397 protein-coding genes, 7 tRNA genes, 3 rRNA genes, 1 other RNA gene and 5 pseudogenes (1 of these 413 running past the window's edge) are annotated in these 461,373 nt (G+C 59.8%); 177 read left to right on the forward strand and 236 right to left on the reverse strand.

The window, feature by feature from the left end:
* Together argJ and secA are read right to left on the reverse strand one after the other, a co-directional pair.
* On the reverse strand, nucleotides 1–693 hold the 5' portion of the coding sequence (gene argJ / locus HRH33_RS21540) for a bifunctional glutamate N-acetyltransferase/amino-acid acetyltransferase ArgJ (RefSeq protein WP_034100200.1). It extends 525 nt beyond the left edge of the window; the window shows 693 of its 1,218 coding nt (coding positions 1–693); it begins with the start codon at nucleotides 691–693; the stop codon falls past the left edge of the window.
* Nucleotides 694–816: 123 nt separating this feature from the next.
* Nucleotides 817–3,552: a preprotein translocase subunit SecA gene (gene secA / locus HRH33_RS21545; protein WP_167416667.1), complete on the reverse strand. Its 2,736-nt coding sequence runs from the start codon at nucleotides 3,550–3,552 to the stop codon at nucleotides 817–819.
* A 305-nt stretch (nucleotides 3,553–3,857) separates the two neighbouring features.
* Here secA and HRH33_RS21550 point away from each other — a divergent pair, with 305 nt between their 5' ends.
* Nucleotides 3,858–4,313, forward strand: coding sequence for a DUF721 domain-containing protein (locus HRH33_RS21550; RefSeq protein ID WP_034100204.1), 456 nt, complete (start codon nucleotides 3,858–3,860; stop codon nucleotides 4,311–4,313).
* 4 nt (nucleotides 4,314–4,317) lie between these two features.
* Here the strand turns inward: HRH33_RS21550 and HRH33_RS21555 are convergent, their stop codons facing one another.
* Nucleotides 4,318–5,796: a helicase HerA-like domain-containing protein gene (locus HRH33_RS21555; RefSeq protein WP_167416666.1), complete on the reverse strand. Its 1,479-nt coding sequence runs from the start codon at nucleotides 5,794–5,796 to the stop codon at nucleotides 4,318–4,320.
* Between the two features lie 202 nt (nucleotides 5,797–5,998).
* Between HRH33_RS21555 and HRH33_RS26810 the strand changes: the two are divergent.
* The 4 genes and pseudogenes from HRH33_RS26810 to gpgD all read left to right on the forward strand — a co-directional run.
* Nucleotides 5,999–7,030: pseudogene (locus tag HRH33_RS26810) on the forward strand (HAMP domain-containing protein); the annotation flags it as partial.
* A gap of 93 nt (nucleotides 7,031–7,123) precedes the next feature.
* Nucleotides 7,124–7,888, forward strand: coding sequence for a methyl-accepting chemotaxis protein (locus HRH33_RS26815; protein WP_375538189.1), 765 nt, complete (start codon nucleotides 7,124–7,126; stop codon nucleotides 7,886–7,888).
* Between the two features lie 130 nt (nucleotides 7,889–8,018).
* Nucleotides 8,019–9,140 (forward strand): N-acetylglucosaminyl phosphatidylglycerol synthase, encoded by a 1,122-nt coding sequence (gene gpgS / locus HRH33_RS21565; RefSeq protein ID WP_167416665.1) that lies wholly within the window; start codon nucleotides 8,019–8,021, stop codon nucleotides 9,138–9,140.
* A complete protein-coding gene (gene gpgD / locus HRH33_RS21570; RefSeq protein ID WP_167416664.1) occupies nucleotides 9,133–9,876 on the forward strand; it encodes an N-acetylglucosaminyl phosphatidylglycerol deacetylase in 744 nt (247 codons plus the stop codon). The genes gpgS and gpgD overlap by 8 nt, the downstream gene beginning before the upstream one ends.
* 28 nt (nucleotides 9,877–9,904) lie before the next feature.
* Here gpgD and HRH33_RS21575 read toward each other — a convergent pair whose 3' ends face one another.
* The gene (locus HRH33_RS21575) at nucleotides 9,905–10,090 is read right to left on the reverse strand and encodes a hypothetical protein (protein ID WP_034100212.1); all 186 of its coding nucleotides are present in this window, start codon (nucleotides 10,088–10,090) and stop codon (nucleotides 9,905–9,907) included.
* Nucleotides 10,091–10,174: 84 nt separating this feature from the next.
* A complete protein-coding gene (gene purU, locus HRH33_RS21580) occupies nucleotides 10,175–11,023 on the reverse strand; it encodes a formyltetrahydrofolate deformylase (RefSeq protein ID WP_034100214.1) in 849 nt (282 codons plus the stop codon).
* Between the two features lie 347 nt (nucleotides 11,024–11,370).
* Here purU and mvaT point away from each other — a divergent pair, with 347 nt between their 5' ends.
* Nucleotides 11,371–11,745 (forward strand): histone-like nucleoid-structuring protein MvaT, encoded by a 375-nt coding sequence (gene mvaT / locus HRH33_RS21585; RefSeq protein WP_034100216.1) that lies wholly within the window; start codon nucleotides 11,371–11,373, stop codon nucleotides 11,743–11,745.
* Nucleotides 11,746–11,834: 89 nt separating this feature from the next.
* Here mvaT and sbcB read toward each other — a convergent pair whose 3' ends face one another.
* Complete coding sequence (gene sbcB, locus HRH33_RS21590) at nucleotides 11,835–13,262, reverse strand: exodeoxyribonuclease I (RefSeq protein WP_034139147.1); 1,428 nt, start codon at nucleotides 13,260–13,262, stop codon at nucleotides 11,835–11,837.
* 167 nt (nucleotides 13,263–13,429) lie between these two features.
* On the opposite strand from sbcB, the gene HRH33_RS21595 reads away from it, so the two are divergent.
* The 6 genes from HRH33_RS21595 to HRH33_RS21620 are packed head-to-tail and all read left to right on the forward strand — an operon-like array spanning nucleotide 13,430 to nucleotide 20,091.
* Nucleotides 13,430–14,122 (forward strand): RDD family protein, encoded by a 693-nt coding sequence (locus tag HRH33_RS21595; protein ID WP_034139148.1) that lies wholly within the window; start codon nucleotides 13,430–13,432, stop codon nucleotides 14,120–14,122.
* Nucleotides 14,119–15,099, forward strand: a complete 981-nt coding sequence (locus tag HRH33_RS21600) for a stage II sporulation protein M (RefSeq protein ID WP_167416663.1) — start codon at nucleotides 14,119–14,121, stop codon at nucleotides 15,097–15,099. Before HRH33_RS21595 ends, HRH33_RS21600 begins: the two co-directional genes overlap by 4 nt.
* The gene (locus HRH33_RS21605; RefSeq protein ID WP_167416662.1) at nucleotides 15,086–16,606 is read left to right on the forward strand and encodes a DUF4129 domain-containing protein; all 1,521 of its coding nucleotides are present in this window, start codon (nucleotides 15,086–15,088) and stop codon (nucleotides 16,604–16,606) included. The genes HRH33_RS21600 and HRH33_RS21605 overlap by 14 nt, the downstream gene beginning before the upstream one ends.
* On the forward strand, nucleotides 16,603–17,760 hold the full coding sequence (locus HRH33_RS21610) for a DUF4350 domain-containing protein (RefSeq protein ID WP_167416661.1): 1,158 nt from the start codon (nucleotides 16,603–16,605) through the stop codon (nucleotides 17,758–17,760). Before HRH33_RS21605 ends, HRH33_RS21610 begins: the two co-directional genes overlap by 4 nt.
* Nucleotides 17,757–18,752, forward strand: a complete 996-nt coding sequence (locus tag HRH33_RS21615; protein ID WP_094065451.1) for an AAA family ATPase — start codon at nucleotides 17,757–17,759, stop codon at nucleotides 18,750–18,752. The genes HRH33_RS21610 and HRH33_RS21615 overlap by 4 nt, the downstream gene beginning before the upstream one ends.
* Nucleotides 18,753–18,759: 7 nt before the next feature.
* Entirely contained in the window at nucleotides 18,760–20,091 is a 1,332-nt protein-coding gene (locus HRH33_RS21620; RefSeq protein WP_167416660.1) for a DUF58 domain-containing protein, read from the forward strand.
* A gap of 59 nt (nucleotides 20,092–20,150) precedes the next feature.
* Here HRH33_RS21620 and HRH33_RS21625 read toward each other — a convergent pair whose 3' ends face one another.
* Together HRH33_RS21625 and HRH33_RS21630 are read right to left on the reverse strand one after the other, a co-directional pair.
* Entirely contained in the window at nucleotides 20,151–20,510 is a 360-nt protein-coding gene (locus HRH33_RS21625; protein ID WP_167416659.1) for a PilZ domain-containing protein, read from the reverse strand.
* Nucleotides 20,511–20,734: 224 nt separating this feature from the next.
* The gene (locus tag HRH33_RS21630; RefSeq protein WP_034100231.1) at nucleotides 20,735–21,109 is read right to left on the reverse strand and encodes a tetratricopeptide repeat protein; all 375 of its coding nucleotides are present in this window, start codon (nucleotides 21,107–21,109) and stop codon (nucleotides 20,735–20,737) included.
* Nucleotides 21,110–21,284: 175 nt separating this feature from the next.
* Here HRH33_RS21630 and pyk point away from each other — a divergent pair, with 175 nt between their 5' ends.
* Entirely contained in the window at nucleotides 21,285–22,736 is a 1,452-nt protein-coding gene (gene pyk / locus HRH33_RS21635) for a pyruvate kinase (RefSeq protein WP_034100233.1), read from the forward strand.
* 82 nt (nucleotides 22,737–22,818) lie between these two features.
* Here the strand turns inward: pyk and HRH33_RS21640 are convergent, their stop codons facing one another.
* Both HRH33_RS21640 and HRH33_RS21645 read right to left on the reverse strand, forming a co-directional pair.
* The gene (locus HRH33_RS21640) at nucleotides 22,819–23,568 is read right to left on the reverse strand and encodes an enoyl-CoA hydratase-related protein (protein ID WP_167416658.1); all 750 of its coding nucleotides are present in this window, start codon (nucleotides 23,566–23,568) and stop codon (nucleotides 22,819–22,821) included.
* Nucleotides 23,569–23,598: 30 nt separating this feature from the next.
* Nucleotides 23,599–24,531: an iron-sulfur-binding ferredoxin reductase gene (locus HRH33_RS21645; protein WP_167416657.1), complete on the reverse strand. Its 933-nt coding sequence runs from the start codon at nucleotides 24,529–24,531 to the stop codon at nucleotides 23,599–23,601.
* Between the two features lie 219 nt (nucleotides 24,532–24,750).
* Here HRH33_RS21645 and HRH33_RS21650 point away from each other — a divergent pair, with 219 nt between their 5' ends.
* From HRH33_RS21650 to HRH33_RS21665, 4 genes are all read left to right on the forward strand, one after another.
* Nucleotides 24,751–26,274: a fumarate hydratase gene (locus HRH33_RS21650; RefSeq protein WP_034100239.1), complete on the forward strand. Its 1,524-nt coding sequence runs from the start codon at nucleotides 24,751–24,753 to the stop codon at nucleotides 26,272–26,274.
* Between the two features lie 192 nt (nucleotides 26,275–26,466).
* Nucleotides 26,467–28,233 (forward strand): sensor histidine kinase, encoded by a 1,767-nt coding sequence (locus HRH33_RS21655; RefSeq protein WP_034139155.1) that lies wholly within the window; start codon nucleotides 26,467–26,469, stop codon nucleotides 28,231–28,233.
* The gene (locus HRH33_RS21660; protein WP_034139156.1) at nucleotides 28,227–29,561 is read left to right on the forward strand and encodes a sigma-54-dependent transcriptional regulator; all 1,335 of its coding nucleotides are present in this window, start codon (nucleotides 28,227–28,229) and stop codon (nucleotides 29,559–29,561) included. Before HRH33_RS21655 ends, HRH33_RS21660 begins: the two co-directional genes overlap by 7 nt.
* 167 nt (nucleotides 29,562–29,728) lie before the next feature.
* The gene (locus HRH33_RS21665) at nucleotides 29,729–31,048 is read left to right on the forward strand and encodes an MFS transporter (RefSeq protein WP_034139157.1); all 1,320 of its coding nucleotides are present in this window, start codon (nucleotides 29,729–29,731) and stop codon (nucleotides 31,046–31,048) included.
* A gap of 96 nt (nucleotides 31,049–31,144) precedes the next feature.
* Here HRH33_RS21665 and HRH33_RS21670 read toward each other — a convergent pair whose 3' ends face one another.
* Entirely contained in the window at nucleotides 31,145–31,900 is a 756-nt protein-coding gene (locus HRH33_RS21670; protein WP_047881973.1) for a COG4705 family protein, read from the reverse strand.
* Nucleotides 31,901–32,075: 175 nt separating this feature from the next.
* Between HRH33_RS21670 and HRH33_RS21675 the strand changes: the two genes are divergently transcribed.
* Entirely contained in the window at nucleotides 32,076–32,708 is a 633-nt protein-coding gene (locus tag HRH33_RS21675) for a flavin reductase family protein (RefSeq protein WP_034114995.1), read from the forward strand.
* A gap of 30 nt (nucleotides 32,709–32,738) precedes the next feature.
* Here HRH33_RS21675 and HRH33_RS21680 read toward each other — a convergent pair whose 3' ends face one another.
* Together HRH33_RS21680 and HRH33_RS21685 are read right to left on the reverse strand one after the other, a co-directional pair.
* The gene (locus HRH33_RS21680; RefSeq protein ID WP_094065458.1) at nucleotides 32,739–32,984 is read right to left on the reverse strand and encodes a hypothetical protein; all 246 of its coding nucleotides are present in this window, start codon (nucleotides 32,982–32,984) and stop codon (nucleotides 32,739–32,741) included.
* A gap of 44 nt (nucleotides 32,985–33,028) precedes the next feature.
* Complete coding sequence (locus HRH33_RS21685; protein ID WP_034100252.1) at nucleotides 33,029–33,370, reverse strand: antibiotic biosynthesis monooxygenase family protein; 342 nt, start codon at nucleotides 33,368–33,370, stop codon at nucleotides 33,029–33,031.
* Between the two features lie 330 nt (nucleotides 33,371–33,700).
* Here HRH33_RS21685 and HRH33_RS21690 point away from each other — a divergent pair, with 330 nt between their 5' ends.
* Nucleotides 33,701–34,630 (forward strand): AraC family transcriptional regulator, encoded by a 930-nt coding sequence (locus tag HRH33_RS21690; RefSeq protein WP_034114996.1) that lies wholly within the window; start codon nucleotides 33,701–33,703, stop codon nucleotides 34,628–34,630.
* Nucleotides 34,631–34,767: 137 nt separating this feature from the next.
* On the opposite strand, the gene HRH33_RS21695 is transcribed toward HRH33_RS21690, so the two are convergent.
* The 4 genes from HRH33_RS21695 to edd all read right to left on the reverse strand — a co-directional run bounded on the left by HRH33_RS21695 (nucleotide 34,768) and on the right by edd (nucleotide 39,829).
* A complete protein-coding gene (locus HRH33_RS21695) occupies nucleotides 34,768–36,237 on the reverse strand; it encodes an ATP-binding protein (RefSeq protein ID WP_034139159.1) in 1,470 nt (489 codons plus the stop codon).
* The gene (locus HRH33_RS21700; RefSeq protein WP_034100258.1) at nucleotides 36,227–36,961 is read right to left on the reverse strand and encodes a response regulator; all 735 of its coding nucleotides are present in this window, start codon (nucleotides 36,959–36,961) and stop codon (nucleotides 36,227–36,229) included. The genes HRH33_RS21695 and HRH33_RS21700 overlap by 11 nt, the downstream gene beginning before the upstream one ends.
* An 88-nt stretch (nucleotides 36,962–37,049) precedes the next feature.
* Nucleotides 37,050–38,006, reverse strand: coding sequence for a glucokinase (locus HRH33_RS21705; RefSeq protein WP_034100260.1), 957 nt, complete (start codon nucleotides 38,004–38,006; stop codon nucleotides 37,050–37,052).
* Nucleotides 38,003–39,829 carry a phosphogluconate dehydratase gene (gene edd / locus HRH33_RS21710; protein ID WP_034100262.1) on the reverse strand — a complete coding sequence of 609 codons (1,827 nt, stop codon included), beginning with the start codon at nucleotides 39,827–39,829 and terminating at the stop codon, nucleotides 38,003–38,005. Before edd ends, HRH33_RS21705 begins: the two co-directional genes overlap by 4 nt.
* A gap of 221 nt (nucleotides 39,830–40,050) precedes the next feature.
* Between edd and gap the strand changes: the two genes are divergently transcribed.
* From gap to HRH33_RS21745, 7 genes are all read left to right on the forward strand, one after another.
* Nucleotides 40,051–41,052, forward strand: a complete 1,002-nt coding sequence (gene gap, locus HRH33_RS21715) for a type I glyceraldehyde-3-phosphate dehydrogenase (RefSeq protein ID WP_034114997.1) — start codon at nucleotides 40,051–40,053, stop codon at nucleotides 41,050–41,052.
* A gap of 131 nt (nucleotides 41,053–41,183) precedes the next feature.
* Nucleotides 41,184–41,702, forward strand: coding sequence for an RNA polymerase sigma factor (locus HRH33_RS21720; RefSeq protein ID WP_034114998.1), 519 nt, complete (start codon nucleotides 41,184–41,186; stop codon nucleotides 41,700–41,702).
* 75 nt (nucleotides 41,703–41,777) lie between these two features.
* Nucleotides 41,778–42,746: a FecR family protein gene (locus HRH33_RS21725; RefSeq protein WP_167416656.1), complete on the forward strand. Its 969-nt coding sequence runs from the start codon at nucleotides 41,778–41,780 to the stop codon at nucleotides 42,744–42,746.
* 115 nt (nucleotides 42,747–42,861) lie between these two features.
* Nucleotides 42,862–45,426 carry a TonB-dependent receptor gene (locus tag HRH33_RS21730; protein ID WP_167416655.1) on the forward strand — a complete coding sequence of 855 codons (2,565 nt, stop codon included), beginning with the start codon at nucleotides 42,862–42,864 and terminating at the stop codon, nucleotides 45,424–45,426.
* 134 nt (nucleotides 45,427–45,560) lie between these two features.
* On the forward strand, nucleotides 45,561–46,169 hold the full coding sequence (locus tag HRH33_RS21735) for a biliverdin-producing heme oxygenase (protein WP_034100272.1): 609 nt from the start codon (nucleotides 45,561–45,563) through the stop codon (nucleotides 46,167–46,169).
* A 147-nt stretch (nucleotides 46,170–46,316) separates the two neighbouring features.
* Nucleotides 46,317–46,718, forward strand: coding sequence for a YbaN family protein (locus HRH33_RS21740; protein ID WP_034100274.1), 402 nt, complete (start codon nucleotides 46,317–46,319; stop codon nucleotides 46,716–46,718).
* A gap of 136 nt (nucleotides 46,719–46,854) precedes the next feature.
* Nucleotides 46,855–48,993 carry a methyl-accepting chemotaxis protein gene (locus HRH33_RS21745; protein WP_167416654.1) on the forward strand — a complete coding sequence of 713 codons (2,139 nt, stop codon included), beginning with the start codon at nucleotides 46,855–46,857 and terminating at the stop codon, nucleotides 48,991–48,993.
* Nucleotides 48,994–49,103: 110 nt separating this feature from the next.
* Here the strand turns inward: HRH33_RS21745 and HRH33_RS21750 are convergent, their stop codons facing one another.
* Nucleotides 49,104–49,667 carry a nitroreductase family protein gene (locus tag HRH33_RS21750; RefSeq protein ID WP_034115003.1) on the reverse strand — a complete coding sequence of 188 codons (564 nt, stop codon included), beginning with the start codon at nucleotides 49,665–49,667 and terminating at the stop codon, nucleotides 49,104–49,106.
* A gap of 140 nt (nucleotides 49,668–49,807) precedes the next feature.
* On the opposite strand from HRH33_RS21750, the gene HRH33_RS21755 reads away from it, so the two are divergent.
* The 4 genes from HRH33_RS21755 to HRH33_RS21770 all read left to right on the forward strand — a co-directional run bounded on the left by HRH33_RS21755 (nucleotide 49,808) and on the right by HRH33_RS21770 (nucleotide 54,622).
* On the forward strand, nucleotides 49,808–51,235 hold the full coding sequence (locus HRH33_RS21755) for a di-heme oxidoreductase family protein (protein WP_167416653.1): 1,428 nt from the start codon (nucleotides 49,808–49,810) through the stop codon (nucleotides 51,233–51,235).
* Nucleotides 51,236–51,266: 31 nt separating this feature from the next.
* Nucleotides 51,267–52,331, forward strand: a complete 1,065-nt coding sequence (locus HRH33_RS21760; protein WP_094065464.1) for an imelysin family protein — start codon at nucleotides 51,267–51,269, stop codon at nucleotides 52,329–52,331.
* Nucleotides 52,332–52,333: 2 nt separating this feature from the next.
* Entirely contained in the window at nucleotides 52,334–53,431 is a 1,098-nt protein-coding gene (locus HRH33_RS21765; protein WP_167416710.1) for a DUF1513 domain-containing protein, read from the forward strand.
* Between the two features lie 90 nt (nucleotides 53,432–53,521).
* Nucleotides 53,522–54,622, forward strand: coding sequence for a hypothetical protein (locus tag HRH33_RS21770; RefSeq protein WP_167416652.1), 1,101 nt, complete (start codon nucleotides 53,522–53,524; stop codon nucleotides 54,620–54,622).
* Nucleotides 54,623–54,688: 66 nt separating this feature from the next.
* On the opposite strand, the gene HRH33_RS21775 is transcribed toward HRH33_RS21770, so the two are convergent.
* The 5 genes from HRH33_RS21775 to colR all read right to left on the reverse strand — a co-directional run bounded on the left by HRH33_RS21775 (nucleotide 54,689) and on the right by colR (nucleotide 58,458).
* A complete protein-coding gene (locus HRH33_RS21775) occupies nucleotides 54,689–54,916 on the reverse strand; it encodes a hypothetical protein (protein WP_034100283.1) in 228 nt (75 codons plus the stop codon).
* A complete protein-coding gene (locus HRH33_RS21780) occupies nucleotides 54,913–55,632 on the reverse strand; it encodes a lipopolysaccharide kinase InaA family protein (protein ID WP_094065467.1) in 720 nt (239 codons plus the stop codon). The genes HRH33_RS21775 and HRH33_RS21780 overlap by 4 nt, the downstream gene beginning before the upstream one ends.
* 4 nt (nucleotides 55,633–55,636) lie before the next feature.
* A complete protein-coding gene (locus HRH33_RS21785) occupies nucleotides 55,637–56,317 on the reverse strand; it encodes a class I SAM-dependent methyltransferase (RefSeq protein WP_034139169.1) in 681 nt (226 codons plus the stop codon).
* Between the two features lie 187 nt (nucleotides 56,318–56,504).
* Nucleotides 56,505–57,785, reverse strand: a complete 1,281-nt coding sequence (locus tag HRH33_RS21790; protein ID WP_167416651.1) for a sensor histidine kinase — start codon at nucleotides 57,783–57,785, stop codon at nucleotides 56,505–56,507.
* On the reverse strand, nucleotides 57,775–58,458 hold the full coding sequence (gene colR, locus HRH33_RS21795; protein ID WP_034139171.1) for a two-component system response regulator ColR: 684 nt from the start codon (nucleotides 58,456–58,458) through the stop codon (nucleotides 57,775–57,777). Before colR ends, HRH33_RS21790 begins: the two co-directional genes overlap by 11 nt.
* A gap of 201 nt (nucleotides 58,459–58,659) precedes the next feature.
* On the opposite strand from colR, the gene HRH33_RS21800 reads away from it, so the two are divergent.
* Nucleotides 58,660–60,609, forward strand: a complete 1,950-nt coding sequence (locus HRH33_RS21800) for an LTA synthase family protein (protein WP_167416650.1) — start codon at nucleotides 58,660–58,662, stop codon at nucleotides 60,607–60,609.
* Nucleotides 60,610–60,692: 83 nt separating this feature from the next.
* Here HRH33_RS21800 and groL read toward each other — a convergent pair whose 3' ends face one another.
* The 5 genes from groL to HRH33_RS21825 form a co-directional block, all read right to left on the reverse strand.
* The gene (groL, locus tag HRH33_RS21805; RefSeq protein WP_167416649.1) at nucleotides 60,693–62,339 is read right to left on the reverse strand and encodes a chaperonin GroEL; all 1,647 of its coding nucleotides are present in this window, start codon (nucleotides 62,337–62,339) and stop codon (nucleotides 60,693–60,695) included.
* 49 nt (nucleotides 62,340–62,388) lie between these two features.
* The gene (locus tag HRH33_RS21810; RefSeq protein WP_017846112.1) at nucleotides 62,389–62,685 is read right to left on the reverse strand and encodes a co-chaperone GroES; all 297 of its coding nucleotides are present in this window, start codon (nucleotides 62,683–62,685) and stop codon (nucleotides 62,389–62,391) included.
* Nucleotides 62,686–62,932: 247 nt separating this feature from the next.
* Nucleotides 62,933–63,409 carry an FxsA family protein gene (locus HRH33_RS21815; RefSeq protein ID WP_034139174.1) on the reverse strand — a complete coding sequence of 159 codons (477 nt, stop codon included), beginning with the start codon at nucleotides 63,407–63,409 and terminating at the stop codon, nucleotides 62,933–62,935.
* A gap of 66 nt (nucleotides 63,410–63,475) precedes the next feature.
* The gene (locus tag HRH33_RS21820; protein ID WP_167416648.1) at nucleotides 63,476–64,207 is read right to left on the reverse strand and encodes a HugZ family pyridoxamine 5'-phosphate oxidase; all 732 of its coding nucleotides are present in this window, start codon (nucleotides 64,205–64,207) and stop codon (nucleotides 63,476–63,478) included.
* A gap of 94 nt (nucleotides 64,208–64,301) precedes the next feature.
* Nucleotides 64,302–65,309 carry a DUF481 domain-containing protein gene (locus tag HRH33_RS21825; RefSeq protein WP_034115006.1) on the reverse strand — a complete coding sequence of 336 codons (1,008 nt, stop codon included), beginning with the start codon at nucleotides 65,307–65,309 and terminating at the stop codon, nucleotides 64,302–64,304.
* 133 nt (nucleotides 65,310–65,442) lie between these two features.
* Here HRH33_RS21825 and HRH33_RS21830 point away from each other — a divergent pair, with 133 nt between their 5' ends.
* The 4 genes from HRH33_RS21830 (at nucleotide 65,443) to HRH33_RS21845 (ending at nucleotide 70,283) form a co-directional block, all read left to right on the forward strand.
* A complete protein-coding gene (locus tag HRH33_RS21830) occupies nucleotides 65,443–65,826 on the forward strand; it encodes an MGMT family protein (RefSeq protein WP_167416647.1) in 384 nt (127 codons plus the stop codon).
* A 43-nt stretch (nucleotides 65,827–65,869) separates the two neighbouring features.
* A complete protein-coding gene (locus HRH33_RS21835; protein ID WP_034115007.1) occupies nucleotides 65,870–67,402 on the forward strand; it encodes an AmpG family muropeptide MFS transporter in 1,533 nt (510 codons plus the stop codon).
* Nucleotides 67,403–67,593: 191 nt separating this feature from the next.
* Nucleotides 67,594–69,309, forward strand: coding sequence for a proline--tRNA ligase (locus HRH33_RS21840; RefSeq protein ID WP_034139177.1), 1,716 nt, complete (start codon nucleotides 67,594–67,596; stop codon nucleotides 69,307–69,309).
* Between the two features lie 20 nt (nucleotides 69,310–69,329).
* Nucleotides 69,330–70,283 carry a hypothetical protein gene (locus tag HRH33_RS21845; protein WP_034139178.1) on the forward strand — a complete coding sequence of 318 codons (954 nt, stop codon included), beginning with the start codon at nucleotides 69,330–69,332 and terminating at the stop codon, nucleotides 70,281–70,283.
* 61 nt (nucleotides 70,284–70,344) lie between these two features.
* On the opposite strand, the gene dinB is transcribed toward HRH33_RS21845, so the two are convergent.
* Nucleotides 70,345–71,403, reverse strand: coding sequence for a DNA polymerase IV (gene dinB, locus HRH33_RS21850; protein ID WP_123478696.1), 1,059 nt, complete (start codon nucleotides 71,401–71,403; stop codon nucleotides 70,345–70,347).
* A gap of 279 nt (nucleotides 71,404–71,682) precedes the next feature.
* Between dinB and HRH33_RS21855 the strand changes: the two genes are divergently transcribed.
* The 4 genes from HRH33_RS21855 to HRH33_RS21870 all read left to right on the forward strand — a co-directional run bounded on the left by HRH33_RS21855 (nucleotide 71,683) and on the right by HRH33_RS21870 (nucleotide 76,231).
* Nucleotides 71,683–71,759 (forward strand) — tRNA-Met (locus tag HRH33_RS21855).
* A gap of 206 nt (nucleotides 71,760–71,965) precedes the next feature.
* A tRNA-Met gene (locus HRH33_RS21860) sits at nucleotides 71,966–72,042 on the forward strand.
* Between the two features lie 266 nt (nucleotides 72,043–72,308).
* The gene (gene mprF, locus HRH33_RS21865; RefSeq protein WP_094065472.1) at nucleotides 72,309–74,951 is read left to right on the forward strand and encodes a bifunctional lysylphosphatidylglycerol flippase/synthetase MprF; all 2,643 of its coding nucleotides are present in this window, start codon (nucleotides 72,309–72,311) and stop codon (nucleotides 74,949–74,951) included.
* Nucleotides 74,951–76,231 carry a virulence factor family protein gene (locus HRH33_RS21870; RefSeq protein WP_167416645.1) on the forward strand — a complete coding sequence of 427 codons (1,281 nt, stop codon included), beginning with the start codon at nucleotides 74,951–74,953 and terminating at the stop codon, nucleotides 76,229–76,231. Before mprF ends, HRH33_RS21870 begins: the two co-directional genes overlap by 1 nt.
* 76 nt (nucleotides 76,232–76,307) lie before the next feature.
* On the opposite strand, the gene recJ is transcribed toward HRH33_RS21870, so the two are convergent.
* On the reverse strand, nucleotides 76,308–78,017 hold the full coding sequence (gene recJ, locus HRH33_RS21875) for a single-stranded-DNA-specific exonuclease RecJ (protein ID WP_167416644.1): 1,710 nt from the start codon (nucleotides 78,015–78,017) through the stop codon (nucleotides 76,308–76,310).
* Nucleotides 78,018–78,113: 96 nt separating this feature from the next.
* Nucleotides 78,114–78,656 carry a YaeQ family protein gene (locus HRH33_RS21880; RefSeq protein WP_034115010.1) on the reverse strand — a complete coding sequence of 181 codons (543 nt, stop codon included), beginning with the start codon at nucleotides 78,654–78,656 and terminating at the stop codon, nucleotides 78,114–78,116.
* A 148-nt stretch (nucleotides 78,657–78,804) separates the two neighbouring features.
* On the opposite strand from HRH33_RS21880, the gene HRH33_RS21885 reads away from it, so the two are divergent.
* Entirely contained in the window at nucleotides 78,805–80,004 is a 1,200-nt protein-coding gene (locus tag HRH33_RS21885; protein WP_034100321.1) for a CaiB/BaiF CoA transferase family protein, read from the forward strand.
* Nucleotides 80,004–80,888, forward strand: a complete 885-nt coding sequence (locus tag HRH33_RS21890; RefSeq protein ID WP_167416643.1) for a TIGR02285 family protein — start codon at nucleotides 80,004–80,006, stop codon at nucleotides 80,886–80,888. Before HRH33_RS21885 ends, HRH33_RS21890 begins: the two co-directional genes overlap by 1 nt.
* Before the next feature lie 172 nt (nucleotides 80,889–81,060).
* On the opposite strand, the gene HRH33_RS21895 is transcribed toward HRH33_RS21890, so the two are convergent.
* The 10 genes from HRH33_RS21895 to ffh all read right to left on the reverse strand — a co-directional run bounded on the left by HRH33_RS21895 (nucleotide 81,061) and on the right by ffh (nucleotide 90,019).
* Nucleotides 81,061–81,357: a DUF3509 domain-containing protein gene (locus HRH33_RS21895; RefSeq protein ID WP_034100324.1), complete on the reverse strand. Its 297-nt coding sequence runs from the start codon at nucleotides 81,355–81,357 to the stop codon at nucleotides 81,061–81,063.
* Between the two features lie 265 nt (nucleotides 81,358–81,622).
* Nucleotides 81,623–83,032 (reverse strand): threonine synthase, encoded by a 1,410-nt coding sequence (gene thrC, locus HRH33_RS21900; protein WP_167416642.1) that lies wholly within the window; start codon nucleotides 83,030–83,032, stop codon nucleotides 81,623–81,625.
* A gap of 103 nt (nucleotides 83,033–83,135) precedes the next feature.
* Entirely contained in the window at nucleotides 83,136–84,440 is a 1,305-nt protein-coding gene (locus HRH33_RS21905) for a homoserine dehydrogenase (protein ID WP_034100328.1), read from the reverse strand.
* Nucleotides 84,441–84,569: 129 nt separating this feature from the next.
* Nucleotides 84,570–85,301: a bifunctional protein-disulfide isomerase/oxidoreductase DsbC gene (gene dsbC / locus HRH33_RS21910; protein WP_034100330.1), complete on the reverse strand. Its 732-nt coding sequence runs from the start codon at nucleotides 85,299–85,301 to the stop codon at nucleotides 84,570–84,572.
* Nucleotides 85,302–85,441: 140 nt separating this feature from the next.
* Complete coding sequence (gene xerD, locus HRH33_RS21915; RefSeq protein ID WP_040269350.1) at nucleotides 85,442–86,338, reverse strand: site-specific tyrosine recombinase XerD; 897 nt, start codon at nucleotides 86,336–86,338, stop codon at nucleotides 85,442–85,444.
* A 109-nt stretch (nucleotides 86,339–86,447) separates the two neighbouring features.
* A complete protein-coding gene (rplS, locus tag HRH33_RS21920; protein ID WP_003175895.1) occupies nucleotides 86,448–86,798 on the reverse strand; it encodes a 50S ribosomal protein L19 in 351 nt (116 codons plus the stop codon).
* Between the two features lie 45 nt (nucleotides 86,799–86,843).
* Nucleotides 86,844–87,617, reverse strand: coding sequence for a tRNA (guanosine(37)-N1)-methyltransferase TrmD (gene trmD, locus HRH33_RS21925; protein ID WP_024077235.1), 774 nt, complete (start codon nucleotides 87,615–87,617; stop codon nucleotides 86,844–86,846).
* Nucleotides 87,599–88,135, reverse strand: a complete 537-nt coding sequence (gene rimM / locus HRH33_RS21930; protein ID WP_103387582.1) for a ribosome maturation factor RimM — start codon at nucleotides 88,133–88,135, stop codon at nucleotides 87,599–87,601. The genes trmD and rimM overlap by 19 nt, the downstream gene beginning before the upstream one ends.
* Nucleotides 88,136–88,140: 5 nt before the next feature.
* Nucleotides 88,141–88,392, reverse strand: a complete 252-nt coding sequence (gene rpsP / locus HRH33_RS21935; protein WP_003238923.1) for a 30S ribosomal protein S16 — start codon at nucleotides 88,390–88,392, stop codon at nucleotides 88,141–88,143.
* A gap of 250 nt (nucleotides 88,393–88,642) precedes the next feature.
* Nucleotides 88,643–90,019, reverse strand: coding sequence for a signal recognition particle protein (gene ffh, locus HRH33_RS21940; protein WP_034100336.1), 1,377 nt, complete (start codon nucleotides 90,017–90,019; stop codon nucleotides 88,643–88,645).
* 219 nt (nucleotides 90,020–90,238) lie between these two features.
* Here ffh and HRH33_RS21945 point away from each other — a divergent pair, with 219 nt between their 5' ends.
* The 3 genes from HRH33_RS21945 to HRH33_RS21955 all read left to right on the forward strand — a co-directional run bounded on the left by HRH33_RS21945 (nucleotide 90,239) and on the right by HRH33_RS21955 (nucleotide 93,895).
* Complete coding sequence (locus HRH33_RS21945; protein WP_167416641.1) at nucleotides 90,239–91,051, forward strand: cytochrome C assembly family protein; 813 nt, start codon at nucleotides 90,239–90,241, stop codon at nucleotides 91,049–91,051.
* 12 nt (nucleotides 91,052–91,063) lie between these two features.
* Nucleotides 91,064–92,302: a transporter associated domain-containing protein gene (locus tag HRH33_RS21950; RefSeq protein WP_167416640.1), complete on the forward strand. Its 1,239-nt coding sequence runs from the start codon at nucleotides 91,064–91,066 to the stop codon at nucleotides 92,300–92,302.
* A gap of 282 nt (nucleotides 92,303–92,584) precedes the next feature.
* The gene (locus tag HRH33_RS21955) at nucleotides 92,585–93,895 is read left to right on the forward strand and encodes an MFS transporter (RefSeq protein ID WP_167416639.1); all 1,311 of its coding nucleotides are present in this window, start codon (nucleotides 92,585–92,587) and stop codon (nucleotides 93,893–93,895) included.
* An 83-nt stretch (nucleotides 93,896–93,978) separates the two neighbouring features.
* On the opposite strand, the gene purT is transcribed toward HRH33_RS21955, so the two are convergent.
* From purT to HRH33_RS21980, 5 genes are all read right to left on the reverse strand, one after another.
* A complete protein-coding gene (purT, locus tag HRH33_RS21960) occupies nucleotides 93,979–95,160 on the reverse strand; it encodes a formate-dependent phosphoribosylglycinamide formyltransferase (protein ID WP_017139720.1) in 1,182 nt (393 codons plus the stop codon).
* A 69-nt stretch (nucleotides 95,161–95,229) separates the two neighbouring features.
* Nucleotides 95,230–95,697 (reverse strand): VUT family protein, encoded by a 468-nt coding sequence (locus HRH33_RS21965; protein ID WP_034100344.1) that lies wholly within the window; start codon nucleotides 95,695–95,697, stop codon nucleotides 95,230–95,232.
* A gap of 136 nt (nucleotides 95,698–95,833) precedes the next feature.
* Nucleotides 95,834–96,049 (reverse strand): DUF1289 domain-containing protein, encoded by a 216-nt coding sequence (locus HRH33_RS21970; protein WP_034115014.1) that lies wholly within the window; start codon nucleotides 96,047–96,049, stop codon nucleotides 95,834–95,836.
* Nucleotides 96,046–96,570, reverse strand: coding sequence for a gamma carbonic anhydrase family protein (locus HRH33_RS21975; RefSeq protein WP_034139191.1), 525 nt, complete (start codon nucleotides 96,568–96,570; stop codon nucleotides 96,046–96,048). Before HRH33_RS21975 ends, HRH33_RS21970 begins: the two co-directional genes overlap by 4 nt.
* Before the next feature lie 36 nt (nucleotides 96,571–96,606).
* Complete coding sequence (locus tag HRH33_RS21980) at nucleotides 96,607–97,209, reverse strand: CoA pyrophosphatase (protein ID WP_034100348.1); 603 nt, start codon at nucleotides 97,207–97,209, stop codon at nucleotides 96,607–96,609.
* Between the two features lie 147 nt (nucleotides 97,210–97,356).
* Between HRH33_RS21980 and HRH33_RS21985 the strand changes: the two genes are divergently transcribed.
* The 8 genes from HRH33_RS21985 to HRH33_RS22020 all read left to right on the forward strand — a co-directional run bounded on the left by HRH33_RS21985 (nucleotide 97,357) and on the right by HRH33_RS22020 (nucleotide 111,711).
* The gene (locus tag HRH33_RS21985) at nucleotides 97,357–97,905 is read left to right on the forward strand and encodes an NUDIX hydrolase (RefSeq protein WP_167416638.1); all 549 of its coding nucleotides are present in this window, start codon (nucleotides 97,357–97,359) and stop codon (nucleotides 97,903–97,905) included.
* 35 nt (nucleotides 97,906–97,940) lie between these two features.
* On the forward strand, nucleotides 97,941–98,444 hold the full coding sequence (locus tag HRH33_RS21990; protein WP_034139193.1) for a L,D-transpeptidase family protein: 504 nt from the start codon (nucleotides 97,941–97,943) through the stop codon (nucleotides 98,442–98,444).
* Nucleotides 98,445–98,707: 263 nt separating this feature from the next.
* Nucleotides 98,708–99,439, forward strand: a complete 732-nt coding sequence (locus tag HRH33_RS21995) for a GntR family transcriptional regulator (protein ID WP_040269357.1) — start codon at nucleotides 98,708–98,710, stop codon at nucleotides 99,437–99,439.
* Nucleotides 99,440–99,492: 53 nt separating this feature from the next.
* Nucleotides 99,493–100,599: an N-acetylglucosamine-6-phosphate deacetylase gene (nagA, locus tag HRH33_RS22000; protein WP_123478692.1), complete on the forward strand. Its 1,107-nt coding sequence runs from the start codon at nucleotides 99,493–99,495 to the stop codon at nucleotides 100,597–100,599.
* Complete coding sequence (locus HRH33_RS22005; protein WP_167416637.1) at nucleotides 100,580–101,602, forward strand: SIS domain-containing protein; 1,023 nt, start codon at nucleotides 100,580–100,582, stop codon at nucleotides 101,600–101,602. Before nagA ends, HRH33_RS22005 begins: the two co-directional genes overlap by 20 nt.
* Before the next feature lie 36 nt (nucleotides 101,603–101,638).
* Nucleotides 101,639–104,149: a phosphoenolpyruvate--protein phosphotransferase gene (gene ptsP / locus HRH33_RS22010; RefSeq protein ID WP_173603550.1), complete on the forward strand. Its 2,511-nt coding sequence runs from the start codon at nucleotides 101,639–101,641 to the stop codon at nucleotides 104,147–104,149.
* Nucleotides 104,150–104,176: 27 nt separating this feature from the next.
* Complete coding sequence (nagE, locus tag HRH33_RS22015; RefSeq protein WP_167416635.1) at nucleotides 104,177–105,871, forward strand: N-acetylglucosamine-specific PTS transporter subunit IIBC; 1,695 nt, start codon at nucleotides 104,177–104,179, stop codon at nucleotides 105,869–105,871.
* A 92-nt stretch (nucleotides 105,872–105,963) separates the two neighbouring features.
* Entirely contained in the window at nucleotides 105,964–111,711 is a 5,748-nt protein-coding gene (locus HRH33_RS22020; protein WP_173603551.1) for a membrane-targeted effector domain-containing toxin, read from the forward strand.
* Nucleotides 111,712–111,778: 67 nt separating this feature from the next.
* Here HRH33_RS22020 and HRH33_RS22025 read toward each other — a convergent pair whose 3' ends face one another.
* Nucleotides 111,779–112,090 carry a YqfO family protein gene (locus HRH33_RS22025; protein WP_094065485.1) on the reverse strand — a complete coding sequence of 104 codons (312 nt, stop codon included), beginning with the start codon at nucleotides 112,088–112,090 and terminating at the stop codon, nucleotides 111,779–111,781.
* A 4-nt stretch (nucleotides 112,091–112,094) separates the two neighbouring features.
* Nucleotides 112,095–115,991, reverse strand: a complete 3,897-nt coding sequence (gene purL, locus HRH33_RS22030) for a phosphoribosylformylglycinamidine synthase (protein ID WP_167416633.1) — start codon at nucleotides 115,989–115,991, stop codon at nucleotides 112,095–112,097.
* 286 nt (nucleotides 115,992–116,277) lie between these two features.
* Here purL and mltF point away from each other — a divergent pair, with 286 nt between their 5' ends.
* The gene (gene mltF / locus HRH33_RS22035; protein WP_167416632.1) at nucleotides 116,278–117,738 is read left to right on the forward strand and encodes a membrane-bound lytic murein transglycosylase MltF; all 1,461 of its coding nucleotides are present in this window, start codon (nucleotides 116,278–116,280) and stop codon (nucleotides 117,736–117,738) included.
* A gap of 39 nt (nucleotides 117,739–117,777) precedes the next feature.
* Here the strand turns inward: mltF and HRH33_RS22040 are convergent, their stop codons facing one another.
* The 5 genes from HRH33_RS22040 to treP all read right to left on the reverse strand — a co-directional run bounded on the left by HRH33_RS22040 (nucleotide 117,778) and on the right by treP (nucleotide 125,154).
* Nucleotides 117,778–118,056, reverse strand: a complete 279-nt coding sequence (locus HRH33_RS22040; protein WP_034100369.1) for a PTS sugar transporter subunit IIB — start codon at nucleotides 118,054–118,056, stop codon at nucleotides 117,778–117,780.
* A gap of 2 nt (nucleotides 118,057–118,058) precedes the next feature.
* Nucleotides 118,059–120,575, reverse strand: coding sequence for a phosphoenolpyruvate--protein phosphotransferase (ptsP, locus tag HRH33_RS22045; protein WP_167416631.1), 2,517 nt, complete (start codon nucleotides 120,573–120,575; stop codon nucleotides 118,059–118,061).
* Between the two features lie 61 nt (nucleotides 120,576–120,636).
* Nucleotides 120,637–121,857, reverse strand: coding sequence for a maltoporin (locus HRH33_RS22050; protein WP_034139202.1), 1,221 nt, complete (start codon nucleotides 121,855–121,857; stop codon nucleotides 120,637–120,639).
* Nucleotides 121,858–121,929: 72 nt separating this feature from the next.
* Nucleotides 121,930–123,576 (reverse strand): alpha,alpha-phosphotrehalase, encoded by a 1,647-nt coding sequence (gene treC, locus HRH33_RS22055; RefSeq protein WP_094065489.1) that lies wholly within the window; start codon nucleotides 123,574–123,576, stop codon nucleotides 121,930–121,932.
* Nucleotides 123,577–123,711: 135 nt separating this feature from the next.
* A complete protein-coding gene (gene treP / locus HRH33_RS22060; protein WP_167416630.1) occupies nucleotides 123,712–125,154 on the reverse strand; it encodes a PTS system trehalose-specific EIIBC component in 1,443 nt (480 codons plus the stop codon).
* Nucleotides 125,155–125,399: 245 nt separating this feature from the next.
* Here treP and treR point away from each other — a divergent pair, with 245 nt between their 5' ends.
* The 3 genes from treR (at nucleotide 125,400) to HRH33_RS22075 (ending at nucleotide 129,636) form a co-directional block, all read left to right on the forward strand.
* Complete coding sequence (gene treR / locus HRH33_RS22065; RefSeq protein ID WP_034100378.1) at nucleotides 125,400–126,104, forward strand: trehalose operon repressor; 705 nt, start codon at nucleotides 125,400–125,402, stop codon at nucleotides 126,102–126,104.
* Between the two features lie 119 nt (nucleotides 126,105–126,223).
* Nucleotides 126,224–127,120 (forward strand): alpha/beta hydrolase, encoded by an 897-nt coding sequence (locus HRH33_RS22070; RefSeq protein ID WP_243269793.1) that lies wholly within the window; start codon nucleotides 126,224–126,226, stop codon nucleotides 127,118–127,120.
* A gap of 212 nt (nucleotides 127,121–127,332) precedes the next feature.
* Complete coding sequence (locus HRH33_RS22075) at nucleotides 127,333–129,636, forward strand: autotransporter family protein (protein ID WP_103387571.1); 2,304 nt, start codon at nucleotides 127,333–127,335, stop codon at nucleotides 129,634–129,636.
* Nucleotides 129,637–129,753: 117 nt separating this feature from the next.
* Here the strand turns inward: HRH33_RS22075 and HRH33_RS22080 are convergent, their stop codons facing one another.
* The 3 genes from HRH33_RS22080 to HRH33_RS22090 are packed head-to-tail and all read right to left on the reverse strand — an operon-like array spanning nucleotide 129,754 to nucleotide 131,494.
* A complete protein-coding gene (locus HRH33_RS22080; protein ID WP_167416629.1) occupies nucleotides 129,754–130,593 on the reverse strand; it encodes an MBL fold metallo-hydrolase in 840 nt (279 codons plus the stop codon).
* A gap of 21 nt (nucleotides 130,594–130,614) precedes the next feature.
* On the reverse strand, nucleotides 130,615–130,941 hold the full coding sequence (locus HRH33_RS22085) for a hypothetical protein (RefSeq protein WP_167416628.1): 327 nt from the start codon (nucleotides 130,939–130,941) through the stop codon (nucleotides 130,615–130,617).
* A complete protein-coding gene (locus HRH33_RS22090; RefSeq protein WP_167416627.1) occupies nucleotides 130,934–131,494 on the reverse strand; it encodes a sugar ABC transporter in 561 nt (186 codons plus the stop codon). The genes HRH33_RS22085 and HRH33_RS22090 overlap by 8 nt, the downstream gene beginning before the upstream one ends.
* Before the next feature lie 158 nt (nucleotides 131,495–131,652).
* Between HRH33_RS22090 and HRH33_RS22095 the strand changes: the two genes are divergently transcribed.
* Complete coding sequence (locus HRH33_RS22095; RefSeq protein ID WP_034139218.1) at nucleotides 131,653–132,579, forward strand: LysR substrate-binding domain-containing protein; 927 nt, start codon at nucleotides 131,653–131,655, stop codon at nucleotides 132,577–132,579.
* A gap of 190 nt (nucleotides 132,580–132,769) precedes the next feature.
* Here the strand turns inward: HRH33_RS22095 and guaA are convergent, their stop codons facing one another.
* From guaA to HRH33_RS22115, 4 genes are all read right to left on the reverse strand, one after another.
* Nucleotides 132,770–134,347 carry a glutamine-hydrolyzing GMP synthase gene (gene guaA / locus HRH33_RS22100; RefSeq protein WP_167416626.1) on the reverse strand — a complete coding sequence of 526 codons (1,578 nt, stop codon included), beginning with the start codon at nucleotides 134,345–134,347 and terminating at the stop codon, nucleotides 132,770–132,772.
* Between the two features lie 126 nt (nucleotides 134,348–134,473).
* Nucleotides 134,474–135,943: an IMP dehydrogenase gene (gene guaB, locus HRH33_RS22105; protein ID WP_034115028.1), complete on the reverse strand. Its 1,470-nt coding sequence runs from the start codon at nucleotides 135,941–135,943 to the stop codon at nucleotides 134,474–134,476.
* Between the two features lie 104 nt (nucleotides 135,944–136,047).
* Nucleotides 136,048–136,596, reverse strand: a complete 549-nt coding sequence (locus HRH33_RS22110; protein WP_034100393.1) for a hypothetical protein — start codon at nucleotides 136,594–136,596, stop codon at nucleotides 136,048–136,050.
* Nucleotides 136,597–136,661: 65 nt separating this feature from the next.
* Nucleotides 136,662–137,429, reverse strand: a complete 768-nt coding sequence (locus tag HRH33_RS22115) for a sulfite exporter TauE/SafE family protein (RefSeq protein ID WP_167416625.1) — start codon at nucleotides 137,427–137,429, stop codon at nucleotides 136,662–136,664.
* 99 nt (nucleotides 137,430–137,528) lie between these two features.
* On the opposite strand from HRH33_RS22115, the gene HRH33_RS22120 reads away from it, so the two are divergent.
* The 4 genes from HRH33_RS22120 to leuA all read left to right on the forward strand — a co-directional run bounded on the left by HRH33_RS22120 (nucleotide 137,529) and on the right by leuA (nucleotide 142,656).
* Nucleotides 137,529–138,419 carry a LysR family transcriptional regulator gene (locus tag HRH33_RS22120; RefSeq protein WP_167416624.1) on the forward strand — a complete coding sequence of 297 codons (891 nt, stop codon included), beginning with the start codon at nucleotides 137,529–137,531 and terminating at the stop codon, nucleotides 138,417–138,419.
* 30 nt (nucleotides 138,420–138,449) lie between these two features.
* A complete protein-coding gene (gene xseA / locus HRH33_RS22125) occupies nucleotides 138,450–139,829 on the forward strand; it encodes an exodeoxyribonuclease VII large subunit (protein WP_034139222.1) in 1,380 nt (459 codons plus the stop codon).
* 3 nt (nucleotides 139,830–139,832) lie between these two features.
* Nucleotides 139,833–140,654 carry a M23 family metallopeptidase gene (locus HRH33_RS22130; RefSeq protein ID WP_034139223.1) on the forward strand — a complete coding sequence of 274 codons (822 nt, stop codon included), beginning with the start codon at nucleotides 139,833–139,835 and terminating at the stop codon, nucleotides 140,652–140,654.
* Between the two features lie 322 nt (nucleotides 140,655–140,976).
* On the forward strand, nucleotides 140,977–142,656 hold the full coding sequence (gene leuA, locus HRH33_RS22135) for a 2-isopropylmalate synthase (RefSeq protein WP_034100403.1): 1,680 nt from the start codon (nucleotides 140,977–140,979) through the stop codon (nucleotides 142,654–142,656).
* A gap of 178 nt (nucleotides 142,657–142,834) precedes the next feature.
* Here leuA and HRH33_RS22140 read toward each other — a convergent pair whose 3' ends face one another.
* The 21 genes from HRH33_RS22140 to trmJ form a co-directional block, all read right to left on the reverse strand.
* Complete coding sequence (locus HRH33_RS22140) at nucleotides 142,835–143,626, reverse strand: amidohydrolase (protein WP_167416623.1); 792 nt, start codon at nucleotides 143,624–143,626, stop codon at nucleotides 142,835–142,837.
* Nucleotides 143,614–144,762 carry a pyridoxal phosphate-dependent aminotransferase gene (locus HRH33_RS22145; RefSeq protein ID WP_167416622.1) on the reverse strand — a complete coding sequence of 383 codons (1,149 nt, stop codon included), beginning with the start codon at nucleotides 144,760–144,762 and terminating at the stop codon, nucleotides 143,614–143,616. The genes HRH33_RS22140 and HRH33_RS22145 overlap by 13 nt, the downstream gene beginning before the upstream one ends.
* 114 nt (nucleotides 144,763–144,876) lie before the next feature.
* Nucleotides 144,877–146,346 (reverse strand): ribosome biogenesis GTPase Der, encoded by a 1,470-nt coding sequence (gene der / locus HRH33_RS22150; protein ID WP_034139225.1) that lies wholly within the window; start codon nucleotides 146,344–146,346, stop codon nucleotides 144,877–144,879.
* 137 nt (nucleotides 146,347–146,483) lie between these two features.
* Entirely contained in the window at nucleotides 146,484–147,635 is a 1,152-nt protein-coding gene (bamB, locus tag HRH33_RS22155; RefSeq protein WP_034100413.1) for an outer membrane protein assembly factor BamB, read from the reverse strand.
* Nucleotides 147,628–148,269: a YfgM family protein gene (locus tag HRH33_RS22160; protein WP_034100415.1), complete on the reverse strand. Its 642-nt coding sequence runs from the start codon at nucleotides 148,267–148,269 to the stop codon at nucleotides 147,628–147,630. The genes bamB and HRH33_RS22160 overlap by 8 nt, the downstream gene beginning before the upstream one ends.
* Nucleotides 148,270–148,310: 41 nt before the next feature.
* Nucleotides 148,311–149,600, reverse strand: coding sequence for a histidine--tRNA ligase (hisS, locus tag HRH33_RS22165; protein WP_034115032.1), 1,290 nt, complete (start codon nucleotides 149,598–149,600; stop codon nucleotides 148,311–148,313).
* A gap of 21 nt (nucleotides 149,601–149,621) precedes the next feature.
* Nucleotides 149,622–150,731, reverse strand: coding sequence for a flavodoxin-dependent (E)-4-hydroxy-3-methylbut-2-enyl-diphosphate synthase (gene ispG / locus HRH33_RS22170; RefSeq protein WP_034100419.1), 1,110 nt, complete (start codon nucleotides 150,729–150,731; stop codon nucleotides 149,622–149,624).
* A gap of 2 nt (nucleotides 150,732–150,733) precedes the next feature.
* Nucleotides 150,734–151,720 (reverse strand): RodZ domain-containing protein, encoded by a 987-nt coding sequence (locus HRH33_RS22175; protein WP_034139227.1) that lies wholly within the window; start codon nucleotides 151,718–151,720, stop codon nucleotides 150,734–150,736.
* Nucleotides 151,720–152,475 carry a type IV pilus biogenesis/stability protein PilW gene (gene pilW, locus HRH33_RS22180; RefSeq protein ID WP_167416621.1) on the reverse strand — a complete coding sequence of 252 codons (756 nt, stop codon included), beginning with the start codon at nucleotides 152,473–152,475 and terminating at the stop codon, nucleotides 151,720–151,722. Before pilW ends, HRH33_RS22175 begins: the two co-directional genes overlap by 1 nt.
* Before the next feature lie 12 nt (nucleotides 152,476–152,487).
* Nucleotides 152,488–153,636 carry a dual-specificity RNA methyltransferase RlmN gene (gene rlmN / locus HRH33_RS22185; protein ID WP_094065503.1) on the reverse strand — a complete coding sequence of 383 codons (1,149 nt, stop codon included), beginning with the start codon at nucleotides 153,634–153,636 and terminating at the stop codon, nucleotides 152,488–152,490.
* A 28-nt stretch (nucleotides 153,637–153,664) separates the two neighbouring features.
* Complete coding sequence (ndk, locus tag HRH33_RS22190; RefSeq protein WP_034100426.1) at nucleotides 153,665–154,090, reverse strand: nucleoside-diphosphate kinase; 426 nt, start codon at nucleotides 154,088–154,090, stop codon at nucleotides 153,665–153,667.
* A 92-nt stretch (nucleotides 154,091–154,182) separates the two neighbouring features.
* On the reverse strand, nucleotides 154,183–154,383 hold the full coding sequence (gene iscX, locus HRH33_RS22195) for a Fe-S cluster assembly protein IscX (protein WP_034100428.1): 201 nt from the start codon (nucleotides 154,381–154,383) through the stop codon (nucleotides 154,183–154,185).
* Between the two features lie 14 nt (nucleotides 154,384–154,397).
* Nucleotides 154,398–154,739 carry an ISC system 2Fe-2S type ferredoxin gene (gene fdx / locus HRH33_RS22200; RefSeq protein WP_167416620.1) on the reverse strand — a complete coding sequence of 114 codons (342 nt, stop codon included), beginning with the start codon at nucleotides 154,737–154,739 and terminating at the stop codon, nucleotides 154,398–154,400.
* Nucleotides 154,740–154,742: 3 nt separating this feature from the next.
* Nucleotides 154,743–156,605 carry a Fe-S protein assembly chaperone HscA gene (gene hscA, locus HRH33_RS22205; protein ID WP_167416619.1) on the reverse strand — a complete coding sequence of 621 codons (1,863 nt, stop codon included), beginning with the start codon at nucleotides 156,603–156,605 and terminating at the stop codon, nucleotides 154,743–154,745.
* Between the two features lie 50 nt (nucleotides 156,606–156,655).
* The gene (hscB, locus tag HRH33_RS22210) at nucleotides 156,656–157,177 is read right to left on the reverse strand and encodes a co-chaperone HscB (protein ID WP_167416618.1); all 522 of its coding nucleotides are present in this window, start codon (nucleotides 157,175–157,177) and stop codon (nucleotides 156,656–156,658) included.
* An 8-nt stretch (nucleotides 157,178–157,185) separates the two neighbouring features.
* Nucleotides 157,186–157,509 (reverse strand): iron-sulfur cluster assembly protein IscA, encoded by a 324-nt coding sequence (gene iscA / locus HRH33_RS22215; protein WP_034139234.1) that lies wholly within the window; start codon nucleotides 157,507–157,509, stop codon nucleotides 157,186–157,188.
* Nucleotides 157,510–157,537: 28 nt separating this feature from the next.
* Nucleotides 157,538–157,924 (reverse strand): Fe-S cluster assembly scaffold IscU, encoded by a 387-nt coding sequence (gene iscU / locus HRH33_RS22220; RefSeq protein ID WP_034100437.1) that lies wholly within the window; start codon nucleotides 157,922–157,924, stop codon nucleotides 157,538–157,540.
* A 99-nt stretch (nucleotides 157,925–158,023) separates the two neighbouring features.
* On the reverse strand, nucleotides 158,024–159,238 hold the full coding sequence (locus tag HRH33_RS22225) for an IscS subfamily cysteine desulfurase (protein ID WP_034100439.1): 1,215 nt from the start codon (nucleotides 159,236–159,238) through the stop codon (nucleotides 158,024–158,026).
* 50 nt (nucleotides 159,239–159,288) lie between these two features.
* Complete coding sequence (gene iscR, locus HRH33_RS22230) at nucleotides 159,289–159,780, reverse strand: Fe-S cluster assembly transcriptional regulator IscR (RefSeq protein ID WP_003194020.1); 492 nt, start codon at nucleotides 159,778–159,780, stop codon at nucleotides 159,289–159,291.
* 226 nt (nucleotides 159,781–160,006) lie between these two features.
* Entirely contained in the window at nucleotides 160,007–160,789 is a 783-nt protein-coding gene (gene cysE, locus HRH33_RS22235) for a serine O-acetyltransferase (protein ID WP_034100442.1), read from the reverse strand.
* Between the two features lie 2 nt (nucleotides 160,790–160,791).
* Entirely contained in the window at nucleotides 160,792–161,562 is a 771-nt protein-coding gene (gene trmJ / locus HRH33_RS22240) for a tRNA (cytosine(32)/uridine(32)-2'-O)-methyltransferase TrmJ (protein ID WP_034100444.1), read from the reverse strand.
* 145 nt (nucleotides 161,563–161,707) lie between these two features.
* Here trmJ and suhB point away from each other — a divergent pair, with 145 nt between their 5' ends.
* Nucleotides 161,708–162,523 (forward strand): type III secretion system regulator SuhB, encoded by an 816-nt coding sequence (suhB, locus tag HRH33_RS22245; protein WP_003175971.1) that lies wholly within the window; start codon nucleotides 161,708–161,710, stop codon nucleotides 162,521–162,523.
* A 61-nt stretch (nucleotides 162,524–162,584) separates the two neighbouring features.
* Here the strand turns inward: suhB and HRH33_RS22250 are convergent, their stop codons facing one another.
* The 6 genes from HRH33_RS22250 to queA all read right to left on the reverse strand — a co-directional run bounded on the left by HRH33_RS22250 (nucleotide 162,585) and on the right by queA (nucleotide 168,658).
* Nucleotides 162,585–163,127 (reverse strand): glycine zipper 2TM domain-containing protein, encoded by a 543-nt coding sequence (locus HRH33_RS22250; protein WP_017530025.1) that lies wholly within the window; start codon nucleotides 163,125–163,127, stop codon nucleotides 162,585–162,587.
* 123 nt (nucleotides 163,128–163,250) lie between these two features.
* Entirely contained in the window at nucleotides 163,251–164,165 is a 915-nt protein-coding gene (gene secF / locus HRH33_RS22255) for a protein translocase subunit SecF (RefSeq protein WP_034115036.1), read from the reverse strand.
* 9 nt (nucleotides 164,166–164,174) lie between these two features.
* Nucleotides 164,175–166,043, reverse strand: coding sequence for a protein translocase subunit SecD (gene secD, locus HRH33_RS22260; protein WP_034139236.1), 1,869 nt, complete (start codon nucleotides 166,041–166,043; stop codon nucleotides 164,175–164,177).
* Between the two features lie 62 nt (nucleotides 166,044–166,105).
* Complete coding sequence (gene yajC, locus HRH33_RS22265; RefSeq protein ID WP_010565221.1) at nucleotides 166,106–166,444, reverse strand: preprotein translocase subunit YajC; 339 nt, start codon at nucleotides 166,442–166,444, stop codon at nucleotides 166,106–166,108.
* Between the two features lie 43 nt (nucleotides 166,445–166,487).
* Nucleotides 166,488–167,603 (reverse strand): tRNA guanosine(34) transglycosylase Tgt, encoded by a 1,116-nt coding sequence (gene tgt / locus HRH33_RS22270; protein ID WP_010565220.1) that lies wholly within the window; start codon nucleotides 167,601–167,603, stop codon nucleotides 166,488–166,490.
* Nucleotides 167,604–167,608: 5 nt separating this feature from the next.
* On the reverse strand, nucleotides 167,609–168,658 hold the full coding sequence (queA, locus tag HRH33_RS22275) for a tRNA preQ1(34) S-adenosylmethionine ribosyltransferase-isomerase QueA (protein ID WP_034100452.1): 1,050 nt from the start codon (nucleotides 168,656–168,658) through the stop codon (nucleotides 167,609–167,611).
* 108 nt (nucleotides 168,659–168,766) lie between these two features.
* On the opposite strand from queA, the gene HRH33_RS22280 reads away from it, so the two are divergent.
* Nucleotides 168,767–168,851: transfer RNA gene (locus tag HRH33_RS22280), tRNA-Leu, on the forward strand.
* A 197-nt stretch (nucleotides 168,852–169,048) separates the two neighbouring features.
* Here the strand turns inward: HRH33_RS22280 and HRH33_RS22285 are convergent.
* Together HRH33_RS22285 and HRH33_RS22290 are read right to left on the reverse strand one after the other, a co-directional pair.
* Nucleotides 169,049–169,333 carry a hypothetical protein gene (locus tag HRH33_RS22285; protein ID WP_034115041.1) on the reverse strand — a complete coding sequence of 95 codons (285 nt, stop codon included), beginning with the start codon at nucleotides 169,331–169,333 and terminating at the stop codon, nucleotides 169,049–169,051.
* Between the two features lie 42 nt (nucleotides 169,334–169,375).
* The gene (locus tag HRH33_RS22290; RefSeq protein ID WP_167416617.1) at nucleotides 169,376–170,272 is read right to left on the reverse strand and encodes a hypothetical protein; all 897 of its coding nucleotides are present in this window, start codon (nucleotides 170,270–170,272) and stop codon (nucleotides 169,376–169,378) included.
* Nucleotides 170,273–170,483: 211 nt separating this feature from the next.
* On the opposite strand from HRH33_RS22290, the gene HRH33_RS22295 reads away from it, so the two are divergent.
* The gene (locus HRH33_RS22295) at nucleotides 170,484–170,813 is read left to right on the forward strand and encodes a hypothetical protein (RefSeq protein WP_034100472.1); all 330 of its coding nucleotides are present in this window, start codon (nucleotides 170,484–170,486) and stop codon (nucleotides 170,811–170,813) included.
* An 81-nt stretch (nucleotides 170,814–170,894) separates the two neighbouring features.
* A complete protein-coding gene (locus HRH33_RS22300) occupies nucleotides 170,895–171,266 on the forward strand; it encodes a PH domain-containing protein (RefSeq protein ID WP_015885780.1) in 372 nt (123 codons plus the stop codon).
* A gap of 36 nt (nucleotides 171,267–171,302) precedes the next feature.
* Here HRH33_RS22300 and HRH33_RS22305 read toward each other — a convergent pair whose 3' ends face one another.
* Nucleotides 171,303–171,677: a c-type cytochrome gene (locus tag HRH33_RS22305; protein ID WP_034100476.1), complete on the reverse strand. Its 375-nt coding sequence runs from the start codon at nucleotides 171,675–171,677 to the stop codon at nucleotides 171,303–171,305.
* A gap of 196 nt (nucleotides 171,678–171,873) precedes the next feature.
* Here HRH33_RS22305 and HRH33_RS22310 point away from each other — a divergent pair, with 196 nt between their 5' ends.
* The 7 genes from HRH33_RS22310 (at nucleotide 171,874) to HRH33_RS22340 (ending at nucleotide 180,161) form a co-directional block, all read left to right on the forward strand.
* Complete coding sequence (locus tag HRH33_RS22310) at nucleotides 171,874–172,254, forward strand: response regulator (protein ID WP_034100478.1); 381 nt, start codon at nucleotides 171,874–171,876, stop codon at nucleotides 172,252–172,254.
* Nucleotides 172,255–172,449: 195 nt separating this feature from the next.
* Nucleotides 172,450–173,064: a biliverdin-producing heme oxygenase gene (locus HRH33_RS22315; protein WP_167416616.1), complete on the forward strand. Its 615-nt coding sequence runs from the start codon at nucleotides 172,450–172,452 to the stop codon at nucleotides 173,062–173,064.
* A complete protein-coding gene (locus HRH33_RS22320) occupies nucleotides 173,061–175,304 on the forward strand; it encodes an ATP-binding protein (RefSeq protein WP_167416615.1) in 2,244 nt (747 codons plus the stop codon). The genes HRH33_RS22315 and HRH33_RS22320 overlap by 4 nt, the downstream gene beginning before the upstream one ends.
* 150 nt (nucleotides 175,305–175,454) lie before the next feature.
* Nucleotides 175,455–175,664: a hypothetical protein gene (locus HRH33_RS22325; protein ID WP_167416614.1), complete on the forward strand. Its 210-nt coding sequence runs from the start codon at nucleotides 175,455–175,457 to the stop codon at nucleotides 175,662–175,664.
* A 113-nt stretch (nucleotides 175,665–175,777) separates the two neighbouring features.
* Nucleotides 175,778–177,676, forward strand: a complete 1,899-nt coding sequence (locus HRH33_RS22330; protein ID WP_167416613.1) for a metallophosphoesterase family protein — start codon at nucleotides 175,778–175,780, stop codon at nucleotides 177,674–177,676.
* Between the two features lie 42 nt (nucleotides 177,677–177,718).
* Nucleotides 177,719–178,732 (forward strand): sensor domain-containing diguanylate cyclase, encoded by a 1,014-nt coding sequence (locus HRH33_RS22335; RefSeq protein WP_167416612.1) that lies wholly within the window; start codon nucleotides 177,719–177,721, stop codon nucleotides 178,730–178,732.
* Between the two features lie 175 nt (nucleotides 178,733–178,907).
* The gene (locus HRH33_RS22340) at nucleotides 178,908–180,161 is read left to right on the forward strand and encodes a 2-aminoadipate transaminase (protein WP_167416611.1); all 1,254 of its coding nucleotides are present in this window, start codon (nucleotides 178,908–178,910) and stop codon (nucleotides 180,159–180,161) included.
* On the opposite strand, the gene HRH33_RS22345 is transcribed toward HRH33_RS22340, so the two are convergent.
* Nucleotides 180,155–182,179: a c-type cytochrome gene (locus HRH33_RS22345; protein WP_167416610.1), complete on the reverse strand. Its 2,025-nt coding sequence runs from the start codon at nucleotides 182,177–182,179 to the stop codon at nucleotides 180,155–180,157. The two genes, HRH33_RS22340 and HRH33_RS22345, sit on opposite strands and share 7 nt — an antisense overlap.
* Nucleotides 182,180–182,431: 252 nt before the next feature.
* Here HRH33_RS22345 and HRH33_RS22350 point away from each other — a divergent pair, with 252 nt between their 5' ends.
* Nucleotides 182,432–183,136, forward strand: a complete 705-nt coding sequence (locus HRH33_RS22350) for a hypothetical protein (RefSeq protein ID WP_034100494.1) — start codon at nucleotides 182,432–182,434, stop codon at nucleotides 183,134–183,136.
* A 53-nt stretch (nucleotides 183,137–183,189) separates the two neighbouring features.
* Here the strand turns inward: HRH33_RS22350 and ptaA are convergent, their stop codons facing one another.
* The 7 genes from ptaA to cyoA form a co-directional block, all read right to left on the reverse strand.
* Complete coding sequence (ptaA, locus tag HRH33_RS22355) at nucleotides 183,190–184,272, reverse strand: pyoverdine biosynthesis transaminase PtaA (RefSeq protein WP_167416609.1); 1,083 nt, start codon at nucleotides 184,270–184,272, stop codon at nucleotides 183,190–183,192.
* Nucleotides 184,273–184,453: 181 nt separating this feature from the next.
* Nucleotides 184,454–185,152: a 7-cyano-7-deazaguanine synthase QueC gene (gene queC / locus HRH33_RS22360; RefSeq protein ID WP_034100498.1), complete on the reverse strand. Its 699-nt coding sequence runs from the start codon at nucleotides 185,150–185,152 to the stop codon at nucleotides 184,454–184,456.
* Nucleotides 185,153–185,255: 103 nt separating this feature from the next.
* On the reverse strand, nucleotides 185,256–186,143 hold the full coding sequence (cyoE, locus tag HRH33_RS22365) for a heme o synthase (RefSeq protein WP_034100500.1): 888 nt from the start codon (nucleotides 186,141–186,143) through the stop codon (nucleotides 185,256–185,258).
* A gap of 11 nt (nucleotides 186,144–186,154) precedes the next feature.
* The gene (cyoD, locus tag HRH33_RS22370; protein ID WP_167416608.1) at nucleotides 186,155–186,490 is read right to left on the reverse strand and encodes a cytochrome o ubiquinol oxidase subunit IV; all 336 of its coding nucleotides are present in this window, start codon (nucleotides 186,488–186,490) and stop codon (nucleotides 186,155–186,157) included.
* Nucleotides 186,490–187,116: a cytochrome o ubiquinol oxidase subunit III gene (locus HRH33_RS22375; protein ID WP_024077337.1), complete on the reverse strand. Its 627-nt coding sequence runs from the start codon at nucleotides 187,114–187,116 to the stop codon at nucleotides 186,490–186,492. The genes cyoD and HRH33_RS22375 overlap by 1 nt, the downstream gene beginning before the upstream one ends.
* A gap of 3 nt (nucleotides 187,117–187,119) precedes the next feature.
* Nucleotides 187,120–189,138 carry a cytochrome o ubiquinol oxidase subunit I gene (gene cyoB / locus HRH33_RS22380; RefSeq protein ID WP_034100504.1) on the reverse strand — a complete coding sequence of 673 codons (2,019 nt, stop codon included), beginning with the start codon at nucleotides 189,136–189,138 and terminating at the stop codon, nucleotides 187,120–187,122.
* 3 nt (nucleotides 189,139–189,141) lie between these two features.
* Entirely contained in the window at nucleotides 189,142–190,083 is a 942-nt protein-coding gene (gene cyoA / locus HRH33_RS22385; protein ID WP_034100506.1) for a ubiquinol oxidase subunit II, read from the reverse strand.
* A gap of 27 nt (nucleotides 190,084–190,110) precedes the next feature.
* Between cyoA and HRH33_RS26565 the strand changes: the two are divergent.
* Nucleotides 190,111–190,400 (forward strand): annotated as a pseudogene (locus tag HRH33_RS26565) (hypothetical protein).
* A gap of 473 nt (nucleotides 190,401–190,873) precedes the next feature.
* Here the strand turns inward: HRH33_RS26565 and HRH33_RS22390 are convergent.
* Both HRH33_RS22390 and hmpA read right to left on the reverse strand, forming a co-directional pair.
* The gene (locus tag HRH33_RS22390) at nucleotides 190,874–191,380 is read right to left on the reverse strand and encodes a disulfide bond formation protein B (RefSeq protein WP_094065543.1); all 507 of its coding nucleotides are present in this window, start codon (nucleotides 191,378–191,380) and stop codon (nucleotides 190,874–190,876) included.
* Between the two features lie 191 nt (nucleotides 191,381–191,571).
* Nucleotides 191,572–192,753, reverse strand: coding sequence for an NO-inducible flavohemoprotein (gene hmpA, locus HRH33_RS22395; protein WP_167416607.1), 1,182 nt, complete (start codon nucleotides 192,751–192,753; stop codon nucleotides 191,572–191,574).
* 147 nt (nucleotides 192,754–192,900) lie between these two features.
* On the opposite strand from hmpA, the gene norR reads away from it, so the two are divergent.
* Nucleotides 192,901–194,442: a nitric oxide reductase transcriptional regulator NorR gene (gene norR, locus HRH33_RS22400; RefSeq protein ID WP_167416606.1), complete on the forward strand. Its 1,542-nt coding sequence runs from the start codon at nucleotides 192,901–192,903 to the stop codon at nucleotides 194,440–194,442.
* A 235-nt stretch (nucleotides 194,443–194,677) separates the two neighbouring features.
* On the opposite strand, the gene HRH33_RS22405 is transcribed toward norR, so the two are convergent.
* A complete protein-coding gene (locus tag HRH33_RS22405; RefSeq protein ID WP_167416605.1) occupies nucleotides 194,678–195,580 on the reverse strand; it encodes a DMT family transporter in 903 nt (300 codons plus the stop codon).
* Between the two features lie 138 nt (nucleotides 195,581–195,718).
* Here HRH33_RS22405 and HRH33_RS22410 point away from each other — a divergent pair, with 138 nt between their 5' ends.
* Entirely contained in the window at nucleotides 195,719–196,594 is an 876-nt protein-coding gene (locus HRH33_RS22410) for an AraC family transcriptional regulator (protein WP_034100516.1), read from the forward strand.
* Here HRH33_RS22410 and HRH33_RS22415 read toward each other — a convergent pair.
* From HRH33_RS22415 to HRH33_RS22450, 8 genes are all read right to left on the reverse strand, one after another.
* Nucleotides 196,591–199,092 (reverse strand): LuxR C-terminal-related transcriptional regulator, encoded by a 2,502-nt coding sequence (locus tag HRH33_RS22415; protein ID WP_167416604.1) that lies wholly within the window; start codon nucleotides 199,090–199,092, stop codon nucleotides 196,591–196,593. The two genes, HRH33_RS22410 and HRH33_RS22415, sit on opposite strands and share 4 nt — an antisense overlap.
* Nucleotides 199,093–199,246: 154 nt before the next feature.
* Nucleotides 199,247–200,605 (reverse strand): DUF1329 domain-containing protein, encoded by a 1,359-nt coding sequence (locus HRH33_RS22420; protein ID WP_034100521.1) that lies wholly within the window; start codon nucleotides 200,603–200,605, stop codon nucleotides 199,247–199,249.
* A gap of 26 nt (nucleotides 200,606–200,631) precedes the next feature.
* Nucleotides 200,632–202,422 (reverse strand): DUF1302 domain-containing protein, encoded by a 1,791-nt coding sequence (locus HRH33_RS22425; protein ID WP_371264009.1) that lies wholly within the window; start codon nucleotides 202,420–202,422, stop codon nucleotides 200,632–200,634.
* A gap of 481 nt (nucleotides 202,423–202,903) precedes the next feature.
* The gene (locus HRH33_RS22430) at nucleotides 202,904–203,815 is read right to left on the reverse strand and encodes an SDR family oxidoreductase (protein ID WP_167416603.1); all 912 of its coding nucleotides are present in this window, start codon (nucleotides 203,813–203,815) and stop codon (nucleotides 202,904–202,906) included.
* A 118-nt stretch (nucleotides 203,816–203,933) separates the two neighbouring features.
* Complete coding sequence (locus HRH33_RS22435; protein ID WP_167416602.1) at nucleotides 203,934–204,836, reverse strand: alpha/beta fold hydrolase; 903 nt, start codon at nucleotides 204,834–204,836, stop codon at nucleotides 203,934–203,936.
* A complete protein-coding gene (locus HRH33_RS22440) occupies nucleotides 204,836–205,618 on the reverse strand; it encodes a class II aldolase/adducin family protein (RefSeq protein ID WP_167416601.1) in 783 nt (260 codons plus the stop codon). The genes HRH33_RS22435 and HRH33_RS22440 overlap by 1 nt, the downstream gene beginning before the upstream one ends.
* 150 nt (nucleotides 205,619–205,768) lie before the next feature.
* Nucleotides 205,769–206,455, reverse strand: a complete 687-nt coding sequence (locus HRH33_RS22445; protein WP_034139253.1) for an LrgB family protein — start codon at nucleotides 206,453–206,455, stop codon at nucleotides 205,769–205,771.
* Nucleotides 206,445–206,831 (reverse strand): CidA/LrgA family protein, encoded by a 387-nt coding sequence (locus HRH33_RS22450; protein WP_167416600.1) that lies wholly within the window; start codon nucleotides 206,829–206,831, stop codon nucleotides 206,445–206,447. The genes HRH33_RS22445 and HRH33_RS22450 overlap by 11 nt, the downstream gene beginning before the upstream one ends.
* 97 nt (nucleotides 206,832–206,928) lie before the next feature.
* Here HRH33_RS22450 and HRH33_RS22455 point away from each other — a divergent pair, with 97 nt between their 5' ends.
* Nucleotides 206,929–207,825: a LysR family transcriptional regulator gene (locus HRH33_RS22455; protein WP_034115059.1), complete on the forward strand. Its 897-nt coding sequence runs from the start codon at nucleotides 206,929–206,931 to the stop codon at nucleotides 207,823–207,825.
* Here the strand turns inward: HRH33_RS22455 and HRH33_RS22460 are convergent.
* Nucleotides 207,806–208,261, reverse strand: coding sequence for a flavodoxin (locus tag HRH33_RS22460; RefSeq protein ID WP_167416599.1), 456 nt, complete (start codon nucleotides 208,259–208,261; stop codon nucleotides 207,806–207,808). The two genes, HRH33_RS22455 and HRH33_RS22460, sit on opposite strands and share 20 nt — an antisense overlap.
* Before the next feature lie 129 nt (nucleotides 208,262–208,390).
* Here HRH33_RS22460 and HRH33_RS22465 point away from each other — a divergent pair, with 129 nt between their 5' ends.
* Nucleotides 208,391–208,858 (forward strand): PAS domain S-box protein, encoded by a 468-nt coding sequence (locus tag HRH33_RS22465; RefSeq protein WP_167416598.1) that lies wholly within the window; start codon nucleotides 208,391–208,393, stop codon nucleotides 208,856–208,858.
* A gap of 58 nt (nucleotides 208,859–208,916) precedes the next feature.
* On the forward strand, nucleotides 208,917–209,522 hold the full coding sequence (locus HRH33_RS22470) for a hypothetical protein (RefSeq protein WP_167416597.1): 606 nt from the start codon (nucleotides 208,917–208,919) through the stop codon (nucleotides 209,520–209,522).
* A 2-nt stretch (nucleotides 209,523–209,524) separates the two neighbouring features.
* On the opposite strand, the gene HRH33_RS22475 is transcribed toward HRH33_RS22470, so the two are convergent.
* A complete protein-coding gene (locus tag HRH33_RS22475; RefSeq protein WP_167416596.1) occupies nucleotides 209,525–210,484 on the reverse strand; it encodes a MerR family transcriptional regulator in 960 nt (319 codons plus the stop codon).
* Between the two features lie 214 nt (nucleotides 210,485–210,698).
* Here HRH33_RS22475 and HRH33_RS22480 point away from each other — a divergent pair, with 214 nt between their 5' ends.
* The 6 genes from HRH33_RS22480 to HRH33_RS22505 all read left to right on the forward strand — a co-directional run bounded on the left by HRH33_RS22480 (nucleotide 210,699) and on the right by HRH33_RS22505 (nucleotide 213,697).
* A complete protein-coding gene (locus HRH33_RS22480; RefSeq protein ID WP_123478651.1) occupies nucleotides 210,699–211,259 on the forward strand; it encodes an antibiotic biosynthesis monooxygenase in 561 nt (186 codons plus the stop codon).
* A 57-nt stretch (nucleotides 211,260–211,316) separates the two neighbouring features.
* On the forward strand, nucleotides 211,317–212,027 hold the full coding sequence (gene folM / locus HRH33_RS22485; RefSeq protein WP_034115062.1) for a dihydromonapterin reductase: 711 nt from the start codon (nucleotides 211,317–211,319) through the stop codon (nucleotides 212,025–212,027).
* A 19-nt stretch (nucleotides 212,028–212,046) separates the two neighbouring features.
* The gene (gene folE, locus HRH33_RS22490; protein WP_034100547.1) at nucleotides 212,047–212,607 is read left to right on the forward strand and encodes a GTP cyclohydrolase I FolE; all 561 of its coding nucleotides are present in this window, start codon (nucleotides 212,047–212,049) and stop codon (nucleotides 212,605–212,607) included.
* A 2-nt stretch (nucleotides 212,608–212,609) separates the two neighbouring features.
* Nucleotides 212,610–212,981, forward strand: a complete 372-nt coding sequence (gene folX, locus HRH33_RS22495) for a dihydroneopterin triphosphate 2'-epimerase (RefSeq protein ID WP_034100548.1) — start codon at nucleotides 212,610–212,612, stop codon at nucleotides 212,979–212,981.
* 85 nt (nucleotides 212,982–213,066) lie between these two features.
* Nucleotides 213,067–213,363, forward strand: coding sequence for a DUF1244 domain-containing protein (locus HRH33_RS22500; protein ID WP_034139261.1), 297 nt, complete (start codon nucleotides 213,067–213,069; stop codon nucleotides 213,361–213,363).
* On the forward strand, nucleotides 213,356–213,697 hold the full coding sequence (locus HRH33_RS22505; protein WP_167416595.1) for a HopJ type III effector protein: 342 nt from the start codon (nucleotides 213,356–213,358) through the stop codon (nucleotides 213,695–213,697). The genes HRH33_RS22500 and HRH33_RS22505 overlap by 8 nt, the downstream gene beginning before the upstream one ends.
* Before the next feature lie 229 nt (nucleotides 213,698–213,926).
* On the opposite strand, the gene trxB is transcribed toward HRH33_RS22505, so the two are convergent.
* Nucleotides 213,927–214,889 (reverse strand): thioredoxin-disulfide reductase, encoded by a 963-nt coding sequence (gene trxB / locus HRH33_RS22510; RefSeq protein WP_034100551.1) that lies wholly within the window; start codon nucleotides 214,887–214,889, stop codon nucleotides 213,927–213,929.
* Between the two features lie 294 nt (nucleotides 214,890–215,183).
* Between trxB and cysZ the strand changes: the two genes are divergently transcribed.
* Nucleotides 215,184–215,969: a sulfate transporter CysZ gene (gene cysZ / locus HRH33_RS22515; RefSeq protein WP_034115065.1), complete on the forward strand. Its 786-nt coding sequence runs from the start codon at nucleotides 215,184–215,186 to the stop codon at nucleotides 215,967–215,969.
* Nucleotides 215,970–216,006: 37 nt separating this feature from the next.
* On the forward strand, nucleotides 216,007–217,209 hold the full coding sequence (locus HRH33_RS22520; protein ID WP_034100553.1) for a glycosyltransferase family 4 protein: 1,203 nt from the start codon (nucleotides 216,007–216,009) through the stop codon (nucleotides 217,207–217,209).
* Here the strand turns inward: HRH33_RS22520 and HRH33_RS22525 are convergent.
* The 7 genes from HRH33_RS22525 to rplU all read right to left on the reverse strand — a co-directional run bounded on the left by HRH33_RS22525 (nucleotide 217,178) and on the right by rplU (nucleotide 222,764).
* Nucleotides 217,178–218,281, reverse strand: coding sequence for an NADH:flavin oxidoreductase (locus HRH33_RS22525; RefSeq protein WP_094065555.1), 1,104 nt, complete (start codon nucleotides 218,279–218,281; stop codon nucleotides 217,178–217,180). The genes HRH33_RS22520 and HRH33_RS22525 overlap by 32 nt on opposite strands.
* A 148-nt stretch (nucleotides 218,282–218,429) precedes the next feature.
* Nucleotides 218,430–218,912, reverse strand: a complete 483-nt coding sequence (locus tag HRH33_RS22530; protein WP_034115067.1) for a glutathione peroxidase — start codon at nucleotides 218,910–218,912, stop codon at nucleotides 218,430–218,432.
* Nucleotides 218,913–219,013: 101 nt separating this feature from the next.
* Nucleotides 219,014–219,478, reverse strand: coding sequence for a CreA family protein (locus HRH33_RS22535; protein WP_034100556.1), 465 nt, complete (start codon nucleotides 219,476–219,478; stop codon nucleotides 219,014–219,016).
* Nucleotides 219,479–219,493: 15 nt separating this feature from the next.
* Nucleotides 219,494–220,612: a glutamate 5-kinase gene (gene proB, locus HRH33_RS22540; protein ID WP_034139267.1), complete on the reverse strand. Its 1,119-nt coding sequence runs from the start codon at nucleotides 220,610–220,612 to the stop codon at nucleotides 219,494–219,496.
* A 127-nt stretch (nucleotides 220,613–220,739) separates the two neighbouring features.
* Nucleotides 220,740–221,963 carry an Obg family GTPase CgtA gene (cgtA, locus tag HRH33_RS22545; protein ID WP_024077369.1) on the reverse strand — a complete coding sequence of 408 codons (1,224 nt, stop codon included), beginning with the start codon at nucleotides 221,961–221,963 and terminating at the stop codon, nucleotides 220,740–220,742.
* 194 nt (nucleotides 221,964–222,157) lie between these two features.
* Entirely contained in the window at nucleotides 222,158–222,415 is a 258-nt protein-coding gene (rpmA, locus tag HRH33_RS22550) for a 50S ribosomal protein L27 (RefSeq protein ID WP_003176049.1), read from the reverse strand.
* 34 nt (nucleotides 222,416–222,449) lie between these two features.
* The gene (gene rplU, locus HRH33_RS22555; RefSeq protein WP_003176051.1) at nucleotides 222,450–222,764 is read right to left on the reverse strand and encodes a 50S ribosomal protein L21; all 315 of its coding nucleotides are present in this window, start codon (nucleotides 222,762–222,764) and stop codon (nucleotides 222,450–222,452) included.
* Between the two features lie 239 nt (nucleotides 222,765–223,003).
* Between rplU and HRH33_RS22560 the strand changes: the two genes are divergently transcribed.
* The 3 genes from HRH33_RS22560 (at nucleotide 223,004) to HRH33_RS22570 (ending at nucleotide 224,850) form a co-directional block, all read left to right on the forward strand.
* Nucleotides 223,004–223,972: a polyprenyl synthetase family protein gene (locus HRH33_RS22560; RefSeq protein ID WP_034139268.1), complete on the forward strand. Its 969-nt coding sequence runs from the start codon at nucleotides 223,004–223,006 to the stop codon at nucleotides 223,970–223,972.
* Between the two features lie 118 nt (nucleotides 223,973–224,090).
* Nucleotides 224,091–224,432 carry a zinc ribbon domain-containing protein YjdM gene (locus HRH33_RS22565; RefSeq protein WP_034100559.1) on the forward strand — a complete coding sequence of 114 codons (342 nt, stop codon included), beginning with the start codon at nucleotides 224,091–224,093 and terminating at the stop codon, nucleotides 224,430–224,432.
* A gap of 160 nt (nucleotides 224,433–224,592) precedes the next feature.
* Complete coding sequence (locus tag HRH33_RS22570; protein ID WP_024077374.1) at nucleotides 224,593–224,850, forward strand: PA4570 family protein; 258 nt, start codon at nucleotides 224,593–224,595, stop codon at nucleotides 224,848–224,850.
* Between the two features lie 63 nt (nucleotides 224,851–224,913).
* On the opposite strand, the gene bamJ is transcribed toward HRH33_RS22570, so the two are convergent.
* Nucleotides 224,914–225,531, reverse strand: a complete 618-nt coding sequence (gene bamJ / locus HRH33_RS22575) for a BamJ family beta-barrel-assembly machinery protein (RefSeq protein ID WP_034100560.1) — start codon at nucleotides 225,529–225,531, stop codon at nucleotides 224,914–224,916.
* Between the two features lie 406 nt (nucleotides 225,532–225,937).
* On the opposite strand from bamJ, the pseudogene HRH33_RS26820 reads away from it, so the two are divergent.
* Both HRH33_RS26820 and HRH33_RS26825 read left to right on the forward strand, forming a co-directional pair.
* Nucleotides 225,938–226,867 (forward strand): annotated as a pseudogene (locus HRH33_RS26820) (methyl-accepting chemotaxis protein); the annotation flags it as partial.
* Entirely contained in the window at nucleotides 226,859–227,722 is an 864-nt protein-coding gene (locus tag HRH33_RS26825; RefSeq protein ID WP_371918507.1) for a methyl-accepting chemotaxis protein, read from the forward strand. The pseudogene HRH33_RS26820 and the gene HRH33_RS26825, both read left to right, overlap by 9 nt.
* A gap of 614 nt (nucleotides 227,723–228,336) precedes the next feature.
* Here the strand turns inward: HRH33_RS26825 and HRH33_RS22585 are convergent.
* The 4 genes from HRH33_RS22585 to HRH33_RS22600 are packed head-to-tail and all read right to left on the reverse strand — an operon-like array spanning nucleotide 228,337 to nucleotide 232,422.
* Entirely contained in the window at nucleotides 228,337–228,705 is a 369-nt protein-coding gene (locus HRH33_RS22585) for a glyoxalase superfamily protein (protein ID WP_034139273.1), read from the reverse strand.
* A 29-nt stretch (nucleotides 228,706–228,734) separates the two neighbouring features.
* Nucleotides 228,735–230,198, reverse strand: coding sequence for an N-acyl-D-amino-acid deacylase family protein (locus tag HRH33_RS22590; RefSeq protein ID WP_167416594.1), 1,464 nt, complete (start codon nucleotides 230,196–230,198; stop codon nucleotides 228,735–228,737).
* 1 nt (nucleotide 230,199) lies between these two features.
* Nucleotides 230,200–231,060, reverse strand: coding sequence for a MurR/RpiR family transcriptional regulator (locus HRH33_RS22595; RefSeq protein ID WP_167416593.1), 861 nt, complete (start codon nucleotides 231,058–231,060; stop codon nucleotides 230,200–230,202).
* A gap of 12 nt (nucleotides 231,061–231,072) precedes the next feature.
* Nucleotides 231,073–232,422: a GntT/GntP/DsdX family permease gene (locus tag HRH33_RS22600; RefSeq protein WP_236216837.1), complete on the reverse strand. Its 1,350-nt coding sequence runs from the start codon at nucleotides 232,420–232,422 to the stop codon at nucleotides 231,073–231,075.
* Nucleotides 232,423–232,670: 248 nt separating this feature from the next.
* Here HRH33_RS22600 and HRH33_RS22605 point away from each other — a divergent pair, with 248 nt between their 5' ends.
* A complete protein-coding gene (locus HRH33_RS22605; protein ID WP_034100626.1) occupies nucleotides 232,671–233,051 on the forward strand; it encodes a lysozyme inhibitor LprI family protein in 381 nt (126 codons plus the stop codon).
* A gap of 20 nt (nucleotides 233,052–233,071) precedes the next feature.
* Here HRH33_RS22605 and HRH33_RS22610 read toward each other — a convergent pair whose 3' ends face one another.
* The 4 genes from HRH33_RS22610 to HRH33_RS22625 form a co-directional block, all read right to left on the reverse strand.
* Nucleotides 233,072–234,517: a SulP family inorganic anion transporter gene (locus tag HRH33_RS22610; RefSeq protein ID WP_167416592.1), complete on the reverse strand. Its 1,446-nt coding sequence runs from the start codon at nucleotides 234,515–234,517 to the stop codon at nucleotides 233,072–233,074.
* Between the two features lie 128 nt (nucleotides 234,518–234,645).
* On the reverse strand, nucleotides 234,646–235,542 hold the full coding sequence (locus HRH33_RS22615; protein ID WP_034100570.1) for a LysR family transcriptional regulator: 897 nt from the start codon (nucleotides 235,540–235,542) through the stop codon (nucleotides 234,646–234,648).
* Nucleotides 235,543–235,572: 30 nt separating this feature from the next.
* Nucleotides 235,573–236,163, reverse strand: coding sequence for an NADPH:quinone oxidoreductase MdaB (gene mdaB, locus HRH33_RS22620; RefSeq protein WP_167416591.1), 591 nt, complete (start codon nucleotides 236,161–236,163; stop codon nucleotides 235,573–235,575).
* Nucleotides 236,164–236,278: 115 nt separating this feature from the next.
* On the reverse strand, nucleotides 236,279–237,043 hold the full coding sequence (locus HRH33_RS22625) for a sulfite exporter TauE/SafE family protein (protein WP_167416590.1): 765 nt from the start codon (nucleotides 237,041–237,043) through the stop codon (nucleotides 236,279–236,281).
* Between the two features lie 152 nt (nucleotides 237,044–237,195).
* Between HRH33_RS22625 and HRH33_RS22630 the strand changes: the two genes are divergently transcribed.
* Nucleotides 237,196–238,116, forward strand: coding sequence for a LysR family transcriptional regulator (locus HRH33_RS22630; RefSeq protein ID WP_167416589.1), 921 nt, complete (start codon nucleotides 237,196–237,198; stop codon nucleotides 238,114–238,116).
* 45 nt (nucleotides 238,117–238,161) lie between these two features.
* On the opposite strand, the gene kynU is transcribed toward HRH33_RS22630, so the two are convergent.
* Nucleotides 238,162–239,412 carry a kynureninase gene (gene kynU / locus HRH33_RS22635; protein ID WP_167416588.1) on the reverse strand — a complete coding sequence of 417 codons (1,251 nt, stop codon included), beginning with the start codon at nucleotides 239,410–239,412 and terminating at the stop codon, nucleotides 238,162–238,164.
* Between the two features lie 144 nt (nucleotides 239,413–239,556).
* Here kynU and HRH33_RS22640 point away from each other — a divergent pair, with 144 nt between their 5' ends.
* Nucleotides 239,557–240,030 (forward strand): Lrp/AsnC family transcriptional regulator, encoded by a 474-nt coding sequence (locus HRH33_RS22640; protein ID WP_034100577.1) that lies wholly within the window; start codon nucleotides 239,557–239,559, stop codon nucleotides 240,028–240,030.
* A gap of 222 nt (nucleotides 240,031–240,252) precedes the next feature.
* Nucleotides 240,253–241,656 carry an amino acid permease gene (locus HRH33_RS22645; RefSeq protein WP_034100579.1) on the forward strand — a complete coding sequence of 468 codons (1,404 nt, stop codon included), beginning with the start codon at nucleotides 240,253–240,255 and terminating at the stop codon, nucleotides 241,654–241,656.
* Between the two features lie 40 nt (nucleotides 241,657–241,696).
* Here HRH33_RS22645 and kynA read toward each other — a convergent pair whose 3' ends face one another.
* Together kynA and kynB are read right to left on the reverse strand one after the other, a co-directional pair.
* Nucleotides 241,697–242,554, reverse strand: coding sequence for a tryptophan 2,3-dioxygenase (kynA, locus tag HRH33_RS22650; RefSeq protein WP_034100581.1), 858 nt, complete (start codon nucleotides 242,552–242,554; stop codon nucleotides 241,697–241,699).
* On the reverse strand, nucleotides 242,551–243,201 hold the full coding sequence (gene kynB, locus HRH33_RS22655; RefSeq protein WP_034139282.1) for an arylformamidase: 651 nt from the start codon (nucleotides 243,199–243,201) through the stop codon (nucleotides 242,551–242,553). The genes kynA and kynB overlap by 4 nt, the downstream gene beginning before the upstream one ends.
* Before the next feature lie 357 nt (nucleotides 243,202–243,558).
* Here kynB and HRH33_RS22660 point away from each other — a divergent pair, with 357 nt between their 5' ends.
* Nucleotides 243,559–243,903, forward strand: coding sequence for a cupin domain-containing protein (locus tag HRH33_RS22660; RefSeq protein ID WP_003230905.1), 345 nt, complete (start codon nucleotides 243,559–243,561; stop codon nucleotides 243,901–243,903).
* Between the two features lie 85 nt (nucleotides 243,904–243,988).
* On the opposite strand, the gene mmsB is transcribed toward HRH33_RS22660, so the two are convergent.
* Both mmsB and HRH33_RS22670 read right to left on the reverse strand, forming a co-directional pair.
* A complete protein-coding gene (gene mmsB / locus HRH33_RS22665) occupies nucleotides 243,989–244,876 on the reverse strand; it encodes a 3-hydroxyisobutyrate dehydrogenase (RefSeq protein WP_167416587.1) in 888 nt (295 codons plus the stop codon).
* 15 nt (nucleotides 244,877–244,891) lie between these two features.
* Nucleotides 244,892–246,409: a CoA-acylating methylmalonate-semialdehyde dehydrogenase gene (locus HRH33_RS22670; protein ID WP_034100588.1), complete on the reverse strand. Its 1,518-nt coding sequence runs from the start codon at nucleotides 246,407–246,409 to the stop codon at nucleotides 244,892–244,894.
* 132 nt (nucleotides 246,410–246,541) lie between these two features.
* On the opposite strand from HRH33_RS22670, the gene HRH33_RS22675 reads away from it, so the two are divergent.
* Nucleotides 246,542–247,489 carry a LysR family transcriptional regulator gene (locus HRH33_RS22675; protein ID WP_123478635.1) on the forward strand — a complete coding sequence of 316 codons (948 nt, stop codon included), beginning with the start codon at nucleotides 246,542–246,544 and terminating at the stop codon, nucleotides 247,487–247,489.
* A gap of 400 nt (nucleotides 247,490–247,889) precedes the next feature.
* On the opposite strand, the gene yfiB is transcribed toward HRH33_RS22675, so the two are convergent.
* The 20 genes from yfiB to mrcB all read right to left on the reverse strand — a co-directional run bounded on the left by yfiB (nucleotide 247,890) and on the right by mrcB (nucleotide 275,255).
* Nucleotides 247,890–248,381 (reverse strand): outer membrane lipoprotein YfiB, encoded by a 492-nt coding sequence (yfiB, locus tag HRH33_RS22680; protein ID WP_034115081.1) that lies wholly within the window; start codon nucleotides 248,379–248,381, stop codon nucleotides 247,890–247,892.
* A gap of 4 nt (nucleotides 248,382–248,385) precedes the next feature.
* Nucleotides 248,386–249,648 (reverse strand): diguanylate cyclase DgcN/YfiN, encoded by a 1,263-nt coding sequence (gene dgcN / locus HRH33_RS22685; RefSeq protein WP_123478633.1) that lies wholly within the window; start codon nucleotides 249,646–249,648, stop codon nucleotides 248,386–248,388.
* Nucleotides 249,645–250,220, reverse strand: coding sequence for a regulatory sequestration protein YfiR (gene yfiR, locus HRH33_RS22690; RefSeq protein WP_034115083.1), 576 nt, complete (start codon nucleotides 250,218–250,220; stop codon nucleotides 249,645–249,647). Before yfiR ends, dgcN begins: the two co-directional genes overlap by 4 nt.
* Before the next feature lie 155 nt (nucleotides 250,221–250,375).
* Nucleotides 250,376–252,433 (reverse strand): exodeoxyribonuclease V subunit alpha, encoded by a 2,058-nt coding sequence (recD, locus tag HRH33_RS22695; protein ID WP_167416586.1) that lies wholly within the window; start codon nucleotides 252,431–252,433, stop codon nucleotides 250,376–250,378.
* Entirely contained in the window at nucleotides 252,430–256,104 is a 3,675-nt protein-coding gene (recB, locus tag HRH33_RS22700; RefSeq protein WP_167416585.1) for an exodeoxyribonuclease V subunit beta, read from the reverse strand. Before recB ends, recD begins: the two co-directional genes overlap by 4 nt.
* The gene (recC, locus tag HRH33_RS22705; protein WP_167416584.1) at nucleotides 256,101–259,553 is read right to left on the reverse strand and encodes an exodeoxyribonuclease V subunit gamma; all 3,453 of its coding nucleotides are present in this window, start codon (nucleotides 259,551–259,553) and stop codon (nucleotides 256,101–256,103) included. The genes recB and recC overlap by 4 nt, the downstream gene beginning before the upstream one ends.
* Nucleotides 259,554–259,686: 133 nt before the next feature.
* Nucleotides 259,687–259,802, reverse strand: a 5S ribosomal RNA gene (gene rrf / locus HRH33_RS22710).
* Between the two features lie 151 nt (nucleotides 259,803–259,953).
* Nucleotides 259,954–262,845 (reverse strand): 23S ribosomal RNA (locus HRH33_RS22715).
* A 247-nt stretch (nucleotides 262,846–263,092) separates the two neighbouring features.
* A tRNA-Ala gene (locus tag HRH33_RS22720) sits at nucleotides 263,093–263,168 on the reverse strand.
* A gap of 30 nt (nucleotides 263,169–263,198) precedes the next feature.
* Nucleotides 263,199–263,275: transfer RNA gene (locus HRH33_RS22725), tRNA-Ile, on the reverse strand.
* 81 nt (nucleotides 263,276–263,356) lie between these two features.
* A 16S ribosomal RNA gene (locus tag HRH33_RS22730) occupies nucleotides 263,357–264,893 on the reverse strand.
* Together the 16S, 23S and 5S rRNA genes with 2 tRNA genes alongside form the textbook arrangement of a ribosomal RNA operon.
* A gap of 545 nt (nucleotides 264,894–265,438) precedes the next feature.
* Nucleotides 265,439–266,059: a protein-methionine-sulfoxide reductase heme-binding subunit MsrQ gene (gene msrQ / locus HRH33_RS22735; protein WP_034139296.1), complete on the reverse strand. Its 621-nt coding sequence runs from the start codon at nucleotides 266,057–266,059 to the stop codon at nucleotides 265,439–265,441.
* Complete coding sequence (msrP, locus tag HRH33_RS22740; RefSeq protein ID WP_034139297.1) at nucleotides 266,059–267,072, reverse strand: protein-methionine-sulfoxide reductase catalytic subunit MsrP; 1,014 nt, start codon at nucleotides 267,070–267,072, stop codon at nucleotides 266,059–266,061. The genes msrQ and msrP overlap by 1 nt, the downstream gene beginning before the upstream one ends.
* A gap of 63 nt (nucleotides 267,073–267,135) precedes the next feature.
* Nucleotides 267,136–267,993, reverse strand: a complete 858-nt coding sequence (pssA, locus tag HRH33_RS22745; protein WP_034139298.1) for a CDP-diacylglycerol--serine O-phosphatidyltransferase — start codon at nucleotides 267,991–267,993, stop codon at nucleotides 267,136–267,138.
* A gap of 143 nt (nucleotides 267,994–268,136) precedes the next feature.
* Entirely contained in the window at nucleotides 268,137–269,153 is a 1,017-nt protein-coding gene (gene ilvC, locus HRH33_RS22750) for a ketol-acid reductoisomerase (protein ID WP_003194132.1), read from the reverse strand.
* Nucleotides 269,154–269,200: 47 nt separating this feature from the next.
* Nucleotides 269,201–269,692 carry an acetolactate synthase small subunit gene (gene ilvN / locus HRH33_RS22755; RefSeq protein WP_003176102.1) on the reverse strand — a complete coding sequence of 164 codons (492 nt, stop codon included), beginning with the start codon at nucleotides 269,690–269,692 and terminating at the stop codon, nucleotides 269,201–269,203.
* 2 nt (nucleotides 269,693–269,694) lie between these two features.
* Nucleotides 269,695–271,419 (reverse strand): acetolactate synthase 3 large subunit, encoded by a 1,725-nt coding sequence (locus HRH33_RS22760; RefSeq protein WP_034100944.1) that lies wholly within the window; start codon nucleotides 271,417–271,419, stop codon nucleotides 269,695–269,697.
* A 431-nt stretch (nucleotides 271,420–271,850) separates the two neighbouring features.
* Nucleotides 271,851–272,180 carry a YqcC family protein gene (locus HRH33_RS22765; RefSeq protein WP_167417904.1) on the reverse strand — a complete coding sequence of 110 codons (330 nt, stop codon included), beginning with the start codon at nucleotides 272,178–272,180 and terminating at the stop codon, nucleotides 271,851–271,853.
* On the reverse strand, nucleotides 272,180–272,914 hold the full coding sequence (locus HRH33_RS22770; protein ID WP_034100657.1) for a tetratricopeptide repeat protein: 735 nt from the start codon (nucleotides 272,912–272,914) through the stop codon (nucleotides 272,180–272,182). Before HRH33_RS22770 ends, HRH33_RS22765 begins: the two co-directional genes overlap by 1 nt.
* A gap of 16 nt (nucleotides 272,915–272,930) precedes the next feature.
* Nucleotides 272,931–275,255, reverse strand: a complete 2,325-nt coding sequence (gene mrcB / locus HRH33_RS22775; protein WP_034139299.1) for a penicillin-binding protein 1B — start codon at nucleotides 275,253–275,255, stop codon at nucleotides 272,931–272,933.
* Nucleotides 275,256–275,373: 118 nt separating this feature from the next.
* On the opposite strand from mrcB, the gene HRH33_RS22780 reads away from it, so the two are divergent.
* From HRH33_RS22780 to HRH33_RS22790, 3 genes are all read left to right on the forward strand, one after another.
* Nucleotides 275,374–276,930 (forward strand): bifunctional aminoglycoside phosphotransferase/ATP-binding protein, encoded by a 1,557-nt coding sequence (locus tag HRH33_RS22780; RefSeq protein WP_167417903.1) that lies wholly within the window; start codon nucleotides 275,374–275,376, stop codon nucleotides 276,928–276,930.
* Nucleotides 276,931–277,022: 92 nt separating this feature from the next.
* Complete coding sequence (locus tag HRH33_RS22785; RefSeq protein WP_034139301.1) at nucleotides 277,023–277,367, forward strand: pentapeptide repeat-containing protein; 345 nt, start codon at nucleotides 277,023–277,025, stop codon at nucleotides 277,365–277,367.
* Nucleotides 277,368–277,570: 203 nt separating this feature from the next.
* Entirely contained in the window at nucleotides 277,571–277,843 is a 273-nt protein-coding gene (locus HRH33_RS22790; protein ID WP_034100663.1) for a TfoX/Sxy family protein, read from the forward strand.
* A gap of 240 nt (nucleotides 277,844–278,083) precedes the next feature.
* On the opposite strand, the pseudogene HRH33_RS22795 reads toward HRH33_RS22790, so the two are convergent.
* From HRH33_RS22795 to HRH33_RS22805, 3 genes and pseudogenes are all read right to left on the reverse strand, one after another.
* Nucleotides 278,084–278,803: pseudogene (locus HRH33_RS22795) on the reverse strand (heme ABC transporter ATP-binding protein); the annotation flags it as partial.
* A gap of 47 nt (nucleotides 278,804–278,850) precedes the next feature.
* Nucleotides 278,851–279,888, reverse strand: a complete 1,038-nt coding sequence (locus tag HRH33_RS22800) for a FecCD family ABC transporter permease (RefSeq protein ID WP_167417901.1) — start codon at nucleotides 279,886–279,888, stop codon at nucleotides 278,851–278,853.
* Nucleotides 279,885–280,763: a heme/hemin ABC transporter substrate-binding protein gene (locus HRH33_RS22805; RefSeq protein ID WP_167417900.1), complete on the reverse strand. Its 879-nt coding sequence runs from the start codon at nucleotides 280,761–280,763 to the stop codon at nucleotides 279,885–279,887. The genes HRH33_RS22800 and HRH33_RS22805 overlap by 4 nt, the downstream gene beginning before the upstream one ends.
* A gap of 155 nt (nucleotides 280,764–280,918) precedes the next feature.
* Here HRH33_RS22805 and HRH33_RS22810 point away from each other — a divergent pair, with 155 nt between their 5' ends.
* On the forward strand, nucleotides 280,919–281,236 hold the full coding sequence (locus HRH33_RS22810) for a Rieske (2Fe-2S) protein (RefSeq protein ID WP_047882061.1): 318 nt from the start codon (nucleotides 280,919–280,921) through the stop codon (nucleotides 281,234–281,236).
* On the opposite strand, the gene sfsA is transcribed toward HRH33_RS22810, so the two are convergent.
* Nucleotides 281,233–281,943: a DNA/RNA nuclease SfsA gene (gene sfsA / locus HRH33_RS22815; RefSeq protein ID WP_167417899.1), complete on the reverse strand. Its 711-nt coding sequence runs from the start codon at nucleotides 281,941–281,943 to the stop codon at nucleotides 281,233–281,235. The genes HRH33_RS22810 and sfsA overlap by 4 nt on opposite strands.
* Nucleotides 281,943–283,115, reverse strand: coding sequence for a pyridoxal phosphate-dependent aminotransferase (locus HRH33_RS22820; protein WP_167417898.1), 1,173 nt, complete (start codon nucleotides 283,113–283,115; stop codon nucleotides 281,943–281,945). The genes sfsA and HRH33_RS22820 overlap by 1 nt, the downstream gene beginning before the upstream one ends.
* A 320-nt stretch (nucleotides 283,116–283,435) precedes the next feature.
* Here HRH33_RS22820 and dksA point away from each other — a divergent pair, with 320 nt between their 5' ends.
* From dksA to HRH33_RS22890, 14 genes are all read left to right on the forward strand, one after another.
* On the forward strand, nucleotides 283,436–283,876 hold the full coding sequence (gene dksA / locus HRH33_RS22825) for an RNA polymerase-binding protein DksA (protein ID WP_034100675.1): 441 nt from the start codon (nucleotides 283,436–283,438) through the stop codon (nucleotides 283,874–283,876).
* An 83-nt stretch (nucleotides 283,877–283,959) separates the two neighbouring features.
* On the forward strand, nucleotides 283,960–284,847 hold the full coding sequence (gene gluQRS / locus HRH33_RS22830) for a tRNA glutamyl-Q(34) synthetase GluQRS (RefSeq protein WP_167417897.1): 888 nt from the start codon (nucleotides 283,960–283,962) through the stop codon (nucleotides 284,845–284,847).
* Nucleotides 284,848–284,909: 62 nt separating this feature from the next.
* Entirely contained in the window at nucleotides 284,910–285,086 is a 177-nt protein-coding gene (locus HRH33_RS22835; RefSeq protein WP_003176118.1) for a hypothetical protein, read from the forward strand.
* Nucleotides 285,070–288,024, forward strand: coding sequence for a sensor histidine kinase (locus HRH33_RS22840; protein ID WP_162276695.1), 2,955 nt, complete (start codon nucleotides 285,070–285,072; stop codon nucleotides 288,022–288,024). The genes HRH33_RS22835 and HRH33_RS22840 overlap by 17 nt, the downstream gene beginning before the upstream one ends.
* Nucleotides 288,025–288,046: 22 nt before the next feature.
* Nucleotides 288,047–289,486, forward strand: a complete 1,440-nt coding sequence (locus HRH33_RS22845) for a sigma-54-dependent transcriptional regulator (RefSeq protein ID WP_034139309.1) — start codon at nucleotides 288,047–288,049, stop codon at nucleotides 289,484–289,486.
* 695 nt (nucleotides 289,487–290,181) lie between these two features.
* Nucleotides 290,182–291,585, forward strand: a complete 1,404-nt coding sequence (locus tag HRH33_RS22850; RefSeq protein ID WP_034100683.1) for a polynucleotide adenylyltransferase PcnB — start codon at nucleotides 290,182–290,184, stop codon at nucleotides 291,583–291,585.
* A 2-nt stretch (nucleotides 291,586–291,587) separates the two neighbouring features.
* Nucleotides 291,588–292,085: a 2-amino-4-hydroxy-6-hydroxymethyldihydropteridine diphosphokinase gene (folK, locus tag HRH33_RS22855; RefSeq protein ID WP_034100686.1), complete on the forward strand. Its 498-nt coding sequence runs from the start codon at nucleotides 291,588–291,590 to the stop codon at nucleotides 292,083–292,085.
* 214 nt (nucleotides 292,086–292,299) lie between these two features.
* The gene (gene panB, locus HRH33_RS22860; RefSeq protein WP_034100689.1) at nucleotides 292,300–293,100 is read left to right on the forward strand and encodes a 3-methyl-2-oxobutanoate hydroxymethyltransferase; all 801 of its coding nucleotides are present in this window, start codon (nucleotides 292,300–292,302) and stop codon (nucleotides 293,098–293,100) included.
* Nucleotides 293,097–293,948 (forward strand): pantoate--beta-alanine ligase, encoded by an 852-nt coding sequence (panC, locus tag HRH33_RS22865; protein ID WP_034139312.1) that lies wholly within the window; start codon nucleotides 293,097–293,099, stop codon nucleotides 293,946–293,948. Before panB ends, panC begins: the two co-directional genes overlap by 4 nt.
* Nucleotides 293,949–294,169: 221 nt before the next feature.
* Complete coding sequence (pgi, locus tag HRH33_RS22870) at nucleotides 294,170–295,834, forward strand: glucose-6-phosphate isomerase (RefSeq protein ID WP_034100692.1); 1,665 nt, start codon at nucleotides 294,170–294,172, stop codon at nucleotides 295,832–295,834.
* Nucleotides 295,835–295,940: 106 nt separating this feature from the next.
* Nucleotides 295,941–297,878 carry an acetate--CoA ligase gene (acs, locus tag HRH33_RS22875; protein WP_173603552.1) on the forward strand — a complete coding sequence of 646 codons (1,938 nt, stop codon included), beginning with the start codon at nucleotides 295,941–295,943 and terminating at the stop codon, nucleotides 297,876–297,878.
* A 16-nt stretch (nucleotides 297,879–297,894) separates the two neighbouring features.
* The gene (locus HRH33_RS22880; RefSeq protein WP_167417895.1) at nucleotides 297,895–298,764 is read left to right on the forward strand and encodes an oxygenase MpaB family protein; all 870 of its coding nucleotides are present in this window, start codon (nucleotides 297,895–297,897) and stop codon (nucleotides 298,762–298,764) included.
* Nucleotides 298,765–298,832: 68 nt separating this feature from the next.
* A complete protein-coding gene (locus HRH33_RS22885) occupies nucleotides 298,833–299,849 on the forward strand; it encodes a class I SAM-dependent rRNA methyltransferase (protein ID WP_167417894.1) in 1,017 nt (338 codons plus the stop codon).
* A gap of 87 nt (nucleotides 299,850–299,936) precedes the next feature.
* Complete coding sequence (locus HRH33_RS22890) at nucleotides 299,937–302,870, forward strand: DUF748 domain-containing protein (protein WP_167417893.1); 2,934 nt, start codon at nucleotides 299,937–299,939, stop codon at nucleotides 302,868–302,870.
* A 233-nt stretch (nucleotides 302,871–303,103) separates the two neighbouring features.
* Here the strand turns inward: HRH33_RS22890 and HRH33_RS22895 are convergent, their stop codons facing one another.
* Nucleotides 303,104–303,445 carry a winged helix-turn-helix transcriptional regulator gene (locus HRH33_RS22895; RefSeq protein WP_123479374.1) on the reverse strand — a complete coding sequence of 114 codons (342 nt, stop codon included), beginning with the start codon at nucleotides 303,443–303,445 and terminating at the stop codon, nucleotides 303,104–303,106.
* Between the two features lie 150 nt (nucleotides 303,446–303,595).
* Here HRH33_RS22895 and gstA point away from each other — a divergent pair, with 150 nt between their 5' ends.
* Entirely contained in the window at nucleotides 303,596–304,225 is a 630-nt protein-coding gene (gene gstA, locus HRH33_RS22900; protein ID WP_167417892.1) for a glutathione transferase GstA, read from the forward strand.
* A 232-nt stretch (nucleotides 304,226–304,457) separates the two neighbouring features.
* On the opposite strand, the gene HRH33_RS22905 is transcribed toward gstA, so the two are convergent.
* The 16 genes from HRH33_RS22905 to rlmE form a co-directional block, all read right to left on the reverse strand.
* Entirely contained in the window at nucleotides 304,458–305,060 is a 603-nt protein-coding gene (locus HRH33_RS22905; protein WP_167417891.1) for a BON domain-containing protein, read from the reverse strand.
* A 295-nt stretch (nucleotides 305,061–305,355) separates the two neighbouring features.
* On the reverse strand, nucleotides 305,356–307,461 hold the full coding sequence (gene pnp, locus HRH33_RS22910) for a polyribonucleotide nucleotidyltransferase (protein WP_034100707.1): 2,106 nt from the start codon (nucleotides 307,459–307,461) through the stop codon (nucleotides 305,356–305,358).
* Nucleotides 307,462–307,654: 193 nt separating this feature from the next.
* Nucleotides 307,655–307,924, reverse strand: a complete 270-nt coding sequence (gene rpsO, locus HRH33_RS22915) for a 30S ribosomal protein S15 (RefSeq protein ID WP_003177875.1) — start codon at nucleotides 307,922–307,924, stop codon at nucleotides 307,655–307,657.
* A gap of 115 nt (nucleotides 307,925–308,039) precedes the next feature.
* Nucleotides 308,040–308,957 carry a tRNA pseudouridine(55) synthase TruB gene (gene truB / locus HRH33_RS22920; RefSeq protein ID WP_167417890.1) on the reverse strand — a complete coding sequence of 306 codons (918 nt, stop codon included), beginning with the start codon at nucleotides 308,955–308,957 and terminating at the stop codon, nucleotides 308,040–308,042.
* A gap of 3 nt (nucleotides 308,958–308,960) precedes the next feature.
* On the reverse strand, nucleotides 308,961–309,356 hold the full coding sequence (rbfA, locus tag HRH33_RS22925; protein ID WP_034100712.1) for a 30S ribosome-binding factor RbfA: 396 nt from the start codon (nucleotides 309,354–309,356) through the stop codon (nucleotides 308,961–308,963).
* 159 nt (nucleotides 309,357–309,515) lie between these two features.
* Nucleotides 309,516–312,035 carry a translation initiation factor IF-2 gene (infB, locus tag HRH33_RS22930; protein ID WP_167417889.1) on the reverse strand — a complete coding sequence of 840 codons (2,520 nt, stop codon included), beginning with the start codon at nucleotides 312,033–312,035 and terminating at the stop codon, nucleotides 309,516–309,518.
* Nucleotides 312,036–312,062: 27 nt separating this feature from the next.
* Nucleotides 312,063–313,544 (reverse strand): transcription termination factor NusA, encoded by a 1,482-nt coding sequence (gene nusA, locus HRH33_RS22935; RefSeq protein ID WP_034100716.1) that lies wholly within the window; start codon nucleotides 313,542–313,544, stop codon nucleotides 312,063–312,065.
* 47 nt (nucleotides 313,545–313,591) lie between these two features.
* Nucleotides 313,592–314,050, reverse strand: coding sequence for a ribosome maturation factor RimP (rimP, locus tag HRH33_RS22940; protein WP_167417888.1), 459 nt, complete (start codon nucleotides 314,048–314,050; stop codon nucleotides 313,592–313,594).
* A gap of 140 nt (nucleotides 314,051–314,190) precedes the next feature.
* A tRNA-Met gene (locus HRH33_RS22945) sits at nucleotides 314,191–314,267 on the reverse strand.
* Between the two features lie 96 nt (nucleotides 314,268–314,363).
* Nucleotides 314,364–314,449, reverse strand: a tRNA-Leu gene (locus tag HRH33_RS22950).
* Nucleotides 314,450–314,471: 22 nt separating this feature from the next.
* The gene (secG, locus tag HRH33_RS22955) at nucleotides 314,472–314,855 is read right to left on the reverse strand and encodes a preprotein translocase subunit SecG (RefSeq protein WP_034100718.1); all 384 of its coding nucleotides are present in this window, start codon (nucleotides 314,853–314,855) and stop codon (nucleotides 314,472–314,474) included.
* Between the two features lie 4 nt (nucleotides 314,856–314,859).
* Nucleotides 314,860–315,615, reverse strand: a complete 756-nt coding sequence (gene tpiA / locus HRH33_RS22960; protein WP_034100720.1) for a triose-phosphate isomerase — start codon at nucleotides 315,613–315,615, stop codon at nucleotides 314,860–314,862.
* A 66-nt stretch (nucleotides 315,616–315,681) separates the two neighbouring features.
* Nucleotides 315,682–317,019, reverse strand: coding sequence for a phosphoglucosamine mutase (glmM, locus tag HRH33_RS22965; protein ID WP_034100722.1), 1,338 nt, complete (start codon nucleotides 317,017–317,019; stop codon nucleotides 315,682–315,684).
* 16 nt (nucleotides 317,020–317,035) lie between these two features.
* Entirely contained in the window at nucleotides 317,036–317,887 is an 852-nt protein-coding gene (folP, locus tag HRH33_RS22970; RefSeq protein ID WP_167417887.1) for a dihydropteroate synthase, read from the reverse strand.
* Nucleotides 317,888–317,895: 8 nt separating this feature from the next.
* Nucleotides 317,896–319,806, reverse strand: a complete 1,911-nt coding sequence (gene ftsH, locus HRH33_RS22975) for an ATP-dependent zinc metalloprotease FtsH (protein ID WP_034100726.1) — start codon at nucleotides 319,804–319,806, stop codon at nucleotides 317,896–317,898.
* A gap of 200 nt (nucleotides 319,807–320,006) precedes the next feature.
* Complete coding sequence (gene rlmE, locus HRH33_RS22980; RefSeq protein WP_034139321.1) at nucleotides 320,007–320,657, reverse strand: 23S rRNA (uridine(2552)-2'-O)-methyltransferase RlmE; 651 nt, start codon at nucleotides 320,655–320,657, stop codon at nucleotides 320,007–320,009.
* Nucleotides 320,658–320,762: 105 nt separating this feature from the next.
* Between rlmE and yhbY the strand changes: the two genes are divergently transcribed.
* Nucleotides 320,763–321,071 (forward strand): ribosome assembly RNA-binding protein YhbY, encoded by a 309-nt coding sequence (gene yhbY, locus HRH33_RS22985; protein WP_028617972.1) that lies wholly within the window; start codon nucleotides 320,763–320,765, stop codon nucleotides 321,069–321,071.
* A gap of 9 nt (nucleotides 321,072–321,080) precedes the next feature.
* On the opposite strand, the gene HRH33_RS22990 is transcribed toward yhbY, so the two are convergent.
* The 8 genes from HRH33_RS22990 to grpE all read right to left on the reverse strand — a co-directional run bounded on the left by HRH33_RS22990 (nucleotide 321,081) and on the right by grpE (nucleotide 331,625).
* A complete protein-coding gene (locus HRH33_RS22990; protein WP_094066036.1) occupies nucleotides 321,081–321,485 on the reverse strand; it encodes an MFS transporter in 405 nt (134 codons plus the stop codon).
* 28 nt (nucleotides 321,486–321,513) lie between these two features.
* Nucleotides 321,514–321,990, reverse strand: coding sequence for a transcription elongation factor GreA (gene greA / locus HRH33_RS22995; RefSeq protein ID WP_034100946.1), 477 nt, complete (start codon nucleotides 321,988–321,990; stop codon nucleotides 321,514–321,516).
* 2 nt (nucleotides 321,991–321,992) lie between these two features.
* Nucleotides 321,993–325,214, reverse strand: coding sequence for a carbamoyl-phosphate synthase large subunit (gene carB, locus HRH33_RS23000; protein ID WP_034100733.1), 3,222 nt, complete (start codon nucleotides 325,212–325,214; stop codon nucleotides 321,993–321,995).
* 105 nt (nucleotides 325,215–325,319) lie between these two features.
* Nucleotides 325,320–326,456, reverse strand: coding sequence for a glutamine-hydrolyzing carbamoyl-phosphate synthase small subunit (gene carA / locus HRH33_RS23005; RefSeq protein ID WP_167417886.1), 1,137 nt, complete (start codon nucleotides 326,454–326,456; stop codon nucleotides 325,320–325,322).
* 258 nt (nucleotides 326,457–326,714) lie between these two features.
* Nucleotides 326,715–327,521: a 4-hydroxy-tetrahydrodipicolinate reductase gene (gene dapB, locus HRH33_RS23010; RefSeq protein ID WP_034139323.1), complete on the reverse strand. Its 807-nt coding sequence runs from the start codon at nucleotides 327,519–327,521 to the stop codon at nucleotides 326,715–326,717.
* A gap of 10 nt (nucleotides 327,522–327,531) precedes the next feature.
* Nucleotides 327,532–328,656: a molecular chaperone DnaJ gene (gene dnaJ, locus HRH33_RS23015; protein WP_034139324.1), complete on the reverse strand. Its 1,125-nt coding sequence runs from the start codon at nucleotides 328,654–328,656 to the stop codon at nucleotides 327,532–327,534.
* Between the two features lie 317 nt (nucleotides 328,657–328,973).
* A complete protein-coding gene (dnaK, locus tag HRH33_RS23020; RefSeq protein ID WP_034139325.1) occupies nucleotides 328,974–330,896 on the reverse strand; it encodes a molecular chaperone DnaK in 1,923 nt (640 codons plus the stop codon).
* Nucleotides 330,897–330,998: 102 nt separating this feature from the next.
* Entirely contained in the window at nucleotides 330,999–331,625 is a 627-nt protein-coding gene (gene grpE, locus HRH33_RS23025) for a nucleotide exchange factor GrpE (RefSeq protein ID WP_280527183.1), read from the reverse strand.
* A gap of 189 nt (nucleotides 331,626–331,814) precedes the next feature.
* Here grpE and recN point away from each other — a divergent pair, with 189 nt between their 5' ends.
* Nucleotides 331,815–333,488: a DNA repair protein RecN gene (recN, locus tag HRH33_RS23030; RefSeq protein ID WP_167417885.1), complete on the forward strand. Its 1,674-nt coding sequence runs from the start codon at nucleotides 331,815–331,817 to the stop codon at nucleotides 333,486–333,488.
* A gap of 81 nt (nucleotides 333,489–333,569) precedes the next feature.
* On the opposite strand, the gene fur is transcribed toward recN, so the two are convergent.
* Entirely contained in the window at nucleotides 333,570–333,974 is a 405-nt protein-coding gene (gene fur, locus HRH33_RS23035; protein WP_010562662.1) for a ferric iron uptake transcriptional regulator, read from the reverse strand.
* Nucleotides 333,975–334,072: 98 nt separating this feature from the next.
* Between fur and HRH33_RS23040 the strand changes: the two genes are divergently transcribed.
* A complete protein-coding gene (locus HRH33_RS23040) occupies nucleotides 334,073–334,600 on the forward strand; it encodes an outer membrane protein assembly factor BamE (RefSeq protein ID WP_034115109.1) in 528 nt (175 codons plus the stop codon).
* Nucleotides 334,601–334,665: 65 nt separating this feature from the next.
* Here the strand turns inward: HRH33_RS23040 and HRH33_RS23045 are convergent, their stop codons facing one another.
* Nucleotides 334,666–334,968 carry an RnfH family protein gene (locus HRH33_RS23045; RefSeq protein ID WP_167417884.1) on the reverse strand — a complete coding sequence of 101 codons (303 nt, stop codon included), beginning with the start codon at nucleotides 334,966–334,968 and terminating at the stop codon, nucleotides 334,666–334,668.
* Nucleotides 334,961–335,395 (reverse strand): type II toxin-antitoxin system RatA family toxin, encoded by a 435-nt coding sequence (locus HRH33_RS23050; RefSeq protein ID WP_034139329.1) that lies wholly within the window; start codon nucleotides 335,393–335,395, stop codon nucleotides 334,961–334,963. Before HRH33_RS23050 ends, HRH33_RS23045 begins: the two co-directional genes overlap by 8 nt.
* A 168-nt stretch (nucleotides 335,396–335,563) precedes the next feature.
* Here HRH33_RS23050 and smpB point away from each other — a divergent pair, with 168 nt between their 5' ends.
* A complete protein-coding gene (gene smpB / locus HRH33_RS23055; protein ID WP_024077453.1) occupies nucleotides 335,564–336,046 on the forward strand; it encodes an SsrA-binding protein SmpB in 483 nt (160 codons plus the stop codon).
* A 33-nt stretch (nucleotides 336,047–336,079) separates the two neighbouring features.
* Here smpB and HRH33_RS23060 read toward each other — a convergent pair whose 3' ends face one another.
* Nucleotides 336,080–336,847 (reverse strand): GntR family transcriptional regulator, encoded by a 768-nt coding sequence (locus HRH33_RS23060; RefSeq protein WP_034115111.1) that lies wholly within the window; start codon nucleotides 336,845–336,847, stop codon nucleotides 336,080–336,082.
* Nucleotides 336,848–337,108: 261 nt separating this feature from the next.
* Here HRH33_RS23060 and HRH33_RS23065 point away from each other — a divergent pair, with 261 nt between their 5' ends.
* The 11 genes and pseudogenes from HRH33_RS23065 (at nucleotide 337,109) to HRH33_RS23115 (ending at nucleotide 349,818) form a co-directional block, all read left to right on the forward strand.
* Nucleotides 337,109–338,803 (forward strand): lactate permease LctP family transporter, encoded by a 1,695-nt coding sequence (locus HRH33_RS23065; RefSeq protein WP_034139330.1) that lies wholly within the window; start codon nucleotides 337,109–337,111, stop codon nucleotides 338,801–338,803.
* 70 nt (nucleotides 338,804–338,873) lie between these two features.
* Complete coding sequence (locus HRH33_RS23070) at nucleotides 338,874–341,684, forward strand: FAD-binding and (Fe-S)-binding domain-containing protein (protein WP_167417883.1); 2,811 nt, start codon at nucleotides 338,874–338,876, stop codon at nucleotides 341,682–341,684.
* 135 nt (nucleotides 341,685–341,819) lie between these two features.
* Nucleotides 341,820–342,098, forward strand: a complete 279-nt coding sequence (locus HRH33_RS23075) for a hypothetical protein (protein WP_034139332.1) — start codon at nucleotides 341,820–341,822, stop codon at nucleotides 342,096–342,098.
* Between the two features lie 94 nt (nucleotides 342,099–342,192).
* Nucleotides 342,193–342,582, forward strand: a transfer-messenger RNA (tmRNA) gene (gene ssrA / locus HRH33_RS23080).
* A gap of 186 nt (nucleotides 342,583–342,768) precedes the next feature.
* Complete coding sequence (locus tag HRH33_RS23085; protein ID WP_173603553.1) at nucleotides 342,769–344,025, forward strand: integrase domain-containing protein; 1,257 nt, start codon at nucleotides 342,769–342,771, stop codon at nucleotides 344,023–344,025.
* A gap of 907 nt (nucleotides 344,026–344,932) precedes the next feature.
* On the forward strand, nucleotides 344,933–346,300 hold the full coding sequence (locus HRH33_RS23090) for a YfjI family protein (protein ID WP_173603554.1): 1,368 nt from the start codon (nucleotides 344,933–344,935) through the stop codon (nucleotides 346,298–346,300).
* Nucleotides 346,284–346,643, forward strand: coding sequence for a hypothetical protein (locus HRH33_RS23095; protein ID WP_173603341.1), 360 nt, complete (start codon nucleotides 346,284–346,286; stop codon nucleotides 346,641–346,643). Before HRH33_RS23090 ends, HRH33_RS23095 begins: the two co-directional genes overlap by 17 nt.
* A complete protein-coding gene (locus HRH33_RS23100) occupies nucleotides 346,621–347,601 on the forward strand; it encodes an integrase domain-containing protein (protein ID WP_173603555.1) in 981 nt (326 codons plus the stop codon). Before HRH33_RS23095 ends, HRH33_RS23100 begins: the two co-directional genes overlap by 23 nt.
* Nucleotides 347,598–347,867 (forward strand): annotated as a pseudogene (locus HRH33_RS23105) (hypothetical protein); the annotation flags it as partial. The gene HRH33_RS23100 and the pseudogene HRH33_RS23105, both read left to right, overlap by 4 nt.
* A gap of 83 nt (nucleotides 347,868–347,950) precedes the next feature.
* Complete coding sequence (locus HRH33_RS23110) at nucleotides 347,951–348,550, forward strand: Pycsar system effector family protein (RefSeq protein ID WP_173603556.1); 600 nt, start codon at nucleotides 347,951–347,953, stop codon at nucleotides 348,548–348,550.
* Nucleotides 348,538–349,818: an adenylate/guanylate cyclase domain-containing protein gene (locus HRH33_RS23115; RefSeq protein WP_163011502.1), complete on the forward strand. Its 1,281-nt coding sequence runs from the start codon at nucleotides 348,538–348,540 to the stop codon at nucleotides 349,816–349,818. The genes HRH33_RS23110 and HRH33_RS23115 overlap by 13 nt, the downstream gene beginning before the upstream one ends.
* 61 nt (nucleotides 349,819–349,879) lie before the next feature.
* Here the strand turns inward: HRH33_RS23115 and HRH33_RS23120 are convergent, their stop codons facing one another.
* Genes HRH33_RS23120 through HRH33_RS23135 form a run of 4 tightly spaced genes read right to left on the reverse strand, consistent with a single transcriptional unit; the run spans nucleotide 349,880 to nucleotide 357,108 of the window.
* Nucleotides 349,880–353,002 carry a type I restriction endonuclease subunit R gene (locus HRH33_RS23120; RefSeq protein ID WP_173603557.1) on the reverse strand — a complete coding sequence of 1,041 codons (3,123 nt, stop codon included), beginning with the start codon at nucleotides 353,000–353,002 and terminating at the stop codon, nucleotides 349,880–349,882.
* Nucleotides 352,999–354,051: a PDDEXK nuclease domain-containing protein gene (locus tag HRH33_RS23125; protein ID WP_173603558.1), complete on the reverse strand. Its 1,053-nt coding sequence runs from the start codon at nucleotides 354,049–354,051 to the stop codon at nucleotides 352,999–353,001. Before HRH33_RS23125 ends, HRH33_RS23120 begins: the two co-directional genes overlap by 4 nt.
* The gene (locus tag HRH33_RS23130; protein WP_173603559.1) at nucleotides 354,048–355,385 is read right to left on the reverse strand and encodes a restriction endonuclease subunit S; all 1,338 of its coding nucleotides are present in this window, start codon (nucleotides 355,383–355,385) and stop codon (nucleotides 354,048–354,050) included. The genes HRH33_RS23125 and HRH33_RS23130 overlap by 4 nt, the downstream gene beginning before the upstream one ends.
* The gene (locus tag HRH33_RS23135; protein ID WP_173603560.1) at nucleotides 355,375–357,108 is read right to left on the reverse strand and encodes a class I SAM-dependent DNA methyltransferase; all 1,734 of its coding nucleotides are present in this window, start codon (nucleotides 357,106–357,108) and stop codon (nucleotides 355,375–355,377) included. Before HRH33_RS23135 ends, HRH33_RS23130 begins: the two co-directional genes overlap by 11 nt.
* Before the next feature lie 855 nt (nucleotides 357,109–357,963).
* Here HRH33_RS23135 and HRH33_RS23140 point away from each other — a divergent pair.
* The 4 genes from HRH33_RS23140 to HRH33_RS23155 all read left to right on the forward strand — a co-directional run bounded on the left by HRH33_RS23140 (nucleotide 357,964) and on the right by HRH33_RS23155 (nucleotide 363,986).
* On the forward strand, nucleotides 357,964–358,896 hold the full coding sequence (locus tag HRH33_RS23140) for a chemotaxis protein CheV (protein WP_034139357.1): 933 nt from the start codon (nucleotides 357,964–357,966) through the stop codon (nucleotides 358,894–358,896).
* A gap of 79 nt (nucleotides 358,897–358,975) precedes the next feature.
* Nucleotides 358,976–360,079, forward strand: coding sequence for an HD-GYP domain-containing protein (locus HRH33_RS23145; protein WP_167417878.1), 1,104 nt, complete (start codon nucleotides 358,976–358,978; stop codon nucleotides 360,077–360,079).
* A 159-nt stretch (nucleotides 360,080–360,238) separates the two neighbouring features.
* Nucleotides 360,239–362,401, forward strand: a complete 2,163-nt coding sequence (locus tag HRH33_RS23150) for a methyl-accepting chemotaxis protein (RefSeq protein WP_167417877.1) — start codon at nucleotides 360,239–360,241, stop codon at nucleotides 362,399–362,401.
* 151 nt (nucleotides 362,402–362,552) lie between these two features.
* The gene (locus tag HRH33_RS23155) at nucleotides 362,553–363,986 is read left to right on the forward strand and encodes an ArnT family glycosyltransferase (protein ID WP_034139360.1); all 1,434 of its coding nucleotides are present in this window, start codon (nucleotides 362,553–362,555) and stop codon (nucleotides 363,984–363,986) included.
* 15 nt (nucleotides 363,987–364,001) lie between these two features.
* On the opposite strand, the gene HRH33_RS23160 is transcribed toward HRH33_RS23155, so the two are convergent.
* On the reverse strand, nucleotides 364,002–364,490 hold the full coding sequence (locus tag HRH33_RS23160) for a TIGR00645 family protein (protein WP_034100811.1): 489 nt from the start codon (nucleotides 364,488–364,490) through the stop codon (nucleotides 364,002–364,004).
* Between the two features lie 164 nt (nucleotides 364,491–364,654).
* On the opposite strand from HRH33_RS23160, the gene HRH33_RS23165 reads away from it, so the two are divergent.
* Complete coding sequence (locus HRH33_RS23165; RefSeq protein ID WP_173603561.1) at nucleotides 364,655–366,478, forward strand: hypothetical protein; 1,824 nt, start codon at nucleotides 364,655–364,657, stop codon at nucleotides 366,476–366,478.
* A 5-nt stretch (nucleotides 366,479–366,483) separates the two neighbouring features.
* Here the strand turns inward: HRH33_RS23165 and HRH33_RS23170 are convergent, their stop codons facing one another.
* Complete coding sequence (locus HRH33_RS23170) at nucleotides 366,484–366,801, reverse strand: PA4575 family protein (RefSeq protein ID WP_034139361.1); 318 nt, start codon at nucleotides 366,799–366,801, stop codon at nucleotides 366,484–366,486.
* A gap of 1,067 nt (nucleotides 366,802–367,868) precedes the next feature.
* Nucleotides 367,869–370,310 (reverse strand): Lon protease family protein, encoded by a 2,442-nt coding sequence (locus tag HRH33_RS23175; protein WP_034115167.1) that lies wholly within the window; start codon nucleotides 370,308–370,310, stop codon nucleotides 367,869–367,871.
* Between the two features lie 267 nt (nucleotides 370,311–370,577).
* On the opposite strand from HRH33_RS23175, the gene HRH33_RS23180 reads away from it, so the two are divergent.
* The 6 genes from HRH33_RS23180 (at nucleotide 370,578) to HRH33_RS23205 (ending at nucleotide 375,916) form a co-directional block, all read left to right on the forward strand.
* Nucleotides 370,578–371,066, forward strand: coding sequence for a DUF3015 domain-containing protein (locus HRH33_RS23180; protein WP_016973832.1), 489 nt, complete (start codon nucleotides 370,578–370,580; stop codon nucleotides 371,064–371,066).
* A gap of 91 nt (nucleotides 371,067–371,157) precedes the next feature.
* Nucleotides 371,158–373,011 carry an Lnb N-terminal periplasmic domain-containing protein gene (locus HRH33_RS23185; protein ID WP_167418397.1) on the forward strand — a complete coding sequence of 618 codons (1,854 nt, stop codon included), beginning with the start codon at nucleotides 371,158–371,160 and terminating at the stop codon, nucleotides 373,009–373,011.
* 91 nt (nucleotides 373,012–373,102) lie between these two features.
* Nucleotides 373,103–373,414: a chorismate mutase gene (locus HRH33_RS23190; protein ID WP_167418396.1), complete on the forward strand. Its 312-nt coding sequence runs from the start codon at nucleotides 373,103–373,105 to the stop codon at nucleotides 373,412–373,414.
* Nucleotides 373,415–373,647: 233 nt separating this feature from the next.
* Nucleotides 373,648–374,733 carry a type I restriction endonuclease gene (locus HRH33_RS23195; protein WP_167418395.1) on the forward strand — a complete coding sequence of 362 codons (1,086 nt, stop codon included), beginning with the start codon at nucleotides 373,648–373,650 and terminating at the stop codon, nucleotides 374,731–374,733.
* Nucleotides 374,734–374,991: 258 nt separating this feature from the next.
* The gene (locus tag HRH33_RS23200) at nucleotides 374,992–375,348 is read left to right on the forward strand and encodes a hypothetical protein (RefSeq protein ID WP_034100821.1); all 357 of its coding nucleotides are present in this window, start codon (nucleotides 374,992–374,994) and stop codon (nucleotides 375,346–375,348) included.
* A gap of 70 nt (nucleotides 375,349–375,418) precedes the next feature.
* On the forward strand, nucleotides 375,419–375,916 hold the full coding sequence (locus tag HRH33_RS23205) for a GreA/GreB family elongation factor (protein WP_034139366.1): 498 nt from the start codon (nucleotides 375,419–375,421) through the stop codon (nucleotides 375,914–375,916).
* Here the strand turns inward: HRH33_RS23205 and gdhA are convergent.
* On the reverse strand, nucleotides 375,913–377,250 hold the full coding sequence (gene gdhA / locus HRH33_RS23210; protein ID WP_034100825.1) for an NADP-specific glutamate dehydrogenase: 1,338 nt from the start codon (nucleotides 377,248–377,250) through the stop codon (nucleotides 375,913–375,915). The genes HRH33_RS23205 and gdhA overlap by 4 nt on opposite strands.
* 297 nt (nucleotides 377,251–377,547) lie before the next feature.
* A complete protein-coding gene (gene ettA / locus HRH33_RS23215) occupies nucleotides 377,548–379,212 on the reverse strand; it encodes an energy-dependent translational throttle protein EttA (protein WP_034100827.1) in 1,665 nt (554 codons plus the stop codon).
* A 284-nt stretch (nucleotides 379,213–379,496) separates the two neighbouring features.
* Between ettA and HRH33_RS23220 the strand changes: the two genes are divergently transcribed.
* A complete protein-coding gene (locus tag HRH33_RS23220) occupies nucleotides 379,497–383,348 on the forward strand; it encodes a bifunctional diguanylate cyclase/phosphodiesterase (protein ID WP_167418394.1) in 3,852 nt (1,283 codons plus the stop codon).
* A gap of 228 nt (nucleotides 383,349–383,576) precedes the next feature.
* Entirely contained in the window at nucleotides 383,577–384,830 is a 1,254-nt protein-coding gene (gene glyA / locus HRH33_RS23225) for a serine hydroxymethyltransferase (protein ID WP_123479392.1), read from the forward strand.
* 173 nt (nucleotides 384,831–385,003) lie between these two features.
* Here the strand turns inward: glyA and yjiA are convergent, their stop codons facing one another.
* The 4 genes from yjiA to HRH33_RS23245 all read right to left on the reverse strand — a co-directional run bounded on the left by yjiA (nucleotide 385,004) and on the right by HRH33_RS23245 (nucleotide 389,858).
* Nucleotides 385,004–385,963 carry a GTPase gene (gene yjiA, locus HRH33_RS23230; protein WP_167418393.1) on the reverse strand — a complete coding sequence of 320 codons (960 nt, stop codon included), beginning with the start codon at nucleotides 385,961–385,963 and terminating at the stop codon, nucleotides 385,004–385,006.
* Nucleotides 385,964–386,093: 130 nt separating this feature from the next.
* Nucleotides 386,094–387,469 (reverse strand): IS3 family transposase gene (locus HRH33_RS23235; RefSeq protein ID WP_425326811.1). Its coding sequence is split into 2 segments (ribosomal slippage): nucleotides 386,094–386,987 and nucleotides 386,990–387,469, totalling 1,374 coding nucleotides; the frame shifts between segments, so codons are not numbered across the junction.
* Nucleotides 387,470–387,578: 109 nt separating this feature from the next.
* Nucleotides 387,579–387,776 carry a YbdD/YjiX family protein gene (locus HRH33_RS23240; RefSeq protein ID WP_003194308.1) on the reverse strand — a complete coding sequence of 66 codons (198 nt, stop codon included), beginning with the start codon at nucleotides 387,774–387,776 and terminating at the stop codon, nucleotides 387,579–387,581.
* Between the two features lie 15 nt (nucleotides 387,777–387,791).
* On the reverse strand, nucleotides 387,792–389,858 hold the full coding sequence (locus HRH33_RS23245; RefSeq protein WP_034100834.1) for a carbon starvation CstA family protein: 2,067 nt from the start codon (nucleotides 389,856–389,858) through the stop codon (nucleotides 387,792–387,794).
* A 174-nt stretch (nucleotides 389,859–390,032) separates the two neighbouring features.
* Between HRH33_RS23245 and HRH33_RS23250 the strand changes: the two genes are divergently transcribed.
* The gene (locus HRH33_RS23250) at nucleotides 390,033–390,401 is read left to right on the forward strand and encodes a PilZ domain-containing protein (protein WP_034139370.1); all 369 of its coding nucleotides are present in this window, start codon (nucleotides 390,033–390,035) and stop codon (nucleotides 390,399–390,401) included.
* 2 nt (nucleotides 390,402–390,403) lie between these two features.
* Here HRH33_RS23250 and HRH33_RS23255 read toward each other — a convergent pair whose 3' ends face one another.
* Genes HRH33_RS23255 through katB form a run of 4 tightly spaced genes read right to left on the reverse strand, consistent with a single transcriptional unit; the run spans nucleotide 390,404 to nucleotide 394,690 of the window.
* Nucleotides 390,404–391,132, reverse strand: a complete 729-nt coding sequence (locus HRH33_RS23255; RefSeq protein ID WP_167418392.1) for a hypothetical protein — start codon at nucleotides 391,130–391,132, stop codon at nucleotides 390,404–390,406.
* Nucleotides 391,133–391,148: 16 nt separating this feature from the next.
* Nucleotides 391,149–392,516, reverse strand: coding sequence for a DNA repair protein RadA (gene radA, locus HRH33_RS23260; RefSeq protein ID WP_017528869.1), 1,368 nt, complete (start codon nucleotides 392,514–392,516; stop codon nucleotides 391,149–391,151).
* A 35-nt stretch (nucleotides 392,517–392,551) separates the two neighbouring features.
* Complete coding sequence (locus HRH33_RS23265; protein WP_040265489.1) at nucleotides 392,552–393,091, reverse strand: ankyrin repeat domain-containing protein; 540 nt, start codon at nucleotides 393,089–393,091, stop codon at nucleotides 392,552–392,554.
* Between the two features lie 57 nt (nucleotides 393,092–393,148).
* Nucleotides 393,149–394,690, reverse strand: a complete 1,542-nt coding sequence (gene katB / locus HRH33_RS23270) for a catalase KatB (protein ID WP_167418391.1) — start codon at nucleotides 394,688–394,690, stop codon at nucleotides 393,149–393,151.
* A 287-nt stretch (nucleotides 394,691–394,977) separates the two neighbouring features.
* On the opposite strand from katB, the gene mscL reads away from it, so the two are divergent.
* Nucleotides 394,978–395,394 (forward strand): large-conductance mechanosensitive channel protein MscL, encoded by a 417-nt coding sequence (mscL, locus tag HRH33_RS23275; RefSeq protein ID WP_034100843.1) that lies wholly within the window; start codon nucleotides 394,978–394,980, stop codon nucleotides 395,392–395,394.
* Nucleotides 395,395–395,440: 46 nt separating this feature from the next.
* On the opposite strand, the gene HRH33_RS23280 is transcribed toward mscL, so the two are convergent.
* The gene (locus HRH33_RS23280; RefSeq protein ID WP_167418390.1) at nucleotides 395,441–396,217 is read right to left on the reverse strand and encodes a ferredoxin--NADP reductase; all 777 of its coding nucleotides are present in this window, start codon (nucleotides 396,215–396,217) and stop codon (nucleotides 395,441–395,443) included.
* A gap of 459 nt (nucleotides 396,218–396,676) precedes the next feature.
* Here HRH33_RS23280 and HRH33_RS23285 point away from each other — a divergent pair, with 459 nt between their 5' ends.
* Both HRH33_RS23285 and HRH33_RS23290 read left to right on the forward strand, forming a co-directional pair.
* Nucleotides 396,677–397,387, forward strand: coding sequence for a helix-turn-helix transcriptional regulator (locus HRH33_RS23285; protein ID WP_167418389.1), 711 nt, complete (start codon nucleotides 396,677–396,679; stop codon nucleotides 397,385–397,387).
* Between the two features lie 124 nt (nucleotides 397,388–397,511).
* Entirely contained in the window at nucleotides 397,512–398,636 is a 1,125-nt protein-coding gene (locus HRH33_RS23290; RefSeq protein WP_094066017.1) for a methyltransferase, read from the forward strand.
* A 72-nt stretch (nucleotides 398,637–398,708) separates the two neighbouring features.
* Here HRH33_RS23290 and HRH33_RS23295 read toward each other — a convergent pair whose 3' ends face one another.
* The 3 genes from HRH33_RS23295 to HRH33_RS23305 are packed head-to-tail and all read right to left on the reverse strand — an operon-like array spanning nucleotide 398,709 to nucleotide 401,336.
* A complete protein-coding gene (locus tag HRH33_RS23295; RefSeq protein WP_080758794.1) occupies nucleotides 398,709–398,876 on the reverse strand; it encodes a DUF2474 domain-containing protein in 168 nt (55 codons plus the stop codon).
* Nucleotides 398,877–398,887: 11 nt separating this feature from the next.
* Nucleotides 398,888–399,895 (reverse strand): cytochrome d ubiquinol oxidase subunit II, encoded by a 1,008-nt coding sequence (cydB, locus tag HRH33_RS23300; RefSeq protein WP_034100851.1) that lies wholly within the window; start codon nucleotides 399,893–399,895, stop codon nucleotides 398,888–398,890.
* A 1-nt stretch (nucleotide 399,896) separates the two neighbouring features.
* Entirely contained in the window at nucleotides 399,897–401,336 is a 1,440-nt protein-coding gene (locus tag HRH33_RS23305; RefSeq protein ID WP_167418388.1) for a cytochrome ubiquinol oxidase subunit I, read from the reverse strand.
* A gap of 319 nt (nucleotides 401,337–401,655) precedes the next feature.
* Between HRH33_RS23305 and HRH33_RS23310 the strand changes: the two genes are divergently transcribed.
* Nucleotides 401,656–402,900, forward strand: a complete 1,245-nt coding sequence (locus HRH33_RS23310; protein ID WP_034139377.1) for an MFS transporter — start codon at nucleotides 401,656–401,658, stop codon at nucleotides 402,898–402,900.
* Between the two features lie 1,450 nt (nucleotides 402,901–404,350).
* Here the strand turns inward: HRH33_RS23310 and HRH33_RS23315 are convergent.
* The 4 genes from HRH33_RS23315 to HRH33_RS23330 all read right to left on the reverse strand — a co-directional run bounded on the left by HRH33_RS23315 (nucleotide 404,351) and on the right by HRH33_RS23330 (nucleotide 408,584).
* On the reverse strand, nucleotides 404,351–406,534 hold the full coding sequence (locus tag HRH33_RS23315; RefSeq protein ID WP_047882026.1) for a xanthine dehydrogenase family protein molybdopterin-binding subunit: 2,184 nt from the start codon (nucleotides 406,532–406,534) through the stop codon (nucleotides 404,351–404,353).
* Complete coding sequence (locus HRH33_RS23320; RefSeq protein WP_034115178.1) at nucleotides 406,531–407,520, reverse strand: FAD binding domain-containing protein; 990 nt, start codon at nucleotides 407,518–407,520, stop codon at nucleotides 406,531–406,533. The genes HRH33_RS23315 and HRH33_RS23320 overlap by 4 nt, the downstream gene beginning before the upstream one ends.
* A complete protein-coding gene (locus tag HRH33_RS23325; RefSeq protein WP_034100856.1) occupies nucleotides 407,517–408,041 on the reverse strand; it encodes a (2Fe-2S)-binding protein in 525 nt (174 codons plus the stop codon). The genes HRH33_RS23320 and HRH33_RS23325 overlap by 4 nt, the downstream gene beginning before the upstream one ends.
* A 96-nt stretch (nucleotides 408,042–408,137) precedes the next feature.
* Entirely contained in the window at nucleotides 408,138–408,584 is a 447-nt protein-coding gene (locus tag HRH33_RS23330) for a DUF4879 domain-containing protein (RefSeq protein ID WP_034100948.1), read from the reverse strand.
* Nucleotides 408,585–408,772: 188 nt separating this feature from the next.
* Here HRH33_RS23330 and HRH33_RS23335 point away from each other — a divergent pair, with 188 nt between their 5' ends.
* The 4 genes from HRH33_RS23335 (at nucleotide 408,773) to HRH33_RS23350 (ending at nucleotide 412,622) form a co-directional block, all read left to right on the forward strand.
* Nucleotides 408,773–410,068: an NCS2 family permease gene (locus HRH33_RS23335; RefSeq protein ID WP_034100857.1), complete on the forward strand. Its 1,296-nt coding sequence runs from the start codon at nucleotides 408,773–408,775 to the stop codon at nucleotides 410,066–410,068.
* Nucleotides 410,065–411,144, forward strand: coding sequence for a tRNA (uridine(54)-C5)-methyltransferase TrmA (gene trmA, locus HRH33_RS23340; RefSeq protein ID WP_034139386.1), 1,080 nt, complete (start codon nucleotides 410,065–410,067; stop codon nucleotides 411,142–411,144). The genes HRH33_RS23335 and trmA overlap by 4 nt, the downstream gene beginning before the upstream one ends.
* Before the next feature lie 183 nt (nucleotides 411,145–411,327).
* Nucleotides 411,328–411,774 (forward strand): type II 3-dehydroquinate dehydratase, encoded by a 447-nt coding sequence (aroQ, locus tag HRH33_RS23345; protein WP_167418387.1) that lies wholly within the window; start codon nucleotides 411,328–411,330, stop codon nucleotides 411,772–411,774.
* Nucleotides 411,774–412,622 carry a shikimate dehydrogenase gene (locus tag HRH33_RS23350; protein WP_425326812.1) on the forward strand — a complete coding sequence of 283 codons (849 nt, stop codon included), beginning with the start codon at nucleotides 411,774–411,776 and terminating at the stop codon, nucleotides 412,620–412,622. Before aroQ ends, HRH33_RS23350 begins: the two co-directional genes overlap by 1 nt.
* A 194-nt stretch (nucleotides 412,623–412,816) precedes the next feature.
* Here the strand turns inward: HRH33_RS23350 and HRH33_RS23355 are convergent, their stop codons facing one another.
* Together HRH33_RS23355 and quiC are read right to left on the reverse strand one after the other, a co-directional pair.
* Entirely contained in the window at nucleotides 412,817–413,482 is a 666-nt protein-coding gene (locus HRH33_RS23355; protein ID WP_034100949.1) for a TetR/AcrR family transcriptional regulator, read from the reverse strand.
* A gap of 78 nt (nucleotides 413,483–413,560) precedes the next feature.
* Nucleotides 413,561–415,462 carry a 3-dehydroshikimate dehydratase QuiC gene (gene quiC, locus HRH33_RS23360; protein ID WP_167418386.1) on the reverse strand — a complete coding sequence of 634 codons (1,902 nt, stop codon included), beginning with the start codon at nucleotides 415,460–415,462 and terminating at the stop codon, nucleotides 413,561–413,563.
* A gap of 223 nt (nucleotides 415,463–415,685) precedes the next feature.
* Here quiC and HRH33_RS23365 point away from each other — a divergent pair, with 223 nt between their 5' ends.
* Nucleotides 415,686–417,020, forward strand: a complete 1,335-nt coding sequence (locus HRH33_RS23365) for an MFS transporter (RefSeq protein WP_034100862.1) — start codon at nucleotides 415,686–415,688, stop codon at nucleotides 417,018–417,020.
* 1 nt (nucleotide 417,021) lies between these two features.
* Here HRH33_RS23365 and HRH33_RS23370 read toward each other — a convergent pair whose 3' ends face one another.
* Nucleotides 417,022–417,900: a DMT family transporter gene (locus HRH33_RS23370; RefSeq protein WP_034139389.1), complete on the reverse strand. Its 879-nt coding sequence runs from the start codon at nucleotides 417,898–417,900 to the stop codon at nucleotides 417,022–417,024.
* Nucleotides 417,901–418,098: 198 nt separating this feature from the next.
* On the opposite strand from HRH33_RS23370, the gene HRH33_RS23375 reads away from it, so the two are divergent.
* The 3 genes from HRH33_RS23375 to HRH33_RS23385 are packed head-to-tail and all read left to right on the forward strand — an operon-like array spanning nucleotide 418,099 to nucleotide 420,437.
* A complete protein-coding gene (locus HRH33_RS23375) occupies nucleotides 418,099–418,515 on the forward strand; it encodes a membrane lipoprotein lipid attachment site-containing protein (protein WP_123479400.1) in 417 nt (138 codons plus the stop codon).
* 53 nt (nucleotides 418,516–418,568) lie between these two features.
* Complete coding sequence (gene ypfJ, locus HRH33_RS23380) at nucleotides 418,569–419,453, forward strand: KPN_02809 family neutral zinc metallopeptidase (RefSeq protein ID WP_034100865.1); 885 nt, start codon at nucleotides 418,569–418,571, stop codon at nucleotides 419,451–419,453.
* Entirely contained in the window at nucleotides 419,454–420,437 is a 984-nt protein-coding gene (locus HRH33_RS23385) for an alpha/beta hydrolase (RefSeq protein ID WP_167418385.1), read from the forward strand.
* A gap of 544 nt (nucleotides 420,438–420,981) precedes the next feature.
* Here HRH33_RS23385 and HRH33_RS23390 read toward each other — a convergent pair.
* The 4 genes from HRH33_RS23390 to HRH33_RS23405 all read right to left on the reverse strand — a co-directional run bounded on the left by HRH33_RS23390 (nucleotide 420,982) and on the right by HRH33_RS23405 (nucleotide 424,328).
* A complete protein-coding gene (locus HRH33_RS23390) occupies nucleotides 420,982–422,019 on the reverse strand; it encodes an IS110 family RNA-guided transposase (RefSeq protein WP_173603562.1) in 1,038 nt (345 codons plus the stop codon).
* A gap of 235 nt (nucleotides 422,020–422,254) precedes the next feature.
* Entirely contained in the window at nucleotides 422,255–422,854 is a 600-nt protein-coding gene (locus tag HRH33_RS23395) for an HAD family hydrolase (protein WP_173603563.1), read from the reverse strand.
* Complete coding sequence (gene tesB / locus HRH33_RS23400; protein WP_034100868.1) at nucleotides 422,851–423,720, reverse strand: acyl-CoA thioesterase II; 870 nt, start codon at nucleotides 423,718–423,720, stop codon at nucleotides 422,851–422,853. Before tesB ends, HRH33_RS23395 begins: the two co-directional genes overlap by 4 nt.
* A 38-nt stretch (nucleotides 423,721–423,758) precedes the next feature.
* The gene (locus tag HRH33_RS23405; protein ID WP_034100869.1) at nucleotides 423,759–424,328 is read right to left on the reverse strand and encodes a GNAT family N-acetyltransferase; all 570 of its coding nucleotides are present in this window, start codon (nucleotides 424,326–424,328) and stop codon (nucleotides 423,759–423,761) included.
* 76 nt (nucleotides 424,329–424,404) lie between these two features.
* On the opposite strand from HRH33_RS23405, the gene HRH33_RS23410 reads away from it, so the two are divergent.
* Nucleotides 424,405–425,325, forward strand: a complete 921-nt coding sequence (locus tag HRH33_RS23410) for a histone deacetylase family protein (protein ID WP_167418209.1) — start codon at nucleotides 424,405–424,407, stop codon at nucleotides 425,323–425,325.
* 173 nt (nucleotides 425,326–425,498) lie between these two features.
* Nucleotides 425,499–426,725: a TIGR03862 family flavoprotein gene (locus HRH33_RS23415; protein ID WP_167418208.1), complete on the forward strand. Its 1,227-nt coding sequence runs from the start codon at nucleotides 425,499–425,501 to the stop codon at nucleotides 426,723–426,725.
* Nucleotides 426,726–426,847: 122 nt separating this feature from the next.
* On the opposite strand, the gene rhlE1 is transcribed toward HRH33_RS23415, so the two are convergent.
* The gene (gene rhlE1, locus HRH33_RS23420) at nucleotides 426,848–428,182 is read right to left on the reverse strand and encodes an RNA helicase RhlE1 (RefSeq protein ID WP_167418207.1); all 1,335 of its coding nucleotides are present in this window, start codon (nucleotides 428,180–428,182) and stop codon (nucleotides 426,848–426,850) included.
* Between the two features lie 47 nt (nucleotides 428,183–428,229).
* A complete protein-coding gene (yedA, locus tag HRH33_RS23425) occupies nucleotides 428,230–429,126 on the reverse strand; it encodes a drug/metabolite exporter YedA (protein WP_034100873.1) in 897 nt (298 codons plus the stop codon).
* A 159-nt stretch (nucleotides 429,127–429,285) separates the two neighbouring features.
* Between yedA and HRH33_RS23430 the strand changes: the two genes are divergently transcribed.
* On the forward strand, nucleotides 429,286–429,747 hold the full coding sequence (locus tag HRH33_RS23430) for an Lrp/AsnC family transcriptional regulator (RefSeq protein WP_034100874.1): 462 nt from the start codon (nucleotides 429,286–429,288) through the stop codon (nucleotides 429,745–429,747).
* Between the two features lie 108 nt (nucleotides 429,748–429,855).
* Here HRH33_RS23430 and HRH33_RS26465 read toward each other — a convergent pair whose 3' ends face one another.
* Entirely contained in the window at nucleotides 429,856–430,128 is a 273-nt protein-coding gene (locus tag HRH33_RS26465; protein ID WP_243269841.1) for an acyl carrier protein, read from the reverse strand.
* Nucleotides 430,118–430,684: a hypothetical protein gene (locus HRH33_RS23440; RefSeq protein ID WP_167418205.1), complete on the reverse strand. Its 567-nt coding sequence runs from the start codon at nucleotides 430,682–430,684 to the stop codon at nucleotides 430,118–430,120. Before HRH33_RS23440 ends, HRH33_RS26465 begins: the two co-directional genes overlap by 11 nt.
* A 496-nt stretch (nucleotides 430,685–431,180) precedes the next feature.
* On the opposite strand from HRH33_RS23440, the gene HRH33_RS23445 reads away from it, so the two are divergent.
* Nucleotides 431,181–431,477: a DUF6124 family protein gene (locus HRH33_RS23445; RefSeq protein ID WP_123479405.1), complete on the forward strand. Its 297-nt coding sequence runs from the start codon at nucleotides 431,181–431,183 to the stop codon at nucleotides 431,475–431,477.
* A gap of 123 nt (nucleotides 431,478–431,600) precedes the next feature.
* On the opposite strand, the gene HRH33_RS23450 is transcribed toward HRH33_RS23445, so the two are convergent.
* From HRH33_RS23450 to HRH33_RS23460, 3 genes are all read right to left on the reverse strand, one after another.
* Complete coding sequence (locus tag HRH33_RS23450; RefSeq protein WP_167418204.1) at nucleotides 431,601–432,212, reverse strand: 3'-5' exonuclease; 612 nt, start codon at nucleotides 432,210–432,212, stop codon at nucleotides 431,601–431,603.
* 25 nt (nucleotides 432,213–432,237) lie between these two features.
* The gene (locus tag HRH33_RS23455) at nucleotides 432,238–432,714 is read right to left on the reverse strand and encodes a LabA-like NYN domain-containing protein (RefSeq protein ID WP_034100876.1); all 477 of its coding nucleotides are present in this window, start codon (nucleotides 432,712–432,714) and stop codon (nucleotides 432,238–432,240) included.
* A gap of 129 nt (nucleotides 432,715–432,843) precedes the next feature.
* The gene (locus HRH33_RS23460; protein ID WP_123479406.1) at nucleotides 432,844–433,578 is read right to left on the reverse strand and encodes a DUF2076 domain-containing protein; all 735 of its coding nucleotides are present in this window, start codon (nucleotides 433,576–433,578) and stop codon (nucleotides 432,844–432,846) included.
* Nucleotides 433,579–433,757: 179 nt separating this feature from the next.
* Here HRH33_RS23460 and HRH33_RS23465 point away from each other — a divergent pair, with 179 nt between their 5' ends.
* On the forward strand, nucleotides 433,758–434,417 hold the full coding sequence (locus tag HRH33_RS23465) for a YciC family protein (RefSeq protein WP_034139403.1): 660 nt from the start codon (nucleotides 433,758–433,760) through the stop codon (nucleotides 434,415–434,417).
* 40 nt (nucleotides 434,418–434,457) lie between these two features.
* Entirely contained in the window at nucleotides 434,458–435,546 is a 1,089-nt protein-coding gene (locus HRH33_RS23470) for an endonuclease/exonuclease/phosphatase family protein (protein ID WP_167418203.1), read from the forward strand.
* 44 nt (nucleotides 435,547–435,590) lie between these two features.
* On the opposite strand, the gene hrpB is transcribed toward HRH33_RS23470, so the two are convergent.
* On the reverse strand, nucleotides 435,591–438,101 hold the full coding sequence (gene hrpB, locus HRH33_RS23475; protein ID WP_167418202.1) for an ATP-dependent helicase HrpB: 2,511 nt from the start codon (nucleotides 438,099–438,101) through the stop codon (nucleotides 435,591–435,593).
* 110 nt (nucleotides 438,102–438,211) lie between these two features.
* On the opposite strand from hrpB, the gene HRH33_RS23480 reads away from it, so the two are divergent.
* Together HRH33_RS23480 and HRH33_RS23485 are read left to right on the forward strand one after the other, a co-directional pair.
* Entirely contained in the window at nucleotides 438,212–438,631 is a 420-nt protein-coding gene (locus HRH33_RS23480) for a polyribonucleotide nucleotidyltransferase (protein ID WP_167418201.1), read from the forward strand.
* 9 nt (nucleotides 438,632–438,640) lie between these two features.
* Nucleotides 438,641–439,534 carry a cation diffusion facilitator family transporter gene (locus tag HRH33_RS23485; RefSeq protein ID WP_034100881.1) on the forward strand — a complete coding sequence of 298 codons (894 nt, stop codon included), beginning with the start codon at nucleotides 438,641–438,643 and terminating at the stop codon, nucleotides 439,532–439,534.
* Here the strand turns inward: HRH33_RS23485 and HRH33_RS23490 are convergent.
* On the reverse strand, nucleotides 439,531–440,559 hold the full coding sequence (locus tag HRH33_RS23490; RefSeq protein ID WP_167418200.1) for a DUF6515 family protein: 1,029 nt from the start codon (nucleotides 440,557–440,559) through the stop codon (nucleotides 439,531–439,533). The genes HRH33_RS23485 and HRH33_RS23490 overlap by 4 nt on opposite strands.
* A 416-nt stretch (nucleotides 440,560–440,975) precedes the next feature.
* Here HRH33_RS23490 and HRH33_RS23495 point away from each other — a divergent pair, with 416 nt between their 5' ends.
* On the forward strand, nucleotides 440,976–441,455 hold the full coding sequence (locus tag HRH33_RS23495; RefSeq protein WP_003194418.1) for an Lrp/AsnC family transcriptional regulator: 480 nt from the start codon (nucleotides 440,976–440,978) through the stop codon (nucleotides 441,453–441,455).
* Between the two features lie 174 nt (nucleotides 441,456–441,629).
* Nucleotides 441,630–441,839: a DUF2788 domain-containing protein gene (locus HRH33_RS23500; protein WP_025999909.1), complete on the forward strand. Its 210-nt coding sequence runs from the start codon at nucleotides 441,630–441,632 to the stop codon at nucleotides 441,837–441,839.
* Here HRH33_RS23500 and HRH33_RS23505 read toward each other — a convergent pair.
* From HRH33_RS23505 to HRH33_RS23520, 4 genes are all read right to left on the reverse strand, one after another.
* Nucleotides 441,834–442,469, reverse strand: coding sequence for a pseudouridine synthase (locus tag HRH33_RS23505; protein ID WP_034100884.1), 636 nt, complete (start codon nucleotides 442,467–442,469; stop codon nucleotides 441,834–441,836). The two genes, HRH33_RS23500 and HRH33_RS23505, sit on opposite strands and share 6 nt — an antisense overlap.
* 71 nt (nucleotides 442,470–442,540) lie before the next feature.
* Nucleotides 442,541–444,013, reverse strand: a complete 1,473-nt coding sequence (gene amn, locus HRH33_RS23510; RefSeq protein WP_162276694.1) for an AMP nucleosidase — start codon at nucleotides 444,011–444,013, stop codon at nucleotides 442,541–442,543.
* Nucleotides 444,014–444,132: 119 nt separating this feature from the next.
* The gene (locus tag HRH33_RS23515) at nucleotides 444,133–445,788 is read right to left on the reverse strand and encodes an acyl-CoA dehydrogenase family protein (RefSeq protein ID WP_167418199.1); all 1,656 of its coding nucleotides are present in this window, start codon (nucleotides 445,786–445,788) and stop codon (nucleotides 444,133–444,135) included.
* 70 nt (nucleotides 445,789–445,858) lie between these two features.
* The gene (locus HRH33_RS23520) at nucleotides 445,859–448,249 is read right to left on the reverse strand and encodes a hybrid sensor histidine kinase/response regulator (RefSeq protein ID WP_167418198.1); all 2,391 of its coding nucleotides are present in this window, start codon (nucleotides 448,247–448,249) and stop codon (nucleotides 445,859–445,861) included.
* 277 nt (nucleotides 448,250–448,526) lie between these two features.
* Between HRH33_RS23520 and HRH33_RS23525 the strand changes: the two genes are divergently transcribed.
* From HRH33_RS23525 to HRH33_RS23540, 4 genes are all read left to right on the forward strand, one after another.
* A complete protein-coding gene (locus HRH33_RS23525) occupies nucleotides 448,527–449,324 on the forward strand; it encodes a hydroxymethylpyrimidine/phosphomethylpyrimidine kinase (protein ID WP_034100888.1) in 798 nt (265 codons plus the stop codon).
* Between the two features lie 32 nt (nucleotides 449,325–449,356).
* Entirely contained in the window at nucleotides 449,357–449,986 is a 630-nt protein-coding gene (gene thiE / locus HRH33_RS23530) for a thiamine phosphate synthase (RefSeq protein WP_167418197.1), read from the forward strand.
* A gap of 11 nt (nucleotides 449,987–449,997) precedes the next feature.
* On the forward strand, nucleotides 449,998–451,281 hold the full coding sequence (hemL, locus tag HRH33_RS23535; protein ID WP_034100890.1) for a glutamate-1-semialdehyde 2,1-aminomutase: 1,284 nt from the start codon (nucleotides 449,998–450,000) through the stop codon (nucleotides 451,279–451,281).
* Nucleotides 451,282–451,506: 225 nt separating this feature from the next.
* Nucleotides 451,507–452,061: a tetratricopeptide repeat protein gene (locus tag HRH33_RS23540; RefSeq protein WP_034100891.1), complete on the forward strand. Its 555-nt coding sequence runs from the start codon at nucleotides 451,507–451,509 to the stop codon at nucleotides 452,059–452,061.
* Nucleotides 452,062–452,105: 44 nt separating this feature from the next.
* Here the strand turns inward: HRH33_RS23540 and HRH33_RS23545 are convergent, their stop codons facing one another.
* On the reverse strand, nucleotides 452,106–452,432 hold the full coding sequence (locus HRH33_RS23545; protein WP_003215457.1) for a DUF1820 family protein: 327 nt from the start codon (nucleotides 452,430–452,432) through the stop codon (nucleotides 452,106–452,108).
* Nucleotides 452,433–452,563: 131 nt separating this feature from the next.
* Here HRH33_RS23545 and miaB point away from each other — a divergent pair, with 131 nt between their 5' ends.
* The 5 genes from miaB to lnt all read left to right on the forward strand — a co-directional run bounded on the left by miaB (nucleotide 452,564) and on the right by lnt (nucleotide 457,957).
* Nucleotides 452,564–453,892, forward strand: coding sequence for a tRNA (N6-isopentenyl adenosine(37)-C2)-methylthiotransferase MiaB (gene miaB / locus HRH33_RS23550; protein WP_034100897.1), 1,329 nt, complete (start codon nucleotides 452,564–452,566; stop codon nucleotides 453,890–453,892).
* 195 nt (nucleotides 453,893–454,087) lie between these two features.
* Complete coding sequence (locus HRH33_RS23555) at nucleotides 454,088–455,092, forward strand: PhoH family protein (RefSeq protein WP_167418196.1); 1,005 nt, start codon at nucleotides 454,088–454,090, stop codon at nucleotides 455,090–455,092.
* A complete protein-coding gene (gene ybeY, locus HRH33_RS23560; RefSeq protein WP_034100899.1) occupies nucleotides 455,085–455,543 on the forward strand; it encodes an rRNA maturation RNase YbeY in 459 nt (152 codons plus the stop codon). The genes HRH33_RS23555 and ybeY overlap by 8 nt, the downstream gene beginning before the upstream one ends.
* A 42-nt stretch (nucleotides 455,544–455,585) precedes the next feature.
* Nucleotides 455,586–456,425 carry a CorC family transporter gene (locus HRH33_RS23565; protein WP_010206772.1) on the forward strand — a complete coding sequence of 280 codons (840 nt, stop codon included), beginning with the start codon at nucleotides 455,586–455,588 and terminating at the stop codon, nucleotides 456,423–456,425.
* A gap of 8 nt (nucleotides 456,426–456,433) precedes the next feature.
* Nucleotides 456,434–457,957 (forward strand): apolipoprotein N-acyltransferase, encoded by a 1,524-nt coding sequence (gene lnt / locus HRH33_RS23570; RefSeq protein ID WP_167418195.1) that lies wholly within the window; start codon nucleotides 456,434–456,436, stop codon nucleotides 457,955–457,957.
* 51 nt (nucleotides 457,958–458,008) lie between these two features.
* On the opposite strand, the gene HRH33_RS23575 is transcribed toward lnt, so the two are convergent.
* The 3 genes from HRH33_RS23575 to HRH33_RS23585 all read right to left on the reverse strand — a co-directional run bounded on the left by HRH33_RS23575 (nucleotide 458,009) and on the right by HRH33_RS23585 (nucleotide 460,995).
* Nucleotides 458,009–458,791 carry a hypothetical protein gene (locus HRH33_RS23575; RefSeq protein WP_167418194.1) on the reverse strand — a complete coding sequence of 261 codons (783 nt, stop codon included), beginning with the start codon at nucleotides 458,789–458,791 and terminating at the stop codon, nucleotides 458,009–458,011.
* 29 nt (nucleotides 458,792–458,820) lie between these two features.
* On the reverse strand, nucleotides 458,821–459,807 hold the full coding sequence (locus tag HRH33_RS23580; RefSeq protein WP_243269840.1) for a hypothetical protein: 987 nt from the start codon (nucleotides 459,805–459,807) through the stop codon (nucleotides 458,821–458,823).
* 105 nt (nucleotides 459,808–459,912) lie between these two features.
* The gene (locus HRH33_RS23585) at nucleotides 459,913–460,995 is read right to left on the reverse strand and encodes a hypothetical protein (protein WP_167418193.1); all 1,083 of its coding nucleotides are present in this window, start codon (nucleotides 460,993–460,995) and stop codon (nucleotides 459,913–459,915) included.
* Nucleotides 460,996–461,373 lie beyond the last annotated feature (378 nt).

Consider the following 461,373-nt stretch of genomic DNA (forward strand, 5'->3'; position numbering starts at 1 on the left):
GCAGTCATTGGTCGAAGTGTCGCCATCAATGGTGATGCGGTTGAACGACTTGTTGGCACCGTCCAGCATCAGATTCTGCAGCACGCTGCGCGACACCTTGGCGTCGGTGGCGATGTAACCCAGCATGGTCGCCATGTTCGGTCGGATCATGCCCGCGCCCTTGCTGATACCGGTCACGGTCACGGTCACGCCGTCGTGCACGAACTGACGGCTCGCGCCTTTTGGCAGGGTGTCGGTGGTCATGATGCCAGTGGCGGCCGCGGCCCAGTTATCCACAGACAGGTCATCCAGCGCCGCTTGCAGGGCACCTTCGATTTTTTCCACAGGCAGAGGCTCGCCGATCACACCCGTGGAGTACGGCAGCACCTGGCTGGCGTCCACGCCGGTCAGTTGGGCCAGCTTGGCGCAGGTGCGCGCGGCGGCCACCAGGCCAGGCTCACCGGTACCCGCGTTGGCGTTGCCGGTGTTGGTCAACAGGTAACGGATCGGCCCGGCAACGCGTTGCTTGGCCAGGATCACCGGCGCGGCGCAAAACGCATTGAGAGTAAACACACCTGCCACCGTCGAGCCTTCGGCGCAGCGCATCACCACCACATCCTTGCGGCCCGGGCGCTTGATACCGGCCGAAGCGATGCCGAGTTCAAAACCGGCAACCGGGTGCAATGTGGGCAAAGGACCAAGACCAACAGCCATGAATGCGCTCCTAAAATAAGGTGATGTCTGTGCCGTCGCTATCGACGGTGGGAATTAATGGCAAAACGCCGCGACGGCAAAGGCCGGTCGCGGCGCGGGGTGCTGCAGCGTCAGGCAAAAATCTTAGTTGATTTCGCCGTGGCAGTGTTTGAACTTCTTGCCCGAACCGCACCAGCACAGCTCGTTGCGGCCCAGCTTCTGCTCATTGCGAACCGGCGTTGGCGCCAAGGCCACTTCGACCTCTTCACCCAACGCTTCCGGCTGATCGAGGCCTGGCGCTTCGTCGTGCTGGAATTGCATGCGCGCGGCCAAGGCTTCCGCTTCCTGGCGCAGGCGTGCTTCTTCCTCGGCTGGGTCTTCGCGGCGTACCTGGACGTGGGAGAGCACGCGAATCGAATCGCGCTTGATCGAATCCAGCAGCTCGGAGAACAGGGTAAACGACTCGCGCTTGTACTCCTGCTTCGGGTTTTTCTGGGCGTAGCCACGCAGGTGGATGCCGTGACGCAGGTGATCCATGGTCGACAGGTGGTCTTTCCACAGGTCGTCCAGCACGCGCAATACGATTTGCTTCTCGAAGGTACGCAGTGCTTCGGCACTTGCCTGCTCTTCTTTCTCGTTGTACGCGGCGAGCAACTCGGCCATCAGTTTTTCGCGCAGGGTTTCTTCGTACAGGTGGTCGTCTTCGTCGAGCCACTGCTGGACCGGCAGATCCACACCGAAGTCGCTCTTCAATGCAGCTTCCAGACCGGCCACATCCCACTGCTCAGGCAGCGATTGCGGTGGAATATGCGCGCTGACGGTGGCGTTGAGCACGTCCTGGCGGAAATCGGCGATGGTTTCGCCAATGTTGTCGGCGGCCAGCAACGTGTTACGCATGTGATAGATCACTTTACGTTGTTCGTTGTTGACGTCGTCGAACTCCAGCAGTTGCTTACGAATGTCGAAGTTGCGCCCTTCAACCTTGCGCTGGGCCTTCTCGATGGCATTGGTCACCATGCGGTGCTCAATGGCTTCACCGGACTGCATGCCCAGGGCCTTCATGAAGTTTTTCACCCGATCCGAAGCGAAAATGCGCATCAGGCTGTCTTCGAGGGACAGATAGAAACGGCTCGAACCGGCGTCACCCTGGCGACCGGCACGGCCACGCAGCTGGTTGTCGATACGGCGCGATTCATGACGCTCGGAAGCGATCACCTGCAGACCGCCGGACTCCAGTACCGCCTGATGGCGCTTCTGCCAGTCGGCTTTGATCTGGGCGATCTGCTCGGGGGTAGGGTTGTCCAGGGATGCCACTTCCACTTCCCAGTTGCCGCCCAGCAGGATGTCGGTACCACGACCGGCCATGTTGGTAGCGATGGTCAGTGCGCCTGGGCGACCGGCCTGGGCGATGATTTCGGCTTCTTTTTCGTGGAACTTGGCGTTGAGCACCTTGTGTTCGATACCTTCCTTATTAAGCAGGTTGGACACATGCTCGGAAGTCTCGATGGTAGCGGTACCCACCAGGATCGGACGGCCCTTGGCCATGCCGTCCTTGATATCGTTGATGATCGCCGCGTATTTCTCTTCGGCGGTCAGGAACACCAGATCGTTGTAATCCTTACGCGCCAACGGTTTGTTCGGCGGGATAACCATCACCGCCAGACCGTAGATCTGGTGGAACTCGAACGCTTCGGTGTCGGCCGTACCGGTCATGCCGGACAGCTTGTTGTACAGACGGAAGTAGTTCTGGAAGGTGGTGGACGCCAACGTCTGGCTTTCTGCCTGGATGTTGAGGTTTTCCTTGGCCTCGATGGCCTGGTGCAGACCTTCGGACAAGCGGCGACCCGGCATGGTACGGCCGGTATGTTCGTCAACCAGTACGACCTGGCCGTCCTGCACGATGTATTCGACGTTGCGGTGGAACAGCTTGTGAGCACGCAGGCCGGCGTAGACGTGAGTCAACAGGCCCAGGTTATGTGCCGAGTACAGGCTCTCGCCCTCGGCCAGCAGGCCGATCTGGGTGAGCATGTCCTCGACGAACTGGTGGCCGGCTTCATTGAGTTCGACCTGGCGGGTCTTTTCGTCAATGGTGAAGTGACCTTCTTTGGTCACCACGCCTTCCACTTCTTCGATGTGCTGGGTCAGACGCGGAATCAGCTTGTTGATTTCGGTGTACAGGCGCGAGCTGTCTTCGGCCTGACCGGAGATGATCAGCGGCGTACGGGCTTCGTCGATGAGGATGGAGTCGACTTCGTCGATCACGGCAAAATTGAGTTCGCGCTGGAATTTTTCTTCCATGCTGAACGCCATGTTGTCGCGCAGGTAGTCGAAACCGAATTCGTTGTTGGTGCCGTAGGTGATGTCGGCGGCATAGGCGGCGCGTTTTTCTTCCGGCGGCTGGAACGGCGTCACGACGCCGACGGTCAGGCCGAGGAATTCATACAGCGGGCGCATCCAGTTGGCGTCCCGGCGAGCCAGGTAGTCGTTCACCGTCACAACGTGCACGCCCTTGCCGGACAGCGCGTTGAGGTAAACGCCCAGGGTCGCTACCAGGGTCTTGCCTTCACCGGTACGCATTTCGGCAATCATGCCTTCATGCAAGGTCATGCCACCGATCAACTGGACGTCGAAGTGGCGCATGCCCATGACACGCTTACCGGCTTCACGGGCGACCGCAAAGGCTTCGGGCAGCAGTTTGTCGAGGGTTTCACCTTTGGCTATGCGGGCCTTGAACTCTTGGGTCTTGGCGCGCAATTGCTCGTCCGAAAGAGCAACCATCTGCTCTTCGAGGGCATTGACCAGCTGCACCGTCTTGAGCATGCGTTTGACTTCGCGCTCATTCTTGCTTCCAAAAAGTTTCTTTAACAAAGGCGCAAACATATCGGCAGGTTCTTCCACACATAGGGATGGAGGGCGCACCGTCAGTGGCCCGAGCAGCCCTCACGGCCGCATGCGAACGCGCATTCTACCCGGAATCGTGGGTGAGGAAAGTGGCGTTGTTCCCCGATGCAGGCATGGGGCGGTGAGAGGGCTTGTTTAAAATAAGGGCTTTTACGCGAACTTCAACCCATCGGGCGCAGAAGTTACCGATTGATTTCGTTGGCTAAGTGTCGTCGACGCAGGGCCTGAGGGCCGGTCGGCGCTTTCTGCTAAGATGGCGGCTCTGTTACTTTAGGTGTCCAATCATGGCATTTCGCCCTGTCGCCGCCCGCGCCCCCGGCGTGTTGCTTCGCGAAGCCAAACCGTTGAAAGCCATTTTCGGCCATGCCCAACGCTTGGGCCTGTTGCAGCGTCTGCTGGAAAGTCAATTGCAACCGGCTGCACGCGAGCATTGCCGTGTCGCCTCTTGGCGCGAAGGCAACCTGCTGCTGATCGTGACTGATGGCCATTGGGCCACTCGCTTGCGCTATCAGCAAAAACGCCTGCAGCGTCAGTTGATGGCGTTCGATGAGTTCGCCAACCTGACGCGCATCCAGTTCAAAGTGCAGCCGCCGACTGTCCAGCCAAGTACTGCCGTGCACTCGCACGACCTGTCGGTGAACGCGGCCGAAAGCATTCAGGCCACGGCCGAGGGCATCCGCGATCCGGGTTTGCGCGGCGCCCTTGAGCGGTTGGCTGCCCACGCCAAGCCCAAACCCTGAACATCTATTTGCGTTTGCTCCCCCCCAGTAGCGAGCCCAGCAACCCTCGCACCAACTGCCGCCCCATTTGATTGGCCGCCTGCTGCATCGCCGATTTAAGCGCCTTGCCCGCCGCCGTGCCGAGAAACGCCCCTGCCCTGTCGGTAAAACTTGGCGCTTCAGATGTCTGGCCGGCGTCTTCAGTCGGCCCTAGCTCTTTGCGTGCCATCAGCACTTCATAGGCCGACTCGCGATCAATCGGTTTGTCGTAGCGGCCCAGTAAGGGCGACGCGGCAACCAGTGCTACGCGCTCGACCTCGCTCAACGGGCCGATCCGCGATTGCGGCGGCGCCACCAAGACGCGCTGGACGACTTCCGGCGTGCCCTTTTCCTGCAAAGTGCCCACCAACGCCTCACCCGTACCCAATTCGGTCAACACCGACAAGGCGTCAAACGCCGGGTTGGGTCGAAAACCCTCCGCCACCGCCCGCAGGGACTTCTGCTCCTTGGTGGTGAACGCCCGCAATCCATGTTGAATCCGCAGGCCCAATTGTGCGAGCACGGTGTCGGGCAGGTCACCTGGGGATTGTGTGACAAAGTACACCCCTACCCCTTTGGAGCGAATCAGCCGCACCACCTGTTCCAAACGCTCTTGCAAGGCCTTGGGCGTATCGGCGAACAGCAAATGCGCTTCATCGAAGAACAGCGCCAGCAGCGGTTTGTCCGCATCGCCGCGCTCCGGCAGTTGCTCGAATAACTCGGCTAACAGCCACAGCAGGAATGTCGCGTACACCTTGGGTGCCTCATGCACCAGGCGGCTGGCATCCAATAGATGGATGCGGCCGCGCCCATCGGCATTGGGTTGCAGGATGTCTTCAAGCTGCAACGCCGGCTCGCCGAACAATGCCTCGGCACCCTGCTGCTCCAGCACCGCCAGGCGTCTCAACAGGGCCTGGCTGGAGCCGGTGGTCAGCAGTGCCGCGTCTTCGCCCAACAGCTCGGGGTGATAGCGCAGGTGGTTGAGCAGCGCCTTCAGATCTTTCAGATCCAGCAGCAGCAAGCCTTCGCGATCTGCCACTTTGAACGCCGCGTATAACGCCGATTGCTGGCTGTCGGTGAGTTCCAACAGACTGCCGAGCAATAACGGGCCCATTTCGCTGATAGTGGTGCGCAAAGGATGACCGGACTGACCGTGGATGTCCCACAGCGTTACCGGATAAGCCTTGGCGGTGTAATTAAGGAAGGGCATGCCGGAGATACGCTCGGCCACCTTGCCCTGAGGGTTTGCCGCCGCCCCCAGGCCGCAGAGGTCGCCCTTGATGTCTGCAGCAAACACCGCCACTCCCGCATCACTGAACGCTTCGGCCAAGCGCTGCAGTGTGACGGTCTTGCCCGTGCCGGTAGCGCCGGCAATCAGCCCGTGCCGGTTAGCCAGGCGCATGGCCTGGGCAATAGGATCGCCGGACAGGTCAGCGCCGATAAGAAGTTGCGTGGAGTCAGGCATTTCGTCACCTAAGGTTAATCTTTAATGCGGCAAGGTCGATACAGACAGAGTGAGACCCATAAAGTCGAAAAATAGGTCAGATAGTTCCCACAGGGACCACGGAACTGCGACAACAAATAGCACACCTTTTTTCCTACTGTCATTTCGCGCATCCCATAAGGACGCGCTTTGGATATAAAGACCTTAGCGGACCCTACAAGCCATGAATAAAAACCTGCGTTTCAGCCACAAAATCCTGCTTGCAGCCTCCCTTATCGTCATCGCCGCCTTTGCGTTATTCACGTTGTACAACGACTACCTGCAACGCAACGCCATTCGCGACGATCTGAACAATTACCTGCATGAAATGGGCGATGTCACCGCGAGCAACATCCAAACCTGGCTGACTGGGCGTATTGCCCTGGTAGAAAACGCCGCCCAGAACATCGCGATCAATCCGGAACCGGGTGTCATCGCCAGCCTGCTGGAACAGAAAGCCCTGACGTCCTCGTTCATGGCCACCTACGTGGGCGACAGCCAGGGCGCGTTCACCATCCGCCCCGACACCAAAATGCCGGATGGCTTCGACCCACGTGTGCGCCCCTGGTACAAAGGCGCGCAAAGCAGCAACGGTTCAACCCTGACTGAGCCTTATATCGACGCGGCGACCGGGCAATTGATCATTTCCATCGCCACCCCCAGCAGCAAGGGCAGCCAAAGCATCGGCGTGGTCGGCGGCGACCTGAGCCTGCAAACCCTGGTGGATACCATTGGCGCACTGGACTTCGGCGGCATGGGCTATGCCTTCCTCGTCAGCGCCGACGGCAAAGTGCTGGTGCACCCGGACAAAACCCTGGTGATGAAAACCCTGGCCGATCTGTATCCGAAAAATACACCCAAGATCAGCCGCGACTTCAGCGAAGTCCAAGCCAACGGCAAAGACAACATCGTGACCTTCACGCCGATCAAAGGCTTGCCGTCAGTGCAGTGGTACTTGGGTATCTCGGTGGATAAAGACAAATCCTTCGCCATGCTCAGCGAATTCCGCACGTCGGCAGTGATCGCCACCCTCATTGCGGTGGCCATCATTATCGCTCTGCTTGGCATGCTGATCCGTGTGCTGCTGCAACCGCTGCATGTGATGACCCGCGCGATGCAGGATATCGCCGACGGCGAGGGTGACCTGACACGACGTCTGACCATCCAGAATCACGATGAATTCGGCACTCTGGGTAATGCATTCAACCGCTTCGTGGAGCGGATTCACACATCGATTCGCGAAGTGTCCTCGGCCACCGAACACGTCAACGAGGTGGCGCTACGGGTGGTCAGTGCCTCCAATTCGTCGATGGTCAACTCCGACGAGCAGGCCAACCGCACCAATAGCGTAGCGGCCGCCATCAACCAGCTGGGTGCAGCCGCCCAGGAGATCGCCCGCAATGCAGCGCAGGCCTCTAACCAGGCCAGCGATGCGCGGCAGTTGGCGGAAGATGGTCAGCAGGTGGTCGAACGCAACATCAAAGCCATGACGGATCTTTCTTCGATGATTAGCGCTTCCAGCAGCAATATCGAAGCACTTAACAGCAAAACCGTGAATATCGGCCAGATTCTTGAGGTGATCACCAGCATCTCTCAACAAACCAACCTGCTGGCGTTGAACGCCGCGATTGAAGCCGCCCGTGCCGGAGAGGCCGGGCGCGGGTTTGCCGTGGTAGCCGATGAAGTACGCAACCTGGCCCATCGCACCCAGGAATCGGCGCAACAGGTGCAAACCATGATCGAAGAGTTGCAAGTGGGCGCGCGGGATTCGGTGACCACCATGAGCGAAAGCCAGCGCCACAGCCATGACAGCGTGGAAATCGCCAACCTGGCCGGCGAGCGTCTCAACAGCGTGACCCAGCGCATCGGCGAGATCGATGGCATGAACCAATCGGTCGCTACCGCTACCGAGGAACAGACGTCGGTGGTGGAGTCGATCAATATGGACATCACCGAGATCAACACCCTCAACCAGGAAGGCGTGGAAAACCTGCAATCGACCTTGCGCGCCTGTACCGACCTGGAGCAACAGGCCGCACGGCTCAAGCAATTGGTCGGTAGCTTCCGCATCTGACAGCTCTCGCCCTGGGCAGCGGCTCATACCGCCTCCCAGGGTGGCAGCAAGGCAAAACGCCGCACCCAACATCCCAACCGAACATCTATTCTTGCCTAATGTCCACGTTAGGAGAGCCTGGATAGGAGGGATGTTCATCGTGCATATCGCCGACATAACCATGTTCTACGCCCCGGCCAGTGGCGGCGTACGCACTTACCTGGACGCCAAGCACCGGCGCCTGACCCTCAAACCTGGCATTCGCCACAGCCTGTTGATCCCTGGCGCCCACTTGAGCGAACAGGATGGGGTGTTCAAGGTACCCGCACCTGCCCTGCCCTTCGGCAAAGGTTATCGATTCCCGCTGCGGCTGACGCCATGGCGAAATGTCCTGCACGATTTACAGCCCGATCTGATCGAGGTCGGCGATCCCTATCTCACGGCCTGGGCCGCTCTGGATGCCAGGCGCCAGCTTGACGTGCCGGTTATCGGCTTTTATCACTCCGACTTGCCGTTGCTGGTAAGCAACCGCATGGGGCCGTGGTTCACGCCAAATGTTGAAGCCTATGTCAGCAAACTCTATGGGAATTTTGACCGAGTACTGGCGCCCAGCCAGGTCATGGCCGACAAGCTCATGGAGTTGGGCGTCAGAAACGTCTTTGTGCAGCCGTTGGGTGTGGATCTGCAGACGTTCACCCCGCAGGTACGCGACCCCGGCTTACGCGCTGAGTTGGGAATCGCTGAAGATACGCGACTGCTGATCTTCGCCGGGCGCGGTTCCAAGGAGAAGAACCTGCCGGTGCTGCTTAAGTGTATGAAGCGCTTGGGAGATCGGTATCACCTGTTGCTGGTGGGGTCCGGCATGCCGGCTAAGGTGCCGGAGAATGTCACCGTGGTCGACGGCTTCCAGCCGGCATCGCAAGTCGCGCGTTTAATGGCCAGTGCCGATGCCCTTCTGCATGGCGGCGATCAGGAAACGTTCGGCCTGGTCATTCTTGAGGCCATGGCCTGCGCCATACCAGTGGTCGCCGTGGCCGCCGGTGCCTTCACTGAAATCGTCGACGAGCATTGCGGCTTGCTCTGCGCCCCCAACAATCCACGAGCGATGGCCGATGCGGTGCGCGAGTTGTTCAGCCGCGATCCTCAGCGTCTCGGCGTACAGGCTCGACGCCATGTGGAGCAGCAGTATGCGTGGGACACCGTGGTCGAGAGCCTGCTGGGCCATTACTACGCGGTGCTCGATAGCCACAAACCGATGCTTGCCCATGGTTAAGCGCTCGGTAGTGCTGGTATTGCACGATGTGGCCCCGCAAACCTGGTCCGACTATCGCCCCTTTGTGGAGGCGGTGGACGCTCTGGGCGACATCCCCATCACTTGGTTGGTGGTTCCGGATTTCCATCATCACGGCACCTTGGCCGACCACGCCGAATTTCGCCGCCTGTTGGACCGCCGCGTGGCCAAGGGCGATGAATTGGCCTTGCACGGCTATTTCCATAGCGACGACCAGCCGCCACCGCGTACGCCCAAAGATTGGTTCATGCGCCGCATCTATACCCATGAGGGAGAGTTTTACCAGTTGTCAGAGGCCCAGGCCCTGCAGCGGTTAAGCGACGGCATCGAGGTCTTCCGACGCAACGACTGGCCTCTGCATGGGTTCGTCGCTCCGGCCTGGCTGATGAGCCAGGGTACCAAGGACGCCTTGCGCCAGTTGCCGCTGAGCTACACCAGCGACCCGCAACAGCTTTATCGGCTGCCCGACTTTACCCGCGTCGGCGCCCCAGGTTTGGTGTGGAGCGCCCGCAGCGCTTGGCGCCGAAGCCTGTCCAAACATCTCAGCGATCAACGGCAACGGCGCTGGCGGTCGGCACCGGTCATTCGCCTAGGCGTGCATCCGGTCGACCTGCGTCACGAAGGTGCTCGTCGCTATTGGCTCGATACCTTGCAACACCTACTGCAGACGGGGCGTACGCCATTGACCAAAGTGGACTGGCTCGCAACCCAGCCGTAATGCCCCGCCATGGCGACGGGACGAATGTTCAAGAATCTTGCTGATCAGACGCGGGCAGCTTCTCTGCCTCCTGCATCTGTTCCCACAACTGAGCCGCCCCTGGAAACTCGGTACCGTCTTCGGCATCCAGCGCATCAGGATCGTAGCGACTCAAGCATCCCTCGCCCAACGTCGCAGGCGCTTTGGAGGTGGCTTTATCGAGTGGGTCGGTCATGGTGCAGTCCTGACGTGCGGATAAATAAAAAGGGCCTGGAACGATTTAACGCCCAGACCCTTCGATATTCAATCCGCGCTTGAATCAGAACACAACGGTCTTGTTGCCGTGCACCAATACGCGATCTTCGAGGTGGTAGCGCAGGCCACGGGCCAGAACCATCTTCTCGACATCGCGACCGAACCGCACCATATCTTCAATGCTGTCGCTATGGCTGACGCGCACCACGTCCTGCTCGATGATCGGGCCGGCGTCCAACTCTTCGGTGACGTAGTGGCAGGTTGCGCCAATCAACTTCACCCCCCGCAGGGAGGCCTGATGGTAAGGCTTGGCCCCGACAAACGACGGCAGGAAGCTATGGTGGATGTTGATGACTTTGCCGGCATATTCGCGGCACAGTTCCGGCGGCAGGATTTGCATGTAACGCGCCAGTACCACGACATCGGCGTCATGATGCTTGACCAGGCGCGACACTTCGGCGAACGCCGGCTCCTTGTCCTGCGGGTTGACCGGCACATGGTAATAAGGGATGCCATGCCACTCGACCATGCTGCGCAGGTCGTCATGGTTGGAGATCACACAAGCGATCTCGCAGTCCAGCTCATCGCTGTGCCAGCGATGCAGCAGATCCGCCAGGCAGTGGGATTCGCGGCTGGCCATCAGCACCACGCGTTTCTTCTGCTCGGTGTCGGTGATCTGCCAGGTCATCGAAAACTCTTCTGCGATCGGCGCAAAGGCCTCGCGGAAGGCTTCAAGACCAAAGGGCAGCGTGTCGGCACGTATTTCGTGACGCATGAAGAACCAACCGCTGAGGTTGTCCGAGTGATGGCTCGCCTCGGTGATCCAACCGTTATGGGAGGCCAGAAAGTTACTGACTTTGGCAACGATGCCGACCCGGTCCGGGCAAGCAATCACCAGCCGAAAAGTGCGCATTAGGGGGGAACTCCAGAACTTCGCAAAGGCCGCCATTCTAGCGATTGCGAAGAAAAACTGCAGTATTGGTTAACGTTTATTCTGATGGTCGGCCTGGCTTTGCCCCTTAATGCCCTATGCTTTTACCACCTTTATATGAATCAGGACTACATATGGAGTGCCCCTAGGAGTCTCACAGGTCTGATGTTTAGCATTACGTCCTTTTTAAATAACTCGATTGCAGGGCTGCACTACAAACACTCAAAGTAATTCACATAAAAGCATGCTTAAATGTTTACTTGGACAAACCGCCTGACTATTATTGGGCCACTCTCCCTGTCAATCAGCGCTCTACATAAGGTAGCCACATGTCTCTGATCACCCAATACCGTGCCAAAGAAGAAGCCATCAAAGAGCTGCAAGCCCAACTGGCAGCCATGGAAAAAGATGGCAGCCTGAAACGTGAAATGGAATTCGAAAGCAAGCTGCGCACCCTGATGGGCGAATACTCCAAATCCCTGCGTGACATCATCGCGCTGCTGGATCCGGATTCGAAAGTTAAAGCTCCTCGCGGCGCCGTGAAAACTACCGGCACCAAGCGTGCGCGCAAGGTCAAGCAATACAAAAACCCGCACAACGGCGAAGTGATTGAAACCAAAGGTGGCAACCACAAAACGCTGAAAGAGTGGAAAGCCAAGTGGGGCGGTGACGTGGTTGAAGGCTGGGCTACCCTGCTGGGCTAAGCTCACCGGGCTCATGCCAGATAAGCAACACATTAAAAACGCCAGCTTGCTGGCGTTTTTTTATTGCACGCACTATTGCGCGAAATCGACTACAGATTCACACGAGTCGCTAAAGCATCAGCATATTCCTGCCACTGCACCAGCACCTGCTGCTGAAACGGTGTCGCATTTACAGCCAACTCCTGACTGGCCTGCTTAAATGCATCCAAGGTAATTGGCGCACTCCATTGAGGGTCGGACAATCGTTGCTGACAGAAAAGTTTCCAGCGCTGTTGCTCCTCATTGTTCAGGGTGTCGGGAAAGTTACGCGCACGGTAGCGGAACAACAATTCAGGCAACCGCTGATCATCGAACGGCCACTGCTGACGCGCTAATTGAGCAGGCTCCGCCAAGCGGACTTGTTCACATAAGCGTCGATCACGATCACCAATAAAACCGTCATACAACTGCTGTTCCGGGTCTGTCGTCGAAGAAAATTCTTCCTGTGCATAAATGGCCGCCAACTTATCGCGCCAAACTTCTTGTGCGTCAGATAGCCGCAGCGCCCGCGCCTGGCAGACCTCCATGTCCAATTGCAGGCGTTCACGGTCTTCGGGGCGCAGCACGCTGAGCGGAGCAACCACCGGACAGCGGTTGATGTGCACCAGCTTGAGCGGCACCGGCAGCTCACCTTCGGGCAACTCGTCCCGGCGGGTGTAAAGGCGTTGACGCAAGGTCTCGGCATCCAGGTCCAGCAGCCCCTGCGGATCGAGCCCGAGGTCGCAGACGATCAACGCATTGCGGTTGCGCGGATGCCAGGCCAAAGGCAATACCACGCCCAAATAATGGCGTTCGGCGGAGAACCGCCCGGAGATGTGCAGCATCGGCTGCAACAGGCGCACCTGATCCATCACCCGTTGCTTGCTGCGCAATTGGAAGAGCCAATCATAGAGCTTGGGCTGTTTCTCGCGGACCAACCGTGCCAGAGCAATAGTGGCGCGCACATCAGACAACGCATCGTGGGCCTGGCCATGGTCGATTCCATTGGCCGCAGTCAGGCGTTCCAGCTTGAGGGTCACGCGCCCGTCCTGCTGCGGCCACTCGATACCATCCGGGCGCAAAGCGTAGGCGGTGCGCACCACATCGATCAGGTCCCAGCGGCTGTTACCGCCCTGCCACTCGCGGGCATAAGGGTCGAAAAAGTTGCGATACAAGCTGTAGCGCGTCATCTCATCGTCGAACCGCAAGGTATTGTAGCCAGCGCCGCAAGTCCCAGGAGCGGCCAGCTCGGCGTGTACACGGGTCATGAAGTCGGCCTCGGCCAAGCCCTTTTGCGCCAGGATCGCCGGGGTGATACCGGTGATCGCACAGGCAGCGGGATGAGGCAGGATATCGTCGGCGGGCTGACAATAAATATTGAGCGCAGAGCCGATCTCGTTGAGTTCGAGGTCCGTACGAATTCCGGCTACCTGAAGAGGGCGATCACTGCGCGGATTGATGCCGGTGGTTTCATAGTCGTACCAGAAAATGGAGGTCACGGGCTGTTCCTGTACTGAAGATCGACAAAGTCTAGGCGTGGAACCACATCCGCGGCCAGCAGCAATTTAACTGTATAAACATCCAGCAAAATCTTGAATGGTTGCTTCCATCGCCGACACTGCTAGCATCCGTCTCTCCCAGCCGCTCTGCACTGCCAAGGATCGCAATGCCATCAACCCCACTGGATACGCGCTACCAGATCGAAACCCCGGAAGGTATCGACCTACCGTTGCGCCCGGCCGGCCTGGTACCCCGGGTATTGGCCTTTGCCTTCGACCTGCTGGCGCGCGGCGTGATCATGGGCGTGCTCATGGTGCCGCTGGCGTTGCTCGGCAATGTAGGTCTCGGCCTCGGCGCGTTGCTGCTGTTCCTGGTCAGTTGGTGGTACATGGTGCTGTTCGAAGTGCTTAACCAAGGGTGTTCGCCGGGTAAGCAAGTCATGGGATTGCGCGTGGTACAGGACGATGGCACACCCGTCGGCTGGTCGGCCTCGCTGATCCGCAACCTGCTGCGATTTGTCGACATGCTGCCTTTTGGCTACTTTCTTGGCGCCATCAGCTGCCTGCAACATCCCCATTTCAAACGCCTCGGCGACCTCGCCGCCGGCACGCTGGTGGTCTACCGCGAACGCCCTCTACCACGTCCTCAGATTCCTCAGGCGGCAGCCCTGCGCCTGCCCTTTGCCCTGGACCTGAATGAACAACGGGCCATTCTGGGTTTTGCCGAACGCCAGGGTGAATTGTCCGCTGAACGGGTACACGAACTGGCCGCTATCCTCGCGCCGTCCCTGCAGGTTTCCCCAGCTCGCGCGGCCCAACAACTCAATGGCGTGGCCCGCGGCCTCCTGGGGCCAACATGAAGCAGAGCCTGTTCGAAAGCCGTCACCAACGCCAATGGCAAGCTTTTGCCGAACAACTCAATCGGTTGGAACAAGGCACGGCTAAAGCGAGCGATGTTGCCGACTTCCCTCATCAATACCGGCGCCTTTGCCAGCACTTGGCGCTGGCTCAGGAGCGCGGCTACAGCAGCTATCTGGTGGACCCGCTGCAGCAACTGGCCCTGCGCGGCCATCAGCAACTGTATCGTCATCGCAGCCAACTGGGCGCCAGCGTGCTGGGTTTTGTCCTGGCCGGTTTTCCGCGGCTGGTACGCGAACAGTGGCGCTTTGTAGCGGTGGCCAGCGTGCTGTTCTTTGGCAGCCTGCTGGGCATAGCGCTGCTGGTCTACCTGTTTCCCGAACTGATCTACAGCATCATCAGCCCCCAGCAGGTGGCTGAGATGCAGGACATGTACGACCCCGATGCCAGTCGCCTGGGCCGCGCCGCCGAGCGTGCATCGAGCGAGGACTGGATGATGTTCGGCTATTACGTGATGCACAACATTGGCATCGCCTTCCAGACATTCGCCGCCGGCTTGCTGTTTGGCCTGGGCAGCGTGTTCTTCCTAATCTTCAACGGGCTGATCATCGGCGCGGTGTCCGGACACCTGACCGAGATTGGTTACGGGCAGACCTTCTGGTCATTCGTCATCGGTCATGGTGCGTTCGAGTTGACAGCCATTGCCCTCGCCGGGGCAGCGGGTTTGCAACTGGGCTGGGCACTGATCTCGCCGGGGCGACTGACGCGGGGGGAATCCTTGAGGCTCGCGGCACATAAGAGCGTGCAATTGCTCTGTGGTGTCATGGTCTTCCTGCTGTTTGCCGCGTTCATTGAAGCCTACTGGTCATCCACCACGGTCATCGCGGCATGGGTCAAATACCTGGTGGGCGCCGTATTGTGGCTGCTGGTCGCGGCGTACCTGGTCTTTGCAGGGCGGACTCAACATGCGCCTGAGTGATGCCAGCGTGGCGATTCGCCCGCGTACCGCCTGGGAAGCCATGGACCTTGGTGTCCTGATGGCCAGGGAACATCGTTTATTACTGACCGCCAGTTGGGCACTGGTGACCTTGCCGGTGTTCATTCTGCTCAGCGCAGCGCTGTGGAAGTACCCCTCCACCGCCATATTTCTGTTCTGGTGGTTCAAGCCGGCATTCGATCGCCTGCCGCTCTATATCCTGTCAAAGGCGCTGTTCGGTGACACGCCCAGCCTTAAACAGGCGGTACGCCAGTGGCCGCGTCTGCTCAAGGGGCAATTGTTGGCCAGCCTGACCTGGCGCCGCCTCAGTCTCAGCCGCAGCTTCGTCATGCCGGTCAGCCAGTTGGAAGGTCTGGATGGCCAGGCGCGTCAAAAGCGCCTGGGCGTTTTGCAACAGCGTGACGCCGGCGCCGCGCGCTGGCTGACCACCGTTGGAGTGCATCTGGAAATCGGGCTCTGGTTCGGTTGCATGGCCCTGTTCTACCTCTTCATTCCGCAAAACGTCGAGCAGAACTGGGATTGGCAGCGGCTCATACTGGCCACCAGTTCTGAAGGGCTGTGGCTGGAGCATCTGAGTAACGCGTTTTATGCCCTGATACTGGTGTTCTGGGAACCGATCTATGTGGCCTGTGGTTTCAGCCTCTATCTCAACCGCCGAACCGTGCTGGAGGCTTGGGATTTGGAACTGGTATTCCGGCGTCTGCGCCAACGGCTGAGCACAGCGGCCCCTCTGTTATTGCTGGTGATCGGGCTGACATTCCTACCCGTCAATCCGCCCGCCATGGCCGATGAATCGAAGCCGCTGAGCACTCAGAGTGCAAGCCAGTCAGTCAAGGCGCTGCTGGACAAGCCCCCGTTCAAGAACCCGGAAACCGTCACCCGTTATCGCTTTGGCGATGACAAACCCACCGTAAAGAACAAGGACCGCGGTGATAGCAAACTTCCAGCGTGGCTACAAGCGCTTCTGGACAACCTTAACAGCGATACCTTCAAGCATTTTGCCCAGGCCTTGGAGGTACTGCTATGGAGCCTGCTGATTGGCGGCCTGGCCCTAGTGGCGTGGCGCTATCGTGATTGGCTGCGCACTTTTGTCAGCCGGCGCGCGCCTGCCAGCCCCAAAGTCGTCAAGCCTGCCCCCACGCAACTGTTCGGCCTGGCGCTGGGCGCCGAGACCTTGCCCACGGATATTGCCAGCACCGCCGAGCAACTTTGGGCCACCCAGCCCAGGGAAGCTCTCGGTCTGCTTTATCGCGGACTGTTGAGCCGTTTATTGCATGATTTCAACCTCCCCCTTAAAAGTGCCGACACCGAAGGGCAAGTGCTGGAACGCGTTCACCAACTGGAACAGCCGCAATTGCTGGCCTTCAGTGATGAACTGACCCGGCACTGGCAGAACCTCGCTTACGGCCACCGCCTTCCACCCACCACGATCCAGCAAAAACTCTGCAGCGATTGGCGTGCCCTGTTCAGTTCGGGGGGGCCCCAATGAACCGGCTTTTAATGTGGGCAGGGCTACTGCTGGTGTGTTTACTCGCAGCGGCTGGTTTTTATGCCTGGAGCAAAGCCACGCCCTACGACGAGGTAATCGACCGCGGGCCTTCCCCTGAAGCGCAAGCCAACCCTTATCTGGCCGCCGAGCACTTTCTGCGTAAGCAGGGCCTGCCCGTGGACCATGCCTTTGGCCTTGATCGCCTGGCCGACCTCCCGTCTGAACACCATAGTCTTCTGCTACTGACGGAGCGCAGCAATATGTCTCCCCGTCAGGTTGAGCAGTTGCTGGACTGGACCCGCTCCGGCGGCCACCTGCTGGTGGTAGCAGAAGCCCTGTGGGATGAAGAAACCGGCAAAAGTGGCGATCTCTTACTCGACCGCCTCCAGATACGCCAAGTGCTCAGCGACGAGCCCGAAGAGCCCGCGCCAGCGCGCAAAAAGAAAACACCCGACCTGACCAGGCTCTATATCGATAATGAAACCGCCCCGGCCTATTTCGGTTTCGATACCGCTTTCAACCTCACCGACCCCAAGCATCTGGCGCAATTTTCCGCCAACAGCGCCCGGTCGAGTCATCTGATGCAACTCGACCTCGGCCAGGGTCGTGTGACCGTGATCACCGACAGCGACCTGTGGAAAACCGCAAATTTCGGTAAGCACGACAATGCCTGGCTGCTGTGGTACCTGACCCAGGGCACGGCCGTGACTCTGTTGGCCAACGGTGATGTGGACGATCTGTTCAGCCTGCTGCTGCGCTATTTCCCCCAGGCACTGGTAGCGCTGACGGCCTTGATCGCCCTGGCCCTGTGGCACGCGGGTATGCGCCAGGGACCTATCCAGGCACCCGCGCCCAAGGCTCGTCGGCAACTGCAGGAACATCTGAAAGCCAGCGCCGACTTCCTACTGCGCCGCAATGGCCAACGCACGCTGGTGCAGGCCTTGCAACGGGATATCCTGCGCGCCGCCAGGCGTCGCCATCCCGGCTTCGAACACCTTGATGATGCACAACAGTGGCAGGTGCTCGAACACCTGACGCATCAACCTTCTCATGTCATCAGCCAGGCCCTCGGCCCACTCCCGGAAAAGCGGCTTTCCAGCGCCGATTTCAGCCGGCAGGTGGCATGCCTGCAAACCCTCAGGAATGCCCTATGAGCGATTTTCCAAGCGCCACCGCCCTGACCGGCGAAACCCTGCATCGCGCCAGCCAACAGGCCCAGGCCTTGCGCGTCGAACTGCGCAAGGCCGTTATTGGGCAGGATCAGGTCATTGATGATGTGCTCACCGCCCTGATCGCCGGCGGCCACGTATTGCTCGAAGGCGTACCCGGCCTCGGCAAGACCTTACTGGTACGTGCATTGGCACGCTGCTTCGATGGCGATTTCGCGCGTATCCAATTCACGCCGGACCTGATGCCCAGCGATGTCACCGGCCATGCCGTGTATGACCTGCACACCGAACAGTTCAAGCTGCGCAAAGGCCCGGTCTTCACCCACCTGTTACTGGCCGACGAAATCAACCGCGCCCCGGCCAAGACCCAGGCCGCTCTGCTCGAAGCCATGCAAGAGCGGCAAGTGACCTTGGAAGGCGAGGCGCTGCCCATCGGTCAGCCCTTCATGGTACTGGCCACCCAGAACCCCATCGAACAGGAAGGGACTTATCCCCTGCCGGAGGCGGAACTGGATCGCTTCATGCTCAAAGTGCGCATCGACTATCCAGAAGCGCAGCAGGAGTTGGATATGGTGCGCGAAGTCACGCGTTCATCGCGGGCCGATATGCTGGATGTGCAACCCTTGCGCACCGTGCTGCAGGCCGACGATGTCATGCAACTGCAACAGGTCGCCAGCGAACTGGCCCTGGACGAACACGTACTCGACTATGCCGTGCGCCTGGCGCGAGCGACCCGAAGCTGGCCAGGGCTGGCCATGGGCGCGGGGCCGCGAGCTTCCATCGCGTTGGTGCGTGGCGCCCGTGCCCGAGCCTTGCTACGCGGCGGCGAGTTCGTCACTCCGGATGACATCAAAGGGTGTGCCCTGGCGGTGTTGCGTCATCGAGTACGTATTGCGCCAGAACTGGATATCGACGGCCTGGAAGTCGACCAGGTACTCAAGCAACTGCTGGACCAGATCCCGGCTCCACGGCAATGAGTCGCCCATGAAACCGACCCGTCTGCTATTGATCTGGCTCAGCGTGCTGCTGGGCCTGAGCATTCTGCTGGGTGCCACGGCAGCGCTGCAACTGAAGGTGCCCGACACACTCCACTCGGTGGCTTGGGGCTTGCTCCTGGCATTGTTACTGCTTGCCCTGCTGGATGCCCTGCGCCTGCGCCACCGGCCTACCCCGCGCCTGCAACGGCAAATGCCCGGCAGTCTGGCGCTGGGACGCTGGGGCGACGTTCGCCTGAGCCTGGAACACGCCTTTGCACAAACGCTGACGGTGCAGGTGTTCGACCATGTTCCCGATGGGCTGAGCGTCGACAACCTGCCCCAAACCATCGAACTACGCCCCGGTGAACGCAGTGAGCTGGGGTATCGCCTGCGCCCCTTGCGCCGTGGCCACTTCCCATTCGACCGCTGTGAAATCCATATCCCCAGCCCTTTGAGGTTATGGTCGGCACGGCGCTTTATCGAAACCCAGGATGTCACCCGCGTATACCCGGATTTCGCCCGGTTGTACGGCGCCCAATTACTGGGTGTGGATAACTGGCTGAGCCAGCTGGGGGTTCGCCAGCGTCAACGACGCGGCCTGGGGTTGGAGTTTCATCAATTACGTGAATTTCGCGAAGGCGACAGCCTGCGTCAGATCGACTGGAAAGCCACCGCGCGACAACGCACACCGATCGCCCGGGAGTATCAGGACGAACGCGACCAACAGATCGTGTTCATGCTCGATTGCGGCCGCCGCATGCGCAGCCAGGACGATGAACTGTCCCATTTCGACCATGCCCTCAATGCTTGCCTGCTGCTCAGCTATGTCGCCTTGCGCCAGGGCGATGCGGTGGGGATATGCACGTTTGCTGGCGATCAGCCCCGCTACCTGGCACCAGTTAAAGGCAGCGGCCAGTTGAATCTGTTGTTGAATGCGGTATACGACCTGGACACGACCCGCCGGTCGGCCGACTACCTCGCAGCGGCGAACCAAGTGCTGGCTCGGCAAAAGCGTCGGGCGTTGGTGATCATCGTCACCAACCTGCGGGATGAGGACGATGAAGCGCTGCTGGCGGCCGTCAAACGTATCGGCCGCCAACATAGAGTGCTGGTGGCCAGTTTGCGCGAGGAGGTATTGGACCAATTGCGGCAGTCCCCCGTGCAAACCTTACCTGAGGCCCTGGCCTACAGCGGCACGGTGGATTACCTCACCAGACGCGACGAATTGCATGACCGGTTGGGCGCACATGGCCTGTCGGTACTGGATACCTTGCCTTCGGAGATGGGCGCGGCCCTGGTGACTCGTTATCTGGGTTGGAAGAAAGCTGGTGTGTTCTAAAAGCTGTGCTCGGCACGACAGGGGCTCTGAAGCCCATGCCGAGCCGACAACGCTTAGCGCTAGGCAGACGCCTGCAAAGGATCAAAGCTGAAGTAATGCATCAAAACGCTGATTAATTGCCCATATTCCTCACTGGCGCTGATGATGCGAAAGCCGGAATCGTAGTGCTGCGGGTTGATGTCTTCATGACTCCACAAACACGTCGCGGTGAGATCAATGGCATGAAAGTCGCCATCCGCCGCAGGAATCTTTAACCGCAGCTCAAAATCCACATCAATCATCATGGGCAACAGGCTGATTAACATCAGTCCGTCTTCCGAGGCATTGCCCAGAAAACCAATGGGCTTGTCGGTAAGACGGTTAAACACTTGCAAGAAACTCGGTAATTGATGCCGCTCGATCCGTCGGTCGGTAAACATGGTGAGATCGCCATCCAGTGGCCATGACTCTGGCCGTGCCAGTGATTCGGAACGAGCATAAACGCTCGCTCTCCCTGGATCTCGGTGTGACAACACACTGCGTTGTGCACTAGACAGCCGCCGAATCCGGGCCCCTCATTCGTTCGAATAGAAACTTGTACAAACGATCATCCAAAGGATAGCCCAAGACTGGCAACGGGCCAGTTAACCCACGGTAAATATCCTCACAAGGACGCAGGACGTGGCTGAGCAGCACTGGCGCCGGGGTAATGCCCCAGTTGTTGCAGGGTGTCGAGCCGCGCGCGGGCGCGGTAGGCGTACTCGCTGGAAGGGTATTGGGTAATGATGAACTGATAGGTTTGCACGGCATCGACGAACAATTTCTGCCGTTCCAGACACTGCCCACGCAACATCGAGACCTCCGGCTGCACGTACCGACGGCTGCGGCTTTCGCGGTCCACCTGGGACAATTCCAGGGTGACGCGCTGGCAATCACCGACCCCATAAGCCCGGTAGGCGTTATTCAAATGATGGTCCATCGACCAGCGGGTGCAGCCGACAACACTGACGGCCAGGGCAGCAACGAGCAAAATTCGCATGAGGGTTCTCCTGTCTTGTGGAGTGTATCGACCCTTCGTCGAAAATCTTCAAGGTCGTTCATCTTTTAGCCCGCCGCCAAAACAAGTGAATGTTCGATAAGTAGTGCAAACGAACAATGACTACAACGAAAGAGCATAGTAGCCTTCCTCAGCGCTTGAACTCAGGAGTCCGTGCATGTCCGTCCGTCGTACCAAAATCGTCGCCACCCTTGGCCCGGCCAGCAATTCGCCGGAAGTCCTCGAACAGCTGATTCTGGCTGGTTTGGACGTTGCCCGTCTGAACTTCTCCCACGGCACCCCCGACGAGCACAAGGCTCGCGCCAAGCTGGTGCGTGATCTCGCCGCCAAGCACGGCCGTTTCGTGGCGTTGCTGGGCGACCTGCAAGGCCCGAAAATCCGTATCGCCAAATTCGCCAACAAGCGAATCGAACTGAAGATCGGCGACACCTTCACCTTCTCCACCAGCCACCCGCTGACCGAAGGCAACCAGCAAGTCGTGGGTATCGACTATCCGGACTTGGTCAAAGACTGCGGCGTCGGTGACGAGCTGCTGCTGGATGATGGCCGCGTGGTCATGCGCGTCGACACCGCCACCAGCACTGAGCTGATCTGCACCGTGACCATCGGTGGGCCACTGTCGGACCATAAAGGCATCAACCGTCGCGGTGGTGGCCTGACCGCACCGGCCCTGACCGAAAAAGACAAAGCCGACATCAAGCTGGCCGCCGAAATGGAAGTGGACTACCTCGCAGTGTCCTTCCCACGCGACGCCGCTGACATGGAATACGCCCGTAAGCTGCGCGACGAGGCCGGCGGTACCGCCTGGCTGGTGGCGAAGATCGAACGCGCCGAAGCCGTGGCCGATGACGAAACCCTCGACGGCCTGATCAAGGCTTCCGACGCCGTGATGGTTGCCCGTGGCGACCTGGGCGTTGAAATCGGCGACGCCGAACTGATCGGTATTCAGAAAAAAATCATCCTGCACGCACGTCGCCACAATAAAGCGGTGATCGTCGCGACCCAGATGATGGAGTCGATGATCCAGAACCCGATGCCGACCCGCGCCGAAGTGTCCGACGTGGCCAACGCCGTGCTGGACTACACCGACGCCGTCATGCTGTCGGCCGAAAGCGCCGCCGGCCCGTACCCACTGGAAGCCGTCCAGGCCATGGCGCGTATCTGTGTAGGTGCCGAAAAGCACCCGACCAGCAAGACTTCCAGTCACCGCATCGGCAAAGTGTTCGAAAGCTGCGACCAGAGCATCGCCCTGGCTGCGATGTACACCGCCAACCACTTTCCAGGCGTGAAAGCGATCATCGCTCTGACCGAAAGTGGCTACACACCGTTGATCATGTCGCGCATCCGTTCATCGGTACCGATCTACGCGTTCTCCCCGCACCGCGAAACCCAGGCCCGCGCGGCCATGTTCCGGGGTGTCTACACCGTACCGTTCGACCCGGCGTCGTTGCCACCCCATGAAGTCAGCCAGGCGGCCATCGACGAGCTGCTCAAGCGCGGCGTTGTGGAAAAAGGCGACTGGGTCATCCTGACCAAGGGCGACAGCTACAACACCATCGGCGGCACCAACGGCATGAAGATCCTGCACGTTGGCGACCCAATGGTCTGAGTGATCGGTCGCTGAAAACAAAAGCCCTGTCATGCAAGTGACGGGGCTTTTTGCTTTTCGTGATAGAAGGCCTTGCTTACGATCAGCGTCGAGTAACGAACCCGGACAACGCCGCAATCGCCTCCGGCGACCTTAACCGTTGGGTAAACAACGCCCCCTCCTCTTCGATCACCTGACGCAACTGCTCGCGGTCCACGCTTTTCATCAATTGCTTGGTGATCTGCACTGCGCCCGGCGCCAAGGTGTCGAAACGCTCAGCGATTTGCCTGGCTTTGGCCAACGTCGCCTCACCACTGCCCAAGGCTTCGGTGGCGATGCCCCATGCGGCGGCCTGCTCACCGGTAAACCCTTCGCCCAACAGCAACAGCTCGGCGGCTTTGGCGTGCCCCAGCAATCGAGGCAGGATCAGGCTGGAACCGAACTCAGGGCACAGCCCCAGGTTGACGAACGGCATGCGCAAATGCGCATCACGACTGACGTACACCAGGTCGCAGTGCAGCAGCAGGGTCGTACCGATGCCCACCGCCGCCCCGGCCACAGCGGCGATCACCGGTTTGCGACAGTTGAGCAGGCTCTTCATAAAGTGAAACGGCGGGGTGTCCAAGTCGCTGGGCGGCTGGTCGAGAAAGTCGCCGATGTCGTTGCCGGCGGTAAAGCATTCGCTGCTGCCTTGGATCAGTACGGCATTGATCTGCGGGTCAGCATCGGCCTGTTCCAGCGCCTCGGCCAAGCGGGTGTACATGGCGCGGGTCAGGGCGTTCTTCTTGTCCGGGCGATTGAGCTGCAGGGTCAGCAGCCCGCCGTCACGTTGCAGGAGGATGGCGTCGGTCATGGCGAGTCTCGCGGCGGTGGAATTCAGCGCTCAACCACGGGGCAGGAACACATCAGCCAGCAGTTGATTGCGCGGCAGCCCGGCCAGGAACAGACGCTTGGAAAACGCTTCGACACTGGCAGGACTCCCGCAGAGTAAGGCCAGGGTTTGCCGGGAAACAAGCCGCAGTTGCGCCAATGCCTGGGTCAACTCAGCCGCGGCCCACAGCTCCACGGTCAACTGCGGGTGACGGGCGGCCAGCGCCGCCAGGGGTTCGGCCAGATAATGGCCGTTGGCGTCATGGGCCAGGTGAATCACGCGGATGGGCCCTTGATGATCCTGGCGCAACGCCTCGCGCAACACGCCCCACAAAGGGCCCAGCCCTGTCCCCGAGGCCAACAGCCATAGCGGCCGGGATTGCCAATCAGGGTCATAGTGCAAGGCGCCGCCGCGCAATTCGCCCAGGACCAAATGCTCGCCGACCTGCAACTGGCGGGCGATATCGCTGAATTGACCGGGCTGGCGGCAATCGAGATGAAACTCCAGGAACCCGTCCTCCTGGGGCAAGCTCGCCAGGGAATACGGCCGCGCCACCTGCCCCGCCCACAGCACCAGGTGCTGCCCGGCCCGATAACGCAGGTTGTGTTGCGCTTGCACGCGCAGGCGCAAAACGCTCGGGGTCAACCAGTCTGTCGCCACGACCTGGGCCGTTACGCCATCGCGCAGCGGATCAAATGTCTCGACCTGCACGTCCCCGCTCACCTGACATTGGCACGCCAGGCGCCAGCCGTCTTGACGTTGCGCAGGGCTCAAAGCCTCCGGCTGGCGATCATCCACCTCGCCCTTGCACCGTACCAGGCACGCATGGCAACTGCCGGCCCGGCAACTGTAAGGCACGGCCACGCCCGCCTGGTTCAAGGCATCCAACAGGTTACTGCCGGTAGGTACCGACCAATGGCGTTCGCCGACGTGCAGTTCAGGCATGGAACATCTCGCATCAAAAGGCGCACACAGGGAATCACGCTCGGCACAGTTTGACCATAGTCGGGTGTATCGGCCACCGCGCCGGGTTATACTGCCGCGCCTTTTTAGCGTCGCGCCTGCACCACTTGGCGTGCCTTGGAAAGGTGGCCTCAGCCGACCGATGCACCCCACTGATGCCACCTTTATTGAATGTTCCCGTCTTATAGAGGAGCGCGACTCATGACCGTGATCAAGCAAGACGACCTGATTCAGAGCGTTGCCGACGCCCTGCAATTCATTTCCTACTACCACCCCGTGGATTTCATCCAGGCGATGCACGAAGCCTACCTGCGCGAAGAGTCGCCAGCGGCCCGTGACTCCATGGCCCAGATCCTGATCAACTCGCGCATGTGCGCCACCGGCCATCGCCCGATCTGCCAGGACACCGGTATCGTTACCGTGTTCGTGCGTGTGGGCATGGACGTACGCTGGGATGGCGCCACCATGGGCCTGGACGACATGATCAACGAAGGTGTGCGTCGCGCCTACAACCTGCCGGAAAACGTCCTGCGTGCCTCGATTCTCGCCGATCCGGCCGGCGCGCGTAAAAACACCAAGGACAACACCCCTGCGGTCATCCACTACTCCATCGTTCCGGGCAACACCGTGGAAGTGGACGTGGCGGCCAAAGGCGGCGGCTCCGAGAACAAGTCGAAAATGGCCATGCTCAACCCGTCCGACTCGATCGTCGACTGGGTGCTCAAGACCGTTCCGACCATGGGCGCCGGCTGGTGCCCACCTGGCATGCTCGGCATCGGCATCGGCGGCACCGCCGAGAAAGCCGCCGTGATGGCCAAGGAAGTGTTGATGGAATCCATCGACATCCACGAGCTGAAAAAACGCGGCCCGCAGAACCGTATCGAAGAGATGCGCCTGGAGCTGTTCGAGAAGGTCAACCAACTGGGCATCGGCGCCCAGGGCCTGGGTGGCCTGACCACCGTGCTCGACGTGAAGATCATGGATTACCCGACCCACGCAGCCTCGTTGCCGGTGTGCATGATCCCCAACTGCGCCGCCACCCGTCACGCGCACTTCGTGCTCGACGGTTCGGGCCCGGCGTCGCTGGAAGCGCCACCGTTGGACGCCTACCCGGAAATCGTCTGGGAGGCCGGCCCGTCGGCCCGCCGCGTCAACCTCGACACCCTGACACCGGAAGACGTGCAGAGTTGGAAACCGGGCGAAACCGTATTGCTCAACGGCAAGATGCTCACCGGTCGCGACGCGGCGCACAAGCGCATGGTCGAGATGCTGAACAAGGGTGAAACCCTGCCAGTGGACCTCAAGGGTCGCTTCATCTACTACGTCGGCCCGGTTGATCCAGTGCGCGAAGAAGTAGTCGGCCCAGCCGGCCCGACCACCGCCACGCGGATGGACAAGTTCACCCGTCAGATCCTTGATCAGACCGGCCTGTTGGGCATGATCGGTAAATCCGAACGCGGCCCGACCGCCATCGACGCGATCAAGGACCACAAAGCCGTGTACCTGATGGCCGTGGGCGGCGCTGCCTACCTGGTGGCGCAAGCTATCAAGAAGTCCCGCGTGGTGGCTTTCGCAGAACTGGGCATGGAAGCGATCTACGAGTTCGAGGTCAAAGACATGCCGGTCACCGTGGCGGTGGACAGCAAGGGCGAATCCGTCCACATCACCGGTCCTGCCATCTGGCAGAAAAAGATCAGTGAAAGCCTGGCGGTAGAAGTGCAATAAGCACTGCCTGAGCGACAGAAAAAGCGACCGCTGCGATCAGCACGGTCGCTTTTTTATTGCCTGCCTATTTCTCAGCGCCGGGCTTGCCGCAAAACCTGCGCAACCTGCCCATTTACAATGACCTGGCGCACCCCAAGACCGCTGCTGCTCATGCTATGGTGCACTCCCCTTACCGTGCCTGTTCATCACCGTATGATCGTGATCCCTCGCCCCCTGCGTCTGAGCTTCTACTCCCTGCTGATCATCGCCGGTGCGGTACTGGCCGCCGCCCTGGCCACGCGGCATGCCGAACGCCAGGCCCTGGTGGACGATGCCGCCCGTGCCAATCAGCAATTGGCGCTGTATGCCAACTCCCTGCACACCCTGATCGAACGCTACCGCGCCCTGCCTGCGGTGCTGGCGCTGGATTCGGAAATGATCAACGCCTTGAAAGGTCCGCTGGACAGCGCCACCCAGGACTTGCTCAACCGCAAGCTGGAACGCATCAACGGCGCCGCGCAGTCGTCCACCCTGGAATTGATGGATCACACCGGTCTGGCCGTCGCGGCCAGTAACTGGAACTTGCCGAGCAGTTATGTTGGCCACAACTACGCATTCCGGCCTTATTTCAGCCAGACCCGCAGCCAGGGCACCGGGCGTTTTTATGCGGTGGGGGTGACCACGGGCATTCCCGGCTATTTCCTGTCCAGCGCGGTACTGGACGAGCACGAGCAGTTCCTCGGCGCCATGGTGGTCAAGCTGGAGTTTCCCGAGCTTGAGCGCGAATGGGCCCAGGGCAATGATCTGCTGCTGGTCAGCGATGCGCGTGGCATCGTATTTATCGCCAACCAGCCGGGCTGGCGCTATCGCAACCTGCGACCGCTGTCGGACAGCGACCTCGCCGAACTCAAGGCCACCCGCCAATACGATAAGAAGCAGCTGCAGCCGCTGGACACTCAGCCCCTGCAACGCTTCGATGAAAACAGTCACCTGATGCGCGTCAACGGCCCAGACGGCAGTGCCAATTACATCTGGGAATCCCTGCCGCTGAAGGCCGAAGGGTGGACCTTGCACCTGTTGCGCAAACCCCAGTTCGCTTTCGAAGACCAACGCAATGCCGGCCTGGCTGCTGCCGGTTCGTGGCTGGCGCTGGTGTTTCTGGTGCTGTTCCTGACCCAGCGTTGGCGCCTGGCACGCCTGCGCCAGCGCAGTCGCCAAGAGCTGGAGCGCCTGGTGGAAGAGCGCACCCAAGCGCTGCGCACCGCTCAGGACGGCCTGGTGCAGTCCGCCAAGCTGGCCGCCCTGGGGCAGATGTCGGCGGCCCTGGCCCATGAAATCAACCAGCCGCTGACAGCCCAGCGCATGCAACTGGCCACCCTGCGCCTGCTGCTCGACCATGGCCGCGTGGACGACGCCTACAAGGCTCTCACGCCGCTGGACGATATGCTCACGCGCATGGCCGCGCTCACCGGCCATCTCAAGACCTTCGCGCGTAAAAGCCCCAGTGGCCTGCGCGAACGCCTGGACCTGGCCACCGTGGTCGACCAATCCCTGCACTTGCTCGACGCGCGCCTGCGCGACGAAAGCATCGGCACTGTGCTGGACCTGACCCGCCCTGCCTGGGTACGCGGCGACGCGATCCGCCTGGAACAAGTAATGATCAACCTGCTGCGCAACGCTCTGGATGCCATGGCCGACAAACCGCGCAAGCGCCTGGAAATCCGCCTGCACGCCGACCAGCAGCTGTGGCAGTTGACCGTCAGCGACAGCGGCGGCGGCATTGCCGAAGAACACTTGAACAGTGTGTTCGACCCGTTTTTCACCACCAAACCGGTGGGCGACGGGCTCGGCCTGGGGCTGGCGGTGTCCTACGCCATCGTGCACGAACTCGGCGGACGCCTGATCGCCGCTAACCGAGGCGACGGCGCGGTGTTCACCCTGACCCTGCCCATCGCGCTGGAGACGCCGGACCTATGTTGAACGCGGTAATTGTGGTCGACGACGAAGCCAGTATCCGCACGGCCGTCGAACAATGGTTGAGCCTGTCCGGTTTTGAGGTGCAATTGTTCAGTCGCGCCGAGGAATGCCTGGCACAACTGCCCAGGGACTTTGCCGGAGTCATCCTCAGTGACGTGCGCATGCCCGGGCTCAGCGGCTTGGAACTGCTGGCCGAAGTGCAGCGGCGCGATGCGGACCTGCCGGTGATTCTGCTCACCGGCCATGGCGATGTGCCGATGGCCGTGGAAGCCATGCGCGACGGCGCCTACGACTTTCTGGAAAAGCCCTTCAGCCCCGACGCCTTGCTCAACGGCCTGCGCCGCGCCTTGGACAAGCGCGGGCTGGTCCTGGAAAACCGCCGCCTGCACCAGCAGGCCGGGCAGCGCGCGCAGTTGGAATCGAGCTTGCTCGGCATGTCCCGCGCGTTGCAGAACCTGCGCCGCCAAGTGCTGGATCTGGCGGCGCTACCGGTCAATGTGCTGATCCGTGGCGAGACCGGCAGCGGCAAGGAACTGGTCGCTCGCTGCCTGCATGATTTCGGTCCACGGGCGAAAAAGCCGTTCGTGGCGCTCAACTGCGCGGCGATCCCCGAGCAGCTGTTTGAGGCCGAACTGTTCGGTCACGAAAGCGGCGCCTTTACCGGGGCCCAGGGCAAACGCATCGGCAAACTGGAATACGCCCATGGCGGTACGCTGTTTCTCGACGAAATCGAAAGCATGCCCTTGGCCCAACAAGTCAAACTGCTGCGGGTACTGCAAGAGCAGAAGCTGGAGCGCCTGGGTTCCAACCAGAGCATCCCTGTGGACCTGCGCATCATCGCCGCGACCAAACCCGATTTGCTGGAAGAGGCCCGCGCCGGACGTTTTCGCGAAGACCTGGCGTATCGCCTGAACGTCGCACAGTTGCGCCTGCCGCCGTTGCGCGAGCGGCGCGAAGACATTCCCCTGCTCTACGAGCACTTCGCCCAGAGCGCCGCCGAGCGCCTTGGGCGCCGTGTCGAGCCCTTGAGCGGCGCGCAGTTGGGGCGCCTGCTCAGCCATGACTGGCCGGGTAATGTGCGGGAGTTGGCCAACGTTGCCGAGCGCCAGGTGCTGGGCCTGGGCGAGCCGGAAACGGACACTGTCGAAACCGGGCAATCCCTGGCGGCGCAGCAGGAAGCCTTTGAAGCGCAGTGCCTGAAAGCCGCGTTGAGCCGACATAAGGGCGATATCAAAGCGGTGCTCGCGGAACTGCAACTGCCGCGGCGCACCTTCAATGAAAAAATGCAGCGCCACGGCCTGACCCGAGAAATGTTTCTGCCGGACGAATGAGCGGATTTCCGCTCATCACCACCAAAATCATCAGCGACTTTTCGCTCAAAAATTTCCTCAAACCCTTCTAAACCGGGCCTTCATCCCCTTGGCACAGCTCCTGCTATAGCCCCAGCCAGGCAACGCTCGCGCTGCTCCATAAAAACAACTAGATGAAGGATCCTTCGATGGATAACTCCAACACCCTGTCTGCGGGGTCGGTGGCCGCGCCGGCCAAAGAACGCACCACCACCAGCCGGATCAAATCGATCTTCAGCGGCTCGGTGGGCAACATGGTCGAGTGGTATGACTGGTACGTCTATGCCGCCTTCTCGCTGTACTTCGCCAAAGCCTTCTTCCCCAAAGGCGACACCACCGCCCAATTGCTCAACACCGCCGCGATCTTCGCCGTGGGCTTCCTGATGCGCCCGATCGGCGGTTGGCTGATGGGCTTGTATGCGGACTACAAAGGGCGCAAGGCCGCGCTGATGGCCTCGGTGCTGCTGATGTGCTTCGGCTCGCTGATCATCGCCCTCAGCCCCGGCTATGAAACCATCGGTGTCGGCGCGCCGATCCTGCTGGTGTTTGCCCGGCTGCTGCAAGGCTTGTCGGTGGGTGGTGAATACGGCACCTCGGCCACCTACCTCAGCGAGATGGCAACCAAGGAACGCCGTGGTTTCTTCTCCAGCTTCCAATACGTAACCCTGATCTCCGGCCAGCTCATCGCACTGGCGGTGTTGATCGTGCTGCAACAAGTGCTGACCACCGAACAACTCTACGCCTGGGGCTGGCGTATTCCGTTCGCCATTGGCGCCCTGTGTGCCGTGGTCGCGTTATACCTGCGTCGTGGCATGGAAGAAACCGAGTCGTTTACCAAGAAGGAAAAAGCCAAGGAAAGCGCCATGCGCACCTTGCTGCGTCACCCCAAGGAATTGATGACCGTGGTCGGCCTGACCATGGGCGGCACCCTGGCCTTCTACACCTACACCACTTACATGCAGAAGTACCTGGTGAACACCGTCGGCATGAGCATTTCCGACTCCACCACCATTTCGGCGGCGACGCTGTTTCTGTTCATGTGCCTGCAACCCATCATCGGCGGGCTGTCGGACAAGATCGGTCGCCGCCCCATTCTGATTGCCTTCGGCATCCTCGGTACGCTGTTCACCGTGCCGATCCTCACCACCTTGCACACCATCCAGACCTGGTGGGGAGCGTTCTTCCTGATCATGGCGGCGCTGATCATCGTCAGCGGCTACACCTCGATCAACGCGGTTGTCAAAGCCGAACTGTTCCCCACCGAAATCCGCGCCCTGGGCGTGGGCCTGCCGTATGCACTGACCGTATCGATCTTCGGCGGGACCGCTGAATACATCGCGCTGTGGTTCAAGAGCATCGGCATGGAAACCGGTTACTACTGGTACGTGACCGCCTGCATCGCGGTGTCGCTGATGGTCTACGTGACCATGAAAGACACTCGCAAACATTCGCGGATTACTACGAACTAACGGTTGCGTGCAGTAACAAATGTGGGAGCGGGCTTGTCCCCTCCCACATCTAGGGTTCCCACCTTTTCTGCAAGGTGGCCATCTCATTATTTTGAATCAGGACACCTCTGCTATTGGGCTCCGGCCATACCGCCGCTGTGCATACGACGCCCCAGCAATCATCACCACCAGCACCGCCGCCAATACCGCCGAGGACCCAATGGTGCCGAAATCCAAGCCGCCTTTTTCATAGGGCTTGGTCAAGAAGTCGCCCAAGGTCGCACCAAACGGCCGGGTCAACACAAATGCCACCCAGAACAACAGCACCGACGAGATTTGGGTGAAGTACTTGAGCGCTACCACCGCTGCGATGGTCGAGCCAATCAGCAATGCTCCGCCAGCGAAGCCCAACCCCGAATCATCCGCCAGGAAGTCGCCCAGGGCCGTGCCCAGGGTGTTGGAAAACAGGATGGCCATCCAATAGAACAACTCGCCTCGGAACGTCTGCACCTTGTTCACGTTCAGTGAGTCGCCACTGAGGTGCCACAGGGCGAAGATGATCATCAGTATCACGATCAGAATCATCGAACCGGTGGCGTAACCCAGGCCCAGGGTGCGATCCATGAAGTCGGACATAGTAGTGCCTGCAGTGCTGGTGGATAAAATCACGATCCAATACAGCACCGGGTTGTAGGTTTTCGACCAAAGTTGTGTCACCAGAGTGACCAGGAACACGCTGATCAAAATCATCGAGCTAAGGGCGTAACCGACGTTGAGGGTCATCGATAGCAAGTCACCCGCGGTTTCGCCCAGGGTGGTTGCGCAGATTTTCATGACCCAGAACGCCAGGGTGATCTGAGGAAGTTTATTCATGCGGTAGAAGGCTCCGAGGCTCAGTCTTATAAGAGGTGTCGACCTTGGCGCAGACTGAACGGGCCGCTGTGAAAAAGAGGTGGACGCTGAATGAAAATTCTATGGGCGGATGGAAATTCGTCGCTATGGATTGCACTATGGCTGCCTTCCAGAACCCCGCAGCAGGAACCCGGCCATGCCTGACGATATCCACTTCTACGAACCCGCCAACGGCCACGGCCTGCCTCATGATCCGTTCAATGCCATCGTCGGTCCCCGGCCGATTGGCTGGATTTCGTCCCACGACCAAGCAGGCCGCCTGAACCTGGCGCCCTACAGTTTCTTCAATGCGTTCAATTACGTTCCGCCGATCATTGGGTTCTCCAGCGTTGGGCGCAAAGACAGCCTGAACAATATCGAACAGACCGGCGAGTTCGTCTGGAACCTGGCGACTCGCCCACTGGCCGAGCAGATGAATCAGAGCTGCGCGGCGGTGGCGCCCGAGGTGGATGAATTTGCGTTATCCGGCCTGACACCGGTGGCGTCGAAGATCGTCAGCGTGCCACGGGTGGGTGAAAGCCCGGTGTCGTTCGAATGCAAAGTCACCCAGATCATCCAGCTGCAACGCGCCGATCAAACCCTGGTACCGAGCTGGTTGGTGCTGGGCGAAGTGGTTGCGGTGCACATCGCCAAATGGCTGCTCAAGGACGGCATCTACGACACGGCCGCGGCCGAGCCGATTCTGCGCGGCGGTGGCCCGGCGGACTACTTCCAGTTGGGCCCGGAGGCGCTGTTCAAGATGTACCGCCCAGGCGCCAGCAAACCCTGACTGAAATAACCGAAGGCCCCTGCCGCAGTTTTAGCTGGCGCCATTCGCCCAGGTCAGTTGACCCTCTTCATCGACATCGACCAACTGCTCAAGCTGCACGACGGCCGCATCATCGGCATCCGAAGCGGTCTTGAACGTCTGCCCGTCGAGGATCTTGTGAAACCGTGGGGCGCCCATGCCGTCCAGCGCCTTCACGGCGACGGCGGCGCTGTAGCCCCCTTCCCCCGGTACAACAGCGGAAACGGCTTCGTGATGGGCAAATTGTTTACGTGCCATATTGCAGGTCCTGGCCAATGAAAAGTCGGCCATTCTAAACCGCTTCAACCGGCGAGTTGCAGGTACTCGCCATAGGCGTGGGCGGCGGACGCATCGGTGAAGGTCTGGAAGTCCATGCTGCGCACGACCATGTCGTTCAACAGCTCGGTAAAGATCATCAGGGCCGGCGAGTTGAAGTAAGCGCTCATCGCCTGCTCACTGCTCCAAAAACCTGAGACCAACCACACATCGGGGTCGACCTGGGAATGCTGCAACGAGAATTGCAGACAACCCTGCGCCTGACGGCCCGGTTCGATCAAACTGCTCAAGCGTGCACCCAATTCGGTGCTGCACCCGCTGCGGGCGCGGATAAAGGCCATATGGCTTGCGGGAATGGGGGTGGACATATTCGACTCTCCCGTTGAGAAGTGATGCTCGGCAAGCACTGTGAGGGGCGTGTTGCCACAGGATCAACAATAGCGGCGCGGGCGCGTAGTCGGTTAGTCGATTCCTGCCAGCTTATTGCACAATCCTGCGAGAAGCCTGAAACCGCTGTGCAGACCCGCGGTTTCAGGCAAAGCAAGAACGCCATATTACAGGCCCGTGACCGGTAACGGGCTTGCCTGATTCACGACAGGCCGCAGGATCAGGCAAGGATTGTGCAGAATCGACCTAACACTTTTTCAATAGCCGCCACTAAGCTGAGCTCCATCCAAGCACCGCCCAGAGGACCTCCCATGCCGTCGCTCGACCACCTCTCCCCGCCCCTCGATGCCGAGATGGAAAAACAGCGTGCCGAACTCGCCAGCATCGTGCATCGGCATACCTGGGAAGACGGCTCTTACGGCACGGCAATTACTTCGCTGTTCATGAACCGCCACAACACGCCGCGGGATTTCGCGCCGGTGCTGGTGGAGCCCGCGCTGTGCATCCTCGCCAGTGGCAGCAAGGAAGTGCGCCTGGCCGACGAGGTCTTCGCCTACGACCCCCTCAATTACCTGGTGTTCTCGGTGGCGATGCCGGTGGCCGGGCGGATCATCGACGCCACACCCGAGGACCCGAACCTGTCGGTGCGTATCAATATCGACCCGGCCCAGTTGACCGCCCTGATCGCCGAAGCCGGCCCCATGGGCGTGCCCACGCGCCCGACCTCCCGCGGGATGTACGTGGACCGCATCGACACCCAGCTGCTCGACGCCGTGCTGCGCCTGGCGCGTTTATTGGACACGCCCAAAGATATCGCCATGCTCGCGCCGTTGATCAACCGGGAGATCCTCTACCGCTTGCTGCGTGGGCCGCAGGGCTATCGGCTGTATGAAATTGCCGTGGCCAACAGCCAGAGCCATCGAGTCAGCCAGGCGATCAAATGGCTCAACGGCAACTATGAGCAACCCCTGCGCATCGATGACCTTGCCAAGGAAGTGAACCTGAGCGTGTCGACCTTGCACCATCGCTTCAAGGCGATCACGGCAATGAGCCCGCTGCAGTACCAGAAGCAGCTGCGTTTACAGGAAGCGCGACGCCTGATGATCGCCGAAGGGTTGGAAGCGTCGGCGGCAGGCTATCGGGTGGGGTATGAAAGCCCATCGCAGTTCAGCCGCGAGTACAGCCGCTTGTTCGGCGCACCACCGCTACGGGATCTGGCGCGGCTGCGCCAAAGCATCTGACACACGAGAGAAAACCATTGCGGCCGAGGGCGTGCTCGATAGCAGTGCGTCGGCGGCAAATGGGCTGACTGAGCCACTGCTATCGGGGGCAAGTCGAATCGTCGCACCGCCCCTCCCATATTTGTCCGGTAGTCTTATCAGTCCAGGGTTCGGGGCAGTTGCAGGGTGACGCGCAAGCCGCCCTCGCGCAGGTTCTGCAAACTCACTTCGCCGCCATGGCTGTGGGCGATGTTGCGTGCGATACCCAACCCCAGGCCGTAGCCTTGTTGCTGGCCGGCGAGGCGAAAGTGCGGTTCGAAGACTTGCTCCAGACGCTGCTCCGGCACACCGGGGCCTTCATCGTCCACATGCAGGATGAACTGCACGCCATCGTCCTCGATATGCAGATGAGCGTTTTGCCCGTACTTCAACGCGTTGTCGATCAGGTTGCCGATGCAGCGCTTGAGCGCCAACGGTTTGCCCGGGTAAGTCGTCAGCGCCATGCCGTCCAGGGTTACGCGACCGTTGCCGCTGGGCGCCACGTAGGGCTCCACCAGGCATTCGAGCACATGGTTGAGGTCCACTGGCTGGATGTTCTCGTGGATATCGGTGTCCTTCACGCATTGCAGCGCGCCCTTGACCAACAGTTCCAGCTCATCCAGGTCGCGACCGAACTTGGCTTGCAGGTTCTCATCTTCAAGCAGCTCCACGCGCAGGCGCAGACGTGTGATCGGCGTGCGCAGGTCGTGGGAAATTGCACTGAACAACTGGCTGCGCTCGGTCAGGTAGCGGCTGATGCGTTCGCGCATGGCGTTGAATGCACGCCCCACTTCGACCACCTCGCTGCCGCCGCCTTCGGCTACCGGTTCGACGTCGGCGCCCAGGGACATATCCCGTGCCGCCCGCGCCAGGCGCTTGAGGGGCCGGCTCTGCCAGTGCACCAACAAACCGATAAACAGCAATAGAAGGCCGCTGGTCAACACGATGAACCACACCTGCTGAGACGGCAGGCCCTGTTCTTCGAGGCTGGTGTAGGGTTCGGGCAGCAGCGAAGCGATATACAGCCATTCGCCGGGCGCCAGTTGGATCTGGGTCACCAGCACTGGCGGGTTCACCGGCTCCAGGGTCAGCGCGTAATGGGCCCAGGACCGTGGCAATTCATCGAGCTTGAGGCCCGCGTTGAAAATCCGCAGGTCTTCGGCGCTGACGAATTCCACCGAGATATGCACATCGGCGCCCAGGGTCTGGCGCAACACTTCATCCACCGCTACCAGCACCGCTTGTTTGCGCGGAGTTTCAGGCAGTACTTGCATGTCGAGGGGGCGATCGTTGAGGGTCACCACAAAGCGAGTGCCGCCCATGCTGCGCAGTTGGTCGAGCACCAATGGGCGATAGGCCACCGGCAGGGAACGGAAGTAACTCACGCTGGCGGTCATCGAATGCGCCAGGCTGCGCGCGCTGGTGACCAGGCCTTCGAGCTGGGTAGCGCGCAATTGCGAGACCCAGATCACGCTGGACAGCGCCTGGGCGAACAGCACCACCAGCAACGTGAGCAACAACATGCGCCCCAATAGCGAGCGTGGCACCGGAAAGCGGCGGCGACGTTCGGCTACTGGTTCAGTGGGCATTGCCGGCAACCACGTTGGCTGCCAGTTGATAGCCGCTGCCGCGCACGGTGCGGATCAGCCGTGGAGGCTTTTCGGTATCGCGCAGGCGTTGGCGCAGACGGCTGACCGCCATGTCGACGATACGGTCCAGCGGCATCAGGTCGCGGCCACGGGTGGCGTTGCCGATGGTGTCGCGGTCGAGAATTTCCTGGGGATGATCGAGAAACAATTTGAGCAGGGCAAAGTCGGCGCCGGACAGAATCACTTCTTCGCCATCGACGTGAAACAGGCGGTGGCTGATCATGTCCAGTCGCCACTCGTCGAACACCACCACGTCGCCGCCGGTATTGCGCTCCTGGCCGAACTGACAACGGCGCAACAGCGCTTTGATCCGCGCTTGCAGCTCACGTGGGCTGAACGGCTTACCGATGTAGTCATCGGCGCCCAGCTCCAGGCCGATCACGCGGTCGGCTTCGTCGGAGCTGGCGGTGAGCATGATGATCGGCACCTGCGCCTGGCGCGGGTGCTGGCGAACCCAGCGACACAGGCTGAAACCGTCTTCGTCCGGCAACATCACATCAAGGATCACCAGATCGCACGGCGCGTCGTTCATCGCCTGACGAAACCCCGCGCCATCGGCCACGCCCCGCACCTGGAAGCCGGCGCGACTGAGGTAGGTTTGCAGCAATTCGCGGATTTCCTGGTCGTCGTCGACCAGGAGAATGGATTTACTGATAACGCTCACGAGGGGCCTCCTTGTTGTTATGGGGTGTTGTTGCTGGCCTCATCGGGGGCAAGCTCCCTCCCACACGGCTGTGGGTGGCTATCACTGCCTAAGCAAATGCCTGTTCTAACGCCACACCCGCCCCGGTCAAGCCAGAATACGGCGCCGTCACCAGCCACACCGGAATACCGTTGAAGTACTCGCTCATGCAGCCTTTGTCACGAAAGCTCTTGGCAAAGCCGCTGTGGATAAAGAAGTCGGCAAATCTCGGAATCACCCCGCCCACGATATACACGCCGCCGCGCGCGCCGGTGGTGAGCACGTTGTTACCGGCCACACGACCCAGCCAGATGCTGAACTGATCCAATACTTCCATGGCGATCGGATCGCCGGCCAGGCCTGCCGCCGTGATGGCTTCGGGCGTGTCCAGCACCGGCACATGACCGTCCACCGCACAAATCGCCCGATACAGACGCGGCAAGCCGCCGCCGCTCAAGGCAGTTTCGGCGCTGACGTGGCCGATCTCGTTGTAAATGTGCTGCCACAGCTGGGTTTCCCGTGGGCTGCTCAGGGGCAGGTCGACATGGCCGCCCTCCCCCGGCAACGCCGCGAACCGGCCGGCGCCAAGGTCCAGCAAGGTGCCGACCCCCAGCCCGGTGCCTGGGCCGATCACCACCGCTGGGCGCAACGGCTCGGGCGTGCCTTCGCAAACCACGCGGAATTCGTCGGGTTGCAGGCGCGTCATGCCCAGGGCCATGGCCGAGAAATCGTTGACCAGCAGCAGTTCATCCACCTGCAACGTTTTGCAGAATGCGGTCTTGCTCAAGCGCCAGTGATTGTTGGTGAACTTGAACTCATCGCCACTCACCGGCCCCGCCACTGACAGGCACACCGCGCCGATGTCGCCGACGCTCAGGCCCTCTTCCTTGAGGTAGACCTGGATGGCCGCCTCAGGGCTGTCGTGATCCGCCGTGGCGTGCACGCGGATCGAATGCAGGGCTTGATCCCGCCACAACGCGAAACGGGCGTTGGTACCACCGATGTCACCGACCAGCGCTAACTTCACTTAAGCGTCTCCAGGGCAGAGGTAAAGGCGCTGGCGCCCTGCTCTGCGGAGCTTGCGGCCAAGCGCATAAATGCAAACAGCTCGCGACCGGCCCCCACGTTATTGCCCAACAGGCCCGTGGCAGGCGCTCGCGCTGCAAATTCTTCGGCGTCCACCTTAAGCTCCAGGGTGCCTTTGACGCCATCCACGCGAATGATATCGCCATCGCGCACGCGCGCCAGCGGCCCGCCGCTTTGGGCTTCGGGGTTTACATGGATCGCGGCGGGAATCTTACCCGACGCGCCGGACATGCGCCCGTCTGTTACCAACGCCACTTTGAAACCACGGTCCTGCAACACACCAAGGAACGGCGTCATTTTGTGCAGTTCCGGCATGCCATTGGAGCGCGGGCCCTGGAAGCGCATCACCGCCACGAAATCTTTTTCCAACTCGCCGGCCTTGAACGCGTCGGCCAGGTCCTGCTGGTCCTGGAACACCACCGCCGGCGCTTCGACGATCTGGTGCTCAAGGGCCACGGCGGAGACTTTCATTACGCCACGACCGAGGTTGCCCTCCATCACCCGCAGCCCGCCTTCGGGCGAGAACGCACGGGCCACCGGGCGCAGGATGGCTTCGTCGAGGCTTTCGATGGGGCCGTCGCGCCAGATCAGCTCGCCGTCGACCAGGAACGGTTCCTGGGTGTAGCGGCTCAGGCCTTTGCCGGCCACGGTGTTGACGTCTTCATGCAACAGGCCGGCTTCCAGCAGCTCACGGATCAGGAACGACATACCGCCCGCTGCCTGGAAGTGGTTGATATCGGCTTTGCCGTTTGGATAAACGTGGGACAGAGTCGGCACCACCTCGGAGAGGTCGGCCATGTCCTGCCAGGTCAGGATGATGCCCGCCGACATGGCGATGGCCGGCATGTGCAGGGTGTGGTTGGTGGAGCCGCCGGTGGCATTCAGGGCCACGATGGAGTTGACGATGGATTTTTCGTCGACTATCTCGCCGATCGGCGTGAAGTTGCCGTTGGCCTTGGTCAGACGCGTGACCTGGTGCGCGGCTTCGCGGGTCAACGCATCGCGCAGCGGTGTATACGGGTTGACGAATGACGCGCCCGGCAGGTGCAGGCCCATCACTTCCATCAGCAGTTGGTTGGTGTTGGCGGTGCCGTAGAAGGTGCAGGTGCCGGGGCTGTGGTAGGACTGCATCTCCGATTCCAGCAGCTCCTCGCGGCTGGCCTTGCCTTCGGCGTAGCGCTGGCGCACATCGGCTTTCTGTTTGTTGGAGATGCCCGACGGCATCGGCCCGCCGGGCACGAAGATCATCGGCAAATGCCCGTAGCGCAGCGCGCCCATCATCAGGCCCGGCACGATCTTGTCGCAGATGCCCAGCATCAGCGCCGCATCGAACATGTTGTGGGACAGCGCCACCGCCGTGGACATGGCGATGACTTCACGACTGAGCAGGCTCAGCTCCATGCCCGGTTCGCCCTGAGTCACGCCGTCGCACATCGCCGGAGTGCCGCCGGCGAATTGGCCGACCGAGCCCACTTCGCGTAGGGCTTTCTTTATTTGTTCAGGGAAATGTTCGTAGGGCTGATGCGCTGAGAGCATGTCGTTATATGAAGAAACAATTGCCACGTTGGCGGCATTCATCATGCGCAGGCTCTGTTTGTCTTCGGTGCCGCAACCAGCCACGCCATGGGCAAAGTTGGCGCATTGCAGCTTACCGCGCATCGGACCGTCGCTGGCTGCGCCGCGGATGAGCGCAAGGTAAGCCTCGCGGGTGGCGCGGCTGCGGGCGATAAGCCGTTCGGTGACCTCAAGGACGCGGGGATGCATGTGTAGAACTCCAGGCTAACGGATGTGGCGACCTGAGTGTCTATGCTGATCAAACGCCCACAGCGCATGGGATGGCAGGGTGTCGTTTGGATCATCGGACCAGTTGATTCAGGTCACTCGTTGTAGATTGAACAAAATATTGCCACTAAAAAGGCTTGTTTTCTATTTTTATGCGAATAATCTTGTAATTCTTACAACAAATCGACGACAGGCACTTTCCAATGACTCTTCGTATCGCAATCAATGGTTTTGGCCGTATCGGCCGCAATGTCCTGCGCGCACTGTATACCCAAGGCTACCGCCAGGATTTGCAGATCGTCGCCATCAATGATCTGGGCGACAGTTCGATCAATGCCCACTTGCTCAAATTCGATACCGTACACGGTACTTTCGATGCAGAGGTCGCCCACGATCAGGAAAGCCTGACCGTCAACGGTGACCGGATCGCCGTCAGTGCTATTCGCAACCCGGCCGAGCTGCCGTGGGCCGCGCTGAATATCGACGTGGTGTTCGAATGCACCGGTCTGTTCACCGACCGCGCCAAAGCCGCCGCCCATATCAGCGCCGGCGCGCGCAAGGTGATCATCTCCGCCCCGGCCAAGGGCGCGGACGCCACCGTGGTCTACGGCGTGAACCATGACATTCTGCGCCAATCCCACCAGATCATCTCCAACGCTTCGTGCACCACCAACTGCCTGGCGCCGGTGGCCCAGGTGCTGCACCGTGAGCTGGGCATCGAAAGCGGCCTGATGACCACGATCCACGCCTACACCAACGACCAGAACCTGACCGACGTTTACCACACCGACCCATACCGCGCGCGTTCGGCCACCCAGAACATGATCCCAAGCAAGACCGGCGCTGCCGAAGCGGTCGGCCTGGTGCTGCCGGAACTGGCGGGCAAACTGACCGGCATGGCCGTGCGCGTGCCGGTAATCAACGTGTCCCTGGTGGACCTCACCGTGCAACTGAAGCAAGAAGCCACCGCCGAGCAAGTCAACGCGCTGCTCAAGGACGCCAGCCAGCACTCCAAGATCCTCGGCTACAACACCCTGCCGCTGGTTTCCAGTGACTTCAACCACAACCCGCTGTCGTCGATCTTCGATGCCAATCACACCAAGGTCAGCGGTAAATTGCTGAAAGTGCTCGCCTGGTATGACAACGAGTGGGGCTTCTCCAACCGTATGCTGGATAACTGCCTGGCACTCTGCAACGCCGAGTAATGGTGGTTGTGCGGGAGGGGGGGCAAGCTCCCTCCCGCATTGGCTTTGCATTGAGCAACAGAGGAATAGCCACTTGCCATTTGCGTTGATGATAAGCATTATCATTAACTGCCTATCGGTCTGGTGTCACTGTGAGCCAATCTCGCTTCAACCATGTCTTCCTCACTCAACGGGCGATTCTGCTGCGCACCCTGCAACGCATGGTGCATAACCACAGCACCGCCGAAGACTTGCTGCAGGAAACCTACCTGCGCGTGACCCGGGCCCTGAACGAGCGGCCGATCGATCACCTGGAACCTTTCGTCTATCAAACAGCGCGCAATCTGGCGTTGGATCATCTACGCGCGCGCAAAATCCAGGCCCGCACCCTGCAAGAAGACGTACCGCTGCAGATTCTGCAAAGCGTCGTCGCCCCCACCACCACCCCCGAGGATGCGACCCAGGCCGAGCAACTGCTGGAGCACCTGAGCGTCAGCCTGGGCCAATTGAGCGCGCGTCAGCAGCAGATTTTCATCCTCAGTCGCCTGCACGGTTGCAGCTATCAGGAGATTGCCGACCAGTTGGGTGTGTCCTTGAGCACGGTGCAGAAGGAACTGAAATTGATCATGGCCATCTGCGTAGGTGTGGCCGAACGGCTGGATCAGTCTTAAGCTTCATCCCACAGAAGTGTCGACGCAGGCCGTAGGAAAATTGAATAAAAACGTGGCGAAGACCCGAGGAACCCCGTGACCGACCCCAATAACCCGCGCCCCGAAGCGCTGGCGCATGAGGTGCTGCAAGACCCGGCGATGGACCAGGCCCTCGATTGGCTGATCGCCCTGCAGTGCCCGCAGCCCGGCCAGCAGGCTGAGTTCCAAGCCTGGCTGGCCCGCGATCCGGCCCATGCTCACGCCTTCGATAAAGCCCAAGCCGCCTGGGGCGGCGCGCCGGTACACAGCGCCGCCGTGGCCCTGGCCGCGCCGCGCAAACCCAGCGCCTGGCGCCGTATCCAACCGCACTGGAAACCCCTGGCTACCGCCGCCGTGCTGGTGATCGGGCTGTTCAGCTTCAGCAGTCTGCCGATGCGCCTGCAAGCCGACCACCTCACCGTGGTCGGTGAACGTCAGCGCCTGCAACTGGACGAAGGCGCCAACGTGTTGCTCAACACCAACTCGGCGTTTTCCAGCCGCGTTCAGAACCACCAGCGCATCGCCCGCCTCTATCAGGGCGAAGCGTTTTTCGACGTGGCGGCCACCCATGGCCTGCCCCTGGAAATCGATGCCGGCCCGGTGCGCGCCAGCGTAAGTGACACCGCGTTCGCCGTGCGCTACCTCGATGGCGAGGCACAAGTGCAGGTGCAACGCGGCGATGTGGACCTGAGCAACACCTTCGACGACGCCCGGGTGCGCCTGAGCGCAGGGGAAAGTATCCGCATCGGCCCCAAGGGCTTCGGCCAGCCGGCCAAGCTGGATGCCAACAAAGACCTGGCCTGGGTGCGGGGCCGGCTGATTTTCGAAAACTGCCCTTTGAGCGAGGTGCTTGCCGAACTACGTCGCTACTACCCCGGCTGGATCGTCAACACCAACGAGCAACTCGCCAGTGTCGCCGTCACCGGTAATTACCGCCTCGACCAACCTCTGGATGTTGTGCGCTCACTGGCCCACATCACTTCGGCCACGCTCTCGGAATACCCCGCGCTGGTGATCTTGAACTAAATGAGAATTATTTTTACTCGATAGCCAGCGGTGGTACGTCTCGTCTTAGCCAATGCAACTAATTCCTATTTGGAAAGGTTCGCAACTATAAGATTCGTACCCCGGAGCGCTCTCGATGTCCTCTCGTTTCAACCGCCGGTCTTCTTCGCCCGTTCTGTCCTTGCTCACCGCCGCCATCCTGTTGGCCGGCATACCCGCCGTCAGCGCCACGGCCGCCGAACCGGCGCCGCGCAGCCACGGCAATTATCAATTCAGCATCGAACAACAGCCGCTGGTCTCGGCCCTCAATGCCTTTACCGCGGTGACTGGCTGGCAAGTGGGCCTGCCGGCGGAACTCGGCCAGGGCGTGTCCTCTCCGGGCGTGCGCGGCCCATTGCCGCCGGAAAAAGCCCTGGATCGGCTGTTGGTGGGGACCAACCTGAGCTATCGCAAACTGGGCAATAACAACATTGTTCTAGAGAGACGCGCCGCCGGCAGCACCCTCAACCTGCAACAGGTGACCATCAGCGCCACCCGCAACGCCCAGGACGTCGACAGCGTACCGAGCACCGTCAGCGTGCACGAGCGCGAGGAACTCGACCGCCAGAACGTCAACACCATTCGCGACCTGGCCCGCTATGAACCTGGGGTTTCGGTGGGCGGCGCCGGCACCCGTTCGGGCAATGCCGGTTTCAACATCCGCGGCATCGACGGCGACCGCATTCTCACCCAGGTGGACGGCGTGGAAGTGCCGGACAACTTCTTCAACGGCCCCTACGCCAAGACGCGCCGCAACTACGTCGATCCGGAAATCGTCAAGCGCGTGGAGATTCTGCGCGGCCCGGCCTCGGCCCTGTACGGCAGCAGCGCCATCGGCGGTGCCGTGAGTTACTTCACCCTCGACCCGGACGACATCATCAAGCCCGGCCAGGATGTCGGTGCGCGCCTGAAGACCGGCTACAGCTCCGCCGACGAGAGCTGGCTAACCTCCGGCACCTTCGCCGGCCGCGTGGGCGACGTCGACGGTTTGCTGCACCTGAGCCAGCGCAACGGCCATGAAACCGAATCCTACAACGGCAACAACGCCACCGGCCTGGCCCGCACCGGCGCCAACCCGGAAGACGCACGCACCACCAACGTACTGGCCAAGCTCGGGTGGAACTACGGCGAGGATAACCGCCTGGGCCTGACCTACGAAAAGTACAAGGATGACCGCGACGTCAACTTGAAGAACGCCGTGGGTGGTCCGTTCATCGGTGGCCGAGGGTTCAACCTGTACCGTGATCGTCGAGGCAACGACACCATCACCCGCGAGCGTTTCGGCCTGGAAAACAGCTTCGCGCTTGAGTCGCCGATTGCCGATCGCATCAAGACCAGCCTCAATTACCAGATCGCCAAGACCGACCAGACCACTGCCGAGATCTATCAGTCAGGCCGTCGCGTCCTGCGCACGCGCGACACGCTCTACCAGGAAAAACAGTGGGTTTTCGATGCGCAGTTAGACAAAGCATTCAGCCTGGGTGCCACCGATCACCAAGTGACCTACGGCACCACCCTCAAGCAGCAGAAGGTCACCGGCTCGCGGGAGGGCAGCGCGACGTGCCTGGCCGTTGGCAGCGGTTGCACCGCCATCGGCGCGCCCAGCCCAATGGCCAGTGACAGCGTGAAGAAGTCCAGCGACTTTCCCGACCCGACCATCAACACCTACTCGCTGTTCGCCCAGGATCAGATCGCCTGGGACAAATGGACCTTCCTGCCGGCCGTGCGCTACGACTACACCCGGCTCAAGCCCAAGCTGACCCAGGAGTTCCTCAACACCGTCAACCCGACCGGCGCGGACCCGGTGAGTGACAAGGAAAAAACCTGGCACCGTATAACGCCCAAGTTTGGCCTGACGTACGCCCTGACCGATCAATACACCTGGTTCGGCCAATACGCCGAAGGTTTCCGTACACCGTCCGCCAAGGCCCTGTACGGGCGCTTTGAAAACCTCAATCTGGGCTACACGGTCGAACCGAACCCCGACCTCAAGCCAGAAACCAGCAAAGGCGTCGAAACCGGGATTCGCGGCAAGTTCGACGAGGGCTCTTTTGAAATCGCGTTGTTTTATAACAAGTACCGCAACTTTATCGACGAAGACAATGCGGTCGTCGGGGGCACGGTTGAACAGTTCCAGGCGGTCAATATCAAGCGCGCCACCATCAAGGGCGCGGAAGCCAAAGGCCGCCTGAACCTGGATGCTTTCGGCGCCCCGCAAGGCCTCTATACCCAGGGTGCGGTTTCCTATGCCTACGGCCGCAACGACGATAACGGCGAGCCGCTGAACAGCGTCAACCCGCTTAAGGGCGTATTGGGCCTGGGCTATGACCAGGACAACTACGGTGGCCTGTTGAGCTGGACCCTGGTGAAAAAACAGAACCGCGTTGACAGCAGTACCTTCCACGCGCCGGACGGCGATACCAGCGGCCCGTTCAAAACCCCAGGATTCGGCGTGGTCGACCTGACGGCCTTCTACAAAGTGACTGACGACGTGACCATCAACGGCGGCGTCTACAACCTCACCGACAAGAAATACTGGAACTGGGATGACGTGCGCAGCTACGACAGCGTCGGCGAAGCGGCTGTGACCGGTCCGGCCAACCTCGACCGCCTGACCCAGCCCGGGCGCAACTTTGCCGTCAATGTGATCTGGGATATCTGACCGCATCGACCTCACTTCGCCGAAATGTCAGCGGCGAGGTGAGGATTTTTTACTGTGCTGCGTCTTCTTGTTCGTCTAGTTGATAACCACTCTCTTTAAGAACAACCCGGCGCCCCCCTATCAAGGACTTTTTCATGACCGCTTCCCCTACCGCAGAACGCCCAAGCCTGCGCTCCCAGCGCCTGAACCAGATCACCCACGCCCCGCACGCCAAGCTCGACGCGCTAGTCAAGGCCCACGCCCCATTCGAGACCCAGGCCAACTTCGCGCGGTTCGTGGTGGCGCAATACCTGTTCCAATCGGAACTGGTGGCGCTGTACACCGATCCCGAGCTGATCAAGCTGGTACCGGACCTGGCCGAACGCTGCCGCGCCGAAGCCGCCAGGCTGGACCTGGCCGACCTGGAGACCGACGTGCCAGCCCCAGTCCCGGGCGCACTGAAAAACCCAAGCAAGGCCGAAGCCCTGGGCTGGTTGTTTGTGTCCGAAGGTTCCAAGCTGGGCGCTGCGTTCCTGATCAAGCGCGCCGTGGGCCTGGGCCTGAGCGACACCTTTGGTGCACGTCATTTGGGTGAGCCGGCCGGCGGACGCGCCGAAGGCTGGAAAAGCTTCACCCGCACCCTGGATGCACTGCAATTGAGCGCCGAAGAAGAAGCGGCAGCGGAAAAAGGCGCGATTGACGCGTTTGTACGCTTCACCGTTTTGCTGGAACAGGCGTACGCTAGCGCCCCAGAACTGGCCTGATCTCGCTTTTGAAATGCAATCGACTGTGGGAGGGGGCTTGCCCCCGATGACGGCGGGTCAGTTTCCTATTTGTTGGCTGATGCACGGCAATCGAGGCCAAGCCCCCTCCCACCTTTGTCTTTGTTTTTTCCCGAATCTGCATATCCCATGACCCGCCAGACCCAATCCACTTCGAAAATCGCCCAGCTCCTCTTCGGCCTGCTGGCTTATGTGAGCCTGGGCATCGGCTTGATTGCGATTGTGGTGCCGGGGTTGCCCACCACCGAATTCATCCTGCTGGCCGCCTGGGCCGCGACCAAAAGCTCGCCGCGCCTGAGCGCGTGGCTGGAGAACCACCGCCTGTTCGGACCCATCCTGTTCAACTGGCGCAACGGCAAGATCATCGCCCGGCGCGCCAAAATCAGCGCCACCGTGAGCATGTTGCTGTGCGCGATCCTGATGCTGGTGATGCTCGACCATGGCTGGCCGGTGTACCTGGCAATCGTCGGCATGAGCCTGGGCAACCTATGGATCTGGTCGCGCCCCGAGAGGCTGCCAGCCCCCGCGTAACAAAGGCTGTAGTTGTTTTCCTACCGCTTATCGCCTTCTGCTCATGAATCGATCCGTTGCGCCGATGTTGCAGACATAGCGCTGAATGGACTTGGCCGTGCCTTGCCCACCACTACGTCCATTCGTGAGTGAACCTATGTTCGACACCCTCTCTATCCGCTTGAAAATCGTGCTGCTGTCCGGGCTTTGCCTGTTAGGGGTGATTGCGCTGGTGGTCAGCATCAACATTTACAACACCAACCAGAATGATCAACTGGTCAGTGACTCAAGTTCACGCATGCTCACTGACGGCGTGGAACAGTTGCTGCAGGCCAAGGCGGCCGAACAGGCGGTGCAGTTGCAGGAAACATTCGGCGACAGCCTGCTGGCACTGACCGCACTGGCCGACCAGATCAAGGACCTGCGCATCATGGCCAACAAACGTGGCCTGGAAGCCGGTGCGCTGCGCGAAGACCTCAATCAGAGCATGAAAACCACGTTCGATCGCAACAGCAAAGTATTGGGTTTCTGGCTGTCGTTCGAACCCAACGCTCTGGACGGCAAGGACAGCGAATTCCTTGATGACAAGGCCCGCGCTTCCAATGAGAAAGGGCGCTTCTCCAGTTATTGGAGCCGTGCCGGCGGCGAAAGCTTGAACACCGTCATGGTTGAAGAGGACCTGAACAAGACCACTCTGACCCTCAACGGTACGCCCTACAACATCTGGTACACGTGCCCACGCGACACCCGCAATACCTGCCTGCTGGAACCCTATGAAGATACGGTAGGTGGCAAAAAGGTACTGATGACCACCATCGCATCGCCGTTGATTGTAGAGGGCAAGCTTATCGGCGTCGTCGGCGTGGACATTGCGCTGACCGCCTTGCAGGAAACCACCGACGTCGCACAAAAAGACCTGTTCAACGGGGCTGCGCACCTGGAGATTCTCTCCAGCAGCGGTCTGATTGCGGCCTACAGCGGCGAACCGGCCAGGGTCGGCAAGAATTTGATCGACACCCTGGGTGAAGAAGGCAAGGAGATCGTGCAGTTGCTGGCAAGTGACAGCCGCATGATCCGCGAACAGGGCGACACCATCCGCGCGGTGTACCCGGTCAAACCACTCGCCGATGCCAAGCCTTGGGGCGTGGTGATCAAACTGCCCAAAAGCGTGATGCTGGCCGATAACGTCAAGCTCCAAGCGGTACTCGACGAAGCCCAGGCCAGCGGCACAATCAAGGCGCTGCTGGTAGGGGCTGCTGCCGGCCTGCTGGGCCTGCTGCTGATCTGGCTCACCGCCACCGGCGTGACCCGTCCGATCAACAGCGTGGCGGCCATGCTCAAGAACATCGCCAGCGGTGAAGGCGACCTTACGCAGCGTCTGGCCTACGCCAAAAAGGACGAACTAGGCGAGTTGGTGAACTGGTTCAACCGCTTCCTCGACAAGCTGCAGCCCACCATTGCACAGATCAAGCAAAGCATCACCGAAGCCCGGGGCACGGCGGATCAATCGTCGGCCATTGCTCGCCAGACCAGTGAAGGCATGCAAGTGCAGTTCCGCGAAATCGACCAGGTGGCCACCGCCTCCAACGAGATGAGTGCCACGGCCCATGACGTCGCCAACAGCGCCTCCAACGCCGCCAATGCGGCGCGCGGCGCCGACCAGTCGGCCCGTGAAGGCATGCAGATTATCGAGAAGAGCACCCGCGACATCACCACCTTGGCCGACGAAGTCAGCAAAGCGGTGGGTGAAGTCGAAGCGCTGGCGGTCAACAGCGAGCAGATCGGCTCAGTGCTGGAGGTGATCCGCAGCATCGCCGAGCAGACCAACCTGCTGGCGCTCAACGCGGCGATCGAAGCAGCGCGCGCCGGGGAAAGCGGACGCGGATTCGCGGTGGTGGCCGACGAAGTGCGCAACCTGGCCAAGCGCACCCAGGATTCGGTGGAGGAAATCCGCCAGGTAATCGAACGCATCCAGAGCGGCACCCGTGGCGTGGTGGCGACCATGCATTCCAGCCAAAGCCAGGCCCAGAGCAATGCCGGACAGATTCATCAGGCCGTGCAGGCCCTGGGCAAGATCAGCGACGCAGTTACGGTGATCAGCGATATGAACCTGCAAATCGCCAGCGCCGCCGAGCAGCAGAGCGCGGTTGCCGAAGAGGTCAACCGCAATGTCTCGGCAATCCGCACCGTGACCGAAACCCTTACCGGCCAGGCCACCGAATCGGCGGCCATCAGCAGCCAGCTCAATGCGTTGGCCAGCCAGCAGATGAAGCTCATGGATCAGTTCAAGGTTTAACAAACACCACGGGACCAATGTGGAAGGGGGCAAGCCCCCGATTGCAGTGTGTCAGTCAACTCATCTGTAGCTGACACATCGCTGTCGGGGGCAAGCCCCCTCCCACCTTGTCAAAGACCGGGCCAAGCCTGCACAAACGCCGCCACATCTTCCTTCGGCGCCGTACGCGGCGGGTTCTGCGGTGTGCCCAAATAGAGGAAGCCAATCACTTCCTCATTCGCCGCCAGCCCCAAGCCCTTGGCGACGTGGGCCGAGTAGGACAATTCGCCAGTGCGCCACACCGCGCCTATTCCTTGGGCGTAAGCCGCCAGCAGAATGCCGTGGGCGGCGCAGGCGGCTGCCAGCAGTTGTTCGGATTTTGGCACCTTGAAATGCTCCTGCAGACGCGCGATCACCACCACCACCAGCGGCGCCCGCAACGGACCATTCTGGGCCTTGTCGATGGCGGCCTGCGGGGCTTGGGGGTCTTGCAGGCGCGCGGCTTCGGCCAGCAGCGTGCCCATTTGCTCACGCGCCGCGCCTTCAACGGTGAGGAAACGCCACGGACGCAGTTGACCGTGGTCCGGCGCGCGCATGGCGGCGGCGAAGAGCACCTCGCGCTGCGCCGGGGTCGGTGCCGGCTCCAGCAAACGCGGCACGGAAACACGGTTGAGCAAAGCGTCGAGAGCCTGCATTGGCCACCTCCAGAAAAAAATGTGCGGTCATTCTAGCGGGAATGAACCGTGAGTCCATCAAACGATAATTGCTCTTATTCAATCCGCCCCGCCCTGTTAGACTTTGCGCCCACCTTTTTCGCATTCGTTCAGGAAACTCGATGTTCCGTTCGCTTTTTCGTCTGTCTGTCGCATGTATGGCCCTGGGCCTGACTGCGTGCGACAACGCCCCGCGCTTTACCCAGGCCGAGCCCGGTGAAGCGCGCGCCGGCGGTGCGACGACGGTAAACAAAGGCGACCAGAACGCGTTTTCCCTGCCCTCGGCCAACCTGTCACCCACGCGCCGCCTGGACTTCAGCGTCGGCAACAGTTTTTTCCGCAGCCCCTGGGTGATTGCACCGTCCACCACCACCGCCCGTGATGGCCTGGGCCCGCTGTTCAACACCAATGCCTGCCAGAACTGCCATATCAAGGACGGTCGCGGGCACCCGCCGCTGGCCGATGCGCCCAACGCAGTGTCCATGCTGGTGCGCCTGTCGATACCGGATGCACCGCCCTACGCCAAGCTGATCGAACAACTCGGCGTGGTGCCGGAGCCGGTGTACGGCGGGCAATTGCAGGACATGGCCGTACCGGGCGTGGCGCCGGAAGGCAAGGTGCGGGTCGACTACACCCCGGTCAACGTGACATTCAAAGACGGCACCGTGGTCGAGCTGCGCAAGCCGAACCTGCAAATCACCCAACTGGGCTACGGCCCGATGCACCCCGACACGCGTTTCTCCGCCCGCATTGCGCCACCGATGATTGGCCTGGGCCTGCTCGAAGCCATCAGCGACGCGGATATCCTGCGCAACACCGATCCAAAAACCGCCGACAAAGACGCCATTGTCGGTCGGCCGAATTGGGTCTGGGACGACGCCCAGCAGAAAACCGTGCTGGGCCGGTTTGGCTGGAAAGCCGGGCAACCCACGCTCAATCAACAAAATGTTCACGCGTTCTCTGGTGATATGGGCCTCACCACCACCCTGAGACCCTTCGATGACTGCACCGACGCCCAAGTCGCCTGCAAACAGGCGCCCAACGGGAATGGCCCCGACGGCGAGCCGGAAGTCAGCGATAACATTCTGCGCCTGGTGCTGTTCTACACTCGCAACCTGGCCGTGCCGGTGCGCCGCAATGTCGACTCACCACAGGTGCTGGCCGGGAAAAACCTGTTCTATCAGGCCGGTTGCCAGGGTTGTCACAAGCCGACGTTCACCACCGCCGCCGACGCCGCCGAGCCTGAATTGGCCAATCAAGCCATCCGTCCATACAGCGATTTGTTGTTGCACGACATGGGCGAAGGCCTTGCCGACAACCGCAGCGAATTCAAGGCCGGTGGCCGTGACTGGCGCACGCCGCCGTTGTGGGGCATCGGTTTGACACAAACCGTGAGTGGTCATACCCAGTTTCTGCATGACGGCCGCGCCCGCAACCTGCTCGAAGCCGTGCTCTGGCATGGCGGCGAGGCCCAGGCGGCGCAGCAGCATGTGCTGTCTTTCAATGCCGAGCAGCGCGCTGCGTTGCTGGCGTTTCTGAACTCTTTATAAGCTTCGCCCCAATTACAGAAGGGAGCTCGACATGTTCCGTCCCAAGTTGTTGTTCACCAGCCTGGCCGCCCTCGCCCTTGGCGCCTGTTCGCCCCAGGACCCGCAAGCCGTGACCTCGGCGGCCATCGCCAAGCAAGTGATCCTGCCTACCTACAGCCGCTGGGTCGACGCCGACCGCCAATTGGCGGTCAGCGCGCTGGCCTACTGCCAAGGCAAGGAAAGCCTGGACACCGCCCGCGCCGATTTCCTGCACGCACAAAAGGCCTGGGCCGAGCTGCAACCGCTGCTGATCGGCCCGTTGGCCGAAGGCAACCGCGCGTGGCAAGTGCAGTTCTGGCCGGACAAAAAGAACTTGGTGGGTCGCCAGGTCGAGCAACTGGTGGAAGCCCAGCCGCAGATCGACGGCGCCGCCCTGGCCAAGGCCAGCGTGGTTGTGCAAGGCCTGTCGGCCTACGAATACATCCTCTACGACGCCAAGACCGACCTCGCCGACAGCGCCCAGAAAGCCCGCTATTGCCCGCTGCTGGTGGCCATCGGTGAGCGCCAGAAAGCCCTGGCCGAAGAGATCCTGGCCAGTTGGAACAGCACCGACGGCATGCTCGCGCAGATGAGCAAATTTCCGAACCAGCGTTATGCCGATTCCCACGAAGCAATCGCCGATCTGCTGCGTGTGCAAGTGACCGCGCTGGACACCCTGAAGAAAAAACTCGGCACGCCCATGGGTCGCCAGACCAAAGGCATCCCGCAACCGTTCCAGGCCGATGCCTGGCGTAGCCAGTCGTCGCTGCAAAGCCTGGAGGCCAGCCTCGCCGCCGCCCAGACCGTGTGGGTCGGCGTCGACAATAAAGGCTTGCGTGGCTTGCTGCCGTCGGATCAGAAAGCCTTGGCCGACAAGATCGACGCCGCCTATGCCGCGTCCCTGAAACTGTTCGCCAGCAACCAGCGCAGCCTCAACGAACTGTTGAACGACGACGCCGGGCGTCAGCAACTCAACGACCTCTACGACAGCCTCAACGTGGTGCATCGCCTGCATGAAGGTGAGCTGGCCAAGGCGCTGGGGATCCAACTGGGCTTTAACGCCAACGACGGTGACTGATGATGCTCAGGCGACAGGCTTTGGCGATTGGCAGCGTGCTGCTCAGCGCGCTCACTCTGGGCGGCTGGACGCTGTTCAAGCACAAGGACAACGGACCGTTGCTGCTGTCGGCGCGGGATGATGCGCACGGCAAGCACTACGCCGTGGGTTATCGACTGGACGGCACGCGGGTGTTCGCCACCCAGGTCGGCCAGCGCTGCCACGACATCATCAACCACCCGACGCTGCCGATTGCGCTGTTTGTGGCCCGTCGTCCGGGCACCGAGAGCTACCTGATCGACCTGCGCGATGGCGCGCTGCTGCAAACCATCGCCTCAAACGCCAATCGCCACTTCTATGGCCACGCGGTCATCCACAAGAGTGGCGAGTGGCTGTACGCCACCGAAAACGATACCTCCGACCCCGGCCGCGGCCTGCTCGGTGTGTACAAGTTCGAGGGTGAGCGCCTGGTGCATAGCGGCGAGCTGTCCACCCATGGCATCGGCCCGCACCAAGTGTCGTGGATGCCCGACGGCGAAACCCTGGTGGTGGCCAATGGCGGCATCCGCACCGAAGCGGAAAGCCGCGTGGAGATGAACCTCAACGCCATGGAGCCGAGCCTGGTGCTGATGCGTCGCGACGGCACGCTGATCAGTAAGGAAACCCTGAGCCAGCAAATGAACAGCGTACGTCACATGGGTATTGCCAGCGATGGCACGATCCTTACCGGCCAACAGTTTATGGGCCCTTCCCAGGAGCGCTCCGAACTGCTGGCCATCAAGCGTCCCGGCCAACCGTTCGTGGCATTTCCGGTGGCCGATGCGCAGTTGCAAGCCATGGGGCATTACACCGCCAGCGTGGCCGTGCACAGCGAACTGCGCTTGGTCGCCTTGACGGCCCCGCGCGGCAATCGCTTCTTTATCTGGGACATGGACAGCGGTGAGCTGCGCCTGGACGGCCCACTGCCCGACTGCGCGGGCGTGGGAGCGGTGGCGGATGGGTTTGTGGTCACCTCGGGCCAGGGCCGTTGCCGCTTCTACGATTGCCGGCAGAAACAGTTGGTCGCTAAACCGTTGGAATTGCCGGCCGGGCTTTGGGATAACCATCTGCACCTGGTCTGAATATCCCGACAGATTCAAGCGCCCTTTGGAACCGTAACGCGCGAATGGTCACTCAGCAGATTCATATCAGTACGACATCTCGAGGTGACCATGACGATCAGCAGTCCCCTATCCCGCCATTTCTCCCAGGTGCTGACGCCAGCATCGGTTAACCGGACCTATGCAAGATCCACTATTGAGAAACAATCTTCCTGGGGAATGGAAAACCCAGGCACTAGTGCTAGAGCGTTCGCAAGTACATTCACCAGCGCGGTTATCGAAAGCAATCACCGCGCGCTCAGAGACCCGCATTCACCACTGAAAAACCCGGACACGCAGGGGACGATGGCAAATAAGGCCAACACGGCTTCACTCAGTGAGAAAAATACTGACTTTGCCCCCACCGCTGCTACGGGACGGCCGCAAGGCGACCATCGCACGGCAGAACAGATCATCAGCGAAAATCCCATTTTGAATAACCTGCCCTCGTCTGTCTCGAAGGAGGCGATGTTCAAGCATCTGGGTGACTGGACCAGCAGTAATCCGGATCCAGAGAAACGAGCAGATGCAGCCTTCAATGCCGCACGCCTGTTCAATTACATTGATGGGCTCGAAGCGAAGCAATCCGCTCGAGGCGACAGCAAGCAAGGTGACGGCAAGATCAAGGGTGAGTACTGGTCCCCGCTCCCGCCGCCCTTCGATGAGGTCTCGATCGAAGAAAATTCCGAGGCCGCTCTGGTTAAAAAATTCAGCGAAGAGGGTTACGCCCCCTTGGGCAATCAAGGCGCACCGCTTGCCTCAGAGAATGAAAAAGCCGTTGAGACAATCCCGACTTCGGCTTCCGGGCGGCCTGAAGGCGATGGACGCACGGCGGATCAAATTCTCAGCGCGAATCCGATCGTTGCCCGGTTGGAATCATCCTTGGCAAAGCAACCCGGTGGCGCTAAAACGTTGGAGAACCTCAAAGCGCTGACAGGCGATTGGAGCGAGAACAATACGAATGCCGACTCGCGTGCCGACGCCGCGTACAACATCGCGAAAGTAGCCAACTATCTTGACGCAAACCCCACCTACAATCGGCTTGATGAGGCGTTTGATAACATCGGCCCTGGCCACCTGACTGGCTTCACCCGCAACGGCGCGAACCCAGGCACTGAAGCAAGCGCCCTGATCGACTTCAGCAATAGAGGCTACACGGCCTTGGCGGGATGATTAAAATTGCGGCACATTGAAAAAATGCCTCGCAGTGCGAGGCATTTTAGGTGGGTTTGAATCGTTTCAACTTTGCGGCCTCATCCCTTGAGACATTCCGAACATGAACAGCAACAGTTCATGATCGGGCTTGGCCGCGGTGCTCGCCTTGGCGACACGCGGCAACAGGCATTGCGCGCCGCCCTGCGACGCGCTGAGTACCTGGGTGCGAGGCTGCTCCCAGGCGGCCAGCGCCAAGGCTGCTACGCCTAACGCTCCCACCAAAAAAAAACCTCGTGCTATTTCTAGCTTCATCTGGTTAAACCCTTGATAGCGCTGCCAAACGCCGTCTCGTAAAAGTAGCTGAGTTTTTCCCAGTCAGCGCTGCTCCACGACGAATGGCGCCGCAGTTGCAGCATGTCGTGGGAAGCCGCCCGATAAGCGGTAAGGCGCTGGCGACATTTTTCAAAATCCAGCAACGCCACTTCGACGGTGGCCGAGTCACCCTCGCCCGTCACGCGCGCAAAAATATGCTTGATGTACAGACAGCCGTGCTGCCAGCGCCCCTTGTGCATACGTGCCAGGGTGGTCGCCACTTCCTTGAGCAGACGCTCATGCACCTGTTCACCGTACTGCTCACGGCCACCGGCGGCATACCATTTTTCGATCTCGTCGAAACCGTCCAGCGAAGCCGTCACCAACAAGGCTTTCCATTGGTGGTCGGGATCGCGACGTGCCTCGCAAAACACCATTTCCGGGACTCGCACGTCCAACAGACGCAGACCGTTGAGCGCGTCACGTTCGCGCAGCACCGTGGGGCGCCCGAAGGGATGCAACCAACTGCGGTAAATATGCCCGGTCTGCCGCTTGCAGTAGAGCAAACGCCCGCTGGCACTTATAACCCGCTGTACACCGCTTTCACCGCCGCGCCGACGGTTGGGCTCTTCCACCCATTCGCCCTGCTGACGCCAGAAATAGTCAAATCGTTCTTCTGGAGCTACGTGACTGCCTGCTACGCACTCAACTGCCATCCTGTTACCTCTTGCGTAATACATATACTCGCCACATGGCGTAGAGCGGTATGAAGTCCAGAGCGTCCTGAACACGAAAACCCGCCTGCTCGAATTCTGCTTCTACAGTAGCAGCCGGTAACACAAACCTGTTTTGGTAACCGTCCTGCCCACCTTTGCTACGGCGTCGCTCTTCGCTGCGCTTGCGCTTCCACGCTTTGAAATTGCCGTCGACCCATAGCGAAATAATCACACTGTCACGGGTAACTCGCTGAAACTCGCGCAATATCGCCAGACGATGGGCCGGATCACCAATATGGTGCAGCAAGCGCATACAGAAAATGCTGTCGACCGCGTTATCTGGCAAATCAATATCAAAGGCAGAGGTGTGCAAAGGACGTACCCGTTTCACCACCTCTGCCGGCTGCGCCTGGGTGGCCACCTTCAGCATCGACGCGGAATTATCGGCACCGATAATCACGCGGTTGGGCTTTTCCGCCAGCAGCGGCCAGAAACGACCGGCACCACACGGCAGGTCCAACACCAGCCCAGGCTCACCGGCCATGGCCAGCGCGCCACGGGCCAATTGCTCGTCGCGTTTGTGGGACAACCGGCGAGCCAGATTGTCCTGATGCTTGAGCAAATATTTCTCTGCGTGCTGATCGTCGTACTTTTCGGAAAATTCGAGCTTGATCGGGGTAGGCATCAACAGGTCTCCAATGACTGATGCCTACAAACTATTCAGCGCCGCGTGATCAATAGGTCAACTCGTTGTGAAAAACTTGTCCTGTCCAATCTCATACATTTCAAGACTTTACAAAGACAAATAGTATCAACGGGCCATATTCGCCGAATTACGGCGACCATTGGCAGGATAGCGGCAGGGGGTGGAGTCAGGGTTTGACCTGACTCAACTCGACATGAAAGCGGCAACCATTGGGCTCCATGGTGCTGAGGCTGACGCTCCAGCCCTGGTTCTCGCAGATGCGCTGTACCAGCGACAGGCCCAGCCCCAGGCCCTCGCCACGTTTCTCACTACCGCGTACGAACGGCTCGAACATGGCTTCGCGTTTTTCTTCGGGAATGCCGACGCCGCTGTCTTCCACGACAAAACCGGTCGGTTCCAGAGTCAGGCGGATAAAGCCCTGCTCGGTGTAGTGCAACGCATTGCGCAGCAGGTTGCCCATTACCGCGTGCAGGAAGGTGGTGTTATAGCGCGCGTCCAGAGGGTTGCCCGGTTGATAGATCAGTTGCAGGCCCTTCTGCTCGATAGGCTCACGCCAGATTCCCAACAGGTCCTCCGCCACTTGAGTGAGGCTGACCTGAGGCGACATCACCGCATCGTTGTGCTGGGCCCGCGCCAGCATCAGGAAGGTTTGCACCAGCTCGCGCATTTCTTCGCAAGCCCTGGCAATGCGTAGCACCTGGTTACGCCCGCGCTGGTCGATGGCCGGGTTTTCCAGCAGCAGTTCGCAAGAACTGGCCAGCACCATCAACGGCGTGCGCAATTCGTGACTCACATCGCTGGTAAACAATTGCTCGCGGGACAATGCCTGGCGCAGACGGCCCAATGTGGCGTCGAATGCCACCGCCAATTCGCCCACTTCATCGGCCGCGTAGTCCGGCGCCAAAGGCGGCGCCAGGCCCAGCAACTGGTCACGATGGCGCACCTGGCGGGCCAGACGGACCACCGGGGCCATCACTTTGCGCGCCAGCACCCAACCGAGGAACACAGCCAGGGCAAGGCTGAGCACGAAGCCCACCAGCACCACGGCGAACAGCACGCGCTCACGCTCTTCGAAGTCACTCTGATCCTGCAGCAGCACGTAGCGCCGCCCGTCTATGACCTCGACCATGGCGTGGTATGACAGCGACTCACGGAATACCTCGTGAAAGCCAGGCTCGAGGTGACGCAGATCCTTGGGTAATTCGAAATCGCCACGGCCGCCGCTGAAATAGAACAGCTGATCCGGCTCGGGTCGATGGCTCCAGTCTTCGACGCTGTCCATCAGCAGCAAGCGTTGCAAATCGCCACCGAGGCCCGCCGAAATCAGCTTTTCCTCCACCAGGTGCACCGTTGCCACAATGCCCATGGCGAAAGCCCCCGCCACCAGCGCGCTCATCAAGGCAAAGGCAATGATGATCCGCTGGGCAAGGCTCTGCTTAAATTCCATCTCGGCCCTCGGCCAGGCGATACCCCACACCGTGCACCGTGTGCAGCAGCGGTTTGGCAAAAGGTTTGTCGATCACTTGGCGCAACTGGTGGACATGGCTGCGCAGGCTGTCGCTGTCCGGGCAGTCATCGCCCCACAATGCCTCTTCGAGAATTTCCCGCCGCAGCACATGGGGGCTTTTTTGCATCAGCACCGCCAGCAGCTTCAGGCCGACCGGGTTGAGTTTGAGCAGGCGCCCTTCACGGGTCACTTCCAAGGTGTCGAGGTCGTAGCTCAGGTCACCCACTTGCAACTCCCGGCGGCCGCCGCCCTGGGCACGGCGAAGCACCGCTTCGATGCGCGCGGCGAGTTCCGACAGGGCAAAGGGTTTGAGCAGGTAATCATCGGCGCCGGACTTGAAGCCTTGTAGCCGATCGTCCAATTGGTCGCGCGCGGTGAGCATGATCACCGGCGTATCGCGCCGCGCATCTTCGCGCAGGCGCTTGCACAAGGTGTAGCCATCGATGCCAGGCAGCATGATGTCGAGCACGATCAGATCGTAATGTTCGGTGGCGGCCAGATGCAGGCCCGACAGACCGTCTTGCGCACAGTCGACGGTGTAGCCCTTCAGCCCCAGGTAATCGGCCAGGTTGGCCAGAATATCGCGGTTGTCTTCAACCAATAGAATTCGCATGGGCAGTGTCTCCGTACGCGGTAACGGCCGTGTTGGCTCGCGCAGCTTAAGGCCAAGTGGGGCTCAGGGATAGACCTGAAAGGCCCGTGGATCAGGGTTTTCAATCAAATAGCCAGGGCAACGAGTTTTTCACTATAGCTTCACAAACTGACTACAGTGTCAGGACGAATATCGCCCCCCATTTATATAAGGAACATAGACATGGGTTTCGTCAAAACAGCGCCAATGCGCTATCTGCTGTTGATAACCGGTGCTTGGTTATTGATATTCCTGCTGACGCGCGCCGTGCTGCTGCTCACCCACCTGGACGAAGTCGGCGGCAACCTGCTACCGGTGTTTGCGGTGGGCCTGGTTTACGACCTGGGTTTCCTGGCCTACGCAGCGTTACCGCTGGGCCTGTATGTGCTGCTTTGCCCGCCCGGTCTGTGGCGGCGTCGCGGCCATCGCTGGTTTTTGCAGGCGGTACTCACTGTCAGCGTTTTCGCGATGCTGTTTACCTCGGTGGCCGAATGGCTGTTCTGGGACGAGTTCGGTGTGCGCTTCAACTTTATCGCCGTCGACTATCTGGTGTACTCCGATGAAGTGTTGAACAACCTGCTGGAGTCTTACCCGATCGGCAAACTGCTCAGTTTGCTGGCGATGCTGGCCGTTGTGTTGAGCCTGGTGTTGCGCAAACCGTTCAACGCCGCCATGGACGCCCCACTGCCGCCGTTGCGTGGCCGTTTGCTCAATGCACTGGTGCTGGTGCTGGCCGTCGGCCTCAGCCTGCAGTTGATCAGTCAGGACAGCCCCCGCACCCAGGGCGGCAACGCCTACAAAAACGAACTGGCCAGCAACGGCCCTTATCAGTTTTTCGCAGCCTTCCGTAACAACGAGTTGGATTACGCACAATTCTATAAAAGCCTGCCGACCGAAGTTGTCGCCAGGCAACTGCGCGCCGAACTCAGCGAGCCCAACGCGCGCTTCATCGGCCAGGACCCACTGGATATCCGCCGCGCCATCAGCCACCCGGGCCCGCTGCGCACGCCCAATATCGTGCTGGTGACCATCGAAAGCTTCAGCGCCAAATACATGGGCAGCAACGGCGACGGGCGTAACCTCACACCCAATCTGGACGCGCTGCGCCAACAAAGCCTGTACTTCAATAACTTTTACGCCACCGGTACCCGAACCGACCGCGGCCTGGAAGCGATCACCCTGGCGATTCCCCCTACACCCGGGCGCTCAATCGTCAAACGCATCGGTCGTGAAAGCGGTTTTGCCAGCCTCGGGCAACAGCTTTCCGCGGTCGGTTATGACAGCGTGTTCGTGTACGGTGGGCGCGGTTACTTCGATAACATGAACGCGTTTTTCAGCGGCAACGGTTATCGCGTGGTCGATCAGAGCAGCGTGCCCGAGACCGAAATCTCGTTTAAGAACGCCTGGGGCATGGCCGACGAGGATCTGTACAAACAAACTCTGAAACTGGCCGATGCCGATTACGCAAAGCAGCAGCCATTCCTGCTACAACTGATGACCACCTCCAACCATCGCCCTTACACCTACCCGGATGGGCGTATCGATATCAAATCCGGCAATGGCCGCGACGGCGCGGTGAAATACACCGACCATGCCATCGGTGAATTCCTCGATGCGGCACGCCAGAAGCCTTGGTTCGATAACACGATCTTTGTGTTCGTCGCCGACCACACGGCCGGCAGCGCGGGCAAAGAGGACCTGCCCATCACCAACTACCAGATTCCATTGTTCATTTATGCCCCCAAGCTGATCGACCCTCGGGAATCCGCGCAACTGGCGAGTCAGATCGACCTGGCGCCGACCCTGCTGGGCCTGATCAACCTGAGCTACGAGTCGACGTTCTTCGGCCGCGATTTGCTTCAGGACAACCCGCTACCGCCGCGCGTGGTAGTCGGCAACTACCAGCACCTGGGGCTGTTCGACGGCAAGGACTTGGCCATTCTCAGTCCGCGCCTGGGCTTGCGTCGCCACGATCAGGCGTTGGCGGAGAGTCAGGAATCGCGAGTGGGCAGCGATGATCCGTTGATTCAGCGGGCGATCACCTACTACCAGGCCGCCAGCTACGGGTTCAAGCAGCAGTTGCTGAGTTGGAAAGCGCCCAAGGAGGCGAGCCCACGGTTGACCGAGCGCTAGGTACGTTCTTTACCGAACGCGCAATAAAAAGCCCCGCCTGCATCACTGCAGGCGGGGCTTTTCAGTACGGGGGTAAGGCTGGCTTACATCATGCCGCCCATGCCACCCATGCCGCCCATGTCTGGCATACCGCCGCCAGCCGCGCCTTCAGCCTTCGGCTTGTCAGCAATGGCCGCTTCGGTGGTCAGGATCAGACCGCCGATGGAGGATGCTGCTTGCAGAGCGGAACGGGTAACCTTGGTTGGATCCAGGATGCCCATTTCGATCATGTCGCCGTAGACGCCAGTGGCGGCGTTGTAACCGTAGTTACCTTTGCCGCTCTTGACTTCGTTGACCACAACGCTTGGCTCGTCGCCGGAGTTGGCAGCGATCTGGCGCAGTGGTGCTTCTACAGCGCGACGCAGTACAGCAATACCGACGTTCTGGTCGGCGTTGTCGCCAGTCAGGCCAGTCAGGGCTTCCAGAGCACGGATCAGCGCAACGCCACCGCCAGGAACCACGCCTTCCTCAACGGCTGCACGGGTTGCGTGCAGGGCGTCTTCAACGCGGGCTTTCTTCTCTTTCATTTCAACTTCGGAACCGGCGCCAACCTTGATCACTGCAACGCCGCCGGACAGCTTGGCCAGACGCTCTTGCAGTTTTTCACGGTCGTAGTCCGAGGAAGTCTCGGCAACCTGGGCGCGGATCTGAGCGATGCGCGACTCGATGTCACCTTCAACGCCAGCACCGTCAACGATGATGGTGTTTTCCTTGGACAGGGTCACGCGCTTGGCGCTACCCAGGTTTTCCAGAGTGGCGCTTTCCAGGCTCAGACCGATCTCTTCGGAGATAACGGTACCGCCAGTCAGAACGGCGATGTCCTGCAGCATGGCCTTGCGACGGTCACCAAAGCCTGGCGCCTTGACGGCAGCGACTTTGACGATGCCACGCATGTTGTTCACAACCAGAGTCGCCAGGGCTTCGCCTTCGACGTCTTCGGCCACGATCAGCAGTGGGCGACCGGCTTTGGCAACCGCTTCCAGCACCGGCAGCATTTCGCGGATGTTGGAGATTTTCTTGTCGACCAGCAGGATCAGCGGGCTGTCCAGCTCGGCAACCATGGTGTCTGGCTTGTTGACGAAGTACGGGGACAGGTAGCCGCGGTCAAACTGCATGCCTTCAACAACCGACAGTTCGTTTTCCAGGCCCGAGCCTTCTTCAACGGTGATCACGCCTTCTTTACCGACTTTTTCCATGGCTTCGGCAATGATGTCGCCGATGGAGTTGTCGGAGTTGGCCGAAATGGTACCCACCTGAGCGATGGCCTTGGTATCGGCACATGGCTTGGACAGGTTCTTCAGCTCTTTAACGATGGCGATGGTCGCCTTGTCGATACCGCGCTTGAGGTCCATCGGGTTCATGCCGGCAGCGACGGCCTTGAGGCCTTCGTTGACGATCGACTGAGCCAGAACGGTGGCGGTGGTGGTGCCGTCGCCTGCGTCATCGTTGGCACGGGAGGCAACGTCTTTGACCAGCTGCGCGCCCATGTTTTCGAAACGGTCTTCCAGTTCGATTTCTTTGGCTACGGAAACGCCGTCCTTGGTGATGGTCGGAGCGCCGAAGCTCTTCTCGATGATCACGTTACGGCCTTTCGGGCCCAGGGTCGCTTTTACTGCGTCAGCCAGGATGTTGACACCTGTGAGCATTTTCTTACGGGCGGAGTCGCCGAATTTAACTTCTTTAGCAGCCATGATCGATATTCCTTAAATACTTTGAAGTAACGGGAAAATGAGCGGGAAATCAGCCTTCCAGTACAGCGAGAATTTCGTTCTCAGCCATTACCAGCAGGTCTTCGCCGTCGACTTTCACAGTGTTGCTACCGGAGTAAGGGCCGAAAACAACCTTGTCACCCACTTTCACGGCCAGCGCGCGTACTTCACCGTTCTCCAGGGTTTTGCCTGGGCCAGCAGCGACGATCACACCGTGGTTGGCTTTTTCAGCAGCCGAACCTGGCAGGACGATGCCGCCGGCGGTTTTCTTTTCTTCTTCGCTGCGACGGATGACGACGCGGTCGTGCAGAGGACGAAGCTTGCTCATTGTCGATCTCTCCTAATTGTGTTTTTCATCGGCCGGTATCAATTCCGGCGGGTTAAATTCCGGCGGTGCCGGTCGCGGTTCGCTGAGCGAAACGCGGAAGTCTGTCTAGTGTCACCACCAGAAACCTTGCGGTGACCGTTACATAAGGGCGCCTGGGCCTATTACAAGGGGCGGCAAATGAAATTTTTTATGTCCGGGAGCGGGTAAATGCAGCACGGCACCCGAAGGTGCCGTGCCAATGAAGCGGTTATTTGCTGTCGCGGTGCTCGAACTCGCCTTCGATCACATCGCCTTCACGTCCCAGGGGCTGGCGCGGAGCCGGGCCGCCACGGGGTTGCAGGTCGTCGGCAAACGCGCGCTGACGAATAGCTGCCTCCTCGGCACGCTGGCGCATCTTGCCGGCTAGTAGCCTGCGGGTAACCGGCAGCAGCATCACCAGGCCCACCACGTCGCTGATGAAACCCGGCAGGATCAACAGGCCACCGGCCAGGGCCATCATCAGACCTTCGAGCATGGTCTGAGCGGGCAATTCGCCGCGATTCAGGCTTTCACGGGCACGCAGCGCCGTGGCCAGGCCGGCGACGCGCAGCACCAGAACGCCGAGCATCGAGCCCAGAATAATCAACAGCAATGCTGGGAAGAACCCGATCGCACCGCTGACTTGAACGAAGACGAACAGCTCCAACACCGGGAACAGCAGAAAGAGCAATAAAAAAGGGCGCATCAAATGTTTCCTCAACGCAAGAATGCCTTGCCAGTCCACCTTAGATGACGTCGCCGTTTCGTGAATTCAAGCGTCAGCCGCCGCTTTTTTCGGCCAGCCTGCGGCGTGAGCCAGTGAAACCAAGGCTTCGCGCACTTGTGTCGGCGTGTTGCAAGGCGCGGCAAATGGCAACCAATGTAGCGATTGGCCAATCCGCAGGTGCATGCCTTCACTGTCGATGCCGGCCAATTGCGCAGGCTCGCTGACGGGCAAACCGGCCAGGTCGACGTAATGGGCGATCGCCTTGGCATGGTCGCTGTTCATGTGTTCGACCATGCTGCGCTCTGCCGCGCCGGCGAAGGGGTTGGCCAGGGTCATTTGATCGAGCCAGTGGATCGCGCCGAATCCGCCTATATAGCGGTGGCGAACCGGCTTGAGCACCCAGAAATCGAAATCGTGGGCCTTGTGGTAATTGGCCGATTCGGGGAAGTAGCGGTAATAGCGCTCGGCTGCGGCCTCGATGGCGGCATCGTCATGCAATTGCTCGGCTTCGGCCAGGTAGGTGAGACGCCCTACCGCCTGCACATCGTCCGCCCCACGCTCACCGACCAGCAGCGAGCATTTGGGCTCTTTTTGCAGGTTATGGGTGTGCTGGGCGATGCGGCTGATCAGGATCAGCGGGCGGCCCTGCTCGTCCAGGCAGTACGGCACCACCGATCCAAATGGAAAGCCAGGCATGGCTTTGGACAATGTGGAGAGAGCCCCACGGTATTCCTTGAGCAACAGCTCTCGGGCGTTCTTGGCAACCTGTGCGCTCAACGTATGACTCCTCGGGTATTCAGCCGCCCATAACGTATGGGAATGGATCTCAACACAAGGTAATCAATATAAGCAGCGGTTGCCAGGGACGCGACTACCAGGCCACCCCGAAACCGGCGGTATAACGGGTCTTGCTCAGACTGCTCTCCGAGTCGCCGCTGATCACGTCACGCTCGGCCTTGAGGTTGAGCGATGCCCACTCGGTGACCTTGTAGCGCAGACCCATTTCCGCATCCAGGGAGTACTCGGCTGGCGCATCGATAGGCTTGCCCAGTTCGCCATTGGTGAAGAACTCAACGGTCTTGCCCACCAGGTAGCGGTTGTAGTTCCACTTCATGGCCAGGGAATAGAAGTTGTCCTTGCCGCCATCGGCATATTCATAGTCGGTGCGGTTGACCAGCGAGCCGAGGGAGAAAGCGCCCAGCTCGTCATCCCAGAACTGGTAGCCAGGGCCAGTACCCACGGTGCGCTGACGCGCCAGGTCTTCGACTTTGTCGCGCTTGTAGGTCAGGCGCCCCTGCCAGAACCAGTGCTCGGTGATAAAGCGGTCCAGGTCGTACTCCAGGGCCCAGTTGTCGGTGGTGGTCACGTCATCCTGGAATTCGCGGTTGTACTCGCCCTGCCCGGTATGGCGCCATTGGCCATGGCGGGCGGTGGTCTTGAAGTCGACGTCGTAGTCGTTGGTGTCTTTTTCGGCGCGCTTGTAGTCCAGCGCCAGATCGACATTGCCCTTCCACACCAGGTCCTCGATCACCGGTTTAGGCTTGATGATCTGTTGGATGCTCGCCAGTTCAACGGTCTTGGGCGCCTCGCCATTGGCCAGCACCACCTTGCCGTCTTCTGCCGCATGGAGGGACTTGGCTTTCTCGCCGCTGTAGGCATCCTGCTTGACCAGCAGCTCCTGGTCGCTTTCCAGGGTTTTGACTTGCTTCCAGTCCACTGGAATCGCACCGGCATACGCGGTCTGGATCAGCAATTTGCCGCCGTCGAAGACCTTGATTTTGCCGGTCAGGCGGTCACCGTTCTTCAACCAGACGGTGTCCGCAAGCAAGGGTGTGGAAGCGCTTAAAACAGCAAGGCACAGCAAGGTTCTGGACAACATAAGCGGATTCGAGGCTCGGGCTTGGCGAAAAAGAGGGCATTATCGTGTTAGATAACGTCTTAGCAAGGACTGACTCAGGGATCGCAGATGAGTTCAATTCTCACCGCCATGTTTACAGCCGTTTCTTGCAAAAATGCCGACATATTCAACGGATAGCCCCACAGTGAAATTGCCTGTCGATACACCACAAACCGCTGCCGATATGCGCCGCACCGCGCTGTACCTGACCTTGGCGCAAGTGCCCGAGGGCTGCGTGGTGAGCTACGGCGAGCTGGCGCACTTGGCCGGTCTCGGGCGGGCGGCGCGCTGGGTGGGGCGGACCTTGAGCCAGCTCCCAAAGGACACGCGGTTGCCCTGGCATCGCGTGCTGGGTGCCGGCGGTCGGATAAGTCTGCCGGCGGGCAGCGCATCGGGTGACGAACAACGTGCGCGTTTGCGCAGCGAAGGTGTCAGTATCCTGAACAATCGCGTTGATATTCAGCGCCATGGCTGGCGCCCGGTAGAGCACAGCGGTTAGAGTGCGCGCTTTGTTTCCGTGAATCTGAGGCAGACTCCAGCCCATGCCCCGTAAAACCTGGCGCGCCGCGCTCGCTGCCTATGCCAGCCCCTCGACGTTAGTGCTGTTGTTGCTCGGCTTCGCCGCCGGCATGCCTTACATGTTGGTGTTCTCGACGCTTTCGGTGTGGTTGCGCGAAGCCGGTGTGGCCCGCGAAACCATCGGCTATGCCAGCCTGATCGGGCTGGCCTACGCCTTCAAGTGGGTCTGGTCGCCGCTGCTCGACCAATGGCGCCTGCCGCTGCTGGGCAGGCTCGGGCGCCGCCGTTCATGGCTGGTGCTCGCGCAGTCGCTGGTCATCCTGGGCCTGATCGGCATGGGGTTCTGCGATCCGCAGAAGCATTTGTCCTGGCTGATCGCCATTGCTGTGATCGTTGCCTTTGCCTCCGCCACCCAGGACATCGCGGTCGACGCCTATCGCCTGGAAATCGCCGACGACAGCCGCCAGGCCGCCTTGGCCGCCAGCTATATGTCCGGCTACCGGATCGCCGCGCTGCTGGCCACCGCAGGCGCGTTGTTCTTTGCCGAAGGTTTCGGCTCCACCGGTTTCAACTATAAGCACTCGGCATGGACCGGCACTTACGTGCTGTTCGGCGTGCTGATGATCCCAGCCCTGCTGACCACGCTGTTCATGCGCGAGCCCAATGTGCCGCTGCGTACCCAATTGCAGGCGGGCCGCTACAGCTTCGTGCATCAACTGGCCTCGGTGTTCGTGCTGATCGTACTGCTGGTGTCGGTGCCGGCGATGTTCACTCAGCTGTACAACACCGATTTCGCCAGCGTGCTCTTCCAGGGCGTCAGCCTGTGGGATTTGCTGATGGAAGACCGCGCCTTCCTGCGCGCAATCCTCTATATCACCCTGACCTGCCTGTGCCTGTCGACCATGGGCCGCCGTGGCCTGGCGCCGGTGCTGACGCCAGTCAACGACTTTATCCTGCGCTACCGTTGGCAGGCCCTGCTGCTGCTCGGGCTGATCGCCACCTATCGCATGTCCGACACGGTGATGGGCGTGATGGCCAACGTGTTCTACATCGACCAGGGTTTTACCAAGGACCAGATTGCCGGCGTCAGCAAGATCTTCGGCCTGATCATGACCCTGCTCGGCGCCGGTATGGGCGGCTTGCTGATCGTGCGCTTCGGTATCCTGCCGATCCTGTTTATCGGCGGCGTCATGTCGGCCGGCACTAACCTGCTGTTCGTGATGCTCGCCGATATGGGCCCGGACCTGCAGATGCTGATTTTCACCATCTCCCTGGATAACTTCAGCTCGGGCATGGCCACGTCGGCCTTCGTGGCCTATCTGTCGAGCCTGACCAACCTCAAGTTCTCCGCCACCCAATATGCGTTGCTCAGCTCGATCATGCTGCTGCTGCCGCGCTTGATTGGCGGCTACTCGGGCGTGATGGTGGAGAAATTCGGTTACCACAACTTCTTCCTGATCACCTGCATGCTGGGTGTGCCGACGCTGCTGCTGATTGCGCTGCACTGGTTCCAGGAAAATCGGCGGATTCGGTTGAGTCCACCCGCTGAAGACTGACAATGTGGGAGGGGCATTGCGACGATTGGACTTGCCCCGGTAGGTCAGTAACACATTAGCGCCTGACACCCTGCTATCGGGGGCAAGCCCCATCCCACATGCCCCTCTGCATTCTGATGCCTGTACTCCTGCAGCCCGCGCCCGTACAATCCCAAGTCATTTCAAGTCCAAGCAACCGACAACGGCCTACCATGCGTACCAGTCAATATTTGCTCGCCACACAGAAAGAAACGCCTTCCGATGCGGTCGTGATCAGCCACCAACTGATGCTGCGCGCCGGCATGATTCGCAAGCTGGCCTCCGGCCTTTACACCTGGCTGCCCATGGGCTTGAAGGTGATGCGCAAGGTCGAAGCCATCGTTCGTGAAGAAATGAACGCCGCCGGCTCCCTGGAAGTGTTGATGCCGAGCACCCAGCCGGCCGAGCTGTGGCAGGAATCCGGGCGCTGGGAAGAGTACGGCCCTGAGTTGCTGCGCTTCAAGGATCGTCATGGCCGCGACTTCTGCGCCGGCCCGACCCATGAAGAAGTCATCACCGACCTGATGCGCAACGAGCTGAGCAGCTATAAACAGTTGCCGCTGAACCTGTATCAGATCCAGACCAAATTCCGTGATGAAATCCGCCCACGTTTCGGCTTGATGCGCGGCCGTGAATTCATCATGAAGGACGCCTATTCGTTCCACGCCGACCAGGCGTCCCTGCAGGTCACCTACGACCGCATGCACCAGGCCTACTGCAATGTGTTCACGCGCCTGGGCCTGAAATTCCGCCCGGTTGAAGCGGATAACGGTTCCATCGGCGGCGCCGGCTCCCACGAATTCCACGTACTGGCCGAGTCCGGCGAAGACGATATCGTGTTCAGCAACGGTTCCGACTACGCGGCGAACATCGAGAAAGCCGAGGCCGTGCCACGGGAAACCTCGCGCCCTGCCCCGACCGAAGAACTGCGTCTGGTAGACACGCCGGACACCAAGACCATCGCGGCCCTGGTGGAGAAATTCAATCTGCCGATTGAAAAGACCATCAAGACCCTGATCGTGCACGCTGAGGAAGCAGGCAAGCTGATCGCCCTGGTTATCCGTGGCGACCACGAACTCAACGAAATCAAGGCCGCCCAGCAGCCAGGCGTGGCCAGCCCACTGGTCATGGCCAGCGATGCCGAACTGCGCGACGCCATTGGCGCCGGCGCCGGTTCCCTGGGCCCGCTGAACCTGCCGCTGCCGATCATCATCGACCGCTCGGTCGAGCTGATGAGCGACTTCGGTATCGGTGCGAACATCGACGACAAGCACTACTTCGGCGTGAACTGGGAACGTGACCTGCCGGTTCCGACCGTGGCCGACCTGCGCAACGTGGTGGCCGGCGACCCTAGCCCGGATGGCAAGGGCACCCTGGAAATCAAGCGCGGCATCGAAGTCGGGCACATCTTCCAGCTGGGCAACAAATACAGCAAGGCGATGAAGTGCGAAGTGCTGGGCGAGAACGGCAAGCCGATCACCCTGGAAATGGGTTGCTACGGTATTGGCGTATCCCGCGTAGTGGCGGCGGCCATCGAGCAGAGCAACGACGAGAAAGGCATCATCTGGAGCGACGCCCTGGCGCCGTTCCAAGTGGCGCTGGTACCGCTGCGCTACGAAACCGAGCAAGTACGCGAAGCCACCGACAAACTGTATGCCGAATTGACGGCCGCCGGTTTTGAAGTGCTGCTCGATGACCGGGACAAGAAAACCAGCCCTGGCATCAAGTTCGCCGACATGGAACTGATTGGCATCCCACACCGGATCGTGGTCAGCGACCGCGGCCTGGCCGATGGCAATCTGGAATACAAGAGCCGGACCGAAGCCGAAGCCCAACCGTTGCCGGTGGCTGACGTGCTGTCTTTCCTTCAGGCGCGTATTCGTCGCTGAAAACCAGATCAAGAGAAGTCATGTTCAAGCGAAACACCAGAGCCCTGGGGGGCGCCGCCTTGTGCGGCGCCCTGCTGGTCAGCGGCTGCGCCAATCATATGTCGCAACGCAGTGAGCACGAGGAGCGGGTCGAGCGCAAATTGCTCGATCACAGCCTGCAGATCGATGTAGGCGAACCCAAAGTGCTGGAACTGCCGCAACGCCGGGTTCGCATTCACGAGCAGAAGACCTTCGAGGTCACCGAGTTCGAAGTCACCCGGCATTACGACCGTTACACCCCCTATCAGCCTTGGCGCAAAGTCTACGAGATGCCCCTGGGCGCGGTGGCCCTGGTGGCGGGCGCGGGCGCCAATGTGGCGAACATCTTCGCCCTCGGCAACCTGCCTTCGAGCATGACCCATGACTGGCTGATCTACGGCATAGACGGGCTCAACCCGTTCATGAACGTGCAATCCCATGGACGCGCGCAACAGAACCTGGCGGGTATCGATGAAGTTCAGCGCGACAAGCGCCTGGATTATTCAAGCCTGCCGTGGAGCGAGCGTCCCGTGCAGGTCACCGCCGGCCAACACACCCACGAGCTGACCACCGACCGTAACGGCGTGCTGCGCCTGAACCTGTTGGACAGCCCGTTCGCCGAGCAGGACCTTAACCATGTCACCACTTTGAAGATCAGCGTGGAGGATGGTCAGGACGACGCGCACTCGGACTCGACCCTGGCTATCAGCAAGACCCTGCGCGGCAAGTTGCTCGAAGCCCACGGCTTGATCTACGACGATCTGGAAGACGACGAAGTCAGCCAGTGGGTACACCGGGTCAAGCGCCTGTCGGAGCTGGGTCTGGAAGAAGAAGCCAGCGAGCTGGAACAAAGCCTGATCGAACTGACCCGCAATGATCCGGAGTTGCAGCAGGAATTCCTGCAAGCGCTGACCAAGGATGCGGGGCGACTCGTGGCAGATCCAGGCGCACGCTGAGAGCTCAAAGGGTTGGAGATGGATGTGGGAGGAGCCCCTTCCACATTTTGATTGGCGGTTTCTACCAGGCGAATTCTAGCTGTTCGTTACCGCCACTGAGGTCCAACAACCGTACCCCGATCCCCAGCAGACGCACCGGCTTGCCGCCGCGATTGAACGCTTGGGTCATCAACTGTTGATAACTCTCCAGATCCCGCCCTGCCCCGGCCTGCTCCAAGGTGGTCTGGGTAAAGTCATGAAACTTCACCTTCACGAACGGCTTGCCCGCGCGATAACTGTTGTCGATGCGCGCCATGCGCCCGGCCAGGGTTTCCATCAGTTCGGGCAATTTAGCCAGGCAGCTTGAGAGATCCGGCAGGTCCACATCGTAGGTATTTTCCACACTGATGGATTGCCGACGGCTGTCGTTCTGTACCAAGCGATCATCGATGCCACGGGCCAGACTCCACAGTCGCTCGCCAAAACTGCCGAATTCCCGCACCAGCGCCAGCTTGTTCCATTCGCGCAGCTGCAGGCAGTCCTCAATGCCCAAGCGCGCCAGTTTGTCAGCGGTAACTTTGCCCACGCCGTGGAGCTTGCTTACGCGCAACTGCGAGACAAACGCTTCGACCTGATCCGGCGTGATCACAAACAGGCCATTGGGCTTCTTCCAATCGCTGGCAATCTTGGCCAGGAACTTGTTCGGTGCCACGCCAGCTGACACCGTGATGTGCAATTGATTGGAGACGCGACGACGGATGTCCTGGGCAATGCGTGTGGCGCTGCCGCCAAAATGCGGGCTGTCGGAAACGTCCAGATAGGCTTCATCCAGCGACAACGGTTCAATCAGGTCGGTGTAGTCGCGAAAGATGGTCTGGATTTCCTTCGACGCCTCTTTATAAGCATCCATGCGCGGCTTGACGATGGTCAGATCCGGGCACAGCTTCAAGGCGTGCCGTGACGACATCGCCGATCGCACCCCGTAGGCCCGCGCTTCATAGTTACAGGTGGCAATCACCCCTCGACGATCGGCTGAACCACCGACCGCCAGAGGCTTCTGCGCCAGACTCGGGTCATCGCGCATCTCGATGGCGGCGTAGAAGCAATCACAGTCAACGTGGATGATTTTGCGCTGCGTCATAAATAGAAGGGGCAATTCAACGGGCGATCAGTATCGCATTCACCCCTGTATATAGCACCAGTAGTTTGAATCTTCCGCCTGAACGGTAGGAATTCTCCTCCATGGATTTATTTTCTCAATCGGATTCACCACCTCGATAGAGCTGAAAGCCTCGGCCTGACTGGGCCCGCGGTGTTTTCGGCGCACCTCGCCGAACGCTAACCGATTGAACCCAAAGCGCTTTTCTTGGATTTACGGGTTGACACACTCGCGTTCCTCTGTAGAATGCCGCCACACAGACGCGGGATGGAGCAGTCTGGTAGCTCGTCGGGCTCATAACCCGAAGGTCGTCGGTTCAAATCCGGCTCCCGCAACCAAACATCAAAAAAGGCTACTCGAAAGAGTGGCCTTTTTTGTGCGCGTCTGTTTTGACATGTATGGAAATTGTAAGACAAAAAAATCTTTGCCCACCGTAGACTTACCGTGCGAAGCGCAGGCAGGGCCATCAATTCACACTTATTTGACCCATTAGGTCATTAACGGTTGACACCTCGCCGTCTGACTGTAGAATGCCGCCCACAGACGCGGGATGGAGCAGTCTGGTAGCTCGTCGGGCTCATAACCCGAAGGTCGTCGGTTCAAATCCGGCTCCCGCAACCAAACATCAAGAAAGGCTACTCGAAAGAGTGGCCTTTTTTGTATCTGGCGGAAAAGTTCTTCTGAAACAATGACATGGCATCTTTCATGAAACCGTACAGGGTTTGTGGAGTCCATCTCAGCACACGCTATGCTTACTCCTCTACGACCGATGGTCGCAGTCGCCGCCCCCGGTGATACGCGTTAATATTTGTAATTATTTTGTCCATAGGGATTGGTAACTTGGCTGGATACCCCCATCCTGTCGCGCACAATCCTAGAGGTGATTGATGCGCGCCAACTCGTCTGAACCACAAGACTCCGTGACTGCAACCCAACCGATCGCCCCTACCCGTTTGCGTTGGCTTGATCTATTGAGCAAATACCGACAGCCGATCGGCCTGGCCGTTACGTTGTTGCTGTTTGCAATCGCCCTGATCGCCTGTCGACACCTGTTGCTGGAGCTGGATCTCTACGCTCTCCACGACTCCATCCTGGAAGTGCCCAAGCCAGCCTTACTGGGAGCCTTCGCCGCGGCCGTCGCCGGCTTTGTGATCCTGCTGGGCTATGAATTTTCCGGCGCCCGCTACGCAGGGGTGAACCTACCCGCCAAGACTCTGGCCCTCGGCGGCTTTACCGCATTTGCCATCGGCAACGCCATTGGCCTGTCGATGCTCTCGGGCGGGTCGGTGCGTTACCGTCTCTATGCCCGCCACGGCATCGGGGCTTCGGAGGTGGCGCGCATGACGGTGTTTGCCAGCCTGGCCCTGGGCACTGCCCTGCCGCCGCTGGCCGCTCTGGCGACCTTGAGCAACCTGCCGGCCGCCGCCACCTACCTGCATCTGCCGCAGATACTGCTCGGCGGCATAGCCGGCGCCGTACTATTGCTGTCGACGGTGCTGTGCATCGGCATTTATCGCCGTCGCCTGCCGGAACAACCGTTTGCTGACAACCTGCTGGTCAAAGTCGGCCGCCGTACGCTGCGCCTGCCCGGGCGTCGCCTGACCTTCCTTCAGTTGATCATCACCGCGCTGGACGTCGCCGCCGCTGCCACCGTCCTTTATATGTTGCTACCGGAGGCGCCGCCCTTCGGGCCGTTCCTGCTGGTGTACCTGTTGGCCCTGGCCGCGGGCGTGCTCAGCCATGTACCAGGCGGTGTGGGGGTGTTCGAGGCGATCCTGCTCGCCGCCTTCGCCGATAAGCTCGGCGCCGCGCCATTGGCGGCCGCGCTGCTGCTGTACCGCATGATCTATGTGGTGCTGCCGCTGTTGATTGCCTGTGTATTCCTGCTGGTCAACGAGGCCCAGCGCCTGTTCCAAACCCAGCAGAGCCTGCGGGTTGCCTCGGGCCTGGCGGCACCGGTGTTGGCCGTACTGGTTTTTTTGTCCGGCGTGGTCCTGCTGTTTTCCGGCGCCACGCCGGAAATCGATTCACGCCTGGAAAACATCGGCTTCCTGATTCCCCACCGCCTGATTGACGCGTCCCACTTCGGCGCCAGCCTGATCGGCGTGCTGTGCCTGCTGCTCGCTCAAGGCTTGCGTCGACGTTTGTCGGCCGCCTGGATGCTGACCATGGTGCTGCTGCTGGTCGGCGCCCTGCTCTCGCTGCTTAAAGGCTTCGACTGGGAAGAAGCCACCCTGATGACCATGACTGCGGTGCTGCTGGCGATCTTTCGACGCTCGTTCTACCGCGCCAGCCGACTGACCGAGCTACCGTTTTCGCCGCTGTACCTGGTGGCCAGCGTCTGCGTGCTGGGGGCTTCAATCTGGCTGCTGCTGTTTGCCTATCAAGATGTCCCCTACAGCCATCAACTGTGGTGGCAGTTCACCCTCGACGCCAACGCGCCGCGTGGCCTGCGCTCGTTGCTGGGCGCAGCGGTGTTGCTGGTGATTGTGTCGCTGACCTGGCTGCTGCGCACCGCGCGCCCGGTGATCCATTTGCCGACGCCGGAAGAACTGGAGCGTGCCACCAAGATTTTAATGGCTTCGTCCCAACCCGACGGCGGCCTGGCATTGACCGGCGACAAAGCCCTGCTGTTTCACCCCAACGATGAGGCGTTCCTGATGTACGCCCGTCGTGGACGCAGCCTGGTGGCCTTGTACGATCCGATCGGCCCGACCCAACAACGGGCCGAGATGATCTGGCAATTCCGCGACCTATGTGACATCCACCACGCGCGCCCAGTGTTCTACCAAGTGCGGGCGGAGAACCTGCCGTACTACATGGATATCGGCCTGACCGCGATCAAGTTGGGCGAAGAAGCCCGAGTCGACCTCAAGCGCTTTGACCTGGAAGCCAAGGGCAAAGAGATGAAGGATCTGCGTTACACCTGGAACCGCGGCACCCGGGACGGTTTGTCCCTGGAAATCTGCGAACCGGGCACGGCGCCGATGGAGGAGCTAAAGGTCATTTCCGATGCCTGGCTGACTGGTAAGAACGTGCGGGAAAAAGGCTTTTCCCTGGGGCGCTTCAGCGACGATTACCTTAAGCACTTTCGCATTGCGATTATTCGCTTCGAAGGGCGCCCGGTTGCCTTCGCCAACCTGCTCGAAACCTACAGCCACGACCTGGCCAGCCTGGACCTGATGCGCGCGCACCCGGATGCACCCAAGTTGACCATGGAATTCATGATGGTCGGCCTGATTCAACACTACAAAACCCACGGCTACGCCCGCTTCAGCCTCGGCATGGTGCCGCTGTCGGGCCTACAACCGCGACGCGGCGCTCCGCTGACCCAGCGCTTGGGCTCGATGGTGTTCCGCCGCGGCGAGCAACTGTATAACTTCCAAGGTTTGCGCCGCTTCAAAGACAAGTTCCAGCCCGACTGGGAACCTCGTTACATGGCCGTGCCCGCCGGACTCGATCCGCTGGTGGCATTGGCCGATACCGCCGCCCTGATCGCGGGCGGCTTGACTGGACTGGTGAAACGCTGATGATTCGACGCTCCTGGCGGTATGTATTGGCCTTTGTAGTGCTGCTCGCCCTGATCCTGGGCGGCGGCTTTTGGTACTGGAACCGCCCTGCCCCGCAGCCCACCCTGGAGCAGTTGCCCCAGGCCGATGGTGTTGCGATGACCCGCGTGACCCCGAACGGCAATGCCAAAGCCCGTGTGATAGTGGCGGTGGTGGCCGACGACGTGTTGGCCGACAGTCAATTGCTTGCCCTGAGCCAGGGCGGTAAAGCGCAGATCGTGCAGGTGGTGCTGCCCAAGGATGACTGCAAGCTACAAGAACAAGCCTTGCAAGGCGCTCTGGCGCAGCTCAAAGGCCCAGCGACCCTGGTCAGCGGCATCGGCCCCGGCGCAGCCCTCGCGTGGCGCTGGCTGGCCACACAGAACGACGATAAGGCCAATGCCATCTCCGTTGGCTTTGCCCTGGTGCAGGAAGGTTGCAAGGATCCGCTGCCGAAGACCGCCGCCCACGGCAACTGGCTGGTGGCCTGGAACGACAACCCTGACGACGAAAGCGCCAGTTTCGTACGCGATACGCCGCGCGCCACTACCAGCATCAGCGACTACGACATTCATTACCCGCAGGTGCTGAACAACGAGCTGCGCAAGCAATTGGTGGGTTCGGACAACGGCGGCCTGGCGATCCCGGTGGTTGAAGTGCCGGCCGGGCAAGCCAAGGACACCGTCACGCTGTTTCTCTCCGGTGACGGCGGCTGGCGCGACCTGGACCGCGATGTGGCCAGCGAGATGGCCAAGATCGGCTACCCCGTGGTCGGTATCGACACCCTGCGCTACTACTGGCAGCACAAGACCCCGGAACAAAGCGCCAAGGACCTCACCGAGCTGATGCAGCACTACCGGCAGAAGTGGGGCACCAAACGTTTCGTATTGACCGGCTACTCATTCGGCGCCGACGTCCTGCCCGCTATCTACAACCGCCTGCCGGAAAACGAGCAACAGCGGGTCGATGCGATCATCCTGCTGGCCTTCGCCCGCACCGGCAGCTTTGAAATCGAAGTGGAAGGCTGGCTGGGTAACGCCGGCAAAGAGGCCGCCACCGGGCCGGAAATGGCCAAGTTGCCAGCGGACAAAGTGGTATGCATCTACGGTGCCGAAGAAGTCGATGAGAGCGGCTGCACCGATAAGACTGCCGTGGGCGAAGCCTTGAAGCTGCCGGGCGGCCATCACTTCGACGAGAACTACCCGGCACTGGCCAAACGCCTGGTAGATATCATCGTCAAGCACCAGGCCAAGTCCGAGTAATTCCGGGCTGTACGCCAAACAAACTGTGGGAGGGGGCTTGCCCCCTCCCACAGTTGTTTTGCGGCCTTAGTAAAATCTAGCGCGGTTCGATGTGGGCAATCATCAGTTGCACGGTTTCATTGCCACGAAACTCGTTCACATCCAGCTTGTAGGCCAATTCCACCCAACGCACCGTCGGGTTCGGCCAGACTTCCCGATCCACCCCGAACGCGATGCCGTCGAGCTTCACCGAACCGCACTCACTCTTGAGCACCACCTTCAGGTGCCGCTCCCCCACCACCCGCTGCTCTACCAACTGGAACACCCCGTGAAACAACGGCTCGGGAAAGTGCTGGCCCCAAGGGCCGGCATGCCGCAGAGCGCGGGCCAGTTCCAGGTGGAATTCCTCCACCGCCAAGGTGCCATCGGACAGCAGGCGCCCGGTGAGGTCTTCTTCACGCAATTGCCGACGCACTTCGGCATCGAAAGCTTCAGCGAACAGCGGGAAATTTTCCTCAGGCAACGTCAGCCCCGCCGCCATGGCGTGTCCGCCGTATTTTGAGATCAGCGTGGGATGCTGGCTAGCGACTACGGCCAGCGCGTCACGGATATGGAAACCCGGCACAGATCGCCCTGAGCCTTTAAGCAGGCCGTCACCGGCGTCGGCAAAGGCGATGGTCGGGCGGAAATAGCGTTCTTTCATGCGCGACGCCAGGATGCCGATCACCCCCTGATGCCACTCCGGATCGAACAGGCACAGGCCATAGGGCATGGAGTCAACCGGCAAGTCCTTGAGCTGGGCCAGGGCCTCGCGCTGCATGCCCTGCTCGATGGATTTACGGTCTTGGTTCATGCCGTCCAGTTGCGCGGCCATCTCACGCGCCGCAGCGAAATCGCGAGTCAGCAGGCATTCGATACCCAGGCTCATATCGTCCAGGCGCCCGGCGGCGTTGAGCCGTGGCCCGAGGATAAAACCCAGATCGGTGGAGGTGATTCGCGCCGCATCGCGCTTGGCCACTTCAAGGATTGCCTTGATCCCTGGTCGCGCGCGCCCGGCGCGAATACGCTCCAGCCCCTGATGGACGAGAATGCGATTGTTGGCGTCCAGGGGCACCACGTCGGCGACGCTGCCCAGGGCTACCAGATCGAGCAGGTCCCCGATATTGGGCTGTGGTGTGTTCGCATACCACCCCAACTCGCGCAGGCGTGCGCGCAGGGCCATCAATACGTAGAAAATCACGCCGACACCGGCCAGGGCTTTGCTGGGGAACGTGCAGCCAGGCTGGTTCGGATTAACGATGGCGTCCGCCGCCGGCAACTCTTCCCCCGGCAAGTGGTGGTCGGTGACCAGCACCTTCAGCCCCGCCGCCTTGGCCGCTGCTACGCCTTCAACGCTGGAAATGCCGTTGTCCACGGTGATCAGCAGTTGCGGCTCGCGCTGCAGCGCCACGGCGACGATTTCCGGCGTGAGGCCATAACCGTATTCGAAGCGGTTGGGCACCAGATAATCGACATGGGCCGCACCCAGCAACCGCAGGCCCAGGGTGCCGACGGCGCTGGCCGTGGCGCCATCGGCATCGAAGTCGCCCACGATCAGGATGCGCTGGCGTTGCTCCAGCGCGGTCACCAGCAAGTCCACCGCGGTATCGATCCCCTTGAGCTGCTGGTAGGGAATCAACCGCGCCAGGCTCTTGTCCAGCTCGGCCTCGGACTGCACCCCGCGCGCGGCGTAAAGGCGGGTCAACAGGGGCGGCAAGTCACCGAGAAACGGCAGGACGGCGGGCAACGGACGAGGATCGATACGCATGGGGTGAAGGAAACTTCTCTTTAATAAGACGGTTAAACGGCAAGGCTGAAATCAACTGACAGGCGACGTGGGAGGGGCAGGCCCCTTCCGACCGTTTCAACCACGCTCGCCGACCAGCCACTGCAGCTGCACTTCATGCTGGCCACGGTCGTCGGTGACGAACATCGTGCCTTCGCTGATCATCACATCCCACTTGATCACCCGGGGCATGTCCTTGGCCAGGGTTTCGAGGACTTCCTGCGGCACAGCCGCGATGTGCACGTTCTTCAGGTTAGCGGCGACCGGCACCACTTTGCCTTCCCAAACGCGCAGGCTGCCGTAGGCCAGCAGGCTGGTGCGCTCGGTGCGGCGCGAGCACCAGGTCAGGCGATCGGCATCGGGTTGGCCGACTTCAATCCAGTGTAAAACCCGGTCATCCAGGCTTTTTTCCCACAGGGCCGGTTCGTCTACATCTGACAAACCACGCCCAAACGACAACTGCTCGTTGTACCAGAGGGCATAGGCCAGCAAACGCACGGTCATGCGCTCTTCGGTCTCCGACGGGTGGCGGGCGATGGTCTGTTTGACGCTCTCGTACACCGAACGGTCGAGGTCGGTGAGGTTGAGTTCGAATTTGTAGGTCGTGGACGGCTGGGCCATGAACGGGCTTCTAGAGACAAGGAAAGGCGGCCAGTCTAACCGATGGCGAGGCCAATCAACGAATCCTGCGCTGCATCACCCTTATCCCTGGGCCCCTCGCCTATGTTAAAAGGCATCACACACCTGTTCTGCGCAGCCAAGGATCCCCATGTCGTTTAATGCCAAGCCGCTTGCCGGCCTGAAAGTCATCGAACTCGGCACCCTGATCGCGGGCCCGTTCGCCTCACGTATCTGCGCAGAATTCGGCGCCGAGGTCATCAAGGTCGAATCCCCGGACGGCGGCGATCCGCTGCGCAAATGGCGCAAGCTGTATGAAGGCACATCGCTGTGGTGGTTCGTGCAGGCGCGCAACAAGAAATCCCTCACGCTGAACCTCAAGCACCCGGATGGCCTGGCCATTCTTAAGCAACTGCTGGCGGACGCCGACATCCTGATCGAAAACTTCCGTCCCGGCGTGTTGGAAAAACTGGGCCTGAGTTGGGAAACCCTGCACGCGCTCAACCCGAAACTGGTCATGGTGCGCCTCTCGGGCTTTGGCCAGACCGGGCCGATGAAGGACCAGCCAGGGTTTGGCGCCGTGGGCGAGTCCATGGGCGGGCTGCGTTACATCACCGGTTTCGAGGACCGCCCGCCGGTGCGTACCGGGATCTCCATCGGAGATTCCATTGCAGCGCTATGGGCGGTGATCGGTGCGCTGATGGCGCTGCGGCATCGTGAGGTTAACGGCGGCCTGGGCCAGGTGGTCGATGTCGCGCTGTATGAAGCGATTTTCGCCATGATGGAAAGCATGATTCCCGAGTTCGACGTGTTCGGGTTTATCCGCGAACGCACCGGCAACATCATGCCCGGTATCACGCCCTCCTCGATCCATACCAGTGCGGACGGCAAGCATGTGCAGATCGGCGCCAATGGCGATGCGATCTTCAAGCGCTTCATGGCCGCCATCGGCCGCGAAGACCTGGCCAACGATCCACAACTGGCCAGCAATGACGGGCGCGACAGCCGCCGTGACGAGCTGTACGGCGTAATCGATCGCTGGGTCAATTCGCTGCCACTGGAGCAGGTGATCGAGCAATTGAATGGTGCCGAGGTGCCCGCCAGCCGCATCTACAGTGCCGAGGATATGCTGGGCGACCCGCAATTTCTGGCCCGCGAGATGTTCCTCAAGGCGCAGCTTCCGGGTGGCAAGGATTTCAAGATGCCCGGCATCGTGCCCAAGCTGTCGGATACCCCCGGCAGTTGCGAGTGGGTGGGCCCGCAACTGGGCGAGCATAACGGCGCTGTACTGGGTGAGCTGGGCTATGACGCCGCAGCGATTGTGCGCTTGCGCGAGGCAGGCGCCATCTGATGCGCCATGGGTGCGTACGCGGGTTTGCGCAGCTCTGTCTGGTGACTGCACTGGCCAGCGTGTGGCCAGCCCCGGCTCACGCGCAAGACACCGTGATCTGGCTGCTGCGAGATTTGCCGCCATTGACGATTTTCGACGGCCCCAGCAAAGGTCAGGGCGCCTTGGATCAGTTGCTGCCGCTGCTGATCGAGCGCCTGCCGGACTATCGCCACGAAGTGCTGCACGTCAATCGCGCACGCGGAACGCAAATGCTGCGCGAGGGGACGCTCATCTGCGATCCCTCGTTGCTTTGGACGGCGAAGCGTGCGGCATACGTTGCGTTTTCCAAACAGGCCTTTGTCGTCGCCAGCAATGGCGCGGCCATCCGCAGCAGCCAGGGTGAGCAGCTGGCGCGATTTATCAGCCACGGTCAGTTGGACCTGCAGGCGTTTCTGGCTGCCCATGAAGCTCGGGTAGGCGCTGTTGCGGAACGAAGCTATGGACCGAATATCGATGAAGCGCTCAAGCAGACCGACACCCAGCACCTGGCCCTGCACTACGGCAACGATGCCATGGGCAGCCTGCTGCAAATGCAACGCCTGGGCAGACTGGAAGCGGTGCTCGGCTATTGGCCCGAGATCCGCTATCACGCCCAGCAACAAGGCATTGCACCTGACGACTTGAGTTTCTACCCGATCAAAGGCTCCCCACCCTATCAGCACACCCATATCGGCTGCTCGAACACGCCCCAGGGGCGCCAGGCCATCACCCGCATCAATCAAGCGGTGCGTGACATCCCGCAGAAGCAGATACAACAAGCCTACGCCGCCTGGCTGGACCCGCTGATGCGCCAGAATTACCTGCGCGACAACCCGGAATTTTTTCAAGACTGGAACGAGCCCTGACAAATCGCAGGCAAAAAGAAACCCCGAAGAGTGGGGAGACACTTCGGGGTTAAACGTGGCCTATCTAAAGACCAGTACAGCAAGCCACAAACACCGGAGCACAATGTTTGCTCTTGCTGTTACAAAATCTGACCGGGCACGCTGTAGGAAGTTTCCATGAGTGAACAATTCTTCATGCGCAGGCAGCGCCACGGGTTTGGGCGGCATTGCGCAGAGCAGCGATCACCGACGGTTCCAAGCGGCCTTCAGCGATTTTCAGGTCGCGCAGCAGGCAATCGACCACATCTACCAGCACCCGCTTATCCATCAACTGGGCGCGGTCGACTTCACGTTCCACCACGATAGCGCCGGCAGGATTCTTCACGGTCACCAGGCATTCGCCTTGCACGCCAACGGTGGTCAGCGTAACCCGGTAAGGGCTCAGTGCTTCTTCGAGCAATAGGCTGATACTTTCCATCTCGATCACCATTCAATAGTTCGGGAACAATCGTTTCAACGAGCGCTGCATCTTTTCTAAATGACCGATTGCCACGTAGGAAAGTTCGCTTTTTCGTCGCTATGGACATTCGGGGTATCCAGCTCAGCTTGCGCTTGGAACATGACAAGCAAAAAACGGCGGCTTATCGCTGATCACGCGATGGCAGGTGTTGGCGGGTTTATCGGAGGCGAACGAAAAAAAAACGCCGCTGCCCCACGAATGGGAAAGCGGCGTCTCTTACGCGGGCAAATCAGCCTTACAGCGGCTTGCCTCGGTTACCGTGTTGGCTGACAAACGCCTGCACGGTCTTCAGGTCATTGGCCAGTACGGTGCAACGTTCTTCACGCTCGAAGAGGTCCGCTAGGTGCGTCGGCAACTCCAGCGCCTTGCCAACGCCCGCCTTTTCCACCGCTTCCGGGAACTTGACCGGGTGGGCCGTGCCCAGGATCACCATCGGGATATCCAGGCTGCGACGGCACTCCCGTGCGGCCTTCACGCCGATGGCAGTGTGCGGGTCGAGCAGCTCGCCGGTCTGGGCATAGACTTCAGCGATGGTTTCGCAGGTCTGTGCATCGTCCACGGCCAGGGAATCGAACAACTTGCGGGTTTCGGTCCAGCGCTCTTCCTCGACGCTAAAACCGCCGCCTTGCTTGAAGTTGTCCATCAAACCGGCAATGGCCGCACCGTTGCGACCGTGCATGTCGAACAGCAGACGCTCGAAGTTCGACGACACCATGATGTCCATGGACGGCGACAAGGTCGCGTGCAGGGTTTCCTTGACGTACTGGTTGCCGCTCATAAAGCGGTGCAGGATGTCGTTGCGGTTGGTGGCGACGATCAATTGGTTGATCGGCAGGCCCATGTTGCGCGCCAGGTAACCGGCGAAGATGTCGCCGAAGTTGCCGGTCGGCACCGAGAACGACACCGAACGCGCTGGGCCGCCCAACTGCAGGGCTGCGTGGAAGTAGTAGACGATCTGAGCCATGATCCGCGCCCAGTTGATCGAGTTCACCGCCACCAGACGCGTGCCCTTGAGGAAGCTTTGGTCGGCGAAGCTGTTCTTGACCATTTCCTGGCAGTCATCGAAGTTACCTTCGATGGCGATGTTGTGGATATTGTCGCCGAAGATAGTCGTCATCTGACGGCGCTGCACTTCCGACACCCGCTTGTGCGGATGCAGGATGAAAATGTCGACGTTTTCGCAGTGCTTGCAGCCTTCAATCGCCGCCGAACCGGTATCACCGGAGGTGGCACCGATGATCACCACGCGCTCGCCACGCTTGGCCAGCACGTAATCCAGCAGGCGACCCAGCAGTTGCAGCGCAAAGTCCTTGAACGCCAGGGTCGGGCCGTGGAACAGCTCCAAGACCCACTCGTTGCCGTTCAACTGACGCAACGGTGCGATGGCGCTGTGGGAAAACACGCCGTAGGTTTCTTCCAGAATCTTTTTGAAGTCCGCATCTGGAATGCTACCGGTGACGAACGGGCGCATCACCCGAAACGCCAGCTCGTGGTACGGCAGGCCAGCCCAGGAGGCAATTTCTTCCTGGGTAAAACGTGGCAGGTTTTCCGGCACGTACAGACCGCCGTCGGTGGCAAGACCTGCCAGCAGGACGTCTTCGAAATTCAGGGCCGGTGCCTGGCCGCGGGTGCTGATGTAGCGCATAAAAGCAAACCTTTGGTTTGAGCTTCAAGCTTCAAGCTACAAGCGGCAGGTTAAAGCTGATCGGCTTTTACTTGCAGCTTGCAGCTAATAGCTTGCAGCTGGATTAATTCAAATGTTCGACGCGAATCCGTACAACCGGCCCAACCACACCCTGGAGCGCTTCCAGTGCCTGGATGGCATCGTTAATGTGCTGTTCGAGCACGCGGTGGGTCAGCAGGATCATTGGCACTTGGCCGTTTTGCTCCTCGACTTCCTTCTGCATGATCGACTCGATGTTGATGCCCCGCTCCGACAGGATGCTGGCCACCTGAGCCAACACGCCCGGGTGATCCTGGGCCTGGATGCGCAGGTAGTAGGCGCTTTCGCACGCCTCGATCGGCAGAATCGGATGGGCCGACAGCGAGTCCGGCTGGAAGGCCAGGTGCGGCACACGGTTTTCCGGGTCGCTGGTCATGGCGCGAACCACGTCCACCAGGTCGGCGATCACCGACGAAGCCGTAGGCTCCATGCCGGCGCCGGCGCCGTAGAACAGGGTCGAACCTGCGGCGTCACCGTTGACCATCACCGCGTTCATCACGCCATTGACGTTGGCGATCAGGCGGTCGGCCGGGATCAGCGTCGGGTGCACACGCAACTCGATACCCGCCGGCGTGCTGCGAGCCACGCCCAGGTGCTTGATGCGGTAGCCCAAGGCTTCGGCGTAGTTGACGTCGGCGGTGGTCAGCTTGGTGATGCCTTCGGTGTAGGCCTTGTCGAATTGCAGCGGGATACCAAAGGCGATGGACGCCAGGATGGTCAGCTTGTGTGCCGCGTCGATGCCTTCCACGTCGAAGGTCGGATCGGCTTCGGCGTAGCCCAGAGCCTGGGCTTCGGCCAGCACGTCTTCGAAGGTGCGGCCCTTCTCGCGCATTTCGGTGAGGATGAAGTTACCGGTGCCGTTGATGATGCCGGCCACCCAGTTGATACGGTTAGCCGACAGGCCTTCACGGATCGCCTTGATCACCGGGATACCGCCGGCCACTGCGGCTTCGAACGCCACGATCACGCCCTTCTCGCGGGCCTTGGCGAAAATTTCGTTGCCATGCACGGCGATCAGCGCCTTGTTGGCGGTGACCACATGCTTGCCGTTCTCGATGGCTTTGAGCACCAGCTCGCGGGCCACGGTGTAGCCCCCGACCAGCTCGATGACGATATCGATTTCAGGGTTGGTGGCCACGGCGAAGACATCGTTGGTAATCGCAATACCGGTCGTTTGGAACTGAGGCTTTGGCGAACGCGTGGCAATTTGCGCCACTTCAATTCCACGCCCTGCACGGCGCGAAATTTCTTCAGCGTTACGCTGAAGGACGTTGAAGGTGCCGCCACCGACGGTCCCTAACCCACAGATGCCTACTTTGACCGGTTTCACTGAAGAACTCCCCATGAAACGGCCGACGCTAGGTCGGCCGTGGAAAACAGCCGCACAACTGCGGCTTTCAATTAATGGTCCGTCGACTCATCGGCGGACCACGATCGTCAAAGATTCGACGATGCTGGTTTATTTGGCACTCAGCGCCAGTTTGGCAACTTGTGGTGCCGGCTGGTAGCCCGGAATCACTTGGCCGTCCGCTAATACGATGGCCGGTGTACCGTTCACGCCAATGGACTGGCCGAGAGCGAACTGCTTGGATACCGGGTTGGCGCATTTGGCGGCCTTGATTTCCTTACCGTCGACCATCTTGTCCATCGCCGCCTTCTTGTCGGCTGAACACCACACGGCCTGCAGTTGTTCATCGCCCGGCGAGCCCAGCCCCTGACGCGGGAACGCGACGTAGCGCACTTCCACACCCAGCTTGTTCAGCTCAGGCACTTCGGCGTGCAATTTGTGGCAGTACGGGCAGGTGGTGTCGGTAAACACGGTGATGTGGGTCTTGGTTTCGCCGATGGCCGGGTAGACCACGGTTTCAGCCACGGGAATGCCATTGATCAGCTTGGACACGCCCAGGCGCTCGGCCTTCTCGGTCAGGTTGACGGGCTTGCCGTCCTTGAGCTGGAACAGGTAGCCCTGGACGATGTACTGACCATCGGCGCTGGCGTACAGCACGCGGCTGCCCTTGAGCTTGACCTCGTACAGACCGGCCATGGGGCTGGCGCTGATGCTTTCGATCGGTGTGTCGAGCTGCAGATTGGCCAGGCTCTTGCGAATGGTCTGCTCGGCAGCATCATCAGCGAAGGCAAACGAGGAAACCAACGCAATCGCTGCGGCGGCAATAATCTGGGTCAAGCGCATGGGAACTCCTGAAGGCAGATGCAGGGACGGGAAGGAACACCGATCTGGAAACACGGGCCGGGACCGTCCCCTTTGCTAACCGGCAAAGCCTACCACAGTTGGGCCGCAGGGCAGCCCGTGGCGGAATAAATTGGCGGTTTTCAGCCGCGCGGATGGTGCTTGGCGTGCATATCCTGCAAGCGCGCACGCGCCACATGGGTGTAGATCTGGGTTGTGGATAAATCGCTGTGGCCGAGCAGCATCTGCACCACGCGCAAATCCGCACCATGATTGAGCAAATGCGTGGCGAAAGCATGGCGCAGCGTGTGGGGCGACAACGCCTTGCCGATCCCGGCGACCTTGGCCTGGTGCTTGATGCGGTGCCAGAACGTCTGACGGGTCATCTGCTCGCCACGCTGACTGGGGAACAGCACATCACTGGGCCGCCCGCCGAGCAGTTCACTGCGCGCGTCACGCATGTAGCGCTCGACCCACACAATCGCCTCCTCTCCCATCGGCACCAACCGCTCCTTGCTGCCCTTGCCCATCACCCGCAACACGCCCTGGCGCAAGTTGACCTGCTCCAAGGTCAGACTGATCAGCTCGGTCACCCGCAGACCGCAGGCGTACAGCACCTCCAGCATCGCGCGGTCGCGCTGACCGATGGCTTCGCTCAGATCAGGAGCATTGAGCAAGGCCTCCACGTCGGCTTCCGACAGGGATTTAGGCAGTGGCCTACCCAACTGCGGCATATCGATTTGCAAGGTCGGGTCGAGAGCGATGAGTTTTTCCCGCAGCAGATAGCGATAGAAACCTCGCACGCCCGAGAGAAATCGCGCCGTGGAACGCGGCTTGTAGTTCTGCTCCAAGCGCCAGGCCAAATGATCAAGGATCAATTCACGCCCGGCGTTGATCAGTTCGAGGTTCTTTTCCTGCAGCCAGCCATTGAACAGAGCCAGGTCGCTGCGGTAAGCCTGACGAGTGTTATCCGACAGGCCTTTTTCCAACCAAAGGGCGTCGAGGAAACGGTCGATCAGAGGGTGGTCAATGGCAGGCATGGGGGCTCGAACAGGAAAATAGATAGAAAAGAGATCCTAGCGCGGACCTTAAATCGCAGGCACAAAAAAGCAGCCCGTAGGCTGCTTTTTTCTGCATCGGAAGCTGGACTTAAGCCAGTTTTTCCTTGATGCGAGCTGCTTTACCGGACAGGTCACGCAGGTAGTACAGCTTGGCTTTACGTACGTCACCGCGACGCTTAACGGCCATGCTGTCGATCTGCGGGCTGTAGGTCTGGAAAGTACGCTCTACGCCAACACCGTTGGAGATTTTACGAACAGTGAAAGCACTGTTCACACCACGGTTACGCTTGGCGATTACCACGCCTTCGAACGCTTGCAGACGCGAACGGTCGCCTTCCTTCACTTTCACCTGAACGACAATGGTGTCGCCCGGGGCAAAGGTAGGGATCTCTTTGGTCATCTGCTCTGCTTCGAGTGCAAGGATGATTTTGTTAGTCATGCTGTGCTCCTAAGGTAAGTCAATGGACCTACCATCGATACGTTGTTAACTATCGTCCCGCGCGAGGATGTATTCCTCGAGCAGCTTCTTCTCTTCTCCAGAAAGCGAGCGGCTTTCCAGAAGATCGGCGCGTCGTTCATAGGTCCGACCAAGGGACTGCTGTAAACGCCAACGCCGGATGTGTGCGTGATTGCCACTTAGCAATACGTCGGGAACACGCTGATCCGCATACACCTCCGGTCGGGTGTAGTGCGGGCAATCCAGCAGACCATCCGTGAAGGAGTCTTCCTCCGCGGAATCCGCATGCCCTAAAGCTCCAGGCAGCAGTCGTGTAACCGCATCTATCAGGACCATCGCTGGCAGCTCGCCGCCAGACAGAACATAGTCCCCAATCGACCACTCTTCATCGACATGAGCTTCAATAAACCGCTCGTCAATGCCTTCATAGCGACCGGCAATCAGGATCAGTGCTTCCTCATTCGCCAGTTCGCGTACCGCCGCCTGTTTCAGCTGACGGCCTTGAGGGGACAGGTAAATTACCTTCGCCTTCTCCCCGGCAGCTGCCTTGGCCTGAACCAACGCGTCTTCCAGGGGCTTGATCTTCATCACCATGCCCGGGCCACCGCCAAATGGGCGATCGTCCACAGTGTGATGTCGATCCGTCGTGTAGTCTCGCGGGTTCCAACAGGTAAGCTGCAACAGCCCCTGTTTCACCGCCCGACTGGTGATGCCGTACTCGCTGATGGCGGAAAACATCTCGGGAAACAAACTGATCACTTCAATGCGCAAATTAGCCACGCTTAGAAGTCCGCGTCCCATTCCACCTTCATCTCGCCCGCTGCCAGGTCGACGGCCAACACGCATTGCTCGGTATAGGGCAATAGGCGTTCGCGATCATCCAGGCTGCCAGCGCAAGGCTTGACCACCATTACATCATTGGCGCCGGTTTCCAGAAGATGATCGATTTTCCCGAGCAATTGCCCCAGTTGATCAATAACCTTCAGACCTTCCAGCTGGTACCAGTAGTACTCGCCTTCGGTCAATTCAGGGAACAGGTTGCGCGGCACGCAGATCTCATAACCGGCCAGAAGACGGGCTTCTTCACGATCATCAAGACCCTTGAGCTTTGCGACCAGGAACTTATCGCTCCCGCGTCCACTGACCAGCTCGACCTGTTTCACACTACCTTCGCGCTTGAGCGTCCAGGTCTTGTACTGCAACAGGTTTTCAGTCGGATCAGTAAAGGAATACACCTTCACTTCGCCGCGAACGCCATGAACAGAATAAATCTTGCCGATAACGATCAAATCATCAGCAACCGCTGGCGTCGCGCTCATATTGCTCAGGCTGCGGCCTTAGCCGAGTCCTTCAACAACTTGGCAACACGCTCAGAAGGCTGTGCACCAACGCTCAGCCAGTAGGCTACGCGCTCTTGGTTCACGGACAGGCGGACTTCTTGACCACGAGCGATCGGGTTGAAGAAGCCAACTTGTTCCTTGTGAGAGCCGTCACGTGGGTTGCGGCTGTCAGTTACGGTCAAGTGGTAAAACGGGCGCTTTTTGGAGCCGCCAAGGGCAAGACGGATTGTTAGCATGTGAACATCGTTCCTGTAGTCGGTGCTGCAAATCTAAATGCACAGCGGGCATAGGTGCCCGAAAGGCCGCATATTCTAAGGAATATCCGGACTTTTGCAAATGTCTTTTTCTGGCGCCTATGGGCGTACCACTCAGATCTGCTGGAGAGCCGTCGGTTAAAACAGCGAGTCAGCACCCGCCAACGGCGGGTTTGCTGGAGATCCCACATCCCTGTGGGGCGGAGCAAGAGCGAGCCCTTGCTCGAATTCTTTACATTTTCGGCATGCCGCCGCCGGGCAACATACCGCCCATGCCGCGCATCATCTTGGCCATGCCGCCTTTGGCGGAGAATTTCTTCATCATCTTCTGCATCTGCTTGTGCTGCTTGATCAAGCGGCCGATGTCCTGCACCTGAGTGCCGGAACCCATGGCGATCCGACGCTTGCGCGAACCGCTGATCAGCTCAGGGTCGCGGCGCTCGGCCGGGGTCATGGAGTTGATGATGGCTTCCATCTGCTTGAACTGCTTCTCTGCCGCGCCCTGGGCGTTGCCCATCTGCGCCAGGTTCACGCCACCGATGTTTGGCAGCTTGTCCATCAGGCCGCCGAGGCCGCCCATGTTCTTCATTTGTTGCAGCTGGTCGCGGAAGTCTTCGAGATCGAAGCCCTTGCCCTTCTTCAGTTTCTTGGCGAGCTTGTCGGCCTTGTCCTTGTCGAGGGTGGCTTCGGCCTGCTCGATCAGGCTGAGCACGTCGCCCATGCCGAGGATGCGCGAGGCGATACGCTCAGGGTGGAACGGTTCGAGCGCTTCGCTCTTCTCGCCCATACCGATGAACTTGATCGGCTTGCCGGTAATCGAGCGCACCGACAAAGCGGCACCGCCACGGGCATCGCCGTCGACCTTGGTGAGGATCACGCCCGTCAGTGGCAGCGCGTCGCCGAAGGCCTTGGCGGTGTTCGCCGCGTCCTGGCCGGTCATGGCGTCAACCACGAACAGCGTTTCGACCGGGTTGATCGCGGCATGCAGCGCCTTGATCTCGCCCATCATCTCTTCGTCGATGTGCAGGCGACCGGCGGTATCGACGATAACCACGTCGATGAACTTCAGCCGGGCTTCTTTAATAGCAGCGTTGGCGATGTCGACCGGCTTCTGGCTCAGGTCGGACGGGAAGAAGGTCACGCCCACTTCGCCGGCAAGCATTTCCAACTGCTTGATGGCCGCCGGACGGTACACGTCGGCCGACACCACCATCACCGATTTTTTCTTGCGCTCTTTAAGGAAGCGCGCCAGCTTGCCGGCGGTGGTGGTCTTACCCGCGCCTTGCAGACCGGCCATCAGCACGACGGCCGGTGGCACGGCGCTGAGGTTGAGGTCTTCGTTGGCAGCGCCCATCAGGCTTTCGAGTTCGGCCTGGACGATTTTCACAAACGCCTGGCCCGGAGTCAGGCTGCGGGACACTTCGGTGCCGACCGCGCGCTCCTTGACCGAGTTGACGAAGTCCTTGACCACAGGCAAGGCGACGTCGGCTTCCAGCAGTGCCATGCGCACTTCGCGCAGGGTGTCTTTAATATTGTCCTCGGTCAGCTTGGCCTTGCCGGTAACGTGGCGCAGCGTCTGCGAGAGACGGTCAGTCAAGTTTTCAAACATGCGCGATCCTTTCAGGCCCTATGGTAGACCGAGGTAATGGCGGCCCAGGCTGTGGTAAATCGCTATTAGAAACAGCGGCCGGCGAGCCTGCGGCGGGGGCAGGTCGCGGATTATAGCGAAGACTGCGCCCATGCACACCCGCTGTCTGGCGCGGGAGTCTTTCGTGGAACGCAGGTGTATGCCAAACTCAGCGCCTTTCGGGCTTGCCTAACAGGATTTATGCTCCCTTTGCCACCCAGTTTGCTACCCAGCCTCGCCGCCGCTCTTTTATATGCCGCTGCGACCCTCTATCAGGGCACCCGCCTGGCCCAATGCGCCAAGGCCGACAAACGCCTGCTGGTCGGCTTGGGCGTCCTCGCCCTGCTGGCACATGCCGCGAGCCTGTTCACCCATTTGATGACGCCGATCGGCCTGGGCCTGGACTTCTTCAGCGCCGCCAGCCTGATCGCCGCCGCGGTGATTGCCCTGACGCTGCTCGCCTGCTCCCGCATTCCCGTAGAAAACCTGCTGGTGCTGCTCTTCCCACTGGGCATGTTGACGGTGCTGCTGGCGCAGTTCGCACCCACCGGTACCGTGCAGGTGATCGACGAAGAACCCGGCATTCTCGCCCACATCCTGCTGTCGATCCTGGCCTACGGCATGTTCACCATTGCCGTGTTCCAGTCCCTGCTCCTGCTGTTGCAGGACCACCAGCTCAAGCACAAACACCCATTGGGCCTGATCAAGAACTTCCCACCGCTGCAAACCATGGAGAGCCTGCTGTTCGGTTTCCTATGGGCCGGTTGGACGTTGCTGTCGCTGTCGCTGATTTCCGGCTGGCTGTTCGTCGAGAACCTGTTCGCCCAGCACCTGGTGCATAAAACCCTGCTGGCCTGCCTGGCGTGGGTGGTGTTCAGCGTGTTGTTGTGGGGCCGTAACCGTCTCGGCTGGCGCGGGCATAAGGCAATCCGCTGGACCCTGGCCGGTTTCTGCCTGCTGATGCTGGCCTATTTCGGCAGCAAGCTGGTTCGCGAATACATCCTGCATATCTGACGGGCAGCGATCATGGACAATTTGCCCCTGGGGCCGATGCTCGCGGTAATCGCCCTGCTGGTGTTATGGGCCGGGCTGTTTACCGCCATAGAAGCCGCCCAGCAACACCTACTTGCCCTGCGCCCCGGCACGCGCCAGGGCGACAAGGCCGCCGCCCGCCTGAATTTCCCGCGTGACAGCCTGATCCTGTGCAATACGCTGTGCCGTGGGGTGGTGGTCATTCTGTGTACGCTGCTGGCGATTTACGCCTGGGCGGAAAACGGTCCGTGGCTGGGCTGGCTGATTTCTTGCGCGGTCCTCCTGGTGCTGGCCGACTACCTGCCCCGGGCCCTGGCTACCCGTCATCCGCAAGCGGTGCTCGGCTTTGGCAATACGTTGCTGGGCGTGCCACTGAAGCTCCTCTATCCCCTGGCCTGGCTGCTCAATGGCATCAGCCTGATGCTATTGCGTCCCTTCGCCCGCAAGACTGGCGCAGTCAAAAAAAGCGACGAGCCGCTGCCCGATCACGATGACGAACCGGAGCAGGCAACCGATAAAAGCCAAGCCCACGGCATGCCCGGCATCCACGCCCTGGACAACATCACGGTCAATGACATCCTGGTGCCGCGCAGTGAAGTCGACGGTATCAACCTGGACGAACCGATCGAAGCGATCATCGAACAACTGCGCACCTCCGAGCGTACGCGCTTGCCGGTGTTCCACAGCGATATCAACCAGGTGCAGGCGGTGTTGAATACGCGGCAGATCCAGCATTTGCTGCCCGACGCCAGCCTGACCAAAGAGGCGTTGCTCGCCGCCTGCCACGACCCCTACTTCGTTCCGGAAAGCACGCCGCTGCAGTTGCAACTGCTGAACTTCCACAAGCAGCAGCGTCGTCTGGGCATGGTGGTGGACGAGTACGGTGAAGTGCTGGGGATTGTCACCCTGGAAGACATCCTCGAAGAAATCGTCGGCGAATTCGAAAGCGAGCAAAACGCGGATAACCCGCACATCCAGGCCCAGCCGGATGGTCGTTACATCATCGACGGCGCCGCTTCGATCCGTGAGCTGAACAAAAGCCTGGGCTGGCACTTACCCAGCGACGGCCCCAAAACCCTCAACGGCCTGGTGACCGAAGCACTGGAGACCATCCCGGATTGCGCGGTGTGCCTGAAGATCGGGCGTTACCGCCTGGAAATCCTCGAGACCGAAGATAACCGCGTGAGCAAGGTGTTGATCTGGCATACCAGCAGAATGCCTGTCGCCGCATAACTTCTGATCAACCAAAACTAAACGTGGGCCCCTTCTCCACAGGTTGATTTGCACCGTGTCAGGCCTTGTTACAATTCCACCCCCCTTCCTATAATCCCTGCGGCTTATCCAAGCTCTGCCAGACCGCGTGCTACCCGCACTCAGCGCGTCCAGGCATCGATTCACCATGTCCGACCGGTGTTCGCTCCCATCCCGAGCCGCCCCGCGTGCAACCCTGATCCATGGGTGTTCGACCAATAATAATCCGCGTCCAAACGCGCAACGACCGTCAGGGATACTGCCATGAGCACCACCTATAACGAGGCCGCGACCGCCGCCCCGAGCAACTCCACCGCACGGGTCGCTACCGCGAGCATCGTCGGCACTGCCATCGAATTCTATGATTTCTATATCTATGCCACCGCTGCGGCACTGGTGATCGGCCCGGTGTTCTTCCCGCAGAGTTCAGGCACCGCGCAGATGCTGGCATCTTTCCTCACTTTCGGTATCGCCTTTATTGCCCGCCCGCTGGGTTCGGCACTGTTCGGCCATTTCGGCGATCGCATCGGCCGCAAGTCCACACTGGTGGCTTCGTTGCTGCTGATGGGCGTGTGTACGACGCTGATCGGCTTGCTCCCCGGCTATGACAGCATTGGAGCCTGGGCGCCGATCCTGTTGTGTGTGCTGCGTTTCGGCCAGGGCCTGGGCCTTGGCGGCGAATGGGGTGGCGCGGCGCTGCTGGCGACTGAGAACGCGCCCAAGGGTAAGCGCGCCTGGTTCGGCATGTTCCCGCAATTGGGCCCTTCCATTGGGTTTCTGGCGGCCAACGGCCTGTTTCTGATCCTGGCCATGAGCCTGAGCGACGAACAGTTCCGCAGCTGGGGCTGGCGCATCCCGTTTATCCTCAGCGCCGCGCTGGTGATGGTAGGCCTGTATGCGCGTCTGAAGCTGCATGAAACGCCGGTGTTCGCCAAGGCCGTGGCCAAGCAAGCGCCAGTGAAAGTGCCGCTGGTGGAGCTGTTCAGCCAGCATTGGTTGCCAGTGCTGCTGGGCGCCGCGTCGATGGTGGTGTGCTATGCGCTGTTCTACATCACCACCGCATTTTCCCTGAGCTACGGTGTTTCCACCCTGGGTTACAGCCGCGAGACGTTCCTCGGCCTGCTGTGCTTCGCCGTGTTGTTCATGGGCCTGGCCACGCCGATTGCCGCCTTGGCCAGCGACCGCTATGGCCGCAAACCCGTGCTGATCGTCGGTGCGATTCTGGCGATTCTGTCCGGTTTCACCATGGAACCACTGCTGACCCATGGTTCCACCTGGACCGTGGCCTTGTTCCTGGCATTGGAGCTGTTTCTGATGGGCGTGACGTTCGCACCGATGGGCGCCTTGCTGCCGGAACTGTTCCCGACCCGCGTGCGTTATACCGGAGCTTCGGCGGCGTATAACCTGGGTGGCATCGTTGGCGCATCGGCCGCGCCGTTTTTCGCGACCAAGCTGGTGGCAATGGGCGGGCTGAGTTATGTGGGCGGGTATGTGTCGGCGGCGGCACTGCTCAGTTTGATTGCGGTGCTGTGCCTGAAGGAGACGCGGGATAACGATTTGAACAGGGTGGGCTGATAGGCCGCTATCGGGGGCAAGCCCCCTCCCACATTTGACTGTATTCACAAATCAAAGTGGGAGGGGGCTTGCCCCCGATGCTTTTAGAGTTCTACAACAACCGCTTTGGAAGCACGGGTAGCCTTGGCCCGAGCCGCTTCAATCGACTCATCCCGCGCCAACGCCACACCCATGCGGCGCTGGCCATTCACTTCTGGCTTACCGAACAGACGCAATGCCGTATCCGGCTCGCTCAAAGCCGCGCCGAGATTGGCGAAAGCGGTCTGGGTCGACTGCCCTTCCACCAGGATCACCGCCGACGCCGATGGTCCGAACTGACGGATCAACGGGATCGGCAGGCCGAGAATGGCGCGTGCGTGCAAGGCGAATTGCGACAGGTCCTGGGAAATCAGGGTCACCAGGCCGGTGTCATGCGGGCGCGGCGATACTTCGCTGAACCACACTTGATCGCCCTTGATGAACAATTCCACGCCGAACAAACCACGTCCGCCCAGAGCCTCGGTCACGGCCTTGGCCACGCGCTCGGATTCGGCCAGGGCAATCGGGCTCATGGCCTGTGGCTGCCAGGATTCCTGGTAGTCGCCTTTTTCCTGACGATGACCAACGGGCGCGCAGAACGTGGTGCCGCCGATATGGCGCACGGTCAGCAAGGTGATTTCGTAGTCGAAATCGATAAAGCCTTCGATGATCACCCGGCCTTTACCGGCACGTCCGCCTTCCTGGGCATAGTCCCAGGCTTTCTGCACGTCATCGGCGCTGCGCAACAGGCTCTGGCCCTTGCCCGACGAACTCATCACCGGCTTGACCACACACGGGAAGCCCAGGTCCTGAACGGCCTTGCTGTAGTCCTCGAAGGTGTCGGCGAAGTGGTACGGCGAGGTCGGCAGGTCCAGTTCCTCGGCGGCCAGGCGACGGATGCCTTCACGGTTCATGGTCAGCGACGTGGCGCGTGCGGTCGGGATCACGGTGAAGCCTTCGGCCTCCAGCTCCACCAAGGTAGCGGTGGCGATGGCTTCGATTTCCGGCACGATGAAGTGCGGTTTTTCCGCTTCGATCACCGCACGCAGGGCGGCGCCGTCAAGCATGTTGATCACATGGCTACGATGGGCCACCTGCATGGCCGGCGCATTGGCGTAACGATCCACGGCAATCACTTCAACGCCCAGGCGTTGCAGTTCGATTACCACTTCCTTGCCCAGTTCACCGCAGCCACACAGCAAAACGCGGGTCGCGGTTGGCGACAATGGAGTTCCGATTCGGGTCATCTCAGGTCCTCAGGGGAGCGGATCATGGGGAGAAAGGCCGGCATTTTACATGAACTGTAAAAATTGGCCTCAGTTGGCGACCGCCCGTTTGCGCACGCGCCAGGCCATGATCAGCCACACCGCAGTGACCCCGGCGAATTTCGACACCAGCGCGGTGCCCACCACCATCGGCGTCAACGCGCCGATCAGGCCGAAGAAGATAAACGTATCGAGGGGGATGCTCAGCGCCGAACTTATCCACAGGCGATCGTGGAGCGGGCGCTTGGTGATGGTGAACACCAGCCAGTCGATGCACTCGGACACCGCGAATGCCGTGGCACTGGCCAGGGCGATGGACGGGTCGGAGGTGATATAGGACAGCACCAGCGCGGCCAGCATGGCGATGATCGCGCCGTGGCCGAAGCGGGTTTGCACCATGTCGCGCAGGATAAACACCAGGCCACCCCAGGCGGACCAGATCACATCCAGGTGCGGGGCGGTGGAGAAGGCAAAGTTGATCAGCACGACGCTGCTGATATAGGCGATCAGGAAGAGCATGGCGGGATGGGCCCTGTGTATAAGGGGCACAGGGTACTTCACATTAAGACAGATGTCGTCTGGGGGCCTTATCGGGGGCAAGCCCCTCCCATACGCTTTCAAATGTGGGAGGGGGCTTGCCCCCGATAGCAATGGTTCAGGCGCCAGATTTGCCAGAAGCCATAAACACCAACCCATTCGCCAAGGCCCGCTCATGGCACAAGCCCAACACTACCCGGCGCTCGGCATTATCCATGCGACTCCAACGCGTGATTTCATCCACGGTGCGCTGGCAGCCGGTACAGATGTCGTCATCATCCAGCGCGCAAATGCTCACGCAGGGCGATGCAACAGGTCGTTCAACTGCACTCATTCTTCCTGCTCAGCCAGGTCACGGGCATAACGCTGCGAATTGTGTACATAGTGCGCAGCACTGGCCTCGAGCATCCTCTTCTGCGCCTCGGTCAATTCACGCACCACTTTGCCCGGCGAACCCATCACCAGCGAGCCATCGGGAATCTCCTTGCCTTCGCCGATCAGCGAGTTGGCGCCAATGATGCAATGCTTGCCAATCTTCGCGCCGTTGAGCACCACCGCATTGATGCCGATCAGGCTGTAATCGCCGACGGTGCAGCCGTGCAACATGGCGTTATGGCCGATGGTCACGCCGGTGCCGAGGGTCAGCGGGTAGCCCATGTCGGTGTGCATCACGCTGCCATCCTGCACGTTGCTGTTCTTGCCGATCAGGATCAGTTCGTTGTCGCCGCGCAATACCGCGTTGAACCAGACGTTGGCGCCCTCCTCCAGTTTGACCTTGCCCACCAGCGTGGCGTTGGGCGCCACCCAGCTGTGTGGGTGGGTCTCGACGCGGGCATCGCCCAGGCGGTATTTCATGGTGTTCCCTCACGGCGTTGCAATTGAATGGATGGCTTATTTATGGATAAAGCTCTTGGGCGGCTGGTGCAGGCTGATCTGCGCGTCGTCATAGAGCAGATTGATCAGCTCGACAATCATGATCGCCGTCAGCCCCCAAATCTTGTATTCACCGAAACGGTAGCTGGGCACGTACCAACTGCGGCCCTGGTAATCGATTCGGTGGGTATGCTCCCGCGGGTCCTGTCGGAAAAAATCCAACGGGACGCTGAAGACCGCGGCAATCTCGGCATCGTTGGCCAGGTACTCCACGTAATCGGGAATCACACCTACGTAGGGGGTGACGCGGATACCGTGCAAGGAGATCAGCGGACTGAGTGGCCCGATGACCTCCACCAGGCCCGGCGCCAAGCCGATTTCTTCTTCGGCTTCACGCAGGGCGGTAAAGACCAGGTCCGGGTCTTCCGGGTCGCGACGCCCGCCGGGAAAGGCCACTTCGCCACCATGGGTCGACAGGCCGCTGGCGCGCAGGGTCAGGATCAGCTCAGGTTCGTCACTGCGGGTAATCGGCACCAGAACGGCGGCCTCGGGGAAACGTCCGTCGGTCTCCAACGTGTGCGGCGTGTGATTGCTTACCCGGCGAAGTAGCTCGTCCAGCATGAGTCATCTCGATCTGTTGGCTACCTGGCATCATGCACCAAAGCGTGCAGGCGCCCAACCCCAAAACCATGACCGTGTCGCGAAACGACAACTTGCAGGAACGCCTGACCCCAAGCCAAGATGGATGGACTTTCCAGGAACCCCAGCATGAAATTCTGCAGCCAGTGCGGTAAACCGGTGACCCAACGCATTCCCGACGGCGACGCGCGCCTGCGTTATGTGTGCGATCACTGTTCGACCATTCATTATCAGAACCCCAACATCGTCGCCGGCACCGTGCCGGTGTGGGGCGATCAAGTGCTGTTGTGCCGCCGCGCCATCGAGCCGCGCCTGGGTTACTGGACCCTGCCCGCCGGTTTCATGGAGAACGGTGAAACCGTGGAACAGGCCGCCATGCGCGAAACCCTGGAAGAAGCCTGCGCCCGCGTACGTGACTTGAGCCTCTATACCTTGATCAATGTGCCGCATATCAGCCAGGTGCATATTTTCTACCGTGCCGAGCTGATCGACCTGGACTTCGGCGCCGGCGCCGAAAGCCTGGAAGTGAAGCTGTTCGCCGAGGCTGACATCCCTTGGTCCGAGCTGGCTTTCCGCACCGTCGGGCGTACCTTAGAATGCTTCTTCGCTGACCGCCGCCAGCACGCCTACCCGGTGCGCAGCGAGTCGGTGCCGCCACTTGCCAAACCCGCCCAATAACAACGGCAGACGGCCTTCAAAGGGAAATCGTTTCAATGCGTTGGTTGCTTGCTCTGTTCTGCCTGTCGTTCACCCTATTGTCATCAGCCTCCACCCTGCAAACCGCGAGCGGTAAAACGGTCGAGAAGGTGCTGGTGCTCAAGTCCGCTCATCAATTGCAGTTGATCAATGACGGCAAGCCTTTCAAGACTTATCGCATTTCCCTGGGCAAAAACCCCAAAGGCCACAAACTGATCGAAGGCGACCGCCGTACGCCCGAAGGGCTGTACTGGATCGACTGGCGCAAGACCAGCGAGCGCTTCAACCTGGCCATGCACATTTCCTACCCCAATATCAGCGATGCCGCACGCGCGCGCCGCGAGGGCGTGAACCCGGGCAGCATGATCATGATCCACGGCACCCCCGACACCGAGGACTACCCAGAGCAGTGGTTTCATACCCTGGACTGGACCGACGGCTGCATCGGCATGCGCAACGTCGACATGCGCGAAGTCTGGAACCTGGTCAAAGACGGCACCCTGATCGAGATCCGGCCGTAACCGTCGACCGCTCGTAAAATAATTCAAAAACTTCTATCGCCCCTGGCGAGGCCTACCGGTGAATACCAGTTCACCGCGCGGGCCTGTGCATTTCTGCGCGCCACAAAGACCTCTCTAATACCACTTACCAAACAGCACCAATATCGCGCCCTAAATCATGGATTCGCACCGTTTTGGCAGCATTGACATGGTATTTAAGTGGTATTAGCTTGCGCCCCATACCGAGTGCCAGAACACCAATAACCGCATCGGACACCTCACAAATGAACCACATCCTCACCCTGCGCCCCGACGATAAACAATCCACGCCGCTGTACCTGCAATTGGCGCGCAATCTGGAGGCCGCCATTCATGCCGGTCGATGGACGTCCGAACAAGCCCTGCCGTCGGAGCGAACACTCAGCGAGCAGTTGAGCATTTCGCGGGTTACCGCGCGCAAGGCGCTGGAAGTGTTGCTCAGCCAGGGCCTGATCCGCCGCAGCCAGGGCTCCGGGACTTTTATCACGCCGCGCCTGGAGCAGCCGTTGTCGCGCCTGTCGGGGTTCAGCGAGATGTTGCGCCTCAAGGGGTTCGTGCCCAGCTCACAGTGGCTGGAGCGCGAGATCACCCCGCCGACCCATGAAGAACTGATCCGCCTGGGCCTGTCGCCCACCGACAAAGTCGCGCGGCTCAAGCGCCTGCGTAAGGCCGATGACACGGTGATGGCGATCGAGATGACCACCCTGCCCGCCAGCGTACTGCCGCAGCCGCAGTCCGTCGGCAACTCGCTGTACGAATACCTGGACGGCGTCAACAAACCCATCATGCGCGCGCTGCAGCATATTCAGGCGATCAACGCCTCGGACGAGTTCGCCACCCTGGTGGGCATCGCCCCCGGCACCGCCATGCTGCTGATGACCCGGGTCGGCTACACCGCCGACAACACACCGATCGAAATCACCGACACCTACTGTCGCAACGACTACTACGACTTCGTCGCCGAACTTCGACGTTAAAACGCCCTGCGGCGCTGACGTTGCGACCCCTTGCGAGACACAGAGAACTGCCCATGTCCGAAGACAATATCCTTACGCCCCAAGGCTGGGTGCGCGGCCGCCTGGTGCACGAGCACGGCAAGGTCATCGCCGTCCACGGCCAGCCGTGCGACCCGGCCGACAACGACCTGCCCTACCTGCTGCCCGGTTTTATCGACCTGCATGTACACGGCGGTGGCGGCAAGGACATCATGGAAGGCGCCACGGCCTTCGAGACCATCACCCGCACCCATGTGCGCTTCGGCACCACCTCGCTGCTGGCCACCACCATGACCGCACCGGTGGATGAAATCTCCAGTGTCCTCGGCCAGCTCGGCGCGTTCTGCGAGCAACGCCCCGTTGGCTGCGCCCGGGTACTTGGGGTGCATCTGGAAGGGCCCTACATCAATCCGGGAAAACTCGGCGCCCAACCCAACTTCGCCCACACCGCGCTGATGGCCGAAGTGGAAGCCTATCTGCGACAGGCGCCGATCCGGGTGATCACCATTGCTCCGGAAATCGCCGGCCATGACGGCCTGATCCGCGCCCTCAGCCAACGCGGCGTGCGCATGCAGATCGGTCACACCCTGGGCAGCTATGAAGAGGGCGTTGCGGCCCTGGCCGCTGGCGCTACCAGCTTCACCCATTTGTACAACGCCATGAGCCCCCTGCATCACCGCGAACCCGGCATTGTCGGCGCCGCGCTGGCCCATGCCACCTACGCCGAATTGATCCCGGATTTGCTGCACGTACACCCCGGCGCCATCCGCGTGGCGTTGCGGTCGATCCCGTGCCTGTACTGCGTCACCGACTCCACCGCCGCCGCCGGCATGCCCGACGGTGAGTACAAGCTGGGCAGCCACACCGTGACCAAATGCCTGGGCGGCGTGCGTCTGGCCGACGGCACCCTGGCCGGCAGCACCCTGACCATGGATCAGGCGCTGCGTAACCTGGTGAAGATCGGCCTGCCGCTTCACGAAGCCTCGCAGCGCCTGTCGCAATTCCCCGCGGATTACCTGGGCCTGGAAGAACGCGGCCGCCTGCAACCCGGCAGCTTTGCCGACTGCGTGCGCCTGGACCGTTCCCTGCACCTCACTGACGTAATGGTCGAAGGAGACACCATTGACTTCAAAAATGCTTGAAGAGGCCCTGGCCTCCGCTGACGCGGTTGCCGCGCAGTTGCAACGTTTGGATCCGTTGCTGGAAGAGATTGCCGGTCGCCTGCGCCGCCAGCCGCCGCAAGTGGCAATGACCATCGCCCGCGGCAGCTCCGACCATGCCGCCAGTTACTTCGCCTACTTGGCCATGCAGCATGTGGGGGTGCCGGTGGCTTCGTTGCCGATGTCGGTGGTCACGTTGTTGCAAGCGCCGTTGAAGGTCAGTGGCCAGGTGACGTTCGGGTTTTCCCAATCGGGCCAGAGCCCGGATCTGGTCAACAGCCTGCGCCTGCTGCGCAAGCGTGGCGCCTTGAGCATCTCGTTGGTCAATGCCGAAGATTCGCCCCTGGAAGCCGCGTGCGAATTCCACGTACCGCTGTGCGCCGGGCCGGAACTGAGTGTCGCCGCCACCAAGAGTTTTATCGCCACGCTTAGCGCCACGGCGCAGTTGATCGGCCACTGGAACCAGGAAGCCGAGCTGCTGCGCGCCTGCCGCGCGTTGCCCGATGAATTGCGCGCCGCCGCCAAGCAGGATTGGACCCCCGCCATCGACGCCCTGCGCGACAGCCAACGCCTGATGGTGATCGGTCGTGGCGCCGGTTTCGCCATTGCCCAGGAAGCCGCGCTCAAGCTCAAGGAAACCTCGGCGATCCAGGCCGAAGCCTTCAGCAGCGCCGAAGTACGTCACGGCCCGATGGCCTTGATCGATGACAACTACCCGCTGTTGGTGTTCGCCCCGCGCGGCGCCGAGCAGGCTGGTCTGCTGAGCTTGGCCGCCGACATGCGCCAACGCGGCGCCCGCGTGCTGCTGGCCGCGCCGGACGATATCGCCGAACGCGATCTGACCCTGAGCCGCGCCGAACACCCGAGCCTGGACCCGATCCTGGCGATCCAGAGTTTCTACGTGATGGCGGCCGGCCTGGCCGTGGCGCGAGGCATGGACCCGGACCAGCCGCGCCACCTGAGCAAAGTCACCCGCACCCACTGAGTCGCTTGCCGTGTTTTCCTGATGAGTACCGTGCCCATGTCCAATAACAACAATGACCTGACCCTCAGCGCCCCTTTAAGCGGGCCGGTGCTGGCCCTGGGCAATGTGCCCGACGAGGTATTCGCCAGCGGTGCCATGGGCGACGGCCTGGCCATCGATCCGTTGAACGATTGCCTGCACGCGCCGTGCGACGGCGAGATCATCCAAGTAGCCCGCACCGGCCATGCGCTGACGATCCGCGCCGACAACGGCGCCGAACTGCTGATGCACGTGGGCATCGACACGGTGGCGCTCAACGGCCAGGGCTTTGCCCTGCGCGTGGAACAGGGCGCGCGGGTCAGCCGGGGCCAGGTGTTGCTGCAGTTCGACCTGGACCGCGTCGCACGCCACTGCAAAAGCCTGATCAGCCTGATCATCCTCACCAATGGCGAGCACTTCCAATTGCGTCCGCTGGGGATTGATTCGGTCAAGGTCGGCGAGCCGTTGATGCAGATTACGGCGCACGCGACCGCTTCGGTGCACACGGCTGTGGACAACAGCGACGCTGAAGCCAGCGCCCAGGTGCGCGTCACGCATCGGGGCGGTTTGCATGCGCGCCCGGCGGCGCTGATCCGCAAGGCGGCGCAGGGGTTCAGCAGCCAGTCACGCCTGCATTTCGCCGGTCACTCGGCGGCGTGCGACAGCTTGATGGGCGTGATGGGGCTGGGCGTGGGAGAAGGCGACGAGGTGCGCGTGACATGTCGCGGCAAGGATTGCGAAGCCGCACTGCAAGGGTTGGTGGCGGCGCTGTCCCAGCCCATCGGCGATGCCCCTCACGCGCCGGCCGCCGCCGCGCCCGTGCGGGCCACTGCCGAGGCCGGCGTGCTGCAAGGCGTGTGCGCGGCGCCCGGGCTGGTGTGCGGGCCGCTGTTGCGCATGGCCGGTGTGGAGCTGGCGCCCGATCCCGGCAATCATCAAGCCGATGAACAACTGCAGCGCCTGGACGCGGCGCTGGAACAAGTGCGCGGAGAAATCCGCACCACCCTGGCACAGGCCCGCCACCGTAAAGCCGTGGAGGAAGAAGATATCTTCGCCGCCCATTTGGCCTTGCTGGAAGACCCCGCGTTGCTGGACGCCGCCAACGCCGCCATCGAACGCGGCAGCGCGGCCACCCACGCCTGGCGCGATGCGATCCAAGCCCAGTGCCAGGTGTTGCTGGGCTTGGGCAAGCCGCTGTTCGCCGAACGCGCCAATGACCTGCGCGACCTGCAGCAACGGGTGCTACGTGCATTGCTCGGCGAAGCCTGGCAGTTCGAACTGCCCGCCGGGGCCATCGTCAGCGCCCATGAACTGACCCCATCGGACCTGCTGCAATTGAGTGCACAACACGCGGTGGGCCTCTGCATGGCCGAAGGCGGCGCCACCTCCCATGTGGCGATCCTCGCCCGAGGCAAAGGGCTGCCCTGTGTGGTCGCCCTCGGCGCCGAAGTGCTCGACGTGCCCCAAGGCCAACGGGTGGTGCTCGACGCGGCCAATGGGCGCCTCGAATTGGCGCCCAGCGAGGCGCGTCACGCCGAAGTGCATCGGATTCGCGACGCGCAAAAACGCCGGCGCCAGCAGCAACAAACCCAGGCACACCAGCCGGCGCAGACCCGCGACGGGGTGAGCATTGAAGTGGCGGCCAATGTCGCCTCCAGCGCCGAGGCACAGGTAGCGTTCGAGAACGGTGCCGATGGCGTCGGCCTGCTGCGCACCGAATTCCTGTTCGTCGACCGTCGCACCGCGCCGGATGAGCAGGAGCAACGCCAGGCCTATCAAGCGGTGCTGGATGCCATGGGCGAAAAATCGGTGATCATCCGCACCATCGATGTGGGCGGTGACAAACAGCTCGACTATCTGCCGCTGCCGGTAGAAGCCAACCCGGTGCTGGGCTTGCGTGGTATTCGCCTGGCCCAGGTACGGCCCGAATTGCTCGATCAACAACTGCGCGCGCTGTTGCAAGTCACGCCGCTGGGGCGTTGCCGCATCCTGCTGCCGATGGTCAGCGAAGTCGACGAACTGCTGCACATCCGCCAGCGTCTCGACCACCTGTGTATGGAGCTGGAACTGAGCGTGCGTCCGGAACTGGGCGTGATGATCGAAGTGCCTGCCGCCGCGCTATTGGCCGAGCAACTGGCCCGGCATGCGGATTTTCTCTCCATCGGCACCAACGACCTGTCCCAGTACACCCTGGCCATGGACCGCGACCACGCGGGGCTCGCGGCCCGCGTTGATGCCCTGCACCCGGCGCTGTTGCGCCTGATCGCCCAAACCTGCGCCGGCGCGGCCAAGCACGGGCGTTGGGTCGGCGTGTGCGGCGCCCTGGCCTCCGATCCGCTCGCCACCCCGGTACTGGTGGGGCTGGGGGTCAGCGAGCTGTCCGTCAGCCCGCTTCAAATAGCCGAGATCAAAGACCGCGTCCGCCATCTGGAGGCGGCGCACTGCCGGCAACTGAGCCAAGGGCTGCTCGACCTGAGCAGTGCTGCGGCCGTTCGCCAAGCCTGTCAACGCCACTGGCCGCTGAGCTGACAACAACAAGAAAAAGGGAGACATGCCATGTACCAGCACTTTATCGAAGGCCTGCAACGCCTGGGCCGTGCACTGATGCTGCCGATCGCGATCCTGCCGATCGCCGGCCTGCTGCTGCGCCTGGGCGACACCGACCTTCTGAACATTGCGGTGATGCACGATGCCGGTCAGGCGATTTTCGCCAACCTGGCGCTGATCTTCGCCATCGGTATCGCCGTGGGTTTTGCCCGCGACAATAACGGCACCGCCGGCTTGGCCGGGGCCATCGGCTATTTGGTGATGATCTCCACCCTCAAGGTGATGGACACCACGATCAACATGGGCATGCTCGCCGGTATCGCCAGCGGCTTGATGGCCGGGGCGCTGTACAACCGCTTCAAGGACATCAAGCTGCCGGAGTACCTGGCGTTTTTCGGCGGCCGGCGGTTTGTGCCGATTGTTACCGGGTTCTCCGCCGTGGGCTTGGGCGTGGTGTTCGGCCTGATCTGGCCACCGATCCAGCATGGCATCAACAGCTTCGGCGTACTGCTGATGGAAAGCGGCAGCCTCGGCGCATTCGTATTCGGCGTGTTCAACCGCCTGCTGATCGTCACCGGTCTGCACCACATCCTCAACAACATGGCCTGGTTCGTGTTCGGCAGTTTTACCGACCCGGCCACCGGCGCGGTGGTCACGGGCGACCTGACCCGCTACTTTGCCGGCGACCCCAAGGGCGGCCAGTTTATGACCGGCATGTTCCCGGTGATGCTGTTCGGCCTGCCCGCCGCGTGCCTGGCGATGTACCGCAACGCTTTGCCGGAGCGGCGCAAGGTCATGGGCGGGATCTTCCTGTCGATGGCCCTGACATCGTTTCTGACCGGGGTGACCGAGCCGATCGAATTCGCCTTCATGTTCCTCGCGCCATTTCTGTACCTGATCCATGCAGTACTGACGGGTCTGTCGATGGCCGTCACCAATATGTTGAACATCCACCTCGGCTTCACCTTCTCCGGTGGCTTTATCGATATGGTGCTGGGTTGGGGCAAGTCCACCAATGGTTGGTTGGTGGTCCCGGTCGGCTTGGCGTATGCGCTGATCTACTACAGCGTGTTCAGCTATTGCATCCGCCGCTTCAACCTGAAAACGCCGGGGCGTGAAGATATCCAAGCCGCGCCGACGCAAAACCTGACCGACAACCAACGCGCCAGCGCCTATATCCGCGCCCTGGGCGGTGCAGACAACCTGCTCAGCGTCGGCGCCTGCACCACCCGCCTGCGCCTGGATATGGTGGATCGCAACAAAGCGCTGGATGCCGACCTCAAGGCGCTGGGCGCCATGGCCGTAGTGCGCCCCGGCAACGGTGGCAGCCTGCAGGTGGTGGTCGGGCCGATGGCGGATAGCATCGCCGATGAAATTCGCTTGGCCATGCCGTCATTCGTCGCTACCGCACCGGTGGCAGCGGCACCTGTGGATAAACCGAAAGCGGTGAATGAGCAGCACGCCGAGCAATGGCTGAACGCCTTGGGCGGACGCGCGAATGTGCGCCAATTGGAAGCGCTGGCCATGACCCGCCTGCGGGTGGTGCTGGGCGATGATTCAGCCTTGTCCGAAGCGCAACTGACGGCGCTGGGCTGCCAGGGCGTCAGCCAGCTCGACAGCGGCGTTTGGCACCTGCTGGTCGGTGACAAGGCAACCGGATTGGGCGAGGCGCTGGAACGCCTGACCCGCCCGCTCAACGCCTGACCGGCGGGGGGCACCACTGACTTATCTACAGCCCGTTCACGGCGCCATTCTCCAAGCTAAGGGTTCTTTCCCTCAGCAAGGAGAATGTGCCCGTGAGCACGTCCAGCCCCCCTATCGCCCCGACGTTCGATGAGATAAAGGCCTACCTCAATCAGATCGGCCAGCATCTGCTCGAATCCCCCACACTGTTGATCCCGGAGAAAGCCCCCTCGCCTGACCTGCGTTATCTCGAACGCTTGAACGGGCTGATCCGTGGCGCCCGCCGGCAATACCTTGAACATGCCCGTGTCCACTACGGAACACTGCGCGACATCGATCTGCGCAGCGAAGCAGGACAAGCCTTGCTCGCCACCCTCAAGGCCAACCTCGATACCCGGTTGCGGCAACTGGATCTGGCCCACCAGATCGACGGCAAGCCGCGTAAATCCTTTATGACCTTCGACGCCGGCTTCATCGCGCTGACCCACGAAGCCAAGCTCGGCGTGCAGGATCGGCTGTTGCACCCACAAGAAGGCGCGATGCTTGAAAAGGTGTCGCTGTACCCAACCCTGCGCCCGGGGCTGTATGCGTTGCGCTTCAGCTATCAGGAGCAGACCGTCGAGCTGGCCGGTGCGTTTGTGGTGACCGAAAAAAACCATCCCGTGCCGAGCAGCCTCACCGCCCCGCAGGATGTCGGCCAGGTGCTGCTGTTCACTCCAGCGCGGGGCGTCGAGTCATTCGATTCATTGGCGCTGCTGGACAGACGCCTGCACCAGCAGTTCGAACACCCCGCCAGCACCGAGGAATTCAGGGCGCTGCTGCCAGTGCGCTACCAGGCGCTGGGTAGCAGCGGAATCTGGCCGCTGACGCTGTCGCCCATCAGCGATAAGCCGCTGTTCGAGCACGTGAACGAAGTGCTGATCGACCGGCGCACCCTGGACATCGAGCGCGCGTTAAGCCTTGTGGATAACCCGGACCAGAACGCCGCGCAACTCATTGAGGCTGTCGAGCATGCCATCGAGGCCGCCCTGCCCGACCTCACTGCCCGCCTTGAACTGCGGGCCCAGACCCTGCTCGAACGCTGCCTGCGTTACAGCGCGCCGGACTGGTACCGCAGCGCCAGCGAGGTCGCGCGCAGCACCCTGGCCGAGCGCCTCAAGGGCTACGATCAGGCGCGCCGGGCAATGCTGGAGGTGTTGAACCCGGCCACCACCCCCCGCACGCTGGCACGCTATCAATGGCTGGAACGGCTGGCGGACGAGTTGGACATCCACGACCTGGAACCCCAGCACTTGCTGGTCAGCACCCGACGCTTCGTCCCCAATGTCGGCCATTACGATCACGACCGCACGCTGATCGAGCTGGCCTTGCGCGGCCTGCATACCGACGATGAAAAGCCGGGCTCCGACTTCCTCGCCAACACCGTCCTCACTTACAAGGATGCGCCCCTGCCGCCGGCCTATCAGGATCTGAACGTCGCCTGGCTGGCGCAGCAAATGGCCACCCTGCAACCGCGCCTGGACTTCGCCGATGCGCAACGCGATCTGCATGGCCGGGCAGAAGTGCGGCGCGCGGTTGAGCACATGCTCGATCAACGTATCGTCGCATTGGCGTATATCGCCCACCTGCAAGGTCATCTGCTGGAGAGCGACCTGCAACTGCTTGAGCGTCTGCGCGAAGGCACCGACCCGCAGCTCAGCGCCGCCACCGTGGGGGCCAATACCCTGTCGCTGCACGGCGCACAGCTTCAGGACCTGTGGGTGCTGCGCCGCACGAACGCCAGCGGCGTCGTGGACCGCGTGCTGCTGTGCACCCCTGAAGCGCCGCGCGACCAGCAATTCAAGGCCTTCGACACGGAACGGGCCTGCCAGCAACATATCCTCGGCTGGACCTTGGACAACGGCCTGAAGGCCGCGCCGGGGAGCATGACCGATTACCTGATCACCCGCGTGCCGCTGCGTTTTCGCGCGGCGATGCAGCACGTACTCAGCAACCTGAGCCTCAAATACCACGCCGAGGAATACAAAGAGGTCACCTTCAGCACCACCGCCAGCCACGCCGAATGCCTGCAAGCGATGTCGCGCCATGTGCTGTCGGCGCGTATCGACGACTATGCGTTCAGCACCCCGAACTGGTACCGCTCGACCACCGATGAGGTGCGCAAACAACTGGTGACCGCCGCCGAGGACGCCGAAGGGGCGCTGCAGGCCTACCACGAACATCCGCTCTCGGAGGCTAATTTCCACAGCTTCAACACCTACCTCCATGACCAGGCCCGACAACGCTTGAATGGCCTGCTGGGTCGCCCAGGGAATGACGTCGACCCGGATACCGTCTGGGTCTATGCCCCGCCGACATTAGTTCTTGCCTCGCGCCCCGAACCGATGACCTACACCCAATTGTTTCGCGACGGCTACGCCGACGGGGTGGGCTTTCTCGATGAGAAATTTTCCCGCTCGGCCACCTTCAGGGGCCCGGAGGGTATCGACCTGAGCGCACTGACCGCCGAAAAGGTCGCGCGCTCGGTCACCGGGGTGTGGATCGGTCAGCGCTACACAGACAAAGTCAGACGCGAACTGCTGAATGCCGACAGCCCGGCCTATGACTTCCGGCGCAATGCCATTCTGGCCATCACCCAACGCCAGTTGCTCAGTGGAGCCATCGAGGCGCAGCTCAAAGGCGACATCGCCGGGGCGGACCTGAATTGGCTGAAAAAAAGCATCGCCAGCCTGGGCGACACCACCGTGCAAACCCGAAAGACCTACGCCATCCACCGCTTGATGATCGATGGCGATTGGGTGATCGACACCTACCTGTTCAGCCACGCCGACAACCCGGTCCTGCTGTACACCCCGCAAGCGCCCGACGGCATCAGTTTTCGCGAGGCTCGGCTGTTCAATTACCTGCTCAAGACCCAGCCCGGCTGGATCGGCTACCTGGTCAACCGGGTCGGCGTTCAATCCCAGGTGCGAGTGCGCAGCTTTCTGGAAGAAGCGCGGCGCCTGCTGCCCGCGCACTTGGATAGCACCAGCCTCAGTCCGGCGCGCTACGACGCCATAGCCGGCGTGCCGCCTGTTACCGACCTGCGCCAGCTGCTGTACAACATGAAACTGCAACGCAAGATCGACAACGTCACGGGCACCACGGTCAACCGCACGCAAATGGTGACCGGCATTCTCTGGACCTGTGTGGAATGGGTCACCGCTATCGCCACCGCGCCCTACCCGGTGCTGAGCCTGAGCACCGGGATGTTGCTGGCTTTCAAGGACGCCATGCTCGCCCTGCACGCCTATCACCAGGGCGACACCGGCGCGACACTGGAACACCTGGCCGGGTACCTGTTCAACAGCGCCGGCGCGGTGTTCACCGACTTGCGCCCGGTATTGCGCGGCCTCAGGCCGACTGGCAAACCGTTGCGTCTGGCCGCAGCCAAGAACGAACACCTGCGCGCCATGAAATTGATCCGGCAACTGGAGCCCGCCCCTGCGGTGCCCGCCAACATGCAGCCGGTGATGTTCGAAGGGCAAGCCTTGTGGGCGAGCCGTACGCCGGATGTGATCGGGCGCTATTTGCTGTATCGGCTCGATCCGCTCAGCGGCAGGTTGGTCTCGACCACCCGCGTGGCCGCCCCCAATGCCGAGGGCGTATGGCGTCGTACCGGAGTGGCCGGCGGCGGCCCGAAATATGAAGCGCTACCAGAGACACCCCAACCGTTTGCCCAGTATGAAATGCCGGAGAAACACTGGCGCGACCTGACGACGGTGATCAACCCGAACGTGCGCGAAGAACTCATACGGCTGGGCCGCGAACGCGACGTGCCGGCCTATACGGTGTTGTCGTCCGCGGCCGATAGCGTGAAACACTTGCAGCCGGTTTACGTGCAGAAAGTCGAGCGGCTGATCAAGGATGCGCGCAATTTTTTCCGATTCCTCGACCCGATCCCCACCCGCGCGCCCGCGCCGCCCATAGAGGCCGGCACAACCTTCAGGCAACTGCTCGACAGCGATGTGTTCGCCGGCAACAAGAACCTGGTCATTGGGGCGGTACCCGGCTCCATCGCCAGTAAACAGGTGCTGATGCAACAGATGGACGCCCTGATCGAAAAAGGCTTCAAGCGCCTGTACGTGGAATACCTGCCGGGGGACGTGTTCCGGCCGAAACTGGAGAAATTCAACAAGGGCCAGTCCTGGCGGCACATCCAGCAGCATATGCGGAGTATCGACAGCGCCTTCGGCATCGCCGACGACGCCGAGTTTTCCTACGCTGCCCTGCTAGGTAAAGCGCAGGAAAAAAAGGTGCAAGTCTGCGCCCTCGATGCCACGACGTCCTATCAACTCGAAGACTCGCTGACCCTGCTCGGTAATACGCCGTCCACCACGCCACGGGGCAATGACCTGAGAAACTTCTATTCCCATAAAGTGATTCAAGCCGACAGCGTCGACGCCATGGATGAACGCTGGGTGGCCTTGGTCGAACCGTCCCGGATGCGCAGCTTCAATCAAACCCCGGGGCTGGCCGACCTGCACAATGCGGTGGCGTTGCGCATCGACGACGTGGGTGCGAACCAACCTGTCGGCCTTTGGCTGGATACTCCCGGCGCGATTCCCGGCGATGGACTGGCCAAGGCCGATTACCGTATGACCCTGCACACCGACTACAAAGCCCCCCAACCCAGTATCGCGGAGAGTGCACCCCAGCCCGGTCACTTCAGTGAGTTCGACATTGCGCCAACCTTCAGGGACGACATCGCCAGCCTGGCCGAACACCCCAGGGGCCTGGACACGCGTTACGCCCCCAGCGGTGCCCGCAGTCGTGCAGCATTCGATGCCTTTGTGGCGCTACGCACGCAGTTGAAGGCCAAGGCCCGAGCGTTTTTTGCCGACTATCACGCCACGCCCCGACCGGAACTGCCGCACCTGAGAACGGACACCACACCGGAAGCTTTCCTCAAGCAGGTCAATGACAGCACGTTCTCGGGGCTGGTGATTGGCGAAGCCCACTCGGCCCAGGCGAGCAAAGCGTTCCTGCGCAAACAGATGAAGACCCTCAAGCAACAAGGCTTCAAAACCTTATATGTCGAGCACCTGCTGACCGACCTGCATCAGGCACAACTGGACCTGTTCCATCGCACCCAGCGCCTGCCCGACGGGCTCAAGGCTTACCTCAAGCGCCAGGACAGCGGGCATATGCCGCTGTACCGAGGCCCTAACAGTTATTCCGAAGTGATTCAGGCCGCCGGCAAATACGGCATTCGCGTTCGCGCCCTGGACTGTACGGCCAGCTATCACGTCAAAGGCCTGGAGGGCATCACCGATCGCAATCAACTGTTCAGCTATTTTGCCGCTCAGGTAATCAAGGCCGACCAGACGGCCCATGGCCCGCACAAGTGGGTGGCGTTCGTAGGCAGCGGCCACACCAATACTCAGCTCGGGGTGCCGGGGCTGGCCGAATTGCAGGGCGCCATCAGCCTGCATATTCGCGACGTCGCGCCCACCCTGTCGCGCAGCCTGCATCGCGGTTATTGGGAGACGGACATTCAGGGAGCCTACTGGATTGCCGTGCGTAGCGACTTCAAGCTGGACGTCGGTATCGCAGGCACCCAGACGCCCCTGCCCTTTCCTGCCGCCGACCGCTCGAAACTGACCCGACCCGGCTTCTTTCTGGTGGAACGCCCATCAGCCGCCGAAACCAACATCCTGCACCGCTCCCGTAGCGGCGAGATCGTTTCCACGCCAATTCAGGTAGACGACAACGGGCTGTTTTTCATCGACCGCTGGAACATGAAAGAACAGCGCTTCGAGTTCCAGAACACCCTGATCGAAGCCTTGAGGGAAGAGGTGAAACTGACACCGGCCCCCTGAACACCGGCCACAAAAAACCCGCCGACCATAAAGGCTCGGCGGGTTGCTTGGAGTGGCTGCCGGCAGATCAGAAATCCGCCAACGACCACACTTCATACGCAGGTGTTTCGTAGGGATGGCTGAGCTTTAACGCAGCCACTGCGGCTACGATCAAATCGTTCGCCACCACCATCTCAACTTTCCACTCATCGACCACTTCAACCTCGCCGACTTGCCCGAGAAACGGCTGGCTGCCGTCCAACGCGCGAAACTGGCCGCGGCCCAGCACTTGCCAGGCGCAGCTGTCGTAGTCGCCGATGCGCCCGCCGCCAGCTGCAAAGACGGCGGTTTTCACCGTCTCCACATGACTGTCGGGCACAAAGAAGCTGAGCTTGTACACCGCCTCAGTTCACCCACACGCGCGCGTTGCGGAACATGCGCATCCAGGCACCGTCTTCGTTCCACTCTTCCGGACGCCACGAGTTCTGCACGGCGCGGAACACGCGCTCCGGGTGCGGCATCATGATGGTCACGCGGCCGTCGCGGCTGGTCAGGCCGGTGATCCCACGCGGCGAGCCGTTCGGGTTGGCCGGGTAGGTCTCGGTGACCTTGCCGTGGTTGTCGACGAAACGCAGGGCCACGGTGCCGGACAGGTCGGCTTCCAGCAGTGCCTCTTCGCTTTCGAACTCGGCATGGCCTTCACCGTGGGCGATGGCGATCGGCATGCGCGAACCGGCCATGCCTTGCAGGAAGATCGAGTTGGACTCCTGCACCTGCACCATGGCGACACGGGCTTCGAACTGCTCGGAGCGGTTGCGCACAAAGTGCGGCCAGAACTCGCTGCCCGGGATCAGCTCGTGAAGGTTGGACATCATCTGGCAACCGTTGCACACACCCAGGGTGAAGCTGTCGTTGCGCTCGAAGAAGCCCTGGAACGCATCGCGGGCACGGCTGTTGAACAGCGCCGACTTGGCCCAGCCTTCGCCGGCACCCAGCACGTCGCCATAGGAGAAACCGCCACAGGCCACCAGGCCCTTGAACTCGTTGAGGTCGACACGACCGGCGAGGATGTCGCTCATGTGCACGTCGATCGCATTGAAGCCGGCGCGGTCGAACGCCGCCGCCATTTCCACCTGACCGTTGACGCCCTGCTCACGCAGCACCGCCACCTGTGGGCGGATGCCTTTCTTGATATACGGCGCGGCGATGTCCTGGTTGACGTCGAAGCTGAGCTTGGTGCTCAGGCCCGGGTTGTCTTCTTCCAGGATCACGTCGAATTCCTGCTCGGCGCAGTCGGCGTTATCGCGCAGGCGCTGGATCTGGTAGCTGGTCTCGGCCCACTGGCGTTGCAGCAGACGACGCTGGCCGCTGAACACGGTGTCGCCGTTGAAGGAGATATTGATTTCGCCGTTGTTGATCGGCTGACCGATCACCGCGACGCAATCGGCCAGGCCGGCCGCGCTGAACTGAGCCAGCACATCCGGAGTGGCGTCCTGACGGACCTGGATCACTGCACCCAACTCTTCGTTGAACAGGATGCCGTTGATCTCGGACGCATCCTCGGCAACGCTGTCGAGCACGATGTTCAGGCCGCAGTGACCGGCGAAGGCCATTTCCACGACGCTGGTCAGCAAGCCGCCGTCGGAACGGTCGTGGTAGGCCAGCAGGTGGCCGTCGGCGTTAAGGCCCTGGATCACGGCGAAGAAGGCTTTGAGGTCTTCGGCGTCGTCGACGTCCGGGGCCTGCTTGCCGAGCTTGCCGTGGGTCTGCGCCAGGATCGAGGCGCCCATGCGGTTCTGGCCACGGCCCAGGTCGATCAGCACCAGGTCAGTGGTGCCCTTGTCCATGCGCAGTTGCGGGGTGAGGGTCTGGCGGATGTCGGTAACTGGCGCAAAACCGGTGACGATCAGCGACAGCGGCGAGGTGACGCTCTTGTCGGTGCCGTCTTCGTTCCAGCGGGTGGCCATGGACATCGAGTCCTTGCCCACCGGGATGGTGATGCCCAGCTCAGGGCACAGCTCCATGCCGACGGCTTTCACGGTGTCGTACAGGCGCGCGTCTTCACCCGGGTGGCCGGCGGCGGACATCCAGTTGGCCGACAATTTGATGTCGGACAGCTTGCCGATGCGCGACGCGGCGATGTTGGTGAGGGTTTCGCCAATGGCCATGCGGCCCGACGCCGGAGCGTCCAGCAGGGCCAGCGGGGTACGCTCGCCCATGGCCATGGCTTCACCGGTATAAACGTCGAAGCTGGTGGCGGTGACGGCCACGTCAGCCACCGGGACCTGCCACGGGCCGACCATTTGGTCACGGGCCACCAGGCCGGTGATGGTGCGGTCGCCGATGGTGATCAGGAAGCTCTTGCTCGCCACGGCCGGGTGATGCAGCACGCGTTCGATGCTGTCGGCCAGTTCCAGCTTGCTTGGGTCGAAATCATCGCCCAGTTCGGTTTCACGTACCGCCGAACGGTGCATGCGCGGGGCTTTGCCCAGCAGCACTTCGAGGGGCATGTCCACCGGGCTGTTGCCGAAGTGGCTGTCGGTGACGGTCAGTTGCGGTTCGGCAGTGGCTTCGCCGACCACGGCAAACGGGCAGCGCTCACGCTCGCAGATGGCCTGGAAGCGCGCGAAGTCGTCGGCGCCGACGGCCAGCACGTAACGCTCCTGGGATTCGTTGCTCCAGATTTCGTGCGGGGCCATGCCCGGCTCGTCGTTTGGAATATTGCGCAGTTCGAAGCGGCCACCACGGTCGCCATCGTTGACCAGCTCCGGGAAGGCGTTGGACAGACCGCCCGCGCCGACGTCGTGGATAAAGCTGATGGGGTTCTTGTCACCCAGTTGCCAGCAACGGTCGATGACTTCCTGGCAACGGCGTTCCATTTCCGGGTTTTCACGCTGTACGGACGCGAAGTCCAGGTCCGCCGAGCTGGTGCCGGTGGCCATGGAGGAAGCAGCGCCGCCGCCCAGGCCGATCAGCATCGCCGGGCCGCCGAGCACGATCAGCTTGGAGCCGACCAGGATCTCGCCTTTCTTGACGTGTTCTTCACGGATGTTGCCCATGCCGCCGGCCAGCATGATCGGCTTGTGGTAACCGCGCACTTCATCGCCACGGGGGGTGGTGATGGACTGTTCAAAGGTACGGAAGTAGCCGGTCAGGGCCGGACGGCCGAACTCGTTATTGAACGCGGCGCCGCCCAGCGGGCCTTCGATCATGATGTCCAGCGCGGTGACGATGCGCTCGGGCTTGCCGTACGGCACTTCCCACGGCTGTTCGAAGCCCGGGATCTGCAGGTTGGAGACGGTGAAACCGGTGAGGCCGGCCTTGGGCTTGGCGCCGCGACCGGTAGCACCTTCGTCGCGGATCTCGCCGCCGGAACCGGTGGCTGCGCCTGGGAACGGGGCAATCGCGGTCGGGTGGTTGTGGGTCTCGACCTTCATCAGGATATGCACCGGTTCCTGCACCGCGCCGTATTGGCGGGTCTCGGGGTCCGGGAAGAAACGGCCGGCGACGGAGCCGACGATTACCGAGGCGTTGTCCTTATAAGCAGAAAGAACACCTTCGCTGTGCATCACGTAGGTGTTCTTGATCATGCCGAACAGGCTTTTTTCCTGGCTTTCGCCGTCGATGTCCCAACTGGCGTTGAAGATCTTGTGACGGCAATGCTCGGAGTTGGCCTGGGCGAACATCATCAGTTCGATGTCGTGGGGGTTGCGCTTGAGGCCGTTGAAGGCGTTGACCAGATAGTCGATCTCGTCTTCGGCCAGGGCCAGGCCCAGTTCGGTATTGGCCTTCTCGAGGGCGGCGCGGCCACCGCCGAGCACGTCAATCGCGGTCAGCGGCTTGGGCTCGGCATGGCTGAACAGACCGGCGGCCTGTTCCAACTGGCCGACGATGATCTGGGTCATGCGGTCGTGCAGGCTGCTGGCGATCAGCTCGGCTTCGGCCTCGCTGAACTGCCCGGCGACGTAGAAGGCGATACCGCGTTCCAGCCGCTGGATATTCGACAGGCCGCAGTTACGGGCAATGTCGCTGGCCTTGCTCGACCAGGGCGAGATGGTGCCGAACCGTGGCAGAACCAGGAACAAGCGGCCGCTCGGCTCTTGAACGGGAACGCTTGGGCCGTACTTCAGAAGGCGTGCCAGCACTTGCTGTTCGTCGGCGGTCAAAACGCCGCTCACGTCGGCGAAGTGAGCAAATTCAGCGTACAAGCCTGTAACAGCTGGAACCTTCTGGCTCAGTTGCTCAAGGAGTTTGCTGTGGCGAAAGGCAGAAAGGGCAGGAGCGCCGCGCAGGATCAACATCTTCGGGACAGCCTCGGGAAGGGGTGTGCTTTGAGGCCGTGCATTCTAGCGTAAACCGCCGCCAACGGCACCCGAAACGGTATCGCTGGCCGCTGCCGAACGTCAGTTGGCCGCGATTGCACCTTATCGCGGCGTCATCCGCTGCATTCCGCGCAGTTATTTTAACCGTCACAAACGCCCGCCAACGCCCATTTCTGCGGGCTGCAGCACAGTTTTGGCGGCGCTAGCAGACAAGTCCTGCGCTGTCGAGATATGGCGCCGTGGGCCGTTTGCGTATACTGCGCAGATGTTCTCCCCAACTGCTTTGCGCCCGCGATGCGCCAGATGGCTCATCGCAACCGGACTCTTCCTGATGCTCAGCGCCTGTGTTGATAAACCCAGCACGCTCGAGCGAATCAAGGAGGATGGCGTATTGCGGGTGGTTACTCGAAACAGTCCAGCCACTTATTTCCAGGACCGCAACGGTGAAACCGGTTTCGAGTACGAACTGGTCAAGCGCTTTGCCGATGATCTTGGGGTGAAGCTGGAAATCGAGACCGCCGACAACCTTGACGACCTGTTCGGCCAGTTGGGCAAACCCAACGGCCCGGTGCTCGCCGCCGCCGGCCTGGTGAGCAGCGAACAGCGTCAGCAACAGGTGCGTTTCTCCCATCCTTATTTGGAAGTCACTCCGCAGATCATCTACCGCAACGGCCAATCGCGGCCGACCAACGCGGCGGATCTGGTGGGCAAGAAGATCATGGTGCTCAAGGGCAGCACCCACGCCGAACAACTGGCCGATCTGAAAAAGCAAAATCCTGCCATCGAATACGAAGAATCCGACGCGGTCGAGGTGGTCGATTTGCTGCGCATGGTGGACGAGGGCCAAATCGACCTGACCCTGGTGGACTCCAACGAAGTGGCCATGAACCAGGTGTATTTCCCCAATGTGCGCGTGGCCTTCGACTTGGGCAATGCCAGCAACCAGAGCTGGGCCGTGGCCGCCGGGGATGACAACAGCCTGCTCAACGAGGTCAACAGTTACCTCGACAAGGTGCAGAAGAACGGCACCCTGCAACGGCTAAAAGACCGCTATTACGGGCATGTCGATGTACTGGGTTACGTCGGCGCCTATACCTTCGCCCAGCATTTGCAGCAACGCCTGCCCAAATATGAAAAGCACTTCCGGGCATATGCCAAGGCAGAAAAGGTCGATTGGCGCCTACTGGCGGCCATCGGTTACCAGGAATCACTGTGGCAGCCGGCCGTCACCTCCAAGACCGGCGTGCGCGGCCTGATGATGCTGACCCAGAACACCGCCCAGGCCATGGGCGTGTCCAACCGCCTGGATGCCCGGCAAAGCATCATGGGCGGCGCCAAGTACCTGGCGAAGATCAAGGACGAACTGGACGACAAGATCGCCGAACCGGACCGCACCTGGTTCGCCCTCGCCGCCTACAACGTGGGCACCGGCCATCTGGAAGACGCTCGCACGTTGGCCAAGCGCGAGGGCCTGAACCCGAACAAATGGCTGGACGTAAAGAAAATGCTACCGCGCCTGTCGCAGAAGCAGTGGTATAGCAAGACCCGCTACGGTTACGCGCGGGGCGGCGAACCGGTGCACTTCGTGGCGAACATCCGGCGCTACTACGACATTCTCACCTGGGTGACCCAGCCGCAGTTGGAAGGCAACCAGGTGGTCGAAGGCAACCTGCATGTGCCGGGTATCGACAAGACCAAGCCGCCGGAAGACACCCCGCCACTCTGAGCGCAATATTTCAGACACCGCCAATTGGCTTTACTTGGCTCAAAGGCCGGTGAGCAGATGGACTACGCCGCCCGGTAACACCATCACGCCAGCAATACCCGACGCCCTTAACCCCGCCTCATCCAGCCGCCCCGCATCCTCCAACTGCACCCGCACCCGCGTCAGTGCCACGCGCTGTTGCGACTTGAGGTTATCCGCCCCGCCCAGCGCACTCAGCACCTCGGCCGACAACTCATTCTGCGTTGGCGCGGCTACGGTTTCCGCCACCAGATCCGGAGTAAGGGCCTTCCAGAACGCCCGCTGCAATTTCTCGAACATGCTCAAAGCTCCACGACAGGTGAGGTTTCAACGGTGGCCGCCTGGTACATGCGCAATGCCTCGCGCACTTGGGCGGCTTCTTCCAGGCCCAGGACCTGACGAGCGATGATCTGGCAGTCAGCCAGGTCCAGTTCGCGCACCGTGGCCTTGATAGTGGGGATCAACGGGACGCTGACCGACAGCTCATCCACCCCCAACCCGATCAACACCGGCACCGCCAGCGCTTCGGACGCCAACGCACCGCACACGCCTACCCACTTGCCGTGGGCATGGGCAGCCTTGACCGTTGTGTCGATCAGCCGCAATACCGCCGGGTGGAAGCTGTCGGCCTGACTGGCCAGGCGCGGATGGTCACGGTCCATGGCCAGGGTGTATTGGGTCAGGTCATTGGTGCCGATGGAGAAAAAGTCCACATGGGGAGCGAAGACATCCGCCATCAATGCAGCGGACGGCACTTCGATCATGATGCCCAGTTTCGGTAGCGTCGCGAGCCCGAGCGCCGCTGCTTCTTCTTGAAGAATCCGCCGAGCCAGGTGCAACTCAGAGAGCAGGCTGACCATCGGCAGCATGATATGCAGCCGCGCGAAACCGGCGCTGGCGAGGATCGCGCGAAACTGTTCGCGCAACAATTGCGGCCGCTCCAGGCATAGGCGAATGCCGCGCAGACCGAGGAATGGGTTGTTCTCGGCGTCCATCGGCACATAGGCCAAAGGTTTGTCACCGCCGACATCCAGGGTGCGCACCACCAGATTGCGCTCGGTGCCCAAGGCACGGGCGATGGCGGTGTAGGTGGCGGCTTGTTCGTCGGGGCTGGGGGCGCGGTTGCGGTCCAGGTAGAGAAATTCCGAACGCAGCAGGCCGACGCCTTCGCCGCCCAGGCCCAGGGACTGCTCCACTTCCGGCAACGAAGCAACGTTGGCGGTGACTTCGACATGATGCCCATCGCGGGTGATTGCAGGAACGCCAGCCTGCGCCATGTCCCGCTGATGACGCAGCAGCTGTTGCGCGCGCGCCGTTTCCAACTGCTCGATTTGCGCCAGGTCCGGGTCCAACTGCAACGTACCCTGATCGGCGTCCAGCAAGACATACCGAGCATTGGCCAGCGCCAGCGCTTCAGGCGACACGCCGCAAATCGCCGGCAGGCCAAGGGCCCGGGCGAGGATGGCGACATGGCTGGTGGCGCCGCCGCCGACCGTGACAAAGCCCAGCACCTTGCGCGTGTCCAGGCTGGCGGTTTGCGAAGGGGTGAGTTGCTCGGCGATCAGGATTGCGCGCTCGGGCAAGTCCCAGGCGCTGTCTTGAATGCCGAGGATCAGTTTCAACACACGCTGGCCGACATCCGCCAGGTCCGCGGCCCGCTCAGCGATCAGCGCATTGCCCAAGCCCTGGAAGAGTTCCACGGTGGCGGCGGTGGCACGGTTCCAGGCAAAGGCTGCGCTCTTGCCCTCGGCCAATAATCCGTGGGCTTGTTCCAGTAATGTCGGGTCTTCAAGCAGTTCCTGATGGGCACGAAAGATCTCCGCCTGGGCACTGCCGACGGCATCGTCCTGCAAGGCTTGAAGCGCTTGGGTCGCGGCCGCCAGACCACGGGCCAACGCTGCCTGCTCAACGGCCTGCCCGGCGCCCTGCTCAGTGATGTTCAACACAGGCTCGGCCACTTGAAACACTTGGCCGAACGCCGCCCCCGGCGATGCACACACGCCCCTTAGTAGCGTGGCCGGCAACACCGGTTGCTCCGGTGCTGTCGGTGTCGTAACAGCCTCGCCACAGCCTTGCGTCAACAACGCAACCAACGCCGCGATCGCGGCCTCGGCGTCTTCCCCCGCCGCACTCACTTGCACGCTGTCGCCCTGCACGGTTTGCAGGGCCATGATCGCCACCAGCGATTTGGCATTGGCGCTCTGGGTTTGCTTGTGCAGGTAGATGCTTGCGCTAAACGCTTTCGCGGCCTGGGCCAATACAGCCGCCGGGCGGGCGTGCAGGCCGTTGGCATTCGGCAAGGTCAGGGGCCTGGAGAACAGCGCGTCGCCCTCCTCCTCATCGGCCTCTTCTATCCGATTGCCAGGGGCTACCTGCAACACGGGCTGGCCCAGTTCTACCAGGCCGTTTGCCAAAGGCGTGAAGGGCTCGCCGCTGACCACCAGCATCAGGGTCAGCACACTGCGTGCGTTGAGCGCCACATAGTCGGCATCGAATTCGATCAGGGCTTGCCCCGCCTCCACCCGCTGGCCTTCCTCGACCAGACGGGTGAAGCCCTTGCCGGCCAGGCTTACGGTGTCCAGGCCGATATGCATCAGCACCTGCACGCCGTTGTCATCGGTGATGCTGACCGCATGCCCAGTGTCCTGGATATTGCTGATCACCCCGGCCAGCGGTGCGCAGAGGGTCTGCGATGTTGGGTCGATGCACAGGCCGTCGCCGATCATGCGGCTGGCGAATACCGGGTCGGGCACCTTGTCCAGCGCCAGCAGTACACCCGACAAGGGCGCCCGCAATTCCAGGGGTTGCGTTGCGATCATGACTTCACCTGCTGTTTTGTTCTGTAAAAATCACGGGGTAGATGCGAATGCCAGGGGTGACTTATTTCCACCAGTATTCAACCTGCACGCCCACGTTCGACCCATGCCGCGCCGTGCCATAGGAACCGGTGTCGGACAACGCCGAGCCCGCCGCCAGTTCATTCGCCGCACGCTTAGCCGCTTCGTTCCAGGTCGCATAGGTGTAGTACAAGCGCACTTCCGGTCGCGCCCAGAAATCCGGGCCTTTGGGCGACCAAGTCGGGGCGAAGGTGAATTTGCTCAGTTTGCGCGTGCCGCCGGTGGCGTCGACTTGATCGTGCCCCAGTTCGGTGACCAGTTTGAATTGTTCGCTGAGCGCATACGCAGGTCGTACGCCGATGGACATCCAGGTCTGATCCTGGCTGCCGGGCCGAATGTCCTTCTGGTACACCGCCTCGATCTGCCCACCGAAACGCGGGGTCACCTGCCAGTCGAAAAACTCCACGGCGCGATAACTTTTGCTGCTGTTGTCCAGGAAGGTATTGCCGGTGTAGCCCAGGCCGGTGCCGGGGCCTTCGCCGTACTGCAGGGCGAATTTGTTCTTGCCGCCCAGGAAGGGTTTTTGCACATGCTGCGCGGTCAGCGCCCAACCGCTGTGGGTATCACGCCCACCGGCCTTTTCGATATAGCTCAAGCCCAGCTCCAGCTCGCCGCCGGGGTTGGTCTTGAAGCCCGCGACGTTGAAATCGTGACGGGTGGCGTATTCCTTCTGGTACAGGTTGTCCTTGCGGGAAATCGCATAGCTGTACTTGAGGTCGCCGATCAGCACGTCCTCGATACCGCCGCCCGTGGCGCTCTGGTTCCAGTAGTAGAAGTCGGAAATATGGATGTCGTTACGTTTGTAGTAACGCCGACCGGCCCACAGCGAACCGCCGTTGAGGGCAGGCAGGTTCGACCATTGCGCATACATCTGCGGCATGCGCGCCGAGCCGTTGTCTTCGCCTTGGAATTTAAGGGCGCGGTCGTACTTGTTGTAGAGCGAGGCCATCGCATCGACGCTGAGTACCGAGCCATCGTCGAAGGTCAACAGGTCCTGACGCAGTTCCAGTTCGGCGTACTGCTCGCATTCGTTGCCCAGGCGGTATTTGGTTTGCGCCCCCGGCAACTGGAAACACTGCTGTGGGCCACTGCCCGTGGAAGTCCCCGCGCCACTGCGCAGGTAACCGGCAAATTCCAGGGCCTGGGCGCCGAATGGCAGACTCAGGCAGGAGGCAACGAGGCCGAGCTTTACGGTGGTTTTCATGAAGCACTCCAATATTTTTATTATGTTTTTTTGCAGCGCCCCTGCACTCCCATACAGGGGTTACAGCGGGTCTCAGTCCTTCAAATGCAGCACAAAAGATTCGTACGGACGCAACACCACCGTGGTGGTGCGTTGCGGGCAGTCGGGGTAGTTGCTGATCAGCAGGCGTTGCTCGGTCGCCGCACCAATCACCTGGTCAGGCAGTTGGATCTCACAGGGCTGGCCGTAGAAGTTGTTCAGCACCAGCAGGCGCTCGCCGAGGCCTTCGCGCAGGTAGGCCCAGACCTGCAAATGGTCTTGCAGCAGTGGCCGGTAAACGCCCTCTTGGATCAGCGGTTCGTGACGACGCAAGGCGATCAGCGCGCGGTAGTGGTGCAGCACGGAGTCGGGATCATCGAGTTGGTGTTCGACATTGATATGCGCCGCATTGGCCGGGATGCCGATCCACGGCTCGCCACTGCTGAAGCCCGCATTTGGCTGCGCGTTCCATTGCATGGGCGTACGGCCGTTGTCGCGGGACTTCTGCATGATCGCGGCCATGCTCGCCGCTTCGGATTCGCCCGCATCGCGCTTGAGGCGGAAGATGTTCAGGGTCTCCACATCGCGGTACTGCTCGATCCTGTCGAAGCCCGGATTGGGCATGCCCAGCTCTTCGCCCTGGTACACAAACGGCGTGCCTTGCAGGAAGTGCAGCGCAGTGGCGAGCATCTTGGCCGAGACCACGCGGTACTCGCCGTCATCACCGAAGCGCGAGACCACTCGCGGCTGGTCGTGGTTACACCAGAACAGCGCGTTCCAGCCGCCACCGGCCTGCATGCCCAGTTGCCAGTCGGAAAGGATCTGCTTGAGTTGCAGGAAATCGAAGTCGGCCTTCACCCACTTTTGCAGGTTCGGGTAATCCACTTTCAAGTGGTGAAAGTTGAAGGTCATCGACAGCTCTTTCGACTCGGGCCGAGAGTAGCGGATGCAATGTTCCAGGCTGGTGGACGACATTTCGCCGACATTGATCAGGTCATGCCCCTCGAAGACTTCGCGGTGCATTTCCTGCAGGTACGCGTGCACGTTCGGGCCATCGGTGTAGAAACGGCGGCCGTCGCTGCTGTCTTCAGGGAAATCGGCGGGTTTGGAGATCAGGTTGATCACATCCAGGCGGAAACCGCCCACGCCTTTGTCACGCCAGAAACGCATGAGCTTGAACACTTCGGCGCGCACCTTGGGGTTGTCCCAATTGAGGTCGGCCTGGGTGTGATCGAACAGATGCAGGAAATACTGGCCGGTTTGCGCCTCGTACTCCCAGGCCGAACCACCAAACTTGGATTCCCAGTTGTTCGGCTGGTCGCGCCAGATATAGAAATCGCGGTAGGGGTTGTCGAGGCTGCTGCGTGCCTGCTGGAACCATTCATGCTCGATGGAGGTGTGGTTGACCACAATGTCGAGCATCAGCTTGATGCCGCGCTTGGCCGCTTCGGCGATCAGCAGGTCGCAGTCGGCCATGGTCCCGTAGCTGGGGTCGATGGCGTAGTAGTCGCTGATGTCGTAGCCGTTGTCCCGTTGCGGCGAACGCAGGAACGGCGTGATCCACAAACAATCCACGCCTAGCCATTGGAGGTAGTCGAGCTTGTCCACGATGCCCAGCAGATCACCGGTGGCGTTACCCGCGTGACTGTGGAAGCTTTTGGGGTAGATCTGGTAGATCACCGAGTGTTGCCAGTCTTGCATGGTGGGTTCCTTTAGTAGGGTTTTGTGCTGGCCTCTCGGGCCTCATCGCGAGCAAATCGAACCGTCGCGCCGCCCTCCCACAGGGTGTAAGCATTCCAACTGTGGGAAGGGGGATTGCCCCCCGATAGCGATAGTTCAGGCGACGCGATAACCCGGCCGAACAATCTTCATGCTCAACGCGCAGGTCAAAACAAACGGCACGACCATCGCGATGACCATCCCGATCACAAACATCGCGATGGATTGCGGCACGATCGAAATAAACCCAGGCAAGCCTCCCACCCCGATGGCCGAGGCCTGCACCTTGTTCAGCGACAGGAAAATGCTGCCCAGGGCCGACCCTACCAACGCCGCATAAAACGGAAACTTGAAGCGCAGGTTCACCCCGAACATCGCCGGTTCCGTGATGCCGAAATACGCGGAAATCGCGGAGGTGGAGGCCATGCTTTTGTCCCGCGCATTGCGGGTGGTGTAGAACACTGCGAGTGCGGCACTGCCCTGGGCCAGGTTGGACATCACGATCATCGGCCAGATAAAGGTGCCGCCCTGGGTGGAGATCAGTTGCAGGTCCACGGCCAGGAACATGTGGTGCATGCCGGTGATCACCAGCGGCGCATACAGCAGGCCGAAAATCGCCCCACCGACCATCGGCGCCAGGTCGAACAGGGTGACCACGCCTTCAGTGATCAGGATGCCGAGGTGACGGGTCACCGGGCCGATGATTGCCAGGGCCAGCACGCCGGTGACCACAATGGTGGTGATGGGCACTACCAGCAATTGAATCGAATTGGGCACCCGTGCCCGCAGCCACTTCTCGATCACGCTCATCACGTAGGCGGCCATCAGGATCGGCAGGATCTGCCCCTGGTAGCCGACTTTTTCGATCCTGAACCAGCCGAAAATGTCGAAGTACGGCAGGCTCTGGCCATCCAGACCGGCGACGGCCTTGCCGTAATTCCAGGCGTTGAGCAGGTCCGGATGCACCAGCATCAAGCCGAGTACGATGCCGAGGATTTCACTGCCGCCGAAGCGCTTGGCCGCCGACCAACCCACCAGCGCCGGGAGGAACACGAACGAGGTATTGGCCATCAGGTTGATCAGGCTCCACAGGCCATCCAGGTTCGGATAGGCCTCCAGCAGCGTCTTGCCCTCGATGAACATGCCCTTGGCGCCCATCAGGTTGTTGATGCCCATGAGCAGGCCGGCAATGATCAGCGCGGGCAGGATCGGCATAAACACATCGGAAAACACGCGGACCAGGCGCTGCATGGGGTTGGTTTTGTCGGCGCCCTTCTTCTTCACGTCGGCGATCGTGGCGGCGGCCAGCCCGGTGATTTCGCGCAGGGCGGCGTAGACCTTTTCGACTTCGCCGGGGCCGATCACCACCTGAAACAGGCCGCCGGTAAAGAACGACCCCTTGACCAGATCGACCTGGTTCAGCGCGCTGCCATTGACCCGGCTGGGGTCCTTGAGCGCCAGGCGCAGGCGAGTCACGCAGTGTGCGGCTTGCTCCAGGTTGTCGCTGCCTCCGAGGTGCTCGAGGATCTCGCGGGCGATATTCGAATAGTCGTGGCTCATGCTTGGTTTCCACTTTGGTTTTTTTATTTGGGGGCAGTCATTGGCAGCACGCCGAAAGCAAAAGTACTCGTACAGACGAGTTAAAGCAACAACTCGTCTGTACGAGTTTGAAATTGTTTTTTCCTGATTTTCTGTAGGAATCTGCTGAGCCCCATGGAAGCCGCAGCAACCAAGGGCTCAATGGACAAACCCTATCGGTAGCACTAAGGTTCGAGCCTGAATAAGCCGGGCACAGAGCCATCCCCATGAGCAAATACAACCAGATCTATAGCGATCTGCTTGCCAGCATCACCACTGAACGCCTGCAACGTGGTACGCGCCTCCCCTCCGAAACCGAATTGATGGACAGCTACCAGGCCAGCCGAGGCACCGTGCGCCGCGCCATCGAACAGTTGCAGGAACGTGGCTTTGCGCAAAAGATCCACGGCAAGGGCACGTTCGTGTTGTCGCCCAACCCGATCGAGTTTCAACTGGGCGGCATCGTCAGCTTCCACGAAACCCACGCCGACCTCGGCGATGACGTCCTGACCGAAGTGGTCGAATTCACCCAGATCCCGCTGGAGGGTTCGCTGCTGCAACACATCGAAGCCGAACCCGGCACGCTGATCACCCGCATCAAACGGGTACGACACATCGATGGCAAACGCGTGATCCTCGACATCAACCACTTCGTCGCCGACCTGATCCCAGGCTTGGACCGCACCATTGCCGAGCAGTCGATCTACGCGTTCATCGAACAGACGTTGCAGCTGCAAATCAGCTACGCCCAACGCACCATCAAAGCCCTGCCCCGCAGCAAAGACGACCAGGCCCACCTGGACCTCGACGGCCAGAGCCATGTGATCGTGGTGAGCAACCAGACATTCTTCCAGGATGGACGGCAGTTCGAGTACACCGAGTCGCGGCATACATTGGATAAGTTTTATTTTTCGGATATTGCGCGGCGGTGAGCCGAGTCAGGAAAAAGCATTGGCGTTAAGTCATCTGCTACGAAGAACTCCCCCCTATGTTGAGTAGAGACTTTTCCTGCCGTCGGCCATTGGCCGGCGTCTGTAAAGCCTGGTTGGTGATGCTCAGCGTGCTGCTCATCGCCTGCCAGACGCCGCGTGAGGCGCTGCAACAACTGGCTCAAGAGCATGGCCGACACTGGGAGGTCTTGCCGGGACATGCGTTCCCCCTCTTCATCCTTGCACCGCGAACTGCCGAAAAAATGACTCGCCTGCGTGTCTATTTGGAAGGCGATGGGCATTCCTGGGCCACGGCCACACAACCCAGCCTGGACCCAAGCCCGCATAATCTCTTGGTGCCACGGCTGGCGGTCGACGATCCGACGCCGAACGTTTACTTGGCACGCCCCTGCCAGTTCGTGATGGCCGCAACCTGTCAAACCTCACTCTGGACCGATCGACGATTTTCTCAGGCAGTGGTCGACCGTCTCAGCCAGGCCATGGACCAACTGAAACAGCGATATGGCAATCGTGAGTTCGAACTGGTGGGGTATTCAGGAGGCGCCGCCCTGGCATTATTGCTGGCGGCGCAGCGCAATGATGTGACCCAAGTGCAAACCCTTGCCGGCAATCTCAGCCCACGTCTGTGGGCGGCGATGAAAGGGTTGTCCCCGCTCGACGGTTCACTGGAACCGCTGGACTACCGTGATCGACTCGTCTTAATACCCCAGCGTCATTTCATCGCAGAAGCTGACTCAATCATTCCGAGTCATTTAGCCGATCAGTACCAACAGGCACTTGGCTCGCCCCTCTCCCAATGCGTGCATGTACCAGGGGCAAGTCATGACAAGGGGTGGGAAGCGGCATGGAGCCGATGGGCTAAAACTCCGTTGGCGCATCAGCGTCTTGAGGCTGAGAGTAGGCAGATCCCTTTGAAACAACCCACTACCTCCCCCATCAGGCTCCGCGCGGCGCGTGACAGCGCCAATAACCCTGAAGTTCCAGCTATTGCTGATTAATTCCGCAAAGTTAAAAAAAATAACTGAAACGTCGCATTTTTTAGCTTTTTTCCCGGCCTTAATCATTTTCTTGATGAATTGTCCTACACGCATCGTGTAAATTCGGCCGCGCTTGAATCAGCACTCACTGACAAGCTGGCAGGGATGCCTAAAAGACGGACGCTGACGCGCGCGTTATTCCCTGTCAGTTTCCGCCCTGTAAGGATACTGCCTTGAACATTTCCCACCTGCGCCGCTCGTTGTTGGCGCTGTCCGTTGCGGCTGCCACTGCCACGGTCCATGCCGCACCCGCACCCGACTTCAACTATGACCTGAGCAACGGGGCCTACAACAGCGACGGCGATGTTTTCAATAACGCCACCCTGACCGGGACCTCGCAAAACGCAGGTGTCGGCCTGCTCAACGTGACCCTGGCGGGCAATCTGATCAATCAGGGCAACATCAACCTGACGACCACCAGCCCCAGCGACGTCCCGTCCGGCATCGCCGTACTCCTTAATTCCAACATCGCGGGCGACCTGGTCAATAACGGCGACATTACGGTGAGCGGCAACGGCGCGATGGGGCTGGACCTGTATCAGGCGAATATCGCGGGCAACGTAAACAACAACGGCAAGATCAGTGTGACTGGCCAAAACGCCAACGGCATGATGATCACCTCGACTCAGGCGCGCATCAATAACTCGGGCACGATCACCGCTCGCGGCCTCGATTCAGCGGGCATCGAGATCGAGAACGCGCGCTTCACCGGGCAGATGACAGGCGCGCCCTTCACAAGCGATATCAACAACAGCGGGACTATCTCCGGCGAAGGCATGGGTATCCACTTCGTCAACCTCGACACCTCCGGGGGCTTCGACACCCTCTCCATCAGGCAGACAGGTGGCCTGATCGAAGGCGGCATTGCGGCAATTCTGGTGAACGACAACGCCTCACCCTCGTACTTCTACTGGCAAGGTGGTCAGGTCAAGGGTGACCTGCTGGGCCTCAGTGGCGTGCTGGTGCAAGGCGAGGCGATGTTCGATGGCTCGACCATCCGCGCCGGTTTCGTCGATATCGACGGTGGCCGCCTGACGCTGCTTCGCCCGCAGACCACCATCGTCGGCGACCTCGACATGGACAGCGACACTGCGCGCCTGCGTCTGCTGCTTGATAACGACACACTGCCCAACGCGCCGATCCTGAAAGTCACCGGCAATACCTTCTTCTCTGCAGGCAGCCAGATCGAATTGCAGGCTCGCTCCGATGACTTCCGCACCTCGGCCGCGGGCAACCGCTACACCCTTATCAATTCCGGTACGTGGGAAGACCCGGAGAACCTGTCCGTGGTTTCCTCCTCGGCCCTGCTTGAAGTGAAGAACTTCGGCATTGAAGGCCAGGACGTGAAAGCACTGGTTGCCACCCGCAATGATGAGGTCGTCACACAAGACCTGCTGGGTGCCCACGGCTCGCGTAATGCGGTGAATGCCATCAAGCCGTTCAAGAACACGGTGATGGGCCAACTGGACGAAAGCGACCCGGTATTCCAAAGCTTCGCCAATGCCGCCACCGCCGAAGAGCTGGCCAAACTGGCCGAAACCCTGACCCCAGATGTCAGCCGCGGGGCGATCAACGCTGCCACCAACAGCCAGAACTTGGTCGCAAGCGCCATCAACCGTCGTGCCAGCAAAGCGCGCAGCGGTTTGTCCTCCGGTGACGTGCTGGCTGAACAAGGCGTATGGCTGCAAGCGCTGTCCAGCGATGCCGACCAAGACAGTCGCCACGGTGTCGCAGGCTACGACGCCAACACCAACGGCATCGCCGTGGGCGCCGACGGCAAGGTCAACGCCGAGACCACCGTGGGCCTGGCTTACAGCTACCTGACCAGCGACGTCAAATCCGACCTGGGCAACAAAACCGATGTCAGTGGCCACGCATTGACCCTGTACGGCAACTGGGCCCGTGACAACTTCTTTGTCGACACCTCGCTGATGTATGGCTGGAACGACAACGAATCCAAACGCTACATCGCCGGCACCCGTGCCAAGGCCGACTACGACAGTGAGATCTTTGGCGTCAACGCACTGGCCGGCTACACGTTCCAGCTCAACAAGCAGTGGCTGCTGGAACCTCAGGTCGGTGCGCGCTATGCCAATGTGTCGATGGATTCGTACCACGAGAAAGGCAGCTCAGCCGCCCTCAACGTCGGCAGCCAGCGCTATGAAATCGGCGAAATGGGCCTGGGCGCTCGCCTGGCGGCCGCTTTTGACCTAGGTGCAGGCAGCCTGGAACCGGAAGCCAAGCTGATGGCCTGGCACGACTTCATCGGCGACAAGGCCGGCACCACCTCCACCTTCGTGCTCGGCGGCACCCCATTCACCACCACCGGCGCCACACCAGCGCGCGACAGCTACGAGCTGGGCCTGGGTGCAAACTACCGAGTGGGCGCTTGGAGCGTGGGAGGGACATACAACTACCTGACCAGCAGTGGTTTCGACGCCGATACGTTCAGTGCGAACGTGCGTTACGACTTCTGATAAACCCCTTCGCTAGAAACAACAAAACCCGCCCATGCGGGTTTTGTTGTTTTCAGGCTGGTGGTTTGCGGCGGGTGGGCGCCGTAGCCGACGCATCGTAGGCATCGCCAACAGCCGCTAAGTTTCGTAGGAAATTTTGTAGGTCTTGCCTAGCCGTTCGACACGTGCAAACCCGAGTTCGCCAAGGTGCATACCCGCGATAAGAATCTTATCCGAGCTAACAACACTCAATAGTTTGGATCGTGTTTCGGCGCTAAGAAGCGGATCTTGGTCGAATGCAATGGATACATCGGGACGAGCAATCTGAATTTGGGGGAAATGAACGATATCCCCCCAAACCAGCAGACTACGACCATTGGAATCGAGACGATAACCGCAATGTCCTGGGGTATGCCCCAGAAGAGGCATCGCACTGATGCCAGGCAGAACTTCGTTATCAGTAAACGTGCGCGTCTTCTCCCGATACTGATCGAACACCTTGCGAGCAAACAGAAAGTTGCCACGAGCCCGCTCACTCGCTCGGCTGAGGTGACCATCATCCTTCCAAAAAGAAACCTCGCGCTGGTGGACGACTAACTCTGCATCGGGAAAGGCTGCTTCCCCTGAAGAGTCAAGCAGGCCCCCAACATGGTCGGGATGAGCATGGGTCAGAAGAATGGTGTCAATGTCAGCGGGTTGCACCCCAGCAAGCGCGAGATTCGCCTTTAACTTGCCGCCCCACTGCTTGAAACCACCAGCCCCCGCATCGATGAGGATCGTGCGGCCCCTTCCACGCACCAGGTAACAGTTGATGTGAATCGAGGATGGGTCGCTCACACCTGCGTCCTGCTGCAACTTGTACGCCTGCGTAGGATTAATGTTGGAGAGAAGATCCAGACTTGCGCAAAGGTATCCATCACTGATGGCCGTAATCGAAAAGTCGCCGATCTGCTGGCCCGGAAATTTCATGTCGTTCATTGCGGCACTCCTTGCGGATCATCAGTTCCGCGCGTAGAGGGTATCGGCTGGATAGCCAAAGCAACGGATGCGTGCCGTTAGCCCGGCATGGCGTTTTATTGCCTCATCCAGTCGCGCCATGAAATCGTCCATGACCGATGCCGTTCTGAACGGTTCGAGGCGGTACTTGATTTGCGCGTAAGCAGGATGCCCACGCCCCTGGCGAGCAGCGACATAGATGACATGCACGTTGTCCAGCGCAGCCTGGAGGACGTCCGTGCAAAGCAGGGTGCATCGTCCGGTGAGTTCCGCCAGATTCGCTTCGGGCGGCATCTTTTGCGCCTGGATAAAGATCGTCAGGTTAGGCATGTCGATTCCGCCCCTGCGTCTGGGGCACTGCGCCATTGCCACCGGTCAATTGCGCGGTCATCGGTGCATAGAGGTGCACGTTCTTTGGAAGGGTATTTGCACCAAGACTAATGGCGCTATCCAGCTTCGCCAGCCACCTGTTTTCAGGACATTTCTCCAATGCGACCGCCCACATCTGCTCAGGCGTGAGCCCCATCTCGATGAGCGGCTCGGGACCGACTGCGCTCACGATCAGATACTCGCCTTCACCGATGACAGGCGCGCGCTCAAGGCCGCCGTAAAGATTGCGGTGCCAATCGGTAATGTACTGCTGCCAGCGTGCGAAGTCGCCCCCGCCCTTCTGGCGATACTCATCACTTTCAAGCACAGCCAGACCGTCGATCGAGTGCATGGCCAGGTACACAGGGCAACCAGTGCTAATCGCTTTGAAGCGTTGCGAAGTATGGAACCCACTTACGGAAATAAGCGCGGGTAACTTCTCCAGGCTATAGAAATCATTCCACAGTGCTTCGCTGACTGGGTCAGCAAAGCTGCACTCGACGGTATAGATCATGGATAGCTTGCTACCGGCCTTTTCGTAGGTCCGGCCCTAATTATTGATGTCTAGTCATGCTATGACCTTGATCTCGGCGTATAAAACGATTAATCGATATGCTTCAGTGACAAAAGATCAAGCTAAGCTGGATCGCCATCATCAGAAAGGGAACGCTCATGCGAAGGAAGATCCCCAGCAGCACGGCACTGACAGCATTTGAAGCCGCCGCCCGCCACGGCAGTTTCGCGCGCGCGGCAGAGGAACTGTCTTTGACTGAAGGAGCTATCAGTCGCCAGATCGGCCGGTTGGAAGCCTTCCTCGGGGTCACGCTGTTTGAGCGGATCGGCAATCGTGTCCGACTCCTTCCTAACGGAGAGCGTTACGCGGCGCAGGTTCGCGAATCACTTGACCGCTTGGATCGGGACAGTCAGTACTTGATGGGGCAGCCGAACGATGGCGCAAGCCTGGACATTGCCACTATCCCAACGTTCGCGATGCGATGGCTCATCCCTCGCTTGGGACGCTTCCAGCAGAAGCATCCGAACATTACTGTGCATTTGGCCGAGCGCATGGAGCCCTTCGTCCTGGCCGGTAGCGGATTCGATGCTGCCATCCATTTCGAACACCCGGCGTGGACGGGCATGCAAACTCACCAACTTTTGCATGAAGTGCTGGTTCCGGTTTGCCATCCTGGACTTCTGACAGGACGCAATCGAACAACCGCATTGGACGAATTACCGCGCCTTCACCGACGACAGAACCCTGACGCTTGGCAACACTACTCCCAAGAGGTGGGAAGCCCGCTGACCAATCCTGCAATTGGCGCACGCTTTGATCTCCATGGAATGTTGATAGAAGCCGCATTGGCCGGCCTCGGCGTTGCGCTAGTACCGCGCCTGTACGTTGAGACCGAACTGGCGTCAGGAAGCCTGATCGCCCCGTGGCCGGACGGAAAAACCATCTCTAAAACCTTCTGCCTCATCCTCCCTGAGCCCATCGAATTGGGTAGAGAGCCAATACAAGCTTTTGCTCAATGGCTGCTCGACGAAGCAAAGAAGGGAACAGAACTTGCCCGCGGCGATCATCTTCTTCGCCTCCCCTAGACGCTCACACGCTTGAGCCAGGGTGATCCCGCCTAAGCCGTAACGACCGGAGCTGACGTCACACAGACACGCTGCCTGGCGATGCACAAAGCTGCCAGAATTTGCCAGCCCCAAAAAGCCAAAAGCCCGCAGTTACGCGGGCTCCAGGGCATTTTTTGCTAGTGGGTGCCGGACAATGCCGGACGTCCAATCATTCCCACTCAATGGTCGCTGGCGGCTTGCTCGACACGTCATACGTCACGCGCGAGATGCCTTCGATCTCATTGATGATACGGCCGCTGACGGTTTCCAGCAGTTCGTACGGCAGGTGTGCCCAGCGGGCGGTCATGAAGTCGATGGTTTCCACTGCACGCAGGGCCACGACCCAGGCGTAACGACGGCCATCGCCGACCACGCCAACCGACTTGACCGGCTGGAACACCACGAACGCCTGGCTGACTTTGTGGTACCAGTCGGCCTTGCGCAATTCTTCGATGAAGATATGGTCGGCGCGACGCAGCAGGTCGGCGTATTCCTTCTTCACTTCACCAAGGATACGCACACCCAGGCCCGGGCCTGGGAAGGGGTGACGGTAGACCATGTCGTACGGCAGGCCCAGTTCCAGGCCCAGGCGACGGACTTCGTCCTTGAACAGTTCGCGCAGCGGTTCGACCAGCTTGAGGTTCATTTCCTCAGGCAGGCCACCCACGTTGTGGTGGGACTTGATCACGTGGGCCTTACCGCTCTTGGCGCCGGCCGACTCGATCACGTCGGGGTAGATGGTGCCCTGGGCGAGGAACTTGATGTTGTCCAGTTTGCTGGACTGGGCATCGAACACGTCGATGAAGGTGCGACCGATGATCTTGCGCTTCTTCTCCGGGTCGGACTCGCCGGCCAGGTTATTCAGGAATTGCTCTTCGGCGTTGGCGCGGATTACTTTGACGCCCATGTTCTCGGCGAACATGGCCATCACTTGCTCGCCTTCGTGCAGGCGCAACAGGCCGTTGTCGACGAACACGCAGGTCAGTTGGTCGCCGATGGCCTTGTGCAGCAGCGCAGCAACCACGGAGGAGTCAACGCCGCCCGACAGACCAAGCAGCACGTTGTCGGTACCGACCTGGGCGCGTACTTGAGCGATGGCGTCTTCAGCGATTTTCGACGGGGTCCACAGGGCTTCACACTCGCAGATATCGAGGATGAAGCGCGACAGAATGCGCCCGCCTTGCTTGGTGTGGGTCACTTCCGGGTGGAACTGCACGCCGTAGTAGCGACGCTCGTCGCTGAACATGCCGGCGATCGGGCAGCTCGGAGTGCTGGCCAGGATGTGGAAGTCTTCCGGCATCTTGGTGACCTTGTCACCATGGCTCATCCATACGTCGAGGCCGAACAGGCCGTCGGCGTCGACGTGATCTTCGATGCCGTCCAGCAGGCGGCTCTTGCCGACCACGTCCACACGGGCGTAACCGAACTCACGCAACTCGGAACCTTCGACCTTGCCGCCCAGTTGCTCGGCCATGGTCTGCATGCCGTAGCAAATACCGAAGACCGGCACGCCCAGGTCGAACACGGCTTGTGGGCAGCGCGGGCTGTTGGCTTCGTGCACGGACTCGGGGCCGCCGGCGAGGATGACACCTTTAGGGGCGAATTCGCGGATCGCTTCGTCGTCCATGTCGAACGGATGCAGTTCGCAATACACGCCGATTTCACGCACGCGGCGGGCGATCAGTTGGGTGTACTGGGAACCGAAGTCGAGGATCAGGATGCGGTGGGCGTGAATGTCGAGGGCCATGAGAGAAACTCTGAAGAGCAGTTGCAAGCTTCAAGCTGCAAGCTGCAAGTAATCGGAAGCCGCGCGGTAGCTGTACGAATACAGCCCCGCTTGCAGCTTATAACTTGTGGCTTATAGCTGTCGGCATCAGCCGACCCGATAGTTTGGCGCTTCCTTGGTGATCTGCACGTCGTGGACATGGGATTCAGCCATGCCGGCGCCGGTGATCCGTACGAACTCTGGCTTGGTGCGCATTTCGTCGATGTTGGCGCTGCCGGTGTAGCCCATCGAGGAACGCAGGCCACCCATCAGTTGATGGATGATGGCGCTCAGGGTGCCCTTGTACGGCACACGGCCTTCGATACCTTCCGGAACGAGCTTCTCAGCGCCAGCCGAGGAGTCCTGGAAGTAACGGTCGGAAGAGCCTTGCGCCTGGGACATGGCGCCCAACGAACCCATGCCGCGGTAAGCCTTGTACGAACGGCCCTGGAACAGTTCGATTTCGCCCGGCGCCTCTTCGGTACCGGCGAACATCGAGCCCATCATCACGCAGGAGGCACCGGCGACGATGGCCTTGGACAGGTCACCGGAGAAACGGATGCCGCCGTCGGCGATCAACGGTACGCCAGTGCCTTCAAGGGCAGCGGCGACGTTGGCGATGGCGCTGATTTGCGGCACGCCCACACCGGCGACGATACGGGTGGTGCAGATCGAGCCAGGGCCGATACCGACCTTGACCGCATCCGCGCCCGCTTCGGCCAGGGCCTTGGCGGCAGCGCCGGTGGCGATGTTGCCGCCGATCACTTGCACTTCAGGGAAATTCTGTTTGACCCAACGTACGCGGTCGATCACGCCTTTGGAGTGACCGTGGGCGGTGTCGACCACCACCACGTCCACACCGGCAGCGACCAGGGCCGCAACGCGGTCACCCGTGTCTTTACCGGTGCCGACGGCGGCGCCGACGCGCAGACGACCTTGGTCATCCTTGCTGGCCAGCGGGTAAGCCTTGGCTTTTTCGATGTCGTTGACGGTCATCATGCCTTTGAGGGCGAATTTGTCGTCGACGATCAGCACGCGCTCGATGCGGTGCTTGTGCAGCAATTCGCGCACGTCGTTCTTGTCGGCGCCTTCCTTGACCGTGACCAGACGCTCTTTAGGCGTCATCACTTCGCGGACGGTGACTTCAAGACGGTTCTCGAAACGCACGTCACGGGAGGTAACGATGCCGACCAGGTCGCCATCGTGCAGTACCGGAACGCCGGAGATGTTGTGCAGGCGGGTCAGGTCGAACAGATCACGCACGGTAGCGTCGGCTTCGATGGTGATCGGATCCTTCACCACACCGGCTTCGTAACGCTTGACCTTGCGCACTTCGGCAGCTTGCTGCTCGATGGTCATGTTCTTGTGGATGATGCCGATGCCGCCTTCCTGAGCCATGGCAATGGCCAGACGGGCTTCGGTAACGGTGTCCATGGCAGCGGAGACCAGGGGAATATTCAGCTCGATGCCACGGGTTAGGCGGGTCTTGAGACTGACTTCGTTAGGAAGCACCTCGGAATAACCAGGCACTAGGAGAATGTCGTCGAATGTCAGAGCTTCTTGGCTGATACGCAGCATCGCGGGGGCTCCCGAGCGGGAAAATGGAAGCGCGCCATTATATACATGCACCCTGCCTGGCTCAATGTAAAACTCTGACAAACTTGGTAATACTGATAGATGGATTAAAGTTCGACCTTGACCCAACTGATCTTCTGGTCCAGCCAATCGGCAAATTCGTCGATAAAGCTCTGCTTGAAGCCCGCTTCAGCCCAGTTGTTGAAGATAAATCCCAGGTTGGAAAACCCGCACTCCTGCAAGAACAGAAAGCCGTTGATGTCATCTTCATGCCCGCACAGTGGGCAGGTGAAGTTGTCGGTGTGGCCGGGCATCCAGTCTTCCAGGCTTTCGAACAACGCCTCCCCCACTTCCCGCCGACACTCCGGGCAGCCGGCCTCGCCAAGAAAGCCTTTGGCGGGCGTGTAGATACAGCGTTTATAGATAATTTCCAGCCCATTGACCGGCTCGTTGAACGGTAGCGCTTCGGGGTACAACACCACGGCGCGAGCGCCGTCGGCCAGGGCATAGCCCATGCGGTTGCCGGTGCGGCCGCAGGTGGTCAGTTCTTCCTTGACGATATTCTTGCGCACCAGCCAGCGCACGATTGCCCGAGCGCGGGGTTCGTGCACGGGCAAAGTGGAGATTTTCGGAACAAGGATGCTTTGGGAGTTCATGGGAGTCCTGCGGTGTGGCTTCTGACGCCTGGGAGGACGGCAGCTTAATCCCTGAAGAAATCAGGTCAAGTACTCAAATACCGTCCAATCAACGCAATGCCGCTGGCCAGCACCAGCCAAGTCACCAAGCGCACGAATGCCTCCCGCGACAGGCGCATCGTCAACCTGCGCCCTGCCCACAACCCCACGGCCATCGCCGGCAACAAGCACACGGCAAGCAGCAACAGCGGTAAGTCCGCATACACGCCGGCGATCAGGAACAGACTCAAGCGCACCACAGTGCTGCAACTGATCAACGCACTTTGGGTGGCGCGCGCCGCGTCCTTGGGCAGACGACTGTTCAGGTAGATCGCATATAAAAAACCGCCGCTGCCGAACAGCGCACCAAACAGCCCGCCGATCGTCCCCATCGGGATCGACCAACCCGCAGCCAACTGCGTCGGGCGGCCCTTTATCGCCAGGCTATAAAGGGCGTAGGCACTGATAAACAACCCCATCAACAGCAGCAGCAGGTCGGAATGCAGATTGAGCAAAAACACCACGCCCAAGGTGCAACCGACGGCCATGCACGGCAGCAGGCGCAATAACTCGGGCTTGCTCACGTCTCGTCGGGTTTGCAGCAAACCGCCAAACGCCGCGACAAAATCCAACAGCACCAGCAGTGGGATGATCTTCGACAGCGGCATAAACACAATCAACACCGGCCCGGCCACCAGCGCCGTGCCAAAGCCGGCGATGCCGAACACGATATAGGCAACGGCCACGCCCAGGCCGATCACGAGCCACTCCAAACCGCTAAACGACCACTGACTTATCAGCTCAACCGGGCCCATGGGTGATTCCTTGCAAGAGATAGCGTTCACTTTAGCCATCGACGAGCGTTGCGACTAATATCTTCAAATCCCTCAAGTCATCTTAAAAAGGCATAACGCGTGATCTCCACCCGTCAATTGCGCTACTTCGTTGAAATCGCCGACAGCGGCAGTTTCAGTGCCGCGGCCGAGCGCCTGTTCGTCGCGCAATCGGCCTTGAGCCGGCAAATCAAGGCGCTTGAGCACCAACTGCAAACGCCGCTGTTCGAACGCACGGCGCGCCAACCGAAGCTGACCGCGGCGGGCGAAGCCTTTTACCCTCGGGCGCGCAACCTACTGAGCGAACTGCATAAGGCCAGTGAAGTGGCGACCCAGATCGGCAGCGGCCAGGTCGGCACCCTGCGTCTGAGCCATTCGAGCACCGTGCCGATGAGCGGCGTGCTGCTGCGCGGCATCAGTGCCTGGCTGGAGCGCTGCCCTGGGGTGTCGGTGGATATCGCCAAGATGTCCTCCGAAGCGCAGCTGGAAGAGATCGCCGACGGCCGCCTGGACATCGGCCTGCTGCGCTTGCCGGTGTTGCGCCAGCGCGAAGGCGTGCGCGTACAGCCTTTATACAGCGAACCCTTGATGCTGGCGGTGCCGCCGAACCATGCGCTGGCTGGCCGTGATGCGCCCATAGAGCTGGCGCAGTTGCGGGATGAGGCGTTTATTTCAATCCCCCATCCTCAGCGCGGCGGTTTGAGTTATCTGTCCGCCGAGCTGTGCATGCGCGCCGGTTTTTTCCCCAAGGCGGCTCGGGTGATGTCGCGCAAGACCACGCAGTTGCAGTTGATCCAGGCCGGTTTCGGTATTGCCTTGTTACCAAAATCCATGCAGGACATTGCACCTGCCAACCTGCGTTTTTTACCTCTGGTCGAGCCGGACAGCCTCAGCACCGTGGCCCTGGCCTGCGCGCAAGGGCCGAGCGCGCTGGTCGAGCAATTCTGCCAAACCCTAAGCGAATGCCTATAAACTGCCGCCCATGATTAAAGACCTGTTGCCATGATTAAAGACCCGTTTGCCCGTCTGGGCCTGGACCGCGAAGTTCTGACTGTCAGCCAGCTCAACGGCCGTGCGCGGGTGTTGCTGGAAGACGTGTTCGCCAATATCTGGGTCGAAGGCGAAATCTCCAACCTCGCCCGCCCGGCGTCCGGCCACGTGTATTTCACCCTCAAGGACAGTGGCGCCCAGGTGCGCTGCGCATTGTTTCGCAGTAACGCCGCACGGGTTCGGCAGGCCTTGAAGGATGGCCTGGCGGTGAAGGTGCGCGGCAAGGTCTCGTTGTTTGAGGGCCGTGGTGATTACCAGTTGATTCTCGACACCGTGGAGCCCGCAGGCGACGGTGCGCTGCGCCTGGCCTTCGATGCGCTGAAAGAAAAACTCAGCGCCGAAGGTCTGTTCAGCGCCGAGCGCAAAGTGCCGCTGCCGGCCCACCCGCAGCGCATCGGCATCATCAGCTCGCCCACCGGCGCGGTGATCCGCGACATCATCAGTGTATTCCGTCGCCGTGCGCCGCAGGTGCAACTGACGTTGATCCCCACCGCCGTGCAAGGCCGCGAAGCCATCCCGCAAATTGTACGGGCGCTGAAACTGGCGGATGCGCGCGGCTTCGACGCACTGATCCTGGCCCGTGGCGGCGGTTCGCTGGAGGACCTCTGGTGCTTTAACGAAGAAGCCGTGGCCCGTGCGGTGGATGCCTGCGTAACCCCTATTGTCAGCGCCGTCGGCCATGAAACCGATGTGTCGATCAGCGACTTCGTGGCTGACGTACGTGCGCCTACACCGTCCGCTGCCGCCGAGCTGCTGGCGCCGGATTCAAGCCATCTGGTGCGCCAGGTGGAGAACCTGCATCGGCGCCTGGTGATGCTGATGCGCAACCGCCTGCGGCACGACCGCTTGCGACTTGAGGGCATGGCCCGCCGGCTGCGTCATCCGGGCGAACGTCTGCGCCAACAGGCCCAACGCCTGGACGACCTGGACATGCGCCTGCGCCGTGCCTTCGAGCGTAGCCTCAACACCCGTCGCGAGCGCTTGATCCGCCTGGAAACCCGCCTCGCCGGCCAGCATCCGGGACGCCAACTGGCCCTATTGCGCCAGCGCTTGGACAGCCTCGCCGAACGCCTGCCGCGCGCCATGCGCGAAGGCCTCAAGGCGCGTCGCCTGCAATTGCAAAGCCAGGTGCAGACGCTGCAGGTGGTCAGCCCGCTGGCCACCCTGGGCCGCGGCTACAGCATCCTGCTGGACGAGCGCGGCCAAGCCATTCGCAGTGCCGCGCAGACCCACACCGGCCAGCGTCTGACCGCGCGACTCGGTGAAGGCCAATTGCAAGTGCGGGTGGAAGACAACCACCTGACACCCGTTACCCTTTCGTTACTGGATTGATCGATGCCACGTCTTTTTAGCCTGTTGATGCTGCTATGCCTGACCTTTAACGCCCACGCCGACAGTTACATCAGCCGCACCCTGAACAAACCGGTGCCGGGCGGCGTGGCAGTGGTCGAGCTGGGCCCTTCGGCAACGGCGCCCAAGGCCACGTATCAAGGCAAGCCGGTGCTGGTGGTCAAGGAACAGGACAATTGGCTGGCGATCGTCGGCATTCCGCTGACGGTCAAACCCGGCAACGAGCGCATCAGCAGCGGCGGCCGCAGCCTGCCCTTTATCGTCGGCTATAAAAAGTACCCGGAACAGCGCATCACCTTGAAGAACAAAAGCCAGGTCAACCCTGCCCCGGCGCAGCTCAAGCGCATCGAGGCCGAGCTGGCGGTACAGATCAAGGCTTACCGCAGTTTCAGCCCGAACCTGCCGAGCAATCTGGTGCTGGACAAGCCTGTTAACGGTCCGCTGTCGAGCAAGTTCGGCGTGCGCCGCTTTTTCAACGGCGAAGAGCGCAACCCGCATTCGGGCCTGGACTTCGCGGTGCCCGCCGGCACGCCGATCAAAACGCCTGCAAACGGCAAAGTGATTCTGGTGGGCAATTACTTTTTCAACGGCAATACCGTGTTCGTTGATCACGGCCAAGGCTTTATCAGCATGTTCTGCCACATGTCCACGATCGACGTGAAGGTCGGCCAGCAACTGGTGCGAGGCGCGGTGGTGGGCAAGGTCGGCTCGACCGGCCGCGCGACGGGGCCGCACATGCACTGGAACGTCAGCCTTAACGATGCGCGGGTGGACCCAGCGATCTTTATTGGCGCTTTCCAACCTTGATATCCGCGATTGCGCGCCTAAGAATTGGCGCGCAATAAAACCCATATCACACCCGAATAATTGGCAGAAAATCTCGATCAGACTGCACAACAAAGAACTTCTATCAATTTTTTTCGACTGCTTGCCATCATTCACCTCGGCGGTTAGGGTTGGACCTATGAAAACCTCTCATACCCTCATTCAGCTCCGCCAGCACCGCAGCCTGTGCCTTGTCAGCGCACGACTGCCAGGCTGAATCGATCTGCCTCGTCTTGTGCTTTATCCCCAATAACAGTTCCACGGCAGGCCGCCTCTTCTCGGCCCCTACATAAAGGATTTCCCGATGAGCATGCTCAAAGACCCGTCTTCGAAGTACCGCGCGTTCCCGACCATCGATATCCCGGACCGCACCTGGCCATCGAAAACCATCACCGCCGCGCCAATCTGGTGCAGTTCCGACTTGCGTGATGGCAACCAATCGCTGATCGAACCGATGGATGCGGTAAAAAAACTGCGTTTCTGGAAAACCCTGGTCGCGGTGGGCGTGAAGGAAATCGAGGCCTCCTTCCCGGCGGCCTCGCAGACCGACTTCGACTTTGTGCGCACCCTGATCGAAGACAACCACATCCCCGAGGACACCACCATCCAGGTGCTGACCCAGGGCCGTGAAGACTTGATCGCACGTACCTTCGAATCCCTGCGCGGAGCCAAGAAGGCCATCGTGCACTTGTACAACGCCACCTCGCCGTCGTTCCGCCGCATCGTGTTCAACCAGGACAAGGACGGGATCAAGGCGATTGCGGTCAACGCCGCCAAGCTGTTCGTCAAATACGCCGCCCAGCAACCGGAAACCCAGTGGACCTTCGAGTACTCGCCTGAGACCTTCAGCGCCACCGAACTGGAGTTCGCCAAGGAAGTCTGCGACGCCGTGATCGAGGTGTGGAACCCGACACCGGAGCACAAGGTCATCCTCAACCTGCCGGCCACCGTGGAATGCGCCACGCCAAATATCTATGCCGACCAGATCGAGTGGTTCGGTCGCCATATCAACCGCCGTGACAGCGTGATCATCAGCCTGCACACCCACAACGACCGTGGTACCGGCGTGGCTGCCACCGAATTGGGCCTGATGGCCGGTGCCGACCGTGTCGAAGGCTGCCTGTTCGGCAACGGCGAGCGCACCGGTAACGTCGATCTGGTCACCGTGGCCCTGAACCTCTATACCCAGGGCGTGGACCCTGAGCTGGATTTCTCCGATATCGACGGCGTGCGCAAAGTCGTTGAAGAGTGCAACCAGATCCAGGTCCACCCACGTCACCCGTACGTCGGCGACCTGGTTCACACCGCGTTCTCCGGCTCCCACCAGGACGCGATCCGCAAGGGCTTCGCCCAGCAGAAATCCGACGCGCTGTGGGAAGTCCCGTACTTGCCGATCGACCCAGCCGATATCGGCCGCAGCTACGAGGCCGTGATCCGCGTCAACAGCCAGTCGGGCAAGGGTGGCATCGCCTACCTGCTGGAACAGGAATACGACATCAGTTTGCCGCGTCGCATGCAGATCGAGTTCAGCCAAGTGGTGCAGGCCGAAACCGACCGCGTGGGCCTGGAGATGACCGCACCGCAAATCTATGCGTTGCTGCAACGTGAATACCTGCAAGCCAACACACCGTATGCGTTGGTCAGCCATCGTTTGCAGGAAGAGAACGGCAACAGCTTCGTCGAAGTGGAAGTCTCCGGCAAAGGCCAGGGCGAAACCAACCTGCACTGGAAAGGCAAAGGCAACGGCGCGCTGGAAGCCTTGGTGGCCGGCCTGCCGGTGGCGGTCGAGATCATGGACTACAACGAACACGCCATCGGCGCGGGCACCAACGCCAAGGCGGCGGCCTACATCGAACTGCGTGTGAACGGCGAACGCCCGGTGCATGGCGTGGGCATCGATGAAAACATCACCACGGCCAGCTTCAAGGCATTGTTCAGTGCACTGAACCGCTCGTTGAGCCAGTTGGAAGCGAAGGCGGCGTAAACGCCGGCCGCTGAGTGCCAAAGGCCCCTGGGTGTGAATCCAGGGGCCTTTTTATTGAGTATCGGATTTGGGTTGACTGTCACTGTCAGGGACTCATCGGGGGCAAGCCCCCTCCCACATTTTTGAATGTTTTCACAAATCAACCTGTGGGAGGGGGCTTGCCCCCGATAGCGGTCAGTCAGACTAACTGAAAACTATCGGCATCCAGATGCGCCGGAAACCGGGCGCGATACGCCGCCAACTCCGCCGCTTCCAGCTTCACCTGAAACACCCCGTCAGCCTCCCCCGCACTGAGCAACGTCTCTCCCTGGAAGTCCAGCACCTGACTGTCGCCGGTGTAGGCAAAGCCTTTACCGTCGGTGCCGACCCGATTCACCGCGGCTACATAACACAGGTTTTCGATGGCCCGCGCCGGTAGCAAGCGGTTCCAGTGCTGGCGCCGGGCGCCGGGCCAGTTGGCCGTGTACAACAGCAGGTCAGTGTCTTGAGCGTCGCGGCTCCAAACCGGGAAGCGCAGGTCGTAGCAAATCAACGGGCGTATACGCCAGCCCTTCAATTCGAACTGCACTTGGCGCTCGCCGGGGGTGTAGTGATTATGCTCACCGGCCATGCGGAATAGATGGCGCTTGTCGTAATGCAACACCTCACCATCGGGCCGTGCCCATAGCAGGCGATTGCGGTGGCTGCCATCGGCGGCCTGGATGATCACGCTGCCGGTGATCACTGCGTCGTATTTGACCGCTTGGGATTGCAACCACTGCTGGGTGGGACCGTGTTCCGGCTCGGCGAGGGCCTGGGACTCCATGGAGAAACCCGTGGTAAACATCTCGGGCAGTACGATCAGATCGGCTCCCCTGGCCTGCTCCAGCAGCGGTTCAAAATGCTCAAGGTTGGCCTGGCGGTCGTGCCAGGCCAGAGTGGTCTGTATCAGGGCAATCGTCAGATCGGGCAGTGCAGTCAGATCACGCATAGTTTTTCGGCTGCCTGGCGCAGCGTGTCCTCACGTTTGGCAAAGCACAAGCGCACCAGACGCTGGCCTTGGGGTGGGTGCTGGTAGAACACCGAGATCGGAATGCTCGCCACCCCATGTTCACGGGTCATCCACAGCGACATGGCGACGTCATCCAGATCCGGGCGTATCTGTGAGTAGTCCACCAATTGGAAGTAAGTACCGGTCACCCGGGTAAAACTCAAACGCGACGGCGCCAGCAAGTCGCAGAACAGGTCGCGCTTGGCCTGATAGAACGCCGGCAGTTCGTCGACATGCTCCGGGCGTTCGGCCATAAAGTCAGCCAATGCGCACTGCAACGGCGTCACACCACAGAAATTGACGTATTGGTGCACCTTGCGCAGTTCGGCCGTCAGCGCTGGTGGGGCGACGACATAGCCGGTTTTCCAGCCAGTGACGTGATAAGTCTTGCCAAAGGAGCTGACCACGAACGCACGTTGGTACAGCTCCTCATGGGCCAACACGCTGACGTGAGAAACTCCGTCGAATACTAAGTGCTCGTAAACCTCATCGCTGACCAGGTAAATATCGCGGTCGCGGATCAGTTCAGCCAATTGGTCCAGCTCAGCGCGGCTGATCAGCGCGCCGGTCGGGTTGTGGGGGGTGTTGAGGATGATCATGCGCGTGCGCGGCGACAGCGCGGCCTTGATCCGTTCAAAATCCAGCGCGAAGCCTTGCAGGCTCAGTTGCACATGCACGCAACGGCCGCCGGCCAGCTCCACCGAGGGTTCATAGCTGTCGTAACACGGGTCGAACACGATGACTTCGTCGCCGCTGCGAATTACTGCCTGGATGGCGCAAAAGATCGCGGCAGTCGCGCCAGGCGTGATGGTCACTTCGGTGTCGGGATTGACCGTAACCCCATAACAGCGGGCGATCTTGGCCGCCACTTGCTGACGCAGAGCCGGCAAACCCGTCATAGGCGAATATTGGTTATGGCCGGCGGCAACATGCTTGCCCACCGCATCGAGCAAACCTTGAGGCCCGTTGAAATCGGGGAAACCCTGGGACAGGTTGAGGGCGCCGGTTTCAGCGGCGAGTTGCGACATGGTGGTAAAAATGGTCGTGCCGACCGTTGGCAGCTTGCTGTTGATCATCGAAGGCCCCTGCGGATGAGCCCCAAGTTTTAAGCTGCCAACCCGGTTGGGTCAAGGCACAAACCGGCGCGCACAAAAAAGGGCTCATCAAGAGCCCTTTCTGCGAAGTCGATATCAGCGCTTGTCGCGGCGCTTTTTGTCGGCTTTCTTGTGGTGAGTCATCAAACGACGCTTCTTGTTCACCTGACGGTCAGTCAGTGTGTTCTTGTTGCCTTCGTATGGGTTCTCGCCACCTTTGAACTCGATACGAATCGGCGTACCGACCAGTTTCAAGACGCGGCGGTAGGTGTTTTCCAGGTAACGCACGTAGGACTTGGGCACCTTCTCGATCTGGTTACCGTGGATCACGATAATCGGCGGGTTGGCACCACCCAAGTGGGCGTAACGCAGCTTGATCCGGCGGTTATTGACCATCGGCGGCGCGTGCTCGCCCACTGCGTCTTCCAGGATCTGGGTCAGACGGTTGGTCGGCCAGCGGGTGACCGCGGACTTGAACGAGTTCTGTACGGAGGCATACAGGTTACCCACGCCAGTGCCGTGCAACGCCGAGATGAAGTGGATATCTGCAAACTCGACGAAGAACAGTCGACGCTGCAGCTCGACCTTGACGAAGTCGCGCTCGCTCGGCGTCATGCCGTCCCACTTGTTGATCGCGATCACCAGTGCCCGACCGGCCTCCAGGGCGAAGCCCAGCAGGTTGAGGTCGTGGTCCACCACGCCTTCACGGGCGTCCATCACAAAGATCACCACGTTGGCGTCCTTGATGGCTTGCAGGGTCTTCACCACGGAGAATTTTTCAACTTCCTCATGGATCTTGCCGCGCTTGCGCACACCGGCGGTATCGATCAGCGTGTACTTCTCGTCGTTGCGTTCGAACGGGATGTAGATGCTGTCGCGGGTGGTGCCTGGTTGGTCATAGACGATGACGCGGTCTTCACCGAGCATGCGGTTGACCAGGGTCGACTTGCCCACGTTGGGGCGGCCGATAATGGCGATCTTGATACCGTCTTTTTCGCTCGGGCCAGGAATGCGCTTGGCTTCCTCGCCTTCGGCGACGATCTCTTCTTCGCCCTCTTCTTCCTCGACATCATCTTTCGGGAAGTCGCGCAGAGCGACCTCCAACATCTGAGTGATGCCGCGACCGTGGGCACCGGCAATAGGGATCGCGTCACCCAGGCCCATCGGGCTGAATTCAGCACGGGCCTGCTCAGGATCGATGTTGTCGATCTTGTTGGCGACCAGGTAGGAGCGTTTGTTGCGCTTGCGCAGGTGCTCGCCGATCATCTGGTCGGCAGCGGTGTAGCCCGCGCGGGCGTCCACCAGGAACAACACGACATCGGCTTCTTCAATGGCCAGCAGCGACTGCTCGGCCATTTTTTCGTCCATGCCATGCTCGTCACCGGAGATACCACCGGTGTCGACGATAATGTAGGAGCGCCCTTGCCACTTTGCCTCACCGTATTGGCGATCACGGGTCAGACCGGACAAGTCGCCGACAATGGCGTCGCGAGTCCTGGTCAGGCGGTTGAACAAGGTGGACTTGCCGACGTTAGGTCGGCCCACCAGGGCGATTACGGGAACCATGCGGCTCTCCACTTCGTTATTTCAGAAAATACAAAAGCCGCTGCAGGGCAGCGGCTGGTGCTCGGGGCAGCATATTCATGCCGCATGCCCTGCCGAAGCAGGGCCGCCTGGGGGTAACCCCAAGCATAGTCAAACCTTTACTTGATGGTCAGGGCTTCCAGCTTGCCGCTGTTGCCATACACATAAAGCATGTTACCCACCACCAGCGGACGCGCACGCAGGCCGTCGCTGTCGATACGCTCGCGACCGACAAAGCGACCGTCCACCTGGCTCAGCAGGTGCAGGTAGCCTTCGAAGTCGCCGACCGCCACATAGCTGGAGAATACTTCCGGCGCCGACAACTGACGGCGAGCCAGCGAGTCATTGCTCCACAACGCAGTGGTAGTACGCTCGTCGACGCTTTCCACGGTTCCCGACGCCAGGCTGACATAGACGCTGCCAAGCCCCTGCGCGACACCGGCGTAGCTGGAAGCATCACGCTGCCAGTTCACCCGACCGGTCTGCAGGTCCAGTGCCGCGACACGGCCTTGGTAAGTGGCGACGTAGAGGGTTTCGCCCGACAGCAGCAACCCGCCATCGATATCCACAACGCGGTCCAGCTCGGAACGACCTTGTGGGATGGCCACGCGGGTTTCCCAGGCCGGTACGCCGTTAAGCGTATCAAGGGCGACCACTTTACCGGTCGACAGACCTACCACGGCCAGATTATTGGTCACTACCGGACCGCTGGTACCGCGCAAGGTCAACACCGCCGGGGTACTGTCGTACAACCAGCGCTGTTCGCCGGTGCTGGCGTCCAGGCCAATCACACGGTCGTCCTGGGTCTGCACCACGACCACATTGCCATTGGTGGCAGGGGGTGCGAGTACTTCACTGGTCACGCGAGCGCGCCATTTCTCTTCACCGGTGCTGGAATCCAGCGCCACGACTTCGCCCTTGAGCGTGCCGAGCATTACCAGGCCATAACCCACGCCAACGGCGCCGGACACTGGCAGTTCCAGGTCTTTTTTCCACTTGACGTCGCCGTTCATGCGATCCATCGAGATCACAACGCCGGTCACGTCAGCGGCAACGATGTTTTCACCGTCAATAGCCGGCACCAACATGTTGTAGGTTTCGCCCTGACCGTCACCGATGGAGCGGCTCCACTGCTTTTGCAGGACCACTTCTTCCTTGAAGCTGGTCAGCTCGGCCGGAGGCAGTTCTTTTTTACTGTTGCTGCTGCAACCCGCGGCCAGAACGGCCAGAGCCAGCAATGCTGCATGTTTCCAACGGATCACGTCACGCATCCCCTTTGGCCAAGTCGTCCAGCTTGATTTGTAAGCCACCGACTGCCGCTTCATCAGACAGCGCCGCCTTGGCTTTTTGGTACGCAGCATTCGCTTCGTCGGTACGACCCAATTGGACCAGCAGGTCGCCCTTGAGCTCTTCGCGAGTGGCTACAAATGCTTTGTCAGCATCGCCGTCGAGCAGTTTGAGTGCTTCGTCAGCTTTGTTCTGTGCCGCCATCACCTGAGCCAGGCGTTGACGCGCGATTTCACCCAGGGTCGGGTTGGTCGGCTTGTCGACGATGGCTTTCAGCTCGGTGGCTGCATCATCCAGCTTGCCGGTATCGACCGCGACTTTCGCGACGAACAAGCTGCCGTACTGGGCGTAGGTGCTGCCGCCGAATTCGTTCTTCAGCTTGCCGGCCAGGTCGGCCACGCGCGCCGGATCGGGCTTACCGTCCGGTGTCAGGGTGGTTTCCAGCAATTGCTGATAAACGATCGAGGCGCCTTGGGATTGGTTGGCCTGATACTTGGTCCAGGCTTGCCAGCCGAACACCACCACTAAAGCCAGCAGACCGCCGGTAACCAGGGGCTTGCCGTTACGCTGCCACCAGTCCTTGAACTCGGCCAACTGCTCATCATCAGTACTCGACACCCCAATACTCCTTAATCGCTAAATTCGGCTGTTCGACAGCTTCAACCCTGCACGACGCAGGTGGCCAAGTGCGCTGCGAGCGCATCAAAGGCAATATTCTGTTGCTCGCCCTGGCCACGCAGGGGTTTGAAACCTATCACTTGCTGGGCCAACTCGTCATCGCCCAGGATCAATGCGTACAACGCACCGCTCTTGTCGGCTTTCTTGAACTGGCTCTTGAAGCTGCCCGCGCCGGCGTTGATCTGCAAGCGCAGGTTTGGCAGTTGGTCGCGAACCTTTTCGCTCAAGGCCAGTGCAGCCAACTCGGCGGCCTCGCCAAAGGCGCACAGGTACACATCCACCTGACGGGAAATTTCTTCCGGCACCTGCTCCAGGGTTTCCAGCAGCAGGATCAAGCGCTCGATGCCCATGGCAAAACCTACGCCGGTGGTCGGCTTGCCGCCCATCTGCTCGACCAGGCCATCATAACGGCCACCGGCACACACGGTGCCCTGGGCGCCGAGCTTGTCGGTAACCCATTCGAATACGGTTTTGCTGTAGTAATCCAGGCCACGTACCAATTTCGGATTGATCACGTAGGGAATACCGGCCGCATCCAGGCGAGCCTTGAGGCCCTCGAAGTGCGTGCGGGATTCGTCGTCCAGGTAATCGGCCATTTTCGGCGCGTCGACCAGGACCGCCTGGGTATCGGCGTTCTTGGTGTCCAGCACGCGCAGCGGGTTGGTCTTCAGACGGCGCTGGCTGTCTTCATCCAACTGATCCAGGCGCGCGGACAGGAATTCAACCAGGGCTTCGCGATAGCGCCCACGGGACTCGCTGGTGCCCAGGCTGTTGAGTTCAAGCTTGACTGCATCGCGGATGCCCAACATGCCCCACAGGCGCCAGGTCAGCACGATCAATTCGGCGTCAATGTCCGGGCCATCGAGGTTGAACACTTCCAGGCCGATCTGGTGAAACTGGCGATAACGGCCCTTCTGCGGACGCTCGTGACGAAACATCGGGCCGATGTACCACAGTTTCTGCGGCTGGCCGCCACCGGTCAGGCCGTGTTCGAGTACTGCGCGCACGCAGGCGGCAGTACCTTCCGGACGCAGGGTCAGGGAGTCGCCGTTGCGGTCTTCGAAGGTGTACATCTCTTTTTCGACGATGTCGGTCACTTCACCGATGGAGCGCTTGAACAGCTCGGTGAACTCGACGATGGGCATGCGGATCTGCTTGTAACCGTAGTTATCCAGCAGGCGCGCGACAGTCCCCTCGAAATAGCGCCACAGTGGCGTCTGGTCGGGCAGGATGTCGTTCATGCCACGAATGGCTTGCAGAGACTTGCTCACATCAAATCCTTAAATTCGTTCTTAGCCGCGTGCGATCAGCGCTGCGTCAGCCGCGACCTTCTCGGCCGCTTTCTCGCGGATCAGCCGTTCAAGCTCATCCACCAGATTGTCATTCGTCAACTTCTGCGACGGTTTGCCGTCGATGTAAATCAGGTTCGGTGTACCGCCGGTCAAGCCAATATGGGCTTCCTTGGCTTCACCCGGCCCGTTGACCACACAACCGATCACCGCGACATCCAGCGGTACCAGCAGATCTTCGAGGCGCCCTTCCAGATCGTTCATGGTTTTCACCACGTCGAAATTCTGCCGCGAGCAGCTCGGGCAGGCGATGAAGTTGATGCCTCGGGAACGCAAATGCAGGGATTTGAGAATGTCGTAGCCGACTTTCACTTCCTCTACCGGGTCTGCCGCCAAGGAGATGCGGATGGTATCGCCAATCCCTTCGGCGAGCAGCATACCGAGACCCACCGCAGATTTCACTGTGCCTGAGCGCAAACCGCCCGCTTCGGTGATACCCAGGTGCAGCGGCTGCACGATTTCCTTGGCCAATAAACGGTAGGCTTCTACCGCCATGAACACATCGGAGGCTTTTACGCTGACCTTGAAGTCCTGGAAATTCAGGCGCTCCAGATGTTCAACGTGGCGCAACGCCGACTCAACCAGCGCCGCCGGGGTTGGCTCGCCGTATTTTTTTTGCAGGTCTTTTTCCAGGGAACCGGCGTTGACGCCAATACGGATAGGGATCCCACGATCACGCGCGGCATCCACCACCGCACGCACGCGGTCTTCGCGACCAATGTTGCCCGGGTTGATGCGCAGGCAGTCCACACCGAGCTCCGCAACGCGCAAGGCTATGCGGTAGTCGAAGTGAATGTCGGCCACCAACGGCACTTTGACCAATTGCTTGATACGACCGAATGCCTCAGCGGCATCCATGTCCGGCACGGACACCCGCACGATGTCCACACCGGCAGCTTCCAGGCGATTGATCTGGGCAACGGTTGCGGCCACATCATTGGTGTCGCTGTTGGTCATGCTCTGCACCGCGATGGGAGCATCGCCGCCCACCGGCACCGAGCCGACCCAGATCTTGCGCGATACGCGACGTTTGATTGGAGATTCGCCGTGCATGACTATTGTCCCAACTTGAGGCGAGCGGTCTCGCCACTGGTGAACGGCGCCACGTCCACAGGCTGGCCGTTATAGGCCACTTGTGCGCCTCGGGCGTAGCCCAGACGCAGCGTCAAAGGAGGCTTGCCGCCCTGGTCCAGCGTATCGCCCTTGCGCTTGAGACCGCTAAACAGCACTTTGCCATTGCCATCGGTGAGCTGCGTCCAGCAATCAGCGATGAAAGTGATCTGTACGCGCCCGTCACCGGCAATCAACGCAGGCGTGGTGGGCGGCGAAATCGCCGGGGTGGCCGGAGCAGCCGGGGCGGTGGTCGCTGGAGCCTGTGCGGGCACGGCAGGCACATGGGCTTGAGCGGCAGGCGCAGCCGGTGTTGCGGGGGCCGCAGGCGCGGTCGCAGCCGGCGCGGTTTCCGATGCGAGCGGCTGCTCAGTGGCCAGTGGCGCCTCAGGTGTGGTCTGCCCCTCGACAACGGCCTGGTCTTCCGGCTCATCCAACGGATGAATCTGGGTGGTGCCATCGGCGCTTTCGACTTCGACATGCTCCATGGCGTTACTGGTCATGTCCTTGGTGCGCTGGGAGGTCTGGTCTTGCCACCAGACAAAACCGCCGCCAATCACGGCGATCAGCAGCAAAAGGCTGACAATTCGCAAAATAGTGTGAGAAACGCGTACCGGCTCTTCAATACGTCCCAGCCCATGCACGCTGCTGCCTTGGGAGTCGGTGCCGGTGTACTGGTCGAACTCCTGAACCAATACGGCCTGGTCGATACCCAGCAATTTGGCATAAGCGCGGATATAGCCACGGGCGAAGGTATGCCCAGGTAACTTGTCGAACGCGCCTGCTTCAAGGTTAGCCAGGGACGTAGTGGTCAAATTGAGCTTGAGGGCCACTTCCGCCAGCGACCAACCATTGCTTTCGCGGGCTTGACGCAAGGTCTCGCCTGGGTTTACGCGATTAGCTGCTACAACTTCCGGGTGCGCCGCTTTCATCATTGCTCCGACAGGTATTGCTGATATTCCGGGGTACCGGGATAGAGTCGTTCGAGTTGCTGGCCAAACCGTGCGGCCGTGTCGCGTTCTTCATGAACCGTCGCCAGGCGCACGCCGAGCAATAGACTACGTGCATTTTGCCCGCTGAGCAGGCTAAAACGTTCGTAATAGTCGCGGGCCGGCACATAATGCCTGTCTTCATAAGACAACTCAGCCATTTCGAGCAAGGCACGCGGCTGGCGAGCGTTCAAATGCAGAGCCTTTTCCAGATGCCGGCGGGCGTCTTCACGCTGGCCGAGGCGCACCGCATTAACCCCGAGATTTTCGAATACCCGCGAGCGCTCAGGGTAGAGGGTATCAACGCTTGCTCGTTGGAAATAATCGGCGGCCTGGTCATATCGTTTCTGCGCGAACAGGAAGCTACCGTAGTTGTTCAGCAACCGTGGGTCGTCAGGACGGGCAGCCAGGGCCTTCTTGAAATAACCGTCAGCCAGTTCCGGCTCGGCCTGGGCTTGAAAGACCAGCGCCAACGCTGCGTTAGCATCGGCATCATCGCCGTCCAGCTCAAGGGCCTTTTTCAACGGTACCTTGGCCTGTTCGCTCATGCCCTGCTGCAAATAGCCCAACCCTAACTGAACATAAGCGACTCGCGCTTCGTCACGGCCCTTGCCGGTTTGCAAAGGGTGCTCATGGCCCGATGAAACACACCCGGCAAGACCGGTAATCAGCAGAAGCAGCGCAAGGCGCAAGGGCATAGAGATCCTCTCTCAGGTTCGATTCACAGCGCTTTGCGGCATATCGTCGGCGGCGCTCAGTTCGCGCACCGCAATATAACGTTCGCTGCGACGGGTGCGATCCAGCACCTGTCCTACCAATTGGCCACAGGCGGCGTCGATGTCTTCACCACGGGTGGTGCGTACGGTGACATTGAAGCCGGCCTGGTGCAGTAGATCCTGGAAACGACGAATGGCGTTGTTGCTCGGCCGCTCGTAGCCAGAATGGGGAAACGGGTTAAACGGAATCAGGTTGATCTTGCATGGGATGTTCTTGAGCAACTCGATCATCTCGACCGCGTGTTCGACCTTGTCGTTGATGTCTTTGAGCAAGGTGTACTCGATGGTCAGCACGCGCTTTTCGCCCAGGGACGACATGTAGCGCTGGCAAGATTCGAGCAGCATCTTAAGCGGATACTTCTTGTTGATCGGCACCAATTGGTTACGCAATGCGTCATTGGGTGCGTGCAGCGACAACGCCAGGGAGACGTCGATGTGCTTGGACAGCTCATCGATCATCGGCACCACGCCGGAGGTCGAGAGGGTCACACGGCGCTTGGAGATGCCGTAGCCCAGGTCGTCCATCATCAGGTGCATGGCCGAAACGACGTTGTCGAAGTTCAGCAGCGGCTCACCCATGCCCATCATCACCACGTTGGTGATGGCACGGTCGACGGTTGCCGGGACGCTGCCAAAGGATTTGTTGGCAATCCACACCTGGCCGATGACTTCGGCGGCCGTGAGGTTGCTATTGAAGCCTTGCTTGCCGGTGGAGCAGAAACTGCAATCCAGGGCACAGCCTGCCTGGGACGAAACGCACAATGTGCCGCGCTTGCCCTGGGGAATGTAAACGGTCTCGACGCAGCTGCCGGACGCCACACGCACCACCCACTTACGGGTGCCGTCGCTGGAAATGTCCTCGCTGACCACTTCGGGACCACGGACCTCAGCAATGGCCTTGAGCTTGTCGCGCAAGGCTTTGCTGACGTTCGTCATGGCGTCGAAATCGTCGACGCCAAAGTGGTGAATCCACTTCATTACCTGACCGGCACGGAAACGCTTCTCCCCGATTGAGTCGAAGAATTTTTCCATTTCCTGTTGAGTCAGACCCAGCAGGTTGGTTTTTACAGTCGATGTAGTCATGGATTCACCTTCACTCTTAAGCCGATGCTTAGCGAGTGGTTACTTCAGTAGCTGCGAAGAAGTACGAGATTTCGCGAGCGGCAGCGGCTTCGGAGTCCGAACCGTGTACAGCGTTGGCGTCGATGGATTCAGCGAAATCGGCACGGATGGTGCCGGCAGCGGCTTCTTTAGGGTTGGTAGCGCCCATCAGCTCACGGTTCAGAGCGATAGCGTTTTCGCCTTCCAGCACCTGAACGACAACAGGACCGGAGATCATGAAAGCAACCAGGTCACCGAAGAAACCACGCTCTTTGTGCTCAGCGTAAAAGCCTTCAGCTTCAGCTTTGGACAGTTGCTTGAGTTTCGAAGCTACCACCTTCAGGCCGGCTTTTTCGAAACGAGTGGTGATCTCGCCGATGACGTTTTTTGCAACAGCGTCAGGCTTGATGATGGAGAAAGTACGTTGAACAGCCATGGTGTAACTCCAGAAACGGTAATTTACGAAAAATTAAACCCGCGAATTATACGCGGGTTATTGGGTATTGCCTAACTGCGTAAAAAGGCGGTTCAGTCTGCTTCTTCGATCCACAGGCCTTGAATCGCCTCCAGAACCTTTTCGCCGCCCCGGTCCGGGACGTCGTCAAAGTCAGGCAGCTCCAATACCAAATTACGCAACTTGACGAAGTTGACCGTTAGAGGATTGACCTCAGGGTGAGCTTCAGCAAGTTGTATAGCGATTTCTTGTACATCAACCCATTTCAGGCTCATGACATTTCCTTGAATCAATGCGGCGCTTCGGCCGCATGGTTGAGCGAATATTTCGGGATTTCCACAGTGAGATCTTCAGTTCCCACTTTCGCCTGACAACTCAGGCGCGATGTCGGCTCAAGGCCCCACGCCCTGTCAAGAAAGTCTTCTTCCAGATCGTCGGCCTCGTTGAGGCTATCAAAACCTTTACGAATGATGCAGTGGCAGGTGGTACAGGCGTTCACGCCACCACAGGCACTTTCGATCTCGATATGGTGGTCATGGGCAACTTCAAGAAGGGACTTGCCGGTCTCAGCCTGCACGACCATGCCATCCGGGCAATGCTCGGCGTGCGGTAGAAAAGTGACCTGCGGCATCAGTTATTCCTCAATTTCATTCAGGTTGCGGCCCGCCAGCGCGGCTTTAACCGTCTGATCCATACGGCGGGCGGCAAAGGCATCGGTGACTTGCGACAGGCGCTTGGTCTGCTGTTCGATGGCATAACCATCGTTACCTTTCATCAGTTCGGCCAATTCCTGCATCTGCAAGTCAATGACCATGCGTTCTTCAGCGTCCAGCAGGCGCTCGCCATCGACATCCAGGGCGCCCTGCACCGCCTCAAGCAGACGCTGGGCGTCCACTTGCTGTTCGCGTAGCACCCGGGCGACCTTGTCGTCACTGGCGTGCTGGAACGAATCCTTGAGCATTTTGGCGATTTCGCCGTCGGTCAGGCCGTAGGACGGCTTGACCTGGATGCTGGCTTCAACACCCGAGCCCAGTTCGCGCGCGGCCACATTGAGCAATCCATCGGCGTCGACCTGGAACGTCACGCGAATCTTCGCCGCACCGGCAACCATCGCCGGAATGCCGCGCAGTTCGAAGCGCGCCAGGGAGCGGCAGTCACTGATCAGCTCGCGCTCGCCTTGCAGCACATGAATCATCATGGCCGTTTGGCCGTCTTTGTACGTGGTGAAATCTTGGGCACGGGCAACGGGGATGGTGGTGTTACGTGGAATCACCTTCTCCATCAGGCCGCCCATGGTTTCCAGACCCAGCGACAACGGAATCACGTCGAGTAACAGCAATTCGCCGCCATCGCGCTTGTTACCGGCCAAAGTATCGGCCTGGATGGCTGCACCGATGGCAACTACCTGATCCGGGTCGATTTCAGTCAACGGCTGACGACCAAACGCCTCAGCCACGGCCTCTCGCACGCGCGGCACACGGGTGGAGCCACCGACCATCACCACAGCCCCTACTTCTTCCAGCTCGATACCGGAGTCGCGCACGGCACGGCGGCATGCCTTGAGGCTGCGGGCAACCATCGGCTCGATCAGCGCATCGAAGGTCTCGCGAGTCAGTTGAGCCGACCAGTCGCCGTAGGAAACTTCAACGGACGCGGCGTCAGTCAACGCCTCTTTCGCCGCACAGGCAGTTTGTAGCAGGTTGCGCTGCGCGCCCGGATCGAGATCGGCGGACAAGCCCGCGCCGCTGATGATCCAACCCGCGATAGCGTGATCGAAGTCATCACCGCCCAGGGCACTATCGCCGCCGGTGGCCAGCACTTCGAACACACCGCCGGTCAGGCGCAGGATGGAGATATCAAAGGTGCCGCCACCCAGGTCATAAATGGCAACCAGGCCTTCGGCGTGCTGGTCCAGGCCATAGGCTACTGCGGCCGCAGTCGGCTCATTGAGCAAACGCAGCACATTCAGACCAGCGAGCTTCGCCGCGTCCTTGGTGGCTTGGCGCTGTGCGTCATCGAAGTACGCGGGCACGGTAATCACCGCGCCAACCAGCTCGCCACCCAGGGTGGTTTCCGCGCGCAAGCGCAGCACCTTGAGAATTTCCGCCGACACTTCCACCGGGCTTTTTGGGCCCTGGACGGTGTCGATAAACGGCATATGGGACTCGCCGCCAACAAAGCGATACGGCAGTTGATCGCCCAATTGCTTGACGTCGGATAGCCCACGGCCCATCAGGCGTTTAACAGACAGCACCGTGTTGAGCGGGTCGGCCGAGGCCGCGAGCCTGGCTGATTCGCCTACTTCGACGCTGTCAGCGTGGTAACGCACGGCGGACGGCAGGATCACCTGGCCATCGGCATCGGGCAATGGCTCAGCCAGGCCGCTGCGCAAGGCAGCGACCAGGGAATTGGTGGTGCCCAGGTCAATCCCCACCGCCAGGCGTCGCTGGTGCGGTTGTGGGCTTTGGCCGGGTTCGGCGATCTGCAGTAGAGCCATGGTAATCAGGTCTTATCTGTCTATCAGGCGTGCAACGGGGCAGCACTGGGTTAATCGTCGAGGCGCTCTTCTAGCTGGCGCACTTCGTAGGAGAGCTTGTCGAGAAACTGCATGCGCCGCATCAGGCGTTCGGCCTGTTCGCGTTGCGCTGCATCATCCCAACAGGCTGCGAAGCTTTCGTTGAGCTCATCCTGGGCCGTTTTCAGGCGTCGCTTGAAGACCGCGACGCCCGCCAGATCGGCGTCGTCCTGCAAGTCTTCCAGCTCCTCGCGCCACTGCATCTGCTGCATCAGGAAGTCGGGGTCATGCACGGTGACTTCCAACGGCAACTCGCCCCCGTTCATCGCGAGCAGGTAGCGTGCGCGTTTCGGCGGACTCTTGAGGGTCTGATAGGCTTCGTTGAGGCTGGCCGATTGCTCCAGCGCCAGGCGCTGCTCACGCTCGGAAGCGTCGGCAAAGCGGTCCGGATGCACCCCACGCGCCAACTCTCGGTAGCGCGTGGCAAGCTGCTCAAGATCGAGCCGAAAGCTCGGCTGCAAATCGAATAAAGCGAAATGACAAGGAGTGCCCACGAATAGCCTCAGATGTTGAAGCTTTCGCCGCAGCCACATTCACCGCGAACGTTGGGGTTGTTGAACTTGAAGCCTTCGTTCAACCCTTCCTTGACGAAATCGAGTTCGGTGCCGTCCAGGTAGGTCAGGCTTTTCGGATCGATGATCACTTTCTCGCCGTGACTCTCGAACACCTTATCTTCCGCCACTACCTCGTCGACAAACTCCAGCACGTAGGCAAGGCCGGAACAGCCTGTGGTGCGAACACCCAGACGAATCCCCTCACCTTTACCGCGCCCATCCAGGGAGCGTCGCACGTGCCGCGCAGCCGCTTCTGTCATGCTGATAGCCATCGTTGACTCCTTACTCGTCGCCAAATGCTTAGATCAAGCCTTTCTTCTGCTTGTAGTCGCGAACGGCGGCCTTGATGGCGTCTTCAGCGAGTACGGAGCAGTGGATTTTCACGGGCGGCAGGGCCAGCTCTTCAGCCAGCTGGGTGTTGCTGATGGTGACAGCTTCATCCAGGGTCTTGCCTTTCATCCATTCGGTCGCCAGGGAGCTGGAGGCGATGGCCGAACCGCAACCGTAGGTCTTGAACTTAGCGTCTTCAATCACGCCAGCGTCGTTGACCTTGATCTGCAGGCGCATCACATCGCCGCACGCGGGAGCGCCGACCATGCCGGTGCCGACATCCGGGTCTTGCGCGTCCATCTTGCCGACGTTGCGCGGGTTTTCGTAATGGTCGATGACCTTTTCACTGTAAGCCATGGTACTGAATCCTCACTCATCAGGGCCGCTCTGGAACCCTGCAGAAACGCCTGCGTTTTCCGCCACGTTCCTACAGAGCTGGGGTGGCGGCTTCTATAGTTAGTGTGCCGCCCACTCGATTTTGGAAATGTCGACACCGTCTTTGTACATGTCCCACAGCGGCGACAGGGTACGCAGTTTGTTGACCGCTTCGCAGACTTTCTGCGCGGCGTAATCGACTTCTTCTTCGGTGGTGAAACGGCCAAACGTAAAGCGGATCGAGCTGTGCGCCAGTTCATCGTTGCGGCCCAGGGCACGCAACACGTAGGACGGCTCAAGGGAAGCCGAGGTGCAGGCCGAACCGGAGGAAACCGCCAGATCCTTGAGCGCCATGATCAGCGACTCGCCTTCGACGTAGTTGAAGCTCAAATTCAGGTTATGCGGTACGCGGGCGGTCATGCTGCCGTTGATGTACAGCTCTTCAAGGTTCTCGACCTGTTTGAAGAAGCGATCGCTCAACGCCTTGATGCGCACGTTTTCGGCAGCCATGTCTTCCTTGGCTACACGGAATGCCTCACCCATGCCGACGATCTGGTGGGTCGCCAGGGTGCCCGAACGCATACCGCGCTCGTGACCGCCGCCGTGCATGGTGGCTTCGATGCGCACACGCGGCTTGCGGCTCACGTACAGCGCGCCAATGCCTTTGGGGCCGTAAGTCTTGTGCGCAGAGAACGACATCAGATCGACTTTCAGCTTCGACAGATCGATATCGACCTTGCCAGTGGACTGCGCCGCATCGACGTGCAGCAACACACCCTTGGAGCGGGTCAGCTCGCCGATCGCGGCGATGTCATTGATGGTGCCGATTTCGTTGTTAACGTGGATCACGGAAACCAGGATGGTGTCTTCACGCAGCGCGGCTTCGATCATGGCCGGAGTGACGATGCCGTCGGTGGTCGGCTCCAGATAAGTCACCTCGAAACCTTCACGCTCCAATTGGCGCATGGTGTCGAGGACAGCCTTGTGCTCAATCTTGGTGGTGATCAGGTGCTTGCCCTTGGTCGCGTAGAAATGCGCGGCACCCTTGATAGCCAGGTTGTCGGACTCGGTGGCACCGGAGGTCCAGACAATTTCACGCGGATCGGCACCGACCAGATCAGCAACCTGGCGACGAGCATTCTCAACCGCTTCCTCGGCTTTCCAGCCGAAAACGTGGGAACGGGAGGCCGGGTTGCCGAAGTTTCCGTCAACCAGCAGGCATTCGCTCATCTTTTGCGCGACACGCGGATCAACCGGGGTGGTCGCTGAGTAATCAAGGTAAATCGGCAATTTCATGGACTTTCTCCTAAATCAGGCTGGCTGGCGTGCCGTTAGCTCTGCGGCTGTCACTCGACGGCGGACGCTTCAATCTTGTCCAGACGCGGCGCCTTGGTGTTGCAACGGCGCTGGTCCTGACGCTGGGCTACTTCTTGCACCTCACGGCGAGTCACAAGATCAGCCAAGCTGATACCACTCAAAAACTCATGGATCTGCAGGCTCAAATCACACCACAAGTGATGTGTAAGGCAGGTATCGCCGGCATGGCAGTCACCCAACCCCTGGCATTTTGTGGCATCGACCGATTCGTTGACCGCATCGATCACCTGGGCTACCTGAATGCCCTGCATGTCGCGGGACAATTGATAGCCACCACCCGGCCCACGCACACTGGAGACCAGATTACTGCGGCGCAATTTGGCGAACAGTTGCTCAAGGTAGGACAGGGAAATGCCTTGACGCTCGGAAATATCGGCCAGGGACACCGGCCCAGTTTGCGCGTGCAAGGCCAAGTCGAGCATGGCAGTCACCGCGTATCGGCCTTTTGTAGTCAGTCTCATGGACAAGTACCAAGGTGTTTCAGAATGGGAGCAAGTATGCGATTCCCGAGTATTTAAGTCAACTATAAGACCTAGCACTTTAGTCAGGATTACCCGTAAAAAGGGCGCGCGAATCATAGCAGGATGGGGTTGGATCGAACAGCGAGAACAGGACCGACCAGGAATTCCGAGACCAATGGAGCCAAAAATCTGGGAGGGCTCGCCCCTCCCATGGGGTTTGGTGGCTTCAGCCGGCCTTCGTGACAGCTTCGTCCTTGATTTCGGCGAAGTCCTCTTCACGCAGCTCAGGCAGATCTTTCGCACAGTAAGTGCTACCCAGCTCCTTCAGTGCACCGCACATACCATCCAACTTTCCATCTACCGCTTGCAGATGGTCGAGCAACTGCCCGATGGCGCGAGCCACGGGGTCGGGCATGTCTTCGCTGACGCCATAGGCATCGAAACCGATTTTCTCGGCCATGGCCTTGCGCTTGGCCTCTTGCTCATCGCCGACTTCCGGCTTGACGATGATGCGCCCCGGAATGCCCACCACCGTGGCGCCAGGCGGAACCGCCTTGGTCACCACAGCATTGGAGCCCACCTTGGCACCAGCGCCGACCGTGAACGGACCAAGCACCTTGGCGCCCGCCCCGACCACCACACCATCGCCCAGCGTAGGGTGGCGCTTACCTTTATTCCAACTGGTACCGCCCAGGGTCACGCCTTGATAAAGCGTTACGTCGTCGCCGATCTCAGCGGTTTCACCAATAACGATGCCCATGCCGTGATCAATAAAGAAGCGCCGCCCCACCTTGGCACCCGGATGAATCTCAATCCCAGTCAGCCAGCGACCGAAATTCGACACCAGCCGCGCCAGCCATTTCCAGCCCATATTCCACAGTGCACCGGACAGACGATGGATCCAGATCGCGTGCATGCCCGGGTAGCAGGTCAGCACTTCAAAGGCGTTGCGCGCCGCCGGGTCACGGTGAAAAACACTCTGGATATCTTCTCGCAAACGCTCGAACATTTTTAATCCTTCCGTTTAAGGAGTTCGCCACGGGCCGCTTTCTGGGTTTCCGTGAGGATGCCACGCAATATATTCATTTCCGCCCGGCTGACCGAGCTGCGCCCGTACAGGCGGCGCAGGCGCGCCATCAAGTGCCGCGGTTTTTCAGGATCGAGGAATTCGATGGCCACCAGAGTATGTTCCAGATGCTCATAGAATCGCTCCAGCTCGTCCATGGTGGCCAACTCACCACTTTTAGTGGACGCCACTTCATCCTTCTCGACCTTGCTCGGCTGCCCTTCGGCGGCCAGCCAGGCCATGCGCACTTCATAACTCAACACCTGCACCGCCGCCCCCAGGTTCAGCGAACTGAACTCGGGATCTGACGGAATGTGCACATGAAAGTGACATCGCTGTAGCTCCTCGTTGGTCAGGCCGGAGTCTTCACGACCAAATACCAAGGCGATCTCAGCGCCGCCGGCCGCTTCCTCCACCACCTTGGTCCCGCACTCTCGCGGGTCCAGCAATGGCCACGGGATACGACGGTCGCGGGCACTGGTGCCCAGCACCAGGTTGCAGCCGACCAAGGCATCTTCCAAAGTGGCGACGACCTGGGCCTTTTCAAGGATGTCATTGGCGCCCGACGCGCGCGCGTCAGCCTCGTGGTGCGGGAACACACGCGGCTCGACCAGCACCAGGCGCGTCAGCCCCATGTTTTTCATGGCTCGCGCCACCCCACCGATATTGCCGGGATGACTGGTATTGACCAAGACGACACGAATGTTTTGCAGCAAGGGAGGCGCTCTCGGACACAGGAAAGGGGAGCAAATCTTACAGAACAGCCTAAGGTTATGCCATGAAAGCGAACGTCGTCCTTCACCTGAAGAAAGTTTCTGCTAGAATGCCCGGCTTTCTTTAACAACCTTAGGTGACACATCCATGCAGCCCATGCTGAATATCGCGCTGCGCGCCGCCCGCAGCGCCAGTGAATTGATCTTCCGCTCCATCGAGCGCCTGGATACCATCAAGGTCGACGAAAAAGACGCCAAGGATTATGTATCCGAGGTGGATCGCGCCGCCGAACAGAAAATCATCGACGCACTGCGCAAGGCCTACCCTACCCACGGCATACTCGGCGAAGAAACCGGTTTGCACAAAGGCAGCGGCGAAGGCGAAGACTACCTGTGGATCATCGACCCACTGGATGGCACCACCAACTTCCTGCGCGGTATCCCGCACTTTGCCGTGAGCATTGCCTGCAAATACCGTGGCCGTTTGGAACATGCGGTTGTACTCGACCCGGTTCGCCAGGAAGAATTCACCGCCAGCCGTGGCCGTGGCGCCCAGCTCAATGGCCGTCGCCTGCGCGTCAGCGGTCGCACCAGCCTGGACGGCGCTCTCCTGGGCACTGGCTTCCCATTCCGCGACGACCAGATGGATAACCTGGAAAACTACCTGGGCATGTTCCGCGCCCTGGTTGGCCAGACCGCCGGCATCCGCCGCGCCGGCGCCGCCAGCCTGGACCTGGCCTACGTTGCCGCCGGTCGTTTTGACGCTTTCTGGGAGTCGGGCCTGTCCGAGTGGGACATGGCCGCAGGCGCACTGCTGATTCAAGAAGCAGGCGGCCTGGTGAGCGACTTCACCGGCGGTCACGACTTCCTGGAAAAAGGCCATGTCGTTGCCGGTAACACCAAATGCTTCAAGGCAGTTCTGACGGCGATCCAGCCGCACCTGCCGGCCTCGCTGAAGCGTTAAGCGAGCGAGCACAAAAAAAGCACCCCTGGGGTGCTTTTTTTGTGCCTGTGCATTCCTGGTATTACTGTTGATTCTGACCCAGGATGAGACGACCTTCTTTATCGACCGGAATCTGGCCGCCTGGATCACGATCCATGCGCACCGAACCTTCCTTGCCATCCAAAGTGTACCGCACGTCATAGCCGACAACCTTGTCGCTGATGTCGTTGACGGTGTTACAACGGGTTTGCGTGGTGGTGTAGGTATCGCGGTTCTGCATACCTTCCTGCACCTTGTTGCCGGCATAACCACCACCGACCGCACCGGCCACGGTGGCCAGTTTCTTACCGTTGCCGCCGCCGATCTGGTTGCCCAGCAGGCCACCTGCGAGGGCGCCGACGACGGTACCGGCGATTTGATGCTGATCCTGCACCGGACGCTGCCGGGTCACGGTGACGTCCTTGCAGACCTCACGCGGGGTTTTGATCTGGGTCTTGACCGGCTGCACCGCCAGTACTTGCGCATACTCAGGGCCGCTTTTTACCAGGCTGTAGGTGGCGACAGCACCCCCGGCAGTTACACCGACAGCACCCAATACCGCACCAACCAGTAACGACTTGTTCACGTTGAACCTCCTGACCATCACAAACGGACCGAAAGGTCCGCGCTATACCCAGCCTTGGAGCAAAAAAAAAGGCACGAGTTCAATACTCGTGCCTTCTTTGTAACAACGATCAACTAGCGCCCATCAAGGACGATCGTCGACTTCCTTGTCGGTGATGGCCGGAGGAATCAGGTCTTCGCTGTTGAGGTTCAGCCAGATCAACACCACGTTGGCGATGTAGATCGACGAGTAGGTGCCCGCCAGAACGCCGATGAACAGCGCCAGGGAGAAGCCCCACAGGTTGTCGCCGCCGAAGATCATCAACGCCGCGATCGCCAGCAAGGTGGAGATCGACGTGGCCATGGTCCGCAGCAGGGTCTGGGTGGTGGAGATATTGATGTTCTCGATCAACGTCGCCTTGCGCAGTACACGGAAGTTCTCGCGGACCCGGTCGAATACCACGATGGTGTCGTTGAGCGAATAACCAATGATCGCCAGCACCGCCGCCAGCACCGTCAGGTCGAACGTGACCTGGAAGTAAGCCAGGATGCCTACGGTTACGATCACGTCATGGATCAGCGACACAATGGCGCCGACGCCGAATTTCCACTGAAAGCGGAACGCCAGGTAGATCATGATGCCGACCAGCGCCATCAGCATGCCGAGGCCGCCCTGGTCGCGCAGCTCTTCACCCACTTGCGGGCCCACGAACTCGACGCGCTTGACCGACGCCGGGTTATCGCCGCCGACCTTCTGCAAAGCCTCGGCCACCTGGTGACCCAGTTGCGGGTCTTCGCCAGGCATACGCACCAGCAGATCGGTGGTAGCGCCGAAGTTCTGCACCACGGCTTCGTGATAACCGGCCTTGACCAGTTCGTTGCGCACCAGGGTGACGTCGGCCGGCTTCTCGTAGGTCAGCTCGATGAGCGTACCGCCGGTGAAGTCCAGCCCGTAGTTCAGGCCCTTATGGAACCAGCTGAACAATGCCAGAACGGTAAGGAGCACTGTGGCGCCGAACGCAATGTTGCGAACGCCCATGAAGTTGATTGTACGTAACATGGCAGCCCCTTAAATCCACAACTTCTTGAAGTCACGTCCGCCAAAGATCAGGTTGACCATTGCGCGGGTCACCATGATGGCCGTGAACATCGAGGTAAAGATACCGAGGGACATGGTCACCGCAAAACCTTTGACCGGGCCGGTGCCCATGGCAAAGAGAATCCCGCCGACCAGCAATGTGGTCAGGTTGGAGTCGAGAATCGCGGTAAATGCCCGGCCGAAGCCTTCGTTGATTGCGCGCTGCACCGTCATGCCAGCGGCGATCTCTTCACGAATTCGCGAGAAGATCAGCACGTTGGCATCCACCGCCATACCCATGGTGAGTACGATACCGGCGATACCCGGCAGGGTCAGCGTTGCCCCCAGCAGCGACATCAAAGCCAGCAGCATCACCATGTTGCCCGCCAGGGCCACAGTGGCGATGACACCGAAGAAGCGGTAGATGGCGATGATGAACAGCGATACGAAAAGCATGCCCCACAAGGCTGCATCGATACCCTTGGTGATGTTGTCCGCACCCAGGCTCGGGCCAATGGTACGTTCTTCGGCGAAGTACATCGGCGCGGCCAGGCCACCGGCGCGCAGCAGCAGCGCCAGTTCGGACGATTCACCCTGGCCGTTCAGGCCGGTGATGCGGAATTGAGCACCCAGCGGCGACTGAATGGTCGCCAGACTGATGATCTTCTTCTCTTCCTTGAACGACTGCACCGGCACGTCTTTCTCGACGCCGTTGACCATTTGCTTGGTGTAGGTAGTGATTGGGCGTTGCTCGATGAAGATCACCGCCATACTGCGACCGACGTTGCTGCGCGTAGCGCGACTCATCAGTTCGCCGCCATGGCCATCCAGGCGGATATTCACTTCAGGAGTGCCGTGCTCGCCAAAACCGGCCTTGGCGTCGGTCACCTGATCACCGGTGATGATCAAGCCACGCTCGATCAGCGCCGGAGGACGGTTGCCTTCGCGGAACTCGAACTCTTCGGCAGTAGCACGGGTAGCGCCCGGCTCAGCCGCCAAACGGAATTCCAGGTTGGCGGTCTTGCCCAGGATACGCTTGGCTTCAGCAGTGTCCTGCACACCCGGCAGCTCAACCACGATACGGTTGGCGCCCTGGCGCTGCACGATCGGCTCGGCCACACCCAGTTCGTTGACGCGGTTACGCACCGTGGTCAAGTTCTGCTTGATGGAGTATTCGCGGATTTCCGCGATCTTGGCCGGGCTCATCGCCAGACGCAGTACAGGTTGACCATTCAGGTCGGCCGGTACGATGTCGAAATCGTTGAAGTTCTTACGGATCAGCGCACGGGCCTGTTCGCGGGACGCTTCGTCAGAGAAGCCCAGCTGGATGGCACCGTTGAGCTGCGGCAGGCTGCGATAACGCAGCTTTTCTTTACGCAGCAGGCTCTTCACGTCGCCTTCGTAGACCTTGAGGCGGGCGTCGAGGGCTTTGTCCATGTCGACTTCCAGCAGGAAGTGCACGCCACCGGACAAGTCCAGACCCAGCTTCATCGGGTGCGCGCCAATGCTGCGCAGCCATTGCGGGGTGGTTTGCGCCAGGTTCAAGGCGACCACATAGTCGTCACCCATGGCCTTGCGCACGACATCCTTGGCCGGCAATTGGTCTTCCTGCTTGGCCAGGCGCAACAAGCCGCCCTTCGCACCAGCCGCCAATGTTGCCGCCTTGACCTGGATACCCGCGTCGGTGAGCGCCTTGCTCGCGCGGTCCAGATCAGCCTGATTGACCTGCAGCGAAGTGCTGGCGCCAGTGATCTGGATCGCCGGGTCATCAGGATAGAGATTGGGAGCGGAATAAATAAAACCGATCGCCAGCACCGCCAGGATCAGTACGTATTTCCACAGAGGGTATTTGTTCAGCATCACGCCGCCCGCTTATAACGCGGGGCGCCTTGCGCGCCCCGTCGATTGGTAAAGGTTGTTACTTAGATCGCTTTGAGCGTGCCTTTAGGCAGCGTGGCGGCGATGGCGCCCTTCTGGAACTTCATTTCAACGGTGTCGGAGACTTCCAGCACCACGAAAGCATCGGAAACCTTGGTGATCTTGCCGGCGATACCGCCAGTGGTGACCACTTCGTCGCCTTTCTGCAGGCTGCTGAGCAGGTTCTTCTGCTCTTTGGCGCGCTTGGCCTGTGGACGCCAGATCATCAGGTAGAAGATGACCAGGAAGCCGACCAGGAAAATCCACTCGAAACCACCGCCCATAGGGCCCGCAGCGGCAGGCGCAGCGGCGTCGGCCATGGCGTTAGAGATAAAAAAGCTCATTTAGCACTCCAGTTGCAAATAGTGAATCTTAGGGTCGGGAAACTCAGTCCAAGGGCGGCACAGGGAGCCCGCGCTTGGCATAGAAGGCATCGACGAAGGCGGCCAATGTACCCTGTTGAATAGCCTCGCGCAAACCAGCCATCAGGACTTGGTAATGACGCAAATTGTGGATGGTATTCAACATGCTACCCAGCATTTCTCCGCACTTGTCCAGATGGTGCAGATAAGCACGGGAGAAGTTCTGGCAGGTGTAGCAATCACAGGTGGGATCCAGCGGCGAATCATCATGGCGATGGAACGCGTTACGGATCTTCAGCACGCCTGTATCGATGAACAGATGCCCATTGCGGGCATTACGGGTTGGCATCACGCAATCGAACATGTCCACACCGCGGCGCACACCCTCTACGAGATCTTCCGGTTTGCCAACGCCCATAAGGTAACGAGGTTTGTCAGCCGGCATCAGGCCCGGCAGATAATCCAGCACCTTGATCATCTCGTGCTTGGGCTCGCCCACCGACAGACCGCCGATGGCCAGGCCGTCGAAGCCGATCTTGTCGAGGCCTTCCAGCGAGCGCTTGCGCAGGCTTTCATGCATGCCGCCCTGGACGATACCGAACAACGCCGCAGTGTTATCGCCATGGGCGTTTTTCGAACGCTGGGCCCAACGCAGCGACAACTCCATGGACACCCGCGCGACGTCTTCGTCGGCCGGGTACGGCGTGCACTCGTCGAAAATCATCACGATGTCCGAACCCAGGTCACGCTGCACCTGCATCGATTCTTCCGGGCCCATGAACACTTTGGAACCATCCACCGGCGAGGCGAAGGTCACGCCCTCCTCCTTGATCTTGCGCATGGCGCCCAGGCTGAACACCTGGAAACCACCGGAGTCGGTGAGGATCGGGCCCTGCCACTTCATGAAGTCATGCAGGTCGCCATGCTTCTTGATCACTTCCGTGCCCGGGCGCAGCCACAGGTGGAAGGTGTTGCCGAGGATAATCTCGGCGCCGGTGGCGACGATATCGCGCGGCAGCATGCCCTTGACGGTGCCGTAGGTGCCGACAGGCATGAACGCCGGGGTCTCCACGGTGCCGCGCGGGAACGTCAGGCGACCGCGACGGGCCTTACCGTCGGTGGCCAGCAATTCAAACGACATACGACTCATAGTTGTTCCTCTGGGCCGCGCGGCGCCGGGTTACGGGTGATGAACATCGCATCACCGTAGCTGAAAAAACGGTATCCATTTTCGATGGCGGCTTGATAAGCGGCCATGGTCTCGGGATAACCGGCAAATGCCGACACCAGCATCAACAGCGTGGATTCCGGCAAATGGAAGTTGGTGACCAGGCAATCGACCACGTGGAACGGTCGGCCTGGGTAAATGAAGATATCGGTGTCGCCGCTAAACGGCTTGAGCACGCCGTCGCGCGCCGCGCTTTCCAGGGAGCGCACGCTAGTGGTACCCACCGCAATCACCCGCCCGCCGCGCGACTTGCACGCGTTGACCGCGTCCACCACATCCTGAGTAACCTCCAGCCATTCGCTGTGCATATGGTGGTCTTCGATGTTCTCCACACGCACCGGCTGAAACGTGCCGGCCCCCACGTGCAGGGTCACATAGGCGGTCTCGACGCCTTTGGCGGCAATCGCCTCCAGCAGCGGCTGGTCGAAATGCAGCCCGGCCGTAGGCGCGGCCACCGCACCCAGGCGCTGGGAATACACGGTCTGATAGCGTTCGCGGTCAGCGTCTTCATCCGGGCGGTCGATATAAGGAGGCAACGGCATATGGCCGACGCGCTCCAGCAACGGCAGGACTTCTTCGGCGAACTTCAGCTCGAACAGCGCATCATGACGCGCCACCATCTCGGCTTCGCCACCGCCATCGATAAGAAGGCTCGATCCCGGTTTCGGCGATTTGCTGGAGCGCACATGGGCCAGCACGCGATGGCTGTCCAGCACCCGCTCCACCAGAATTTCCAGCTTGCCGCCGGAGGCTTTCTGGCCAAACAGCCGCGCCGGAATCACCCGGGTATTGTTGAACACCATCAGATCGCCTGGGCGTAAATGCTCAAGCAAATCAGTGAATTGACGGTGTGCGAGGGCACCGCTTGGCCCGTCCAGGGTCAGCAGTCGACTGGCGTGACGCTCGGCCAAAGGGTGGCGAGCGATCAGCGAATCAGGGAGCTCAAAAGTAAAGTCAGCAACGCGCATGATGGGGTTCGTCTAGCAGGGCCGGGAAGTCTAGCGGAAATAGTCAAAATTGACCATGAAACGTGATTGACCAACGGTAATCACCTCTCTATACTTCGCCGCCATTGAGCCCTGATGGCGGAATTGGTAGACGCGGCGGATTCAAAATCCGTTTTCGAAAGGAGTGGGAGTTCGAGTCTCCCTCGGGGCACCATCTTAAAAAAAGACCTTGAAATTCAAGGTCTTTTTTTTCGCCTGTCGAAAAGTGGGCACTCTGCTGATTTATTGCTCAGCGCCTCTTTCAGCTGAAACACAGTTCACTGTGGGAGCCAGGTTTGAAGCGGCATAGGGAAAAGTCGTAGTCGGCCCCCGATTACACACCCGGCCGCCCTGGCCGGGCGGCCGGTAACCTTACTTGAACAGCGCAATCACCACGCACACCAGTGTGATCGCCAGTGCCGGCCATTGCATGGGCAAGAAAAAGAAATGGTGGCGCACGCCATCTTCATGCACTTCCCTATTCAGCACAAAACCCAGCACCGTGTTGATGGCCGAGCCGATCCCCACGCCCATCAGCAGTTGCGTCAACGAGGTGTTGCCCGGCTTGACGCTGGGGTCGGGCCACAACACCATCAGCAACAAAATCATGGCCACCGGTGTGAACAGCGTCAGCCAGCCTGCGCCGCGATAGATCATCGTTTAATCCCTTTATGCACAATCAACGATTACGCGAGCGGTTCACGCCAGCTCGCGCGTTTGGGTTTGAGCCGTGAGCACTGTGTCCAGCGTATGCAGAAACAGGTCGTGGCTCAGGATGCCGGTGGCGATGGTCGACAGGACCGGTTGGCCGCTGTCGTCTTTGATCACCACTTTTTCGCTCCAGGCGTTGAGGTCGACGCTGCGCAATGACGACATCGGCACCTTACGGCCCTGGTATTCCAGGCACTGAGCGCTCACCAGGATGGGCGCCGTGGTGATTTTGAGGAAATTACCGCTCATGCGCTTGCCCCACACTTGGCCGGAGCTGATGCAATTGAACGTCACCGCCCCGCCCGACTCCAGCACACTGAGCACTTCCGGCATGCGCGCGCGGACGTGCAGTTCGCGCACCAATTGCTGGAATTTTTGAAAACCCTTAAGGCTTTCAATCACGCGATGAAACGGCTCGGCGGCCGTGCGACGGTAGGCCAGGTTGGTGATCAAGCCTGTCATCACCGTTTGCCCGGAGCTGAACAGATACAAGTCCTGGATCTCGATAAACGGGGTGTAATCGCGCTGGCCTTGGTTGATGCGTGCGATGCCATGCTCGTACACATCGTAAGCGGTACTGCGCAATTTCTTATGCCAAGCGTAAAGGCCGAATACACACAGCCCAAGAATGGCCAGAAAGCCACTGGTGAGATTGATCAGCGACTGCCCGCTGCTGAAGTTAATCGTCATGCCCCGGGACGTTGTGACACCGATAGGCCCTTCATTACCCGGCGGCAGGATCGTACCCAGATACAGCACAAATCCCGCGAGCGCCAACAGCGCAACGCCGAGTATCAGGCTGAAAATGAGAAAACCTTTGCCATGGCGAAAGCTCGCGATCAGATCGCCAGTGGCGGATGAATCAGGTGTGGAGGATGGCTGCATAAGTACTTGCGTCCCTGTAAGTGAGTCAAACGTGCCGATTCAACATCGCACCGGTCCATTGGCTGGCTGCGCGAGCTGTGCACGGCGGGTTGGAACATGGCTAATTAATATCGTTCCGCGGAGAGCTTGAGGTGCAAGCGTTTGAAGTCTTTTTTTTCAGCCGCAGAACAGTGATTATCGCGCTCCGCCCGCACACCGAGGAAGCCCTACCATGGAATTGACGCTGGAAGCTGTTGCGCTCTTCGCACTCAAACTGGTGCATGAAACCGACGGCGGCAGCCCGGTATTGCGCGACGACCCGGCGATGGCCGCGTATGAGCGTGAAGTGTTTGGATTGCTGGTGCGCCAAGGGGACTTACGCCTGATTCAACGTAAGCTCGATGAATGCGTGATGCAGGCGCTGCAGGCGTTGGGCGGAACGGAGACGGTGTTGGGGCGTGAGCTGGAGAGACTGGCCGCCGACACTCGAAAAGCCTCTACCCTGGAGGAACTCGATGCCCCGCTCGACGCACTCAAGCATTACCTCAAAGCTATCCAGTGACACCTTCCATTGAAGGAACGAGCCTGACCACGATGAGTGTCAACTTATGCGGCGTCACAGACCGACCACAAGGACCGTTACATGATCGACTTCAACAACAAAGGCTTCTTCAAACTCAAACAAAACAATGAATACGCCGAACGCGTCTCGGCCTTGCTGCTCGATGGCGAAGAAGTAGTGGACGCCTACAAGGCCATGCGCGACGGCGTGGTGTTCACCACCAAACGCATCATCGCGGTAAACGTGCAAGGCATCACCGGCAGCAAGAAGGACTTCACATCACTGCCGTACAAAAACATCGTGGCGTATTCGGTGGAAACGTCCGGGACCTTCGACCTGGATTCGGAGTTGGAGATTTACTTTTCATCCCTGGGCAAAGTGAAATTCGAGTTCACTGGGAAGACCTCGATTGTGGAAATCTCGCGGCTGATTTCCAAGCATCTGCTGACGTGATCAATCGGCCAGAAGTATCGCCTGGCGAAAGAGCGCTTACTTGGACGGGAACGTCTCAAGATACGCCAGGATATTTTCAATCTTCTCCTGATCGCTGATACCCCAGAAGATCATCCGCGTGCCGCTCACTACCTTCTTGGGGTCTTCGATGTACGCGGCGAGTTTTTCGCGGGTCCAGACCACGCCGGAGTTTTTCATCGCGTCGGAATACTGGTAGTCCTCGGTGGTGCCGGCGGGGCGGTCGATGATGCCGTTGAGTTGCGGGCCGAAACCGCCGCGCGCGCCTTCGCCGATGCTGTGGCAGCCGCCGCAGGTCTTGGTGAAGAGCTTACCGCCGGCTTCGGCATCGCCAGCGGCGAAGGCTGGGGCGGTGTTGAGAATCAGGGCGAGGGTCAGTAAGGCGTACTTCATGGGCGACTCCACATCGGCGGTTGCGGGAATTATGCCTGGCATCTCCATCCGGATCACCGCCGCCTGCAATGCCACGGGTGCAAACACGCAACCTAGACACCCTGAACGACCACCCATCGCCTGGGACACATCCAATCGAACCTATACCGCTGCGTTCCACTCCACCTAACTGAACCCTGATGGTGGAGTAAGGATCATGGCTCAGCCATCGATTTTGGTATTGGAAGACGACGAAATTATTCGGGCGTTGATGGTGGATGTACTGGAGGATTTCGGCGCGATTGTGACGTCGTTTCCCTCAGCGGATGAAGGGATGATTTACCTGGAACGCGAGGACGACCCCGTGGACCTGATTGTCAGCGACATACAAATGCCTGGCCTGCTCAATGGTTATGACTTGAGCCGCGTGGTTGCCCATCGCTGGCCATCAGTGCGGGTGCTGCTAACCTCGGGCAATACAAAAATGGCTGAAGAGCTAGGCGGTTCCGTGCGTTTCCTGCCCAAGCCATGGAGCACTGAGCATCTGATCGAATGCGTGCAAACGGCGCTGACTCAGCAAGGTTCGTCACTGCACTGATAGCGCCGCAATATCACCTAAACCGAACTTCACGGTACGCTGTACGGTCAGTCATAAGGCAAGGAGCGACTTTTCTGATCCGCTGGTCAGGCCTTTCGCCTTGTGCGTACAGTCAATGGCCATGAGTTGTGTAGAATCGTCGCCCATTTCCACGCGTCATTCATGGCCGGCAGGCCCACAGCTCGAGCTATTTGCATGCTTTCAAAGGCCCATGACGTTGGTGCGCCCTCATTGCTTGATGCGTTACGCACAGGCACCAGCCTGTTGCACGTTGCGCTGGAAAAGCGTCTGCCATTTTTTTCCGAGCGCCTGGATGCCGACGGCTACCGGCGCCTGCTGCAGGCCTACCACGGGTTTTACGCACCCATTGAAGCGGCGCTGTATGCCAGTGGGCTGATCCCGGCGGGATTCGATACTGCTCTGCGTGTGAAAACGCCAACATTGGTCAGCGACCTGCACGGTCTTGGCCTGGATGACGCCGCTATCAACGCCACGCCCCACTGCACCGCCCTGCCGCGCCTCGACACCCCTGCGGCGTGCCTCGGTGTGTTGTATGTGCTTGAAGGCGCAACGTTGGGCGGCCAGGTGCTGCGCCGGGAAATGGCCCAGCGCTTTGGCATCGATGCCACCAACGGCGGCGCGTTTCTTGATGTGTATGGCCCTGAGACGGGCCGGCGTTGGAAAGACTTTCTCGATTATCTGGGCAGCCAGGCGCTGGACGCCGAAGCCCAACAGCGCGCGGTACATGCCGCCCGTTCGACATTCAGCGGCTTTGAGCGATGGCTCGACAGCCAGGAGGTACTGCTATGAAACCCCAAGATTTTGAACAGCTGCTTGCCAACTGCGCCGACGAACCCATCCGCTTTCCTGGGGCGATTCAGCCTCACGGTGTGCTGCTGACGCTGTCCGAGCCAGACCTGAAGATTATCCAAGTGAGCGCCAACGTCGCTACGCTGTTCAACCGCACGCCCGAGGCGCTGTTGGGCCAGCCGCTGCACAGCCTGATCGGCTCCGAACACGCCCAGGCCGTGCAGGCCATGGCCGAACTCAACACCTTTACCGATGCGCCGCCGCTGCACGTGACGCTCAACGGCGCTGAGTTCGAAGGTTTGTTGCACCGCCACCAAAATGTGCTGGTGCTGGAATTCGAACCCCACCTCAAGGATTTTCAACCAAGGGCGCTCAACGGTCGCACCAGTGATCTGGGCAAGATGCTGCGCCGCTTGCAGTCGGCAAAAACCCTGGCGGCGCTGTACGACATCAGCGTCACGGAAATCCAGGCCATGACCGGTTACGACCGGGTGCTCATCTACCGCTTCGAAGAAGAAGGCCATGGTCAGGTGATTGCCGAAGCATCCGCTCCGTCCATGGAATTGTTCAACGGTCTGTTCTTCCCTGCATCTGACATCCCCGAACAGGCTCGCGAGCTGTACCGCACCAACTGGCTGCGGATTATCCCGAACGCCGATTACACGCCGGTGCCGCTGGTGCCCAAATTGCGCCCGGATACCGGCGAACCGCTGGACCTGAGCTTTGCGACGCTGCGCAGTGTGTCGCCGATTCATTGCCAGTACATGCAGAACATGGGCGTGTTGTCGTCCATGAGCATTTCGCTGATGAAAGGCGACAAACTCTGGGGCCTGATCAGTTGCGGCAACCGCACCCCGCTGCTGGTACCGAACGAACTGCGTACCGCCTGCCAGACCATCGGCCAGGTACTCTCGCTGCAGATCAGCGCCATGGAGGCTCTGGACCTGAGCCACCAGCGCGAAGAAAAAGTCGAAGCCTTGGCCCAACTGGACAAGGCCATGAAAGCCTCGGACCACAACGTGTTCGACGGCCTGGCCAAGCAACCGCGATTGCTCATGGACCTGACCCTGGCCGGGGGCGTGGCGATCATCGAAGACAAACAACTGCACCGCTACGGCAACTGCCCGGAACCGGCGCAGATCAGGGCGTTGCACAAGTGGCTGCAAGCCAGCGGCGAACCGGTGTTCGCCAGCCATAACCTGGCCTCGGTTTACCCTCCGGCGGCGGAGTTTCAGCAAGTGGCCAGCGGCGTATTGGCCATGGGCCTGCCCAAGCCGGTGGACAACGGTGTGCTGTGGTTCCGCCCCGAGGTCAAAGAGAACATCAATTGGAGCGGCGACCCGAAAAAACCGCTGGACCTGGAAAATTCCGACGCTGGTATGCGCCTGCGCCCACGCACGTCGTTTGAAATCTGGAAAGTGGAAATGGCCGGCATCTCCACCAAGTGGAGCCACGGCGACCTGTTCGCCGCCAACGACCTGCGCCGCTCCGCCCTGGAAAACGACCTGGCCCGCCAGGTCGAGCGCGAGCAACAGGCCGTGCGCGCCCGTGATGACCTGGTGGCGGTGGTGTCCCACGACCTGCGCAACCCGATGACTGTCATCTCGATGCTCTGCGGCATGATGCAAAAAGCCTTCAGCTCCGAAGGCCCACACACCTCGCGACGTATTTCCTCGGCCATCGACACCATGCAACAAGCCGCCGGGCGCATGAATGTGTTGCTGGAAGACCTGCTCGACACCTCGAAAATCGAGGCCGGCCGCTATGTGGTCAAGCCCGTGGCGCTGGATGTGAACCAGATGTTCGAGGAGGCGTACTCCTTGCTGGCACCGTTGGCGATGGAAAAAGGCATCGACCTGTCGTTCAACGCCGAACCTGGCCTGCAGATCAAAGGCGACCCCGAGCGCTTGTTCCAAGTGCTGTCGAACCTGATCGGCAACGCCATCAAGTTCACCCCGCGCCAGGGCAATATCGGCATCAGTGCCATGAGCAACGGCGAAGAGATTGTGTTTTCGGTGCGCGACTCCGGCGAAGGTATTGCCCCAGAGCTGTTGCCGTATGTGTTCGACCGCTACTGGACACAGACCGAAAACAATCCCACCGGCAGCGGGCTGGGGCTGTATATCACCCAAGGCATCGTGCAGGCCCACGGCGGCAAGATCGTGGCCGAAAGTGAAGTAGGCCGTGGCAGTGAGTTCCGATTCACGGTGCCGAAGGTGATGCAGGACGCCCATACCTGATCGGTCCGGCTGAAGGGCTCGATGGCCCTAAACCGCCATTGCCGTTACACGTTGCCACGAGGTGTTTATAGCTCCAACACCTCGCGCCTCTATAAGTTTGGCCCGGCTTCGCAGACGCGGAGCCCATCTAACTTACAGAGGGATATTTTTATGCTTGGAGCTATCAGTCCATTCCTAGGCCATCTGCAATTCCCCACCCCACAACACGATGATGTAGCCCTGCAACGCAAGAAGCGCAGCCTGGACAGCCACTCACTCCCACTTGATCCCCAGCAAACCGACAACGCCCCACGTCACAATCGGCGCCGCGGCAGCGGCAGCGGCAGCCTGGACAGCCTCGGCAAGGGCAACCTGCTCTAGAGCGACCTACGGAGGGCAGCCCGCTGCCCTTCGTACCCCCCGTGCCTTAACAAAACACTGACATTCATTGCGCTAACCTTGCCGGTTCTAGCCTGGCCGGAGCCCTTCCCTGCATGCTGCACCCCGACAACCTGCCCGCCGTACTTGCCGGCCCTTTGCTACGACGTCTCGAACCCAGGCGCCTGGTGCTGTGGCTGACTGGCAGTCGTCCCCTGGACCTGACCTTGAAGCTGCAATGGGCCGGACACACGCTGCACATCCCGCTGGATCAAGGCCAGTGCCAAGTCATCCCCATAGGCCGACAGGCCTTTGTGCATCTGATTGATGTGCCGCTGGACGAAGCGCTGCCCCAGGACGAGGTCATCCACTACGACCTGCTGATCGACGGCCTCGGTATCGCCCATTGGGCGGCGCATCTGCTGTATGCCGACGCGCCATCACCGCATTTTGTCCTGCACAGTCGCATCCACCAGCTCGTGCACGGCTCCTGCCGCAAGCCTCACCACGCCGCCGACGACGGCCTGCTCTGCGTCGATCGCCTGCTCGCCGATGCGCACACGCTCGATGAGCGTCCGGCCTTGCTGATGATGAGCGGCGACCAGGTTTACGCCGACGATGTGGCCGGGCCGATGCTTCGGGCGATCCACGCACTGATCGCGCGCCTGGGCCTGTTCGACGAACATCTGGAGGGCGCCGTAGTGGACGACAGCGCCAGCCTCTACGGGCACCGCGCCAGCTATTACCATCGCGCGGACCTGCTACCGGCACTGGACAGCAATCAGACCCTGCGCGAGCGCTTCTTCGGCGGCGTTAAAAAGCCGATTTTCACCAGCAGTACCGCCGACAACCATCTGGTCACCTTTGCCGAAGTCATGGCGATGTACCTGCTGGTATGGTCCCCCACGCCCTGGACCTTGATCGAAACCCAAGCGCCACCACTGAGCCCGGACGAATCGGCGCGCTATGCGCGTGAGCACGTGCACATCGAGCGCTTTCGCAACGGCCTGCCCGGCGTTGCGCGAGTCTTCGCGCACCTGTCCACCCTGATGATCTTTGACGATCACGACATCACCGACGACTGGAACCTCAGCGCCCAATGGGAAGAAACCGCCTACGGCCACCCGTTTTCCAAACGCATCATCGGCAATGCCCTGCTCGCCTATCTGCTGTGCCAGGGTTGGGGCAACCACCCGGATGCCTTCGTCGAACTGTTGCCGCCCATCCAGGCGCTGACCGCCCACGTCCCCGACAACCATCTCGACGCCGCCGTCCAGGATGCCTTGCTGGCCACGTTGCTCAAATTTCAACAATGGCATTACGTGCTGCCCAGCACCCCCGCCCTGGTAGTGCTCGACACCCGCACCCGGCGCTGGCGCAGTGAGTTCACCCTCAAGCAACCCTCCGGCCTGCTGGACTGGGAAGCTTTGAGCGAACTGCAACAGGAACTGCTGGACCACCCGTCGGCGATCATCGTCTCGCCCGCGCCGATCTTCGGCGTCAAGCTGATCGAGACAGTGCAGAAGGTCTTCAGCTGGTGCGGCTACCCGCTGCTGGTGGACGCGGAAAACTGGATGGCCCACCGGGGCGCCGCCCAGGTGATCCTCAATATTTTCCGCCACTCGCGTACGCCGGGTAACTACGTGATTCTCTCCGGTGACGTGCATTACTCGTTCGTCTATGCCGTGCTGATCCGCCACCGCAATGCCGGCCCCCGGATCTGGCAGATCACCAGCAGCGGCATCAAGAACGAATTTCCACCGCGCCTGCTGGAATGGTTCGACCGTCTCAACCGCTGGCTATACTCACCCCGTTCGCCGCTCAACTGGTTCACACGCCGTCGCACCATGCAGGTCGTACCGCATATTCCGGAACATGCCGAGGCCGGCGAACGGTTATGGAACTCGGCGGGCATCGGTCAGGTGTTTTTCAACGAACAAGGTCAACCGGACGCAATTTACCAACACAATGCGAACGGGAAGGCTCGCACACAGATGGTTGCGCCCACGCCATAGCGCGCGGTGGCGAACGCAGTGCGCATGCAAGGAGCAAAAGCAATGGGCGATACCTCAGGCAGCAACCCGGCGAAGCAGGACTTCTCGCACCTCAACGCCGACATGCTGCACACCATCCTGGAGCTGGTCAGCGACGGCATCTGGGACTGGAACGCCAACACCGGGTTCGTCTACCGCAATCCGGGCTGGTACGAAATGCTGGGCTACCCGCGGCATGCGCTGGAAAACACCCTGTTCACCTGGGAAAACATCATTCATCCAGAGGACTACCCCCAGGTGATGGCGCTGTTCGATGACTACATCAACCGCCGCGCGCCGCACTACCAGACCGAATACCGTTGCCGAAAAAAAGATGGCAGCTACCTGTGGATCGAGGACCGCGGCTACGTGATCGCGCGTAACCCCGACGGTTCGGTGGCGCGCATGGTCGGCGCCCATCGCGACATTCAGACGCGCAAATACTCTGTCGCCCAACTCGAACAACGCAACCAGTCGCTGGAAGCGCTGGTGGCCGAGCGCACCCGTGAACTGGCTCGGGTCAACCAGCAACTCAAATTGCAGTTGGACGAAAACCGCGCCTTGGCCGAGCGGGACGCCTTGACCCTGGTTGCCAACCGCTATCGCCTGGAAAAAACCCTGCTGCAAGCGTGCGAGCGTGCCCAGCGCTTCCGCCTGCCGCTGGCCCTGATCGCCATGGACATCGATGACTTCAAGCCCATCAACGACCGCTATGGCCACGGCGCTGGCGACCAGACCCTGGTGCGGGTGGTGGAGTGCCTGGAGAGCTGCATTCGCCCGTGTGACCTGCTGGCACGCTGGGGCGGCGATGAGTTCATGGTGATCCTGCCCGAGAGCAGCCTGGAAACGGCCAAGGCGTTAGCCGAGCAGATCTGCCGCAAGATACGCACAATCCAGGCCCCCGGCGACTTCGCCGTCACCCTGAGCCTGGGCGTGGCCGAGCGCCACGCGGATGAATCCCCCGCCGCCCTGATGGAGCGCGCCGATCAGGCGTTGTATCGCGCCAAGGCCGCGGGCAAGGCCGGGGTGTCGGAATAACCGGAGGCATCAGCGCAGCGGCGCGCACTTGACCAGTGTCGACCGGTTTGTCCGCGCCCCCTTCGGCAGTAGCTCCTTCCGATTTGGAATGACCCAAAGACTTTATTTCGTTTGCGACAGGCCCCGGCGGGCGGCTTAGATAAAAAACGCCCCACCACTGCCGAGTCCCGGATTCATGAGCCACGCCACCGTCAGCCAGTCGATTTCCATCGTCCACCCCATCAGCCTCAGCCACGGCAAGAACGCCGAAGTGTGGGATACCACAGGCAAGCGCTATATCGACTTCGTCGGCGGCATCGGTGTGCTCAACCTCGGCCATTGCCACCCGCGGGTAGTCGAGGCGATTCGCGAGCAGGCTACTCGGCTTACGCACTATGCCTTCAACGCCGCGCCGCACGCGCCCTACATCGAGCTGATGGCACGCCTGAGTGATTTTATCCCTGTGAGCTACCCGGTCAGCGGCATGCTCACCAATAGCGGCGCGGAAGCGGCGGAAAACGCTTTGAAGATCGTGCGCGGCGCCACCGGCCGCACTGCGGTGATCGCCTTTGACGGTGCCTTCCATGGCCGCACCCTGGCCACCTTGAACCTTAACGGCAAGGTCGCGCCCTACAAGCAAAAGGTCGGCGTCCTGCCCGGCCCGGTGTATCACCTGCCGTACCCCAGCGCCGACAACGGCGTGACCTGCGCCGACGCACTGAAGGCCATGGAGCGTTTGTTCAGCGTGGAAATCGACGTGGAAGACGTCGCCTGTTTCATCATCGAACCGGTGCAGGGCGAAGGTGGCTTCCTGGCCCTGGACGTCGAATTTGCCCAGGCGCTGCGGCATTTCTGCGACGAGAAACAGATCCTGCTGATTGCCGACGAAATCCAATCGGGCTTCGGCCGTACCGGTCAACGCTTCGCGTTTTCGCGCCTGGGCATTGAGCCGGACCTGATCTTGCTGGGCAAAAGCATTGCCGGCGGTGTACCGCTGGGGGCGGTGGTCGGGCGCAAAAACCTGATGGATAACTTGCCCAAAGGCGGCCTGGGCGGTACTTACTCCGGCAACCCCATCGCCTGCGCGGCGGCGCTGGCCACCCTGGAGGTGATGACGGACGCAAACTTGCACGCGTGGGGCGCGCAGCAGGAAGCCGCGATTGTCCGCAGGTACGCGACCTGGCGCGACCAAGCGCTGTCGCCCTACCTCGGGCGCCTGACCGGCGTCGGCGCCATGCGCGGCATCGAACTGGCCAACGCCGACGGCACGCCGGCGCCCCGGCAATTGACGCAACTGCTCGGCCTGGCGCGGGACGCCGGGTTGCTGCTGATGCCCAGCGGCAAGGCACGGCACATCATCCGCCTGCTGGCACCGCTGACCACAGAGCCGGCGGTGCTGGAAGAAGGGCTGGATATCCTTGAAGCCTGCTTCAAGCGCCTGGATCAGTAGCGTGCATCCACCGGTTTGCCGCCGTTCGGCCAGTCTTTGACCTTGTCCGGGAAGTCCGGACGCGGCTGCCCGGAAAAGTACGCCGCGACGTCCACCGCTTCCTGTTCCGTCAAGCCACCCTGCCCCAGCGGGAAGCGTTCGTGGAAGCCAATCGGCATATTGCGTTGGACGAACGCGGCGGCTGTGTAGGTGCGCGCCATCCCCGCACCGATATTGAACGACTGCTCACCCCACAGCGGCGGGTAGATCCATTCACCGTCGGCACGGGTCAGGCCCTGGCCATTGTCGCCATGGCACACCGCGCATTGCTTGGCGTACACCGCTTTGCCATTGGCCAGGTCGGGTTTGAGCGTCGGGTCGACCTTGCCCACGCCGCGCCCGGCGACTTTGTCCTGCGGGCGGGTGTTGTTTTTCATCCAGTCGAAATACGCCACCATCGCCTGCATATCCGCCGATTGCGGCGCCAGCGGCTTGCCGTTCATGGACCGGCGGAAACAGCCGTTGATGCGTTCCTCCAACGTGATTACCTTGCCGGCACGCGGGGCATAACCGGGGAAAAACGCCGACACCCCTACGAACGGCGATCCATCGGCCACCGTGCCTGCATTGAGATGGCAACTGGTGCAGTTCAGCGCGTTGCCGACATTGTCCGGCAGCAGTGCCTTGGTCTGCAGATGCAACCGCATGCCACGCAGCACCTGGTCGGCATTCGGCGCGGCCAGCAACTCGGCCAGACGCGGAGTCTGGAACGCGGACATGTCGCTGCTGGCCGGGTTGAGCTGCTCGCGCAGGGTTTTCACCTGCGCGGGGCTGACCGGCGTGCCCTGGTTGCCCCAGTGGGTGCGCACAAAACTGAGGATCTCGGCGATTTCCTGGTCGGCCAGCCGCGCGAACCCAGGCATGGTGTAGACCCGCGGATGGGTGGCGGTTTGCGCGGTTTCCCAGCCGGTGAGGGTGATATGCAAAAGAGATGTTGGGTTAGCGGCGACCACGCTCGGGTTGCCGGCCAACGGCGGGAACAGGCCCTTCACGCCGGCACCGTCACTGCGGTGGCAGTCGCTGCAGAACTGCGTGTAGCCCAGGCCGCCACGACTGCTGAACAGGTCGTCAGGCACGCCAACCGGGGCTTTGGCCACGGCAGGCATCGGCAGATCCTCCTGGCCCGCCGGCAGGGATTTTAAGTAACGGGCGATGGCAATCAGGTCGTCATCACTAAAATGCTGGGTGCTGTGGTGGATCACATCGGCCATGTTGCCCGACACTGTGGCAAAACGGTTTTGCCCGGTCTTGAGCAGTTGCACGGTGTCGTCAACGGTCCACAGGTTGCGCAGGCTCAAGGCGCGCCAATGCTCGACGGTTTCCCCCGCCAGGTAGTGCTGGCCGCCGCGCTCGGTATCGCTCATGGCTTTTTCCTGGAACGCAATGCCCCTCGGCGTATGGCACGAGCCGCAATGCCCCAGGCCCTGAACCAAGTAGGCACCACGGTTGAGCCCCGCGTCGCGGCCAGGATCGGGTTGGAAGGGTTGCTTGTCGAGAAAGGCGAAATTCCACAATGCCAAGCCCCAGCGCTGATTGAACGGAAAGCCCATGTCCGCCGGCAGGTTGTCCTGGCGGACCGCCGGCACGCCCTGCATCAGGTAGGCGTACAACGCGCGCATGTCCTCTTCGCTGATCTTCGCGTAGGACGGGTACGGCATCGCCGGGTACAAGTTCATACCACTGGGGGTAACGCCTTCGCGCATGACGCGGTCGAACTGCTCGAAGGTGTAGCGCCCGATGCCTGTCTCGGCATCGGGCGTGATATTGCTGGAGTAGATCGTCCCCATCGGCGTACTCAACGCCAGGCCGCCGGCCATCAGCGCGCCTGGCTTGGCGGTGTGACAGGCAATGCAGTCGCCGAGTTGAGCGACGTAGTGGCCGCGTTCGAGCAGAGGGGTGTCGGGCGTGCTGGCGTGCAGCGAGAGGGACAGGCACATCAGCATCCCCACGAAGCTGACGCGTAAGAGGGCAAACATCATCGCAATAGTCCTTTAAGAACCTGGCGTGGAGCGGTCTCCTCGGCGCAGGTCTGCAATTGTTTTTATGCGTTCTCAGGCAAATAGTCGGGGGCGCAGGCAGCCCCGAGGTTGTTGTAAACCACTCTCCGGCATGGCCTTTTGATATGGATCAGCGGAACGCCGAAGGCAGTGTGCCGCCTTGACCTGACTCCCCTGCCCCTTGAAAATGCGCGACGCTTTTTTGTCTCCGTTTATTGAAGTAGTGAACTATTAATGTCCGATTCCTACACCGCAGAATCCGTCGTCGCCTTGGCCTCCAAAGCTGAATACGAAAACGCCATCAATCTTTCACAGCATGTGCCAGCGGCCAAGACCATCAGCGAGATGGTGCTGGACGCGTTTCACACTTCCAAGGAGAGCGACCAGATCCGCGAACTGCGCGTCGCCATCCGCCAGGCCCACGATGCGTTCGACGACGACAAGGCCTACGACCTGATGGGCCAGCTCAAGCAACTCAAGGACGCCGAAGCCGCCGACAACCTGGCCCTGGAAGACTTGAGCAGCAAGTTCTCCATCAGCCGCATCCTGTCCAGCTTCAAGGACGACCCCGAGTTTCAGGAACTGGTCTACGGCCTGGCCCTCAAGGTGCTGAACCAGACCCATCAAGCTATCAGCAACCCGAGCGCCGGCAAGGGCAAGGCGGCACGCGCCAAGAAAGACGCCGAAGTGTTCGTGATCAGCAAGGACGGCATCAGCGTCACCCTGCCGCTGCGCACGCCACGCTCCAAGCTGAACGTGGACCGCGAAGCGTTCGAGTTTCTAGGGTTCAGCTTTGTGGGCGAAGGGGATGACGCCGAGCTGGAACGTGAGTCGTTCACCGACAACAACGGCGCCGAGTTGCCGGTCAACCGCAAGAACGTGGTGAATGCCTTGCAACAGAAAACCGCATTTGATGGGTACAGCATCGCGCAGCAATAACACCTGGGACTTCATTGAGGGAGGAGCGTCGCCTTCCCTCATGTAGTCCTGCGCTAGACCCGCGCGGCAAACACCTCACGAAAGCGCGCCATCTCCTGCTTGTTCCCCACTGTCACCCTTACCCACTGCGGCCAGTTCTGCCACACCCGGCCGATCAATACGCCTTCGGCGGCGAGCTTTTCGATGACCTGCTGCGCGGGCTGCTTGACGTCGATCATGAAGCAATTGCTGTGGGAAGCGGTGCAAGTGAAACCACGGCCCTTGAGCCAGGCCAGGGTTTCATCGCGCAACTGGGCATTGAGGGCTTTACGCTGGGGCAGCAGTTTGACGTCTTCCAGGCTGGCAAGACCGCCGAGCAACGACGAGCCCGCCGGCACATTGTCGCCGCCAAACACCGCCAGCCGCTCCAGCAACGTTGGGTGGCCGATGGCCAGGCCCAGGCGTGCGCCCGCCATGCCGTAGATTTTCGAGAAGGTGCGCAGCACCAGCAGGTCGTCGTGGTCCTTGACCCAACTGACCACGCTCGGGGCGTCGGCGAAGTCGATGTAAGCCTCGTCCACCACCAGCACGCTGCCCTTGGGCTTGTTCGCCAGTGCGTCGCGAATGGCCTGGGTGGGAGTCAGGGTGCCGGTGGGGTTGTTGGGGTTGCACAGGTAGAGCATGCCGGCCTGGGGGTCGGCGGCGAGCATGGCGGGGATATCGTGGGCGTGGTGGGCGTCGAGGTTCACTTCATGCACCGGCGCCTTGTGCGCTTCGGCGGCCTGGCGCGGTACTTCGTAGGATGGCGTGGCCATTACCAGGCCACGGGTATCGCTGGTGAACGCCAGCACCGCATAACGCAACGCCGCCATGGAGCCTGAAAACACCGCCACCTGTTCTTCGGCAATGCCCTGTTGCTGAGCGAACAATGCGGCCAGTGCGTACATGTGGTTGTACGGGTAGCGCCCGGCAGTGGCGATACCGCGCTGCATCGCTTCACGGGCCGCCAGGGCTGAGCCGTAGGGGCTTTCGTTGTAGTTGAGACGGACCTTGTCGGCCTTGGCCGGCGGCGTCGCCGCGACCGCCCAGTCCAAGCGCCCCAGCAAGGGCAAGGCGGCGCTGAAGGCGAGAAGGGACCGACGACTCACGCTGACCATGGTGACTACTCCTTGTAGGCGGGTGATGGATTCGCACAGTGCGTACAGAGGGGTATGACGAGATAAGCGTGGGCAGATTTAACCTGACGCCCGAGAAAAACCCACATCACCGCAGAGCAGGAACAGGGTCGCAGTGGGGAGGAGCATTGCGCACCCTCCCCCACGCTAAAGCCGAATAGCCCTAGTTGAGCTGCAACTTATGCTTGAGGCTGTGCATGACCTGCGCCTTGTTCTGCAGGTATTCGTTCAGGCCACGAGCGCGCAGGTTGCAGGCGTCGCATTCGCCGCAGCCGGTGCCGATCACGCCGTTGTAGCAAGTCAAGGTGTGTTCGCGCACCAGGTCCAACTGATGGTGGTAATCGGCCAGGGCCCAGGTCTCGGCCTTGTTCAGCCACATCAGCGGGGTGTCCAGCCGTACGTCGTACTCCATGCCCAGCTTGAGCGCCTGGTTCAGGGCTTTGACGAACTCATCGCGGCAGTCGGGGTAGCCCGAGAAGTCGGTTTCGCACACGCCGGTAATGACCGTCTCGGCCTTGACCTGGTACGCGTAGATCGCCGCCAGGGTCAGGAACAGGATATTGCGCCCCGGTACAAAGGTGCTCGGCAGGCTTTCGCCGGAACTGTTCACGGTAGGCACGGGGATGTTGTCGCGGGTAAGACTACTGATGGCCAACTCGTTGAGCAGGGACACATCCATCACTTTGTGCACCGTGGCGCCCAGTTGCTTGGCAAGCTGGCGGGCCACTTCGATTTCCGCCACATGGCGCTGGCCATAATCGAACGTGATGCAGTGCACTTCGTCATACAACGCCAGTGCCTGGATCAGGCAGGTCGTCGAGTCCTGCCCGCCACTGAACACCATTACGGCTTTTTTACTCATCGCTGTGCTTCCTGGATGCGTGGAATGGGGGATAGTTTAGAGGCCATGCCATAAAAAACCCCGCGCTTCTTGCGAAGGCGGGGCCTTTTACTGCTCGGACCACTCAGTGGGCGTAGGTCAGCAACAGCTCTTTCGGTACTTGGAAATCCAGGGACATCATCACGCTCAGCGCGGTGATGGTGAAGATCGAGAACACGAACAGCTTGCGCGCCCAGACGGTGTCGTCCACCGCCTTGTAGCCGGTCCAGGCCATGTACAACCAGTACATGCCCATGGCGGCGGCGACGGCGAGGTAGCTCATGCCGGCGTAGCCGCTGAAGGTCAACATCAAGGTCGCCACAAGGAAGGCCAGGATGTAGAGCAGGATGTGTTTCTTGGCCACCTGGATGCCACGTTTTACCGGCAAAACCGGAATCGACGCAGCCAGGTAGTCATTGAAGCGGAAAATCGCGATGGCGTAGGAATGCGGCATCTGCCACAGGCTGAACATCACCAGCAGCGTCAGCGCGGCCATGTCGAAGCTATTGGTCACAGCCACATAACCAATCACCGGCGGCATCGCCCCCGACAGACTGCCCACCAGCGTGCCGTGAACCGACTTGCGCTTGAGGTACAGGCTGTAGAGGCCGACGTAGATGACAAAGCCGATCACGGCAAACAACGCCGCCAACGGATTGGCCACCTTGTACAACAGGGCCACACCGGCAACACCCAGGACGGTCGCGTAGACCAGTGCCAGTTTCAGGGAGATAAGGCCCTGCACCAGCACACGGTTTTTGGTGCGTTCCATCTTGATATCGATGTCACGGTCGATGCAGTTGTTGAAGACACAACCGGAAGCTACCACCAGGGATGTGCCGATCATTGCAGCCAGGAAGATGGCCAGATCGACATGTCCCTTGGAGGCCAGGAAGAAACCGCCCGCCACAGAAAGCACGTTACCGAAAATGATCCCCGGTTTGGTGATTTGGATAAAGTGCTTAAGCGACATCGGGTCTTACCTCACTTCGCCATCATGTAGGTGTGGATGCTGAACATGATCCACAGCGACAGACCAACCAGCAGAACGATCACCAGGCCGGCGAACACGAACGCAATCACGTTCTCGCGCTGGGCCTCGGAGCGGTCCAGGTGCAGGAAGTACACCAGGTGAACCAGTACCTGAATCACTGCGAACGCCAGGACGATCATCAAGGTGATCGACTTCGGCAGGGTCGGGTACATCACCAGGCCGAACGGGATCAGGGTCAGGATGACCGACAGGATGAAGCCGATAGCGTAAGACCTGACGCTGCCGTGGCTTGCATCGTGGCTGTCATGGGAGTGTGCATTAGCCATTACAGAGTCCCCATCAGGTAGACAACGGTGAATACGCAGATCCAGACCACGTCCAGGAAGTGCCAGAACAGGCTCAGGCAGCTCAGGCGGGTCTTGTTGGTGTTGGTCAGGCCGTGCTTATTGACCTGATACATCATCACCGCCATCCACAGCAGACCGGCCGAGACGTGCAGACCGTGGGTGCCGACCAGCGTAAAGAACGCCGACAGGAAACCGGAACGGTGTGGACCGTAGCCTTCGGAGATCAGCAGGTGGAACTCGTTGATCTCCATGCCGATAAAGCCCAGGCCGAACAGGAAGGTCAGGGCCAACCAGCTCAGCACGCCTTTCTTGTTGCCCTTGTAGAAGGCCAACATGGCGAAGCCGTAGGTGATCGAACTGAACAACAGCAAGGCGGTTTCGCCGAGCACGTAAGGCAGTTCGAAGATGTCGTGGCCCGACGGGCCACCCGCTACGTTGTTTACCAGTACCGCGTACACCGCGAAGATCGACGCAAACAAGATGCAGTCGGTCATCAGGTAGAGCCAGAAACCGAAGACGGTCATTGGCCCCGAGTCGTGGTGATGGTCATCGTGCCCATGGTCATCGACATGGGCGTGTCCAGCATTGGTCACTAAGTTCGACATGGTTTAAGCCTGTTCCAACGAGGTTTCTACACGGTTGGCCGGGATTTTCTTCTCGGCGACCAGGCGAGCGTGCTGCTCGGCTTCGATGCGTTCGATCGTTTCGACCGGCACCATGTAGCCTTGATCATCACGTGCGGCGTGGACGATGAAGTAACCGATGGTACCCACCAGACTCACGATCGCCAGCCACCAGATGTGCCAGATCATCGCGAAACCGAACACGGTCAACAGCGCACCCATCACCACGCCAGTGGCGGTGTTGCTTGGCATGTGGATCGGTTCGTAGTGCTTAGGCTTCTGGTACGCAGTACCGTCTTCCTTGGCTTCGGTGAACGCATCGATCGTGTTCGCAGTCGGGATCACGGCGAAGTTGTAGAACGGTGGTGGCGACGAGGTCGACCATTCCAGGGTGTGGCCGTTCCATGGGTCGCCGGATTCGCACATGTTCTGCTTGCGATCACGCACGCTGACATACAGCTGGATCAGCTGGCAGGCGATACCCACCGCAATCATCACCGCACCGAACATGGCGACGTACAGGTACGGCACCCACTCAGGGTTGGTGGTGGCGTTCAGACGACGGGTCATGCCCATGAAGCCCAGTGCATAGAGCGGCATGAACGCGACGAAGAAGCCCGAGATCCAGAACCAGAACGCAGCCTTGCCCCAACCTTCGTGCAGCTTGAAGCCGAACGCTTTCGGGAAGTAGAAGCTGAAACCGGCGATGTAACCGAATACCGCACCACCGATGATCACGTTGTGGAAGTGCGCGATCACGAACAGGCTGTTGTGCAGCACGAAGTCAGCACCCGGGATGGCCAGCAGTACGCCGGTCATGCCGCCGATGGCGAAGGTCACCATAAAGCCCAGGGTCCACAGCACCTGGCTGGTGATGCGCAGACGGCCGTGGTAGATGGTGAACAGCCAGTTGAATAGCTTCACCCCCGTCGGGATGGAAATCAGCATGGTTGCCAAGCCGAAGAAGGCGTTGACGCTGGCCCCCGAACCCATGGTGAAGAAGTGGTGCAGCCACACCATGAAGCCCAGTACGGAAATTGCGCCCGATGCGTAAACCATCGAGTGGTGACCGAACAGGCGCTTGCCGGTAAAGGTCGAGATCACTTCGGAGAAGATACCGAACGCTGGCAGGATCAGGATGTACACCTCAGGGTGACCCCATGCCCAGAACAGGTTCACGTACATCATTGGATTGCCACCAAGTTCGTTGGTGAAAATGTGGAAATCCAGGTAACGGTCAAGCGACAGCAGCGCCATGGTTGCGGCCAGGATCGGGAACGAAGCCACGATCAGGACGTTTGCCCAGGTGCAGGTCCAGGTGAAGATCGGCATGTCCATCAGTTTCATGCCAGGGGCGCGCATTTTCAGGACGGTGGCCAGGAAGTTGACCCCCGTCAGCGTCGTCCCTAGCCCTGATAGCTGTAGCGCCCAGATGTAGTAGTCCACCCCCACGCCAGGGCTGTACTGGATGCCCGACAGCGGCGGATACGCAACCCAACCGGTCTTGGCGAATTCGCCGACGCCCAGGGATACGTTGATCAGCACCACGCCGGAAACCAGCAGCCAGAAGCTCAGGGAGTTCAGGAACGGATAGGCCACGTCACGCGCGCCGATCTGCAGCGGCACTGCCAGGTTCATCAGGCCGGTGAAGAATGGCATCGCCATGAAGATGATCATGATCACACCGTGAGCGGTGAAGATCTGGTCATAGTGTTCAGGTGGCAGGTAGCCAGGCGACCCCTCGGTGGCCATGGCCAACTGGGTACGCATCATGATGGCGTCGGCAAAACCGCGCAGCAGCATGACCATGGCGACGATGATGTACATCACGCCGATTTTCTTGTGGTCGACCGAAGTCAGCCACTCGGTCCACAGGTAGGTCCACTTCTTGAAGTAAGTGATACCCGCGAACAGTGCCAGACCACCCAGCGCGATCATGGCGATGGTCACCATCACGATCGGCTCGTGGAACGGGACCGCATCCCAACTTAATTTACCAAACATCGTTTACTCCTCTGCCCCAGCAGTTGAATGCGCGCCCGTCTCAGAACCTTCAACCGCGGCCACTTCTTTCTTCTCGTGCTTGACCGGCTTGCCTGGCTTCATACCTTCGTACTTGTCGACGATTTTCTGAAACAGGTTCGGCTCGTACGAGGAGTACAGCGCGACAGGGTTGTTCTGGCTTGGTTTGGCCAGGGCGTCGTATTCAGCTTGATCAAGCTGTTTAGGTGCGGCCTTGACTTCGGCTACCCAGGCGTTGAAGTCTTCCTGGCTCGTCGAGATCGCTTTGAATTTCATGCCGGTGAAGCCAGCGCCGCTGTAGTTGGCGGAGATGCCTTCCATTTCAGCTTTCTGGTTGGCGATCAGGTGCAGCTTGGTCTGCATGCCTGCCATCGCGTAGATCTGGCCGCCCAGGGCTGGGATGAAGAACGAGTTCATCACGGCGTCGGAGGTGATCTTGAAGTTCAGCGGAGTGTGCTCCGGGAAGCGGATCTGGTTAACCGTGGCGATACCCAGGTCCGGGTAGATGAACAGCCACTTCCAGTCCAGCGCGACCACTTCGATATTGATCGGCTTGGCGTCCGATTCCAGCGGACGGTACGGGTCCAGCGCGTGGGTGGACTTGTAGGTCACATAACCCAGGGCAATGATGATGAGGATCGGAACCAGCCACACCGCGATTTCGATCTTGGTGGAGTGCGACCACTTCGGCGCGTAGGTGGCGCTGGTGTTCGACGCGCGGTATTTCCAGGCGAAGGCGAAGGTCATGATGATCACAGGGACCACGACCAGCAGCATCAGCAGGGTGGCGGTGATGATCAGGTTTCGTTCATCCAGACCGACCTGTCCTTTTGGGTCGAGCAAGGTCCACTTGCAGCCTCCCAGCATTAACATCATGCCAAGCAGCGGCAAAAAGCCTAGTAATCGGGGGTACCTGTTTTTACTCATCTCACGACCTCTAAAGCAGCTTGCGCAATGCAGTTGGGTTTTGATCGCCAACACTTCACCCTGCCAAGGGTTGGCATTTCTCTTCGATTGAATAAGAGCCTGCTCGCACGCCATGAATGGACGATTTACGAGCCTGCGGTGAGTTCTTATTCGATTTCGTGGTTAAAGGCCTTGTTACAGACCAATTCCATTTGGTGCGGATAGTTGAAAGGCTGCCGGAACCTGGGGTCGCACAGAGCCATCCATCTGCCCCTCGACCGCTCCAATGCTCAAATATTGAACAGCACCGGACATTCAGTGCGGGCGATTGTAGTTAGCTAGCGATGTATAAACCATGTCTTATAAAGAAATAATTTTTATCGAAAGCAGCAATAATCCTTCACCAAAATTGCAAAGGTCGGGGATCTTATCGTGTTCGATTCTCAACAAAAACCACAAAAATTGCCGTGTTATAGGGCAATCCGCCACATCCCTTACCCTCTGTAAGGGCTTGCCAAAGCCATCCAAGTCCCCATAAAACAAGGCATTCGTACATCATCGAATGGCGCGGACGGCGCATGGTTCCTGACTTAGGCCAGACGATGAAGTGACAGCACAATTTGACCGTTCGGTGCAAATTTAAGCGGGGTTGCGGGGGGTAAGAAACGTCCTGCGACAGCTTCCGTGTGACAACATGTCGCACACTGCGCACAGCGGAAATTGTCCGGCGTCATGCTCTGTTCATAAAAGCCTACCTGCGAAAACGCCCCGGCCCTCCAGAGGAGGAGCCGGGGCGTTTTTGTGCAGAGGCTCAGGCCATGTGACGGCGATTGCGGTAAATGCCCAGCGGCACCAGGATCACGGTCAGCACAAAAGCCACCAGCGCCCATTGCGCCAGGGACAGCCCAAGGATCGGTGGGTAAGGCGTGCTGCAGAAACCATCGACCTGAAAGCCCAGTGGGAAGACCTTGGCCAGCGGCAGGTCATCGACGATGGGCTGCAGCACATCGACGCCGCAACTGACCTGGGGAAAGAACTGGGTATACACATGATGGCCAGCAGCTGCGACCCCGCCGAGGGCGCTGAGGATCACCAAGCCTTCGAAAAACGTGAGGGCGCCTTTGCGGGGCATGGCGGCGCCGATAAAGGCGAAGATGGCAATCAATAACAAGGCATAACGCTGCAAGATGCACAGTGGGCAAGGCGCTTCGCCCAACACCACCTGCATGTACAAGGCCCCGCCGATCAACGCCAGGCAGATGATGCCCAGCAACACCAGAAAGCGCCGCTCCCTGCCTAAACGCAATTCGTCACTCATCTCCGTTTCCCTTTGTTTGGTTGTGCCTGTAGGCGCGAGTTTACACACAGGGAGTGGTTTAAACAGAGAGGGGTTAACAGGGGATTAATTGGGGGGTAGCGATAAGTTGCAAGCTGCAAGCTGCAAGTAAAAAAGCGGGCTTCGATCCGGCCTTTACTTGAAGCTGCAGCTTCCTACTACTCCAAAGGCGGTTACTCCAACGCGGCAGCCGGACCGAAGAATTCGTAGCGGCTTTGCTTTTCGGGCACGCCCAGGGCTTTGAGGTGGCGTTTGATTGCGGCCATGAAGCCTTTAGGTCCCAGGAAGTAAGCATCCAGGTCGCGCTGTTCAGGCAACCATGCGGCCAGTTGTTCCTGGCTGAGCAGGCCCACCTTGTCCGCCGCAGGGCTCACGCCGTCGTCTTCGGCATAGCAATAGAAACGCTTGAGCTGCGGGTGCTTAGCCGCCAGGGCGTCGACCCAGTCGCGAAACGCATGCACGCCGCCGTTACGCGCGCAGTGGATAAAATGCACCGGGCGCTCGGTGGCCAGCGCCGCTTCGAGCATCGGCAGGGTCGGGGTGATGCCTACGCCGCCGCTGATCAGCACCAACGGCTTATCGCTGGCGGCCAGGGTGAACTCCCCCGCCGGCGGGAACAGGTCGAGGGTCGCGCCTACCTGCAACTCATCATGCAGGTAATTGGACACTCGCCCGCCGGCTTCGCGCTTGACGCTGATACGGTACTGGCCAGCATCGCTCAACGCCGAGAGCGAATAGTTGCGACGCACCTCTTCGCCGTCCAACACCAGCGTCATACCGATGTACTGGCCTGGCGCTGCCGCCAGGATCGGGCCGTTATCCACCGGGGCGAAATAGAAGGAGGTGATCTCGGCGCTCTCCTCCCCCCGCTTGACCAGCGTGAACGACCGCGCACCGCGCCAGCCGCCAGGGGCTTGGGCTTTCTCGTCGTAAATGGCCGCTTCGGCGCCGATCAGGATATCCGCCAATTGCCCGTAGGCCGCGCCCCAGGCATTCATCACCTCCGGCGTGGCGATCTCGCTGCCCAGCACTTCAGAAATCGCCCGCAGCAGGCAGGCGCCCACAATCGGGTAATGCTCCGGCAGGATCTGCAAGGCCACATGTTTATTGATGATCTTGGCCACCAGATCGCCCAGTTGATCCAACTGGTCGATATGTCGCGCGTACATCAGCACCCCATTGGCCAGGGCGCGGGGCTGATCGCCGCTGGCCTGGTGGGCCTGGTTGAACAGCGGGCGAACTTCGGGGTACTCGGACAGCATCATGCGGTAGAAATGGGTGATCAGCGCTTCACCGCCACTTTCCAGTAGAGGCACGGTGGATTTGACGATGGCACGGTCTTGGGCACTAAGCATGAGAGCCTCCAGGGCTTCTTTAAGGATTACCCTTGAGTACTCAGCATTCGTGCCAACTAAAAATTCGTTATTTATCAGGTAGTTGAAATAAGAGTAGTCAGTATGACTTCCTACACGCTAGAGTCATAAGGACTACAAGGAGTCATTATGACTGCGCACTCACTGCTCACCACCCTCCTGCCTCTCGTGGCCGACCTGTCCCGCGACCTGCCGGAGGGCGAGCGCTACCGCCGCCTGCTGCAAGCCATGCGTACTCTGCTGCCCTGCGACGCCGCCGCGCTGTTGCGCCTGGACGGTGAAGCGCTGGTGCCGCTGGCGGTGGACGGCCTGAGCGCCGATACCCTGGGCCGACGCTTCAAGGTCAGCGAACACCCACGGTTTGCGGTGTTGCTCGCCAGCCCCGGCCCCACGCGCTTCGACAGCGACAGCGAGTTGCCCGACCCGTATGACGGCCTGGTGGACGGCCTGCACGGGCACCTGCCAGTGCACGACTGCATAGGCTGCCCGTTGTTTGTCGACGACCGGCCCTGGGGCCTGCTGACCCTCGATGCGCTCGACACCGAGCGCTTCGAACGGGTCGAGCTGAACGCCCTGCAAGCCTTCGCCAGCCTGGCCGCCGCCACCGTCAATGTGGCCGAACGCATCGAACGCCTGGCCCTGCGCGCCGAAGACGAACACCAACGCGCCGAAATCTACCGTCAGGCCAGCGGCCAACAACACAAGGAAATGATCGGCCAGAGCAAAAGCCACAAGCGCCTGGTGGAAGAAATCAAACTGGTGGGCGGCAGCGACCTCACCGTGCTGATCACCGGGGAAACCGGGGTGGGCAAGGAGTTGGTGGCCCAGGCGATTCACGCCGCTTCGGCGCGTGCCGACAAACCGCTGATCAGCCTAAACTGCGCGGCCCTGCCGGAAACCCTGGTGGAGAGCGAGCTGTTCGGCCATGTGCGTGGCGCCTTCACCGGCGCGCTGAACGAGCGTCGGGGCAAGTTCGAGCTGGCCAACGGCGGCACCTTGTTTCTCGACGAAGTGGGCGAGCTGTCCCTGACGGTGCAGGCCAAACTGCTGCGCGTGCTGCAAAGCGGTCAGTTGCAGCGCCTGGGCTCGGACAAGGAACACCACGTGGATGTGCGCCTGATCGCCGCCACCAACCGCGACCTGGCCGATGAGGTGCGCAATGGCCGCTATCGCGCCGACTTCTACCACCGCCTGAGTGTTTACCCGCTGCAAGTACCGGCCCTGCGCGAACGCGGTCGCGATGTGCTGCTGCTGGCGGGTTTCTTTCTCGAACAGAACCGTTCACGCATGGGCCTGGGCAGTCTGCGCCTGACCGGCGATGCCCAGGCAGCCCTGCTGGCCTATAACTGGCCAGGCAACGTGCGGGAGCTGGAACATTTGATCGGGCGCAGCGCGCTCAAGGCCCTGGGAAACTGTCGCGAACGTCCGAGGATTCTCAGCCTGAGCGCCGCCGACCTCGACCTGCCCGACGTCAGCGCGCCGCTAATCGAAGCCCAGCTACCATCGACGCCCATCACCGGCGACTTGCGCCAGGCCACCGAAGATTACCAACGGCAAATCATCAATACCTGCCTGGAACGCCACCAGCACAACTGGGCCAGCACCGCCCGCGAACTCGGCCTCAACCGCGCCAACCTCGCCCGCCTGGCCAAGCGCCTGGGAATAAAATAACTCGCTGAACTCGGTCAAAATGAGGGGGAAAGTCCTGATGCCAGTCAGATCCAACCCAGGCAATGACTATCAAAAGTGGGAGGGGGCTTGCCCCCGATAGCGGTGCGTCAGTGACAGCTGGGCTGACTGTCACACTGTAATCGGGGGCAAGCCCCCTCCCACATTTGGTCCCGTCCAGGGCAGAAATTCATTCACTGAGTCCTTTACTGATGGGCATCAGTGACTTGTCCCCTGTTCAGACTGTTCTCGCCTTCAAGACCGGACTCACAATCTTGGGCTTGCGAAATACCAACACATTCCCCGCCATCACCAACCCTAACCCCACCAGCGCCGGGGCGGTCCACTGATAGCCCTCGGCGAACGCCGACACATTCAACGCCACCACCGGAAACAACACCGTGCAATACGCCGCACGCTCCGGCCCCATACGCCCGACCAGCGTCAAATACGCGGTAAACCCAATCACCGACCCCGGAATCACCAGGTACCACAACGCGCCGATATACCGCGCGCCCCAGTCCATCTCGAACGGAATGCCACGCAGCACACACCAGGTCGCCAGCATGGCTGCGCCATACGCCATGCCCCAGGCATTGGTGGTCAGTGGCCTGAGCCCGGCCTTCTGCTGCAAGCTCGACAACATATTGCCGGCCGAGAAACACATCGTCCCCAACAGCGCCAACCCCAGGCCCAGCAAGGTCTGCGGGCTGGCGGTATGCCCTACCAGTTCTGGCCAGAACAACAACCCCAAACCTGCCAACCCAAGGCCACCGCCCATCAACACGTTGCGGGCCACGCGCTGGCCGAAAAAGACCCGCGCGTTCAACGCGTTCCACAGCGTCGCGGTGGAAAACACCACCGCCACCAAGCCGCTGGGGATCCATTGGCTGGCCGTGAGAAAGCACATGAAGTTGACGCAAAACAGGCACAACCCCTGGGCCAGGCAGATCAGGTGCCCGCGCCGGTTCATCACCTGCAACTTGCGGCTGAGCAATAGCAACGCAAACAACACCAACGCCGCCAGGGCGAAGCGATAGACGATGGACACGGGAATCGCTACCACGCCCAGTTGCCACTTGAGGGCGATCCAGGTGGTGCCCCAGATCAGCACGGTGAGTAAGTACAGGAAAAGGTTCATGACAGGCTCCATCGATTGAGCCTCAGTGTCGCCCCCAAGGCGCGCCCGGCTCTTGCACATTCTTGCGCTTTTGTCGGGTGCGCAGCGCACAGCGCCGGCAGTGCGGAGTAGGATGCAAGGCGTCGGAGAGTACACGCCATGTCAGATCTGGAATCCCTGCAAGTCTTCCAAGCCCTCAACCGCTCGCCCCACGCCCGCCTGGAAGCCTGCGCCGAGCTGGGTGACGGCCTCGCCGCGGCGCTGTGGAGCAATCATCATGACTCCCAGGACTACCAAGCGCCGGGGCATCACACCCTGTCGTGCTATGTGGGCGGCGGCACCGGTACGTTTCGGCGCGACCGGCCCGACACCAAGGGCGGCCCCGACAAGCTGTGCATCCTGCCCGCCGAGCATCAGTCCGGGTGGGTGATCAACGGCGAGATCCGCCTGGCCCATGTGTACTTCAGCCAGGAACAATTTGCCCTCGGTTGCGTGACCCTGCTCGACCGCGAACCACGCACTGTGCAGTTGCACGAGAGCACGTTTCTGGAAGACCCCAGGCAAGCTCAACGCTTTCACCAGTTGATCGCCCTGAACTGGCAGGAACCCGCCGAGCGTTTGCTGACCAGCAGCCTGGCCCACGAACTGCTCAACCACACTTTGCTCAGCCAGGTCGGCTTGCGCGACGGGTTGCGTTTGAAGGGCGGGCTGGCGCCGCACCAACGGCGGTTGTTGGTGGACTACATCGATTACCACTTGGAGGCTCCGCTCAGCCTCGGCCAATTGGCCGGGTTGTGCGCGCTGTCGGAGTACCACTTTGCGCGGATGTTCCGTCAAAGCTTCGGCCTGCCGCCCCATCAATACCTGCTGGCGCGCCGCCTGGCTCGTGCGCAGAGCCTGTTGCGGGGCGGCACCCTGCCCCTTGGCGAGATTGCGCTGATATGCGGCTTCTCCAGCGCCAGCCATTTCACTCACCGCTTCCGCCAGGCCATGGGCGCCACGCCTGGGGAATATCGCCAGGCGTTCTGCGCCTAGGTCATCAAGCCCAACGTCTTGGCCTTGGCCACCGCCTGGGTACGCCGCTCCACGCCGAGCTTGCTGTGGATGCGCCGTGCATGGGTCTTGACGGTGTGCAGGGAGATAAACAAACGGTCGGCGATTTCCAGGTTGGAGTTGCCCAGGGCAATCAATTGCAGCACTTCCAACTCGCGCTGACTGAGTGGGTTTTCCACCGTGCCCGGGCTTGAGGCCTGGGGCTCCATCCCCAGTTCGCTCAACAGCCCCGGCGAGCGCAGACGCAATTCGCGAATCGCTTGCTGCACCTGGCAGCGCGCCGCCAATTCAAGCCCGGCGTGCAATGAACGACGCGCCAGGCCGGCGTCGCCCAGTTGCCAAGCCACTTCGCCCAGCACCAGATGCAATTCGGTTTCCAGACAGAGCATGCCGCGCTGGTGGGTGGCGTCCAGCAGCGCTTGCAGGCGTGCCAGCGGCTGTTCGGCGCAACCCAGTTTTACCTCGGCCAGCACCAATAAGTATTCGAGGCGCGGGATCAACTCCAGAGTGGCCGGCGGCGCTTGCTTGGCCAGCGGCCCACGGAAGTGGCGCAGCACGCGGCGCAGCGCTTCCACGGTCAACTCGGCGCGGCCCTGCTGCAACCAGAAATGCCCGCTGACCAGCAGCAACACCGCGCGGTACACGGTGTCCGGCACCTGGCGTTGCTGCATCAGTCGTTCGGCCTCGCGCAGTTGAATGAACGCCTGGGCGTAATCGCCTCGGTTGGCCGCCAGCAGCGCCAGGCCAAGAAACCCGTAGAGCACGCGTTTGTCCTGGCTGTGCAGGCACAGGGGCAAGCCACTCTCAAAACACTCCGCGGCCAAGGCATCCTGCCCCTGGCGCAACGCCAGGTGCCCGCGGCGCAAGGCGATACGCCCGAGCAACGGTCCGGCCTTGAGCCGCTGCTTGAGCAACATCGCCTGCATATGTTCCAGCAGGCTCTGCGCCCGATGCGGCGCGCCGCGCTGTTCCAGTAACTGTGCGTGATCCAGCTCCAACAACGCTTCCAACAGCAATGAGCCATGGGCACGCGCCAGGCACAGCGCTTCGCGATTGAGGGTTTGTGCCACATCCAATTCACCGCGCAGCAAGGCTTGCTGGGTGAGCCCCGACAGGCACATCAACCGCGAGGTCCAGGCGCTGTCGGGCAAGGCTTGCAAGGCCTCGATAAAGTGCGCGCGCGAACCCTCGGCGTCGCCGTCCAAATGCAGCAACCACCCCCACTGTGCCTGCCAGCGCGCCAGCAAGTGGCGCTGTTGCGCCGCCGTCGGTTGCGGGGCGAAACGCGCAAGTTGGTCGATGCACACCGCCGCCTGCTCGAAGCGCCCGGCAAACAGCAGCGCCGCCGTGACCAGCCCCACCAACTGCGCCGAACCGAGCATCAGTTCGTCGCCATGCTCCTCGTGCAGGCGCAGCAGCAACACCGCGTTCTGCTGACGGAACAGGTCTTCGAAACTGAAATGCTGCAACAGGCTTACCGCCACTTCATATTCTTCGGCCAGCAGCGCCTGTTCGAAGGCGGCCTGCCAGTCCTGCTCGGCGGTGAACCATTGGCAGGCGCGGCGGTGCCAGGAGCGCTTGGTCGGCCAGGGCTCGTCGCGTATCAAGCGTGCCAGGGGTGGGAACACCTGCAACCAATCGCTGCTTTCCCACGCTTGGATAAACGCGCCGAGGGCCTGTAGGTCACGCAGGTACTGATCACCGTCGCCCGCGCCGAACAGGTGCTCGCACAGTCCGGTGTTGAAACGCGGCAGGTGGGCCAGCACGCGCCACGCGTCGGCCAGCTCAGGGGGCAGCGTGCTGAACAGTTCGTGTTGCAGGTAGTCGAGTAGGGTCTTGTCGGGATGACCGTCGCCCAGCAACGCGATGCGCACACCGGCGCACCAGCCGGCGCTGAATTGCAGCACGCCCTCGACGGACTGCCCCGGCGCATGGTTGAGCAGCGCCTGGATCTCTGGGGCGCTGAAGGCCAGCTCCGCGCCGCATTCCAGCAGTTCGTCGTCCAGCAGCAGCCGCGGCCAATTGCACGCCGGCCGCCGCCGCGCGCCTAGCCACCAGGTCAGCGCCGGGCTGCTGGCGGTAAACAGGCGGTCGAGCAAGGCATCGGTTGCGGGAGCGGGCAAGCGGCAAAAGTCATCGAGGAACAACCACGCCGGCGCCTGCCAGCGACCCAGGTCCTGTAGCAACGTGGCTTCATCGGTAAAGGGCAACCCCAGGTTATGCGCCAAGCGCTGGCAGAGATCGAGGGGGTCGAGCGCCACGCCGTTGAGCGGCAGCCAGTACACCTGACAGCCTTCGGGCGCCTGCAATGCGCACTCGGCAAGCAGCGCGCTCTTGCCACTGCCGCCGGGGGCGCACACCAACTTTACCCGCGCGGCAGACGCCAGCAACGGCTCAGCCAGTCGCGGGCGCAGCAGATGATGGGCGGACAGCCGAGGCATGAATCCAGGACGGTCCAGGCAGCGAGTCATGGCGGTCATTGCTGCATCCTGCGTTTTTATTGTTATGCAACCTGACGCGTACCCTAGACCCGTGGCGGGCGATTGTTGAAGAAGTATTCAGCGGGGTGATTGAAGGCCATGCATAAAACCCAAGGTGGGAGGGGGCCAGCCTCCTCCCACCTTTGATTCGGGATCAGCGCACGCCTTCGGCTCGCAACGCCGCCGGAGTGTAGTCCGCCGCCTTGGCTGCGAACCCGAACACGAAGCTGCTCTTCTCCTCGTTCTTCATCCCCAGCGCGATATAACGCCCGGCGATCAAGTCATACAGGGTCTCGACGGTATACGCCGGCACCTGATGGTCGTAGTAGAACTGCGAATGGCCTTCGGCAACCCGCCACAGTTGGCCACGGCCGTCATAGTGATCCACCAGCGCGACTTGCCAGCTGTCTTCATCGATGTACATGTGACGCTTGGCATAGATGTGGCGCTCGCTCGGCTTGACCGTGCCGACCACTTCCCACACGCGGTGCAGCTCGTAGCGGGTCAGGTCCTGGTTGATGTGGCCGGCCTTGATGATGTCGTCATACTTGAGCGACGGCGAGTCGAGCTTGTAGCTGTTGTAGGGGATGTACATCTCTTTTTTGCCCACCAGCTTCCAGTCATAGCGGTCGGGCGCGCCGGAGAACATATCGAAGTTGTCGGTGGTGCGCAGACCGTCGGACGCGGTGCCCGGCCCGTCATAGGACACTTGCGGCGCCCGCCGCACGCGGCGTTGACCGGCGTTGTAGATCCACGCCAGGCGCGGCTCTTTCACCTGGTCGAGGGTTTCGTGCACCAGCAGCACGTTACCCGCCAGGCGCGCCGGCGCGGTCACCGATTGCTTGAAGTAACTCAACACGTTAGCCGCCTTGGCCGGGTCGATATCCGGGATGGCCTGGGGCACCGCCACTTCTTCCTCGAAGCGGATCGGCGTGTAGCTGCCATTGGTCTGTGGGGTGGCCTGGGTGATGATGCGACGCAGGTTGCCGCCGTGATAACGGGTGATGTGGTTCCACAGCACCTCCACGCCATTCTTGGGAATCGGGAACGCGTAGTAACGATTGCCGGTGAAGTTCTCCAGGCCGTTACCGTCGTTGATCGCCTTGACGTTCAGCGCGCTGCGCTTGATCGATTCATAGATGTCAGGCGGCAGGTTCACCGTGCGGTGGCTGGGGTAGACCGGGATCTTGTAGGTCTCGGGGTAGCGCTTGAACATCGCCACTTGGCCGTCGGATAGTTTGTCCTTGTACTTGTCCACCGTAGCGGCGGTGATCACAAACAGCGGTTTTTCATTGGCGAACGGGTCAGCCAGAAAGCCTTTGCTGTCCACCGCGCCGGCGTTTTTAGGGATGCCACCGGTCCAGGCCGGGATCGAACCGTCGGCATTACCGGCCTTCTCCGCGCCCACCGGAGTGAGGGTGGTGCCAAGCTTGGCGGCTTCTTCCGGGGAAACCGCGGCCCATACGTTGGCGGCCAACAAGCTGAGGGCCAACACTGCAATTGTCTTACGCATACGTTCTTGTCCTTCTTTAAGCCAAATCAGAAGTTCACGCCGAAGCTGAGGGCGAGGAAGTCACGGTCGGTCAGGGTGTTGTAATCGCCGCCGAAGAAGTCGGTGTAACTGAGGCTGGCGGTGTAGGTGCTGCGGTAGTCAGCATCGACGCCCACGCTGATGGCCTTGGCGCCTTTGTTGAACAGGCCGTTGGGGCCGTAGCCGGCAACGTCATGGGACCAGGACAGGTTGGGTTTGAGGTTCACCCCGGCAATCGCGTTGTTGTAGTCCAGGATCGCCCGCGCGCGGTAACCCCAGGACGTCGAGGTGACGAAACCGTCGGTGTCGCCCTGGAATCCGTAAGCGCCATACACCGAGTCGCGGCCGTAACGCAGTTTGGATTTGTCTTCCAGGCCCGCCACATGTACCACGGCCGCTTCGCCCACCACCGTCAGACGCTCAGCGCCCAACACCTGGTCGAAGAACTGGGTCATGGAGCTCTGGATCTGGGTGATTTCCTTGCGGCGGTAGCCGGTGTTGTCATCCCCGAAGTTGCTGCGAATCGGCGAGGCCGCCTGGCCGGCGACCGGGTTGATCAAGGCCAGGGTCAGGTCGGTGGTGTTCAGTTGCACCGGCGCATTCGGCCGGTAGCTGATCTCCCCGGTCCAGGCCGTACCGGTGGGCAACGTGGTGGAGAAACTGGCGCCGAACAGTCGGATATCTTCCGGGTAATCGAGGTAGTACTGGCCACGCCCGAGCATCAGGCTTTGCACCAGGCCCGCACCGGAACCGGGGGCCAGGCCATTGGCCGCGCCGGCGATGGCGCCGAGGGTGGCCAGGCTGGTGTTGTTGGTGATGGTGCCCACGGTCGGGGTCCGGCTGTGGTAGTTCATGAAGTACAGGCCGTACTCGGTGTCGTCGCCCAACCAGCGCAATGCGGCGCCGAACTGGCCGGAATCCCGCGCATCGCGGTCGCCGGCACGCCGTACGATCACCCCTTCATTGGCCACACTAAAACCCTGGCCGAACGCCGCCGCTACCGGTTGCAACGGGCGGATGGCCGGGTTGCCGACTGTGTAATTATTGGTGCAACCGTCCGCCGCCACATCGCCACCGAAGAACGTGCCGCAGTTGTCCAACACGGTCTGGTCCCATTCCAGCTGATAGAAACCTTCCACGGTCAGCTGGTTGGTCAGGCTCTGGGACGCGAACAGCATGTTGACCGGGATCAGGCCTTCCTTGATCTCGGCGCCCGGCCGACGAAACGCTGACACGTCGATCGGGTTGATGCTGTTGATGGAGTTACCGATGAAGGTGCTTTCGCCCCAACTGACCACCTGCTTACCGGCGCGCACGGTGCCCGGCAGGTCGCCCAAGGAATAGTTGTGGTAGACGAACGCATCGAGGATCTCTGCGCCGCTGGATTTGGCGCCTTCCTTGCGGTTGTGGTCGCTGATGGGCTTGAACTCGCGGTCTTCGTCCTTGAGTTCGAAGTCGTACCAGTATTTGCCGCGCACGAATACGCCGGTATCGCCGTACTTCAGCTCCAGATCGTGCAAGCCTTTAAAGATTTTGGAGAAGGTCTCGCCCTTCTTGAAGTTGAGACGTCCGTCATCCCCCGTGGAAGCCTGGCCCGTGCCGCCGTTGACGGTGCCCACGAGCTTCTTGTCGGCATCGCGCATGCCCCAACTCGAACCGACCGACAGCGACGAATCGAATTGCCCTTCGATCTCGCCAATGTTGAACGAAACAGCCTGCGCCTGAGCGCAGCAACCCAACGCAACCGCAGCGGCCAGCGCCTGTGGCGTGAAGATGGCGCGCATTGTTGTTTTTGTCATGCGTCTTCCCCGGTGAGTGACAGAAGGCCCCACCCTACTGCCGCGCATCAGGAGCGATAAGCGCACCAAGGAGGGATTCGTGTTGTCGCTCGAAAGGATTACAGGCCGCTCTGGCTGGGTGCGGGCGCGGGTATGCGCCGGGTGGATGGGGCACTATCAGGAACATGGATGGCGAACTTATGACTGTTTCCGGATACGTAACAGTCCTTGTCCTGAACCGCTATTACTCATCTTGTTACAAACCGCTATTCTGACCGGGCTTTCAGGGCAAACCGCCCGCTTCCAGGTTTGGAAGACAAGCTGAAGTTCAATAGATTGATGCCTTTTTTCAATCTGTTACCGGTGTTCACTGACGTTGATTTGTTGCTCCTTGATCAAACGTCTTACTTCGGCCGCTGCCTGTGCAGCGGCCTTTTTTATGCGCGAAACAAAACGGGGCGCCATCAGCGCCCCGTGGGATTCAAGCATGTTCAGGCAATGATCACAGGCTGTATTTCTGCAAGTTGGCCATCATCTCCTTCAACGCTTCGATATTGTCCTTGGGGTGCGCGGCGCCTTCGAAGTCGCAGATCTGCGCCCAATGGGTGGCCACATCGTCCGGGGAGAACCCGGCTTCGGGGTCGAAGCCCACGCCCAGGCTGCGCTCCCAGCGGGTCTTGCCGATCCAGCCACCGCCCACTTCGAACAGCCCCGAGGTTTCCTGGCAGGCCTCACTGCCCAAGTACACCACCAGCGGGCTGACCAGCTCCGGCTTGAGGCGTTCGAACACCTGCGGCGGAATCAAGCCTTCAGTCATGCGCGTGGCGCCGGTCGGGGCTATGGCATTGACCAGGATGTTGTTCTTGCGGCCTTCCAGCGCCAGGGTGCGGGTCAGGCCGTACAGGCCGAGCTTGGCCATGCCGTAGTTGGACTGGCCGAAGTTGCCGTAGATGCCCGAGGTGGACGCGGTGAAGATCACCCGGCCATAACCTTGCTCGCGCAGATGGGGCCAGGCGGCGCGGGTGACTTTGTAGGCGCCTTCGACATGCACCCGGTAAACCAGGTCCCAGTCGCTGTCGTCCATTTTATGAAAGGTCTTGTCCCGCAGAATGCCGGCGTTGTTGACCACCACGTCGATACGGCCAAACGCATCGAGAGCGTTCTGCACGATCTTGTCACCGTCGGTGACAGAGTCATGGTTGGCCTCGGCGATACCGCCCGCCGCACGAATCTCCGCCACTACACGGTCAGCCGCCGACGCACTGGCGCCCTCGCCCTGGGTCGAACCGCCGAGATCGTTGACCAGCACCTTGGCGCCATGCCGGGCGAACAACAGCGCATGGGCCCGGCCCAAGCCGCCGCCGGCACCGGTGACGATCACGACCTTATCCTGAAACTGCACTGACTCACTCATACCGAACTCCAATGGCGACAATGGGAATGGCTGGAGTGTCAGGCACAGGGCCTTTGGTCACAATAAATACGGTCGCGGCTGAATGGTGCGCGATAAGGCTGAGGGATAATTGCGCGCCTCAGGAATAGGCCACCTGCGACGCGGGCCGCCCGATCCGGTCACGAAATGCCAGGTAGTGCTTGAGCACCTGCACCGGCGCCTCGACCTGTGGGTAATGGCCGATATTGGCCAGCAGCACCGTATCAGCATTCGGTATCAACTGCTGGTAACGCTCCACCATGTGGGCACCGGAAATCGGATCGATCTCGCCGTCGATCACCCGCAACGGCACGCCCCCCTTTTGCATGGCCTGCACCCAACGCTCGCGCAGGCGCCGACGCTGGGGGATGTAAGCGATCAATTTGTGCAGGATGCGCGGGCCATCGTTGCAACTGATCAGGCTCCAGTAATCATCCAGGGCACTTTCGCTGGGGCGGGTGGAGGGGCCGAAAATCTGGCTGAAGCTTTTCGACAGGGCATTGCGCCCGAAGGCCCGCCCGATCATCCAACCCAATGGGCTGAGCAAGAGTTTCTGCACCAGCGCCGGGCGATGGGTTTCCGGAAACAGCCCACCGTTGAGAAACACCCCACTGGCCATGCGGAAGCGGCCTTCATAGTGCCGCGCCAACAGTTCTTGGGCGACGCTGTCGCCATAGTCGTGGGCCAACACATGTACCGGTTGATCCACACACAGATGGTCGAGCAGGGCCTGCTGCAAATCCGCCTGTTCCAACAGGCAGTAGCCATGGTCCAGGGGCTTGTCCGAATCGCCGAAACCGAGCATGTCGCAGGCGATCACTAGGTAGCGCTGGGCCAGGGCTTGCCACAGGTAATGCCAGTCCCAACTGGCCGTGGGAAAACCGTGGATCAGCAACAGCGGCTCGCCCTGCCCCGCTACCCAGTAGCGGATGGTACGGCCATGAAAGTCGAAATCCTGGCCACGCTTGCGCCAGGCTCGAAGCGGGATCTCGGCGATTGGCATCAGGTTTTATACCCAGGGTTTTGATGGTCCAGCTTACGCAGCAACGCCGGCCAGGCCAGCGCGCCGCCCATGCCTTGAGCGCTCTTGGTGACGGCCGCGCTCATGGCCTTCGCTCCCGCGAGAATCTGCGGCTCGATGCCAATCAGCTCGGCACCGCCGGTTTGCGCCAGTACTTGGATTTCGCAGGCGCGCTGGAAGATAAACATCATCAGGAATGTGTCGGCGATGCTAGCGCCGCAGGTCAGCAGGCCATGGTTGTGCAACATCAGAAAGTGACTGTCGCCCAGATCGGCTTGCAGGCGGGCCTTTTCCTCGTGGTTCAGCGCCACCCCTTCGTAAGCGTGATAGGCCAGGCTGGAGAGCACGAAGATCGATTGCTGACTGATGGGCAATACGCCCTGTTTCTGCGCAGCCACGGCGACACCGGCGGCGGTGTGGGTGTGCAGCACGCAGGTCACATCGTGGCGCACTTCATGGATGGCGCTGTGGATGGTGTAGCCGGCCGGGTTGATGTCATAGGGGCTGTCCATGCGCTTGTTGCCGGCCTGGTCGACCTTGACCAGGCTCGACGCGGTAATCTCGTGGAACATCAGGCCGTAGGGGTTGATCAGGAAATCGTCGGTGCCCGGCACTTTGGCCGATATATGGGTGAAGATCAGATCGTCCCAACCATGCATCGCTACCAGGCGATAGCACGCGGCAAGGTCGACACGCGTTTGCCACTCGGCAGCGCTGACCTGGGCCTGGACATTGTGTGGCGATACAACCGGGGCTAGGCTCACGGTGATGACCTCCTTGGCGCACGTTCTTATTGTTTTTTTTTGGGATGGGCCAGTCTAGTCAGGCGCCTTGGCTGGCGGAGTCGCCTTGGCAGCCAGCTTGATGACTGTGCGAGTCAGCTTTGAGAATAGTTGAAATTCGTCCAAGCGCCGTCAGAGAAGCGCCGCCAATAAAGGCGCGGCAAACAGGTTGAGCAGGCCGGTCAGCACCATCACCAGGCCGGCCACCGAGCCTTCTTCGCCACCCACCTCATGGGCGCGGCTCACACCCGCACCGTGGGCGCCTACCCCGAACAGCGCGCCACGCGCCAACGGCGTGCGCAACGGCAGCCATTTGAGCAACACGCCGCCGAGCATGGCGCCGATCACCCCGGTGAACATCACGAATACAGCCGTGAGTTCCGGCACCCCGCCAAGGTCGGATGACACCGGCATGGCGAACGGCGTAGTGATCGAGCGCGGCACCAGCGACAACGCCACCGAGCTGTCCAACGCCAGCGCTTTGGCCAGGCCAAACGAGGTGGCGATGGAGGCTGCGCTGCCCGCCACCATCCCCAGCAACAACGCCGACCAGTGTCGCGCCAACAAACGGCGCTGCTGCCAGATAGGCACCGCGAACGCCACGGTGACCGGGCCTAGCACCCCAATCAACCAGTGGGTGTCGGTGGCGTATTCGGCATAGGCGGTATGCATCGGCACCGCCACCGCCAGCAGCAACACCGGCACCAGGACCAACGGCGACAACAGATAACGCCCGGTGCGTCGATACAACCAACGGCTGAAGACATAGGCGCCGAGGGTCAGCGCAAGCCAGAACAACGGCATCAGTTCAAACTTCATGGCGCAACCTCCAGCGGCACACCAGCTCCACGGTAAACGCCGTGACCAGCATTACAGCCAATGTGCTGCAACCGATCACCAGCAGGATGCGCCAGCCTTCGTTGCGTACCAGGCCGCCGTAGTCCAACAGGCTCATCAATGCAGGAATAAAGAACAGCAGCATTTCCGCCATTAACACACCGGCGCCAAATTGCAGCGTGGCCGGTTGCACCAAGCCACTGGCGAAGGCCACCAGCAACAGGCCCAGGCCCACCACGCCGCCGGGAATCGGCCAGGCCAGCCAGGCGGCTAATTGGCATCCCAGCAGGTAGATAGCCAGCAACACCACCAGTTCGGTCAACAGGCGGCCAAGGGGTTTAAAGGTAAGACGATTCATGGTTGGGGTCCTCGCAGGGCTTCTATTTTAAAGAGCCCATGCCTATCCCCGAAGCGAATTGTTAGACTGCCAGCCATTCCAGACTGGAATCGGACCCATGGAATTCAAACAGCTGCGCAGTTTTGTCGAAGTGGTTCATCGCGGCGGGTTTACCCAGGCCGGTAAAACCCTGCATATCAGCCAATCGGCGGTCAGTAAGCAGGTCGCACAATTGGAATACAGCCTCGGCACGCCGCTGCTGGAGCGCACTGGTTCGCACATTCGCCTGACCGCCGCTGGCCGCGTCGTGTTGCAACGCGCCGAAGCCATGCTGCGCTTGCAAAGCGAACTGCAGAGCGAACTGGACGACATGCAACAGCTCACCCGTGGCGAGTTACGCCTGGGCCTGCCGCAGCTAGGCGGCGATACCTTGTTCGCCGAGCTATTTGCCGAATACCGCCGACGCTACCCCAACGTGACTATCCAATTGCTGGAAGGCGGCACGCGTAGCATCGAACAGGCGATTCTCAACGGCGAATTGGAAGTGGGCGGCAGCCTGATGCCCAGCGACCCGGCGTTTGCCTGGCAGGCGTTCTGCGATGAACCGCTGGACGCGTTGCTGCCCGTGGATCACCCCTTGGCGCAACAACCACAGGTACGCCTGGAGGCGCTGGCCGACACACCGTTCCTGATGTACCAGCGCAGCTTCGTGTTGAATGATCGGCTGCTGCAAGCCTGCCAAAGCCTGGGCTTTACCCCCAAGGAAGCCGGGCGCAGCGGCCAGGCGGATTTCCTTGCGGCCCTGGTCGCGGCCGGCCAGGGCGTGGTGCTGCTACCCAGCGTGGTCGCCCGTGGGCTGGTGCGTCCAGGGGTGGTGCGCGTGCCCCTGCAAGCGCCGGATTATCTGCGTTGGGACATTGCTTTTATCTGGCGCGAAGGCGCTTATCTGTCGAAAGCCGCCCAAGCCTGGCTGGCACTGTTGCGTGAGTACCCACTCAACCGCGCAGTGCCGTGATCAACTCGCCCAGCCACGGTTCGGCGTCGGTTTCCGGGGTCACGCTTTCGCTGGCATCCAGGCGCAGCATCGGCAGCACTTCGCTCACGCCCAGCTCGCCGAACAGCTCGCGCATCTGCTCGCCACCGGCGCAGAAGGTATCGCCGTAGCTGGCGTCGCCCAGGGCGATTACCGCGCCAGGCAAACCGCGCAAAGCGGCAGGTAGTTGATCGCGAAGTGTCGAGTACAGAGGCTGGAGGTTGTCGGGCAATTCACCCATGCCGGTGGTGGACGTCACGGCCACGAGCGCCTGGGGGGCATACGCCTGCACGTCCGCCAGGGTGGCGCGAGGATCGTGCCAGGCCTCGAAGCCTGCGGCTTTGAGGAGGCCGACGGCGTGGCGGGCCACTTCTTCTGCGGTGCCGTACACCGAGCCGGAAAGGATGGCGACTTTCATCAATCTGATCCTGTAGTTGAGCGAAAACCTGGGATATTAACAGCTGGCGCAAAAATTTCGCGGCGCCCCGTGCAAGATTCAGCACTTGCCATAAACTGCACATTCCACCGACATGCCATGGACCGCTCAATGATTAATGCCAAGCTGATGCAACTGGTCATCAATGCGTCGAACGACGGTATCGTCGTCGCCGAACGCGAAGGCAAAGACAAACCACTGATTTACGTCAACCCGGCATTCGAACGGCTGACCGGTTACACCTTGGATGAAATCCTCTATCAGGACTGCCGCTTCCTGCAATCGGGCGATCGCGACCAACCCGCGCTGATGGCCATTCGCGACACGCTGGAGAGCGGCGGCGCCTGCCGAGAAATCCTGCGTAATTACCGCAAGGACGGCAGTCATTTCTGGAATGAGCTTTCTCTTTCGACGGTTTATAACCAGGCCGACAAGCAGACGTATTTTGTCGGTGTGCAGAAGGACGTCACCCAGCAGGTCAAGGCCCAACAACGCGTGGCCCAGTTGGAAGCCGAACTGGCCCAGGTCAAGGCCGAGCTGGCCGCCCTTCGCGCGACCAGCGGCTCAAACAAAATTTAGAAAACAGAATCACTAAAGGGGATAATGGCGCTTTAGCACCTCCTACCGAGCAACGGCGATGCCACGCAACGCACTTCTGACCCAGGATGAACTGGACTTCATTCAGAACATGCAGCACAACCCGCAACTCAACCTGCGGGATTCTTCGTCGAGCCTGACCGTCAACGGCGGCGCGCAGATTCGCGATCTACTCACCCGCCTCGCGGCTCATGACCATGTGACCATCCAGGCGCAGTTCGACAACCAGCAACTGACCTTCCCTTTGCATCTGGTAGAGGACGAGTTCAATGCTGTGCATCTGCGGCTAGGCGTGCCGAGTATTTTCGAAGACGGGCCCATGATTCGCCCGTGGCGGCTGGCACTGGAAACGCCGGTGGCATTGGAGAATATCCGGGGCATCCCTGGCGCCCTGTGGGTGCATGAGGTGTCATTCAAAGGCGTGCTGGTGGAAATCCGCGGGCGCTTCAAGCCGCCGAAAACCTTCGCGTTGTGGTTCAGCCCTTCCGGCTACGAGCGCATCGCCCTGCGCGGCACGCTGCAACGGGAAACCGCGCGGGGCCTGTTCGCCTATCGCATTAGCCAGAGCAACGTGGACGAAACCGAACGCCTGCGCCACTTCATCCTGCACCAGCACCGCCTGGCGCACCCGCACGTGCACGCCTGAAATCAGGTATCGAGGCTGCCGCTGAGGAACTGCTGCAAGCGGCGCTGCATCACCGGCCCGTCATTGCCCAAGCAGCCGATGGAAGAGCCCGCCAGGTCGTTTTCGGCCAGGTCCGAAGCATCCCCGGCGATAAATAGCGGGCAATCCAGGGTTTGCGCCAGGCGGTTCAACCGCGCAGCCAGGTCGTGGTTATGGGCATGATTGGAGAAGATCACCAGCGCCTGGGGCTGGATCTTCTGGCAGACCAGCGTCAACTCGTCGAAAGGCTGGCCCATCCCGAGCACCCTCACGGCTAGGCCGTCGCGCGCCATCAGCAAGCCCGCCACCAGCAATTCCAACTTACGGCATTCGCCCGGCAGAGCCGCCAGTAAAACCCGACGCGGTGCTGCGGCGCTTGCCAGTTGCAGACGCTGCGATACTTGCATGCGCAGGAAGGCGTCGAAGAACAACCATTCACTGGCCTGGCCGAAGCGTCCTTGATGGCGCAGCAGCTCACTCCATAACGGCATCAGGATGTCTTGGAATGCGACGCTGACGGGGTAGGTGGCAAGCACCTGGCCGTACAGGCTCTCCAGTTGGCGGTCATCGAAACCACTGATGGCCTGTCTCAGCCGTGCCTGTAACTGCAGCCATTCATTCTCCTGCGGCGCAACCCCTTCGGCGCGGACCGCTTCAGCCTGGCGAGCATCCCGGGCGAGAATCTTGCCCACTTTACTGACCGCCACGCCACGCTCGACCCAACTGAGAATGCGATTGACCGTCTCAATATCGTGCCGAGAGTACAACCGATGCCCACTTTCGGTGCGCATTGGCTGGATCAGACCGTAGCGTCGCTCCCAGGCACGCAGGGTGACGGGGTTGATGCCTGTCATTCTGGACACTTCGCGGATCGGAAACAGCTCTTGGGAATCCGTCGAATCTGAATGCGAAATACTATCAACAGGGGCAATGATCACAGGCATTTAAGACCAAAGAACCAACGGTAAGCGGGGCCTCATTTAACGCCTTTAAAGCTGTCTATTTCAAGGCCTGTGCTTTTCAGACCAATGTCGCTGGTGTATTGGCTGAATTCAGGAATAATCCTTGCCTGTTTTTTCCACGTCGCTGCATTACCCCGCAGCCTCGTCTGTGTGCCACCTACCCGGTCAAGCGCACCTGTCTATTTGGAGATACACAATGTCTACCTCTCCCGTCACCCTGATGGTCGCCCGCCGTGTGGCCAAGGGACGCTACGAAGAACTGATGGCCTGGCTGCGCGAAGGCGAGCAATTGGCCACCGACTTCCCTGGTTACCTGGGCTCGGGCGTACTCGCGCCACCGCCCAACGACGATGAGTTCCAGATCATTTTCCGGTTCGCCGATGAACAGACCCTGCACGCCTGGGAGTTTTCGGCGTCGCGCAGTGCCTGGCTGAGCCGGGGCAGCGACTTGTTTGCCGACCCGTCCGAGCACCGTGTGCGTGGCATCGACGGTTGGTTCGGCGCAGTAGGTGCACGTCCACCGCGCTGGAAGCAGGCCGTGGCGATCTGGCTGGCCTTTTTCCCGGTGTCGCTGCTGTTCAACTTTGTGTTGGGGCCGCTGCTCAACGGGCTGGAGCTGGTGCCTCGGGTGCTGGTCAGTACCCTGGCGCTGACGCCACTGATGGTTTACCTGTTCATCCCGCTGTCGACCCACCTGCTGGCGAACTGGCTGCACCCCACCCCGCCACCGCCCAAGACCACCGAAGCGGCGGCGTAAATACAGAGGCCGCGTGTCGCTGGTATGATTCGAGCCTGCCAGCGACGCGAGCCTCCCATGACTGCAACGAACGCCCCGATCCTGATCACCGGCGCCGGCCAGCGTGTCGGCCTGCATTGCGCCCATCGCCTGCTGGACGAGGGTCAACCGGTTATTTTCAGTTACCGCAGCGAACGCCCCGGCGTGCAGGCCTTGCGCGAACGCGGCGCGATCGGCATCTTCGCTGACTTCTCCAGCGAGGCCGGGGTGCTGGCGTTTATCGCGCAAGTGCACACCCGCACTCAAAGCCTGCGCGCGATCATTCATAACGCCTCGGCCTGGATCGCGGAAACCCCGGGTGATGAAAGCCGCGCGTTTATCGACATGTTCAATGTGCACATGCTTGCGCCGTACCTGATCAACCTGCATTGTTCACCTTTGCTGCAACGCTCTTCACCCGCCGATATCGTGCATATCAGCGATGACGTGGTGCGCAAGGGCAGCCGCCAGCACATCGCCTATTGCGCCACCAAGGCCGGGCTCGACAGCCTGACCCTGTCGTTCGCCGCGCAGTTCGCGCCGCGGATCAAGGTCAACGGCATTGCGCCGGCCATGGTGATGTTCAACGAGGGTGATGACGCGGCCTATCGCGCCAAAGTCCTGGCCAAATCGGCACTGGGCATCGAGCCCGGCCCCGACGTGATCTACCAGAGCGTGCGTTACCTGTTGGATAACCCTTATGTCACCGGTACCACCCTGACCGTCAATGGCGGGCGGCATATCAAGTAAGCCGTTTTGAGGATGTTGTATGACCTTTTCCCTGCCCCACCATTACCGCGAGATCCTCATGGGCCTGGGCGAAGACCCGGAACGCGAAGGCTTGCTCGATACCCCCAAGCGCGCCGCCAAAGCCATGCAATACCTGTGTCATGGCTACGAGCAGAACCTGGAAGAGATCGTCAATGGCGCGCTGTTCGCCTCCGACAATGACGAGATGGTGATCCTCAAGGACATCGAGCTGTATTCGCTGTGCGAGCACCACCTGCTGCCCTTTATCGGCAAAGCCCATGTGGCGTATATCCCGACCGGCCGCGTGCTGGGCCTGTCGAAGCTGGCGCGCATCGTCGACATGTTCGCCCGACGCCTGCAGATCCAGGAAAACCTCACGCGGCAAATCGCCGATGCGATCCAGGAGGTCACCCAGGCCGCTGGCGTGGCCGTGGTGATCGAGGCCCAGCACATGTGCATGATGATGCGCGGCGTGGAGAAACAGAATTCAACCATGAACACCTCGGTGATGCTCGGCGCGTTTCGCGAGTCGAACACCACGCGCATGGAGTTCCTGCAACTGATTGGACGGAGCAAGTAGCAATGCCACAACTTCAACCAGGCATGGCGCGCATCCGGGTCAAGGACCTGTGCCTGCGTACCTATATCGGCATCAATGAGGACGAAATCCTCAATAAGCAGGACGTGCTGATCAACCTGACCATCCTGTATGCCGCCCAGGAAGCCGTGCGCGACAACGACATCGACCACGCGCTGAACTACCGCACCATCACCAAGGCCATCATTGCCCATGTGGAGGGCAACCGCTTTGCCCTGCTGGAGCGCCTGACCCAGGAACTGTTGGACCTGGTGATGAGCAACGCATCGGTGCTGTATGCCGAAGTCGAAGTGGACAAGCCCCACGCGCTGCGGTTTGCCGAGTCGGTGTCGATAACGTTAGCTGCAAGCCGCTAGCTATAAGCTGCAAGCTAATGGCCAACCCCATTCCAACTTGCAGCTTGAAGCTCACCCGCTTGAAGCTGCCTCGAAGAGCTCCACTATGAACGATCAACAACGCCTCGAACTCGAAGCCGCTGCCTTCCGCCGACTGGTAGCGCATCTGGACAGCCGCAAGGACGTGCAGAATATCGACCTGATGAACCTCGCCGGCTTCTGCCGCAATTGCCTGTCCAAGTGGTACAAGGCCGAGGCCGATGAGCGCCAGATCGAGCTGAGCCTCGATGACGCCCGTGAAGTGGTGTACGGCATGCCGTACGCCGAGTGGAAAGCCCAATACCAGAAAGAAGCCAGCGCCGAGCAACAGGCCGCGTTCGCCCAAGGAAAACCCCATGACTGATCTGAACACTCTGCGCGCCAGCCTTAACAGTGGCGAGCACGTTTTTGCCGATACCCTGGCGTTTGTCGCGGCCGGTTACGATTACCAGCCCCAAGCGTTCACCAATGGCAACGTGGAAAACGCCGCTTTGCAGAACGAAGGTTCGTGCAAGACCCTGGGATTGGCCCTGCTGGAAGGCTTGAGCGATCAGGAAGCGCTGCTGGCGTTTGGGGAGCACTACCGTGCGGTGGTGGCCACGCCGGAGGGCAGTGACCATGGCAATATTCGCGCGTTGATGGCCCATGGGTTGGCCGGGGTGAAATTTGCGGCACCGCCCCTGACGCGCAAGTCCTGAGTCAGATGCAGGTAATAGACTTGCCCAGATAGGGTCAGGTCAGCCAACTATTCTGCAGCGGGTACATCTGCATCGGGGGCAAGCCCCCTCCCACAAATCTGATCGGGTCCATGCCTCCACAATGCGCCAAGCTGAAGGCAAACGCAGATTCAGTGTGGGAGGGGGCTTGCCCCCGATAGCGGTGTCCAAAAAAAACCGGCCTCGCAGCCGGTTTTTTTATATGGGCACTTTAGAACGCAGCGTCCTTCAAACCGTCGAGGTAACGCTCGGCATCCAGGGCCGCCATGCAACCGGCGCCGGCCGAGGTGATGGCCTGACGGTATACATGGTCAGCCACGTCACCGGCGGCGAAGATACCTTCGATGTTGGTGGCGGTGGCGTTGCCTTCACGGCCGCCCTGTACCACCAGGTAACCGTCCTTGGCTTCCAATACGCCTTCGAACAGCGAAGTGTTCGGGGTGTGGCCGATGGCGATGAACACACCGTCGACTTTCAGCTCGTCGAAGCTGCCGTCGTTGTTTTTCAGGCGAGCACCGGTCACGCCCATATTGTCGCCCAGGACTTCGTCCAGGGTGGCGTTGAGCTTGAGGATGATTTTGCCTTCGGCGACGCGGGCGTGCAGCTTGTCGATCAGGATCTTTTCGGCACGGAAGGTCTCACGACGGTGGATCAGGGTCACGGTGCTGGCGATGTTGGCCAGGTACAGCGCCTCTTCCACGGCAGTGTTGCCGCCACCAACCACGGCGACCGGCTTGTTACGGTAGAAGAAACCGTCGCAGGTGGCGCAGGCGGACACGCCCTTGCCCATAAACGCTTCTTCCGACGGCAGGCCCAGGTAACGGGCGCTGGCACCGGTGGCGATGATCAGGGCATCACAGGTGTACACGCCGCTGTCGCCGGTCAGGCTGTAAGGCTTCTTCGAGAAATCGACCTGGTTGATGTGGTCGAAAACAATTTCGGTCTCAAAGCGCTCGGCGTGTTCTTTCATACGCTCCATCAGCGCCGGGCCGGTCAGGCCGTGGACGTCGCCCGGCCAGTTGTCGACTTCGGTGGTGGTGGTCAGCTGACCGCCCGCCTGCATGCCGGTGATCAGCAGCGGCTTGAGGTTGGCGCGGGCCGCATAGACGGCAGCGCTGTAACCGGCAGGGCCGGAACCGAGAATAATCACTCGCGAATGACGGGTATCAGACATGACTCGCTCCTATCGACCGCCCGAACCACAAGACGGCTGGAATAAAAAAAGGACTGCGAAGCACTTGGGGAAGGCTTGAACTCGCAGATCCTGAAAAATAATGGGTGCAGCGTATAGAGGGGGGCAAGATTAAGGAAATACGGATTAACAATCCAGCTCATAGGCGGTCTCTATGCAGTCGACGCCCTTGATCGACGCGTTTGTTACCTTTGATGTCGTCGCGCTGACCACGCTTTCGCCCTGAAGACAAAGCCGGTAAGGTCGGCGCGTTCGTCATTCTGCTCGGAGTTCGTCATGCCCGCCCCTGTACTTTCCGGCCCGCAATACCTGCGCGAGGGCCTCAAACTGGTGTTGAGCCCCGGCCTGCGTTTGTTTGTGCTGCTGCCGCTGGCGATCAACCTGATCTTGTTCGTCGGCCTGATCTATTTTGCCGGCCATCAGTTCAGCCTCTGGGTCGACCACTTGATGCCGACCCTGCCCAGTTGGCTGAGTTTTCTCAATTATCTGCTGTGGCCACTGTTTGTGGTGCTGGTGGTGCTGATGGTGTTTTTCACCTTCACTATGCTCGCCAACATCATCGCGGCGCCGTTCAATGGCTTCCTGGCGGAGAAGGTCGAAGTGGTGGTGCGGGGCACCGATGACTTCCCGCCCTTCAGTTGGGGCGAACTGATCGCCATGGTTCCCCGCACCCTGGCCCGGGAAATGCGCAAGCTGGGTTACTTCCTGCCACGGGCCATCGGCCTGTTTATCCTGTCGTTCATTCCGGTGGTCAACCTGGTCGCCGCACCGCTGTGGCTGCTGTTCGGCGTATGGATGATGGCGATCCAGTACATCGACTACCCGGCGGACAACCACAAACTGGGCTGGAACGAAATGCTCGCCTGGCTGCGGCAGAAACGCTGGCAGAGCATGAGCTTCGGCGGCGTCGTCTATCTGGTGCTATTGGTGCCGGTGGTCAACCTGCTGATGATGCCGGCGGCGGTGGCCGGCGCAACGCTGTTCTGGGTACGTGAACAAGGGGCCGAGGCCATGGCGCAGCAACACAAAGCGACACCCGTCATAAATCCATCATCCCGATGACACATTGACGACATGGCCCACAGTGAGACTGTGGGTCATGACGACAGCTTCGCTTCACATCACCCTGATTACCGAAACCTTCCCGCCAGAGATCAACGGGGTGGCCAATACCCTCGGCCGCTTGTGCGATGGTTTGCGCGCCCGTGGCCATCAAGTCGAACTGGTGCGCCCACGCCAGAGCGTTGACCAGAGCCGCCCGAGCGACGCCCAATTGCTACTGTGTCGTGGCTGGCCGCTGCCAGGTTATCCGGGGCTGCAATGGGGCCAATCGTCGATGCACAAGTTGCTACGACGCTGGACACGTCAGCGCCCGGATGTGCTGTACATCGCCACCGAAGGCCCCTTGGGGTTGTCGGCGTTGCGCGCGGCGCGGCGTTTGGGGATCAGCGTGGTCAGTGGTTTCCACACCAATTTCCAGCAGTACTCGAACCAATATGGTCTGAGCCTGTTAAGCCGGATGGTCACCCACTATCTGCGCTGGTTCCATAACCGTTCCAGCTTGACGCTGGTGCCCAGCGCCAGCCAACGCCTGGAACTGGAACGCCGGCATTTCGAGCGCCTGGGCATGCTGTCGCGCGGAGTCGACAGCCAACTCTTCCACCCGGCCAAACGCGACAATGCACTGCGCGACAGTTGGGGGTTGGGCAACGAGGATGTGGCGGTGCTGCATGTCGGGCGACTGGCCCAGGAAAAAAACCTCGGGTTGCTCAAACGTTGCTTCGAGTCCTTGCAGACCACTTATCCACAGCGCCGACTGAAATTAATCATCGTCGGCGACGGCCCACAGCGGCCTCAACTGGAGCGCGACCTCCCGGACGCAATCTTCTGCGGCACCCAGCGCGGCGAGACCCTGGCCAGGCACTATGCCTCGGGGGACCTGTTCCTGTTTCCGAGCCTCACAGAAACCTTCGGCAATGTTGTGTTGGAAGCCATGGCCTCAGGATTGGGCGTGGTGGCGTACGATCAGGCGGCCGCGACCCAGCACATCCGCCATGGCTATAACGGTGTGCTGGCGATGCCTGGAGATGAGGACGCGTTTTGCGATGCGGCCAACTGGCTACTCGAAGAACGCGAAAGTTTGCGCAGGGCACGCTTGAATGCACGCCAGCATGCGAGCCGCCAAGGCTGGCCGGCGATCATTGAGCAGTTCGAGCGCCAATTGCGCGGTGTCTGCGAGGGCGGGCACCTGGCACCCGCCCTGTCGCCGCTTACACCAGGGTCGTCAACGCCTCACGACTGAACGGCAGGATGTCGGCTTCGCGGCCTTCGCGCACCTTGACGGCCCAATCCGGGTCCACCAGCAGCGCACGACCTACGGCAACCAAGTCGAACTCATCGTTGTTCAGACGCTCCAGCAGTTTTTCCAGGCTGGCCGGTTGGGCGACCTTGTCGGTGTTGACCATGAATTGCAGGAACTCGCCATCCAAGCCGACGCTGCCGACGGTGATGGTGGGTTTACCGGTGAGCTGGCGAGTCCAGCCGGCCAGATTAAGGTCGGAACCTTCGAACTCCGGCTCCCAAAAACGCCGCGTGGAGCAGTGGAAAATATCCACACCCGCGTCAGATAGCGGCTTGAGAAACTCACCCAGCGCTTCGGGGGTTTGTACCAGGCGTGCGGTGTAGTCCTGTTGTTTCCACTGGGAGAAACGGAAGATGATCGGAAAGTCCGGGCCCACAGCGGCGCGGGTCGCTTGGATCAGCTCGATGGCGAACCGCGAGCGGTTGGCCAGGCTGCCGCCGTACTCGTCGGTGCGCTGGTTGCTGCCTTCCCAGAAGAACTGGTCTACCAGATAGCCGTGGGCGCCGTGGATTTCCACGCCGTCCATGCCGATACGTTGCGCGTCTTTGGCCGCTTGGGCGAAGGCGGCGATGACGTCCTGGATGTCCTGGGCGGTCATGCCGTGGACGACCACGTTGCCATCCTTGAGTTTTTCCATCGGGCCGTAGGCCGGTACGCTAGCGTCTGGCTCGGTGCCTATGCGGCGTACGCTGCCTACATGCCACAACTGCGGGACAATCTTGCCACCCTCGGCGTGCACGGCGTCCACCACTTTCTTCCAACCGGCCAGAGCAGCTTCGCCATAGAAATGCGGGACGTTCGGGTAGCCGTTGGAGGCTTTATGACCCACCACGGTGCCTTCGGTAATGATCAGACCCACGCCTGCGGCGGCACGGCGGCGGTAATACTCGACAACCTTGGCATTAGGCACGCCGCCGGGCGAGAACGAACGGGTCATCGGCGCCATGACCACACGGGTCGGCAAGTGCAGCGCACCGAGCTGGAACGGTTTGAACAAGGCTTGGGCAGGCATGGGAGCACTCCACGAAGGGCTGGATTTATGATGCGGATAATATGGCCAGCACCGTGTGTGGAGTAGCACTATTGATCTGAGTGATTAAGGCTTAGAAACGCCGAACACCTGCAGGCGCAAACATGCTTGCGCCCACAGGTGAGGGGGATCAGGACAAGGCTTTTTCGATGGCCTGAATGACCGTCGGATCATCGGGCGCCGTGCGCGGCGAGAAGCGCGCAAGCACGCGGCCATCTTTACCCAGCAGGAATTTTTCGAAGTTCCAGGTGATATCCCCAGGAAACTCAGCACCCTCGCCCGCCAGCAGGCGGTACAACTGGTGACGCTCAGGGCCATTCACGTCGAGTTTGCTACCCAGGGGGAAGGTCACGCCGTAGTTCAGGCTGCAGAACGCGCGGATTTCTTCCTCGCTGCCGGGTTCCTGGCCGGCAAACTGGTTGCACGGCAGGCCCAGCACGGTAAATCCGCGGCCTTTGTACTGTTGGTAGAGGTTTTCCAACGCCGCATATTGCGGGGTCAAACCGCACTTGGACGCAACGTTGACCACCAGCACAACTTGCCCCTTGAAAGGCGCCAGCGGCAGCTCCTGTCCGTCTAAAGCTTTGAGTTTCAGGTCGTGGAAAGCACTCATGACGAACTCCAGATATCCCATGTTCTATGCATTGCGGCTGTTCGAGAGTACAGACCGCAAGCCTGCAATCATAGACGGCGATTAAAAAACCCGCCTGCGGGTTACTGAGCGGTCGGCCACGGCAAAATCGGAATCGCCGTGACGGCATTCTGCGGGCTGCCCTCGATCAGGCGGTCGCTGTAGACCAGGTACACCAGGGTATTGCGCTTCTTGTCGAGGAAACGCACCACCTGCATGGTCTTGAACACCAGCGAGGTGCGCTCCTTGAACACTTCGTCGCCATCCTTGAGTTCGCCCTTGAAGCGGATCGGCCCAACCTGACGGCAGGCGATCGAGGCTTCGGCGCGGTCTTCGGCCAGACCAAGGCCGCCTTTCACGCCGCCGGTCTTGGCGCGCGAGAGGTAGCAGGTCACGCCGTCGACCTTGGGGTCATCGAACGCTTCGACCACAATCCGGTCATTGGGGCCGACGAACTTGAACACCGTCGACACCTGGCCAACTTCCTCGGCAGACGCCAGCAGCGGCATGGCCAACAGCAGGCCGAGCAATCCTTTCATTACGCGCATCGTGTATTCCTTTGGTTAAACCAGGATCAGGTTATCGCGGTGCACCAGTTCCGGCTCCGCCATGTAACCCAATAGACCGACAATCGCGTCGGACGGCTGCCCGATGATTTTTTGCGCTTCCAGAGCGCTGTAGTTGGCCAGGCCGCGGGCGATCTCACGACCGTCCGGCGCCACGCAGACCACCATCTCGCCACGGCGGAAGCTGCCCTGCACTTGCTTGACGCCAACCGGCAACAAGCTTTTGTTGCCTTGGGACAACGCCGCCACAGCGCCGTCGTCCAGCACCAGGGTGCCACGGGTTTGCAAATGCCCCGCCAGCCACTGCTTGCGCGCCGCCAACATGCCGCGCTCCGGCGACAGCAACGTGCCGATGCGCTCGCCGGCCTTGAGACGGTCCAGCACGCGCTCCAAGCGCCCGCCGACGATAATGGTGTGCGCGCCGGAACGCGCCGCCAGGCGCGCAGCGCGCAGCTTGGTCTGCATGCCGCCACGGCCCAAAGCACCGCCGACACTGCCGGCCACGGCATCGAGCGCCGGGTCATCGGCGCGCGCTTCGTAAATAAGCTGGGCATCGGGGTTGTTGCGCGGGTCGGCGTCGAACATGCCGTCGCGGTCGGTGAGGATCACCAGCAGATCGGCTTCCACCAGGTTGGCCACCAGGGCGGCCAGGGTGTCGTTGTCGCCGAAGCGGATTTCGTCGGTGACCACGGTATCGTTCTCGTTGATCACCGGGATCACCTTGAGCTCCACCAGGGCGCGCAAGGTGCTGCGGGCGTTCAGGTAGCGTTTGCGGTCGGACAGGTCGTCGTGGGTCAGCAGGATCTGCGCGGTGTGACGGCCGTGCTCGGCAAAGCTGGATTCCCAGGCTTGCACCAGGCCCATCTGGCCGATGGCGGCCGCCGCCTGCAGCTCGTGCATCGCGCTGGGTCGCGCGGTCCAGCCGAGGCGGCTCATGCCGGCGGCAACCGCCCCGGACGACACCAGTACCAATTCAACACCGGCCTCATGCAAGGCCACCATCTGCTCGACCCAGACGCTCATGGCTGCGCGATCGAGCCCCTTGCCATCCGCCGTCAGCAGCGCACTGCCGATCTTTACGACCCAGCGCTGCGCGCCTGTCACTTTGCTCCGCATCATCTTCAACCTTAGAGTGAGGGCTGCGCGACCCAGCGCGGCCCATAACGTTATTCGTGGCTACTTTAAAGACTACAGATACCAAAACGCCGCTCAAGTGAGCGGCGCTTAAGTTTACTGCAACGAATCAGTCGCGCACGTAAATGATTTCCGGACCGTCTTCGTCATCCACGTCTTCTTCGTCCCAATCATCGTCGCCGATGTCGTGGACCGACTTCACGCCGCTACGGCGCAGGGCACGCTGGTCATCCAGGGCCTGCAGTTGGGCGCGCGCTTCGTCTTCGATACGCTGGTCGAGCTCGGCCAGTTCGGCCTTGAACACTGGATCGGCCGCCAGGCGGTCGGCGCGGTCTTCCAGGTAGCGCATGATGTCGCGGGTCAGGCGCTCGGTGCCTTCTTTGGCGATGGCCGAGATCACATAGACCGGACCGGTCCATTCCAGGCGATCAACGATTTCCTTGACGCGTTCCTCGTGTTCTTCTTCGAGGATCTGGTCGCACTTGTTCAGCACCAGCCAACGATCACGCTCGGCCAGGGAGGGGCTGAACTTGGTCAGCTCGCTGACGATCACTTCGGCGGCGTCTGGTGCACTGGTGTCATCCAGCGGTGCCATGTCGACGAGGTGCAGCAGCAACCGGGTGCGGGACAAGTGCTTGAGGAAGCGAATACCCAAGCCAGCACCGTCGGAAGCGCCTTCGATCAGGCCGGGAATGTCGGCGATCACGAAGCTTTTCCAGCGGTCAACGCTGACCACGCCCAGGTTAGGTACCAGGGTGGTGAACGGGTAGTCGGCGACTTTCGGCTTGGCGGCCGATACCGAGCGGATAAAGGTACTCTTGCCAGCGTTCGGCAGGCCCAGCAGACCCACGTCCGCTAGTACTTTCATTTCCAGCTTGAGGTCACGCTGCTCGCCCGGCTTGCCCGGCGTAGTCTGGCGCGGCGCACGGTTGGTACTGGATTTGAATCGGGTGTTACCCAAACCGTGCCAGCCGCCCTGTACCACCATCAGTTTCTGACCGGCCTTGGTCAGGTCGCCGATCACTTCCTGGGTCGCCGAGTCGATGATCGTGGTGCCTACGGGTACGCGCAGGACCAGGTCTTCACCCTTCTTACCGGTGCAGTCGGTGCTGCCGCCGTTGGAGCCACGCTCGGCATCGAAGTGCCGGGTGTAACGGTAGTCGACCAGGGTGTTGAGGTTTTCGTCGGCCATCATGTAGATGGAACCGCCGTCACCGCCGTCGCCGCCGTTGGGGCCACCGTTTTCGATGAATTTTTCGCGACGGAAACTCATGCAACCGTTACCGCCGTCGCCTGCTTTTACTCGGATGGAAACTTCATCAACGAACTTCATAACAAAACGCCTCTCGTCGCATGGACGAGCTTAAGAAACCAAGACATAAGACTCTTGCAAAAATGAGCGCAGCGACCTCAAGCAACATCCGCAAAATCCGCTGCTCTTGCCCATCACAAACAGCTTTGCAAGAGACTCACTCCACAAACGAAAAAGCCCCGTCGCAAGACAGGGCTTTTCCAGCGATCTCGCAATTAAGCTGCGACAACGCTCACGTAACGGCGGTTGAACGCGCCTTTTACTTCAAACTTGATCACGCCTTCGATTTTAGCGAAGAGGGTGTGATCTTTACCCATGCCAACGCCGTAGCCAGCGTGGAATTGGGTGCCGCGCTGACGCACGATGATGTTGCCCGGAATGATTTTCTGGCCGCCATACATCTTCACGCCAAGGCGTTTGGCTTCTGAGTCGCGACCGTTACGGGTACTACCACCAGCTTTTTTGTGTGCCATGAGTCAATTCTCCTAGTGAGGAATTAGGCTGAAATTAAGCCTGAATACCGGTGATTTTGATCTCGGTGTACCACTGGCGGTGGCCCATACGCTTCATGTGGTGCTTACGACGACGGAACTTGATGATGCGGACTTTATCGTGACGACCTTGGGAGATCACTTCAGCCACAACGGTAGCGCCAGCAACGACTGGAGCGCCGATGTTCACGTCATCGCCATTGGCGACCAACAGAACGCGATCAAAAGTCACGGATTCGCCGGTAGCGATTTCCAGTTTTTCGATCTTCAGGTATTCACCTGGGGCGACCTTGTATTGCTTGCCACCAGTAACAATTACTGCGTACGACATGGTATTTCTCCGATAATCCTGCTCACCCAGCGCTTTATAAGAAGAGGTATTGGCTGGCATGGCTGCATGGGATGGACGTCCCGAATGCAATTGCGTAAGGCAGGTGCTGCCCAGGAAGTTCAGGGTGCGCGATTGTACGCAAGGTAAATGGGTGTTGCAAGAGGCCGTCCATCGCGCCTTGACACTGCGGGGCCTGGGTCCTAGCATGCCGCGCAACCCTTCTGGAGCGACTGTCGCTGATGCAACCCCAAGCTTTCTACCGCGCGGTCGCGGACGATTTTAGCGCCGTCGACGGCATCATCAAGCAGCAGCTGACATCTAAAGTGCCGCTGGTCTCCAAAATTGGCGACTACATTACGTCGGCCGGCGGCAAACGCCTGCGTCCTTTATTAGTGTTGCTGTGCGGCAAGGCCCTGGGCCGCGAAGGCGATGACCTGCGCCTGCTGGCCGCCACCATTGAATTCCTGCACACCGCCACCCTGCTGCATGACGACGTGGTCGACATGTCCGGCATGCGCCGTGGCCGCGAGACCGCCAATGCCATGTGGGGCAACGCGCCCAGTGTGCTGGTGGGTGACTTCCTGTATTCGCGCTCGTTCGAAATGATGGTCGAGCTGGGCTCGATGCCGGTGATGAAAATCCTGTCCCAGGCCACGCGCATCATCGCCGAGGGCGAAGTGCTGCAACTGTCCAAGGTGCGCGACGCCAGCACCACCGAAGAAACCTATATGGAAGTGATTCGCGGCAAAACCGCGATGCTCTTCGAGGCCTCCACCCACAGCGCCGCCGCGTTGTGCGGCGCGACCGCCGAGCAGGCCGAAGCCTTGCGTACGTTCGGCGATCATCTGGGCGTGGCATTCCAGTTGGTGGACGATTTGCTCGACTACCGTGGCGACGCCGAAACCCTGGGCAAGAACGTCGGCGACGACCTGGCCGAAGGCAAGCCCACCCTGCCACTGATCTACACCATGCGCGAAGGTACGCCGGAGCAGGCTGCCCTGGTGCGCAAAGCCATCCAGAAAGGCGGGATCGAAGACCTCGAAAGCATCCGTGAGGCCGTCGAGGCGTCTGGTTCGCTGGAATACACCGCGCAACTGGCCCGTGACTACGTAGCCCGTGCCATCCAGTGCCTGGACGCCCTGCCCGCCAGCGAATACCGGGACGCCCTGGTTGAGCTGAGTGAGTTCGCGGTAGCCCGTACGCACTAAGTCATTCCAATGTGGGAGGAGCTTGTCTCCTTCCACATTTAGATTTCATTCAACCTGTAAGACCATAAATCCCTATACAATGTGCGACTTTAGCCATCCTGACCTTTAAGGAGCGCAAGTGAGCACTTTGCCACCCTGCCCGAAATGCAATTCCGAATTCACCTACGAAGACGGCACTCAACTGATCTGCCCGGAATGCGCCCATGAGTGGTCCGCCAATGGCGAGACCGAAGCAGCCGGCGATGAAACCGTTAAGAAGGACTCCGTGGGCAACGTGCTGCAGGACGGCGACACCATCACCGTGATCAAAGACCTCAAGGTCAAGGGCACCTCGCTGGTGGTAAAAGTCGGCACCAAGGTGAAGAACATTCGCCTGTGCGACGGCGACCACGATATCGATTGCAAGATCGACGGCATCGGCCCGATGAAACTCAAGTCCGAGTTCGTGCGCAAAGTCTGAATCTGCTGCTTCCATCCCGCGCCCGCCGCGGGATGGCGTTTCGCCCTCTGCGTTGATCGAACGCAATGCCCCTTCAGAAAAAACAGAAAATCGCCAATAGGCACTTGCTATTCAGCGAATAAGAATTATTCTCATTGAAACTCATCAAGGAGAATTGACCATGACTTATTTGATCGACGCCTGGCTGGATCGCCCACACCCTTACCTGCGGATCCTGCATCGGGAAACCGGCGAAGTCTGCGCGGTGCTTGAAGAAGAAGCATTGAATGAACTGCAAGACCAGGGCGACCTGGACGTCAACGGCCTGAGTTCGAGCGAACCCGGTGTGCTCAAAGAGGTGGTGCGTAACCTGTTTCTGTTCTGCTATGCCCGAGCCTTGCGCCCGACCACTGAGCTCAATGGCAAGTTTCATCCATGAGCTACGCCACCCAACACTGTAGGAGCGAGCAAACTCGCTCCTACAGGTGATCAGCCAACAGTCTTACAGAACGTCGAGCAGCTCGACGTCAAACACCAGAACACTGTGCGGCGGGATGCTGCCAACGCCTTGAGCGCCGTAAGCCAGCTCGCTCGGCACGTACAGGCGCCATTTGCTGCCGGCATTCATCAGTTGCAGAGCTTCGGTCCAACCGGCGATCACGCCGCCGACCGGGAATTCGGCTGGCTGGCCACGCTCGTAGGAGCTGTCGAACACCGTGCCGTCGATCAGGGTGCCGTGGTAGTGGGTACGCACTTGGTCTTCACGGGTCGGCTTGGCGCCGTCGCCCTGGGTCAGCACTTCAAATTGCAGGCCGGAAGCCAGGGTGGTGATGCCTTCGCGCTTGGCGTTTTCAGCCAGGAAGGCCAGGCCGGCACCGGCGGCCGCTTCAGCCTTGGCAGCTGCTTCAGCTTGCATGACTTCGCGGATCACCTTGAAGCTGGCAGCCATTTGTTCCTGATCAACACGGCTTGGCTTGCCCGCGAAAGCGTCGGTCAGGCCGGCCAGGATTGCGTCCAGGCTCACGCCCGGTGGCGGGTTGTCGCGCAGTTGGTCGCCCAACTGACGGCCGATACCGTAGCTGACGCGGGTTTCGTCGGTGGACAGATTAACTTCGGACATGAAGAGGCTCCGCTGTAGGACGGTACTGAAAACACTGTCTCCCGCACCGCCCAAAACTAAAAGGGCCCGCAGACTAGCACAGAATATATGCCCTCGATGAGCCTTCGCGGCATGCCGACATCGTACCGCTGGTCGCTGTACAAGACTGTGTGTCGGGTTTTATGAATAAACGTTTCAGGTTCTCGTCCGCCTGCCGATACAACCCTTCTCAACTTGGCTGGCTCAAACAACAACACCGTCCAGCAGACAAATCACTTTTGCGGAGCATTCGATGAACAGCTGGTTCGGTAACATCAGCGTCAACCTCAAACTCGGCCTGGGCTTCGGTCTGGTGCTGGTCCTTACGTCCATCCTGGCCTTCACTGGCTGGACCAGCCTCGGCAGCCTGATCAACCGCAGTAACTGGATGAGCGATATCACCCAGCTCAATGCATCACTGACCAAACTGCGCATCGTGCGTTTGCAGTACATGCTGGCCAACGGCGACGAAGCCGTGGCGCAGAATGTGCAGACCAGCCTGGATGCGTTCGCCGCGCAACAGCAGAAGCTGCTGGACAGTTTCAAGAGTCCGGAAAACGTTAAGCTGCTGACCGACCAGAAGGCCGTGATCACCGCCTATCAGCAGTCCCTGAACAAAATGCGCGAGGCTTACCGCAACGGCAACGCTTCACGCCAGGTCATGGGCGACAAGGCCGACATTGCCAACGCTCAGATCGAAGCACTGGACACCAATGTGCAGCAGATGCCGGACAGCCCGGAACGCTTCACGCAGTTCCAGGCATTGACCAATGCCAAACAGCAATTCCTGTTAGCGCGCTACGAAGTGCGCGGCTATACCAACAACGTCAACCCTGACACTGAAGCCCGTGCCGCGGCACAAATCGAGAAAGCCATCACCGGCTTGAAAGGCTTGAGCGCGGTGTTCGGCAGCAGCCAGCAAAGCGCATTGACCGCCCTTGAAACCGCGCTGAGCGCCTATCGCAGTGCCGTGCAGAACTACAAGGCCGCCAACGCCAACATCGTCGCCGCCCGGGCCGAGATGACCACCCAGGGTGCCGATATCGTCACCATCAGCGACAAGCTCTACGACATTCAGCTTGAGCGCCGCGACGCCGAAAGCGCCCAGGCCCGCAGCCTGCAATTGATCAGCACCTTGCTGGCACTGCTGGTTGGCATCATCGCCGCGCTGGTGATTACCCGCCAGATCACCCGCCCGATCCAGGACACCCTGGCCGTAGTGGAACGTATTGCCTCCGGTGATTTGAGCCATAACATCCAGGTCACCCGTCGCGACGAACTGGGCGTACTGCAACAAGGCATCCAGCGCATGGGTACGACCTTGCGTGAACTGATCAGCGGGATTCGTGACGGCGTCACGCAAATCGCCAGCGCCGCCGAAGAGTTGTCGGCCGTGACCGAGCAAACCAGCGCCGGCGTGAATAGCCAGAAAATCGAGACCGACCAGGTTGCCACCGCGATGCACGAGATGACCGCCACCGTGCAGGAAGTGGCGCGCAACGCCGAGCAGGCCTCCCAAGCCGCGTCCGATGCCGATGGCCAGGCCCGTGAAGGCGACAAGGTGGTGGCCGAGGCGATCGCCCAGATCGAGCGACTGGCCGCCGAAGTGGCACGCTCCACCGACGCCATGACGCACCTGCAGCAGGAGAGCAACAAGATCGGCAGCGTCATGGACGTGATCAAGGCTGTGGCCGAACAGACCAACCTGCTGGCCCTCAACGCCGCCATCGAAGCAGCGCGTGCCGGTGAAGCCGGTCGTGGGTTTGCGGTGGTCGCGGACGAAGTACGTGGCCTGGCCCAGCGCACACAGAAATCCACCGAAGAAATCGAAGGTCTGGTGGCCGGTTTACAGAACGGCACCCAACAAGTGGCCACGGTGATGAACAACAGCCGCAGCCTCACCGACAGCAGCGTGGAACTGACCCGCAAAGCCGGAGTGTCGCTGGAGAACATCACGCGGACGGTGTCCAACATTCAATCGATGAACCAGCAGATCGCGGCTGCCGCCGAAGAACAGAGCGCCGTGGCCGAAGAGATCAGCCGCAGCATCGTCAACGTACGGGATGTATCGGAACAGACCGCCACCGCCAGTGAGGAGACCGCCAAATCCAGCGTGGAACTGGCCCGACTGGGCAGCCAGTTGCAGCAGATGGTGAGTCACTTCCGGGTATAAGAAACCAAAAAGCCGCCTCGGCATACACCGAGGCGGCTCCGCTTTTCAGACCTTAGCGGTCATCGAAGCTGTCTCGCAGGAACTTCCATACGTGATAAGCACGCAGGCAGTTCACTACGAGGTTCCACATACGTCGTGCAAACTTAGACATACTCGGCCCTCCGTGAGTTGGGCCTTACCTCCAGCGCACTTACCGGAACATGTGGGCCTTCGGATGCACGTCAGTGCTCCTGTGAGGCGGCCAGGTTTAAGGTCCTCGTGCGTGAATCCGGCACGGGTTGCAAGCCCGTGGCAGTCGGTCCAAATATCTGCGCGCGAACCCAGCCAACCTCTTCACGATGATGCAGAACGGGGGCGATACTAGCTCACCCCTCCGCGCCAAGGTGTGACGAGAAACCGCCATTTACCCTTAAAAGTTGTTGCCGTTTTTTGCAGATATGAACGCGGAAAACTGGCGTCTACGGCATCCTCAAAAGGTGTTGCATAAAGCCTTGAAGCCGCAGTAGTATCGCCAGCACGTCAGTGCTCCTGTGAGCCGCAGCCCTGGCCGCAAACCGGGACTGCAAAAAAACCGTCTTAACCAAGACGGTTTTTTATTGCCTGCGATTTACCGCTCAGCCCTCGCCCTCCTCCACAAACACCAGCCGATTGCCGAACGGGTCCTTGATGCTCATCTCCCGCGAGCCCCATGGCGTTTCCTCGACCCCTGGCTTAGCGTAGCGATAATTTTTGGCCAACAATTGCTGCTGATAACCGTCCACGCCTTGTGCCTGGATACGCACAGCGGCGCCAGGCGAGGCATCGCCATGGTGCTCGGACAGATGCAGCACACACTCGCCCAGTGACACTTGCAGGTACAACGGATAATTGGCCTCGAAACGGTGCTGCCAATCCACCTTGAAACCCAGGAAGTCGACGTAGAATTCCAAGGCCTTGGCCTCGTCGAAAATCCGCAGGATGGGGGTGACTTTTCCTAAGTGCATGGCGCTCGCTCCGTGTATGAAGGCGCCCACTATAAAGACGAAAAGCCACCGCGCAAATCCCCGCTGCGCGCCAGGAAGCGACCCGGTCGTTGACCGTTGGCCTGCCCATCGTGGTAGCTCAAAACGCCGTTGACCCACACCCCCTCAATGCCTTCTGCCGCCCGCTGCGGCGCTTTGAAATCGGCCACGTCGCGCACCCGCAGAGGATCGAACAACACCAGATCTGCCCAGTGCCCTTCACGAATTTGACCGCGCTCCGACAAACCAAACCGCGCCGCCGACAAGCCCGTCATTTTGTGTACCGCCGTATGCAGTGGGAACAGCCCCACATCCCGGCTGAAGTGCCCGAGCACCCGTGGGAACGCACCCCACAGGCGCGGATGGGGGAATGGGTCTTCCGGCAAGCCGTCGGAGCCCACCATCGACAACGGATGCGCGAGGATGCGCCGCACATCTGTCTCATCCATGCCGTAGTACACCGCCCCCGCCGGTTGCAGGCGACGTGCTGCGTCGAGCAGCGAAACGTCCCACTCGGCGGCAATGTCCTGCAAGTCGCGCCCACCCATGGACGGGTGCGGCGTCGACCAGGTGATGGTGATGGGGAAAGCATCGGTGACTTGCTTGAGGTCCAGGGTCGAGGAACTGGCGGCGTAGGGGTAGCAATCGCAGCCCACCGGATGGGTGTTCGCGGCGTGTTCCAAGGACGCCAGCAACTGCGGACTACGCCCCCAGTTACCCGCGCCGGCACATTTGAGGTGGGAAATGATCACCGGCGCCTGGGCATGCCGACCGATCAGGAACGCCTCGTCCATGGCCTCCAGCACCGGTTCGAATTCGCTGCGCAAATGGGTGGTGTACACCGCGCCGAAGGCGGTGAGTTCTTCGCTCAGTTGCAGCACCTCATCGGTCTCGGCGTTGAACGCGCTGGCGTAGGCCAGACCGGTGGACAAACCCAGAGCGCCCGCCTCGAGGCTTTCCTTCAACTGCGCGCGCATGGCCGCAATTTCCGCCGGGCTGGCCGTGCGGTACAGGTCATCCAGATGGTTGCTGCGCAGCGCCGTGTGGCCGATCAGCGCCGCGACATTGACTGCCGGCTGGGCGTTTTCCACCGCCTGGCGGTAGTCGGCAAAGCGCGGGTAGGCAAAGGCGTCGCGCCGACCCAGCAGGTTCATCGGGTCCGGAGGATCGCCGCGCAGGCTGACCGGCGCGGCGCTGATGCCACAGTTGCCGACGATCACCGTAGTCACGCCCTGGCTCAGTTTGGGCAGCATCTGCGGTTGGCGGATCACCACGGTGTCGTCATGGGTGTGCACGTCGATAAACCCTGGTGCCAGCACGCGGCCGGTAGCCTCGATGTGATGCTCGGCCACGGCAGCCGACAGGTCACCGATCGATTCGATGCGCCCGGCCAACAGTCCTACATCGGCGACATATCCCGGGGTGTTGCTGCCATCGATAATCAGCGCCTGGCGGATCAACGTGTCGTACTTCATTTCAATCTCCAAGCGGTAAGGCATCGGGGCCGCCGCGGTAGTCGTCCAGGGCCAGCTTGATGCGGCGCAAGCGCTCCTGGTTATCGTCCGGCATGGCCAGCGCCAGCTCGGTGGCGAGCAGGTCAATGGCCAACAGCATGCCGTAGCGCGCCGCCGTGGGTTTGTAGATAAAACTGGTTTCGGCCGGTTGCAGCGGCAGCACGACGTCGGCCATGCGCGCCAAAGGAGAGTCGGCGAGGGTGATGGCGATAACGCGTGCGTCGTAGTTGCGCGCCAGTTCCACCACATCGAGCAACTCGGGCGTCAGGCCGGTCAGCGAGCAGACGATCAATACATGCTGCGGGCCCAGCGTGGCGGCGGTGACGCGCATCATCACCGGGTCATGACAGGCCGCAATCGGAAAACCCAGGCGCACCAGGCGTACTTGCAACTCGTCGCTGCACAGGCTCGACGGCCCGCCCATGCCAAACGCGTGCACCATACGCGCCCGGCTCAACAGGCTGACGGCATCAGCGAAACCTGCCTGCTCGAAGCCCGACAGGTGCTGACGCAGAGTAGCTTCGATATCCCCCAGGATCTGCCGGTGAAACGCCGACTGCTCCGGTGTGCCCGCCGGGTCCAGGAAGCGACTGCCGACGCCGCTGGCCTGGGCCAATTGCAGGCGCAAATCGCGCAGGTCGCGACACCCCACACTGCGGGCAAAGCGCGACAAGGTGGCGGTGCTGACCTCCGCCCGTTGGGACAACGCTTCCAGGCTGGCCGACGCAGCAAACCCCACGTCTTCCAGCATCAGCCGGGCGATGCGCCCTTCGCCGGCGCTGAAGGACGCCTGGCGGGCGCGGATCTGGTAGAGGATGTCCATGGCGTCTCCGAATTACAGCAGGCAGGCCAGACCATAGGTCAGACCGAAGGCAACCACCGAAATCAGGGTCTCCAGCACGGTCCAGGTCTTGAAGGTCTGGATCACCGTCATATTGAAGTATTCCTTGATCAGCCAGAAGCCGCCGTCATTGACGTGGGAAAAGATCACCGAACCGGCGCCGGTGGCCAGCACCAATAATTCCGGGTGTGGATAACCCAGGCCCAGGGCCACCGGCGCCACCACACCGGAGGCGGTGGTCATGGCCACTGTCGCCGAGCCAGTGGCGATGCGCATCAATGCGGCGAACAACCAGCCCATCACCAACGGCGACAGGTGGAAGGCATGGGCCAGGCCAAGAATCTCGTTGGTCACGCCGGCATCCACCAGGATGCGATTCAAACCGCCACCCGCACCCACCAGCAGCGTAATGCTGGCGGTCGGTGCCAGGCATTCGTTGGTAAATTTGAGGATCGACTCGCGATTGAAGCCTTGAGCCAGGCCCAGGGTCCAGAAGCTCACCAGGGTCGCCACCAGCAGCGCGATCACCGAGTTACCGATAAACAACAGGAACTGGTTGAACCCCGTGCCCGGCGTGGAAATCACATTGGCCCAACCGCCGATCATCATCAGTACCACCGGCAACAGAATGGTGGCCATGGTCAGGCTAAAACTCGGGAGGCGGCTACGCGGTTCGCGCTCGATAAACTGGCGCTCCAACGGGTTTTCCGCTGGCAGGTGGATACGCGGGACGATGTACTTGGCGTAGACGGGACCGGCAATGATCGCCGTCGGAATGCCGATCAGAATCGCATACAGCACGGTCTGCCCCACCGACGCGTTGTACGCCAGCACCGCCATCATCGCCGCCGGGTGCGGCGGCACCAGCGCATGCACCACCGACAACCCGGCCACCATCGGCAAACCGACCATCAGGATCGACACCCCCACGCGCCGCGCCACTGTAAAGGCGATGGGCACCAACAACACAAAGCCCACCTCGAAAAACAGCGGCAGCCCCACCAGGAACGCGATACACACCATGGCCCAATGCGCGTTGCGCTCGCCGAAACGATGGATCAACGTGCGCGCCACCTGCTCGGCGCCGCCGGACTCGGCCATCATCTTGCCAAGCATCGTGCCCAGTGCCACCACCAGGGCGATGTGCCCCAGGGTTTTGCCTACGCCCGCTTCATAGGACCCCATGATGGTGTCCGCCGGCATGCCGGCCATCAGCGCTAGGCCGATGGACACCAGAGTGATAACGATGAACGGGTTGAGTCGGTAACGTGCAATCAGCACGATCAAAGCAATGATGGCGATGGCAGCGTATGCCAACAGCCCGAAGCCCGGTGATGCGGCCATGCGGTACTCCTCGGAAAGGGTCACGTCGAATTGGTTGTGAAAGTCATAAATCATTTCCGCACGGCATTTTCAAACTGCATGAAAGTAACTTTCGTCCACGGATAAGCGCTGTCGCCATCGGGCATGCCCGGCGCCATCGGATGAAAATCAGGGGGGTGTTCTTACATGAGGATCGGACGCTGCCGGAAACTCAAACCGCGCCGTTGGGTCTTAGAATGCGCATCCACTCATGCCCAGGAAAATCGATGATGATTCGTAGCTCTCTCGCCACCGGCGCCGTGCTTCTGGCTTTGTGCGGCCACGCATCGGCTGCCGATAACGCGGCGCTGGAAAAATGCATGGACAGCGCCACCACCACGTTCGACATGGTCACCTGCAACACCAAAGCGGCCAAGGTTCAGGACGAGCGCCTGAACCGCGCCTACAAAACCGCCCTCGCCGCCCAGGAAGGCCCGCGTAAACAGCAACTGCAGGACGTGCAGCGCCTGTGGATAAAGTATCGCGACGCTAATTGCGCCTTCGCCGGTTCGGCAACCGGTGGTTCCATCGATCGGGTCAACGGCTCCGGCTGCGTGCTGGACATGACCCAGACCCGCGCCCAGGAACTCGAAGACCTGGTCGGGCCATAACCCTCACTCAGAGTTGAAGATCAGTCATGATGCACCCGCGCGCGCTTGAGCAGTTTCTTGCAGCGCTCGGACAAATGCAGCACCCGCAGGTGCTTGCCGGCCTTGCTGTAGCGCTCGCGCAAGGTCATCAACGCGGCAATCGCGGAATAATCGACGAAGCTCAGGTGACGACAATCCAGCGTCACCTGGGCCGGGTCGTTGGCCGGGTCGAACTGGTTCAGAAACGGCGTGGTCGAGGCGAAGAACAAGGTGCCGTGCAGGCGATAGAGCTTGCTGCCGTCGGCTTCCAGGTGTTCATCGGCATACAACTCGCGGGCCTGTTGCCAGGCGAAATTCAGCGCTGCAATCACGATCCCGCACAGCACGGCGGTGGCCAGGTCGGTGAACACGGTGATCACCGTCACCGCGATAATCACCAGTACGTCGTTGAGCGGCACTTTATTGATCACCCTCAGCGACGCCCAGGCGAAAGTCTGCTGCGACACCACGAACATCACCCCCACCAGCGCCGCCAACGGGATCCGCTCGATCAGCGGTGACAGAAACAGAATGAACAACAGAATCATCACCCCGGCAAACACCCCGGAAAAACGCCCGCGCCCGCCGGAGCTGAGGTTGATCACAGTTTGCCCGATCATCGCGCAACCACCCATGCCGCCGAACAGACCCGAGACCATATTCGCCGCGCCCAGGGCCACGCTTTCGCGGTCGGGGTAGCCACGGGTTTCGGTGATTTCGTCGGTGAGGTTGAGGGTCAGCAGGGTTTCCAGCAGACCGACCATGGCCATCAGGAACGCGTAGGGCGCGATGATGCCCAGGGTTTCCAGGGTCCAGGGAATCTGCGGCAGCGCAAAGCTCGGCAAGCCGCCGGCGATGTGGGCCATGTCGCCCAGGGTGCGCGTCGGCAAACCCAGCAGGTACACCGCCAGGCCCACGCCGAGGATCGCCACCAGCGCTGGCGGCACTGCGCGGGTGATGCGCGGCAACACATAGACAATCGCCATGGTCACCAGCACCAGGCCGGCCATCACATACAACGGCGTACCGCTGAGCCAGGCTTCACCGTTCTTGAAGTGTTCCAACTGCGCCAAGGCAATGATGATCGCCAGGCCGTTGACGAACCCCAGCATCACCGGGTGCGGCACCATGCGCACCAGTTTGCCCAGGCGCAACAGGCCGAAGGCAACCATGATCAGCCCGCCCAGCAGCACGGTGGCGAGCAAATAGTCCACGCCGTGCTGCACCACCAGCGCGACGATCACCACGGCCATCGAACCGGCCGCCCCCGACACCATCCCCGGCCGCCCGCCGAACAGCGCCGTGAGGGTGCAGATGATAAAAGCGCCGTACAGGCCCATCAGTGGGTTGAGGTGAGCGACCAGAGCAAAGGCGATGCACTCGGGCAGCAACGCAAAGGACGTGGTGAGGCCGGCCAGGGTATCGGCGCGCAGACGGGTGAGGTTCATGAAGTACCAAGGTATTGCGGGGAATAAGGCCGGGAATGGTACGGAATTGAGCGGGGTGGGGCTAGTCTTGAAGGCCGAGTGGGGCCGATCGGGGGCAAGCCCCCTCCCCCATGACTGTGGGAGTCGAATCAGCAGGCATACCGCGCCAGCTTGGCCTGGATAAAGTCCAGGAAGCACTGGATGCGCAGCGCCAACTGGGAGTTGCGATAAAACACCGCGTGGATCGGTTGGCGGTAGCCGCTGTAGAACGTTTCCAGCAGCGGCACCAGGCGCCCGGCGTCGATATCGTCGAAGGTCATGAAGTTCGACAGGCACGCTATGCCTTGCCCCTCCAATGCCAGGTGACGCAGGGTCTCGCCACTGGAAGCGGCGATGCTCGGCTGAATCAACCAGCGGTCGCCTGCCGCGTGGCGCAACGGCCAGTGGTTGAGGGTTTCGGTCTGGGTGAAGCCCAGCAAGGTGTGGCTCGCCAGTTCAGCGACCGTGCGCGGGGTGCCGTGGCGTTCCAAATAGTCGGGGCTGGCGAGGATATGCAACGGCGTGCAGCCCAAGGAACGCGCATGCAGGCTCGAATCGGCCAATGCACCGATGCGAATCGCAATGTCGGTGCTCTGTTCCAGCAGGTCGATGATCAGGTCATCGCTGTTGAGCTCCAGCTGGATCTGCGGGTACAGGCGGCGGAATTCGGCGATGTACGGAATGATCCCGTGCAGCATGAACGGCACCGCCGCGTTGATGCGCAAGCGCCCGGCCGGTGTTTGCTGGCGCGAGGACAAGCGTTCTTCCAGCTCATCCATCTGCGCCAGGATCACCTTGGCCTGCTCGAAGAAGTATTTGCCCTCTTCGGTCAGGTCCATGCGTCGCGTGGTGCGGTTGATCAGCGTGGTGTCGAGCTTGGCTTCCAGGCGCGACAAGGTCCGGCTGACCGCCGACGGCGTCTGCCCGGCCTGCTCCGCCGCCGCGGAAATCGAACCGCACTCGATCACGCTGACAAAGATCTGTAGTTCATCGGACCGGGCTTTCACGGGCGCTCCTCTCTCATCTAGAGGGGCAGCTTACACCGAGAGGTTGAACACCTGCGCCAGATGCTGCTCATAGCGCGCCACATCCGCCTCGATGGCCGGACGCTTCATCACGTCCACGCAGAGGAACGTCGGCAGGCCGGTCATGCCGAGGAACTGATTGGCCTTGTGGAATGGGAAGTACACCGCGTCCACGCCCTTGGCTTCAAAGAAGTCACTGGGGTCGTCGAACGCTTGCTGCGGTGCGTTCCAGGTCAGCGACAACATGTACTGCTTGCCCTGGATCAGGCCGCCGCTGCCGTATTTCTGCGACGCATCGGAACGGGTGCGACCATCGCTGGCATACAGGCTGCCGTGGCCTTCGGTGAAGACTTCGTCGATGTACTTCTTGACGATCCACGGCGCGCCCATCCACCAACCAGGCATCTGATAGATGATCACGTCGGCCCACAGGAACTTGGCGACCTCTTCGGCCACGTCATAGCCGGCGTCGATATGGGTGACCTTGACGTCGATACCGGCACGGTCCAGCACCGCCGCCGCCGCGTCATGCAGGGTGGCGTTGTAGCGGCCATCGGAGTGGGCGAATTGTTTACCGCCGTTGAGCAATAGGACTTTTTTCATGGGAGATTCCAGAAGGTTGAAAGGTCTGGACGCAGACTATCCATCCGGCTCCCTTTGAATAAGCCATGAACCGGCAAAATACATTTGACCTACAGGCACGAATACGCAGCCATTGTTAACCACTGATCAGCAGATGCCCGCCCAAAAACGCCATACCAACAAAAAATACCCGTTTGAACACCACGGCACTGATGCGCTGGCGTACCCACTGACCCAGCCACATGCCCAACAACGCCGGCACCAGCGCCAGCAGCGAGGCATTCAGTTCGGCGCCGCCCAGCCCGCCGCGCCAGGCCAGCCCGGCAGCCAAAGCCAGGGTAGACACGCTGAACGACAGCCCCAACGCCTGCACCAGTTGATCGCGCTGCAAGCCCAGCGCCTGCAGATACGGCACGGCGGGGATCACAAACACTCCGGTGGCGGCGGTCACGATGCCGGTGAGCAATCCGCATAACGGGCCCAGCCAGCGTTCCGTCGCCGAGCCGACGTTGAATGTGGGCAAGAACAACCCGCTCAATGCATACATCAGCAAGGCTGCGCCCAATGCGCGCGTCACCCAGTCACCACTGTCCATGCCCAGCCACAGCGTACCGAGCCCGGTGCCGAGAAAAATCAGCAGCAGCATCGGCCACAGGCGCTTGAACAGCGCACTCAGATGGCCGCCGAACGCCAATTGCCAGAGGTTGGTAACGGTCGAAGGAATGATCAGCAACGCCGCAGCCTGCGCCGGTAACATAGCCAGACCGAGCAAGCCCATGGCCACGGTGGGCAAGCCCAGGCCGACCACCCCTTTGACGGTGCCTGCCAGCATAAAGGTGCCGATCACCAGCAAAGACAAGGCCAGGCCGATATTTTGGTAAAACGTAAGGAAAGTCGTCATTGATCGATAATGACGTTTTCCGATGGGCTCGAAAATTCGCCATATACTGAGCCAGCCTCTTGTTTAGCTTGAGGCTTAGCGCCCCTCGAAACGCCAATGTGGGAGGGGGCTTGCCGCCGATTAGGCCCGCTGAGCCACCCGAGAAACCAGTCATGCACTTTGACCTGATCGACCTGCGTCTCTACCTGCACACCCTGGACGCCGGCAATATCACCGCTGGCGCATCCCGCAGCCATTTGTCCCTGGCCGCCGCCAGCGCGCGCATCCGGGCCATGGAAGCGTCGCTGGGCATCGAGCTGCTGCAACGCGGTCGCCGCGGCGTCAGCCCAACGCCCGCCGGCAAAGCCCTGGCTCGCCACGCGCGGCTGTTATTGCAACAGGCCGATCACTTGCGACAGGACCTGGCCGCCTACGCCAACGGCGTCAAAGGCCAGGTGCGCTTGCTCTGCAATACCACCGCACTGAGTGAATACTTGCCTGAACTGCTGGCGGATGTACTGCGCGAACATCCCAACCTGGATATCGACATGCAGGAACTGCCCAGCCTGCGCATCACCCAGGCGTTACGCCAGGGCACGGCCGATTTGGGGATTATCTCCGACGCCGTCGACACCCACGGCTTGCAGACCCTGCCCTTTCGCGACGACCCACTGCTGCTGATCATGCCGACGGAGCATACGTTGGCGGCAGGCCCGGTCAGTTTTGTCGACAGCCTGCAACACGATTTCGTCGGCCTGGCCGCCCACAGTGCGCTGGCGGTGTACCTGGACGAACAAGCGTTGCACGCCGGCTTTCGCCTGCACGCGCGCATCCGCGCCGAGAGCTTTGATGGGGTGATGCGCATGGTCGCCCGCGGCGCCGGCCTGGGGATCGTGCCCCAGGCCGCGTTGGACCGTTGGCCGGGGGAGCATCACTTTAAAGCCCAGCCCCTGCGCGAGGACTGGGCCTGTCGGCGACTGCTGTTATGCGCGCGCTCGTTCGAACAACTGCCGGGTTACGCCAAGGCCTTGTTCGATGCGCTGGCCAGATCCCCTGGGGGAGAGGGCTTGCCCCCGAAGACGGTACGTCAGTGACAGATGGGCTAACCGACCTATCGGGAACCAGCGCCCTCACACATTTCAGGTGACACTGTGGCGGACCTTGAATTGCGGCTGGTCCCAGGTGCGGTTATCGAGAATCTCACCGAGGATTTCCACGGCATCGAAGACTTCGGTGAAGCTTGTGTACAACGGGGTAAACCCAAAACGCATGATGCGCGGTTCGCGGTAATCGCCGATCACGCCTCGGGCGATCAGGGCCTGGATCACCGCGTAGCCTTCAGGATGCTCGAAGCTCACATGGCTGCCACGCCGGGCGTGTTCACGCGGGGTAATCAGCACAAGGTGATGGGCCGCGCAGCGAGCCTCCACCAAGTCGATAAACAGATCGGTCAACGCCAGGGATTTGCGGCGCAGGCTGGCCATGTCGGTCCGTTCGAACAGTTCCAGCCCGCATTCCACCATCGCCAGCGACGTGATCGGCTGGGTGCCGCACAGGTAACGAGCGATGCCGGCGCTCGGCGCATAGCTGGTCTCCATGGCGAACTGCCGTGTATGCCCGAACCAGCCCGACAACGGCTGGCGCACCAGGTTTACCAGCGCCGGGTTGACCCACACGAACGCCTGGGAACCGGGGCCGCCGTTGAGGTATTTGTAGGTGCAGCCAATTGCGTAATCGGCGCCGGCCCGATGCAGGTCCACCGGCACCGCGCCCGCCGAATGCGCCAGGTCCCAGATCGTCAGCGCACCGCACTCGTGGCTCAGGGTGGTCACGCCCTGCATGTCGTACAGGTAGCCGGTCTTGTAGTTGACGTGGGTGAGCATTACCACGGCCACGTCGGCGTCGATGGCCTGGGTCAGCTCGTCGGGGCTGCTCACCAAGCGCAGCGAATAGCCCTGTTGCAGCAACTCGGCCAGGCCTTCGGCGATGTACAGGTCGGTGGGAAAGTTGCCGGCCTCGCTGACGATCACCTTGCGCGTCGGCGCCCGCTGGCGCTGCACACTCAACGCGGCACTGAGCACTTTGAACAGGTTGATCGAGGTGGTATCGGTGATCGCCACTTCGCCATCGCGTGCGCCGATCAGCGGGGCCAACCGGTCGCCCAGGCGCAGGGCCAGATCCGCCCAGCCCGCGCTGTTCCAACTGCGAATCAAGCCGTCGCCCCACTCCTGGGCAATCACCTGTTGCGCCCGTGCCAGCGATGCCACGGGGCGGGCGCCCAGGGAGTTGCCATCCAGATAGATCATGCCGTGGGGCAGAGCGAACTGCTCACGCAAAGGCGCCAATGGGTCCTGGGCATCAAGGGTTTGGCAATGGCTTCGAAGGGGCATGGGCGATCCTGGTTTTTATAAGAGAAGATGAGCCAAATTATTAACGAAGCTTTAGAGAATTTTCGTGCAAAGTGGTGGGCAACAAGCTAATTAAGCTGTAGGAAATTCGAATTAAACCTCTAAATACGCGGAATTATTCTAAGCATGATTCTTGACCCCACCGACCTGCGCCTCCTGCATTTCCTGCAACAGGATGGCCGTATCAGCAACCAGGAACTGGCGGAAAAAGTCGCCCTGTCGCCCTCTGCCTGCCTGCGCCGCCTACGCCTGCTGGAGAGCGAAGGCGTGATCAGCGGCTACCGGGCGGTGCTGAATGCCGAGCAACTGGGGATCGAATTGGAGGCCATCGTTCACCTGTCTTTGCGCCAGGACGTGGAGGATTGGCACGAGACGTTCATCAAGAAAGTGCAAGGCTGGCCGGAAGTGGCCAGCGCCTATGTGATCACCGGCGCCAGCAACTATGTGCTACGGGTACAGGCGCGTAACCTCAAGCATTTTTCGGACTTTATCGTGAACCACCTAAACCGCACGGCGGGGGTGACGGATATTCGCTCGGAGATCGTGCTGCAGAAAATCAAGGATCGGGATGAGGTGTTGGATCTGGTCGTGCGCAAATAATCAGCCACGCCCCCATTCAAATGTGAGAGGGAGTTGACCCGGCAAGCACGGCCACCTCAACAATGGTGGAATCCGCCCAACAATGGCTGTTGGATCAGGCACTTGATGGCGTTCAGCTGTATTACGAACAGTTCACGCAGAGTAATATCTGACCCCAGCACTTCTGAGGGGCTGATGCGGCCTGCACTCACCCTTAAGAAAAACAAGTAGAAGGGAACGTTAATGGCGGATGACATGGTTAACCCGGTGGGCCTCAAGCGTGGCTTGAAGAACCGGCATATTCAGCTGATCGCTTTGGGCGGCGCCATCGGTACGGGGTTGTTCCTCGGCTCGGCCGGGGTACTCAAGTCTGCCGGGCCGTCGATGATCCTCGGCTACGCGATCGCCGGTTTCATCGCCTTCCTGATCATGCGCCAGCTCGGCGAAATGATCGTCGAAGAGCCGGTGGCCGGTTCTTTCAGCCACTTCGCGCACAAATACTGGGGCGGTTACGCGGGCTTCCTGGCAGGCTGGAACTACTGGGTGCTGTATGTGCTGGTGGGCATGGCCGAACTGACGGCGGTGGGCAAATACATCCAGTTCTGGTGGCCGGAGATTCCGACCTGGGTCAGTGCGTTGGTGTTCTTCGTCGCAGTGAACTTGATCAATACGCTGAACGTGAAGTTCTTCGGTGAGGCCGAGTTCTGGTTCGCGATCATCAAGGTGGTGGCGATTGTCGGCATGATCGTGCTCGGCTGCTATTTGCTGTTCAGCGGCAGCGGCGGCCCCCAGGCCTCCATCGACAATCTGTGGAGCCACGGCGGGTTCTTCCCCAATGGCGGCATGGGGCTGTTGATGTCCATGGCGTTCATCATGTTCTCCTTCGGTGGCCTGGAGCTGGTGGGCATTACCGCCGCCGAGGCCAGCGAACCGCGCAAGGTGATCCCCAAGGCGATCAATCAGGTGGTGTACCGCATCCTGATTTTCTACGTGGGTGCGCTGACCGTGCTGCTGTCGCTGTATCCATGGGACCAATTGCTGCAAACCCTCGGCGCGTCGGGCGACGCTTACAGCGGCAGCCCGTTCGTGCAGATCTTCTCGCTGATCGGTAACGACACCGCTGCGCACATCCTCAACTTCGTGGTGCTGACCGCGGCGCTGTCGGTGTACAACAGCGGCGTGTACTGCAACAGCCGCATGTTGTTCGGCCTGGCCGAGCAAGGCGATGCGCCCAAAGCGCTGATGAAGCTCAACAAGCAAGGCGTGCCGCTGCGAGCCCTGGCGATCTCGGCGCTGGTGACGATGCTGTGCGTGGTGGTCAACTACGTCGCGCCGCAGAGCGCGCTGGAGTTGCTGTTCGCCCTGGTGGTTGCCTCGTTGATGATCAACTGGGCGCTGATCAGCATCACCCATATCAAGTTCCGCAAGGCCATGGGCCAGCAAGGCGTGGAGCCGTCGTTCAAGACCTTCTGGTTCCCGTTCAGCAACTACCTGTGCCTGGCGTTCATGTTGATGATCGTCAGCGTGATGCTGGCCATTCCGGGGATTCGCGAGTCGGTGTTTGCGATGCCGGTGTGGGTGGGGGTGATCTATGTGGCCTATCGGTTGCGAATGAGTAAGGCGAAAGCGGTCGCCGCTGCGCAGTGATAGCCATATGGGAGAGGGCTTGCCCCCCTCCCATATTTGTTTACAGCGTGGAACGCACTCGCCACAGCTCGGGGAACAACACCGTGTCGAGCATCTTGCGCAGGTAACCCACGCCTTCGGTTCCCCCGGTGCCCGGTTGGAAGCCGATGATGCGCTCTACCGTGGTCACATGGCGGAAGCGCCACTGGCGGAACGAGTCCTCCAGGTCGATAAACTTTTCGGCCAACTGGTACAGGTCCCAGTAACGGCTCGGATCGCGATACACCTCGCGCCATGCCGCCTCCACCGAGTCATCGTGTACGGTCGCGGCCGTTGGGTCGCGTTCGGCGCGTTGCGGGTCAATCGCCAAACCGGCCTTGACCATCAAATTGATCGCCTCGTCATACAGCGACGGCGTGGCAATCGCCACTTGCAGTTGCTGCAACAATTCCGGTCGATGGGCATGGGGCCGCAACAATGCCGGGCTCTTGTTGCCGAGAATAAATTCGATCTCACGGTACTGAAACGACTGGAACCCCGACGACTGCCCCAGGAACGGGCGAATGGCCTTGTATTCCGACGGTGTCATGGTCGCCAGCACGGCCCAGGCATGCACCAGTTGGTCGAAGATTCGCGACACCCGCGCCAGCATCTTGAACGCCGGCGGCAACTCGCCCAGGCGCACATGCTCGCGGGCGGCCTTGAGTTCATGGAGCATCAGCTTCATCCACAGCTCGGAGGTCTGGTGCTGGATGATAAACAGCATTTCGTTGTGGTCCGGCGACAGAGGGTGCTGGGCGCTGAGCACTTTGCCCAGGTCCAGGTAGTCGCCGTAGCTCATGGACTCGGAAAAATTCAGCTCGGCGTTATGCCATTCTTCCGGGGCTTGGTAGTCGGCAGAAAAGGGACATTGGCTCATCGCGTGGGCTCCTTGAGCGGGCGCAGGATTGCGCGGACCGGGCTGGCGTCGAGGTGGGCAAAGCGCAGCGGCAAGGCGATCAGCTCGTAGTCGCCCTCCGGCACGTCGTCGAGCACGATGCCTTCGAGAATCGCCATGCCATGCCGGGCCACGGCGTTGTGAGCGTCCATGGTCTTGGACTGTTGCGGGTCCAGGGACGGGGTGTCGATACCGATCAGTCGCACCCCCAGGCTGGCAAGCCGCTCGATGGTTTGCGCGGCGATGGCGGTGAAATTCTCATCCCACTCGGTCAGCGGCGCTTGTGGATAAGTACGCAGCAATACGCGCTCGGGCAAGTTATCCACACGACCGTCGAGCTGATGGGGCTGCACCAGCGCGCCACTGTCCAGGCAATGCAGCACTCGGCACGGGCCCATGTACACATCCAGCGACACCTCGCCAATCGGCGCGCCGTCGGCGCTGTAATGCAGCGGTGCATCCACATGGGCGCCGGTATGCGGCGAAAAGGTCACACGCCCGACATTCACCGGACACTCCGGGCCCAACTGCCATACGCGTTCTTCCTGAAACGGCGTATCGCCCGGCCAGGTGGGCGTGGCCGCGCTCAAGGGCGGGCTGATGTCCCACCACGTTTTTATTGGGTTCATGCTCAAGGCTCTCGGTCGTTACTGGAGTGAATGATACGAGGGCCTGCTGTGAATTTTCTTGCAAATTCTGGCGTAAGAGGTGAGTTCTTTCGCACTTACTGCGAGAAACAGGCTTATTCACGCTCGAATATGTCGCCTAATGTGGGAGGGGGGCTTGCCCCCGATTAAGTGGGCCAGTTGATCCAGGTGCCCGTTGTGACGCCGCCATCAAGGGCAAGCCCCTCCCACACTGACCTCGCCGTGCCAATAACACCCTATTCACCTGCGTTTCTGGACATCCCGATGTCGAGTTCAGACCACTGAGGGTGCCGGCGACGCTATAGGGTTCGACTCTCGTTTCCTTGCCTCGGAGTCATCATGTCCAAGCCCATTACCGTACTGCGCGACACCCATCCCTTGCCGGTCCTGGATGCCTGCAAATGGGAGAAGCTCGAAGGCGACCCGCACACCGTCAACCTTAACGCCTACACCAGCGAAGACGGCAGCAAGATCATGGGCACTTGGATCTGCACCCCAGGCAAGTGGTATGTGGAATACGTGAAGTGGGAATACTGCCACTTCCAGGAAGGCTACTGCGTGATCACCCCCGAAGGGATGGAGCCGATTCACTTGCGGGCTGGGGATATCTTTGTGGTGGAGCCAGGGATGAAGGGGACGTGGGAAGTGGTCGAGACGGTGCGTAAGTATTTTGTGTTTGCCTGAGTAATCACCCGCTTATGGGGGGATTGGGCAGGTTGGTGGTGAGCGGGCTGGTCCTGCTCACCACGCAGTTTCCTTTGCGTAGGATCTACTTAGGCTTGCGATAGCTGTTAACAATCGCCGAGAAGTCCTTGCCGCCCTCCCCGCGCTGGCTCATGGATTGATACAACTGTTGGGCCACAGCGCCCAGAATCACCGGTTGCTTGGCCTGGCGGGCAGCTTCGGTGGCCAACCCCAAGTCCTTGAGCATCAGGTCCGCGCCGAAACCGCCGGTATAGCCGCGCGACGCAGGGGCAGTTTCGATCACGCCTGGCCACGGGTTGTAAGTGTCGGAACTCCAGCAGCGCCCGGTGGAGCTGTTGATAATGCCCGCAAGCACCTGGGTGTCGATCCCCAGCGCATCGCCTAAAGCCATGGCTTCGCTGACGCCCACCATGCTGATGCCCAGCAACAGGTTGTTGCAGATCTTGGCGATCTGACCAGTACCTACTTCACCGCAATGCACGATGTTGCGGCCCATTTGCCCCAGTACCGGTTGCAGGGTAGCGAACAGTTCAGGGGTCGCGCCGACCATAAAGGTCAGCGTACCCGCCTGGGCGCCGCCGGTGCCGCCGGAGACGGGCGCGTCGGCCATCGCCACGCCGTGTTTGGCTGCCGCTGCGGCCACATCGCGAGCAGTCTGCGGGTCGATGGTGCTGCAATCCACCGCCGGCACGCCGCTACCGATACCGGCGAGTACGCCATCGTCATTGAGCCACACACTGCGTACATGGGCGGCGGCCGGCAGCATGGTAATCACCAGCTCTGCGCCCTGGGCCGCATGGCGTGGCGAGTCGCTGATGGTACCGCCCAGTTCGGCGAGTTCCTTGAGCACGGTATGGTTGAGGTCGAACAGGTTCAGCGCGTGGCCGGCCTTGATCAAGTTGCGGGCCATGGGCGCGCCCATGTTGCCCAAACCGATAAATGCAATCTTCATGAGGGTCTCCCGGAATCAGCGCAGGTTGATGGTGGTGTTGACGCCATCGTTGACCGTGTCGTCGTCGAACCAGCGGCTCGTGACGGTTTTGGTCTGGGTGTAGAACTGCACCACTTGCTTGCCGTAGGGGCCGAGGTCACCGAGCTTGGAACCACGGGAACCGGTGAAGCTGAAGAACGGCACCGGCACAGGGATCGGGATGTTGATACCCACCTGGCCCACGTCGATTTCGCTCTGGAATTTACGCGCCGCCGCCCCACTCTGGGTAAACAGGCCGGTGCCATTGCCGAACGGGTTGGCGTTGACCAGGGCGATGGCCTCATCAAGGGTGTCGACTTCGATCACCACCAGCACCGGGCCGAAGATTTCTTCGGTGTAGATGCGCATGTCCGTGGTCACGCCCGAGAACAGGGTCGGGCCGACAAAGTTGCCCTGCTCGAAACCCGGCACCTGGATGTCGCGACCGTCCAATTCGAGCTTGGCGCCTTGCTGCACGCCACTTTCGATCAGCTCCAGGATGCGTGCCTTGGCGCGCTTAGAAATCACCGGGCCGACATCGGTGCCGGCTTCGCTGCCGGCGTTGACCTTGAGCTTCTGCGCCAGCGCCTTCAGGTCCGGCAGCCATTGCTTGGACGCGCCCACCAGCACCACCACCGACGTGGCCATGCAGCGCTGGCCTGCCGCACCGAAACCGGCGCCGACCAAGGCATTGAGGGTGTGTTCGCGGTTGGCATCCGGCAGCACGACGGCGTGGTTCTTGGCGCCCATCATCGACTGCACGCGCTTGCCGTGCTTGCCGGCCAGGTCATACACGTGGGTGCCGACGGCGGTGGAGCCGACGAAGGACACCGCCTTGATGTCCTTATGAGTGCACAGTGCATCTACCACGTCCTTGCCGCCATGCACCACGTTGAGCACACCGGCCGGTACGCCGGCTTCCAGCGCCAGCTCCACCAGCAGCATGGTCGATAGTGGGTCCTGTTCGGACGGTTTGAGGACGAAGGTGTTACCACAGGCGATGGCCATCGGGAACATCCATAGCGGAATCATCGCCGGGAAGTTGAACGGGGTAATGCCCGCACACACGCCGATGGGCTGACGCAGGGTGTAGGTATCGACGCCACCGGCGACGTTCTCGGCGAACTCGCCCATTTGCAGGGTACCGATGGAACAGGCGTGCTCCACCACTTCCAAGCCACGGAAAATATCGCCCTCGGCATCGGCAATAGTCTTACCCTGCTCGGCGCTGAGCACGACAGCGATGCGTTTGGAATGTTCGCGAATCAACGCCTGCAGCTTGAGCATGATGCGCATGCGCGCGCCGATCGGCGTTAGCTTCCAGGTCTGGAAGGCGCGATGGGCGGCATCGATGGCGGCGTTGACTTCATCGGCAGTGGCAAACGGGACTTTGGCCAACACTTGCTGAGTGGCGGGGTTGACGATGTCTTGCCACTGGGTGGTCTTGGACTCGACCCACTCACCGTTGATCAGCAACTTGACCGGTTGTACGGAAATTTCGGCAGATGCGTTCATGTGGTCTCCAATTCTTATTTATATGCAGAGAACCAAGGCGTTGAACCGCCTTGAAGAATGAGGCGTTCGGACTGTTTTTGGAGTATAGATGTGCAAATCTCTAATAAGAACGCACATAAAAGCCGGACCAATATGCAAAAAAACATCACGTCGCTGGGCTCCCTGAACTGGGATGACCTGAAGTTTTTCCTCGAAGTGGCCCGCACCCGCAAGGCCAGCGTCGCCGCCAAGCGCCTGGCGGTGGACTACACCACGGTGTCGCGGCGCATCAGTTCGCTGGAAGTGTCATTGGGCACGCTGCTGTTCGAAAAATCCCGCACCAACGGCTTTGTACTCACCCTCGAAGGCCAACGATTGCTGGGCTACGCCGAGTCCATTGAAAGCACCCTGCACATGGCCTGCGAGCAGGTGTCCGGCTCCGGCGTCGCTCTGTCCGGGCATGTGCGCATGGGCTGCACCGAGGGCTTCGGCAGCTTCTTCGTCACGCCGCAATTGAGCCACTTTGTCGACACCTACCCGGCGATCTCCGTCGACATCCTGCCCCTGCCCCACTTCATCAGCCTGTCCAAGCGCGAAGCCGACATCGTCATCGCCCTGGAACGCCCGGAACACGGGCCGTACGTGTGTTGCAAACTGTGCGACTACACCCTACAGCTGTACGCCACCCAGGATTACCTCGACCAACACCCGCCGATCCAACGCCCGGCGGACCTGGCCACCCACCCGTTTATCAGTTACGTCGATGACCTGGCCTTCAGCTCCGAGCTGCTCTACCTGGCCAACGTAGTCCCCGGCGCCAGCGCCAGCCTGCGCAGCACCAGCGTGATTGCGCAGTACGTCGCGGCACAACAGGGCCGCTCGATGGCGATACTGCCGTGCTTCCTGGCGGCACAAGACCCACGCTTGTTGCCGGTGCTGGGGGAGCAAATCACGATCACGCGCCAGTTTTGGATGTATTGCCGGGAGGACTTAAGGAAGCTGAAGCGGATTACGTTGTTGTGGGACTACATCCGGGAAGTGACCGAGCAGAACCGGGGGTTGTTGATGGGGGAAACGCGGGAGATGCGGTTTGCGGATTAATCGGCCGAAGCCAGACCAACAGGTGGGCAGGGACTCGCCGTGGTTCAGCCACGCCGCCATCGGGGGCAAGCCCCCTCCCACCTCGAATGCATTGCAGGTTGAATACCTGGCTGACGAAACCAGATCAAATGTGGGAGAGGGCTTGCCCCCTCCCACCTCGAATGCGTTGCAAGTTGAATACCTGGCTGACGAAACCAGATCAAATGTGGGAGAGGGCTTGCCCCCTCCCACCTCGAATGCGTTGCAGGTTGAATACCTGGCTGACGAAACCAGATCAAATGTGGGAGGGGGCTTGCCCCCGATGGGGCCTGCTCAGTCGATACCTGTGTTGCAGACCCACCGCTTTCGGGGGGGCAAGCTCATACTTGATCGGCATTCAGGTTGAAGCACCCGAAACCGCTCAGTCGGCAATCACCACAATCGCCACCCGTCGATTCTCGGTGCGCCCTGCGGCTGTATCGTTCGACGCCACGGGCTGGCTGCTGCCCAAGCCGCGCAGTTGGATGTTTTCTTCTTTCATACCCACGCTCGTCAGCACCGTGGCCACGCTTTTGGCGCGGCGCAGGGAGAGTTGCTCGTTGTAGGCTTCTTTGCCGGAGGCGTCGGTGTGGCCGTCCACGCGTACGCGCTCTATGCCCACGCCGAGCAGGGCTTTACCGATGCGTTGGACGATCGCGGTGCTCGGCGGGTTGAGGGTTTCGATGTCGCTGCCGAACAGCACTTTGCCCGACAGGCCGAATGCCCAGCCGTCATCCGTGAGTTCAAAGCCCTGTTGTTTGAGCACCGCGACTTGCGCCGGGGTCAGGCCTTTAGGGGGTTGTGTCTGACAGCCGCCGAGGGCCAACAAGGCCACCAGCACGGTAAGAAACAGAACGCGTGCAGTCGAGAACAAGGGATCAACTCCTGTGTTGAACGTTAACAGCAGAGTGCTCCGACTCCGCCGTGTGCTGGCCGCCCTGGGTCAGGCGTTTGGCCTGGTACATCGCCGCGTCGGCGGCATTGAGCAAGGTGCCGGGTGTGGCGCCATGCTCGGGGTAAATAGCAATGCCGATGCTGAGCGACGTCAGCACTTGAGTGCCACCCGGCACCTCAATCGGCATGTCCATGCTGGCGATGATCTTGTCAGCGATGCGTTGCGCGTCCTCGGCCTTGTGCAACGGCGCAAGCAGGATGGCGAACTCGTCACCGCCCAGGCGCGCCACCAGGTCACCGTCACGCAGTTGCGCGCGCACACGGGCAGCGACAGCCACCAGCACCGCGTCGCCGGCGGCGTGGCCGAAGTTGTCGTTGATGTCTTTGAAGCGATCGCTGTCGAGGAACAATACCGCGACCCGCTCGTCGAGCTTGGCCGCGCCGCGCAGGGCTCGAATCAGCCGACCTTCGAAGAACGCGCGGTTGGGCAGGCCGGTCAGGCTGTCGTGGTTGGCCTGGTGGGCCAGGGTTTCGTTTTCGCTTTGCAGGTGGCTTTGCCAGGCTTCCATTTCGCCGAGCAAGGCATTGAAGTCACTGCCCAGGCTGTCGAGTTCGGCGATGCGCGCGGGCGGTACACGTCGATCAAAATCCCGCTCGCTGCGAGCGGCGTGAGCCACGGCGGCCAGGCTTTGCAACGGCACGGTGATCCCGCGCAGCAGTCGCCGGGCCAGGTGTAATGCGACCCAGGCGCTGAGGGCGGTGCAGATCAGAATCCCGGCCAGACCACTGAGCAGGAAGCGCAGCAGGCTGCCGCCGTGGCCGGTCAGGTGGATACTGCCGACGGTGCGGCCCTGGTGCAGGATCGGTTGGTTGATCGGCTGTTCAAGCAGGGCATGCGCCAGTGCCAGTTCCACCCGCGAGAGCATGCCGGTTTCGGGGCGTGCCCAGTGGGCCAGTAACTTGCCGTTGGCGTCGAAAACGTCGGCATCGGCCACCTCTTCGGTGGACGCAATCAGGCTCAGTGCCTCGGTGGCTGCGGCGCGGTCGTTGAACACCACCGCCGCTTCCACGGTGTAAGTGATGGAGCGTGCGATCAGGTGCAAGTTGTGTTCGGCATAGACGCGCAGCGCCAGCACGCCGAGCAGGGTCAGGGACACACTGGCCAGGGTCACCGCCACCAGAGCCAGGATCAAATGACCACGGCCGATAACCGAGCGCAGGCTAGGTCGCACTTTCACATGGGTCATGGAGCAGGCGCCCGGCGGCGGGACAGTTGCAGCACGCTGGGGTGAATGCGCACGCCGCTGCGTGCCACCGAGTCGAGGTTGACCTCGAACGACACTTGTTCATCGCTTACGCGCAGGCAAAACAAGCTGCCGACGGTGCACTGGTCGCCGCCTTCGCTGATGCTGAGCACCGGGTGGCCGATCAACGAGGCAAACAATTGGCTGCGCTCATCGGCGGTAAGCTTGCCGATGTACACCGCGTCGCAGGCGTTGACGATATCGGGATGGTTGACCAACAGGCGCTGCACCACCACCGGACGGCCGGTCGCCTGGGTGGTGCCTTTGATCAGGTCATCGGTGTATTGGGTGGGCCCGACGATACACAGGCGCAATTGCGCTGGCTCCACCGGCCACCGCGCGTAACTGAGAATACCGAGTACCACCTGAGTGACCGCCTGGGCACGCTGCGCGGCCATACCCTCGGTGGCCGGGACGTCCGCAAACCCGTATGGCGCCAGCGCACACAGCAGCGCCATCAGCAGCAGGCGTCTCCAGCTCCAACGGCACTCTGTGGGCGAGACAGCCACGTTCATGCTGCGATTCTCTCAGGTGTTTTCGTGGGGTGATGCCGCAACGATAGCACAGCGGCGGAAAACCCCGCGAGGCAGTGCCTTCGCGAGGTCCGCTATTTTTTCAGAAAATTCAGGCAGTAGAATCAGAAATATTAGATGACCTATCAGTCAATTTTTTAGGCGCCTTGGTCCAACTCCAGCATTAACCCACTCAAGCGCTTGACCTTGCGCCGCACCGCTTCCTCAAACACACCGCCGCGCGGCTCGATCAGGCTGAACCAGCGCTTGGCGCGGGTGATGCCGGTGTATATCAATTCTTTGGTCAACACCGGGTTCAGGGCGTCGGGCAGGATCAGCGCAGTGTGGGTGAATTCCGAGCCTTGGGATTTGTGCACGGTCATGGCGTACACGGTTTCCACATCGTTCAGGCGGCTGGGCAGCACGAATCGCACGCCGCCCTGGCCGTCATTACGTGGGAAAGCCACCCGTAGCACCTGAGGGCCACCGTCGCTTTCGGGCAGTTTGAGGGCGATGCCGATATCGCCATTCATCAGGCCCAGGCCGTAGTCGTTGCGCGTCATCAGCACCGGGCGACCTTCGTACCATTGCTCGTCACCTTCGATCAGCCGCACTTTACGCAGCGCCGCGGTGATTCGCAGGTTCAACCCCTCCACACCCCACGGACCTTTGCGCACGGCGCAGAGCAATTGGAACGCGTCGAAGGCCTGCAACAATTGCTGCGCCCAGGCCGTCCAGGCGTGGTCGTCACGGGGGGTGGCGGGTGACGGACGCGCCGATTGCAGCAGGTTCAGGTAATAGCGATAGCCCTCGGCACCGCCGCCCTGCCCGTCCAGCACCAGGCGCTCAAGCGCGTGGTCGTGTTCGCCCTTGAGGCTGACGCAGAACAGGTCGCTGTGGCTGCGCGCGGCCAGCAGCTTGCGGGCCTCTTCGGCTTTTTGCTGGTTGACCCAGCGCGCCAGTTGGCCGATGCCGCTACCTTCGCCGAACCGCCGCGAATAGCGCAGCATCACCACTTGTTGCGCCAGGGGGTGGCTGTGGTCCAGGTCTTCGCTCAGGCCGCTGGTGCTGAGGTCTTCACCGCTGACGGCTTGTAGCCACTGGCGCGTGTCGGGGCTGTACCAACCGGCTTCGGCGTCGCGGCATAAATCGCCGAGCACGGCACCGGCTTCCACCGAGGCCAGTTGATCCTTGTCGCCCAGCAATACCAGACGGGCATGAGGCGGCAGCGCGTCCAGCAGATTGGCCATCATCTCCAGGTCGATCATCGAGGCTTCATCCACCACCAGTACATCCAGGGGCAGCAAGTTGCCCGCATGGTGACGGAAATGCCGAGTGCCAGGGCGACTGCCCAGCAAACGGTGGACGGTGGTGACTTGGGTCGGGATCTTTTCCCGCACCGTATCGGGAACACTCAGCGACAGCACTTGCTGGCTGATGGATTCGGTCAGGCGCGCCGCCGCTTTGCCAGTGGGAGCGGCCAGGCGAATGCGCAGCGGGCTGCCGGATTCCACGGCCGGCGCCTGCAACAGCGCGAGCAGGCGCACCACAGTGGTGGTCTTGCCGGTGCCGGGGCCGCCGGTAACGATGCTGAATGCCCCTCGGGTAGCCAGGGCGCAGGCGAGTTTCTGCCAGTCCACTACGCCGTCGGGCGCGGGTTGAGCGAACAGGCCATTGAGCCGCTCTGGCAAATCGGCGGTGAAGTTTTCCTGCGTCGCCAGGCGCTGGCGCAATGCGAAATCGATACGTCGCTCGTAGGTCCAGTAGCGCCGCAGGTACAGACGTTTCCCCGACAGCACCAGAGGCCGGCTTTGTGCCGCTTCACTGCCGTCGAGTGCAAGGGCGACCAACGAGCTGGCGGCCAGTGCATGGCACCAATGGGCGCCATCGAGGCCATCGAGCAACTGCGACGGAAGCAACATCGCGCCGGTCTGCAGGTCGCCTTCGGGCGGTAGGGACAGGGCAAAATCCGGCGCCTTTAGGGTTTCGAACAGATCAAGGCAGACGTGCCCGTGACCCAATTGGTGGCTGGTCAACGCCGCAGCGAGCAACACCAGAGGATCGGCCTGGGGATCGAGTTCGTGCAGGAAGCCAACGAAAGCCTTATCCAGCGCCCGCAACCAGCCGCGCTCGACCCAGCGTTCCAGTAATTGCACTAGATCGGCGGAGCGTTCCAGCGGCGCTAGTGCCTCCAGCGGTAATGGCGACAGGCTCATAACAGCACTCCTTGTTCCCAGGCCGGCTCAGTTTTGGGTGGCAGCGGTTTGCCTTGGAACAACAGGTCCAGGCCTTCGATCAGCGCCCGTGGCGGCCGGGTGAAATACGCGCCTTGGCTGGAAGACTGGGTGCCGCGCAGGAACAGATACAGTGCGCCGCCAATGTGGCGGTCATAATCGTAGTCGGGCAAACGTGCCTTGAGCTGGCGATGCAGGGCCAGTAGGTAGAGGACGTATTGCAGGTCATACCGATGCTCAAGGATCGACTGTTCCATGGCTTGCGGGGTGTAGGCCGAATCGTCGGGCCCGAGCCAGTTGGATTTGTAGTCGGCCACGTAGTAGCGGCCGTCGTGTTCGAACGTCAGGTCGATAAACCCCTTGAACATGCCGTTGAGCAGCACTGGTTCGGCAGCCACCCGGGCGACGCCGTCATGGGTGTACTGACACACCAGTTTATCCAGGGCGAGCACATCGACCTTATGACTGGCGAACCAGAACTCCATCTCGATCTGATAGTGCCGCAGGCCGCTCAAGGCCACGCGACCGTTATCCACAGGCAGTGGCGTGTGCAGCAGATGGCCCAGCCAGGCACTGAGGGTAACGATCCACCCCTCCCAGTTGCGCCGATTGCAACGCGCGCCGACGGCTTTTTCGATGGCCTGCGGCGTCACGTTGAAGCCTTCTTCACCCGCCCATTCCAGCAAACCGTGCAGGAAGGTGCCGGGGTTGGGGCCGCGTGGGAAACGGTGAATGTCGCCACCAGACGCTACCACTTCACGCGGTGCATCCGGGTCCAGGCGCTCGTCATCGAACAGCTTTTGCGCTTGTGGGTTTTCGGGCGCTTCGAGGGTCGCGGTGCTCAGGCTGTCGCCAATACGCAGTGCGCTGTAGGACGCAATCCACCAGTTTTCCGCCGCCTTGCGGCTGGGCAACAACGGCGCGAGCAGCGTGGCCTGGTTGCGCGGCGGGTGGAACAGCACCTTTTGCGCCTCAGGCACTTGGGCGTAATGGATGGCTGGGCAACCGTCCTGCAAATCCAGCAGCCAACGGGCCAGGCCCGTCGACTCGCGCAGCACACTGCCGCCGCCAAGCAAATAGCCCAGCGCACACAAGTGCAGGACCGAACTACTGCTGTTGCCGCGCTTGAGGTCGGCGACGCCCAGCCAGCACGCGTGCTTGGCGCGGGTCAGGGCGACGTAGAACAAGCGCAGGTCTTCGGCCAGCCGCTCGTCGTCAGCCTGGGCAATCAGCTCGGCGGTCGGGCGCAGGCTGACCTGGGATTTGCCATGTTCATCGTGGTAGTGCAGCGGCAGGCGGCTGCCGTCCACGGGTTTGGCCGAACAAATAAACGGCAGAAACACCAGGTCGTATTCCAGACCTTTGGATTTGTGGATGGTGACCACTTTGACCAATTGCTCATCGCTTTCCAGGCGCAGGATCTGCTCTTCACCGGCTTGACCCGACAGCGCCAGATGCTCGGCCAGGTGGCGGATCAATGCTTGTTCGCCGTCCAGCTCCGAGGCGGCCTGTTGCAGCAGTTCGCTCAAGTGCAAGAGGTTGGTCAACACACGTTCGCCGTCGCTGCGGGCGATCAGGGTCTGCGGCAATTTGAAATCGTGCAGCAAACGCCGCAGCATCGGGAGCACGCCTTGGGTGCGCCAAATCGCACGGTAACCGCGAAACTGCATAACGCGGCTTTCCCACGCCAATTCGTCCTGATTCAGACGCTCCAGTTCGGGCAGCGACAGATTTAACGTGACACACGCCAGGGCGGCACGCAGGGGGCGCTCCATATCCGGCTCGGCGCAGGCTTTGAGCCAGGCCAGCAGGTCGTGGGCTTCCTGGGCGGCGAACACCGAGTCCTTATCGGACAGGTACACGCTTCGCACACCCCGAGCGGCCAATTCCGCACGCACGGCTTGGGCCTCCTTGCCGTCGCGGACCAGGATGGCGATATCCGACGGCAATACACCTTTGAAGCTGGCGTCCGGCTGTAGGAAACCGGCCTTGCCTTGCTGCCCGGCATTGAGCAGCTCAACAATCTGCGTAGCACAAGCAGCAGCCAGCTGCTGGCGGTACACCGCGTTGGAAATCGGCTGGTCGGTTGCCAAGTGCCAGAGGTTCATCGCCGGCACAGGCTGGCCGTCGACCAGCAAGGTCTCTTTGCGGCCTTGGGACAATACCGGCTGGAACGGCACCGGGTTATCGCCATTCGGCTCGCGGAATAAAAACGCGCCACGCCCGGATTCCGCACGCTGGAACACATGATTCACTGCGTCGACCATTGCATGGCTGGAGCGGAAGTTGGTGCCCAGGGTGTGATGGCGGCCGAGTGTGGATTTACGTGCGCGCAGGTAGGTGTAAATGTCGGCGCCACGGAAAGCGTAGATCGCTTGCTTGGGGTCACCGATCAGGAACAGGCCGCTATCCAGGTGGTTTTCTTCGATGCGATAGATGCTGTCGAAAATGCTGTATTGCACCGGATCGGTGTCCTGGAACTCATCGATCAACGCGACTGGGAATTGCTCGCGGATCACGCTGGCCAGGCGCTCGCCGCCCTCTGCTTGAAGGGCCGCGTTGAGACGGATCAGCATGTCATCGAAGCCCATTTCGGCGCGTCGACGTTTTTCCTCTTCGAAGCGTTTACCCACCCAGGCGGCGGCGTGTTGCAACACGGCGGCGTCGGGGGTGGGCAACGCGTCAAGGCTGGCTTTGAGGTTGGCCATGGCATCGATAGCGGGATGCCGGGGCGGCTCGCCCTTCCAGGCTTCGGCCATGCCCTCGGGCGTGAGGCGTGTGAAGCCGGTGCCGATGTCCAGTTGCTCCTGGGTTTCATCGCTTGCCCAAGCACTGATTTTTTCGAACCAGGGCTCGAAATAGCGCGCTTGCATCTTGCGACCGTCGACGGCTTTGGCAGCCACGGCCTGCAGGCAAAGATCGCGCAGTTCGGCGGCCCACTGCTGCCATGGCGCTTTGAGGGCGACCAGCGCTTCGCGGCGCTCCTGCAAACAGGCGTTGATCAACTCGGCGGGATCGCGGGTTTCGTCGCTGGGACGCTCGCTGCCGAACAGCGCGCGCACGCGCGGCATCAGCGCAGCGGGGCCGCCCCAATGAGTGCGCACCCAGTTTAGGGCATCGTCGTGCATCGGGTAGCAGAACAGCCGCCAGTAATCGCGCAGTACTTCGCCGAGCAGGTCGCTGTGATCGGTTTCCAATGTCTGGGTAAACAGGCTGCCGCTGTCGAACGCATGTTCGCGCAGCATGCGCTGGCACCAACTGTGGATGGTGGACACAGCCGCTTCGTCCATCCACTGGGCAGCGATGTCCAGGCGGTTAGCGCAGGCGGGCCACTGCTCAGGCGCATAGTGCACACGCAGGTCGGCGATCAGAGCGTCGGGCGACGGGATCTCATCGCGGAAAAACCGCGCAGCTTCAGCCAGGCGAATGCGGATACGCTCACGCAGCTCCTTGGTGGCGGCGTCGGTGAAGGTCACCACCAGGATCTGCGGCGGCAGCAATTCACGACCAAAACCCCACGCATCGCCGCCGTGGCCAAGCACCAGGCGCAGGTACAAGGCGGAGATGGTGAAGGTCTTGCCGGTGCCGGCGCTGGCTTCAATCAGCTGGCTACCTTTGAGTGGGAAGGCCAGGGCCAAAGGTGTGCTGCTCATGCGCCGGCCTCCTCGCCAGTAAGTGATCGCCACGGCGCATCAAGCATGGGTCGGTACAGTGTTTCGCACCAACCTTCGAATTCTTCGCTGGCCACCAAGGCTGCGTAATCCGGAAATTGGCGCGTGAGTGCGGGGGTTTCCCGGCGTTCGCCGTCGGTGGTCAGCCCGTCGCCTTCGTAGGCTTTGCTCGCCGCGGCATGGGCTTTGGCCGGATCGGTCTGGCCCAACCAGGCGAATGCGGTCTTGACCGCCACCGGCAGCGGCTTGCGCATGCCGCTGTGCCAGGCCAGGAGCAGGTGGCCGAGGATATCCTGGGCGAGCGCTGGGTCCAGGGGGGCCAACAGCAAGGTGTCATCACTGGCCACCAGGCCGGTACTCAACGGCAGCCCGCAAGCGCAGGCCACCAGATGATTGACCCATGGGCGGATCAGACGATGCCACTTGCGTGTCTTGATCGAGCCGATGCTATTAGGGATGGTGCTGACGCTAAGCAACCCGCCATCACTGCGCCGATGCAGCCCACTGATCCAGCCTTCCAACCTGATCCCCTGATGCTCAAAACTGACCGGTTCCGTCGCGGTATGCGGGATTGGCCATAGGGCCAGTAGTTGCTGGTAGCGTTGCAGCAGGCCGGGCAAAGGCTCGATCAGTTCGTTGCGCAGGCATTCGCCGAAACCAACCATGGGCAGCAGGCCACTGCCTTGTAGGCGCTGGGCCTGCGCCTTGAGCGCCTGGTCGAGGTGCTCCGGTTGGCTCAGCGCGGCATTGAGCAGGCTGTCGCTCAGGCTGTAGCGTTGCAGAGCATCAAGGACGAAGGGTTCCTCATCGGCCAGAGGTACTTCGGCGGCCTCAAAGAACACTTTCAGACGCTGGCTGAAGAAATGCTTAACCGGGTTGCGTAGGAAATCCTGTAACTGACCGAGACTTAGAGGTTCTTCTTGCTGATGCTGCGCCAATTCCGGCTCCGTGCCGGTGACGGGCACGTCCTCGTGCAATACCTGCCATTCGCGGGCGTAGCTGAACAGCGGATCGCCTGCGTGGAAATAGCGGGCGCTGAACGGCTGCAATGGGTGTTCCTGGGTCAGCGCGTCAATGAGGGGGGCGTCGTTCGCCGCGTGCTTCCAGCCGCTGGCGAGATGATCGCGCAACTGGCCGATCAGCACCGAAGCCGGACGCTCGCTGTTGTCGCGGATGCTGCGGCCGACCCAACTGATATAGAGCTGGTCTCGGGCAGAGAGCAGGGCTTCGAGCAGCAAGTAACGGTCGTCTTCGCGACGGGACCGGTCGCCTGGGCGGTAGTCGCTGCCCATCAGGTCGAAGTCCAGCGGTGGTTGGGCGCGAGGGTAATCGCCGTCGTTCATACCCAGCAGGCAGACCAGCTTGAAGGGAATGGCACGCATGGGCATCAGGGTGCAGAAATTGACAGCTCCGGCGAGGAAACGTTGGGACAGTCGGCCTTGATCCAGACCGGCGAGCCAGGCTTCGCGGACCACGGTGAGCGGTAACTCGTCCTGCAGGCCGACGGACTCACAGGTTTCCAACCAGGTTTCTCGCAGCTGTTCCAGTTGGCTCAGCAGATAGTCATCGTGTTCACTACTGGCCAGGAAGAACCGCTGCATCAAGTCTTGCAAGCGCTCGCCCCATTGCTGCGGCGCTGCTGGCTCGGACAAGGCCTGATGAGCGTCACTCAGCGCATCGAGCAAGGCAACCAACGGGCCAATCAGCGCCGCGTCGAGGCCGCCAATTTCGTCGTAAGGTTCGATACCTTCGCAGGCCGCGCCGCTGCCCACCGCGTACCCCAGCAACATGCGGCGCAGGCCGAAGCGCCAGCTGTTCTGTTCAAGCTCAGCAGGCAGGCCCAGGCCGGCACGCTGTTGCGCGTCGAGCCCCCAGCGGATACCAGCGCCTTCGATCCAGCGATGCAGCGTCGGCAGGTCGCGTTCCTTGATTGCAAAGCGTTCGCGCAGGGCGGGGACGTCGAGCAGATCGAGGACTTCGCTGACGGGGAAGCGGCTGTCGGGGAGTTTAAGTAGATGCTCGACTGCGATCAGCAACGGATCGCGGCCGCGTTGGCCCTGGTCCGTCAGGGTGAACGGGATAAAGCGCGGATCGTTGCGCTCAAGCTGACCGAACACAGCGCGTATGTGCGGCGCGTAGCTGTCGACATCCGGGACCATAACGATGATGTCACGAGGACGCAGCGTGGGATCGGCACTGAAGCGCTGCAGCAGTTGGTCGTGCAGCACTTCGACTTCACGTTGCGCGCTGTGGGCGATGTGGAAACGGATAGACGAATCATGCTCCAAGTCGACAGCGGGCCATAGATCGCGGGTTTCATTGAGTGGGCGCAGTTCGAGGATATCGTCCTGCAACTGATTGAGCAGTGTGGTCGGGGTGCTCTCGCTGAACAGATCGATGCGTCCATCGCGGAATGCGGCGCGGTAGCTATTGGGATCATCGTAACTGTCCAGCAGGCTGATGTAGTCGCGCCCCTGTTTGCCCCAAGCAGCCAACAGCGGATGGGCATGCTGGTGCAGGGTTTGCGGGTCGATACTGATCGGCATGCCGGCTTTACGCGCCTGGCGTTTGTATTTGTTTCGAAGCAGGTCTTTGTCGGCCACGATGTCGGACCAATGGTGGCGACAGGGGTTGTGTACGCATAACAGAACTTGACTGAAACGAGCCAGACCGGCGAGTGCTTCGAGAGCCTGGGCGGGTAACGACGAAATACCGAACACGATGACCCGTGAAGGTAGGTCGGGTGGAGCTTCCTCCAGGGTATTGATGCGTTCGATAAAACGCTGATGCACGCCGGCACGGCTTTCGGCCATGCCCTCCTCACCGACATCCAGCAGCAACGCACGCCATAACTCGGCCTGCCAGCAGTTCGCCGGACTGAGGGGCTTGGCCTCACCTCGTCCATTGCGCAGTTGATGGCGACCGGCAGCCCAATCTTCCAGCCAGTCGGCGCGGTAGACCTGATATTGGTCGAACAGGTCGGCCAGGCGTTCGGCCAATTGATAGCGTTTGCGCAGGTCGGTGTCGTGGGTCAGGAAGCGCTGCAACGGCTCGAAGTGCGGTTGGTCAATGAGCTCGGGCAGTAGGCGCATCAACCGCCAAGTGAGTGGGGCTTTATCGAGCAAGGATTTGGGAGGGATTTCGTCACGCCCCAGGACCATGCGATAGAGCTGCCACATAAAACTGCCGGGAAGTTGTACGTCGATGGCAGCAGCGATGCCGCAGCCGCCCATGTCATCGTCTTCCGGATCTTCAGCCAATGCCAGCTTGAGCCACTGGGCGATACCGTTGCTTTGTACCAATGCAATTTCATTTTCCAGGGGCGCGAGGGGATACCGGCGCATCCAGCTAACCACCAGGCTGCGCAACTCATCCAAGCGGTTACCGTGAACCACCATGAATCCAGCGCTGAGGGACATCGCATCCGGCATAACAGCTTCCTTGGTAAAGCAAAATCGGGGGTATGGACTTTAGCACCGAAGTCGGCGCTGATGATGCCCACGGCTTTTCGAGCGCACAAAACAAAACCCCAACTGCTTTCGCAATTGGGGTTTCGGAATTTAATCTTGACGATGACCTACTCTCACATGGGGAAACCCCACACTACCATCGGCGATGCATCGTTTCACTTCTGAGTTCGGGATGGGATCAGGTGGTTCCAATGCTCTATGGTCGTCAAGAAGTTCGGGTACTGACTCGTGACCTTTTGGCCTCGCTTCAGCAAATTGGGTATGTGACAGCTGTCGGTGTTTTGTGAGCATCGAACTTTCGGTTCATTGCGTCTTCACACACCGCAATCTGGCCTTTCGACTCAAATTGCTTGGGTGTTATATGGTCAAGCCTCACGGGCAATTAGTATTGGTTAGCTCAACGCCTCACAGCGCTTACACACCCAACCTATCAACGTCGTAGTCTTCGACGGCCCTTCAGGGAACTCAAGGTTCCAGTGAGATCTCATCTTGAGGCTAGTTTCCCGCTTAGATGCTTTCAGCGGTTATCTATTCCGAACATAGCTACCCGGCAATGCCACTGGCGTGACAACCGGAACACCAGAGGTTCGTCCACTCCGGTCCTCTCGTACTAGGAGCAGCCCCTCTCAAATCTCAAACGTCCACGGCAGATAGGGACCGAACTGTCTCACGACGTTCTAAACCCAGCTCGCGTACCACTTTAAATGGCGAACAGCCATACCCTTGGGACCGGCTTCAGCCCCAGGATGTGATGAGCCGACATCGAGGTGCCAAACACCGCCGTCGATATGAACTCTTGGGCGGTATCAGCCTGTTATCCCCGGAGTACCTTTTATCCGTTGAGCGATGGCCCTTCCATACAGAACCACCGGATCACTAAGACCTACTTTCGTACCTGCTCGACGTGTCTGTCTCGCAGTCAAGCGCGCTTTTGCCTTTATACTCTACGACCGATTTCCGACCGGTCTGAGCGCACCTTCGTACTCCTCCGTTACTCTTTAGGAGGAGACCGCCCCAGTCAAACTACCCACCATACACTGTCCTCGATCCGGATAACGGACCTGAGTTAGAACCTCAAAGTTGCCAGGGTGGTATTTCAAGGATGGCTCCACGCAGACTGGCGTCCACGCTTCAAAGCCTCCCACCTATCCTACACAAGCAAATTCAAAGTCCAGTGCAAAGCTATAGTAAAGGTTCACGGGGTCTTTCCGTCTAGCCGCGGATACACTGCATCTTCACAGCGATTTCAATTTCACTGAGTCTCGGGTGGAGACAGCGCCGCCATCGTTACGCCATTCGTGCAGGTCGGAACTTACCCGACAAGGAATTTCGCTACCTTAGGACCGTTATAGTTACGGCCGCCGTTTACCGGGGCTTCGATCAAGAGCTTCGCGTTAGCTAACCCCATCAATTAACCTTCCGGCACCGGGCAGGCGTCACACCCTATACGTCCACTTTCGTGTTTGCAGAGTGCTGTGTTTTTAATAAACAGTCGCAGCGGCCTGGTATCTTCGACCGGCATGGGCTTACGGAGCAAGTCCTTCACCCTCACCGGCGCACCTTCTCCCGAAGTTACGGTGCCATTTTGCCTAGTTCCTTCACCCGAGTTCTCTCAAGCGCCTTGGTATTCTCTACCCAACCACCTGTGTCGGTTTGGGGTACGGTTCCTGGTTACCTGAAGCTTAGAAGCTTTTCTTGGAAGCATGGCATCAACCACTTCGTGTTCTAAAAGAACACTCGTCATCAGCTCTCGGCCTTAAGATCCCGGATTTACCTAAGATCTCAGCCTACCACCTTAAACTTGGACAACCAACGCCAAGCTGGCCTAGCCTTCTCCGTCCCTCCATCGCAATAACCAGAAGTACAGGAATATTAACCTGTTTTCCATCGACTACGCTTTTCAGCCTCGCCTTAGGGACCGACTAACCCTGCGTCGATTAACGTTGCGCAGGAAACCTTGGTCTTTCGGCGTGGGTGTTTTTCACACCCATTGTCGTTACTCATGTCAGCATTCGCACTTCTGATACCTCCAGCAAGCTTCTCAACTCACCTTCACAGGCTTACAGAACGCTCCTCTACCGCATCACTTACGTGATACCCGTAGCTTCGGTGTATGGTTTGAGCCCCGTTACATCTTCCGCGCAGGCCGACTCGACTAGTGAGCTATTACGCTTTCTTTAAAGGGTGGCTGCTTCTAAGCCAACCTCCTAGCTGTCTAAGCCTTCCCACATCGTTTCCCACTTAACCATAACTTTGGGACCTTAGCTGACGGTCTGGGTTGTTTCCCTTTTCACGACGGACGTTAGCACCCGCCGTGTGTCTCCCATGCTCGGCACTTGTAGGTATTCGGAGTTTGCATCGGTTTGGTAAGTCGGGATGACCCCCTAGCCGAAACAGTGCTCTACCCCCTACAGTGATACATGAGGCGCTACCTAAATAGCTTTCGAGGAGAACCAGCTATCTCCGAGCTTGATTAGCCTTTCACTCCGATCCACAGGTCATCCGCTAACTTTTCAACGGTAGTCGGTTCGGTCCTCCAGTTAGTGTTACCCAACCTTCAACCTGCCCATGGATAGATCGCCCGGTTTCGGGTCTATTCCCAGCGACTAGACGCCCTATTAAGACTCGCTTTCGCTACGCCTCCCCTATTCGGTTAAGCTCGCCACTGAAAATAAGTCGCTGACCCATTATACAAAAGGTACGCAGTCACAGAACAAAGTCTGCTCCCACTGCTTGTACGCATACGGTTTCAGGATCTATTTCACTCCCCTCTCCGGGGTTCTTTTCGCCTTTCCCTCACGGTACTAGTTCACTATCGGTCAGTCAGTAGTATTTAGCCTTGGAGGATGGTCCCCCCATATTCAGACAAAGTTTCTCGTGCTCCGTCCTACTCGATTTCATGACTAAGAGATTTTCGCGTACAGGGCTATCACCCACTATGGCCGCACTTTCCAGAGCGTTCCGCTAATCTCAAAGCCACTTAAGGGCTAGTCCCCGTTCGCTCGCCACTACTAAGGGAATCTCGGTTGATTTCTTTTCCTCAGGGTACTTAGATGTTTCAGTTCCCCTGGTTCGCTTCTTGCACCTATGTATTCAGTACAAGATAACCATCTTATGATGGCTGGGTTCCCCCATTCAGACATCTCCGGATCAAAGTCTGTTTGCCGACTCCCCGAAGCTTTTCGCAGGCTACCACGTCTTTCATCGCCTCTGACTGCCAAGGCATCCACCGTATGCGCTTCTTCACTTGACCATATAACCCCAAGCAATCTGGTTATACTGTGAAGACGACATTCGCCGAAAATTCGAATTTCTCAACTAAGAGAACTCACAAATTTTACCTTAGCCTGATCCGTTACCAGTGAAAGTAACGTTCAGTCTATCTTTCTATCACATACCCAAATTTTTAAAGAACGAACTAGTCAAAGACTAGAAATCAACATTCACCATCCACACGATGGAATGCTCATTTCTAAGCTTTATACAAACAGAAGCAGTAGTGGTGGAGCCAAGCGGGATCGAACCGCTGACCTCCTGCGTGCAAGGCAGGCGCTCTCCCAGCTGAGCTATGGCCCCGTATTTCTACAGGCGTTTCCCACACAAAATTGGTGGGTCTGGGCAGATTCGAACTGCCGACCTCACCCTTATCAGGGGTGCGCTCTAACCAACTGAGCTACAGACCCAATTTCGGGCTGCTTCTTTCGTCTTCTTCAATGAATCAAGCAATTCGTGTGGGAACTTATGGAGCAGCTGATGTCGTCGATTAAGGAGGTGATCCAGCCGCAGGTTCCCCTACGGCTACCTTGTTACGACTTCACCCCAGTCATGAATCACACCGTGGTAACCGTCCCCCCGAAGGTTAGACTAGCTACTTCTGGTGCAACCCACTCCCATGGTGTGACGGGCGGTGTGTACAAGGCCCGGGAACGTATTCACCGCGACATTCTGATTCGCGATTACTAGCGATTCCGACTTCACGCAGTCGAGTTGCAGACTGCGATCCGGACTACGATCGGTTTTATGGGATTAGCTCCACCTCGCGGCTTGGCAACCCTCTGTACCGACCATTGTAGCACGTGTGTAGCCCAGGCCGTAAGGGCCATGATGACTTGACGTCATCCCCACCTTCCTCCGGTTTGTCACCGGCAGTCTCCTTAGAGTGCCCACCATTACGTGCTGGTAACTAAGGACAAGGGTTGCGCTCGTTACGGGACTTAACCCAACATCTCACGACACGAGCTGACGACAGCCATGCAGCACCTGTCTCAATGTTCCCGAAGGCACCAATCTATCTCTAGAAAGTTCATTGGATGTCAAGGCCTGGTAAGGTTCTTCGCGTTGCTTCGAATTAAACCACATGCTCCACCGCTTGTGCGGGCCCCCGTCAATTCATTTGAGTTTTAACCTTGCGGCCGTACTCCCCAGGCGGTCAACTTAATGCGTTAGCTGCGCCACTAAGAGCTCAAGGCTCCCAACGGCTAGTTGACATCGTTTACGGCGTGGACTACCAGGGTATCTAATCCTGTTTGCTCCCCACGCTTTCGCACCTCAGTGTCAGTATCAGTCCAGGTGGTCGCCTTCGCCACTGGTGTTCCTTCCTATATCTACGCATTTCACCGCTACACAGGAAATTCCACCACCCTCTACCATACTCTAGTCAGTCAGTTTTGAATGCAGTTCCCAGGTTGAGCCCGGGGATTTCACATCCAACTTAACAAACCACCTACGCGCGCTTTACGCCCAGTAATTCCGATTAACGCTTGCACCCTCTGTATTACCGCGGCTGCTGGCACAGAGTTAGCCGGTGCTTATTCTGTCGGTAACGTCAAAACCATCACGTATTAGGTAATGGCCCTTCCTCCCAACTTAAAGTGCTTTACAATCCGAAGACCTTCTTCACACACGCGGCATGGCTGGATCAGGCTTTCGCCCATTGTCCAATATTCCCCACTGCTGCCTCCCGTAGGAGTCTGGACCGTGTCTCAGTTCCAGTGTGACTGATCATCCTCTCAGACCAGTTACGGATCGTCGCCTTGGTGAGCCATTACCCCACCAACTAGCTAATCCGACCTAGGCTCATCTGATAGCGCAAGGCCCGAAGGTCCCCTGCTTTCTCCCGTAGGACGTATGCGGTATTAGCGTTCGTTTCCGAACGTTATCCCCCACTACCAGGCAGATTCCTAGGCATTACTCACCCGTCCGCCGCTCTCAAGAGAAGCAAGCTTCTCTCTACCGCTCGACTTGCATGTGTTAGGCCTGCCGCCAGCGTTCAATCTGAGCCATGATCAAACTCTTCAGTTCAAACATCTTTGGGTTTTTAAGAAACCCTAAACTTGGCTCAGCAATCGTTGGTTACATCTTTGATTTCTCGCGGAGTAACTTGTGATGCTGATAATCTTGTTGACTATCAGTCTGACTCCACAAGCACCCACACGAATTGCTTGATTCAGTTGTTAAAGAGCGGTTGGTTAAGATCTTTCGTCTCAACCGAGGCGCGCATTCTACAGCAGCCTCATTTGCTGTCAAGTGATTATTTTCAGAAGTTTTCGAAGATTTCTTCAACAACTTCAACCACTTGCGCTTCCGATCTCTCGTTAGCGGGAGGCGAATTCTACAGCGTTACACGCTGCTGTCAACACCTCTTTTTCTCCGCTTTCGACCGAGAAGATCGAAACGTTAATAGAGCCAAACAACACTGCTCTACCAACTCCTTCTGGGCTTCGATGAACTGAAGCGATCCGCTGTCGAATCTTGCGTAACCCTTTGTTTACCAAGGAGTTTTCCGTTTCGACTGCGCCGGAAGTGGGGCGAATTATAGACTTCTGGAATCTGCCGTCAAGCGTTAATTACACCTTTTCCGCAGAAGATGGTTTTTTCGCCTTAAGCCGGGGGATACGGCGCATTAAAGGGGGCAGCCGCAACGCCAAAAGCAGCGTCCCTATAAAGGCGTAGATCGCCCACTCCTTCAGATCTGCCCTCACGATCCACAACATATGCAATAAACCAAGACCAAGAATCACATACACAACGCGATGCAGCTTCTTCCAACGAGTACCCAGCCGACGCTGGCTATAGCGATTCGAAGTCACGGCCAAGGCTAACAAGCCCAGGAACCCCAATGCTCCGACGATGATGTAAGGTCGCTTGCGCAACTCCACTCCTAGTTGTGACCAGTCCAATCCTAAGACGAAGACACAATAAGCAGCCAAATGCAGCACCACATAAGCAAAGCACCACAACCCCAACTGCCGACGCACCGCTATCCACCCCGACCACCCAGTCAGCTTCTGCATCGGCGTCATTGCCAGAGTGATCAGCAACAGGACCAACGTGCCCAACCCCAAGCGATCAACCAACACCTTGCCCGGATCAGGCCCCAGCGCAAAACTCCATGCTTGATACAACCACCACAACGGCCATATCGCCACGGCGATAAAAACGCCGACACGCCAGATAGGATGACGCATCAATAGTTCTTCCGCAGATCAAGGCCCGTATAAAGAGAAGCCACCTCTTCCGAGTATCCATTGAACATCTGCGTTTCACGTACGTTAGGACTGAAAAGGCCACTTGGCAGCCGACGCTCCCGCGCCTGAGTCCAACGAGGGTGATCGACAGTGGGATTCACATTTGCATAAAACCCATACTCATCCGCAGCGATGCTTTGCCATGTGGTTTTCGGTTGCTCACTGACCAGGCTGATACGCACAATCGACTTCACACTCTTAAAACCATACTTCCACGGCACAACCAAACGTAACGGCGCGCCATTCTGGTTAGGCAGCTCCCGCCCATACATGCCCACGGCAAGAATCGCCAAAGGGTTCATCGCCTCATCCAAACGCAAGCCTTCCACATAAGGCCAATCGATCAGAGCGAAGCTAGAACGCTGACCCGGCATGCTTTTTGGGTCCTGCAAAGTCTCGAAACGGATGTACTTGGCCTTGGACGTCGGTTCGACCTGCTTAAGCAAAGCGGCAATCGGAAACCCTATCCATGGAATAACCATCGACCACGCCTCGACGCAGCGTAAACGGTAGATTCGTTCTTCCAATTGATAAGGTTTCATGAAGTCTTCAAGGGCATAACGCCCAGGTTTCGCTACCTCACCATCGATCACAACACTCCAGGGCTCAGTCTTGAGCGAACCGGCATTTTTTGCCGGATCTCCCTTGTCGGTACCGAACTCATAGAAGTTGTTGTAGTGGGTTGCGTCCTTAAATGGAGTAATTGCCTCATCTTTGACCGTTACCGCTTGCCACTTTGTAGCAGGCAGCTTTTCGGTGAACCACCCAGGCGCCCTACCCGGTTCGACGTCAGCATAACGCGCAGCATCCTCCGCACTCGCCCAACGTGGAAGACTGCTGGCGGCAATGCCGGCAAGTGCACCACCGAGCAGGCTGCGACGAGAGAGGTAAAAAGATTCAGGCGTGACGTCCGACTCATGGGAATCGGACGCTTTAGGCAATTTGATTAACATGGCAACTCCGCAGCATTGGAGGACTGATGCACCAATAGACTGTGGAGTATGGGGGAAATTACATTAAGGCAACGTTTTGTCCCGACGCAGACGCAGCAAATACTGAATCGGGCCCGACGCGGCATAAACCAGGAATGCCAGCAGCAGAATCCGCGGCGGATCGCTGAACACCACGGCGAACACCAACACCACGACAAGAATCGCCACGAAAGGCACACGCCCCTTGAGGTCCAGCTCCTTGAAGCTGTTGTATTTGATGTTGCTGACCATCAACATCCCGGCAGCCGCCACCATCAAGGCCACCAGGAACGACATTTTCGACCCCTGGATACCGTAATCACTGAATGCCCAGACGATACCCGCCACCACTCCCGCAGCAGCCGGACTGGCCAAGCCGATAAAGTAACGCTTGTCCGCGGTACCCACTTGGGTATTGAAACGCGCCAGACGCAACGCGGCACCCGCGACATAGATAAAGGCAACCATCCAGCCAACCTTGCCCATATCACCCAGCGCCCAGGCGAACGCCAGCAATGCAGGGGCGACGCCGAATGCCACCATGTCCGACAGCGAGTCGTACTCGGCACCAAATGCACTTTGCGTATTGGTCATCCGCGCTACACGACCATCCAGACCATCAAGCACCATGGCCACAAAAATCGCGATAGCAGCAAAACCGAAATATTTGCTGGCACTCGCCGCGTCACCCGCCGCCAGCGCACTTTGGGCGCTCATGGAGTTGATGATCGAGTAGAAGCCGGCGAACAGGTTCGCGGTGGTAAACAGGTTAGGCAGAAGATAGATGCCACGATGCCGGACCTTGCGGCCTTCCGCGTCATGCCCTTCTTCGACATGCTCATCGATTGGCAGCAGGCTTTCGGCGTCAGAAGCCTGGCTTGGCTCTTCGGGACGTTCGCTCATGGACTTTACCTTGCAACAGTTTGAAAAATTCGACAAAGACGTGCGGCGAGTGTTCGCCAGCAAACGATGCAGCTTTATACCAGAACCGGCCAGCCAAACGAAAAAACGCGGCCTAGGCCGCGTTTTTCTTTGATGCGTACGACTTAGTTTTTGGCTTTGTCGACGATCTTGTTGGCACCGATCCACGGCATCATGGAGCGCAGTTGCTCGCCGATGACTTCGATACCGTGAGCAGCGTTATTACGACGCTTAGCGGTCATCGAAGGGTAGCCGGTAGCGCCTTCGCTGATGAACATTTTGGCGTACTCGCCGTCCTGAATGCGTTTCAGGGCATTGCGCATGGCCTGACGGGACTCGGCGTTGATCACTTCGGGACCAGTCACATACTCGCCATACTCGGCGTTGTTGGAGATCGAGTAGTTCATGTTGGCGATCCCGCCTTCGTACATGAGGTCAACGATCAGCTTCAGTTCGTGCAGGCATTCGAAGTAGGCCATTTCCGGCGCATAGCCAGCTTCAACCAGGGTTTCGAAACCAGCTTTTACCAGTTCAACGGTACCGCCGCACAGAACAGCTTGTTCGCCGAACAGGTCGGTTTCAGTTTCGTCTTTAAAGGTGGTTTCGATGATGCCGGTACGACCGCCACCAACGCCAGCAGCGTAGGACAGCGCAACGTTCTTGGCGTTGCCCGATGCGTCTTGGTAGATCGCGATCAGGTCAGGAATACCGCCGCCTTTGACGAACTCGGAGCGTACGGTATGGCCCGGCGCTTTCGGCGCAATCATGATCACGTCGAGGTCGGCGCGTGGCACAACCTGGTTGTAGTGAATCGCGAAGCCATGGGAGAAGGCCAGGGTGGCGCCTTTTTTGATGTTCGGCTCGATTTCGTTCTTGTACAGCGAGGACTGGAACTCGTCCGGGGTCAGGATCATGACCAGGTCGGCAGCAGCAACTGCGGAAGCAACGTCAGTCACTTTCAGGCCATGAGCTTCAGCCTTGGCTACGGTGGCCGAGCCTTTGCGCAGACCAACAGTCACGTCAACGCCGGAGTCTTTCAGGTTGCAGGCTTGCGCGTGACCTTGGGAGCCGTAGCCGATGATGGCGACTTTCTTGCCCTGGATGATCGACAGGTCACAATCTTTATCGTAATAAACTTTCATGAGGTTCCTCTATATATCCAGGCCTTAAGGCCATTCGCTAATTTGGGTTAGATGCTGAGTACTTTGTCGCCACGGGCTATCCCGGTGACACCACTGCGTACGGTTTCCAGAATCGAGGCCGTCCCGATCGACTGGATGAAGCTGTCCAGTTTGTCGCTGGTGCCGGTCAGTTGAACGGTATAAACGCTGGCGCTCACATCGACGATCTGCCCGCGATAGATGTCGGTAGTCCGCTTGATCTCGGCACGTTGGGCGCCCGTGGCCTTGACTTTAACCAGCATCAGCTCGCGCTCGATGTGAGCGCTTTCCGATAGGTCGACCAGCTTGACCACTTCGATCAGCTTATTGAGGTTCTTGGTGATCTGCTCGATCACCTCATCGTGGCCTACAGTGGTCAATGTCAGACGCGACAGAGTCGGGTCTTCGGTCGGCGCCACTGTCAGGCTTTCGATGTTGTAGTTACGTTGCGAAAACAGGCCGACAACACGAGACAGAGCGCCGGGTTCGTTCTCAAGAAGCAGGGAGATGATATGCCGCATGATTACGTACGCTCCGTCTTGTTCAGCCACATGTCGCGCATAGAGCCGTCTTTGATCTGCATCGGGTAGACGTGCTCGCTGGTATCCACCTGAATATCGATGAACACCAGACGATCCTTCATGGCGAACGCCTCTTCCATCTTCGGCTTCAGATCTTTCGGATCAGTGATGCGAATGCCAACGTGGCCATAGGCTTCAACCAATTTGATGAAATCTGGCAGCGACTCCATATAGGAATGGGAGTGACGGCTGTTGTAACTCATGTCCTGCCATTGACGCACCATGCCCAGCACGCCGTTGTTCAAGCAGACGATCTTGACCGGCAGACCGTACTGCAGGCACGTCGACAGTTCCTGGATGTTCATCTGGATGCTGCCTTCACCGGTGACGCACGCAACATCGGCGTCCGGGAAACTCAGCTTCACTCCCATGGCCGCGGGAAACCCAAAGCCCATGGTGCCCAGGCCGCCGGAGTTGATCCAGCGGTTCGGCTTGTCGAATTTGTAGTACTGCGCGGCGAACATCTGGTGCTGGCCCACGTCGGAGGTCACAAAGGCGTCGCCCTTGGTCACTTCGCACAGGGTTTCTATCACGGTTTGTGGCTTGATAATGCTGCCGTCACCCTTGTCGTAAGGGAACAGGCCGCGATCGCCGCGCCACTCATCGATCTGCTTCCACCAGCTGGCCACCGACTCCTTGTTAGGCGTCTCGCCGATATCCTTGAGCGCGGCGACCATTTCGGTCAGGACGCTCTCTACAGGCCCCACGATCGGCACGTCGGCCTTGATGGTCTTGGAGATGGACGCCGGATCGATGTCGATATGGATGATCTTGGCATTTGGGCAAAACTTGCTCGCGCCGTTGATAACCCGATCATCGAAACGTGCGCCAACCGCCAGAATGACATCCGCGTGGTGCATGGTGAGGTTAGCGGTGTAGCTGCCGTGCATACCGAGCATGCCGACGAACTGACGGTCCGTACCCGGAAACGCACCGAGCCCCATCAGTGTGTTGGTCACCGGCAAGTTGAGCAGCTTGGCCAGTTCGGTCAGCGGTGCGGAACCGCCGCCCAGGATCACACCACCGCCCGAGTACAACACTGGGCGCTTGGCCGCCAGCAACATCTCTGCGGCCTTGCGGATTTGCCCTGAGTGCCCACGGACCGCCGGGCTGTAGGAACGCAGCTTGGCTTTCTTGGGGAAGACGTATTCGAATTTTTCCGCCGGGTTGGTCATGTCTTTCGGAACATCGACAACGACAGGGCCCGGACGACCGGACTGTGCGAGGTAGAAGGCCTTTTTCATGACTTCCGGGATTTCCGACGGATGCTTGATCATGAAGCTGTGTTTCACGATCGGCCGGGAAATACCGATCATGTCGGTTTCCTGGAACGCATCGGTTCCCACCATGGTGCTGGGCACCTGGCCGGAAATGATCACCATCGGGATGGAGTCCATATAGGCCGTCGCAATGCCGGTAATAGCATTGGTTGCGCCTGGGCCGGAAGTTACCAGCACTACACCGGCTTTACCGGTGGCGCGGGCATAACCGTCAGCCATATGGGTCGCGGCTTGTTCGTGGCGAACCAGGATGTGGGTAACAGCCGGTTCCTTGAACAGCGCGTCGTAAACATGCAGAAGAGCACCACCTGGGTACCCGTAGATATAGTCGACGCCTTCGTCACGCAAAAAGCGGACGAGCATCTCACCACCAGATAAAAGCTCCACGTTGTTCACCTCTAAAACGCCAGAATACCGTCCGTTGAAAACCGACGGGTCTTAATAGGTTTACTTCTCAACAGAGCATGAGCGACGGTGGTCGCCGACTACGTCAGCACTGACTGAGCAAGTATTGGGATCGTCCCAAGTGTTGCGGGCTTTTCCCACCCAGCGCGAGGTAACGCGTTGCGGGTGTAACAGGTCGGCGCGGATGTGCGCCTCATGATCTGCTGAGCGGGCCTGCTTCTGGCAGTCCCGATACAGCGGACTTTGGATTCTTCTGTTTCAGGCCCTTCAAGTCAAGCAATAATTGCGCTTTTTTCCAACTAAGCGCATGAGAACGTAGAAGAAAGGGCCGTGAGGAGGGATAAAACTCGCCTGAATGTCGTCAAGCGGTAGAAATATGCGCAAGACTGCCGAAAAAGCCGGCAGTCAGGCAATTAACGAGCGTCGACGATCAATTGATCGAACTTTTTCAGCGCGTTGCGCAATCCGAGGCTTTCCTGAGGCCGGTCTACATAGACCATCTCGGCCATTTCTAGAATGCCCGACGCGCGTGGCAAAGGCAGATCCTGCTCAAGGATGTGCTTCATGCGCGCCAGGAAGATCCATTGCAGCCACTGGTGGAAATCCAGCGTATCCACCGAAAACGGCTCAATACTGCTGAGTGCTTCAGAGCTGGGGGGAACCTCTTCCCACCAGCCTTGCACGCGCAGTTCACGCTCGATCAGCAATAACTGTTCGGCAATCGCAGGAAAACGCCCATCCATCAGAGGTTAACCTTGGCTTTCTGGCGGGCCTGGGCGGCGCCGGCGGCATCGCCCTGCGCGGCGCGCGCGTCGCCGATCAATGCCCACAGGCTGGCTTGCAGGTCTGGGCGACCGTTGGCCAGGCTCAAACCCCGACGCGCGAATTGTTCGGCCTGCGGCGCGTCGCCCTGAGCCATGCGCACCTGCGCCAAGCGATACAGAACCTGAGGTTCTCGGGGTGCGACACGTTGCGCGCGTTCAAGGCTTGAGGAAGCGCCGTTCAAGTCGCCACCCGCCTGCTGCTGCTGAGCAGTGGTCAACAAAGCCAGCACCGGCCCGTCCAGTTGCTCATCAGCCGACAAGCCGCCTGCATTGGAAGACGACGGAATGCCGCTCGGCGAGGACGGCATGTTATAGGTGCCTTGATTGACCGGCGCCGTCTGAATCGGCGTGGCGTCGATCGGCCCGGAAGTGCTTGGCCCTGGTGTCCACGGCTCGGCACTGATCGGCGCCGAAGTCGCGGCACCGCCGCCGGGCACCATCACCACCACGCCCGAGTCCTGCGGCACCGCTTGAGCCGCGGCCTGGACGGGACGCTTGGTCACGGTTTGGCGGAAGCCGCCATTGGCCGAGATCCGATCGCTATTGGAAACGGCCGTGCTCGAGTCCACCACTGGAATGGAACCGCGTTGCACGCTGGAGCAACCGCCGAGCAAAGCCAGCGCTGTAATAGCTGGAAACCACCACTTGTTCACTTGAAACCCTCTTTGCTTAGTTCATCCAGCCCTTGACCCAGTCCATCACCGATTCTGCGTCAGCAGGGGCACCGCCACCGCACGCTGCACCGGGTGGTGGTTCGCTGCCGCGAATATACGGCATCTGCACCGCGCCCGGGCAGTTGGCATCAGAGCCCTGACCGGTGTGCGGATCGATCCAGGCCTGCACAATGTTATCCGGCTGTGGCATGTTCAACGGGAGCGGGTCAGCCTTGCGCATAAAACTGGTCCAGACCTGCAATGCGCCGGTTGCACCGGTGAACGGCGTCTTGCCATTATCGTCGCGCCCCAGCCATACAACGGCCAGTACATCCTGACCAAAACCGGCGAACCAACTGTCCCGCGAATCGTTACTGGTGCCGGTCTTGCCCGCCAGCGTCAGATTGGACGGCAGCACCTTATAGACCGAACTGCCAGTACCTTCGCGCATGACACGCTGCATGGCGTTCTGGATCAGGTAGATGGAACCCGCGTCGAAACGTTGCTGAATCTGGAAAGGATAGCGCTTGAGCGGCTCCCCTTCGGCCGTCAACACACTGCGGATGCCCCGCATCGGCGTATTGAAGCCACCGTTGGCCAGGGTCTGATACATGGTTGCCACTTCCATCGGCGTCATCGCGCCAGCGCCCAGCAGGATGGATGGAAACGCTGGGAATTCACGGGTAACGCCCAGTCGCGCCAAGGTCTTGAGCACATTCGGCACCCCCACTTCCAGACCGAGGCGAGAGGTGGAAATGTTGTAGGAATGCGCCAAGCCCTGGTAAAGGAATACCGTGCCATGAGAGCGGCGATCGAAGTTCTGCGGGGTCCACACCTGACCATCCCCGCCCTTGACCGACAACGGATCGTCCGAGAGCCAACTGGTGAGCGTGTATTTGCTCGGCTTTTCCAGTGCCGTCAGGTACACCGCCGGCTTGACCAGCGAGCCGATCGGGCGCACAGCATCCAAGGCGCGGTTGAACCCGGCAAAGCTGGCCTGGCGACTGCCGATCATGGCCTGCACTTCACCCGTTTCAGGGTTGGTCACCACCATTGCGGCTTCCACTTCGTCGGAACCTTTGCGCCCGGTCAGACGCTTGAAGGTGTCATTGACCGACGCTTCAGCCTTCATCTGCAGGATCGGGTCAAAACTGGTGAAGATTCGCAGCCCCTCCTCGGTCAAGTCTTCGTCGCGATAGTCTTCACGCAGCTGGCGTTTGACCAGATCGATAAAGCCTGGGAATGAGCTGTCCGCCAACTTGCCTCGGGAGGTCACGCCCAATGGCATTTTCTTGGCCGCGGCAACCTGTTCGGCGCTAGCAACGCCCTGCTGCTCCAGCACGTCCAGCACCAGGTTGCGGCGCTCCAGCGCACGCTCCGGGTTGCGACGCGGATTGTAATAGGAAGGCCCCTTGACCATGCCGACCAGCAGCGCGACCTGGTGCAGCTTCAATTCGGACAGCGGCTGGCCGAAGAAGAACTGACTGGCCAAGCCGAAACCGTGCACTGCGCGCTGACCATCCTGGCCGACGAACACCTCATTAAGGTAAGCCTCAAGGATTTCCTGCTTGCTGTAATGCAGTTCAAGCAGCATCGCCATCATGGCTTCGGTGAGCTTACGGGTCAGGCTGCGCTCGTTGGTCAGGTAGAAGTTCTTAACCAATTGTTGCGTCAGCGTACTGCCGCCCTGGGTCATTTTGCCGCCAGAGGTGTTCACCCAGATCGCGCGGGCAATCGACTTGGGCGAGACGCCCCAGTGGCTGTAAAAATCGCGATCCTCTACTGCAACCAAGGTTTCCAGCAGGTAAGGCGGCACCTGATCCAGCTTGATCAGGATGCGATCTTCAAGGTTTTTGGGGTAAATACCGCCGATCATCAGCGGTTCCAAACGAACCACGGGCAGTTTGGATCCATTGAGCGACGACAGTTCGGCCACATAATCGCCGGAGAAGCGCACGCGTACCGGCTGAGGCTTTTCCAGGCCCTCATAGAATTGGAAGCCACGGGTGTTCAAGTCGACCGTGTTACCACTGACGGCGGCGGCCCCCGGGCCATTGCTGACCGGTTCACGACGATAACCGAGCGCGTCGAGCTCGGTGAGGAAATCATCCTTGCTCAGCTTCTGACCAGTAAACAGCTCCAGCGGGCGGGCGTAGACCTTGGCCGGGATAGTCCAACGTTTACCAGAGAACTTCTCTTGGACCACGGCGTCGAGGTACACCGCAAAGCCGGCGAGCACTACAAGACCGACAAGGCCGAGCTTGAGCGCCCAGCCCAACCAGGGGCGCAGGCTGCGGGAAGGTGTTTTTTTACGGGAGCGGGGAGATCGGGTTCGAGTCATGGCGGCGGATTATACGCACTTTATCGATGATCAACATGAGCCGGACAGCGGTTTGCACGACCGCCTACAGCGGCCATAATGCCCGACATGATTTCCCCAAGACTCTGAAGGATCGCCCGTGAGCCAGTCCCTGATCGCAGCCCTGCAAGACCCGGCGTTGTACCCCCATCCGGTAGAAGCGTTCCAAGTCATCGAAACCCATATCTCCTGGGTCATTTTGACCGGCCCTTATGCTTATAAATTGAAGAAACCGATGAACTTCGGCTTTCTGGACTTCACCGCCCTGGAAGATCGCGGCCATTTCTGCAACGAGGAATTGCGCCTCAACCAACGCCTGACCCAGGATTTGTACCTGGAAGTACTGCCGATCACCGGCACCGCCGAATCGCCACAACTGGGCGGTGAAGGGCCTGTGATCGAATACGCGCTGAAGATGCGTCAGTTTCCCCAAAGCCAACTGCTCAGCACCTTGCAGGCCAATGGCGAACTGACCGCTGCGCACATCGATGAAATGGCCCGGCAGATCGCGCACTTTCACCTCAGCGCCCCTCATGTACCGCAAGCTCACCCCGCCGGGACCCCGGACGAGGTGATGGCGCCGGTGCGACAGAACTTCGAGCAGATCCGCCCGTTCCTCAGCGACAAGGCCGACCTGGCTCAACTCGACGCCTTGCAAGCCTGGGCCGAAAGCAGCTTCGAACGCCTCAAGCCGCTAATCGCGCAGCGCAAGCTCGATGGGTTCACCCGCGAGTGCCACGGTGATATCCACTTGGGCAACGCGACCCTGATCGATGGGCAAGTGGTGATCTTCGACTGCATTGAGTTCAACGAACCGTTTCGCTTCACTGACGTTTACGCCGACACCGGTTTCCTGGCCATGGACCTGGAAGACCGCGGCCTCAAGTCCCTGGCTCGCCGCTTCATCAGTCAGTACCTGGAACTGACCGGCGACTACCAGGGCCTTGAGTTGCTGAATTTCTACAAAGCCTACCGTGCCCTGGTCCGCGCCAAAGTCGCGCTGTTCAGCATGCCGAGCGAAGCCAGCCCGGTGCAACGGGCCACCACCCTGCGCCAATATCGCAACTACGCCAATCTGGCGGAAGGCTACAGCACCATTCCATCGCGCTTTCTGGCGATCACCCACGGCGTCTCGGCCGTCGGCAAAAGCCACGTCGCCATGCGCCTGGTGGAAGCCTTGGGTGCTGTGCGCCTGCGGTCGGATGTAGAACGCAAACGCCTGTTCGGTGAACAGCAGGTAGAAAACACACCTCAGGCGGGCATCTATGCCGCCGACGCCAGCACCAAGACCTACGCACGCCTGAATGAAATCGCCAACATCGTGCTGCGCGCCGGTTTCCCGGTGGTGCTGGACGCGACGTTCCTCAAACGTGAACAACGCGATGCTGCCGCCAAGGTCGCCGAAGCCACTGGTGCGCCGTTTCTGATTCTGGATTGCAATGCGCCACAAGCGGTTATTGCCAGTTGGTTGGCGCAACGCCAGGCGGAACAAAACGACCCGTCCGACGCGACCCTGGCAGTTATCAAGGAACAGCAGGCCCATCGCGATCCCCTCACGCCTGAAGAGTTATTGCAGAGCAAGCGGGTGGAAACCAATCAAAGCGGAACCCTGGATGCACTGGTCGCGCAAATTCGTCAGCGTCTGCCAGGCTTGTAAGAAAAATTTATTGGTCGCGTCGTCTACTTAAACGCGCGACCGCACAATAGTGGCACTATAATGGCGTCATAAGTCCAACAGGAGTCGTTTTCATGAGTAAGCCTAAGCTTCTTGATACACCGCTCTACGCGCTCCTGCACAAAGACGATATTCGCGGCTTCAACCAAGAGCGCCCTACCGAAGGTGTCATCGATATGCGCGGAGGCGATTTCCGCGGTTTGGACCTGCGCGACCTGAACGCCAGCGGCGTGGATTTCACCGACGCGTATTTCCGCTCTGCCGACCTACGCGGCCTGGATTTGCGTGGCTGCTCGCTGGAAGGCGCCAGCCTTGCCCATGCGCAGATTTCCGGCACCTACTTCCCACCTGAACTGACCGCAGATGAGATCCTGATGTCGGTCAACTTCGGCACTCGCCTGCGTTACCGCACCAAGTGAACCTCAAGGTCCAGGCCCCGGTTATGCGCCAGCGTAACCGGAGCCTTGGGACTGCGCGCGTCAAAGTTACAGCGTCAGGCTTATAAGCTTTTGAGCCGTATCAGAGCAAAGAACTGCACTTTTCCTACTGAACGCTACACTCCTTTTCAGGCCTGTCTGGTCACGATACCCACCGCACCGTTCGGCCGTCGCAAGGAGGCTTGATGAACGATGAGCTGCAACACCTGAAAAACCTCGGCAAGACCTCAGCGCAGTGGCTGCATGCAGTGGGCATCCACAGTGCATCGGACCTGCGCCGCCTGGGGGCGGTCGATGCCTATCGAGCAGTGAGGACTCGCGGATTTCGGGCATCGAAAGTGTTGTTGTATGCGATCGAAGGGGCCTTGCTGGATGTGCACTGGAACGATATCCCTGCCGAACGCAAGGAAGCCCTGAATCGCCAGTTGGAGGCGGTGTCGTCTCGCCCGAAGAGTTGAGCCTGGCTAGATCTCGCCACTCGGCGTTTCGAACGAGCGTTTGAGAAAACTTCAGGCGACCGCAAAAACAACGGTTGACTCTCAAATGAGAATCGTTATGATTATCACAACTGGTCGCGAGATCAGCCGATAACTGAAAGGCCCTTGGTTCGGACTCTCAGATTATCTCCTCATCAGGCTAATCACGGTTATTTGACCCGGCTTTTGCCGGGTCTTTTTTTGCCTGATAGAAATCCCATTTCAGCGCGCGATGACCAATGGATGCCCACGCTCCGGATGCGGCTGCACCAACACTTCAAGGCCGAATACTGCCTTGACGATCTCAGGCTGCAGCACCTGGGTCGGCGTGCCCAAGGCGTAGGGACGTCCCTGCTCCAGGAGCAGCATCCTGTCGCAGTAACGCGCCGCCAGGTTCAGGTCATGCAGGATCACCAGCACCGCCGCTCCGCGGTCAGCAAAGGCACGTATTGCCTGCAGGATGGTGTGTTGGTGCAAGGGGTCGAGCATCGATGTGGGCTCATCCAGCAGCAATGTCTGCCCCGCCTCACCCGGCCACAATTGCGCCAATACCCGTGCCAGGTGCACGCGCTGGCGCTCACCGCCCGATAAGGCCAGATAATTGCGACCGCTCAGGTGCCCGACATCCGCCGCCTGCAACGCCGCAGCTATGATCTGCTCGTCACGGGTTTTGCCGGTCTGATGGGGCAGGCGCCCCATACCCACCACCTCTTCGACACGGAAAGCAAAATCCAGGGTGGAGGTTTGCGGCAACACTGCCAGGCGCCGAGCACGCTGTGCCCCGCTCCATGCGCTCAAAGCCTGCTGATCCAGCCAGACATTGCCCTGATCTTCTTGCAACTCACCGCTCAAGGTACTCAACAGTGTGCTTTTGCCGGCGCCATTGGGCCCCAGCACGCCGAGCACTTCGCCCGGCAGCAGATCGAGGGTTATGTCCGCCAATACGACTTTGCGGTCACGACGGACCTGTACCCCTTCCACTCGCAACATCAGGCGCGTCCTCGTAATAGCAAGTACAGAAAAAACGGCGCGCCGATAAATGCCGTCACAATGCCGATCGGTAATTCAGCAGGCGCCAGGGCAAGCCGTGCGACCAGGTCGGCACACAGCAACAAGCTCGCACCCGCCAACACCGACGCAGGCAATAGCACGCGATGATCAGGCCCAGCAAGCAATCGCACCAAGTGCGGCACCACCAAACCGACAAATCCGATCATCCCCGCCGCAGCCACCGCCGCCCCTACACCCAGGGCGGTGCAAAACACCAGTTCACGTTTAAGCCCTTCGACATCAACGCCCAGGTGGCTCGCTTCAGACTCGCCAAGCAGCAACGCATTCAAAGCCTTCGCCCGCCGCGGCAACCACAGCGCAACCCCCGCAGTTACCAGCAACAACGGCCATAGCCTTGAATAGCTGGCACCGTTGAGGCTACCCAGGTTCCAGAACGTGAGTGTGCGCAACGTGGCGTCATCTGCCAGATAGGTAAACAAACCGACTGCCGAACCGGAGAGAGCCGTTAGCGCAATGCCCGCGAGCAGCATCGTGGCCACATGGGTCTGACCATCACGCCGCCCCAGGCGATAAACCAACGCAGTCACCCCCAGCCCACCGGCAAACGCGCACAACGACAGCACATAGGGCCCGAACACATCCGGCAAACCGCCCAGGAACGCAGAGCCGACAATCGCCACCGCCGCCCCCAAGGCCGCGCCGCTGGACACCCCCATCAATCCAGGGTCCGCCAACGGGTTACGAAACAGCCCCTGCATCGCCCCCCCCGACAACGCCAACACGCCGCCGACCGCCAGGCCCAGCAAGGTGCGCGGCAGCCGGATCTGCCCCAGGATCAGCTCTGCCTGCTCCAGGCCGTGGGCATCGATGGGTAGGCCCATCAAGCGCAAAGCCGCACGAAGCGTATCCCACAGCGGCAGGCTGACGGGCCCTAAAGCCAATGACAGCCAGGTGGCCAACCCGCATAAGAGCGTCAAGCCGATAAACAACGTTCGTGGCTTTACCAGTGTGGTCATGGTGTAGCTTCAGACAAAGTCGGATAGAACCCGGCCGATAATACTTCCAGATTTTGCGGCAGACGCGGCCCCAATCCGCCAACCAACAGAGTGGGGTCCACTTCAAGCACCCGGCCCTGTTTGGCCGCTGGCGTCGACGCCAAAATCGGGTTTTCCTTGAACAGCGCCGCACGCGCCGCCTCCCCTGTCAATGCGCGATCCGCAAACACCAGCACCTGCGGACTCAGCCCCGCCAGCGACTCTGCCGAAAAGGGTTTATAGCCCGTGTGCGTAGCTAGGTTGTGGCCACCCGCCTGGCGCAGCATCCAGTCCGCTGCCGTGTCCTGGCCAGCAACGAGCGGCTTACCACCGGCATTGCCCACCAGCAGCAACACACCCGGCGCCTGCCGAGTCGCCTGGATCTTCACGAGGCGGTTTTTCTGCCGTTGTAGTGCCTGCTCATAATCGCCGAACAGTGCGCGAGCCTCAGCCGCCTTACCGAGTAATATCCCCAGGTGCTCAAGGTTGCTTTTCAGCGCCTGTAAATCTGGCTGTGCGGAAAACATCTCCACTTGCACACCCGCACTGCGGATCTGCGCCAGCACCGGCGGCGGCCCCATTTCTTCGGTGCCCGCCAGTACCTGCGGACGCAGGCTGAGAATGCCCTCGGCCGACAATTGACGCTGGTAGCCAATACTAGGCAACGTTTTAAGTGTCGCGGGATGCTGGCTGGTGGTATCCACACCCACCAGTTTTGGCTCGCCCCCCAAGGCCACGACCCACTCCGACAGCGCGCCACCGGCACTCACCCAGCGTTGTGGTAGTTCAGAGGCCATTGCCCCGTGATTGATGAGCAAACCAACAACAAGCGCAATAGCGCTGGTACTCAGGCGCATAACAGGGTTTCCTTCCAGGGGCTGGGTCTCAGAACGCTTTTCGAGGAGACAGATTGGCCCTGCCAGGCATCGAACGTAGCGCCCCGTCAGCCGACGAGCGAAGCCCGCATTTGATAATTGTTTGCATTTGAACGTCAAGGTACTTAAGGATTGAAATGAAGTTTCTCTGCTCCTCCGCCGCACTGGCACCCAATACCAGCCTCGGCTTTGATATCGACGGGTGCAAGTTATTGGCTGTGCGCCGCGATGGCATTGCCTACTTCTATATCAACCGTTGCCCCCACCGCGGTGTTGCACTGGAGTGGCAACCCGGCCAATTCCTCGACGACAGCGCCAGCCTGATCCAGTGCGCGACCCACGGCGCCTTGTTCCTGATTGAAACCGGCGAGTGCATCGCCGGACCCTGTGCCGGTAAAAGTCTGGTCGCCCTGCCCGGCCGCGAAGACGCACAGGGCCTGTGGGTGGACCTCTAGTCGAGCAGCACGTCCAGGCGGCGATCCACGCAAATCTCTTCGGCCGTGACACGCACGCCATAGGCCAGCACCTCCACCCCCGCCGCCTTGGCCTCGCGCAGCGCCGCGCCATAGGCCGCATCGATTTCCACGGCCGGGCGCACCGCATCGATCCCCGAAAGATTGACGCAGTACAACTGCACCGCCCGCACGCCATCCCGCGCCAGATAGGCCAACTCCCGCAGATGCTTAGCTCCGCGCTGGGTTACCGCATCGGGGAAGGCCGCCACTCTGGAATCATCGAAACCTAAGGTGACACTTTTAACTTCAACGTAGGCCGCGCCATGGGGATAGTCCAAACGGAAGTCGATACGGCTTTTCTCCTGGCCATAGGGGACTTCGCGCTTCAACGCGGTAAAGCCATCCAACTCGGCGATCACCCCAGCGCGCAATGCTTCCTCAACCAACTGGTTGGCGCGCGCCGTGTTCACGCAGGCCAGGCGACCTTGGGGTGTTTCGGCGATTTCCCAGGTGCCGGGCAACTTGCGCTTGGGGTCATTGGAGCGGCTGAACCAGACCTGCCCGCCTTCGACCATGCAATTGAGCATGGAACCGGTGTTCGGGCAGTGAATCGTGAGTAACTCGCCGGTAATGGTTTCGATATCGGTGAGAAAACGCTTGTAACGGCGAATCAAGCGGCCTTCTTCGAGGGGAGGATAAAAACGCATCAGCCTTGCCAACTCCGTAGACCACGGGCGATGCGCTCCACCGCCTCCTGCAGGCGTTCGACGCTCTGCGTGTAGGCAAAGCGCACATGATGGCCGGCCTGATAGCGGCCGAAATCCAGACCGGGCGTGAATGCAACGTGCTCGGTTTCAAGGAAATGACGACAAAATGCGAAGGCATCGCCGCCAAACGCGCGAATATCGGCGTATAGATAGAAGGCCCCTTCCGGCTCGACCTCAATGCCAAAGCCCAGCTCCCGTAGCGCCGGCAGCAGGAAATCGCGGCGGCGACCGAACTCGGCGCGGCGTTCTTCCAGAATGCTCAATGTTTGCGAGGTAAAACACGCCAGCGCGGCATGCTGAGCCATGCTCGGCGCGCTGATGTAGAGGTTTTGTGCCAGCTTCTCCAGCTCACCCACCGCTGCGGGCGGCGCCACCAGCCAGCCCAGGCGCCAGCCGGTCATCCCGAAATACTTCGAAAAACTATTCAAGACGAAGGCGTCATCATCGACTTCCAGCACACTGGCGGCGTCGGTGCCGTAGGTGAGGCCGTGATAAATCTCATCCACCACCAGATGGCCATCGCGCGCTTTGATTGCACTCGACAGCCCGGCCAGTTCGTCACGGGTGAGAATCGTGCCGGTCGGATTCGCCGGCGATGCCACCAGGGCGCCCACACTGTCCTGGTTCCAATGCTTGTCCACCAAGTCGGCCGTCAGTTGATAGCGCACGTCCGGCCCTACCGGCACCAGTTGCGCGGCGCCCTCGACCAAGCGCAGAAAATGCCGGTTACATGGGTAACCGGGGTCTGCCAGCAGCCAGTGCTTGCCCGGGTCAACCAGCAAGCTGCTGGCCAGCAGCAACGCACCGGAACCGCCGGGCGTGATCAGAATGCGTTCCGGATCGACATTCAAGCCGTAGCGTTGCTGATAAAACCCACTGATGGCTTCGCGCAGCTCCGGCAGGCCACGGGCGGCGGTGTAGCGGGTTTTGCCATTGGCCAGCGCGGCCTGGCCGGCCTGGATAATCGGCTCGGCCGTGGTGAAATCCGGCTCGCCGATTTCCAGGTGGATCACATCATGGCCGGCCGCTTGCAGCTCATTGGCGCGTGCCAGTAACGCCATGACATGAAATGGTTCGATGGCGCGGCTGCGCGCACTGTAGGGCTGGGCCATTAGCCTTCCTTAACGGTGAGGACAAAATCAGGATTCTACCGAACCCTCGCGGTAAAACATGCTCTATTGCCTGCTCGGTCGTTCGTGATGAACCCGGCACGCGCCAGCAAAACGACTAAAATCAACATTCGAGGCGATCCATACCCAGCCACAGCGGGCTGCTGCAGTTTGCAACCCCTGAGCGAAGGGCTTCGACAACCGGGAGTGGCGCACCCTGAATCTATCTGGTAAGTTCGCCCGCTTGCAGCCGCAGGGCCGGCAGGTGTCGGTGACGTTGCAATCCTGCGCAATGGATTAGAAGAGTGAGAGGCGGTCTATTCATGTCCACCCAAGCAAAGCAACAGCAGCAGAGCCTCAGCGGCTTCACACCTTACGTCGAAACGAAGGGTGAGGAGTACATGGGCAAGCCCATGCGCCAGCACTTCACCAAGATCCTGCAAAAGTGGAAGCAGGACTTGATGCAGGAAGTCGACCGCACGGTTGACCATATGAAGGACGAAGCCGCCAACTTCCCGGACCCGGCCGACCGTGCCAGCCAGGAAGAAGAGTTCGCCCTCGAACTGCGCGCTCGTGATCGCGAACGCAAGCTGATCAAGAAAATCGACAAGACGCTGCAACTGATCGAAGACGAAGAATACGGCTGGTGCGAATCCTGCGGCGTCGAGATCGGCATCCGTCGCCTGGAAGCCCGCCCAACCGCGGATCTGTGCGTAGACTGCAAGACCTTGGCCGAAATCAAGGAAAAACAGGTCGGCAAATAATCCTGCCGGGCTGACCGAATGGGGCGTGCGAACGCTCCATTTTTGTTTCTGGCGTTTGCCGATTTTCCAGTAGTATCCGGCCCATGACAGCCTCTACCTATATCGGGCGTTTCGCCCCCACGCCCAGCGGCCATTTGCATTTCGGCTCCCTGGTCGCCGCCCTCGCCTCCTACCTCGACGCCCGCGCCAATCAAGGCCTCTGGCTGATGCGCATGGAAGACCTGGATCCCCCCCGCGAAGAGCCCGGCGCCCAGGCGGCGATTCTTTATGCCTTGGAGAGCTATGGATTCGAGTGGGACGGTGAACTCGTCCGACAAAGCGAACGGCATGATGCCTACGCCAAAGTATTGAACGACCTGTTCAACCACGGCCTGGCCTACGCCTGCACCTGCTCACGCAAACAGCTGGAGCCTTACAACGGCATCTACCCGGGCCTTTGTCGTAACGCCGGTCATGACCCGCACGACGCAGCCATCCGTTTGCGTGTTCCGGAACTGGAATACCACTTTACCGACCGAGTACAGGGCCATTTCCGACAGCACTTGGGCCGTCAGGTCGGCGATTTTGTTATCCGTCGGCGCGACGGCCTCTACGCCTACCAGTTGGCCGTGGTGTTGGACGATGCCTGGCAGGGCGTGACCGACATCGTGCGCGGCGCCGACCTTTTGGACTCCACGCCACGCCAGCTGTACCTGCAAGAACTGCTGGGCTTGCGCCAACCGCGCTATTTGCATGTACCGTTGATCGTTCAGCCGGACGGCCACAAATTGGGCAAGTCCTATCGCTCACCGCCGTTGACACCCGACCAAGCCACGCCTTTGCTGTTAAGAGCCTTGCGTGCCCTTGGCCAACAACCGGGCAGCGAACTGCTCTACGCCAGCGCGCGCGAGCTGCTCGATTGGGGCGTCCGGCATTGGGATGCCAACCGCATCCCGCGCGCGCTTACGTTGGCAGAAGCGCAATTGAGCTGAAGGCGCTTGCAGCTTGCCAGCCATCCGTTACCATCGCGGCAGTTTTTAACTCAGAGGCCAACATGTACATCTATCGATTGGTCCTGCTGTTGGTCGTCGGGATCTACCTGTTTTCCCCCGCCATCATGGATTGGTGGATCGACGCCACCGGCGCCTGGTATCGCCCGTATCTGCTGTGGCTGATCCTGATCGTCGTGACCTTCATCCTGCAGAGCCAAAAAGATGCCGATGAGCTTTAGCCTCACTCAGATGCTGCTGATCAGCGCCGCCTACCTGGCCGCGCTGTTCGGCGTCGCCTGGATCAGTGAGCGCGGGATGATCCCGCGGGCGATCATTCGCCATCCATTGACCTACACCTTGTCCTTGGGGGTCTACGCCAGCGCCTGGGCGTTCTATGGCACGGTGGGCCTGGCTTATCAGTATGGCTACGGGTTTCTGTCCAGCTACCTCGGCGTATCCGGAGCATTCCTACTGGCGCCGGTGCTGCTGTACCCCATATTGAAAATCACCCGAACTTACCAGCTGTCGTCCCTGGCCGACCTGTTTGCGTTTCGCTTCCGCAGCACCTGGGCCGGTGCGCTGACTACCGTGTTCATGTTGATTGGCGTGTTGCCCTTGCTGGCCTTGCAGATCCAAGCGGTGGCCGACTCCATCAGCATCCTTACCCATGAGCCGGTGCAGCATCGCGTGGCCCTGGCGTTTTGCGCGCTGATCACGCTGTTCACGATTTTCTTCGGTTCACGCCACATCGCCACCCGCGAAAAGCACCAGGGGCTGGTATTCGCGATAGCCTTCGAATCGGTAATCAAGCTGATCGCCATTGGCGGCGTCGGTCTCTATGCTCTCTATGGCGTGTTCGATGGCCCACAACAGTTGGAGCTTTGGCTGCTGCAGAACCAGACCGCCCTCGCCGCCCTGCACACCCCTTTGCAGGAAGGCCCGTGGCGCACATTGCTGCTGGTGTTCTTCGCGTCGGCAATCGTGATGCCGCACATGTATCACATGACGTTCACCGAGAACCTCAACCCCCGCGCGCTGGTGAGCGCAAGCTGGGGCCTGCCGCTGTTCCTGCTGTTGATGAGCCTCGCCGTGCCGCTGATCCTCTGGGCCGGCCTGAAGCTGGGCGCTACCACCAACCCGGAATACTTCACCCTCGGCATTGGCATGGCCGCCAATAGCCCGGCCCTGGCATTGCTGGCCTATGTCGGCGGTCTGTCGGCGGCCAGTGGCCTGATTATCGTCACCACCCTGGCGCTGTCGGGCATGGCGCTCAACCATTTGGTGCTGCCGCTGTACCAGCCGCCGGCGGAAGGCAATATCTACCGCTGGCTGAAATGGACACGCCGTGCGCTGATCGTCGCCATCATCATGGCCGGCTACGGCTTCTACCTGATGCTCGGCGCTGGGCAAGACCTGGCCAACCTGGGCATCGTGGCGTTTGTGGCCACCTTGCAGTTCTTGCCGGGGGTGCTGTCGGTGCTGTACTGGCCGACCGCCAATCGTCGTGGTTTTATCGCGGGGCTGCTCGCGGGGATTCTGGTGTGGGTCGTGACCATGCTGCTGCCACTGGTCGGCAACCTCCAGGGTTTCTACATCCCGTTGCTGAATATGATTTACGTATTGGACGACACCAGTTGGCACATGGCCGCGATTGCCTCCCTGGCCGCCAACGTTTTGATGTTCACCCTGATCTCGCTGTTCACCAACGCCAGCCCCGAGGAAACCAGCGCCGCCGAAGCCTGCGCAGTGGACAACGTGCGCCGCCCGCAACGCCGTGAACTGCACGCAGCCTCGCCCCAAGAGTTCGCCACGCAACTGGCCAAACCCCTGGGCGCCAAGGCCGCACAAAAGGAAGTCGAGCAAGCGCTGCGCGATCTTTATTTGCCCTTTGACGAGCGCCGCCCGTATGCGCTGCGCCGCCTGCGCGACCGCATCGAAGCCAACCTGTCCGGCCTGATGGGCCCCAGCGTTTCCCAAGACATGGTCGAAACCTTTCTGCCCTACAAGGCCGGCGGCGAAAACTACGTGACCGAAGACATTCACTTTATCGAGAGTCGCCTGGAGGACTACCACTCGCGCCTCACCGGCCTGGCCGCCGAACTCGATGCGTTACGCCGTTACCACCGCCAGACCCTGCAGGAGTTGCCCATGGGCGTGTGCTCCCTGGCCAAGGATCAAGAGATTCTGATGTGGAACAAGGCCATGGAAGAGCTGACCGGTATCGCCGCGCAGCGCGTAGTGGGCTCGCGCCTCACGACTCTGGGCGAACCGTGGAAAGAGTTGCTGCAAGGTTTTATCAACCTGCCTGATGAGCACTTGCACAAACAGCACCTGGCCCTCGATGGCCAGACCCGCTGGCTCAACCTGCACAAAGCCGCCATCGACGAGCCCCTGGCCCCCGGCAACAGCGGTTTGGTGTTACTCGTGGAAGATTTGACCGAAACCCAGATGCTCGAAGACAAACTGGTGCATTCCGAGCGCCTGGCCAGCATTGGTCGCCTGGCTGCGGGTGTGGCCCACGAGATCGGCAACCCGATCACCGGCATTGCCTGCCTGGCGCAGAACCTGCGCGAAGAACGGGAAGAAGACGGTGAAATCACTGAAATCAGCGGGCAGATCCTTGAACAGACCAAGCGCGTATCGCGCATCGTGCAGTCGTTGATGAGCTTTGCCCATTCCGGCGCTCATCAGAATCAGGACGAGGCGGTGTGCTTGGCTGAGGTCGCGCAGGATGCCATCGGGCTGCTGGCCTTGAACCGACGCAATTTCGAAGTACAGTTTTTCAACCTGTGCGATCCCGATCATTGGGTCGACGGCGACTCGCAACGCCTGGCCCAAGTCCTGATCAACCTGTTGTCCAACGCTCGCGACGCCTCGCCCCCCCACAGTGCGGTACGCGTCAAGAGCGAGGCTTTCGAGCACACGATCGACCTGATCGTGGAGGATGAAGGCAGCGGCATTCCACAGAACATCATGGACCGATTGTTCGAACCCTTCTTCACTACCAAGGATCCGGGTGAAGGCACCGGTCTGGGCCTTGCACTGGTCTATTCCATCGTTGAAGAGCATTATGGACAAATCACCATCGACAGCCCGGCTGACACCGAAAGCCAACGCGGCACCCGTATTCGGGTGACCTTGCCGCGTCATGTCGAAGCGACGTCCGCTGTGAACTGAGACCGTCGAGAGAATTGAATCAATGCCGCACATTTTGATCGTCGAAGACGAAACCATTATCCGCTCTGCCTTGCGTCGCCTGCTTGAACGCAATCAGTATCAAGTCAGCGAAGCCGGCTCGGTGCAGGAAGCCCAGGAGCGCTTCAGCATTCCCACGTTCGACTTGATCGTCAGCGACCTGCGCCTGCCCGGGGCGCCCGGCACTGAGTTGATCAAACTCGGCCAGGGCACCCCGGTGCTGATCATGACCAGCTACGCCAGCCTGCGCTCGGCAGTGGACTCCATGAAGATGGGCGCGGTGGACTACATCGCCAAGCCTTTCGACCATGACGAAATGCTCCAGGCAGTGGCCCGCATCCTGCGCGACCGCCAGTCGGCCAGCAGCGCCCCCGCCGAGCAGCGCCCCGCCGGCAAGGCCGCCAACGGCTCAGACAAGCCCGGCGTCGACAACAGCAACGGCGAGATCGGCATCATCGGCTCCTGCCCACCGATGCAGGACCTTTACGGCAAGATCCGCAAAGTCGCCCCCACCGACTCCAATGTACTGATCCAGGGTGAATCCGGGACCGGTAAGGAACTGGTGGCCCGCGCCCTGCACAACCTCTCCAAGCGCGCCAAGGCTCCGATGATTTCGGTGAACTGCGCGGCGATCCCAGAATCGCTGATTGAATCCGAGCTGTTCGGCCACGAGAAAGGCGCCTTTACCGGCGCCAGCGCTGGACGTGCGGGCCTGGTGGAAGCGGCGGACGGCGGCACGCTGTTCCTCGACGAAATCGGCGAGCTGCCGCTGGAAGCACAGGCGCGGCTGCTGCGAGTACTGCAGGAAGGCGAGATTCGCCGTGTAGGCTCGGTGCAATCGCAAAAGGTGGATGTGCGCCTGATCGCGGCGACCCACCGCGATCTCAAGAGCCTGGCCAAGATCGGTCAGTTCCGCGAAGACTTGTACTACCGCTTGCATGTGATCGCTCTCAAACTGCCAGCGTTGCGCGAGCGTGGCGCCGACGTCAACGAGATCGCCAATGCCTTCCTGCAGCGTCAAAGCGCGCGCATCAACCGTACCGACCTGAAGTTTGCCCCGGACGCCGAACAGGCTATTCGGCATTACTCATGGCCGGGTAACGTGCGCGAGCTGGAGAACGCCGTGGAGCGCGCGGTGATTCTGTCGGAAAGCCCGGAAATTTCCGCTGAGCTGCTGGGCATCGACATCGAACTCAGCGACCTGGAAGACGACGAGTTCATCGGCTTGGCGCCGCAACAGGGCGCGGCCAGTAACACCAGCCATGAGCCGACGGAAGATCTGTCGCTGGAAGATTACTTCCAGCATTTCGTCCTGGAGCATCAGGACCACATGACCGAGACCGAGCTGGCGCGCAAATTAGGCGTGAGCCGCAAGTGCCTGTGGGAACGCCGTCAGCGCTTGGGCATTCCTCGGCGTAAGACCGGTGTGGCCAGCGAGAGCTGAGCGCGCGCCCACCGGTAACACCGGCAAATGTGAAAAAACTGTTACCGCGGACAATCCGCGTAACAAAAGCCGGGGCTTACGGTAACGAAGCCCCGGCTTTTTTTGGCCTGTCAAAAAACCGAAACCTCTTCAACCCCCCGGTTTTGCTGGACGGCACAAAAGTTGGCACGCCCCCTGCTATATGCTTAGTACAAAAACAATAACAAGCTTTGTACAAGACAATAAAAATAAGACGAATCGACTCACGCATAACAAAAACAACACGGCGGAGGCGCAGCTAACTGATTCTTTTGGAGAGGCGTTGCATTTGGGGCTTGCCCCGCAACCAGGCCGAGAACAACAAAAACTGCCCTAAGGCAGAGCCTGAACTGGTTGGATCGTAGATCAGCAACACAGCGACCAAAGCAATCCGTTTGCTCTTGACTCCCGATTGGGAGTGTCATGAAGGTGAAGCTTCATGGCGAGGGCGATCAACAAAAACAAGAAGCCCGAAATCAATAATAAAAATAGAGCACGCAACTACTTCTGGGGGAGCTTCGGCTCCCCTTGTAGTTTCCGCGATTTGACCTTCCAAAGCTTATGGCGCAATGCCTGTAGCTTGTTCCTACACCATCCCCTGACTAAATGCTAGAATCTCGGCCCATCATGCGGTCATTCTTCGTTTTGGCCGAACATTCCTTCAAACAGTGCATCCCATGCTGAAGAAGCTGTTCCAGTCATTCCGTTCTCCCTTGCGTCGTACGCAACACAAACGCAGCACGCCTGAAGTGCTCAATAGCAGCCAGCATTCGCTGCAACGCGCTCAGTTCAGCCGTTATGCGGTGAATATCGTCGAACGGTTGCAGAACGCCGGCTACCAGGCCTATCTGGTGGGTGGTTGCGTACGCGACATGCTGCTCAACATCACGCCCAAGGACTTCGACGTCGCCACCAGCGCCACGCCCGAACAAGTGCGCGCCGAGTTTCGCAATGCGCGGATCATCGGTCGCCGGTTCAAATTGGTGCATATCCACTTTGGCCGAGAAATCATCGAAGTCGCCACATTCCGCGCCGGGCATCCGCAAAACGATGAAGAGGAAGACACCAACCAGTCTTCCCGCAACGAAAGCGGGCGTATCCTGCGTGACAACGTGTACGGCACCCTGGAAGAAGATGCGCAGCGCCGCGACTTCACCATCAACGCCTTGTATTACGACCCGGTCAGCGAGCGCATCCTCGATTACGCCAACGGCGTGCACGATATTCGCAACAACCTGATCCGCCTGATCGGCGACCCGACCCAGCGCTACCAAGAAGACCCGGTACGCATGCTGCGGGCCGTGCGGTTCGCCGCCAAGCTGAACTTCGGGATCGAGAAACACACCGCCGCCCCCATTCGCGACCTGGCGCCGATGCTGCGGGAAATCCCCTCGGCGCGCCTGTTCGAAGAAGTGCTCAAGCTGTTCCTCTCGGGTTACGCGGCCGATACCTTCGAAATGCTCGTCGACCTGCAGTTGTTCGATCCGCTGTTCCCGGCCAGTGCCGAGGCGCTTGAATACAACCCGACCTACACCCACACGCTGATCAGCGAAGCGCTGATCAATACCGACCTGCGCATCAAGCAGAACAAGCCGGTGACACCGGCCTTCCTGTTTGCTGCGCTGTTGTGGCCAGCCCTGCCAAAACGTGTGCTGCGCTTGCAGGAACGGGGCATGCCGCCGATTCCGGCCATGCAGGAAGCCGCTCACGAGTTGATCGCTGAGCAGTGCCAGCGCATTGCGATTCCGAAACGTTTCACCCTGCCGATCCGCGAGATCTGGGACATGCAGGAACGCCTGCCACGCCGCAGCGGCAAACGCGCCGATCTGTTGCTGGACAACCCGCGCTTCCGCGCCGGCTACGATTTCTTGCTATTGCGCGAAAGCGCCGGCGAACAGACCGACGGCCTGGGCGAATGGTGGACCGACTACCAGGATGCCAATGACAGCGAACGCCGCGAGATGATCCGTGAGCTGGGCAGCAAAGGCGATGGTGCTGGCGAAGGGCCGAAAAAGCGTCGTCGCAGCGGTGCCAAGCGCAAACGTAGCGCCGCCGATGCATCGGGCACCGCAGGCGAGTAACCGTGGAACGTATCTACATCGGCATGGGCAGCAACCTGGCGGCCCCGGAGCAACAACTGCGCAATGCTGTCCAAGCGCTGGCGCGGTTGCCCGGCACTACCCTCGCCGGGGTGTCCGCCTTCTATCAAAGTGACTCCCTATTGCCCGGGCAACCGCGTTACACCAACGCAGTGGCAGCCTTGGACAGCGACCTGGCGCCCCTGGACCTGCTCGACGCGCTGCAAGCTATCGAAAATGACCAAGGCCGCGAACGCCTCGAACGCTGGGGCCCTCGTACCCTCGACCTGGATATCCTGCTGTTTGGCGACCACCTGATCGACCAGCCGCGCCTGAAAGTGCCCCACTACCAGATGCACCTGCGTGCGTTTGTGTTGTACCCGTTGGCCGAACTGGCGCCCGCCGCATTGCAATTGCCGGATGGCAGACGCCTCAGCGCCCTGCTTGAAGCCTGCCCGTTTGTTGGCCTGGAACGGCTCCCCGTTGCTGAATCGCGTCAGTAACAGCGGTAACACCGCCGTCGTAACAATGCGGTAACACATCCAATTGACTTCCCGTGTCCTCCTCACGACTATAGGCGTCCCGCTGCCGCCAACCCGGCGCTAAAGGGCGCAATCCAGGCCTTATAAGCACTGCTCTCAAGACAGTGCGCCTGTATAAACGAAGACTCACGCGCGTTACTCGCTGTTTCCAAGCGCCTGAACGAGGACCCTTTTCATGCCAGACATTACCCTGACCACCTTGCAGAGCCTCAAGCTCAAAGGTGAAAAAATCGCCATGCTGACCTGCTATGACGCCACTTTCGCCCACGCCAGTTGCCAGGCCGGGGTCGAAGTGTTGCTGGTGGGCGACTCCCTGGGCATGGTTCTTCAAGGGAATGACAGCACACTGCCTGTGACCACGGATGAACTGGCGTACCACACCGCCAGCGTCAAGCGCGGCAATGATGGTGCGTTCATCATCGCCGACCTCCCATTCATGGGTTACGCCACCCTCGAACAAACCTTCCTGAACGCCGGCAAACTGATGCAGGCTGGCGCCCACATGGTCAAGGTCGAAGGCGCCGTATGGCTTGCCGAGTCGATCCGCCTGCTGGCTGAGCGCGGCGTGCCGGTATGCGCGCACATGGGCCTGACCCCGCAGTCGGTTAACCTGCTCGGCGGCTATAAAGTGCAAGGCCGTCAGGAAGCCCAAGCGCGACAGATGCGTGCCGACGCCATCGCCCTGGAGCAAGCCGGCGCCGCAATGATTCTGCTGGAATGCGTACCGAGCGAACTGGCCGCTGAAATCACCCAGGCCGTCAAAGTACCGGTGATTGGAATTGGCGCCGGTTCGGCCACCGATGGCCAGGTACTGGTGCTGCACGACATGCTCGGGCTGTCGATCAGCGGCCGGGTTCCGAAGTTCGTCAAGAACTTCATGCTCGGCCAGGACAGCATCCACGCCGCCTTGAGCGCCTATGTCGCCGAAGTCAAAGGCGTGACCTTCCCCGGCGCCGAACACGGATTTTCTGCATGAACACCGTAAAAACCGTACGAGAACTGCGATCGGCCGTGGCCCATGCGCGCAAGGCCGGCAAACGCATCGGCTTTGTGCCCACCATGGGCAACCTGCACAGCGGCCACGCCACGCTGGTGACCAAGGCCGCGCAGCAGGCCGAGTTCGTGGTGGCGAGTATCTTCGTCAACCCACTGCAATTCGGGGCCGGCGAAGACCTGGAGAAATACCCCCGCACCCTGGCCGCCGACCAGGAAAAACTCCTGCAGGCCGGCTGCAACCTGCTGTTCGCGCCGACCGTCGAAGAGATGTACCCCGACGGCATGGCCGGCCAGACCCGCGTCAGTGTTCCGCAATTGTCCGAAGGCCTGTGTGGCGCCAGCCGCCCCGGTCACTTCGAGGGCGTGGCCACGGTGGTCAGCAAGCTATTCAATATGGTTCAGCCAGACATCGCGGTGTTTGGTCAAAAGGACTACCAGCAACTGGCCGTGATTCGCGCCATGGTGCGCGACCTGAACATGCCGATCCAGATCATCGGCGAACCCACCGTACGCGCCGACGACGGCCTGGCGCTGTCCTCGCGCAACGGTTACCTCAGCGATGAACAACGTGCCATCGCGCCGGTGCTGTACCGCAGCCTCAGCCAGATGGCCGCTGCGATCAAATCCGGCGATCGCGATTTCGCCAGGCTGCGCGCCGAACAGGTGGAGCAGATCGAAGCCGCCGGGTTGCGCCTGGATTACCTGGAAGTGCGTCAGGGCATAAATCTGCGCCCGGCCACGGCCGAAGACCGTGACCTGGTGATTCTGGTCGCCGCCTATCTGGGCGCAACCCGCCTGATCGATAACCTGCACTTGACCCTCGACTGACCCTGCCGACACTCCGCCATTGCTCCGCCCGCTGTGCCGGTATAAAAAAGTACCGGCTACAGCACAGACAAAGCCAAGACATATGCCCACGCTAGGTTTAATGTAATCGCCCTGCGCTATGGTTAGCGCTGTCTGGAACCCAGCCCTTGATAAAAGACTGGATGTTCCGGGCTTTGAAGTGTCCTAAAGGCAGTCCCCGTAATAAAAGGAAACCCGCAGCGATGGCGTACTACCGCACTCCTCATGACGTTACCGCTCTGCCCGCCTGGCAAGCGCTCACTCAACACCGCCAAGCCATGCAGGATTTCAGCATGCGCGAAGCGTTCAATGCCGATCCCCAGCGTTTTTCCCAATTCACCTTGAGCAGCTGCGGACTTTTCCTCGATTACTCGAAAAACCTGATTACCAGCGAAACCCGTGACCTGCTGGTGGCCCTGGCCAAGGAAGTCAATCTCAAGGGCGCCATCGATTCGCTGTATGCCGGCGACCCGGTCAACTCGTCCGAAGGCCGCCCGGCCCTGCACACGGCACTGCGCCGTCCGGTGGGCGACAAGTTGTCGGTCAACGGCGTGAACATCATGCCGGACGTGCACAAAGTGCTGAATCAGATCACTGATCTGGTCGGCCGCATCCATGACGGCTTGTGGCGTGGCTACACCGAAAAACCGATCACCGACGTGGTGAACATCGGTATCGGTGGCTCGTTCCTCGGCCCGGAGCTGGTCTCCGAAGCCCTGCTGTCCTACGCTCATAAGGGCGTACGCTGCCATTACCTGGCGAACATCGACGGCAGTGAGTTCCACGAACTGACCATGAAGCTGCGCGCCGAGACCACGCTGTTTATCGTCTCGTCGAAATCCTTCAACACCCTGGAAACCTTGAAGAACGCCCAGGCCGCACGCGCATGGTACCTGGCCCAGGGTGGCTCGGAAGCCGAGCTGTATCGCCACTTTATTGCGGTGTCGAGCAACAACGCGGCAGCCGTGGCCTTCGGTATCCGCGAAGAAAACATCTTCCCGATGTGGGATTGGGTCGGCGGCCGTTACTCGCTGTGGTCGGCCATCGGCTTGCCCATCGCCCTGGCCATCGGTATGTCCAACTTCAAGGAATTGCTGTCCGGCGCCTACACCATGGACCAGCATTTCCAGAACGCGCCGTTCGAAGCCAACATGCCCGTGCTGCTGGGCCTTTTGGGCGTGTGGTACGGCAATTTCTGGGGTGCGCAGAGCCATGCGATCCTGCCGTACGACCACTATCTGCGTAACATCACCAAGCACTTGCAACAGTTGGACATGGAATCCAACGGCAAGAGCGTGCGCCAGGACGGCACGCCGGTGTCCACCGACACAGGCCCGGTGATCTGGGGCGGCGTGGGGTGCAACGGTCAACACGCGTACCACCAGTTGCTGCACCAAGGGACTCAGTTGATTCCGGCCGACTTCATCGTGCCGATTGTCAGCTTCAACCCTGTGTCCGATCACCATCAGTGGCTGTACGCCAACTGCCTGTCCCAAAGCCAGGCGCTGATGCTCGGCAAAACCCGCAGCGAAGCCGAAGCCGAGTTGCGTGACAAGGGCATCGCCGAGGAAGAGGTGCAGAAGCTGGCGCCGCATAAGGTGATCCCGGGCAACCGTCCGAGCAACACGTTGGTGGTCGAGCGCATCAGCCCGCGCCGCCTGGGTGCTCTGGTCGCCATGTATGAGCACAAAGTGTTCGTACAAAGCGTGATCTGGGGTATCAACGCCTTTGACCAATGGGGTGTGGAGCTGGGCAAAGAACTGGGCAAGGGCGTGTACAACCGCCTGACCGGTGCCGAAGAAACCTCGGCCGAGGATGCTTCGACCCAGGGCCTGATCAACTACTTCCGCGGGCGTCACCGCGGCTGATCGCACTGCCCGCAAGGCCAACGTCCGTTTGGACGTTGGCCTTGCCCCCTCCCCACGCTGGGTGCATCTTTATGCCTTGTCCCGACAACAAGAATAAGGACCGCTCATGTTCGATATCAGCACGTTTCCCGCCGCCGATGCCGTCCGCCGGGCAGCACAACTCAGTCAAGAGGACTATCAGCGCCTCTACCGCCAATCCATCGAGCAACCCAATACTTTTTGGGCCGAGCAGGCCAGCGTTTTTCTCGACTGGACAACCCCATGGCATACCGTCCAACTGTCAGATATCAACACCGGTGCCGCCCAATGGTTCGCCGGCGGCCAGTTGAACGTCAGCTATAACTGCATCGATCGCCACCTCCAGCACCGCGCCGATCAGCCGGCCTTCATCTGGGAGGGCGACGATCCTACAAATTCCAGCAAGATCACCTACCGCCAACTGCACCAGAACGTTTGCCGCCTGGCCAACGTGCTGAAAAGCCGTGGCGTGAAGAAAGGTGACCGGGTGTGCATCTACATGCCCATGATCCCCGAAGCCGCCTACGCCATGCTGGCCTGCACGCGCATCGGCGCGGTGCACTCGGTCGTGTTCGGTGGTTTCTCGCCGGATGCCCTGCGCGACCGCATCCTGGATGCCGATTGCCGCACCGTGATCACCGCCGACGAGGGCGTGCGCGGCGGCAAGCCGGTGGCGCTGAAAAACAATGTCGACAAAGCCCTGGCCAGTTGCCCGCGTGTCAGCACCGTGCTGGTTGTGCAACGTACCGGCGCGGCCGTGAATTGGAGCGACGGCCGTGACCTGAAATATCAAGAAACCCTGGCCGCCGCCAGCGATGATTGCCCGCCCGAGCCGATGGACGCCGAAGACCCGCTGTTCATCCTGTACACCTCCGGCAGCACCGGCAAACCCAAGGGCGTGCTGCACACCACCGGGGGCTACCTGCTGCAAGCGGCGATGACCTTCAAGTACGTGCTCGACTACCGCGACGGCGAAGTCTTCTGGTGCACCGCCGATGTCGGCTGGGTCACCGGCCACAGCTATATCGTGTATGGACCGCTGGCCAACGGCGCCACCTCGCTGATGTTCGAAGGCGTCCCCAGCTACCCGGACAGCTCGCGCTTCTGGCAAGTGATCGACAAGCACCAGGTGAATATCTTCTACACCGCCCCCACCGCGTTACGCGCCTTGATGCGTGAAGGACACGGCCCGCTGGAAAGCACTTCCCGCGCCAGCCTGCGCCTGCTGGGGAGCGTAGGCGAGCCCATCAACCCGGAAGCCTGGGACTGGTACTTCAACGCCGTGGGCGAACAACGTTGCCCGATTGTCGATACCTGGTGGCAGACCGAAACCGGCGGCATCATGCTCAGCCCGCTGGTCAGCGCCCAGCGCATCAAACCCGGCTGCGCTACCCAGCCGATGTTTGGCGTGCAGCCGGTGCTGCTGGACGAACACGGCCACCCCTTCACGGGCCCAGGCAGCGGCGTACTGGCAATCCAGGCCAGTTGGCCGGGGCAGATCCGCAGCGTCTACGGCGATCCGCAACGCATGATCGACACCTATTTCAAACCCTACCCTGGCTATTACTTCACCGGCGACGGCGCGCGCCGCGATGAGGATGGCGATTACTGGATCACCGGGCGCATCGACGATGTGATCAACGTCTCCGGCCACCGCATCGGTACTGCCGAAGTGGAGAGCGCTTTGGTTCTGCACGACCAAGTGGCCGAAGCCGCGGTGGTGGGCTATCCCCATGATGTGAAGGGTCAGGGCATCTATGCGTTTGTCACGCCCATGAACGGCGTGGAGCCCAGCGATGCGCTGAAAAAACACCTGTTGGAACTGGTCAGCCAGGAAATCGGCAGCTTTGCCAAGCCGGAACTGCTCCAATGGGCACCGGCCCTGCCGAAAACCCGTTCCGGCAAGATCATGCGCAGAATTCTGCGCAAGATTGCCTGCAACGAGCTGGACAGCCTCGGCGACACCTCAACCCTGGCCGACCCCAGCGTAGTGGACGGCCTGATCGACAAACGCTTGAACCGATAGGAAGCCTCACGTCGCCATGGAATTTATCCGCAGCCGTATCGAAAGCCAGTTGATGAGTCTGACGGGGCTGTCACTGGGCCAGTTGGACCTGGAGAACCCCAAGGGCGATCCAGGCCTGTTCGGGCCGGATTCGGTCAGTTGGCAAGTGCATGGCGACTTCAGCAGCATGCTGATCGGCGGGATCAGCGCATTGATGCTGCAAGCCCTGCACCCCTTGGCCCTGGCCGGGGTGTGGGACCACTCGAACTTTCGCCAGGACATGCTTGGACGTCTGCGACGTACCTCGCAGTTCATTTCCGGCACCACCTTCGGCGCACGCAAGGACGCTGATTGGCTGATCGAGAAAGTGCGCACCATCCACCTGCAAGTGGTCGGCCACGCCCCGGACGGGCGCCCCTACGCGGCGAGCGATCCGGCGCTGCTGACGTGGGTGCATGTGGCGGAAGTGAGCAACTTTCTCGCCGCCCATCTGCGCTATCGCAACCCACGCCTCTCAGGCGCCGATCAGGACCGTTACTACAGCGAGATTGCGCTGGTCGCCGAACGCTTGGGCGCGCAGAACGTACCGCGTTCCAGGCAGGAAATTTCTGAGTATCTAGAGCTCATTCGCACCGAACTGCTATGCGACGAGCGCAGCCGGGAAGTGCTACGCCTGCTGCTCAATGCGCCCGCGCCCAGCCCCTTGGCCAAGCCGTTTGGCGCTTTGATGATGCAGGCCGGCATCGACCTGCTGCCGGATTGGGCCAGTGAAATGCTCGATCAGCATCAGAGCCCGCTGCAGCGCCGGATGATACGAGCCGGGGTCAAGCGCAGCGCACCGTTGCTACGCTGGGCGATGCGCGATGGTTCGGTGCAACGCGCCCATCGACGGATGGGGTTGCTGTAGGCCGCATCCCTTAGCTGGTAGACTTCGCGCCCTCATTGCCCACATTTACCTAAAGCAAGGCGCGCTCCATGTCTCCCCTGAACCAGGCGCTGCGCGCCGCCCTCGACCATCGCCAAGACTTGATCCACGAGCTGCATACTCAAGGCACCGATTGCTACCGACTGTTTCACGGCAGCCAGGAAGGCGCCGGCGGCTTGACCATCGACCGCTATGGCCCGCAGTTGCTGGTGCAGAGTTTCCATCAGTCACTGCAAGCATCCGACTTGCTGGACCTGCATCGACAGATCAACCAGCACATGGGCATGGAGTTGCTGCTGGTGTACAACGACCGCTCCCGAGGCAACTCGCGGATCGATCGCGAAGACTCGGTGTACCGCGCCGAACCCGCCGCTCTGCAAGACCTGGTCGGCCACGAGTGGGGCCTCAATTACCGTGTGCGCGGACGGCATGCCGGGCAGGACCCGCTGTTGTTTCTCGATCTGCGCAACACACGTGGCTGGGTCAAAGAACACGCCACCGGCAAGAGCGTGCTGAACCTGTTCGCTTACACCTGCGGTGTGGGCCTGAGCGCCGCTGCCGGGGGTGCTCGGGAGGTGTGCAACTTGGACTTCGCCGAAGGCAACCTGGCGGTCGGGCGCGAAAATGGCCAGCTCAACCCCCACCTGCAAACGATGAAATTCGTGCAATCGGACTACTTCCCCGCCATTCGCCAATTGGCCGGCCTGCCGATCACTCAGCGTCGCGGGCAGAAACTGCCCAGCTACCCGCGCCTGGAGCAGCGCCAATACGACCTGGTATTGCTCGACCCACCCGCCTGGGCCAAGAGCGCCTTCGGCACCGTCGACCTGTTGCGCGACTATCAGAGCCTGCTCAAGCCCGCCCTTCTAGCTACCGCCGATAACGGCGTGTTGATCTGCTGCAATAACTTGGCAAAGGTCAGCATGGACGACTGGCGTGAACAGGTGCTGCGCTGCGCGGAAAAAGCCGGGCGCCCTGTACGTGATTGGAAAGCGATGACTCCGGGCGCAGATTTCCCATCGCAAGATCACCAGCCGCCCCTGAAAACGCTGATCCTGCAGCTGTAAGATTCGTCCCAAACGCCCGGCTCTTCGGAACCGAAAACCCGTGCCATACTCCAAGGCACTCCTTGTTCGACATAGATGGCGTCACCCATGCCCAAAGGATTGATCCGCGCCGCCGGCGCCTTGTTGACTGCCCTGGCCTTGTACAGCTTGCTGGGCTTTTTGATCCTCCCCGGCATTGGCCTTCGCATTGCCAACCAACAATTGGCCGAGTACGCCACAGTGCCGGCACGCATCGAGCGGATCGAACTGAACCCGTTCAGCCTTGAGCTGACGGTCTGGGGCCTGAAAATAGGTGACCCGGGCAAGGAGCAGCTGGGCTTCGAGCGTCTGTATGCCAACCTTCAGGTCGACAGCCTTTGGACCCGCGCCCTGCATCTGGCCGATGTGCAACTGGACAAGCCCACGACCGAATTGCTGTTCGACAAATCCGGCCAATTGAACCTGGCGCAGTTGTTCAAACTACCACCCAGTGAGCCAACACCGACTGATCCTGACGCCAAGCCCTTCCCGCTGCGTGTGGACAACATCAAACTGGCCGGTGGCTATTTGCACTTTGAGGACTTGCGCCCCAGCGAGCCCATCGAATTCCTCTACGACAAACTCGACTTCGAACTGAAGAACCTCAGCACCCTGCCTGAGGACAATGCCGACATGACCCTGGTCGCGGCCGGCCCCGAGGGCGGGCATATCGACTGGAAAGGCAATTTCAGCCTGGTGCCGATCACGTCCCAGGGCATCCTGAAGGTCACCGACGGCAAAATGAAAGCCTGGTGGCCGTATGTGCGCGACGCACTGCCCTTGGTGCTTGAAGATGGCGTACTCAATTTCAGCACCGAATACACCTTCAGCCTGGCCAAAGAAACCCAACTGAACCTGACCAACACCGCCGCCAGTATCGCGCCGTTTGCCATCAAGGCGCCGGACGGCCGGCCACTGGTACGATTGGAGCGTCTGGACGTCAGCGACACCACCGTGGACCTGGCCAAACAGCAAGTGGTCGTCGGCAAAATCCGCAGCAATAAGCTCGAAACCTGGGCCGCGCGTGAGGCTGACGGGCAACTGGACTGGCAAAAACTGTTCGCCAGCCAACCGAGCAAACCGGCCAAGGCACCGGAGCCGGCCAGCGCCCCTGCCACCGCCGATTCGCCCAAGGCAGAACCCGCCGCGCCCAGCAAGCCATGGCAAGTGCTGCTCAAGGATGTGCAACTGCGCAACTACCAAGTGCATCTGGCTGATCGTCAGGCCAAGCCTGCGGTCGCACTGGAACTGGGCCCGCTGAACGTCGACATGCAGAACTTCGACAGCCTCAACGGCAGCCCCTTCAACCTGAAAATCGATAGCGGCTTAGGCAAACAGGGCAAGCTGCAGGCCAGTGGTGAGGTCAACCTCAACCCGGTCAGCGCCAGATTGAAAGTCACTACCCAGGACATCGACCTGCGTGTCGCCCAGTCCTATATCAGCCCCTTCATACGCCTGGAGCTGCGTAGCGGCATGCTCGGCAGCAATCTGGACGTCAACCTCAAGAGCACCGAACCGCTGGCACTCCAAGTCACTGGCCGGGCTCAGGTCGACCAACTGCACACCCTCGATACGCTCAAGACTCGCGACTTTCTCAAGTGGCAGCGTCTGGTACTCGAAGGCGTGAATTACCAACATGGCCAAAGCCTGTCGATCGATAAGGTCAACCTGCTGCAGCCGTACGCCCGCTTCATGATCAACGATGACCGCACCACCAACGTTGATGACCTGCTGATTCCACAGCCGGCGGACACTGGCGCCAAGTCGGCGGCCAAACCGGCTGCGAGCAAAGACAAGCCGCTGGGCATTCGCATTGGGCAGATTGCGATCAACGACGGCTCGGCCAACTTTGCCGACTTCAGCCTCACCCCTAACTTCGCCACGGCGATTCAACAGCTCAACGGTCAGATCGGTACCATCGACAGCCGCCAGGCCAAGCCCGCCAGCGTCGACATCAAGGGTAAGGTCGACCGCTATGCGCCCGTGACGATCAAAGGCAGTGTCAATCCGTTCGATCCGATGGCGGCGCTGGACATCGCCACCAGCTTCAAACGGGTCGAACTGACCACCCTCACGCCTTACTCAGGCAAGTTCGCCGGTTTCCGTATCCGCAAGGGCCGCCTGAACCTCGACCTTCATTACGTGATCACCAAAGGCCAACTGAAAGCTGAAAACAAAGTGGTGGTCGAACAGCTGCAATTGGGTGAAAAAGTCGACAGTGCCGACGCGGTGGATTTACCGATTCGTCTGGCCATTGCACTGCTCAAAGACAGTGACGGCAAGATATCCATCGAGCTGCCCGTCAGTGGCGACCTCAATAACCCCCAATTCAGCGTTATGCCGATCGTTTGGCAGACCCTGCGAAACCTGGTGGTTCGCGCCGCCACGGCGCCTTTCAAATTCATTGGCGGGCTGGTCACCGGCGGTGGTGCCGAAGACTTGGGTAACGTCTCGTTCGCACCGGGCTCCAGCGAATTGAGCAAGGACGCCGAAGACGCGCTGAATAAACTGGCCACGGCGCTTAAAGAACGCCCTACCCTGCGCCTGGAAATCGAAGGCACCGCCGCCGCCAGCAGCGACGGGCCATTCCTGGCTGAACAGCGCTTGGAACGCGAATACCAATACAACTACTACAAGATGCTGCAACGTCGGGGCGACAAAGTCCCGGCCCAGGCCTCCCTGTTGCAAGTACCGGAAAGCGAGAAAGCGCCCCTGCTGGAAGGCATCTACCGAACCCGCTTGAAACAGCAGCCGCCCGCGGAGTGGAAAGACCTGAGCCGAGACGAGCGTTCGGCGAAGCTTAAGGACGGCGTGATCAAGTTCTGGAGCACCAGTGATGTGCTGTTGCGCCAATTGGGTCAAGACCGTGCCAGTACCATCAAGGACTACTTGGTGGATAAAGGGCAATTGGAAGACGATCGGGTTTACTTCATTGATGCGCAGTTAGGCCAGGCTGAAAAAGACGGTAGCGTGGTGACGCCAATGCATCTGGATGCCGAGTAGTGAGGGGGCGTATCTAGGCGCATTGTGGCTGGGGCCGTGCTCGTACTGGGGCGCCGGTTCCAGTAGTGTCCGTCCGGCCCGGCCCAGACGCCAAAGACGATGATGCCTACCTCACGCCAAGTCACAGTCTTGGCGTATTTTGAAGGAAGCCCTCAAACGGCTGCAGGCGCAGCCGGTAATTGAGATCAGCCAGCTACCGCAGCCTACGTGGAATGGCCGCTAACTAAGGCACGTTAAACTGGGCCGACGCCATCAACGCACTGGCGACTCTTGACCCATAGCCCAAACTGTTTCATTACCTCAACCACAGGCTCTAACCGCCGTCCGTCGAGTGTGAGCTCATATTCAACCGTGACGGGCACGGTGGGAAATACTGTACGTTTGACGAGACCTGCTTCCTCAAGAGCGCGTAAATCGAGGGTTAACATCCGTTGGGAAATAGCGGGGATGTCCCGCCTAAGCGCATTAAAGCGCTTTGGCCCATCGAGCAGGTATGAGGCAAGGAGCAGACGCCAGCGACCACCGAGCAAACGCATCGCTTCTTCGACCGAGCAGCCAGATATATTGTCTTTCATGGTCAAAATCCTAGACGGATGTAGGTATATTTTTTGTACCTATACTACAAAATAGTGCGTTCTTCCTATTTTATACCTGACATCTAGAATGAGCTGAAGCCACCTCTCTGTTGGAATTGAAAGCGCTTACCCATGCTCTGGAGTCTGTAAATGAAGCTGTACTACATCCCCGCATCTTGCTCCTTATCGCCCCATATCGTCATGAATGAGCTTGGTCTCGACGCCACGCTGGTTAAAGTCGATCACAAGAAACACCTCACCGAATCGGGCGCCGATTACTTCGAGGTCAACAGCTTCGGTTATGTGCCCGCAATCGAGCTGGACGACGGCACTATCCTGCGTGAAGGCCCAGCGATCGTGCAGTATTTGGGTGACCTGAGGCCGGAGATTGGGCTTGTTCCCCCCAATGGCACCCTGGATCGATACCGACTTCAAGAATGGCTGAGTTTCCTGACGTCGGAGATTCACAAAGGGTTCATTCCGCTGTTGTACGCCACACTCGCAGGTAGATACGTAGACACTGCCAAGCTGAAGTTGGAGAAGCGCTTCGCCTGGATTGACGAACAGTTGAGTACTCGCCCATACCTCATGGGTGATTCCTTCACTGTGGCGGATGCCTATTTGTTCGCATTGACAGGCTGGGGGCAGGCCGCCTGGCTGACCAGTTATTACAAGGCCGACATTCACTTCGACAATTTGCCTAACCTACATGCCTGGTATGACCGGGTTAAAGTGCGTCCTGCCGTTCAAAAAGCGTTGCAAGAAGAAGGTCTTGCGTGAACGAGGGTGTAGGCCGAATCGAGATAGCTATGGACAATCGATGCCAGCTCCCCCGGTGCAGTAGGCTCGCTTGTCGCAGTCGGCCTTAAAATAGAACAGGCCCCGACACAAAGTGCCGGGGCCTGTAATGACCACTTCCGTGTGGTCGGTCGCATGAACCTCAGAGGTGCATTGAGTGGATATCTAACTCACGCGCCGCCGCCGCTAAGTTGTTCAGACGAACTGTTGAGCGTTACTCGGCTTTCAGACCATCAGCCGATACAGCTTTAACGCCTTTGATTTTCTTGGTGATCGCAACAGCAGTGGCTTTCTGCGATTCAGTAACTGGGCTAGCGGAGGACAGGGAAACCACACCTTTGTTGGTTTCGACCTTGATGTCAGTGCCAGGAATGCCTTTCTCGGTTACCAGGTCAGCTTTGACCTTGGTGGTGATCCAAGTATCCGAAGTGGCTTCTTTGGACTTGTCGATGTTGTCAGCCTTAGCAGCGCCGCCAGCCATCAGGCCATCAGCGGAAACAGCGGTAACACCTTTGATTTTCTTGGTGATAGCTACGGCAGTCGCTTTCTGCGAGTCCGAAATTGCTACATCGGAAGACAGGGAAACCACGCCTTTGTTGGTTTCGACCTTGATGTCCGAACCTGGAATGCCTTTTTCGGTCAGCAGATCAGCTTTGACTTTGGTGGTGATCCAGGTATCCGAAGTGGACTCTTTAGCCTTGGTCATCTCGCCAGCAGCCAGGGTCATCGGCGCCTGAGTAGGTTGGGCGAAGGCGGCGTTGGCCATAGCCAGGGTCAGAGCGGTAGCTGTTGCGGTAGCGAGAGCGAACTTCTTCATACGAGTAACTCCTGTTTTATTAAAAGTCTGCAGCGTGTAAACCTCAATGCTGCAGCGTTAACAGGGATATTGCAGGCACTGTGCCAATTCTATTTCTTCGATTAAAACCTTTAAAAACAATAACTTACAAATCAACATTATTTCCGGAATCGTGCATATTGCATGAAGCGCTCAACACCTGCATGCAAGTTGCGGCTTTTGGGTTTGCATTAACCGTCTGATTTTTAGGCATTTTCCAGTAGCCATAAAAAAGGACTCCGAAGAGTCCTTTTTTCAGCTTGAGACCTAGGGGTGATTAAACGCCCGAGGCTTTGGCCGCTGCTACGTCCTTGATGGACAGCTTGATACGGCCGCGGTTGTCCACGTCCAGTACCAGTACTTCCACTTCCTGGCCTTCTTTGAGGATATCGGTCACCTTCTCCACGCGAGCGTCGCTCAACATGGAGATGTGAACCAGACCGTCCTTGCCTGGCAGGATGTTGACGAATGCGCCGAAGTCGACGATGCGCTCAACCTTACCTACGTAGATTTTGCCGATCTCAGCTTCTGCAGTGATGCCCAGCACGCGCTGACGCGCAGCTTCCGCAGCTTCCTTGGTTTCGCCGAAGATCTTGATCGAACCATCGTCTTCGATATCGATCGAGGCCTTGGTTTCTTCGCAGATCGCACGGATGGTCGCGCCGCCTTTACCGATAACATCACGGATTTTGTCGGTGTCGATCTTCATCGCGATCATGGTCGGAGCGTTTTCCGACAGTTCGGTACGCGACTGACCAATGATCTGGTTCATCTGGCCGAGGATGTTCAGGCGCGCTTCCAGGGCTTGGCCCAGAGCGATTTCCATGATTTCTTCGGTGATGCCTTTGATCTTGATGTCCATCTGCAGCGCAGTAACACCTTTAGCGGTACCGGCTACTTTGAAGTCCATGTCGCCCAAGTGGTCTTCGTCACCCAGGATGTCGGTCAGGACGGCAAACTTCTCGCCTTCCTTCACCAGGCCCATGGCGATACCGGCAACCGGCGCCTTCATCGGCACACCGGCGTCCATCAGTGCCAGGGAAGCACCGCACACGGAAGCCATGGAGCTGGAACCGTTGGACTCAGTGATTTCCGATACGACACGGATGGTGTACGGGAACACGTCAGCAGCCGGCAGCATGGCCTGAACCGAACGACGGGCCAGACGGCCGTGACCGATTTCGCGACGACCTGCACCGCCCATACGACCACACTCGCCCACCGAGAACGGAGGGAAGTTGTAGTGCAGCATGAAGGGGTCTTTTTTCTCGCCTTCCAGGGTGTCCAGCAGTTGTGCGTCACGGGCAGTGCCCAGGGTCGCAACTACCAGTGCCTGAGTTTCACCACGGGTGAACAGGGCCGAACCGTGAGTCTTCGGCAGAACGCCGACTTCGATGTTCAGCGGGCGCACGGTACGGGTATCGCGGCCGTCGATACGTGGCTTGCCGTTAACGATGTTTTCGCGAACGGTGCGGTATTCGATTTCACCAAATGCAGCTTTGACGTCGCTGGCGGAAGGCTGGCCTTCTTCACCGGACAGCTTGGCCACGACCTGATCCTTCAACTCGCCCAGGCGAGCATAACGGTCGGCCTTGACGGTGATGGTGTAGGCGTCGGAGATGGCAGCGCCGAACTCAGAGCGGATGGTGCCCAGCAGTTCGGTGGCTTCAGCTTGCGGAGCCCAGGTCCAGGTTGGCTTGGCGGCTTCGGCAGCCAGCTCGGTGACCGCTTTGATAACGGCCTGGAATTCGTCGTGGGCGAACAGCACAGCGCCCAGCATCTGGTCTTCGGTCAGCTCTTTGGCTTCCGATTCAACCATCAGTACGGCTTCCGAGGTACCGGCAACGACCATGTCCAGGCTCGACGCTTTCAGTTGCTCGTAAGTCGGGTTCAGCAGGTAACCGGTGCTTTCGTGGAACGCAACGCGGGCAGCGCCGATCGGGCCATCGAAAGGAATGCCGGAGATGGCCAGGGCAGCCGAAGTACCGATCATCGCAGCGATGTCCGGATCGGTCTTCTTGCTGGTGGACACGACGGTGCAGACAACCTGCACTTCGTTCATGAAGCCTTCTGGGAACAGCGGACGGATCGGACGGTCGATCAGTCGGGAAGTCAGGGTTTCTTTCTCGGAAGGACGCCCTTCGCGCTTGAAGAAACCGCCAGGGATCTTACCGGCAGCGTAAGTCTTTTCCTGGTAGTGAACGGAAAGAGGGAAGAAGCCTTTGCTAGGGTCAGCGGTCTTGGCGCCAACAACGGTCACCAATACAGTAACGTCGTCATCAACGGTAACCAGCACTGCGCCGGAGGCTTGACGGGCGATACGGCCTGTCTCGAGGGTAACGGTCGACTGACCGAACTGAAATTTTTTGATAACCGGGTTCACGGTGTCCTACCTTCTTTGTGGCTCTTGGGGAACTTGTCTTCTTGCGAAATTCTTGGGCAATGCCGGGAATCGGCCCGACGCTCGTCCAGGGTAAAACGTGTATCCAGATAAAACTTGAGGCTGGAAGCCTGCCATGGGCCAGCGGGATTCCACTGACACACGGCAGACAACCAACCTCTAGCGCAATCGCTTATTAGCGACGCAGACCCAGGCGACCGATCAGAGTCTGATAACGACCCAGATCTTTGCCTTTCAGGTAGTCCAGCAGCTTACGGCGCTGGTTTACCATGCGGATCAGACCACGACGGGAGTGGTGGTCTTTACCGTTGGCCTTGAAGTGACCTTGCAGCTTGTTGATGTTGTGGGTCAGCAGTGCAACTTGCACTTCTGGCGAACCAGTGTCACCAACAGCTTGCTGATAGTCAGCTACGATTTGTGCTTTTTCTTGAACGTCGAGAGCCATGAGGCAATCCTTTTTTCAGGAAACCACCCAAAGGGAAGTTTCAACAGGCCAGGGACAAATCCCTGTATCTAAAAATGAGTGTTGACCATGCCTGTTAACAGCCACACTCGTTCGGTCATTCTGACCGAATCAGTCGACGCGGCGCGATGCGCCCGTCTTCGCTCACTTCACCGATACCGATAAAGCGATCGTTGTGATCCTGTACTCGCACCATACCGAACTTCGGGGCATCCGGAGCGCGTACTGGTTGGCCGTTGAGCCAGTAGAACGCGCTGTGTTCCGAGAAGTGCAGCAATGGCCAATCCAGCAGCCCACTGTCCGATGGCATCAGGAAGCGATCAACCGCTTCATTACCGCCTTCGGCATGCACCGCTTCCAACTCTTCCAACGTCACCGTCTGGGCCAGACTGAAAGGCCCGGCCTGGGTGCGTCGCAGTTCTGCAACGTAGGCGCCGCAACCGAGCTTTTCACCGATATCTTCCACCAGGGTACGGATATAGGTGCCTTTGCTGCAGTCCACGGCCAAACGCGCGGTATCGCCTTCACAGGCGAGCAATTCCAAGCGCGCAATAGTAACAGAACGCGGTTCCCGCTCCACTACTTCACCCGCACGCGCCAACTTGTAAAGGGGCTGGCCATCACGCTTGAGCGCCGAGTACATAGGCGGTATCTGGCTGATTTCTCCACGAAAAGCGGGTAAAACAGCCTCGATATCAGCACGACCAACGGTCACGTCACGAACCTGCAGAACATCGCCTTCTGCGTCGGCCGTGGTAGTGGTCTTGCCCAGTTGCATCAGGGTTTCGTAACCCTTGTCGGAATCGAGCAGGTATTGCGAGAACTTGGTGGCCTCGCCGAAGCATAGCGGCAATACGCCAGTAGCCAGCGGATCGAGACTACCTGTGTGCCCGGCCTTCTCAGCGTTGAGAAACCAGCGGACCTTCTGCAGCGCTGCATTGGAGGTAAAACCAATGGGTTTGTCGAGCAGAATGATGCCGCTGACGTTACGACGGATACGTTTGACCTGAGCCACCGCTTACTCCTTGGCGTCTTCAGGTGCGGACGGGTGCTGGCTGTCTTCTGCCACGGCACGCTCAATCAGTGCCGACAGATGCGCACCACGCACGACACTTTCATCGTAGTGGAAGTGCAGTTGGGGAACGCTACGCAGCTTCATTTCTCGGGCCAACTGCATGCGCAGGAAACCTGCCGCGGCGTTGAGCACCTTGATGCTTTGCGCGATTTCTTCGCTGTTATCCTGCCCCATTACGGTGATGAAGATCTTCGCGTGACCCACGTCACGACTCACCTCAACAGCGGTGATGGTGACCAGGCCAACGCGCGGGTCTTTGACTTCGCGACGGATCAGTTGAGCCAACTCACGCTGCATCTGATCGCCGATACGCTGGGTACGGCTGTATTCTTTTGCCATGTCTTGTTACCTGTTACTGCCACACGGTGAAACCCGTGGGGTCTGAAAGCGGCAAACGCCCGGCCTGACAAAAGCCAGACCGGGCGTTGCGTTTAGAGTCCGTACGCGGTGTGGGGCATTTGCATACCCAATCGCCGCGTGGCTCCGGAAGTGCGCGAGTTAGAGGCTGCGAGCAACCTGAACCTTCTCGAAGACTTCGATCTTGTCGCCAACCTTGACGTCGTTGTAGCTCTTGACGCCGATACCGCATTCCATGCCGGCACGCACTTCGGAAGCGTCATCCTTGAAGCGGCGCAGGGATTCCAGCTCGCCTTCGAAGATAACGATGTCTTCACGCAGTACACGGATTGGACGGTTACGGTACACAGTGCCTTCGACAACCATGCAACCGGCGATCGCACCGAATTTCGGCGAGCGGAACACGTCACGCACCTCGGCGATACCCAGGATGTTCTCCCGGACGTCGCTGCCAAGCATGCCGGTAAGGGCTTTCTTGACGTCTTCAATGATGTCGTAGATGACGTTGTAGTAACGCATGTCCAGGCCTTCCTGCTCGACGATCTTGCGAGCGCCGGCATCGGCACGCACGTTGAAGCCGAACAGTACAGCGTTGGAAGCCAGTGCCAGGTTGGCGTCGGATTCGGTGATACCACCGACACCGCCACCGACAACACGCACTTGCACTTCGTCGTTACCCAGGCCGTTCAAGGCGCCGTTCAACGCTTCGAGGGAACCACGTACGTCAGATTTGAGGACGATGTTAAGCGTCTTCTTCTCTTCCTGGCCCATGTTCTCGAAGATGTTTTCCAGCTTGCCGGCGTGAGCACGGGCCAGCTTGACTTCGCGGAACTTGCCTTGACGGAACAGAGCCACTTCACGGGCTTTCTTCTCGTCGGCAACCACGCTCATCTCGTCGCCAGCGTCCGGGGTACCGTCCAGGCCGAGAATCTCGACTGGAATGGCCGGACCGGCTTCTTTGATTGGCTTACCGTTCTCGTCGAGCATGGCACGTACACGGCCGTAGTTCGAACCGACCAGAACCATGTCGCCTTGGCGCAGGGTACCGTCTTGAACCAGCACCGTCGCAACCGGGCCACGGCCCTTGTCGAGGCGGGATTCGACCACGACACCGCGGCCAGGAGCCGATGGTGTTGCGGTCAGTTCCAGAACTTCGGCTTGCAACAGAACGGCTTCAAGCAGTTCGTCAACGCCAGTACCCATTTTCGCGGAGACCGGTACGAATGGAGTGTCACCACCCCACTCTTCGGAAGTCACGCCATGAACCGACAGTTCGCTACGGATGCGATCAAGATCGGCGCCCGGCTTGTCGATTTTGTTCACGGCTACAACCAACGGAACCCCAGCAGCCTTGGCGTGCTGAACGGCCTCGATGGTTTGTGGCATCACGCCGTCGTCCGCCGCAACCACCAGGATCACGATGTCGGTCGCCTTTGCACCACGGGCACGCATTGCGGTAAACGCGGCGTGACCAGGGGTGTCAAGGAACGTCACCATGCCACGGTCGGTTTCAACGTGGTAAGCACCAATGTGCTGGGTGATACCACCGGCCTCGCCCGCAGCCACCTTGGCACGACGGATGTAGTCGAGCAGGGAGGTTTTACCGTGGTCAACGTGGCCCATTACGGTCACAACCGGTGCACGGGAAACCGCTTCACCTTCAAACTTCAGGGACTCGGCCAGGGAATCTTCCAGGGCGGTGTCGCTGACCAGGGTCACTTTGTGGCCCAGCTCTTCAGCAACCAGTTGAGCAGTTTCCTGATCCAGCACCTGGTTGATGGTGGCCGGAGTGCCCAGCTTGAACATGAACTTGATAATTTCAGCAGCCTTGACCGACATCTGCTGGGCCAGATCGCCCACAGTGATGGTCTCGCCGATCTTCACTTCGCGCACAACAGGCCCGGTTGGGCTCTGGAAACCGTGGGCGTTGCGTTTCTTCAGCTTGGCCTTGCCGCGACCACCGCGACGGAAGCCATCGCTCTCTTCGTCGGTAGTACGTGGGGCAACGCGTGGAGCAGGCGCTTTCTCTTTGACCGAAGCACGATGCGGAGCGTTTTTACGCTCGCCATCGCCGCCGCCGCGACGATTGTTATCGTCGGCACGTGGTTTGTCCGGACGACGGGGCTCTTCACGCTTACGGTCAGCCGCAGGGGCTGGTGGAGCGGCAACCGGAGCGGCCTCACGCACAGCTTCAACAGGTGCACTTGGCGCGGCAACCGCTTCAGTGGCAGCAGGTTGCGCAGCAGCAGGCTGGCGACGCGCTTCTTCTTCGGCGCGACGCTTGGCTTCTTCTTCAGCCTTCTGACGTGCAGCATTTTCTACTGCGCGACGCTCTTCCAGTTCACGTTTGCGCTCGGCTTCGATTTCTTCCGGGCTGCGCTGTACGAAGACTTTCTTCTTGCGTACTTCAACGCTGATGCTCTTGCTACCCGCAACACGCAGGGTGCTGGTGGTTTTGCGCTGCAATGTAATCTTGCGCGGTTCTTCCACTTTCGCCTTGTGGCTGCTCTTCAAGTGAGTCAGCAAAGACTGCTTCTCACTATCGCTCACACCTTCATCGGCGGCGGTGTGCGGCAGACCTGCCTCACGCATCTGCTGCAACAGGCGCTCTACCGGTGTTTTGACCTCATCGGCCAGTTGTTTCACCGTGACTTGCGTCATGCACTTCTCTCCTCAGGCCGCGCCTAGTTACTCGAACCAATGGGCTCGGGCGGCCATGATCAACTTGCCGGCACGATCTTCGTCAATGCCGTCGATGTCGAGCAGATCGTCAATAGACTGCTCGGCCAGGTCTTCGCGGGTAATTACGCCGCGCACCGCCAGTTCCATCGCCAAATCCTTGTCCATACCCTCAAGCGAGAGCAGGTCTTCGGCCGGATGGGCGTCTGCCAGCTTTTCCTCAGTAGCGATGGCTTTAGTCAACAAGCGATCCTTGGCTCGAGCGCGAAGCTCGTTGACGATATCTTCGTCAAAGCCGTCGATGTTGAGCATTTCTTCCAACGGTACGTAGGCAATCTCTTCCAGGCTGGTGAAACCTTCATCTACCAGAACCTGTGCCAGTTCTTCATCGACTTCCAACTCTTCGATGAAGTTGCGCAGGATGTCGCCGGTTTCAGCTTGCTGCTTAGCCTGGATGTCCGATTCGGTCATCACGTTCAGGGTCCAACCGGTCAGTTGGCTGGCCAGACGCACGTTCTGACCACCACGACCAATGGCCTGAGCCAGATTGTCTGCGCCAACGGCGATGTCCATGGCATGGGCATCTTCGTCAACGATAATTGCCGCCACTTCAGCCGGCGACATGGCGTTGATCACGAACTGCGCCGGGTTATCGTCCCACAGGACGATATCCACACGCTCACCGCCCAACTCACCCGACACCGCCTGAACGCGCGAACCACGCATACCAATACAAGCGCCCTGCGGGTCGATACGTTTGTCCTTGGAGCGGACCGCGATCTTGGCGCGCGAACCCGGGTCACGGGACGCAGCCATTACTTCGATCAGACCTTCGGCAATTTCCGGCACCTCGATACGGAACAGCTCGATCAGCATTTCCGGGGCGGTACGCGACAGGATCAACTGAGGGCCGCGGTTCTCGGTGCGGATTTCCTTGAGCAGCGCACGCAAACGCACGCCGACACGGAAGGTTTCGCGAGAGATGATGTCTTCACGGGCCAGCAACGCTTCGGCGTTGTTACCCAGGTCGACGATCACGTTATCGCGAGTTACTTTTTTAACGGTACCGGAGATGATCTCACCCAGGCGTTCGCGATAGGCGTCAACGACTTGAGCGCGCTCGGCTTCGCGAACCTTCTGCACGATGACCTGTTTAGCAGTCTGTGCAGCAATACGGCCGAATTCGATCGATTCGATCTTTTCTTCGACGACATCACCGACCTTTGCGCCAGGGTGCGTTTCAGCAACCTTGCTCGGCCAGGTTTCGATGGCCGGATCATCAAGATCGGCTTCTTCGACGACCGTCCAGCGACGGAAAGTCTCATAGGCACCGGTGTGGCGGTTAATTTCCACACGCAGATCAACTTCGTCTTCAAAACGCTTTTTGGTAGCAGTGGCCAAAGCCAGCTCCAACGCTTCAAAAATCACGTTTGCCGGTACGCCCTTTTCATTGGATACCGACTCAACAACCAGCAGTACTTCTTTGCTCATCGTACGCCTCGCCTTTCGCAAGCCATTGGATCCGCGGGATCCGCGTCTCAGTCAAAACTGGGAATAATATTGGCCTTGTCGACCATATCGATCGGCAACAGGAACTCATGGTCTTCTACCTGCACCACGACGTCCTGCTCTTCTACACCGCGTAGAAGGCCCTGAAAGTTGCGTCGCCCTTCAAAGGGAGATCGCAGCTTGATCTTCACTTGTTCACCGACATATTTAGCAAACTGCTCGATAGTGAACAGTGGGCGTTCCATGCCTGGCGAGGAAACTTCGAGGGTGTACTCAACGGAAATTGGATCTTCAACATCCAACACACCACTGATCTGACGGCTGACAATGGCACAATCGTCCACCAGCACGCCGCCCTCTTTATCGATATAAACGCGCAACATTGAGTGGCGACCTTGAGCCGAAAACTCAATACCCCAGCATTCATAGCCTAGGGCCACGACCACCGGGGCCAGCAAGGCCTGCAACTCTTCTAGCTTGCTCGACACCTGAACCCCCTCGTGCATGTATGTGCATGCTGTGCAAAATAAAAAAATGGGCGAAACGCCCATCCTTGAAACGCCGTCGAACAGCGGCGTTGAAAGTGTCCAGCTAACAAAAAGCCCCTTAAAAGGGGCTCCGCTAAAACTGGTTGCGGGGGCCGGATTTGAACCGACGACCTTCGGGTTATGAGCCCGACGAGCTACCAGACTGCTCCACCCCGCGACAAAGCTGGGGCGGAAGTATACGACCGATCCCTTACAGGGTCAATGTAACCTTCCACCTACAAGAAAGCCCGCAACAGCGGGCTCTCCTGATAATTGGTACCGAGAAGGGGACTCGAACCCCTACACCCTATGGGCACAACCACCTCAAGGTTGCGTGTCTACCAATTCCACCACCTCGGCAATACAGCGTTTAAAACCCTTCTTACTTCTGCTCTTGAGCTGGAGGTACGTCAGTCGCTGGAGTAGCCGACTTTTGCTCTTGAAGCACCGGGACATCATCAGAAGCCGGTTTTGCTTTAGGTACTTCTAACACTGCTGGATCTGGCAAACCTACTTGAGTCAGCATATGAGCTTTCTCTTTAGCAAAGTAACCTAACCCCAAGCTGGTTATGAAGAAACCGGCGGCAAGTATAGCAGTAAACTTACTAAGAAAGGTAGAGGAACCTTGGCTTCCGAACACAGTATTTGAAGCACCTGCACCGAAAGACGCACCAGCATCCGCACCTTTACCCTGTTGCAACAAAACCAGGGCAACTACGCCCAGGGCAGCCAACAGATGAAAAACGACTACGACTGTTTCCAGCATTTTTTCAGTTTCCCGCGGCGCGACAAATCGCACCGAACTCATCTGCATTCAGGGAAGCTCCACCAATGAGCCCCCCATCGATATCCGGCATGCCGAACAGTTCGACCGCATTGGCCGCCTTCACGCTGCCGCCGTATAGAAGACGCACACCTTGTGCGACTTCAGAATTCTCTGCCGCCAACTGAGCGCGGATGGCTGCATGCACATCCTGCGCCTGTTGCGGTGTAGCAGTCAGCCCGGTACCAATGGCCCAGACCGGCTCATAAGCAATGACCGCCTTTGCAAACGCACCAACGCCCAACTCTTCAATGATGCTGCCAAGCTGACGCGAGACAACCTCAAGGGTCTTGCCGGATTCGCGCTGCTCCAGGGTCTCCCCTATACACAACACGGGAACCAGGCCACATGCTTGTGCTGCTGCGAACTTGCGATTGAGAGTGCCATCCCGCTCACCCATCATCTGGCGACGCTCGGAATGCCCAACAAGCACAAATGAACATCCCGCATCGACCAGCTGACTTGGCGCAATCTCGCCAGTCAAGGCACCTTGCATGGCCTCCACCGCAGAATTTTGCGCGCCGACCTGAATCGACTTACCTTTCAAGCCATCAACCACTTGGGTGATATGCAAGCAAGGCGGGAAAACCGCAACATCAACACCGCTAGGCAAAGCCAAGTGACGAAGGCCATTGATCAGCTCAGCGACACTGGCGCGGGTACCGTGCATCTTCCAGTTACCAGCTACCATAGTGCGACGCATGCTGTACCTCGTCGGTCAAAGTGGGCGCAGATGTTACCCAACCACATCATCACTGGCAAGCCGAATTCAGGCGCAAACTTCAGTTACCAGTTTCGCCAGGTCTTCCGCATGGCCACGGACCTGTATTTCATCTTCCCCTTCGACCATGACACGCACTAGAGGCTCGGTCCCGGACTTACGCAACAACACGCGTCCACGGCCAGCCATCGCTTGGGTCACGCGCTCGCACGCTTCCTTAACAGCGGGGTGCTCGATTGGGTTTTCGCCACCGGCAAAGCGCACATTGAGTAGCACCTGCGGGCATTTACGCATGGCCTGACGCGCTTGAGCGAGGCTCTCTTCACGACGCCGCAGCGCAAGCAACACCTGCAATGCAGCGATAATGGCATCACCTGTCGTGGTGTGCTGGAAGCAGACAACATGCCCGGAGTTCTCGCCCCCCACCTGCCAATTTCGCTCCAGGAGCTCAGCAATCACATAACGGTCCCCAACATTCGCGCGAATGAAAGGAATGCCTAATTCCGCCAGAGCCAACTCAAGGCCCAAATTGCTCATCAGCGTTCCAACGACACCGCCCTGTAACTTGTTACGCTCATGCAGATCGCGGGCAATGATGAATAACAGATCATCACCGTCCACTACAGTGCCCGTGTGATCCACCATCAACACGCGGTCACCATCGCCATCAAAAGCAATCCCCAGATCGGCATGCTGAGCCAAAACCGCGGCCTGCAATTGCTCCATATGAGTAGAACCGCAGTTCTCGTTGATGTTCAAACCGTTAGGCTGGGCCGACAGCACTGTCACATCAGCGCCCAGCTCCTTGAATACGCTTGGCGCCACTTTGTAAGTCGCACCGTGAGCGCAATCGACAACGATTTTAAGGCCAGCGAAATTAGTACTGCTTGGCACACTGCTTTTGCAAAATTCGATGTAGCGGCCGGATGCATCATTGATACGTGACACTTTGCCCAACTTACTGGACTCGACCACTGTCATGGGGGCATCCAGCAACTCCTCGATCATCAATTCGATTTCGTCCGGCAGTTTAGTGCCCTGCCCAGAGAAGAATTTGATGCCGTTGTCGTCGTGAGGGTTGTGAGAAGCGCTGATCACAATACCGGCCTCAGCATGAAACGTGCGCGTCAGGTAAGCGATCGCCGGCGTAGGCATTGGCCCCAACAGCATCACATCCGCACCTGCAGCGGACAAACCAGCCTCAAGCGCTGATTCAAACATGTAGCCGGAAATTCGAGTGTCCTTCCCCACCAGAATGCGGCACGCCCCCATACTGCGGAACGCCATGCCTGCCGCCCACCCCAACTTGAGCATAAAATCAGGGGTAATGGGAAACTCGCCGACCCGACCACGAATACCGTCGGTGCCAAAATATTTTTTAGTCATAAGTGCTCCATCATTCTTATTCGGCTGATTCTACTGCGGCAATCATACGCACCACGTCAACGGTCTCGGCGACATCGTGCACGCGCAAAATCCGCGCACCTTTGGTCATGGCAAGCGCCGCCAGCGCAAGGCCGCCATACAGACGTTCGCCAACAGGACGATTCAACGCCAGTCCAATCATGCTCTTGCGCGACACACCCACCAATAGGGGCCGGCCGAGGGCATGCAAGGACTCCATGTGCCTGAACAAACTTAGATTGTGTTGTAAGGTCTTGGCGAATCCAAAACCCGGGTCCAGGATGATCTGCTCCGGCGCTATTCCAACTGCGGCGCACTGAGCGATTCGCTCAGCCAGAAAACCCGTCACTTCACCTACCAGATCATTGTAATGGGGGTCGTCCTGCATATTCCCGGGCTCACCGAGCATATGCATCAGGCACACCGGCAACCCAGTAGCCGCAGCCGCATCCAAGGCGCCATCACGCCGTAGAGAGCGCACATCATTGATCAATCCAGCCCCAAGGCGCGCAGTTTCGCGCATGACAGCCGGAGTCGATGTATCAACGGAGATGATCACATCCAGCTCACGTGCGATGCGCTCGACAATGGGAGCAACCCGCTCCAACTCCTCGAGTGGAGAAACTATACGAGCACCAGGCCGAGTCGATTCGCCGCCGACATCAATCAAGGTCGCACCAGCCGCCACCATCGCCTCGGCATGACGCAACGCTGCATCCTGCTGACTGAATCGGCCGCCATCGGAAAAAGAATCGGGGGTTACATTGAGAATGCCCATGACATGCGTATGGGCCAAATCAAGAACCCGGTTGCCGCAAGGCAACCGGGTGGAGGACAACACAGAAGTCATTTCAAACCTTAGTGGTCAGCCGCAGGGCCGCCGATCGGGGTCTCAGGGCGCTCATTCTGAACAACGGGCGGGGTACCTGAGGTGCCTGATCCCCCCTCCCAGTCCCGCGGCTCACGTGGCGGACGGCCTGCCATAATGTCGTCGATCTGATCGGCATCAATGGTTTCGTACTTCATCAGCGCGTCGGCCATGGCGTCCAGTTTGTCGCGGTTGTCCGTGAGAATCTGCTTGGCTGTGCCGTAGCACTGATCAATGATGCTGCGCACCTCGGAATCGATCAGCTTGGCAGTCTCACCGGAGAAACTGGCATTTTGACCGCCACCACCACGCCCCAAGAACACTTCGCCATCTTCCTCGGCATACATAAGAGGGCCGAGTTTTTCGGACAAGCCCCACTTGGTCACCATATTTCGCGCAATCTGGCTGGCGCGCATGATGTCGTTGGAGGCGCCGGTGGTCACACCGTCAAAACCCAAGGTCATCTCTTCAGCAATCCGCCCGCCATACAGCGAACAGATCTGGCTGATCAGCGCGCGCTTGGAGAGGCTGTAACGGTCTTCCTCAGGCAGGAACATAGTCACGCCAAGTGCCCGGCCTCGTGGAATGATCGACACCTTGTAGACCGGGTCGTGCTCAGGCACAACGCGGCCCACAATAGCGTGACCAGCCTCGTGGTAAGCAGTGTTCTGCTTCTCTTTTTCGGACATAACCATGGATTTGCGCTCGGCGCCCATCATGATCTTGTCTTTTGCCAGCTCGAATTCTTTCATTTCAACAATGCGCTTGCCGGTACGCGCTGCAAACAACGACGCCTCGTTCACCAAGTTGGCAAGGTCGGCACCGGAAAAACCTGGAGTGCCACGAGCAATCACCGCAGGAGCAACGTCGTCGCCCATCGGCACTTTGCGCATATGAACTTTCAGAATCTGTTCGCGTCCACGAATGTCCGGCAGGCCAACTACGACCTGACGGTCGAAACGACCTGGACGCAGCAACGCGGGGTCAAGCACATCAGGACGGTTGGTTGCGGCGATGACGATAATGCCGTCATTCATCTCGAAACCATCCATCTCCACGAGCAATTGGTTGAGCGTTTGCTCGCGCTCATCGTGACCACCGCCCATGCCCGCACCACGATGACGACCAACGGCGTCAATTTCGTCGATAAAGATGATGCACGGCGCATGCTTCTTAGCTTGCTCGAACATATCGCGAACACGGCTTGCGCCGACACCGACGAACATTTCGACAAAATCAGAACCGGAAATCGTGAAGAACGGCACCTTGGCTTCACCGGCAATCGCCTTGGCCAGCAAGGTTTTACCAGTACCCGGAGGACCGACCATCAGCACACCGCGCGGAATACGCCCGCCAAGACGCTGGAATTTCCCCGGATCGCGCAGGAACTCGACGAGCTCGCCCACTTCCTCTTTAGCTTCATCACAACCGGCAACGTCGGCCAGAGTGGTTTTCACCTGATCTTCGGAGAGCAGGCGTGCCTTGCTCTTCCCGAAGCTCATCGGCCCACCCTTGCCTCCCGCGCCACCTTGCATCTGACGCATGAAGAACATGAACACAGCAATGATCACCAGGATCGGGAAGCTGGCCACCAGTAACTGTGTCCAGATGCTCTGCTGCTCTGGCTGTTTGCCTTCAACGACAACATGGTTATCCACCAAATCACCGATCAGACCGTTGTCCTGGATTGCCGGACGAATGGTCTTGAAGCTGTCGCCATCGGTGCGTTTGCCGGTGATCACGTAGCCATCAACCGCTACGCGCTCGACCTTTCCATCCTTAACTTGCTGGATGAAGTCGGAATAGTTGAGGGTCTGCGGCTCGTTAGGGCTGGAGAAGTTGTTCATCACCGTCACCAGGACAGCCGCGATGATCAACCACAGGATCAGATTCTTTGCCATATCGTTCAATTAACTACCCTCTGAAGCAAGCTCCGCTGCTGGCGCGCGCTTCGCATGATATTCACCGACCTAACTTACTACATTACCTACAACTCTGGCAGGCGCCGTCTGTAACCCTTTGTGAAACTTTGACTACACAATATTCGTAAAGCTTCATGACGAAAGCGATATAAAAAAACCTATCGACTCCGTTGAAACCCTTAAAGACGCTCATCACTCGCCGCGCCTTCGATGCCACGGAACCCTCGAGCCAACAGATACTGCTCGCGGGAACGATCCCTTGAGGAGTCCGGTTTGCGCATCTGTACCTTGTCGAACAATTTACGGATGTTCTTGTGGTATTCGTCAAAACCTTCACCCTGGAAGACTTTGACCAGGAAATCTCCGCCCGGACGCAATACACGCCCTGCCAGGTCCAACGCCAATTCGCACAGGAACATGGCGCGCGGCATATCAACGGCCGGTAATCCACTCATATTGGGTGCCATATCGGAAATCACAAGGTCCACCTGTGAATTTCCCACAGCCTCAAGGATCTCGGCCAGCACTGAATCCTGGGTGAAGTCGCCGTGCACAAAGGTCACATCCGGGATGCTGTCCATCTCCAGAATGTCGGAAGCGATCAATCGCCCCTGCCCACCAATCAGACGACTGGCCACCTGAGACCAGCCCCCCGGGGCGGCCCCCAGATCGATCACACTCATGCCTGGCCGGAATAATTTGTCCTTGTCCTGCAGCTCCAGCAGCTTATAGCTGGCCCGGGAACGGTAGCCGTCCTTTTGCGCCTTTTTGACGTAAGGATCGTTGAAATGTTCTTTTAGCCAGTTAAGGCTGGTTTTGGAACGGGCCACGGGCCACCTCGAAAATAAAACGGGTCGTGATTAACTGGGCGGTCCCGGACTCGCTCGGGTAAACTGGCCGCCGCTTTTTACAAGATCAGACGCAGGGGTCAGATTATGCCGCTCACTCAAGAGCAGAAGAAACAGTACAAATCCATTGGCCACCATCTGAAACCAGTTCTGATTGTGGCAGACAACGGTTTGACTGAGGGTGTGTTAGCTGAATTCGAGCGCGCACTCAACGATCACGAACTGATCAAGATCAAGGTCAATATCCTCGATCGCGAAGCACGCCTGGCTGCCATTGCGGAACTGTGCAAGGCGGGCAAAGCAGACCTGGTTCAGGTCATCGGCAAGATGGCGCTGCTGTATCGCAAGAATTTCAGCGTCAACAAACAACTGTCGAACGTTCATCGCTTCAAATGACAAATAGGGTCAAGGGCGTGCTTCGCGCGCCCCGCCACTCCATCCCGGCGCAGGCTGTACAACCAGCACAAGCCCCGAGAACCCTAGCACAAGATAGCTGAATAGCCGCCAGCGCAACGCTTCCGGCAGCCAGAGATGCACGACGCAATACATAGCGCATGCATACAGCGCCATCAACAGCAGTTGGCCGCGAATATCCCGCCACAAACTCTCCAAGCCCTCAGCCTTGATCAGCACCAACGCTTGAAGCACCACGCACGCCGCAGCAAAACCCACCAGTAATGCACTGAGCAATCCGTCGAGTTCGTCTATCAGCAACGGCGCCAAACCAATCAAACCGAGTGCCGGCAGCACGCCAATGTGAAGCAACCACAAGCCGCCCACCCACAACATCTGAGTGAGCTGCCATAGCATGGCGCCCGCACGAAACGGGCGCCGAGTATCAGATGTGACGAACTTCGACAATCTCGTACTCGATCACGCCACTTGGCGTTTTGACGGCAACCACGTCCCCCTCTTCCTTGGCGATCAAGGCACGTGCTATAGGCGAACCTACAGAGATTTTGCCCTGTTTGATATCAGCCTCGTCCTCACCCACGATGTGGTAAGTCACGCTTTCGTCCGTTTCAACGTTGGCGATTTCGACAGTGGTGCCGAAAATCACCTTGCCGGTGTGCGGGATAGTGGTCACATCGATGATCACAGCATTTTGCATGCGACCTTCGATATCACGAATCCGCGCCTCGACCATACCCTGCTGCTCGCGAGCGGCGTGATATTCGGCGTTCTCCTTCAAGTCACCCAGCTCGCGGGCCGTACCGATGTCCTGGCTCAGCTTCGGACGTACGACCTTAGTCAGGTGGGCGTGCTCCTCTTCCAGGGCGCGAGCGCCCTGAACAGTCATTGGGTATTTGGTAATGCTCATGCCTTCAATCCTGCGTGTAGATCCTGCAAGCGACGAACGGTCTTTTCTGGACCGAACTTGAGTGCTTCACAGATAGCTTCGCCAGCAGCAATGGTGGTGGTGCAGTAAATCTTGTGCTGCAGGGCGTTACGACGAATGGAGTAGGAATCCGCGATCGACTGACGACCTTCAGTAGTGTTGATGATCAAGGTGACTTCGTCATTCTTGATCATGTCGACCACATGCGGACGACCTTCCGTTACCTTGTTCACGCGACGCACCTTAAGGCCGGCAGCCTCGATCAGCTTGGCAGTCCCAGCGGTGGCCACGACTTCGAAGCCCAAGTTGATCAGATCACGCGCCACGCCTGCAACCAGCGGCTTGTCGTCATCACGAACACTGATGAACGCAGTACCGCCGGTCGGCAGAATTTCGCTGGCCCCCATCTGTGCTTTAGCAAACGCCTCACCGAACGTGTCGCCCACGCCCATCACCTCACCGGTAGACTTCATCTCTGGGCCCAGGATCGGGTCCACGCCAGGGAATTTGGCGAATGGGAACACCGCCTCTTTCACGCTGTAGAAGTTCGGGATGATTTCTTTGGTAAAACCGATTTCTTTCAGAGTCTTACCAGCCATCACGCGCGCAGCGATCATGGCCAGGGACACGCCGATGCACTTGGACACAAATGGCACGGTACGCGAAGCTCGTGGGTTGACCTCGATGACGTAGATGTCTTCGCCTTGCAAGGCCAACTGCACGTTCATCAGACCGACCACGCCCAACTCCAAAGCCATTTTCTTGACCTGGTCGCGCATCACATCCTGAATGTGCGCCGGCAACGAGTAAGGCGGCAGCGAGCAAGCAGAGTCACCGGAGTGAACACCGGCCTGCTCGATGTGCTGCATGATCGCGCCGATCACTACGTCGGTGCCATCGCAGACCGCATCCACGTCCATTTCGATGGCGCAGTTGAGGAAGTGGTCCAGCAGCACCGGGCTGTCGTTGGACACTTTCACAGCATCGCGCAGGTAGCGCTTGAGTTCTTCTTCTTCGTAAACGATTTCCATCGCTCGGCCGCCCAGCACATAAGACGGGCGCACCACCAACGGATAGCCAATTTTGCTGGCCGCACGAATAGCTTCATCTTCGCTACGCACGGTGGCGTTTGGCGGCTGACGCAGGTTCAAGCGCTCAACCATTTGCTGGAAGCGCTCACGGTCTTCGGCACGGTCGATGGCGTCCGGGCTAGTGCCGATAATCGGCACACCAGCAGCTTCCAGGGCACGCGCCAGCTTCAGCGGAGTCTGGCCGCCGTACTGAACGATCACGCCTTTAGGCTTCTCGACACGCACGATTTCCAGCACGTCTTCCAGGGTCACCGGCTCGAAGTACAGACGATCAGAAGTATCGTAATCGGTGGAAACGGTTTCCGGGTTGCAGTTGACCATGATGGTCTCGTACCCGTCTTCGCGCAGGGCGAGAGCAGCGTGTACGCAGCAGTAGTCAAATTCGATGCCCTGGCCGATACGGTTAGGACCGCCACCCAGGATCATGATCTTGTCGCGACCCGACGGCGCCGCTTCGCACTCTTCCTCGTAGGTGGAGTACAGATAAGCGGTATCGGTGGAGAACTCGGCCGCGCAAGTATCCACGCGCTTGTAGACCGGGAAGATCTCCAGCTTGTGGCGATGAGTGCGCAGGTTCTTCTCGGTCACACCCAGCAACTTGGCCAGACGCTGGTCGGAGAAGCCCTTGCGCTTGAGGCGGAACATCATGTCGCGGTCGATGCTGGCCAGACCCAGGGTCTTGACCTTCTCTTCTTCCTTGATCAGATCTTCGATCTGCACCAGGAACCACGGGTCGATCATGTTCATGCCGAAGATGTCTTCGACACTCAGGCCGGCACGGAATGCATCAGCGACGTACCAGATCCGCTCGGCACCCGGCACGGTCAGTTCGCGCTTGAGCACGCTCATGCTTTCCGGGTTGCTCAGATCGAGCTTCTCATCCAGGCCGCACACGCCGACTTCCAGGCCACGCAGGGCTTTCTGCAGGGATTCCTGGAAGGTCCGGCCGATGGCCATCACTTCGCCCACGGACTTCATCTGGGTAGTCAGGCGCGCATCCGCTTTGGCGAACTTCTCAAAAGCAAAGCGCGGCAGCTTGGTCACCACGTAGTCGATGGACGGCTCGAAGGACGCTGGGGTCTTGCCGCCAGTGATGTCGTTCGACAGTTCATCCAAGGTATAACCCACGGCCAGTTTGGCCGCGACTTTGGCGATCGGGAACCCCGTCGCCTTAGAAGCCAGTGCCGAAGAACGGGAAACACGCGGGTTCATTTCGATCACAACCATACGGCCGGTGTTCGGGCAGATCCCGAACTGAACGTTGGAACCGCCGGTTTCTACACCGATCTCACGCAGTACCGCCAGGGAGGCGTTACGCAGGATCTGATATTCCTTGTCGGTCAGGGTCTGCGCCGGCGCCACGGTGATGGAGTCACCGGTGTGCACGCCCATCGGGTCGAAGTTTTCAATGGAGCAGACGATGATGCAGTTGTCTTTCTTATCGCGAACAACCTCCATCTCGTATTCTTTCCAACCGATCAAGGATTCGTCGATCAGCAGCTCTTTGGTCGGCGACAGGTCCAGACCACGGGCGCAGATTTCTTCGAATTCTTCACGGTTGTAGGCAATACCACCACCGGTGCCGCCCATGGTGAAGGACGGACGGATGATGCATGGGAAACCCAGAGTCTCGAGGACCGCATTGGCTTCTTCCATGCTGTGGGCGATACCGGAACGCGGGCAGGCCAGGCCGATGGACTTCATGGCCTTGTCGAAGCGTGAGCGGTCTTCGGCTTTGTCGATGGTGTCGGCATTGGCGCCGATCATCTCTACGCCGAACTTCTCCAGAACGCCTTCGCGCTCCAGATCCAGAGCGCAGTTCAGTGCAGTCTGGCCACCCATGGTCGGCAGCAGCGCGTCTGGACGCTCTTTCTCGATGATCTTGGCAACCGTCTGCCATTTGATCGGCTCGATGTAGGTCGCGTCAGCCATCGCCGGGTCGGTCATGATGGTGGCTGGGTTGGAGTTCACCAGGATGACGCGGTAGCCCTCTTCGCGCAGGGCTTTACAGGCCTGGGCGCCGGAGTAGTCGAACTCGCAGGCCTGGCCGATCACGATCGGGCCAGCGCCGAGAATCAGGATGCTTTTTATGTCTGTACGTTTTGGCATTGGTTTGTCACTCAAATCCGCAGGTCAGTCGGCAAGCCGTCTTGAACAATCTTTAGAGAGCCCGCGAGGGCCACCGGGTTTCGGGGCCGCCCGCAGGCTGCTCAGTCAGCGTCGCTTGGCCATCTCATTGATGAAACGGTCGAACAGCGGCGCTACGTCGTTCGGGCCCGGGCTGGCTTCAGGGTGGCCCTGGAAGCTGAACGCGCTCTTGTCGGTGCGCTCGATGCCTTGCAGGGAACCGTCAAACAGCGACTTATGAATCGCGCGGACGTTGACCGGCAAGGTGGCTTCATCCACCGCAAAACCGTGGTTCTGGCTGGTAATCATCACGACACCAGTGTCCAGATCCTGAACAGGGTGGTTGGCGCCGTGGTGGCCGTGCCCCATTTTCAGGGTTTTAGCACCGGAGGCCAGAGCCAGCAGTTGGTGGCCGAGGCAGATACCGAATACCGGAATCTCGGTTTCCAGTACGTCCTTAATGGCCTGGATGGCGTAGTCGCAAGGCTCAGGGTCACCCGGGCCGTTGGACAGGAACACGCCGTCCGGTTGCAGAGCCAGCACGTCGCTGGCTGGGGTTTGCGCAGGTACCACGGTCACGCGGCAGCCACGCTCGACCAGCATGCGCAGGATGTTGTACTTGACGCCGTAGTCGTAAGCGACCACGTGATAAGGCAACTCGGCAGCATCGATGGTCGCATGACTGTCTGTCTTCAAATCCCAGACCGTGGAGCGCCATTCGTACTTCTCTTTGACGCTGACGACCTTCGCCAGGTCCATGCCCTTCAGGCCAGGGAAGCCTTGTGCCGCGGCGATCGCCGCCTCTTCGGAAATATTGTCGCCGACCATGATGCAGCCGTTCTGCGAGCCTTTTTCACGCAGGATGCGCGTAAGGCGACGGGTATCGATACCAGCGATCGCCACCACATTGTTGGCTTTGAGGTAATCGGAAAGCGACATCGTGTTGCGCCAGTTGCTCGCAACCAGTGGCAGATCACGAATCACCAACCCCGCCGACCAGACACGATCAGACTCGACATCTTCCGGCGTAGTACCGGTGTTGCCGATATGTGGATAGGTCAGGGTAACGATCTGTTGGGCGTAGGAAGGATCGGTAAGGATTTCCTGATAGCCGGTCATGGCAGTGTTAAACACTACCTCTCCAACGGTTTGACCGTCGGCTCCAATGGCTTCGCCGCGAAAAATGCTGCCATCAGCAAGGGCGAGTATGGCTGGCTTAGTCAAGAAGACCTCCCGTAAATAAAGCCTGAAAGGGCGATCGCAGGTTGTAAAAAAGCGGAGTGACGTATGGACACGTCACCCCGCTTGTTCACTGAATTATTCTGCGCGCTTTTAGTGGACACACTAAAGCTGTAGCTTACAGAAAAAGGCTTTTTGGGTCCACCGCTAATGAGCCTTGAAGGCAGGGGAATGCGACAGGACGTCGCTTAGCGGGTAAAAACGGGGCTCAGGATAATCCTGAGCCCCCGTCTTGGCTACTGATTAGTGCAGATCCAGCACGTCTCGCATGTCGTACAGGCCAGGCTCGCGCCCTTCCAGCCAGAGCGCGGCACGGACCGCCCCCTTGGCAAACGTCATGCGACTGGAAGCCTTATGCGTGATCTCCAGGCGCTCGCCTTCGGCCGCGAATAGCACGGTGTGATCACCAACGACGTCCCCGCCACGAACAGTCGCGAAACCGATGGTGTCGCGCGCGCGCTCACCGGTATGCCCCTCGCGCCCGTATACCGCGACCTTTGACAAGTCGCGACCCAGCGCATCAGCGATAGCCTCGCCCATACGCAGCGCGGTACCCGAGGGCGCGTCGATTTTATGACGATGGTGGGTCTCGATAATCTCGATATCCGCTTCATCACCCAGCACCCGCGCCGCCATATCCAGCAGCTTGAGCGACAGGTTCACACCGACGCTGAAGTTGGCGGCGAACACCAGAGGGATCTCCTTGCCCGCCTCCACTAACAACTGCTTCTGCTCGGCACTCAAGCCCGTAGTGCCAATAACCATGGCCTTGCCTGCCTTGCGACAGAACGCCAGATTCTTGAGCATCACCTCGGGCAGCGTGAAATCGATCAGTACATCGAATTCATCCGCCACCTGCTCCAGGCTGCCCGACAGCGAAACGCCGATACGCCCCAATGAGGCCAACTCACCGGCATCCGCGCCGATCAACGTACTGCCCGGACGAACGATCGCCGCCGTCAGCCCGGAGGCCGGTGAGCGCAACTGCACCGCTTCAACCAGCGTCTTGCCCATGCGCCCGGCAGCGCCCATTACGGCTATACGTCGCATACTCACTTCCTTACAGATCGCCGAAGAAGCGCTTCACGCCTTCAAAGAAACCAGTGGTTTTCGGCGAATGGGTATCATCGCCTTCCAGCGAGCTACGGAACTCTTCGAGCAGCTCACGCTGACGGCGCCCCAGATTGACCGGTGTTTCGACCGCCACGCGGCACATCAAGTCACCCGCACCGCCACCACGCACCGGCGCAACGCCTTTGCCGCGAATACGGAACTGTTTACCGGTTTGCGTGCCCTCAGGGATCTTGAGCTTGACGCGCCCATCCAGCGTCGGAATCTCCAGCTCACCACCCAGCGCCGCGTCGACAAAACTGATCGGCACTTCACAGAACAGATGCTTACCGTCGCGCTGGAAAATCGCGTGCTCGCGCACATTGATCACCACATACAGGTCACCCGTAGGCCCACCCTGAACACCCGCTTCACCTTCGCCCGACAGACGAATTCGATCACCGGTATCCACACCCGCCGGCACTTTCACCGACAAGGTTTTGTACTCTTCGACACGACCTTCGCCATGACAGGAATCGCATGGATCGGAGATGATCTTGCCCTGTCCATGGCAACGCGGGCACGTCTGCTGCACCGAGAAGAAGCCTTGTTGCATACGGACCTGGCCGATACCACCGCACGTAGGGCAGGTGATGGGCGAAGAGCCTTTCTTGGCGCCCGAACCGTCGCACGGCTTGCAGTTGACCAGCGTTGGCACACGAATATTGACACTGGTACCGCGAACCGCTTCTTCCAGGTTCAGTTCCAGGGTGTAGCGCAAGTCGCTGCCGCGCTGCGCACCGCCACGCTGACCACCGCGGCCGCCGCCAAAGAAGTCGCTGAACACATCGCCGAAAATATCGGAGAAATTCTGCCCACCAAAACCAGCGCCACCACCACCCATGCTTGGGTCGACACCGGCATGGCCATACTGATCGTAGGCCGCACGCTTATTGGGATCACATAGGCATTCGTAGGCCTCATTGGCCTCTTTGAACATTTCTTCGGATTCTTTGTTATCCGGATTACGGTCCGGGTGGTGCTTCATCGCCAGGCGACGGTAAGCCTTTTTCAGCTCCGCCTCGCTGGCACCACGCTCCACACCCAAAACTTCGTAATAGTCACGCTTTGCCATAAGTCTTTGCACTCTTAAGGACGTTCAACCAGGCCCTCCTGAGCCTTGCCGAACTCGTTGAGCCCCAATACAGGCCCGGACCCAACTCACGTCAATTCAACGATCCTGGTCATCACTGCTTTCAGCCAGGCGCCCGGCCAAAAACGCGGTATTAAACCCTCGGAAAGCAGGAGCATCCCCGATCACACCGCCAGCATCCGACTGTTGTCGCATGCTGTAAAAATTCGCGTACCCCAGACACGCCAACGCGGGAGCAAGCTCCCGCGCGGCGACATCCTACCAGTCACCGCTTGAAAGCGGTCAACCGGGCGACCAAGTTACTTCTTCTGGTCTTCTTTAACTTCTTCGAACTCAGCATCGACAACGTCGTCATGCTTGGCTTCCGGTTCTGCCTGTTGTGCAGCGCCGTCTGCCGGCTGAGCTTGCTCTGCGTACATCTTCTGGGCCACTGGCGCAGAGACTTTCGACAACTCTTCAATCTTGGCTTCAATGGCGGCCTTGTCGTCGCCTTTGACGGCGGCTTCCAGGGCAACCACGGCAGCTTCGATTGCAGTTTTCTCTTCAGCCGATACTTTTTCGCCAGCGTCCACGACCATTTTGCGGGTCGAGTGCACCAGAGCATCACCTTTGTTACGAGCGTCGGCCAGCTCAGCAAACTTGGCATCCGCCTCGGCGTTGGCTTCAGCATCACGAATCATCTGTTGAATTTCTTCATCAGACAGACCCGAGTTGGCCTTGATGGTGATCTTCTGCTCTTTGCCGGTCGCCTTGTCTTTCGCACCTACGTGCAGAATGCCGTTGGCGTCGATGTCGAAGGTCACTTCGATTTGTGGCACACCACGAGGCGCTGGTGGAATATCAGCCAGGTCGAACTTGCCCAGAGACTTGTTCTGAGAAGCTTGTTTACGCTCACCTTGCAGCACATGAATGGTCACGGCGCCCTGGTTGTCATCGGCAGTCGAGAACACCTGAGATTTCTTGGTAGGAATCGTGGTGTTTTTCTCGATCAGCGCGGTCATCACGCCACCCATGGTTTCGATACCCAGGGTCAGCGGGCTGACGTCCAGCAACAGCACGTCTTTCACATCACCGGCCAATACCGCGCCCTGAATCGCAGCACCCATGGCAACCGCTTCGTCCGGGTTGACGTCTTTACGTGCTTCTTTACCGAAGAACTCGGTGACTTTCTGCTGCACCAGCGGCATACGAGTCTGACCGCCCACCAGGATCACGTCGTTGATGGAGCCAACGTCGATGCCAGCGTCTTTCAATGCAATGCGGCAAGGTTCGATAGTGCGCTGAACCAGGTCTTCAACCAGTGCCTCCAACTTGGCGCGAGAAATCTTCACGTTCAAGTGCTTAGGACCGGTAGCATCTGCTGTGATGTACGGCAGGTTAACGTCAGTCGACATGCTCGACGACAGCTCGATCTTGGCTTTTTCGGCAGCTTCTTTCAGACGCTGCATCGCCAGCGGATCACCTTTAAGGTTCATGCCGCTTTCTTTCTTGAATTCGTCAACGAGGTAGTCGATCAGACGAATGTCAAAGTCTTCACCACCCAAGAAGGTGTCACCGTTGGTAGCCAGCACTTCGAACTGGTGCTCGCCATCGACTTCGGCAATCTCGATCACCGATACGTCGAAGGTACCGCCACCCAGGTCATAAACGATCACGGTGTGATCGCCTTTGGCCTTGTCCATACCGTAAGCCAGAGCAGCCGCGGTCGGTTCGTTAATGATACGTTTGACGTCCAGGCCCGCGATGCGGCCGGCATCTTTGGTCGCCTGACGCTGGCTGTCGTTGAAGTAAGCCGGAACGGTGATCACCGCTTCGGTTACAGCTTCACCCAGATAGTCTTCGGCCGTTTTCTTCATCTTTTTCAAGACTTCAGCCGAGATCTGCGGAGCGGACATTTTGTTGCCGTTCACTTCAACCCAGGCGTCACCGTTGTCAGCCTTGGCGATTTTGTAAGGCACCATCTTGATGTCTTTTTGCACGACTTCTTCGTCGAACTTACGACCGATAAGACGCTTTACCGCGTACAGAGTGTTATGCGGGTTAGTCACCGCCTGGCGCTTGGCCGACTGACCGACGAGGATCTCACCGTCATTGGCGTAAGCGATAATCGAAGGCGTAGTACGCGCGCCTTCGGCGTTCTCAATAACTTTGGCCTTGCCGTTTTCCATGACCGAGACGCACGAGTTGGTGGTCCCCAGGTCGATACCGATAATTTTGCCCATGATTTACTCTCCCGAAACTTGAATTTTGTTGCCGCAGCAGTTTTGGCTAACTGCGGTAGCACTTAAACGCTTGACTTATAAATGGGGGCCTTGCGGCGGATTTCAAGCCTGCTCATCAATAGAAGGTGCAACGGGCGCTGGCGCCTTGCTTACCACTACCATTGCCGGGCGCAGCAGACGGCCGTTGAGCAGGTATCCTTTCTGGAACACCTTCAACACGCTGTTGGGCTCAAGGTCGTGGCTTTCCTGCATGGCCATGGCTTGGTGATGCTCAGCATTGAACGGCTCGCCACCTTGCGGATCGATAGCTTCCAGCTGGTACCGCTTGAGCGTGTCCTGGAACATTTTCAGGGTCAGCTCAATGCCTTCGCGCATCGCACGGATGTTTTCATCATCCGGGTTGGACAGCTCAAGGCCGCGCTCCAGACTGTCGATAATCGGCAGCAGGTCGCTGGCGAATTTTTCCAACGCGAATTTATGCGCTTTTTCTACATCCTGCTCGGCACGGCGGCGGACGTTCTGCAGATCGGCGGCAACACGCAAAGACTGATCCTGCGCAGCGGCCAATTGCTCTTCCAGCACCTGCACACGAGTTGCCAGCTCATCACCGACAGCCGGATTGGCGTCTGGAGTTTGCGTATCCTGCGTCTGTTCGTCAGCCATAGATTCTCTCCTTTCAAAATCATGCGCGAACTCGACTCGCGCTTCTGTTCCGGTATATGGGGCCACAATTTCCAGGTTCAAGGGCGCAAACAAGACCAAAAGTCCATCAGAGCGCCAGGATTGATTCCCATCCAAACATTCCCAGTTGCGCTAAAAAAAGCTTATTTTCAAGTAAATCGAACTAAGGATCAGGATTGTCACGCCGGGACGAAACACTGTATAAATAACCAGACCTAAAGCCTGGGAGCGGCCGTCATGCTCGTGCACCTGTCCGTACACAACTACGCCATCGTTGAACATCTGGATCTCGAACTGGATCGTGGAATGAGCGTAATCACAGGCGAAACCGGCGCCGGCAAGTCGATCATGCTCGACGCACTGGGCCTGACCCTGGGGGATCGCGCCGACAGCGGCGTAGTGCGCCCAGGCGCAGAAAAGGCCGATATCCTGGCCACTTTCGACTTGGCGGATATTCCAGAAGCTGAAACCTGGCTGGCTGAGCGCGACCTTAGCCATGAAGGACCGTGCATCCTGCGACGGGTCATCACTGCCGAAGGGCGCTCACGCGGCTATATCAACGGCACGCCCTGCCCGCTTGGCGACCTGAAAGCATTGGGTGAATTGCTGATCGATATCCACAGCCAGCACGAACATCAGTCTCTGCTTAAAACCGACACACATCGGCGCTTGCTCGACGAATACGCCGGCGCCACCGATCTATCCAGGCAAGTACAGCTTGCTGCGCAACGCTGGCGCCAGACACGCCTGGAACTGGAACGACTCTCCAATTCCGGCGATGAGCAACGCGCTCGCCATCAGTTACTCAGCTATCAGCTCGAAGAGCTGGAGAGCCTGGGTCTTGGCGAAACGGAGCTGGAGCAGCTTGAACAGGAACACAAGAACCTCACCAATGCAGAAACCCTTCTGGGTATCTGCCGTCAGGTGGTGGAGCAATGCAGCGAAAGCGATTCCGGAAATGTGCTCAACGCGCTCACGGCCAGCCTCAACCGTCTGTCCAGCGTGAATAACGCCTCGGATTCGCTGAGCGAAGCGACAACCCTGCTGACCAGTGCGCAGATCCAGGTTGAAGAAGCAGTCGGCGAGCTGAATAGGTTTCTGGACCACTTCGATGCCGATCCGGCGCGCTTGCAGGAAATAGAAGAACGACTGGACACTATTTATACCCTGGCCCGCAAACATCGAATCCAGCCCACTGAACTGGCGGCGATGCAGCAGAAATTGCTGGATGAAATCGAAACCCTGAATGCCAACGATGAATCCATTGAAAGACTGGGCGACGAACTGGCCTCCTATGCCCGGCATTATCAAGAGAAGGCCCGCGAACTGAGCGAGTTACGCCAGCACGCGGCCACAAACCTTGCCGACGCAGTTGAGCAAGAAATTCAGCGCCTGGGCATGCCTGGCGGGCGCTTTACTATCGAGCTGCGCACCAATGCCAGCAACGAACTGCAGCCCCATGGCTTGGAACAGGTAGAACTACTGGTCAGCGCCAACCCTGGACAACCTCTCAAAGCGCTGGCAAAAGTCGCCTCCGGGGGGGAGCTGTCGCGAATCAGCCTGGCTATCCAAGTGATTACCGCACAGACCTCCAGAGTACCCACGCTGGTATTCGACGAGGTGGACGTCGGCATCGGCGGACCAACGGCGGAAATTGTCGGCCAACTGTTGCGCCGCCTGGGAGAGCGAGGCCAGGTACTCACAGTGACGCACTTGCCGCAGGTCGCGGCGCAAGGGCATCAACATTTGTTTGTACACAAGGTCAGAGGCAGCGATGCAACACGTACAGCCGTGTCCAGATTGAACAAGTCGGAACGCGTGGAAGAAGTGGCCCGCATGCTGGGTGGGATAGACCTGACCAAAGAGTCTCTGGCGCATGCGAAGAAGATGGTCGTAGTCGCCAAGGCGTGAACCGGAATTTTCTTGCAAACAGCACGAAGGCGACCCAAGGGTCGCCTTCGTGCTGTTTGCAAAGTACATCTGTAGCGTTTTTTACTTTTTCTTACGGATGTACAACACAAGATTATGGTCAACCAGATCGAAGCCATGTTCTTCAGCGATTTCATGCTGAAGCTTCTCGATTGCCGGGCTGGTGAACTCAATAACCTCATTGGTATCGAGGTCCACCATATGGTCGTGATGACCGCCGTCAGCCAGTTCGAACACTGCATGACCGCCGTCGAAATTATGACGAACCACCAGCCCTGCGGCTTCAAACTGGGTCAGCACACGGTAAACCGTGGCCAGGCCAACGTCCTCATTAGACTCCATCAGCGCCTTATAAACATCTTCAGCACTCATGTGGCGCTGCTCGGCAGAATCGAGCATTTGTAGAATCTTGACTCGTGGCAGAGTCACTTTGAGACCGGCTTTGCGTAGTTCGCTATTTTCAACCATGGTTAGCTTTCTCGCGGATGCTGCTTCGCAGCTTCTCTTAATACGGGTATGATCGGCGTTTACGTTGTCCCAGCCAAGATAGTGGAAGTCGCCCACCGATGCAAAACACCAAGCTCTTGCTAACCAGTTTCACCTTTGTGGGACTGCTCGCACTCGCCGGTTGTTCATTCCCCGGGGTTTACAAAATCGACATCCAGCAGGGCAATGTCGTCACGCAGGACATGATAGACCAGTTACGCCCCGGAATGACCCGACGGCAAGTACGGTTTATTATGGGTAATCCCCTGCTGACCGACACTTTCCATGCCGATCGCTGGGATTATCTCTATAGCATTCAGCCTGGTGGCGGTGAGCGCCAGCAGGAGCGCGTCAGCGTCATTTTTAATGGCAATGACCAGCTTGTCAGCCTGTCCGGTGACTTCATGCCCGGCGTAAGCCGTGATGAAGCCTTGCTGGGCAAAGACAACGACACGAACGTGACGGCTCCCGCGCAAGAAGGCGAAAAGCAGAAGTCGGAGGTCCCCGCAAAGCCGGGTTCCTTGCTGGACAGAATCCAGAAGGATGTCGACGGCGTGGAAACCGTTCCCGTCCCGACACCTCAGCCGTTGGACACCAGCCCACAATAAAACTGTGCGGCACACGAAAAAAAGCCCGGCATGCCGGGCTTTTTCGTATCTGCCGATTAGCGGAGCTAAGTATTCTGCTGCCTGGCAAGCGCTGCCTTGGCCGCACGCAACCTGCGCACTTCCTTGGGATCAGCCAACAATGGACGGTAAATCTCAACTCGATCGCCCGCTTGTATAGCACGCACATCAGCGTCAGAAATCGCCTTACCGAATATCCCTAATGGACAAGTCGCCGGATCAATACCGGGGAACTGCTCCAGAACTCCCGAGAGCTGTACCGCCTTGCGCACACTCGTGCCCAAGGGTACGGTCACGGCAACCAAGACCTGACGATCGACAGCGGCGTGCACCACTTCGATTTCAACCATGCAGCTGCTTAGCCCGCTGACAGAATGCATCCACCAAGGTATTGGCCGCCTGATTGAATAACGGCCCAAGCGTCGCTCGTACGATGGGTCCGGCATAATCAAACGACAGATCCAGGCTGATTTTGCAGGCCTTGTCCGTCAATGCTTTGAAAATCCATACACCATGCAACTGGGTGAATGGGCCTTCCTGCAAATTCATTTCGATTGATTTACCCGGCACTAATACATTGCGCGTAACGAAGTGCTGACTAAGCCCCCCCTTGGCCACGCCTACGCTGGCGACCATGTACTCAGCACTGCCTTCAAGCACCTCGGCAGTTGAGCACCACGGAAGGAATTCCGGATAACGCGCCACGTCGTTGACCAGATCATAGAGCGCCTGTGCCGGATAGGGCAGCAGCGCCGAACGTTGAATATGCGTCGTCATGTGTGCGTTATTTCCACAGCTGAGCGGCAAACATCGCGAAGGAACAGCCCGATCCGCGAGAGAAAAAAACCAAAGAACTGCCTGCATTGTCCGGGATTCGTCCAACACGCTCAAGCACGCAGGTTGACCGTAGCCGCCAGGCTCGCAACTGCCTATAATGCCGCCCCTATGGCTAAACAAAAGAAACACCCCACAGGGACCATCGCGCAAAATAAAAAGGCGCGACACGATTACTTCATCGAACATCGTTTCGAGGCTGGTCTGGTCCTGGCCGGCTGGGAAGTAAAGAGTCTGCGTGCCAGCAAACTGCAGCTGGTCGACAGTTACGTACTGCTCAAGGATGGTGAAGCATGGCTGCTGGGCAGTCATATCACCCCGCTGACCACCGCGAGCACTCATGTGATTGCCGACCCGGTACGCACCCGCAAGCTACTGCTCAACGCCCGCGAGCTGGACAAGCTTGCCGCAGCCGTGCAGCAGAAGGGCTATGCCTGCGTCTGCCTGTCCTGGTACTGGAGCAAGCACTTGGTCAAGTGCGAGATCGCACTGGGCAAGGGCAAGAAGGAATACGACAAGCGCGACACCGAACGCGAGCGCGACTCCAATCGCGAGCTGCATCGCGCGGTACGCAACAAGGGCAAGGAAGAATAACCTTGTACGATGTAGCCTCGGGCAAACCCGCGGCTACATCCCTTTACGTCGCTCCGCACGCGCCACGCGCTGAACCTCCTGACGCACTTCCTCCAACACTTCCTGCACGTACAACAAGTGACGTGTGGACACCTCCCTCGCCTGCTCGGCCCGCCCCTCGATAATCGCCAGGTACAGATCCCGATGCTGATTGATCAACATGTCACGGGTTTCCGTACGCTGCTGATACATGCCACCGATATTAGTCACCACGTTACGCTTGAGCAGATCGAACAAACCTCGAATCGTGTGCAGCAGCACCGCGTTATGACTGGCCTCGGCAATAGCCAGATGGAACCGAGCATCCGCCGCCCCCTCCTCGGCCCGACTGACTTCATCGACGCGTGTATAGCAATCCTGCAACGCTTCAAACGCAGTAGTCAGCCGTTCCCGGTCGACCTCGGTAGCACGCAACGCCGCGTAATACGCGCATGACGCCTCCAAAGTCTGGCGAAACTCCAGCAAGTCACGCTGGGCTTCTGGATTATTCTCCAGCAGATGGAGGAGCGGATCGCTGAAAGTCGACCCCAAAGAGTCGACGACATAGTTGCCGCCCCCTTGGCGACTGACTAACAACCCTTTGGCCGCCAGCTTCTGGATAGCCTCGCGCAACGACGGACGCGAGACTCCGAACTGCTCAGCCAAGGCACGTTCAGCCGGCAACCGCTCGCCGGATTTCAACGTACCCTCAAGGATCATTCCTTCAAGCTGCTCAACAATATCGTCAGACAGACGGCGCTGCCGCACCTGATCAAACGCCATAACTCACTCTCCACCATCCCGACCACTCGCCGGGCCCTCTATTCTGGCCTATCGCCGCCGTTCCAGCACCCATCAGAGTGCCTTCGTTTTTGCCGCTCAGATCCCCTCAGCCATCCCACTACGACCAAAGTTTTGCAGGCGGCAAATTGACACATCCCACGAAGGCTTTTAACCTAGCTCACATCGATTGTAAATTGGTATTACCAATTATCCATATCGACAAAAAAGTGCCTGACCAACAACAATTAGGGGCCACCCCATATGCAAACCTGGCAACAGCTTTACAGCCCGCTCGGCAGCCTCGGCTTGTCCGCTCTCGCCGCAGTCATCCCGATCGTATTCTTCTTCCTGGCCCTGGCAGTGTTCCGCCTCAAAGGGCATGTGGCCGGCAGCATTACCCTGGCACTGTCGATCCTGGTGGCGATTTTTGCCTTCCAGATGCCGGTCGATATGGCTTTCGCCGCTGCCGGTTACGGGTTCGCCTATGGCCTGTGGCCTATCGCGTGGATCATCGTCGCGGCCGTGTTCCTCTACAAACTTACGGTGAAAAGCGGCCAATTCGAGATTATCCGTAGCTCGGTTCTGTCGATCACTGACGACCAACGCCTGCAAGTGCTGCTGATTGGCTTCTGCTTTGGCGCCTTCTTGGAAGGTGCGGCCGGTTTCGGCGCGCCCGTGGCCATCACCGCCGCGCTGCTGGTCGGCCTGGGCTTCAACCCGCTTTACGCCGCCGGCCTCTGCCTGATAGCTAACACTGCCCCCGTCGCATTTGGCGCACTGGGTATCCCCATCATCGTGGCCGGGCAAGTGACGGGCATCGATGCGTTCAAGATCGGCGCCATGACTGGCCGCCAACTGCCATTGCTGTCGCTGTTCGTACCGTTTTGGCTGGTATTCATGATGGACGGCCTGCGCGGCGTGCGTGAAACCTGGCCAGCAGCCCTGGTTGCGGGCTTGAGCTTTGCGATCACCCAGTACTTCACCTCCAATTTCATCGGCCCGGAACTGCCAGACATCACTTCGGCGTTGGCCAGCCTGATTGCCCTGACCCTGTTCCTGAAAGTCTGGCAACCCAAGCGCACCGCAGGCGCGCAGATCGCCGGCGCCACCTCAAGCGCGGTCATCACCGCCAGTGCCGGTGGGTTCGGCCAGCCGCGCAGCACGGTTGCATCGCCCTATAGCTTGGGGCAGATTTTCAAGGCGTGGTCGCCGTTCCTGATCCTCACGGTGTTGGTGACGATCTGGACCCTCAAACCGTTCAAGGCCATGTTCGCCGCCGGCGGCTCTATGTACAGCTGGGTGTTCAACTTCGCGATTCCACATCTGGATCAACTGGTGATCAAGGTCGCCCCCATCGTGGCCAACCCCACCGCAATCCCGGCGGTGTTCAAGCTGGACCCGATTTCAGCCACCGGTACGGCGATTTTCTTCTCCGCGCTGATCTCGATGCTGGTGCTGAAGATCAACGTCAAAACTGGTCTTACCACTTTAAAAGAAACGTTTTACGAACTGCGTTGGCCAATCCTGTCCATCGGCATGGTGCTGGCGTTCGCCTTTGTCACCAACTATTCCGGCATGTCGTCGACCATGGCGCTGGTATTGGCCGGCACAGGGGCTGCTTTCCCATTCTTCTCGCCATTCCTCGGCTGGCTGGGGGTTTTCCTGACAGGCTCCGACACCTCGTCCAACGCACTGTTCAGCTCGCTGCAAGCCACCACTGCCCACCAGATCGGCGTCAACGACACGCTGTTGGTTGCCGCCAATACCAGCGGTGGCGTTACCGGCAAGATGATTTCGCCACAGTCGATCGCCGTGGCCTGCGCCGCTACCGGGCTGGTCGGCAAGGAATCCGACCTGTTCCGCTTCACCCTCAAGCACAGCCTGTTCTTCGCCACCATCGTTGGCTTGATCACGTTGGCACAGGCCTATTGGTTCACCGGTATGCTGGTGCACTGAGACCTGCACGTAATAGGGTAAGAACCGACGCCGGGTAACTATTCCGGCGTCCGCTATTTCTGGAGGACGAATGAGTCTGCCTGCCGCTTTCCTTAATGACGTCGCACAGCTGATCCCACCAAACCGACGCTTCGACGACCCGCTGTCCACCCTCGCGTTCGGAACCGACGCCAGCTTTTACCGATTGATCCCACAACTAGTGATCCGTGTAGAGTCCGAAGACGAAGTCGTGACGCTGCTGCAATGGGCCCAGCGCGACCATGTACCCGTTACTTTTCGCGCCGCCGGCACCAGCCTGTCCGGGCAAGCGATCAGCGACTCGGTGCTGATCGTACTGGGCGACAACTGGAACGACCGCGAAATTCGTGGCCAAGGCACGCAGATCCGTTTGCAGCCCGGCGTGATCGGCGCGCAGGCCAACGCCTGGCTCGCGCCGTTCGGGCGCAAGATCGGTCCGGACCCGGCATCCATCAACGCTTGCAAGATCGGCGGCATTGTTGCCAACAATGCCAGCGGTATGTGCTGCGGCACCGCGCAGAACACTTACCACACCCTGGCGGGCATACGCTTGGTGTTGGCCGACGGTAGCCGTCTGGATACGGAAGACCCTGTCAGCGTCAGCGCTTTTCGCACGCAACATGGCGCACTGCTGGAGCGCCTGGCAACACTGGGGCGCGAGACGCGGGCAAATACCGAGTTGGCGGCAAAAATTCGCCACAAATACCGTCTGAAAAATACTACCGGCCTGTCACTTAACGCCTTGGTGGACTTTGACGACCCGCTGGAAATTCTCAGCCACCTGCTGGTGGGCTCCGAGGGTACGCTGGGTTTCATCAGCGCAGTGACCTACAACACCGTGGTCGATCATCCGAACAAGGCGTCGGCATTGATTGTGTTCCCGGATGTGGAGACCTGTTGCAACGCCGTCACCGTGCTGAAAACTCAGCCAGTCTCGGCCGTAGAGCTACTGGACCGCCGTAGCATGCGTTCGGTGCAGAACAAACCCGGCATGCCCGCGTTCGTACAACACCTATCGGAAAATGCCTGCGCATTGCTGATCGAATCCCGCGCGGCGACTTCCTCGCTACTGCAGGAACAACTGGCACTGATCATGGCGTCCCTGGCCGGTTTTCCTGTGGAGAAGCAGGTCGATTTCACCGAAGACCCCGTGGAAAACGCCCGCCTGTGGGCCATTCGTAAAGACACCTTCCCCGCCGTCGGCGCCGTACGCAAGACCGGTACTACGGTGATCATCGAAGACGTGACCTTCCCGGTCGAGCAATTGGCTATCGGCGTAAACCGCCTGATCGAACTGTTCGACAAACATCACTACGACGAAGCGATCCTTTTCGGACACGCGCTGGAAGGCAATCTGCACTTCGTGTTCACTCAAGGCTTCAACAGCAGTGAGGAAGTCACACGCTATCAAGCGTTCATGGATGACGTCGCGCAGCTGGTTGCAGTGGAGTTCGGCGGTTCGCTCAAGGCCGAACACGGCACCGGGCGTAATATGGCCCCATTCGTCGAGCTGGAATGGGGCAGCGATGCCTATCAGTTGATGTGGCAACTCAAGCGCCTGCTCGATCCCAACGGCATTCTCAACCCGGACGTGGTGCTCAGCGAAGACCCGCAGATCCACCTAAAGCACCTCAAGCCGCTGCCCGCCGCCGATGAGTTGGTGGATAAATGCATCGAGTGCGGATTCTGCGAGCCGGTCTGCCCATCCAAAGGGCTGACACTGAGCCCGCGCCAACGCATCGTGATCTGGCGCGATATCCAAGCCAAAAAACGCGCCGGGGTTGATACCACCGAACTGGAAGCGGCTTACCACTACCAAGGCATCGACACCTGCGCCGCTACCGGTCTCTGCGCCCAGCGCTGCCCTGTGGGAATCAATACCGGCGACTTGGTGAAAAAACTGCGCGCCAGGAACGCCGACCGTACGAAAACGGCCGAATGGCTGGCCACCCATTTCTCCACTGCGTTGCAAGGTGCGCGCTTTACCCTGCATGTGGCGAATGGCGCCCGCATGCTACTGGGCGCGCCGCGCCTGGCCAAGCTGTCTGCCACAGCAACCCGTTTGTCGAAAGGGCAAATCCCTCAGTGGACCAACGCCATGCCCCAGCCGGAAAAAGCCATTCGCTTCAGCCCTCCTGTAACTGACGAGCGGCCCCGCGTGGTCTACCTGGCGGCCTGCGTGTCGCGGGCAATGGGCCCGGCTGCCGGCGATAAAGAGCAGATGTCGCTGTACGACAAAACCCGTGGCCTACTGGAAAAAGCCGGGTACCAAGTGGTTATCCCAGAGAATCAAGACAACCTGTGCTGCGGTCAGCCATTCGCTTCAAAAGGTTACGCCGAACAGGCCGAACACAAACGCCAGGAACTGATCGGCGCCCTGCTCCACGCCAGTCGCGGCGGCCTGGACCCCATCTACTGCGACACCAGCCCCTGCACCCTGCGCCTGGTGCAAGACCTGGGCGAAACCCGCTTGGACCTCTATGACCCGGTGCGGTTTATCCGCACCCATCTGATGGATCGACTGGACTTCACACCGCAGGAAGCACCGATCGCGGTGCACGTCACCTGCAGCACCCAACACCTGGGCGAAAGCCAGGCGCTGATTGAACTGGCCCGACGTTGCGCCAACACCGTGATCATCCCGGAAGGCATTCATTGCTGTGGTTTTGCCGGTGACAAAGGCTTTACCACGCCTGAACTCAATGCCCATTCACTGCGCTCACTCAAGGACGCGGTGCAATTTTGCAGCGAAGGTATTTCCACCAGCCGCACCTGCGAGATCGGCCTGAGCCAACATGGCGGCATCGATTATCACGGGCTGGTTTACCTGGTGGACCGGGTCACCCAGGCCCGCGCCCATTAACGCCGCAAAAAAACAGAACCCCTGCGCGTCGGCGTAGTCAGCTGAATAGGCCTCGACAAGCGAGGCCCTCACTGATGTCGCTGGCAGCCGTCGAACGCCAGCAGCGTCGAGCCCTTTTGCGCAAGGAGATACCCGATGAAGCGTTCCGCTCTAGCTGGCTTGTTCATGACTGCTGCGATGCTGGCCTCTCCCGCCTTCGCCGCCGGTGACAAAGACCTGTGCCAGATCAACCTGGACAAAATCAATAACGGGAAAGCGCTGCTCGCCACCGATACCAGTGGCAAAAGTGGCGAAGTCGACACGGCCGTGGCTCAAGCCAAAGCAGCACACGCTGCAGGTGATGACAAGAAGTGCATCGAGATCACCTCCAAGACGCTGCAAGACCTGCAAAACAGCGAGAAAGGTGGCGAGTAAGCGTTAAGGCCAACCTTCGGGTTGGCCTTCCGTGACGGTTTGGCGTACACTGCACAGGCTTGTCACTCACTAAGAAACAAAGAGTTACAAGCTCGGGGCCGTTTAGGATTCGACGCCGGTTGCGAAACTTTAGGTGCATGCCGAGTTGGTAACAGAACTCGTAAATCCACTGTTGCAACTTCTTATAGTTGCCAATGACGACCAACACGGTGCTGCTCTCGCTGCTTAATTGCAGCTGACATGCACTCCTGGTGCCTTCGGGCCCAGCAATCATCAGGGGATGTCTGTAAACCCAAAATGATTGTCATATAGAACAGAATCGCCGTGCAGTACGTTGTGGACGAAGCGGCTAAAACTTACACAACTCGCCCAAAGCACCCTGCCCGTCGGGTCGCCAAGGGTTAACTTAATAGACACGGCTACGCATGTAGTACCGACAGCGGAGTACTGGCGGACGGGGGTTCAAATCCCCCCGGCTCCACCACTTCATCATCTAAAGACGTCCACGGACGTCTTTTTTTGTGCCTGAAATCCAGGTAAATCAAGGGGTTCAGGGCTACTGGCTTCCGTAGAAGAATTTTGAGTTCCAGGCGTTTTGGTATCCCATTTGGTATCCCGGACCCACCGGTGCTATTTTTGGGATACCAAAACGGTGTCGGAGGTAGCTCTCATGCCTACTAATGCAACCCGCCTATCAGACCGCCAACTCAAGGCAGTCAAGGCAACAGGAAAAGACTTCGTTCTCACTGACGGCGACGGCCTTCAACTCAGGGTCAGAGCCAGTGGCTCGATGATCTGGAACTTTAACTACCGCGAGCCGGTAACCAAAAGCCGCCTCAACATGGCGCTCGGCCCTTACCCAGCCCTCTCGTTGGCGAATGCCAGAAAGAAAGCAGCTGAGGCACGCGAACTGCTGGCGCAAGGCATCGACCCCAAAGCTTACCGCGATGAGCTAAGGCAGGCCAAGCTGGCAAAAACCGAACACACATTCGAGAAGGTGGCCACCGCCTGGTTCGAACTGAAAAAACACTCCGTCACAACGGCCTACGCCGAAGACATCTGGCGCTCACTCACGCTGCATGTTTTCCCCTGCCTCAAAGCCACACCCCTCGCAGACATCACCGCCCCCATGATCATCAAGCTCCTACGCCCGATCGAGGCCAAAGGCAGCCTGGAGACGGTCAAGCGACTTTCCCAACGTCTCAACGAAATCATGGCCTACGGCGTCAACTGCGGACTGATCTTCGCGAACCCGCTCAGCGGCATTCGGGCAGCCTTCAAAAAGCCGCAAAAAGAAAACATGCCGGCACTTCCCCCCGAAGAACTACCCGACCTCATGTTGGCGATTGCCAACGCCAGCATTAAACGCATCACCCGCTGCCTCATCGAATGGCAACTGCACACCATGACCCGCCCTGCCGAGGCTGCCGGAACGGCCTGGGCAGAAATTGATTTCGAGAAACGCATCTGGACCATCCCAAAGGAGCGCATGAAAAAACGCCGAGCGCACCCCATCCCCCTGAGCGACCAGACACTCGCGCTGCTGGAGACACTCAAACCCTATAGCGGCCACCGGGAACATGTGTTTCCGGCAGACCGAAATCCGCGTACTCACGCCAACAGCCAAACCGCGAACATGGCGTTAAAACGTATGGGTTTTCAGGATCGGCTGGTCAGCCACGGCCTGCGATCAATGGCCAGCACCATCCTCAACGAACATGGATGGGACCCGGAGTTGATTGAAGTCGCACTCGCCCATGTCGACAAAGACGAAGTCCGAAGCGCGTACAACCGAGCGGACTACATCGAGCGAAGACGCCCGATGATGACTTGGTGGAGCGACTACATTCAAAAAGCCGCCACCGGCAATTTGTCGGTGACGGCCATTCATGAAAACAAAAACGGGAACGTCATCCCGTTTCGTTAATCAGTTCCTACTGGCGACAGCGGCGACACTGGCGACAACCCACTTATTTAGCGGTCCTGCGCATGGCGACAAAGCGGCGACCGTCGCCACCATCTGCATCGCCCACAAGCTTTTAAGGCCCAGCCCCTGAGGGCAGGAAGGCTTTGCCTTCCCGTCCTCAGGGGCTCACTTTAAAAACCGACGAACGGCCCACTGTCCATTCAAAGCCACCGTCTTCCATACACATCCATCGCCTAAAAACCCCACCCCATACACGGTTGACCACCCTCCGAGCACGCGCTACACCAGAGCCGTAGAGCGCTGTCATCGACAGCATTGCCCAGGTAGCCAGGGATCTTTAAAGCTACGCCCTACAGTGGTGGTCCCAGCCATGCGCGCTCGCTTCCAATTAGGCGCGCAGTCACGCCCAACGTGATCGAAGCCAACTTATCCACAGTGCAAATGCGGCAGCCCACGCCCGTCTCTTTCTCCAGGAAAGAGACGGGCGCCGAAACCACTGCCGCAGCCCTTGCCGGGCAACACATTGCAGCGTTTGTCACTGTGACAATCGGCGTGACAAACCCCGATGTCACCCGCAGCAGCAATGCAGATGATGGTGCCGCAGCCCACGGAATGGACTGCACCTGACTGACAGTCAGGCACGCCCTGGTCATCGCATCACTGCCTGCAACAGACTCAGGATCTCGCGGCGCTGGTCTCGTCAGCCAACGCAGCCTCCACCCGCCCACTTCAGTCGAAGTGCTCAGGAGGCCAGATCATGAGATGCCCAAGCTCCCGGTCGTAAAGAGCCGCCCGTCCCGCGTTAGTGGACAACCCTCACAGGCTGCAGGGGCCTTGATCCCTGATAACACTCAGCAAACATGGCGGGAAGAGTGAGGGAAGATTTCGAAGCACCAGGAGAATGACGATGCAATTGTGCGAAGCGTTCGACCTGCCACAGCCGCTGCTGGAATACCGGCCCGAGCCGCTGGCGTATCCGGTAGAAGCGTTGGGACAGATATTGGGGCCAGCCGTCGAACGCATGGCCGAGGTGATCGGCGTGCCCTGCGCCATGGCTGCGCAATCGGTGTTGGCCACTGCCGCCCTGGTGACCCAGTCGCACGCCAATGTGCATCTCGATGGCCGTGTTTATCCGTTGTCCCTGTACATGCTGACGGTGGCATCGTCGGGTGATCGGAAAAGCGCAGTGGATCATCTTGCGCTGGCGGCTGCGCGTGAGTGGGAGCGCCGGCAGTGGACGCTGTACTTGGAGCAACTGAAAGCCAATCGCGCTGCCATTCGAGGAAAGCACGACGCTCGTGAGTTATCCGACCCCGTGCCGCCTAGGTTGATCATCGCCGAGCCCACCATTGAGGCGCTGATCAAAAACCTATGCCAGGGCTTGCCCAGCATGGGGTTATTCAACGATGAGGGCGGACAGTTTTTAGGCAGCAGCACGATGAGCAAAGAGAACCAACTCAAGGCCATCACCACCCTTTCAGCGCTCTGGGATGGCAGCCCCATCGACCGGGCGCGCTCCATGCCTGGCGAAAGCTTGCGAGCTTATGATCGTCGACTCAGTCTGCATCTGATGCTGCAACCTTACCTGGCCAACCAGCTACTCACAGACCGGATGATCAATGGCCAAGGCATCCTTGGCCGCTGCCTTATCAGTTGGCCCGAACGCCTTGTGGGGCGGCGCTTGTACAAGGCAGTCGACCTAACGCGAGATGCCAAAACCCTGTGTTACCAAGCACGCATCACCGCTCTGCTGGATAAGCCGATGTCGTTGCACAAGGATGGCTCACTTAACCCTGACAGGCTGGAACTGACACCCAGCGCGCGTACTGCCTGGATCGATATTCACGACACCATCGAATGCCAATCTGGTGAATTTGGCGAGCTGTCCGGCATTCAGTCCGTAGCCGGAAAAGCAGCCGCCAATGTGCTGCGTATCGCTGGGGTATTGGCGGTGATTGAAGACGCGCATGCAGTGGACGAAACCCATATCCAGCGCGCCTCGACGCTAATGGATTACTACCTGGCGGAAATCCAGCGCCTGACGGAGCAGGAGCCCATCAACAGTTTACGCGAAGAGGCGGATCGACTATTGCGCTGGCTAACGCAAAAAGGCTGGACCCAATTTACCGTCCGCGACCTCAACCGCAATGGCCCCCGCTTTGCCCGCAAAAGCAGTCACCACACAATTACGCTGCTGGTCGAATTGATCTCACATAGCTGGCTGGACTCTCCTGACGGAAAGACCTTCGAGGTGCGCCATGTTCCGCCTCAATGACGCGGTGCGCCGTTACCAGGCGCAGCATCAGACACGACCTGCGTTGCGGAGTGTCGCCACTTCCGTCGCAGCCTTGTCGCCAAGCTTCAGAGCAGCAACTACAAGGGTTGTCGCCACTGTCGCCGTTGTCGCCACACCCGCCTTAGGGCCTGTCGACATCGGCCAACTGATCCACCAACTGCGCGAAGAGGGAGCAATGCTCCGGCATCAGCAAAACGCCCTGATTATTCGTCCCACACATTGGCATCAGACGGACAAGATCAGCGCCCACTGGAAAGCGGTGCTGCGCTTTCTGCAAGACACGGAAAACGGTGAAGCCGATGGCATTGGTCGGCCGGCGTGATGGCCGAAACTTTGGCTACGGCCGTCAGCTCAGCTATGCCGGCCCACAAGCGCTGAAAGATATGTTTGCCGGCGGCCACTTCGCGACGGTCAAAGCACACAGTGATCGCTGGCAGGCGTTTGTGAAGTGGTGTCGGTCAACAGATGGCCCCGGTTACAACGATGCCCGCCAGATAGATCGCAGTACCTTGCACAGCTACGCCACACACCTGCGTCAGCAAATCCAACAAGGTGAAATCTGCATCGCCACCGCGCAGAACCGCCTGAGTAGCGTAAACCGTACCCTCGCAGCACTACGCGGTGATCAGTACGTGAAAATCGCCAGCCCGAGTAAGGCACTCGGCATGCAGCGATCAAGCGTGCGCATCCGAGCACCGGATGGCCAAGACCACCAACAACTGAGTCGAGTGATTGAAGCGCTTCGTGAGCAGCAACACTACCGCGTCGCTGCGATCGTCTGCTTAGCCCGAGCAACCGGCATGCGCTTGCGCGAAGCAATCCTGGCTGACCTGCCACGTTTGCAACGTGAGGCTAAACACTTAGGCCGCATCAATATTCAGGATGGGACCAAAGGCGGCCGGTCAGGGGCCTCTGCGCAGCGATGGATAGCGGCCGATGAAGAGGTGAAGGCGGCATTGCAAATGGCTTGTCACGCCTCACCGGCCAGCAGCCGCAACTTGCTGGCCCAAGGCGAAAGCTATGCGACTTTCCTGCAGCAGACGGTGCGGCCCGCTCGCGAATTACTACAGAGGCAGGGGGTGAAGGGGTTTCATGAGTTGCGAGCTGCCTATGCCTGTAAACGTTACGAGCAACTCACCGGCCACGACGCCCCGGTCAATGGTGGTCACTGTTATCGTATGGATCACGACCTTGATCGATGGGCACGACAACGGATCAGTGCTGAGCTCGGGCATAACCGGGTCGATGTGGTTTCGACCTATACAGGAGGTCGGACATGACCAAGCCCTTCGATATGGCGCTGTTCCTGAGCGGCGCATTGACCGGCTCGACAGCCACGCAACAACGACATCTACGGCAAGCCCGAATCATGCAAGCCGCCATTCAACAACGATGGCAGCGAGACAATCCTTGGCGCTGGCAACTCAAGCACATGCGATGGTTTTTCACTCAGCATCTGAAGAACCGCTCGGACGCCACTCGATATCACTATCGACTCACCGCTCTGTTAATCGAGAAACGATTAGGTGCTGAGCGGGATGTATTAACGCGCAACACGGTTAGGAAGCGATCGTTTGCACGATGTGATGCTAGGATGATGTCACCTATCGTTATTGGAGATGCTTTAAAATGGATACCCCTGAGTTGAAGGCCTCCGAGGAGCGAGGAAAGGTCAGCGATGAGCAAAAGCTTCGGATGTCTAGCCTTTGGGACAGCCTAAAAAGATTTGACGCATACATTGGGACAGTGAATTTCAAAAGTGGGTTATTAACGACTCTAAACGCAGCAATATTCGGCGGCGTTGTTCTCAAGGCAGACAGCTTCATTCAAAAGGAAAGCCATTATCTATACTTATTAATTTCCATCCTAACATTAATAACGCTTCTTTCGCTATTAAGTATCTACTACGTAATCAAAAGCATCTGGCCCAATTTAACAAGTGCCAGCACTGGCCCCAGGGGGACTGAGCCTCATTCAATATTTTTCTTTGGCTCTATTGCCAAAAACTTCACCGCTTCTGAATTTGCGAACTCCGTCAAGGTAAAAAGCGCCGACGAGCTTGAGCGTGACTTGTCAATTCAGGTCCATGAAGTTGCCGTTATAACTAATTTAAAATTTAAAATAATTTCCAAGGCAGCAAACCTAACCAAATGGAACCTTGTAGCTCTGCTTGCCTTTGGTTTAATTCAAACACTTGAAGTCGCAGGATATTATATATGTCACGGATGAATAAAATATTTGGCTCCTTTGAAATGGATCCCACACTCACAAAATCAGCTCGCACTTTCGACTCTACACAATCACCGAAAATGGTGACAGAATCAGTATCACTTGAGTCAGTAGAGCAAATACATGATTACGGCATTCAAAACAATATACGCAAACTTTATGGAAAACCTGGTATAAAAAACGCTGTAATTGGCGGACATCCAGACTTCGACCATTTAGTCGAATCAGGCGAATGGCAGAAGGGCTTTGTAACATCACTATTCGTTGACATACAAGGTTCAACCCGACTAGGGGTATACTATTCACCGGAAATGGTTTTTTACTTTAAAAATCAAATTATAAAATGTGCTATTGAATGCGTACTTGCATTCGACGGCCACGTCCATCGCATAATGGGAGATGCCGTCCTCGCATTTTTTAGAGGCGAAGGGAATACGAATAACAGCGCAATTGATGCTATCAACTGTGGCGCCGTCCTTGTTCAATATATCCGCGAGGAAGTGGTTCCAAAGCTACGCGAACGCGGCTTAGCTGAGGATGTCGGGATTCGAGTCGGCATAGACTACGGAACTCACGAACAAGTTCTATGGGGAATGTATGGTTACGCTGGTGTATCGGAGGTAACAGCAACCTCTTTCCATGTCGACGTTGCAGCAAAACTGCAGCAGAGTGCTCCTCGAAATCGAGTCATGCTTGGACAATCAGTTGTTGATCTTCTAGACCTACACGATGAAGTCGTGGAAGTGAGGCGCGCCATAAGTGCAGGTGAGAAAATAACATTACCTTATGTCTCCCCGAATTACAGAGACGCTGACGGTCGGCCGATGAACTACCGCCAGTATGTTCTTTCTCAGGATAAATACAGCGCATTACTTCCGTATCCCGAGGACGATAATTACCCGATAAAAATATCCAGTACAATAAAGCGAGAGGAAGGCATACAATCAGATGAACACTACTACAAATGCTCGCGGTCTGTGCCATTGCATCAAGGCATAGAATTCAAAGCGCTCTTCAGGCCAATTACTTCATCTAACAATATAGAAGTAAATTTTCGTGTAGAGAACAATGGAAAACAGGCCGGGATTGCTAACGACAAAGGGAATCATGAAACGCTCGTCAAAGCAATACAGCGCGATAACGGCCTCTATTTTGCTAAACGCTGGGAAGGAGCCTCCTATCTAGGGCTACATCATATGTTTGTATCCGTGCTTGAGGACGGGGTCTTAACGTATCCTGAGCAAAAATACAGCGTATTCATTGGATAGATTGACAATCTGCGGCCCTTTCCTTATCACCCTTTGATCTGTGATAAGGAAAGGACTGTTTCTACAACCAACCTTCACATAGCATTGCTGCCTGGTCGAGAATCATCTGCGCCGCATCCTCAGCCTTATCCGGTGGATACTTGTATTTACGCAAAATCCGCCGCACCAGGATCCGCAGCTTAGCCCTAACGCTTTCACGACTACTCCAGTCGACACTCACATTAGCCCGCAGACTGGCAGTCAGCTCATGGGCGATTTTCGCCAGGATTTCATCGCCCAACTCCCGCACAGAAGCCTCGTTAGTCGCCAAAGCATCGTAAAACGCCAACTCATCATCGTTCAGCCCAAGCACGTCACCGCGCTTGCTGGCCTGGGCGAACTTTTTGGCCATTTCAATCAGTTCTTCAATGACCTGCGCCGTTTCAATGGAGCGGTTCTGGTAGCGTTTGATGACGTTGCCCAACAACTCAGAGAATTTCTTCTCTTGAGTCAGGTTAGAGCTGTAACGGCTTTTGATTTCGCCTTCGAGCAATCGCTCCAGAAGCTCCACTGCCAGGTTTCTTTCTGGAAGGTTGCGCACCTCTGCGAGAAACGCGTCATCGAGCAAGCCGATGTTAGGTTTTTCAAGGCCCACCGCCTCGAAAATATCCACAACATCACCAGAGACCACTGCATTACCGATGATCTGTCGAATAGCTAGCTCGCGCTCTTCGTCGGTTTTTTTCTGCTGACTGACTTCGCGCTTGATCAGAATGACCTTAATAGCCTGAAAGAACGCCACCTCTTCGCGAACAGCTTTGGCCTCATCCAGCGTGCAGCACAAAGTAAATGCCTTACCCATGGCCAACGCGTTATCAGCAAACCGCTTTTTGCCATCTTCCATTCCCAGGATATGGTTAGCTGCGCCGGCCAGTAGTTTGTGTCCTCCCGTGAGGAAGTCACCGTAATCGAAGCCATGTAGCAGGCTGCGTAAAACGTCGAGTTTCTCCTCTAATACCGAATAAGCCTCGTAGGCATCCACCGTCGGCCGGCCTTTACCTTTGCTGCCGGTGTACTCCTTCAGCGCGGCCTTAAGTTCATTGGCAATGCCGATGTAGTCCACCACCAGGCCACCCTGTTTGTCCTTGAAGACACGGTTAACCCGGGCAATGGCTTGCATCAGGTTGTGGCCCTTCATAGGTTTGTCCACGTACAAGGTATGGACGCACGGTGCGTCAAACCCGGTCAGCCACATATCGCGGACAATCACGAGTTTGAGGGGATCCAGTGGATCTTTGAAACGCTTCTCCAAGCGCTTTTTGACCTGCCCAGAATAGATATGCGGTCGCAGCAAGGCCTTATCCGATGCGCTGCCCGTCATCACGATCTTGATTGCACCTTTCTCCGGATCCTCGTCGTGCCACTCCGGACGCCGAGCGATGATCTCGTTGTACAGGTGCACACAGATCTCGCGACTCATGGCGACCACCATGGCTTTGCCGGGCATCTGCTCCATACTGGCCAGACCCAGATTACGGGCCTCAAAGTGTGTGATCAGATCCGACGCAATGCTCCGAATCCGTGGTTCTGCCCCGACGACCTTTTCCAACGCGGCCCAACGGCTTTTCAGTCGCGACTGCTGGTCGTCTTCTTCATCTTCTGCCAACTCGTCGACCTGATCGTCGATCGTAGGTAGCTCGCTCTCTTTCAGAGACAGTTTGGCCAAGCGCGATTCATAGTAGATGGCGACGGTCGCCCCATCTTCAGTGGCCTGCTGCATGTCATAGACGTGAATGTACTCACCAAAAACCGAGCGCGTGTCGCGGTCCTCACCGGATACTGGAGTACCAGTAAAAGCGACAAAAGTGGCGTTCGGCAGCGCGTTACGCAAATGATGAGCAAAACCAACCTGATAACGGGCTTTGCTCTCGGCAACTTGAAGCCCAGTAGGCACTTTCAGCTCAGCGTTAAAACCATATTGAGTGCGATGAGCTTCATCGGCGATAACAACAATGTTTGGCCGCAAGGACAATACCGGGAAGCTGTCTTCATCGACTCCAGGCATAAACTTCTGGATGGTCGCGAACACAATACCGCCACTAGGACGGTTGGCCAGTTTCGCACGCAAGTCCCCACGTGATTCCACCTGGACGGGTTGCTCACGCAGCAAATCCTGGGACAATGAGAACACCCCGAATAACTGACCATCCAAATCGTTGCGGTCAGTGATCACCACAATGGTTGGGTTTTCCATCGCCGCTTCCTGCATCACCCGAGCCGCAAAACACGTCATGGTGATGCTTTTGCCCGAACCTTGCGTATGCCAGACCACCCCGCCCTTATGACTACCGCCGGGACGCGATGCCGTCACTACCTGCTGAATGGCAGCGCGAACGGCGTGGAATTGGTGATAGCCGGCGATTTTCTTTACCAGCCGGCCGTCATCTTCGAACAATACGAAGTAACGCAGGTAGTCGAGCACCATCTCGGGTGCCAGAGCACCACGTACCAATGTCTCCAGCTCATTGAATTGCCCCAATGGGTCGAGATCCTGGCCGTCGATAGTGCGCCAATTCATAAAGCGCTCAAGATCTGCCGACAACGACCCCATACGGGCCTCACTACCATCGGAAATCACCAGGACTTCGTTGTATTGGAACAGGTCCGGAATCTGCTCTTTATAGGTCTGGATTTGATCAAAGGCTTTACCCAGATCAGCCTTCACATCTGCAGGGTTTTTCAGTTCGAGCAATACCAACGGCAGCCCGTTAACAAACAAGATGATGTCCGGACGCCGAGTGTGTTTCGGCCCCTGGATACTGAACTGATTGACCGCCACCCAGTCATTGGCTTTCACATCAGCCCAATCGATCAGGCGAACGAAGTCGCCTCGGGTTTCACCGTCTTTTTGATACTGCACGGGTACACCGCCGACCAGCAGGCGATGGAACAAGCGGTTAGCCGACAACTGCACCGGCAGTCCCAACTCTAGCACCTGCTTTAACGCATCTTCACGTGCAGCTATTGGAACCTTTGGATTAAGCCTCGTCATAACATTGCGCAGGCGCTCAGCCAGCACCACCTGGCGATAGCTTTCACGCTCGGGTTGCTCACCATCATGAGCGATATTCGGCCCATACAAATGGGCGTACCCCACCTCTGCCAGCCAGCCGAGGGTCTCCTGCTCCAATTGGTCTTCGGTCATTCCAACTCACTTCCTGTGTTCAGATCACCGGCCAATTCGGCCTCAATCTCGGCAATGCTCGGCAGATTTCGGCCCAGGGTTTCGGGCAAGTCGCGCAGCAATTGGTATTCGGCAACGCCGATGGGTTTTTCGATGCCCGACAAAGCGTACTCGGCCACCAAGCGGTTTTGCTGTTTGCACAGCAGCAGGCCGATGGTAGGTTTGTCATCCTCAGCTTTAATCTGCGCATCCACGGCCGCCAGATAGAAATTCAACTGGCCAGCGTGTTCGGGTTTGAAAGCCGTTGCTTTGAGCTCTACCACCACATAACACTTGAGGCGGGTGTGGTAGAACAGCAAATCAATGAAGAACTCATCACCGCCCACATCCAGGCGAAACTGGCGGCCGACGAAAGCAAAGCCTGCGCCTAGCTCCAGCAAGAAACGGGTGATATGGCGGATCAATCCATCCTCAATATCACGCTCATGAGCATCGTCGCCCAAGCCGAGAAAGTCGAACAGGTAGGGATCTTTCAGGGTTTCGTGAGCCAACGCCGACTCAGCAGCCGGTAAACGTGCAACAAAGTTAGTGACTGCCGCGCCCTGGCGCTGCTGCAAGCGGTTCTTGATATTCTGCTCCAGCGTGCTGCGTGACCACCCGAGCAAGACGGTTTGCTGCGCGTACCACTCACGCTCGGCAGGGCTGGCCAGCTTGGTCAGCAGGGTTACCACATGGAACCAGGGCAATTGGGCAGCAGGCTGCTGCCCAAATAGAGCATTAGGGCAATGCTGGGCAAAAAACGCCATGTACTTGAGGTTACGGCTGGAAAAACCACGGATATCGGGAAAGGCATCGGAAAGGTCGCGCGCCAATCGCTCAATGACTTTGGCCCCCCAACCCTGGAGTTGCTGACGTTGACGGATTTCGCCGCCGAGGCGGTGATACAGCTGCACCAGCTCGGCATTGGCGGCCAGCGCCGCACGCTGCCGGGCCTGGGCAATATCGCCTTTGAGTTGCGCTAGCCATTCGGCGTAGCCTTCGGGGAGCACCGGAGTCTTCGATGGGCTCATGCACACACCGCTTCGATCTGTGCCTCGGCCTCTGGCAAGCGCAACTGACCAGAGATCAGGCGTGGCAGTAGGATGTCACGAAGCTGGGTGAGGGTTCTGATGCGCCGCTGATTCGCGTTTTTGTTACTTTCAACAACTCCAAATACAACCTCATGCAGCTTTTTCACAACATCTGCTGGAGGTATAACCAGCCTCATATTAGATAAGGATCCAAGGCTCAAATTAGCCTGAACCGCTTGGACGACTTTTTCGCCCATCTGCGCCTTTGAACCAGTGAGTCGTAAAAAATGGCTAATAAAAACGGAAGGAAAACCATTAAATTCAGGGCGTACCAAAGCAACTGCCTGATTAGTATTGGCCGGGATAAAATCATCTGTCATCACCGCAACTCGACCAATTGTCCCAGCAATGGTTATGAGTACGTCCCCAGCCTTTAGTTGAGACCTAGACAACAACTGATGGGTTTCATCATCTATATATGCAAATTTATCAGGTAAAAATTGCCCATCATCCGTCAATGATTCAGCCTTGACGAAGTTGATCCCGCTTTCCACGAAAGGACGCTTTAACGTGGTTGGGGTTGTTCCCTTGGTAATACGTTTGGTCACGTCTCCCAACCTCGCAACCTTCCAGCCCATCGGTACCAACCCCAGCTCGGAATCTGCAAAGCTATCCGGAAACAACGCCGAAGTCGCCGCATCCATGCCTTCCGGTTCAAGTCCTTCGGCCTTGGCCCGCACCGGGTCGAAATCGACAAACCAGGATTTGAAGAGCGCCTGGGCGATGGCTTCCAGGGTGGCATTGGTTTCACGGAGCAGGGTGATACGGTCGTCTAAAGCACGTAGTGTTCCGACAACCTCTTTCTGCACGTCCAAAGGCGGAACTGATATAGGAAAGGAGCCGAATTCAATAAGAGAGATTCGATCAACTGTACTTCCGTGGACTGTTCGCTTCCGAAGGGTCTCTTGGAATTCTGGACTAAGATAAGCATATAAAAGATAGTCAGAAATAATCTTGGATGGATCCACCCGCATGAGTGCCATGCGGCGTCCTAAGCAGCAACGTAAACCTTCCGGAATTACAGCAACTTGCCCAATTCGGGTCTCATAAGAAAAGACGATGTCACCAGCCTGAGGAACAACACGCTTCGTCCATTTTACGAAATCATCCTCTGACAGATGCTCCGTCGTGGAGAGATCCAATTGCCCATTGTTTAGCGATGAAATCCCAAGAAATATCGGGCCACTAGAGGTCTTTTTCGGGGTGGCGTGAGGGCCGTCAAAAATCCCAAGACATAGAGAGCCAATTGCTACCGTCTGCCACTCAGAGCTCATAGCCGAGCCCTCCCAGCTTCTGCCTGATCAACTGATCGAGCACCGTGCCTTTGGCCATCTGCTCGCCTAGCAGTGCGATGAGGTTCTGCATCTTCTCGGCAAAGGCTTCGTCGTCATCTTCCACTGCTTCGGCTCCGACATAGCGGCCCGGGGTCAACACATGCCCATGCTCGGCGATCTCGGCGAGGGTGACGCTGCGACAAAAGCCGGCCACGTCGGCGTATTCGGTAACTTCGCCACCGACCTCCAGCGGCACCCCGCGCCAGTTGGCCACGGTCTGCGCAATGCGCTCGATGTCGCTATCGAGCAGTTCGATCTGCACCCGACTAACGTTGCTACCGAGCTTGCGTGCATCGATAAACAACACCTCGCCAGGCCGCTTAGTTTTTTGCTTGGCCAAAAACCACAGGCAGGCTGGGATTTGCGTGTTGAAAAATAATTGCCCGGGCAAGGCGACCATCACCTCGACCACGTCAGCCTCGACCATCGCTTTGCGGATGTCACCTTCGCTGTTCTGGCTAGAGCTCATTGATCCGTTGGCCAACACAATGCCGGCACGACCGCTGGGCTTGAGGTGAAAAAGCATGTGCTGCAGCCAGGCGTAGTTAGCATTGCCTTGCGGCGGCGTGCCATAGACCCAGCGCGGATCTCCATCGAGGCTACCGTGCCACCAGTCACTGATGTTGAACGGTGGGTTGGCTAAGACGAAATCGGCGCGCAAATCGCTGTGCTGATTACGGATAAAGCTGTCAGCTGGCTCCTTGCCAAGATTGAAATCGATGCCACGAATAGCCAGGTTCATCGCCGCCAGACGCCAAGTGGTCGGATTGGATTCCTGGCCATAGATCGAGACGTCCCCCAGCTTTCCGCCGTGGGCTTCGATGAATTTTTCCGACTGCACGAACATGCCGCCCGAGCCGCAGCAGGGGTCGTAGACCTTTCCGTGATGGGGGTTGAGCACGGCCACCAGGGTCTTGACGATGCTCGCCGGGGTGTAGAACTGTCCACCGCGCTTACCTTCGGCACTGGCGAATTGGCCGAGGAAGTATTCATAGACTTGGCCGAGCAGGTCGCGGGCAAGGTGAGCATCGCCCCCGAACCCAATAATGGAAATCATATCGACCAGCTCACCCAGCTTGCCATCCGGAAGCTGAACACGGGCATAGCGTTTATCAAGGATATTTTTCAGCGACGGGTTTTCCGCTTCGATGGCGGCAAGCGCCTCGTCGATGCGTTTGCCGATGTCGACTTGCTTGGCGTGGGCCCGTATGGACTCCCAGCGCGCCGTCTCCGGCACCCAGAATACGTTCACTTCTTTGTAGTAGTCGCGCTCTTCCAGCTCACCGGCTAATAGCTCGGGATCGTCGCCGCCCAGATAGTAGTCGTCACTGTCCTCAGCAAAACGACGCTCCAGCTCGGCACGGCGGCCAGCGAAACTGTCAGAGATGTACTTGAGGAAGATCAGGCCGAGAACGATGTGTTTGTACTCAGCAGCGTCCATATTGGCGCGCATCTTATCTGCAGTAGCCCACAGAGTTTTTTGCAGGTCCTGCAGGGTATTACTGGTTTGCGGAGCTGTGGCCTTGCGCCCAGGCTTCCTCTTTACCGACTCGGGCTCTGGGGTGATAGGACTTTCGCTCGACGAAAAACGAGCACGTGCCTGATTGAGCGCTTCTTCAGCAAGACTGCTGGCGGTCTGGTCGGCACCCTTTTGAACCGTCATGGACTACTTCCTACATTCGACGCAGATGAATTGCGTGGTAAAAATTGAAAAACCCGACCATAGAGGTTCAGGCGAAGATTGCCCGCATGATAACGGGTCACCACACCTTTCGTCTGAGTTGTAACGACCAAAAGAACGCGTACAACCTCGCAAGGCAGTGAGTGCCCTGAATCGAGGTCAGTCCAGCGGGCTTGCGAGGCATCAAGAAAGCTCGTCGCGATTTAAACGGTATTCCAATTGGTATTCCAACCAAAAAATCAAGCTGAAATTCACTCAACAAATCAACAGCCTACTTAGCCAATTCAACTTACCCCGGCACTAAAAACGCCCACGGACGTCTTTTTTTGTGCCTGAAATCCAGTGAAATCAAGGGTTTCAGGGCCTTTGGCTTCCGCAGAGGCCTTTTGACTTCCATGCGTTTTGGTATCCCAAGCTTTGGGAGTACCAAAACGCTGTCAGAGGTGGCTCTCATGCCTACCAATGCTCACCATCACTCCCTTCTGCCAAATCAGGGCAACCAAGACAGCAAAAAACGACTTCATTCTCACTGACGATGACTAGCCTTGGCGTAGAATCAAGACCCGTAAAACCCCACTCAACGCGACGTCATCATTTTAAATAGACTCCCCGTCTCCACTCTCAACTTTACCAATTCATAATTATTCTCACCACACACTTAATAAGCTAGCCACCTATCTAATTTAAAACAACCGTCTGAACTCAACCCCATCTGACAACACCTCTCTTTAACCAACCACACCGCCCCGTTTTTTATTTCACAGGTATTTCACATATCCTTACTTATGCTAATGTCATTACGACATCATCGCTATCAAACCCGGATCGGGAGTGTGTATGACAGGTCTTCTGGCTTCCGTTAACAGCCGTACGCAACTGGTCGGGCAAAACCGTCTGGAATTGCTTTTATTCCGGTTCAACGACCATCAGTTATACGGCATCAATGTGTTCAAAGTGCGCGAGGTTATTCGCTGCCCCAAGTTATCTGTACTACCAAAGTCTAATAACAACATTTGTGGCGTGGCGAACATCAGAGGCTCTTCCATCCCCGTTCTAGACCTTGCGATGGCCACTGGGCTGCCGGGTATTACCGATAAGGAGAGCGCTTTTATCATACTTACGGAGTACAACAATCGCGTTCAGGGTTTTCTGGTTTATGCGGTTGAGCACATTGTTAATTTGAATTGGGAGGATATCCATCCTCCGCCCAAGGGCAGTGGTGATAACAATTATCTGACCGCTGTGACCCGCGCGGATGATCGGTTGGTAGAGATCATCGATGTGGAAAAGGTGCTGACAGAAATTTCTCCTACGTCGGAGGAGATTTCCAACGGTGTGGTGGATCACCAGGTGACTCAGTGGGCACGGCATCTGCGTGTGCTCACGGTCGATGACTCAATGGTCGCCCGCAAGCAGGTCACGCGTTGCCTGGAAACCATCGGGGTGGAGGTGGTTGCGCTGAACGATGGGCGTCAGGCCCTGGATTATCTTCGCGCCATGCTCGATGAAGGGCGCGATCCGCAGGAAGAGTTTTTGATGATGATCTCGGACATAGAGATGCCCGAGATGGATGGCTACACCCTGACCGCTGAAGTACGCAGCGATCCGCGCCTGGCGAAGTTGCATATTGTGTTGCACACCTCGCTGTCGGGCGGGTTTAACCAGGCCATGGTCAAGAAAGTCGGGGCCGATGACTTCCTGGCGAAGTTCCGCCCGGATGACTTGGCCGGTCGGGTCGTCACTCGCATCAAGGCGGCCAACGCCAACTGATCCATTCAACCACCACACCATTCACGCCAGGGAGGCTGAGCGGCAATACATAAAAAGAAGAAACAGTAGAGGCCATATCATGACCAAGTGTAATGAGCTCTATCATCAGGTCCCAGTCGGCGAAGCAAGGCCTTTCTGGAAGGGCACGCTGGATACCTGCATATCGGGCTGTGCGCCCACGTCGCCCAATTCCGCATGCGACCCCGGCACCACAGCCACGACCATCTCCCCCACCTCAATGAAAGACGAGCTGATCGCCGCCCAGGCGGTGTGCACCCGAGCCAAAGCGGCCGTCATCGAAATGTTCAGCCATGCGCGCATGGGCCGTGCGCTGGAGCTTGAGTCCATCACCTCGCTGGTGGATGACATTTCCAGCTCGATCGCCCGCCACCCCGACGCCTTTATCAGCCTGGCGCGCCTTAAAAGCATCGACGATTACACCTATATGCACTCGGTGGCGGTGTGCGCGCTGATGATTGCGCTGGGCACTCAACTGAAATTGCCGCCCGCGCTCATTCGTCGTGCAGGGCTGGCGGGGCTGCTGCACGACATCGGCAAGATGGCTATTCCAAACGCCATTCTTAATAAACCCGGGCGGTTGAGCAGCGATGAATTGCAAGTGGTCCGCCGCCATCCCCTGGAAGGCGAAAAAACCCTGCAGGGCACCGCCCAGGTGTGCGACCTGGTGGTGGACGTATGCCTGCATCACCACGAGAGAGTCGACGGTACTGGCTACCCTCACGGGCTGGCGGGTGAGCAAATCAGTGTTTTTTCACGCATGGCCGCAGTGTGCGACGTCTATGACGCGGTGACTTCCGACCGCTCCTACAACCAGGGCTGGGACCCCGCCGTGGCCATTCAGCAGATGTCTACGTGGCAGGGGCATTTTGACGATGAAGTATTTCGGGCCTTCCTAAAAGCGGTCGGTATTTACCCCGTGGGCTCTATCGTTCAAATGAAAAGTGGCACCATCGGCGTGGTCATTGAACAACATACTGATTCGCTGTTGACGCCCAAGGTCAAGTTATTCTTTTTACCGGTACTTAATATTTATATCACCCCGAAAGTTATCGATTTGAGTGACCCCGCTCAAACCGATCGCATTATCGCGCGGGTGCCGCCGCAACGTTATGGCTTTAAAAATACCGAACACTTGTGGCTCGACGATAACGAGCCCAACTGATTAGCGCTTGCTGTCATGCAGTATTGACCGATGAAACGATAAGCATCGGCGCTACTGCCTAAGCAGCCCATAGTTAAGCCTTAAGTCTTGTGTGCACAAAGACATTGGAATGCCAGTATCCGGTGATATTGGCAACTATCAGCGCAGGCAGGAAACATCATGAAATTCAACTCATTGCAGACTCGAATTTGCTTTACCGCAGGACTCTGCTTATTCATCTCTTGCGCCAGCCTGGTTTTATATGGGCTGTACTCTTCAAATGCGAATCAAACTTACGTGGGCCGTGAAGTTTCAACGCTGATTGAAAATGCGACCATCCGCGAAGTGCAGAACCTCGCCGAATCGCGCGCAAATGCCATCCAAGCCAAATTGCAGAACGCCCTGGACTCAGCTCGCACAATGGCCAACACCATGAGCGCCAGTAAAAGTGCGCAGAGCCCGCTCGCTCTGGGCCGGGAGCAAATCAACACAATGTTGCTCAGCGTGCTCAAGGACAACTCGGATTTCAACGGCACCTACTCGTGCTGGGAGCCGGATGCCCTGGACGGTCAGGATCAAGCCTCTCGTAACAATGAAGGTGGTAACAACCCGCTGACGGGCCGTTTTACGCCCTATTGGACCCGCAGCTCGGACGGCCATATCGCTGTGCAACCGCTGGTGGAATACGACTCCGACGCGCGTCACCCCAACGGTGTCCTTAAAGGCGGCTGGTACTCCGGCCCCCGCGATACCCAGAAAGAGAGCGTGTTGGACCCGATCCCCTACGTGGTCCAAGGCAAAAACGTGTGGCTGACGACGCTCTCGGTGCCCATCACCGCCAATGGCAAGTTCTACGGTGTGGTCGGTGCTGACTTCGATATTTCGTTTATCCAGAAACTCAGTGAGCAAATGTCCGCCGACCTGTATGATGGCAAAGGTTCGGTAACGATCCTGAGCCATCAAGGCTTGGTGGTGGCCAACAGTAAACGCCCCGAACTGATCGGCCAGCCATTGAAGGCATTGCTACCCAACACCTGGGAAAAGGTCTTGGCCAACGTGCAGAAGGGCCAGGGTGACAGTCGGATGAATCAGGACGCCGAGGAGATCGAGGTACAAATGCCGATCACCCTGGGCCGCACCGGCAAACCCTGGGCGATCTTGATCCATTTGCCCAAGGCCGTGGTGATGAGCCAGGCGATTGCGCTGGAGCAGGAGCTGAAGTCCCGCGGGCTGAGCAGCAGCATCTGGCAGGTGGGCGTCGGGCTCAGTATTTCTGTGCTGGCCTTGATTGTGTTGTGGTTTGCCACCGCGAAAATCGTCGGTCCGATCCGTGAGGCCGCGACCCTGGCCGCGACCATCAGTCTTGGGGATTTTTCCCAGCGTCTGGTTCAGAAATCCGAAGATGAAGTCGGGCAGTTGTCTTTTGCCCTGAACGAAATGTCGGACAGCCTGCAACGTCAGGTAAAAGTCGCCGAACGCATCTCCGAAGGCGACCTGGACCTTGAGGTTCGCCTGTCGTCCCCCAACGACACCCTGGGCAAGGCGTTGGAGAAAATGGTCGGCAACTTGAACAACCTGATCTCCCAGGTTCAGGTCAGCGCCACCGAGATCACCGGCAGTTCGGGCCAGGTCACAGAGTTGAGTCAGTCGTTGTCCGAGGGGGCGGCCAACTCCGCGTCGTCCATTACCGAGATCAGCGCGGTCATGACGCAAATGGCCGCGCAAACCACCGACAACGCGGCTAATGCCAAAAAGGCCGATGAGCAGTCACAGGCATCACGCGCGGACGCGGGGGAAAGTGACCAGCTGATGAGCGAGCTGATCGCCGCCATGGCCGAGATCGACAACTCGGGCAAAGACATCACGGCCATCATCACCACCATCGACAATATTGCCGCCCAGACCAACTTGCTGGCCTTGAACGCCGCCATTGAAGCGGCACGTGCCGGCGAACTCGGCCGTGGTTTTGCCGTGGTGGCCGACGAAGTGCGTAGCCTCGCCGCACGCAGTGCCGAAGCCGCCCAGCAAACTGCGGCGCTGATCGCCGACTCGTCGACCAAGACCCAGCGCGGCATGGTCATCGCCGGACGCACCGCCGATTCGCTGCGCAATATCGTCAGTGGTACTACGGCGGTCTCAAGCCTGGTGTCCTTGATCTATCAGGCGTCGAGCGAACAAGCCTCCGGGCTGCAGCAAGCCAGTATCGGCCTGGAGCAGATCGATGAAGTGACTCAGCAAAATCAGCACAACTCCCAGCAATGCGCGGTGGCGGCCAAGAACTTGTCGGAACGGGCCAACGCCATGCAGCAAGGGCTGAGCCGTTTCAAGGTCAAAACCAGCTAGCGCGGCGGCCCGGCCGGGGGCGGTCAACCGCTGCCCTCGGTCCCTTTCATCAACCGCAGGTTCATTCACGAAATGTTAAGAATCGCCTCCCTATACTGACCGACTGCGAGCCGCTCCCCCGAGCGGCGCCCTGCCCCGGTATCCACAACCCATGACGCGCCCCGCCTCTCTGCTGCTCCTGCTTGCTGGCCTGTTGTTTTTCTTTGCTTTGGGTAACCACGAACTGCAAGGCTCCACCGAAGCCCGCGTCGCCGGGATCGCCATGGCGATGCACCTGGACAACGACTGGGTGGTGCCGCAGTTGTTTCGCGAGCCGTTCCTGGAAAAACCACCCCTGAGCCTGTGGCTGGACGCCGGCGCGATTCGCGTGTTCGGCGGCACCACCTGGGCGGTGCGCCTGGCGTCGGCCTTTGCTGGGTTGTTCAGCGTGATGCTGCTGTACGGGATGCTGCGCAAGTTCGGACGCCCGCAAACCCTGGCGTTCAGCGCGGCGTTGATCCTGGCGACCATGGCCAGTTACTGGAGCAATGTGCGGGGTGTCGGCGAGGATGCGTTGCTCAGCCTGGGCGTGACCACCGCCCTGCTGGCGTTCTACCAGGCGGTGCGGCCGGATCGTCAAGGTTCGGCAACCGGCGCCTGGGCGTTGTTTACCGCCGGGATGGTGATCGCCACGTTGAGCAAAGGCGTGCTGGGCCTGGCGATGCCTGGCGTGGTGATCTTTGTGTACTTGGCCAGCACCAGCCTGATGGACAAACGCCTGCGCCTCGGGGACTGGCTCAAGCCGGCGGCATTTACCCTGTTGGCTCTGATTCCTCTACTGATCTGGCTGATGTTCCTGTTCCAGCGCGGCGGCCTGCAGGCCGTGGGCGAAGTGCTGTGGACCAATAGCGTCGGACGCTTCAGCGGCGAATTCGTTGAGGCCGGGCATTACGAACCGTTCTATTACTACCTGCTGAAACTGCCGCAAGCGTTCTTACCGTGGAACATCCTCGTGTACCTGGGGCTGTGGCATTTCCGCAAAAGCCTGGTACGTAATCGTTACCGGTTATTTTTCAGCGTTTGGCTGGTGGCGCAGTTCACGTTGCTGACGTTGGCCTCAAGCAAGCGCACGGTATACCTGATGGCCCTGACACCCGCCGCCGCTGTGCTGGCCGCCGAGTATGGGCGGGTCATCTTGGAGTGGCTGAAGGCGCATAAGCCGTCACTCTACAAGTACCACAGACATCTGGTCGGCGGCGTGTTCACGCTAGCGGTGGCGTGTTACCTGACGGCCGCGTTCTGGTTTGCGCCCAAAGCCGATGTACGTCAGTCATTCGTGCCGGTGATCCGCCAGGTTCAGGCATTGCAAGCCGAAGGCAAGGAAGTGGTGTTGTTTCAACCCAACGAACGTATTGCCGGGGCCAGCGTGTTTTATTTGCAGAGCTACTTGAAGATCCTGCAGACAGACGCGCAACTGCACAGTTACCTCGCCGCCAGGCCCGGCAACGTTGCGTTGCTGGACCGTACCGACGGCCTGAGCACGCAGGTCAAGGTGATCAAGGAAATGGCGATCAATCGCCAGCCCTACTACTTCGTCGAGCAGTAAGGCCGGCGCGGCAGGTTAGTGTTTGGTGAGTTTGTCCAGGTAACCCATGGCGAATGCCGAGACCACGAAGGTCATGTGGATGATCACGTACCACATCAGGTGCTGAGGATCGACGTTCTTGGCGTCCATAAAGATGCGCAGCAAGTGGATGGAGGAAATCGCCACGATGGAGGCGGCCACTTTCATCTTCAGCGACGAAGAGTCCATGGTGCCCAGCCAGTTGAGCTTTTCCTTGTTGTCGTCGATATCCAACTGCGAGACGAAGTTCTCGTAGCCGGAAATCATCACCATCACCAACAGGCCGCCGACCAGGGCCATGTCGATCAACGACAACAGCAGCAGGATTACTTCGGCTTCCAACATGGTGAAGATGTTGGGAATGACGTGAATGATTTCCTGGAAGAATTTCAACGCCAGGATCAGCAAGCCCAGGGACAGCCCTAGGTAGATCGGCGCCAGCAACCAGCGCGAGGCGTACATCGCATTTTCGATAAAGCGTTCCATTGGATCTCACACAGCGTGGTTAGAAATGGCGGCGAGTATACCAGCCGCCATCAACGCGCTGTAACCGCGTGAAAACTGACCTGGGCGGCTTCTGTAAGAGAATTTTTCTGCTAGTGTCGAGCCCATCAACTCGGCTCGAAGATGTCGGACAGGAAGAAAATCAGATGATGGATGTGCGATCCCCTTTGGCCGGTTTCGGCCTGTGCGCAGCATTGCTGCTGGCGGGCGGCTGCTCCCCTAGCGATGAAAAGAAACAGGCCACCCTCGAAGAGAAAACCGCGCAATTCGAACAATCCTTGGACAGCATCCAAGACCCCAAGCTGCGCGACGCCATCGCCGACCTCGGCGGCTCGCTGCTGTTGCTGGAGCGGGCGCAACTCAAGCTCGCCAACAAGCCCATCGAGCCAGAGTACGGTGAAGACTCCCTGGCCCTGCTCAAGCACTACCCCACGCCCCAGGCGTTGGTGGACACCTACATCAATGGCCTGTTCGTGCTGCGCAAAACCTCCCACTCCGATTACCTGACCGATCTGCAGCCGGTCTTCCCGTTCAATTTCAACCTGCCCGACCAATTCCCGTTTCCCCACAGCCTGGAATGGCAGTCGGTCACCCTGAGCAACCACAAAGTCATTCCGTTTCAGCCGGAATGGTCGGAAACCGATCCGGGCATCCAACTGAGCCCCAGCAGCTCCAACCTGACCAACCCCGATGATCTGACGGTGACCTACCCGTTCATCGACGGCATCGAGACCGAAAACAAAAGCCAGCCGCAACCGGTGAGCCTCAAGGGCACGGTGGAAGTGATCGCGCCGGGCAATGTGCTGACGTTCGACTTGTCGACCAAGGACGTAGGCCACCCGCGCACTGAAGGTGCGATCAGCGTCAATCTGCTGCGTCTGGAGAAGAACTACGCCGAAATCGAACTGACCAACAGTCAGCCCCTGGCGCCCCAAGTCGGCGATGAATCCCCCAACCCGCTGCTGGTACAGGCGCGCAACAGCACCGGGCAATTCCTCACCCGTTCGGGGTCCATCAATGAAAGCGCGGCTCAGGTGGCGTTCTACCAGAAACAATTGGCCGAGATGCAGAAGCAGAAAGTCTGGTCCGACGCCTTGGAAAAACAGCTCAGCGATGAGCAAAAAGCCTTCGAACACCAGCAGAACACCCATTACGCCAAGGTGTACTTCAATGGGCTGATCGACACCCTGCAAGTCAACGTGCTGGATTTTTCCAAGGCCACGGTGACCCGCAAGGACCTCGACCTGCCGGTGCTTCGCTTCGACAAAAACAGCCTGGAAAAAACCGTGCAAGCCTTGCCCATGCCGGTCACCGTGTATGACGACGGCGCCGCCGATTGGCTCAAGGACGCCACACTGACCGAAGACCAGCTGAAAAACAGCGTCACCATCAGCCAGTCCGCTGAAGACGCCAGCGCCGCGACTATCGTGTTCGACCACCCCTTCACGTTCAATGACGATCTGGTGGGCGCAGAGCGCAATAGCACTGAGTCGCCGGTGACCTTCTTTGCTGCCGATGAAAAAGGCGAGCGCGGCGAACCGATTGAATTGCCCACCGAGGCTTTTGAGCTGAACCCGGCACGCGGCACCCTCACCTACGACCTCACGCTGTTTCCGGAAAACCCGGCCTATGTAGTGGGCTCGATCCCGTTGTTCCTGGCGACCATCGAGAAAAACCAGATCGACGTGGGCACGTTGCCCAAGGGCCTGTCGCTCAAGGACAACGCGCTGGTTGTCGACCAGAAAGCCTTCCCCTCCGACAGCTGGCGTTTCTATGCCAAGGACGCCAGCGGCCACTACCTCAAGGAAATCCTTGCCGTCAGCCATCGCGCCGCGGAATACGGCACGGCGTTATTCGACGTGCATTACTTCTACGGCCAGCCGAGCGCGCTGGAAAGCTACCAGCGTACCGAGCTGAATACCGTGCAATACGGCTTTGAGGTCAAACTAGACAAGCCCGAGAGCAAATAAGCGGACTACAGAGCGAGTTGCTCGTGGCTGCGGTTGAGCAGTCGAAGATGGGCCTGCAAGTGCAGGCACCAGATCGGCGGGTCCTCGGCCATTTCGTAACCCTGTCGAGTCAGGTTTTCGACGATCGACTCCAGCAGATGGGCTGCCTCGAAGGGGCCGCGAAACGGGCCCTGGGACTTCACCGCGGACGGCTGCTCGCCGGTCATCCCGGCGGCAAACAGCACCGTCCACAGTCCGTTATCCCCAGCGAGAGGGCGAATGGCGCATTCGATACGGGTAGCCAGCCCGAAGTACTGGCGGGTAAGACAGAGGTTGCGCGACATGGCGGCGACCCTCGGTAGTTCGGTGTTCAGCCCCTGCGCGTGGGCGAGGCTGTTGCTGTCCAGCGACTCCTGTGGATATCCCTAATCCTCAGGATAGAAGAAAAACACGACAAACCAAGGCCGTAGAGACCAACGGTGTAGGCCCCTGTAGACACCAGTCAAATTATTGTCATTTCTGCCAGCCTTGCGGCGAGCGAACTGGCGCCGCGCGAGACAAGCTCGCTCACCACAGGGATCGGGGCACAGGCTTGGATTTCCAGTGCCATTTCGTTGAGAGAAGCGGCAGTCAACTCAGGTTCTGTGGCAACACACCAACCCCTATGGTGGGCGGGCTTGCCCCGCGCGAGACAAGCTCGCTCACCACAAGGATCGGGCACAGGCTTGGATTTCCAGCGCCATTTCATTTGCGAGAAGCGGCAGTCAACTCAGGTTCCGTGGCAACACACCAACCCATGTGGTGAGCGGGCTTGCCCCGCGCGAGGCCAGCTCGCTCACCACAGGGATCAGGGCAGAGGCTTGGATTTCCAGCGCCATTTCATTTGCGAGAAGCGGCAGTCAACTCAGGTTCCGTGGCAACACACCAACCCATGTGGTGAGCGGGCTTGCCCCGCCCAAGGCCAGCTCGCTCACCACAGGGATAGGGGCAGAGGCTTGGATTTCCAGCGCCATTTCGTTGAGAGAAGCGGCAATCAACTCAGGTTCTGTGGCAACACACCAACCCATGTGGTGAGCGGGCTTGCCCCGCGCGAGGCCAGCTCGCTCACCACAGGGATCGGGGCAGAGGCTTGGATTTCCAGCGCCATTTCGTTTGAAAGAAGCGGCAGTCAACTCAGGTTCTGTGGCAACACACCAACCCATGTGGTGAGCGGGCTTGCCCCGCGCGAGGCCACGTCGCTCACCACAGGGATCGGGGCACAGGCTTGGATTTCCAGCGCCATTTCGTTTGAAAGAAGCGGCAATCAACTCAGGTTCTGTGGCAACACACCAACCCATGTGGTGAGCGGGCTTGCCCCGCGCGAGGCCGGCTCGCTCACCACACAAATCGGTGCATTCAGTGACATCGGCTGTTATGAAGCGGGTTTGGCCTCGGCCAGCGCCTGTTGCGCCAGTTCCTTCTCCGCTTCTTTGAGGTCGTCTTCACTGATCATTTCTGCAATCGCGCGCAAGCGCTCGACCACCCGGGCGTTGACGGTACCCTCCGGGAATTGCCCCTCGGCATCCGGCTCACCGGCATCCTCGCCCACCAGCAGGCTCAAGGCTTCATCGGCCTGGCGTACCGCGTAGATGTGGAACTGCCCAGCCCGCACGGCCTGCAACACCTTTTCATCGAGCATCAGTGTGGCGACGTTGGCCTGGGGAATGATCGCCCCCTGCTCGCCGGTCAGCCCACGGGCCTCGCAGAGACGGAAGAAACCTTCGATCTTCTCGTTAACCCCACCCACCGCCTGCACTTCACCAAACTGGTTGATGGAGCCGGTAATGGCAAAGCACTGCTTGAGCGGGGTTTTCGACAGCGCCGAGATCAACGTGCACGCTTCGCCGAGGGACGCACTGTCACCGTCCACGTAGCCGTAAGACTGTTCCAAAGCGATGCTGGCCGAAATCGCCAGCGGGAATTCCTGGGCATAGCGGCTGCCCAGGTAACCGGTGAGGATCATCACGCCCTTGGAGTGGATCGGCTGGCCGAGGTTGACCTCACGCTCGATGTCGACAATCCCGCTGCCGCCGGGGTACACCGTGGCAGAAATCCGCGCCGGCACGCCGAACGCCGAGTCGCCCACTTCCAGCACCGTCAGGCCGTTGCACTTGCCGACCGCCGCACCGGCGGTGTCGATCAGGATCACCCCGGCGAGCATATCGTCGAGAATCCGCGCCGACACCCGCCCGGTGCGCGTGGCCTTAGCCTTGAGTGCGCGTTCGATATGGCCGGCGTCGGTCATCTCGTCGCCCGCCAGGTGACGAATGAAATCCGCCTCGCTGACCAATTGAAACAGATCGCCAATACGCGCCGACAAGCGCCCCTGATGCTCCGCCAGCCGCGCGCTGTAAGTGGCCAGGCGCGCTACGGCGTCGGATGTCAGCGGCGCCATGCCTTCTTCCGAGGTGCGGGTTTTGAGCAACTGCGCGAACTGCTCCAGGCTTTCGTCGACCATCGGGATGTCTTCGTCGAAGTCCACCAGCACCCGGAACATTTCCTGGAAGTCCGGATCGGCGTCCTGCAACGCGTAGTACAACTGACGCGAACCGATAATGATGACTTTGACCTGCAGCGGGATCATCTGCGGGTTGAGGGTTACCGTGGCCAGACGCCCCAGTTCGCCCAGCGGCGACTCCATTTTCAGCTTGCGCGACTGCAGGGACCGCTTGAGGGCGTCCCACACGAACGGCTCGCTGAGCATTTTTTCCGCTTCAAGGATCAGAAACCCGCCATTGGCGCGGTGCAACGCGCCTGCGCGCAGTTGGCGATAGGTGGTGTAGAGCGCGCCCTGATCGGTGCTGTATTCGATACGCCCGAACAGGTTGTCGTAAGTCGGGTGCGGTTCGAACACCACTGGTGCGCCACCGTTGACCGGATGGCCCACCACCAGGCTCGGGCAGTACTGCTCTTCCAGCAGCTTGCGCGCCTGGGCGTCGGTCTTGGCATCATCCACCAATTGCTCGACCACGGTCTTGAGCAGGTACACCTGCATGGCTTGCAGGTAACCGCAGACGGCCGCGTTTTCCGCGTACTTTTCCGACAGCGGCGCCAGCAATGGCTGAAGGGCCAGGGTGATGGTTTCTTCGTTGAACTGGCGCAGTTGGTTATTCGACTCGCGCTTCCACTGCGGCAGGCTGGCCAGCTCTTCGTTGAGGCGTTCTTCCAGCTCGGAAATATCGGTGTGAAAGCGCTCGCGGTCGGCTTCCGGCAACTGCGAGAACTCGGCCTCGTCCAGGGCCTTGCCGTCGAGCATCGGCGTGAACGCGATATTGGAGCTGTCGCGGTACAGCGCCACGTCTTTTTCCAGGGCCAGGCGCTCGATCACGTCCAGCGCTTTGTCGTAACGCTGGTTGAAGGCGCGGTCGATAGCGCTCTTGCGCTGCTGGTAGGTAGGGTGTTCGAACACGGCCGGGAACGTGGCCACCAAGTTGTCGATCAGCGCGTTGATATCGGTAATGAACGCTGCGCCTCCCCCGGCGGGCAACTCAAGGGCGCGCGGCTCGCGAGGTTCATCGAAGTTATTGACGTAAACCCAGTCCGACGGGGTTTGCAGGCGCTTGCCTTCGGCCTTCAGGTAGCGTTTGACGAACGAAAAGCGACCGGTGCCCGGCTCGCCCATGACAAAAACGTTGTAACCGGGGCGTGGCATGGCCACACCGAACTGCAAGGCTTCAACCGCGCGTTCCTGGCCAAGCACACCGCGAAAGGGCTCCAAATCATTGGTGGTCGAGAAGCTGAACTGTTCAGCAGAGAAAGGGCGAGTCAGCGCATCGGGCGCTAGACGCAGGCTGGCAGCAACAGGATCAGGCATCGGGCTTCCTTACATCAGGCGGGGCAGATAGCGGCATTCTGGCTCCCCCTTGCGCGCTCTGGCAAGGCGGGTCTCTGGGAAAGCATAGACGCGGGAGGCGGCCGGCAAATATTTCATCAAATCGCCATCGGTTTTATAAAAACCCACGGAACCCTTCGAACGTGCCTAAACTCCAAACTGCGCGGGTTGGACTAATAACCGATCCCTAGGGCGCTATGAAGTGCCTGAACCCTTGTCCATTGGTTTGCACACAAAGAGAACAAAGCTATGAAACGGATCCTTCTCGGTACTCTCTTCACCGTCGTCTCCCTCAATGCAATGGCAGAAGCACCAGGTGGCCCGAACTGCGGTTGGGGCAACATGTTGTTCGAAGGCCAGCGCGGCACTCCAGCTCACTTCCTGGCTTCCACCACTAACGGCACCTCGGGTAACGCCACCTTCGGCATGACCTCGGGCACCAATGGTTGCAGCACCAACAGCGCGCTGACCTACGGCGGCAAGTCTTGGATTGCCATGAATGGCATGATGAACGAGCTGTCCGAAGACATGGCCAAGGGTAATGGCGAAGCACTGACCACCTACGCCGTGGTACTGGGTGTTGCGCCCGAAGATCGCGAGCACTTCGCTGCCGTGACTCACGAGCACTTCCAGCAAATCTTCAGCAAAGCTGACGTGACCGCTGACGATGTGCACAACAACACCCTCGCTGTACTGAAAAGCGATGCCCGTCTGGCGAAATACGCGACCCAGGCTTAAGCTCGACCGGCCCGCGCCTCTCCAGGCGCGGGTTTTATTTTTGGGCCCGCCTCCCCTTTGGGTCTTTCTATTTCCGACTTAAGTTGCCTTTATGCTCAAACGAATTGCCTGCCTGGCACTCTTTGCCTGCGCCCCGCTGTATGCGGCCCCGCACCTTGATGATCAGCGTTTGCAGCAATTGGCCAACGATCCGTTCTGGCTTTCCCTGGGCCATTACGAAGCCGGCAAGCTCAAAGGCTGGCGCAGTTATATCAGCGACAAGAAATTCTTCCTGGCGGCCGATGGTGCTCACCATCCGGACGCGGAACTCAAGGCCACCGTCGACGCACTCTATGCGCCCGCCAGCTTGGGTGAAAAACACGCCCAATGCGTCTACCCCGCACGTACCCGCTGGCTCAAGGATCAGTTGCACCTGACCGACCTGCCCGCCGTGGACTGCGCCGAATTCAAGCAATGGTTCAAGGACGTCGCCCCCCACAGTGCGGTGATGATCTTCCCGGCGGCCTACCTCAACAGTCCGTCGTCGATGTTCGGCCACACCTTGTTGCGTATCGACCAGGCCGACGTGCAAAGCAACAACACCGCACTGCTCAGCTACGCGATCAACTTCGGCGCGTATATCGAAGGCTCGGACAACAGCATTCTCTACGCCTGGAAGGGCCTGATGGGCGGCTACCCCGGCCTGTTCGCGCTGGTGCCCTACCAGGAAAAACTCTCCGAGTACCGTAGCCTGGAGAACCGCGACCTGTGGGAATACCGCCTCAACCTTACCCAGGTCGAGACCGAGCGCATGGTCGAGCATGTGTGGGAACTCAAGCAGATCCAGTTCGATTACTTTTTCTTCGACGAAAACTGCTCTTATCGCCTGCTGGAGCTGCTGCAAGTCGCCCGCCCCGGCCTGCGTTTGACCGAACAGTTCCCGCTGACCGCCATCCCCACCGATACAGTCAAAGCCGTGAAAGACGCGGGCCTTGTAGAGAAAATCGACTATCGCCCGTCCCGCGAGCGCGAATTGCTTGAACGCGCCAAACCCTTGGATGGCGACGAGCAGCAATGGGTGCTCAAGATCAGCGACGACCAGAAGCAATTGCAGGAACCGGCCTTCAAGGCTCTGCCCCGCGAGCGTCAGGCCCTGATTATCGACGCGGCTTATCGTCTGGGCCGCTACCGCGCCAATGGCCTGGAACGCGACACCGCCCGCTCCCAACGCAGCTTCGAGCTGCTGCGCGCGATCAACCAGAACCCTGCGCCCGACCTCAAGATCCAGCCGCCCGGCCTGCCGGAAGACGGCCATGAATCCCGCACCTGGCAAGCCGGTATCGGCACCCGTGGCGACAAGGCTTTCGGCGAATACGGCCTGCGCATGGCTTACCACGACCTCAACGACAACGCTGAAGGCTTCCCCCTCGGCGCGCAGATCGAAATCCTGCAAATGAAACTGCGCCAGTACGAAGGCAACCACTGGCAGTTGCAACAACTGGACCTGGCCACCATCCGCTCTCTGACCCCGCGCAACGCGTTGCTGCAGCCCTGGTCCTGGCAAGTCACCGGCGGCCTGGAACGCGTACCGGGCAAACACGACGACGAAACCCTGGTCGCCCATGTCAACGGCGGCGCCGGCAGCACCTGGCAACTGCGCGACGACATGCTCGGCTTCGCCCTCGGCACCGTGCGTGTGGAACACAACAACGACTTCAACGAAGCCGTCTCCCCCGCCGCTGGCTTCAACACCGGCGTACTGTGGAAAAACCCGCTGGGCAACCTGAGCCTGGAAGCCAAGGGTGACTTCTTCACCAATGGCGAAGTGCGGCGCAGCCTCAGCCTCAACCAACAGTGGGAACTGTCCCGCAACCTGGGCCTGCGCCTGAGCGCCCAGCGCGAATACAGCCATCTATCCTCGCCGGTCAATGAAGTGATGCTTGAAGTGAAGTGGTATCACTACTGACCAACGCCTGGCGAAAATCAAAAATGCGGGAGGGGGCAAGCCCCCTCCCCCATTTGTTAGCATTGCCCGCACCATCAGGAGTTCACTCGACATGGCCGTTACCTGCACCACCCTTGAAGAAGTTCGAAGCAACATCGACCGCCTCGACCAACAAATCGTCACTCTTCTGGCCGAACGCGGCCGCTACGTCTCCCAGGCCGCCCACTTCAAAAAAGATGCCGATGGCGTCAAGGCCCCGCAGCGGGTCGAACAAGTGATCGCCAAAGTGCGCAATTTGGCGCAGGTGGCGGGCGCCAATCCGCAAGTCACCGAACAGGTTTATCGCGCGATGATTGCGGCGTTTATCCAGCAGGAATTGGCTGAGCATGCGGCGCTGACGAAAGCGGGAAATACAGAAGCCTAATCATCCATCTGGCCAGCTCAGTTTTAAGCCCCCACCCTACAAACACAAATTTCTCATCAACATCCAACCTACTGATAAATAAGCAGGAATTTTCTGACATTTATTTAGTTTTTTTCAGTCAAGAGAAATTGCCAATTACTCCATTCTCTTTGTGTGGTTTTGTGTCTAGTATCGAACGGCAGTCAATTTGCCATCACTTCTATACACGGATCCGAATAGGGTAAGAGGCTTATATGGATTTTTTTGAAAAGCTCACCAGTCTGGCAGCAAAGGTTCGGTTACAAGGCCCCGCCATTCAAACAGAAGAAGCAACAAAAAATGCGTTTGTGATGCCCTTTATTAATACGGTGCTGGGTTATGACGTGTTTGACCCACAGGAAGTGACGCCTGAGTTTGTCTGCGACGTAGGAACAAAAAAAGGCGAAAAAATCGATTACGCGATCATGAAAGACGGTGAGGTTCAGATCCTCATTGAGTGCAAAAAGATCGGTGAGTCATTGAGCATCAATCACGCTTCGCAGCTGTTCCGATACTTTCATGTCACCAGTGCAAGAATCTCTATTCTGACCAATGGGCAGGTCTACAGATTTTTTACTGACTTGGACGCGCCCAACAAAATGGACGAAAAGCCATTTCTGGAATTGGACTTGCTCGACATTGATGAGTACTCCGTACCTGAGCTGATCAAGCTCACCAAGTCGGCATTCGATGTGGACTCAATCATTAATGCTGCGGGCGAGCTGAAATACGTCAGCCAGCTCAAAAAGCTCATTGGTGCTCAAGTCACTAAGCCGGAAGATGACTTTGTGAAGTTTTTCGCGTCCCGGGTTTACGAAGGTGTCATCACACAGAAAGTCCGTGAACAGTTCTTCGAACTGACCCGAAAAGCGTTAGCGCAGTTTCTGAATGACCAGATCAATGATCGACTCAAGTCAGCCATGAGCGGTGCTATTCAGCCGACAATAGCGTCATTGCCCGTCGAAAATAGCACCACCACCGACCACCAAATTCGAGATGAGTCAGAAGAAAAAATCTTGACGACGCTTGAAGAACTGGAGGGTTATCACATCGTTCGAGCTGTTGTGCGCTCGGTTGTCGATGCCAAACGAATCGTTCAGCGTGATACGCAAAGCTATTTTGGGATACTACTGGATGACAACAATCGCAAGCCCATTTGCCGCCTTCACTTTAATCGCAGTCAAAAATATCTCGGAATATTCGACGAGGAAAAAAACGAGACGCGACATGCCATTTCATCTATTGATGAGATTTACGAGTTCGCGGATCAACTGAAAAAGACAGTGGGTTATTACGATTAATAGGGCTATCGGAATAACCAAAGCTAGCGAAAAATCTGTGGTGAGAGAGCTTGCTCCCGCTGGGCAACACAGCAGCCCGGCTCGGATCATGCCCGCTCACTACGATAAAGTCTGTTCACCACAAAAGCCTGCTTAACAGGGGCTCAGTTCCAGACACACAAACCGCGCCAACACATTTCTCACACCCCCTTCACATCCGTCCGACGAATCCCCTTCTAGACTTTCCCTATCAGCCGTAAAACGGCCAGGGAGTACGCCATGTGGCGGTATGCGGTCATGTTGTGGGCGGTAATGGGGTTGGCGGGTTGCCAGACGACCCATCAAGAATTGTTGGCCAAGGGTTATCCACCGGCCTTCGCCGATGGCTTTGACGATGGCTGCAGCAGCGGTCGCCAGGCGGCTGGGGTGATCAGTGGGGAGTTTCGCAAAAATGTGCCGCGCTATCTGCAAGAGCGGGAGTACGCCGAGGGCTGGGAGGACGGTTTTCGCCAGTGCAAGGCAATGCGGGAGAACGAAGAACTGCGCGATTACAAAGAGCGCCATTGGGATGAGCGCGAGCGCGAGTGGCAGCAGGAGAAGGATCGCGATGCGGCCCGGGCCTATCGCTCGCAATAGGTCGCTTTCAGACATCCATCGAAACTAAAGCACAGCGAACATGGCCCAAGCTCCATAGAGGGAGATCATCATGAGCCGTGCTTTTGTAAACGAAGACAACGCCGCCGCCCAGGCCGATCAGCCGGTGGAGCGTCAAGTCAGTGAGCAACCCAACCGCCTGACCGCGCAAGGTCTGGCGCAGTTGCACGCCAAAGTCGCGCAGTTGCAGCAGGAACATGGCGCCGAATCCGCCAAGGGCGAGCACGCCGATAAACAGCGCCAAGCCGACCTTGAGCGGGATTTGCGCTATTTCAACCAGCGGGTGCAAAGCGCCCAGGTGGTGGCGCCTGCCACGTCCACCGATCAGGTGCAGATCGGCAGCTGGGTCACCTTCGCCAATGAGCAGGATGAACAACAACGCATCCAATTGGTGGGTGAAGACCAGGCCGACGCCAGTGCAGGGTTGATCAACTGGGGCTCGCCCCTTGGCCGCGCGTTGCTCGGTGCGCGGGTCGGTGACGAGGTGCTCTGGAAGCGCCCCGTCGGCGATCAGTTGATCGAAGTGCTGCGCATCGACGCTGGGGCTTAGACGATGCCTTGGGCCAGCATTGCGTCGGCCACTTTGACGAAACCGGCGATATTCGCGCCTTTGACGTAGTTAACCCGGCCGTTTTCTTCGCCGTAGTGCACGCAGGCATGGTGGATCGACTGCATGATGGCGTGCAGCTTGCTGTCCACTTCCCCGGCGGTCCACAGCAAGCGCATGGCGTTCTGCGACATCTCCAGGCCGCTCACCGCCACGCCACCGGCGTTGGATGCCTTGCCCGGTGCGAACAGAATGCCTGCCTCGATAAAGATATCCACAGCCTCCAGCGTGGTCGGCATATTGGCGCCTTCGGCCACGCAGAGGCAGCCGTTACGCAGCAAGGTGCGGGCGGCGTCGGCGTCCAGTTCGTTCTGGGTCGCACAGGGCAACGCGATGTCACAGGCCAGCGCCCACGGCGTTTGGCCTTTGCGGAACTCCAGGCCAAAGCGCTCGGCCAGTTCGCTGATACGGCCGCGCTGCACGTTTTTCAGTTCCAGCAGCGCCGACCATTGTTCCTCGGTCAAACCGCTTTCGGCGTACAGGGTGCCTTCGGAGTCGGACAGGGAAATTACCTTACCGCCCAAGTCCATGACCTTGCGCGCCGCGTATTGCGCCACGTTGCCGGAACCGGATACCGCGACACGCTTGCCCTCCACGCGCTGGCCGTCGCGCTTGAGCATTTCTTCGGCAAAGTACACACAGCCAAAACCGGTGGCTTCGGGACGGATCAGGCTACCGCCGTAGGTCATGCCCTTGCCGGTCAGCACCGAGGTGAATTGGTTGCTCAGGCGCTTGTATTGACCAAACAGGAAGCCGATCTCCCGGGCACCCACGCCGATATCACCGGCTGGCACATCGACGTCCGCACCGATATGCCGATACAGCTCGCTCATAAACGCCTGGCAGAAACGCATTACCTCGGCGTCGCTCTTGCCCTTGGGATCGAAGTCCGACCCCCCTTTGCCGCCGCCCATGGGCAACGAGGTCAGGGAATTCTTGAAGGTCTGCTCGAAGGCGAGAAACTTCAAAACCCCCAGGTTCACCGACGGGTGGAAACGCAGCCCGCCCTTGTACGGGCCGATGGCACTGTTCATCTGAATGCGGAACCCGCGATTGACCTGGACCTTGCCGTGATCATCCACCCACGACACCCGGAACGTAATCGCACGCTCGGGCTCGCACATCCGCTCCAGAATGCCCGAAGTCAGATAGTGCGGATTGGCTTCAAGAAACGGCCACAGGCTGCGCAAGACTTCTTCTACGGCCTGGTGAAATTCCGGCTGATCAGGGTCACGTTTCTTTAGGCGAGCGAGGAAGGATTCGACGGATTCGATCATGAAAAGTCTCGGCAAATTGATTGTTTTTAAATGAGATTGGGCCGGACTTTAACAATTCATGTCGCACCGCGACAGGGCAAAATGTCGCTTTTGTGAATTTAAATGGTGCATTGGATGTAAATAAACCCGGAAAACGGGAGTTTTCTGCACTTTAAAGGGGATTACCAGGCTGGGGTGTGCACCGTCGAGGGAATGGCTATCGAGGGCAAGCCCCCTCCCACATTTGATCGGTGTGGGTCAGGGGAATGTGCAAAAAAAACGGTGCCCGAAGGCACCGTTTTTTTAACCGGCCCGGGATCAGGCCAGTTTTTTGTGACGTACACGGTGCGGCTGGGCAGCGGCATCGCCCAGGCGCTTCTTGCGATCGGCTTCGTACTCGGTGTAGTTGCCTTCGAAGAACACCGCTTGGGAGTCATCTTCGTACGCCAGGATGTGTGTCGCGACGCGGTCAAGGAACCACCGATCGTGAGAGATCACAATGGCGGCGCCTGGGAAGTCCAGCAGGGCTTCTTCCAGGGAACGCAGGGTTTCGACGTCGAGGTCGTTGGACGGTTCGTCGAGCAGCAGGACGTTGCCGCCCTCTTTCAGGGTCAGGGCCAGGTGCAAGCGGCCGCGCTCACCACCGGACAGGTCCTTGACGAACTTCTGCTGGTCGCCGCCCTTGAAGTTGAAACGGCCGACGTAGGTGCGCGACGGGATTTCATAGTTGCCGATGCGGATCTGGTCGGAACCGTCGGAAATCTGCTGGAACACGGTCTTGCTGCCGTCCAGGTCGTCACGGCTCTGGTCGACACAGGCCAGCTGCACGGTTTCGCCGATTTCGATGCTGCCCGAATCCGGGGTTTCCTTGCCCATCAGCATGCGGAACAGTGTGGATTTACCCGCACCATTACCGCCGATAACGCCGACGATCGCGCCTTTTGGCATGGAGAACGACAGGTTGTCGATCAGCACGCGGTCGCCATAGCCTTTAGTGACGTTCTTGAATTCGATGACCTTGTCACCCAGGCGCGGGCCGGCCGGGATGTAGATCTCGTTGGTTTCGCTGCGCTTCTGGAATTCCTGCGACTGCATCTCTTCAAAGCGTTGCAGACGCGCCTTGGATTTGGACTGGCGGGCCTTGGCGCCTTTGCGCACCCATTCCAGTTCTTCCTTCATGGCCTTTTCGTGAGCCGATTGCTGCTTGGATTCGGCGGCCAGACGCTCGGACTTGGCTTCCAGCCAACCGGAGTAGTTGCCCTCGTAAGGGATGCCGGCGCCACGGTCGAGTTCGAGGATCCAACCCGCTACGTTGTCCAGGAAGTACCGGTCGTGCGTAATCGCAACCACGGTGCCCGGGAAATCGTGGAGGAAATGTTCCAACCAGGCGACGGAATCGGCGTCCAAGTGGTTGGTCGGTTCGTCGAGCAGCAGCATGTCGGGGGCCGACAGCAGCAGACGGCACAAGGCCACGCGACGCTTTTCACCACCGGACAGGTGTTCGACCTTGGCATCCCACGCCGGCAGGCGCAGCGCGTCTGCGGCGACTTCCAGCTGGCGCTCCAGGTTGTGACCGTCGCCGGCCTGCAGGATGGCTTCGAGCTTGGCCTGTTCGGCGGCCAGTTTGTCGAAGTCGGCGTCCGGCTCGGCATAGGCGGCATAGACTTCATCCAGGCGCGCCTGGGCGTCCTTGATCACGCTGACGGCCTCTTCGACCACTTCACGCACGGTCTTGGCCGGGTCCAGCTGCGGCTCCTGCGGCAGATAGCCGATGTTCAGTTCCGGCATCGGGCGCGCTTCGCCTTCGAACTCGGTGTCGACGCCAGCCATGATTTTCAACAGGGTGGATTTACCCGAGCCGTTGAGGCCGAGCACGCCGATCTTGGCGCCGGGGAAGAAGGACAACGAAATGTTTTTCAGGATTTCCCGCTTCGGTGGGACAACCTTGCCCAGCCGATGCATGGTGAAGACGTATTGAGCCATGGTGAACCTAGCGTCAGTGACTGATGAATTGAGCGGGCGAAGCCCGTGCCAGGCCATGCGCCGCGCGGGCCTTTGACTATCATCAATGCCAGCGAGCGGAAAAAGCCTGAATATCTGGGGCTGGAACGCCCCGCGTAACCGGCAAAGCTACCTGAATGCGCTTGGTCAGTCCAGCCAGGCGGGACTGGCACTTTGCCACAACACAAGGCATGCTAGCCGCCCTTCGGGCGTCCGGCTTATAGTGCACGTCGCGCGCCAGTCCAGCCAAACCGCAGGATTACAGCTTGTCCAAAGTCACGCCGCCAACTCCTTTGCGCGCCGCTCATCTAGCGCCGGGAGCGCCCCTGCACGGTCCTCTCAAAGGCGCCCTGGCGACGCTCGTCCTGCTGCTGCTCGCTTTATTGTTCTGGCAACTGCTGGATCAACTGCAGCAGAACCAGAAAAACCAGCAGCAATACACCATCGACTACAGCGCCGACCTGGCCGAACAGATCAGCCTGAACATGGCCCTGAGCGCCAAGATCGCCCTGAACCTGCTGCCGATGGTTGAAGCGCCCCGCGACAGCGAACAGCAACAGGCATTGATGCTGACCTTGCAACGCTCCTTGCCGGAATTGCGCAGCGTGGCCCTGCTCGCCCCCAGCGGCGCGATGATCAGCGACAGCGCGCCCGATAGCCAGGACGCCGCCTGGCTCGAAGAACTGGTACAGCGCAGCCACGGCCAGGCCTATTACCTGAGCAACAACGACGAAGGGTCCCTTATCTATCTGCTGCTGCACCAGCCGAGCGGTGGTTCCAGGGTGTACTGGGCGTTGCGCCTGGCGCCGGAGTATCTGACCAACCTCACCCGCCAGGACAGCCCGGGCCAGCGCCCGGCGTGGGCCATCGAGAATCGTCTCAACCAACGCATTATCAGTCGCGACAGCGGCATGCCGGCAAAATGGGCCAGCGTCCTGACCCCGGACGAATTGAATAAAAGTGTGCTGGTCACCCCTCTGAGCAAAAGCGACTGGCAACTGCGCGGTCTGTTCGATCGCAGCGCCGTGCTCGAAGAACTGTTGCCGGCATTTATCGGCAAATGCCTGCTGGGCCTGGCGTTCTCGCTGGTCCCGGTGATCGTCCTGTTAAACATGCGTCGCCGTCAGCGCCAGGTGCATGAGGGCCGCCGCCGTTACCAGGACATTTTCGAAGGCACCGGTGTGGCCTTGTGCGTGCTGGATCTGTCGGGCCTCAACACGTTCTTTGAGCGCGCGCACCTGCGCAGCCGCGAGCAATTGAGCGCCTGGCGGCATGCCAACCCGGACGACTACCGCCAACTGCTCAACGAGCTGCGCATTACCGAAGTCAACCAGGTCGCGGTGCGTCTGCTGAACGTGGGCTCGTGCGAGGATGCCTGGGAGCGTTTGATCAGCGATTGCCCGAACAACGTCACCTCCATCGGTTATCAGATCCTCGAAGCGGTCCTGACCCAACAGGACCAGTTAGAGCTGGAAATCCAGCTCAACGATGTGGCCGGCAACGATCAATACCTGTGGCTGGTGATGCGCTTGCCGGAGCAGCAGGACGATTTCAAGGCGGTGATTCTCAGTATCAGCGATATCACCAGTCGCAAGCTGATCGAACTGTCCCTGGTGGAGCGCGAAAGTTTCTGGTCGGACGTGGTCCGCACAGTGCCGGACCACCTGTATGTACAGGACGTGATCAGCCAGCGCATGATTTTCAGCAACCATCACCTGGGCCACACCCTCGGCTATAACCGCGGCGAACTGCAGCAAATGGGTGAGTACTTCTGGGAAATCCTGCTGCACCCCGAAGACGCCGAGCATTATCACGACTTGCGCCAGCAGCAACGCCAGACCGGTTATGCCACCCAACTGCACTGCCAACTGCGCTTTCGCCATCGCAACAACCAGTGGCGACGTTTCGATATCCGTGAACAGGCCCTGGCCCGGGACAAAACCTCTCAAGTCACCCGCATCATCGGCGTGGCCAAGGACATTACCGACCAGATCGAAGCCAGCGAATCCCTGCGCGACAGCGAGCAGCGCTACCGCATGTTGGCCGAGAGCATCAGCGACGTGATCTGCTCCACCGACAGCAATTTGGCCCTCAATTACATCAGCCCCTCGGTCAATGCCGTGTTGGGCTATGACGTGGACTGGGTGTTCAAGAACGGCTGGCAATCGATCATCGCCAACCCGCAGCAACTGGCCGGCATTTACAGCCTGGTGGAACAGGTCAGCCGCGCCCTGGGCGACCAGGAGGCCCTGAGCAAGCTGCGCGATCAGGTGCAGACCCAACTGTTTCTGTTCGACTGCCTGCGCGCCGACGGTCGTAAAGTGCCGATCGAACTGCGGGTGGTGCTGGTGTGGGACGAGCACGGCACGTTCGAGGGCATCCTCGGTGTCGGTCGGGACATCAGCCAGCAACGCCGCGCGGAAAAAGACCTGCGCATGGCGGCCACGGTATTCGAGCACTCCACGTCGGCGATCCTGATCACCGACCCGGCGGGTTATATCGTGCAGGCCAACGAAGCGTTCAGCCGGGTCAGCGGTTATGAAGTGGCGGATGTGCTCGACCAGTTACCCAACATGCTCACCGTCGACGAGCAGCAGGAAGCCCACCTGCGCTATGTGCTCAAGCAATTGCATCAGCACAGCACCTGGGAGGGCGAAGTGTGGCTCAAGCGCCGCAATGGCGAGCATTACCCGGCCTGGGTGGGTATCACCGCCGTGTTCGACGATGAAGGCGATTTAGCCAGCTACGTGTGTTTTTTCAGCGATATCAGCGAGCGCAAGGCCAGCGAGCAGCGCATCCACCGCCTGGCCTATTACGACGCCCTGACCCACCTGCCCAACCGCACATTGTTCCAGGACCGCCTGCACACCGCGTTGCAGTCGGCCGAACGGCAGAAGTCGTGGGTGGTGCTGATGTTCCTTGACCTGGACCGTTTCAAACCGATCAACGACTCCCTGGGCCATGCCGCAGGCGACCGCATGCTCAAGGAAATGGCCACGCGCCTGCTAGGTTGTGTGGCCGAAGACGACACCGTGGCGCGCATGGGCGGCGACGAGTTCACCCTGTTGCTGCAACCGCGGGTCAACCGTGAAATGGCGCTCAACCGCGCCATTCATGTGGCCGAGCAAATCCTGGCGAGCCTGGTGAGGCCGTTCGTGCTGGAGGGCCGCGAGTTCTTTGTGACCGCCAGTATCGGTATCGCCTTGAGCCCGCAGGATGGCAACGAGCTGAGCCAGCTCATGAAAAACGCCGACACCGCGATGTACCACGCTAAGGAGCGCGGCAAGAACAACTTCCAGTTCTACCAGGCCGACATGAACGCCAGCGCCCTGGAGCGTCTGGAACTGGAAAGCGACCTGCGCCACGCCCTCGACCAGAACGAATTCGTGCTCTATTACCAGCCGCAATTCAGCGGCGACGGCAAACGCCTGACCGGCGCCGAGGCGCTGCTGCGCTGGCGCCATCCGCGTCGCGGGCTGGTGCCGCCGGGGGACTTTATCCCCGTGCTGGAGGAGTTGGGCCTGGTGGTGGACGTGGGCGACTGGGTGATCGCCGAGGCATGTCGCCAGCTCAAGACCTGGCACCAGAACAAAGTCCGCGTGCCGAAAGTCTCGGTGAACATCTCCGCGCGGCAATTTTCCGATGGCCAACTGGGCACGCGCATCGCCACCATTCTGAAGGACACCGGCCTGCCGCCGGCATGCCTGGAGCTTGAGCTGACGGAAAGTATCCTGATGCGCGAAGTCAACGAAGCCATGCACATCCTCGACAGCCTGAAAAACCTGGGCCTGAGCATTGCGGTGGACGACTTCGGCACCGGTTACTCATCGCTCAACTACCTCAAGCAGTTCCCCATCGATGTCCTGAAGATCGACCGCACCTTTGTCGACGGCCTGCCGTCCGGCGAGCAGGATGCCCAGATCGCCCGCGCCATTATCGCCATGGCTCACAGCCTGAACCTGGCAGTGATCGCCGAGGGCGTGGAAACCCATGAGCAATTGGACTTCCTGCGCGAGCATGGTTGCGACGAGGTACAGGGCTACCTGTTCGGGCGGCCAATGCCGGCGCATCGGTTCGAAGCGCAGTTCAGCAATGATGCGCTGTTCATGTTCGATTGAAGGGTGTGGCGCGGCCACTGGCCTCATCGGGGGCAAGCCCCCTCCCACCTTCGACTTGTGAATACATTCAAATGTGGGAGGGGGCTTGCCCCCGATGAGGCCGGTAGAGCCACCACCCATCCCGAAGTGAATCCCGCTTGTCCGCGACATGACGTCCTTTCATATGCCATCTAAAACCCATTGGGTTAGAATGCCCTCCTTTTCTGCCCCCGATCCTTGAGGACCGCCATGTTCAGCCGTGATTTGACTATTGCCAAGTTCGACGCCGATCTCTTCGCCGCCATGGAGCAAGAAGCCGTGCGCCAGGAAGAGCACATTGAGCTGATCGCTTCGGAAAACTACACCAGCCCCGCGGTCATGGAGGCTCAAGGTTCGGTTCTGACCAACAAGTACGCCGAAGGCTACCCAGGCAAGCGCTACTACGGTGGTTGCGAGTACGTCGACGTGGTTGAGCAACTGGCCATCGACCGCGCCAAGGAGCTGTTCGGCGCTGATTACGCCAACGTCCAGCCACATGCCGGCTCCCAAGCCAACAGCGCCGTGTACCTGGCCCTGCTGCAAGGCGGCGACACCATCCTGGGCATGAGCCTGGCCCACGGCGGTCACCTGACCCACGGCGCCAGCGTGTCCTCCTCCGGTAAGCTGTACAACGCCGTTCAATACGGTATCGATGCCAATGGCCTGATCGACTACGACGAAGTCGAGCGCCTGGCAGTCGAGCACAAACCAAAAATGATCGTGGCCGGTTTCTCTGCCTACTCGCAGATCCTCGATTTCCCACGCTTCCGCGCCATCGCCGACAAAGTGGGCGCGTACCTGTTCGTGGACATGGCCCACGTGGCCGGTCTGGTCGCCGCTGGCGTCTACCCGAACCCGGTGCCTTACGCTGACGTGGTCACCACCACCACCCACAAGACCCTGCGCGGTCCGCGTGGTGGCCTGATCCTGGCGCGCGCCAATGCCGAGATCGAGAAAAAGCTGAACTCCGCCGTATTCCCAGGCGCCCAGGGTGGCCCGCTGGAGCATGTCATCGCCGCTAAAGCGATCTGCTTCAAGGAAGCACTGCAACCTGAGTTCAAGGCCTACCAGCAACAAGTGGTGAAAAACGCCCAGGCCATGGCCAACGTCTTTATCGAGCGCGGCTTTGACGTGGTCTCCGGCGGTACTGAGAACCACCTGTTCCTGCTGTCGCTGATCAAACAGGACATCTCCGGTAAAGATGCCGACGCTGCCCTGGGCAAAGCCTTCATCACCGTGAACAAGAACTCGGTACCGAACGACCCACGTTCGCCGTTTGTCACCTCCGGCCTGCGCTTCGGCACCCCGGCGGTGACCACTCGTGGCTTCAAGGAAGCCGAGTGCAAGGAGCTGGCCGGCTGGATCTGCGACATCCTGGCTGACCTGAACAACGAAGCCGTGATCGACGCAGTGCGCGAGAAGGTCAAGGCGATCTGCAAGAAGCTGCCGGTATACGGCGCTTGATCGCAGTAGCTTGAACAAGAAGCCCGGCTCTTGAGCCGGGCTTTTTTATGCCTGCTCTGCAACTTGAAATGAGATCAACTGTGGGAGGGGGCTTGCCCCCGATTACAGGGTGTCAGGCAAGCGCTATGCCATTGGTACAGCGATATCGGGGCAAGCCCCCTTCCACATTGCATTCAGGGTTGGTAGACCTTGGCAAAGCCTTCGCGGATTTTGTCTTCCGGCAACTCATCGGCAATAAACACAATCACACTTTCCCGCGCCTCACCCTCGGCCCACTCGGTGTCCCAGTCGAAGCCGTAGAGCTTCAGCACGCCCTGAAACACCATGCGCCGATCTTCCCCGGCAATGTTCAGCACGCCTTTGTAGCGCAGCAATTGTTTGCCGTGGTCTTCCAGCAGTTCGTTCATAAACTCACTGAGGCGGTCGATATCCAGCGGCTGGTCGGTGCGCAGCACCAGGCTGGAGATACGGTCCACGGAAGGCGCGGCACTCACCGGGCGCAGGCTCATGCCGGCGTTGAGATTGAAACCGCGCACGTCGAGCAATTCGCCCAGATCGATCTGCCCATGGTCAACCACACGAATCGGCGCGCGACGGTTGATGCGGGTCAGGCGTTCGCTGAGGGCGTCGAATGTGGCGTCGTCCACCAAGTCACGCTTGCTCACCAGCAGGCGGTCGGCAAAGCCAATCTGCGCCTGGGCGATGGCCTGGGTCAGGTGGTGCTCGGCGTGGGCTGCGTCCACCAGAGTGATGATGCCGTCGAGGATGTAGCGCTCGCGCAATTCCTCGTCGATGAAAAAAGTCTGGGCCACGGGAGCGGGGTCGGCCAAGCCAGTGCATTCGATCACCAGGCGGTCGAAGGCGATTTCGCCACTGTCCAGGCGTTCAAGCAGCAGGTACAGGGCTTTGGTCAGGTCCGTGTGGATGGTGCAGCACACGCAGCCGTTGGACAGCGTCATGACTTGCACCGGCTCCTCACCCAACAGCTGGGTGTCGATACCGGCGTCGCTGAATTCGTTTTCGATCACGGCGATTTTCAGGCCGTGTTCGGCTTTGAGCAGGTGGCGCAGCAAGGTGGTTTTACCGGCGCCAAGGAAGCCGCTGAGAACAGTAACGGGAATGGGAGAGGACACGACAATTCTCCTTATAGCTGAAGAAACACAAAACAAATGTGGGAGGGGGCTTGCCCCCGATAGCGGCGTGTCAGTGGCAGATAAGTGCCTGACACACTGAAGTGCGCCCCAAAAGTTGGACAGTAATTGTCTAGGCTACAGCGGAACGGGCTCTGTACTCTACAGGGCTCAGTCCGCCAAGCTTCGTTTTGATTCGCTTATGGTTGTAGTAATGGATGTATTGATCCAGTCCAGCCTGCAACTGAGCCGCGCTGTCGAAGCTTTCGCGGTAGTAAAACTCTGACTTTAACGTGCCGAAGAAGCTCTCCATCGTGGCGTTGTCATAGCAGTTTCCTTTGCGTGACATGCTTTGTTCCAGCCCCGCCTGTTCTAGTCGCTCGCGATACTTCGAGTATCGATAGTGCCAGCCTTGATCCGAGTGCAGCATGGGTTTAGCGCCCTCAGGCAGGCGCTCGAGCGCTCGCTCCAGCATGTCGCCAACCAGGGCATATTGGGGGCGTATGGCGGTCTGATAAGCCACGATTTCTCCGTTGTATAAGTCCAAGATCGGCGACAGATACAGCTTTTTACCTGCCACTTTGAACTCGGTGACATCCGTCACCCATTTCTGATTCGGCTTTTCGGCTTCGAACCGACGAGCCAAGGTATTGGGTGAGATTTCTCCCATCGGCCCTTTATATGCTCTGTATTTCTTGGGTCGCACCGTGCATTTGAGCCCCAACGCTCCCATCAATCGTCGTACCGTTTTACCGTTGATCTGTAGTCTTTCTTTGCGCAGTTCCAGCGTCATACGGCGGTAGCCCAGGCGCCCTTTATGCTCTTCCTGAAGGCTCTGGATCGAGGCTTTGACTGAGACGAAGCGGTCCGCAACGCCCATGACCTTGAGTTGGTAGTAGTACGTGCTTCGCGCCAGCCCTAGCAGTTTGAGCAGGTCCGCCAGCGGAAAGTTTTGTCTCAGCTCAGTGACTATTCGAGCTTTTTCTTCGCTTCGTTCTCCCGCCTGATCACCGCCTCGCCTAACTCTCCAAGCTTTTTTAGGTAGGCGTTCTCCATGCGCAAATACTGAAGTTCATCCAGCAGGGCTTTGTGCGCAAGCTCCTCTTTTGTAAGGGGGGCGGCAGATTTACGCAGTTTGGCAGGTGGCTTTGGCATAGCGGTATTCAGTCCTTTTTTCCCTGAGGCCAGGGCTTCAATACCGCCACTGTAATACTGCTGCTGCCATCTGCCCACTTGGGTGGAGTCACCCAGGTTGAAAAGCGCCGCTGCGCGGCGCAAGGAGAGGGAGTCGCGCCACATGCGTTGCAGAACGGAAAACTTGAACAGCGCGCTGTAACGCCCACCGGCACTGCTCAGACTGGCCTCACCGTGCAGCCGGTAAGCCTCCACCCAACGGCGAAGCAAGGTGGGGTCCATTTGAAATTGAGCGGCGATACGGCGAAAACCCCGGCCTCGTTCAAGAAAAGCCGTAATGGCGGAAAGCTTGAACTGCGTCGTGTACTTGCTCATGAAAAAGCCCCAAGAGTTGGATAGGTGTCCAACTTTTGGGGCGCACTTCACACTGCTGTCGGGGGCAAGCCCCCTCCCACAAGGATCACTGTCAGCGCGGATTACCCGGTCAACAGCACTTGGGCCCACCCTTGCCACCGTAACGGGCTTCCTGGCGTTCGCGGAAGAACGCCTTGTAGTCCATCACCGGTTTGTCCGGGTGCTTGGTTTGCATATGCTCGACGTAGGTGTCGTAGTCGGGCATGCCGACCATCAGGCGTGCGGCCTGACCGAGGTATTTACCCAGGCGACTGATGTCATTGAACATGGTTGCAATCCTCGATCATGCGTCCGGTATGGCCTGGAACGGGGCTTCTTTATCCGTGCGTTCTTTGTTGCCCCAGGCGGCGACGCCGACCTTGAGCGCATAGAACAGGATGCTGAACACCACGAACAGAAACAGCGCCGTCAGCGTCGCGTTGGTGTAGGCATTCCAGATCACATGCTGCATCTGGTCGATGCTCTTGGCCGGCGCGAGGATCTGGCCGCCGGCCAGGGCATCGCTGTACTTCTTGGCCAGGGACAGGAAGCCGATTGCCGGGTTGGCGTCGAACAGCTTGATGAAGCCTGCGGTGGTGGTGCAGATCAGCAGCCAGACCGCCGGCAGCATGGTCACCCAGATGTAGCGCTGGCGTTTCATTTTGATCAGCACCACGGTGGCCAACATCAGCGCGATACCCGCCAGCATCTGATTGGAGATACCGAACAGCGGCCACAAGGTGTTGATGCCGCCCAGTGGGTCGATCACGCCTTGATACAGCAGGTAACCCCACATCGCTACGCAACCGGCGGTCGCGATCAGATTGGCAGTCCACGACTCGGTACGCTTGAGCGCCGGCACGAACGAACCCAGCAGATCCTGCAGCATGAAGCGACCGGCACGGGTACCGGCGTCGACAGCGGTGAGGATGAACAAGGCTTCGAACAGAATCGCAAAGTGGTACCAGAACGCCATGGTGTTTTCACCCGGCAGCACACTGTGCAGGATCTGCGCGATCCCCACCGCCAGGGTCGGCGCACCGCCGGCACGGGCCAGGATGGTGGTTTCGCCGATGTCATGGGCCACCGCCTGCAGCGCTTCCGGGGTGATAGCAAAACCCCAACTGCTGACGGTCTGCGCCACGGCCATCACATCCCCGCCAACTACGGCGGCCGGGCTGTTCATGGCGAAGTACACACCCGGCTCGATCACCGAGGCCGCCACCATCGCCATAATGGCCACGAACGACTCCATCAACATGCCGCCGTAACCGATGTAGCGGGCGTTGGTTTCGTTATCCAGCAGCTTGGGCGTGGTGCCCGAGGAGATCAGCGCGTGGAAACCCGAGACCGCACCGCAAGCGATGGTGATGAACAGGAACGGGAACAGCCCGCCTTTCCACACCGGGCCGGTGCCATCGATAAACTGGGTCAACGCCGGCATTTTCAGCTCGGGCATGGTGACCAGGATGCCGATTGCCAGAGCAATGATAGTGCCGATCTTGAGGAAGGTGGACAGGTAGTCCCGTGGGGCCAGGATCAGCCACACCGGCAGTACCGCCGCTACGAAGCCGTAGCCGATCAGCATCCAGGTGATCTGCACGCCGGTAAAGCTGAACGCCTTGGCCCACACCGGATCGGCGGCAATCTGCCCGCCCAGCCAGATCGAACCGAGCAGCAACAGCACGCCGATGATGGAAATTTCACCGATACGGCCTGGGCGGATGTAACGCATGTAGATGCCCATGAACATCGCGATCGGGATGGTCGCCATCACGGTGAAGATGCCCCATGGGCTCTCGGCCAGGGCCTTGACCACGATCAGGGCCAGCACCGCGAGGATGATGATCATGATCAGGAAGCAGCCAAACAGCGCGATGGTCCCCGGAATGCGCCCCATCTCTTCGCGCACCATATCCCCCAGGGAACGGCCATTGCGACGGGTGGACAGGAACAGCACCATAAAGTCCTGCACCGCACCGGCCAGCACCACACCGGCAATTAGCCACAGCGTGCCGGGCAGGTAACCCATTTGCGCTGCCAGTACCGGGCCGACCAGCGGGCCTGCGCCAGCAATTGCCGCAAAGTGGTGACCGAACAGGATGTGTTTGTTGGTCGGCACATAGTCCAGACCGTCGTTATTGAGCACTGCGGGGGTGGCCCGCCGTGGGTCAAGCTGCATCACATTGTTAGCGATGAACAGGCTGTAGTAACGGTAAGCAACCAGGTAAATGGCCACTGCGGCCACCACAATCCACAAGGCGTTGATCGCCTCGCCGCGGCGCAAGGCCACTACGCCCAGGGCGCACGCTCCTACGATTGCCAGCACCAGCCAGGGTAAGTGGCGTAGCAGGCTATTATTATTTTTCATTTTTATATTCCAGCCAGGGTGGACAGAAAGGACAACCACCCGGAGTTTAGCGCTGTTGGCCTCAAAGGCCACCCCCCTCCATTGGTCTAGAGCCTTGCAACGCTGAAAAAAGCAGAAAAAACCGCCCAATGATGGCGCAGGGCTACACTCCATCCATCTCCAGAGGGTTTCACCATGACCGATCACCCATCCGACCGCCGCTGTTTCCGCCGCATCGCCCTGGATGCGAAAACCGAACTTCGACAAAACGGCGAGGAATGGCCGGTAAAGTTGGTGGATTTGTCGCTAAAGGGCCTGGCGGTAAAACGGCCGGAGTCTTGGAAGGGCAATAAAGCCCTGCCGTTCGACGTCGATATCCGTCTGGACCCGAAGGCGCATATCAAAATGCAGGTCAAGCTGACCCACGACGATCACGGCCAACTGGGCTTCGTGTGCAGGGAAATCGACCTGGATTCGATCAGCCACTTGCGGCGGCTGATCGAGTTGAACCTCGGCGATCAAGCGGAACTTGAGCGAGAGTTGGGCGCGTTATTGGAGGTATAGGCTCAGGGAAACGCTTCGCGGCTGGGAAACTCGTCCTCCATGTCCCAGTAGCCCTTTTTCTGACTCGACGCGACTTGCCATTGCCCGTCGACATAGCGATACGTCTGGTAGCGCGTGGTGAAATCGTCCTCACCGTCGCCGTCCATAAAAGACGATACCTGCAACAGTTCATCCGGCCCGCCATTGGCCGGTGTCGCCACCTGCCAGTCAGCCTTTCCCGTGTGCGCCAGGGTCAGCGGTTGGGACTTGCCGTCCGCGCCAGTGAAGCTCAGCGGTGTAAGTTGCTGTTTGGCCGGTAGCAGCATCTGGGTGGCTGGGCCGCTGTACGTGCCCATCGGCGCAGTCATGTCGATGCTCAAAAAATACACAGGCTCGGGCAACCCCTTGAGCGGGGCCTCGCTGACCTCGGCCAGTGGGTAGCCGAGGTCCTGTTGCGCGATCACCTGATCGGCAGCCGACACCAGGCGCACTTGAGCCTCAAGCAACGGGTTGTCGACCAGATCGTCGGGCTCGTCGAACGAGTCCTCATCCAGCCCGCTGCCCCAGCTATCCTTGTGCATCTGCGCGCTGATGCGCTGGTCTTCCAGGATCTGCAACTGGCTGCCCTGTTCGGTTGCCAGGGTTTGCGCCAGGCGATAGCCCGCCGGCAGCGCCGCCGCCCAGGTCATGGCGGAGGCGGCGGTCAGGGTGACAAATAGGGCGGCAATACCCCAGTGCTTGGATCGTTGCATAGCGGCCCGTCCTGATTTATTCGAAAAGTGCATCCAGCGCCTGCTCCAGTCGCGTCACCGCAATGATCTGCAACCCCGCCGGCGCTTCCTTCGGCGCGTTGCCCTTGGGCACGATCGCGCGCTTGAAGCCGTGCTTGGCGGCTTCCTTGAGACGTTCCTGACCGCTCGGCACCGGGCGCACTTCGCCGGACAGGCCGACCTCACCGAATACCAACAGGTCGTGGGGCAATGGCCGATTGCGCAGGCTGGACATCACCGCCGCCATCAACGCCAGGTCCGACGCGGTTTCCAGCACCTTGACCCCGCCGACCACGTTAAGGAACACGTCTTGATCGTGGGTCGGAATGCCGCCATGGCGGTGCAGCACCGCGAGCAGCATCGCCAGACGGTTCTGATCCAAGCCAAGGGTGACGCGGCGCGGGTTGGCCAAATGGCTGTCATCCACCAGCGCCTGCACTTCCACCAACATTGGCCGGGTGCCTTCCCACGTCGCCATTACCACGCTGCCGGGGACTTCTTCTTGAGCGCGAGTCAGGAAAATCGCCGAAGGGTTGGAGACTTCTTTCAACCCGCGGTCGGTCATGGCGAATACGCCCAGCTCGTTGACCGCGCCGAAGCGGTTTTTCACTGCCCGCAACAAGCGCAGACGGCCGTCGGACTCGCCCTCGAAATACAAAACCGTGTCGACCATATGTTCCAGCACCCGAGGCCCGGCCAAGGCGCCTTCTTTGGTCACATGGCCGACCAAGAAAATCGCCGTGCCGCTCTGCTTGGCATAACGCACCAGCAGCGCCGCGCTCTCACGCACCTGGGACACGCCGCCCGGTGCCGATTGCAATTGCTCGGTGAAAATCGTCTGGATCGAGTCGATCACCATGACTTTCGGCTTTTCGATCCGCGCCGTGGCGATGATGCTTTCGATGCAGGTCTCGGTCATCACCCGCAACTGGTCCTGGGGCAGGCCCAGACGGCGGGCACGCATGGCCACTTGTTGCTGGGATTCTTCACCGGTGACGTACAGCGCCGGCATGCGGCTGGCAATGCTGCACAAGGTCTGCAACAGGATGGTCGACTTGCCGATGCCTGGGTCGCCGCCGATCAGCACCACTGAGCCATCCACCAGGCCGCCGCCCAGCACCCGGTCAAGTTCGCCGGAGGCCGTGGAAAAACGTGGGATTTCTTCGACGCTGACTTCAGCCAGGGTTTTGATCTGCGCTTGTTGCCCGGTCCAGCCGGCGCGACCGGTAGGCGCCGCCGCCCCGCCGCTTTCGATCATGGTTTCCGTCAGGGTGTTCCACGCCCCGCATTCGCCGCACTGGCCGGCCCACTTGGGAAAGGTCGCGCCGCACTCCGTGCAGCCGTACATGCGCTTGGCCTTTGCCATTCGAGAACCTCCAACCGAAAAACCGCGATGATAGCTCAGCGCGACGCTGGGGTCCGGATTTCACCACTGGCCAATCGCGAGGCGCTATTGCCCACCGGGTCTTCGGCGTTGAGGTCGGCGCCCTTGGCCTTCAGTTCATCCAGCAGTTCGACGCGCTTGAACAGCCCGGCGTACATGGCGGCGGTCTGCCCGGCGCCGTTGCGCTGGTCGGGGTTGCAGTCGGTGGCCAGCAAGCGCTGGGCGATTTTCAGTTCACCCTTGAAGATTGCGCCCATCAGGGCGGTATTGCCGCGTTTGTCCTGCACACAGGCATCGGCACCGGCGGCGAGCAAACGATCCACGAACGGAGCCTGGCCGTGGTAGGCGGCCAGGATCAGGGCGGTGTAGCCCTTATCGTCCTGGGTATTGAGGCTGTAGCCGGACTCGATGAAGGTATTGAGCATGTCGAGATCGCCACGGCGGGCGGCGTCGAAGTAATAGTCCTGCAACTGCGCTTTGAGCGCGGCGGGATCGGGGGATTCAGCCTGGGCGGTGAACGCCAGCAAGGCGATCAGCAAACCAATAGTTAGACGCATGGGGTTTCTCCTGCCAGGGATCGGCGCCGCTGGCCGGCGCCGATCGGAACCAACGGATCAGTCGGTCAGTTTGTCGGCCAGCGCCTTCACGCGGGCCAGGTCACCCTTGGCGACCTTGGCCACGCCAGTGCCGTATTCCGGATCAGCCTTGTAAAGGAAGGACAGGATGATGTGCTTGCTCACGTCGTCCGTTGTAGCCAGGGAGCCACCGAAGTTTTCGATCAGGTTCTGACGCTCTTTCTGACTGTACGAACGGTACAGATCACCGGCCTGCTTGAAGTTCTGCTCACGCTGGATCTTCGCCTGCTGGGTGCTGCCAGCCAGCGGCAACTGGCTGTAGCGCGCGGCTTGGGGCTCTTCCCGCGGCTCCAGGCGGCTTGGCTGATAGTTCACGCCGCTGCTGGTTTTACCGCTGTTCATCGCGCCATCTTGGTTGCCGTTGTTGACGGTCACGCGTGGGGCGTTGATCGGCAGTTGCAGGGCATTGGCGCCCAGGCGGTACATCTGGGTATCGGCGTAGGAGAACACTCGGCCTTGCAGCAGGCGGTCTTCAGACGGCTCGATGCCCGGCACCAGATTGGCCGGTGCCATGGCGACCTGTTCGGTCTCCTGGAATACGTTGGCCGGATTGCGGTTCAGTACCATCTGCCCCACTTTGCGCTCGGGCACATTCGGCCAGATCTTAGTAGCGTCCAGTGGATCGAAGTCGAACTTGGCCAAGTCTTCCGGCTTGAGCACCTGCACATACAAGTCCCACTTAGGGAAGTCGCCCTTGTTGATATGGGTGACCAAGTCGTTAGTCATGTGGCTGTAATCACGCCCTTGCACATCGACCACTTGTTTTTGATCCAAGTTCTTGATGCCTTGCAGACTCTTCCAATGGAACTTGACGTAGTGCACTTCCCCTTTGGCGTTAATCAACTTGTAGGCATGTACGCCATTACCGTCCATCTCCCGGTAACTGGCAGGCGTGCCGTAGTCCGAGTACAACTCGGTGAGGGTGCGGGTTGCTTCGGGAACATGGGAGAAGAAGTCGAAACGGCGGGAGTCGTCGTCCAGGTTAGTGCGCGGGTCGGGTTTGAATGCGTGCACCATATCCGGGAACTTGATGGCGTCGCGGATAAAGAACGTCGGGAAGTTATTCCCGACCAGGTCCCAGTTGCCGTCGGCCGTGTAGAACTTGGTGGCGAAGCCGCGCGGGTCACGCAGGGTTTCTGGGGAATGGTTGCCATGCACCACGGCGGAGAAGCGCACGAACACCGGGGTGGTTTCGCCGGGAGCAAATACTTTGGCCTTGGTCAGGTCGCTGAGGCCATCGGTGACGGTGAAGGTCCCGTGGGCACCGGTGCCGCGCGCGTGCACCACGCGCTCGGGGATACGCTCGCGGTCGAAGCGTTGCAGTTTCTGAATCAGTTGCACGTCTTGTAACAGCACCGGGCCGGTGGCGCCGGCGGTCTGGGAGTTCTGGTTGTCGCCGACGGCGGCACCGTTGTCACGCGTGAGGGTGGCGGCGTGTACAGACAGGGAAAGCAGGCTGGCGGTGGCCAGGATCAACGCGTGTCGCGTCAAAGCCGGGCCGCGGCTGAGTGAGTTGTTCATCAAGGTTTCCTCTGGTTTTTTTGATGCACATTCAGTTGTGCTTGCCAGAGGCTAGTGACCCAAGAGTCAGAAGATAAATAGAAAAGCCGTACCAGCCCGATTAATAAAATAATGTGGTAAGCCACTGAAATGCCGGGTATTTCGCGCGCGATTGATGGCACTTTGCAAACTATTTGCGTTTTAATGTGTCGATAAAAACCAACAGTGTTAAGAGTTGTTTCGCGCAAGCCCGCAACGACTGACTTACACTGAGCCCCACCCTTCTCATCTGTAACAAGGAATAACCTATGGGCGTGATCAGTGAGTTCAAGGCCTTCGCGGTCAAAGGTAATGTGGTCGACATGGCCGTCGGTATCATCATCGGCGCCGCCTTCGGCAAAATTGTTTCCTCGTTTGTAGGCGACGTGGTGATGCCCCCTCTCGGTCTGTTGATCGGCGGGGTGGACTTCGGTGATCTGGCGATCACCCTCAAGGCAGCCCAAGGCGATGCACCGGCCGTGGTGCTGGCCTACGGCAAGTTCATCCAGAGCGTGGTCGACTTCCTGATCGTAGCGTTTGCGATCTTCATGGGCGTGAAGGTGATCAATCGTCTCAAGCGCGAAGAGGCCAAGGCGCCGACCCTGCCGCCGACGCCGACCAAGGAAGAAGTGTTGCTGGGCGAGATCCGCGATCTGCTCAAGGCACAGCACGACAAACCGCTTTAAACCGCAGCGGTTTGGAAAAAAGGCGCCTCCAGCAGGCGCCTTTTGTTTACCAGTAGTTTTCCACCGCCACCTGGCCAGGGCGTCGGGATAGCGACAGATTCATGTCGCGTTTTTTCAGCAACTGACGGGTGTCATCGACCATTTGCGGGTTACCGCAAATCAGCACGCGCGAGTGTTCGGGGCTCAACTCTACGCCGGCCGCGCGCTCCAGCTCGCCGTTTTCGATCAGCGTGGTGATACGCCCATTCAGTGCGCCAGGGTGCTGCTCGCGGGTGACGATGGGCAAGTAGGTGAGTTTATGCGCGTACTCGGCCAGGTACTCGCGCTCGCCCAGTTCCTTAATCAACGCCTGATAGGCCAGTTCCTTGGCTTCGCGGGCGCTGTACACCAGGATGATGCGCTCGAATTTCTCCCAGGCTTCGAAGTCCTGCAGGATCGACAGAAACGGCGCCACCCCGGTGCCCGTGCCCAGCAGCCATAGGTCACGGCCATCGACGAAGCGGTTCAACGTCAAGTAACCCGTGGCCTGGCGCTCCACCATCAACGTATCGCCGACACGCAGGCGGCTCAGTTCACTGGTGAACTCCCCGCAGGGGACGACGATCGAGAAAAAATCCAAATATTCATCGAAGGGCGCCGACACCACCGAATACGCACGCCAGACCGTGCTGCCATCGGCTTTGGTGACGCCCAGGCGCACAAACTGGCCGGCGGTAAAACGAAAGCCGGGGTCACGGGTGGTACGTAGGGTGAACAGGCTGGGGGTCAGCGATTGCACATCGAGCAAGGTCTGACAGGTGTATTTTTCAGCACTGGCCGTCATGGGGAACTCCGTTCTGCAGAAGGCGCTAGTGTCCCTCAAAGCGGCGCCGGCTAACACCGATGATTGATATCTCCCGACTCAATGTGCGATCGAGTAACGATCTAACGCTGTAAAAGACCACTAACTATTTAAGGTTATTTGCGCCACAAGCCTGCATCAACACGCACTAACTATTTGGCTATTAACCCACTCCCAAACTAAAACCATTCCCTATCATCCAACCAAAAGATATCAATTTGATATTACGAGCAACCCCCTTAAATCCGATGGGGAGTCCTTAAGCAAGGCAAAATTAATTACACAGAATTCTGAATCTTGTATAAGTCCAACCCCTTAAATAGCTACCTAACATACTGATTTTTTCACACAACTAAGTAGCCTGTGTCCTACACTCTTTTCCGTGCAGCGTTGGGATTCAGGACGTACCCAAGTCACACATACATCCATGGAGAGTTATCGATGGTCAACTGGCGCAATACACGGCTCCCCAAACTGGAAGAAGAGAACGAGATCACCAGCGTATTCGAAATGGTTATCAATGAAACATATTCACTCGGCTTCCAATTCTGCTCTTTCAAGATGAGTGCACAAAGTCAAACCAATCAATCTATCGCCTTTGAGAAAAACAACTATCCAAACGAATGGAACGCGCTATACCGGGAAGCGCATTTCTCCGACACCGATCCTGTCATGTCTCACTGTCAACGCTCTGTCCTGCCCTTTGTCTGGAAAGAAAGCGCGTTTCACAGCGCACCTCACTTGTGGGAACTGGCTACCTCCTATGGCGTTCATCTGGGCTGGACTCAACCACTGCATGGGCCTCAGGGCGTCTTCAGCATGCTGACATTAAGTCGTGGCAGAGGTGAGATCACACCGGAGGAGCTGTATGAAAAAGCCGGCAATGCGCTCTGGCTGTGTCACGCAATGCATACCGTGGTGGCGCATAAGTACGCCGATGGGCCAGCCGCGAAGCCATGCAGCAAGCTGACGCCGCGAGAGATCGAAGTATTGCGCTGGTCTGCACTGGGCAAGACCGCCGCCGAGATTGCGCAGATCCTGTGTTTGTCCGAACGCACAGTCGGCTTTCACAATTGCAGCTCGATGCGAAAACTGGGGGTCAACAATAAAATCGCGGCCGTGATGGTGGCCGCAAAGGCTGGGTTTCTTTAAACATCGCATGTAATCCCCATGAAAAAACCGTAACATTTACGACCAGTTCCGGGTGATGACGCGGCGCGCGCCGGCGTGTCGTCGTTCACCCCAATGGTTCGATTACCCAGAGTTTTCTCCCCCCATGCCCCTGCTCGACAGTCCCTTCGCTCAGCTCGATCTGATCCGCCAACCCGAGCAGCACAACGACCCGCTGCAAGCCTTCGACGCCGCCGACGAATACCTGCTCAACCACTTGGCCGCCCAGCAGCCGAGCGTCGACACCCGCGTGCTGGTGCTCAATGACAGCTTTGGCGCCTTGGCGGCCAGTCTGCAAGGCCAGGTGCAGGTGATTTCCAGCGGCGACTCGTTTCTGGCGGCCCAGGGCCTGGAAAAAAACCTGGTGCGCAACGCCAAGGCGTTCGATGCAGTGCCGTTCATTCCCGCCAGCGAAACCCCCACCGGGCCGTTCGACCGCGTGCTGATCCGCGTGCCGAAAACCCTGGCGCTGCTCGAAGAACAGTTGATCCGCCTGCAAGGCCAACTGGCCCCGGGCGCCGAAGTGATCGCCGGGGCGATGGTCAAACATCTGCCGCGCGCGGCCGGCGACCTGCTGGAGCGTTACATCGGGCCAATGCACGCCTCACTGGCGGTGAAGAAAGCTCGCCTGTTGATCGCCACCGTTGCCGAGCGCCCCGCCGCCGTCTCGCCCTACCCGACCCGCTACCGCCTGGATACACCCGCCATCGAGCTGCTGAACCACGCCAACGTGTTCTGCCGTGAAGGCCTGGACATCGGCACCCGCGCCTTCCTGCCGCACTTGCCCACCGGCCTGGGTAACGCCCGCGTTGCCGACCTCGGCTGCGGCAACGGCGTATTGGCGATTGCCAGCGCACTGCACAACCCCGACGCCCACTACACCCTGGTGGACGAGTCCTACATGGCCGTGCAATCGGCCCGTGAAAACTGGCAGGCCGCGCTGGGTGAACGTGACGTGAGCGTGCGCGCCGCCGATGGCCTGGCCGGCCAAGAGCCGCAGTCCCTGGACGTGGTGCTGTGCAATCCGCCGTTCCACCAGCAGCAGGTGGTGGGCGATTTCCTCGCCTGGCGCATGTTCCAGCAGGCCCGCGAGGCTTTGGTGGTGGGCGGTGCGCTGTATATCGTCGGTAACCGTCACTTGGGTTATCACAGCAAACTGGCGCGGTTGTTCCGCGGCGTCGAGCAAGTGGCGGCCACGCCCAAGTTCGTGATTCTCAAAGCGCGCAAATAAAAAAAGACCCCGCCCCTACAAGATGTAGGAGCAGGGTCAAAAAACCGTGCCGCAAGGCAACGGGATGGGATGTCAGTGAGTGGTCAGGCCGGCCGCATTCATAAACATGCGCATCAGGCTGGCGACAACAAACAGCACCAGCACACTGCCGGTCCAGATCATTGCCAACCACCCCAGGCGCCGCCACAGCGGCTGCTTTTCAGCCTGTTCGATCTCGTGCAACGAGGGTTTGCCGGACATGTCACGCCCTCCTAGTGATAACCGTCTTCGTGGGTGACCTTGCCGCGGAACACGTAGTAGCTCCAGAAGGTGTAACCCAGAATGAACGGGATGATGAACAAGGTGCCCACCAGCATGAAGCCTTGGCTCTGCGGCGGCGCGGCGGCGTCCCAGATCGATACGGACGGCGGCACGATGTTCGGCCACAGGCTGATCCCCAAGCCGCTATAGCCGAGGAAAATCAGCACCAACGTCAGCAGGAACGGCGTGTAGTGCGCATTGCGGGCCACCGCGCGGATCAGCCCGTACATGGTCACCAGCACCAGCAGCGGCACCGGCAGGAACCAGAACAGATTTGGCAGGGTGAACCAGCGCGAGGCGATTTCCGGGTGCGACAGCGGGGTCCACAGGCTGACGATGCCGATCACCGCCAGCACCACGAACGCCAGCGGCCGCGCCAGGTTGTGCATCTGTTCCTGCAATTTGCCTTCGGTCTTCATGATCAGCCAGGTGCAGCCCAGCAACGCATAGGCGACGATCAGCGCCACGCCGCAGAACACGGTGAACGGCGTGAGCCAGTCCAGCGAACCGCCGGCGAACTGGCGATTGACCACCGGAATGCCATCGATAAATGCCCCAAGCGCCACGCCCTGGAAGAACGTCGCCGCCAGCGAACCGCCGATAAAGGCCTTGTCCCACAGGTGGCGCTTGGCGTCTTTGGCCTTGAAGCGGAACTCAAAGGCCACGCCACGGAAGATCAGCCCCACCAGCATCAGGATCAGCGGCAGGTACAGCGCCGACAGCACCACCGAATACGCCAGCGGAAACGCGCCGAACAACGCCGCGCCGCCAAGCACCAGCCAGGTTTCGTTGCCGTCCCAGACCGGCGCGACGGTGTTCATCATCACGTCGCGGTCGACCTTGCCGGGAATAAACGGAAAGAGGATGCCGATACCCAGGTCGAAGCCGTCCATCACCACGTACATCATGATGCCGAAGATGATGATCACGGCCCAGATCAGCGGAAGATCAATACCCATCTCAATTCCCCTTATGCTGGATGTGGTCGTGGTCGTCGTCGGTGCCATCATCGGCCGCCGACAACGGACGCGCCGGTGTGCGTTTCTGGCCGGGGCCGCCGTGGGTCGGTTCGGTACCTTCGTGGGTCACGGGGCCTTTGCGCACCAGGCGCATCATGTAGCCCAAGCCCGCACCGAACAGCGCGAAGTACACCACCACGAACAACACCAGGGTGATGGTCATCTGCGCCAGGCTATGCCCAGACGACGCATCCGCCGTGCGCATCAGCCCGTAGACCACCCACGGCTGACGCCCGATTTCGGTGGTGAACCAGCCGGCGAGGATCGCGATCAACCCCGAGGGGCCCATCCACAGCGCCAGATACAGGAACGGTCTGGAGGTGTACATCTTGTCGCCCCGGCGCAGCCACAGGCTGAACAGACCGGTAAAAATCATCAGGAAACCCAGCCCGACCATGACTCGGAACGACCAGAACACAATGGTCGAATTCGGCCGGTCCTCAGGCGGGAACTCCTTGAGCGCCGGCACCTGTTTATCCAGCGAGTGAGTCAGGATCAGGCTGCCCAGGTATGGAATCTCTACGGCGTACTTGGTTTTTTCCGCCTGCATATCGGGCCAGCCGAACAGGATCAGCGGCGTAGGCTCATTGCCTTTGTTTTCCCAGTGGCCTTCGATCGCGGCGATTTTCGCCGGCTGGTGCTCCAGAGTATTGAGACCATGGAAGTCACCGATCACCGCCTGGATAGGCGCCACGATCAATGCCATCCACATGGCCATGGAGAGCATTTTGCGGATCGCCGGGTTGTCCTTGCCGCGCAGCAAGTGCCAGGCCGCCGAGGAGCCGACGAAGAACGCCGTCGCCACGAAGGCCGCCGTGGCCATGTGCATCAGGCGATACGGGAACGATGGGTTGAAAATTACCGCCAGCCAGTCGGTGGGAATCACACGGCCGTCGATGATTTCAAAGCCCTGGGGCGTCTGCATCCAGCTGTTGGAAGCCAGGATCCAGAACGTGGAGATCAGCGTACCCACCGCCACCATGACCGTGGAGAAGAAGTGCAGCTTGCGCCCCACCTTGTTCCAGCCGAACAGCATCACGCCGAGGAAACCGGCTTCCAGGAAGAAGGCAGTAAGCACTTCGTACGTCAGCAGCGGCCCGGTAACCGCGCCGGCGAAGTCCGAGAAGCGGCTCCAGTTGGTGCCGAATTGGTAAGCCATAACCAAGCCCGAGACCACCCCCATGCCGAAGTTGACGGCAAAGATCTTCGACCAGAAATGGTAGAGGTCACGGTAGGTGTCGTTATGGGTCTTGAGCCACAACCCTTCCAGCACTGCAAGGTAACTGGCCAGGCCGATGGTGATCGCCGGGAACAGGATGTGGAATGAGATGGTGAACGCGAACTGAATTCGGGCGAGATCTAGCGCCTCCAAACCGAACATAAGTCTTCCTCTGTCAGGTAATACCGGCTGCTGGCGGGAGCCTGCACCCACTGCCCCCACGGATATGGAGTGTGGCGAATTTCAATTCGTTTCTTTTTTTAACCAACCACGTAGGGAGTCTGGCCTTACGGCCCGCCAGAGCAAATCCTGGAAGAAATTTGATCTGGATCAATTACAGCTCAAAGAGTAGTCCCATTTTCTGCGTCCAGTTGTGTGGTCGATTGACGCGTGACAGGCTGCCTCACCCCGGTTCTCGCAACTATTTGTTACAGCTTGATGCTAATCTCGCGGTTCCCTCCGGCCTTGATCTGAATGCCCGATGCCTACTGAACCCGCGTTGCTGTTGCGTCACCACCGCCCTTTTATCGCGTTCTGGCTGGCGCGGATATTTACCGCCAGCGGCTTCCAGATGCTCACCGTGGCCATTGGCTGGAACCTCTATCAACTGACCGGCAACGTGCTGGACCTGGGCTTGGTCGGCTTGGTGGAGTTCGTGCCGCGCGTGCTGTTTATGCTGCACACCGGCCATGTGGCCGACCGCTATGAGCGACGTAAAGTCGCGGCTATTTGCCAGACCGTGCAGGCGCTGATTGCGCTGTCCCTGGCCATTGGTGGCCTGACCGGCACCGTGACCCGCGAGATGATCTTTATCCTCGCCTTCCTGCTCGGTGCCGCGCGCTCCTTTGAATTGCCCACCACACAAGCGCTGCTGCCGAGCATCGTGCCCAGCACGCTGTTCCCGCGCGCCGTGGCGTCGTCGCAGTCGGCTCAGCAACTGGCCACCATCGTCGCCCCGGCGCTGGGCGGTCTGCTCTATGCGTTTGGCAGCGTGTGGGTGTATGGCCCCACCGTGGTGCTGTACCTGATCGCCTGCACGCTGACCCTCAACCTGCCCGCCCGCCAGACGCCGCTGAACAAAGGCAAGGCCACTCTGGATTCACTGCTGGCCGGCATCCGCTTTATCCGCAGCCGCCCGGACATCCTCGGCGCCATCTCCCTGGACCTGTTTGCCGTGCTGCTGGGCGGCGCCACCGCGTTGCTGCCGGTGTTCGCCAAAGACATCCTGCTGACCGGCGCCTGGGGCCTGGGCCTGTTGCGCTCGGCGCCGGCGGTGGGGGCATTGCTGATGTCGTTGTGGCTGGCGCGTTTCTCGGTGGACCGTCATGTCGGCCGCGTGATGTTCACCGCCGTCGGGGTATTCGGTGTGGCGACCATCGCTTTCGGCCTATCGACGTCATTCTGGTTTTCCCTGGCGGTGCTGGTGGTGTTGGGCGCGGCGGACATGATCAGCATGGTGATCCGTGCCTCGTTCGTGCAGTTGGAGACGCCGGACGAAATGCGCGGGCGCGTCAGTGCCGTCAACGGCCTATTTATCGGCGCGTCGAATCAACTGGGCGAATTCGAATCCGGCATCACCGCCCACTGGTTCGGCACCGTGCCCGCCGTGGTCATGGGCGGGATCGGCACCCTGGTGGTGACCGGGGTGTGGATCAAGCTGTTCCCCACCCTGGCCAAGCGGGATCGCATGCATGTGCCAGAACCGGTTTCCCCGCCCACCGCCTAACCTTTATGGCAACAAGTTCAATGTGGGAGAGCACTTGCCCTCGATAGCGGGGTAACTGTCGAGGCATCTATTGACTGAAACACCGCCATCGGGGGCAAGCCTCCTCCCACACCGGTCTCACAGCCATCGCATAGCCACTATGGCAACAAGCTCAATGTGGGAGAGGGCTTGCCCTCGATAGCGGTGCAACAGTCCAGGCATCTATTGACTGAAACGCAGCTATCGGGGGCAAGCCTCCTCCCACATCGGTCTCACACCCAACGCATAGCCACTATGGCAATAAGCTCAATGTGGGAGAGGGCTTGCCCTCGATAGCGGTGTAACTGTCGAGGCATCTATTGACTGAAACACTGCTATCGGGGGCAAGCCTCCTCCCACACCGGTCTCACACCCAACGCATAGCCACTATGGCAATAAGCTCAATGTGGGAGAGGGCTTGCCCTCCATAGCGGTGTAACAGTCGAAGCATAAATTGACTGAAACACTGCTATCGGGGGCAAGCCCCCTCCCACACCGGTCTCACACCCAACGCATACCCATTATGGCAATAAGCTCAATGTGGGAGAGGGCTTGCCCTCGATAGCGGTGTAACTGTCGAGGCATCTATTGACTGAAACACTGCTATCGGGGGCAAGCCCCCACACCGGTCTCACAGCCATCGCATAGCCACTATGGCAATAAGCTCAATGTGGGAGAGAGCTTGCCCTCGATGGCGGTGTAACAGTCGAAGCACAAATTGACTGAAACACTGCTATCGGGGGCAAGCCCCCTCCCACACCGGTCTCACAGCCATCGCATAGCCACTATGGCAACAAGCTCAATGTGGGAGAGGGCTTGCCCTCGATGGCGGTGTAACTATCGAGGCATCTATTGACTGAAACACCGCCATCGGGGGCAAGCCCCCTCCCACACCGGTCTCACAGCCATCGCATAGCCATTATGGCAACAAGCTCAATGTGGGAGAGGGCTTGCCCTCGATAGCGGTGCAACAGTCCAGGCATCTATTGACTGAAACACTGCTATCGGGGGCAAGCCCCCTCCCACACCGGTCTCACAGCCATCGCATAGCCATTATGGCAACAAGCTCAATGTGGGAGAGGGCTTGCCCTCGATGGCGGTGTAACTATCGAGGCATCTATCGACTGAAACACTGCTATCGGGGGCAAGCCCCCCTCCCACACCGGTCTCGCAGCCATCGCATAGCCACTATGGCAATAAGCTCAATGTGGGAGAGGGCTTGCCCTCGATAGCGGTGTAACAGTCGAGGCATCTATTGACTGAAACACTGCTAACGGGGGCAAGCCCCCTCCCACACCGGTCTCGCAGCCACCGCATAGCCACTATGGCAATAAGCTCAATGTGGGAGAGGGCTTGCCCTCGATGGCGGTGCAACAGTCGAGGCATCTATTGACTGAAACGCTGCTATCGGGGGCAAGCCTCCTCCCACATTTCAAAGCACCTTATCCAGGGTGATCGGGAAGTCCCGCACCCGCTTGCCGGTGGCGTGGTACACCGCATTGGCCACTGCCGCCGCGACGCCGACGATGCCGATTTCCCCGACGCCTTTGGACCCAAGCGCATTGACGATCTCGTCGTGTTCTTCGACGAATACCACGTCAATATCGCCGATATCAGCATTCACCGGGATGTGGTACTCGGCCAGGCTGTGGTTCATGTAGCGGCCCAGTTGATGGTCTATCTGGGTCTCTTCGTGCAGGGCCATGCCGATGCCCCACACCACGCCGCCGAGGATCTGGCTGCGGGCCATCTTCGGATTGACCACGCGCCCGGCCGCAATTGCGCTGACCACGCGGCTGACCTTGATAGTGCCGAGGTCTTCATCCACGCGCACTTCGACGAATACCGCCGAATGGGTGGCGGTAGCATAGCCTTCGCGTTTTTTGTCCGGCTCGCTGTCGACCTGCACCTCCAGGGCGTCCTCACCGCTGTCCTTGACCAACTGCGCCAACGACACGCTCACGTCACGCGCGTGCAGTTGCCCATCCTCAAAGCGCACCGTCTCAGCGTCCTTGAACACCGGATAGGTCTGCCGCGCCACGCTCAACAGTTTGGCGGCCAAGGCTTCGCAGGCTTGTTGCACAGCCGTGCCCACCGAGGAAACAGTGAACGAACCGCCCTGCAACGGCGCGGTGGGCAGCGACGAGTCGCCGAGCACGAAACGCACGTCGTCCACGGCTACACCGCTGGCCTGGGCGGCGATCTGGGTCATCACCGTGTAGGTGCCGGTGCCGATATCGGTGGTAGCGCTGCTCACCACGAGCTTGCCCTCGGCATCGATTCGCGCCTTGGCGCTGGCCTTCATTTGCATGGCCTCCCACACCCCGCCAGCCATGCCCCAGCCCACCAATTGGCGGCCGTCGCGCATGCTGCGCGGTTCCGGGTTGCGCTGGCTCCAGCCGAAGCGCTCGGCGCCTTCGGTGTAACACTCGCGCAGGGCTTTGCTAGACCAGGGTTTGTCTTCGTTCTGGTTGCGCTCGGCGTAGTTGATCAGGCGCAGTTGCACCGGGTCGATCGCCAGGGCGCAGGCCAGTTCGTCCATGGCGCATTCCAGGCCGATCACCCCGAGGGCGGCGCCGGGCGCGCGCATGTCCAACGGAGTGAACACATCCAGCGGCACCAACTTATAGGTCAACTGCACGTTGTCGCAGTGATAGAGCATGCCGCTCCACTCCACCACGTGTTCACTGAAGTCCTCGAAACGCGAGGTCTGGCCAATCGCCGTGTGCCCCAACGCCAGCAGGCGGCCGTTGGTGGCGGCGCCCATTTGCAAGCGCTGCAGGGTGCGTGGGCGGTAGCCGAAGGTGAACATCTGTTGACGGGTCAGGGTCACGCGAACCGAGCGTTTGAGCGCCAGCGACGCCATCACCGCCAGGGGTAATTGGTACTGCGGGCGCAGGCCGGAACCAAAAGCGCCGCCGACAAACGCGGCGAACACCCGCACCTGGCTTTTATCCAGGCCGAACACTTTTTGCACATAGGCCTGGCAGTTCTGCGGCCCCTGGGTTTTGTCATGGATATGCAGGGTGCCGTCCGCCTGGTACAGCACGGTGCTGGCGTGGGGTTCCATGGGGTTGTGATGTTCGATGGGGGTGCTGTAGTGCACGTCCAGGCTGACGGCGGCAGCGGTCCACTCGGCCTGGAAATTCCCGCGCGGCGCGGGCGGTGTCTGTGGCGAGGGATGGGCCTCGGCCTGCTGGGCGACGAGGTCGGTCTCGAACTCATCGCGCTCGTATTCGATGCGCACCAGGGAACCGGCATGTCGCGCCAGCTCCAGGTTGTCGGCAATCACCAAGGCCAGGGGCTGGCCGCTGTACAGCACGCGGTCGTTGTACAGCGGGCGAAACGGCGAACCATCGGCGGCATCGGCGTCGGCGAACGCGTCGTCATAGCTGGCCAGCCGCGGCCGGTTGCTGTGATCGAGCACCATGACCACACCCGGCAGAGCCAGAGCCTTGGACGCATCGATACGAACCACGCGGCCCTTGGCGATGGTGCTGGAGACCACGCTGCCATGCAGCAGGCCCTGCTGCGCAAATTCGCCGGCATAGCGCGCCTGGCCGGTGACTTTAAGCAGACCGTCGACACGGTCCAGGGGTTTTCCGACGGCACTCATGGGCGTTCTCCTGCGACAGCGGCATCGCTCAAGGCGCGGATGATTGCGCGCCGTGCCAGCTTGACCTTGAAAGCGTTGTGTTCCAGCGGCTCGGCGTCCTGCAACATCGCATCGGCGGCGAGGCTGAAGGTTTCGCGGCTGACGGCCTGCCCGATCAATCCCGCCTCCACCGCGCGGTCGCGCCAGGGTTTATGGGCCACGCCGCCCAGGGCTAGACGCGCGTCGACGATCACATCGCCGTCCAACTCCAGAGCGGCAGCCACCGACACCAACGCGAACGCGTAGGACGCCCGGTCACGGATCTTCAGATAATGGCTGTGCCGCGCCAGGTGGTCGGCAGGCAATTCAATGGCAGTGATCAGTTCATCGTCGGCCAGCTGGTTGTCACGTTGCGGCGCATCGCCGGGCAAACGGTGGAAGTCGGCGAACTCGATGACCCGCGCACCGCCGCGCCCTTGCACATGCACCCGCGCCTCCAGCGCCGCCAGGGCCACGCACATGTCGGACGGATGAGTCGCCACGCACTGCGCGCTGGCGCCGAGGATCGCATGGATGCGATTCAACCCGGTGCGCGCCGGGCAACCGCTGCCGGGTTCGCGTTTATTGCAAGGCACGCTGGCGTCGTAGAAGTAATAGCAACGGGTGCGCTGCAACAGGTTGCCGCCGGTGCTGGCCATATTGCGCAGTTGCGGCGAGGCACCGGCGAGGATGGCCTGGGACAGCAACGGGTAACGCTGTTCGATCAAGGGGTGCCAGGCCAGATCAGCGTTGCTGACCAGCGCGCCAATGCGCACGCCACCCTCGGCGGTGGGCTCGACGCCATGCAGCGGCAGGCCGGTGATGTCGATCAGGTGCTCGGGGCGGCTGATGTTTTCTTTCATCAGGTCCAGCAGGTTGGTACCGCCGGCAATAAAACGCGACGCGGCACTGCTCAAGTGCACGGCCTCGTGCACGTCGGACGGTTTGCTGTACTGGAACGGGTTCATTGCTCGCCTCCCGCCGGACGGCAGGCCGGCAGGGCCTCTTCAATCGCATCGCGAATATTGCTGTAGGCGCCGCAGCGGCACAGGTTACCGCTCATCAGTTCCTGGATTTGCGCGCTGTCGTGGGCACGGCCTTCGTTGGCCAGGCCGACGGCGGAGCAGATCTGGCCAGGGGTGCAATAACCGCACTGGAACGCATCGTGCTTGATGAAGGCTTGTTGCATGGGGTGTAACTGGTCGCCGCTGGCCAGCCCTTCAACGGTGGTCAACTCGGCACCGTCGCACATCACCGCCAGGGTCAGGCACGCGTTCACGCGCTTGCCGTCGCGCAATACGGTGCAGGCACCGCATTGGCCGTGGTCGCAGCCTTTCTTGCTGCCGACCAGATCCAGTTGTTCGCGCAGCAGGTCCAGCAGCGTGGTCCAGGGCAACACGTCCAGTTGGCGGGCCTGCCCATTGAGGGTCAGGCGTATCGAGTGGCGGGCAAACGGCTGGGCCGCCGCGCCTTGGGGGGTTGCGCTCATAAACACCTCACGGGTTGGTCTGCATCCGCGGCGTTCAGGAAAATCGCCGTCTCAGGGGTACGACTTCCCGGGGTTTTGAGCGTTCAAGATGATTGATCAGCGGATATTGAGCTGGGTCTTCAAGGTGTTTCGCGGGGGGTTGATCGAGGAATTGCTGTATTCGAACCAGCCTGGGGCCTGCACATCCATTTCGAACACATAGATGTAGCCCATCAGTGTCCCCGCGCCGTTGCACGCCTGGCTGATGCTGCCAACCTGGCACACCGGGGTGCGCTGGCCGTTCAGTACGGCGCCATTGAACAGCCCCACCGGGTTGTTGCCCAGCCCCACTTCCATCACCGACACCTGGGTGGGCCCACGGTGCGTGCACATCTGCGTGGAGGTGATGCGTTCGGGGATGCTTTCCTTGCAGCGCGCCGACTCGACCTGAAACACGCGCACCTCGCTCAAGGCCGGTGCAGTCGCGCCCCACACCGGTGCCGCGCCGAGCCACAGGCTGATAGCGGTGATCGGAGCTAGACTCCACGCGTTGGCTTTTTTCATGCTGTCGATGACCGTGAATTGAACGTCGGCGCAGTATGCCTCAAGCCCATGCGCCACACAGCCTCGGCTGCTGGTATGATGCGCCGCTTTTTCCGATCCTCTCTGAAACCACAGGCGCTTGGCGCAGTTTGTGCTTTGACTTAGAGGTCAACAAATCACGACGCAAAATAGCGTCACAGGGAGCCGGCATGCTGGAAAAGCTGTTTCAACTCAAAGCACACAACACCAACGTGCGCACCGAGATTCTCGCGGGTATCACGACATTCCTGGCGATGGCCTACATCCTGTTCGTGAACCCGAGCATCCTCGGTGAAACCGGCATGGACAAAGGCGCAGTGTTCGTCGCGACCTGCCTGGCGGCCGCCATCGGTTCGACCGTGATGGGCCTGATCGCCAACTACCCGATCGCGCTGGCACCAGGCATGGGCCTCAATGCCTTCTTTACCTACACCGTGGTCCTGCACATGGGCCATACCTGGCAAGTGGCGCTGGGGGCGGTGTTCATTTCGGCGGTGCTGTTCTTTCTGCTGTCGATCTTTCGCATCCGTGAGTGGATCATCAACAGCATCCCTTTGCCGTTGCGTTCGGCGATTGCTGCCGGCATCGGCCTGTTCCTGGCGCTGATCGCCCTGCACAACGCCGGTATCGTAGTCAGCAACCCGGCCACCATGGTCGGCCTGGGCGACTTGAAACAACCGGCGCCGATCCTCGCCACACTGGGCTTTGCGCTGATCGTCGCGCTGGAAGCCCTGGCCGTGCGCGGTGCGGTGCTGATCGGCATCCTGGCGGTGACCATCGTGTCGATTGTGATGGGCTTCACCCCATTCGGCGGCGTGACCTCGATGCCACCGTCCCTGGCCCCGACCTTCCTGCAGTTGGACATCAAAGGCGCGCTGGATATCGGCCTGGTCAGCGTGATCTTCGCCTTCCTGTTCGTCGACCTGTTCGACAACTCCGGCACCCTGATCGGCGTAGCCAAGCGCGCCGGCCTGATGGGCAAGGACGGCCACATGCCAAAAATGGGCCGTGCACTGATCGCCGACAGCACCGCAGCCATGGCCGGTTCGCTGCTGGGCACCTCGACCACCACCAGCTACATCGAATCCGCCGCGGGCGTGAGCGCCGGTGGCCGTACCGGTTTGACTGCCATCGTAGTGGCGATCCTGTTCCTGCTCGCACTGTTCTTCTCGCCGTTGGCCGCCAGCGTTCCGGCTTTCGCCACCGCGCCGGCGCTGCTGTTCGTCGCCGTGCTGATGACCTCCGGCCTGGCTGAAATCGACTGGGACGACATCACTGTGGCAGCGCCGGTGGTGATCACCGCCCTGGCGATGCCCTTTACTTACTCCATCGCCAACGGCATCGCCTTCGGTTTCATCGCCTGGACCGCCATCAAGCTGCTTTCGGGCCGCTACCGTGAGCTGAACCCGGCGCTGGTGATTCTGTCGATTCTGTTCGTGATCAAGCTGGGCTGGTTCAACGCATGACTTTTGACGCCGCACGCTACACCGCTCAACTGCAAGACAAGGTCACGCGCCTGCGTGACCTGCTCGCCCCGTTCGATGCACCCGAGCCGCAGGTGTTCGACTCGCCGCTGCAGCACTTCCGCCTGCGCGCGGAATTCCGCCTGTGGCGCGAGGGCGGTGAGCGCCACTACGCGATGTTTTCCCAGGACGACAAGCGCACGCCGATCCTGATCGAAGACTTCCCTATCGCCAGCGCTCGCATCAACCAGCTGATGCCCCAACTCAAGGCCGCCTGGCAAGCCAGCGCCGCCCTGAGCCACAAGCTGTTCCAAGTGGAGTTCCTCACCACCCTGGCCGGCGATGCAATGATCACCCTGTGCTATCACCGCCCGCTGGACGAGCACTGGCACGCGGCGGCCAACCAGCTCGCCGCTGACCTGAACGTGAGCATCATCGGCCGCTCCAAGGGCAAACGCGATGTGATCGGCCACGATTACGTGGTAGAGAAACTCGAAGTCGGCGGTCGCACCTTCAGCTATCGCCAACCCGAAGGCGCGTTCACCCAGCCCAACGGCACGGTGAACCAGAAGATGCTCAACTGGGCCTACGAGGCTTTGGGCGATCGCCCGGACGATCTGCTGGAGCTGTATTGCGGCAACGGTAATTTCACCCTGCCCCTGGCGACCCGCGTGCGCAAAGTGCTGGCCACCGAGATCAGCAAGACCTCGGTAAACGCGGCACTGAGCAATCTCGATGAAAACGCGGTGGAGAACGTCACCCTGGTGCGCCTGTCCGCCGAAGAACTCACCGAAGCCCTCAACGAAGTGCGCCCGTTCCGCCGCCTGCACGGTATCGATCTGAAAAGCTACGAGTTCGGCAGCGTGTTTGTGGACCCACCGCGTGCCGGCATGGACCCGGACACCTGCGAGCTCACCCGGCGTTTCGACAACATCCTGTACATCTCCTGCAACCCGGAGACCCTGGCGGCCAACATCGCCCAACTGCATGACACCCACCGCATTACCCGGTGCGCGATGTTTGATCAGTTTCCGTGGACGCACCATATGGAATCGGGTGTGTTGCTGACCCGACGCTAAACGTTCCATTGCTCCATGCGCGGCCGCCCGAGCCATTGGCTAAGCGGCCGCGCAGTGGGCTATACCTGCCCTTCCTTGATTAACGGTTCGATAATCGAACACATGCCGCGCTGGCAATTGACCAAATTAACCATCCGGTACATTTTATCTCCACAACCAACAAGAACTGTGGAGATACCCCTCATGCCGCCCATCGTGCTGGTGCTCAATGGCCCCAATCTCAACCTGCTCGGCACCCGCGAACCCGCCACCTACGGGCATGAAACCCTAGCCGACGTGGCGGCCCTCTGCGGCCGCAGCGCCGAGCAACTGGGGCTGAAAATCGAATTCCGCCAAACCAACCACGAAGGCGAGCTGCTCGACTGGATCCACGGCGCCCGCGTGCGCTGCGCCGGTATCGTGATCAACCCTGCCGCCTGGACCCACACGTCGGTGGCGATCCGCGATGCGTTGGTAGCCAGCGAAGTGCCGGTGATCGAAGTGCATTTATCCAATGTGCATACCCGTGAGGCGTTTCGGCATCATTCGTTTGTGTCGCCCATCGCCAAAGCGGTATTGGCCGGCTTTGGCAGCCACGGCTACCACCTGGCCCTGGAACATTTCAGCCATCTGCTCAAAGGACGTGCCTGATGAAACCGCGCATTCTTGCCGGCCTGATTGGCGCCGGCATCCAGGCCTCCCGCACACCCGCTTTGCACGAACAGGAAGGCGACGCCCAGGGCCTACGCTACCTGTACCAACTGATTGACCTTGATCCCTGGGGCCTGGATATCAAGGCCCTGCCCGACCTCCTACGCGCCGCCGAGCTGATGCACTTTACCGGGCTGAACATTACCTACCCGTGCAAGCAGGCGATTCTGCCGCTGCTGGATGAATTGTCCGACGAAGCCCGAGGCATCGGCGCGGTGAATACCGTGGTGCTCAAGGACGGCAAACGCATTGGCCACAACACCGATTGCTTGGGGTTTGCCGAAGGTTTCCGGCGCAACCTCAATGACGTGCCGCGCCAGCGTGTGGTGCAGATGGGCGCCGGCGGTGCAGGCGCGGCAGTGGCGCATGCACTGCTGGCTGAAGGGGTGGAGCAGTTGAGTGTTTTCGATGTGGACGCCAGCCGCGCCCGCGACCTTGTGGATAACCTCGCACAGCGTTTCGGCAGCGGCCGCGCTCAAGTCGGCGGCGGCCTGGAGAACGCCATGGCCGAAGCCGATGGCCTGGTCAACACCACGCCGATGGGCATGGCCAAGCTTCCCGGTACACCGGTGCCGGCGGCGCTGTTGCGCGCTCAGCTGTGGGTAGCGGAAATCGTCTACTTCCCGCTGGAAACCCAACTGCTACGGGATGCTCGCGCCCTGGGTTGCCGCACTCTGGACGGCGGCAATATGGCGGTGTTCCAGGCGGTGAAAGCATTTGAATTGTTCAGCGGTAAAGTGGCGGATGCGCAACGCATGCTGACGCACTTCAAAAGCATGAATACCTGACTGACGAAACCAGATCACCATGTGGGAGGGGGCTTGCCCCCGATAGCAGTGGTTCAGTCAGCCCAACTGTCACTGACGCATCGCTATCGGGGGCAAGCCCCCTCCCACCTTTGATAGTCAATGCCACTGAGTCCTTAACTGACTGGCATTAGGGCAAGCCCCCTCCCACTTGGTATGCATTCCAACCTGAGGCCTCAGGCTTGCAGGTAGCGCATCACTGAGTCGCAGAGCATATCGCGGTGGCGCTGTTTAACCGCTTCATCCGACAGTTCGATCTGAAAGATCTCACTGAACGTATGGCGGTTGGACACTCGGTAAAAACTGAATGAGTTGATCAGCAGGTGCACATCCAACGGCTCCAGGCCTTCGCGGAACAGGCCCATTTCGGCGCCGCGGCGCAAGGTGGCGCCCAGGGCTTCGAGGATGTTGCTGTTCATGGCCTTGATCGAGTCCGAACGCTTCACATATTCAGCGTTGTGGATATTTTCGATGCTGACGATGCGCACAAAATCCACGTTCTGATCGTGGTGATCAAAGGTGAATTCCACCAGCCGACGGATCGCTTCACGGGGCTCCAGCGCCGTGAGGTTCATGCGGGTTTCGGTATTGCGGATATCGCCGTAGAGCTTTTCCAGTACCTCGACGTACAACTGCTCCTTGCTGCCGAAGTAGTAATAGATCATGCGCTTGGAGGTGTGGATGCGTTCGGCAATGGCGTCTACGCGCGCGCCGGCCAAGCCTTGCTGAACAAACTCGACAATGGCTTCTTGCAGTATGTTTTCGCGGGTCTTTTCTGGATTGTTCTTACGACTCTTGCGCGGTGCGTCTGACACTGCGGGGAGTTCGGGACTCGACGTCATGGTGCTCACGGCCATTGTTGTTAGGCAGGCCGCGATTATGGGCCGGGCCGCTCCCCGAAGGAAGCACCCGGCCAGGGTTCACAGCCGCGCCTGGCGCACCGCGCCACTGCGCGACTTGGCCATCGCCGCCAGGCGTACCGCCACGTTGGCCGCGCCGTAGCCCGCGTAGCCGTTTTTGCGCTGGATGATCTCGAAGAAAAACCGTCCTTCGAAGGGCTCGGTGTAGACGTGAAACAATTCACCGCCCTGAGCGTCGCGGTCGTACAACACGTTGTAGTACGCCAGCTCGCTGAGGAACTCGTCATCGAAATCAAAGCGCGCCGCCAGGTCGTCGTAATAGTTGAGCGGGATATCCAGCAGCGGCACGCCAGCCTCTTTGGCTCTGCGCACCTCGGCGAAAATATCCGCACAGTCGAAGGCAATGTGATGCACCCCCGAGCCCCGATAGCTCGATAGCGCGTGGGAAATCGCGGTATTGCGGTTTTCGGAGATATTCAGCGGCAAGCGAATCGAACTGCAGCGGCTACGCAAGGCGCGGCTTTTCACCAGGCCGTAGGGGTCGGGTAGCACCACTTCGTCGTCGGCTTCGAAATCCAGCAGGCTCTTGTAGAACAGCACCCAACTGTCGAGGCTGTCGGCCGGCAGGGCCATGGCCATATGGTCGATGCGCAGCAGGCCGCCGCCGCAAGCCGTGGTCGGTTGCAGGTTGAAGTCGGTGTCGTAGAGCCCGCCTTCGCTGGGGTCCACCAGGTAAATCAGGCTGCCGTCCGGCGCACGCACCGCCGCCAGCTCCAGCTCGTTCGGCCCGACCAGGCCGCGATAAGGCTGGCCTTTATAAGCCACCGCGCGTTCCAGGGCCTTGGCGCTGTCCTTGACCCGCAGCGCCGTGGCGCACAGCGACGGCCCATGGGCTTCGAAAAAATTGTGGGCGAAGGAATACGGCTCGCAATTGAGGATCAGGTTGATATCGCCCTGGCGCAGCAGGCTGACGGCCTTGGAGCGATGCTGCCCAGCCTTGACGAAACCCAGACGCTCCAACCAGTGGGCGAGCTTGGCGCCGAGGCTTTCATCCACGGCAAATTCGAGGAACTCGATGCCGTCGTACTCGCTGGCAGGCGGCGTTTCGAACAGGATATCCAGCGGTGCGGCCGGCTGTTCCTCGGCCAAGCGTTGACGGGTTTTCTCCTCCAGGTACAACAACGAGCGCAGCCCGTCGGCGGCATTGGCGCGGGTCGGCGCGGCACGGAAACCATCGTTGAAGATTTCCAGGGACAGCGGCCCGGCGTACCCACTTTTGATAATCGGCGCCAGAAACCCGGCCAAGTCGAACTCGCCCTGCCCCGGGAAGCAACGGAAATGGCGGCTCCACTCCAGCACATCCATGGCCAGGATCGGCGCATCGGCCATTTGCACGAAGAAGATCTTGTCGCCAGGGATCTGCGCGATGGCGCTCGGGTCGCCCTTGAGTGACAAGGTGTGGAAACTGTCGAGCAACACGCCCAGGCTCGGATGATCCACCTGACGCACCAGGTTCCATACCTGCTGCCAGGTGTTCACATGCTTGCCCCAGGCCAGGGCTTCATAGCCAATGCGCAAGCCTCGTTTGCCGGCGTGTTCGGCCAGCAGGCTCAAGTCATCCCGCAGAATGGATTCGTCGCCCACGCAGTCGGCCGAGGCATTGCTGCACACCAGCACCAGGTCGGTGCCCAGCTCCTGCATCAGATCGAATTTGCGCTCGGCCCGCTCCAGATTGCGCGCCAGGCGGTCGCGGCGGCAGCCTTCAAAGTCGCGAAACGGCTGGAACAAGGTGATAGCGATGCCCAGGTCGGCGCACATCTGCCGCACTTCCCGCGGGCTGCCGTCGTAATACAACAGGTCGTTCTCGAAGATTTCCACCCCATCGAACCCGGCGGCGGCAATGGCTTCGAGCTTTTCCGGCAGGGTGCCGCTCAAGGAAACGGTGGCGATGGAACGTTGCATGGAAAACTCCCGGCAATGGTTGTTTATGGCAAATTATTCGCCCCCAGCCTAACGGCAGCAATTAAAATGTACGAACCGGTTAGTTTTTAGGGCGATTATCGAACACTATGCCCTTCTGGCGAATTGACGATTTTTTAACCGCTGCGCACCATCGATCAGGTAACAAACGTTCACAAAAGACCCAGATCACACCATAAAAATTTCAAAAAACGGGTACGACCTCATGCCTCTGCAAAACTCCGTCCTGGCCGAGCGCCCAGGCATGCCGCATGCCGGCATCGGCAGCAAGATCCGCGGCGCCCTGGCCGTGGGTAAAACCCGCTGGGGCATGCTGGCCCTGGTGTTCTTCGCCACCACGCTGAACTACATCGACCGCGCCGCCCTGGGCGTGATGCAGCCGATCCTGGCCAAGGAAATGAGCTGGACGGCGATGGACTACGCCAACATCAACTTCTGGTTCCAAGTCGGCTACGCCATCGGGTTTGTGCTGCAGGGTCGCTTGATCGACCGAGTTGGCGTCAAGCGCGTGTTCTTCTTCGCGGTATTGCTGTGGAGCCTGGCCACCGGCGCCCACGGCCTGGCCACCTCCGCCGTAGGCTTTATGGTCTGCCGCTTTATCCTCGGCCTGACCGAAGCCGCCAACTACCCGGCCTGCGTCAAGACCACCCGCCTGTGGTTCCCCGCTGGCGAGCGGGCCGTGGCGACCGGCATCTTCAACGCCGGCACCAACGTCGGCGCGATGATGACGCCGATGTTGCTGCCGCTGATCTTGCACGTATGGGGCTGGCAGGCGGCGTTCCTGTGCATGTCGGCACTGGGCGGCATCTGGCTGGTGTGCTGGGGCCTGAAGTACTACAACCCAGAAGATCATCCAACGGTTAAACAATCCGAATTGGACTACGTACAACAAGAACCCGAACCGGAACAACCGCGCGTGCCCTTCAGCCGTATCCTGCGCATGCGTGGCACCTGGGCCTTTGCCCTGGCCTATTCGCTGACCGCGCCGGTGTTCTGGTTCTACCTGTACTGGCTGCCACCGTTTTTGAACCAGCAATACAACCTGGGCATCAACGTGACGCAGATGGGCATTCCGCTGATCATCATTTATCTGACAGCCGACTTCGGCAGTGTGGGTGGGGGGATTCTCTCGTCGTTCTTGATCGGCCGGGGGATGAACTCGATCAAGGCACGGTTGCTGTCGATGCTGCTGTTTGCCTGCTGCATCGTCGGCGTGATCATGGCAGCCGGCTCCAGCCAGCTGTGGGTGGCGGTGTTTGCCATCTCCCTGGCCATCGGCGCGCACCAGGCCTGGACCGCGAATATCTGGAGCCTGGTGATGGACTACACGCCCAAGCACATGATGAGCACGGTGTTCGGCTTTGGCGGCATGTGCGCGGCCATCGGCGGCATGTTCATGACCCAGATCGTCGGCCATATCCTGACCGTGACTAACAACAACTACACCGTGCTGTTCACCCTGATCCCGGCGATGTACTTCATCGCGCTGACCTGGATGTACTTCATGGCGCCGCGCAAGATTCCCAAAGTCGACGTTTGATTCACCGCCGCCGCTGCTGCCAGGCAGCGGCCAACCCGCTCATGCAGATCACCCCGATGCCGACCACCGTGGTCATATCGGGGGTATGGGCAAACACCAGCCAGCCCAGTAAACCCGCGAAGACGATCTGGCAATAGCCGAACGGCGCCAGTAAGGCCGGCGCCGCAAAGCGGAACGCCTGGGTCAGCATCAAGTGCGCAGTCATGCCACAGGTGCCCAAGGCCAGCATCATCACGCCGTGCCACAGGGTCGGCACCTGCCAGAAGAACGGCACCAGCGCACTCATCACCAAGGTATTGCACAGCCCGGCGAAAAAGTTGCTGGTGGTGGGGGTGTCGTATTGGCTGAGGATGCGCGTCAGCAACTGGTAAAAGCAGAAGAACATCGCCGAACACAACGGCAGCAGCACCGCCGGCGTGAAAAGTTCGCCACCGGGGTGGATGATCACCAACACGCCGATAAACCCGCAGATCACCGCCAGCCATTGGCCGCGTGTCACATGCTCACCCAGCAGCGGCACCGAGAGCGCCGTCACCAGAATCGGCGCGAGGAAGTTCACCGCAGTGGCTTCGGCCAGCGGGATGTAATGCAGCGCCGTGGTAAAGAACAGGCTGGTACCCAACAGACACAACGCGCGTACCACCTGCATCCCCGGCCGTTTGCTGCGCAGCACGCGCAACCCCGATTGCGGCAGGAAGATCCCGGCCATCAGCACCGTGTGCACCACATAGCGTGCCCACACCACCATCACAATCGGGTAGAACCCGGCGAGGTATTTGGACAGCGCGTCGTGGCTGGAAAACAGAAAGGTCGCCACCACAATCAGCAGGATGCCTTTGAAAGGATGGTTGACGCCGGACAGCGGGGTACTGACAGTCATGGAATTCTCTTGCGTGGCGGGCTTAACGCTGAGCACTGAACGAGGCCGCGCTCAACCCGGTAATCTAGCAGGCGGGCCGCAGCCTGCCCCGAGAGCATAACCAAACACCGGGCGAACAGCGCACTAAATCATGGGAATCGAGTCCAAGCCTGCACGTCGCCTTCCCGTTGCACATTTTTTAATCAAGGCTTTGCCGCTATGAAAAAAACTCTCTTTGTTCTCTCCACCCTCGTCTTGCTCGCCGCCTGCAACCAGGAGGCCAAGCAAGCGCCGAAACCCGCGCCCGCGTCGGTGCAAGCGACCCTGGTTCCGCCAACCCCACCAACCGATCAGTGGGTGGGCAAATGGGTCGGCGTCGAAGGCCTGCACCTGACCATCGCCAAGGACGACAGCATCGGCCGCGGTCATTACATCCTCACCATGCAATACGGCCTCGACGCCGATGACAGCGGCACCTTCAAGGGTGAAGCGGCCGAAGACGGGATCGCCTTCAACCGTCCGGACGGCCCGCAACTGCTGCGCGCTGGTGATGGCGCGGCGACCGGCCTCAAATGGCTGGCGGACAAGAAAGACTGCCTGGTTGTGGTGACCGGCGAAGGGTATTGCCGCGATTAACGGCCATACTCATCTCAATATTTTGTAGGACCGTTCATCAAGAGGATTGCCCCATGCTATGGAAAAAAGGCCGACGCAGCGACAACGTGGTGGATGCCCGCAATGACAGTGGCGGTGGCGGCGGGATGCGCTTCGGCGGCGGCAAGGGCCTGAGCCTCACGGCCATTGTGCTGATTGTCGGTATCGGCTGGTTGACCGGCCAGGACCCGATGCAGATCCTCGGCCAGTTGACCGGTCAGATGGAGCAGGCGCCGTCGGTCAGCACCCAGACGCGCCAGGCGCCGCCGGCCAACGATGAGCAGGCCGATTTCGTCCGCGCAGTGCTGGGCGACACCGAGGACACCTGGGGCCAGGTGTTCAAGGAGAATGGCAAGACCTACCAGAACCCCAAGCTGATTCTGTTCCGTGGCCGGGTCAATTCCGCCTGCGGTGGCGCCACTTCGGCGAGCGGTCCGTTTTATTGCCCGGCTGACCAGCAGGTGTACCTGGACCTGGACTTCTTCCGAGAAATGTCCCAACGCTTCCAGGCCGCTGGCGACTTCGCTCAGGCTTACGTGATCGCCCATGAAGTCGGGCACCACGTGCAGACCTTGCTCGGCATCTCGGCGAAGATCCAGGCCGCGCGCCAGCAAGGCCTGCAAATGCAGGGCGACGGTGGGCTGTTGGTGCGTCAGGAACTGCAAGCCGACTGCTTTGCCGGCGTGTGGGCCAACCGTGCACAAAAACGTCTGAACTGGCTGGAACCGGGGGACATCGAAGAAGCCCTGAACGCAGCCAACGCCATCGGCGATGACCGTTTGCAGCAGCAAGGCCAGGGTCGTGTGGTGCCGGATTCGTTCACCCATGGCACCTCCGCACAGCGGGTGCGCTGGTTCAAGGCCGGCTTCGCCCAAGGCCAGATCAGCCAGTGCGACACCTTTAACGCCAAGAGCCTGTAAATGCATAAACGCTCGGGATTGCTGCTGAGTATGTGCCTGGCCTGCTCTACCGCCGGGGCCGTCGAGCATGGGGTCAAGGTAGTCAGCCCTGAGCGTTTCCAGCTGGAGGCCGGCGCCTTAAGCCTGGGTGTAAGCCAGGACTGGCGCCAGCCGCTGCCCCATGTCACCCGCGTGCTGATCGTCGTGCACGGTCGCCTGCGCAATGCGCAGACCTACCTGCACAGTGCCGAAGCCGCCGCCGAACAGGCGGGCCAGGCCGATACGACGCTGGTGATCGCCCCGCAGTTTCTCAACGAGGCCGACGCACAGCGCAATCACTTGGACAACAGGGTGCTGCGCTGGAAAGGCAATGAGTGGATGGCCGGCGAACCGTCCACGGGCGCAGATCGCGTCAGTTCCTACGGCGCGCTGGACCAACTGATCGAGCATCTGGGGGATCGCCGGTTGTTTCCGGCACTCAAGGAAATCGTGGTCGCCGGTCATTCCGGCGGCGGCCAAGTGGTGCAGCGCTTTGCCCTCCTCGGCCATGACCATCCGACCTTGCATCAGGCCGGCATTCGCCTGCGTTATGTGGTGGCCAATCCATCGTCCTACGCCTACTTCAGCCCCCAACGGCCCGTGCCGTTCGACGCGGCGACCTGCCCCGGTTTCGACGACTGGAAATACGGCCTGCAAAAACTGCCGACCTACGCCAACGGCCAAAGCGCCGCGCAACTTGAGCAAACCTATGTGTCACGCACCATCACGTATCTGCTCGGCCAACAAGACACCAACCCCAACCATCCCGCGCTGGACAAAGGCTGCGAGGCCGAGGCCCAGGGCGCCTATCGGCTGATTCGCGGGCACAACTATTTTGACTACCTCAAGCAACGCCATCCGCAGCTGCGCCAAGAACTGGTGGAAGTGCCAGGGGTGGGGCATAACGGCGATGGCATGCTCAGATCACCCGAAGGCCAGAAAGTACTGTTTCCCGGCTTTAAATGAACAAACCGGCCCAACCTGTGGGAAGTGACTAGCACCCGATAGCCATAGGTATCCACACAACCCTCAAAGGCTGAAATAACTCTGTGGTGAACTCGGCTGTTTGTAGTGAGCTGGGCTTGCTGTGGTGACCTTGGCTTGCTGTGGTGAGCGGGCTTGCCCCGCGCTGGGTTGCGAAGCGGCCCCAAACTCAGGCACCTCGGAGTGTCAGCTGAAACCACATCGCCTGGAATGGGGCTGCTTCGCAACCCAGCGCGGGGCAAGCCCGCTCATACATGGACGCCCCCAGTATGCCAAGCACTCAATTCGTGAAAACACAGACGGGATAAGGTTGCAGCCATACATCCGGACTTTAAGTGAGGCGGTGCCTCTGTCCCTGATGGAATTCGCTGATCGGGCTCTTATCACCACAACGCGCTCGAAGCGCTGTGAGCAGGGCAGAGTTACCCGATCCCGGTCCTACCTGTCTTGCCATCACGTCATGATCGCCTGAGCAACCTTGAAAGTACTCCTTCTAACGCATCACTTTTTCATTTCACCGGGCCGGCTACGCCACCGTTACGTCGGGGGTGTAGTCGGGTCGGAACTTGGTGCCATGGGCCAATAATGCCCAGGCTATCCGGGCCGTTTTATTAGCCTGTGCAACGACAGCAACGTTGGTGTGACGACGAGCCAATAACCCCTTCAGCCAATCCGCCGAAGGATCTGTCTTGCTCTCCACCACTCGAACCATCGAGCGTGCGCCATGAATCAGCAAGGTGCGTAAATAACCATCGCCCCGTTTACTGATCCCCAACAACGTGGGCTTGCCTCCGCTGGAGTGTTGTCGCGGCACTAACCCCAACCATGCCGCCATTTGCCGACCGTTACTGAAGTTTTTCGCGTCACCCACTGACGCCACTAGCGCGGTTGCAGTGAGCGGGCCAACGCCTGGCATTTCTGCCAGGCGGCAGCTGTCTTCATTGTTGCGATGCCATTGTTGAATCTCTCGTTCCAACTCGACGACCTGTCGATCCAGCTCTTTGAAATGCTCCATCAAGCGCTGCATCAGTTGGCGTAACGATCCAGGAAGAGCGTTTTCATGATCTTCCAAAATATCCGGCAAACGCTCGACGATATGTCGAATGCCCTGAGGCAAGACCACGCCAAATTCTCCAAGGAGCCCACGAATCGAATTAGCTTGTGCCGTTCTGGCCTTTACAAACCCTTGCCGTGCGCAATGCACCGCCAAAATAGCTTGCTGCTCTACCGTCTTGATCGGCACAAAGCGCATGTTGGGCCGAGTAACGGCTTCACAGATCGCTTCTGCGTCAGCTACATCGTTTTTGTTCGACTTCACGTAGGGCTTCACAAATTGCGGAGCCATTAACTTGACCGTATGACCAAGTGCCTGCAGTTTTCTTGCCCAATAGTGGGCTCCGCCACATGCCTCCATGCCCACTAGGCAGGGCTCCAGGTTGGCAAAAAAAGGGACAACCTGCTCACGTTTAAGCTGCTTCCTTAGCGCTGTTTTTCCTTGTTGATCGATCGCGTGAAGTTGAAACACGTTTTTTGCCAAGTCAACCGAAACAGTCGTAAGCTGCATGAGGACGCTCCCTTCCGCTAAGTGTGGGTAACACTTTAACTTTGGCACATAGATGCCGTTAGGAAGGGGGCGTCCATTCCATTACCACAAGAGCCGCATCTACTGAGGTGATGGTTCACTGAAGGTGGGTAGGGAGCCATGCCCCGTTAGCAGTGGGTCAGTCAACCCAGCTGTTGCTGACTTACCGTCATCGGGGCAAGTCGAATCGGCACACCGCCCCTCCCACCGTTGATAGTCATTGCCTGGGCTGGATCATCCGGTGCAGTGCCGCGCAGTCTGCGGCATGCCAGTCCGTCAACTCGGGCCACGGGTTCTCCGGCAGGTTTACCAACACGGTCCGCGTTCCCGCCGCACGGCCGCAATCGAGGTCGAAGCGGTAATCCCCAACCATCATCATCTCGTCCGGCGCTACCTGCCATGCCGCTGCCAGCTTCAGCAGGCCCCCCGGTTCCGGTTTGGGCGGTGCGTCTTCACGGCCCAGCACATCTTCGGCGGCGAAGCAGTCGGCCAGGCCGATGGCCTGCAACGTAACGTGGGCCAGTTCCCGTGCGTTGCGGGTCAGGATGCCCAGGCGATAACCGCGCGCAGCCAACTCGCGCACCAGTTCCACCGCACCGTCCGCTGCCACCGAGCCCAGCGCCAGTTCACGCTCATGCTCCAGTAACCAGGCATGTTTGGTCGCCGCCACCTCGGCGGGCAATGCCGCCAGGTGGGTGAGGATGTCGTCCTCGGGTGGAATCTCCAGGGCTACGCGGATGGCCGCGAAATCATGCACAGCCACCGTGAGGGTGCCGTCCATATCGAAGACCCAGTGCTTAACGTCCGTCAGGCTCATGCCCAATCCTTGCGATGGCGGATCAGCCCTTCCTGGGTCACCGACGCCACCAACTGCCCGGCGCGGTTGAACACGCTGCCACGGGAGAAGCCTCGGGAGTTGCCGGCCCACGGGCTATCCATGGCGTAGAGCAGCCAGTCGTCGGCGCGCAGATCGGCGTGGAACCACAGCGCATGATCGAGGCTGGCGACCTGCATGTCTTTCTGCCACACGGTCTTGCCGTGGGGCAGCAACGAGGTGGTCAACAGGCCGAAGTCCGACGCGTAGGCCAGCAGGTATTTATGCAGCGCCGGCGCATCGGCCAGGGCGCCGTCGGCACGAAACCACACGTACTTGACCGGGTCGGACGGCTGCGGGTTGTAGGGATCTTTTTCAGTGACGGGGCGCACCTCGATCGGCTTGGCGCACAGCAGTTTGTCGCGCATGGGCTCGGGGATCAGGTGCGCACGCTGGCGTGTCAGCTCCAGCTCCGATGGCAGGTTTTCCGGGCCCACCACTACGGGCATGGTGCTCTGGTGCTCGAAGCCTGCTTCGTCGTACTGGAACGAGGCGCTGCATGTAAAAATCGGCTGCCCCTTCTGGATTGCCGTGACCCGGCGTGTACTGAAGCTGCCGCCGTCGCGCACGCGGTCCACCGAGTACACCACCGGCAACCCCGCATCGCCGGGGCGCAGGAAGTAACCGTGCAGGGAGTGCACATGCCGCGCTTCTTCGACGGTCTGGCTGGCCGCCGACAACGACTGGCCGAGCACCTGGCCACCGAACAACTGGCGAAAACCCAGGTCCTGGCTGCGGCCGCGAAAGAGGTTTTCCTCAATCGGCTCCAGCGTCAGCAGGTCCACCAGATCTTCCAATACTTGGCTCATTGAGCAACTCCTAAAAACGATAGGGCATTCCGGGCTGCTTATCCGTGCAGCGTGTCCAACCATTGGGCGCGGGTGATGCGGTACAAAACATGATGACGCAGCGGGTCGTCGGCCGCGACTTTGGGGTGCTCGAAATCCGCTTGCGGATCGTAATGCATACCGATGGCCTGCATGACTTTTTGTGAAGGCAGATTGGCCTCGGTGGTGAAGGCGACGATTTCATCCAACTGCAATCGATCGAAGCCACACCGCAGCGCAGTCCAGGCCGCTTCACTGGCGTAGCCCAGGCCCCAGTGCTCGCGCGCCAGACGCCAGCCAATCTCCACCGCCGGGGTGAAGCCGGTTTCAAAGCTGACGTTCTGCAACCCGGTGAGGCCGATAAACTCGCCAGTGTCCTTGCGCTGCAAGGCCCAGAAACCAAAACCATATTCGGCGAAATGCCCACGGATGCGCCCGATCAACGCGGCGCTTTCCAGATGGCTCAGCCGGGCCGGAAAATAGCGCATCACCTGAGGGTCGTCGCACATACTCGCAAACGCCTTGAGGTCTTTGTCGCGCCACTGGCGCAGCACCAGCCGCGCGCTTTCCAATTCCAGTATCGGCTCCATGGGGCCCCCTCCCTTGCCATGTGCGTGAGTGTACAGCGCTGTTAAGATCCGTCGCAGGTTCCCGTCAGAAAATTCCATGCCATTGCCACTGATTTACCACGATGACTACAGCCCCGAGTTCCCGGCAGACCACCGGTTCCCGATGGATAAATTCCGCCTGCTGCGTGACCACCTGGTGGCCAGCGGCCTGACCGAGGACAGCCAACTGCTGCGCCCGTCATTGTGCCCGCCGCAGATTCTGGCCCTGGCCCATGAACCTGGGTATATCGAACGCTACATGAGCGGCGAGTTGTCCCGCGAAGACCAACGGCGCCTCGGCCTGCCCTGGAGCGAAGCCCTGGCCCGGCGCACGGTGCGCGCGGTCGGCGGCTCGATTCTGACCGCCGAAAAAGCCCTGGAACACGGCCTGGCCTGCCACTTGGCGGGCGGCACCCACCATGCCCATTACGATTACCCGGCTGGCTTTTGCATTTTCAATGACCTGGCGGTGATCAGCCGTTACCTGCTGGAAAGCGGCCGGGTCAACCGCGTGCTGATATTCGACTGCGACGTGCACCAGGGCGACGGCACTGCACGCATCCTGCACGACACACCGGAAGCGATCACCGTGTCGCTGCACTGCGAAAAAAACTTCCCGGCACGCAAGGCCCATAGCGACTGGGACATCCCGTTGCCCATGGGCATGGGCGATGCCGACTACCTCAAGGTGGTCGATGACGCCCTCAACTACCTGCTGCCGCTGTATCAGCCCGACCTGGTGCTGTACGACGCCGGCGTGGATGTGCATAAGGACGACGCCCTCGGTTACCTCAAGCTGACAGACCAGGGCCTGGCCGACCGCGATGAACTAGTGATGCGGCACTGCCTGGGCCGTGACATCCCGGTGATGGGCGTGATCGGCGGCGGCTACAGCAAAGACCGCGCCGCCCTGGCCCGCCGCCACGGCATCCTGCACCACAGTGCGCAGCGGGTATGGACGTCATCAGGCTGTCATTGAACCGTGGGCCGTTACCCACAAAGCCTGTGGAACGGCCTGTGGATAACTTGAGCGTAAGCGTCTACGAACCAGTAGCTGTATAGCGTGTAGGAAGCTGTACATTTTTTGATCAGGCAAGGCTGCGGCGCTCGGGTAGAATGCTCGGCTTATTTCCGCGACCGTAGCCTCTGCCCATGTCCGACCTTTCTGCTCATCACGTCACCATTATCGGCGGCGGCCCTGCCGGCTTGATGGCCGCCGAAGTCCTGAGCCTGGCGGGCGTGCGGGTCGATCTGTACGACGGCATGCCATCGGTGGGGCGCAAATTCCTGCTGGCCGGCGTGGGCGGCATGAACATCACCCATTCCGAAGCGTACCCGGCATTTATCGCCCGCTACGCCGAGCGCGCGCCGCAGATGGCGCCGTTACTGCGAGGGTTTGGCGCTGACGACTTGTGCAACTGGATACACGGCCTGGGCATCCAGACGTTTGTCGGTACCTCCGGCCGCGTGTTTCCCACCGACATGAAAGCCGCCCCGCTGCTACGCGCCTGGCTCAAGCGTCTGCGCGAACAAGGCGTGGTTATCCACACCCGGCATCGCTGGACCGGCTGGACTGCCGAGGGTGATTTACTTATCCACAGCCCGGACGGCGATAAAACCCTGCGCAGCGACGCGGTGTTGCTGGCCCTGGGCGGCGGCAGTTGGTCGCGCCTGGGCTCCGACGGCGCATGGCTCAAGCTGCTGGAAGATCGGGGTGTACCCTACGTGCCGCTGCAACCGAGCAACTGTGGCTTTGAAGTGTCGGCCTGGAGCAATTTGATGGTCAGCAAATTCGCCGGCGCGCCGTTGAAAAACGTCGCCATCGGCTTGGCGGGCGAAAAACCGCGGCTGGGCGAATGCGTGATCACCGCCACCGGCATCGAAGGCAGCCTGATCTACGCACTGTCGGCGCCGATTCGGGAAGCGATCAACCGCGACGGCGCGGCCACCGTGCATATCGATTTGCTGCCAAGCAAACCGCTGGATAAGGTCCAGGCCGCCCTGGCCAAGCCGCGCGGTTCACGCTCGATAAGCAAACATTTGCACAGCCAACTGGGCTTGGATGGAGTAAAAGCTGCGCTGCTGCGCGAGTTGACGCCAGCCGAGCATTTCCAGGATCCCGCGCAATTGGCGGTGGATATCAAGGCGTTGCCGCTGACGCTGGTGAAAACCCGGCCCATGGATGAAGCGATCAGCACAGCCGGCGGCGTGCCGTTCGAAGCACTGGACGAACGCTTGATGCTCAAGCAATTGCCGGGGGTGTTTTGTGCCGGTGAGATGCTCGATTGGGAGGCACCGACGGGCGGGTATTTGCTGACGGGGTGCTTTGCCAGTGGTCGGGCGGCTGGGCGGGGCGTGCTGGAATGGCTTAATCGTTGAGATGTGTGGTGGGTTTGAGACCACCATCGGGGGCAAGCCCCCTCCCACAGTTTGATTTGTGAATACAGTCAAAATGTGGGAGGGGGCTTGCCCCCGATAAGGCCATCAACCACACCGCAAAGTCACTTCTTCTTACGCGGCCCGGTATTGAACACCGGCACCTTACGCACCGGCTTGATCGAAGGCTCCGACGGTGCGACATCACCACTGTCCACCCACTTGCCCAAATTGCGCTTGCCGCCACCACCGGACGCCTTGGGCTTCTTCGGTTTTTTCGGCTTCTTCACCACCTGACCGCTGGCGTCGGTTTCGGGTACGCGGTGCTCGGGCTCGAACTCCGGCTCGGTTTTGCGCGTGAGGGTCTGACGGGTCAGCATCTCGATGGCCGACAGCATGTTCACTTCATCGGCGCACACCAGGGAAATCGCCTCGCCGGTGTTGCCCGCGCGACCGGTGCGGCCGATGCGGTGGATGTAGTCCTCGGCCACGATCGGCAAGTCGAAGTTGACCACCAGCGGCAGGTCTTCGATGTCCAGGCCACGGGCCGCCACATCGGTGGCCACCAGGATCTGCACATCGCTGGACTTGAAGCGGTCCAACGCGCGTTGGCGCGTAGCCTGGGGTTTGTCGCCATGGATGCCATCGGCGTTCACGCCCAGGCCCTGCAACTTGTCCACCAGTGCGTCCACGCCGTTGCGGGTCTTGGCAAACACCAGCACCTGCTTCCAGCGGCCTTTGCGCATCAGGTGCACAAACAGCTCCGGCTTGCGCTTCTTGTCCACCGGCACCACCCACTGCTTGACGGTGTTGGCTGCCACGTTGCGCGGGCTGACTTCGATGCTCAGCGGGTCGTTAAGCATTTGCCCGGCCAGCAGACGGATGTCATCGGAGAAAGTCGCCGAGAACAGCAGGGTCTGGCGCTTTTTCGGCAGCATGCGGTAGATGTTCGCCAGTTCTTCGGAGAAGCCCAGGTCGAGCATGCGGTCGGCCTCATCCAGCACCAGGGTTTGCAACTGGTTGAGTTTCAGCGCGTTCTGGCGGAACAGGTCGATCAGGCGGCCCGGTGTGGCGACCAGGATGTCGACGCCCTTGCGCAGCTTCATCATTTGCGGGTTGATGCTCACGCCGCCGTACACCGCATAGGTGGTCAGCGGCAGGTGTTGCGCATATTCGGCGACGCTGGCGTGAACTTGCTCGGCCAGCTCGCGGGTCGGGCACAGGATCAGCGCGCGCGCCGAGTTGGCGGCGACTTTCGGCCCTTCCATGGTCAGCAATTGCAGCAACGGCACGGCGAAACCAGCGGTCTTGCCGGTGCCGGTCTGGGCGGCGGCCATCAAGTCGCGACCGGCCAGCACCGCCGGAATGGCTTGCGCCTGCACCGGCGTCGGGGTGTGGTAGCCGAGCGTCTCAAGGGCGCGCAGCAAGGGTTCGATCAGGCCAAGGGAGGCGAAAGTCATGTAGTTACCGTAGGAAAAATCAACGCAAGGTCGCAATGCGCGGCAGTTTACCTTATTTCCGGCTTGGGCTTGCGCCACTGGGGCAGGCTGATCAACAGCACCGCGCTGATAATCACCAGCATCGCCAAGGCTTCTTCCAGGCCGATGCTCTCACCGACGAACACAATCCCCAGCAACACCGCCACCGCCGGGTTGACGTAGGCGTAACTGGTCGCCGCCGCCGGGCGTACGTGCTTGAGCAGGTACATGTAGGCGTTGAACGCGATGATCGAGCCGAACACGGTCAGGTAGGCCAGGGCCAGCCAGCCTTCCAGCGGCGGCAGGGCTTGCAGGTGTTCGCCGGACAGCGCACTGCCGAGCAGCAGCGCTACACCGGCCACCAGCATTTCCGCGGCACTGGCCATGGCGCCCTGGGGCAATGGCAACTGCCGGCTCCACACCGAACCGAACGCCCACGAAGCCGCCGCAAACAGCAACAACGCGGCCCCTATCGGACTCGATTGCAGGGTGCTGCCCATGTTGAGCATGGCGATGCCGACGATCCCCAGGATCACCCCGGCCCATTCCAGCCGCGTATTGCGCGCGCCCCAGAAGTACCCGCACAGCAGGGTGAACAGCGGCACCGTCGCCACCGCCAGCGCCGCCACCCCGGACGACACGCCGGTGTGCTCGGCCACGCTGACGCCGCCATTGCCGAAGGTGAGCAGCAAAATGCCGATCATCCCGGCGGCTTTCCATTGCTTCCAAGTCGGCGCCGGCACCCCACGCCATCTGAGGTAGCCATACATCAACGCCCCCGCCGTGCAAAACCGAATCCCCGCTAGCAACAGCGGCGGCCAATATTCGACGCCGATGCGGATCACCAGGTAGGTGGAACCCCAGATCACATATAAGGCAAAGAAGGCAGCGATCAACGGTAAGGGAAAGCGACGTGGGCCAGGCATGGGGCGGCTCTATGACGGAAACGGGAGGCTTATTCTAGAAAGGCGGACGGATAAAAATAAGTTACAAAACCTGTTTAAACGGCCCATACACTTTTCAAAATAGGGTTATGGGGGCTATAAGCTTTGTTTTCGAAAGCAACCGGTGATTGGAGCCTTTCTATGGACAAATACGACCGCATGCTCCTCAACGCCCTGCTTGAAGACGGCCGCGCGTCCTACGCACAACTGGCGCGCATCGTTAACCTCTCTGCCCCCGCCGTGGCCGAACGCGTGGCCAAGCTGGAGGCCAGCGGGGTAATCACCGGCTATCAAGCCAAGGTGGACCTGTCCAAAGTGGGCTTACCGATTCAATGCGTGATTGAACTGCGCCTGACCCACCACGGTAATCAAAAGGTCTACGACGCCCTCGCCGAAATCCCCGAACTGACCGAGTGCCACCGCGTCACCGGCGACCCCTGCGTGATCATGCAGGCGGCGGTGGGGTCGATGCAGGAGCTGGAAAACCTGATCAACCGGATTGCAAAGTTTGGGTTCAGCAAGACCTCGATCATCCTATCGAGCGCGATAGAACGGCGAGTGCCGTTGGGGCAATTGGAAGGCAATGGGAAAACGCTTGGCTGATAGATCGCCATCGGGGGCAAGCCCCCTCCCACAGTTTTGACCGCGTTGACTGCGCAATCCGAAGGTAAACACAGATCCAATGTGGGAGGGGGCTTGCCCCCGATGGGTTCAGTGCCCGCACTGCAAATTCGCGCGCTCAACGATCAAGTCGACTATCTGCTTGATGGTAGTGATGTGATCCCAATCTTCCTGCGTCGCCTGCAAGTTGAATTGCCACTTGATCTGCATGACAAAGCAGGTCAAATCATCATCAATAATCTTGAAGTCATGGATGAAGTCCGTTTGCTCCGTGACCTGGCTTCGGTCGACAAAGCCGATGATATCGACGAATAGCTGAATTACCTTTTCGCTGATCTCGGTTCTAGTCGGGCTACCTTCCATTTCTGGCCTCATAGGCGCACTTACCAATACTGATTAGATCAAAAATAGCTAACCCCGCAGCTACGAACGGAATGCCCCGTCCAATAATGCCAAATACCCGGACGGTGCCAAACGTTGCTTTCGCCATTCTGGCCACCGTGGGTTGCCTGATCAATGTACGGGGGAAAAAGCGCATGCCAATAAGACTCGCCAAGTTCGTCGTTTTGCTGGAGCCAACATGAACCCAAGTGCCCACGGCTATTTTGCTTATAGGTATGCCCGCGGCACCAGTGAGAACCGTTGCGGCCGTCAAGCCGTAGTGTTGCTGTGTGCATTTCCAGAGTTCGTCAAACGTGGTGCTCGGCACCGAGGAGTCAGCATGAACGGGCTTTAGGAACTGGTGACTGGCGCCATGGGTCCAGCTTGGCGAACCAGGTAAAACCATGACTGCCGGGCAGCTTGTCATCGCGTTTCCCAAATGAAACGCCACGTTTGAAGTTGAGCCGAAATCGATGCCGTTACGCTGGAGTTCAAACTGGCTTCGCATGATTGCTGTGTGAAGATCGCTTTCGTGCATGACGTAGTCCCTGTACGTAAATGACAGCCGAGATCTTAGGTCGCAGCGAAGGGCTATAGACGGGAGAAGGGAGAATCCAGAAACGTCTGACAGCACATCAAGGCTAAGCTTACTGACTATTCAGAAAGCAAATAAACGCCCCCCCAAAAAGAGCTGTTGTTTCAAAGGCCAGCAAGACTGATCCCTTTCATTTGCGGGACGTTTCCGAGAGAATCCAACCGTCTTGTTTCCGTCGGATCAGGTAGCTAGTCTCGCCCAGTCATCAAGTTTTCGATGACCGGACGTGCAAGTCCGATGGCAAGCGAGATCACAAATCAACCTACAGCTTTACGCCTAGCCTCAGGCTTTCAATATGCCCGTTATGGCGGCTGTGCGTGGGAGACCTTCGGGTCTGCTGGGTTTACTTCTTGCCCCGGTCTTGCACACCTACGTACAGTTGCCACCCTATTCGCGTGCAAGCGAACGGTGTCGACTTCTTCCAGCAAGGAGTTCAACCATGGTCAAAGTTACCCCCGATCCACCCCACTTCCCCAGCGAAGACGCCCTGCTCCACCGCCGCGCCATCGATTACTACCTCAAAGCCTGCGCCCCGGATGCGCCCACTTTCACCCTGAACGACAACCTGAGCCTCGAAGAGGCCCTCGCCCACGCGGCGGATCTGTTGCACTGCGCAGTGGGCACTGCACATTCGTCGGGGGGAGCGATGGATGTGCAGCAACGCGCGGTGATGCATTTGGTGGAGATGGCAAAGGGCGTGGTGGATCAGGCCCTGGAGTGTGTGCAGCCTCGATGAACGACACATAACTAGTGTGGGAGGGGGCTTGCCCCCGATAGCGGTAGACCGGTCAGCTAATCCGTGACTGACACACCACAATCGGGGCAAGCCCTCTCCCACATTTCCAGCGGAGTTGTTCTGTCAGAACCCGCGATGTTTCTTCAGGTGCTCATTGATCTTCGCCGCCGGCACTTTCTGCAAGGTGCATAGCAGGTCGTGGGACAGTTCGCGCAAGCCGTGAGTCCCGCGCAACTCCTTGGCCAAATGCGCCGTCAGGTTGGCGGCCATTTCCGCGTCCGCCAATGCCCGGTGAGCCTTGCCGGTGTGAGGCAGTTGAGCGAAAGCATTCAAGGTGCCGAGCTTGTGGTTGGGGGCCGAGGGCATCAGACGACGGGCCAGTAGCAGGGAGCAGGCGAATTTCTGCAAGCGGGTGCGGCGGATCAGGCCCAGTTCGAAGTCCCAGAACTTCTGGTCGAACGCGGCGTTGTGCGCCAGCAGCGGCGTGGTGCCGACGAACTCGTTGACTTCGTTCATCACCCGCTCGGCCGGTGGCGCGCTGCGCAACATGGCGTTGCTGATGCCGGTCAGTTGTTCGATAAAGCCCGGCACGCGCACGCCGGCATTCATCAGGCTCTGGTAGCGGTCGACGATCTGCCCATGCTCAAGGATGACCACGGCGATTTCCGTGGCCCGGCATTGGCTGCTCGGAGTGATGCCGGTGGTTTCAAAGTCGATGACCGCTATACGTTCCAAACCTGTTCCTACTCCGTCAAAACAACTATTTGAGCAGCAACGCGCCTTCGATCGGCACGTAGCGGCTGGCGGCGCGTATCAATGAATTGGCCGTGAGCCCCGGTACGCCATAAGCCACGGCTTCAACGCCATGTTTGTGGATGATACGCTCGAGCAGCATGTCGAAATCGCCGTCGCCGGAGGCCAGCACCACTTCGTCGACGTGGTCGGCGGCGTCCATGATGTCGAGGGTGATGCCCACGTCCCAGTCGCCCTTGGCCGAGCCGTCGCTGCGCTGGATATACGGCTTGAGTTTTACCGTGAACCCCAGGTTGCGCAGGATCTGCTGGAACTGCTGCTGCTTGCTGTCGCCCCGGTCGATGGCATAGGCGTACGCCTCGACGATCTGCCCGCGCGAGCTGATATCAGCCCACAGGGCGGCGTAATTGAAGTGGCAGCCATAAGCCTGGCGCACGGTGTAATAGAGGTTTTGTACATCGGCGAACACTGCAATTTTCTTCACCGCACTTCCCCATGACAGCCATTTGGACCCGGCATACGGGGGTCCGCAAAGGCGCCAGTATGCCAGCCAGCGGGAAGTTTCCGGGAAAAAATCAGACCGGGGCGCTATGCCGCCCCGGTCTGGCTATGTTCAGACGAAGGAATCGTCGTCGCCGAAGGAGGATGAATCGTCGGAATAATCGCTGTCGGCAAAGCTGTCGGCATTGTTGCTGCCCCAACTGTCATCGCCGGCGTATTTCTGGTCATCGTTGCCCCAACCGCCTTGATCGCTGGCCGGCGCCGGTTGTTCGATGATTTCCTCCACCACCTGCGGTTGTGAGTTGTGGTGGAACAGGCTGCTGATGCCCTCGGCTAGTAACACACCACCGGCCACGCCGGCGGCGGTTTTCATGGCGCCGCCAAGGAAGCCGCTGCCCATGGGCGCGGCAGGCGCTTGGGGTGGTTGCTGATAGTTCTGTTGTGGCGCGGGCTGGCTAAAGGAAGGCCGCGCCGGTTCGCGCCAACCGCCGCCCGTGGAGGCCGGAGCGCTCTGGGTCGGTTGTGCGTCGCGGGAGCCGCCGCCAAAGATGCTCGACAGGAAACCGCCACCGCTGGAGGCCGTAGGTTGCGCGGATTTGGCACGCTGCAACTCTTCCTGCAACTGCTGGATCTGCTGCGCCTGTTGCTTGTTCTGCGCGTCGAGGCTCTGGAGTGCGTGTTCCTGCACCAGAATCGACTGGGTCATGTAGTACCCGGCGGCCGGTTGGCGAGTCATGTGCTCCTTGATCCGCGCTTCGGCCTGGGCGTCGCGGGGGGCTGAGTCCGTTTCGGCTTGCTGCAACCGTGAAAACAGTCCATCGATCAGGGTTTGCTCTTCGCTGTTCATGGCGACCTCGTTAGATTGCCGGTAGAAATCATGGTCCTGCCAGGGTTAAGGCAGGTGCGTGCTAGTTATGGGGCTGTTACCAATTGTTTCAATGGTCTTTACTCAAGGTTTACGTTTGCGCCCCTGCGATGCTGATCGGTTAAAGTGTCGCCCTTGTTTACAGGCCTGCGATGAACCTGATGAATCCGTTAGACGTACTGCGCGACTCCTTCCGTTTTACCCAGCGCAATCTGGGCGCCATCGTTCAGTTGTGCCTGCCCTTGGTGATTCTTGAAGCGGTGCTGCAACAGGTGCTCGACCATACGCTGGGGGCGGATGCCTTCCCCGGTTACAGCGTGGTGGTTGGGCTGCTGGTGTACCCGTTGTACACCGGCGCCCTGATCCTGTTCCTCGATGCCCGCACCCGTGGCGAGGCGCCGCGTACCCGCGATGTGTGGGCGATGGCGCTGACCCTGTGGCCGCGTTTCGCGCTGCTGACGGCGATGAGTACGCTGCTGATTCTTCTGGGGCTGTCACTGTATTTTCTGCCGGGTCTGTGGCTGATGGTGGTGCTGGCGTTCGCCGAATACCTGTTGGTGCTGCGCGACATGCCGGCACTGGAGGCGATGAAAGAAAGTTTTCGTCTGACGCGCGGCCACTTCTGGCGCATCCTGGTGTGCCTGCTGTGCGTGATGACGCCGCTGTGGCTGCTCAAGGGCGCAAGCGTCGCGGCGTATCCCGAACCCGCGCCATTGCTGGGGGTGTTGATCGACAGCGCCCACAGCTTCCTGCAATTGTTCACCAGTGTGGTGCTGTTCCGTTTATTCATGCTGATCGGTGGCGACGCCGACGCACGGTGATATGCTCCCCGCCATTCCTGACACGCCATAAGCCGAGCCGATGACCCGTTTATTGCGCATCACCTTGCTGGGCCTGTTGTTGATCGCGGGCCTGTTGACCGCGTTGATCTACAGCCTGACCTGGCGCCCCGAGCCCAAGCAGACCCTGCCCGTCAGCTGCGTGGCGCCACGTGCGCCGACCCTGTTGCCCGGGCAGGCGCTCAAAGTGATGACGTGGAACGTGCAATACCTGGCCGGCAAGAACTACGTGTTCTGGTATGACCCCCCCGACGGCAGCGGCCCGGACGAGCGCCCCACCGTAGAAGACATGGCCGCCAGCCTCGACGAAGTGGCGCGGGTGATCCGCGACGAACAACCCGACATCCTGCTGTTGCAGGAACTCGACGAAAACGCCAAGCCCTCCCATTACCAGGATCAACTCGCGTTGCTGCAAGAGCGCTTGGTGGACCTCTACCCGTGCAGCGCCCAGACGTTCGACTGGAAGGCCGACTTCGTGCCCGACCGGCATATCTTCGGCAGCGTCGGCCGCAAGCTCGCCACCCTCAGCCGCTACCAGATCGAACACGCCGAGCGCCTGCAACTGCCGGCGCCCGATGCTGGCTTGATCAGCCGCCAGTTCCAACCCAAGCCTGCTCTGCTGCTGACGTATTTACCCCTAAGCGACGGCGGCCAACTGGCGGTACTGAACACGCGCCTTAGCGCCGACATGCCGGGACGCAGCGTCGCACAGGAACAGGTGCAGGCCACGGTCAAGCTGCTGGATAAATTCGAGGGGCGTGGCACGCCGTGGTTGATCGGCGGCGATTTCAATCTGCTGCCGCTGGGACAATTCCTGCGCCTGGACGCCAGCAAACGCGGGCAATATTCGCCGGACAGCGAACTGCATCTGCTGTGGGATAAATACCCGATGATCCCCAGCAACAGCCAGTCCAGCGGCATCGACCGCGAGAAGTGGCTGACCTACTTCCCCAATGACCCAAGCATCGATGGCCCGGATCGCACCGTCGATTACCTGTTCTACAGCCCGCGTATCAAGCGGGTGGAGGCCAAGGTGCGGCAGGAGGATACGTTGCGCATTTCCAACCATTTGCCGGTGATTGCCCGCTTCCTGCTGCCCGCCGCGCAATAACTGTGGGAGGGGGCTTGCCCCCTCCTACATTTGGAGGCTTAGGGTTACGACTTTCGGGGTTTGATCCGCGCGGTCGGCTCGGCTATCAGCGGATCATCCGGCCAGTAATGCTTGGGATAACGCCCCTTCAGATCCTTCTTCACCTCGGCATAGGTACTGCGCCAGAAGTTCGCCAGGTCCTGAGTCACTTGCACCGGGCGTCTTGCCGGGGACAACAGGTGCAGCTTCACCACTTGGCGCCCGCCGGCGATGCGCGGGGTGTCGGCCAGGCCGAATAATTCCTGCAAACGCACCGCCAGAATCGGCGGCTGCTCGCTGTAGTCCAAGCGCACCGATGAGCCCGAGGGGACTTTGATGTGCTGCGGCGCCAGTTCGTCGAGGCGCTGGGGCAGCGGCCAGGGCAGCAGGTTGTGCAGGTAGCTGGAGATATCCAGGTTGGCGAAGTGGCTCAGGCGCGAGACTTTACCCAGGTATGGCATTAGCCAGTGCTCCAGGCCGGCCAGCAACGCGCTGTCACTGAGGTCGGGCCATTCGCTGGTTTTGCCGGCGTCCAACTGGCGCAGCAGCATCACGCGGGATTGCCATTGGCGCAGTTCCGGGGTCCAGGGTAATAGCTCCAGACCTTTGCGCCGCACCAGGTTGACCAAGGCCTGGCTGCGCGCGGCTTCGTCGAGGCCGGCCAGCGGTTCGCGGCTGAGTACCAACTCACCGACTTTGCGCTGACGCTCGGCGCGCAATACGCCTTCGCGTTCGTCCCAATCCAGTTGATCGACGTTGCGGACTTGTTCGGCGAGCACCGTGTCGAACAACGTCGGATCGAAATCCGCCGCCAGGTAGATGCGTTCTTCGCGCTGGCCCTGACGGCTACCCAGGTCGGCGATTACCAACCACGGCTGTTTCATCAGGCTATCAGCCTCCGCAAACAGCGCCGCGCGACCGTTGGCCAAGCGGTATTCGGCTCCGCCTGGGCGGCGTTGCTGAGCCACGCGATCCGGGTAAGCCAGCGCCAGCAAGGCGCCGAGCCAGCGCGGGTGATCGGGATCGGCCACCGCTTGGGTCGGCTTACCGCGCAGATACCCACGATATTGCCGCGCCAGTTGCTTGGCCCGCTGCACGCCACCTTGGCTGCCGCGCACGCGCTCCTCGCCGGACAACAACGCCAGACGGCTATGCAGGTCCGCACCGCCACCGCGCACGATATCGCGCTCGCCCAACAGCGCAGCGACGTCACACGCGGTCGCCGCCAGCCCCAGGTCCTGCCCGCGCAGCAGCAAATGGGCGATGCGCGGGTGGGCCGGCAATTCGGCCATTTTCTGGCCGTGGGCGGTAAGCGTGTCGTCATTCAATGCCCCCAGACGCACCAGCAAGTCCTGGGCCTGGGCATAGGCCGCGCTCGGCGGCGCATCCAGCCACACCAGTTGGTTCGGCGTCACGCCCCAGCGCGCCAACTGCAGGGCCAGACCGGCGAGGTCGGCGGCGAGAATTTCTGCGCTGCCATACGCGGCCAGGCCTTCATGCTGGTCTTCGGACCACAACCGATAACACACCCCCGGTTCCAGGCGCCCGGCCCGGCCGGCGCGCTGGGTCGCACTGGCGCGGGAGATGCGTTGGGTGTCGAGGCGGGTCATGCCGCTGCCGGGGTCGAAACGCGGCACTCGCGCCAACCCGGCGTCAATCACTACACGCACGCCATTGATGGTCAGGCTGGTCTCGGCGATGTTGGTGGCCAGGACCACCTTGCGTTTGCCGGGCGGCGCGGCGTCGATAGCGGCGCGCTGGGCGTTGAGGTCCAGCTCGCCGTGCAGCGGGCACAGCAACACGTCGGGGCGATCACCCAGGGCGTCGGCGAGTTGCTGGTTGACCCGACGAATCTCCGCCTGGCCCGGCAAGAACACCAGCACGCTGCCGGTTTCGTCATGCAGGGCTTCAAGGATGGTTTGCACCACGCGCGGTTCGATAAATTCACCGGGCTGGTACGGCCGCCCCCAGCGCATCTGCACCGGGAACATGCGCCCTTCGCTGCGCAGGATCGGAGCGTCGTCCAGCAAACCGGCCAGGCGCTCGCCTTCGAGGGTGGCGGACATCAACAGGATTTTCAGCGGCTGCTCATCGCGAAACAGCTCACGACCGTTCAGGCTCAGAGCCAAGGCCAGGTCGGCGTCGAGACTGCGCTCGTGGAATTCATCGAAGATCAGCAGGCCCACGCCCTCCAGCGCCGGGTCGTCCTGCAAGCGCCGCGTGAGAATACCTTCGGTGACCACTTCGATACGCGTGTTGGGGCCGACCTTGCTGTCGAGGCGGATGCGATAGCCGACGGTGTCGCCAACCTTTTCCCCCAGTTCGCTGGCCAGGCGTTCGGCGGCGGCGCGGGCGGCCAAGCGCCGCGGTTCGAGCATCAGGATGGTCTGCCCGGCCAGCCACGTTTCATTCAATAAGGCCAAGGGCACGCGGGTGGTTTTACCGGCGCCGGGCGGTGCTTCGAGCACGGCTTCATGGCGATTGGCCAAAGCGTCACGCAGGGCGGGTAAAACATCATCGATGGGCAACGAATTCATACTGGCTCCAAAGCAGAGCGGCGAGTATAACGGCGAACTGCCGGATGCCGACGCTGGTCTCAAGGCCGGTGTTATATAGTCGCGTATCAACCCTGTTGAGGAGATTGTCCATGCGTATCGCTTCCCGTGTCATCGGCGGTGTTTTAGCCGTCACCCTGCTCAGCCAATTGACCGCCTGCGGTTCGATCTTCTACCCCGACCGCCGTGGTCAGATCGACGGCAAGATCGACCCGACCATTGCCGTGCTCGACGCCGTGGGCCTGCTGTTTTATGTGATCCCCGGCCTGATCGCCTTCGGCGTCGACTTCGCCACGGGCGCGATCTATTTCGAGCCGGGCAAGACTGCCCAGGTCGCCCCGGAAAAACTCCACGAAGCCATCGGCGTCGACGGCCAGGTCGACAACGCCAAGCTGCAAAGCATCATCCAGAAAGAAACCGGCCGCAGCCTGCCGCTGGACGACCCGCGCCTGATCCAGTTCAAGGGCAGCGTGCAGCAACTTGCCGCCCTCGGCCTGCAACCCGCCGCATAAGGACTGCCCATGATCAGCAGTCCCGAACACGCCCGCCTGTTGCGCCTGGCGACCCGTGCGTCAGTGGCGGTCGCCTGTGTATTGATTGTTACCAAGGCTATCGCCTGGTGGTTCAGCGGCTCGGTGAGCATGCTCGCGGGCTTGACCGACTCGTTGCTGGACGGCGTGACGTCGCTGCTGAACCTACTTGCAGTGCATTACGCGCTGCGGCCGGCCGACGACGATCACCGCTATGGGCATGGCAAGGCAGAGTCGCTGTCGGGTATGGCCCAGGCGCTGTTTATCAGTGGCAGTGCGGTGCTGATTGCATTGCAGGCTTATGAACGCTTGCAGCATCCGGAACCGGTAGGGGCGCCGTGGCTGAGCATCGGTGTGATTGTGTTCTCCCTGCTGCTGACCGTGGGGTTGCTGACGTTGCAACACCGGGTGGTCCGCGAAACCGGCTCCAACGCGGTGCGCGCCGACTCATTGCACTACCGCTCGGACTTGCTGCTCAACGGCAGCATCCTGCTGGCATTGGTGCTGGCGGCCATGGGCTGGCATCAGGTGGATGCCTGGTTCGGCTTGGGGATTGCGGCGTACATTTTGTGGAGCGCGATCCATATCGCCCGGGAAAGCTTTGCGGTGCTGATGGACGAGGAATTGCCGCCGGAGGTCAGCCAGCACATGCTGGAACTGGCCCGTGGCGTGCCCGGCGTGCTGGGCGCCCATGACCTGCGCACGCGGGTATCGGGCAACCATTGGTTTGTGCAGTTGCACCTGGAACTGCCGGGGGATCTGAGCCTGTCAGTAGCTCACGGCATCAGCGACCAGGCCGCCGACGCCATTCACGCCGCCTACCCGCGCGCCGAAGTGTTGGTACACGCCGACCCGCAGGAAGTGGTCACAGGCGCCAAGGATTAGTACTGCACCTGATAGCCGCGACTGCTCAGGCAGTTGCCTTGGGCCTGGCGGTAGGTCTGCACCACCGCCGGGTCGGGGGCGTAGGTGACGGCCTGGGGGGCGAAGCCGCTTTGCTGCACCGCCCAGCGATAACAGTCATAACCATCCTGTTGCACCTGGGCTGGTGATTGGCCATTGGCGGGATAGGCCACCACGTCATAACCATTGCCTTGGGGCGCAGGCTGCGGCGCGGGAACCGCTGCCGGCGGCTGCACCACCACGTATTGCTGGGTGCTTTCTTCGTAGGCGTAATAAGCGCCGGCGGCGAGGAACAGCAGCGAACCGCCGACCCACACTTCCCGCGCATAGTCCGGCAGGTAATGCACGCGGATGCCATACGGCGGCGCAACCACCACATAGCGCGGGCCTTGGGGGCGATACCAGTAACCGCCGGAGAAGAAGTAGTCCTGGCCGCGATAGGGCACGCGGTAGTTGCGGTCGGGGAAGCGGTCCACCACATAACCCGGACGGTACTGCGGGCCGGGGCCCCAGCCATTACCGTGGCCATCGGGGCGGCCAGGCCAGCGATGGTCATCCGGATGCCCGTTGTAGCCGGGGCGCGAACCGGGGCCGCCGGCCTCCCAATGGCGGTTGTCGTCGCTGCGTCGAGGTATGTCACGGTAGTAACCCTGGCGCGGCTCCTGGGTCTGGCGCACGGTATCGGGGCGCCCCTGGATCGGCAGGTTATTCGACGGCTGCGGCGCCGGGCGCGCCTGCTCATTGCCTTGTGGCCGCGCCTGCCATTGACCGCCGCCATTCGGGCCGCCGCGGTCAAAATGCTCGTTCTGCGGGCGTGGTTGAGGGTTCTCGGGACGCGGTGGACTGTTCTCCGCCCGCCGCCCGCCCTCAGGGCCTCGCTCATGCTGCCCACCGCCTTGCGGCCCTTGGCCTTCGCGAGGTACGTTATCGCGCTCGTCGGCCAATACCTGCGTGCCGACGCTGACCACCAGCAAACCAACACCTGCCAAACGCCAGATGCGCTTCATGCTTTTCCTCACTGCGATTCAGGGCTTGAACATGAGACTGGGAAAGCCTCGCCCGGTTCTGAGACAGGTTATCAGTCACGAGAACAATTTTCTTAAGGCAAAAGAAAAGGGGCGACCCGTCGGCCACCCCTTGAGAATTTCGTCCTGGCTCAACGCTTTTGACGTTGGCTCACCTCACGCCGTCTTGTGGACAGTGTGCAGCCTGGAGGCCGGCTCAACCCTGCTGGGGTGGCGGCCGCAGCGGGCCTGATTGGGCGAGCTGCAGTGGACTATTGTCCAGGCGGTGATTCTGTTGCTAACGATACGCGCCAGCGCCCGACAGATGATTGCGAAGATTGCGTCAATAAACAGTGCTTGCGCAATTTTTAACCCTTCATAGATAATTCGCCGCAATAGTTACGACAAAGGCCAACCCAATGAGCAAGCTTGACCGATATGACCTGAGTATTTTGGCTGAATTGCAGCGCGATGCGCGGATCTCCAACCAGGAGTTGGCCGAACGCATCGGCCTGTCGCCGTCGCCGTGCTCGCGCCGGGTCAAGCAGTTGGAAGACGACGGCTACATCGCGCGCCAGGTCGCCCTGCTCGACCGCAAGATGCTCGGCCTGAGCCTGACCGCGTACGTGCTGATCGGCATGGACCGCCACACCCCCGAACGTTTCGAAAACTTCGAAGCGGCCATCCGCACACTGCCCCAGGTACTGGAATGCAGCCTGGTCACCGGCATGGATGCGGACTATCAGTTGAAGGTGGTGGTGCCGGACATGGATCACTATCAAAAACTGCTACTGGGCCACCTCACCCGGATCGAAGGCGTAACCAGCGTGCGTTCAAGCTTTGTACTCAACCAAGTGCTCAACAGCACAGAGCTGCCACTGACCCACCTACGCACTTAAAATCGATAAAGGTCAATGTGGGAGGGGGCTTGCCCCCGATAGCAATACTTCAGTCAGCTTATCCATAGCTGACCCCCGCCCAAATTTTGATTGCACTTCGATCCAGGTCAATGTTGCGCTTGTGACACTGCCCTATACTCGCCGCCTGCCCCGTTGGAAGAGCCCATGAACAACATCGACCCCGCCCTGTTTGAAGAATGGATGATGACCGGCCTGGTCACGATTCTGATTATTTTCATGGGCTTTATCGTCTGGGACCTGGCGAAGAAATCCAAGGCCGGACGCTTCGGCTCGTTCATCCTGTTCTTCGTGCTGGGCCTGGGCGTAGCGGCATTTATCATCAAGAGCGTGGTGATTGGCCTGATCGAATCCGGCGCTTTATAAACGCGCCGGGACTTCCTTCCATTGGCCTTGGTCCAGCCCGTCGATTGTCCAATCGCCAATGCGCACCCGCACCAGCCGCAGGGTCGGCAAGCCCACGGCGGCGGTCATGCGCCGCACTTGGCGGTTACGCCCTTCTCGAATCACCAGTTCAAGCCAGTACGTCGGGATGTTTTTGCGAAAGCGTACCGGCGGGTTGCGTGGCCATAACGCGGGTTCGTCCAAGCGCCGAGCCTCGGCGGGCAAGGTTTTGCCGTCGTTGAGTTCTACCCCATCGCGCAGGCGTTGCAGCAATTCTTCCGTGGGTTCGCCCTCCACCTGCACCCAGTAGGTTTTCGCCAGCTTGTGCTTAGGGTCGGCAATGCGCGCCTGCAACTGGCCATCGTTGGTCAGCAGCAGCAAGCCTTCGCTGTCACGGTCCAGACGGCCCGCCGGGTAGATGCCGGGAATGTCGATGAAGTCCTTGAGCGTCGCGCGGCCGCCTTCGTCGCTGAACTGGGTCAGTACGTCGAATGGTTTATTGAACAGGATCAACTTCGGCTCGGCCGGCGGCGCCTTGGCAACGCGACGCGCAGCGGAATACGGAGGTTTCACGCCAGGGCGGCGCGAATCGGGACGGGTGGGACGAGACATGGCAGAACAACATCTAACGGTCAGGACCGACAATGCTAGTGGCCTGACCGTTAAATGACCATCCCAACCGCTTAGCGGAACGGCGGCTCGTCGAAGCTGCGCAGTTTGCGCGAGTGCAGCGAGTTGAGTTCGTTGCGCAGCAGGTCCACGGCTTCGATGCCGATCTTCAAGTGCTGGCTCACCGCGCGCTCATAGAACGCGTTGGCCGAACCGGGCAATTTGATTTCACTGTGCAGCGGTTTATCCGATACACACAGCAACGTGCCGTACGGCACCCGCAAGCGATAGCCCTGGGCGGCGATGGTGCCGCTTTCCATGTCCACGGCCACGGCGCGGGACAGGTTTATCAGCGGTCGCTCCTGGGCCCAGCGCAGCTCCCAGTTGCGATCGTCGTAAGTCAGCACGGTGCCGGTGCGCAGGCGTTTTTTCAGCTGTTCGCCTTTTTCACCGGTAACGTGGGCCGCCGCTTGCTGGAGCGCCAGTTGCACTTCGGCCAGGGCCGGGATCGGGATATTCGGCGGCACCACACGGTCGAGGATGCCATCGCGACGCATATAAGCGTGGGCCAGGACGTAGTCACCGATGGTCTGGGATTGGCGCAGGCCGCCACAGTGGCCAATCATCAGCCAGCAATGCGGACGCAGCACCGCCAGGTGATCGGTGATGTTCTTGGCGTTGGACGGGCCCACGCCGATATTGACCAGGGTCACACCGTGGCCGTCGCTGGCCTGCAGGTGATACGCCGGCATCTGGTAGCGGTGCCAGACCACCCCGGCGGCAATGGCCGAGGCTTCGCCGTGATCCATGCTCTTGTCGATCACCACGTTGCCCGGCAGCACCATGCGGATAAAACGCGGGTCGCTGCGCAATTGTTCCAGGCCATGCAGGATGAACTGGTCGACATAGCGGTGATAGTTGGTCAGCAGAATCCAGGGTTGTACGTGGCGCCAGTCGCTGCCGGTGTAATGCACCAGGCGACGCAGGGAAAAGTCCACGCGGGCCGCATCGAACAGCGCCAGGGGCAGTGGGTTGGTGTTTTCCCAGTCATACAGGCCATCGGCGATACCGTCGGTGGCGGCCGACAGGTCGGTGCTCGGGAATACGCGGGCCAGGGTGGCGGCAGTCACGCCGGAGCCGGCGAGTTCATCGCCCTGCTCGACCACATACGGGTAAGGAATATTCTGTTGGCTGACGCCCACTTCCACCGTCACGGTGAAGTCGTGCATCAACGGCACCAGTTGCTCCAGCAGGTACTTACGGAACGCCGCAGGATGGGTGACGGTCACGCTGTAGGTGCCCGGCAGTTGCACCTTGGCATAAGCGCGGGTGGTCTGTGGGACTTCGCCGTGGCAGTGGTAGGTCAGGCGCAGCTCGGGGTAGCGGAACAGCGCGCGTTGCTCGGCGTCGGGTTCGACGCGGTCCTTGAGGTATTGCTTGAGGGCCTGATTGAGCGCGCCGGTAGCTCGCTCATGCAGAGCCGCCAGCCGGTCCACGGCTTCTTCGGCGGTTTTAACGACAACAAAAGCTTCGGTCACGGTAAGCATCCTGTGTTCTGACATGCAGGCCTGTATCTTGCCTGCATCCCAGCCGCACCGAAACAGTGACGTTGGAATGCACTCAATAATGTGGGAGAGGCTTGCCCCCTCCCACCTTTGGACCGGGCTTATTCAGAAACAGAAGGCGTTGAGCGGGCGACAATCGCCGCCACATCCACACCACGCGGCAAGGCGCCATAAGCGCGGCCGGAGGAATCGCTCAAGCGGCTGGCAATAAAGCCGTCGCTGACCGCAGCATTCCCCGCTTCCAACAACAGTTTGGCCTGCAAGGCCACGGCAATGTCCTCGGTTAACTGCCGCGCGCGGTATTGGATGTCCTGGGTGTCCATAAAGGCTGACTTGAGCTGTTCGATATGCCGCGCCAAATGCCGGTCGCCGTGGCCATTGCCCAGTTCGATAAACAGCGCCTCCAATACGCCCGCTTCCTTGGACAGCGCACGCAGCACGTCCAGGCATTGCACGTTGCCGGAGCCTTCCCACGTTGAATTCACCGGTGCCTCACGGTACAGGCGCGGCAGGATGCTGTCCTCCACATAACCGGCGCCGCCCATGCACTCGGCGGCCTCATTGATCATGGCCGGCGCGCGTTTGCAGATCCAATACTTGCCCACCGCCGTCACCAGCCGTGCGAATTTACTCTCCTGCTCGTCATCCAAATGGTCCAACGCCCTCCCCATGCGCAGGCTCAAGGCCAGGGATGCTTCACTTTCCAGGGCCAGGTCGGCCAGCACGTTTTGCATCAGCGGTTGCTCGCTGAGCACGCAGCCGCTCACCGAGCGATGGGCGCAATGATGGCTGGCCTGGGTCAGGGCCTGGCGCATCAGGGCGCTGGAGCCGACCATGCAATCGAAGCGGGTCATGGCCACCATCTCGATGATGGTCGGCACACCACGGCCTTCTTCGCCGACCATCCAGGCCAGGGCGCCGCGAAACTCCACTTCGCTGGAGGCGTTAGAACAATTGCCGAGTTTGTTTTTCAGGCGCTGGATGTAGAACTCGTTGCGGGTGTCATCCGGGCGATGCCTGGGCAGTAGGAAACAGCTCAGGCCCTTGTCAGTCTGGGCCAGCGTGAGGAACCCATCGCACATGGGCGCAGAACAGAACCACTTGTGGCCCACCAGCTCATACGCCTGCCCAGGGCCGCCAGCGCCCACCGGATAAGCCCGGGTGGTGTTGGCGCGCACGTCGGTGCCGCCTTGCTTCTCGGTCATGGCCATGCCAAGGGTGGCACCGGCCTTGTGGGCGATGCCGACGTTGCGCGGGTCGTATTGGGTGCTGAGGATTTTCGGCAGCCAAGTCTTGACCAGGTCCGGCTGCAACCGCAACGCCGGTACGCAGGCAAAGGTCATGGTCAATGGGCAGCCGCTGCCGGCTTCGGCCTGGCTGTGCAGGTAGGTCATGGCGGCGCGGGCCACATGGGCGCCGGCCTGCGGATGAGCCCAGGGCAGCGAAGGTAGGCCATGTTCGACGGCGGTGCGCATCAGCTCGTGATAGGCGGGGTGAAACTCAACCAGATCAATGCGGTGACCGTAACGGTCGTGGCTGTTGAACACCGGTTTGTGTTGATTGGCCAGAAACCCAGCCGCCATCAACGGCCCGCCGGCCAATGCGCCATAGGTATCGATGCGCGAGTGCGCCCAACCGGCGCCGAAACGTCGCGACCACTCTTGCAGGGGCAGGTCGATGCGGTACAGGTTGACGCCGTCCAGGGACGGCGGTTGGTTGGTCACGTCGTGGGTTTCGGCAAATTGATGCAGGTTCATCACGGGCGTCCTGGAAAAAAGGCCACGCTCAGTTGAGGCCGGTTTTTTCAGTTAAGCATCGCTACCGCGCTTAAAAAAGTGACATACGCGCCGAATGCGCGGCGCTTTCACCCTCTAAAACCCCTAGCACGCAGCGCTCCATCACCGCTTGCAGCGCCTCGAAACGCACCGGTTTGGTCAAACGCTCAGTGACACCTACGCCCAGGCACCGCTCTCGCTCAGGCACATTCGACGATGTACCCAGGGCGATCACCGGCAATTCTCCCCCACCAGGCAGCGCGCGGATCTGACAGCACACAGAGAAGCTTCTTTCGGGAAGGTCCAACAGAACCGCGTCAAACGTCTGCGCTTGCAGCGCCTCCAGCGCCGCAGGGCCACTGTCCACGGTTTTGACCCGATAGCCGAGCTTGAGCAGCATGCCGCGCACGGCCAGTTGACCGACGCTGTTGTCATCCACCAACAACACCGCGCAATCCTGCGGCGCTCGTTGCCGCGCCGTCGCCGGCTTGGCTTCGGACGGCACCGATCGCACCTGCATTTCGAGCTGGAAGCGACTGCCCTTGCGGGGTTCGGAATGATGGGTGAGGCGCCCGCCGATCAGTTCGATCAATTGCCGGCAGATCGCCAGACCGATGCCCAACCCGCCGTATTCGCGGGTGGTCGAGCCATCCAGTTGGAAGAAGCGCTGATACAGCGTGGCCTCATCCAGAGAGGCAAAACCAATGCCGGTGTCAGTCACGATAAAACTCAGGTGCACGCCGCCGTCGCGGTGAGGCACTCCCACCACGCGCAGGCGTACCGAACCTTCGTGGGTGAATTTGAAGGCGTTGTCCAGCAGGCAATCCAGGCACTGAATAAGCTTGTCGACGTCCCCCTCCAGACGGTCCGGCAGCTCATCCGCCACGTCGATGGAAAACGCCAGGCCCTTGCCCTGGGCGCTGGTATTAAATTGCTGGCGCACGCTGTCGAGCACGCCACGCAGGCTGAACACGCGGTGTTGCGCACTCAGGCGACCGGCCTGCAATTCGGTGAGGGTGAGGATGCCATTGACCATGCGCATCATGTCCCGCGCGGAGCCGGCGGCGGTCTGATGGTATTGGGCCAGATCGTGACTCAGGGGCACCGTCTGCATGAGTTCCAGGGAACCGATCACGCCGTTCATCGGCGTGCGTAGTTCGTGGGTCAGGGTGGCGAGAAACTCATCCTTGAGCCGGTTGCTGCGGGCCAATTGGGAGTTAAGCACTTCGAGCTTTTGGCTGGCATCGAACAGAATCTGCGCCTGCTGCTCGCGCATGGCGTTGATGCGGTCGGCCAGGGCCAGGGACAGCAGTGCCACTTCAATCGCCGAACCGATCTGACTGGCGTACATGGTCAGGAACATATTGGGCAGATAGCCCAGCACCATCAGGGTGTTGACCACCCCGCCCAGCAGGAACGCCGACCAGGCGATGATGAAGTAACGCGCCACCCTCTGCCCGCAGTACCAGGCCTTGATGGCGGCGACGAAGATGGTCACGGTGAACACCAGCGCCAGGCCCGTGGCCAGTCGCAACGCCAGCGCGTAGCTGGTCATCAACGACAGCAGCATGACCACTGCCCCGCACGCCACCAGCGCCAGCAACACACGGTTGATCCAGCGACTGTGTTGAGCGGTGTGCAAAAAGCTGCGCGCGAACAGACTGCCGAACAGCGCCGACGCGCCGATCAGAAACGGTGTCGCGGCGTTCGCCCACCAAGGGTTGTTGGGCCAGAAATATTCCACCGCCGCGCCGTTGACCGACAACTGGTACAGACCGAACGAGGCGATATAGAAGATGTAATACAGGTAGCTGGTGTCGCGCACGCTGAGGTAGATGAACAGGTTATAGACCAGCATCCCCAGCAACACGCCATAGATCAGACCCAGCACATACAGGCGCAGCGGCTGCTGTTCCAGATACGCGGTGCTCGACCAGAGGGTCAGCGGCGCCTGGATCGAACCCTCGCTCTGCACTCGCAGATAAACGGTTTTATCCTCGCCCGGGGTGAAATCCAACTTGAACAGGTAGTTGTTCTGACGGATCTCGCGACTGGCGAACGGCAACGCATCTCCAGTGCGCCTGACCAAACGATAGGTGCCCGTGCTGTCGGGCAGGTACAGGTCCAGATGGTCCAGCGGCGGGTACGCCAGCTCCAGCAGCCAGGTGCGTCGGGCCTCGGCGTTGTGGGGCACATAGTGCAGATTGAGCTTGAGCCAGAACACCGAGCGCGAATAGCCGGCGTTGAGGGTGTCCTTATCGTGGAGCTTGAATTGCGCGAGCGCGGAAGGCGCGCTGACATCGGCAATGGTGAGGGCGGCGCTCGGGTCTTCGAGCACTTGCAGGGCTCGGCCCAGGGGCAGGCTTCGGGTGTCCTGGTTGAACTCAATGGCGCTGGCGAGCATCGGCAGCCCGCACAACAATAGAATCAGCAAATAGCGCATAGAGCCCCAGCGTGGCCTGTCCGGTTATATCAAAAGCCCCCCATTCCTTTTGAGAAGACGTACACCGGCGGTACAGATAAGTTGTTTGAATCCACTCTAGCATAGCCGTTGCAGGCCATTGGACACCATTGAAATAAATTTTTGAAAGGCTCTAGATCAAGGCTTTCAGCACTGTTTTTCAGGGTTTCAGGCAGCAAAAGAAACTCGGCGGGTGCGACAACATTCAGCCACCGCCCGAAGGCCACGCAAAAAGCGTTTGGTGGTAAGCTCGCCCACCATGAATATCTACAGCTCTCGCCCTGTTGTCCTCTGTCTCTCCGGCCATGATCCCAGTGGTGGCGCCGGCTTGCAGGCAGATATCGAAGCCCTGCTCGCCCAGGGTTGCCATGCGGCTCCGGCCGTTACCGCGCTGACCGTGCAGAACACGGTGAACGTCAGCGACTTCCGCGTGCTCGACCGCGAGTGGGTGCTGGCCCAGGCCAACGCCGTGCTCAGCGACTCCGAGGTGGCGGCGGTCAAGCTGGGCATGCTCGGCTCCACCGCGATGGTCGACACCGTGGTCGAGCTGCTGCAGGCGCACCCGCACCTGCCGGTGGTCTGCGACCCGGTGCTGCGCGCCGGCGGCGGCGGTAGCCTGGGCAAGGACGAAGTGGGCTACGCGATGCGTGAGCGGTTGTTGCCGCTGTCGCTGATCGCCACGCCGAACCTGCCCGAGGCACGTATCCTCGCCGAACTGCCCGAAGGCACGGCGGACGAGTGCGCCGACAAGCTGCTGCCGTTTATCAAACACCTGTTGATCACCGGTGGTCATGGCGACGAGCATGAAGTGCACAACCGCCTGTATAGCCGCGACGGCACGCGCCAGACCTTCACCTGTCAGCGCCTGCCGGGCAGCTATCACGGTTCGGGCTGCACGCTGGCCAGCGCTTTGGCCGGGCGTCTCGCCCAGGGCGAGGGCCTGGTCAGCGCCGTGCAATCGGCCCTCAACTACACTTGGCGCACGCTGCGTGACGCCGAACAACTCGGCCAGGGCCAGTTCGTACCGCGCCGGCTGCCGCTGGATTTCTGCTCGTAGGCGCCTGCTCGCCACTTCAAGGGACATGCCCGATGAAATTACGTGGCCTTTACGCCATAACCGACGGCCAACTGTTGGCCGGCAAATTCCTCGCCTACGTCGAAGCGGCGTTGGACGGTGGCGTGACCCTGCTGCAGTACCGCGACAAAAGCAGCGATGACGCGCGCCGCCTGCGCGAAGCCGAAAAGCTGCGAGAACTGTGCTCGCGCTACAAGACCCAACTGATCATCAACGACGACGCCGAACTGGCCGCGCGCCTGGGCGTCGGCGTGCACCTGGGCCAGACCGACGGCCCGCTCACCCCGGCCCGTGCGTTGCTCGGCCCCAAAGCCATTATCGGCGCCACCTGCCACAGCCAGATCGAACTGGCCGAACAGGCCGCCAAAGAAGGCGCCAGTTACGTGGCGTTTGGCCGCTTCTTCAATTCCAACACCAAGCCCGGCGCCCCGGCCGCCACGTTGCAGATGCTGGCCGAAGCGCATCAGCGCCTGCATGTGCCCATCTGCGTGATCGGCGGCATCACCCTGGAGAACGCCGAACCGCTGGTGGCCCAGGGCGCCGACCTGCTCGCCGTGGTCCACGGCCTGTTCGGTGCCGACAGCACCCAGGAAGTGACGCGCCGCGCCCGCGCCTTCAACGACCTTCTTAAATCTTCAGTTTAGAGAGCCCGCTCATGTCCCGTTCCGAAACCCTGTTTGCCAATGCCCAGAAACACATCCCCGGCGGTGTGAACTCCCCCGTGCGAGCGTTCAAAAGCGTGGGCGGCACGCCGTTGTTCTTCAAACATGCCGAAGGCGCCTACGTCACCGACGAAGACGACAAGCGCTACGTGGACTACGTGGGCTCGTGGGGCCCGATGATCCTCGGCCACAGCCATCCGGACGTGCTGGACGCCGTGCGCAAGCAGTTGGAACACGGCCTGTCCTATGGCGCGCCGACCGCCATGGAAACCGAGATGGCTGACCTGGTGTGCTCCATCGTGCCGTCGATGGAGATGGTGCGCATGGTCAGTTCCGGCACCGAAGCCACCATGAGTGCGATCCGCCTGGCTCGCGGCTTTACCGGGCGCGACAGCATCATCAAGTTCGAAGGCTGCTACCACGGCCACTCCGACAGCCTGCTGGTCAAGGCCGGGTCCGGCGCGCTGACCCAAGGCGTACCGAGCTCGGCCGGTGTGCCGGCGGCGTTCGCCAAACACACCCTGACCCTGCCCTTCAACGACATCGCCGCCGTAGAGCACATGCTCAGTGAAGTCGGCCAGGACGTGGCGTGCATCATCGTCGAGCCGGTGGCGGGCAACATGAACTGCGTACCGCCGGCGCCGGGCTTCCTCGAAGGCCTGCGCGAGCAATGCGACAAACATGGCGTGGTGCTGATCTTCGACGAGGTGATGACCGGTTTCCGCGTCGCCTTGGGCGGCGCGCAGGCGTACTACGGCGTCACGCCGGACCTGAGCACCTTCGGCAAGATCATCGGCGGCGGTATGCCGGTGGGCTGCTTCGGCGGCAAGCGCGAAATCATGCAGCACATCGCCCCACTGGGCCCGGTGTACCAGGCCGGCACGCTGTCGGGTAACCCGCTGGCCATGGCCGCCGGCCTGACCACCCTGCGGTTGATCAGCCGTCCGGGCTTCCACGCCGAACTGACCGACTACACCACCCGTCTGCTCGACGGCCTGCAACAGCGTGCCGATGCGGCCGGTATCCCATTCGTCACCACCCAGGCCGGCGGTATGTTCGGCCTGTATTTCAGCGGCGCCGACGATATCGTCACCTTCGACGACGTGATGGGTAGCGATGCGGACCTGTTCAAGCGCTTCTTCCACCTGATGCTCGAGGGCGGGGTTTACCTGGCGCCAAGCGCGTTCGAAGCCGGTTTCACCTCCATCGCCCATGGCGACGCCGAGTTGAAACTGACCCTGGATGCCGCTGAACGCGCCTTCGCCGCTCTGAAATAAACATTTGAAACCGGTAGGCGCCACCCCAGTGGCGCCTGATGGACTACTTTGCCTACGGATATTTCCGAGTTTTTTCGAGAAATAACCTGCAATCCGGCAGATAACTTGCCCAACCAGCAGAAAAACGAGTAAAGACTTTGTAAGCAGGGGCCTGCTTATTTCATAATGCGCGCTTATTGGATCCCACGAGGGTCCGCGCGCCCCGTCAGAGGTAAGTCGATTCCCATGAAACGCACCGGCCGCACCCTGGTTCTGGGCTGCCTGTTGCTCCTTCAGCCGCTGCTGGCACATGCACAAGCAGGCGGCAACTCGTTGTTAATCCCAGCGATGGGTCGTTGCACCCTCAATACCCAGCCAGACAGCCAGGCCGAAGCGCTGAGCGCGTGCCAGAAACAGGCCGACGACGGGGATGCCCAGGCGCAATACGAGTTGGGCGAGTACTACCATGACAGCAAAAACCCCGCTCGCGACCTCAACAAAGCCCTGAGCTATTTCGAAAAAGCGTCGTTACAGGGCCACGCGCAGGCGCAATTCGAGCTGGGCAACATGTTCTTCCACGGTGAAGGTGTGCCGGCCAATAACGTCCAGGCTTACATCGTGTTGAAAATGGCGGCGGTCAACGGCGCCGAAGACGCGCTGGACACCGCCGACGAAGTCGCCGAACACATGCAGCGCGATGAACTGGAAGTGGCTACCCAGGTACTGGGACAGATCTTCCGCAAGTACCTGCTGGAATTGCAAAGCGCCGACGGGCGTTCGCCCTTCTCGCCCCTGCCTTGATTCCATTCTCGGGCGAGGGAACTTGCTCCCTCCCCGCAACAGCCTTACTTCTCAGGCATCGGCATCGGAAACGGCATGACATTGCTCATGCCCCGTGCTTCGCTGATCTTCGGTGTACCCAGGCGCTCGACTTCATCGATGCGCACGATCGAGTGCATCGGCACAAAGCTGCGCACCACACCTTCGAACTGCGCCTTGAGCTTTTCCTCGCCCGGATCGACGACCAACTGGGTGCGCTCGCCAAAGACGAACTCTTCCACTTCCAGGAAGCCCCACAGATCACTTTGATAGATCTGCTTGGCGTACATCTCGAACACCTGGCCCTGGTTGAGGAAAATCACCTTGTAGATTGGAGCTTCACGTTTGGTCATGGTGGGCGAATAACACATCGGGGATATAAAAGAGGGCGCGAACTATAGCATGGCACCCGATGCACAGCGCTAGGAACCAATGGGCATGCCCCCTATAATGCGCGGTTCTTTACCACCAGTTGACGATTCCCATGGCCAAGAAGCTTTACATCGAAACCCACGGTTGCCAGATGAACGAGTACGACAGCTCGCGCATGGTGGACCTGCTGGGCGAACACCAGGCCCTGGAAGTCACCGCCCGCGCCGAAGATGCCGACGTGATCCTGCTCAATACCTGCTCGATCCGCGAACGGGCCCAGGACCGTGTGTACTCGCAGCTGGGTCGTTGGCGCGAATTGAAACTGGCCAACCCGGACATGGTGATCGCCGTCGGCGGTTGCGTGGCCAGTCAGGAAGGCGCTGCGATTCGCGACCGCGCGCCCTATGTCGACGTGGTTTTCGGCCCGCAGACCCTGCATCGCCTACCCGAGATGATCGACGCCGCGCGCACCAGCAAGCTGCCGCAGGTTGACGTGTCATTTCCTGAAATCGAAAAATTCGACCACTTGCCCGAGCCGCGCATCGACGGGCCCAGCGCCTATGTGTCGGTGATGGAAGGTTGCAGCAAGTACTGCACGTTCTGCGTGGTGCCCTACACCCGTGGCGAAGAAGTCAGCCGTCCATTTGACGATGTGCTGTCGGAAATCATCCACCTAGCCGAGAACGGCGTGCGCGAAGTGACCCTGCTGGGTCAGAACGTCAACGGTTATCGCGGCCAGACCCACGACGGGCGGCTGGCGGACCTTGCCGAACTGATCCGCGTGGTCGCGGCGGTGGACGGCATCGAGCGCATCCGCTACACCACCTCGCACCCACTGGAATTCTCCGACAGCCTGATCCAGGCCCACGCCGAAGTGCCGGAACTGGTCAAACACCTGCATTTGCCGGTGCAATCGGGCTCGGACCGCATTCTGGCGGCCATGAAGCGCAACCACACGGCCCTGGAATACAAATCCAAGCTGCGCAAATTGCGCGCGGCTGTACCGGGGATCTGCATCAGCTCGGACTTTATCGTCGGTTTCCCCGGCGAAACCGAGAAAGATTTCCAGCAAACCATGAAACTGATCGAAGACGTCGGCTTCGACTTCTCCTACTCGTTCGTCTACAGCCAACGCCCCGGCACCCCGGCGGCGGACCTGGTGGACGAAACCCCGGAGACCGTGAAAAAAGAACGCCTGAATGCCCTGCAACATCGCCTGAATCAGCAGGGCTTCGAGATCAGCCGACAAATGGTCGGTTCGATCCAGCGCATCCTGGTCACCGACTATTCCAAGAAAGACCCCGGCGAACTGCAAGGCCGCACCGAGAACAACCGGATCGTCAATTTCCGTTGTGATAATCCAACGTTGATCGGTCAGTTTGCCGATGTGCACATCGATGCGGCGCAGCCGCATTCGTTGCGCGGCTCGCTGGTGCAATAAACGTGGGAGGGGGCTTGCCCCCGATGGCGGCGAATCAGACCACTCATTTTATTGCCGGCACACCGCTATCGGGGGCGAGCCCCCCACCTACATTGCAACCGTGCAACATTCCAATGACGTAAGTGCTTTCGTACCCGCGTCACTGGCGTTATCCTCTCTTTCACTTAAACAGCCAAAGGGCGGCTAAAAGCAACCTTGAACGCACCCATAGCAGAACCCCATCGTTTTCTCCTCGAGCCGTTTGAGGCTCGCCGTTTCGCCAATCTGTGCGGACAGTTCGACGAGCACCTGCGCCTGATCGAACAACGCCTGAGCATCGAGATCCGCAACCGCGGCAATCAGTTCGAACTCATTGGCGCCCCCCAGCACACCACGTCCGCAGAAAACCTGTTGCGCCGTCTCTACCGCGAGACGAAGGGCAGCGAGTTGTCACCGGAAACCGTGCACCTGTACCTGCAGGAATCGGCCGTGGAAGACCTGGCCAACAACCCTGTAGCCGAAGCCAGCGTGGCCCTGCGCACCAAGAAAGGCATGATTCGCCCACGCGGCTTGAATCAGCAGCGCTACGTCAAGGAAATCCTCGGCAACGACATCAACTTCGGCATCGGCCCGGCCGGTACCGGCAAGACCTACCTGGCCGTGGCCTGCGCGGTGGATGCTCTGGAACGCGAGCAAGTACGCCGCATTCTGCTGGTACGCCCAGCGGTCGAGGCCGGTGAAAAGCTCGGTTTCCTGCCCGGTGACCTGGCCCAGAAGATCGACCCGTACCTGCGCCCGCTCTACGACGCGCTCTACGAGATGCTCGGCTTCGAGTACGTGGCCAAGCTGATCGAGCGCCAGGTGATCGAGATCGCTCCGCTGGCCTACATGCGCGGCCGTACCTTGAACAACAGTTTCATCATCCTCGACGAAAGCCAGAACACCACCGTCGAGCAGATGAAGATGTTCCTCACCCGTATCGGTTTCGGCTCCACGGCCGTGATTACCGGCGACGTCACCCAGGTCGACCTGCCCAAGGGCACCAAGTCCGGCCTCGCCCAGGTGATCGAGGTACTCAAGGACGTTCCGGGTATCAGCTTCACGCACTTTATGCCCAAGGACGTGGTGCGCCACCCGCTGGTGCAGCGCATTGTCGAAGCCTACGAGCGCTTCGACCATCGCGATGGTGCCCCGGCCAAGGACGTTCGCGGCGATGCTTGAACTGGATCTACAGCTGGCCACCGACGCGCCAGCCCCCAGCGAGGAGCAGTTTCGCCAATGGTGTGCACTGGCACTGCGCCAGCGCAGCGCCGACTCGGAGCTGACCATCCGTCTGGTGGGCGAGGCCGAGGGCCGCGAGCTGAACCACACCTGGCGCCACAAGGACTACGCGACCAACGTGTTGTCCTTCCCCGCCGATGTTCCCGACGAGTTGCTGGACATTCCATTGCTGGGCGACCTGGTGATCTGCGTCGAAGTCGTCGAGCGTGAAGCCAGGGAACAAGGCAAGGAACTTGAGGCGCATTGGGCCCATCTAGTCATCCACGGCTGCTTGCATCTCTTGGGTTACGACCATATAGACGATGACGAAGCCGAGGAAATGGAAGCACTGGAACGAACGTTGCTTGCGCAATTGGGTCATCCCGACCCTTATGCCGATGACGAAGCTTAAAAAACACTCAACTGTAACAACAAAGGATTCAGAGTAATCGCTATGAGCGAAGACCGATCGAGCAACGGGCAGAAGTCATGGCTGGGTAAACTGACCCAGGCTTTTGCCCACGAGCCGAAAAACCGCCAGGAGCTGCTGGAGCTGCTGCGCGAGGCCCATCAGAACAAGTTGCTGGACAGCGAAGCGCTGGCCATCGTCGAAGGCGCGATCCAGGTGGCTGACCTGCAGGTCCGGGACATCATGGTCCCGCGTTCGCAGATGATCAGCATCAAGGCGACCCAGACCCCACGGGAGTTCCTCCCGGCCGTGATCGACTCGGCGCACTCGCGCTACCCGGTGATCGGCGAAAGCCATGACGACGTCATGGGCGTGCTGCTGGCCAAGGATCTGCTGCCGCTGATCCTCAAAGAGAACGGCGACAGCTTCAACATCAAGGACCTGCTGCGCCCGGCCACCTTCGTGCCCGAGTCCAAGCGCCTGAACGTGCTGCTGCGCGAATTCCGCGCCAACCACAACCACATGGCCATCGTGATTGACGAATACGGCGGCGTGGCGGGCCTGGTGACCATCGAAGACGTACTGGAACAGATCGTCGGCGACATCGAAGACGAACACGACGTCGAAGAAGACAGCTACATCAAGCCCCTGCCCAGCGGCGACTTCCTGATCAAGGCGTTGACGCCGATCGAGAACTTCAACGAGTTCTTCGACAGCGAATTCTCCGATGACGAGTTCGACACAGTGGGCGGTTTGGTGATGAGCGCGTTTGGCCACCTGCCCAAGCGCAACGAAACCACCGAAATCGGCGCCTATCGCTTCCGCATCCTGAATGCCGACAGCCGTCGTATCCACTTGATTCGCCTGACACCTATCGCCCGCTAAGGACTGACATGCGCCGTCTTATCGCACCCGGCTGGCCCGGTAACCTGCTGGCCGTGGTGGCCGGCGCCATCACTACCCCGGCGCTGGCGCCGTTCGATTTGTGGCCATTTGCGCTGGTGGCCGTCGGGCTGTTCTATATCGGCCTGCGAGAGCTGACACCGCGCCAGGCCTTGGGGCGTGGCTGGTGCTTCGGTTTCGGCCTGTTCGGTGCCGGCACCAGCTGGATCTACTACAGCATCCACCACTTCGGCGGCGCTTCGGTGCTGCTGGCGGGGTTCCTGATGCTGTTGTTCACGGCCGCCATTGCCTGGTTCTTCGCCCTGCCCGCCTGGCTGTGGGCACGCTGGCTGCGCCGCAACGAAGCGCCGCTGGCCGACGCCCTGACATTCGCCGCGCTATGGGTGGGTCAAGAGGCCTTTCGCGGCTGGTTCCTCACCGGTTTCCCATGGCTCTATTCCGGCTACAGTCAACTCGATGGCCCACTGGCAGGGCTGGCCCCGCTCGGCGGGATGTGGCTGATTTCCTTTGCCCTGGCGCTTACGGCTGCGGTGCTGTGCAACCTGCCGCGCCTGCTGGCCGCCAAACGCAATGGCTTTGTCGCCGCGGGCCTGGTGCTGCTGGTCGCGCCATGGGGCATCGGGCTGGCGCTCAAACATCATGCCTGGACCGAGCCATCCGGCGCTCCGCTGAAGGTGGCCGCGATCCAGGGCAACATCGAACAGAGCATGAAGTGGGACCCGCAGCAGCTCAATGCGCAATTGGCGCTGTACCGCGACATGAGTTTCAGCTCCAAGCCTGTGGACCTGCTGGTCTGGCCCGAAACAGCGGTGCCGGTGCTCAAGGAGTCGGTGGAGGGTTACCTGGGGATGATGGGGCGGTTCGCGGCCGACCGGCATACCGCGCTGATTACCGGCGTGCCGATTCGTCAGGAAGTCCACCACCAGAAGCGTTACTTCAACGGCATCACCGTAGTGGGCGAAGGCGACGGCACCTACCTGAAGCAAAAACTGGTGCCTTTCGGTGAGTACGTACCGTTGCAGGACATATTGCGCGGGCTGATTGCGTTCTTCGACCTGCCGATGTCGGACTTTGCCCGCGGCCCCTCCGACCAGGCCATGCTGCAAGCCAAGGGTTATCAGATCGCCCCGTTCATCTGCTACGAAGTGGTTTACCCCGAGTTTGCCGCTGGCCTTTCAGCCCAGAGCGACCTGTTGCTGACCATCAGCAACGACACCTGGTTCGGGCGCTCCATCGGCCCTCTGCAACACCTGCAAATGGCGCAGATGCGTGCGCTGGAAGCAGGGCGCTGGATGATCCGCGCCACCAACAACGGCGTGACCGGGCTGATCAACCCGTTCGGACAGATCACCGTGCAGATCCCGCAGTTCGAACGCGGCATCCTGTATGGCGAAGTAGTGCCCATGCATAACCTGACGCCGTACCTGCAATGGCGTTCGTGGCCGTTGATCATCGTGTGTCTGGGGCTGTTTGGCTGGGCGCTGCTGGCGGGCCGCCTGTCGAAAATCGGCTGACAAGAGCCCCACCCGCAGGCAGGGCTTTCTCCGAGGAGAAAGCCCTTGCACCTACCTTAGCGTCATGGCGATTCTGCCGGTGATTGCCATGCCCGACCCAGCCAGTTTCACGCGTCGCCCGTAATAATCCATGTGACCGTCGACAACGGCCAGCATATGGCCGGGGGTATACATCGAGCCCGTTCCGCCCTTTCGTAGCTCGCGCATCGACGCGGCGACCATCTGGTGCTTCAGCCCCAGCCGCCGTAATGCTTCACCTGGATAATCACCTGAGCTGAGCATTTGCAGCGCCGAGGCAAAGGTTTCACTGCTGCGCTCGTAAAACTTATCGAGCTGCATGCGTTTGGCGCTGACCGCATATAAAAACTGGGCGTTAACCAGCACATCATTGGAGCCGTCGCCTATAAATCCCGAAGCGGCGGCAGCCTGCCGGATTTCGTCATGAGTAATGAAGAGCTTATAACCGTCCCTCATCCTCACATTGAACCCGTCAGCCGTTGCCTCTATTTTTTTATAGATATGATGAGGGTTGTGGCCAAACTTCATCATGGCCAGTTTAATCGCCGAAATAACCACTGAATTTCCACTGCCGCCCTGGTAGAAATCGCGGAAGATATTCGTGGGGATAACGCTGGGTGAATCCGCATCGCCCTTGATCAATGAATTGCCGGGCTCTGCTCCGTTGTCGAGGCTGGCATACGCCTGGTTTGCGGACGGTCTATTGAGAGGCGACCGGTACGATGAATAGGTGTTTTCGTTATTGTTGCGCTGGGCGGTGACAGGCTGACCGTAACGCCCTTCGTAAAAACTGTTAGCGACTCTGGACACGCTCATCAGCAGTATTCCTTACTCACTTGATTGGTTTAGATCAGTTTGGCGCCATAACGCCAATGAAAGTCCTTATAGACGCTGGTCTTGGTGCCCCACATATCAAGCGCGCCATCGACTACCGCCATTTGGTGCGGCCCATTGCAGAGAACTCCGATGGCACCCTCGGCCAGTTCCCTCACGGTGGTAGGCGCCATATGCGCCCGCAATCCCAGGCGAATAAGCCCCTCGCCCGCAAGCTCTCCATCGGCCAGCGTCACCATGGCATCCTCGAAGCTCTCTTCGGCGTTTCCGTCATTGTTTTCAAGCTGCGCTCGTTTGGCACTGACGGCGTATAAAAACTGCGCATTGATAAGAACATCCTCCGAGTGGCCCGGCCTAAGTCCGGCACCTTCTTGAGCCTCTTCCAATTCCTCAAAGGAAATATGCAACTTAAAAGAGTCCCGCATGGTGACTTCAAAACCGTCCTTAACTTCGGTGATTTGCTTGTAGATGCCATGAGGGTTATGGCCGAACTTAGCCATGGCGGCCTTGATTGCACTGACGGTGACGCAGTTACCCACCCCTTCCTGGAACGCCCCCCAAATATGGGTCGGTTTTATGCCGGCATTCTCCGCGTTGCCCCGGATAAATTTTCGATGCGGCGTCTCGGGAACATCTGAACGCGAATCTACGCCGAGCGCCGAGCGTTCCAAAGGCGGGCTATGGGGCTGATGCACTGATCGTGTTTGATCAGGGATCAACTTAGTAGCGGGTAATGTCCTGTGCTGCTGCCCACCCATGCGTGCGGACAGCGTAGTGATCATGTTATTTAACTCGCGCAACATGTCAGTGATCGCGGAGAACGAAGCCTGGGCATGGGGAGCCGCACTATTGGCTGCTGCGGCATCGGGGCGCGCGGCCCTGTCGAACACCCCTGCCCCGTGCGGCCTTTCAGGCGCCGCCCCCACATAACTTTTATGCACCTCAGCCTGATAACGCCCGTAGTAACCATTTACGGGGCTGGCAACCGAATGACTCATACCTTTTTCTCCCTGGTTTTCATTAACAGCCACGGCCAGCCAAGACTAACCGGCACTCATCAACAGCTAGCTCTAATAACCCTTGAAATGTCTTCCATCAGAGGCTCAGTAATTATGTTGCCGTACCTTTCTTTCACGAGGACCTTTGGCCAATTCAGTGGTGCTGATCGCGTCGCGCAATCCAAGCGCCGCCAGAATTTCATGTTTGTTCGTATTAAATGGCGTGAGCGCTAATACACCGGCATAGGTGCGCATTTTCGGAACTTTTTCAGCAGATGAGCGCGTCCAAGGTTCATTGTCCGCGAAGTGCTTCGCTTGCTCAGTCAAATAGATGCGCTTGCACAGAACCCCAAATAAAAATGAAGCATCGTTCACCATGCCTTCGTCGAACCCCACAAACCCACAGGCCTTGGACGCCAAGTGCAACTCTTTATGAGTGATGTTCAACGCGACACCATCTTTCATAATGATGTCGTACCCGCCAGGCACGGCCGTTACTTTTTCCAGGACACTGTCCACACTCTGGCCATACTTCGACATGGCCAACTTAATGACTTCCAAATAAGGAACACGGCTGTCATGGCCCAACCACGGGTACGGCTTGTATTGCCAGGACACCCCCGCTTTCAGATCATCCGGTTTTTGCCCCTTGGGTTTTCCAGACAACTCCATCGCCCAATCGTCTTCATTGATCACTTCGCTCCATATCCGCCGCCATTCATAATCCTCAAGTGCAACGCCCGCGCCGCCATGCTTGCCATCAGCGAAGTCCAGCGCATCAAACGGATCAAGCTCCTCGTCAGCCACAGGCAAGCGGTCCACGAGGTGCCTGACCTTGATATCAACTGCTGGTCGCGCTTCGAGTTCGCGCGGTTTGGGCGGGATAATCGAGGCTGGCTTGGGCGCTACGTCGTTTGCGGGCGCCGGCAATATCGCGTCGGCATCCAAAAACTGTTTCAAGCTGTCGGTAACGTTTTTCAATAACAAAAGCAACGTCGTCAGCGTTTGACCTAATTGCGCGTCGTCCTGTTTTAAAGGGCCAAGAACGTCAGGGCTGTAAGCCGTGAAATGCTCACCTGGTTTCGCTGACCAGTTTCCCGCTCCAGCTGTAGCAGGAGCCTCTTCACCGACAAAGGCATTACCCAAACGGCTTATTCGGTGATTATTTGCTGCTGATAATATATTCACACAACTCCGCCTCTCTAGCTCAGTTAGCACATAGCTCGCCACGGAAACACCTGCGACAACTTAATGCACGAGGGGAGCGATTAATTCACCCCGCAAGTTTAATTTGTCGCACTGCGCAGCGTCAGTGTTCGCACAGACTAGTGGTAGCCAACTTATTAAAAATTCCACCTTATCAACGCACAAAAAATTACGGCGCGCAGCGAACCCGCACAAGCAAAAACAACTTACTCATACAACAGCTTTTAAATGACCATGCATTAATCTAAAACTTACATAACCAAGAGTTACGAATCGCCATAAACAGTCAATCAACATAACAACGAAAAGTTATTAGCTCATATTCATCACACAGTACCTAAGGCACTACGCACACCAGAG

The sequence above is a fragment of the Pseudomonas rhodesiae genome (genome assembly GCF_013285305.1).
GTDB lineage: Bacteria > Pseudomonadota > Gammaproteobacteria > Pseudomonadales > Pseudomonadaceae > Aquipseudomonas > Aquipseudomonas rhodesiae.

Coding starts and splice junctions, on each gene's coding strand:
- HRH33_RS23490 (WP_167418200.1), bottom strand. CDS start 440,559: ATGAAGCGCATCTGGCGTTTGGCAGGTGTTGGTTTGCTGGTGGTCAGC.
- HRH33_RS21990 (WP_034139193.1), top strand. CDS start 97,941: ATGCGTTGGTTGCTTGCTCTGTTCTGCCTGTCGTTCACCCTATTGTCA.
- tgt (WP_010565220.1), bottom strand. CDS start 167,603: ATGTCGTTTGAATTGCTGGCCACCGACGGTAAGGCCCGTCGCGGTCGC.
- HRH33_RS23430 (WP_034100874.1), top strand. CDS start 429,286: ATGGACAAATACGACCGCATGCTCCTCAACGCCCTGCTTGAAGACGGC.
- recD (WP_167416586.1), bottom strand. CDS start 252,433: ATGAGCCTGTCGCCATTACCGCTGGAGGCACTAGCGCCGCTGGAACGC.
- der (WP_034139225.1), bottom strand. CDS start 146,346: ATGGTTCCCGTAATCGCCCTGGTGGGCCGACCTAACGTCGGCAAGTCC.
- HRH33_RS23190 (WP_167418396.1), top strand. CDS start 373,103: ATGGCCGTTACCTGCACCACCCTTGAAGAAGTTCGAAGCAACATCGAC.
- HRH33_RS21975 (WP_034139191.1), bottom strand. CDS start 96,570: ATGAAATACCGCCTGGGCGATGCCCGCGTCGAGACCCACCCACACAGC.
- HRH33_RS23060 (WP_034115111.1), bottom strand. CDS start 336,847: ATGGCGTTTGATCAGGTGCGGCAGCGCCGTCTGTCTGACGATATTGTT.
- HRH33_RS22145 (WP_167416622.1), bottom strand. CDS start 144,762: ATGATCAACAGCAAGCTGCCAACGGTCGGCACGACCATTTTTACCACC.
- HRH33_RS22805 (WP_167417900.1), bottom strand. CDS start 280,763: ATGCGCCTGAGTACCAGCGCTATTGCGCTTGTTGTTGGTTTGCTCATC.
- HRH33_RS23255 (WP_167418392.1), bottom strand. CDS start 391,132: ATGCAACGATCCAAGCACTGGGGTATTGCCGCCCTATTTGTCACCCTG.
- HRH33_RS23180 (WP_016973832.1), top strand. CDS start 370,578: ATGAAACGGATCCTTCTCGGTACTCTCTTCACCGTCGTCTCCCTCAAT.
- HRH33_RS23045 (WP_167417884.1), bottom strand. CDS start 334,968: ATGGTTGAAATCGAAGTGGTGCACGCCGCTGTCGATCGTCAGGTCTTG.
- HRH33_RS23565 (WP_010206772.1), top strand. CDS start 455,586: ATGAGCGAAGACCGATCGAGCAACGGGCAGAAGTCATGGCTGGGTAAA.
- HRH33_RS22785 (WP_034139301.1), top strand. CDS start 277,023: ATGAGTAAGCCTAAGCTTCTTGATACACCGCTCTACGCGCTCCTGCAC.
- cyoD (WP_167416608.1), bottom strand. CDS start 186,490: ATGGCTAATGCACACTCCCATGACAGCCACGATGCAAGCCACGGCAGC.
- HRH33_RS23175 (WP_034115167.1), bottom strand. CDS start 370,310: ATGCCTGATCCTGTTGCTGCCAGCCTGCGTCTAGCGCCCGATGCGCTG.
- HRH33_RS22290 (WP_167416617.1), bottom strand. CDS start 170,272: ATGCAGCCATCCTCCACACCTGATTCATCCGCCACTGGCGATCTGATC.
- guaB (WP_034115028.1), bottom strand. CDS start 135,943: ATGCTGCGTATCAGCCAAGAAGCTCTGACATTCGACGACATTCTCCTA.
- mmsB (WP_167416587.1), bottom strand. CDS start 244,876: ATGAAGATTGCATTTATCGGTTTGGGCAACATGGGCGCGCCCATGGCC.
- HRH33_RS23575 (WP_167418194.1), bottom strand. CDS start 458,791: ATGAGCGTGTCCAGAGTCGCTAACAGTTTTTACGAAGGGCGTTACGGT.
- pyk (WP_034100233.1), top strand. CDS start 21,285: ATGTCCGTCCGTCGTACCAAAATCGTCGCCACCCTTGGCCCGGCCAGC.
- folM (WP_034115062.1), top strand. CDS start 211,317: ATGACTGCAACGAACGCCCCGATCCTGATCACCGGCGCCGGCCAGCGT.
- HRH33_RS23085 (WP_173603553.1), top strand. CDS start 342,769: ATGCCTACTAATGCAACCCGCCTATCAGACCGCCAACTCAAGGCAGTC.
- HRH33_RS22115 (WP_167416625.1), bottom strand. CDS start 137,429: ATGGGCCCGGTTGAGCTGATAAGTCAGTGGTCGTTTAGCGGTTTGGAG.
- recB (WP_167416585.1), bottom strand. CDS start 256,104: ATGAGCAGCACACCTTTGGCCCTGGCCTTCCCACTCAAAGGTAGCCAG.
- rlmN (WP_094065503.1), bottom strand. CDS start 153,636: ATGACTACATCGACTGTAAAAACCAACCTGCTGGGTCTGACTCAACAG.
- HRH33_RS21790 (WP_167416651.1), bottom strand. CDS start 57,785: ATGGAATTTAAGCAGAGCCTTGCCCAGCGGATCATCATTGCCTTTGCC.
- HRH33_RS22085 (WP_167416628.1), bottom strand. CDS start 130,941: ATGCCTAACCTGACGATCTTTATCCAGGCGCAAAAGATGCCGCCCGAA.
- bamJ (WP_034100560.1), bottom strand. CDS start 225,531: ATGTCCGAAGTTAATCTGTCCACCGACGAAACCCGCGTCAGCTACGGT.
- HRH33_RS22885 (WP_167417894.1), top strand. CDS start 298,833: ATGTCTCCCCTGAACCAGGCGCTGCGCGCCGCCCTCGACCATCGCCAA.
- yhbY (WP_028617972.1), top strand. CDS start 320,763: ATGCCGCTCACTCAAGAGCAGAAGAAACAGTACAAATCCATTGGCCAC.
- suhB (WP_003175971.1), top strand. CDS start 161,708: ATGCAGCCCATGCTGAATATCGCGCTGCGCGCCGCCCGCAGCGCCAGT.
- xseA (WP_034139222.1), top strand. CDS start 138,450: ATGATTAAAGACCCGTTTGCCCGTCTGGGCCTGGACCGCGAAGTTCTG.
- dnaJ (WP_034139324.1), bottom strand. CDS start 328,656: ATGGCAAAGCGTGACTATTACGAAGTTTTGGGTGTGGAGCGTGGTGCC.
- proB (WP_034139267.1), bottom strand. CDS start 220,612: ATGCGGAGCAAAGTGACAGGCGCGCAGCGCTGGGTCGTAAAGATCGGC.
- HRH33_RS23140 (WP_034139357.1), top strand. CDS start 357,964: ATGACAGGTCTTCTGGCTTCCGTTAACAGCCGTACGCAACTGGTCGGG.
- HRH33_RS23290 (WP_094066017.1), top strand. CDS start 397,512: ATGCCCCTGCTCGACAGTCCCTTCGCTCAGCTCGATCTGATCCGCCAA.
- HRH33_RS21825 (WP_034115006.1), bottom strand. CDS start 65,309: ATGTTGTCCAGAACCTTGCTGTGCCTTGCTGTTTTAAGCGCTTCCACA.
- HRH33_RS23480 (WP_167418201.1), top strand. CDS start 438,212: ATGCGTATCGCTTCCCGTGTCATCGGCGGTGTTTTAGCCGTCACCCTG.
- glmM (WP_034100722.1), bottom strand. CDS start 317,019: ATGACTAAAAAATATTTTGGCACCGACGGTATTCGTGGTCGGGTCGGC.
- HRH33_RS22325 (WP_167416614.1), top strand. CDS start 175,455: ATGCTTGGAGCTATCAGTCCATTCCTAGGCCATCTGCAATTCCCCACC.
- lnt (WP_167418195.1), top strand. CDS start 456,434: ATGCGCCGTCTTATCGCACCCGGCTGGCCCGGTAACCTGCTGGCCGTG.
- HRH33_RS23100 (WP_173603555.1), top strand. CDS start 346,621: ATGGCATTGGTCGGCCGGCGTGATGGCCGAAACTTTGGCTACGGCCGT.
- HRH33_RS22320 (WP_167416615.1), top strand. CDS start 173,061: ATGAAACCCCAAGATTTTGAACAGCTGCTTGCCAACTGCGCCGACGAA.
- HRH33_RS21890 (WP_167416643.1), top strand. CDS start 80,004: ATGCGCCATGGGTGCGTACGCGGGTTTGCGCAGCTCTGTCTGGTGACT.
- glyA (WP_123479392.1), top strand. CDS start 383,577: ATGTTCAGCCGTGATTTGACTATTGCCAAGTTCGACGCCGATCTCTTC.
- iscR (WP_003194020.1), bottom strand. CDS start 159,780: ATGAGACTGACTACAAAAGGCCGATACGCGGTGACTGCCATGCTCGAC.
- gpgD (WP_167416664.1), top strand. CDS start 9,133: ATGGTTAAGCGCTCGGTAGTGCTGGTATTGCACGATGTGGCCCCGCAA.
- HRH33_RS23135 (WP_173603560.1), bottom strand. CDS start 357,108: ATGACGGTTCAAAAGGGTGCCGACCAGACCGCCAGCAGTCTTGCTGAA.
- trmA (WP_034139386.1), top strand. CDS start 410,065: ATGACTTTTGACGCCGCACGCTACACCGCTCAACTGCAAGACAAGGTC.
- HRH33_RS22405 (WP_167416605.1), bottom strand. CDS start 195,580: ATGAACCTTTTCCTGTACTTACTCACCGTGCTGATCTGGGGCACCACC.
- HRH33_RS21980 (WP_034100348.1), bottom strand. CDS start 97,209: ATGCTGGACGAGCTACTTCGCCGGGTAAGCAATCACACGCCGCACACG.
- HRH33_RS23310 (WP_034139377.1), top strand. CDS start 401,656: ATGCCTACTGAACCCGCGTTGCTGTTGCGTCACCACCGCCCTTTTATC.
- HRH33_RS22820 (WP_167417898.1), bottom strand. CDS start 283,115: ATGGCCCAGCCCTACAGTGCGCGCAGCCGCGCCATCGAACCATTTCAT.
- yedA (WP_034100873.1), bottom strand. CDS start 429,126: ATGCCTGGCCCACGTCGCTTTCCCTTACCGTTGATCGCTGCCTTCTTT.
- cysE (WP_034100442.1), bottom strand. CDS start 160,789: ATGTTCGAGCGTTTGCGAGAAGATATCCAGAGTGTTTTTCACCGTGAC.
- HRH33_RS23415 (WP_167418208.1), top strand. CDS start 425,499: ATGTCCGACCTTTCTGCTCATCACGTCACCATTATCGGCGGCGGCCCT.
- HRH33_RS21730 (WP_167416655.1), top strand. CDS start 42,862: ATGTCCTCTCGTTTCAACCGCCGGTCTTCTTCGCCCGTTCTGTCCTTG.
- cysZ (WP_034115065.1), top strand. CDS start 215,184: ATGCCCGCCCCTGTACTTTCCGGCCCGCAATACCTGCGCGAGGGCCTC.
- HRH33_RS23580 (WP_243269840.1), bottom strand. CDS start 459,807: ATGAGTCATTCGGTTGCCAGCCCCGTAAATGGTTACTACGGGCGTTAT.
- kynU (WP_167416588.1), bottom strand. CDS start 239,412: ATGCCCCTTCGAAGCCATTGCCAAACCCTTGATGCCCAGGACCCATTG.
- HRH33_RS22585 (WP_034139273.1), bottom strand. CDS start 228,705: ATGCACTTAGGAAAAGTCACCCCCATCCTGCGGATTTTCGACGAGGCC.
- iscA (WP_034139234.1), bottom strand. CDS start 157,509: ATGGCTATCAGCATGACAGAAGCGGCTGCGCGGCACGTGCGACGCTCC.
- HRH33_RS23365 (WP_034100862.1), top strand. CDS start 415,686: ATGCCTCTGCAAAACTCCGTCCTGGCCGAGCGCCCAGGCATGCCGCAT.
- HRH33_RS22475 (WP_167416596.1), bottom strand. CDS start 210,484: ATGCCTGTGATCATTGCCCCTGTTGATAGTATTTCGCATTCAGATTCG.
- HRH33_RS23540 (WP_034100891.1), top strand. CDS start 451,507: ATGAAACGCACCGGCCGCACCCTGGTTCTGGGCTGCCTGTTGCTCCTT.
- dinB (WP_123478696.1), bottom strand. CDS start 71,403: ATGACGCAGCGCAAAATCATCCACGTTGACTGTGATTGCTTCTACGCC.
- HRH33_RS21995 (WP_040269357.1), top strand. CDS start 98,708: ATGAACCACATCCTCACCCTGCGCCCCGACGATAAACAATCCACGCCG.
- HRH33_RS23070 (WP_167417883.1), top strand. CDS start 338,874: ATGAGTCTGCCTGCCGCTTTCCTTAATGACGTCGCACAGCTGATCCCA.
- HRH33_RS23495 (WP_003194418.1), top strand. CDS start 440,976: ATGAGCAAGCTTGACCGATATGACCTGAGTATTTTGGCTGAATTGCAG.
- secG (WP_034100718.1), bottom strand. CDS start 314,855: ATGCTGGAAACAGTCGTAGTCGTTTTTCATCTGTTGGCTGCCCTGGGC.
- HRH33_RS21945 (WP_167416641.1), top strand. CDS start 90,239: ATGCTCCCTTTGCCACCCAGTTTGCTACCCAGCCTCGCCGCCGCTCTT.
- hmpA (WP_167416607.1), bottom strand. CDS start 192,753: ATGCTTAGTGCCCAAGACCGTGCCATCGTCAAATCCACCGTGCCTCTA.
- HRH33_RS21810 (WP_017846112.1), bottom strand. CDS start 62,685: ATGAGCAAGCTTCGTCCTCTGCACGACCGCGTCGTCATCCGTCGCAGC.
- aroQ (WP_167418387.1), top strand. CDS start 411,328: ATGCCGCCCATCGTGCTGGTGCTCAATGGCCCCAATCTCAACCTGCTC.
- gdhA (WP_034100825.1), bottom strand. CDS start 377,250: ATGATCGAATCCGTCGAATCCTTCCTCGCTCGCCTAAAGAAACGTGAC.
- HRH33_RS23240 (WP_003194308.1), bottom strand. CDS start 387,776: ATGTTCAATGACATCAGTCGCCTGGGTAAATACCTCGGTCAGGCCGCA.
- HRH33_RS21985 (WP_167416638.1), top strand. CDS start 97,357: ATGAAATTCTGCAGCCAGTGCGGTAAACCGGTGACCCAACGCATTCCC.
- HRH33_RS23065 (WP_034139330.1), top strand. CDS start 337,109: ATGCAAACCTGGCAACAGCTTTACAGCCCGCTCGGCAGCCTCGGCTTG.
- dgcN (WP_123478633.1), bottom strand. CDS start 249,648: ATGACCCATGTGAAAGTGCGACCTAGCCTGCGCTCGGTTATCGGCCGT.
- HRH33_RS21625 (WP_167416659.1), bottom strand. CDS start 20,510: ATGTTTACCGACCGACGGATCGAGCGGCATCAATTACCGAGTTTCTTG.
- HRH33_RS23335 (WP_034100857.1), top strand. CDS start 408,773: ATGCTGGAAAAGCTGTTTCAACTCAAAGCACACAACACCAACGTGCGC.
- HRH33_RS23460 (WP_123479406.1), bottom strand. CDS start 433,578: ATGAACAGCGAAGAGCAAACCCTGATCGATGGACTGTTTTCACGGTTG.
- HRH33_RS23440 (WP_167418205.1), bottom strand. CDS start 430,684: ATGCACGAAAGCGATCTTCACACAGCAATCATGCGAAGCCAGTTTGAA.
- quiC (WP_167418386.1), bottom strand. CDS start 415,462: ATGCAACGTTCCATCGCCACCGTTTCCTTGAGCGGCACCCTGCCGGAA.
- xerD (WP_040269350.1), bottom strand. CDS start 86,338: ATGCCTGCCATTGACCACCCTCTGATCGACCGTTTCCTCGACGCCCTT.
- katB (WP_167418391.1), bottom strand. CDS start 394,690: ATGAACAACTCACTCAGCCGCGGCCCGGCTTTGACGCGACACGCGTTG.
- HRH33_RS22415 (WP_167416604.1), bottom strand. CDS start 199,092: ATGACCGCCATGACTCGCTGCCTGGACCGTCCTGGATTCATGCCTCGG.
- mdaB (WP_167416591.1), bottom strand. CDS start 236,163: ATGAAAAAAGTCCTATTGCTCAACGGCGGTAAACAATTCGCCCACTCC.
- HRH33_RS21650 (WP_034100239.1), top strand. CDS start 24,751: ATGACCGTGATCAAGCAAGACGACCTGATTCAGAGCGTTGCCGACGCC.
- HRH33_RS22445 (WP_034139253.1), bottom strand. CDS start 206,455: ATGAAGTTTGAACTGATGCCGTTGTTCTGGCTTGCGCTGACCCTCGGC.
- HRH33_RS21600 (WP_167416663.1), top strand. CDS start 14,119: ATGAAGCAGAGCCTGTTCGAAAGCCGTCACCAACGCCAATGGCAAGCT.
- mscL (WP_034100843.1), top strand. CDS start 394,978: ATGGGCGTGATCAGTGAGTTCAAGGCCTTCGCGGTCAAAGGTAATGTG.
- HRH33_RS23545 (WP_003215457.1), bottom strand. CDS start 452,432: ATGACCAAACGTGAAGCTCCAATCTACAAGGTGATTTTCCTCAACCAG.
- HRH33_RS23505 (WP_034100884.1), bottom strand. CDS start 442,469: ATGTCTCGTCCCACCCGTCCCGATTCGCGCCGCCCTGGCGTGAAACCT.
- HRH33_RS23125 (WP_173603558.1), bottom strand. CDS start 354,051: ATGAGCCCATCGAAGACTCCGGTGCTCCCCGAAGGCTACGCCGAATGG.
- HRH33_RS21670 (WP_047881973.1), bottom strand. CDS start 31,900: ATGAATAAACTTCCTCAGATCACCCTGGCGTTCTGGGTCATGAAAATC.
- HRH33_RS22095 (WP_034139218.1), top strand. CDS start 131,653: ATGCGAAGGAAGATCCCCAGCAGCACGGCACTGACAGCATTTGAAGCC.
- HRH33_RS23305 (WP_167418388.1), bottom strand. CDS start 401,336: ATGTTCGGTTTGGAGGCGCTAGATCTCGCCCGAATTCAGTTCGCGTTC.
- HRH33_RS21835 (WP_034115007.1), top strand. CDS start 65,870: ATGCCCCGTAAAACCTGGCGCGCCGCGCTCGCTGCCTATGCCAGCCCC.
- HRH33_RS23185 (WP_167418397.1), top strand. CDS start 371,158: ATGCTCAAACGAATTGCCTGCCTGGCACTCTTTGCCTGCGCCCCGCTG.
- HRH33_RS23410 (WP_167418209.1), top strand. CDS start 424,405: ATGCCATTGCCACTGATTTACCACGATGACTACAGCCCCGAGTTCCCG.
- HRH33_RS22670 (WP_034100588.1), bottom strand. CDS start 246,409: ATGAACGCATCTGCCGAAATTTCCGTACAACCGGTCAAGTTGCTGATC.
- HRH33_RS23370 (WP_034139389.1), bottom strand. CDS start 417,900: ATGACTGTCAGTACCCCGCTGTCCGGCGTCAACCATCCTTTCAAAGGC.
- HRH33_RS22840 (WP_162276695.1), top strand. CDS start 285,070: ATGCCGATGAGCTTTAGCCTCACTCAGATGCTGCTGATCAGCGCCGCC.
- ptsP (WP_167416631.1), bottom strand. CDS start 120,575: ATGATCGCAACGCAACCCCTGGAATTGCGGGCGCCCTTGTCGGGTGTA.
- HRH33_RS23195 (WP_167418395.1), top strand. CDS start 373,648: ATGGATTTTTTTGAAAAGCTCACCAGTCTGGCAGCAAAGGTTCGGTTA.
- HRH33_RS23250 (WP_034139370.1), top strand. CDS start 390,033: ATGACCGATCACCCATCCGACCGCCGCTGTTTCCGCCGCATCGCCCTG.
- HRH33_RS23160 (WP_034100811.1), bottom strand. CDS start 364,490: ATGGAACGCTTTATCGAAAATGCGATGTACGCCTCGCGCTGGTTGCTG.
- mrcB (WP_034139299.1), bottom strand. CDS start 275,255: ATGACTCGAACCCGATCTCCCCGCTCCCGTAAAAAAACACCTTCCCGC.
- ybeY (WP_034100899.1), top strand. CDS start 455,085: ATGCTTGAACTGGATCTACAGCTGGCCACCGACGCGCCAGCCCCCAGC.
- cydB (WP_034100851.1), bottom strand. CDS start 399,895: ATGGGTATTGATCTTCCGCTGATCTGGGCCGTGATCATCATCTTCGGC.
- HRH33_RS22435 (WP_167416602.1), bottom strand. CDS start 204,836: ATGCCAATCGCCGAGATCCCGCTTCGAGCCTGGCGCAAGCGTGGCCAG.
- HRH33_RS21950 (WP_167416640.1), top strand. CDS start 91,064: ATGGACAATTTGCCCCTGGGGCCGATGCTCGCGGTAATCGCCCTGCTG.
- kynA (WP_034100581.1), bottom strand. CDS start 242,554: ATGAGCCAATGTCCCTTTTCTGCCGACTACCAAGCCCCGGAAGAATGG.
- HRH33_RS21735 (WP_034100272.1), top strand. CDS start 45,561: ATGACCGCTTCCCCTACCGCAGAACGCCCAAGCCTGCGCTCCCAGCGC.
- HRH33_RS21780 (WP_094065467.1), bottom strand. CDS start 55,632: ATGGCAGTTGAGTGCGTAGCAGGCAGTCACGTAGCTCCAGAAGAACGA.
- HRH33_RS23520 (WP_167418198.1), bottom strand. CDS start 448,249: ATGCGCTATTTGCTGATTCTATTGTTGTGCGGGCTGCCGATGCTCGCC.
- infB (WP_167417889.1), bottom strand. CDS start 312,035: ATGACGCAAGTCACGGTGAAACAACTGGCCGATGAGGTCAAAACACCG.
- ettA (WP_034100827.1), bottom strand. CDS start 379,212: ATGGCTCAATACGTCTTCACCATGCATCGGCTGGGCAAGGTTGTCCCA.
- HRH33_RS23165 (WP_173603561.1), top strand. CDS start 364,655: ATGATGGATGTGCGATCCCCTTTGGCCGGTTTCGGCCTGTGCGCAGCA.
- gap (WP_034114997.1), top strand. CDS start 40,051: ATGACTCTTCGTATCGCAATCAATGGTTTTGGCCGTATCGGCCGCAAT.
- HRH33_RS26825 (WP_371918507.1), top strand. CDS start 226,859: ATGGGTACGACCTTGCGTGAACTGATCAGCGGGATTCGTGACGGCGTC.
- HRH33_RS22525 (WP_094065555.1), bottom strand. CDS start 218,281: ATGCCTGCCCAAGCCTTGTTCAAACCGTTCCAGCTCGGTGCGCTGCAC.
- HRH33_RS23385 (WP_167418385.1), top strand. CDS start 419,454: ATGCATAAACGCTCGGGATTGCTGCTGAGTATGTGCCTGGCCTGCTCT.
- HRH33_RS22640 (WP_034100577.1), top strand. CDS start 239,557: ATGATTCTTGACCCCACCGACCTGCGCCTCCTGCATTTCCTGCAACAG.
- HRH33_RS21840 (WP_034139177.1), top strand. CDS start 67,594: ATGCGTACCAGTCAATATTTGCTCGCCACACAGAAAGAAACGCCTTCC.
- HRH33_RS21620 (WP_167416660.1), top strand. CDS start 18,760: ATGAAACCGACCCGTCTGCTATTGATCTGGCTCAGCGTGCTGCTGGGC.
- HRH33_RS21615 (WP_094065451.1), top strand. CDS start 17,757: ATGAGCGATTTTCCAAGCGCCACCGCCCTGACCGGCGAAACCCTGCAT.
- HRH33_RS22295 (WP_034100472.1), top strand. CDS start 170,484: ATGGAATTGACGCTGGAAGCTGTTGCGCTCTTCGCACTCAAACTGGTG.
- panB (WP_034100689.1), top strand. CDS start 292,300: ATGCCAGACATTACCCTGACCACCTTGCAGAGCCTCAAGCTCAAAGGT.
- folP (WP_167417887.1), bottom strand. CDS start 317,887: ATGACTTCTGTGTTGTCCTCCACCCGGTTGCCTTGCGGCAACCGGGTT.
- HRH33_RS21750 (WP_034115003.1), bottom strand. CDS start 49,667: ATGCAGGCTCTCGACGCTTTGCTCAACCGTGTTTCCGTGCCGCGTTTG.
- HRH33_RS22375 (WP_024077337.1), bottom strand. CDS start 187,116: ATGTCGAACTTAGTGACCAATGCTGGACACGCCCATGTCGATGACCAT.
- HRH33_RS22630 (WP_167416589.1), top strand. CDS start 237,196: ATGCACTTTGACCTGATCGACCTGCGTCTCTACCTGCACACCCTGGAC.
- HRH33_RS23120 (WP_173603557.1), bottom strand. CDS start 353,002: ATGACCGAAGACCAATTGGAGCAGGAGACCCTCGGCTGGCTGGCAGAG.
- HRH33_RS22890 (WP_167417893.1), top strand. CDS start 299,937: ATGCCCAAAGGATTGATCCGCGCCGCCGGCGCCTTGTTGACTGCCCTG.
- rplS (WP_003175895.1), bottom strand. CDS start 86,798: ATGACTAACAAAATCATCCTTGCACTCGAAGCAGAGCAGATGACCAAA.
- panC (WP_034139312.1), top strand. CDS start 293,097: ATGAACACCGTAAAAACCGTACGAGAACTGCGATCGGCCGTGGCCCAT.
- purL (WP_167416633.1), bottom strand. CDS start 115,991: ATGTTGATCCTGCGCGGCGCTCCTGCCCTTTCTGCCTTTCGCCACAGC.
- HRH33_RS22660 (WP_003230905.1), top strand. CDS start 243,559: ATGTCCAAGCCCATTACCGTACTGCGCGACACCCATCCCTTGCCGGTC.
- secD (WP_034139236.1), bottom strand. CDS start 166,043: ATGCTGAACAAATACCCTCTGTGGAAATACGTACTGATCCTGGCGGTG.
- hemL (WP_034100890.1), top strand. CDS start 449,998: ATGTCCCGTTCCGAAACCCTGTTTGCCAATGCCCAGAAACACATCCCC.
- trmD (WP_024077235.1), bottom strand. CDS start 87,617: ATGGGACGCGGACTTCTAAGCGTGGCTAATTTGCGCATTGAAGTGATC.
- HRH33_RS22595 (WP_167416593.1), bottom strand. CDS start 231,060: ATGGACATCCTCTACCAGATCCGCGCCCGCCAGGCGTCCTTCAGCGCC.
- mvaT (WP_034100216.1), top strand. CDS start 11,371: ATGTCTCTGATCACCCAATACCGTGCCAAAGAAGAAGCCATCAAAGAG.
- ptaA (WP_167416609.1), bottom strand. CDS start 184,272: ATGGTCAGCGTGAGTCGTCGGTCCCTTCTCGCCTTCAGCGCCGCCTTG.
- HRH33_RS22800 (WP_167417901.1), bottom strand. CDS start 279,888: ATGACCACACTGGTAAAGCCACGAACGTTGTTTATCGGCTTGACGCTC.
- HRH33_RS21595 (WP_034139148.1), top strand. CDS start 13,430: ATGCCATCAACCCCACTGGATACGCGCTACCAGATCGAAACCCCGGAA.
- pgi (WP_034100692.1), top strand. CDS start 294,170: ATGGCGTACTACCGCACTCCTCATGACGTTACCGCTCTGCCCGCCTGG.
- HRH33_RS21845 (WP_034139178.1), top strand. CDS start 69,330: ATGTTCAAGCGAAACACCAGAGCCCTGGGGGGCGCCGCCTTGTGCGGC.
- HRH33_RS22520 (WP_034100553.1), top strand. CDS start 216,007: ATGACGACAGCTTCGCTTCACATCACCCTGATTACCGAAACCTTCCCG.
- hscA (WP_167416619.1), bottom strand. CDS start 156,605: ATGGCTCTACTGCAGATCGCCGAACCCGGCCAAAGCCCACAACCGCAC.
- HRH33_RS22905 (WP_167417891.1), bottom strand. CDS start 305,060: ATGAAGAAGTTCGCTCTCGCTACCGCAACAGCTACCGCTCTGACCCTG.
- treC (WP_094065489.1), bottom strand. CDS start 123,576: ATGCAAGACTGGCAACACTCGGTGATCTACCAGATCTACCCCAAAAGC.
- HRH33_RS21895 (WP_034100324.1), bottom strand. CDS start 81,357: ATGGTGATCGAGATGGAAAGTATCAGCCTATTGCTCGAAGAAGCACTG.
- HRH33_RS22570 (WP_024077374.1), top strand. CDS start 224,593: ATGACTTATTTGATCGACGCCTGGCTGGATCGCCCACACCCTTACCTG.
- HRH33_RS22330 (WP_167416613.1), top strand. CDS start 175,778: ATGCTGCACCCCGACAACCTGCCCGCCGTACTTGCCGGCCCTTTGCTA.
- HRH33_RS22790 (WP_034100663.1), top strand. CDS start 277,571: ATGAACGATGAGCTGCAACACCTGAAAAACCTCGGCAAGACCTCAGCG.
- HRH33_RS22430 (WP_167416603.1), bottom strand. CDS start 203,815: ATGAGTGAGTCAGTGCAGTTTCAGGATAAGGTCGTGATCGTCACCGGT.
- cgtA (WP_024077369.1), bottom strand. CDS start 221,963: ATGAAGTTCGTTGATGAAGTTTCCATCCGAGTAAAAGCAGGCGACGGC.
- purT (WP_017139720.1), bottom strand. CDS start 95,160: ATGACCCGAATCGGAACTCCATTGTCGCCAACCGCGACCCGCGTTTTG.
- thrC (WP_167416642.1), bottom strand. CDS start 83,032: ATGCGCTACATCAGCACCCGCGGCCAGGCACCGGCCCTGAATTTCGAA.
- HRH33_RS22835 (WP_003176118.1), top strand. CDS start 284,910: ATGTACATCTATCGATTGGTCCTGCTGTTGGTCGTCGGGATCTACCTG.
- rhlE1 (WP_167418207.1), bottom strand. CDS start 428,182: ATGACTTTCGCCTCCCTTGGCCTGATCGAACCCTTGCTGCGCGCCCTT.
- HRH33_RS23245 (WP_034100834.1), bottom strand. CDS start 389,858: ATGAAAAATAATAATAGCCTGCTACGCCACTTACCCTGGCTGGTGCTG.
- miaB (WP_034100897.1), top strand. CDS start 452,564: ATGGCCAAGAAGCTTTACATCGAAACCCACGGTTGCCAGATGAACGAG.
- ypfJ (WP_034100865.1), top strand. CDS start 418,569: ATGCTATGGAAAAAAGGCCGACGCAGCGACAACGTGGTGGATGCCCGC.
- HRH33_RS22500 (WP_034139261.1), top strand. CDS start 213,067: ATGAACGATCAACAACGCCTCGAACTCGAAGCCGCTGCCTTCCGCCGA.
- HRH33_RS22175 (WP_034139227.1), bottom strand. CDS start 151,720: ATGAAAGCGGCGCACCCGGAAGTTGTAGCAGCTAATCGCGTAAACCCA.
- rplU (WP_003176051.1), bottom strand. CDS start 222,764: ATGTCGTACGCAGTAATTGTTACTGGTGGCAAGCAATACAAGGTCGCC.
- HRH33_RS21745 (WP_167416654.1), top strand. CDS start 46,855: ATGTTCGACACCCTCTCTATCCGCTTGAAAATCGTGCTGCTGTCCGGG.
- HRH33_RS23150 (WP_167417877.1), top strand. CDS start 360,239: ATGAAATTCAACTCATTGCAGACTCGAATTTGCTTTACCGCAGGACTC.
- HRH33_RS22765 (WP_167417904.1), bottom strand. CDS start 272,180: ATGGATGGGCGTTTTCCTGCGATTGCCGAACAGTTATTGCTGATCGAG.
- HRH33_RS21830 (WP_167416647.1), top strand. CDS start 65,443: ATGCCGACATATTCAACGGATAGCCCCACAGTGAAATTGCCTGTCGAT.
- HRH33_RS21785 (WP_034139169.1), bottom strand. CDS start 56,317: ATGCCTACCCCGATCAAGCTCGAATTTTCCGAAAAGTACGACGATCAG.
- HRH33_RS21815 (WP_034139174.1), bottom strand. CDS start 63,409: ATGCGCCCTTTTTTATTGCTCTTTCTGCTGTTCCCGGTGTTGGAGCTG.
- HRH33_RS23280 (WP_167418390.1), bottom strand. CDS start 396,217: ATGACGGCCAGTGCTGAAAAATACACCTGTCAGACCTTGCTCGATGTG.
- HRH33_RS22425 (WP_371264009.1), bottom strand. CDS start 202,422: ATGACAAAAACAACAATGCGCGCCATCTTCACGCCACAGGCGCTGGCC.
- HRH33_RS22675 (WP_123478635.1), top strand. CDS start 246,542: ATGCAAAAAAACATCACGTCGCTGGGCTCCCTGAACTGGGATGACCTG.
- HRH33_RS21550 (WP_034100204.1), top strand. CDS start 3,858: ATGGCATTTCGCCCTGTCGCCGCCCGCGCCCCCGGCGTGTTGCTTCGC.
- HRH33_RS22335 (WP_167416612.1), top strand. CDS start 177,719: ATGGGCGATACCTCAGGCAGCAACCCGGCGAAGCAGGACTTCTCGCAC.
- HRH33_RS22040 (WP_034100369.1), bottom strand. CDS start 118,056: ATGTTCGAGAAATTGCAGCGGGCGTTCTGGAAGGCCCTTACTCCGGAT.
- HRH33_RS21880 (WP_034115010.1), bottom strand. CDS start 78,656: ATGGCCCAGCCGTCCACGACCTACAAATTCGAACTCAACCTCACCGAC.
- HRH33_RS21770 (WP_167416652.1), top strand. CDS start 53,522: ATGACGATCAGCAGTCCCCTATCCCGCCATTTCTCCCAGGTGCTGACG.
- cyoA (WP_034100506.1), bottom strand. CDS start 190,083: ATGAGTAAAAACAGGTACCCCCGATTACTAGGCTTTTTGCCGCTGCTT.
- HRH33_RS23110 (WP_173603556.1), top strand. CDS start 347,951: ATGGATACCCCTGAGTTGAAGGCCTCCGAGGAGCGAGGAAAGGTCAGC.
- HRH33_RS22480 (WP_123478651.1), top strand. CDS start 210,699: ATGTCTACCTCTCCCGTCACCCTGATGGTCGCCCGCCGTGTGGCCAAG.
- tpiA (WP_034100720.1), bottom strand. CDS start 315,615: ATGCGTCGCACTATGGTAGCTGGTAACTGGAAGATGCACGGTACCCGC.
- HRH33_RS22390 (WP_094065543.1), bottom strand. CDS start 191,380: ATGAGTGACGAATTGCGTTTAGGCAGGGAGCGGCGCTTTCTGGTGTTG.
- HRH33_RS23525 (WP_034100888.1), top strand. CDS start 448,527: ATGAATATCTACAGCTCTCGCCCTGTTGTCCTCTGTCTCTCCGGCCAT.
- purU (WP_034100214.1), bottom strand. CDS start 11,023: ATGCGCACTTTTCGGCTGGTGATTGCTTGCCCGGACCGGGTCGGCATC.
- HRH33_RS22090 (WP_167416627.1), bottom strand. CDS start 131,494: ATGATCTATACCGTCGAGTGCAGCTTTGCTGACCCAGTCAGCGAAGCA.
- HRH33_RS23050 (WP_034139329.1), bottom strand. CDS start 335,395: ATGACGACGCATATTCAACGTTCGGCGCTGCTGCCCTATCCGGCACAG.
- HRH33_RS23350 (WP_425326812.1), top strand. CDS start 411,774: ATGAAACCGCGCATTCTTGCCGGCCTGATTGGCGCCGGCATCCAGGCC.
- HRH33_RS22590 (WP_167416594.1), bottom strand. CDS start 230,198: ATGAAGTACGACACGTTGATCCGCCAGGCGCTGATTATCGATGGCAGC.
- HRH33_RS21760 (WP_094065464.1), top strand. CDS start 51,267: ATGTTCCGTCCCAAGTTGTTGTTCACCAGCCTGGCCGCCCTCGCCCTT.
- HRH33_RS21685 (WP_034100252.1), bottom strand. CDS start 33,370: ATGTCCACCCCCATTCCCGCAAGCCATATGGCCTTTATCCGCGCCCGC.
- HRH33_RS21630 (WP_034100231.1), bottom strand. CDS start 21,109: ATGCGAATTTTGCTCGTTGCTGCCCTGGCCGTCAGTGTTGTCGGCTGC.
- yajC (WP_010565221.1), bottom strand. CDS start 166,444: ATGAGCTTTTTTATCTCTAACGCCATGGCCGACGCCGCTGCGCCTGCC.
- kynB (WP_034139282.1), bottom strand. CDS start 243,201: ATGAACCCAATAAAAACGTGGTGGGACATCAGCCCGCCCTTGAGCGCG.
- ndk (WP_034100426.1), bottom strand. CDS start 154,090: ATGGCTGTTCAACGTACTTTCTCCATCATCAAGCCTGACGCTGTTGCA.
- HRH33_RS22305 (WP_034100476.1), bottom strand. CDS start 171,677: ATGAAGTACGCCTTACTGACCCTCGCCCTGATTCTCAACACCGCCCCA.
- HRH33_RS22465 (WP_167416598.1), top strand. CDS start 208,391: ATGATTAATGCCAAGCTGATGCAACTGGTCATCAATGCGTCGAACGAC.
- HRH33_RS21885 (WP_034100321.1), top strand. CDS start 78,805: ATGTCGTTTAATGCCAAGCCGCTTGCCGGCCTGAAAGTCATCGAACTC.
- HRH33_RS26815 (WP_375538189.1), top strand. CDS start 7,124: ATGGTCAACTCCGACGAGCAGGCCAACCGCACCAATAGCGTAGCGGCC.
- HRH33_RS22530 (WP_034115067.1), bottom strand. CDS start 218,912: ATGAGTGCTTTCCACGACCTGAAACTCAAAGCTTTAGACGGACAGGAG.
- HRH33_RS21965 (WP_034100344.1), bottom strand. CDS start 95,697: ATGCTCTTCCTGATCGCCTATATCAGCAGCGTCGTGCTGATCAACTTT.
- HRH33_RS22350 (WP_034100494.1), top strand. CDS start 182,432: ATGTCCGATTCCTACACCGCAGAATCCGTCGTCGCCTTGGCCTCCAAA.
- ilvN (WP_003176102.1), bottom strand. CDS start 269,692: ATGCGGCATATCATCTCCCTGCTTCTTGAGAACGAACCCGGCGCTCTG.
- radA (WP_017528869.1), bottom strand. CDS start 392,516: ATGGCAAAGGCCAAGCGCATGTACGGCTGCACGGAGTGCGGCGCGACC.
- HRH33_RS22470 (WP_167416597.1), top strand. CDS start 208,917: ATGCCACGCAACGCACTTCTGACCCAGGATGAACTGGACTTCATTCAG.
- HRH33_RS23130 (WP_173603559.1), bottom strand. CDS start 355,385: ATGAGCTCTGAGTGGCAGACGGTAGCAATTGGCTCTCTATGTCTTGGG.
- ffh (WP_034100336.1), bottom strand. CDS start 90,019: ATGTTTGAAAACTTGACTGACCGTCTCTCGCAGACGCTGCGCCACGTT.
- leuA (WP_034100403.1), top strand. CDS start 140,977: ATGAGCATGCTCAAAGACCCGTCTTCGAAGTACCGCGCGTTCCCGACC.
- HRH33_RS22340 (WP_167416611.1), top strand. CDS start 178,908: ATGAGCCACGCCACCGTCAGCCAGTCGATTTCCATCGTCCACCCCATC.
- HRH33_RS22810 (WP_047882061.1), top strand. CDS start 280,919: ATGAAGTTTCTCTGCTCCTCCGCCGCACTGGCACCCAATACCAGCCTC.
- folE (WP_034100547.1), top strand. CDS start 212,047: ATGACCTTTTCCCTGCCCCACCATTACCGCGAGATCCTCATGGGCCTG.
- tesB (WP_034100868.1), bottom strand. CDS start 423,720: ATGAGCCAAGTATTGGAAGATCTGGTGGACCTGCTGACGCTGGAGCCG.
- HRH33_RS23170 (WP_034139361.1), bottom strand. CDS start 366,801: ATGTCGCGCAACCTCTGTCTTACCCGCCAGTACTTCGGGCTGGCTACC.
- HRH33_RS23205 (WP_034139366.1), top strand. CDS start 375,419: ATGAGCCGTGCTTTTGTAAACGAAGACAACGCCGCCGCCCAGGCCGAT.
- HRH33_RS23320 (WP_034115178.1), bottom strand. CDS start 407,520: ATGAACCCGTTCCAGTACAGCAAACCGTCCGACGTGCACGAGGCCGTG.
- sfsA (WP_167417899.1), bottom strand. CDS start 281,943: ATGCGTTTTTATCCTCCCCTCGAAGAAGGCCGCTTGATTCGCCGTTAC.
- folX (WP_034100548.1), top strand. CDS start 212,610: ATGCCACAACTTCAACCAGGCATGGCGCGCATCCGGGTCAAGGACCTG.
- hrpB (WP_167418202.1), bottom strand. CDS start 438,101: ATGAATTCGTTGCCCATCGATGATGTTTTACCCGCCCTGCGTGACGCT.
- HRH33_RS22560 (WP_034139268.1), top strand. CDS start 223,004: ATGCAACCCCAAGCTTTCTACCGCGCGGTCGCGGACGATTTTAGCGCC.
- HRH33_RS23445 (WP_123479405.1), top strand. CDS start 431,181: ATGGTCAAAGTTACCCCCGATCCACCCCACTTCCCCAGCGAAGACGCC.
- HRH33_RS21970 (WP_034115014.1), bottom strand. CDS start 96,049: ATGAGTGCAGTTGAACGACCTGTTGCATCGCCCTGCGTGAGCATTTGC.
- HRH33_RS23330 (WP_034100948.1), bottom strand. CDS start 408,584: ATGAAAAAAGCCAACGCGTGGAGTCTAGCTCCGATCACCGCTATCAGC.
- nagE (WP_167416635.1), top strand. CDS start 104,177: ATGTACCAGCACTTTATCGAAGGCCTGCAACGCCTGGGCCGTGCACTG.
- HRH33_RS21765 (WP_167416710.1), top strand. CDS start 52,334: ATGCTCAGGCGACAGGCTTTGGCGATTGGCAGCGTGCTGCTCAGCGCG.
- yfiR (WP_034115083.1), bottom strand. CDS start 250,220: ATGAACGTGGCTGTCTCGCCCACAGAGTGCCGTTGGAGCTGGAGACGC.
- fur (WP_010562662.1), bottom strand. CDS start 333,974: ATGGTTGAAAATAGCGAACTACGCAAAGCCGGTCTCAAAGTGACTCTG.
- HRH33_RS22505 (WP_167416595.1), top strand. CDS start 213,356: ATGACTGATCTGAACACTCTGCGCGCCAGCCTTAACAGTGGCGAGCAC.
- HRH33_RS22130 (WP_034139223.1), top strand. CDS start 139,833: ATGCCACGTCTTTTTAGCCTGTTGATGCTGCTATGCCTGACCTTTAAC.
- recJ (WP_167416644.1), bottom strand. CDS start 78,017: ATGCGTATCGATCCTCGTCCGTTGCCCGCCGTCCTGCCGTTTCTCGGT.
- nusA (WP_034100716.1), bottom strand. CDS start 313,544: ATGAGCAAAGAAGTACTGCTGGTTGTTGAGTCGGTATCCAATGAAAAG.
- HRH33_RS23395 (WP_173603563.1), bottom strand. CDS start 422,854: ATGAGCCTGACGGACGTTAAGCACTGGGTCTTCGATATGGACGGCACC.
- HRH33_RS21665 (WP_034139157.1), top strand. CDS start 29,729: ATGGATAACTCCAACACCCTGTCTGCGGGGTCGGTGGCCGCGCCGGCC.
- HRH33_RS23090 (WP_173603554.1), top strand. CDS start 344,933: ATGCAATTGTGCGAAGCGTTCGACCTGCCACAGCCGCTGCTGGAATAC.
- iscU (WP_034100437.1), bottom strand. CDS start 157,924: ATGGCTTACAGTGAAAAGGTCATCGACCATTACGAAAACCCGCGCAAC.
- HRH33_RS22315 (WP_167416616.1), top strand. CDS start 172,450: ATGCTTTCAAAGGCCCATGACGTTGGTGCGCCCTCATTGCTTGATGCG.
- HRH33_RS23355 (WP_034100949.1), bottom strand. CDS start 413,482: ATGACGTCGAGTCCCGAACTCCCCGCAGTGTCAGACGCACCGCGCAAG.
- HRH33_RS22140 (WP_167416623.1), bottom strand. CDS start 143,626: ATGCGTGATCTGACTGCACTGCCCGATCTGACGATTGCCCTGATACAG.
- fdx (WP_167416620.1), bottom strand. CDS start 154,739: ATGCCGCAGGTCACTTTTCTACCGCACGCCGAGCATTGCCCGGATGGC.
- ilvC (WP_003194132.1), bottom strand. CDS start 269,153: ATGAAAGTTTATTACGATAAAGATTGTGACCTGTCGATCATCCAGGGC.
- HRH33_RS21655 (WP_034139155.1), top strand. CDS start 26,467: ATGATCGTGATCCCTCGCCCCCTGCGTCTGAGCTTCTACTCCCTGCTG.
- queA (WP_034100452.1), bottom strand. CDS start 168,658: ATGCGCGTTGCTGACTTTACTTTTGAGCTCCCTGATTCGCTGATCGCT.
- ftsH (WP_034100726.1), bottom strand. CDS start 319,806: ATGGCAAAGAATCTGATCCTGTGGTTGATCATCGCGGCTGTCCTGGTG.
- HRH33_RS22345 (WP_167416610.1), bottom strand. CDS start 182,179: ATGATGTTTGCCCTCTTACGCGTCAGCTTCGTGGGGATGCTGATGTGC.
- queC (WP_034100498.1), bottom strand. CDS start 185,152: ATGAGTAAAAAAGCCGTAATGGTGTTCAGTGGCGGGCAGGACTCGACG.
- HRH33_RS23200 (WP_034100821.1), top strand. CDS start 374,992: ATGTGGCGGTATGCGGTCATGTTGTGGGCGGTAATGGGGTTGGCGGGT.
- HRH33_RS22610 (WP_167416592.1), bottom strand. CDS start 234,517: ATGAACCTCACCCGTCTGCGCGCCGATACCCTGGCCGGCCTCACCACG.
- mltF (WP_167416632.1), top strand. CDS start 116,278: ATGTTCTCCCCAACTGCTTTGCGCCCGCGATGCGCCAGATGGCTCATC.
- gpgS (WP_167416665.1), top strand. CDS start 8,019: ATGTTCATCGTGCATATCGCCGACATAACCATGTTCTACGCCCCGGCC.
- HRH33_RS26465 (WP_243269841.1), bottom strand. CDS start 430,128: ATGGAAGGTAGCCCGACTAGAACCGAGATCAGCGAAAAGGTAATTCAG.
- HRH33_RS23285 (WP_167418389.1), top strand. CDS start 396,677: ATGGTCAACTGGCGCAATACACGGCTCCCCAAACTGGAAGAAGAGAAC.
- HRH33_RS23315 (WP_047882026.1), bottom strand. CDS start 406,534: ATGAGTGCCGTCGGAAAACCCCTGGACCGTGTCGACGGTCTGCTTAAA.
- bamB (WP_034100413.1), bottom strand. CDS start 147,635: ATGCGTGACGTGATCCGTTGGAAACATGCAGCATTGCTGGCTCTGGCC.
- HRH33_RS21660 (WP_034139156.1), top strand. CDS start 28,227: ATGTTGAACGCGGTAATTGTGGTCGACGACGAAGCCAGTATCCGCACG.
- treP (WP_167416630.1), bottom strand. CDS start 125,154: ATGAGCCACGACTATTCGAATATCGCCCGCGAGATCCTCGAGCACCTC.
- msrQ (WP_034139296.1), bottom strand. CDS start 266,059: ATGCGTCATCCTATCTGGCGTGTCGGCGTTTTTATCGCCGTGGCGATA.
- msrP (WP_034139297.1), bottom strand. CDS start 267,072: ATGTTAATCAAATTGCCTAAAGCGTCCGATTCCCATGAGTCGGACGTC.
- HRH33_RS23095 (WP_173603341.1), top strand. CDS start 346,284: ATGTTCCGCCTCAATGACGCGGTGCGCCGTTACCAGGCGCAGCATCAG.
- rpmA (WP_003176049.1), bottom strand. CDS start 222,415: ATGGCACACAAAAAAGCTGGTGGTAGTACCCGTAACGGTCGCGACTCA.
- rpsP (WP_003238923.1), bottom strand. CDS start 88,392: ATGCTAACAATCCGTCTTGCCCTTGGCGGCTCCAAAAAGCGCCCGTTT.
- dksA (WP_034100675.1), top strand. CDS start 283,436: ATGTCCACCCAAGCAAAGCAACAGCAGCAGAGCCTCAGCGGCTTCACA.
- HRH33_RS22845 (WP_034139309.1), top strand. CDS start 288,047: ATGCCGCACATTTTGATCGTCGAAGACGAAACCATTATCCGCTCTGCC.
- HRH33_RS21610 (WP_167416661.1), top strand. CDS start 16,603: ATGAACCGGCTTTTAATGTGGGCAGGGCTACTGCTGGTGTGTTTACTC.
- gluQRS (WP_167417897.1), top strand. CDS start 283,960: ATGACAGCCTCTACCTATATCGGGCGTTTCGCCCCCACGCCCAGCGGC.
- ptsP (WP_173603550.1), top strand. CDS start 101,639: ATGTCCAATAACAACAATGACCTGACCCTCAGCGCCCCTTTAAGCGGG.
- rpsO (WP_003177875.1), bottom strand. CDS start 307,924: ATGGCTCTCGACGTTCAAGAAAAAGCACAAATCGTAGCTGACTATCAG.
- guaA (WP_167416626.1), bottom strand. CDS start 134,347: ATGGCCCTCGACATTCACGCCCACCGCATCCTGATCCTCGACTTCGGT.
- HRH33_RS22110 (WP_034100393.1), bottom strand. CDS start 136,596: ATGAACTCCCAAAGCATCCTTGTTCCGAAAATCTCCACTTTGCCCGTG.
- dsbC (WP_034100330.1), bottom strand. CDS start 85,301: ATGCGCTTGACCCAGATTATTGCCGCCGCAGCGATTGCGTTGGTTTCC.
- HRH33_RS21680 (WP_094065458.1), bottom strand. CDS start 32,984: ATGGCACGTAAACAATTTGCCCATCACGAAGCCGTTTCCGCTGTTGTA.
- HRH33_RS23075 (WP_034139332.1), top strand. CDS start 341,820: ATGAAGCGTTCCGCTCTAGCTGGCTTGTTCATGACTGCTGCGATGCTG.
- mprF (WP_094065472.1), top strand. CDS start 72,309: ATGCGCGCCAACTCGTCTGAACCACAAGACTCCGTGACTGCAACCCAA.
- HRH33_RS21775 (WP_034100283.1), bottom strand. CDS start 54,916: ATGAAGCTAGAAATAGCACGAGGTTTTTTTTTGGTGGGAGCGTTAGGC.
- HRH33_RS22310 (WP_034100478.1), top strand. CDS start 171,874: ATGGCTCAGCCATCGATTTTGGTATTGGAAGACGACGAAATTATTCGG.
- HRH33_RS21690 (WP_034114996.1), top strand. CDS start 33,701: ATGCCGTCGCTCGACCACCTCTCCCCGCCCCTCGATGCCGAGATGGAA.
- dnaK (WP_034139325.1), bottom strand. CDS start 330,896: ATGGGCAAAATTATCGGTATCGACCTGGGGACCACCAACTCGTGCGTC.
- HRH33_RS22600 (WP_236216837.1), bottom strand. CDS start 232,422: ATGGCCGCATCACCGGGCTTCGGGCTGTTGGCATACGCTGCCATCGCC.
- HRH33_RS21555 (WP_167416666.1), bottom strand. CDS start 5,796: ATGCCTGACTCCACGCAACTTCTTATCGGCGCTGACCTGTCCGGCGAT.
- HRH33_RS22080 (WP_167416629.1), bottom strand. CDS start 130,593: ATGAACGACATGAAATTTCCGGGCCAGCAGATCGGCGACTTTTCGATT.
- HRH33_RS21605 (WP_167416662.1), top strand. CDS start 15,086: ATGCGCCTGAGTGATGCCAGCGTGGCGATTCGCCCGCGTACCGCCTGG.
- colR (WP_034139171.1), bottom strand. CDS start 58,458: ATGCGAATTCTATTGGTTGAAGACAACCGCGATATTCTGGCCAACCTG.
- HRH33_RS22625 (WP_167416590.1), bottom strand. CDS start 237,043: ATGACGACTTTCCTTACGTTTTACCAAAATATCGGCCTGGCCTTGTCT.
- HRH33_RS23115 (WP_163011502.1), top strand. CDS start 348,538: ATGTCACGGATGAATAAAATATTTGGCTCCTTTGAAATGGATCCCACA.
- HRH33_RS22455 (WP_034115059.1), top strand. CDS start 206,929: ATGGAATTCAAACAGCTGCGCAGTTTTGTCGAAGTGGTTCATCGCGGC.
- norR (WP_167416606.1), top strand. CDS start 192,901: ATGACTGCGCACTCACTGCTCACCACCCTCCTGCCTCTCGTGGCCGAC.
- HRH33_RS23040 (WP_034115109.1), top strand. CDS start 334,073: ATGCAAAACACCAAGCTCTTGCTAACCAGTTTCACCTTTGTGGGACTG.
- HRH33_RS21755 (WP_167416653.1), top strand. CDS start 49,808: ATGTTCCGTTCGCTTTTTCGTCTGTCTGTCGCATGTATGGCCCTGGGC.
- HRH33_RS21800 (WP_167416650.1), top strand. CDS start 58,660: ATGGGTTTCGTCAAAACAGCGCCAATGCGCTATCTGCTGTTGATAACC.
- HRH33_RS23145 (WP_167417878.1), top strand. CDS start 358,976: ATGACCAAGTGTAATGAGCTCTATCATCAGGTCCCAGTCGGCGAAGCA.
- nagA (WP_123478692.1), top strand. CDS start 99,493: ATGTCCGAAGACAATATCCTTACGCCCCAAGGCTGGGTGCGCGGCCGC.
- cyoE (WP_034100500.1), bottom strand. CDS start 186,143: ATGTCGCTTAAGCACTTTATCCAAATCACCAAACCGGGGATCATTTTC.
- HRH33_RS21640 (WP_167416658.1), bottom strand. CDS start 23,568: ATGACCGACGCCATCCTCCTGCAACGTGACGGCGGGCTGCTGACCCTG.
- HRH33_RS23515 (WP_167418199.1), bottom strand. CDS start 445,788: ATGAACCTGCATCAATTTGCCGAAACCCACGACGTGACCAACCAACCG.
- pssA (WP_034139298.1), bottom strand. CDS start 267,993: ATGAGCGAACGTCCCGAAGAGCCAAGCCAGGCTTCTGACGCCGAAAGC.
- pilW (WP_167416621.1), bottom strand. CDS start 152,475: ATGCCCTTGCGCCTTGCGCTGCTTCTGCTGATTACCGGTCTTGCCGGG.
- HRH33_RS22460 (WP_167416599.1), bottom strand. CDS start 208,261: ATGAAAGTCGCCATCCTTTCCGGCTCGGTGTACGGCACCGCAGAAGAA.
- HRH33_RS22990 (WP_094066036.1), bottom strand. CDS start 321,485: ATGCTATGGCAGCTCACTCAGATGTTGTGGGTGGGCGGCTTGTGGTTG.
- HRH33_RS22070 (WP_243269793.1), top strand. CDS start 126,224: ATGCTCAGCGTGCTGCTCATCGCCTGCCAGACGCCGCGTGAGGCGCTG.
- thiE (WP_167418197.1), top strand. CDS start 449,357: ATGAAATTACGTGGCCTTTACGCCATAACCGACGGCCAACTGTTGGCC.
- smpB (WP_024077453.1), top strand. CDS start 335,564: ATGGCTAAACAAAAGAAACACCCCACAGGGACCATCGCGCAAAATAAA.
- dapB (WP_034139323.1), bottom strand. CDS start 327,521: ATGCGACGTATAGCCGTAATGGGCGCTGCCGGGCGCATGGGCAAGACG.
- acs (WP_173603552.1), top strand. CDS start 295,941: ATGTTCGATATCAGCACGTTTCCCGCCGCCGATGCCGTCCGCCGGGCA.
- secF (WP_034115036.1), bottom strand. CDS start 164,165: ATGTTACGTACAATCAACTTCATGGGCGTTCGCAACATTGCGTTCGGC.
- trxB (WP_034100551.1), bottom strand. CDS start 214,889: ATGTCTGATACCCGTCATTCGCGAGTGATTATTCTCGGTTCCGGCCCT.
- HRH33_RS22410 (WP_034100516.1), top strand. CDS start 195,719: ATGTCAGATCTGGAATCCCTGCAAGTCTTCCAAGCCCTCAACCGCTCG.
- edd (WP_034100262.1), bottom strand. CDS start 39,829: ATGCATCCCCGCGTCCTTGAGGTCACCGAACGGCTTATCGCCCGCAGC.
- HRH33_RS22285 (WP_034115041.1), bottom strand. CDS start 169,333: ATGATCTATCGCGGCGCAGGCTGGCTGACGCTGTTCACACCGGTGGCC.
- HRH33_RS23390 (WP_173603562.1), bottom strand. CDS start 422,019: ATGCAGCTTACGACTGTTTCGGTTGACTTGGCAAAAAACGTGTTTCAA.
- HRH33_RS22450 (WP_167416600.1), bottom strand. CDS start 206,831: ATGAATCGTCTTACCTTTAAACCCCTTGGCCGCCTGTTGACCGAACTG.
- HRH33_RS22645 (WP_034100579.1), top strand. CDS start 240,253: ATGGCGGATGACATGGTTAACCCGGTGGGCCTCAAGCGTGGCTTGAAG.
- HRH33_RS22895 (WP_123479374.1), bottom strand. CDS start 303,445: ATGAAAGACAATATATCTGGCTGCTCGGTCGAAGAAGCGATGCGTTTG.
- HRH33_RS22300 (WP_015885780.1), top strand. CDS start 170,895: ATGATCGACTTCAACAACAAAGGCTTCTTCAAACTCAAACAAAACAAT.
- HRH33_RS23295 (WP_080758794.1), bottom strand. CDS start 398,876: ATGTCCGGCAAACCCTCGTTGCACGAGATCGAACAGGCTGAAAAGCAG.
- HRH33_RS21575 (WP_034100212.1), bottom strand. CDS start 10,090: ATGACCGACCCACTCGATAAAGCCACCTCCAAAGCGCCTGCGACGTTG.
- HRH33_RS22850 (WP_034100683.1), top strand. CDS start 290,182: ATGCTGAAGAAGCTGTTCCAGTCATTCCGTTCTCCCTTGCGTCGTACG.
- HRH33_RS23465 (WP_034139403.1), top strand. CDS start 433,758: ATGAATCCGTTAGACGTACTGCGCGACTCCTTCCGTTTTACCCAGCGC.
- recC (WP_167416584.1), bottom strand. CDS start 259,553: ATGCCGGATGCGATGTCCCTCAGCGCTGGATTCATGGTGGTTCACGGT.
- HRH33_RS22880 (WP_167417895.1), top strand. CDS start 297,895: ATGGAATTTATCCGCAGCCGTATCGAAAGCCAGTTGATGAGTCTGACG.
- iscX (WP_034100428.1), bottom strand. CDS start 154,383: ATGAGCCTGAAATGGGTTGATGTACAAGAAATCGCTATACAACTTGCT.
- HRH33_RS22420 (WP_034100521.1), bottom strand. CDS start 200,605: ATGCGTAAGACAATTGCAGTGTTGGCCCTCAGCTTGTTGGCCGCCAAC.
- HRH33_RS23470 (WP_167418203.1), top strand. CDS start 434,458: ATGACCCGTTTATTGCGCATCACCTTGCTGGGCCTGTTGTTGATCGCG.
- HRH33_RS22225 (WP_034100439.1), bottom strand. CDS start 159,238: ATGAAATTGCCGATTTACCTTGATTACTCAGCGACCACCCCGGTTGAT.
- treR (WP_034100378.1), top strand. CDS start 125,400: ATGAGCAAATACAACCAGATCTATAGCGATCTGCTTGCCAGCATCACC.
- HRH33_RS23405 (WP_034100869.1), bottom strand. CDS start 424,328: ATGGAGCCGATACTGGAATTGGAAAGCGCGCGGCTGGTGCTGCGCCAG.
- cyoB (WP_034100504.1), bottom strand. CDS start 189,138: ATGTTTGGTAAATTAAGTTGGGATGCGGTCCCGTTCCACGAGCCGATC.
- HRH33_RS21675 (WP_034114995.1), top strand. CDS start 32,076: ATGCCTGACGATATCCACTTCTACGAACCCGCCAACGGCCACGGCCTG.
- HRH33_RS23265 (WP_040265489.1), bottom strand. CDS start 393,091: ATGCGTCTAACTATTGGTTTGCTGATCGCCTTGCTGGCGTTCACCGCC.
- HRH33_RS21740 (WP_034100274.1), top strand. CDS start 46,317: ATGACCCGCCAGACCCAATCCACTTCGAAAATCGCCCAGCTCCTCTTC.
- amn (WP_162276694.1), bottom strand. CDS start 444,013: ATGCTTACCGTGACCGAAGCTTTTGTTGTCGTTAAAACCGCCGAAGAA.
- ispG (WP_034100419.1), bottom strand. CDS start 150,731: ATGCACGGCGAATCTCCAATCAAACGTCGCGTATCGCGCAAGATCTGG.
- rbfA (WP_034100712.1), bottom strand. CDS start 309,356: ATGGCAAAAGAATACAGCCGTACCCAGCGTATCGGCGATCAGATGCAG.
- HRH33_RS22050 (WP_034139202.1), bottom strand. CDS start 121,857: ATGAAAACCACCGTAAAGCTCGGCCTCGTTGCCTCCTGCCTGAGTCTG.
- HRH33_RS23375 (WP_123479400.1), top strand. CDS start 418,099: ATGAAAAAAACTCTCTTTGTTCTCTCCACCCTCGTCTTGCTCGCCGCC.
- gstA (WP_167417892.1), top strand. CDS start 303,596: ATGAAGCTGTACTACATCCCCGCATCTTGCTCCTTATCGCCCCATATC.
- HRH33_RS21870 (WP_167416645.1), top strand. CDS start 74,951: ATGATTCGACGCTCCTGGCGGTATGTATTGGCCTTTGTAGTGCTGCTC.
- secA (WP_167416667.1), bottom strand. CDS start 3,552: ATGTTTGCGCCTTTGTTAAAGAAACTTTTTGGAAGCAAGAATGAGCGC.
- HRH33_RS21645 (WP_167416657.1), bottom strand. CDS start 24,531: ATGCCTGAACTGCACGTCGGCGAACGCCATTGGTCGGTACCTACCGGC.
- HRH33_RS23155 (WP_034139360.1), top strand. CDS start 362,553: ATGACGCGCCCCGCCTCTCTGCTGCTCCTGCTTGCTGGCCTGTTGTTT.
- HRH33_RS23325 (WP_034100856.1), bottom strand. CDS start 408,041: ATGAGCGCAACCCCCCAAGGCGCGGCGGCCCAGCCGTTTGCCCGCCAC.
- rimM (WP_103387582.1), bottom strand. CDS start 88,135: ATGAGCGCGACGCCAGCGGTTGCTGATGATTTGATCGTTATCGGCAAG.
- HRH33_RS23485 (WP_034100881.1), top strand. CDS start 438,641: ATGATCAGCAGTCCCGAACACGCCCGCCTGTTGCGCCTGGCGACCCGT.
- recN (WP_167417885.1), top strand. CDS start 331,815: ATGCTCGTGCACCTGTCCGTACACAACTACGCCATCGTTGAACATCTG.
- HRH33_RS21955 (WP_167416639.1), top strand. CDS start 92,585: ATGAGCACCACCTATAACGAGGCCGCGACCGCCGCCCCGAGCAACTCC.
- HRH33_RS21695 (WP_034139159.1), bottom strand. CDS start 36,237: ATGCCCACTGAACCAGTAGCCGAACGTCGCCGCCGCTTTCCGGTGCCA.
- HRH33_RS22535 (WP_034100556.1), bottom strand. CDS start 219,478: ATGCGCGTAATGAAAGGATTGCTCGGCCTGCTGTTGGCCATGCCGCTG.
- carB (WP_034100733.1), bottom strand. CDS start 325,214: ATGCCAAAACGTACAGACATAAAAAGCATCCTGATTCTCGGCGCTGGC.
- groL (WP_167416649.1), bottom strand. CDS start 62,339: ATGGCTGCTAAAGAAGTTAAATTCGGCGACTCCGCCCGTAAGAAAATG.
- HRH33_RS22605 (WP_034100626.1), top strand. CDS start 232,671: ATGATTCGTAGCTCTCTCGCCACCGGCGCCGTGCTTCTGGCTTTGTGC.